The organism is Kordia sp. E (assembly GCF_056033805.1).
Genome location: NZ_JBRASR010000004.1, coordinates 1 through 461373, shown reverse-complemented (window position 1 = coordinate 461373; position 461373 = coordinate 1). Strand labels below are relative to the sequence as shown.

415 protein-coding genes, 1 tRNA gene, 1 other RNA gene and 1 pseudogene are annotated in these 461373 nt (G+C 32.3%); 220 read left to right on the top strand and 198 right to left on the bottom strand.

The window, feature by feature from the left end:
* Nucleotides 1-340: 340 nt before the first annotated feature.
* The 4 genes from rplS to ACUUYC_RS21550 all read right to left on the bottom strand — a co-directional run bounded on the left by rplS (nucleotide 341) and on the right by ACUUYC_RS21550 (nucleotide 3784).
* Nucleotides 341-694, bottom strand: a complete 354-nt coding sequence (gene rplS, locus ACUUYC_RS21565) for a 50S ribosomal protein L19 (RefSeq protein WP_474269297.1) — start codon at nucleotides 692-694, stop codon at nucleotides 341-343.
* A 211-nt stretch (nucleotides 695-905) separates the two neighbouring features.
* Complete coding sequence (gene trmD, locus ACUUYC_RS21560; protein WP_474269295.1) at nucleotides 906-1583, bottom strand: tRNA (guanosine(37)-N1)-methyltransferase TrmD; 678 nt, start codon at nucleotides 1581-1583, stop codon at nucleotides 906-908.
* A 12-nt stretch (nucleotides 1584-1595) separates the two neighbouring features.
* Complete coding sequence (locus ACUUYC_RS21555) at nucleotides 1596-2195, bottom strand: tRNA (guanine-N1)-methyltransferase (RefSeq protein ID WP_474269293.1); 600 nt, start codon at nucleotides 2193-2195, stop codon at nucleotides 1596-1598.
* 140 nt (nucleotides 2196-2335) lie between these two features.
* Complete coding sequence (locus tag ACUUYC_RS21550; RefSeq protein ID WP_474269291.1) at nucleotides 2336-3784, bottom strand: glyceraldehyde-3-phosphate dehydrogenase; 1449 nt, start codon at nucleotides 3782-3784, stop codon at nucleotides 2336-2338.
* Nucleotides 3785-3992: 208 nt separating this feature from the next.
* Here ACUUYC_RS21550 and ACUUYC_RS21545 point away from each other — a divergent pair, with 208 nt between their 5' ends.
* A complete protein-coding gene (locus ACUUYC_RS21545) occupies nucleotides 3993-4232 on the top strand; it encodes a hypothetical protein (RefSeq protein ID WP_474269290.1) in 240 nt (79 codons plus the stop codon).
* Nucleotides 4233-4310: 78 nt separating this feature from the next.
* Here ACUUYC_RS21545 and ACUUYC_RS21540 read toward each other — a convergent pair whose 3' ends face one another.
* Complete coding sequence (locus ACUUYC_RS21540; protein WP_474269288.1) at nucleotides 4311-5732, bottom strand: S1C family serine protease; 1422 nt, start codon at nucleotides 5730-5732, stop codon at nucleotides 4311-4313.
* Between the two features lie 302 nt (nucleotides 5733-6034).
* Here ACUUYC_RS21540 and dapF point away from each other — a divergent pair, with 302 nt between their 5' ends.
* The 5 genes from dapF to ACUUYC_RS21515 all read left to right on the top strand — a co-directional run bounded on the left by dapF (nucleotide 6035) and on the right by ACUUYC_RS21515 (nucleotide 9573).
* Nucleotides 6035-6814 (top strand): diaminopimelate epimerase, encoded by a 780-nt coding sequence (dapF, locus tag ACUUYC_RS21535; RefSeq protein ID WP_474269286.1) that lies wholly within the window; start codon nucleotides 6035-6037, stop codon nucleotides 6812-6814.
* Nucleotides 6808-7332, top strand: a complete 525-nt coding sequence (locus ACUUYC_RS21530) for a GNAT family N-acetyltransferase (RefSeq protein ID WP_474269284.1) — start codon at nucleotides 6808-6810, stop codon at nucleotides 7330-7332. Before dapF ends, ACUUYC_RS21530 begins: the two co-directional genes overlap by 7 nt.
* Complete coding sequence (locus ACUUYC_RS21525) at nucleotides 7329-7913, top strand: endolytic transglycosylase MltG (protein WP_474269282.1); 585 nt, start codon at nucleotides 7329-7331, stop codon at nucleotides 7911-7913. The genes ACUUYC_RS21530 and ACUUYC_RS21525 overlap by 4 nt, the downstream gene beginning before the upstream one ends.
* Before the next feature lie 3 nt (nucleotides 7914-7916).
* Entirely contained in the window at nucleotides 7917-8825 is a 909-nt protein-coding gene (locus ACUUYC_RS21520; protein WP_474269281.1) for a DUF2279 domain-containing protein, read from the top strand.
* Between the two features lie 109 nt (nucleotides 8826-8934).
* Nucleotides 8935-9573 carry a hypothetical protein gene (locus ACUUYC_RS21515; RefSeq protein ID WP_474269279.1) on the top strand — a complete coding sequence of 213 codons (639 nt, stop codon included), beginning with the start codon at nucleotides 8935-8937 and terminating at the stop codon, nucleotides 9571-9573.
* Nucleotides 9574-9658: 85 nt separating this feature from the next.
* On the opposite strand, the gene ACUUYC_RS21510 is transcribed toward ACUUYC_RS21515, so the two are convergent.
* The 5 genes from ACUUYC_RS21510 to dnaA all read right to left on the bottom strand — a co-directional run bounded on the left by ACUUYC_RS21510 (nucleotide 9659) and on the right by dnaA (nucleotide 17703).
* Nucleotides 9659-13372, bottom strand: coding sequence for a M4 family metallopeptidase (locus ACUUYC_RS21510; RefSeq protein WP_474269277.1), 3714 nt, complete (start codon nucleotides 13370-13372; stop codon nucleotides 9659-9661).
* Between the two features lie 241 nt (nucleotides 13373-13613).
* Nucleotides 13614-14327, bottom strand: a complete 714-nt coding sequence (locus ACUUYC_RS21505) for an SAM-dependent methyltransferase (protein WP_474269275.1) — start codon at nucleotides 14325-14327, stop codon at nucleotides 13614-13616.
* A gap of 27 nt (nucleotides 14328-14354) precedes the next feature.
* On the bottom strand, nucleotides 14355-15743 hold the full coding sequence (locus ACUUYC_RS21500; protein ID WP_474269273.1) for a PQQ-dependent sugar dehydrogenase: 1389 nt from the start codon (nucleotides 15741-15743) through the stop codon (nucleotides 14355-14357).
* A 64-nt stretch (nucleotides 15744-15807) separates the two neighbouring features.
* Nucleotides 15808-16266: a low molecular weight protein-tyrosine-phosphatase gene (locus tag ACUUYC_RS21495; RefSeq protein ID WP_474269271.1), complete on the bottom strand. Its 459-nt coding sequence runs from the start codon at nucleotides 16264-16266 to the stop codon at nucleotides 15808-15810.
* A 9-nt stretch (nucleotides 16267-16275) separates the two neighbouring features.
* Nucleotides 16276-17703: a chromosomal replication initiator protein DnaA gene (gene dnaA, locus ACUUYC_RS21490; RefSeq protein ID WP_474269269.1), complete on the bottom strand. Its 1428-nt coding sequence runs from the start codon at nucleotides 17701-17703 to the stop codon at nucleotides 16276-16278.
* Between the two features lie 204 nt (nucleotides 17704-17907).
* On the opposite strand from dnaA, the gene ACUUYC_RS21485 reads away from it, so the two are divergent.
* From ACUUYC_RS21485 to ACUUYC_RS21470, 4 genes are all read left to right on the top strand, one after another.
* The gene (locus tag ACUUYC_RS21485) at nucleotides 17908-18321 is read left to right on the top strand and encodes an acyl-CoA thioesterase (protein ID WP_474269267.1); all 414 of its coding nucleotides are present in this window, start codon (nucleotides 17908-17910) and stop codon (nucleotides 18319-18321) included.
* A 123-nt stretch (nucleotides 18322-18444) separates the two neighbouring features.
* Entirely contained in the window at nucleotides 18445-18936 is a 492-nt protein-coding gene (locus ACUUYC_RS21480) for a glycine-rich domain-containing protein (RefSeq protein ID WP_474269265.1), read from the top strand.
* The gene (locus ACUUYC_RS21475; RefSeq protein ID WP_474269263.1) at nucleotides 18936-19772 is read left to right on the top strand and encodes a hypothetical protein; all 837 of its coding nucleotides are present in this window, start codon (nucleotides 18936-18938) and stop codon (nucleotides 19770-19772) included. The genes ACUUYC_RS21480 and ACUUYC_RS21475 overlap by 1 nt, the downstream gene beginning before the upstream one ends.
* Nucleotides 19773-19840: 68 nt before the next feature.
* On the top strand, nucleotides 19841-19999 hold the full coding sequence (locus ACUUYC_RS21470) for a hypothetical protein (protein WP_474269261.1): 159 nt from the start codon (nucleotides 19841-19843) through the stop codon (nucleotides 19997-19999).
* A 163-nt stretch (nucleotides 20000-20162) separates the two neighbouring features.
* Here the strand turns inward: ACUUYC_RS21470 and ACUUYC_RS21465 are convergent, their stop codons facing one another.
* The 5 genes from ACUUYC_RS21465 to ACUUYC_RS21445 all read right to left on the bottom strand — a co-directional run bounded on the left by ACUUYC_RS21465 (nucleotide 20163) and on the right by ACUUYC_RS21445 (nucleotide 24025).
* A complete protein-coding gene (locus ACUUYC_RS21465) occupies nucleotides 20163-20777 on the bottom strand; it encodes an IMPACT family protein (protein ID WP_474269260.1) in 615 nt (204 codons plus the stop codon).
* Between the two features lie 267 nt (nucleotides 20778-21044).
* The gene (locus tag ACUUYC_RS21460) at nucleotides 21045-21914 is read right to left on the bottom strand and encodes an EamA family transporter (protein WP_474269258.1); all 870 of its coding nucleotides are present in this window, start codon (nucleotides 21912-21914) and stop codon (nucleotides 21045-21047) included.
* Nucleotides 21911-22525 (bottom strand): HAD-IA family hydrolase, encoded by a 615-nt coding sequence (locus ACUUYC_RS21455; protein WP_474269256.1) that lies wholly within the window; start codon nucleotides 22523-22525, stop codon nucleotides 21911-21913. Before ACUUYC_RS21455 ends, ACUUYC_RS21460 begins: the two co-directional genes overlap by 4 nt.
* A complete protein-coding gene (ribD, locus tag ACUUYC_RS21450) occupies nucleotides 22518-23564 on the bottom strand; it encodes a bifunctional diaminohydroxyphosphoribosylaminopyrimidine deaminase/5-amino-6-(5-phosphoribosylamino)uracil reductase RibD (RefSeq protein WP_474269254.1) in 1047 nt (348 codons plus the stop codon). The genes ACUUYC_RS21455 and ribD overlap by 8 nt, the downstream gene beginning before the upstream one ends.
* Nucleotides 23564-24025 (bottom strand): LEA type 2 family protein, encoded by a 462-nt coding sequence (locus ACUUYC_RS21445; protein ID WP_474269253.1) that lies wholly within the window; start codon nucleotides 24023-24025, stop codon nucleotides 23564-23566. Before ACUUYC_RS21445 ends, ribD begins: the two co-directional genes overlap by 1 nt.
* Nucleotides 24026-24215: 190 nt before the next feature.
* Between ACUUYC_RS21445 and ACUUYC_RS21440 the strand changes: the two genes are divergently transcribed.
* The 6 genes from ACUUYC_RS21440 (at nucleotide 24216) to ACUUYC_RS21415 (ending at nucleotide 28274) form a co-directional block, all read left to right on the top strand.
* On the top strand, nucleotides 24216-24791 hold the full coding sequence (locus ACUUYC_RS21440) for a pentapeptide repeat-containing protein (RefSeq protein WP_474269250.1): 576 nt from the start codon (nucleotides 24216-24218) through the stop codon (nucleotides 24789-24791).
* Nucleotides 24791-25270, top strand: a complete 480-nt coding sequence (locus ACUUYC_RS21435; protein WP_474269247.1) for a GNAT family N-acetyltransferase — start codon at nucleotides 24791-24793, stop codon at nucleotides 25268-25270. The genes ACUUYC_RS21440 and ACUUYC_RS21435 overlap by 1 nt, the downstream gene beginning before the upstream one ends.
* A 164-nt stretch (nucleotides 25271-25434) precedes the next feature.
* Nucleotides 25435-26316: a peptide chain release factor N(5)-glutamine methyltransferase gene (gene prmC, locus ACUUYC_RS21430; protein WP_474269244.1), complete on the top strand. Its 882-nt coding sequence runs from the start codon at nucleotides 25435-25437 to the stop codon at nucleotides 26314-26316.
* Nucleotides 26317-26615: 299 nt separating this feature from the next.
* Nucleotides 26616-27068, top strand: a complete 453-nt coding sequence (locus ACUUYC_RS21425; RefSeq protein ID WP_474269241.1) for a hypothetical protein — start codon at nucleotides 26616-26618, stop codon at nucleotides 27066-27068.
* Between the two features lie 250 nt (nucleotides 27069-27318).
* Complete coding sequence (locus ACUUYC_RS21420) at nucleotides 27319-27885, top strand: LOG family protein (protein ID WP_474269238.1); 567 nt, start codon at nucleotides 27319-27321, stop codon at nucleotides 27883-27885.
* 182 nt (nucleotides 27886-28067) lie between these two features.
* On the top strand, nucleotides 28068-28274 hold the full coding sequence (locus tag ACUUYC_RS21415; protein ID WP_474269235.1) for a class I lanthipeptide: 207 nt from the start codon (nucleotides 28068-28070) through the stop codon (nucleotides 28272-28274).
* 181 nt (nucleotides 28275-28455) lie between these two features.
* Here ACUUYC_RS21415 and ACUUYC_RS21410 read toward each other — a convergent pair whose 3' ends face one another.
* Both ACUUYC_RS21410 and ACUUYC_RS21405 read right to left on the bottom strand, forming a co-directional pair.
* Entirely contained in the window at nucleotides 28456-28977 is a 522-nt protein-coding gene (locus ACUUYC_RS21410) for a hypothetical protein (RefSeq protein ID WP_474269232.1), read from the bottom strand.
* A gap of 82 nt (nucleotides 28978-29059) precedes the next feature.
* Nucleotides 29060-31084, bottom strand: a complete 2025-nt coding sequence (locus ACUUYC_RS21405) for a tetratricopeptide repeat-containing sensor histidine kinase (protein WP_474269230.1) — start codon at nucleotides 31082-31084, stop codon at nucleotides 29060-29062.
* Nucleotides 31085-31255: 171 nt separating this feature from the next.
* On the opposite strand from ACUUYC_RS21405, the gene ACUUYC_RS21400 reads away from it, so the two are divergent.
* Nucleotides 31256-31471 (top strand): hypothetical protein, encoded by a 216-nt coding sequence (locus ACUUYC_RS21400; RefSeq protein ID WP_474269228.1) that lies wholly within the window; start codon nucleotides 31256-31258, stop codon nucleotides 31469-31471.
* 233 nt (nucleotides 31472-31704) lie between these two features.
* On the opposite strand, the gene ACUUYC_RS21395 is transcribed toward ACUUYC_RS21400, so the two are convergent.
* The 22 genes from ACUUYC_RS21395 to ACUUYC_RS21290 form a co-directional block, all read right to left on the bottom strand.
* A complete protein-coding gene (locus ACUUYC_RS21395) occupies nucleotides 31705-32541 on the bottom strand; it encodes a lysostaphin resistance A-like protein (RefSeq protein ID WP_474269225.1) in 837 nt (278 codons plus the stop codon).
* A gap of 197 nt (nucleotides 32542-32738) precedes the next feature.
* Complete coding sequence (locus ACUUYC_RS21390; RefSeq protein WP_474269223.1) at nucleotides 32739-33431, bottom strand: hypothetical protein; 693 nt, start codon at nucleotides 33429-33431, stop codon at nucleotides 32739-32741.
* A gap of 214 nt (nucleotides 33432-33645) precedes the next feature.
* Complete coding sequence (locus ACUUYC_RS21385) at nucleotides 33646-34395, bottom strand: glycosyltransferase family protein (protein WP_474269220.1); 750 nt, start codon at nucleotides 34393-34395, stop codon at nucleotides 33646-33648.
* 498 nt (nucleotides 34396-34893) lie between these two features.
* On the bottom strand, nucleotides 34894-35697 hold the full coding sequence (locus ACUUYC_RS21380) for a GNAT family N-acetyltransferase (protein ID WP_474269217.1): 804 nt from the start codon (nucleotides 35695-35697) through the stop codon (nucleotides 34894-34896).
* Nucleotides 35666-36163: a GNAT family N-acetyltransferase gene (locus ACUUYC_RS21375; RefSeq protein ID WP_474269216.1), complete on the bottom strand. Its 498-nt coding sequence runs from the start codon at nucleotides 36161-36163 to the stop codon at nucleotides 35666-35668. The genes ACUUYC_RS21380 and ACUUYC_RS21375 overlap by 32 nt, the downstream gene beginning before the upstream one ends.
* Before the next feature lie 107 nt (nucleotides 36164-36270).
* Nucleotides 36271-37086: a lysostaphin resistance A-like protein gene (locus ACUUYC_RS21370; protein WP_474269215.1), complete on the bottom strand. Its 816-nt coding sequence runs from the start codon at nucleotides 37084-37086 to the stop codon at nucleotides 36271-36273.
* 145 nt (nucleotides 37087-37231) lie between these two features.
* A complete protein-coding gene (locus tag ACUUYC_RS21365; protein ID WP_474269213.1) occupies nucleotides 37232-37819 on the bottom strand; it encodes a hypothetical protein in 588 nt (195 codons plus the stop codon).
* 209 nt (nucleotides 37820-38028) lie between these two features.
* On the bottom strand, nucleotides 38029-38658 hold the full coding sequence (locus tag ACUUYC_RS21360) for a hypothetical protein (RefSeq protein ID WP_474269211.1): 630 nt from the start codon (nucleotides 38656-38658) through the stop codon (nucleotides 38029-38031).
* A 148-nt stretch (nucleotides 38659-38806) separates the two neighbouring features.
* Complete coding sequence (locus ACUUYC_RS21355; RefSeq protein WP_474269209.1) at nucleotides 38807-39424, bottom strand: hypothetical protein; 618 nt, start codon at nucleotides 39422-39424, stop codon at nucleotides 38807-38809.
* A gap of 202 nt (nucleotides 39425-39626) precedes the next feature.
* Nucleotides 39627-40091, bottom strand: coding sequence for a nuclear transport factor 2 family protein (locus ACUUYC_RS21350; protein WP_474269208.1), 465 nt, complete (start codon nucleotides 40089-40091; stop codon nucleotides 39627-39629).
* A 116-nt stretch (nucleotides 40092-40207) separates the two neighbouring features.
* Nucleotides 40208-40984 (bottom strand): helix-turn-helix domain-containing protein, encoded by a 777-nt coding sequence (locus ACUUYC_RS21345; RefSeq protein WP_474269206.1) that lies wholly within the window; start codon nucleotides 40982-40984, stop codon nucleotides 40208-40210.
* 256 nt (nucleotides 40985-41240) lie between these two features.
* Nucleotides 41241-41606 (bottom strand): hypothetical protein, encoded by a 366-nt coding sequence (locus ACUUYC_RS21340; RefSeq protein ID WP_474269205.1) that lies wholly within the window; start codon nucleotides 41604-41606, stop codon nucleotides 41241-41243.
* A gap of 196 nt (nucleotides 41607-41802) precedes the next feature.
* The gene (locus ACUUYC_RS21335) at nucleotides 41803-42297 is read right to left on the bottom strand and encodes a DUF4304 domain-containing protein (RefSeq protein WP_474269204.1); all 495 of its coding nucleotides are present in this window, start codon (nucleotides 42295-42297) and stop codon (nucleotides 41803-41805) included.
* A 162-nt stretch (nucleotides 42298-42459) separates the two neighbouring features.
* A complete protein-coding gene (locus ACUUYC_RS21330) occupies nucleotides 42460-42657 on the bottom strand; it encodes a hypothetical protein (RefSeq protein WP_474269202.1) in 198 nt (65 codons plus the stop codon).
* 38 nt (nucleotides 42658-42695) lie between these two features.
* Nucleotides 42696-42986: a hypothetical protein gene (locus tag ACUUYC_RS21325; RefSeq protein ID WP_474269201.1), complete on the bottom strand. Its 291-nt coding sequence runs from the start codon at nucleotides 42984-42986 to the stop codon at nucleotides 42696-42698.
* Between the two features lie 174 nt (nucleotides 42987-43160).
* Entirely contained in the window at nucleotides 43161-43916 is a 756-nt protein-coding gene (locus ACUUYC_RS21320; protein WP_474269200.1) for a DUF1330 domain-containing protein, read from the bottom strand.
* Nucleotides 43917-43926: 10 nt separating this feature from the next.
* Complete coding sequence (locus ACUUYC_RS21315; RefSeq protein ID WP_474269198.1) at nucleotides 43927-44799, bottom strand: SDR family oxidoreductase; 873 nt, start codon at nucleotides 44797-44799, stop codon at nucleotides 43927-43929.
* 62 nt (nucleotides 44800-44861) lie between these two features.
* Nucleotides 44862-45719, bottom strand: coding sequence for a helix-turn-helix domain-containing protein (locus ACUUYC_RS21310; protein ID WP_474269197.1), 858 nt, complete (start codon nucleotides 45717-45719; stop codon nucleotides 44862-44864).
* Nucleotides 45720-45949: 230 nt separating this feature from the next.
* Nucleotides 45950-46792 carry a tetratricopeptide repeat protein gene (locus tag ACUUYC_RS21305; protein WP_474269196.1) on the bottom strand — a complete coding sequence of 281 codons (843 nt, stop codon included), beginning with the start codon at nucleotides 46790-46792 and terminating at the stop codon, nucleotides 45950-45952.
* 156 nt (nucleotides 46793-46948) lie between these two features.
* Nucleotides 46949-47512 (bottom strand): hypothetical protein, encoded by a 564-nt coding sequence (locus ACUUYC_RS21300; protein WP_474269195.1) that lies wholly within the window; start codon nucleotides 47510-47512, stop codon nucleotides 46949-46951.
* Between the two features lie 176 nt (nucleotides 47513-47688).
* Nucleotides 47689-50199: a beta-mannosidase gene (locus ACUUYC_RS21295; RefSeq protein WP_474269194.1), complete on the bottom strand. Its 2511-nt coding sequence runs from the start codon at nucleotides 50197-50199 to the stop codon at nucleotides 47689-47691.
* Nucleotides 50192-50926 (bottom strand): copper homeostasis protein CutC, encoded by a 735-nt coding sequence (locus ACUUYC_RS21290; protein ID WP_474269192.1) that lies wholly within the window; start codon nucleotides 50924-50926, stop codon nucleotides 50192-50194. The genes ACUUYC_RS21295 and ACUUYC_RS21290 overlap by 8 nt, the downstream gene beginning before the upstream one ends.
* 614 nt (nucleotides 50927-51540) lie before the next feature.
* On the opposite strand from ACUUYC_RS21290, the gene ACUUYC_RS21285 reads away from it, so the two are divergent.
* Nucleotides 51541-52263 carry a DUF6261 family protein gene (locus tag ACUUYC_RS21285; protein ID WP_474269190.1) on the top strand — a complete coding sequence of 241 codons (723 nt, stop codon included), beginning with the start codon at nucleotides 51541-51543 and terminating at the stop codon, nucleotides 52261-52263.
* An 11-nt stretch (nucleotides 52264-52274) separates the two neighbouring features.
* Here the strand turns inward: ACUUYC_RS21285 and ACUUYC_RS21280 are convergent, their stop codons facing one another.
* From ACUUYC_RS21280 to ACUUYC_RS21220, 13 genes are all read right to left on the bottom strand, one after another.
* Nucleotides 52275-52514 carry a hypothetical protein gene (locus ACUUYC_RS21280; protein ID WP_474269187.1) on the bottom strand — a complete coding sequence of 80 codons (240 nt, stop codon included), beginning with the start codon at nucleotides 52512-52514 and terminating at the stop codon, nucleotides 52275-52277.
* A 162-nt stretch (nucleotides 52515-52676) separates the two neighbouring features.
* Nucleotides 52677-53447 (bottom strand): hypothetical protein, encoded by a 771-nt coding sequence (locus tag ACUUYC_RS21275; RefSeq protein ID WP_474269185.1) that lies wholly within the window; start codon nucleotides 53445-53447, stop codon nucleotides 52677-52679.
* 231 nt (nucleotides 53448-53678) lie between these two features.
* Complete coding sequence (locus ACUUYC_RS21270; RefSeq protein ID WP_474269182.1) at nucleotides 53679-54113, bottom strand: DUF1801 domain-containing protein; 435 nt, start codon at nucleotides 54111-54113, stop codon at nucleotides 53679-53681.
* A gap of 10 nt (nucleotides 54114-54123) precedes the next feature.
* On the bottom strand, nucleotides 54124-54585 hold the full coding sequence (locus tag ACUUYC_RS21265; RefSeq protein ID WP_474269180.1) for a GyrI-like domain-containing protein: 462 nt from the start codon (nucleotides 54583-54585) through the stop codon (nucleotides 54124-54126).
* A gap of 18 nt (nucleotides 54586-54603) precedes the next feature.
* Nucleotides 54604-55350 (bottom strand): helix-turn-helix transcriptional regulator, encoded by a 747-nt coding sequence (locus tag ACUUYC_RS21260; protein ID WP_474269179.1) that lies wholly within the window; start codon nucleotides 55348-55350, stop codon nucleotides 54604-54606.
* A gap of 204 nt (nucleotides 55351-55554) precedes the next feature.
* Entirely contained in the window at nucleotides 55555-56868 is a 1314-nt protein-coding gene (locus ACUUYC_RS21255; RefSeq protein ID WP_474269177.1) for an amidohydrolase family protein, read from the bottom strand.
* A gap of 85 nt (nucleotides 56869-56953) precedes the next feature.
* The gene (locus ACUUYC_RS21250) at nucleotides 56954-58045 is read right to left on the bottom strand and encodes a helix-turn-helix domain-containing protein (protein ID WP_474269175.1); all 1092 of its coding nucleotides are present in this window, start codon (nucleotides 58043-58045) and stop codon (nucleotides 56954-56956) included.
* Between the two features lie 119 nt (nucleotides 58046-58164).
* The gene (locus ACUUYC_RS21245; protein ID WP_474269173.1) at nucleotides 58165-58995 is read right to left on the bottom strand and encodes an endonuclease/exonuclease/phosphatase family protein; all 831 of its coding nucleotides are present in this window, start codon (nucleotides 58993-58995) and stop codon (nucleotides 58165-58167) included.
* A 39-nt stretch (nucleotides 58996-59034) separates the two neighbouring features.
* Nucleotides 59035-60234 (bottom strand): alpha/beta hydrolase-fold protein, encoded by a 1200-nt coding sequence (locus ACUUYC_RS21240; protein ID WP_474269172.1) that lies wholly within the window; start codon nucleotides 60232-60234, stop codon nucleotides 59035-59037.
* Between the two features lie 157 nt (nucleotides 60235-60391).
* Nucleotides 60392-60517, bottom strand: a complete 126-nt coding sequence (locus ACUUYC_RS21235; RefSeq protein ID WP_474269171.1) for a hypothetical protein — start codon at nucleotides 60515-60517, stop codon at nucleotides 60392-60394.
* 55 nt (nucleotides 60518-60572) lie between these two features.
* Nucleotides 60573-61223, bottom strand: a complete 651-nt coding sequence (locus tag ACUUYC_RS21230) for a lysostaphin resistance A-like protein (protein ID WP_474269168.1) — start codon at nucleotides 61221-61223, stop codon at nucleotides 60573-60575.
* 115 nt (nucleotides 61224-61338) lie between these two features.
* Nucleotides 61339-62163: a LytR/AlgR family response regulator transcription factor gene (locus tag ACUUYC_RS21225; RefSeq protein ID WP_474269166.1), complete on the bottom strand. Its 825-nt coding sequence runs from the start codon at nucleotides 62161-62163 to the stop codon at nucleotides 61339-61341.
* A 179-nt stretch (nucleotides 62164-62342) separates the two neighbouring features.
* Complete coding sequence (locus tag ACUUYC_RS21220; protein WP_474269165.1) at nucleotides 62343-64625, bottom strand: beta-N-acetylhexosaminidase; 2283 nt, start codon at nucleotides 64623-64625, stop codon at nucleotides 62343-62345.
* A 40-nt stretch (nucleotides 64626-64665) separates the two neighbouring features.
* Between ACUUYC_RS21220 and ACUUYC_RS21215 the strand changes: the two genes are divergently transcribed.
* The 8 genes from ACUUYC_RS21215 (at nucleotide 64666) to ACUUYC_RS21180 (ending at nucleotide 76298) form a co-directional block, all read left to right on the top strand.
* Nucleotides 64666-67596, top strand: coding sequence for a GH92 family glycosyl hydrolase (locus tag ACUUYC_RS21215; RefSeq protein ID WP_474269164.1), 2931 nt, complete (start codon nucleotides 64666-64668; stop codon nucleotides 67594-67596).
* Nucleotides 67597-67625: 29 nt separating this feature from the next.
* The gene (locus ACUUYC_RS21210) at nucleotides 67626-69965 is read left to right on the top strand and encodes a GH92 family glycosyl hydrolase (protein ID WP_474269162.1); all 2340 of its coding nucleotides are present in this window, start codon (nucleotides 67626-67628) and stop codon (nucleotides 69963-69965) included.
* A gap of 13 nt (nucleotides 69966-69978) precedes the next feature.
* Nucleotides 69979-70995, top strand: a complete 1017-nt coding sequence (locus tag ACUUYC_RS21205) for an isoaspartyl peptidase/L-asparaginase family protein (RefSeq protein ID WP_474269161.1) — start codon at nucleotides 69979-69981, stop codon at nucleotides 70993-70995.
* Nucleotides 70996-71138: 143 nt separating this feature from the next.
* Entirely contained in the window at nucleotides 71139-72458 is a 1320-nt protein-coding gene (locus tag ACUUYC_RS21200; protein WP_474269159.1) for a sugar MFS transporter, read from the top strand.
* An 18-nt stretch (nucleotides 72459-72476) separates the two neighbouring features.
* Nucleotides 72477-72905, top strand: a complete 429-nt coding sequence (locus ACUUYC_RS21195; protein ID WP_474269157.1) for a hypothetical protein — start codon at nucleotides 72477-72479, stop codon at nucleotides 72903-72905.
* A gap of 3 nt (nucleotides 72906-72908) precedes the next feature.
* Nucleotides 72909-74906 (top strand): NAD-dependent DNA ligase LigA, encoded by a 1998-nt coding sequence (ligA, locus tag ACUUYC_RS21190; RefSeq protein ID WP_474269155.1) that lies wholly within the window; start codon nucleotides 72909-72911, stop codon nucleotides 74904-74906.
* Nucleotides 74907-75605 carry a hypothetical protein gene (locus ACUUYC_RS21185; RefSeq protein WP_474269153.1) on the top strand — a complete coding sequence of 233 codons (699 nt, stop codon included), beginning with the start codon at nucleotides 74907-74909 and terminating at the stop codon, nucleotides 75603-75605.
* Complete coding sequence (locus ACUUYC_RS21180; protein WP_474269151.1) at nucleotides 75606-76298, top strand: hypothetical protein; 693 nt, start codon at nucleotides 75606-75608, stop codon at nucleotides 76296-76298.
* A 1-nt stretch (nucleotide 76299) separates the two neighbouring features.
* Here ACUUYC_RS21180 and ACUUYC_RS21175 read toward each other — a convergent pair whose 3' ends face one another.
* Nucleotides 76300-76695, bottom strand: a complete 396-nt coding sequence (locus ACUUYC_RS21175) for a DoxX family membrane protein (protein ID WP_474269150.1) — start codon at nucleotides 76693-76695, stop codon at nucleotides 76300-76302.
* Between the two features lie 129 nt (nucleotides 76696-76824).
* Here ACUUYC_RS21175 and ACUUYC_RS21170 point away from each other — a divergent pair, with 129 nt between their 5' ends.
* A complete protein-coding gene (locus ACUUYC_RS21170) occupies nucleotides 76825-77466 on the top strand; it encodes a lysoplasmalogenase family protein (RefSeq protein ID WP_474269148.1) in 642 nt (213 codons plus the stop codon).
* A 96-nt stretch (nucleotides 77467-77562) separates the two neighbouring features.
* Nucleotides 77563-78246 (top strand): hypothetical protein, encoded by a 684-nt coding sequence (locus ACUUYC_RS21165; RefSeq protein ID WP_474269146.1) that lies wholly within the window; start codon nucleotides 77563-77565, stop codon nucleotides 78244-78246.
* Here ACUUYC_RS21165 and ACUUYC_RS21160 read toward each other — a convergent pair.
* A complete protein-coding gene (locus ACUUYC_RS21160) occupies nucleotides 78236-79153 on the bottom strand; it encodes a bifunctional metallophosphatase/5'-nucleotidase (protein ID WP_474269313.1) in 918 nt (305 codons plus the stop codon). The genes ACUUYC_RS21165 and ACUUYC_RS21160 overlap by 11 nt on opposite strands.
* An 11-nt stretch (nucleotides 79154-79164) precedes the next feature.
* Nucleotides 79165-79914: a 5'-nucleotidase C-terminal domain-containing protein gene (locus ACUUYC_RS21155; protein ID WP_474269143.1), complete on the bottom strand. Its 750-nt coding sequence runs from the start codon at nucleotides 79912-79914 to the stop codon at nucleotides 79165-79167.
* Nucleotides 79915-80219: 305 nt separating this feature from the next.
* Here ACUUYC_RS21155 and ACUUYC_RS21150 point away from each other — a divergent pair, with 305 nt between their 5' ends.
* The 17 genes from ACUUYC_RS21150 to ACUUYC_RS21070 all read left to right on the top strand — a co-directional run bounded on the left by ACUUYC_RS21150 (nucleotide 80220) and on the right by ACUUYC_RS21070 (nucleotide 102326).
* Nucleotides 80220-80732, top strand: coding sequence for a DUF6913 domain-containing protein (locus ACUUYC_RS21150; RefSeq protein ID WP_474269140.1), 513 nt, complete (start codon nucleotides 80220-80222; stop codon nucleotides 80730-80732).
* The gene (gene dapA / locus ACUUYC_RS21145; protein WP_474269138.1) at nucleotides 80732-81613 is read left to right on the top strand and encodes a 4-hydroxy-tetrahydrodipicolinate synthase; all 882 of its coding nucleotides are present in this window, start codon (nucleotides 80732-80734) and stop codon (nucleotides 81611-81613) included. Before ACUUYC_RS21150 ends, dapA begins: the two co-directional genes overlap by 1 nt.
* 7 nt (nucleotides 81614-81620) lie before the next feature.
* Nucleotides 81621-82541, top strand: a complete 921-nt coding sequence (locus ACUUYC_RS21140; protein ID WP_474269136.1) for an ion channel — start codon at nucleotides 81621-81623, stop codon at nucleotides 82539-82541.
* A gap of 186 nt (nucleotides 82542-82727) precedes the next feature.
* On the top strand, nucleotides 82728-83522 hold the full coding sequence (locus tag ACUUYC_RS21135; protein ID WP_474269133.1) for an outer membrane protein assembly factor BamD: 795 nt from the start codon (nucleotides 82728-82730) through the stop codon (nucleotides 83520-83522).
* 9 nt (nucleotides 83523-83531) lie between these two features.
* Complete coding sequence (locus tag ACUUYC_RS21130) at nucleotides 83532-83858, top strand: DNA-directed RNA polymerase subunit omega (protein WP_474269130.1); 327 nt, start codon at nucleotides 83532-83534, stop codon at nucleotides 83856-83858.
* A 3-nt stretch (nucleotides 83859-83861) separates the two neighbouring features.
* Nucleotides 83862-85073 (top strand): bifunctional phosphopantothenoylcysteine decarboxylase/phosphopantothenate--cysteine ligase CoaBC, encoded by a 1212-nt coding sequence (gene coaBC / locus ACUUYC_RS21125; protein ID WP_474269128.1) that lies wholly within the window; start codon nucleotides 83862-83864, stop codon nucleotides 85071-85073.
* A complete protein-coding gene (gene porD / locus ACUUYC_RS21120) occupies nucleotides 85066-85959 on the top strand; it encodes a type IX secretion system protein PorD (RefSeq protein WP_474269126.1) in 894 nt (297 codons plus the stop codon). Before coaBC ends, porD begins: the two co-directional genes overlap by 8 nt.
* A gap of 58 nt (nucleotides 85960-86017) precedes the next feature.
* Complete coding sequence (recN, locus tag ACUUYC_RS21115; protein ID WP_474269124.1) at nucleotides 86018-87673, top strand: DNA repair protein RecN; 1656 nt, start codon at nucleotides 86018-86020, stop codon at nucleotides 87671-87673.
* A gap of 83 nt (nucleotides 87674-87756) precedes the next feature.
* The gene (locus ACUUYC_RS21110) at nucleotides 87757-88572 is read left to right on the top strand and encodes an enoyl-ACP reductase FabI (protein ID WP_474269122.1); all 816 of its coding nucleotides are present in this window, start codon (nucleotides 87757-87759) and stop codon (nucleotides 88570-88572) included.
* 290 nt (nucleotides 88573-88862) lie between these two features.
* A complete protein-coding gene (locus ACUUYC_RS21105; protein WP_474269120.1) occupies nucleotides 88863-90593 on the top strand; it encodes an FG-GAP-like repeat-containing protein in 1731 nt (576 codons plus the stop codon).
* A gap of 144 nt (nucleotides 90594-90737) precedes the next feature.
* Nucleotides 90738-93329 (top strand): T9SS type A sorting domain-containing protein, encoded by a 2592-nt coding sequence (locus ACUUYC_RS21100; protein WP_474269118.1) that lies wholly within the window; start codon nucleotides 90738-90740, stop codon nucleotides 93327-93329.
* A 290-nt stretch (nucleotides 93330-93619) separates the two neighbouring features.
* The gene (locus tag ACUUYC_RS21095; protein WP_474269116.1) at nucleotides 93620-97312 is read left to right on the top strand and encodes a T9SS type A sorting domain-containing protein; all 3693 of its coding nucleotides are present in this window, start codon (nucleotides 93620-93622) and stop codon (nucleotides 97310-97312) included.
* Between the two features lie 74 nt (nucleotides 97313-97386).
* The gene (locus tag ACUUYC_RS21090; RefSeq protein WP_474269115.1) at nucleotides 97387-98394 is read left to right on the top strand and encodes a glycosyltransferase family 2 protein; all 1008 of its coding nucleotides are present in this window, start codon (nucleotides 97387-97389) and stop codon (nucleotides 98392-98394) included.
* 3 nt (nucleotides 98395-98397) lie between these two features.
* Nucleotides 98398-99360: a CdaR family protein gene (locus ACUUYC_RS21085; RefSeq protein WP_474269113.1), complete on the top strand. Its 963-nt coding sequence runs from the start codon at nucleotides 98398-98400 to the stop codon at nucleotides 99358-99360.
* Complete coding sequence (coaE, locus tag ACUUYC_RS21080) at nucleotides 99357-99944, top strand: dephospho-CoA kinase (RefSeq protein WP_474269111.1); 588 nt, start codon at nucleotides 99357-99359, stop codon at nucleotides 99942-99944. The genes ACUUYC_RS21085 and coaE overlap by 4 nt, the downstream gene beginning before the upstream one ends.
* Before the next feature lie 78 nt (nucleotides 99945-100022).
* Entirely contained in the window at nucleotides 100023-101606 is a 1584-nt protein-coding gene (locus ACUUYC_RS21075; protein WP_474269109.1) for a sensor histidine kinase, read from the top strand.
* Nucleotides 101607-101612: 6 nt separating this feature from the next.
* On the top strand, nucleotides 101613-102326 hold the full coding sequence (locus ACUUYC_RS21070; protein WP_474269107.1) for a response regulator transcription factor: 714 nt from the start codon (nucleotides 101613-101615) through the stop codon (nucleotides 102324-102326).
* Nucleotides 102327-102390: 64 nt separating this feature from the next.
* Here ACUUYC_RS21070 and ACUUYC_RS21065 read toward each other — a convergent pair whose 3' ends face one another.
* The 11 genes from ACUUYC_RS21065 to ACUUYC_RS21015 all read right to left on the bottom strand — a co-directional run bounded on the left by ACUUYC_RS21065 (nucleotide 102391) and on the right by ACUUYC_RS21015 (nucleotide 112982).
* Entirely contained in the window at nucleotides 102391-102897 is a 507-nt protein-coding gene (locus ACUUYC_RS21065; protein WP_474269105.1) for a cupin domain-containing protein, read from the bottom strand.
* A 35-nt stretch (nucleotides 102898-102932) separates the two neighbouring features.
* Nucleotides 102933-103838, bottom strand: a complete 906-nt coding sequence (miaA, locus tag ACUUYC_RS21060; RefSeq protein ID WP_474269102.1) for a tRNA (adenosine(37)-N6)-dimethylallyltransferase MiaA — start codon at nucleotides 103836-103838, stop codon at nucleotides 102933-102935.
* Nucleotides 103839-103845: 7 nt separating this feature from the next.
* Nucleotides 103846-104676, bottom strand: a complete 831-nt coding sequence (locus ACUUYC_RS21055; protein ID WP_474269100.1) for an ion transporter — start codon at nucleotides 104674-104676, stop codon at nucleotides 103846-103848.
* Nucleotides 104677-104697: 21 nt separating this feature from the next.
* A complete protein-coding gene (locus ACUUYC_RS21050) occupies nucleotides 104698-106662 on the bottom strand; it encodes a DUF3857 domain-containing protein (protein ID WP_474269099.1) in 1965 nt (654 codons plus the stop codon).
* A gap of 3 nt (nucleotides 106663-106665) precedes the next feature.
* A complete protein-coding gene (locus tag ACUUYC_RS21045) occupies nucleotides 106666-108030 on the bottom strand; it encodes an exonuclease domain-containing protein (RefSeq protein WP_474269097.1) in 1365 nt (454 codons plus the stop codon).
* A gap of 58 nt (nucleotides 108031-108088) precedes the next feature.
* Nucleotides 108089-108757 carry a YggS family pyridoxal phosphate-dependent enzyme gene (locus ACUUYC_RS21040; RefSeq protein WP_474269096.1) on the bottom strand — a complete coding sequence of 223 codons (669 nt, stop codon included), beginning with the start codon at nucleotides 108755-108757 and terminating at the stop codon, nucleotides 108089-108091.
* Between the two features lie 59 nt (nucleotides 108758-108816).
* Nucleotides 108817-110055 (bottom strand): DUF1015 domain-containing protein, encoded by a 1239-nt coding sequence (locus tag ACUUYC_RS21035; protein ID WP_474269095.1) that lies wholly within the window; start codon nucleotides 110053-110055, stop codon nucleotides 108817-108819.
* Nucleotide 110056: 1 nt separating this feature from the next.
* Nucleotides 110057-110575, bottom strand: a complete 519-nt coding sequence (locus ACUUYC_RS21030; RefSeq protein ID WP_474269093.1) for a M23 family metallopeptidase — start codon at nucleotides 110573-110575, stop codon at nucleotides 110057-110059.
* Between the two features lie 95 nt (nucleotides 110576-110670).
* Nucleotides 110671-111111 carry a YcxB family protein gene (locus ACUUYC_RS21025; protein ID WP_474269092.1) on the bottom strand — a complete coding sequence of 147 codons (441 nt, stop codon included), beginning with the start codon at nucleotides 111109-111111 and terminating at the stop codon, nucleotides 110671-110673.
* The gene (locus ACUUYC_RS21020) at nucleotides 111111-111998 is read right to left on the bottom strand and encodes a 3-hydroxybutyryl-CoA dehydrogenase (protein WP_474269090.1); all 888 of its coding nucleotides are present in this window, start codon (nucleotides 111996-111998) and stop codon (nucleotides 111111-111113) included. The genes ACUUYC_RS21025 and ACUUYC_RS21020 overlap by 1 nt, the downstream gene beginning before the upstream one ends.
* 18 nt (nucleotides 111999-112016) lie before the next feature.
* Nucleotides 112017-112982 (bottom strand): Gfo/Idh/MocA family protein, encoded by a 966-nt coding sequence (locus ACUUYC_RS21015; protein WP_474269089.1) that lies wholly within the window; start codon nucleotides 112980-112982, stop codon nucleotides 112017-112019.
* 190 nt (nucleotides 112983-113172) lie between these two features.
* On the opposite strand from ACUUYC_RS21015, the gene ACUUYC_RS21010 reads away from it, so the two are divergent.
* Both ACUUYC_RS21010 and ACUUYC_RS21005 read left to right on the top strand, forming a co-directional pair.
* On the top strand, nucleotides 113173-113814 hold the full coding sequence (locus ACUUYC_RS21010) for a protein-L-isoaspartate(D-aspartate) O-methyltransferase (protein WP_474269088.1): 642 nt from the start codon (nucleotides 113173-113175) through the stop codon (nucleotides 113812-113814).
* A 240-nt stretch (nucleotides 113815-114054) separates the two neighbouring features.
* Nucleotides 114055-117612, top strand: a complete 3558-nt coding sequence (locus tag ACUUYC_RS21005; protein ID WP_474269086.1) for an amino acid adenylation domain-containing protein — start codon at nucleotides 114055-114057, stop codon at nucleotides 117610-117612.
* 95 nt (nucleotides 117613-117707) lie between these two features.
* On the opposite strand, the gene ACUUYC_RS21000 is transcribed toward ACUUYC_RS21005, so the two are convergent.
* The 4 genes from ACUUYC_RS21000 to smpB form a co-directional block, all read right to left on the bottom strand.
* Nucleotides 117708-117893, bottom strand: a complete 186-nt coding sequence (locus tag ACUUYC_RS21000) for a hypothetical protein (RefSeq protein ID WP_474269084.1) — start codon at nucleotides 117891-117893, stop codon at nucleotides 117708-117710.
* Between the two features lie 107 nt (nucleotides 117894-118000).
* Nucleotides 118001-118570, bottom strand: a complete 570-nt coding sequence (locus ACUUYC_RS20995) for a hypothetical protein (protein WP_474269083.1) — start codon at nucleotides 118568-118570, stop codon at nucleotides 118001-118003.
* Between the two features lie 161 nt (nucleotides 118571-118731).
* Nucleotides 118732-119328: a hypothetical protein gene (locus tag ACUUYC_RS20990; RefSeq protein ID WP_474269081.1), complete on the bottom strand. Its 597-nt coding sequence runs from the start codon at nucleotides 119326-119328 to the stop codon at nucleotides 118732-118734.
* 251 nt (nucleotides 119329-119579) lie between these two features.
* Nucleotides 119580-120038, bottom strand: a complete 459-nt coding sequence (smpB, locus tag ACUUYC_RS20985) for an SsrA-binding protein SmpB (RefSeq protein ID WP_474269080.1) — start codon at nucleotides 120036-120038, stop codon at nucleotides 119580-119582.
* 158 nt (nucleotides 120039-120196) lie between these two features.
* Here smpB and ACUUYC_RS20980 point away from each other — a divergent pair, with 158 nt between their 5' ends.
* Nucleotides 120197-120850, top strand: a complete 654-nt coding sequence (locus tag ACUUYC_RS20980; RefSeq protein ID WP_474269078.1) for an OmpW/AlkL family protein — start codon at nucleotides 120197-120199, stop codon at nucleotides 120848-120850.
* Nucleotides 120851-120928: 78 nt separating this feature from the next.
* On the opposite strand, the gene ACUUYC_RS20975 is transcribed toward ACUUYC_RS20980, so the two are convergent.
* From ACUUYC_RS20975 to ACUUYC_RS20955, 5 genes are all read right to left on the bottom strand, one after another.
* A complete protein-coding gene (locus ACUUYC_RS20975) occupies nucleotides 120929-121453 on the bottom strand; it encodes a SixA phosphatase family protein (protein ID WP_474269077.1) in 525 nt (174 codons plus the stop codon).
* A gap of 11 nt (nucleotides 121454-121464) precedes the next feature.
* Nucleotides 121465-122163, bottom strand: coding sequence for a purine-nucleoside phosphorylase (deoD, locus tag ACUUYC_RS20970; RefSeq protein ID WP_474269075.1), 699 nt, complete (start codon nucleotides 122161-122163; stop codon nucleotides 121465-121467).
* A gap of 3 nt (nucleotides 122164-122166) precedes the next feature.
* A complete protein-coding gene (deoC, locus tag ACUUYC_RS20965) occupies nucleotides 122167-122832 on the bottom strand; it encodes a deoxyribose-phosphate aldolase (RefSeq protein WP_474269073.1) in 666 nt (221 codons plus the stop codon).
* A gap of 323 nt (nucleotides 122833-123155) precedes the next feature.
* Nucleotides 123156-123644 carry an acyl-CoA thioesterase gene (locus ACUUYC_RS20960; protein ID WP_474269070.1) on the bottom strand — a complete coding sequence of 163 codons (489 nt, stop codon included), beginning with the start codon at nucleotides 123642-123644 and terminating at the stop codon, nucleotides 123156-123158.
* Nucleotides 123645-123700: 56 nt separating this feature from the next.
* Nucleotides 123701-124297: a TetR/AcrR family transcriptional regulator gene (locus ACUUYC_RS20955; protein ID WP_474269069.1), complete on the bottom strand. Its 597-nt coding sequence runs from the start codon at nucleotides 124295-124297 to the stop codon at nucleotides 123701-123703.
* 142 nt (nucleotides 124298-124439) lie between these two features.
* Between ACUUYC_RS20955 and ACUUYC_RS20950 the strand changes: the two genes are divergently transcribed.
* On the top strand, nucleotides 124440-124643 hold the full coding sequence (locus ACUUYC_RS20950; protein WP_474269067.1) for a hypothetical protein: 204 nt from the start codon (nucleotides 124440-124442) through the stop codon (nucleotides 124641-124643).
* 158 nt (nucleotides 124644-124801) lie between these two features.
* Nucleotides 124802-126295 (top strand): malate dehydrogenase (quinone), encoded by a 1494-nt coding sequence (mqo, locus tag ACUUYC_RS20945; RefSeq protein ID WP_474269066.1) that lies wholly within the window; start codon nucleotides 124802-124804, stop codon nucleotides 126293-126295.
* 177 nt (nucleotides 126296-126472) lie between these two features.
* Here mqo and ACUUYC_RS20940 read toward each other — a convergent pair whose 3' ends face one another.
* The 3 genes from ACUUYC_RS20940 to ACUUYC_RS20930 all read right to left on the bottom strand — a co-directional run bounded on the left by ACUUYC_RS20940 (nucleotide 126473) and on the right by ACUUYC_RS20930 (nucleotide 128120).
* Entirely contained in the window at nucleotides 126473-126769 is a 297-nt protein-coding gene (locus tag ACUUYC_RS20940; RefSeq protein WP_474269065.1) for a hypothetical protein, read from the bottom strand.
* A gap of 7 nt (nucleotides 126770-126776) precedes the next feature.
* Nucleotides 126777-127313 carry a GNAT family N-acetyltransferase gene (locus ACUUYC_RS20935; RefSeq protein WP_474269064.1) on the bottom strand — a complete coding sequence of 179 codons (537 nt, stop codon included), beginning with the start codon at nucleotides 127311-127313 and terminating at the stop codon, nucleotides 126777-126779.
* A 132-nt stretch (nucleotides 127314-127445) separates the two neighbouring features.
* Nucleotides 127446-128120, bottom strand: coding sequence for an RNA polymerase sigma factor (locus ACUUYC_RS20930; protein WP_474269063.1), 675 nt, complete (start codon nucleotides 128118-128120; stop codon nucleotides 127446-127448).
* A 121-nt stretch (nucleotides 128121-128241) separates the two neighbouring features.
* Here ACUUYC_RS20930 and ACUUYC_RS20925 point away from each other — a divergent pair, with 121 nt between their 5' ends.
* Together ACUUYC_RS20925 and ACUUYC_RS20920 are read left to right on the top strand one after the other, a co-directional pair.
* Nucleotides 128242-128625: a DoxX family membrane protein gene (locus ACUUYC_RS20925; protein WP_474269061.1), complete on the top strand. Its 384-nt coding sequence runs from the start codon at nucleotides 128242-128244 to the stop codon at nucleotides 128623-128625.
* A 230-nt stretch (nucleotides 128626-128855) separates the two neighbouring features.
* Nucleotides 128856-130802: a hypothetical protein gene (locus ACUUYC_RS20920; RefSeq protein WP_474269060.1), complete on the top strand. Its 1947-nt coding sequence runs from the start codon at nucleotides 128856-128858 to the stop codon at nucleotides 130800-130802.
* A 165-nt stretch (nucleotides 130803-130967) separates the two neighbouring features.
* On the opposite strand, the gene clpB is transcribed toward ACUUYC_RS20920, so the two are convergent.
* Complete coding sequence (gene clpB / locus ACUUYC_RS20915; protein ID WP_474269058.1) at nucleotides 130968-133574, bottom strand: ATP-dependent chaperone ClpB; 2607 nt, start codon at nucleotides 133572-133574, stop codon at nucleotides 130968-130970.
* A 158-nt stretch (nucleotides 133575-133732) separates the two neighbouring features.
* Between clpB and ytxJ the strand changes: the two genes are divergently transcribed.
* The 7 genes from ytxJ to ACUUYC_RS20880 all read left to right on the top strand — a co-directional run bounded on the left by ytxJ (nucleotide 133733) and on the right by ACUUYC_RS20880 (nucleotide 138927).
* Entirely contained in the window at nucleotides 133733-134128 is a 396-nt protein-coding gene (gene ytxJ, locus ACUUYC_RS20910; RefSeq protein WP_474269057.1) for a bacillithiol system redox-active protein YtxJ, read from the top strand.
* A 119-nt stretch (nucleotides 134129-134247) separates the two neighbouring features.
* On the top strand, nucleotides 134248-135369 hold the full coding sequence (locus ACUUYC_RS20905; RefSeq protein WP_474269054.1) for a helix-turn-helix domain-containing protein: 1122 nt from the start codon (nucleotides 134248-134250) through the stop codon (nucleotides 135367-135369).
* Between the two features lie 151 nt (nucleotides 135370-135520).
* Nucleotides 135521-135727, top strand: a complete 207-nt coding sequence (locus ACUUYC_RS20900; RefSeq protein WP_474269052.1) for a hypothetical protein — start codon at nucleotides 135521-135523, stop codon at nucleotides 135725-135727.
* Between the two features lie 63 nt (nucleotides 135728-135790).
* Nucleotides 135791-135961: a class I lanthipeptide gene (locus tag ACUUYC_RS20895; RefSeq protein WP_474269051.1), complete on the top strand. Its 171-nt coding sequence runs from the start codon at nucleotides 135791-135793 to the stop codon at nucleotides 135959-135961.
* Nucleotides 135962-136122: 161 nt separating this feature from the next.
* A complete protein-coding gene (locus tag ACUUYC_RS20890; protein WP_474269050.1) occupies nucleotides 136123-136875 on the top strand; it encodes a sulfite exporter TauE/SafE family protein in 753 nt (250 codons plus the stop codon).
* Nucleotides 136876-137149: 274 nt separating this feature from the next.
* On the top strand, nucleotides 137150-137305 hold the full coding sequence (locus tag ACUUYC_RS20885; RefSeq protein WP_474269049.1) for a hypothetical protein: 156 nt from the start codon (nucleotides 137150-137152) through the stop codon (nucleotides 137303-137305).
* A gap of 284 nt (nucleotides 137306-137589) precedes the next feature.
* The gene (locus tag ACUUYC_RS20880; protein WP_474269048.1) at nucleotides 137590-138927 is read left to right on the top strand and encodes a polysaccharide lyase family 7 protein; all 1338 of its coding nucleotides are present in this window, start codon (nucleotides 137590-137592) and stop codon (nucleotides 138925-138927) included.
* 150 nt (nucleotides 138928-139077) lie between these two features.
* On the opposite strand, the gene fahA is transcribed toward ACUUYC_RS20880, so the two are convergent.
* On the bottom strand, nucleotides 139078-140367 hold the full coding sequence (gene fahA, locus ACUUYC_RS20875) for a fumarylacetoacetase (RefSeq protein WP_474269047.1): 1290 nt from the start codon (nucleotides 140365-140367) through the stop codon (nucleotides 139078-139080).
* A gap of 122 nt (nucleotides 140368-140489) precedes the next feature.
* Here fahA and glyA point away from each other — a divergent pair, with 122 nt between their 5' ends.
* Both glyA and ACUUYC_RS20865 read left to right on the top strand, forming a co-directional pair.
* Nucleotides 140490-141764, top strand: coding sequence for a serine hydroxymethyltransferase (gene glyA / locus ACUUYC_RS20870; protein ID WP_474269046.1), 1275 nt, complete (start codon nucleotides 140490-140492; stop codon nucleotides 141762-141764).
* Nucleotides 141765-141848: 84 nt separating this feature from the next.
* Nucleotides 141849-143561, top strand: a complete 1713-nt coding sequence (locus tag ACUUYC_RS20865) for a T9SS type A sorting domain-containing protein (protein WP_474269044.1) — start codon at nucleotides 141849-141851, stop codon at nucleotides 143559-143561.
* A gap of 5 nt (nucleotides 143562-143566) precedes the next feature.
* Here ACUUYC_RS20865 and ACUUYC_RS20860 read toward each other — a convergent pair whose 3' ends face one another.
* From ACUUYC_RS20860 to ACUUYC_RS20840, 5 genes are all read right to left on the bottom strand, one after another.
* Nucleotides 143567-143923, bottom strand: coding sequence for a hypothetical protein (locus ACUUYC_RS20860; protein WP_474269042.1), 357 nt, complete (start codon nucleotides 143921-143923; stop codon nucleotides 143567-143569).
* A 138-nt stretch (nucleotides 143924-144061) separates the two neighbouring features.
* The gene (locus ACUUYC_RS20855; RefSeq protein WP_474269041.1) at nucleotides 144062-145624 is read right to left on the bottom strand and encodes a hypothetical protein; all 1563 of its coding nucleotides are present in this window, start codon (nucleotides 145622-145624) and stop codon (nucleotides 144062-144064) included.
* Between the two features lie 70 nt (nucleotides 145625-145694).
* A complete protein-coding gene (locus ACUUYC_RS20850; protein WP_474269040.1) occupies nucleotides 145695-146894 on the bottom strand; it encodes a carboxypeptidase-like regulatory domain-containing protein in 1200 nt (399 codons plus the stop codon).
* A 23-nt stretch (nucleotides 146895-146917) separates the two neighbouring features.
* Entirely contained in the window at nucleotides 146918-147637 is a 720-nt protein-coding gene (locus ACUUYC_RS20845; RefSeq protein WP_474269038.1) for a carboxypeptidase-like regulatory domain-containing protein, read from the bottom strand.
* Nucleotides 147638-147799: 162 nt separating this feature from the next.
* Nucleotides 147800-148081 (bottom strand): hypothetical protein, encoded by a 282-nt coding sequence (locus ACUUYC_RS20840; RefSeq protein WP_474269037.1) that lies wholly within the window; start codon nucleotides 148079-148081, stop codon nucleotides 147800-147802.
* A 232-nt stretch (nucleotides 148082-148313) separates the two neighbouring features.
* Here ACUUYC_RS20840 and ACUUYC_RS20835 point away from each other — a divergent pair, with 232 nt between their 5' ends.
* From ACUUYC_RS20835 to ACUUYC_RS20815, 5 genes are all read left to right on the top strand, one after another.
* Nucleotides 148314-149081, top strand: coding sequence for a hypothetical protein (locus ACUUYC_RS20835; protein WP_474269036.1), 768 nt, complete (start codon nucleotides 148314-148316; stop codon nucleotides 149079-149081).
* A gap of 12 nt (nucleotides 149082-149093) precedes the next feature.
* Nucleotides 149094-149756: a hypothetical protein gene (locus ACUUYC_RS20830; protein ID WP_474269035.1), complete on the top strand. Its 663-nt coding sequence runs from the start codon at nucleotides 149094-149096 to the stop codon at nucleotides 149754-149756.
* On the top strand, nucleotides 149723-150487 hold the full coding sequence (locus tag ACUUYC_RS20825; RefSeq protein ID WP_474269033.1) for a sensor histidine kinase: 765 nt from the start codon (nucleotides 149723-149725) through the stop codon (nucleotides 150485-150487). Before ACUUYC_RS20830 ends, ACUUYC_RS20825 begins: the two co-directional genes overlap by 34 nt.
* A gap of 4 nt (nucleotides 150488-150491) precedes the next feature.
* Nucleotides 150492-151142, top strand: coding sequence for a response regulator (locus ACUUYC_RS20820; RefSeq protein WP_474269031.1), 651 nt, complete (start codon nucleotides 150492-150494; stop codon nucleotides 151140-151142).
* A gap of 133 nt (nucleotides 151143-151275) precedes the next feature.
* The gene (locus tag ACUUYC_RS20815) at nucleotides 151276-152163 is read left to right on the top strand and encodes an aldose epimerase family protein (protein WP_474269030.1); all 888 of its coding nucleotides are present in this window, start codon (nucleotides 151276-151278) and stop codon (nucleotides 152161-152163) included.
* A 120-nt stretch (nucleotides 152164-152283) separates the two neighbouring features.
* On the opposite strand, the gene ACUUYC_RS20810 is transcribed toward ACUUYC_RS20815, so the two are convergent.
* Nucleotides 152284-153348 (bottom strand): glutaminyl-peptide cyclotransferase, encoded by a 1065-nt coding sequence (locus ACUUYC_RS20810; protein ID WP_474269027.1) that lies wholly within the window; start codon nucleotides 153346-153348, stop codon nucleotides 152284-152286.
* An 85-nt stretch (nucleotides 153349-153433) separates the two neighbouring features.
* On the opposite strand from ACUUYC_RS20810, the gene ffs reads away from it, so the two are divergent.
* The 3 genes from ffs (at nucleotide 153434) to ACUUYC_RS20795 (ending at nucleotide 155091) form a co-directional block, all read left to right on the top strand.
* An RNA gene (gene ffs / locus ACUUYC_RS20805) (signal recognition particle sRNA small type) lies at nucleotides 153434-153531 on the top strand.
* 76 nt (nucleotides 153532-153607) lie between these two features.
* The gene (locus ACUUYC_RS20800; protein WP_474269025.1) at nucleotides 153608-154414 is read left to right on the top strand and encodes an SDR family oxidoreductase; all 807 of its coding nucleotides are present in this window, start codon (nucleotides 153608-153610) and stop codon (nucleotides 154412-154414) included.
* Between the two features lie 110 nt (nucleotides 154415-154524).
* The gene (locus ACUUYC_RS20795; RefSeq protein WP_474269023.1) at nucleotides 154525-155091 is read left to right on the top strand and encodes a DinB family protein; all 567 of its coding nucleotides are present in this window, start codon (nucleotides 154525-154527) and stop codon (nucleotides 155089-155091) included.
* Nucleotides 155092-155095: 4 nt separating this feature from the next.
* Here ACUUYC_RS20795 and ACUUYC_RS20790 read toward each other — a convergent pair whose 3' ends face one another.
* Complete coding sequence (locus tag ACUUYC_RS20790) at nucleotides 155096-155626, bottom strand: hypothetical protein (protein WP_474269021.1); 531 nt, start codon at nucleotides 155624-155626, stop codon at nucleotides 155096-155098.
* Between the two features lie 337 nt (nucleotides 155627-155963).
* On the opposite strand from ACUUYC_RS20790, the gene ACUUYC_RS20785 reads away from it, so the two are divergent.
* From ACUUYC_RS20785 to fsa, 8 genes are all read left to right on the top strand, one after another.
* Nucleotides 155964-157034, top strand: coding sequence for a carboxylesterase family protein (locus ACUUYC_RS20785; protein ID WP_474269019.1), 1071 nt, complete (start codon nucleotides 155964-155966; stop codon nucleotides 157032-157034).
* Nucleotides 157035-157068: 34 nt separating this feature from the next.
* A complete protein-coding gene (locus ACUUYC_RS20780; protein WP_474269017.1) occupies nucleotides 157069-157629 on the top strand; it encodes a hypothetical protein in 561 nt (186 codons plus the stop codon).
* A gap of 3 nt (nucleotides 157630-157632) precedes the next feature.
* Nucleotides 157633-158043 (top strand): hypothetical protein, encoded by a 411-nt coding sequence (locus tag ACUUYC_RS20775; protein WP_474269014.1) that lies wholly within the window; start codon nucleotides 157633-157635, stop codon nucleotides 158041-158043.
* Nucleotides 158036-158263: a VF530 family protein gene (locus tag ACUUYC_RS20770; RefSeq protein ID WP_474269012.1), complete on the top strand. Its 228-nt coding sequence runs from the start codon at nucleotides 158036-158038 to the stop codon at nucleotides 158261-158263. Before ACUUYC_RS20775 ends, ACUUYC_RS20770 begins: the two co-directional genes overlap by 8 nt.
* A gap of 77 nt (nucleotides 158264-158340) precedes the next feature.
* A complete protein-coding gene (locus tag ACUUYC_RS20765) occupies nucleotides 158341-158979 on the top strand; it encodes a tetratricopeptide repeat protein (RefSeq protein ID WP_474269008.1) in 639 nt (212 codons plus the stop codon).
* Between the two features lie 403 nt (nucleotides 158980-159382).
* Nucleotides 159383-160228 (top strand): LytR/AlgR family response regulator transcription factor, encoded by an 846-nt coding sequence (locus ACUUYC_RS20760; RefSeq protein WP_474269006.1) that lies wholly within the window; start codon nucleotides 159383-159385, stop codon nucleotides 160226-160228.
* Nucleotides 160229-160341: 113 nt separating this feature from the next.
* The gene (locus tag ACUUYC_RS20755) at nucleotides 160342-161004 is read left to right on the top strand and encodes a lysostaphin resistance A-like protein (RefSeq protein WP_474269004.1); all 663 of its coding nucleotides are present in this window, start codon (nucleotides 160342-160344) and stop codon (nucleotides 161002-161004) included.
* 352 nt (nucleotides 161005-161356) lie between these two features.
* Nucleotides 161357-162010 carry a fructose-6-phosphate aldolase gene (gene fsa / locus ACUUYC_RS20750; RefSeq protein WP_474269002.1) on the top strand — a complete coding sequence of 218 codons (654 nt, stop codon included), beginning with the start codon at nucleotides 161357-161359 and terminating at the stop codon, nucleotides 162008-162010.
* Nucleotides 162011-162097: 87 nt separating this feature from the next.
* Here fsa and ACUUYC_RS20745 read toward each other — a convergent pair whose 3' ends face one another.
* A complete protein-coding gene (locus ACUUYC_RS20745) occupies nucleotides 162098-163516 on the bottom strand; it encodes a TlpA family protein disulfide reductase (RefSeq protein WP_474269000.1) in 1419 nt (472 codons plus the stop codon).
* Nucleotides 163517-163686: 170 nt separating this feature from the next.
* On the opposite strand from ACUUYC_RS20745, the gene ACUUYC_RS20740 reads away from it, so the two are divergent.
* Nucleotides 163687-165309, top strand: coding sequence for an ABC-F family ATP-binding cassette domain-containing protein (locus ACUUYC_RS20740; protein WP_474268998.1), 1623 nt, complete (start codon nucleotides 163687-163689; stop codon nucleotides 165307-165309).
* A gap of 111 nt (nucleotides 165310-165420) precedes the next feature.
* Here ACUUYC_RS20740 and ACUUYC_RS20735 read toward each other — a convergent pair whose 3' ends face one another.
* The 4 genes from ACUUYC_RS20735 to ACUUYC_RS20720 form a co-directional block, all read right to left on the bottom strand.
* On the bottom strand, nucleotides 165421-165573 hold the full coding sequence (locus tag ACUUYC_RS20735) for a hypothetical protein (RefSeq protein WP_474268997.1): 153 nt from the start codon (nucleotides 165571-165573) through the stop codon (nucleotides 165421-165423).
* 64 nt (nucleotides 165574-165637) lie between these two features.
* Nucleotides 165638-166003 (bottom strand): hypothetical protein, encoded by a 366-nt coding sequence (locus ACUUYC_RS20730; protein WP_474268995.1) that lies wholly within the window; start codon nucleotides 166001-166003, stop codon nucleotides 165638-165640.
* 186 nt (nucleotides 166004-166189) lie between these two features.
* Nucleotides 166190-168619, bottom strand: coding sequence for a phenylalanine--tRNA ligase subunit beta (gene pheT, locus ACUUYC_RS20725; RefSeq protein WP_474268994.1), 2430 nt, complete (start codon nucleotides 168617-168619; stop codon nucleotides 166190-166192).
* An 87-nt stretch (nucleotides 168620-168706) separates the two neighbouring features.
* Nucleotides 168707-169390 carry a hypothetical protein gene (locus tag ACUUYC_RS20720; protein ID WP_474268992.1) on the bottom strand — a complete coding sequence of 228 codons (684 nt, stop codon included), beginning with the start codon at nucleotides 169388-169390 and terminating at the stop codon, nucleotides 168707-168709.
* Between the two features lie 209 nt (nucleotides 169391-169599).
* On the opposite strand from ACUUYC_RS20720, the gene ACUUYC_RS20715 reads away from it, so the two are divergent.
* The 6 genes from ACUUYC_RS20715 to ACUUYC_RS20690 all read left to right on the top strand — a co-directional run bounded on the left by ACUUYC_RS20715 (nucleotide 169600) and on the right by ACUUYC_RS20690 (nucleotide 177191).
* The gene (locus ACUUYC_RS20715) at nucleotides 169600-170820 is read left to right on the top strand and encodes a TlpA family protein disulfide reductase (protein WP_474268990.1); all 1221 of its coding nucleotides are present in this window, start codon (nucleotides 169600-169602) and stop codon (nucleotides 170818-170820) included.
* A 321-nt stretch (nucleotides 170821-171141) separates the two neighbouring features.
* A complete protein-coding gene (locus ACUUYC_RS20710; RefSeq protein WP_474268989.1) occupies nucleotides 171142-173244 on the top strand; it encodes an endonuclease in 2103 nt (700 codons plus the stop codon).
* Between the two features lie 157 nt (nucleotides 173245-173401).
* Nucleotides 173402-174307: a TolB-like translocation protein gene (locus tag ACUUYC_RS20705; RefSeq protein ID WP_474268988.1), complete on the top strand. Its 906-nt coding sequence runs from the start codon at nucleotides 173402-173404 to the stop codon at nucleotides 174305-174307.
* 312 nt (nucleotides 174308-174619) lie between these two features.
* A complete protein-coding gene (locus ACUUYC_RS20700) occupies nucleotides 174620-175369 on the top strand; it encodes a hypothetical protein (RefSeq protein WP_474268987.1) in 750 nt (249 codons plus the stop codon).
* A 121-nt stretch (nucleotides 175370-175490) separates the two neighbouring features.
* Nucleotides 175491-175916 carry a cupin domain-containing protein gene (locus tag ACUUYC_RS20695; RefSeq protein WP_474268986.1) on the top strand — a complete coding sequence of 142 codons (426 nt, stop codon included), beginning with the start codon at nucleotides 175491-175493 and terminating at the stop codon, nucleotides 175914-175916.
* Nucleotides 175917-176081: 165 nt separating this feature from the next.
* Nucleotides 176082-177191, top strand: a complete 1110-nt coding sequence (locus ACUUYC_RS20690) for a DUF2911 domain-containing protein (protein WP_474268984.1) — start codon at nucleotides 176082-176084, stop codon at nucleotides 177189-177191.
* A 179-nt stretch (nucleotides 177192-177370) separates the two neighbouring features.
* Here ACUUYC_RS20690 and ACUUYC_RS20685 read toward each other — a convergent pair whose 3' ends face one another.
* The 10 genes from ACUUYC_RS20685 to ACUUYC_RS20640 form a co-directional block, all read right to left on the bottom strand.
* The gene (locus ACUUYC_RS20685) at nucleotides 177371-177742 is read right to left on the bottom strand and encodes a VOC family protein (RefSeq protein WP_474269311.1); all 372 of its coding nucleotides are present in this window, start codon (nucleotides 177740-177742) and stop codon (nucleotides 177371-177373) included.
* A 263-nt stretch (nucleotides 177743-178005) separates the two neighbouring features.
* Entirely contained in the window at nucleotides 178006-180111 is a 2106-nt protein-coding gene (gene recG, locus ACUUYC_RS20680; RefSeq protein ID WP_474269309.1) for an ATP-dependent DNA helicase RecG, read from the bottom strand.
* A 242-nt stretch (nucleotides 180112-180353) separates the two neighbouring features.
* A complete protein-coding gene (locus tag ACUUYC_RS20675; RefSeq protein WP_474268982.1) occupies nucleotides 180354-180809 on the bottom strand; it encodes a hypothetical protein in 456 nt (151 codons plus the stop codon).
* A gap of 186 nt (nucleotides 180810-180995) precedes the next feature.
* Nucleotides 180996-181277: a hypothetical protein gene (locus ACUUYC_RS20670; protein ID WP_474268980.1), complete on the bottom strand. Its 282-nt coding sequence runs from the start codon at nucleotides 181275-181277 to the stop codon at nucleotides 180996-180998.
* Nucleotides 181278-181435: 158 nt separating this feature from the next.
* Entirely contained in the window at nucleotides 181436-181939 is a 504-nt protein-coding gene (locus tag ACUUYC_RS20665) for a hypothetical protein (protein WP_474268978.1), read from the bottom strand.
* 147 nt (nucleotides 181940-182086) lie between these two features.
* On the bottom strand, nucleotides 182087-183655 hold the full coding sequence (locus ACUUYC_RS20660; RefSeq protein WP_474268977.1) for a T9SS type A sorting domain-containing protein: 1569 nt from the start codon (nucleotides 183653-183655) through the stop codon (nucleotides 182087-182089).
* A 214-nt stretch (nucleotides 183656-183869) separates the two neighbouring features.
* The gene (locus tag ACUUYC_RS20655; protein WP_474268974.1) at nucleotides 183870-184388 is read right to left on the bottom strand and encodes a hypothetical protein; all 519 of its coding nucleotides are present in this window, start codon (nucleotides 184386-184388) and stop codon (nucleotides 183870-183872) included.
* 51 nt (nucleotides 184389-184439) lie between these two features.
* The gene (locus ACUUYC_RS20650) at nucleotides 184440-185471 is read right to left on the bottom strand and encodes a serine hydrolase domain-containing protein (RefSeq protein WP_474268972.1); all 1032 of its coding nucleotides are present in this window, start codon (nucleotides 185469-185471) and stop codon (nucleotides 184440-184442) included.
* A 3-nt stretch (nucleotides 185472-185474) separates the two neighbouring features.
* Entirely contained in the window at nucleotides 185475-186206 is a 732-nt protein-coding gene (locus ACUUYC_RS20645; protein WP_474268970.1) for a helix-turn-helix domain-containing protein, read from the bottom strand.
* A gap of 163 nt (nucleotides 186207-186369) precedes the next feature.
* A complete protein-coding gene (locus tag ACUUYC_RS20640) occupies nucleotides 186370-186867 on the bottom strand; it encodes a hypothetical protein (protein ID WP_474268967.1) in 498 nt (165 codons plus the stop codon).
* A gap of 138 nt (nucleotides 186868-187005) precedes the next feature.
* On the opposite strand from ACUUYC_RS20640, the gene ACUUYC_RS20635 reads away from it, so the two are divergent.
* Nucleotides 187006-187143: a hypothetical protein gene (locus ACUUYC_RS20635; protein WP_474268965.1), complete on the top strand. Its 138-nt coding sequence runs from the start codon at nucleotides 187006-187008 to the stop codon at nucleotides 187141-187143.
* 59 nt (nucleotides 187144-187202) lie between these two features.
* Here ACUUYC_RS20635 and ACUUYC_RS20630 read toward each other — a convergent pair whose 3' ends face one another.
* The 8 genes from ACUUYC_RS20630 to ACUUYC_RS20595 form a co-directional block, all read right to left on the bottom strand.
* Entirely contained in the window at nucleotides 187203-187838 is a 636-nt protein-coding gene (locus tag ACUUYC_RS20630; protein ID WP_474268962.1) for a hypothetical protein, read from the bottom strand.
* A gap of 75 nt (nucleotides 187839-187913) precedes the next feature.
* Nucleotides 187914-188264: a ribose-5-phosphate isomerase gene (locus ACUUYC_RS20625; protein ID WP_474268960.1), complete on the bottom strand. Its 351-nt coding sequence runs from the start codon at nucleotides 188262-188264 to the stop codon at nucleotides 187914-187916.
* Between the two features lie 422 nt (nucleotides 188265-188686).
* Nucleotides 188687-190201: a M20/M25/M40 family metallo-hydrolase gene (locus tag ACUUYC_RS20620; protein WP_474268958.1), complete on the bottom strand. Its 1515-nt coding sequence runs from the start codon at nucleotides 190199-190201 to the stop codon at nucleotides 188687-188689.
* A gap of 73 nt (nucleotides 190202-190274) precedes the next feature.
* Entirely contained in the window at nucleotides 190275-191000 is a 726-nt protein-coding gene (locus ACUUYC_RS20615) for a toxin-antitoxin system YwqK family antitoxin (protein WP_474268956.1), read from the bottom strand.
* Nucleotides 191001-191048: 48 nt separating this feature from the next.
* The gene (locus ACUUYC_RS20610; protein ID WP_474268954.1) at nucleotides 191049-191432 is read right to left on the bottom strand and encodes a DUF3037 domain-containing protein; all 384 of its coding nucleotides are present in this window, start codon (nucleotides 191430-191432) and stop codon (nucleotides 191049-191051) included.
* Entirely contained in the window at nucleotides 191422-192201 is a 780-nt protein-coding gene (locus ACUUYC_RS20605; protein ID WP_474268951.1) for a HipA family kinase, read from the bottom strand. The genes ACUUYC_RS20610 and ACUUYC_RS20605 overlap by 11 nt, the downstream gene beginning before the upstream one ends.
* A gap of 21 nt (nucleotides 192202-192222) precedes the next feature.
* On the bottom strand, nucleotides 192223-192864 hold the full coding sequence (locus ACUUYC_RS20600; RefSeq protein ID WP_474268949.1) for a class I SAM-dependent methyltransferase: 642 nt from the start codon (nucleotides 192862-192864) through the stop codon (nucleotides 192223-192225).
* A gap of 14 nt (nucleotides 192865-192878) precedes the next feature.
* A complete protein-coding gene (locus tag ACUUYC_RS20595) occupies nucleotides 192879-193301 on the bottom strand; it encodes a VOC family protein (protein WP_474268946.1) in 423 nt (140 codons plus the stop codon).
* A 197-nt stretch (nucleotides 193302-193498) separates the two neighbouring features.
* On the opposite strand from ACUUYC_RS20595, the gene ACUUYC_RS20590 reads away from it, so the two are divergent.
* The 6 genes from ACUUYC_RS20590 (at nucleotide 193499) to ACUUYC_RS20565 (ending at nucleotide 203431) form a co-directional block, all read left to right on the top strand.
* The gene (locus ACUUYC_RS20590) at nucleotides 193499-195799 is read left to right on the top strand and encodes a TonB-dependent receptor (RefSeq protein WP_474268943.1); all 2301 of its coding nucleotides are present in this window, start codon (nucleotides 193499-193501) and stop codon (nucleotides 195797-195799) included.
* A gap of 18 nt (nucleotides 195800-195817) precedes the next feature.
* Nucleotides 195818-197440, top strand: coding sequence for a PQQ-dependent sugar dehydrogenase (locus tag ACUUYC_RS20585; RefSeq protein WP_474268941.1), 1623 nt, complete (start codon nucleotides 195818-195820; stop codon nucleotides 197438-197440).
* A 125-nt stretch (nucleotides 197441-197565) separates the two neighbouring features.
* Nucleotides 197566-199281: a peptide-N-glycosidase F-related protein gene (locus tag ACUUYC_RS20580; RefSeq protein WP_474268939.1), complete on the top strand. Its 1716-nt coding sequence runs from the start codon at nucleotides 197566-197568 to the stop codon at nucleotides 199279-199281.
* Between the two features lie 79 nt (nucleotides 199282-199360).
* Nucleotides 199361-201520, top strand: coding sequence for a M1 family metallopeptidase (locus ACUUYC_RS20575; RefSeq protein WP_474268937.1), 2160 nt, complete (start codon nucleotides 199361-199363; stop codon nucleotides 201518-201520).
* Nucleotides 201517-202410, top strand: a complete 894-nt coding sequence (locus ACUUYC_RS20570) for a patatin-like phospholipase family protein (protein ID WP_474268935.1) — start codon at nucleotides 201517-201519, stop codon at nucleotides 202408-202410. Before ACUUYC_RS20575 ends, ACUUYC_RS20570 begins: the two co-directional genes overlap by 4 nt.
* 109 nt (nucleotides 202411-202519) lie before the next feature.
* Nucleotides 202520-203431 carry a T9SS type A sorting domain-containing protein gene (locus tag ACUUYC_RS20565; protein ID WP_474268933.1) on the top strand — a complete coding sequence of 304 codons (912 nt, stop codon included), beginning with the start codon at nucleotides 202520-202522 and terminating at the stop codon, nucleotides 203429-203431.
* 17 nt (nucleotides 203432-203448) lie between these two features.
* On the opposite strand, the gene ACUUYC_RS20560 is transcribed toward ACUUYC_RS20565, so the two are convergent.
* Nucleotides 203449-203973 (bottom strand): DUF7935 family protein, encoded by a 525-nt coding sequence (locus tag ACUUYC_RS20560; RefSeq protein ID WP_474268931.1) that lies wholly within the window; start codon nucleotides 203971-203973, stop codon nucleotides 203449-203451.
* Between the two features lie 135 nt (nucleotides 203974-204108).
* Here ACUUYC_RS20560 and ACUUYC_RS20555 point away from each other — a divergent pair, with 135 nt between their 5' ends.
* Nucleotides 204109-204588, top strand: coding sequence for a hypothetical protein (locus ACUUYC_RS20555; RefSeq protein ID WP_474268929.1), 480 nt, complete (start codon nucleotides 204109-204111; stop codon nucleotides 204586-204588).
* 89 nt (nucleotides 204589-204677) lie between these two features.
* Nucleotides 204678-205349 carry a hypothetical protein gene (locus tag ACUUYC_RS20550; RefSeq protein WP_474268927.1) on the top strand — a complete coding sequence of 224 codons (672 nt, stop codon included), beginning with the start codon at nucleotides 204678-204680 and terminating at the stop codon, nucleotides 205347-205349.
* Between the two features lie 47 nt (nucleotides 205350-205396).
* Here the strand turns inward: ACUUYC_RS20550 and ACUUYC_RS20545 are convergent, their stop codons facing one another.
* The 7 genes from ACUUYC_RS20545 to ACUUYC_RS20515 all read right to left on the bottom strand — a co-directional run bounded on the left by ACUUYC_RS20545 (nucleotide 205397) and on the right by ACUUYC_RS20515 (nucleotide 223544).
* The gene (locus ACUUYC_RS20545) at nucleotides 205397-206953 is read right to left on the bottom strand and encodes an FMN-binding glutamate synthase family protein (protein WP_474268925.1); all 1557 of its coding nucleotides are present in this window, start codon (nucleotides 206951-206953) and stop codon (nucleotides 205397-205399) included.
* Between the two features lie 129 nt (nucleotides 206954-207082).
* On the bottom strand, nucleotides 207083-211675 hold the full coding sequence (locus ACUUYC_RS20540) for a beta strand repeat-containing protein (protein WP_474268922.1): 4593 nt from the start codon (nucleotides 211673-211675) through the stop codon (nucleotides 207083-207085).
* 23 nt (nucleotides 211676-211698) lie between these two features.
* A complete protein-coding gene (locus ACUUYC_RS20535) occupies nucleotides 211699-216795 on the bottom strand; it encodes a leucine-rich repeat protein (protein WP_474268920.1) in 5097 nt (1698 codons plus the stop codon).
* A 159-nt stretch (nucleotides 216796-216954) separates the two neighbouring features.
* Nucleotides 216955-217599, bottom strand: coding sequence for a response regulator (locus ACUUYC_RS20530; RefSeq protein WP_474268918.1), 645 nt, complete (start codon nucleotides 217597-217599; stop codon nucleotides 216955-216957).
* Complete coding sequence (locus tag ACUUYC_RS20525) at nucleotides 217592-220588, bottom strand: sensor histidine kinase (RefSeq protein ID WP_474268915.1); 2997 nt, start codon at nucleotides 220586-220588, stop codon at nucleotides 217592-217594. Before ACUUYC_RS20525 ends, ACUUYC_RS20530 begins: the two co-directional genes overlap by 8 nt.
* A gap of 264 nt (nucleotides 220589-220852) precedes the next feature.
* The gene (locus ACUUYC_RS20520; protein ID WP_474268913.1) at nucleotides 220853-222121 is read right to left on the bottom strand and encodes an amidohydrolase; all 1269 of its coding nucleotides are present in this window, start codon (nucleotides 222119-222121) and stop codon (nucleotides 220853-220855) included.
* 175 nt (nucleotides 222122-222296) lie between these two features.
* Nucleotides 222297-223544: a hypothetical protein gene (locus ACUUYC_RS20515; RefSeq protein ID WP_474268911.1), complete on the bottom strand. Its 1248-nt coding sequence runs from the start codon at nucleotides 223542-223544 to the stop codon at nucleotides 222297-222299.
* A 146-nt stretch (nucleotides 223545-223690) separates the two neighbouring features.
* Between ACUUYC_RS20515 and ACUUYC_RS20510 the strand changes: the two genes are divergently transcribed.
* Together ACUUYC_RS20510 and ACUUYC_RS20505 are read left to right on the top strand one after the other, a co-directional pair.
* Entirely contained in the window at nucleotides 223691-224707 is a 1017-nt protein-coding gene (locus tag ACUUYC_RS20510; protein ID WP_474268908.1) for a hypothetical protein, read from the top strand.
* Nucleotides 224708-224842: 135 nt separating this feature from the next.
* Nucleotides 224843-227182, top strand: a complete 2340-nt coding sequence (locus ACUUYC_RS20505) for an ATP-dependent helicase (protein WP_474268906.1) — start codon at nucleotides 224843-224845, stop codon at nucleotides 227180-227182.
* 165 nt (nucleotides 227183-227347) lie between these two features.
* Here ACUUYC_RS20505 and ACUUYC_RS20500 read toward each other — a convergent pair whose 3' ends face one another.
* From ACUUYC_RS20500 to ACUUYC_RS20480, 5 genes are all read right to left on the bottom strand, one after another.
* Nucleotides 227348-227854, bottom strand: coding sequence for a TlpA family protein disulfide reductase (locus ACUUYC_RS20500; RefSeq protein ID WP_474268902.1), 507 nt, complete (start codon nucleotides 227852-227854; stop codon nucleotides 227348-227350).
* Between the two features lie 57 nt (nucleotides 227855-227911).
* Nucleotides 227912-228358 carry an SRPBCC family protein gene (locus tag ACUUYC_RS20495; protein WP_474268901.1) on the bottom strand — a complete coding sequence of 149 codons (447 nt, stop codon included), beginning with the start codon at nucleotides 228356-228358 and terminating at the stop codon, nucleotides 227912-227914.
* The gene (locus ACUUYC_RS20490; protein ID WP_474268899.1) at nucleotides 228351-228680 is read right to left on the bottom strand and encodes an ArsR/SmtB family transcription factor; all 330 of its coding nucleotides are present in this window, start codon (nucleotides 228678-228680) and stop codon (nucleotides 228351-228353) included. The genes ACUUYC_RS20495 and ACUUYC_RS20490 overlap by 8 nt, the downstream gene beginning before the upstream one ends.
* A 289-nt stretch (nucleotides 228681-228969) precedes the next feature.
* Entirely contained in the window at nucleotides 228970-232254 is a 3285-nt protein-coding gene (locus tag ACUUYC_RS20485) for a VIT domain-containing protein (protein ID WP_474268897.1), read from the bottom strand.
* A 130-nt stretch (nucleotides 232255-232384) separates the two neighbouring features.
* On the bottom strand, nucleotides 232385-233254 hold the full coding sequence (locus tag ACUUYC_RS20480) for an alpha/beta hydrolase fold domain-containing protein (protein ID WP_474268895.1): 870 nt from the start codon (nucleotides 233252-233254) through the stop codon (nucleotides 232385-232387).
* Between the two features lie 228 nt (nucleotides 233255-233482).
* Between ACUUYC_RS20480 and ACUUYC_RS20475 the strand changes: the two genes are divergently transcribed.
* From ACUUYC_RS20475 to ACUUYC_RS20465, 3 genes are read left to right on the top strand one after another with little or no spacing between them, the layout of a single operon-like run.
* Nucleotides 233483-234106: an L-threonylcarbamoyladenylate synthase gene (locus ACUUYC_RS20475; protein ID WP_474268894.1), complete on the top strand. Its 624-nt coding sequence runs from the start codon at nucleotides 233483-233485 to the stop codon at nucleotides 234104-234106.
* 19 nt (nucleotides 234107-234125) lie between these two features.
* Nucleotides 234126-235169 carry an endolytic transglycosylase MltG gene (gene mltG / locus ACUUYC_RS20470; RefSeq protein WP_474268891.1) on the top strand — a complete coding sequence of 348 codons (1044 nt, stop codon included), beginning with the start codon at nucleotides 234126-234128 and terminating at the stop codon, nucleotides 235167-235169.
* Nucleotides 235169-236629: an FAD-binding oxidoreductase gene (locus ACUUYC_RS20465; protein ID WP_474268887.1), complete on the top strand. Its 1461-nt coding sequence runs from the start codon at nucleotides 235169-235171 to the stop codon at nucleotides 236627-236629. The genes mltG and ACUUYC_RS20465 overlap by 1 nt, the downstream gene beginning before the upstream one ends.
* An 83-nt stretch (nucleotides 236630-236712) precedes the next feature.
* Here ACUUYC_RS20465 and ACUUYC_RS20460 read toward each other — a convergent pair whose 3' ends face one another.
* The gene (locus tag ACUUYC_RS20460) at nucleotides 236713-236958 is read right to left on the bottom strand and encodes a hypothetical protein (RefSeq protein WP_474268884.1); all 246 of its coding nucleotides are present in this window, start codon (nucleotides 236956-236958) and stop codon (nucleotides 236713-236715) included.
* A 289-nt stretch (nucleotides 236959-237247) separates the two neighbouring features.
* On the opposite strand from ACUUYC_RS20460, the gene ACUUYC_RS20455 reads away from it, so the two are divergent.
* From ACUUYC_RS20455 to ACUUYC_RS20445, 3 genes are all read left to right on the top strand, one after another.
* The gene (locus ACUUYC_RS20455; protein WP_474268882.1) at nucleotides 237248-238948 is read left to right on the top strand and encodes a helix-turn-helix domain-containing protein; all 1701 of its coding nucleotides are present in this window, start codon (nucleotides 237248-237250) and stop codon (nucleotides 238946-238948) included.
* Nucleotides 238949-239082: 134 nt separating this feature from the next.
* Nucleotides 239083-239304 (top strand): hypothetical protein, encoded by a 222-nt coding sequence (locus tag ACUUYC_RS20450; protein ID WP_474268880.1) that lies wholly within the window; start codon nucleotides 239083-239085, stop codon nucleotides 239302-239304.
* A 372-nt stretch (nucleotides 239305-239676) separates the two neighbouring features.
* A complete protein-coding gene (locus tag ACUUYC_RS20445) occupies nucleotides 239677-241725 on the top strand; it encodes a hypothetical protein (RefSeq protein WP_474268877.1) in 2049 nt (682 codons plus the stop codon).
* Nucleotides 241726-241796: 71 nt separating this feature from the next.
* Here ACUUYC_RS20445 and ACUUYC_RS20440 read toward each other — a convergent pair whose 3' ends face one another.
* Nucleotides 241797-242657, bottom strand: coding sequence for an OmpA/MotB family protein (locus ACUUYC_RS20440; RefSeq protein ID WP_474268875.1), 861 nt, complete (start codon nucleotides 242655-242657; stop codon nucleotides 241797-241799).
* Nucleotides 242658-242907: 250 nt separating this feature from the next.
* Between ACUUYC_RS20440 and ACUUYC_RS20435 the strand changes: the two genes are divergently transcribed.
* Both ACUUYC_RS20435 and ACUUYC_RS20430 read left to right on the top strand, forming a co-directional pair.
* Nucleotides 242908-244032: a DUF1129 domain-containing protein gene (locus ACUUYC_RS20435; protein ID WP_474268873.1), complete on the top strand. Its 1125-nt coding sequence runs from the start codon at nucleotides 242908-242910 to the stop codon at nucleotides 244030-244032.
* A gap of 125 nt (nucleotides 244033-244157) precedes the next feature.
* Nucleotides 244158-244346 (top strand): hypothetical protein, encoded by a 189-nt coding sequence (locus ACUUYC_RS20430; protein WP_474268871.1) that lies wholly within the window; start codon nucleotides 244158-244160, stop codon nucleotides 244344-244346.
* 193 nt (nucleotides 244347-244539) lie between these two features.
* On the opposite strand, the gene ACUUYC_RS20425 is transcribed toward ACUUYC_RS20430, so the two are convergent.
* From ACUUYC_RS20425 to ACUUYC_RS20415, 3 genes are all read right to left on the bottom strand, one after another.
* On the bottom strand, nucleotides 244540-245109 hold the full coding sequence (locus ACUUYC_RS20425) for a hypothetical protein (RefSeq protein WP_474268869.1): 570 nt from the start codon (nucleotides 245107-245109) through the stop codon (nucleotides 244540-244542).
* Between the two features lie 74 nt (nucleotides 245110-245183).
* Complete coding sequence (locus tag ACUUYC_RS20420) at nucleotides 245184-246182, bottom strand: glycosyltransferase family 2 protein (RefSeq protein WP_474268868.1); 999 nt, start codon at nucleotides 246180-246182, stop codon at nucleotides 245184-245186.
* Between the two features lie 180 nt (nucleotides 246183-246362).
* Nucleotides 246363-246812: a type I restriction enzyme HsdR N-terminal domain-containing protein gene (locus ACUUYC_RS20415; RefSeq protein WP_474268867.1), complete on the bottom strand. Its 450-nt coding sequence runs from the start codon at nucleotides 246810-246812 to the stop codon at nucleotides 246363-246365.
* Nucleotides 246813-246872: 60 nt separating this feature from the next.
* Between ACUUYC_RS20415 and holA the strand changes: the two genes are divergently transcribed.
* Nucleotides 246873-247877 (top strand): DNA polymerase III subunit delta, encoded by a 1005-nt coding sequence (gene holA, locus ACUUYC_RS20410; RefSeq protein ID WP_474269307.1) that lies wholly within the window; start codon nucleotides 246873-246875, stop codon nucleotides 247875-247877.
* 156 nt (nucleotides 247878-248033) lie between these two features.
* Here holA and ACUUYC_RS20405 read toward each other — a convergent pair whose 3' ends face one another.
* Nucleotides 248034-248927 (bottom strand): retron system putative HNH endonuclease, encoded by an 894-nt coding sequence (locus ACUUYC_RS20405; RefSeq protein ID WP_474268865.1) that lies wholly within the window; start codon nucleotides 248925-248927, stop codon nucleotides 248034-248036.
* On the bottom strand, nucleotides 248924-251278 hold the full coding sequence (locus tag ACUUYC_RS20400; protein ID WP_474268863.1) for an AAA family ATPase: 2355 nt from the start codon (nucleotides 251276-251278) through the stop codon (nucleotides 248924-248926). Before ACUUYC_RS20400 ends, ACUUYC_RS20405 begins: the two co-directional genes overlap by 4 nt.
* A gap of 171 nt (nucleotides 251279-251449) precedes the next feature.
* Here ACUUYC_RS20400 and ACUUYC_RS20395 point away from each other — a divergent pair, with 171 nt between their 5' ends.
* The 3 genes from ACUUYC_RS20395 to ACUUYC_RS20385 all read left to right on the top strand — a co-directional run bounded on the left by ACUUYC_RS20395 (nucleotide 251450) and on the right by ACUUYC_RS20385 (nucleotide 254323).
* On the top strand, nucleotides 251450-252979 hold the full coding sequence (locus ACUUYC_RS20395; RefSeq protein WP_474268861.1) for an eCIS core domain-containing protein: 1530 nt from the start codon (nucleotides 251450-251452) through the stop codon (nucleotides 252977-252979).
* A gap of 79 nt (nucleotides 252980-253058) precedes the next feature.
* Nucleotides 253059-253658, top strand: coding sequence for a hypothetical protein (locus tag ACUUYC_RS20390; protein ID WP_474268859.1), 600 nt, complete (start codon nucleotides 253059-253061; stop codon nucleotides 253656-253658).
* Between the two features lie 2 nt (nucleotides 253659-253660).
* Complete coding sequence (locus ACUUYC_RS20385) at nucleotides 253661-254323, top strand: YkgJ family cysteine cluster protein (protein ID WP_474268858.1); 663 nt, start codon at nucleotides 253661-253663, stop codon at nucleotides 254321-254323.
* Between the two features lie 141 nt (nucleotides 254324-254464).
* On the opposite strand, the gene ACUUYC_RS20380 is transcribed toward ACUUYC_RS20385, so the two are convergent.
* Nucleotides 254465-255649 (bottom strand): cytochrome-c peroxidase, encoded by a 1185-nt coding sequence (locus ACUUYC_RS20380; protein WP_474268856.1) that lies wholly within the window; start codon nucleotides 255647-255649, stop codon nucleotides 254465-254467.
* 345 nt (nucleotides 255650-255994) lie between these two features.
* On the opposite strand from ACUUYC_RS20380, the gene ACUUYC_RS20375 reads away from it, so the two are divergent.
* A complete protein-coding gene (locus tag ACUUYC_RS20375; RefSeq protein WP_474268854.1) occupies nucleotides 255995-256198 on the top strand; it encodes a hypothetical protein in 204 nt (67 codons plus the stop codon).
* 169 nt (nucleotides 256199-256367) lie between these two features.
* Here the strand turns inward: ACUUYC_RS20375 and ACUUYC_RS20370 are convergent, their stop codons facing one another.
* The 9 genes from ACUUYC_RS20370 to ACUUYC_RS20330 form a co-directional block, all read right to left on the bottom strand.
* Nucleotides 256368-256826 (bottom strand): hypothetical protein, encoded by a 459-nt coding sequence (locus ACUUYC_RS20370; RefSeq protein WP_474268853.1) that lies wholly within the window; start codon nucleotides 256824-256826, stop codon nucleotides 256368-256370.
* 16 nt (nucleotides 256827-256842) lie between these two features.
* Nucleotides 256843-257640: a DUF1853 family protein gene (locus ACUUYC_RS20365; protein ID WP_474268852.1), complete on the bottom strand. Its 798-nt coding sequence runs from the start codon at nucleotides 257638-257640 to the stop codon at nucleotides 256843-256845.
* Between the two features lie 132 nt (nucleotides 257641-257772).
* Nucleotides 257773-258681 carry a phosphatidylinositol-specific phospholipase C gene (locus ACUUYC_RS20360; RefSeq protein WP_474268851.1) on the bottom strand — a complete coding sequence of 303 codons (909 nt, stop codon included), beginning with the start codon at nucleotides 258679-258681 and terminating at the stop codon, nucleotides 257773-257775.
* 246 nt (nucleotides 258682-258927) lie between these two features.
* Nucleotides 258928-261339, bottom strand: a complete 2412-nt coding sequence (locus ACUUYC_RS20355; RefSeq protein WP_474268849.1) for an alpha-ketoacid dehydrogenase subunit alpha/beta — start codon at nucleotides 261337-261339, stop codon at nucleotides 258928-258930.
* A 268-nt stretch (nucleotides 261340-261607) separates the two neighbouring features.
* Nucleotides 261608-262108, bottom strand: coding sequence for a hypothetical protein (locus ACUUYC_RS20350; RefSeq protein ID WP_474268847.1), 501 nt, complete (start codon nucleotides 262106-262108; stop codon nucleotides 261608-261610).
* Between the two features lie 26 nt (nucleotides 262109-262134).
* Nucleotides 262135-264951, bottom strand: coding sequence for a gluzincin family metallopeptidase (locus ACUUYC_RS20345; RefSeq protein WP_474268845.1), 2817 nt, complete (start codon nucleotides 264949-264951; stop codon nucleotides 262135-262137).
* Entirely contained in the window at nucleotides 264952-266220 is a 1269-nt protein-coding gene (locus ACUUYC_RS20340) for a T9SS type A sorting domain-containing protein (RefSeq protein WP_474268843.1), read from the bottom strand.
* A 40-nt stretch (nucleotides 266221-266260) separates the two neighbouring features.
* Nucleotides 266261-266950 (bottom strand): LOG family protein, encoded by a 690-nt coding sequence (locus ACUUYC_RS20335; protein WP_474268841.1) that lies wholly within the window; start codon nucleotides 266948-266950, stop codon nucleotides 266261-266263.
* Between the two features lie 186 nt (nucleotides 266951-267136).
* Entirely contained in the window at nucleotides 267137-268174 is a 1038-nt protein-coding gene (locus ACUUYC_RS20330; protein ID WP_474268838.1) for a LytR/AlgR family response regulator transcription factor, read from the bottom strand.
* 284 nt (nucleotides 268175-268458) lie between these two features.
* On the opposite strand from ACUUYC_RS20330, the gene ACUUYC_RS20325 reads away from it, so the two are divergent.
* Genes ACUUYC_RS20325 through ACUUYC_RS20315 form a run of 3 tightly spaced genes read left to right on the top strand, consistent with a single transcriptional unit; the run spans nucleotide 268459 to nucleotide 270293 of the window.
* Entirely contained in the window at nucleotides 268459-268875 is a 417-nt protein-coding gene (locus tag ACUUYC_RS20325) for an OB-fold protein (RefSeq protein WP_474268836.1), read from the top strand.
* A gap of 10 nt (nucleotides 268876-268885) precedes the next feature.
* Nucleotides 268886-269431, top strand: a complete 546-nt coding sequence (locus ACUUYC_RS20320; protein ID WP_474268833.1) for a YceI family protein — start codon at nucleotides 268886-268888, stop codon at nucleotides 269429-269431.
* A 58-nt stretch (nucleotides 269432-269489) separates the two neighbouring features.
* On the top strand, nucleotides 269490-270293 hold the full coding sequence (locus tag ACUUYC_RS20315; RefSeq protein ID WP_474268831.1) for a DUF5777 family beta-barrel protein: 804 nt from the start codon (nucleotides 269490-269492) through the stop codon (nucleotides 270291-270293).
* A gap of 103 nt (nucleotides 270294-270396) precedes the next feature.
* Here ACUUYC_RS20315 and ACUUYC_RS20310 read toward each other — a convergent pair whose 3' ends face one another.
* The 16 genes from ACUUYC_RS20310 to ACUUYC_RS20235 all read right to left on the bottom strand — a co-directional run bounded on the left by ACUUYC_RS20310 (nucleotide 270397) and on the right by ACUUYC_RS20235 (nucleotide 286949).
* Entirely contained in the window at nucleotides 270397-270903 is a 507-nt protein-coding gene (locus ACUUYC_RS20310) for a hypothetical protein (RefSeq protein WP_474268829.1), read from the bottom strand.
* A gap of 545 nt (nucleotides 270904-271448) precedes the next feature.
* Nucleotides 271449-272120, bottom strand: coding sequence for a type 1 glutamine amidotransferase domain-containing protein (locus tag ACUUYC_RS20305; RefSeq protein WP_474268827.1), 672 nt, complete (start codon nucleotides 272118-272120; stop codon nucleotides 271449-271451).
* 73 nt (nucleotides 272121-272193) lie between these two features.
* Entirely contained in the window at nucleotides 272194-272514 is a 321-nt protein-coding gene (locus tag ACUUYC_RS20300; protein WP_474268825.1) for a hypothetical protein, read from the bottom strand.
* Between the two features lie 80 nt (nucleotides 272515-272594).
* Nucleotides 272595-273179: a Crp/Fnr family transcriptional regulator gene (locus tag ACUUYC_RS20295; protein WP_474268824.1), complete on the bottom strand. Its 585-nt coding sequence runs from the start codon at nucleotides 273177-273179 to the stop codon at nucleotides 272595-272597.
* Between the two features lie 670 nt (nucleotides 273180-273849).
* The gene (locus ACUUYC_RS20290; protein WP_474268823.1) at nucleotides 273850-276078 is read right to left on the bottom strand and encodes a SulP family inorganic anion transporter; all 2229 of its coding nucleotides are present in this window, start codon (nucleotides 276076-276078) and stop codon (nucleotides 273850-273852) included.
* Nucleotides 276079-276470: 392 nt separating this feature from the next.
* Nucleotides 276471-276914 carry a hypothetical protein gene (locus tag ACUUYC_RS20285; RefSeq protein ID WP_474268820.1) on the bottom strand — a complete coding sequence of 148 codons (444 nt, stop codon included), beginning with the start codon at nucleotides 276912-276914 and terminating at the stop codon, nucleotides 276471-276473.
* A 52-nt stretch (nucleotides 276915-276966) separates the two neighbouring features.
* Nucleotides 276967-277686, bottom strand: coding sequence for a hypothetical protein (locus tag ACUUYC_RS20280; protein WP_474268817.1), 720 nt, complete (start codon nucleotides 277684-277686; stop codon nucleotides 276967-276969).
* 129 nt (nucleotides 277687-277815) lie between these two features.
* Nucleotides 277816-278352: a DUF2199 domain-containing protein gene (locus ACUUYC_RS20275; protein WP_474268816.1), complete on the bottom strand. Its 537-nt coding sequence runs from the start codon at nucleotides 278350-278352 to the stop codon at nucleotides 277816-277818.
* Between the two features lie 14 nt (nucleotides 278353-278366).
* A complete protein-coding gene (locus tag ACUUYC_RS20270; protein ID WP_474268814.1) occupies nucleotides 278367-279356 on the bottom strand; it encodes a hypothetical protein in 990 nt (329 codons plus the stop codon).
* Nucleotides 279357-279522: 166 nt separating this feature from the next.
* Nucleotides 279523-281244 carry a S41 family peptidase gene (locus tag ACUUYC_RS20265; protein WP_474268812.1) on the bottom strand — a complete coding sequence of 574 codons (1722 nt, stop codon included), beginning with the start codon at nucleotides 281242-281244 and terminating at the stop codon, nucleotides 279523-279525.
* Between the two features lie 112 nt (nucleotides 281245-281356).
* On the bottom strand, nucleotides 281357-281800 hold the full coding sequence (locus ACUUYC_RS20260; RefSeq protein ID WP_474268810.1) for a DinB family protein: 444 nt from the start codon (nucleotides 281798-281800) through the stop codon (nucleotides 281357-281359).
* Nucleotides 281801-281879: 79 nt separating this feature from the next.
* A complete protein-coding gene (locus tag ACUUYC_RS20255) occupies nucleotides 281880-282923 on the bottom strand; it encodes a nuclease-related domain-containing protein (protein ID WP_474268809.1) in 1044 nt (347 codons plus the stop codon).
* 5 nt (nucleotides 282924-282928) lie between these two features.
* Nucleotides 282929-284782: an ATP-dependent nuclease gene (locus ACUUYC_RS20250; protein ID WP_474268807.1), complete on the bottom strand. Its 1854-nt coding sequence runs from the start codon at nucleotides 284780-284782 to the stop codon at nucleotides 282929-282931.
* A gap of 224 nt (nucleotides 284783-285006) precedes the next feature.
* Nucleotides 285007-285672: a dioxygenase family protein gene (locus ACUUYC_RS20245; protein WP_474268805.1), complete on the bottom strand. Its 666-nt coding sequence runs from the start codon at nucleotides 285670-285672 to the stop codon at nucleotides 285007-285009.
* A 96-nt stretch (nucleotides 285673-285768) separates the two neighbouring features.
* Nucleotides 285769-286581 carry a LytR/AlgR family response regulator transcription factor gene (locus ACUUYC_RS20240; RefSeq protein WP_474268803.1) on the bottom strand — a complete coding sequence of 271 codons (813 nt, stop codon included), beginning with the start codon at nucleotides 286579-286581 and terminating at the stop codon, nucleotides 285769-285771.
* Nucleotides 286582-286655: 74 nt separating this feature from the next.
* A complete protein-coding gene (locus ACUUYC_RS20235; RefSeq protein ID WP_474268801.1) occupies nucleotides 286656-286949 on the bottom strand; it encodes a hypothetical protein in 294 nt (97 codons plus the stop codon).
* Nucleotides 286950-287101: 152 nt separating this feature from the next.
* Here ACUUYC_RS20235 and ACUUYC_RS20230 point away from each other — a divergent pair, with 152 nt between their 5' ends.
* On the top strand, nucleotides 287102-291643 hold the full coding sequence (locus ACUUYC_RS20230) for a T9SS type A sorting domain-containing protein (protein ID WP_474268799.1): 4542 nt from the start codon (nucleotides 287102-287104) through the stop codon (nucleotides 291641-291643).
* 282 nt (nucleotides 291644-291925) lie between these two features.
* On the opposite strand, the gene ACUUYC_RS20225 is transcribed toward ACUUYC_RS20230, so the two are convergent.
* Nucleotides 291926-292378 carry a GNAT family N-acetyltransferase gene (locus ACUUYC_RS20225; protein WP_474268797.1) on the bottom strand — a complete coding sequence of 151 codons (453 nt, stop codon included), beginning with the start codon at nucleotides 292376-292378 and terminating at the stop codon, nucleotides 291926-291928.
* A gap of 400 nt (nucleotides 292379-292778) precedes the next feature.
* The gene (uvrA, locus tag ACUUYC_RS20220; RefSeq protein ID WP_474268794.1) at nucleotides 292779-295613 is read right to left on the bottom strand and encodes an excinuclease ABC subunit UvrA; all 2835 of its coding nucleotides are present in this window, start codon (nucleotides 295611-295613) and stop codon (nucleotides 292779-292781) included.
* A gap of 254 nt (nucleotides 295614-295867) precedes the next feature.
* Here uvrA and ACUUYC_RS20215 point away from each other — a divergent pair, with 254 nt between their 5' ends.
* Nucleotides 295868-296125, top strand: coding sequence for a hypothetical protein (locus ACUUYC_RS20215; protein WP_474268791.1), 258 nt, complete (start codon nucleotides 295868-295870; stop codon nucleotides 296123-296125).
* 76 nt (nucleotides 296126-296201) lie between these two features.
* On the opposite strand, the gene ACUUYC_RS20210 is transcribed toward ACUUYC_RS20215, so the two are convergent.
* The 4 genes from ACUUYC_RS20210 to ACUUYC_RS20195 form a co-directional block, all read right to left on the bottom strand.
* Nucleotides 296202-296573 (bottom strand): hypothetical protein, encoded by a 372-nt coding sequence (locus tag ACUUYC_RS20210; RefSeq protein ID WP_474268789.1) that lies wholly within the window; start codon nucleotides 296571-296573, stop codon nucleotides 296202-296204.
* A gap of 67 nt (nucleotides 296574-296640) precedes the next feature.
* Nucleotides 296641-299370: a zinc-dependent metalloprotease gene (locus ACUUYC_RS20205; protein WP_474268787.1), complete on the bottom strand. Its 2730-nt coding sequence runs from the start codon at nucleotides 299368-299370 to the stop codon at nucleotides 296641-296643.
* 122 nt (nucleotides 299371-299492) lie between these two features.
* Nucleotides 299493-300203 carry a hypothetical protein gene (locus ACUUYC_RS20200; RefSeq protein ID WP_474268785.1) on the bottom strand — a complete coding sequence of 237 codons (711 nt, stop codon included), beginning with the start codon at nucleotides 300201-300203 and terminating at the stop codon, nucleotides 299493-299495.
* An 8-nt stretch (nucleotides 300204-300211) separates the two neighbouring features.
* Entirely contained in the window at nucleotides 300212-301066 is an 855-nt protein-coding gene (locus tag ACUUYC_RS20195; RefSeq protein ID WP_474268783.1) for a DUF4846 domain-containing protein, read from the bottom strand.
* A gap of 84 nt (nucleotides 301067-301150) precedes the next feature.
* Between ACUUYC_RS20195 and ACUUYC_RS20190 the strand changes: the two genes are divergently transcribed.
* Entirely contained in the window at nucleotides 301151-301675 is a 525-nt protein-coding gene (locus ACUUYC_RS20190) for a hypothetical protein (RefSeq protein ID WP_474268781.1), read from the top strand.
* 147 nt (nucleotides 301676-301822) lie between these two features.
* On the opposite strand, the gene ACUUYC_RS20185 is transcribed toward ACUUYC_RS20190, so the two are convergent.
* Nucleotides 301823-302338 carry a fasciclin domain-containing protein gene (locus ACUUYC_RS20185; protein WP_474268779.1) on the bottom strand — a complete coding sequence of 172 codons (516 nt, stop codon included), beginning with the start codon at nucleotides 302336-302338 and terminating at the stop codon, nucleotides 301823-301825.
* 128 nt (nucleotides 302339-302466) lie between these two features.
* Between ACUUYC_RS20185 and ACUUYC_RS20180 the strand changes: the two genes are divergently transcribed.
* The 6 genes from ACUUYC_RS20180 to ACUUYC_RS20155 all read left to right on the top strand — a co-directional run bounded on the left by ACUUYC_RS20180 (nucleotide 302467) and on the right by ACUUYC_RS20155 (nucleotide 312600).
* Nucleotides 302467-303027, top strand: coding sequence for an RNA polymerase sigma factor (locus ACUUYC_RS20180; RefSeq protein WP_474268777.1), 561 nt, complete (start codon nucleotides 302467-302469; stop codon nucleotides 303025-303027).
* Nucleotides 303024-303833, top strand: a complete 810-nt coding sequence (locus ACUUYC_RS20175; protein ID WP_474268775.1) for an anti-sigma factor — start codon at nucleotides 303024-303026, stop codon at nucleotides 303831-303833. Before ACUUYC_RS20180 ends, ACUUYC_RS20175 begins: the two co-directional genes overlap by 4 nt.
* A gap of 127 nt (nucleotides 303834-303960) precedes the next feature.
* A complete protein-coding gene (locus ACUUYC_RS20170) occupies nucleotides 303961-307020 on the top strand; it encodes a DUF7619 domain-containing protein (protein ID WP_474268773.1) in 3060 nt (1019 codons plus the stop codon).
* 175 nt (nucleotides 307021-307195) lie between these two features.
* Nucleotides 307196-309148 carry a tetratricopeptide repeat-containing sensor histidine kinase gene (locus ACUUYC_RS20165; RefSeq protein WP_474268771.1) on the top strand — a complete coding sequence of 651 codons (1953 nt, stop codon included), beginning with the start codon at nucleotides 307196-307198 and terminating at the stop codon, nucleotides 309146-309148.
* 1 nt (nucleotide 309149) lies between these two features.
* Nucleotides 309150-309911: a LytR/AlgR family response regulator transcription factor gene (locus ACUUYC_RS20160; protein ID WP_474268769.1), complete on the top strand. Its 762-nt coding sequence runs from the start codon at nucleotides 309150-309152 to the stop codon at nucleotides 309909-309911.
* A gap of 91 nt (nucleotides 309912-310002) precedes the next feature.
* A complete protein-coding gene (locus ACUUYC_RS20155; protein WP_474268767.1) occupies nucleotides 310003-312600 on the top strand; it encodes a T9SS type A sorting domain-containing protein in 2598 nt (865 codons plus the stop codon).
* 188 nt (nucleotides 312601-312788) lie between these two features.
* On the opposite strand, the gene ACUUYC_RS20150 is transcribed toward ACUUYC_RS20155, so the two are convergent.
* The 3 genes from ACUUYC_RS20150 to ACUUYC_RS20140 all read right to left on the bottom strand — a co-directional run bounded on the left by ACUUYC_RS20150 (nucleotide 312789) and on the right by ACUUYC_RS20140 (nucleotide 315864).
* Nucleotides 312789-313457: a DNA alkylation repair protein gene (locus ACUUYC_RS20150; RefSeq protein ID WP_474268766.1), complete on the bottom strand. Its 669-nt coding sequence runs from the start codon at nucleotides 313455-313457 to the stop codon at nucleotides 312789-312791.
* A gap of 104 nt (nucleotides 313458-313561) precedes the next feature.
* On the bottom strand, nucleotides 313562-315268 hold the full coding sequence (gene ggt / locus ACUUYC_RS20145; protein WP_474268765.1) for a gamma-glutamyltransferase: 1707 nt from the start codon (nucleotides 315266-315268) through the stop codon (nucleotides 313562-313564).
* 11 nt (nucleotides 315269-315279) lie between these two features.
* Complete coding sequence (locus ACUUYC_RS20140; protein WP_474268763.1) at nucleotides 315280-315864, bottom strand: acyl carrier protein phosphodiesterase; 585 nt, start codon at nucleotides 315862-315864, stop codon at nucleotides 315280-315282.
* A gap of 58 nt (nucleotides 315865-315922) precedes the next feature.
* Between ACUUYC_RS20140 and ACUUYC_RS20135 the strand changes: the two genes are divergently transcribed.
* From ACUUYC_RS20135 to ACUUYC_RS20125, 3 genes are all read left to right on the top strand, one after another.
* Complete coding sequence (locus ACUUYC_RS20135; RefSeq protein ID WP_474268761.1) at nucleotides 315923-316984, top strand: acyltransferase family protein; 1062 nt, start codon at nucleotides 315923-315925, stop codon at nucleotides 316982-316984.
* A gap of 7 nt (nucleotides 316985-316991) precedes the next feature.
* Nucleotides 316992-318380, top strand: a complete 1389-nt coding sequence (gene glmM / locus ACUUYC_RS20130; protein ID WP_474268760.1) for a phosphoglucosamine mutase — start codon at nucleotides 316992-316994, stop codon at nucleotides 318378-318380.
* A 168-nt stretch (nucleotides 318381-318548) separates the two neighbouring features.
* Nucleotides 318549-319019 carry a glycine zipper domain-containing protein gene (locus tag ACUUYC_RS20125; RefSeq protein ID WP_474268759.1) on the top strand — a complete coding sequence of 157 codons (471 nt, stop codon included), beginning with the start codon at nucleotides 318549-318551 and terminating at the stop codon, nucleotides 319017-319019.
* On the opposite strand, the gene ACUUYC_RS20120 is transcribed toward ACUUYC_RS20125, so the two are convergent.
* Nucleotides 319020-319922: a lysophospholipid acyltransferase family protein gene (locus ACUUYC_RS20120; RefSeq protein ID WP_474268758.1), complete on the bottom strand. Its 903-nt coding sequence runs from the start codon at nucleotides 319920-319922 to the stop codon at nucleotides 319020-319022. It lies immediately after the preceding gene.
* A 56-nt stretch (nucleotides 319923-319978) separates the two neighbouring features.
* Between ACUUYC_RS20120 and ACUUYC_RS20115 the strand changes: the two genes are divergently transcribed.
* Together ACUUYC_RS20115 and ACUUYC_RS20110 are read left to right on the top strand one after the other, a co-directional pair.
* On the top strand, nucleotides 319979-320629 hold the full coding sequence (locus tag ACUUYC_RS20115; RefSeq protein ID WP_474268756.1) for a rhomboid family intramembrane serine protease: 651 nt from the start codon (nucleotides 319979-319981) through the stop codon (nucleotides 320627-320629).
* Nucleotides 320630-320641: 12 nt separating this feature from the next.
* Entirely contained in the window at nucleotides 320642-321790 is a 1149-nt protein-coding gene (locus tag ACUUYC_RS20110) for an SGNH/GDSL hydrolase family protein (protein ID WP_474268754.1), read from the top strand.
* Nucleotides 321791-321848: 58 nt separating this feature from the next.
* On the opposite strand, the gene ACUUYC_RS20105 is transcribed toward ACUUYC_RS20110, so the two are convergent.
* A tRNA-Tyr gene (locus ACUUYC_RS20105) sits at nucleotides 321849-321930 on the bottom strand.
* Nucleotides 321931-322088: 158 nt separating this feature from the next.
* Nucleotides 322089-323237: a redoxin domain-containing protein gene (locus ACUUYC_RS20100; RefSeq protein ID WP_474268752.1), complete on the bottom strand. Its 1149-nt coding sequence runs from the start codon at nucleotides 323235-323237 to the stop codon at nucleotides 322089-322091.
* A gap of 304 nt (nucleotides 323238-323541) precedes the next feature.
* Here ACUUYC_RS20100 and ACUUYC_RS20095 point away from each other — a divergent pair, with 304 nt between their 5' ends.
* The 3 genes from ACUUYC_RS20095 (at nucleotide 323542) to ACUUYC_RS20085 (ending at nucleotide 325528) form a co-directional block, all read left to right on the top strand.
* Nucleotides 323542-324084: a hypothetical protein gene (locus tag ACUUYC_RS20095; protein WP_474268751.1), complete on the top strand. Its 543-nt coding sequence runs from the start codon at nucleotides 323542-323544 to the stop codon at nucleotides 324082-324084.
* Between the two features lie 120 nt (nucleotides 324085-324204).
* Entirely contained in the window at nucleotides 324205-324987 is a 783-nt protein-coding gene (locus ACUUYC_RS20090) for a hypothetical protein (RefSeq protein WP_474268749.1), read from the top strand.
* 19 nt (nucleotides 324988-325006) lie between these two features.
* A complete protein-coding gene (locus tag ACUUYC_RS20085; RefSeq protein ID WP_474268747.1) occupies nucleotides 325007-325528 on the top strand; it encodes a GNAT family N-acetyltransferase in 522 nt (173 codons plus the stop codon).
* 133 nt (nucleotides 325529-325661) lie between these two features.
* Here the strand turns inward: ACUUYC_RS20085 and ACUUYC_RS20080 are convergent, their stop codons facing one another.
* The gene (locus ACUUYC_RS20080) at nucleotides 325662-326135 is read right to left on the bottom strand and encodes a hypothetical protein (protein WP_474268745.1); all 474 of its coding nucleotides are present in this window, start codon (nucleotides 326133-326135) and stop codon (nucleotides 325662-325664) included.
* A 103-nt stretch (nucleotides 326136-326238) separates the two neighbouring features.
* Here ACUUYC_RS20080 and ACUUYC_RS20075 point away from each other — a divergent pair, with 103 nt between their 5' ends.
* Complete coding sequence (locus ACUUYC_RS20075) at nucleotides 326239-329157, top strand: FAD-binding and (Fe-S)-binding domain-containing protein (protein ID WP_474268744.1); 2919 nt, start codon at nucleotides 326239-326241, stop codon at nucleotides 329155-329157.
* A gap of 63 nt (nucleotides 329158-329220) precedes the next feature.
* Here the strand turns inward: ACUUYC_RS20075 and ACUUYC_RS20070 are convergent, their stop codons facing one another.
* Entirely contained in the window at nucleotides 329221-330057 is an 837-nt protein-coding gene (locus ACUUYC_RS20070) for a UDP-2,3-diacylglucosamine diphosphatase (RefSeq protein WP_474268743.1), read from the bottom strand.
* 184 nt (nucleotides 330058-330241) lie between these two features.
* On the opposite strand from ACUUYC_RS20070, the gene aroC reads away from it, so the two are divergent.
* The 14 genes from aroC (at nucleotide 330242) to ACUUYC_RS20000 (ending at nucleotide 343136) form a co-directional block, all read left to right on the top strand.
* Nucleotides 330242-331306, top strand: a complete 1065-nt coding sequence (gene aroC, locus ACUUYC_RS20065) for a chorismate synthase (protein ID WP_474268741.1) — start codon at nucleotides 330242-330244, stop codon at nucleotides 331304-331306.
* Nucleotides 331303-331812, top strand: coding sequence for a hypothetical protein (locus tag ACUUYC_RS20060; RefSeq protein ID WP_474268739.1), 510 nt, complete (start codon nucleotides 331303-331305; stop codon nucleotides 331810-331812). The genes aroC and ACUUYC_RS20060 overlap by 4 nt, the downstream gene beginning before the upstream one ends.
* Nucleotides 331813-331850: 38 nt before the next feature.
* The gene (locus ACUUYC_RS20055) at nucleotides 331851-333299 is read left to right on the top strand and encodes a dicarboxylate/amino acid:cation symporter (RefSeq protein ID WP_474268737.1); all 1449 of its coding nucleotides are present in this window, start codon (nucleotides 331851-331853) and stop codon (nucleotides 333297-333299) included.
* Nucleotides 333300-333367: 68 nt separating this feature from the next.
* A complete protein-coding gene (gshB, locus tag ACUUYC_RS20050) occupies nucleotides 333368-334399 on the top strand; it encodes a glutathione synthase (RefSeq protein WP_474268735.1) in 1032 nt (343 codons plus the stop codon).
* Nucleotides 334400-335218 carry a sulfurtransferase gene (locus ACUUYC_RS20045; protein ID WP_474268733.1) on the top strand — a complete coding sequence of 273 codons (819 nt, stop codon included), beginning with the start codon at nucleotides 334400-334402 and terminating at the stop codon, nucleotides 335216-335218.
* Nucleotides 335219-335385: 167 nt separating this feature from the next.
* Complete coding sequence (locus ACUUYC_RS20040) at nucleotides 335386-335898, top strand: hypothetical protein (protein WP_474268732.1); 513 nt, start codon at nucleotides 335386-335388, stop codon at nucleotides 335896-335898.
* A gap of 20 nt (nucleotides 335899-335918) precedes the next feature.
* Complete coding sequence (locus ACUUYC_RS20035; protein WP_474268730.1) at nucleotides 335919-336746, top strand: N-formylglutamate amidohydrolase; 828 nt, start codon at nucleotides 335919-335921, stop codon at nucleotides 336744-336746.
* Nucleotides 336747-336761: 15 nt separating this feature from the next.
* On the top strand, nucleotides 336762-337919 hold the full coding sequence (locus ACUUYC_RS20030) for a flavohemoglobin expression-modulating QEGLA motif protein (protein ID WP_474268728.1): 1158 nt from the start codon (nucleotides 336762-336764) through the stop codon (nucleotides 337917-337919).
* Between the two features lie 179 nt (nucleotides 337920-338098).
* Nucleotides 338099-339787: a helix-turn-helix domain-containing protein gene (locus ACUUYC_RS20025; RefSeq protein ID WP_474268726.1), complete on the top strand. Its 1689-nt coding sequence runs from the start codon at nucleotides 338099-338101 to the stop codon at nucleotides 339785-339787.
* Between the two features lie 81 nt (nucleotides 339788-339868).
* Nucleotides 339869-340123 carry a hypothetical protein gene (locus ACUUYC_RS20020; RefSeq protein ID WP_474268724.1) on the top strand — a complete coding sequence of 85 codons (255 nt, stop codon included), beginning with the start codon at nucleotides 339869-339871 and terminating at the stop codon, nucleotides 340121-340123.
* A 193-nt stretch (nucleotides 340124-340316) separates the two neighbouring features.
* Nucleotides 340317-340562 (top strand): hypothetical protein, encoded by a 246-nt coding sequence (locus ACUUYC_RS20015; protein ID WP_474268722.1) that lies wholly within the window; start codon nucleotides 340317-340319, stop codon nucleotides 340560-340562.
* 21 nt (nucleotides 340563-340583) lie between these two features.
* Entirely contained in the window at nucleotides 340584-340838 is a 255-nt protein-coding gene (locus ACUUYC_RS20010; RefSeq protein WP_474268720.1) for a hypothetical protein, read from the top strand.
* Nucleotides 340839-340994: 156 nt separating this feature from the next.
* Nucleotides 340995-342797 (top strand): helix-turn-helix domain-containing protein, encoded by a 1803-nt coding sequence (locus ACUUYC_RS20005; RefSeq protein WP_474268718.1) that lies wholly within the window; start codon nucleotides 340995-340997, stop codon nucleotides 342795-342797.
* Between the two features lie 84 nt (nucleotides 342798-342881).
* Nucleotides 342882-343136, top strand: a complete 255-nt coding sequence (locus ACUUYC_RS20000) for a hypothetical protein (protein WP_474268715.1) — start codon at nucleotides 342882-342884, stop codon at nucleotides 343134-343136.
* Nucleotides 343137-343238: 102 nt separating this feature from the next.
* Here ACUUYC_RS20000 and ACUUYC_RS19995 read toward each other — a convergent pair whose 3' ends face one another.
* Complete coding sequence (locus ACUUYC_RS19995; RefSeq protein ID WP_474268713.1) at nucleotides 343239-346736, bottom strand: T9SS type B sorting domain-containing protein; 3498 nt, start codon at nucleotides 346734-346736, stop codon at nucleotides 343239-343241.
* A 180-nt stretch (nucleotides 346737-346916) separates the two neighbouring features.
* Between ACUUYC_RS19995 and ACUUYC_RS19990 the strand changes: the two genes are divergently transcribed.
* Complete coding sequence (locus tag ACUUYC_RS19990; RefSeq protein ID WP_474268711.1) at nucleotides 346917-347777, top strand: alpha/beta hydrolase; 861 nt, start codon at nucleotides 346917-346919, stop codon at nucleotides 347775-347777.
* Nucleotides 347777-348577 carry an alpha/beta hydrolase gene (locus tag ACUUYC_RS19985; protein WP_474268709.1) on the top strand — a complete coding sequence of 267 codons (801 nt, stop codon included), beginning with the start codon at nucleotides 347777-347779 and terminating at the stop codon, nucleotides 348575-348577. Before ACUUYC_RS19990 ends, ACUUYC_RS19985 begins: the two co-directional genes overlap by 1 nt.
* A 23-nt stretch (nucleotides 348578-348600) precedes the next feature.
* Here the strand turns inward: ACUUYC_RS19985 and ACUUYC_RS19980 are convergent, their stop codons facing one another.
* From ACUUYC_RS19980 to ACUUYC_RS19960, 5 genes are all read right to left on the bottom strand, one after another.
* On the bottom strand, nucleotides 348601-348813 hold the full coding sequence (locus ACUUYC_RS19980) for a DUF7220 family protein (RefSeq protein WP_474268708.1): 213 nt from the start codon (nucleotides 348811-348813) through the stop codon (nucleotides 348601-348603).
* Complete coding sequence (locus tag ACUUYC_RS19975; protein ID WP_474268706.1) at nucleotides 348803-349513, bottom strand: metallophosphoesterase family protein; 711 nt, start codon at nucleotides 349511-349513, stop codon at nucleotides 348803-348805. The genes ACUUYC_RS19980 and ACUUYC_RS19975 overlap by 11 nt, the downstream gene beginning before the upstream one ends.
* A gap of 70 nt (nucleotides 349514-349583) precedes the next feature.
* Nucleotides 349584-350435, bottom strand: coding sequence for an AraC family transcriptional regulator (locus ACUUYC_RS19970; RefSeq protein ID WP_474268704.1), 852 nt, complete (start codon nucleotides 350433-350435; stop codon nucleotides 349584-349586).
* 26 nt (nucleotides 350436-350461) lie between these two features.
* Nucleotides 350462-350839, bottom strand: a complete 378-nt coding sequence (locus ACUUYC_RS19965) for a hypothetical protein (protein WP_474268702.1) — start codon at nucleotides 350837-350839, stop codon at nucleotides 350462-350464.
* A 70-nt stretch (nucleotides 350840-350909) separates the two neighbouring features.
* Complete coding sequence (locus ACUUYC_RS19960; RefSeq protein WP_474268700.1) at nucleotides 350910-351320, bottom strand: helix-turn-helix domain-containing protein; 411 nt, start codon at nucleotides 351318-351320, stop codon at nucleotides 350910-350912.
* A 306-nt stretch (nucleotides 351321-351626) separates the two neighbouring features.
* Between ACUUYC_RS19960 and ACUUYC_RS19955 the strand changes: the two genes are divergently transcribed.
* From ACUUYC_RS19955 to ACUUYC_RS19940, 4 genes are all read left to right on the top strand, one after another.
* Nucleotides 351627-352766, top strand: coding sequence for a M14 family metallopeptidase (locus ACUUYC_RS19955; RefSeq protein WP_474268698.1), 1140 nt, complete (start codon nucleotides 351627-351629; stop codon nucleotides 352764-352766).
* Nucleotides 352767-352853: 87 nt separating this feature from the next.
* Nucleotides 352854-353333: an Lrp/AsnC family transcriptional regulator gene (locus ACUUYC_RS19950; protein ID WP_474268696.1), complete on the top strand. Its 480-nt coding sequence runs from the start codon at nucleotides 352854-352856 to the stop codon at nucleotides 353331-353333.
* 166 nt (nucleotides 353334-353499) lie between these two features.
* Nucleotides 353500-356088 (top strand): phosphoenolpyruvate carboxylase, encoded by a 2589-nt coding sequence (locus ACUUYC_RS19945; RefSeq protein WP_474268694.1) that lies wholly within the window; start codon nucleotides 353500-353502, stop codon nucleotides 356086-356088.
* A 445-nt stretch (nucleotides 356089-356533) separates the two neighbouring features.
* Complete coding sequence (locus ACUUYC_RS19940; protein ID WP_474268692.1) at nucleotides 356534-356767, top strand: hypothetical protein; 234 nt, start codon at nucleotides 356534-356536, stop codon at nucleotides 356765-356767.
* Between the two features lie 78 nt (nucleotides 356768-356845).
* Here the strand turns inward: ACUUYC_RS19940 and ACUUYC_RS19935 are convergent, their stop codons facing one another.
* Nucleotides 356846-357709, bottom strand: a complete 864-nt coding sequence (locus tag ACUUYC_RS19935) for an AraC family transcriptional regulator (RefSeq protein WP_474268690.1) — start codon at nucleotides 357707-357709, stop codon at nucleotides 356846-356848.
* Between the two features lie 95 nt (nucleotides 357710-357804).
* Here ACUUYC_RS19935 and ACUUYC_RS19930 point away from each other — a divergent pair, with 95 nt between their 5' ends.
* Both ACUUYC_RS19930 and ACUUYC_RS19925 read left to right on the top strand, forming a co-directional pair.
* Nucleotides 357805-358158, top strand: coding sequence for a DUF983 domain-containing protein (locus tag ACUUYC_RS19930; RefSeq protein ID WP_474268688.1), 354 nt, complete (start codon nucleotides 357805-357807; stop codon nucleotides 358156-358158).
* Nucleotides 358159-358256: 98 nt separating this feature from the next.
* On the top strand, nucleotides 358257-358769 hold the full coding sequence (locus tag ACUUYC_RS19925) for a DinB family protein (RefSeq protein ID WP_474268686.1): 513 nt from the start codon (nucleotides 358257-358259) through the stop codon (nucleotides 358767-358769).
* 3 nt (nucleotides 358770-358772) lie between these two features.
* On the opposite strand, the gene ACUUYC_RS19920 is transcribed toward ACUUYC_RS19925, so the two are convergent.
* Together ACUUYC_RS19920 and aroB are read right to left on the bottom strand one after the other, a co-directional pair.
* Nucleotides 358773-359048, bottom strand: a complete 276-nt coding sequence (locus tag ACUUYC_RS19920) for a hypothetical protein (RefSeq protein WP_474268684.1) — start codon at nucleotides 359046-359048, stop codon at nucleotides 358773-358775.
* 134 nt (nucleotides 359049-359182) lie between these two features.
* Entirely contained in the window at nucleotides 359183-360250 is a 1068-nt protein-coding gene (gene aroB / locus ACUUYC_RS19915) for a 3-dehydroquinate synthase (RefSeq protein WP_474268682.1), read from the bottom strand.
* Nucleotides 360251-360347: 97 nt separating this feature from the next.
* On the opposite strand from aroB, the gene ACUUYC_RS19910 reads away from it, so the two are divergent.
* Together ACUUYC_RS19910 and ACUUYC_RS19905 are read left to right on the top strand one after the other, a co-directional pair.
* Nucleotides 360348-361514 carry a proline dehydrogenase family protein gene (locus ACUUYC_RS19910; protein WP_474268680.1) on the top strand — a complete coding sequence of 389 codons (1167 nt, stop codon included), beginning with the start codon at nucleotides 360348-360350 and terminating at the stop codon, nucleotides 361512-361514.
* A 58-nt stretch (nucleotides 361515-361572) separates the two neighbouring features.
* Nucleotides 361573-364416, top strand: coding sequence for a M16 family metallopeptidase (locus ACUUYC_RS19905; RefSeq protein WP_474268678.1), 2844 nt, complete (start codon nucleotides 361573-361575; stop codon nucleotides 364414-364416).
* Between the two features lie 7 nt (nucleotides 364417-364423).
* Here ACUUYC_RS19905 and ACUUYC_RS19900 read toward each other — a convergent pair whose 3' ends face one another.
* The 8 genes from ACUUYC_RS19900 to porX form a co-directional block, all read right to left on the bottom strand.
* A complete protein-coding gene (locus tag ACUUYC_RS19900; RefSeq protein WP_474268676.1) occupies nucleotides 364424-364807 on the bottom strand; it encodes a hypothetical protein in 384 nt (127 codons plus the stop codon).
* A 3-nt stretch (nucleotides 364808-364810) separates the two neighbouring features.
* Entirely contained in the window at nucleotides 364811-366010 is a 1200-nt protein-coding gene (locus ACUUYC_RS19895; protein ID WP_474268674.1) for an alanine dehydrogenase, read from the bottom strand.
* 58 nt (nucleotides 366011-366068) lie between these two features.
* Complete coding sequence (locus ACUUYC_RS19890) at nucleotides 366069-366620, bottom strand: hypothetical protein (RefSeq protein ID WP_474268672.1); 552 nt, start codon at nucleotides 366618-366620, stop codon at nucleotides 366069-366071.
* Nucleotides 366621-366882: 262 nt separating this feature from the next.
* A complete protein-coding gene (locus ACUUYC_RS19885) occupies nucleotides 366883-367074 on the bottom strand; it encodes a hypothetical protein (protein WP_474268670.1) in 192 nt (63 codons plus the stop codon).
* Nucleotides 367075-367369: 295 nt separating this feature from the next.
* On the bottom strand, nucleotides 367370-367522 hold the full coding sequence (locus ACUUYC_RS19880) for a hypothetical protein (protein WP_474268667.1): 153 nt from the start codon (nucleotides 367520-367522) through the stop codon (nucleotides 367370-367372).
* Between the two features lie 172 nt (nucleotides 367523-367694).
* Nucleotides 367695-368036, bottom strand: coding sequence for a hypothetical protein (locus tag ACUUYC_RS19875; RefSeq protein WP_474268665.1), 342 nt, complete (start codon nucleotides 368034-368036; stop codon nucleotides 367695-367697).
* Between the two features lie 507 nt (nucleotides 368037-368543).
* On the bottom strand, nucleotides 368544-368993 hold the full coding sequence (gene tsaE / locus ACUUYC_RS19870) for a tRNA (adenosine(37)-N6)-threonylcarbamoyltransferase complex ATPase subunit type 1 TsaE (protein ID WP_474269305.1): 450 nt from the start codon (nucleotides 368991-368993) through the stop codon (nucleotides 368544-368546).
* Between the two features lie 46 nt (nucleotides 368994-369039).
* Nucleotides 369040-370587, bottom strand: a complete 1548-nt coding sequence (gene porX, locus ACUUYC_RS19865; protein ID WP_474268663.1) for a T9SS response regulator signal transducer PorX — start codon at nucleotides 370585-370587, stop codon at nucleotides 369040-369042.
* An 81-nt stretch (nucleotides 370588-370668) separates the two neighbouring features.
* Between porX and ACUUYC_RS19860 the strand changes: the two genes are divergently transcribed.
* From ACUUYC_RS19860 to ACUUYC_RS19795, 14 genes are all read left to right on the top strand, one after another.
* A complete protein-coding gene (locus tag ACUUYC_RS19860; protein ID WP_474268661.1) occupies nucleotides 370669-371898 on the top strand; it encodes an HD domain-containing protein in 1230 nt (409 codons plus the stop codon).
* A 24-nt stretch (nucleotides 371899-371922) separates the two neighbouring features.
* The gene (gene lpxD, locus ACUUYC_RS19855) at nucleotides 371923-372951 is read left to right on the top strand and encodes a UDP-3-O-(3-hydroxymyristoyl)glucosamine N-acyltransferase (protein ID WP_474268659.1); all 1029 of its coding nucleotides are present in this window, start codon (nucleotides 371923-371925) and stop codon (nucleotides 372949-372951) included.
* On the top strand, nucleotides 372944-374365 hold the full coding sequence (locus ACUUYC_RS19850) for a bifunctional UDP-3-O-[3-hydroxymyristoyl] N-acetylglucosamine deacetylase/3-hydroxyacyl-ACP dehydratase (RefSeq protein ID WP_474268656.1): 1422 nt from the start codon (nucleotides 372944-372946) through the stop codon (nucleotides 374363-374365). The genes lpxD and ACUUYC_RS19850 overlap by 8 nt, the downstream gene beginning before the upstream one ends.
* Nucleotides 374366-374424: 59 nt before the next feature.
* Entirely contained in the window at nucleotides 374425-375210 is a 786-nt protein-coding gene (gene lpxA, locus ACUUYC_RS19845; protein ID WP_474268653.1) for an acyl-ACP--UDP-N-acetylglucosamine O-acyltransferase, read from the top strand.
* A gap of 11 nt (nucleotides 375211-375221) precedes the next feature.
* On the top strand, nucleotides 375222-375788 hold the full coding sequence (efp, locus tag ACUUYC_RS19840) for an elongation factor P (RefSeq protein ID WP_474268651.1): 567 nt from the start codon (nucleotides 375222-375224) through the stop codon (nucleotides 375786-375788).
* 77 nt (nucleotides 375789-375865) lie between these two features.
* Nucleotides 375866-376810, top strand: coding sequence for a UDP-3-O-(3-hydroxymyristoyl)glucosamine N-acyltransferase (locus ACUUYC_RS19835; protein ID WP_474268650.1), 945 nt, complete (start codon nucleotides 375866-375868; stop codon nucleotides 376808-376810).
* Nucleotides 376811-376908: 98 nt separating this feature from the next.
* The gene (sucD, locus tag ACUUYC_RS19830; protein ID WP_474268648.1) at nucleotides 376909-377781 is read left to right on the top strand and encodes a succinate--CoA ligase subunit alpha; all 873 of its coding nucleotides are present in this window, start codon (nucleotides 376909-376911) and stop codon (nucleotides 377779-377781) included.
* Between the two features lie 198 nt (nucleotides 377782-377979).
* Nucleotides 377980-378228, top strand: a complete 249-nt coding sequence (locus tag ACUUYC_RS19825; protein ID WP_474268645.1) for a hypothetical protein — start codon at nucleotides 377980-377982, stop codon at nucleotides 378226-378228.
* A gap of 284 nt (nucleotides 378229-378512) precedes the next feature.
* Nucleotides 378513-381488 (top strand): M16 family metallopeptidase, encoded by a 2976-nt coding sequence (locus tag ACUUYC_RS19820; protein WP_474268643.1) that lies wholly within the window; start codon nucleotides 378513-378515, stop codon nucleotides 381486-381488.
* 230 nt (nucleotides 381489-381718) lie between these two features.
* Complete coding sequence (fabG, locus tag ACUUYC_RS19815) at nucleotides 381719-382465, top strand: 3-oxoacyl-[acyl-carrier-protein] reductase (protein ID WP_474268641.1); 747 nt, start codon at nucleotides 381719-381721, stop codon at nucleotides 382463-382465.
* Nucleotides 382466-382488: 23 nt separating this feature from the next.
* Nucleotides 382489-383031 (top strand): hypothetical protein, encoded by a 543-nt coding sequence (locus tag ACUUYC_RS19810; RefSeq protein WP_474268640.1) that lies wholly within the window; start codon nucleotides 382489-382491, stop codon nucleotides 383029-383031.
* 3 nt (nucleotides 383032-383034) lie between these two features.
* Nucleotides 383035-385071 (top strand): VWA domain-containing protein, encoded by a 2037-nt coding sequence (locus ACUUYC_RS19805; RefSeq protein WP_474268638.1) that lies wholly within the window; start codon nucleotides 383035-383037, stop codon nucleotides 385069-385071.
* Between the two features lie 12 nt (nucleotides 385072-385083).
* Entirely contained in the window at nucleotides 385084-387828 is a 2745-nt protein-coding gene (locus tag ACUUYC_RS19800) for a T9SS type A sorting domain-containing protein (RefSeq protein WP_474268637.1), read from the top strand.
* Between the two features lie 4 nt (nucleotides 387829-387832).
* Nucleotides 387833-388648 carry a prohibitin family protein gene (locus ACUUYC_RS19795; protein WP_474268635.1) on the top strand — a complete coding sequence of 272 codons (816 nt, stop codon included), beginning with the start codon at nucleotides 387833-387835 and terminating at the stop codon, nucleotides 388646-388648.
* Nucleotides 388649-388735: 87 nt separating this feature from the next.
* Here ACUUYC_RS19795 and ACUUYC_RS19790 read toward each other — a convergent pair whose 3' ends face one another.
* The gene (locus ACUUYC_RS19790) at nucleotides 388736-389299 is read right to left on the bottom strand and encodes a hypothetical protein (RefSeq protein WP_474268634.1); all 564 of its coding nucleotides are present in this window, start codon (nucleotides 389297-389299) and stop codon (nucleotides 388736-388738) included.
* A gap of 4 nt (nucleotides 389300-389303) precedes the next feature.
* Complete coding sequence (locus tag ACUUYC_RS19785) at nucleotides 389304-389996, bottom strand: OmpA family protein (RefSeq protein WP_474268633.1); 693 nt, start codon at nucleotides 389994-389996, stop codon at nucleotides 389304-389306.
* A gap of 477 nt (nucleotides 389997-390473) precedes the next feature.
* Between ACUUYC_RS19785 and hisG the strand changes: the two genes are divergently transcribed.
* The 13 genes from hisG (at nucleotide 390474) to ACUUYC_RS19720 (ending at nucleotide 405279) form a co-directional block, all read left to right on the top strand.
* On the top strand, nucleotides 390474-391331 hold the full coding sequence (gene hisG, locus ACUUYC_RS19780) for an ATP phosphoribosyltransferase (RefSeq protein WP_474268631.1): 858 nt from the start codon (nucleotides 390474-390476) through the stop codon (nucleotides 391329-391331).
* Nucleotides 391331-392617, top strand: coding sequence for a histidinol dehydrogenase (hisD, locus tag ACUUYC_RS19775; RefSeq protein WP_474268629.1), 1287 nt, complete (start codon nucleotides 391331-391333; stop codon nucleotides 392615-392617). Before hisG ends, hisD begins: the two co-directional genes overlap by 1 nt.
* Before the next feature lie 45 nt (nucleotides 392618-392662).
* Complete coding sequence (gene hisC / locus ACUUYC_RS19770; RefSeq protein WP_474268627.1) at nucleotides 392663-393715, top strand: histidinol-phosphate transaminase; 1053 nt, start codon at nucleotides 392663-392665, stop codon at nucleotides 393713-393715.
* A 100-nt stretch (nucleotides 393716-393815) separates the two neighbouring features.
* On the top strand, nucleotides 393816-394949 hold the full coding sequence (hisB, locus tag ACUUYC_RS19765) for a bifunctional histidinol-phosphatase/imidazoleglycerol-phosphate dehydratase HisB (RefSeq protein WP_474268625.1): 1134 nt from the start codon (nucleotides 393816-393818) through the stop codon (nucleotides 394947-394949).
* Nucleotides 394950-395072: 123 nt separating this feature from the next.
* Nucleotides 395073-395654: an imidazole glycerol phosphate synthase subunit HisH gene (hisH, locus tag ACUUYC_RS19760; protein WP_474268623.1), complete on the top strand. Its 582-nt coding sequence runs from the start codon at nucleotides 395073-395075 to the stop codon at nucleotides 395652-395654.
* Nucleotides 395655-395811: 157 nt separating this feature from the next.
* Nucleotides 395812-396531: a 1-(5-phosphoribosyl)-5-[(5-phosphoribosylamino)methylideneamino]imidazole-4-carboxamide isomerase gene (gene hisA / locus ACUUYC_RS19755; protein WP_474268620.1), complete on the top strand. Its 720-nt coding sequence runs from the start codon at nucleotides 395812-395814 to the stop codon at nucleotides 396529-396531.
* Nucleotides 396532-396538: 7 nt separating this feature from the next.
* A complete protein-coding gene (gene hisF, locus ACUUYC_RS19750) occupies nucleotides 396539-397294 on the top strand; it encodes an imidazole glycerol phosphate synthase subunit HisF (protein WP_474268618.1) in 756 nt (251 codons plus the stop codon).
* A gap of 193 nt (nucleotides 397295-397487) precedes the next feature.
* Nucleotides 397488-398087 carry a bifunctional phosphoribosyl-AMP cyclohydrolase/phosphoribosyl-ATP diphosphatase HisIE gene (hisIE, locus tag ACUUYC_RS19745; protein ID WP_474268616.1) on the top strand — a complete coding sequence of 200 codons (600 nt, stop codon included), beginning with the start codon at nucleotides 397488-397490 and terminating at the stop codon, nucleotides 398085-398087.
* Nucleotides 398088-398292: 205 nt separating this feature from the next.
* Nucleotides 398293-399780 carry a T9SS type A sorting domain-containing protein gene (locus ACUUYC_RS19740; RefSeq protein ID WP_474268615.1) on the top strand — a complete coding sequence of 496 codons (1488 nt, stop codon included), beginning with the start codon at nucleotides 398293-398295 and terminating at the stop codon, nucleotides 399778-399780.
* The gene (locus tag ACUUYC_RS19735) at nucleotides 399780-401609 is read left to right on the top strand and encodes a LytR/AlgR family response regulator transcription factor (protein WP_474268614.1); all 1830 of its coding nucleotides are present in this window, start codon (nucleotides 399780-399782) and stop codon (nucleotides 401607-401609) included. Before ACUUYC_RS19740 ends, ACUUYC_RS19735 begins: the two co-directional genes overlap by 1 nt.
* 102 nt (nucleotides 401610-401711) lie before the next feature.
* The gene (locus ACUUYC_RS19730) at nucleotides 401712-402095 is read left to right on the top strand and encodes a hypothetical protein (protein ID WP_474268613.1); all 384 of its coding nucleotides are present in this window, start codon (nucleotides 401712-401714) and stop codon (nucleotides 402093-402095) included.
* A 131-nt stretch (nucleotides 402096-402226) separates the two neighbouring features.
* Nucleotides 402227-403015: a tRNA pseudouridine synthase A gene (locus tag ACUUYC_RS19725; protein ID WP_474268612.1), complete on the top strand. Its 789-nt coding sequence runs from the start codon at nucleotides 402227-402229 to the stop codon at nucleotides 403013-403015.
* Between the two features lie 98 nt (nucleotides 403016-403113).
* Entirely contained in the window at nucleotides 403114-405279 is a 2166-nt protein-coding gene (locus ACUUYC_RS19720; RefSeq protein ID WP_474268611.1) for a chondroitinase-B domain-containing protein, read from the top strand.
* 448 nt (nucleotides 405280-405727) lie between these two features.
* On the opposite strand, the gene ACUUYC_RS19715 is transcribed toward ACUUYC_RS19720, so the two are convergent.
* Nucleotides 405728-407044, bottom strand: a complete 1317-nt coding sequence (locus tag ACUUYC_RS19715; protein WP_474268610.1) for a DEAD/DEAH box helicase — start codon at nucleotides 407042-407044, stop codon at nucleotides 405728-405730.
* 190 nt (nucleotides 407045-407234) lie between these two features.
* Between ACUUYC_RS19715 and ACUUYC_RS19710 the strand changes: the two genes are divergently transcribed.
* The 5 genes from ACUUYC_RS19710 to ACUUYC_RS19690 all read left to right on the top strand — a co-directional run bounded on the left by ACUUYC_RS19710 (nucleotide 407235) and on the right by ACUUYC_RS19690 (nucleotide 414428).
* Nucleotides 407235-409931, top strand: a complete 2697-nt coding sequence (locus ACUUYC_RS19710) for an FAD-binding protein (protein WP_474268609.1) — start codon at nucleotides 407235-407237, stop codon at nucleotides 409929-409931.
* Nucleotides 409932-409947: 16 nt separating this feature from the next.
* Nucleotides 409948-411918 carry a LodA/GoxA family CTQ-dependent oxidase gene (locus ACUUYC_RS19705; protein ID WP_474268607.1) on the top strand — a complete coding sequence of 657 codons (1971 nt, stop codon included), beginning with the start codon at nucleotides 409948-409950 and terminating at the stop codon, nucleotides 411916-411918.
* 271 nt (nucleotides 411919-412189) lie between these two features.
* Entirely contained in the window at nucleotides 412190-413302 is a 1113-nt protein-coding gene (locus ACUUYC_RS19700) for an NAD(P)/FAD-dependent oxidoreductase (RefSeq protein ID WP_474268605.1), read from the top strand.
* Nucleotides 413303-413456: 154 nt separating this feature from the next.
* Nucleotides 413457-413651, top strand: a complete 195-nt coding sequence (locus ACUUYC_RS19695) for a hypothetical protein (RefSeq protein WP_474268603.1) — start codon at nucleotides 413457-413459, stop codon at nucleotides 413649-413651.
* Between the two features lie 96 nt (nucleotides 413652-413747).
* Nucleotides 413748-414428: a DUF2461 domain-containing protein gene (locus tag ACUUYC_RS19690; RefSeq protein WP_474268601.1), complete on the top strand. Its 681-nt coding sequence runs from the start codon at nucleotides 413748-413750 to the stop codon at nucleotides 414426-414428.
* Here ACUUYC_RS19690 and ACUUYC_RS19685 read toward each other — a convergent pair.
* Together ACUUYC_RS19685 and ACUUYC_RS19680 are read right to left on the bottom strand one after the other, a co-directional pair.
* A complete protein-coding gene (locus tag ACUUYC_RS19685) occupies nucleotides 414425-414661 on the bottom strand; it encodes a hypothetical protein (RefSeq protein WP_474268599.1) in 237 nt (78 codons plus the stop codon). The genes ACUUYC_RS19690 and ACUUYC_RS19685 overlap by 4 nt on opposite strands.
* Nucleotides 414662-414751: 90 nt before the next feature.
* Nucleotides 414752-415171, bottom strand: a complete 420-nt coding sequence (locus tag ACUUYC_RS19680) for a glyoxalase (RefSeq protein WP_474268598.1) — start codon at nucleotides 415169-415171, stop codon at nucleotides 414752-414754.
* Nucleotides 415172-415323: 152 nt separating this feature from the next.
* Here ACUUYC_RS19680 and ACUUYC_RS19675 point away from each other — a divergent pair, with 152 nt between their 5' ends.
* The 3 genes from ACUUYC_RS19675 (at nucleotide 415324) to ACUUYC_RS19665 (ending at nucleotide 417007) form a co-directional block, all read left to right on the top strand.
* Nucleotides 415324-416223: a DUF72 domain-containing protein gene (locus ACUUYC_RS19675; RefSeq protein WP_474268596.1), complete on the top strand. Its 900-nt coding sequence runs from the start codon at nucleotides 415324-415326 to the stop codon at nucleotides 416221-416223.
* 98 nt (nucleotides 416224-416321) lie between these two features.
* The gene (locus ACUUYC_RS19670) at nucleotides 416322-416711 is read left to right on the top strand and encodes an acyl-CoA thioesterase (RefSeq protein ID WP_474268594.1); all 390 of its coding nucleotides are present in this window, start codon (nucleotides 416322-416324) and stop codon (nucleotides 416709-416711) included.
* A 14-nt stretch (nucleotides 416712-416725) separates the two neighbouring features.
* Nucleotides 416726-417007 carry a hypothetical protein gene (locus tag ACUUYC_RS19665; protein WP_474268592.1) on the top strand — a complete coding sequence of 94 codons (282 nt, stop codon included), beginning with the start codon at nucleotides 416726-416728 and terminating at the stop codon, nucleotides 417005-417007.
* A gap of 5 nt (nucleotides 417008-417012) precedes the next feature.
* Here ACUUYC_RS19665 and ACUUYC_RS19660 read toward each other — a convergent pair whose 3' ends face one another.
* Complete coding sequence (locus ACUUYC_RS19660; protein WP_474268590.1) at nucleotides 417013-418215, bottom strand: redoxin domain-containing protein; 1203 nt, start codon at nucleotides 418213-418215, stop codon at nucleotides 417013-417015.
* Nucleotides 418216-418858: 643 nt separating this feature from the next.
* On the opposite strand from ACUUYC_RS19660, the gene ACUUYC_RS19655 reads away from it, so the two are divergent.
* From ACUUYC_RS19655 to ACUUYC_RS19640, 4 genes are all read left to right on the top strand, one after another.
* The gene (locus ACUUYC_RS19655) at nucleotides 418859-419593 is read left to right on the top strand and encodes a hypothetical protein (protein ID WP_474268588.1); all 735 of its coding nucleotides are present in this window, start codon (nucleotides 418859-418861) and stop codon (nucleotides 419591-419593) included.
* Nucleotides 419594-419734: 141 nt separating this feature from the next.
* Nucleotides 419735-420454, top strand: a complete 720-nt coding sequence (locus ACUUYC_RS19650) for a hypothetical protein (protein ID WP_474268586.1) — start codon at nucleotides 419735-419737, stop codon at nucleotides 420452-420454.
* Nucleotides 420455-420656: 202 nt separating this feature from the next.
* Nucleotides 420657-421106 carry a hypothetical protein gene (locus ACUUYC_RS19645; RefSeq protein WP_474268585.1) on the top strand — a complete coding sequence of 150 codons (450 nt, stop codon included), beginning with the start codon at nucleotides 420657-420659 and terminating at the stop codon, nucleotides 421104-421106.
* The gene (locus tag ACUUYC_RS19640; RefSeq protein WP_474268583.1) at nucleotides 421106-421306 is read left to right on the top strand and encodes a helix-turn-helix transcriptional regulator; all 201 of its coding nucleotides are present in this window, start codon (nucleotides 421106-421108) and stop codon (nucleotides 421304-421306) included. Before ACUUYC_RS19645 ends, ACUUYC_RS19640 begins: the two co-directional genes overlap by 1 nt.
* Here the strand turns inward: ACUUYC_RS19640 and ACUUYC_RS19635 are convergent.
* Nucleotides 421303-422382 (bottom strand): adenylate/guanylate cyclase domain-containing protein, encoded by a 1080-nt coding sequence (locus ACUUYC_RS19635; protein ID WP_474268580.1) that lies wholly within the window; start codon nucleotides 422380-422382, stop codon nucleotides 421303-421305. The genes ACUUYC_RS19640 and ACUUYC_RS19635 overlap by 4 nt on opposite strands.
* Before the next feature lie 78 nt (nucleotides 422383-422460).
* Here ACUUYC_RS19635 and ACUUYC_RS19630 point away from each other — a divergent pair, with 78 nt between their 5' ends.
* From ACUUYC_RS19630 to ACUUYC_RS19620, 3 genes are all read left to right on the top strand, one after another.
* The gene (locus ACUUYC_RS19630) at nucleotides 422461-423366 is read left to right on the top strand and encodes an SMP-30/gluconolactonase/LRE family protein (RefSeq protein ID WP_474268578.1); all 906 of its coding nucleotides are present in this window, start codon (nucleotides 422461-422463) and stop codon (nucleotides 423364-423366) included.
* Between the two features lie 198 nt (nucleotides 423367-423564).
* Nucleotides 423565-424878 carry a DEAD/DEAH box helicase gene (locus ACUUYC_RS19625; protein WP_474268576.1) on the top strand — a complete coding sequence of 438 codons (1314 nt, stop codon included), beginning with the start codon at nucleotides 423565-423567 and terminating at the stop codon, nucleotides 424876-424878.
* 148 nt (nucleotides 424879-425026) lie between these two features.
* Nucleotides 425027-425368 carry a 7(1) septoil knot domain-containing protein gene (locus ACUUYC_RS19620; RefSeq protein ID WP_474268575.1) on the top strand — a complete coding sequence of 114 codons (342 nt, stop codon included), beginning with the start codon at nucleotides 425027-425029 and terminating at the stop codon, nucleotides 425366-425368.
* 169 nt (nucleotides 425369-425537) lie between these two features.
* Here ACUUYC_RS19620 and ACUUYC_RS19615 read toward each other — a convergent pair whose 3' ends face one another.
* A complete protein-coding gene (locus ACUUYC_RS19615) occupies nucleotides 425538-426188 on the bottom strand; it encodes a TMEM175 family protein (RefSeq protein WP_474268574.1) in 651 nt (216 codons plus the stop codon).
* 93 nt (nucleotides 426189-426281) lie between these two features.
* Here ACUUYC_RS19615 and ACUUYC_RS19610 point away from each other — a divergent pair, with 93 nt between their 5' ends.
* The 9 genes from ACUUYC_RS19610 to ACUUYC_RS19570 all read left to right on the top strand — a co-directional run bounded on the left by ACUUYC_RS19610 (nucleotide 426282) and on the right by ACUUYC_RS19570 (nucleotide 434232).
* Complete coding sequence (locus ACUUYC_RS19610; RefSeq protein WP_474268573.1) at nucleotides 426282-426614, top strand: DUF6660 family protein; 333 nt, start codon at nucleotides 426282-426284, stop codon at nucleotides 426612-426614.
* Nucleotides 426615-426654: 40 nt separating this feature from the next.
* The gene (locus ACUUYC_RS19605) at nucleotides 426655-428856 is read left to right on the top strand and encodes a TonB-dependent receptor (protein ID WP_474268572.1); all 2202 of its coding nucleotides are present in this window, start codon (nucleotides 426655-426657) and stop codon (nucleotides 428854-428856) included.
* 195 nt (nucleotides 428857-429051) lie between these two features.
* Nucleotides 429052-429942: a tetratricopeptide repeat protein gene (locus ACUUYC_RS19600; protein ID WP_474268570.1), complete on the top strand. Its 891-nt coding sequence runs from the start codon at nucleotides 429052-429054 to the stop codon at nucleotides 429940-429942.
* 11 nt (nucleotides 429943-429953) lie between these two features.
* The gene (locus ACUUYC_RS19595; protein WP_474268569.1) at nucleotides 429954-430955 is read left to right on the top strand and encodes a sensor histidine kinase; all 1002 of its coding nucleotides are present in this window, start codon (nucleotides 429954-429956) and stop codon (nucleotides 430953-430955) included.
* Complete coding sequence (locus ACUUYC_RS19590) at nucleotides 430949-431617, top strand: LytR/AlgR family response regulator transcription factor (RefSeq protein ID WP_474268568.1); 669 nt, start codon at nucleotides 430949-430951, stop codon at nucleotides 431615-431617. Before ACUUYC_RS19595 ends, ACUUYC_RS19590 begins: the two co-directional genes overlap by 7 nt.
* Before the next feature lie 96 nt (nucleotides 431618-431713).
* Nucleotides 431714-432751: a helix-turn-helix transcriptional regulator gene (locus ACUUYC_RS19585; RefSeq protein ID WP_474268566.1), complete on the top strand. Its 1038-nt coding sequence runs from the start codon at nucleotides 431714-431716 to the stop codon at nucleotides 432749-432751.
* 145 nt (nucleotides 432752-432896) lie between these two features.
* Entirely contained in the window at nucleotides 432897-433250 is a 354-nt protein-coding gene (locus ACUUYC_RS19580; protein ID WP_474268565.1) for a hypothetical protein, read from the top strand.
* A 28-nt stretch (nucleotides 433251-433278) separates the two neighbouring features.
* The gene (locus tag ACUUYC_RS19575) at nucleotides 433279-433752 is read left to right on the top strand and encodes a YHS domain-containing (seleno)protein (protein ID WP_474268563.1); all 474 of its coding nucleotides are present in this window, start codon (nucleotides 433279-433281) and stop codon (nucleotides 433750-433752) included.
* Between the two features lie 291 nt (nucleotides 433753-434043).
* On the top strand, nucleotides 434044-434232 hold the full coding sequence (locus ACUUYC_RS19570; RefSeq protein WP_474268561.1) for a hypothetical protein: 189 nt from the start codon (nucleotides 434044-434046) through the stop codon (nucleotides 434230-434232).
* A 78-nt stretch (nucleotides 434233-434310) separates the two neighbouring features.
* Here the strand turns inward: ACUUYC_RS19570 and ACUUYC_RS19565 are convergent, their stop codons facing one another.
* Nucleotides 434311-436710, bottom strand: a complete 2400-nt coding sequence (locus ACUUYC_RS19565) for a TonB-dependent receptor domain-containing protein (protein WP_474268559.1) — start codon at nucleotides 436708-436710, stop codon at nucleotides 434311-434313.
* Nucleotides 436711-437049: 339 nt separating this feature from the next.
* Between ACUUYC_RS19565 and ACUUYC_RS19560 the strand changes: the two genes are divergently transcribed.
* The 9 genes from ACUUYC_RS19560 to ACUUYC_RS19520 all read left to right on the top strand — a co-directional run bounded on the left by ACUUYC_RS19560 (nucleotide 437050) and on the right by ACUUYC_RS19520 (nucleotide 445658).
* Entirely contained in the window at nucleotides 437050-438087 is a 1038-nt protein-coding gene (locus ACUUYC_RS19560) for a sensor histidine kinase (RefSeq protein ID WP_474268557.1), read from the top strand.
* On the top strand, nucleotides 438084-438794 hold the full coding sequence (locus ACUUYC_RS19555; RefSeq protein ID WP_474268555.1) for a LytR/AlgR family response regulator transcription factor: 711 nt from the start codon (nucleotides 438084-438086) through the stop codon (nucleotides 438792-438794). Before ACUUYC_RS19560 ends, ACUUYC_RS19555 begins: the two co-directional genes overlap by 4 nt.
* 284 nt (nucleotides 438795-439078) lie before the next feature.
* Nucleotides 439079-439654 carry a hypothetical protein gene (locus tag ACUUYC_RS19550; RefSeq protein ID WP_474268554.1) on the top strand — a complete coding sequence of 192 codons (576 nt, stop codon included), beginning with the start codon at nucleotides 439079-439081 and terminating at the stop codon, nucleotides 439652-439654.
* 8 nt (nucleotides 439655-439662) lie between these two features.
* Nucleotides 439663-439824 (top strand): hypothetical protein, encoded by a 162-nt coding sequence (locus ACUUYC_RS19545; protein ID WP_474268551.1) that lies wholly within the window; start codon nucleotides 439663-439665, stop codon nucleotides 439822-439824.
* Between the two features lie 196 nt (nucleotides 439825-440020).
* Nucleotides 440021-440872 (top strand): hypothetical protein, encoded by an 852-nt coding sequence (locus tag ACUUYC_RS19540; RefSeq protein WP_474268549.1) that lies wholly within the window; start codon nucleotides 440021-440023, stop codon nucleotides 440870-440872.
* Nucleotides 440873-441122: 250 nt separating this feature from the next.
* Nucleotides 441123-441500, top strand: a complete 378-nt coding sequence (locus tag ACUUYC_RS19535; protein WP_474268547.1) for a hypothetical protein — start codon at nucleotides 441123-441125, stop codon at nucleotides 441498-441500.
* A gap of 129 nt (nucleotides 441501-441629) precedes the next feature.
* Complete coding sequence (locus ACUUYC_RS19530) at nucleotides 441630-442049, top strand: hypothetical protein (RefSeq protein ID WP_474268546.1); 420 nt, start codon at nucleotides 441630-441632, stop codon at nucleotides 442047-442049.
* A gap of 508 nt (nucleotides 442050-442557) precedes the next feature.
* Nucleotides 442558-442929 (top strand): BlaI/MecI/CopY family transcriptional regulator, encoded by a 372-nt coding sequence (locus ACUUYC_RS19525; RefSeq protein ID WP_474268544.1) that lies wholly within the window; start codon nucleotides 442558-442560, stop codon nucleotides 442927-442929.
* Nucleotides 442926-445658 carry an ankyrin repeat domain-containing protein gene (locus ACUUYC_RS19520; protein ID WP_474268542.1) on the top strand — a complete coding sequence of 911 codons (2733 nt, stop codon included), beginning with the start codon at nucleotides 442926-442928 and terminating at the stop codon, nucleotides 445656-445658. The genes ACUUYC_RS19525 and ACUUYC_RS19520 overlap by 4 nt, the downstream gene beginning before the upstream one ends.
* 110 nt (nucleotides 445659-445768) lie before the next feature.
* Here ACUUYC_RS19520 and ACUUYC_RS19515 read toward each other — a convergent pair whose 3' ends face one another.
* On the bottom strand, nucleotides 445769-446413 hold the full coding sequence (locus ACUUYC_RS19515; protein WP_474268540.1) for a hypothetical protein: 645 nt from the start codon (nucleotides 446411-446413) through the stop codon (nucleotides 445769-445771).
* 266 nt (nucleotides 446414-446679) lie between these two features.
* Here ACUUYC_RS19515 and ACUUYC_RS19510 point away from each other — a divergent pair, with 266 nt between their 5' ends.
* The 7 genes and pseudogenes from ACUUYC_RS19510 to ACUUYC_RS19480 form a co-directional block, all read left to right on the top strand.
* Nucleotides 446680-448785 carry a flavin monoamine oxidase family protein gene (locus tag ACUUYC_RS19510; protein WP_474268539.1) on the top strand — a complete coding sequence of 702 codons (2106 nt, stop codon included), beginning with the start codon at nucleotides 446680-446682 and terminating at the stop codon, nucleotides 448783-448785.
* Nucleotides 448786-449150: 365 nt separating this feature from the next.
* A complete protein-coding gene (locus tag ACUUYC_RS19505; protein ID WP_474268537.1) occupies nucleotides 449151-450815 on the top strand; it encodes a helix-turn-helix transcriptional regulator in 1665 nt (554 codons plus the stop codon).
* Nucleotides 450816-451071: 256 nt separating this feature from the next.
* Entirely contained in the window at nucleotides 451072-455847 is a 4776-nt protein-coding gene (locus ACUUYC_RS19500; RefSeq protein ID WP_474268536.1) for a leucine-rich repeat protein, read from the top strand.
* Between the two features lie 5 nt (nucleotides 455848-455852).
* The gene (locus ACUUYC_RS19495; protein WP_474268534.1) at nucleotides 455853-458534 is read left to right on the top strand and encodes a leucine-rich repeat protein; all 2682 of its coding nucleotides are present in this window, start codon (nucleotides 455853-455855) and stop codon (nucleotides 458532-458534) included.
* Between the two features lie 11 nt (nucleotides 458535-458545).
* Entirely contained in the window at nucleotides 458546-459361 is an 816-nt protein-coding gene (locus ACUUYC_RS19490) for a T9SS type A sorting domain-containing protein (RefSeq protein WP_474268532.1), read from the top strand.
* Between the two features lie 148 nt (nucleotides 459362-459509).
* Complete coding sequence (locus tag ACUUYC_RS19485) at nucleotides 459510-461165, top strand: alpha/beta fold hydrolase (RefSeq protein WP_474268530.1); 1656 nt, start codon at nucleotides 459510-459512, stop codon at nucleotides 461163-461165.
* Between the two features lie 12 nt (nucleotides 461166-461177).
* Nucleotides 461178-461373: pseudogene (locus ACUUYC_RS19480) on the top strand (hypothetical protein); the annotation flags it as partial.

Genomic DNA, 461373 nt, shown 5'->3' with positions numbered 1-461373 from the left:
ATACTAATAAATTTCGGCGTTTCTCCTTGAGTCCACTATAGCAAGCCATAGTAGAAATAGAGTCACATTTTTCTCAGTAGTTTCTGTACCCAAAAATTACTTTTGAAAAACATATTAAAATACAACTTGTTTAGAACGTTCTTTAGTGTTTACAAAAGGTGACTTTCGTCGCTCTCTTAGTAAATTCTTTTATAAATGTAATCTAAGTTTTTTAAAAAGCAAGAAATATAATAAATTAGAAATCAACAAGATATGAACTTAGTTTATTAACAATTGTTCATAACGAAAAAAGTCCTGCAAATTTTGCAGGACTTTTTTATTGTATGTTATTAAAGAGATTCTATTTGAATCTTCTTTCTTTAATTCTTGCTTTCTTACCAGTAAGACCTCTAAAGTAAAAGATACGTGCTCTACGAACTTTACCTCTTTTGTTTACTTCAACTCTTTGAAGTGCTGGTAAATTAACTGGGAAAATACGTTCAACACCAACTGTACCAGACATTTTTCTGATTGTAAATGTTTCAGTAGTTCCTGAACCTCTACGTTGAATTACAACTCCTCTAAAGAACTGTGTACGTGTTTTTTCACCTTCACGGATTTCATAATAAACTGTAATAGTATCTCCTGCTGCAAATTCAGGGAAATCTTTTGTTGTTACAAATTCGTCTTGTACAAATTTAATTAAAGCTTCCATTTTAAACTTTTTATAAATATTAATTCAAACCAACATTCACGTCTATCGCCAGAGGTTAATCCAAAATTGAGTGCAAAAATAAGTATTTTTTTTGAATGTTAAATGCTAAATCTTGAATTTTAAATGAAAAAAGCATTTCTTTTAAGAGTTAAGAGTTAAGAGTTAAGAGTTAAGAGTTAAGAGTTAAGAGTTAAGAGCTAAGCGAACCTTATTAATCATCCAGTAAATCTGGTCGCAATGTCTTTGTGCGTTCGTACGCTTGTTCTTCACGCCAAGTTTCTATTTTTGGGAAATTTCCAGAAAGTAATACTTCAGGAACTTCCCAATCATTATATTTTGCAGGTCTTGTGTATACAGGTGGCGCTAGTAAGTTATCTTGAAACGAATCGGTTAGGGCAGAAGTTTCATTTCCTAAAACACCAGGAATCAATCTTATAATAGAATCACACAATACTGCCGCGCCCAATTCTCCTCCAGAAAGTACATAATCTCCAATAGAAATTTCTCTTGTAATAAAATGATCGCGAACACGCTGATCAACACCTTTATAATGTCCGCAAAGAATCATAATGTTTCCTTTTAGCGAAAGTTCATTGGCAATTCCTTGGTTTAAAGTTGTTCCATCTGGTGTCATGTATATGATTTCATCATAGTCACGCTCAGATTTTAAATCAGAAATACATTTATCAATCGGAGCAATCATCATTACCATTCCTGCTCCACCGCCAAACTGATAATCATCAATAGATTTGTAATTGTCCGTTGCATATTCACGTAAGTTGTGAAAATGAATTTCAACAATGCCTTTATCAATTGAACGCTTCATAATAGATGCTTCAAAAGGACTTCTCATTAAATCAGGAACTACAGAAATGATATCTATACGCATCGTTATAGGAAATTAGCTTTTGTTCTTATTGATTTCGTCTTGCAATTTTCTACGAACTTGCTGTTCGCGTTCTAATGCACGCTTGCGATGTTCTTCAAATTCTTGCTCAGTTTCTGCTAATTTAGCGTTAGCTTGTTTTGTAATTGTATTGCTCGATTTGAATCTGTATGCAAAAAATAACCACAGAATAGCTAAGACACCAATAATTCCCCACATTAATGTTTGGTAAGAACCTTTACTGAGTTGCATTCCAAGTAGTGATATGCTGTCTTTTTCCGTGTTTAAATCTGTAATTTTTTGATTTACAGTAGCTAAATCAGTTTTTAATTTTTCAATTTCAGTCTGTTGTGTAGCAACTTTGGCAACTTCTGTTGTGTAATCTTTGCGAATTGCATTGATAGAATCTGCAACGTTTTTTTGCATTTTTTCAATCCAAACACGTTTTACAACTTTGTAATTTTTGTATTTGTTAGAATTTTTAAGAATGAACTCAAATTGCTCAGCAATTGGACCTTCTTTTAATTTTAAGTTTGCATTTTTAGCTACATTTTGTGCGCTAACTAGGACAGAAAAACATAGCAATATTGCTGTAAATAATTGTTTCACTTTCATGGTCTTTCAGGTTAAGAATAACAGTTGTCAAATAAACGAAGATATTTTTATTTATTGTGTGAAATTTAAAGAGAGTTATTAACTAAAAAAAGAGTCTCCAATTTAGAGACTCTTTTTATATATAATTTATAGTCTTTCTATTAATAATACGTATAACGTCTTACTTTAGAAATATACTTAGCTAAACGCATTACTTGGTGTGAGTATCCATATTCGTTATCATACCATACATATAGAATGATATTTTTTCCACCTTCACGAACAATTGTTGCTTTACTATCAAAAATTGACGGTGCAGAAGAACCAACAATATCAGAAGATACCAACTCGTCATTCAATTCATATTTAATCTGCTCTACCAAATTACCTTCTAAAGCATATTTCTTAAAGATAGTATTAACACTTTCTAAAGAAGTAGCGTTTTCAACCTCTAAGTTTAAAATTGCTAATGAACCGTTTGGTACAGGAACTCTAATAGCATTTGAAGTTAATTTACCTTCTAATGATGGTAATGCTTTTGATACTGCTTTTCCAGCACCTGTTTCTGTAATTACCATATTTAATGCAGCAGCTCTACCACGACGGTATTTGTTGTGCATGTTATCTACTAAGTTCTGATCGTTGGTATATGCGTGAATTGTTTCTAAGTGTCCGTGACTTAACCCGAAAGAATCTTCTACAACTTTTAAAACAGGAGTAATTGCATTTGTAGTACATGAAGCAGCTGACCAAACATTTACTTCATCTGGGTTGTGTTCTGCATGGTTTACACCATATACAATATTTGGAACACCTTTTCCTGGCGCTGTTAATAATACTTTATCAGCTCCATTTGGTACTAAATGTCTTTCTAAAGCTTCTTTGTCTCTAAAAGCTCCAGTATTGTCAATAATTAGCGCATCGTTAATTCCATATGCTGTATAGTCAATTTCTTCAGGTCCGTTAGCCGAAATGATATGAACAGTAGTTCCATTGATGATTAATGCTGAATTTTCAACATCTATACCAACAGTTCCAGGAAAATCCCCGTGAACAGAATCGTTGCGTAATAATGAAGCTCTTTTTTCTAAAACTGTCTTGTCAACTTTTCCACGAGTTACAATCGCGCGTAAGCGTAATTGATTTCCGCGACCTGTACGTGTCATTAATTCTCTGGCTAATAAACGTCCAATACGACCAAAACCATATAATACTACATCTTTTGGTGTAATTCCATTAGATTTTTTAGCATCTTTTAATTTGTCGACTACAAATGAAGTTGCGTTTGCATACTGATTGTCTTCTAAGTGATATTCGTACGTTAATTTACCAATATCAATTTTAGATGGTGGCAAATCAATCTTAGCAATTGCTTGAGCAATTTCTACCGTATCAAAAATAGAAATAGGTTTTTGTACAAATTGACCTGCATATTCGTGTAAATTTAAAATTTCACTAACATTTCTGTCAATTAATTGATTTCTAAAAAGAACAAGCTCAATTGATTTATCATACCATAAATCGCTAACATTCTTAATAAATTCAACAGTAGCACGTCTTCTATCTGCTTGAAAAGTTAGTTCCTTTTCGTAAGTTTCATTAAAACTCATAGTCTTAAAATTTGTGTAGTTGTGTTTACAATTTTGCGCAAAAGTATACAATTTCAAACGTTTTCGTAAACAAAAGAAAAACTTTTTTTAACACGCTTCATTGGGTAACGATTTTAGTCTAAGGAAACTATATGATGAAAGCTTTCATTATAAAGGTGGAATCTGAAAAACCTAATAGTAAATAGAGTAGGAAAAAATTAATTTAATTATGAAAAAAAAGAAATTTTCTAAAGAGTTGCGTTTGGCGAAAAAACAAATTGCGCCTTTAAATTCGTCAATTATCCATGGAGGAAGACCTCCAAAAACATATGATTGTAGAACGCAGTACACATTGTATTTTAAGTGTTCGGATGTAAACTGCTACACAGAAGTATTTTGTTATCACACTGAAACTTGTCAAGTGCCTGTAACAGGACTTGGTTGTGAAACATCACCTCCAAATTGTTAATAATTAATTAGTAATAAAAAAACCATCAGAATATATATAATGTTCTGATGGTTTCCTGACATATAGAGATGGCACTTTTTATCGGAAGATAAAACGCTCGTATTGTCCTTCTGGGTTTATAAAGGCAAGGATTCTAATTTGACTTTCGCCATATGAATTGATAAAATCTTGTAATTCTTGCGCAGACTTTACTTTTTGCTTGTTCACTTCTATTAAAATATAACCTGGCGTAATCCCTAGTTCTTGATACAATTGTTGATTGTTATTTCTAGTAACCTTTAATCCTGATGATATTTTAAATTTTTTAGCTTCTTCTTTGCTTAATTCTTCTAATTGCATTTTCATTAAGTTCACGCTAACAACTGCTTCTTCTTTCTTTAATTCTACAGGAAATGTTTTATAAGCATCATCACGCAAAACAGTAACATCAATAACATCACCTGGACGCTTTGAACTTAAATATCCTGATAAATCAGAAAACTTTGAAACTTTTACATCATCTAACTTCTGAATAATATCTCCGCTTTCAATTCCTGCTTCCGATGCGCCTGAATTTTCATCAACGTCTAAAACATAGACACCATTAACTTCATTTAAATTATTTTCTATGGCTTGTTTAGAATTTTTTCTTAATGGGTAAATTCCCAATAATCCTTTCTGAACATCACCATATTCTAATAAATCACTCACAATTTTTTGAGCTATATTACTTGGTACAGCAAATGAATATCCAATATAAGAACCTGTTTGTGATGTGATTGCAGTATTGATTCCAATCAATTCACCATTTGTGTTTACCAACGCACCACCAGAGTTCCCTGGATTTACAGCCGCATCAGTCTGAATAAATGATTGTCTTAAATTATCACCTTCGTTTAAATCTCTTCCTTTAGCGCTAATAATTCCGGCAGTAACAGTAGAAGTAAGGTTGAAAGGATTTCCGACAGCTAAAACCCACTCGCCAATTTTTGCACTATCTGAATCTCCAAAAGAGATATAAGGTAATGCTTCATCAGCTTCAATCTTTAATAAAGCAATATCCATTGAAGGATCAGTTCCAATCACTTTTGCGATGTAATTTTTATTATTGTTTAGCGTAACTTGAATTTCATTCGATCCTTTAATCACATGGTTATTGGTAACAATATGTCCATCAGGCGTAATAATTACACCAGAACCTGTACCAATTTGAGTTTGTTTTTGTCCGCCACCATTATATAAATCCCAGATACTTCTTGGAGCAATCTTGGTGATTTTGTTTTTAACGTGTACAACGGCATGTACTGTTTTTTCAGCAGCTTCGGTAAAATCAATTCCTGCATTCACCGCATTTGTTGTTGGTGTAGGATTGTTTACAAAATTTGTTGGAATGTATGATGATTGTTCTAAAACAGAAGCTTGTTCAACTTTTTCAGGGGTTTCCGAAAAGAATTTATAAGCTCCAATACTAATAACGCCGCCTAAAATAGATACGAATAGTAAACTTGCAAATTTTTTCATTTTTAAAAAATATTTAATTCTTGTTAGTAATTTAAACTGTATCACATTAATGCATTAATGTGTTGTTTATATGATCTTTGTCTTTGTTTAACACTTAAAATTACATATTTATTGTAGGCATACTTTAACTTTAACGACACTTTAACTCAATTTTAGTACCTCTGTTAAAATCAACTTAAAATCATTATTTGAGGTATTTTGTCGAATAATACGAATTCATGTAGTATTGTGACTTCTTGGACTAGTTCCTTTGCAATTTCCTCTCTTTTATTTTGTACTTTTGTCGCTATCAAATGAAAGAAATGCAACTCTCTTTTTACAAATATCAAGGAACTGGAAATGATTTTGTCTTACTAGACAATCGTGAATTACTATTTCCTAAAAACGACACAAAACTTGTAAACCATTTATGTGATCGAAAATTTGGCATTGGTGCTGACGGATTAATTTTGTTAGAGCATGATGCTGAACATGATTTTAAAATGGTGTATTACAATGCAGACGGAAATGAAAGTACCATGTGTGGAAACGGTGGACGTTGTATCGTGGCTTTCGCGAATTTTCTCGGTGTGATCAAAAATGAAACTACATTCATGGCAATTGATGGAAAGCATTATGCAACAATCTCCAATGATATTGTGGATTTGCAAATGCAGGATGTTTCTAACATAGAAAAGCATGAAACATATGTGTTTTTAGATACAGGTTCACCACATCATGTACAATTTAAAGAAAATATTGAACAATTTGATATCAAAAAAGAAGGAGCTGCAATTCGGTATGGTTCGCCATATTTTGAAGAAGGATCTAATGTCAATTTTGTCAAAAAAATATCAGATTCAGAATTCAGAGTTCGAACGTATGAAAGAGGTGTAGAAGATGAGACACTTTCCTGTGGAACTGGTGTAACGGCTGTTGCGCTAGCAATGCATTCGCTAAACGAAACAACTGCTAATGAAATTACATTACAAGTAGAAGGTGGAACGCTGAATGTATCGTTTCAAAATGAAGCAACTTCGTATACAAAGATCTTTCTAAAAGGAAAAGCAATACAAGTATTTAAAGGAGAAATTACATGCTAACACTTACAGGTGAAAAATTATATCTAAGAGCTTTAGAGCCTGAAGATTTAGACTTTATCTATGAAATAGAAAATGATGAATCTATCTGGGAAATTAGCGCAACGCAAACACCATATTCACGATTTTTGATAAAGCAATATTTAGAAAATGCACATCAAGATATTTATGAAGCCAAACAATTGCGTTTGGTAATGGTAAGTAATAAAAAAGAATCGATTGGTTTAATAGATCTTTTTGAATTTGATCCTAAAAACAAACGTGTTGGTGTTGGTTTGTTGATCGCGAAAAATGAACACAGGCATAAAGGATACGGACAAGAAGCGTTGCAATTGGTATGTAAATTTGCGTTTAAACATTTAAACGTACATCAAATATTTGCAAACATTGGAGAAGAAAATCTGGCAAGTATCAAGCTATTTGAAAGTTTAGATTTTATAAAAATTGGCGTCAAGCGCGATTGGACTTATATAAATGGTGAGTATAAAAATGAAATCCTCTATCAAAAAATAATTGAATGAGTTACATCAAAAAAATATTAGTAGCTATTGCTGTATTAGGATTGGTATTTTGTGGAATAAAAGTATATGGTATTGTTCAGGTTTTTTCAGGTTCTAATACTGCATTTAATAATGAAGAAGCATACATATACATTCCGACAGAAACGAGTACATTTAGTCTAAAAGATGAACTTTCTGCACTTTTAAAAGATGAAGAATCCTTTAAAACAGTAGCTGCCAAGTTAGGATATCAAGCGAAAGCTGGAAAATATACCATTAAAAAAGGGATGTCTAACTTAGAAATTGTTCGGACATTAAAAGAAGAAAGCGATTTGGTAAAAATTACGCTTCCTCCAAGTCGTAGATTCCCTTTACCTTTAATAAGGGATATTGCGAAAGATATTTCTATGGAAATAGAAGCTTCCGAAAAGGAAATACATGAAGTAATGATAGATACACTATATCCGAAAGAAAAAGGATATAAACTTGCAGAATTAGTAGATATATATGACGCCAATACTTACACAGTTCCTTGGAATACTTCTGCGGAAGAATTTAGAGCTATTTTGTATAAATCCTATGAAAAAAGAAAGAAGCAATAATTGATGAAATCATTCCTGAAATTACTTTTCATTCTCTGTTTTGTAAATACAGTAAGTGCGCAATTAACGCCTCCAAGTTTTTGGGTAGCTTCTGATACATTGCACAAACCAAGGCGAAATTTTGTTGCTATTACGGAAACTTCATTGGCAGCGATTGCACTAGTTGGTTTAGACAGGATTTGGTATGCAGATTTTCCACGATCATCTTTTCATTTCATAAATGATACTGATGAATGGTTGCAAATGGACAAAGCTGGTCATGTATTTACATCGTACTATGTTGGTCAAATTGGTGCTGATGTACTGCAATGGAGCGGTGTTTCAAGGAAAAATCAGCTTATTTATGGAGCAACGCTCGGATTCGGCTTTTTAACAGCTGTAGAAGTCATGGACGGCTTTTCTGCTGAATGGGGAGCTTCTTGGGGAGATGTGGCTGCAAACGGCTTAGGAACAGGTTTATATGTAGGACAAGAATTATTGTGGGAAGAACAACGTGTCAAATTAAAGTATTCATTTCATACAACTCGCTTTGCAGAAATTCGTCCAAATAAGTTGGGAAAAAGTTTTTCAGAACAACTCCTAAAAGATTATAATGGGCAAACTTATTGGCTGAGTGCAAATGTGTATTCGTTCTTCAAACAAAGTAAAATTCCGAAATGGTTTAACGTCGCTTTTGGTTACGGAGCCGAAGGTTTAGTTGCTGGAACTATTGAAACTCAACGCGAAATTTTGCCAAATCAGCAACGATATCGACAATTTTACCTCAGTATTGATATCGATTTAACAAAAATAGAGACAAATTCTAAGTTTCTAAAAACAGTCTTCAACACCTTAAACTTCATTAAAATACCTGCTCCAACATTGGAAATCAATAGCTTAGGTAAAGTGAAGTTGCACGGAATCTACTTTTAAGAATATTTTAACATAATAATCCTTGTATTAAAAAATAATGTGTATATTTGCACGCTGAAATTTTAAGCTTAATTCATTGAATTAGTAAGTCTTAAATAAATCAAATTTTATGGGGGAAAGAGCAATAAAATTTTCAATTTTAATAGCTGTTTTAACATTTGTAAGTTTAGGTTTCACTTCGAAAAAAGAAGCCAACGTTCTTAGAAATAACATTGAAAAAAATAACGAATCATCTAGCATAGTTACAGTGCTACCACTAGATGAAGCTACAAGCAAAGAAGCTCCAATTCCGTATACAGGAAATCAATATTTGGGGTTCAAAGAAGCTGTAGCATTTAAAGAATCACAAGGAAATTATTTCGTGGTAAATACCTTAGGTTATCTTGGAAAGTATCAATTTGGGAGAGGAACATTAGAAATGATCGGAATTTATAATCCGCAAGCATTCTTACACAACCCAAAACTACAAGAAAAAGCCTTTGAAGCAAACGCCTCAAGAAATAAGTGGATTCTTAGAAGAGACATTAAACGCTCAGTTGGTAAAAGAATCAACGGTGTACTTGTAACAGAGTCAGGAATTTTGGCTGCTGCACATTTAGCCGGACCAGGAAGCGTAAAGAAGTATTTAAGAAGTGGCGGGAAACAAGGATTTGCCGATGCTTATGGCTCAACAGTAAAATATTATATGAAGCGTTTCGCTGGATATGATGTTTCATCTATCAAAGCCAACAAAAAAGCTAGAGTATAGTCTACTCAAAGTTTAGTTAAAAGTAAAACCTCAGTATTGGAAACATGCTGAGGTTTTTTTTGTTTAACATATTGATTATAGAAAACTATTTTTTGATAAATTTTTTGACTTGCTTTAAGTTTTCTGATTGTACTTCTATAAAATAAAAACCATTCGATAAATCATTAATATTTAGTTGAAATTCTGATTGTAAATTTGAAGGTATTGTTGAAAACAACAATCTACCTTTAACATCGAAAACAGTAAGCTTATTAATTATAGAACTACTTTTAATTGTAAGTTTATCTTTTGCTGGATTAGGGTAAATTAGTAAGTGATCTTTTTCAAATGAATCATCATCTATACTAAGATTATATTCACAATCTTCATTTAAAACTGTTATTGTATGAGATATGCTAGTAGTACAGCCATTATAATCTGTAAGTAATAAATCTACAGGTATATTCCCTAAAGAACTCCATGTGATATTTACATTTTGGGCACCTTGATTCTGGATTGTTCCTCCTCCGTTTGGTAATGTCCATTGATAATTTGCAAACCCTACTGGCGCAATGATAGTTGTATTATTTTCGCAAGTTGTGTCTGGAGCTAATAATTCTAATCCTGTAGTATCTAAACCTATATTTACATCTTTTGTTACTGTTATGGCTTGTCCTTCTACAACAGAAGTTAAAGAAACAGTGTGCGTTCCGTTATTTAAAAATGTATGTACTGGATTTTGTTCTGTACTTGTATTGCCATCTCCAAAGTCCCAATCATAATAAGGCTTGCATCCTGGAGAGTTAAAACTTATAGTATTACAACTGTTTAAACCAAAATGGAAATCTAATGGAACAATGTTTGCTTTTTCCGCCTTCATAAAGCTAGGAAAACGAATAGTCAAGTAAGGACTATTTGGGACCCGATACGCTTTAGGGTTGAAATCAATTTCATTTGTGATTTGTTTCAAATTTGGTTTATTGATAACTGCAATGTACTTTTCAGGGCCTCTATAACTGACATATACTTTTCCATCTGGTCCTGCCTGTATATCCATGCCACTATTTGTGGTATTAGTAAAAATAGGAACTCCGGAATTAGGAATATCATCACTTAAAACATCATATTGCATAAGTGTACTTGGAAATTCTCTGAGGTATAAAAAACGAGAGTTAGGACTAAAACCTGCAAAAACAGCTTCATGTTGATTGTATGGGATATCTGCAATGAAAGAAATAATACCATTCTCTCTATTGAAACGGAGTAATTTATTTTTTGTAGATATATAATTTCCGTCTGGCGACACGATAATAGCTCTGGAGCCTGTATCAAAATTAGAAGGAGTGTACGTATGGGAAAATGTGAGATCTCCTTGTACATTCATACTATAATCTAGTTTGTAAACGAGCATTTTATTATGAGAACCAAAACTATTTGCAACAATCCAAAAAATATTTTCATTACATGAAGGTATGGCGGTCACAGCCTCACCTAATCTTACGCTTCCGTCTGATGCGTAGGAAACACCTGAGTTAGGAATAGTAATAGGAGTTACAGGCATTGTTAACGTAACAGGCGAAGTAGATTCATCTATAATAAATCTGTAAAAACCTAAACCGTCTTCATTTGCATTTGCAACGAATACATTTACCAAATTCCCAGAAGGATTAGGAATGGTTACTCCTAATTGATAAGAACTTTGTCTTAATGGAGGTAATTCAGCAATAGATGAATGATCGTTAGCATTAAAAAGGTGTGAATCTTGGTCTCCATTATCTAAGGTAGCAATATAAAATTTCAAATTTCCTTGATCGTCCGAATAGCAAATAGTAGATTCAAAACTTGTATTTGGATACGATATCATAGTTGCTATTCCTGAAGAAAAGTCAAATCCAAAAGAATTAGAAATATACCAAGTATTTTCCCTTCCTTGTATAGGTAGACAATCAGTAGCATAAATTTCAATCTCATCAGTTGCAATTTCTCCGCTTGGGTACGTATTTATTAAGGTTACTGTATGAAAACCTTCAGATGTAAAAATTAATGTATTTGATGTTTGTGCTGCTCCATCATCAATACTCCAAGTTGTTGTTGCATTTGGACTACTTGAAAAACTAAAAATTACAGGAGCGTTCGTGCAGTATTGAGTGACTGTAACATTATCAATTTTTGCAAGTAAAGAACAGTTTTCGTTTAATACGCCTATACCAACTGCTTCCCAAGCGTTCATGACTTCTTGTGTTATTGTACAATTAAAATTTAACCCAGAAACAAAAATAGTTGCTTCTCTCCATTGTTCATAATTAGAAGTATTCTGAAGGTATTGATAGGCTTCTAAAACAATTTGAAAAGCATTATTTATTCCTATAGGGTTTACAGTAAACGAATCACCATTATCATTAATTCCAGTACCACCATTAGCTAATAAATAAAACCAGTAATTACCTAAGCTGCTATTTGTATGTACGCCTCCATTGTCGGGACCATTTGTGCTTGCCCAAAAATCTCCTTGATAAGTGTCTGGGTTGTTGTTAGCATTTGGGTTAGACATATCTCGTAAACCTGTTCCATTTAAATCTGACAAAACCCATTCATTCAGCATTAAACCATTATAATTGGGAGAAGTATTCACAAAGTTTTCTACTGCAGCAGCAATAATATCAGAATAAGACTCGTTTATGGCGCCAGATTCTGCATAATACTGTAAACCACCTCCGTAAGTTTCTGTTAAAGCATGTCCTATTTCATGTGCAATAACGTCTAGTGTAGCTACTGGACCAGGTAAAAGATTGCCTCCTCCAGCTCCATAAGTTAAAAAGACACCATTCCAAAAGGCGTTATTTTTTGAATTATAGTTGTCTCCATAGTTTACATAACTCACAATACTTTCCCCTTCATTATCAAAGCTTTGTATTCCATAATTAGACAAGAAATCATACACAACTTGACTGCCCCAATGTACATCTAAGGCATCTTGTGAATTAATATCATTCCAATCTAAAAATGAACTTGTTGGAATTTGAGCCACAGCATAATCAATACTATTATTTGGTAATACATATGTTTCAATATTCCTGGCAGTATCAGTTAACTCATAGTTTCCAGATGTAGGTTCATCAAAATCAATATTTTGTGTGTTGTGATAGATTGTAGTACAGCTTCCTGTTGTGTGTGTAGTAATATCTATTTTGTTTAAAATTTCGCCAGAATTAGCGTCTGTATAAACAATATATCTTCCTTGAGGTTGTAAGGATTGAATTTCAACTTTATATGTTAAAATATAAGTTTCACCATACTTATAATAAACTAAATTAGGATTTGGTTTTTCTAAAAGAGTTGTATTTATGTTACTTTTCTTTAGTTGTTTAGTTAAAGTAGGATCTTCCCAAATGTATTTTTTGGCATTAACATTTCTCAATGCAATATCTAGTACTTTAGATTTGTCAATCTTTGATTTGTTTGAGATTAAATTAACTTGCTTTAAACTTCCATTAGCCGCAATTAAAAAACCATTTTTACTATGAAAAGAATAATATGCACCTTCTATAGGAATACCTAAATGATATTGTTGCATTTTAATATGTAATATTCCTGAGTTACCCTGCTTTATAGATAAAGTTTTTAACTCATCATCAAATCCTAATTTACCTTTTTCTTTGAGTTCTTTTATAATGAAATCTTGTGTGACTTTGTCTTTTTCTGAAAATGGAGTAAAATCCGATTGAGAAAAAGAAGGTGTTATAAAAGAGAATAAAAAAATAAAAATGATGAAATTTTTATTAAAAAAAACTAAATAGAAGTGGTTTAATATTGAAAGCATAAAATTAAGTTTTAGCAAAATGTAAGTTATAGCTTTTTTTTGTGTAAAAAAATTACAACATTATTTTCCTGTAGAACTTATAGAAATCAACTCGAATTCAAAACGTTACATCTAACGATAGTAAAAAATATTTTTGAAAAGCAAATGAGGTGTTTCAAAACAAAAAAACCTCAGTATGGAAACATGCTGAGGTTTTTTTTATCTATATACAAAAAGCAAAGCGCTCTAATATCTAGCAGCGTTAGCGGTCTAAAATAAACATTGTTGGTCTCTTATGAAGATTCACAGAAGTTTTCTTCCATTCGTTAATGGTCATAGTTCTAATATATTCTGTTGAAAGTGTAATATCGCATGCAATGCATAAACGTGTATTTCCAGAAAGTGTAGCAGTTAAATCTGCTAATAATTTATCGTTTCTGTATGGAGTTTCAATAAATGCCTGAGATTGTTGAAAATCGCCAGCACGTTTTTCTAATTGTTTAATAGCGCGTTTGCGTTCGTGACTATCAATTGGTAAATATCCGTTGAATGCAAAATTTTGCCCATTCATTCCAGAAGCCATCATTGCCATTAAAATAGAAGAAGGTCCAACTAGTGGAACTACTCGAATTCCTTTTTCATGTGCAATCTTTACAATTTCCGCACCTGGATCAGCAACACCAGGACAACCAGCTTCCGAAAGTAGTCCAACATTTTTTCCTTGAAAACAAGCTTCTAAAAATGAAGGTAATTCCTGATCTTGTGTATATTTATTTAATACATGAAGCTCTAACAAAGGTTGTGCTTTGTTTGGTGTAATTTTTTTTATAAAACGACGTGCTGTTTTTTCGTTTTCAACAATGTAATGATTTGTAGTTTCAATGATTTTCTTTACAGATAACGGTAAAACTTCTAGCGGTTCGTTATCGCCTAAAGTTGTTGGAATTAAATATAAAATTCCGTTTGATGATTGCATAGGTGAGGAGTTTGATTGCAAATAAAACTAATTTTTAATTAATTTATGATATGCACTTGCATCATTATTTGAAATAATTTCCACAATATAGATTCCTTTGCTAAGTTGATCCGTCATAATTTTTTGATTCTCAGTCGAAATATTTGTTGTTGAAACTAACTTTCCGCTAAAGGAATACACTAGAACTTCTTTAATTTGTGAAGCTGCATTTTGATTGTTAATTTGAAAAAACTCATTTGCAGGATTTGGATAGATTTGATAATTATTTGAAAGTGAATTTTCATCAACACCTAAAGTGGTATCAATTATTTTATAAATAATTCCGTTTGATAAACCTGCAGCGTATAATTCTTTACTTGAATCTTCGCCAAAAGTTGCAATATTTCCAGAAAATGGACCATTCATAGTCATTGTCCAGGAATTTCCTGCAGGAGTTAATGTTCCAACTTCATTGGTGCAGTAATCTGCAAAAAAGTATAATCCTTGTAAGTCAGGATACATAGAGCCTCTATAGCGATAACCACCAGTAATAGAGCATCTAAAAGGATTTCCACCGTAATTATATTCGCTAACTGGAAATGTAATTGTAGACATAGCTGGACAACCAGAAGTGTTAAATGTGCTATTTCCTTCATAGCATCTCCAACCAAAGTTATAGCCAGCATCTACAATAGGAACATTGTTGATTTCTTCTTTATTGTTTTGTCCAACATCACCAATCCATAATTCGCCATTATCACTATCAAAGGATATTTTCCAAGGGTTTCTAAGTCCATATGACCAAATTTCATCTAAACCAGCAGGATTTCCAACAAATGGATTTGTTGCAGGAACTGTGTAGCCTGTAGCGCCACTTACGTTAATTCGTAGAATCTTCCCTAAGTGTGATTGTAAATTTTGTGCATAATTGTCTGGATCTCCACCGCTTCCGCCATCACCTAAAGCAATATATAAATAACCATCGTTTCCGAAAGCTAATGAACCACCATTATGATTTGTGTAGGGTTGTGTAACTGTTAGTAGAATTTCTTCAGAAGTATCGTCAGCAACATCTGGATTTGCAGAAGTAGTAAACCGTGCAATAACTGTGTTACCGCTGTTGTTGATATAATTTACATAAAATCGACTGTTGGTTGCATAATTTGGATCGAAAGCCAAACCGAGTAAACCTTGTTCGTTTCCACTAGAGCGCACGCGTGCATCTATATCTAAAAATGGAGTCGGATTTGTAATTCCTCCTGAACTTACAATCTTGATAACACCATCTTGTTCAACAATAAATAATCGTGAATCGTTGGCGTGTTTGATGTCAACTGGTCTTGAGAATCCTGTTGCAAATGATTGTAGGGATACATCTTGAGAAAATAATAATATAGGGGAAAGTAGGACGAGTAATACGTAGTTTCTTAGTTTCATAGTAAATGTAGGTTGCTTTTTTTCTAGTAAGATACAAAAAAATGGCAGACACTAATTACTTTTACTATTTGCTAAGGTTTGTTGCGAAAATAGTGCAGGCTTCGTCTAACATTTGATATACATTTTCAAAACCTTGATCACCACCGTAATACGGATCAGGAACTTCTGCATTAGAATTTGGGGAAATTTGATTTAAAATCATGTGAACTTTTGCACGATCTTCTTTCGTTTCCGCTAGACGGAGAATGTTATCATAATTTGATTGATCCATCGCAAAGATGAAATCAAACGTTTGAAAATCGTTTCTAACAAACTTTCTCGAACGTTGGTAGGTAATGTCTATTCCGTGTTGTTTTGCTGTTGTAATTGACCTTCTATCAGGAAGTTCGCCAACATGATATCCTGCGGTTCCTGCAGAATCAACTTCAAATTTTGTTGGATCGAGTTTAGAAGCTAAAATTCCTTCCGCTAAAGGAGAACGACAAATATTCCCTAAGCAAACCATTAAAATTTTAGTTTTCATGAAGTGTAATTATAACGAAAGTTTCTTTGTTAAGTCTTCAACATACTTTCTAAACTGCTTATCGGTAGAGGATAAGTTGTCTACTGTTTTACAAGCATGAAGTACAGTTGCGTGATCACGTTTTCCAATTTGCGAGCCAATACTTGCAAGTGATGCTTTTGTAAATTTCTTTGCAAAAAACATTGCTAACTGTCTAGCTTGTACAATATGACGCTTACGTGTTTTTGATTGCAATGTAGAAACATCCATTTGGAAATAATCTGAAACCACTTTTTGAATGTAATCGATAGAAACTTCGCGTTTTGTATTCTTTACGAATTTTTCAACAACTTGTTTTGCTAATTCAATCGTAACTTCTTTCTTGTTGAAAGACGATTGTGCGATTAACGAAATGATTGCACCTTCTAATTCACGTACATTCGATTTAATGTTCTTTGCAACATATTCTACAATATCATCAGGCATTTGTACACCATCACGATACAATTTGTTTTTTACAATAGAAACACGTGTTTCAAAATCAGGTGTTTGTAACTCTGCAGAAAGTCCCCATTTGAAGCGAGATAATAAGCGTTGCTCAATGTCTTGCATGTCTACAGGAGCTTTGTCAGATGTTAAAATCACTTGTTTTCCATTTTGGTGTAAGTGATTGAATATGTGGAAAAATACATCTTGTGTACCAGATTTTCCAGAGAAGAATTGTACATCGTCAATAATTAATACATCGATCAATTGATAGAAATGTATAAAATCGTTACGAGTATTCTTCTTTACAGATTCTATATATTGTTGTGTAAATTTCTCAGCAGAGATATACAAAACAGTTTTTTCAGGGTACTTATCTTTAATTTCAACACCAATTGCATGTGCAATGTGTGTTTTTCCTAATCCAACACCACCAAAAATTAATAACGGATTGAAGGAAGTTCCTCCAGGTTTATTGGCAACAGCCATTCCTGCAGATCTAGCCAAACGGTTAGAATCACCTTCAAGGAAATTATCAAAATTATAATTAGGATTTAACTGAGATTCAATCTTTACATTTCTGATACCAGGAATGATAAACGGATTTTTCAGTTCAGGACTTTTATTTTTAATAGGAACATTAATTTCTTGTGCTCTTACGCCGCTACGGTTTGAACTTGGAATTTTTTCTGTGAATGGTTTTTTATTTCCATAGGTATTTTCCATTTTAATGATATATACCAAACGTGCAGTATTTCCTAACTCTTTTACTAAAGCAACCTTCAACAACTTAACATAATGCTCTTCTAGCCACTCGTAAAAAAACTTACTAGGAACTTGAATGCTTAATGCTTTATTTGTTAACTTTACAGGCTTTATAGGCTCAAACCAAGTTTTATATGCTTGTGGCTGAATGTTGTCCTTTATAAAAGACAGACAATTATCCCATACTGATTGCGCAGTTACACTCATTTATTACTGTTAAATTGTTATTCTTTAGGTTAGGAAAAAGAGAAAATTCGGGGTTTTCTCCTTATGTTTTTTAGCGTGAACAAATATGTGAAAAAAAAAGTGAAAAAAAAACTCGTACGCTATTGAATTTCTTAAATTTTTTTCGCATGCCTATAAACAATTTCTTTACAATTCATTAACATTATTAAATTTAGATATAAAACTTTGAGAAGTCACGAAATAAAAACAAGAATTCGCTACGGCGAAACTGACCAAATGGGCGTTGTTTATCACGCTAACTATGTGCAATTCATTGAAATGGGGAGAACTGAGTGGTTACGTGCCTTAGGAATTTCATATAAAGAAATGGAAGCCGCAGGTGTGATGCTTCCTGTTATTTCTATTCAGATTAATTATAAAAAGTCGGCTTATTATGATGATGTACTGACAGTTAGAACGACACTTAAAAAATTGCCTTCTGTTAAGATTGAATTTGAGTTTGAAATTTTTAATGAAAGTAAGGAAATTATTACACAAGGAAGCACCATTTTGGCATTTATTAACATGAAGACCAAAAGACCGATGAAATGTCCTGAGCATTTAATCGAAAAATTATCGACGATTGACTTTTCTGAATAAAACTTTTAAGAATTATTTTTTTAGAAAGTCACTTCTGTAACATTAATTTTAAAAAAGATACAAATAGATTGAGCAACAGTTGAAATAATTAAAATTTCACTTAATATTATTACGAATATATTCATGACAGAAGAACAACTAATATTATGGGACAAAATTCGAAATTTTGAAATCGATGATATAGATTCTTCTTTTACATTTACTGATCGACTAGCAAGAGAAAACAATTGGTCTTTGGAATATTCTTTAAGGGCAGTACATGAGTATAAAAAGTTTCTATTTCTAATTGTAATTTCAGATTTTCCACAAACACCTTCTGATCAAGTAGATCAAATTTGGCATCTTCATTTATTATACACACAATCGTATTGGGTAGATTTTTGTCAAAATACAATTCATAAATCAATTCATCATGGACCAACTAAAGGTTCAGAAGAAAAACCGCTATTTAAAGAACAATATATAAAGACGCTCGATTTTTATGAATCTATTTTTTTAAAAAAACCTCCAAAAGATATTTGGATTGATGTTGATACACGATTTAAAGAAATTCACTTTACTAGAGTTAATAAGCACAGAAACTGGATCATTCCTAAATTACTATTTAAAAAATAATGAAGTTACTTTCAAGAATAACACCTGCAGAAACTCTACTTATCAGAGATTGTGGTTCAGTACAATTAAAGAGTTTATTAAAATTTACTTTTATGGACTTGCTTCTTAAAAAAGTGATTAAAATAGTAGAAGTAGACAAACAACCACATCCAAGAGATGAAGTTCGTACGTATACTTATATTGAGTCAGGCAAAAATTTTAGTATATATAAACCAAAAAATCATGAGTTAATCTTCATAAGCCCTTTTGTAAAAGAAGAATCTATACAAATATTATTTAAACATTTTGTGAAAATGATATATGACACTTCTGGAGGGAAAAAAAGTTATAGAGAAAGTATAAAAGGTACTAAAGAGTTAAAGAGCTATTTTAATCAGTCGTTCTTTATCGATCTATTTCGATTGATTAAATTAACTGAAGATGGGAAAAAGATTAAACAAGAAATTGATACATATTTACAAGCAGTAGATAAGGATATTAATGATTTATTAGAAAATGATCAGAAAAAAGCATTAGAACTATTAATCATTATCGGTGGAAATATATTCTTATTACGAAATATAAATTTTGATCTACTTAAACAGATAGATAAAGAGCTCGTAAGGCAACAAAAAGTATTATATGCTGATGGTGACAATTACGATGATAGCGTATTCTTTTATACAGATTTTTATGAAGATGATTATTTGTTTGATAATGAGTTTGATGACTATGATTCTTTCGACTCGTTTTTTTATGATACGATAGATTCTTTCGATTCTGAATTTGACGCATCAAGTTGTTCGTCATGCGATAGCGGATGTAGTAGTTGCGGAGGCTGTGGAGGTTGTGATTAAAGTGTAATTCCATTTTTCTATATAATAAGTGCTATATTTAGGTATTATTAACCTTTAAAACATATATCATGAAAAGTATCAAAAATTTAAGAAAAGAAGAATTGCCTACAGCAAAGCTACATAGAATTTGTGGTGGAGAGTCTACAGAAACAACAACTACAAGCAATACTAAGATTGTAAATGTTGGTAATTCAATTGTAGACGATTTAAACGGATTAATCAGATAATTTATACAAAATGAAAAACATTGAAAATTTCAAAGAGAAAGAATGCAGCCAAGAAATAACTATACAAGACTTGTCTCAAATTTGTGGAGGTCAGACCAATCTTGATACTGTAATAAATCTAATTAGATAAATAAAAGATATAGAGGTTTTGGATTGAGAATGATCAATCCAACTCCTTAATCTGAATTTCGTACAAATTCTCAAACAATTCAAAAATCTGTTGTGCATCTTTTTGACGTACAGAAATGGTAATTCTACAATCCATTTCTAGTTTTTGAGCAATGATATTTAAGTTTCGCTCTTTTACAACACGCATCACTTTGTTCATATTCTTATAATCAAATACGAGTAAATAATCAATGTTGATTGTTTTCTCCAAAATTTCAGAAGCTTCTAACGCCATTTGTGCGCCTGTACGATATGCATTGATCAATCCGCCAACGCCCAATTTTGTTCCACCGAAATAACGAACGACAACAATTAGTATATCCGTCACATCAAATGATTGAATTTGTCCGTAAATCGGCATTCCTGCACTATTGGAAGGTTCACCATCATCATTGGCTCTAAAACGAACTGGTTCAGTTTTACCAAATTGCCATGCATAACACCAATGTCGCGCAGAATGATGACTTTTTTTCAACGCTTCTAAATGTGTTTTTACATCATCTTCATTAAACACAGGAAATGCATAGCCAAAGAATTTACTATTTCTGTCTTTAAACAAAACTTCTTCTGAAGGAATATCAATGGTTTTATAGGTATCTTTTATTTCCAATGTTTATGAGTTTATAGTATTCGTTACTAATAAAATTGTTAGATTCTTAAGAAATTTATAGCTTTTTATTTTCTTTTTCTTTGTTCGCCCAAAGAAAAGAAACAAAAGAAAAGGCGCTTTTTCCAGAGGTGTTTTTAGCTGAAAAAGCTAAAATCGTAATTATTTTTCTAAATTTTCTCCAAGGCTTCAAAAATTCTTAACGAAAAATAATTACTACACTGCGGAAAAAGAAAACAGTGCGTTTAATTTTTACATCAAAATTAAGAATTACAACTGTTGCGCAGAAACCGCAATCATCGCAATACTTATAATTGCAATGGCAATTCCAATCCAGTTTTTTAAAATTAGTTTTTCTTTAAAAAACAGTATTCCAAATATAGTCGATAACATTACAATCGCCACATTATTAATTGGGAAAACCGTAGAACTGTCGCCAACATGCTCAGGCTGTAATGCTTTTAATAGAAAAACAATAGAGTAGAAGTTTGGTATTCCAAGTAAAATTCCGCCAAGGATGGTTTTTCCTGTAATCTTAAAATCGCGACGAATAGTAATAACAACGACTCCAATAATAAATGCACAACCAAAGATAGCTGCAGAGAAAATTGACGTTTCTCCTTCGGCAACATATGTTTTTTCAACATATTTAATAGTTGTGTCAATAACACCAGAACCTATAAATAGTAATGCTGGAAAGAGTAGTTTTTTACGATCAAACGAACCACCATTTTCTTTTACAGTTGTTAGATAAACTGCTAATAATGCCAAAATGATTCCAGCTATTTTCAATAAACTTAAGTGTTCATTATAAACTATAACAGCAAAAATTACAGGAACTACGACAGACATTTTTCCAGCTACGGAAGCTACGGAAAGTCCATTTCGTTGTGCGGTAAGTGCCATTAAGATGAAAATCGAAATAAATAACATTCCTAAAATTACAGCACCAATAATCCAAGGTCGTTGCGACATTTCTGTAATTGTAATTCCGTTTCCATAAAAGAAAAATCCGCAAATAAATGCTACGAAGTAGTTGACAACAATTGCTTGAAACGTATTGACTTGATATGTATCAAACAGTTTAAAGATGACAAATAACAAGCTTGAAATACAAATACTAAGAATGAGGTAAATCAAAATAACTCCTTTTTATGTGTAAACAAATCAACAACATCTTGTTCTCCAGGAATTAAATTCCAAACATGAATTCCTAGTTTTGCAGCAGCATCTGTGTTTTCCTTTGTATCATCAATAAATAAGGTTTCGGAAGCTTTTAAATTGTTTTCACGTAATACAAACTCATAAATATTGGCATCAGGTTTTCGTAAATTGATTTCATGCGAAAGGTAAAACTGCTCAAAACAAGCTGCGAATTCGTTGTATAATTCCATTCCCCAATCTTGCTGAATCCACGAAATATGTAAATCATTCGTATTACTTAGCAATAACAAACGATAGGTTTTGTCTTTGGCTAATTGCTTGATGAATTCCAAACGCTGTTTCGGGAAGTCTAGTAAAATAGCATTCCAGGCATCAATTAATGCTTCTTTCGTTGTATGTGGAAACTCTTTATGGTAAAAATCTACAAACGCTTCTGTAGTCATCAAACCTTTTTCGTAGGCTTGATTCTTTTCCATCATTTCGGGTGTAAAATCTTGAATGCCCAATTTGTTCAATTCATGCGCAGTTGCAGGTTTATCCAAATTGATAAAAATATCGCCGTAATCGAAAAGTAAGTTTTTAATCATTTATATAAATGTCTAACGAATTGTCTAAAATATGTTGTGTTGCTTGTAATTTTCCTTCTAGTTGTGGCGCTTCAATTCCTTGCTGAAACGATACATTTCCTTTAAAAACGCGTGCTTCATCCCATAAATTACTGTCAATAAACGTTTGCAAGGTTTGTTTTCCACCTTCAATAATCACAGATTGCAATTCATGTTTGTATAAAACGGCACAGATTTGTTTGGCTATATTTTGCGAGAAATCAATGGTTTCAAAAACTAAATTTTTGTGTGATTCTCTATGTTGTTCCGTCAGTACAATTGTTTTTATAGTTTGATCAAACAATGCATACTCTTGTGGAATTCGTAATGATTTATCCAACACAATTCGCACAGGACTTTTTCCATGCCAATCACGTGTATTTAGTTTAGGATTGTCTGTAATTGCTGTATTTGTTCCAACGAGAATAGCTTGTTCTTCACTTCGCCATTTATGTACTAATTGACGCGAAAACTTGTTTGTGATCCAATTGGGTTGCACAGGATCATTTTCATGTCGAATCTTATCAATAAAACCATCTTGCGTTGCTGCCCATTTTAGAATAATATAGGGACGTTTGTGTTCATGAAATGTAAAAAACCGTTTGTTTGAAGCAATACATTCTGCTTCCAAAATACCTAAAGTCACTTCACAGCCAGAATTCTGAAGCCTAGCGATACCTTTTCCAGCTACTTTTGCAAAAGGATCAATAGTTCCAATCACAACTTTAGGAATTTGATGTTTGATGATTAAATCGCTACACGGTGGCGTTTTTCCAAAATGACTACACGGTTCAAGTGAAACATAAATAGTTGCTTCTTTCAATAACGATTTGTCTTTTACTGAATGAATTGCGTTTACTTCTGCATGATTTCCACCATACGCACTTGTATAACCTTCACCAATAATAACATCATTATGTACAATGACAGCGCCAACCGAAGGGTTTGGTATTGCGGCTTGTAAACCATTAGCAGCCAGTTGTAAACAACGCTGCATATATGTTTCGTGACTATGTTGCATTACATTTTTATCTTCACGTCTTCTGTTCTGTCAATTTCATAGTCATATGAAAAGCCAAACGTACTGTAGGTAATTGTTCCTTTGTATTGTATTTTCATTTTCTGATCGAGAAAGCTACTTAAAATACCTCCTAAAAGACCGTTTTTATTCTTTTCTAACACTTCTTTTGTTGGAATGATCACTTTTAATGGAATTGAAAATTCTTCTCGTGCAGGAACTTTAAACGATTCCGAACTTACATGTGCAATAGAAACATCGTTTACAAAAACTTCGATTCCTTTGCTTTCCAAACTTCCACCAACATCATTCTTATTAATAAAATACGCGTCAGCTTTTAGTTCAATAACATCAAGTGTTGCATTTACAACTTCTACATTATCAACCTTTACAAATAATGGTTTTTCTTTGACTTTGCAACTCACAATGAGTAATACAATTGGAATAATGATGAGTTTTTTCATATGTTTTATTTTTTAAATTTTCTCGATATGATTTTCTAGTTTCATTTCAAAAACCATTCGAAAAGATGTTTGTGGCTAATAATTATAAACCAACTACAAGCAACGAAGAACAAACAATGATATTTCAGCCAAAATCAGTATCTTCACAGCATCGCAAAACTACATAATTTCTATCTGAAGCGAACATAAAATGAGTCAAGAATTCTATCACGATCAAGTTTTTAAAAATATCGATTATACACAAAGTCCGTTCCCGAAAGGAGAATATGACAATTGTACGTTTATCGATTGTAAGTTTGAAGCTGTGTATTTATCAACAATAACATTTTTAGAATGTACATTTGATACCTGTGATATGACAAATGCAAAAGTGAAAAGTACATCATTTAATGAAGTCGATTTTGTGAATTGCAAATTGCTTGGTATAGATTTTAGTGTATGTAATAATTTTTTGTTTTCGGCAACGTTTCAGGATTGTAAGTTGGAATTAGCTTCGTTTGCCGAATTAAAAATTAAGCAAACAACTTTTAGAACGTCTAATTTGCGAGAAGTGGATTTTACAGGAACGAATTTGGAGAATTCTATATTTGATGATTGCGATTTGACAGCTGCTATTTTTGAGAATACAAATTTAGAGAAAGCAGATTTGAGTTCGGCATACAATTACACAATCGATCCAAGTTTAAATCAATTGAAAAAGGCGAAGTTTTCACGCTCAGAAATTCATGGTTTATTAAAAAAGTATGATATAAAAATTACATCTTAATGGTTATTAGAGAAATACAACAGAAAGACAACAAAGAAGCTGCAACGTTTATTAGAGCGGCTTTTCCTGAGTTTGAAATTCCGAAAATTGGCACAGCATACGAAGATCCTGAAACGGACGCTATGTTTGAAGCGTATCAAGGTGAACGTGAAGTGTATTATGTAATTGAAGAAGATGGAGAAGTAGTTGGTGGTGCAGGAATAAAGCAATTGCGAGATAATACAGACAATGTGTGCGAATTGCAGAAAATGTACTTTTTGACAAAAACTAGAGGAAAAGGATACGGAAAGCAAATGTTTGCAAAGTGTTTAGAAGCTGCAAAAGATTTTGGATATGATCAATGCTATTTGGAATCGGCTTCACAGTTAAAAGCTGCGATACACATTTATGAATCGTTTGGATTTACACATTTAGATGGACCTTTAGGAAATACAGGACATTATTCATGTGGCGTTTGGATGTTGAAAGAGTTATCTTAAATTTGGTATTAAATTGCTTCGCTTTTTGGTATTTGAAATTGTAAAGTTTAAATGTTGAATTTTAAATAAAAAAGAATTCTTTAACCCAAAACCCAAAACCCAAAACCCAAAACCCAAAACCCAAAACCCAAAACCCAAAACCCAAAACCCAAAACCCAAAACCCTTGAGATTAAAAGATATACAAAACATATTTCATAATGAATTAGATGAAATCTATGGAAAAGATGAGGTGAATAGCTTTTTCTTTATGTTGACGGAAGCCTATTTTAATTTGGAACGTTTTGCACTGGCGTTAGATCCTGAATATACAATTACAAAAGAACAAGAAACTCTTTTGTTTGCGGCATTGAGTGAATTGAAACTTCAAAAGCCAATTCAACATATTCTTGGAAAAGCACATTTTTTCGGTTTAGAATTTTGTGTAAATGAACACACGTTGATTCCACGACCAGAAACGGAAGAATTGGTACAATGGATTTTGGATACTGTAAAAAGTGATTCAGCTACTAAAAACCTTAGAATTTTAGATATTGGAACTGGAAGTGGTTGTATTCCGATCGCACTAAAAAAGAATCTTCCAGAAGCTATAATTACTGCAATTGATATTTCGGAAGAAGCATTAAAAATTGCACGAGAAAATGCTAAAACGAATGAAGTTGAAATTCAATTTGTACAAGCAGATGTTTTACAACTTGAAGATTTAAATCTTCAACAGCAAAATCCTCAATTGTTTGATATCATTGTGTCCAATCCTCCATATGTGCGAAATTTGGAGAAAGAAATGATGCATAAAAATGTATTGGAATTTGAACCAGAGTCTGCATTGTTTGTGGACGATCATGATCCACTAATTTTTTATGATAAAATAGCTAATCTCGCGAAAGCGAACTTACAGTCAAACGGAAGTTTATACTTTGAAATCAATCAGTATTTAGGTAAAGAAATGATTGATTTATTACAACAAAAACAGTTTCAAAACATAGAAATAAAGAAAGATATTTTCGGCGTGGACCGAATGACGAAAGCTGTTAAGTCAGATAAATAGAATTTCTGAGTAGTTCTCGATACATCAAATCATAGATTTGATACTCGAACTGACGATTTGAGTAATTTTGAATAGAGAATAGAGAATAGAGAATAGAGAATAGAGAACAACGAAACTACAAGAGTTAATTCTAAATGCAGAAGTTTTAATTTCTACAAATAACAAATTTCCTGAACGATTATTTTCTACCAAGTACTTCAGCTTGGTTTTTAAAAACAGGCTTTACAGCGCTGAAAAAAACGAGTGTGTCAATTTACCTTTGGAGTGTATTTAACTAATAACTCTAAAAACAATTTATTATGAGCACATCACTAAAAGTGAAACTAGACGTTTCAAAGAACATGAAAGACACAAATGGAAATCCTATTAAGGTTTACATCCAAGATTGGTATTACGCTTCGCAATCGGATAAAGATAAAAATGATTGGACGGCGTATCGCGAATGTGTATCTGGTCGTACGATTTGTGGTATTCCAATAACTTATGATACAGCGAATCCTATATGCAGTTGTGAAACAAAAGGTTCTGGTTCATGTGCCTTTGATGACAGTAAATGGGCACTTTATTTTTGGGATAATGATTCGGAAATTGAATCAGGTAATATTGGATATGTACATTTCAAAGAAACCTGTGGTACTAGTAAATGGCATGTATCGGGTTCTGGTTCTTATGGAAAATATTCGGTAACTGTAGCAATGGATCCTCATAGTGATACTGAGGCAACAGTGACGATACAACTATTGCCATCGTAATCAATGTACTGTAATCCTAACAAAGATTTAAAACCTATTTTTAGCTAGTTCTCTGGTTATAAATAGGTTTTTTTAATGCGTTACAGATACGTAATCTTTTATCAAATTGAAATCAATTCTAGATTTTGCACAGCGATATAAAATAAGTATTTTCGTTTGTTGTAAATAATGATCAACGAAATAAGTATAAAGTTTAAATGTTGAATCTTAAATAGAAAAGAATTTCTTTACAAAACCCAAAACTCAACATATGAAAAGTATCGCCATTTATTGCGGAAGTAGTTTAGGAAACGATCCAAAAATTGTAGCTGACGCTGTTGAATTATCTGAAACGTTAGCAAAACAAAATATCACCTTAATATATGGTGGAGCTCAAGTAGGTATTATGGGAGTTATTGCAAATACAGTATTGGAAAACAATGGAAAAGTGATTGGTGTTATTCCTGAGTTTTTGAAACGAAAAGAAATTGTACATCATGGAATTACAACGTTGCATACCACAAAAACGATGGTAGAACGTAAGATGAAAATGATAGAACTTGCAGAAGGTTTTATAGCGCTTCCTGGTGGATTTGGTACAATGGAAGAACTATTTGAAGTAATTACGGCATTACAATTAGCGCAAATTTCACATCCAGTTGCGATTTTGAATAGTAACGGTTATTATGACGAACTGATTGCTATGATGCAAACCATGATGCAAAAAGGATTGCTGAAAGAGAAAAACTTCGATATGTTGATTATAGAAGCAGATGTTTCAACATTATTAGATCGTATGCAAAACTTTGTGCCGACATCAACGCCAAAATGGTTGTAAAGTGAACATTGAGCGCTTATTTAAAAGTACTACATAACCGATTTCTAAATGACTTCAACCAAACTCTAAATGATTATGACCACTTAGCCAGAAACGCTTTTTTTTGATAGAATAGATGCTAAATTTATGTCAAGATTGACTTCAATATTGGAGTCTAATTATAAATCAAAACATAAACTATTATGAAAAAAAGAGTACTAAACGGCAGGCTTTCTCTAAACAAAGCAAAAATTTCAAACTTTAATAGCTCAGAAGTCTTAGGAGGTTATCATCCGGAAACTTATAAATGCCCAACTGAAGAGGACGATTGTAATACTCCAGTTGATAATGATCATAATGACTGGACAACAGTTATTTCTATGATGGCTGGAATGCAATGTGATATGTAATTTTTATTAAGAAGTAATGTAAGTTGTTTTTTGAATATCAAGTAAAAAAAGGCAATCTTATTCGTATGGATATGATTGTCCTTTTTTATTTAACAGCATTTTAAAAATTCTAATACTATTAGAATACATATGAAGTTTTGTTGCGAATGCTACATCAAAATGGATTATGAGTAGAAGCTAATTAATTCTCTTTTTGAACTTTTTTTAAACCTTCAATCTTTGTAATGAAATAACTGTTTTTAGCATTAAAAGCGGTTACAGTTACTTTGTATGTCTGTGTGTTGTGTGTAAAAAATAAATCACCTTTCACGCTTTCAACACCATTTTTTGCTCTTGGCCAATATTGATAACTTATGGCTTCAATCGTATTCCAATCAATCTTAAATGAAGCACCTTTTTCTTTAAGATTTTTATAATCTAATTTTATTCTAGAATCAAAGTTTGTTTTAGTAAGTACAGCAATATTTTCTATAAATTCTTCTTCAAATTGATCCGAATTGCTCTTTACATATTCTTTAAGCTCTTCGTATGTATACAAGCTATTCAGAAATTCTTGTTCGGAAATGTTTTCTATATTTTTCAAAACATTAAAAGCATATGTTCCAATATCGTCAGAAGAAGTTAGTTCTTTTGTTTCATCACATGATATCAATAGAGTAGAAGCAATTACAAAAAGCGCGAAAATATAGTGTACTTTTTTCATTTGTTGAAATCGATTTTTTCGTTGTCAAAGATATAGAAATCGACTGATTTTGTATAATAGAAGTTTCTTTTATTCAAAAATTTTAGATTTCATAAGAAGGTAAGTTCAACATTACTTTTGTTCCAATACAATTTTTTTGATCATCAAAAATATCTTCAATGTTTAAAGTAGCATTGCTTTTTGTCTGTTTATTATAGATTGCCAATCGTTCTTTAACTATATCTCCAGAAATAGAATTGTGTTCTTTAGCATTTTCTTTTCCTTCAATAGTACTTTTAGAATATCCAACTCCATTATCAGTAATGGTACATGAAATCAATTCATCTCCATTTTGTTTGAAATCAACAGAAATTAAACCTCTTGTTTTAGTGTTCATTATACCATGAATAATTGCATTTTCTACAAATGGTTGAATCAACATTGGTGGCACATAGGTAAATTCTTGTTCTAATTCAGACGCAATTGTTAGTTTGAAGTCAAACTTTTCTGAAAAGTTAGATTGTAAGTTTAGATAATTATCAAGCGCTTCAATTTCATCTTGTATGGGAACAAATTCTTCTCTGGAATTTTCTAATGTTGTTCGTAGTAGTCTAGATAATTTTAATATGTACTGTTTCGTTTTTTGCGGTTGAGTATCCGTTGTATGTAGAATAGTGTTTAATGTATTAAACAAAAAATGTGGATTCATCTGTGAACGTAACAATTGTTGTTGCAATACTACTTTTTCATATTTGTTGCGCAATTGACGTTGGTAGTATCTAATCGTTAAAACAATAGAAATTAAAACAATAATTCCGCCGAGCCACCAAAGAATTTGGTAGACTCTTTTGTTTTGTTGTTTATATTTTGTGGCTTCGCCGCCTAGCTTTTCCGCTTCTAACTGTACTTGTGTATATTGTTCTTCAATTTCATCAGTTTCATACTCAATTCGTGCAAATTTGTTTCGCTGTCGACGTTCTTCTAGTAAAGTACTATCGCTAATTTCAATATAACGTCTTAGATATTTCGTACTGTTTTTAGGGTCAACTTTGGCAAGTAAATCATAGGTTTGCAATATATGTCCGGGAAGTTTTTTTTCTAGAGAAAGCCTATTAGCTTCTTTTATAAACCGTAGACTTTTTGCAGTGTCTTTTTGAGCTAAATAATATTCAGAGAGGTGAATCTTATTTATAATGATGCCATAGTGAATGTTTAAACTATCTCGAATATGTAAAGCTTTGTAGAATAAATCAGGAAGTTCTGTATAATCATTTAGTTTAAATTTTGAATATGCAAGATTATCGTTTAGTGTAGCGTATAATCTAGGGTTTTTGTAGTATAAACTATCAAATTTTAAGCCTTGAGTAAAATTTTCAATAGCTAATTTATGTTTATTTTGATTTCTATAAACAATAGCTATATTATTTAAGACACTAGCTTGTTTTACAAATTCTTTAGAATTGTTTATAATATAACTTATGCTAGTATTATGAAATTCTAAAGCTTTTTCATACTCTTTAAAATTATTATAGATTATTCCAAGATTATTATAACATTTATGAATTAATAAGCTATCATTTATAGACTTAGATCTATTTAATATATTTATCGTAGTTAACTCACTATTTGCATAATCTTTCAAATTTTTTTGGACTATTGCAATATTTAAAAGCATGTGTGAAGCTTCCTGTTTCTTATCAATAAAATCATATAGCTTAAATGCTTTACGGTAATAGTAATAAGCACTATCATTTTTATTTGTTTTTTTTTGGAAGCTTCCAAATCTCCAATAACATCTAGCAATGTTAAAAGTATCATTTAGTTTCTTAGCTAACAATAAAGCTCTGGTATTTGACTTTCTTTCTAATGTAGTATCTTTTATTTTTTTAAATCCAATAGTTATTAAAAGATATTGTTCTTTTTTTAAAGAATCACTCTTCTCTTTACCTGCTAAAAAATAGGCTTTATCTAATAATGCCTTTTTCTCATCTAAGTTTAATTCTTTATCCTTCGCTTTCTCAATCCAAGAGACAATACTATCATGTGTTGCTGAGGTTTCTTGTGAAAAGCAAGTTGGAATATGTAAAAAGAGAAATAAAAATATAAGGAGTTTGTGAAAAATGTTCAATGTTTGAATTTTTAGAACTTCTAAAATATCAAATTTTATGATGTCTTTCTAATTATTAAATAACAATACAAATATCTACTATTGTTTAAATGTTAATTACGGGTTTTCCGTAAATGGTTCAAGTTTTAATTTTATAAGATTGTTCTTTATTAACTTTTAAACCATTTAATCATGAAAAAAAAGAACCTTACATCTTTAAGATTAAACAAAACACCTATTTCTAATCTTGATCGTGCTAAAGGAGGCATGCCACCGCCACCGCCACCAGGACTTTCAGATTTATGTTTCACATTTATTCCTGAGATTTGCAATATTCCAACTGGAGATTCACATATTGTTTGTGAAACTCAACAACTTGAATGCCACATTTTCACTTTAGGTTGCTAAAGTATGTATCCTACGAGCGAACTTCGGTTCGCTTTTTTAAGGTTTGTCTCTCAAAACTTAGTCTTTTGCTGAGATACATATTTATGATTAGGCGATCTTGAGGTAGAGTTTTAAAGTTAGCATTTCATTAAATTATATATTAATCATAGTCCAAGTTGCAGGCGTTATTTACTTAATACCGTTAATCAAAAGAAGTGATCAGTATTAAGCATCCCAATTTTATAATTTAATATTTAAAGATTTATTTTTTCGAGAACTTGCTCTTTTTTTATTTTTCGAAGTACTATAAGACCAATAATAAACAATGGTAGAAAAATAAAAAGTGGTACAATAGTAGCTGATATCTGTTCTGCAAGAGTTATTTCTAGTGTAGTTTCTCTATCAATATCTGTAATATTATTTAAGTTTGGAAGCGTACTAAATAAGAAGAAAAAGTTGATGAGTCCATGTGTGATTGCAAGCGGTATTAACTTGTTTGTTTTTAGTAATGCTACTCCAAAAAAGAACCCAATAAAAACAGCATAAATTGATTGTCCGATTACTTGAGGAATGTTATCATTAACTGTTAAGTTTAGTAGATGTGAAGCTCCAAAAAATAAAGCAGGAAATAATACACCTAAAAAGAGGCCATTTTTATGCGCTATGTATTTTTGTATAAAAAGAGGTTGTAAGAACCCTCTAAATATAAACTCCTCTGCGAAACCTACCATTAAGCAAGCAAAAAATATTAACAATAGATTATAGATGCTTATTTGTGTTAGGTCTTTACCTATAAAAGTTATAATGCCTAGTATGAAAAGGTAAAAAGGTATTAAGTTAATGAACTTGAAAGACCATTTATAGTGTGTTGACAAGCCAGCTAATGCCTTCTCTTTTAGGGTATTTATAAGTATCAAGCTAAAAATGAAAATTAATAACATTTTTACTGTTAACACCAAATATTCAATTTGAAAATTTGAGAAATGCACTTCTGAAATGACTTTATCGAATGGTATTTGCATTATCAGACCAATAATGGAAACAATAAGCAATCCTAAAGCAAATGGTGAAATAGCTTTAATATTTAGCATATCTTATTTCAAAGAGATTAATTGTTAGTGTATTAATAAGAGGACGATTCAGTTTAAATATTGTTACTGAAAAGGAATAAAGGTATAGTATTGAAAAGAATGAATTACTAGTTTTCTAGTTGAATAATTTTAAGGATTTAATTCATGCTTAAATTACGTCAACGTTTGATATATGAGCCATTGTTGTAGGCAGTTTTTTAGAAATCGATAAAGTCATCGTTTGTAATTATAATTTCAAATTCAGTTAATTCATTCGTGTTTGTTGCTGGTACAGTAAAGGTTGCTATTTGATAAAGCCCATCAGGTTTTGTTCTGAAAAATCGTATTTGTTCTTCTGTATTTTTATTGGTAAAAATTTGTCTAGTATATTGAACATTCGTTTCGGTTAACCAGTCGGATGACGTAAAAGATGAAAATCCAGGACTAATTCGTATTGAAAGATACTCTACATCTGAGTCTAAAGTAATAAGTAAATTAACAGGATATAAATGTAAAAACTCATAGTTAACCTCTTTGTCATTACCTAAGTCCTCTATTTCTACACGGTCTCTGTAATACGTCCATAATGAATTATCATTTTCATAATCAATAAAATATAAATCTCCTCTTCCACTTGTTATAAAACTTAAATCGTAATAACCATCTGAATCCGTATAAGTAGAGTCTAAAAATTGAACAAAATCATCATTTGGTCCAGGGCTAATTTGCGGTACTGAATTCCATTCACTGATTAAAAGCTTTTGATTACTAACTGGTAAATCGTTTGTATTATCATATATTCTTCCAAAGACTCTAGTTTCAATTCCACCTGCTTCAAACGTGTCTTTACCACAAGATGTAAACATTATTAATGCTATTATTAGTATTGAGAAATTTATAGTGACTTTCATAGTTTTTATTAACTAGATGTGTTTTGATTTAAAAGGTTGCGTTAAATTACCCACAACGTGCTTGTATAAGATTAGTTGCGTGGTTTAAGCACCTAATTTAGCAAATAAAAACGAATAGAAAATCTGCGAGAATTTTTGTAAGTAGGAGCGTACTAGCAATTAATTTTATACGGTATTGTGCGTAGGCTTTTTTTTAGGTTATTGATTTCCGTTATTAATTCCACTTTTTTTGAAATATTTCAGATTGAGCATATGTTATTTCATGTTGTTGCTCAGCTGTTAAAATACTACCTGTATCTCCTAAATGATTATTATGATGATTTACAATAGAATCGGCAACTAAACAATGTGAGATTCCATTTTTTTGTAATTCCATTGCATAATCATTATCACAATACCAGAAAGTAAATTGTTCATCTAATTCGCCTAAGATATCGTAGATTTTTCTTTGTTGAAATATACACCATCCTGCTAATTCACCTCTTATTTGGTAACCTTCAAATATATTTCCGGCATTTGGTGTATTATCACCTTGGGTTTGTGGGCACCATGGTGAGGCAGAAAGGTATTTTGGATTGGCATCCATCACCTCAATTATCTTAGAAGCCCAATTCTTTTCATAAGTCAAATCAGAATTACATAGCACTACATACGGAGAGATACCTTCCTTTCTGCCAATATTCAAATATCTATGATATCCGAAAGGAACAATTGGATGTATTGTAGTTGCAGTATGTCTCTTATAAGTTCGATTAAAATGATCGTAGTTTACATCAGGATTTGATTCAACAATATAAGCATGGAATTGAATATCTTCGCTTTCAGATTTGAATAATGAATCTAAACCATCCTTAGTTACTTGAAGTAGAGAATCATCTTTTGCCCAACTAATTATTATTACGTCTACGTGTTTCATTTTATATTCAGGTATATTTAGAAAAGTTCCTTTTTTAGTTAATGTCATTTTTCAATTCTTAATCCGTAATTCTTGTCGTCCATTAATCAAATCAGCCACAAAAATTGTCGTAATCCGATAGTCGCAACAATTGGATGAGCTACAAAAAACACAAGTATAAATTCCGTTGTAATTTCATTTCCGTTTATAAACTCTTCGATAATTCTAGAAAAAAATTATCCACAAGAAAATAATATAAATCCGAGAGCAATAAATGTAATTTCTCGAATTATTTGACGCAAATAAGCTATTACTTTTAGGTAAGCATAGAAACTTTTTTCTATTCAGACCGAAAGTGAAAATTCGACTGTATTGGTATTGAAAACTTAGTGATTTATTTTTAATGTTTATTGGTTTGTTCAGCTTATACACAACGTGTTTATATAAGATTAGTTGCGTGGTTTAAGCACTAAAGTTAGCAAATAAATCACATATTCAAAGTCCGCGAGGATTTTCGTAAGTAGGCTTGCACTAGCAATAAATTATATACGGTGTTGGCAGTAGTTTTTATCCGCAATACCCACTTCCATATGAGTATATATTATTTGGTATCCACTTATTCTCTTTTCCTAAAATCATTCTTGAGCTTATTTCGCCTTTTATTAATCCTATTTGCTCTAATAGTTTCATTCCATTTTGGTTTTCAACAGGTAATAATGTCCTTTTTCCTTTAGTAGAATGTTTTAGTTTTAATAGTTCAATACCTGCTTTTTTGTCTTTAGATAAAATTAATCCTTGACCGAATTCGGGTAGATAAAACCCTAATAATTCATTATCAGGATTAAAATATCCAAATCCATTATTATGAAATTTATCAATCAAATGAGCCCTGTCCTCTGAATTTGTTTCCAAGTCTAATTTGTAAACGTTTTTTAAATCTGATAATTCTAACTTTCTTATTGAATTAGTATATTTAAAATAATTGTCAACCTTTGAATCAAAACTATGATATTCTGTCAGTTTTCTAAACCCAATTCTTTTATATACACTTTCTCCAAGTTTAGTAGCAATCAATAATTGTGTCTCACATCTCTTATTTTCTAAAAAACTAACAAGAAATTTTGTCATTTCATAACCTAAACCTTTACCTCTATAATTCTTATCTACTATAATATTCCCAAGCCATCCAGTTTTTCCTTTCAGTAAAACATTTCCTGTCCCTACAATTTTATTGTCTTTAAATAATATAAAAGCATAAAAAAAGTCTTCGTTTATAAAGTTTCTTAAAAAAGCTTCATAGTCAAATTGCCATTCAAAAGGAGGAAGCTGATTTAAACCTTTAATATCTGAGTTTTTTAACTCTCTTATCATTCTCGCATTTTTTTAATTCCATATGTAAAGTTGGATAAGGTTTTCCTGAAGAATCCAATTCAGAACGGTTTATAGTTTCAAATCCGCAATGTTTGTAAAATCCGACTGCTTGTTTATTCTGTTCATTTACATCAACTTTTGTTACACCTAATTGGTCAATTGAATAATCTAAAAGTGTTTTTCCGATTCTTTTCCCTCTATATTCAGGGTGAATAAATAACATTTCCAAGTTTTGGTCAGCTACTCCAAGAAAACCAACTATTTTGTTGTCATTATTTCTTATACATTTCAATTCAACCGCATCTAAATAAGTATTTAAAATTAGTGGTTTAAAATATTCAATATCTTCTTCTTTTAGGAAGTGATGCGTTGCTCGAACTGAAGATTCCCAAAGTTTAACTACACTTTCGTATTCTTTTTTTTCTATATTATCTATTTTGTTCGTCATTTTTCTAATTACTGCCAACGTGTTTGTGTATGGTTAGTTGCGTGTTTAAGCAACTAATTTAGTAAACAAAAACGAACGCGAGAAAATTCCGAAGGAATTTTCCAAATAGGCAACGATCAAAGCAATTAATTATACACTTTGTTAGCTGTAGTTATTTTTCTTAACCCAAGTATAACGAGTAATAATCCAAAACATACCACTGTCCAATACATAAATCCAAATTCATACCTATATATCCAACTATAATACTTTTCGCCAAACATGATTAATATTAACCAACTTAAATTTCCGATAAAATGAAGTGTAATAGTATAAATTATTCGTTTAGTTTTAATGTAGATCAGACAACAAATAATTCCAAAAATAAATGTTGGCAATAAGTTTCTATAGCTTGGAAGATGAATTAAGGAAAAGCAAAAACTAGAGATTAAAATTGATGTGTTCAACGTATACTTTTGCGCTAATTTTGTAAACATATGCTTACGAAAAATGATTTCTTCGAATATCGGTGCTACAATTAATGAAGAAATACCAAGATAAACGAGAGTAATATTATCTCTTTCATAATAGGAATATGGCTCAAGAGGAATACTGTTTATTTTATCTAAAATTAATTTAAAGTCAAAGAATGGTCTTTCCATAAATTCTAGTCCAGTAGCAATAATTATTAGATAAATTAGGTGACTTGCTTTTATTGATTTAGTGTTGAATGTTTCTTTATTCCATACCGATGTCACTTTAAAAAATTTGATGACAATAAAATAAGTAATCAAAGTAAACAGAATACTAATTATGCCGATGGTTTGAGATAAAGTTTCAAGAATTTCTATGGAATCATTAGATTCAAAATACAATATGAACAAATGGGTAATTCCGTAGTTCAAGCCATAATCGAATCCAATTATAATAGCAGTAAGTAAGAATGCTTTGTAGATGTTCATTTATAATTACAACGTGTTTGTATAAGATTAGTTGCGTGTTTAAGCACTAAAGTTAGCAAATAAATCACAGATAGAAAGTCCGCGAGGACTTTCGTAAGTAGGCTTTTACCAGCAATTAATTTTATACGTTGTTGGCAATAGTATTTTACTCATTTATTATTGGTTCATAAGGAATTCCGAAAAGTCCATTTGATAAAGTAATTATGAATTCTTCTTTATGTTCAATTTTTGAATAATCATTTTTGCCCATAAATATTCCGTCAACATCATCTTCGTATGATTTATCTTTAATTCTCCCACGAACTTCATATTTATTTTCAGATTTAATAACCCAAGGTCCAGATTTCGTTAATTCTCCATTGGTTGTTACGGTGAATGTACTCATAACGAAATTTTTATTCACAGTTTCGTTTTTTGATATTCTGTTCGTTTTCAGAGCAATAGTAGTTAATAAGTCAGAAGTCAAATTCAAAATCAGATAGCTTGTAATTCCAATGTATCCTATGTAAATAACTTTAGACCATTTTCCACCATTAAATTCAGATTTATGAAAAGCAATGATGAATGCTAAAACAATGGATAATAAAATTGAGATCGGCAAAATAGAACTGCGTAATTCGGATATATCACTTTTCAAGTATAATTCAGATTCTTTAGGCAAAAAATAAAAGCTACTCAAAAGTGAAGTGAGAAGAAATGCAATTGCAATTATTATTCTGGTTCGTCTTTTCATATTATTGCCAACGGTATTGTGTATGAAACGTAGCGTGTAAAAAGATACTAATTTTTCGGATTAACACAGAGCCGAATTTTTATATTTTATTTTTAATTTCTCTCTTTTAAAAACCAAATTAAAAATTTGGCGGACTTTATAAATATATACAAACCTTTCGGTTAAGCACTTATTAGCTATGTTTTATACACCGTGTTACCCGTAGTTTTTTACTTCCAGAATTCCCACCATTTATCATTCTTATTGTTTAACATTTTTCCTTTATCATCTTTGGTAAGGTCAATATTTATAGTTCCTTTTTCTTCAACTTCCCAAATTTTTGTGTTCGATAAATTGATGTTATTTAAATTTACAAAAGACTCTGCCTTTGTCAATAAAATCTCATTTTTTAGAGCATTCCATTTTTCAACTGTGTTTTTATCACTTTCTATTTCAAATCTTCGATTAAAAAGATTTCTCATATCTGGTGTTTCTGACTCAATATTAATATACAGGTTAGTAATTCTTTCTTTTTCTTTCTCATCATTAATAGAATCAAGGAATTCAATTAGTATTTTTTTTCTTTCATTATATGACAATCTTGGTATTTCAATTATTTCTTTATCATCATTTTCTATTCTTTGTATTCTCTTAACTATGCTGTTTTCATTTTGGTTAGAATATGTCGTGGTGGTATTTTTAGCTATTTCTAAATCTTCATCGAGCATAAAGTAATCAGTAGCCAAAATAGAAAAAAACTCATTATTATTTTTGTCTAAATAAAAGACTTCATTCAGGCTGAATGGAGATTGAGATATTCCAATCATTAACCAATTTAATATTTGATTTTCGTTTGTCATCTAATTACTGGTAACGTGTTTGTATATGGTTTGTTGCGTATTTAAGCACTAAATTTAGCAAATATAAACCGAATAGAAAATCCGCAAGGATTTTCGTAAGTAGGCTAGTACTAGCAATGAATTATACACGGTGTTGTAGTGCGTTTTTTTATTTAAATTTCGATTTTATTCTTTTCCAAAAAGTTTGTTTTTCATTTTCAGTATCCTCTTTTGTCAAATCAAAAGTTATTGACTTTACGTGTCCATCTTCATAATATTCAACATCATCAGCATCTTCCGCTCCAACATCCAAAAATGCTTGAGTCAATATTTCAGATTGTTCTCGTAATCCATTCCAATCAGGTGAATCGAATACTTTGTTTTTTGCGTCAGAGTATTCAAATCCAAAATCTTTAATTAGAACCATAATCGTTTCAGCTGGTACAATTCCAATATTTTTTAAATCCGAAATCAATTTGTCAAAATCTATTTCTATGTCAGATTTTTTTAATTCAGAGATTAATTCGCTTTTCAAATAATCTTTTGCTATTTCTTCCGCTTTGCTTCTCGCAACTTCTCCACCAATAAATCGTTCATCATATTCATTAGAACTATCAATTTGGTTTTGGTTGTCAAGCATATCGTAAACACACCACCACCAATAATCTTCGTCCATCCATTCTGCACGCAACATTAGACCTGACCATTTCGCTGTGCAGTCGTCTTTCAAATCACCATTCCAAATTATTGGTTGGTTAAAATCTCTATTTTTTTCAACAATGTTCATTGGTTTGTCAAATGCACTACAACGTCTCGTATAAGAGTAGTAGCGGATTAAAAGGCACCTACTTTCAGATAGCAATATACTTAATTAAATGCAAAAACGATTTGGATTAAAACCCAAACCGCTATTACTTTTATACATTGTTGTGTACCGTTATTTTATCGCTCAAATGTTAATATTTTAAATGAGTTTGACTTTTTCAAGTTTAATTTTTATTATGAGAATCGTAAACCTTACCGCTTATTTTCCATTCTCCATCTTTTTTAAATAAGACAAAGAAATCAGTAAATCGAAATCCATTCCAATCATAAAATTCGACTTTTGCAGCTGCCGCTGGTCCAGAAATATCAATCCAAGCAATATGAGATTGAACGTTTTTTGAAGGTCCACCTTCATTAACCGCACCACCAAATTCGTCAGCAGTCATATTATAAATTTGACCTTCTACGGAACCGATAATATGTGCGTGGTCATAAAATGCAGACCGACTTAATTTCCCGTCTCCAGACTTAGCACTTTTAATATATGGTTCTAAGGCTTTTTCAACATCTTTATACTCATTAAAACTCTGTAATTCTGTGTTTTCTTTGTCCATTTTTTTTGTTTTCAAATTGTTATTAATTTGTGATTGTACGTTTTGAGCATTGATACTAAATGCAATTATACTCATTGCTAAAAGGCTTAATACTTTTTTCATTGTCTTGTCTATTAAATAATCTAGAACAAAAGTAAGCTTACATTTAAGTGTTAAAATGCAGAAAACGGCCAATGATATGGACAAAAGGTTCAACTAGTATGTTGTAGTCGGAATTCAGATGGTGAAAGACCAATACGTTTTTTGAATAAACGTGTAAAGTATAGCGGATCATTAAAGCCGATTTCGTAAGCAATGTCGCTAATTTTCAATTCACTTACTTGTAATAACTCTTTAGCTTTATTAATTTTTTTGGTATTGAGGTAGTTGTTTGGACTGTCATTGAAAAAGATTCTAAAAGCCCTTTTAAAGGATGAAAGGCTCATATTACAAAGTTTAGCCAGTTCATCTACTGAAAGATTAGAAAATGTATGTAAAGCAACAACTTCATTTAGTTTTAAGGTTTTGGTATTGTATAAATCGGCAATTAGTTCTTGTACAGAATCTATATAATTAGTTTGAATGAGGATTAAAATTAATTCTTTAACTTTTAGCTCTAGTAAATCATTATTAACCAAAGTTGGGTTTTCAAAATAGAATTCTAAAGAATCGACAAACTTCGTTATGATATCGTTAGAAGCTATTTTTATACTTTGATTGCCTTTTCCACGATTTAAAATAGCTGTTGGCAATTCACCTTTGTAAATTTCTTTAAGCAGTTCTGGAAACAGATGAATGGTAATGGTTTCTAACGCTTCACTTTGATTGTTTTTAAGTATTTCGAGAAAGTTACTTCCACATTTTAATAATACAGCTTCTTGTCCTTTTATATCGACTTTATGTTCACTAGAAAGTAATTTAGTATTGCCGTTTTTAAAGTATATAAAGCAACCTCTATCTTGAAAAACAGCTTCATACTTAAATGACATACTTGTCCTCATTTTTTCAATAACGATGAAGTCTTTGTACTTAAAATACGAGTGGTTGTGATTCAAAATTTTGTTCTTATCTGTGAAGTTAGTTCTCTAATGGTACACAACGTGTTTGTGTATGATTAGTTGCGTTGGCTAGAACTAAGTTAGTAAAAGAAAACGAACCAGAGGAAAATCCGTAGGATTTTCCGAGTACACACAAAACCAGCAATTATCTATACACGTTGTTGTGCATAGTTTTTTATTTTTAATATCAAGGGTAAAATAACACTTTCTCTTCTTTATATTCACTCGGATTGTCATAAGGAATTGCTTTTTCCCACGAATAATATATTTCAAGTTGTTTATTTTCTAAAGTAATGTCGCCATCTCCAGTAATTACATGGTCTTTACTTTCATTTGGGATTGGTATTATTTTGATTAATTTATCTTTTAAACTTTTACAAAAATTTGTTTCACTCAAGATAAGTTCATTTAAATAAAAATCTATTATTCTATAACTTCCTATCCAATCTGGACCAATATCAGAGGTAACTCTCCACTCAACAGAGAATTCCATTGTTTTCATTTTAGTAGTGAGTTCTTCAAAATTTTCAATTGTAATGGTTTTGTTACTCATTCCAAATTAGTATGATTTAGCGTAAAATTTTAGTCAAAGGGACTGTTTCTCAAATTATGCACAACGTGTTCGTGTATGGTTTGTTGCGGTCAAGCACGCGATTAATTTTCCGCAGTAACAATATACAAAAAAGGAGGGAAGGACCTTCGTCTTAGCCAGCTATAGCAATTAAATATACACGTTGTTGTGTGTAGTATTACTTATTATATTTTCTGAAATACTTTTCTCCTTCTAATTCAATTAATTTAAAAACTTCTTTTATTACTTTTTTATTTTCAATTTCAGTCGCTCTGAATTTCCACCAACAGTCTTTTTGATCTGGACTTAACCTTTTCCATCCTTGTGGAGTTGGAGATATAGATTCCAGTGAATCGATTTCCTCTAAACTTAGTAATTCTATATTCCCATTATATTTTTTTATTTCGGCATTTATACAAATAGCTTTTCCGTATGGAGATGTTCCTAATAATATAGTTTCTAAATTGTTGTTTTTTAATCTGTAATAAAAGTAGTCTTTTCCAAGAAAACCATTTTGTTCAAGCAAGGGTTTTAAACTCTGATTTACAAGCCTTTTAAATTTCTTATTTCCAAAACTGTGTTTAGTTTTATCTACAGTTACTCTGCTAAATTGACTTAGTGGGAAGTAAATTATTCTTTTTCCACTTTCATGGATTAAATTATATAATTTCATTCAATGAATATTACGCACAACGTGATTGTGTATGGTTAGTTGCGTGTTTGAGCAACTAATTTAGTAAACAAAAACGAACGCGAGAAAATTCCGAAGGAATTTTCCAAATAGGCACTTGCCAAAGCAATTAATTATACACGGTGTTGTGTGCAGTTATTATTTCTATTTTAATTCTTTATACATTGGTCCATCTGATTTGACTTTCTCAATCGCTTCTGTCCAATATTCCCAAAAAGCCGAATCAGCTGGTTCATTTGTGCCTTTCCAATATTCACCACCACTTAGAATATCCGTTAAATCATTCGAGCCACTATTTTTCCAATAAGCTTTTATACAATAGAGCATTGCTTCGTAACCCACTTTCTTTGTTATTACCTCGTTCTTTTCGTTATCCATATTTATTTAAGTTCTTCTTCAACAGCATATTTATAGTCCAAAAGCCTTTGAGCTACTTTTAGATTACGGTCTTTGTCTGACGTCAATCCCATTGAAGCCGTCTCTATTTTGCTTAACTGATTTGCTATTTGGTTTAAATCTCCTTTTAATACGTATTTTAATATTGTCATTGTGTAAGAACTATACTCTGCTCTTGCACAAGTTTCGTCAGATACTCCGATTGGATCCCATTCATAATAGAGAACTTCATCAATTCGCTGATTAAGTTCTTTAATTTTTCCTTTATCTGTCATTTTGTTTAATTGCATACAGCGTGTTTGTGTATGAGTAGTAGCGAATTAAAAGCACTACTTTTTCAAAAAGTAATTTACAAAATAAAAAAGAATAGCGATTTGAATTAAACTCAAATCGCTATTGCTTATACACGTTGTTGTACGCTGGCTGATTTCTTTATTAGCTATATCTTATTATAAACTAGCTTCGCCAATAAAAAAGTATAGATTTTTTAATGAAGCATCTCTTTTAGGGAACAATGCTTGCATACGTTCATCAGTTCCCATTTGTTGTAACCCTTCCATAGAATCAAAATAGAAACGATGAATTTCATCTGGCTGTTCTACGCTTCCTTTAGATTGAAATGGCGCTATAAACCGTTCGAAATGAGTACCAAATTCTGGCATTATTTCACATACTTCATCATGGTAATTTTCAAATTGTTTTTCTTTTCCTTCTTTAAAGTAAATTAATGCCACACCATAAGTTTTGCTTTTATCACCATGTTCTCTCTTAAATTCAAAATCAGTATTCTTACTTGTAAAAACAGAAATATCTTTAAGAGCAGGAATCGCATACTCATTTCTTATTTTAATAAATTCTGGATCTTCATTGAATTTATTAAACACTTCAATACTTGGATAAGTGGCAAAATGGATTTCATCAGGCATTTCTAAATCGCCTTCTGCTAACATTTTTGGTTTGATGATACGTTCAATTTTACCACCATGTTTTTCTAAAATTGCCCCCCCTTTTTCTTTGTATTCTTCAAACCGTGCTTCCTCGCCATCTTTTATGTACATTAATGCAACGTTTACTATTTCTTGATTTTTTGTATTCATCTTATCTGTTTTTTCTGTGTTGTTATTAGATTTTTGTGTTTTAGTAACACAGGATATTAATAATGATACTAGTAAAATAAAACTTGCTAGTTTTTTTAATTGTTTCATGATTGTTTTTTTAAATTAAATGCCCCATTTGTAAGGCTTCTTTTACTAGATTTTCTTGAATTGGGTTTGTTTTACTATTCAATTCATTTGTGTTATAATCTATTCCTACAGCTTGTCTTATAGGCCTATTTTCTTTTTGTGATTCAATTAGATTTAAAATAGCATCTGGAATTTCTTGTGGATTTGGCGCTTCATCACTTTTAAAAAATTGCTCAAAATTTTGAAGCATTGCCTTTGGTACATCAGCCATTTCGCCATAACTTTCTAAAGCAGTTAAATCATCTTCTTTTGGTCCGCTAAACAATAAACCTGAAGGATAAGGTCCTGGCTCAATAATTGAAACATCGACACCAAAAGGTTTTAATTCATATTTTAATGATTCAGAGTAGGCTTCCAAAGCAAATTTACTTGCGCAATAAATTCCGAAATAAGGAAATACTAATCGTCCTGCTAATGATGAAATATTAATAATTAGCCCATCAGTTGATTTTTTTAATAATGGAAGAAAGGCTTTTGAGGTTCTGATTACGCCAAAGAAGTTGGTGTCAAATTGCTCTTGTGCTTGCTCTAAACTGTATGCCTCTGTAATACCAACATACATAATACCGGCATTGTTAATTAAAATGTCTAAACCTTTTGGTTCTTCGTTATTGATTCTATCTACCAAATCATTAGTAGATTTATCACTAGTTACGTCTAATTCTGCTACGGTAATTGAAATGTTTTCTTTGAGAGCTATAGCTTTAAACTCTTCTTTTTTTGCTTTGTTTTTTCCATTGACATCTCGCATTGTTGCCCAAACATTATACCCTTTTCTGGCTAATGTTAATGTAGATAAATAACCAAATCCGTTACTTGACCCTGTAATAAGTACTGTTTTCATATTTACATGTTTTTTTAATGTGATGCAAAGATGAGAACAGTAAAGAAGTAAGTGTTTTAGGATTAGCTCAAAGATTTGTCTAAATGGGTCAACTTAAATATTGACGGTGAAATACCATGTTTATTTTTAAATGTTTTTGAAAAATGAGAAACATTTGAAAACCCACATTCATATGCTATATCTGTGGCTCTTAAGTCTGTGGAAACAAGAAGTTCTTTAGATTTTTCTAACTTTTTTTCTCGCAAGTAAGTTGCTGGTGATGAGTTATATATTTTTTTGAATTCTCTCTTAAAAGTAGATAAACTTTGATTATTTAAGATAGCCAGTTCTTCCAATGTAATATTTTCATAATAATGAGCTTTTACAATTTCTCTAAATGAATGTGAGTTTGGACTGAATAGGTTAGAAAGTATAGATCTGATTGCTGGTGCGCTTTTAGTTTGATTTAACAATAAGATGATTTCCTTGAGCTTTAAAATGAGTATCTCTTCTGTAACCAAATTTGGGTTTTCAAAATAAAACAAAATACCTTCAATATATTTCCGAACTAATATATCACTATTTAGTTTTGACATTCCAATATCTAGAGTGATATTTTGTGATAGAAAATCTGGAAGTTTGTTTTCATAGATTTTTAATAGTATTTCTGGGTAGAAATGAACTGCAAGTGCTTGATACGTATCTGAAGTTTTAGAAGGCAACATATTACATGTGTAATTGCCACATTTCATTAAAAGCGATTCTTCTGCTTCAATACGAAGCCTTTCAGTTTCAGAAATAGAATCGTATTCACCTTTTAGAATATACAAAAAACAAGCTTCGTTTGGCATTAAATTGGGCTTTTTGTAAGGTGGCTTTAAAATAATGGTTTCAAATAGTAACTTGCCAAATAAGTCTATGGTTTTATAGTCTTGTACCATTTTATTTTCTTGTAAAGATAGTTTTTACAAATTGTATAGGGTTTTCCTATTGGTTCATTTTCTTGTCAATTTGGTTCATTTTTAGCTTGCGTACAACGTGTTTGTATATGATTTCGTTGCGTGTTTTAAGCACTAAATTTAGCAAATATAAACCGAATAGAAAATCTGAGAGGATTTTCGTAAGTAGGCTAGAACTAGCAATAAATTATATACGGTGTTGGCACCAGTTTTTATTCACATAATTTTTTAAGCTCCTCAAAATCTTCATCAGCCTCAAAATGCTCATTCTTTTCAAGGTCTAACTTAAGTGCTTTCTTAAAATCTTTACAAGCATCTTTTTCCTCGCCAAGTTCCAAATAAATACCTGCTCTATTGAAAAGTCCAATATCATAGTTCTTTTTCAACTTCAAGGCTTTATTGATTTTTGATAATGCTTCTTTTGGTTTCTCAATTTCTCTATAAAGACTTGCCCAATTGTTATAAAGAATGTGAAGGTTTGGCTGATTCGGAAATTCAGTCACTATCTTTTGATAATCCGCTAATGCTTCATTAAACAATTCTAATTTCTTTTTTATGTTTATCAGATTCGCTAATGACTTGAAATCCTTTGGTGTTATTTCCAATTGAGATTCTAAATCAGTTTTTGCATTCTCATATTTCTCCAATCTTATATTGGCATAAGCTCTGTCAAAGTATATATTTGAGAAAGATGGTTTTTTCTCAATGATTTTTGAATAGTCAGAAATTGCCATTTCAAAGTTGTTATTGTCCATATAAGTGTTGGCTCTTGCATAAAGGACACTTAAGTTTTCAGGATTTAATTCTATAGATTTAGAATAATCAGATATAGCTAATTCATATTCTTTTCTCATTCGGTACACATTTCCTCTATTTGAATATGGTCCTGGTGAATCTGGATAAAGTTTTATTGCTTTTTCAAAAATTGAGAATGCTTTATCTATTTTACCTTTTTTCGCAAATTCAATCCCTTTAGAGTTCAGTTCCTGTGCAGTTTGAGAAATTAAATTTTGAGTCGTTATTAATAGGATAGCTATTACTAAAATTTTATTCATATCGTTTTTAAAATTGGTGCCAACGTGTTTGTGTATGGCTAGTTGCGTTGGCGAGAACTAAGTTAACAAAAAGAAAACGAACCAGTAGGAAAATCCGCAGGATTTTCCGAGTACACACAAACCAAGTAATTGGTTATACACGTTGTTGTGGTGTCGTTATTTTTCTATTAATTTAATTTTCGTGCTTTGTTGAATTATTTGTCCGTTTTCAGTCTCATTTTTGTGTTTTATTTCAACAGTTAGATTGTCTAATTCCATTTGTTTTAAAGTCGATTTAGCAATTTCACGCAAAATGTTCCAATCATTTTCATATTTAGCCATTTCGAACCAGAAGTCTTCATTTTTTTCAGAAGTCCATTTATTAGTCAGATTCTCAATATCATCTAAAGAATTTTTTATTTCTTCATTTATGAGTTCTTTATCAAAGAATCTTGATTTATTTAAAGTATAATAACTATAGAAATCTTCTAGCATTTCGTCCGCTGTTGCTCCAAGTCCATAAAAATCAATTTGTTTCTCTAAAGGCATTGACATTGAAATCAGGTTTTTAGTTAATTCATTAAACTGCCATAGTAAATTATCAGTTTTATAAAGCTCTTCGTGAATCAATTTTTTTTCCGCATTTCGCTCTCCTTTCCAAAATTGCTTTTTCATATACTTTCGTAAATGTTTAGCCCATTCAGGTGAGGTAGTTAATTGCCCTTTTTTCTTAGTAGCCATTTTGTTTCTTGTGAGTTTTTTTTAATGCACCACAACGCCCTAATATACGCATTGCGGTTATTTTAATTATGGCGGTTATCCAAATATAGTATAAATTTATAAATAACTGTAATTCAGGTAATTCGCTTATTTTTACTAAGATGAGTATTTTTGTAATGCGAATGTTGTACAATTATTTACTTCATTCCATTCAATGTTTTAATTGCTAAATCATCAATAGTCGTAGCTTTGGTTATAAAGGTTATAGTAACCGTTTCGTTTGGCAATACATCAAAGAAGTTATCCGAAAAATGACCTTTTGCTTTGGTATGTAAAAACACATCTTTTTGTAATGTCTTTGCAGAAACTTCTATGGTAAATCCATCTTCAGTTTTTGTGATATTGGTAGCAACATCTTGTTGCGGTAGTTTTAAATCTTTTGGTTTTGTCAAATAGAATAGGGAAGAAGCTTTTACCGTAGTTAATAGGTTTTCGCTGAGCGGCGTCGAAACAAAAGTTCCTCTCATCACATAATCACTTACATCTGCTTTGATATGATAAAGTGGAGTCTGCGCAATAAGTTGACTCGTATTAGGTGCAATCGTTAATTGTTGTTGCACATTGTGAATGTTTTCTCCATTGAAATCTATAAAGTCAAGAAAGAAATCACCTTGTATTGGTTCTAATCTATCAGAAACGATATAGGTTTTAATAGTGTCATTTTCCACAACAGAAGAAATCAACACGTCTTCAAACGATTTTTTGGTTTTGTAATGCAAGGCTTTCCAATTCCCCATAAAATCTATGCTCGACCATGAAACAACTGGCCAGCAATCATTTAATTGCCAATACAAACTTCCCATACAATACGGCATGGCACGACGTTGTGCTTCCATTCCCATGGTCATTCCTTTGGCTTGCGTAAGTTGACTCATATACACATAGTCTTCGCCCAATGTTGGAATAGGATAATCACGTTCCATGTATTCACGAATGAGCTTAAAACCTCTCGGATGTTTTTGATGCGTTATGTAACTATCATGATTAATGTCAATACTGTCTTCTCCGGTAAATTTCCGAATGGCTTCATAGGAAGGAAATGATTGAAACCCGAATTCACTCATAAAACGCGGTACTTTTTGCTCAAAACGTTCAAAAGGTAAGGCATCGTGCCAAACGCCCCAATCGTGTGCATCACCTTCAAATTGCGATTGTGGATCGCCGCGTCCTAATCTAGGAGAACTTTCCCAATAGGATATTTCAGGATTTAGTTTCGCTACAGTTTTTGGTAAAATACTATCAAAAACGGCTAAATAACTTGTCCATATTTCTTTCTTCTGTGCTTCCGTTTTATCAGCTTGCCAGCCCCAACGATGCCAAGCTTCATTGTTTTCGTTGTTTCCACACCAAAGTCCAACAGAAGCATAGTTTCGTAATCGCTTTACTTGATCGATCGCTTCTTTTTCTACGTTTTCTAAAAATGCCTTGTCGCCAGGATACATCGCGCAAGCAAACATAAAATCTTGCCACACTAAAATTCCTTTTTCATCACATAATTCGTAAAAAATATCATTTTCATAAATTCCGCCGCCCCAAACACGTAACATGTTCATGTTACTATCTACCACATCGTGTAAGAGTTTTTTATAATGTGCATCCGTCACTTTATCTTGCATGCTGTGTTGTGGAATGTAATTGGCACCTTTCATAAACACAGGAACGCCATTCAATTTAAAATAGAAAGTTTCTCCTTTTGTGTCTTTTTCTGTAATTAATTCAATAGTTCGTAAGCCAACTTTTGCTTTTTGCTGTGCTTTTAAATCTCTTCCTTGTTTTAGTGTAATGTCAAATTCATACAAATACGGTTCACCTAAATTATGTGTCCACCAACGTTTCGGATTCTTGACTTCAAGTTTTGTGGTGTATGTGTGCGTTCCTTTTTTTACAGGCGCTGTCGTTTTTTGAATTGTGTTATCGAACTTAATTTCAAATGTAGTTTCTTCAATGTCTTCATCCGATGAAATCGTATATTCCACAGAAAGTAGTGCAAGCGAATCGGTTAGTTTTTCTTGTTTAAAGTAGACATCATCCAATTTTATATTGTTCCAAGAAGTAATGGTAATTGGTTTCCAAATTCCAGCAGTATTTACAATTGGTCCCCAATCCCAACCATATTGAAACTGTGCTTTTCTAGTAAATACACGCGCTCCAGGTGGTAATAAATAAGCTAAGTTAGCTGCTTCTTTGTCTTCGTGAATGCTTGTTTTTTGAAATTCAATACGCAATGAGTTCGTTGCTTTTGCAGTTTTTTTAATGTCAAACTTCCATGTACGGAACGCATTGTCAGTTTTACCTAGTAATGAATCGTTCATATAGATACTTGCATAGGTATCTAAACCTTCAAATGTAAGTTCGATATGTGATTTTTCTAAGGTTTCTTCGTCAAGCGTAAATGTAGTCTGATATTCCCAATTCTTTGTTGGAACCCATTGTACATTGAGTTCGTTTGAACCCAAAAATGGATCTGGAATTTTTTTATGCGCTAACAAATCAGAATATACATTTCCGGGAATGGTTGCAGCATTCCAAGCAGTATCTTTTTGTTGTTTAAATTCCCAGTTTTGGTGAATAGTTGCCGTTGTCGGTCGATCATCTTTAGCACAGCTGATCAAAAGCAATGCTGCTAAAAGCGTAAAAAATTTATTCATGATTGGGATTAATACGTTCTAAAATTTGTCTAATTTTTTCTTTATTGGAAGTCGCAATTCGAGTATCGTTGAATAGGTTAGGACTATTCATGCTAATTTTAGGATTGTTGATAGATTGATGAATGCTTGTAGCCGAACAATGAATTTCTTGAAAGTCACTTTCTTTAAATAGCTTGGCATTAGTTGCGTTAATTCCGCCGCCTGGCATCACAATCAATTCGTTTTCTACAATTTCTTGTAGTTCTTGCAATAATAAAATACCTTTTTCAGCACTTGATTCTTGTCCGGAAGTCAACACACGATCTACACCTAAAACGGCTAGTTGTAATACGGCTTCTAATGGATCTGGCGTCCAATCAAATCCACGATGAAAGGTGAATGTCATTGGTTTTGCCAATTCAATTAATTCTTTTGTACGTGTTTGATCAATCGTTTGATCCTGCAATAAAACTCCTGAAACTATTCCTGCACAACCCAATTCTTTACAGAAAATAATATTTTCCTTCATGATTTCAAATTCACTACGCGAATAGGTAAAGTCGCCACTTCTTGGACGAATTAGTACTTGCACAGGGATTTTTAAATCTGCCATTACTTTTTTGAGCAAACCATACGAAGGAGTAATGCCACCAATGGCTAATTCTGAACATAGTTCAATACGATGCGCGCCAGCTTTCTCGGCATTTATAGCAGATTCATAAGAGTTAGCACAGATTTCGAGGAGCATGGTTGTTGGGTTTTTGGTGTTAGGCTTTTGGTCGCTTCGCTTTTGGATGTCGTTAATTTGTTGATTCACCAACTCGTTCCTAATTTAAGGATGCTGAGCTTGCCGAAGTATCAAATATATCATTTATTCTCGTTTTCTGTTAGCTCTTAACGTTCAATTCCTAGTATATTTTTGAAGTATTCTAACTAATATGTTGCATTAGGGATGGAATTGAGAAGTAAATCTCAAAAAAGTGATGCTTATGCATAATCTGATACGCTTGCAAACGATTCCTTGGATGCTTCATTGATTTTTTAGTATTTCATACGATAAAACAGAAAAGTGTATAGGATTTGTTTTCACAGGAAGCTTAGTTACTTGTTTGCAGGAGCATTTCCACAGTTCAGGAAAGTTAGACACAGAGTTGCAGGAACGTTTCCTGAACTCAGGAAAGTTAGTTACAACTTTACAATAGTATTCCCTGAATTCAGGGAAGTTAATAACATACTAGTTAGAATCATTCCTAAGTTCAGGAAAGTTAAATACATTATTGTATATTTAATCCCTGAGTTATTTTATTGAGAAAATAGTATAAAAAGTACTTTAAAGAGTTAAATGATTAAGAATTCCATCGTATGAGCAAGTTTAGAGAACCAATGTTTAGAGATTACCGAAATAGCGAGTTTTTACAGTTTATGAAAAACGTATTGGAGTTGGTAAATAATACTGATGTGTCTTTGTTAGCACTTACCGAACAACAGCAGGCATTGACATTGAGTATAGAAACTTTGGCAATCGCATTTGAGCCAGAACAGTATCAAAAGAGTGCTGAGGTATTGGAAAATTTAGATGTTGAGCGCGACAATTTGTATATAGGCATTAAGCATTTGTTAAAAGGGAATGCATATCATTTTAACCCAACGATACAAGAAGCAGCCAAACGATTGTTGTTTCACCTACAGAGTTATGGAAAGGAAGTAAATCGTATGGGATATCAAGCACAAACCGCCAATATAGCCCATATGTTGACCGAATGGGAAACAGAAACCTATTTGCAGGAAGCCGTAGCACTGTTACATTTGTCTGAATGGGTGACTGCACTACAAGACGTAAATACAGCGTTTGGCAAACAATATTTAGCGCGAGTTTCCGAAATGTCAGCTAATGAAACGCCTAGTTTTACAAGTTTGCGTGCAGCTACCAAAGTAGTTTATCGTGCCTTGGTTGAACGTATTAAAGCCTTTAAAATTTTGAATTCAAACGTAGTATATGCACAATTGTATCATCAAATTTATGAATTGGTACGACAGTATAATCAGGTAGTGAAGGTACGGTCGAAGGCGTTGCGTAGGAAATGATTTATTATGATTTACTCTGCAGGAATAGTTATAAAGCCTGTCCAAATAAGAACGACATAGACCAAGCAAATTATTGCTGACAGTTTAAAAAACACATCGAAGATTTTAAATATGATAGGTGCTTTTTCAACCAATCCAGTATTGTTTTTGATATGAAAGTCTTTGAGTTTCCCAACAAGTATTGGTCCGACTTTTCTAAAAAAGAAGAAGCCAAAGATGAAGAATAGTGATAGAAAGATTTTAAATTTCAATGGATGTGGTTTTTTGGGTGTTGAGGTAATGGTTTTGTGTATGATTTCGGTGTGTGTTTAAGTACTAAAGCTAGCAAAAAGGAGTGAAGAGTAGCTGGATTTCGCTAGAAATCCACGACCGATCTTTAAGCACCGTGAACTGTACACGTTTTTGAGCGTAGTTTAAGTATGTGTATTTATTGTTTTAAGTTTAAACTTTTGAGCAATCTCTTCGTCTAATGTTGCTAGAAAATTGAATAATATTAAATTCATTTTTGAAACATACTTGAATTCGAAATTTAAGTATTGACCAATATCATTTTCAAACTCAGGAAATTGTTTAGCAAACTCTTTTGAAATTTTTCTTTTATTGTGCACCGTTAAATTTCGCTGTTTAATATGAAAATTAATATTTTTTCTTTGAACATCAGTCTTAAAAATATCCAACCCCAATCTACTTTGAAAGAATTTTTCAATGTCTTTAATTCCTTTATAAAATAGTTCCTCAATCTTTTTACTAGCAATAGAATTAATTAAATCATCCATTGATTTATGTTCCAAAATGAAGTCTATTTTTTCAGATTCTTGAGATTTCAAAACTTGAGGTTTTGCCACGACAACTTCTGAAAGAACATCTTTAAAATAAGTAATAAAGTTATCAATTGAATTTACGTATATCATTGAACTTAAGTGAATTTCATAAAATTTCACATTTAAAAGGCTATCTAAATTTTCATTCAAGCTTTTTTTTGCAATTTTGGGGTTGTATACATGATCATAAATACTTGAATAATATTCTCTTGCCTTGTCATTGTTACTTATAATTAGCTTGTTTCCAACTTCTAAATAGCTCATAAGTGATTCTGATCTTTGAATTTGTTGCCAAAAACTCGCAAATGATTCAGTGTATTTGGTTATGATTTTTGCAGGATATTCTAGCTTCTTTTTATTCATTCAATTGTTGTTGATTTAATTTCATCCAACGTTTAGTATAAGAAACGTAGGGCAGGTGATAAGCACTTTCGTTTCGGTTTATTACTTAGCTAAATATAAATATTTTGCTTTTATCTTTTCTTTTTAAATGCCAAATTTTATATTTAGCGAACTTTGTAAATACACACAGACCTTTCGGTTTAGCACTAACGCCCTATGTTTTTTATACATTGTTAGCCACTGGCATTTTTTTCAGATTCCTAATGTCATCAATTGCTTAACCTTGTGATATGTTAATGTTGCTTTTATACATTCTTTTAATTCTTCAATAGGTATATTCTCATTAAGTTGAAATACAATTGCTCGGCTTCCTTCAAATTGAAATTTGTTATCGAAAACTAATCTAAAAGTATCAACTAATCTACTTGTACATTTAAAATACATTGCATATTGGTCAGGTGATTTTGCTTTCCAATCCATTCTTAAAGTACTTCCGTTTTTTGCTAAAAAACTCGGTTCTCCCCATTTTAAAGTTTCTTCTAATTTTGTGATTTCTGGAATTTCTTCTGCCGTTTCTATTACCAACTCTCTCAAAAAATGCATTTTATCCCGAACAAAGTCGGGATAATTTGCAAAAACTGTTTCTACTCTTGGGTCTGATTTTAATTCAAACTTTTTTATTTGCATATTTTTTTAGTTAACTTTTAATTGACACATAAAAATCCACTTCAGCATCTGACGGATTTTGTGCTTTTTCTCCGAAAACTTCAAAGTCTGCTGAATAAATTCTTTCTAAGTCCATCTCAAATATTTTTGACCAATGGTTTACAATCAAACCTTGCATTAAATCTCCTTTTGCAAAAGTTTTAATATAGGTTCCTCCTTTAAAAGAACTGCCAACCATTCCATTTGGTATGTTGTCTAAACTCTCCACTTTACATCCCAAAATTGTTGTGTAAGGTTTTGTGTGGTCGCTTTCGTAATCCGTGTATAATGAATAAACATCATTACTTATTTTGTTCGGAATTTTAGAAACTATGGTTTCGGACATAAATTTTTGCCATAACTCTGCAATTTCTTGAGAGGCTTGTCCATTTTCGTTTGTTGTTCTTATCGAAATTCCGATAATGTTAAAAGGTTTAATTTTTACTGTTTGCATCTTTATTTATTTTTTGATTTAATGCAAAGATAAATTGACTTGTGACAAAGGTGTGTCAGGGGTGGTTTTGTATTTTTCTCTACATTTTTCAAGATATTCTTCTAAAGTCATATTATGAGGTTCAAAATGTTGTTCTAAAACCTCTAATTTTTCAATGCAATCAAGTCTAAATGCTCTAAAATTATTTTTTAGTTTACAAAATGCGATAAGCACCCAATTATCTTGTGTTGTGTAAAGTGCAAAAGGTTCTATTTCTCTTTGACTTTTATTGTTTTCTAATGACAAGTAATCAATTTTCACTATTTGATAATTTGAAATAGTGGATTGAAGTTCAATTAGATAGTTACTTGTTTTTTCGTTTTTATTATTGTTACGAACTTGTAATCTGTCGGTTAGTATTTCTGTTTTTTCTTTTTGTGAGTATTTTAAAACTGACTTGATTTTTATTATGGCACTTTCATAATGTTCAGTTAAAGATTGGTCTTTATTTTTTTTTATTAATTGTTCAGCCGTAATAAGTGCATTTGCTTCTTCTTGGGTAAACATTACTGGTGGAATTTTATAACCATCCATTATAGAATATCCTTTTCCTTCTTCAATTACAATTGGAATTCCTGATTTTTCAAGTGTTCTAATATCTCGATAAATTGTTCTAATACTAACATTATGTTTTTCCGCAATTTCTTTTGCAGTTACAATTCGTTTTGATTGTAATTGAGTAATGATTGCTGTCAATCTTGTTAGTCTTGGTTTATCTTCTGCCATTTCGGTCTGTCTTGCTTGTGGCTAACGTATGTATAACAGGAATTCCTGTTTTCATACCAATTTTAAGGAATAACAGGAACTTAGTTTATAGCAATTTCCCGTTATTCCCTGTAAATGTAAAACAAAGATTACAGCTATGCAATGCGGTTTTCCATAAAATACTATAGAATTTAAAGAAATAAACAGCAATGCATGTAGCTCGTTTTATTTGGTTGAGTTTTCAACGTCTACTAATATTTTATTCAGTTTTTCTCTATCAAGCCACTTTCCTTTAATAACAACACCTATAATTGTCTTTGTATTTCTAATATCTTCTAGCGGATTTTTTTCTAATAAAACTAAATCGGCTAGTTTTCCTTCAGAAACAGTTCCACTTTGGGAGATTGTATTTAAATAACGAGCTGGATTTACGGTAGCGGTTTTAAGTGTTTCGTAGTTTGAAAGTCCTGAACTCTGTATTAACTCTAATTCATGATGAAGAGAAAAACCAGGAAGAAATAAACCATATGTATCGCTTCCAGCCATTAATGGTACGCCTTGCTTATGTAGTAGTAATGTAAATTTCTTTTGCCATTCTAATTCCTTTTCAAGTCGAATTAACGATTCTTTTTCAGTAAACCATGCGTTTTGTCTATAGTTAATTTTGTCAGATCTCCAATAATCCGAATAGTGTTTTGGGAGATACTTGATATTTTTGTCGTTATTCAAGATCTCTGATTTAGTCTTATCTGCATATCGACTAATCATTTCAAATATTCCAAGCGTTGGAGAGACATAAATGCCACTTGTTTTAATTTCTTTTGCTTTCTGCATTAAAAACATATTTGAGTTCTTCTCTTCTTCGGTGAAAATGTTCATAAACTCCTCTACATGCGCAATTGATTTCATTCTTAAAGAGAATTCTAAAGGTAGTTTTCTTTGCCCATGCCCAACGACTTCAACTTTTTCTCTTTGAGCAACTTCTAGTAGCTTTACATATATGTTTTTAGGAAGATTGTCTGCAATTTTTAAATAGTCGTACCCTCTTTTTTTATGATATTTTACGATGGTTTCAACAGAATCGATATGACTAAAATGATTCCTTTTTAGATAAGGTCCAGTAGTATAATAATGAGGAGATAGAATGGTATTACTTTGAGCAAGCTCTCTTATTTTTATATGATCCTGACCATTATATTCTGCCATGTTTCTTGCAGCGGTTATTCCGTTTGCAATTAAGAGTTTGAACTCATTTTCAATATTGTTTTGTAGATGATAATGTGTTTCTACTAAACCAGGCATTAAATAGTTGCCTGAGGCATCAATTGTAATATCTATACGATTGGTTATCGTTTTGGAAGCGGGTTCAATTTTCAATATTTTGCCATTTGCTATAAGTACTCTTTGATTAGGAATTATGGTATCAATATTCATAGGTACTACATTCACATTCTCAAACGAAATTACTTTAGTTTGAGCCATGGCAACAGCACATAACATTAGAATACATAGTAATAGATAATTTTTTAGTGTTCGCATTTTTTTTGATTTATAAATTTATGCAAACGTACTTTTCAGAATAGTTTTTGTAGTTCGGAAATCGGTACTCTTGATAAAATAGAACTTATTTGTTTTTATATTCCTTGGGTGTTAGCCCTGTTTCTTTCTTAAAATTTGTGTAGAACGATGTTTTAGAATTAAACCCGCATTCCAGACCAATAGAGAGTAAACTATATTTATCAAACGTTGGATCTTTTAGCATTAGTTTTACATCTTTTATGCGATGTGAATTAATGAAGTCTGAAAAATTAACAGAAGCATTTTCTTTAATAATTTGAGATAGATAACCGTTACTTAATTCTAGTTGCTCAGCAACACTATCTCTGCTTAGATTTGGGTTGTGATGTATTTTATTTTCTTCAATTAAAAACATTAATTTTTTAAAATGAGAACTTTTAATGTCTCCAGAATCGATTGGTTTCTTTTTTTCTCTTTTCGTAATTTCTCTAATTTCATATTGGTCATTCGACAGTTTAAATTGATACATACCTTTGTAGGTTAACCAATAAATAAATATAGAGCTACATGTCCATAAATAGGTTAGTGGTAATTTTTCTAAAAAGAGAAATCGATACGATTCTAATACAACTCCAAAGAGTATAATTAACGAAAGAAAAGCTAAAAGGTATTTTAACCATTTTTTACTCAAATTGTTCTTTTTAGCTAGCGTATGTTTATAGGAGAGAACAATCATACAAATAGGGAAAATAATGGACAGAAAGCTAATTATTTTATAGAATATAGGGACGTAGTTTAAAATAATGTCTGGTAGATTATACAACTGAAAAACGGTACTTAAGGACAAAAAAATATTGAGTGTACTTAATACAACAAAAGGCAAATAAAAGACCGCTAAACGTTGTGTGCTATCAGGAGTATTATTTGAGGTTTTATAAAAGAAGACAAATAGTGTTGTTGGATATAAGAATTGCCAAAGAAATAAATCGAGGAAACTGATTATTATTGGGTCGGAACCGATATCCCAAAACCAGTTATTAATACCAACAACAGCGATAATTAATAAAGTATACCCTAAATATTTGTTGTTTTTACTTCTAAAAAACTTGGAAAAGAGAATCACTAAGCTTAAAACTAAGCAATGAAGTGCAGCTACAAGTGAAACGATCTCTACTAACGAAATATTGATTGATGACAAAAATTTAGATTATTGGTTTAATTAGTTTTTAATAATGAGTTACAACATATACTTAACTGGAGTTTCCCCTTATTTTTTATAAATGTAAAACAAAGATTATATATGTGCAATGTGATTTTTTATTTTACTCGAACAAACACTGGTAAATGGTCTGATAGGTACAAGTTATTACTTCTTCGGTCATCAATAGTAATGTATTGCATTACTTCCAAGTTTTTGACAAATATATAGTCAATTCGTTTTGTGAGTTTGCTTTTTAGATCAAAACCATTAAAGGTTCCGATAGGTCCATAGGGTTTTGATTTGCTGACCATATAAGCATCCGCTATTTTAGTTTGAAGCGTTTTTATTGGTGCGTCATTGGGTTCAGAGTTTAAATCACCCATGAGTATGATTTTATTGTTTTGTATGCCCATTTCTTCCATCAATTTTAAAAGTAGTTCAGCTGACTTGTTCCGAGCCATCTTTCCTAAATGGTCAAAGTGTGCATTAAATACATAAAAGCGATCTCCATTTTCTTTGTCTTGAAATTCTCCTACGGTTACAATGCGTTCCATAGCGGCATCCCAACCTACAGAGATTGAATTGGGTGTTTCAGATAACCAATACGTTTTTGTATTCAGTAGTTTAAACTTTTTCTTGTTATAATAAATTGCAGCATATTCGCCTTTGCGTTTTCCGTCATCTCTTCCGACGCCTATATAATTATAATCAACAAAGGTACTGTCAAGGTATTTTACTTGAGTATGCAATGCTTCTTGTACTCCAAGAATATCTGGCGCATAAAATTGTATCATTTTTGAAAGATCTTCCTTTCGATGTTCCCACCAATTTTCTTTGTCATTAGGATTGTCATATCGTATGTTGAATGACATTACAGAAGTTTGAGCTAACAAACCAAAGGGAAGTATGTATAGTATGAGATATAGTATGTATAGCTGTTTTTTCATTGCGTATTGAATACGAATTTTGTTAGCACTTATTATTTGTTAGTTAGAATTATGTTCAGACAGCTTCTTTGCTTTTTTATAATACATAGATGCCTTTTCTTCCTCCTTCAGTTCTTTATATGAATCTCCTAATCCGTTTAGAGGTCTTTCAGCGTTTGGATGTTTCTCAGTTAAATATGTGAAAAGAGTTATTGCTTTATCATATTGCTTATTCTTTAGATAAAATTCAGCAATAGAGCAGGCTCTACTCGCTCTTATTTCACCAAGAAATTTTGTTTTTTTAAATTCATTGACAAACACTTCAAACTGGCTATAATCATTTGCACGCATGGCATTTCTTGTTAGGGTAAACATTGTCCATTTTGTCAATTCATCAGAGAACCCAAATTGTTTTGCTCTTTTTTTATAGTAATTGTATACATAATTTAAACCACCAGCTTTTTTGAAATCTTCAAGGCTACTAAATTGCAGTTCTGGATAGAAGTGAAAATATTCTTTAATTCCGTGATAAAGCGTAGTGAATGGAGTTGATCTGTGTTGTTCTCCCTTCAATTCTCTAAAGGTCCAATTCATTGTTTTTGGAGCTTTATTTGACATGAGTAAGTTCAGTTTCTCTGTTTCATCTTTCACGACACCTTCGTCTGAGCCAGAAGTGAAATATAAGAGTTTGTCAAATTTTGGATTTTTTATAAATAGGCTATCTACGTTGTCTATTTTATTTTTTAAAGGAAATGGACTAGCCGAAATATACGCATCAAATAAGTTAGGTTTAGTAGTCATAGTCTCAACAACAAAGCCTCCTCCGTATGCCCATCCAAATAATAAACGTTTTTTAGATGTACGAAATTTTTCATCAATAAGTGCTATGATTTCTTTTTCAATGAACTCAAGATATTTTTTCGAATTAACACTAAAATTACTATTTCTTTCAGATTGTTTTTTAGAAATTCCAACAACAATAAACTCAGGAGTGTGTCGAAACTCTACAAACGATTTTTGTAAACTAACACCGTGCAAAAAATATCGTTGTCCATCCAAAATATATAGGACAGGGTAGTTTTTATTAGATTCAACATAACTGTCAGGTAAAAAAACTTGAATTTCTCTTTCATCATTCATTATTTTAGAATGAATTATAAAAGAAGAACCAACAACAATATCTTTTCTATCAATTTGAGCACTTGATGTAACGTACAGAAAAAACAAAATAAAAAATAAGGATACTTTTTTTAAACTCATGACTGTATTTTTCGGGTTGTTAAATCTATACTATTCAATGAGTTTTTGATGTTAAAATGGGGTTAAACTTTATATTTTGAAGAAGTAACTTTAATAAGTGCTAACGTGTTTGTGAATGGTTAAGCAATTAATTTTTTGTGTTGCGATGCTTTGTTTTCTATTCAAACCACTCAAATGTGTCTCCTAGTGCACCACCAACAGCTACAATAAAAACAGTTGTACTATATAAAGTTTCAACCCAATTTGGTAGTGATGAAAAAAACCAATTTAAAATAGTTTTCACAAAATTAAACATTGAAATGTCTTTTTTTTATACATAGGCCATACTTTTTAAACTATTAAATCCACCCATAGTATATAAATAAAAAAGCAACACTATCAATAAAACCATGAAGAGCAATATTAAACCATAAATCACTCTTACGAATATGAAAGGTAATTGCTAAGAGCATACCCGTTATACCAGCTACGATTTGACCCGTAATCCCTTGATATGCGTGTATCCAACCAAAGATAAATCCAAATAATAGAATATTAATTACAAGACTTATTTTACTTGAACCAAAAAACTTAGTAAACTGTCTCATTAAATATCCTCTAAAGACAATTTCTTCACCGAACGCTGCTGCTGCCCACATAAAAACAAGTAAGTTTAGTATAGCTGGTAGATTTCCTTTATATGGTTCGAATATAGAAAAGTCTATAGCTTGCCCAGTAATGTAAGTAACACTTGGCACCATTATGTATAGATAAAATAGAAAAAAACCTGCACCCAATAGCGGAGCTATAATTAAGAGGTTTTTTATGGTTAACCCTTTTCGTTGAAACCCTAATGATTTAAAGAGCCCTTTTTTATATTCTATTGCACTTGCTACTAATATTATTAAAGCGGCTGTAATCATTTTAAAATGACCTGATGCGTATAAAAGACATAAAATAATTATAGTGATTATAGGAGTCAAATTTGTTTTTAAAGAAGTTTTGTTCATTTTTTTTCGTTTTAAGATTTAAACGAAATAACAACGATTGCATAAGAAAAACTGTTGAAAGACAGTAAGTTTTACTGAATGGTATCAAAAAAACACCTGAATAATCATCCTTAATTTATAATTTCTTTTCAAACCAATCCATAAACGCTTGTTTCTTATATCTACTTATATTTATTTGAGAAGTTTCTTTATCTGTAAAGGTAGATTTGAGTTGTACAGATAGTTTTCCATTTTCAATTGATTGTACTTGTTCTATAGAACGTGCATGAAGAATTATTTGTCTATTAGCTCTAAAAAAACTCTGTTCGCTAACTTTACTTTCAACTTCATTTAAAGTGAAATCTGTACTAATTGTAGTTCCATCAGTTTTTACAATATATACTACTTTGTTTTCACTATATATATAAGCAATTTCTGGATAGTTAATCAAGGTTATTTTACCACTTTGTTGAACTTTAAGTGTACCTTTTATGGAGATAAGTTTGTGAAGTTTATAAATATCTTTTGAAAATAAAAGAGCAATTCCAAGTGTGCACATTAGTAAGGAAATTGAAAGTCCCGTGAGTAGATGATAAATACTGTATGATTCAGTTCCATTAATCAAACCATTTAAACCATAATATAAAGGAATATATAGTATGGTAATATAACCTAAAGTTGAAAATAGGAAGCGTAATAGTAGTTGTGTGTTAATTTTTTTAGTGAAGTATTTGTTTCTGAAATAGTTGAAATTAAAGCTAGCGATAATAAGCACTATACTTCCAACAATAATTGAAGTAACAATAGGAATCCAAGGGAATTTGTAGGATTCATGTAGTGGAAAATTTTCTGGCTCCGTAAGGTGGTTAATTAATATAGAAAGTAGTACAATTATAAAGCCGTTTCTAATCCAAAAGTTTATTTTTCTTTTCTTTTTAAAAAAGTTAGTAATTATTTCCATTGAAAATTTGAATCTATCTTTTTGGGTTGTTTAGCGTATAGTAACTTCCTGTGAAGTTCCGTAAATGTAAAACAAAGATTATAGGTGTGCAATGTAGTTTTTTAAATATCCTGAGTTGTGAGTTAACTGTCACGTCAAACAGTATTGAAAACTGATAACTGATAACTGAAAACCGACAACTATTTAACAACAATCTCATCAATAAAGGTCCACGCTTTGCTACCTGCACCTTGAAAACCATCAGGAATAACTCCGTAGTTCGGAATAAAGATTTCTAAATACTGTGTAGTAATTTCTTCAAATTTGAACATATGAGGAACTAGCAATGATGTACTATCTTTAATTTGATTGATGTCATGTAAAGTTCTTCCATCTTCATCATTTATAATACTATAACCGATTTCTGTTGGTGCATAAATCCATTGTCCGTTTGCATTGTAAAATCGTGTTGAAATGCTAGTGACTTTTGTCGGTTTCCCTAAGTCAATTTTAATAGTTAAATCTTTTCCCCAAAAGCCTAACCATTCTTTATCTCCATAACGTGTATTATTTCCAGAAATACCATTGAGTAAGCCTTCTTTTCCACTTCCGGGATACGCTTTGTTTGGTTTGTGATCAATTGTAATTGTTTTTCCAACGGCTTTATGATTGTTGTAAATAAGTGTAAAATCATGACCTAATTTTTCTTTTTCATCAAAAACGGCTGCTTTTAAAACAGTTGAACCTTCAATAGGTAAGTAACTTGTATACTCCTGAGAAGTCAAACTTGGAGACGATTCATCAATGGTATACCGAATAGTTTTGTCTCTAATAATCGTTTGTAAATCAAAAACTAATTGATCATTTCGTTTGGTCACTTCACCTACAATTTCATACAAATGATTTGCATAGTTGATGTCTAAAGCGTCCAATCGTTTGTGGAAATGCGATAAACGATACGTAAAATCTTGATAATCTCTTTTTCTAGGATTCGACCAAACAACTTCTGCCATGGCAATAATTCTTGGAAACGCCATATATTCTACTTTTTCAGGAGTTTTAATGTATTCTGTCCAAATGTTTCCTTGTGCGCCCAATACATGCTTTGCTTCATCAGCGCTCATGTTTTTAGGAATTGGATTAAAACTATATACTTTTTCTAATGGTAAAAAGCCACCAATAGCCAAAGGCTCATCTTCATTATCTGATTGATAGTAATCAAAATATACATGCGAAGTAGGTGTCATTATTATATCATGACCAGCTTTTGTAGCTTCTACAGCGCCTTTTGTTCCGCGCCAAAACATTACCGTTGCGTTTGGAGCCAAACCGCCTTCTAAAATCTCGTCCCAACCAATAATGCTTTTTCCTTTGCTATTAATATATTTTTCCATGCGTGCAATGAAATAGCTTTGCAAATCATGTTCGTCTTTTAAATTTTCCTTTTTGATGAGTTTTTGACAATGCTCACAAGCTTTCCAACGTGTTTTTGGAGCTTCGTCTCCACCAATATGAATATATTTTCCGGGAAATAATGGCATTACTTCATCCAATACATTTTCTAAAAACGTGAAGGTTTCCTCTTTAGGGCAATAAATATCTTCAAAAACGCCCCATTTTGTTGCAACTTTTGTGTCTTTTCCGGTACAACCTAAATTTGGATATGCAGCAATTGCTGCTTGTGAATGTCCGGGCATTTCAATTTCAGGAATAACTGTAACCTGTCGTTCAGAAGCATATTTTACGATAGCTTTTACTTCATCTTGTGTGTAATAACCGCCATATTTTTTTCCATCAAATTGTTGCGGTGAATCATTGTAGTGACCAATTAATGTTTCATCGCGATACGCAGCAACTTTTTGTAATTCGGGATATTGCTTGATTTCAATTCGCCAACCTTGATCATCCGTCAAATGCCAATGAAATGTATTCATCTTTAACATTGCCATCATGTCAATATATTTCTTAATAAAATCAACTGAAAATAGATGACGTGAAACATCTAAATGCATTCCTCTGTATACAAATCGTGGCGAATCTTTTATAGAAACATTTCTAATGGAAATTTGATCATTTTCAATAGTCGTTGGTAGCAATTGACGAAATGTTTGAAACGCATAGAAAGCTCCTTTTTCAGTTTTAGCTTTAATTGTAATTGTAGAAGTGTCTACAATTAGTTCATAACCTTCATCATTTTCAATAGTTTCATCATACTTAAATATAATTCCATTTCTATCGGGCATGCTATGTGCAATCAATCGATATCCAAGTTTTTCTTCTATATAATCATTTAAGAAATTTGATGTAGTAGATAATTTAGGATCTGAATAGAACGAAACTTTTTTATCTAATATAAAAACACCTTCTTGCATGGTAAACTCATTGGGAATCGGGATGATATGCGGTCTAATCGGTGGTTGAGGTTTTGAACAACCAATTAAACAAAGGAAAATTACGAATTTGAAAAAAATATTGCTTCTCATTTTAGTATATTAGATGCCATAAATTTAGCAATCTATTTTAATGAAACTTCAACACATCACCTTTTTTATTGTTATATCGCTATTCTTTAGTTGTGATACGACCGAAAAAACAGAAATAGCACAAAAAAACAATTCATTAATTAACTATGTAAATCCTTTTATTGGAACTGGCGGACATGGACATACGTATCCTGGCGCAACCATGCCATACGGAATGATGCAACTAAGTCCAGATACACGTTTAGATGGTTGGGACGGTTGTTCGGGTTATCATTATTCAGACGAATATATTTATGGTTTTTCGCATACACACTTAAGTGGAACAGGTGTTTCTGATTATGGAGATGTTCTACTAATGCCAACCAATGAAGTAAACTTTAATAATGGCGCAGATGGAAAGAAAGGTTATCGTGCACATTTTTCACATGACAATGAAATTGCTGAAGCAGGATATTACAAAGTACATTTAGACACCACAAATATTGATGTAGAACTAACAGTTTCTAAACGAAGCGGAATTCACAAATACACGTTTCCTTCTGCGGAAAATCAGGTTGTAATGTTAGATTTGGTACATCGTGATAAAGTACTAGATGCTAAAATTGAAAAGATTTCTGATACTGAAATCGTTGGCTATCGATTTTCGGAAGCTTGGGCAAGTGATCAACGTTTGTATTACGTTATAAAAACATCGCATCCTTTTGATGATATGTTGCAGTCGCCTCCAAAACAAGGAATGCCAGGTGCAAGACGATCTGCATTGACATTTAAAAACCCAAATAATGAACCAATTATTATTAAGGTTGGAATTTCTGCGGTTGATGTCGCTGGTGCGCGAAAAAATTTAGAAACAGAAATAGAAGCAAAGACTTTTGAGGAGGTTAAACAGCTAGCGCAAGAAACTTGGGAAACGCAATTGGAGAAAATTGTAATAGAAAGTGATAATGTAGATTATAAAACAAATTTTTATACTGCATTGTATCACACGATGATTGCGCCAAACTTATACCAAGATGTAGATGGACGCTACCGTGATATGGATTTAGAGATTCACCAATCGGATGATCATACACATTATACGGTTTTCTCTTTGTGGGATACATATAGAGCAGCACATCCATTATATACGATTATTGAGCAAGACAGAACAAATGATTTTATTAAGACATTTATAAAGAAATATGAATCTGGTGGCATTATGCCAATTTGGGATTTATCAGCAAACTATACAGGTTGTATGATTGGCTATCACGCAGTTCCTGTAATTTCGGATGCCTATATGAAAGGTATTCGTGGTTATGACGTAGACAAAGCATTTGAAGCGATGAAACACAGTGCTACGCGTGATAAATTGGGCTTAGATTATTATAAAGAAATTGGATATATTCCTGTAGAAAAGGAATCAGAATCAGTTTCTAAAACCTTGGAGTATGCGTATGACGATTGGACAATAGCGCAAATGGCAAAGGCAATGGGGAAAACGGACGATTATGAAACGTTTATAAAACGAGCACAGTATTATAAAAATGTATTTGACCCAGAAACACAGTTCATGCGTGGGCGTTTTCGTAACACATGGTTTGCACCTTTTAACCCGTATGAAGTAAACTTTAATTATACAGAAGCAAACTCTTGGCAATACAGTTTTTATGTACCGCAAGATGTTTCAGGTTTTATTGAATTGTTAGGCGGAAAAGATAAACTAGAAGCACAATTGGATAAGTTATTTACAGCCAATCAAGAAACTTCTGGGCGTCATCAAGTTGATATAACTGGTTTGATTGGTCAATATGCACATGGAAACGAGCCAAGTCATCACATGGCATATTTGTATAATTTCATCAATAAGCCATCCAAAACACAAGAATATATTCATCAAATTTTAACAACTTTATATAAAAACGAACCTGACGGCGTTTCTGGAAATGAAGATTGTGGACAAATGAGTGCTTGGTATGTATTAAGTAGTTTAGGATTTTACTCCGTAACACCAGGAACGAACGAATATATTATTGGAACGCCATTATTTGACAAAGCAACGATTAATCTAGAAAACGGGAAAACGTTTACAGTTGTCGCGAATAATATTTCTAAGGAGAACAAATACATTAAGTCAGTAACTTTAAATGGGAAGAATCATCCAAAAACATTTATCAATCATCAAGACATTATGAATGGTGGAAGTTTAGTGTTTGAAATGACAAACGCAGCAACAGATTGGGGAACACAAGAAGCGCATATTCCAGTAACGGAAATTAAAGAATATTTGATTGTGCCACCACCATTTATTGCAAAAGGAGATATTGCCTTTAAAGGCGAAACAGAAATTGTTTTAAAAACGGTGGATTCAGAAGCTAAGATTTACTATAGTTTTGGAGATAAACATATTGAATACACCAAACCTTTTACGATTTCAGAAAAAAGTATCATAAATGTGTATGCACAACGTGGAAATCAAAAAAGTACAGCTATTACTACTGAATTCTTTAAGATTGATCCGAATTTAAAAATCAGTCTTGGAACTGAATACGCAAATCAATACAATGCTGGCGGAGAAAACGCTTTAATTGATGGAATTTTTGGAACAGAAGATTTCCGCACAGGAACTTGGCAAGGATATTTTGATAAAGATGTAATTGCTACGGTAGATTTAGGAAGTGTGAAAAATATCAATTCTATCAAAGTAAACTTCTTGCAAGATCAAAAATCATGGATCTTTTTACCAACGGAAGTTGAATTGTTAACTTCTACAGATGGAAAGAATTTTAAATCGATCTATTCAGGTAATTTTGGTGAATTAAAACCAGCAGAGAAACCAACTGTTGAGAAGTTTAGTTTTGCTTTTAAAAGTAAAAATGCACGGTATATAAAAGTAGTAGCTAAGAAACTAGGCGTATTACCAGAATGGCATATAGGATACGAACATGATGGACGTTCATGGTTATTTATAGACGAAATAGAAATTAAATAATACACAAACAACAGACTAATAAACCATTAATGATTAAAAAGACACTTATTCTAATTGGGTTAGCCACTTTTATTGGATGTAAAGATCAACAAACAACTGTAGCCGAAAACAAAAAAGATGCTACGACAACATCAGCTAAAGAGTATACAGAGTTTGTAAATCCATTGATTGGAACAAGTAAAATGGGACATACATTTCCAGGTGCAACAACACCTTTTGGAATGGTGCAACTGAGTCCGCAAACGAACATGGAAGTCATGTTTAAAAAAGATGGAAGTTATAATTCAAAAACATACGAGTATTGCGCAGGATATCAATATAAAGATTCAACAATTGTAGGTTTTGCACATACCAACTTTAGCGGAACAGGACATGCTGATTTAGGCGATTTCTTAATTATGCCAACCACAGGAAAATTAGTATTAGATCCGATAAAAACAAAAGAAGACACAAAAGGATTTTATAGTACATTTTCACACGATACCGAAAAGGCTAGTCCTGGCTATTACAAAGTTGACTTAGAAGATTATAATATAAAAGCAGAACTAACAGCGAGTGATCGTGTTGGGTTTCATAAGTATACGTTTCCAGCATCTGAAGAAGCACACATTCTACTAGACTTGGTTTATAATGTATATCATCATGAAGATAAAAATGTATGGACATTTATTCGCGTAGAAAACGATACGTTGGTTACAGGATATCGCCAAACACGCGGTTGGGCAAGAACCAAGAAAGTATTCTTTGCCATGACATTCTCAAAACCATTTAAAAGTTACGGACATAAAAACTATGACGCAGCAAAGTATAATGGTTTTTATCGCCGCTTTAATGAAGAAGAGAACTTTCCTGAAATGGCAGGAAATGATATCAGAGCATATTTTAATTTTGACACTACTAAAGATGAAGAAATAAAAGTAAAGTTTGCTTTATCATCAGTAAGCACGGAAGGTGCAATGAAAAACTTAGTTGCAGAAATTCCGCATTGGGATTTCAACAAAACAAAAGCTGAAACAAAAGATAAATGGAATACTGAACTTTCTAAAATTGATGCTACTTTGTTGACAGAAGCAGATAGAGAAACGTTTTACACAGCTTTATATCATACCATGTTAAGTCCGATACTCTATGAAGATGTTGATGGAAAATACAGAGGATTAGATCAAAATATTCATAAATCTGATGGTTTTACAAACTACACTATTTTTTCACTTTGGGACACCTATCGTGCGTTGCATCCGTTGTTTAATATCATTCAGCAAGAGCGAAACAATGATATGATAAAATCGATGTTAGCACACCATGATGAAAGTGTACATGACATGCTGCCAATTTGGAGTCATTATGCGAATGAAAATTGGTGTATGATTGGGTATCATGCAACTTCAGTAATAGCAGATGCTAAGATTAAAAATGTAGGAGACTTTGATGTCAATCATGCATTGAAAGCTTCGGTAAATACTGCTAAAGTTCCTTATTTTGATGGTTTGGGCGATTATATAAAGTATAATTATGTTCCAGATGATAAAAGCCATTCATCAGTTTCTAAGACTTTAGAGCTAGCCTATGACGATTGGTGTATTGCACAACTTGCAAAAGAAGCAGGAGATACATCCACTGAAACAGAATTCTTAGAAAGAGCAACCTTTTATGAAAATGTATACAATGCTAAAATTGGTTACATGAGTCCAAAACTAGCAGATGGAACTTTCAGAAAAGACTTTGATCCATTAGATACACACGGACAAGGTTTTATAGAAGGGAATGCATGGAATTATGGTTTATACGTTCCGCACGAATTAGATAAAATGGTGGCTATGATGGGCGGAAAAGAACGATTTAGCCAACATTTAGATTCTCTGTTTACCATGGAGTTAGATGATAAATACATCGCGCATCATGAAGATATTACAAGAGACGGAATCATAGGAAACTATGTGCACGGAAACGAACCAGGACATCACATTCCGTATTTATATAACTGGACAGGGAAGGAATACAAAACACAAGAACGTGTTCGTATGATCATGCGTAGTATGTATGCGCCAGGTGTAGATGGTTTGTGTGGAAATGATGATGCAGGACAAATGAGTGCTTGGTACATATTTAGTAGTTTAGGTTTCTATCCTGTTACGCCTGGGTCAAATCAATATGCATTAGGAAGTCCATTAGTAAAAGAAGCTGTTTTGAATTTAGAAAACGGAAAGCAATTGAAAATTACTGCGAATAATCAAAATGAAGAAAATGTATATGTTAGCAAAGTAATTTTGAATGGAAAAGAAATTGATAGAAACTATATATTGCATGAAGAATTGATGAATGGCGGAGAATTAACTTTTGAAATGAGCGCAACACCAACTAAAAAATAATAACCACTTACAGATGAAACGTAGAAAATTTATACAAAGCGCAGCCTTAACAGGTTTAGGACTAACGGTCGGAACAGCCTTAACTGCCTGCGCAGATGAAAAAAATACAGACACTGGAACAGCAACGGCAAAAGCAGCAACAACTTCTAAACCTGTGCGACCTTTGGTAATTGCAACGTGGAACACACCTTTGGCTGTAGAAACTGCGGCTGAGGTATTACAAAAAGGAGGTTCGGTATTAGAAGCTGTAGAGTATGGTTGTAGAGTTGAAGAAGCAAACGAAAAAGGACAATCTGTTGGTAAAGGCGGTTTGCCCGATAGAGATGGAAATGTAACCTTAGATGCTTGTATAATGGACAAACACGGAAATTATGGTGCTGTACTTGGTGTGCAAAATATAATGCATGTAATTTCTTTGGCAAGAAAAGTTATGGAAGATACACCACATGTAATGTTGATAGGAAAAGGAGCAGAAAAGTTTGCTTACGAAAAAGGATTCAAAAAAGAGGATCTATTGACAGAAGCTTCTAAAAAAGCATGGGAAGAATGGAAAGTGAAATCTGAATACAAGCCAATTATCAATATAGAAAACCACGATACGATTGGAATGTTGGCCATTGACAAAAATGGAGATATTTCAGGAGCTTGTACCACAAGTGGGCTAGCCTATAAAATGGCTGGTAGAGTAGGAGATTCACCAATAATTGGAGGAGGATTATTTGTTGATAATGAAATTGGAGGCGCTTCCGCAACAGGACTTGGAGAAGAAGTGCTAAAAACTGTTGGTAGCTTTCTAATCGTAGAATTAATGCGACAAGGAAAATCGCCACAAGAAGCCTGTGAAGAAGCTATTAGAAGAATTGTAGAGAAGCCAAATAGTGACTTTAAAAACTTTCAAGTTGGATACATCGCTGTAAACAAACAAGGAGAAACAGGAGCTTATTCAATTCATGAGTATTTTAGTTACAACCTATTCAAAGAAGGAGAAAACAAAAACATACAATCTGATTTTTATAATAAAACAAAATAGAAACTAGTTGTGAGTTATGAAGTTATGAGTAAAAACCAAGTTTTGGAGTCTAATAGTTTATACTTTGAAAACAAATAGGGAGTGAGTAACTAACTAGCACATAACACATAACACACAACAAATAACTAACTTAACTAGCCAGCATGTCATCAACAACTAAAAACTCTTACAAAAGTGCTTTTATATTTGTAACCACATTATTCTTTCTTTGGGGATTTATCACGGTTTTAGTCGATCCGTTAATTCCACGACTCAAAGAAGTATTTGAATTGACTAATTTTCAATCAGGATTGATACAATTTGCGTTTTTTGGAGCTTATTTGGTACTATCTATTCCAGCAGGATTTATTTTATCTAAAATCGGATACAAAAAAGGAATCATTTTAGGATTAATCATCATGGGATCAGGTTGCTTACTCTTTTATCCAGCAGCTTCGTCACGAATCTATATCGTATTTTTATTGGCAGTATTTGTATTAGCAAGTGGAATGACCATTTTGCAAGTTGCCGCCAATCCATATGTAGCCGCTTTAGGTTCGGAAGATGGCGCAAGTAGTCGATTAAATTTAGCACAAGCCTTTAACTCATTAGGAACCGCTATAGCACCAGCCGTTGGAGCGATGTTTATTTTGAGTGATAAAATAAAAACAAGTGATGAAATTTCGGTATTAGGTGATGCTGATAAAGAAGTGTATTATGCAGCAGAAGCAACTAGTGTGCAAACGCCATTTGTGGCAATTGCATTGTTTACACTATTATTAGCAATCATTTTTGTGTATGTGAAATTGCCTAAAATATTACAAAAAACACCTAAAGATGGCTATTTCTCATTATTGAGTAAACCATCATTAGTAATGGGCGCGATTGGAATTTTCGTCTATGTAGGTGCCGAAGTAGCCATTGGTAGTTACTTAACAAATTACTTTATCGATATGAATCTGGCGGAAGCCGTAAAAGCAAGTCCAACCATGAAAAGTATTTCTGAATGGATTGTTAGTGCAGATTTGTCAACCTTAGATCCAAAAGCGATTGTTGGTGCGTTTGTCACGTTTTATTGGTCTGGAGCCATGATAGGCCGTTTTATAGGAGCATATTTAACTAAAATTATTGATCCTGCAAAAGTATTAATTGGTTTTGCTATTGGTGCCTTATTAATGATTCTAATTTCTATGAATACTGTAGGATTTATCTCTATGTGGAGTATTTTGGCAGTTGGTCTATTTAATTCGATAATGTTTCCAACAATTTTTACTTTAGCGCTTGGTGGATTGGATGATTTAAAACCCCAAGCTTCTGGTATTTTATGTACAATGATTGTTGGTGGAGCAGTGATTCCGCCATTATATGGGTTATTAACCGATAATATAGGTTTTAAAACGGCATTCCTATTAGTATTGGCTTGTTATGGGTATATTATGGTATACGGCTTTACAAAGCAGCGAAAACGAGCATTGGAAGCTTAGACATAAGAAAAATAAATAATGAGATTTCTTTATATACTATTTGCTTTAGTTGTTTTATCTAGTTGTCAACCAAAAAAGGTAGAAATTACTCAGGAAAATATTGAAACTATTTTAAAGAAAGATTTCACCTTTAAAATAACTTCCTGTGGATGTTTTGGTTGTAGTAACACCAAGATGAGAATAGATTCAAAAAAGGAAATAATAGATTATAAATTGTTTTCAGATAATGACTCCTTATTAGAAACAAAAAAGATAAATTTTTCAGATAAGAAAAGAAGAATTTTAGAAGAACTTATAGGTGTTGGATCAAAAATAGATTCATCAAAATTAAGTTTATGTACATTATTTTTTGATTATAGGATTTATAATGAGAACATAGCAATTAGTTTTAGAGATCAATCTTGTAGTGGAGAATTAGTAGAATTATTAAAAGAATTTTTAGAATAATACATGAATAGCATACAGCAACAGTTAAATGCTTTGCGCGATGAATTACGCGAACATAATCACAATTATTACGTACTAGATAACGCTACAATAAGCGATTATGACTTTGATATGAAACTCAAAGAATTGCAAACGTTAGAATCAAAACATCCTGAATACCACGATCCAAACTCGCCTACGTTACGTGTTGGGGGAACTATTACGAAGAATTTTAATACAATTGCACACGAATATCGTATGTATTCGTTGGATAATTCATATTCGAAAGAAGATTTGTTGGATTGGGAAAAACGTATTGAAAAGATTCTAGGTGTTGAGAATGTTGATTATACCTGTGAGTTGAAGTATGATGGTGCTTCGATGAATTTGACGTACGAAAACGGTAAATTAATCAAAGCTGTTACACGTGGCGATGGTTTTCAAGGTGATGAGGTAACGAATAACATTAAAACGATAAAAACGGTTCCATTGCAGTTAAAAGGTGATTTTCCACCAAAGTTTGACATTCGTGGAGAGATCATTCTTCCGTTTGACGGATTTCATAAGATGAATGAAGAACGAGTTGCTAATGGCGAAGATCCATACATGAATCCTCGAAATACAGCTTCAGGAAGTTTAAAATTACAAGATAGTAGCGAAGTTGCCAAACGTCCGTTAGAATGCTTGTTGTATAATATAAAAGGTGAAAGATTACCAATTTCAACACAGTTTGAAAGTTTAGAAAAGGCTAGAGATTGGGGATTTAAAGTACCAACAGTTGCAAAGGTTGCTAAAAATGTAGATGAAATTTTGGAGTTTGTAAACTATTGGGAAACCAATCGTCATGAATTACAATATGAAATTGATGGCGTTGTTATTAAAGTTAATAATTTACAATATCAAGATGAACTTGGATATACGTCAAAAGCACCACGTTGGGCAATGGCGTATAAGTTTAAAGCTGAGCAAGTCTCTACAATTTTAAATGAAATAACGTATCAAGTTGGACGAACTGGAGCTATTACACCAGTGGCAAATTTAACACCCGTTTTATTGGCTGGGACAACTGTAAAACGTGCATCCTTGCATAATGCAGATCAAATTGCTAAATTAGACATACGAGAACGCGATACCGTATTTGTAGAAAAAGGAGGAGAAATTATCCCGAAAATCGTTGGTGTAAATTTAGATGCACGACCAGCCGACTCTACAGAAACTGTATACGCAACCGAATGCCCCGAATGTAACACACCATTAGAACGAAAAGAAGGCGAAGCACAACACTATTGTCCAAATACTGCTGGTTGCACACCACAAATTGTGGGAAGAATTCAGCATTATATTTCGCGTAAAGCGATGGATATTGAAGGTTTAGGAGGCGAAACAGTCGCTTTACTAGTGCAAGAAGGTTTGATCACTAATTATGCTGACTTATACGAATTAACTAAGGAACAAGTAATTCCTTTGGAACGTATGGCAGAAAAGAGTGCTGAAAACTTGGTAAATGGAATTGAAGCCTCAAAACAGATTCCGTTTGAACGTGTATTGTATGCTTTGGGAATTAGATATGTAGGTGAAACGGTTGCTAAAAAACTAGCAAAACACTATAAGTCTATACAAGCATTAATGAACGCTTCTTCTGAAGATTTAGTAAATGTTGATGAAATAGGAGTGAAGATTGCTGAAAGTGTAGCACAGTTTTTTGCAGAGGAAGCTAATTTACAAACTGTTGAACGTTTAAATGAGTTTGGAGTGAAATTAGAATTTTCGGCAGAACAACTGGAAGGACTTACGGAAACACTGCTAGGCAAATCGTTTGTAGTTTCGGGCGTATTTGAAAAAGTATCTCGTAACGAACTCAAAAAACTCATAGAAAATAATGGAGGAAAAGTATCTTCTTCTATATCTTCTAAAACATCTTTTGTAGTTGCTGGAGATAAAATGGGACCCAGCAAACGAGAGAAAGCAGAAAAACTAAACATCACAATTTTAACAGAAGATGAGTTTCTGAATATGATATAAATGAATTTAACAAAACCGACACATATAGCTTTTTTAATTACCGCAATGGTAACTATATTTGCGGCTACATTTTTAGAAAAACTTAGCTTGATTTATGTACAGCCGTTTACGGTAGTAGCTATTTTAGTTATTTATTTTACTGAAAAAAGTAAGTCGACGAGTATATTATATATAATTTCTCAAGTTATTGGACTGGTTGGAGGAATTCTGATAATACTAGGATTGCGCGATCATTTAAAGTCGGTTTCGGTATTATTTTCTCTTTTCTATATCATCTACCTTCGTATGATGTATGTGCGAAATGTAATGAAAAATGAAAAAATTAAAACGTATTTATACGTCACTCTGTTTTCGATACCAATATTATACATTTATTATAGAGTTATTAAAATAATTTCATCAGAACTTACGGAAGTATTGGTCTATTTTAGTTTCTTGATGTTTTTTATGTTGAGTTATGTTATTACAGCATTGTACTATTACTTAAAAGATAAAAACCAGTCAAACTTATGGATGTTGATTGCGGCAATTAATTTAGGTTTTATGAATATTATTATTGGACTCAATGAGTTATACATGTATGAAACTATGTTTACTGTGATTGTTGTTATTTGTAGTCTTTTCATGCAGTTTTTTGTATTAAAATTTATGTTGAGTGATAAAAATGATGATACAGATTTATTAAATATGTTCCAATAAATGAATTATACAAAACCGACATATATTGCTTTTTTTGTAACAGCATTTATTTCATTGTTGGTTGCTATATTTTTGGAGAAAAAAGATCTGTTATATGTATATCCATTTACGTTTATCACTATTTTTTTGATGTATATCACAGAAAAAAAAGAACCAATTAATATACTATATGTATTGGCTCTTATATTAGCACTTTTCAGTGGAATTTATTTAATTATTGGGTTTGGACAGTATGTTCCAGAAGTATCAATTTTGGTGTCATTGTTTTATATTGTATATCTCCGATTGATGTATGTAAAAAATGAAAAGATGAAAACAACAGCCAAAACATATTTTCGGCTGTTTATAATATTTCTACCCGTATTATATATTTACAATAGAGTTATCTGTTTGATATATCCTGAGATAAAAGAAGATTTCATGTATTTTGCAATCATGGCTTTTATAATGTTAGTGTATATTATTGCAGCCTTGTATTATTATTTAAGAAACAAAAATCAATCAAATTTATGGATGTTAATTACTGCTGTTAACTTAGGTATTATGAACATCATTATTACCATCAATGAGTTATATATGTATGAAACTATGTTTACCGTAATTGCTATATTTTGCAGTCACTTTGTGCTCTATTTTTCATTCAAATTTATGCTTGAAGATGATAAAAATAATGTGTCAAACGTGTTAGAGTAATTTAAAACTTCTTTCCAATAATTGGAATATTCTTGCGTTGCAACCAAAGTGTAATTGCACTTAATACAAAGACAACAATTGCAGTAATAAATAATGCACCACCATCTGGTTTTCCTTCAAATGGAACTTCAATACCTAATTGCGTTAAGTGCATCATAATAGCACCACCAATAATTCCTAGCGTTAATCCTGCGCCCAACCAAGCAGTTTTTGGAATTACAATTAAAATTCCTGCAATTAACTCAGTAATTCCAATTCCAATGCGTCCAAAAGGCTCTAAACCTACTTGTTCAAAGATGTAAACACTATCTGGATGTGCTGTTAGTTTAAATCGTAACGTCTGAATCAAGATGACTGCAATGGCAACTCGGATGATTATTGGAATATATTTTTTCATAAAATGTTGGTTTTTAGTTTTTTGTTGATTCTGTAGTCGATGAAAAAAAATATAGCTTACAAAACAATATGAATCATTCATACTTATCGAAAATAATTTTGTAACTTAATACTAGTTAATTTTTATTGAATGCCGAAACGAAAAACCCTCTTATTTCTTTACTTCATTGTACTTTTTTTAGATGCATTTGGTGTTGTATTTCCAGAATGGATTGATAGAAAATGGACAACTTTTTTACCGTTACCAATTTTAGCGGCATTATATGTGTTTTCCGTAAAAAAAATCAATTGGTTATACATGATAGCTTTAATGTTTACGTTTTTAGGAATTGTCTTTTTCAACATTCAATCATACTTTAAGTTGGCATTAATCTTTTATGGTTTAGGCGTACTTTTTTATGTTATAGTAAGCTTAAAAAAAGCAGTAGTTATTCCTATAAAAAGTATTTGTATTGCTACGATACCTTTTCTCATTGTGTATTTAGTTCCACTAATTTTTTATTCTGATGTTGTGCAAGGAGATATATTTAACTACATCATGTTTTACGTATTTTTTGTTGGTTTGTTCTTTTTCATTTCTATACTTGTATATGTCAATCAGCCTAATAAAACCAACTTGTGGTTATTCTGTTCAGGAATATTATTTTTAATCTCTACAACTATTCATGGATATAATCTTTTTTTTGAATACTTAACCGTAGTAAGAGTTGGAGTTGTATGTACTTTTTTAATAATGCACTTTGCAATGTATAAATATGTTAGTAAACAATAAATATCTAATACTAAGCGTATTTAGAAATGGTTAGCAATCAATAAAAAATAAAAACGATAGGAAATCAAAGTAGAAATAATTTACTTTGCTACGTTAATGAAAAAAATCACTTTACTACTTGTAAGCCTTCTTCTCTGTATTGTAGCGGTAGATATTCTATGGTTATTTTTTCCAGACTATGTAGAAAGAAAATATGCAATTGTTCTCACTATTCCCGTGATAATGCTTTGCTATTTTTTACAAATTGAAATAAAAAATATATTGTATTTATTAGCGCTAATAGCTTTTATGATAGCGGATTATTATTTTTTTATTGAAAAAAGCCTTGCAAATGGAATTACGAGTAGTGGTATTGCGTTATCTATTTACGGTATTATTGTGTTAAAACAATCACATTATATTTCCATTAAAAGCCTTCTAGTAAATACAATTCCCTTTTTAATTATATACATGTTGCCGTTTCTATTTTTTATAGATAAAATAGGTGATAACATCTTTGGAGAAGTTATCTTTTACTCTTTTGGGATAGGCTATTTTTCGTTTTTGTCGATAATGACATATTATAATAGAAAGAATAAAATCACTCAAAAGCTACTAATGTCAGGTATTGCCACAGCTATTATGGGAATGCTGTTTGGAGTCTATTTATTCATAGATAGCAAACCGTTTTATTCTGTATTAGCAAATGCGCTCTTTGTGTATTCTCATTATGAAATGTGGAGATACATAACTATAAAAGATGCAAATGACACTATTGAAAACGAATCAATTACACTATAATCGATTTTCCATTAGCAATGACATTCTTTTCATCATCAAAATAAAAGTCAATTCTACCAATATAAACACCATACGCACCAACTTGATTTACTAAAACAGAATCCCCATTTAGGTTTTTCTCAATAGTTGGTTTTGGTAAAAATGTATGTGTGTGTCCACCAATAATCAAATCGATATCTTTGGTTTTTCTAGCGAGAATTAAATCAGAAGGTCTTTCTGGATTTTTTCTATAATTATAACCTATGTGTGATAAACAAATGACTAAATCGCACTTTTCATCTTCTTTCAAAACGCGACTCATATCTTGCGCAAACTCAATAGGATCGTGATACACAGTTTCTTTATACATACGTTTGTCTACCAAACCATCTAGTTTTACACCAAGCCCGAAAATTCCAATCTTGATTCCATCTTTTGTAAAGATTTTATAGGGTTTCACATGTGTGTCCATCACCGTATTTTTGAAATCGTAATTTGCAGAAACAAACTCAAAATTAGCATTTGGTAACTGCGCGTACAATCCGTCAATTCCATTATCAAAATCGTGGTTTCCAATCGTAGCCAAATCGTATTTCATCATACTCATTAACTTAAACTCCAATTCGCCACCATAATAATTAAAATATGGAGTTCCTTGAAAAATATCTCCTGCATCTAATAACAATGTATTAGGATTTTCTTTACGAATCTTTGAAACTAACGTTGCTCTTCGTGCAGCACCACCTTGATTAGGGTTTCTAGGATGATTTGCTCCAAAAGGATCAATATGACTATGAACGTCATTTGTATGTAAAATAGTAATATGTTTCTTTGCTGAACTTGCGGTAAAACTTTGTAAAGACAAACCACCTAAAGTTACAAAAGCACTAGTTGCTAACGAATGTTGTATAAAATCTCTTCTCTTCATCATGTGTGGTTTTATAATTTTACAAATCTGCCATCAAGTCGTGCAGGTATTGTATCTACTGTTTTAAAATAATCAATCATTGCGTTTCTAATCTTGTAATCTAAAACTTCTAAAGTCACTGGGTCTTTTAGGAAATTCATACGATCTCCTCCATGTTGTAAATAATCAGAAGTTACTACAGTATAGGTGCGTCCGTCTTCAATAGGTTTTCCGCCAATTAAAGCTTCTTTCAGGCTAAAATCAGGATTAAGCTTAATGGTTAAACCAGCAATTGGATGTGCTCTTTTCGCTTTCGCTAGATAGTCTACTAGTGCTTTTACATTCTCAGAGGTCAATTCGGCAACGACAATAGAATTTTCAAAAGGCATCACATTAAAAGCGGTACGTGTTGTAATTGGACCTTCTGCAATTGGCGCACGAATTCCACCATGATTCAATAAGCAAATGTCAATACTTTTCCCAGTACGTTTTTTATACACAGGTTCTGATTGTATTTTAACAAAATCTGCCATTAAATTTCCAATGGTAGTTTCAAACTCACCATCACGTTTGTGCATATCTTTAGGTGCGTAACTCAGCACTTTTTCCATATCTTCTTGGATACGGTCGCGATACGGTTTTATATATTCTTCAATTTCTTGATTAGCAGTAATAGAATCATTTATATTGATACGTTTTCCTTCAATTCGGGAAACATCTTGCTTTTCTTTAGCACAAGCGAACACTAAAAAAACAGCCAATAATGCAATAATTTTTCTCATAAAAAATAAATTATGTGGCAAATTATGAAAAATCATAGATACTATTAGCGCTATCTACACTAAAAAATTGTAAAAACACACAGTTTTTTTGTGATTCTAGGGCAAAAATCAACGTTCGTTGTTAAAAAACGACGTTTGTTAACTATATTTTTCTCTTTCAATAGTTGCTTGTAAATTGCGGTATAACTAACGTTTTAAGGGGTAAAAGTTAAGTTTAGGTTAAGTTGAATGAGATGTATACATATAGTATGCATCTCATTTTTTTGTTTAAAAACTGTACTTTTGTAATGAATTAAATAGAATACATGTTTTTAAAAGCATTACAATACAAGTCCTCTAAAAAAGTATTAACGCGAAAATTAGCAAAAACGACTGCAAAAGAAGTTAGTACAGAGCCAATTGCAACTATTGGAATCCTTATCAATGCTGATGAAACTCAGAACATTCAGCAAATAACGGATCATATTGGAATTGATGCTCAAGTTCATGTATTGTGTTATCATAAAGATTTTAAAAAGACACGAACGGTAGATTATCCTGTTTTCTATGAAAAAGATTTTGGTTGGAAAGGAAAACCGAAATCTGAAACATTACAACATTTTTTAAAAACACCGTTAGATTTGTTAATTAGTTATTACAGTTCAGACATAGTACCATTGCAATTAGTATCAGGCTTGCACTTAGCAAATTTAAAAGTTGGAATTGCTGGAACTGCGCAAGAAATTCATGACGTAATCATTCAAACGAAAGAAACAGAAATAGCTATTTTTAAAAAAGAACTACACAAATATTTACACATACTTAATAAACTATCATAATGAAGAAATTCATCGGAACTGGAGTTGCATTAGTTACACCTTTTAATGCAGATCATTCGGTAGACGTTACGGCACTTACAAACATTGTAGAGCATGTTATTAAAGGAGGAATAGATTACTTAGTTGTTTTGGGAACAACTGCAGAAAGCGCTGTGTTAACATCAGAAGAAAAACAGCTAGTTGTAAATACCATTGTAAAAACAAATAATAAACGTTTGCCAATCGTTTTGGGGATTGGTGGAAATAATACGGCAGCCGTTGTAAACGAATTAAAAACAACTAATTTAGAAGATGTTGACGCAATCTTGTCAGTATCTCCGTTTTACAATAAACCTACACAAGAAGGAATATACCAGCATTTTAAAGCTGTAGCAGAAGCAAGTCCAAAACCAATAATTTTATACAATGTTCCAGGTCGTACGGCAAGTAATGTATTGCCTGAAACGGTAATTCGCTTAGCAAATGACTTTGAAAATATTATTGCAGTAAAAGAAGCTGCAGGCGATATTGTACAAGCAATGCGATTAATAGACGGTACACCAAAAGATTTCTTGGTAATTTCTGGAGACGATATGATTACGTTGCCAATGGTTTTTGCAGGTGGAGCAGGAGTGATTTCTGTAATTGGGCAAGGATATCCGAAAGAGTTTTCAGAAATGGTTCGTTTAGGATTGGCAGGAAATGTAACAGAAGCAAACAAATTGCATTATAAAGTTATGCCTTCTATTGATTACATCTTTGAAGAAGGAAATCCAGCAGGAATCAAAGCAGTTTTTGAAAAACTAGGATTGTCAACAGCTATAGTTCGTTTACCATTAATAGAAGCTTCACAAGCACTCAAAGAAAAATTAAATACATTTACGGATCAATTGAATTCATAAAAATGTAATGGCTACAAACAAAGTAAAAGATCCAGGACTTGGCGTATCTACGGTTACGAGTGCAAAACGAATCGTAAACAAAGATGGTTCGTTCAACATAAAACATCTGAACGGAAAAGCTGGAATTTCTGCGTTATATGCATATTTAGTAGACATCAGTTGGGCGCGTTTTTTCTGTTTAGTATTTCTAGCATACTTTGTATTGAACGTATTTTTTGCTACAATATATGTGATTATTGGTGTTGAATATATTAGTGTAATACCACAATCATTAAAGAGAGATTTTGTAAATGCTTTTTTCTTTTCATCACAAACAGTTACTACTTTAGGATACGGAGCAATGGCTCCACAAGGCATCTTAGCAGGAATTGTTTCAAGTTGTCACGCTTTAATAGGATTATTAAGTTTTTCATTCGTAACAGGATTATTATACGGACGTTTCTCTAAGCCAAAAGCTTCAATTGAATTTAGCAAAAACATCATTTACAGAGATTTTAAAGACGGAAAAGCATTAATGTTTCGTTTAATAAACAGTAAAACAGATGTTATGATCAATCCGAGAATTGTGGTAACACTCGCAATTACGGAAGAAGATGAAGCACATGGATATCGTAGAAATTTCTATCAATTAGAATTAGAAAGAGATAAAATTACATATTTGCCAACAACATGGACATTGGTACATGAAATCACGGAAGATTCACCGTTGGCAAAATTTTCTAAAGACGAAATAAAAAGTCTAAATGGAGAATTTCTCATCATGATTACATATTATGATGAAGCTTTTAACGAAGAAGTCTATAAGTTACATTCATATACTTTTGAAGAGTTACTCATGGATGTTGCGTTTGAAAAGGCATTCTATTTTGATGAAGAAGGATATACAGTTTTAGATCATCACAAGCTAAGTAACACAAGCAAATTGTAAATACTAAATATTGAATTCTAACTAAATAAGCAAGTCTTTTAACCTGCATAACTACAATGAATCTTCATTAAAAAGTTAAAACTATGATAAAGACTATTAAAAACAAATATGTAAAGTTAATTTAGCAGCTTAAAAATGTTTTTTTAATACATAATAAATACATACTTTTGCAAGATGTTTAAAAATATGAAGAAGTTTCTTTACATACTATTAGTGACAATCACGTTAGCTTCGTGTAGTGAATACCAAAAGGCGTTAAAGTCTGAAGATATAAAGGTAAAATACGAATTAGCTGAACGTTTATTCAAAGAAGGAAAATTTAAAAAATCAAGTAGACTTTTTGAGCAAGTAGTTCCAAGATATCGTGGAAAACCTCAAGGAGAACGTGTTACATACATGTACGGGAAAAGTTTATTTGAAATAGGACAATACTTTGTTGCGGCGTATCAATTTGAGCGTTTTGCAAAATCATATCCAAAAAGTGATAGTTTACAAAGAGCGTTATTCTTTGAAGCGAAAAGTTACTACATGGAATCTCCTCGTTACAGTATAGACCAAACAGAAACAAAAAAAGCGATTAACAAGCTTCAAGGTTTCATCAATAACTATTCTGACTCACCAGATATGCCAGAAGCAAACAAAATGGTAAGTGAGTTGACAACAAAAATAGAAAAGAAAGCATACGAGATAGCAAAGCAATATAATACGATTGCTGACTATAAAGCATCTATCAAAGCAACGGAGAACTTCCTTTCGGATTTTCCAGGAACTTCATTTCGTGAAGATGCAATGTTTTTAAAATTAGATTCATCATACAAACTAGCTTCAAAAAGTTTTGTAACTTTAATGAAAGAACGTTTTGAAGATGCTTCATCAGCATATAGAACGTTAGTAAAGTTTTATCCAGAATCAAAATACAAAGAAGAAGCTGACGAAATAATGGCTTCAATTACTCAAGAATTAGAAAAAATTTCAAAATAACCCTGAATTATGGTTGATATTAAAAACTTAGACGCTCCAATTAGCACAACAACAATTGAAAGAAATCAATTTGATGCGCCAACGGATAACATTTATGAAGCAATTTCTGTAGTTGCAAAAAGAGCAATACAAATCAATTCAGAAATTAAAAAAGAACTTATCGAGAAGTTAGACGAGTTTGCTACACACAATGATAGTTTAGAAGAAATCTTCGAAAACAAAGAGCAAATTGAAGTATCTAAATTCTACGAAAAACTTCCAAAGCCACATGCAATCGCAGTACAAGAGTGGTTAGAAGAAAAAATATACTACCGTAACACTAAAGAAGAAGCATAGTATATGTCAATATTAAGGGGCAAAAAAGTATTATTAGGCATAACTGCTGGAATTGCCGCTTATAAGACAGCTTCATTAGTACGGTTATTCATAAAAGCAGGCGCTGAAATCAAAGTGATTATGACGCCTGCTGCTAAAGAATTTATTACTCCGTTAACATTATCTACACTTTCTAAAAATCCTGTGCACTCGTCGTTTACTAACGAAACTGACGAAAATGATGTATGGACAAACCATGTAGAACTTGGTTTATGGGCAGATTTTATGCTAATTGCTCCAGCAACAGCAAATACCATGTCCAAAATGGCAACAGGAAACAGCGACAACTTATTATTAGCTACATATTTATCTGCAAAATGTCCTGTATATTTTGCACCAGCAATGGATTTAGATATGTACAAACACGATTCTACCAAAAACTCTTTTGAAAAACTAACCAGTTTTGGAAACATAATGATTCCTGCAACAAGCGGCGAATTGGCAAGTGGTTTAGTTGGTGAAGGTAGAATGGCAGAACCTGAGGACATTATTTCATTTATTGAAAATGATATTTTAGGAAAGCTTCCGCTGAAAGGAAAAAAAGTGATGATTACGGCTGGTCCAACCTATGAAGCAATAGATCCTGTGCGTTTTATTGGAAATCATTCGTCAGGGAAAATGGGTTTTGCATTGGCATTAACTGCTGCAAACTTAGGTGCTGAGGTAATTTTAATTGCAGGGCCAAACAATCAAAGTATCAAACACTCTTCTGTAAATGTTATTGATGTAACAAGTGCGGAAGATATGTATAATGCGGCTCACAACGATTTCCCAACGGCAGATATTGCTATTTTAGCAGCAGCTGTTGCGGATTATAAGCCAAAAGATGTTGCTTCTCAGAAAATAAAAAAGAAGGATTCATCGTTAACTATAGAATTGATCAAAACAAAAGATATATTAGCTTCGTTAGGAGTCATAAAAAAAGATCAGTTTTTAGTTGGTTTTGCATTAGAAACGAACAATGAATTAGAAAATGCAAAAGGGAAACTCACCAAGAAGAAATTAGACATGATTGTCTTAAATTCATTAAATGACAAAGGTGCAGGATTTGGCAAACCAACAAATAAAGTAACGATAATTGACAAAAAAATGAATACCTTAGCTTTCGGATTAAAATCGAAAGCTGAAGTAGCCAACGATATATTTAGTGAAATTTTAAAGCGAATCAATGCGTAATCTTGTTTTAAGTATCTTAGTATTTGGTGCAGTATGTTTTTCAACAACTGCGCAAGAATTGAATTGTCAAATCTCGATTGATGCACAACAAGTCAATCAGACAAATCAGCAAATTTTTAAAACATTAGAGCGTTCGCTAACCGATTTTGTAAACAAAACTCAGTGGACAAACAAGAAGTTTGCAGCTTCTGAACGTATCAACTGTAGTATGGTAATTAATGTTTCGCAATACAATTCGGATGAATTTGTAGCTACGATTCAAGTACAATCATCACGTCCAATCTATAACTCATCATTTGAATCACCAGTATTCAATTTCAATGACAGACAATTTAGATTTATCTATCAAGAATTTCAACCAATTGTATACAATCCAAATGCATTTACAACGAACTTAGTTGCTGTAATTTCGTATTATGTATATGTAATTTTAGGTATTGATTCAGATACGTTTAAACTTCGTGGTGGATCTGAATATTATGCGCAAGCACAACAAATAGTAAACTTAGCACAACCAAGTCCATTTGTTGGGTGGAAAGAAGCTGATGGAAATCGTACTCGTTGGTTGTTATTAGACAACTTATTAAACAATACGCACAAAGAATACAGAACTGTAATGTATAACTATCACAGAGCAGGAATGGATTTAATGGCAGATGATACACGTGCTGCAAAGACAACTGTAGCAAGTAGTTTAGAACTTTTTAAAGCATTAAATAATAGACGTCCAAATTCTTTCTTATTGCAAACGTTTTTTGATGCAAAAGCAGATGAAATTCAAAGTATCTATTCTGGCGGACCAAAAGTAAATGTTGTTAAGCTGGTAGAAACCCTAAATAGAGTAGCGCCATTTCATGCAACGAAGTGGGAAAAAATTAAATTCTGATTCTTACGAAAATTTAATGCAATAGTCTACTTTTGTAATTCAATAAAACACTGTTGCATTGCTCACACAATTATCTATAAAAAACTTTGCGTTAATTGATTCTTTACAAGTCGAATTTGATAAAGGATTGACTATTATTACAGGAGAAACTGGTGCAGGAAAATCTATTCTGCTTGGCGGTCTGGCTTTAATATTAGGAAAGCGTGCAGATTTATCTTCTTTAAAAGATACCACTCGAAAGTGTGTGATTGAAGCCGAATTTTCGATTAAAAAATACAAACTCAAAAACTTTTTTGAAACAAACGATCTTGATTATGATCATGATACGATTGTAAGACGCGAAATATTACCTTCAGGAAAATCAAGAGCGTTTATCAATGATGTTCCCGTTCGTTTAGGAGTATTGAATGCGCTTGGTGATCAATTGATAGATATACATTCGCAACATCAAACATTGCAACTAACAGACAATCAATTTCAGTTTCAAGTCATTGATACATTGGCAAATGTTTCGGATGAAGTTATTTCGTATCAAACACTATTGAGCGATTATCAAAAAGCACAAAAAGAACTTCAAAAAATACGTCAAGAGCAAGCAGATTTAGAAAAGGAACATGATTATAATATGTTTTTGCTAAAAGAATTAGAAGAAGCAAAACTTGAAGGTTTAATCATGTCAGATTTAGAGTCACAATACGAGCGTTTGAATAGTGCAGAAGATATTAAAACAAATTTGAGTGCTTCTGAACAATTACTATCTGATGAACAAGTTGGTGTTTTAAACTTAATTTCTGAATTGCAAACAACTTCTGGGAAACTTGCGAATATTGCTCCAGAATTTTTCAATCTAGCTGAACGTATTAAAAGTGTATACATTGAATTAGATGATGTATATAATGAAGTCATCAATTTACAAGCAAATGCTGAGTTCGATCCTGAATTGCTAGAACAAATAGGGGCGAAGCTTCAAAAAATATTCGATCTGCAAAAAAAGCATAACGTATTAACTGTAGAAGAATTACAAAGTATACAAAACTCATTAGCAGAAAAAGCACAGGTATCTGAAAATATCGATGATATCATTGCGGCTAAAGAACAAGAATTACAAGCATTACAAGCACAGTTAAAAACGATTGCAACTTCTATTCATAAAAAACGTGTTGCAGGAATTCCAACACTAACAGAACAATTGGAGTCAATGTTAGCAACATTAGGAATGCCAAATGCACGATTCAATATTAAAATATCGCAAACAGATCAGTTGTATGCAAACGGAATGGACGATTTACAATTTCTATTTGCAGCAAATAAAGGAGGAAACTTTAATGAACTCAAAAAAGCAGCTTCTGGTGGAGAATTATCACGTGTGATGTTGTGTATCAAAGCAATTCTTTCAAAATATATGCAACTGCCAACAATTATGTTTGACGAAATTGATACAGGAGTTTCGGGAGAAGTTGCGAATAAGATGGCGAAGATTATGCAAAATATGGGGAAAAGTATGCAAGTATTTTCCATTACACACTTGCCACAAATTGCAGCAAAAGGAAAGCAGCATTTCAAAGTGTATAAAAAAGATGTAAACGAAGTGACCACAACACATTTAAAAAAGCTTCAAGAGGACGAACGTGTTCGGGAAATTGCACAAATGTTGAGCGGAGCAAAAATATTAGATTCTGCTTTAGCCAATGCAAAAGAATTGTTGAAATCGTAAAACAGAATATTCAATACATTCACATCGTACAATTAAATCTTTTACCATATCTTTGACCTACCAAACGACTAAAAACAACTAGCATGTCATATAATTTATTAAAAGGAAAAAGAGGAATCATATTTGGTGCTTTAGACGAAAACTCTATCGCATGGAAAACAGCTGTACGTGTTCATGAAGAAGGCGGAACATTTGTATTAACAAATGCGCCAATAGCACTGCGTATGGGGACAATAAAAAACTTGGCTGAACAAACAGGTTCTGAAGTTATTCCTGCGGATGCTACAAGTATAGAAGACCTTCAAAACTTAGTTGACAAATCTGTGGAAATCCTTGGTGGAAAAATTGACTTCGTATTGCATTCTATCGGAATGTCTGTAAATGTTAGAAAAGGAAGACATTACACAGATATGAATTATGATTGGACGACAAAAGGTTGGGGTATTTCTGCGGTTTCTTTTCATAAAGTAATGCAAACATTATACAAAGCCGACGCAATGAGCGAATGGGGAAGTATTGTGGCACTAACTTACATGGCCGCACAACGTACATTTCCAGATTATAACGATATGGCAGATAATAAGTCATACTTAGAATCAATTGCACGTAGTTTTGGATATTTCTTCGGAAAAGAGAAAAATGTACGTGTCAATACCATTTCTCAATCACCAACGCCAACAACCGCTGGACAAGGTGTAAAAGGATTTGACGGATTTATTTCGTATGCAGAAAAAATGTCTCCACTAGGAAATGCTACAGCATTAGATTGTGCAAACTATACAGTAACATTATTTTCGGACTTAACAAGAAGAGTTACAATGCAAAACCTTTACAATGATGGAGGATTCTCTAATACAGGAGTAAGTCAGGAAGTAATTGAAAGATTTACAGAAGAATAAGCATACAATACATAACATATTATAAAAATGCCTCTAAAATTTAGAGGCATTTTTTTTGAAATAGAACAAAGAAATTTTGATGTGTTAAATGTAAAAGGGTAAACTTTTTCTCTTTATTCATAAGACTTTGAAGAATATTTTGAATCTGAATAATGTAAGTATAGGTGTGAAAAATGTATACGAACAATTGATAATCATATATATAGATTACATCATTACTTGTAAAATATCATATGTTTTTATAGATTAGTCATCTCGAACTCAATTTTTTAAGAAACTAATAACCGACTATGAATAAACTAGTACGTTTCTTCTTCATTACAATAGTATGTACATTTTCAACTAAAATATATGCACAGACATACTTTCAAGATCAAGCTACTGCGCTTGGAGTTGGTGACATGTGCGGTACTATCTTCTTAGGTGGTGGAATATCTTTCTATGATTTTAATAATGATGGTTGGGATGATGTTACCATTGCGACACAGAGTGGTGATCCGTTAAAAATCTATAAAAATAATGGAGACGGAACATTTTCGCTTGAAACTACACTCAATCCTAACAACACTTCGCAACAAAAGCAGGTAGTTTGGGTTGATATTGACAACGATGGTGATAATGATTTATATGTTGCTAGTGATTTAGGTGGAAGTCGTTTATACAGAAATGATATCACTTCACTTGTGGATATAACGGTTGCTAGTGGTTTACCATCAACTGCAATAGATAACTATGGCGCTTCTTGGGGTGATTATAATAATGATGGAAATCTGGATGTATTTATCTGTAATAGAGGAGTAAATGTAATCTCTCAGAATTATCTCTACAAAAATAATGGAGATGGAACATTCTCAAATGTTAGTGACACAGCCGGAATAAGTACAGGTAATCATTTATCATTCTGTTCTGCTTTTTTTGATTACAATAATGATGGTTGGCAAGATATCTACATGGCCAACGATAAAGTAAATACAACTAATATTCTATACAGAAATAATGGAGATGGAACATTTACAGATGTAAGTGAAGAATCTGGAACCAATATAGCAATTGATGCAATGTCAGTTACAATTGCAGACTATAATAGTGATACTTGGTTTGATATATATGTAACAAATGGAATTCAAGGAAACTACTTTCTAAAAAACAATGGAGATGGGACGTTTACTAATATAGCTTCTAGTACAGGAACAATATTTAATAGTGTAGCATGGGGATCTGTATTCTTAGATGCGGAAAACGATGGTAACTTAGATTTATATGTAAGCGGTTCACTTGATGGAGGAGTTCCAGGTTTAGCTTCAGCAGCATTCTATACAAATAATGGTAATGACTTATTTACGCAAGGAAATAGTGTTGGTTTTGTAACTGATACAAGTGAAAGTTATTCAAATGCAATTGGAGATACAGACAATGATGGTTTTCCTGAAATAATAGTAAGTAACTCTGGGAATGAAAATATATTCCTATGGAAGAATGAAACAGTAAGTACAAACAATTGGCTAAAAGTAAATCTAGAAGGAACAACAAGTAATAAACAAGGTATTGGTGCTACCATAGAAATAAAATCAGGCGGAACACCTCAATATAGATATACTGTTTGTGGAGAAGGGTATATAGCACAAAACTCAGGTTCAGAATTTTTTGGAATAGGAGGTGATACAGCTATTGAATATGTGAAAATAACCTGGTTAGGAGGCGCACAAGATATACTATACAACATAATGCCAAACCAAACCTTACATATAATAGAAGGAAGTAGTCCATTAAGTATTGATGAGTTTGAAGAAAAAACGCATCTTACAATATATCCTAATCCAACTTCAGGAAATATATGGGTTCATACAGAAATTCAAGAAGACTTCAAATATCAAATATTTGATATAAAAGGTAGTATGATTAAAGAAGGTATTGTAGACCAAAATAAATACATAAAAATAGAAGACTTATCCTCTGGATATTACCTCCTAAAAATTAGGACCTCAAAAGGTGTTTTTAACAAAAATATAATGTTAAAGTAATCTAAAAATAAAAATGAAAATTAGCAAGTATTTTACACTTTATCGATAAATCAATGTTCTTCATCGATATTAGTGCCTTCCAATCAAAAAAAAGATCGTATTTTTCTCTGATATTCAACTAACTAACAAAAATCAAACTTATTTATGAAAAAAATTACATTTAAAATTTTTATGGTAATGTGCTTGTTAGGTACCTATGTAGGTGTCTCTCAAACATTAAATCAAGCTGCAAGTTGGCCTAATGCAGGTTGGACACTTTCTGGTACGTATACTGCTGGAGGATTACTATCTGATCCAACAGGAGCAGGTACTACACTTACATGGGATGATGATGTCGCCGGTAACGGTTCGGGTGATGATATCCAAGCTACCTCGCCAGTAATCGATCTTACTGCAGCGAGTGGAGCCGGAGAAACATGGGTTACAGTAGCTGGAGACTATACGTATAGAGCTCTTGGAGGAGATGTTTTAGCAATTGAAACATATGATGCTGATGCAATGACTTGGTCAGCATTAGAAACATTTGCAGGAAACTCTACGGTAAACGATTTCAGAACATGTGCAAATACTGCAGCATATACAACTGCGGTTCTTGACATTTCTGGTTTTACAGCTACACAATTATCAGGATTTCAATATCGTATTTCTTACAATGACCAAGGAGGTTGGCAATGGGGATGGTGTTTAACTTCACCAACTATTACTTCAGCTGCACCACCATCTTGTGTTGATCCTTCTGTGTTAACAGCAACAACGATTACTGACACAACTGCCGATTTAGGTTGGACAGAAAACGGAACTGCTACGTTATGGGATGTAGAAGTTTTAACTACAGGAACACCAGCAACAGGAACACCTACTGCTACAGGAGTTGCAAATCCTTATGGAGCAACTGGACTTACAGCTGATACAGAATATGATTTTTATGTAAGAGCTGATTGTGGACCAGGTGGAACTTCTAACTGGGTTGGACCTTTTACATTCAGAACAGCTTGTGCTGCAATTGCTGCACCGTATACGGAAGACTTTGAAATGTTTGCTACTGCTGATGCTGCATTTACATTAGAAAATTGTTGGACAGGTACAGGTGGAACATACTTTTGGGAATCTGCTCCAGGAACTGATACTGGATCAGGAGGAACAGGACCAGATCCAACAATCACAACTGGAAACTATTTTTATACAGAAGCTTCAAATGGAGCAAATGGAGACACAACTGATTTATTATCTCCATTAGTAGATTTAACAGCACTTACTGCACCAGCATTAACGTTTAACTATCACATGTTTGGTGGACAAATAGGAACATTAGATGTTATTGTAAACGGAACAACAAATGTTTGGACATTAAGTGGACAACAGCAAGCATCTGCTACAACTGCTTGGGAATTAGCTGTTGTAGATTTAGCTGCATATGCAGGGCAATCAATTACAATTACATTTAGAGCAACTAGCGCAGGAACATTTGAAGGAGATATCGCAATTGATAACGTATCATTTACAGAATTACCAGCATGCCCACTACCTAATGCATTAACAGCTACAATGATCACAGATACAACAGCTGATTTAGGATGGACAGAAAACGGAACTGCTACGGCATGGGATGTTGAAATCGTTGATATTACTGCTTCAGGAATGGCAACAGGAACACCTACTGCATCAGGAGTTACAAACCCTTATTCAGCAATGGGACTTACTCAAAACAATGATTATGCTTTTTATGTAAGAGCAGATTGTGGAGGAGGAACTTTCTCAGCATGGGCTGGACCATTTAACTTCTCTACATTAGAAACATGTCCAACGCCAACTGCGTTGACTGCAACAAATATAATGGAAACAACTGCTGACTTAGGTTGGACAGAAAACGGAGCAGCAACTATTTGGAATATTGAATTAGTTGATCTTACAGCAGGAGGAACGGCTACAGGGACTGCAACAGCATCTGGAGTTATGAATCCATATATGGCAACAGGTTTAGTTGGAGATAACAACTATGAGTTCTACGTACAAGCTGATTGTGGAGTAGATGGAACATCTGCATGGGCAGGACCATTTGCATTCGCTACACCGTATGTAGCAGTACCACCAACATGTTCTGGAGGAACTTTCTTAGATTCAGGAGGAATGTCAGGTGATTACTCAAGTGGTGAAAACATTACTTATACAATTTGTCCAGATAATGCTGGAGATGCTGTAACAGTAGAATTCACTTTCTTCAGCACAGAAAATAACGGAGCTACTGCATGTTATGATGGATTAACAGTTCATGATGGAGCAGATGCTACAGCAACAACAATTGATCCTCCAGGAGGTGGAACAATCTGGTGTTGGGATAGAAATGATACACCAGCAGATGGAACAGGAGATTTACAAGGTATGATGATTGAATCTTCTGATGCGTCAGGATGTTTAACTTTTGTATTTACATCTGATGGATCTGTTACAAGACCAGGATGGCAAGGAAACATTACATGTAACCCATTATCTGTAGAGTCTGCAGAAGTTAGAGGATTTTTACACTATGTAGATACTGTAAACAATAGCTTTAATGTAAATGCACAAAGTAATATCCAATCTATTGAAGTATATAATTTAGTTGGACAAATCATTACGACTGCTAAACCAAATGCTGCTTCTGGAGAAGCTAACTTAGGTTCAGTTAAAAATGGTGTTTTCTTTGCAAGAGTAACATTAGAAAATGGAAGAACTTCAGTTGTTAAATTCGTGAAGTAATTTTATAAAAAAAATATATATTATTAAAAGCTGTTCTTTTGAGAACAGCTTTTTTTTGTTTCTATAATTACGATATAGCGCACAAAATTTTTCAATAATTGTTTCTGAATATAACATTTTTGACATACAAGTTATATCAACTTCCTTCTATATATTTAATAAGAAAAGTGGCTGTATAATTATTAAAAATGAGACGATAGTATTACAAACACAATTAAAACTATTAAAAAAATAATCTTTTATAAATAATTCTTATATTTAACGTACTAACTAACTAATAATCTTTTAGTATGAAAAAAATTACATTTAAAATTTTTATGATAATCTGCTTGTTAGGTACCTATATTGGTATCTCTCAAACATTAAATCAAAACGCAATGTGGCCAAATGCAGCTTGGACAGTTACGGGAACGTATAATGCGGATCCGTCAGCTTTTGAAGCAAACCCGACTGTTGATGCTAATTTTGCTTTTGATGATGATGATGCTGGAAACGGAAGTGATGATGATATTGCTGCTGAATCACCAGTAATTGACTTAACAGCTGCTCATGGAGCAGGAGAAACATGGATTACAATTTCAGGGAATTTTGTTTACAATTATAATAATGATGATATTTTACAATATGAATATTGGGATGCAGATGCAAGTACATGGAATATAATTGGTGTTCCAGTTGATGCTGATACTGCAGGAGCTCCAACTGATAACTTTTGTACTGGAACTACAGAAGCATATACGACAGATGTTCTTAACATTGTTGGATTTACTGCGACGCAATTATCAGGTTTTAGATATAGAATTTACTTTGATGATTTAGTAGGAGGAGCAGGTTTTGAGTGGGGATTTTGTTTTGATTCTCCAACAATTACCTCTGCAACACCACCATCATGCCCAGACCCATCTACTTTAGCTGTAGCTAATATTACAGATACAACAGCAGATTTATCTTGGTTAGAAAGTGGAAGTGCAACTGCTTGGGATGTTGAAATAGTAACAACAGGAACACCGCCAACGGGAACTGCAACTGCAACTGCTGTTTCAAACCCATACGCGGCAACTGGTCTTATGCAAAATACAGAATATGATTACTATGTAAGAGCTAATTGTGGTGTTGATGGAACTTCAGCATGGATTGGACCTTTCACATTTAGAACAGCTTGCGCTCCAATTGCAGCACCATACAGCGAAAATTTTGAAACATTTACAACAGCAGGAACTGCGTTTGTTTATGAAAACTGTTGGACTGGAACTGGTGGGAATTACTTTTGGGAATCTTCACCTGGAACAGATGTAGGATCTGGCGGAACAGGACCAGCTCCATCAATTACTACAGGAAACTACTTTTATACAGAAGCATCAGCTGGAGCAAATGGTGATACAACTGATTTAATATCTCCATTAGTAGATTTAACAGCATTAACAGCTCCTGCACTAACGTTTAACTACCACATGTTTGGTGGACAAATAGGAACATTAGATGTATTAGTTAATGGAACTGCAAATGTATGGACATTATCTGGAGAGCAACAAACTAGTGATACAGCTCCTTGGGAACTTGCAGTTGTAGATTTAGCTGCGTATGCAGGTCAAACTATATCAGTTACGTTACGAGCTACAAGTGCTGGTACATTTGAAGGAGATATTGCAATTGATAATATTGCATTTGATGAATTGCCATCTTGTTCAGCACCAAACGCATTAACAGCGACAAATATCGATGGTTTTTCTGCTGATTTGGGATGGACAGAAAGTGGAACAGCTACTTTATGGAATATTGAACTAGTAGATATAACAGGTGGAGGAACTGCTACAGGAACTCCTACAGCTACTGGAGTTACAAATCCATATGATGCGAGTGGGTTAACACCTTCAAATGATTATGAATTCTATGTGCAAGCAGATTGTGGAGTAGATGGAACTTCTGCATGGGTAGGACCGTTTTCATTCACTACTTTAGTGGCATGTCCAGCACCATCTGCATTAACTGCAACAAATATAATGACAACATCAGCAGATTTAGGATGGACAGCTGGTGGATCAGAAGCACGCTGGGATGTTGAGATTGTTGATATTACAGCTGGAGGAACTGCTACAGGAACTCCTACTGCTTCAAGTATCCCAAATCCATATAGCGCTAGCGGTTTAACTGATAGTAATAATTATGAATATTATGTAAGAGCAAACTGTGCTGCTAATGGAAACTCTGTTTGGGTTGGACCATTTGCATTTACAACAGCTTGTCCTGCAATTGCAGCACCTTACACCGAAAATTTTGAAACGTTCACTACAGCTGGTACAGCTTTCTCTGCTGAAAACTGTTGGGCAGGAACTGGTGGAAACTATTATTGGGAATCTGCACCTGGAACGGATGCAGGATCAGGAGGAACAGGACCTGACCCTACAATTACAACAGGAAACTACTTTTATACAGAAGCATCAGCTGGTGCAAATGGTGATACCACTGATTTAATATCTCCATTAGTAGATTTAACAGCATTAACAGCTCCTTCATTAACATTTAACTATCACATGTTCGGAGCACAAATAGGAACATTAGATGTATTAGTTAATGGTACTACAAATGTATTTACAATATCTGGTCAACAACAAGCATCAGCTACAACTCCATGGGAATTGGCTGTTGTAGATTTAGCTGCATATGCTGGTCAAACTATATCTATTACATTTAGAGGAACAAGTGCAGGAACATTTGAAGGAGATATCTCTATCGATAATGTTTCTTTTGCAGAATTACCTGCATGTCCTACTCCTAATGGTTTAGGAGCAACAATGATAACAGACACTACTGCTGACTTAGGTTGGACAGAAAATGGAACATCTACTGCATGGGATATAGAAATTGTTGATATTACTGCAGCAGGGATGCCTACAGGAACGCCAACAACTTCGGGAGTTACAAACCCTTACACAGCAATGGGACTTACACAAAACAATGATTATGCTTTTTATGTAAGAGCAGATTGTGGTGGTGGAACATTCTCTGGATGGGCTGGACCACTTAATTTCTCAACATTAGAAACTTGTCCAGCACCAAGTGCGTTGACTGCTACAAACATAATGGAAACAACTGCTGACTTAGGTTGGACAGAAAATGGAGCCTCTATTTTATGGAATGTTGAATTAGTAGATTTAACGGCTGGAGGAACTGCGACAGGAACTGCAACTGCAACTGGAGTTGCAAATTCATATGCTGTTACTGGTTTAGTAGGAGATAATAACTATGAATTCTATGTACAAGCAGATTGTGGAGTAGATGGTGTATCTGCATGGGCAGGACCATTTGCATTTGCTACACCTTATGTAGCTGTGCCACCATCATGTACTAATGATACATTCTTAGATTCAGGAGGACAGTCAGGTCCGTATTCATCTGGAGAAAATATTACATACACAATATGTCCTGATAATGCAGGAGATGCAGTAACAGTAGAATTTACTTTCTTCTCAACAGAAAATAATGGAGCTGCTGCTTGTTATGATGGGTTAACAATTCATGACGGTGCTGACGCTACTGCAACAACAATTGATCCTCCAGGTGGTGGAACAATATGGTGTTGGGATGAAGATGATACACCTGCAGTTGGAACAGGAGATTTAGATGGTATGATGATTACTTCTTCTGATGCTACAGGATGTTTAACATTTGTATTTACATCTGACGGATCAGTTCAAAGAGATGGATGGGCTGGAAATATTACATGTGGACCATTATCTGTAGAATCTTTTGAAACTAGAGGTTTCTTACACTATGTAGATACTGTGAAAAATAGCTTTAATGTAATAGCACAAAGTGATATTAGTTCAATTGAAGTATATAACTTAGTTGGGCAAATTATTACTACAACTAAACCAAATGACCCTTCAGGAGCTGCTTATTTAGGTTCAGCTAAGAATGGAGTTTATTTTGCAAGAGTAACATTAGAAAATGGAAGAACTTCAGTTGTGAAATTCGTGAAGTAATTTTATAAAAATATATTTATCATTAAAAGCTGTTCTTCATTGAACAGCTTTTTTTGTTTGCCTATATTTGCTGCATGCAAATAAAATTCTCCATTATTGTTCCTGTATACAATAGACCTGATGAAGTAGAAGAATTATTGGAAAGTATTTCTAAACAAACATTTCAAGAAAATTTTGAAGTCGTTATTGTTGAAGATGGATCTACAATTCCTGCAAAAGCAATTATTGAAAAATATGCTGAGAAACTTACTATCAGTTATTTTTTTAAACAAAACTCAGGACCAGGCGATTCTAGAAATTACGGAATGGAACGCGCAAAAGGAAATTATTTCTTAATATTTGATTCTGATTGTATTTTACCACCACAATACTTAACGGAAGTTTCAAAAGCATTAGAGAAGCAATATGTAGATTGTTTTGGTGGACCAGATGCTGCACATAGCTCGTTTACTACAATACAAAAAGCAATTAGTTATGCAATGACTGCTTTTTTAACGACAGGAGGAATCAGAGGAGGAAAGAAAGCTGTAAACAAATTTCAGCCGAGAAGTTTTAATATGGGAATCTCTAAAGAAGTTTTTGAAAAAACACAAGGGTTTGGTCAAATTCATCCAGGAGAAGATCCTGATTTGACAATCCGAATTTGGAAAGAAGGTTATGAAACAACATTACTTCCAGAAGCATATGTATATCATAAACGTAGAATTTCATGGGAGAAATTTCATATTCAAGTGCGCAAATTTGGTATGGTACGTCCAATTTTAAATCTGTGGCATCCAAAAACGGCAAAACTTACCTATTGGTTTCCTACACTATTCTGTCTCGGATTTATAATTTCAATATTAGCAAGTATATTCTTTAAATTTCATTGGTTTTCATATGCATATGCCGTATATTTTGTAGCAATATTACTAGATGCTTTAAGAAGTACTAAAAGTGTAAAAATTGCTATATTGGCAATGTTAGCAGTTTGCATACAATTTTATGGATATGGTTTGGGCTTTTTAAAATCAACGATTGCTATAAAAATCTTTAAACGTGATCCAGAGAAACGGTTTCCTAAACTATTTTTTAAAAAATAATCTATGATTAAAGGAATTCAAAGTTTATTTACAGAAATACTAAAAGGAAAGAAAATCAATGTCTTCCTGATTTTTTTTGTGATTTCTTTTATTTTGTGGACTTTGGTCAAATTATCAAATACGTATACGGATACGATTACCATGAATGTTGAGTATACAAATCTTTCAAACGATAAAATTCTATTGGGAAGTCAAGAAACCATCATAGAAGCACAAGTAAAAACGACAGGTTTTCGAATGCTGCGACAAAAATTCTTCAAAAGCACTATTGAAGTTGATCTAAAAAAAGTAAATAAGTTAAAAACAGCAGAAACATTTTATGTATTATCTGATAATGCCATCAATAAACATATATATCAAGATACAGAAATTCTAAAAGTATCACCTGACACCTTATTTTTAAAACTTGGAAAAAATAAAACGAAAGAAGTCCCTGTTATTCATCAATTGGAACTAGCATTTGAAAATGGTTATAACTTGTACGATTCATTACGTATTGAGCCAAAAACAATTAAAATATCTGGACCTGAGGATGTTGTAGACTCACTAAAAGTAGTATACACGGAAATTAGGCAACTTGAGGACATAAATAAAAATATAGAACTCGAACTAAATCTATTAAAAAACAATTCTCTAAAACGGGTAAGTTATAGTGCGCCAACTGTGAAAGTACTAGCAAAAGTGGACAAGTTTACGGAAGGAAAACTAAGCATTCCATTGCGTGTTTCCAATTTACCAAAAGGATACTCTATCAAGCTATTTCCAAAAGAAGTTACCATAACTTTTACTGCAAATATTTCTGACTTTAATGAAATTACAGAAAATGACTTTTCAATTCTGTGTGATTATAAAGACATTCAGAATACGGGAACTTCCTTTTTTATTCCTAAATTAGGAAAACTGCCAAAATCAGTAAAAACATATCGAATCGATACTAAAAAAATAAATTTCATCATCAAAAAATGATAGTAGGACTCACCGGAGGAATCGGAAGTGGTAAAACCACTATAGCTAAAATGTTTTATAAACTTGGTGTTTCTATCTACATCGCAGACATTGAAGCGAAAAAATTGATGAATACTTCTGAAGTTATAAAAAAAGAACTTACAGAAACATTTGGAGAAGAAACCTATATAAATGGTGAGCTCAACAGAAGTTATTTATCTAACATTGTATTCAATCAACCAGAAGAATTACAGAAAATAAATTCGATAGTACATCCACGCGTTGGACAGCATTTTAAAGACTGGTATCATGAACGTAGCAATGAAAAATATATTATAAAAGAAGTCGCTATTCTATTTGAAAACGATTCATATACACAATGTGATAAAATAATTACGGTTGTTGCGCCGATTGAAGAACGTTTTCGTCGTATCTTACTAAGAGATACAACGACACGCGAGGCTGTACAAAGTAGAATGAACAATCAATGGACTGATGAGAAAAAAATTGCGCTCTCAGATTATGTCATCCATAATGAAGATCTCGAAAATGCCAAAGCGCAAGTAGCTAAAATACACCAAGAAATATCGCTGATTTGCTCATAAATCTGACAAAATTAACATATTTGTTAAGGTTTGGTTAAAAAGTTAAAATAACCGAGATTAAGCGTTAATTTTGATCAAATGAGTAAACGATTATTTGTTGTTCTAGTCATTTTGATGAGTTTATCGCTCATTGGGATTATATTTGTCCAAGGATATTGGATTGCCTCTGCTGTGAAAGAAAAGCAGGAATCTTTTTCCTTAAATGCAAATCAAATTATAAATAATGTTTCTGAAAGTGTAAGTCAGTCCGAAAATTTTAAATATTATTCAAAATTTCAAAAATTATTTGATAGTATTGAAGAACCTGAAAATTCGCAGATAGTCAATATATTAAGTATTACAAGTAGAAATAATAAGAATAACGAGACTAGTATTTACACAAGAGGAATCATAGAAGAAGATTATAATATATTCCCCACGTTCATTGATAATAATAGCGAAGATGATAGTACGAGTATAAAAAACTATAAACGTTATACAACACGTACCATTTATAAAGAAGACTTGTTAGATGATGCCGATGTCAGTAGTATATCTTTTGTAGAAAGGATGCGACAGGTGGACAACATTTCTAGGAAAATGGCGCAGTATAAAGACGATATAATAGAATTTACGAAGCAAATTCCAATTCACAAGCGTATTTCTAATGAAGTCTTAGACTTTTTGATAAAAGATAACTCGGATAAACTTGGCCTTGATTTAGATTATGAATTTGGTGTATATGATGATGGATTAGCAACGAAAATTAAATCAAACAAATTTAAAATCAGCGATGGCGGAATGTATGAAGTTCCTCTGTTTGAGGATAATAAAGGAGAAAGTGGTTTCACACTATTTGTAAGTTTTCCAAAAAAGAACAAATACGTTCTTTCGTCTATCATGGGAATGGCAATAATGTCTATTGTTTTTACCTTAATTATAATCATTGCATATTCGAGTGCATTATACCAATTAATTAAGCAAAAGCAGATTTCAGAAATAAAAACTGATTTCATCAATAACATGACGCACGAATTCAAAACACCAATAGCAACAATTAACCTTGCGCTAGATGCTGTTCAGAATCCGAAAATAATTGATGATAAAGACAAAGTGAAACGCTACTTACGAATGATTCGTGAAGAAAATAAACGAATGCATGCACAGGTAGAAAATGTATTACGAATATCTAAACTAGAGAAAAATCAATTAGATATAAGTAAGGAAGAAATAGATGTTCACGACCTAATTGAAGATGCAATGTCTCACATAGAGTTGATTGTAGAAGATAGAAATGGTTATATGAAATTGCATTCAGGAGCACAAGACTCTATGGTCATGGCAAATGATACACATTTTACCAATGTATTAGTAAATGTATTAGACAATGCAATTAAATATACCGAAGGAGAACCAAAAATTGACATACACACCGAAAAGGTGAAAGAATTTATAGTAATAAAGGTGAAAGACCAAGGACAGGGAATGTCCAAATCAGTACAAAAAAGAATATTTGAAAAATTTTATAGAGAACATACCGGTGATATTCATAATGTAAAAGGGCATGGACTAGGCCTCGCTTACGTAAAACGAATCATAGATGACCATCAAGGTCAAGTATCCGTTGAAAGTGAAAAAGGCAAAGGAAGTACCTTCATTATTAAATTACCATTAATATCGTAACACACCATGGAGATTCAAAACAAAAAAATTTTATTAGTAGAAGATGATCCGAATTTTGGAACTGTATTAAAAGATTATCTATCAATGAACGATTATGACGTTGTTCATGCAAAAAACGGAATGGAAGGATTTGAAAAATTCAAAAAAGACAATTACGACCTTTGCATACTTGACGTTATGATGCCATACAAAGATGGTTTTACTCTTGCGAAAGAAATTCGTGAGAAAAATACAGAAGTTCCAATCATTTTCTTAACTGCGAAAGCATTAAAAGAAGATGTAATGAAAGGATATAAAGTAGGAGCAGACGACTACTTAAATAAACCTTTTGATTCGGAAGTATTATTGATGAAAATCAAAGCAATAATGCAACGTAAAACATCTGACTCTGTCGCAGACAGTAAACAATTCGAATTTGTAATCGGAAGATTTAATTTAAACTCTAAACTGAGATTCTTAACATTTGATCAGGATGAGCCAAATAAATTGTCTCCTAAAGAAAACGAGCTTTTACGTTTGTTAGCTTTACATGAAAATGACTTAATGCCAAGAGAACTTGCATTAACGAAAATTTGGAGAGATGATAACTATTTCACATCAAGATCAATGGATGTGTATATTGCGAAACTGCGTAAGTATCTAAAAAGAGACGAAGACGTAGAAATTCTAAATATCCACGGAGAAGGATTTAGATTAGTAATTAAAAATAAAGCAGAATAGAAATACATTTGTTTCCCTAAACAATTGAAAAAATAGTCGACTTCCCGAATGTCGACTTTTTCAATTATTGCCTAGTAAGTCTATAGATAATGTCTTTATGAGCTGGATATATTTTTGCCAACTCTAAACGTGTAGCCAATTCAAAATCATCAAAATCAAATCCTGGTGCAACGGTGCAACCTACAAAAGCATAGGAATCTTTTTCAGATACGCTTGACGCGAACCAACAACCTGCAGGAACTACCAACTGAGGCGCTTCTCCATTGCTAAAATCCATTCCAACTTTGTGTTCTGTATAATTTCCTTGTTCATCAATAACATGAACAGATAAAGAACTTCCGCCATAAAAATGCCAGATTTCATCTTGCTTGATTCTATGAAAAGCAGAAAAATTCTCAGACGTTAACAAAAAATAAATACTAGTACAATAACTACGATCTCCTGAAAAATCATCAGGCAATGCATCTTTAGGAATTACAGATGAACTTCTGTATACTTCTTTGTAAAATCCACCTTCAGGATGCGGTAAAAGTTGTAGACTTTCGACTAATGTGTTTATTTCCGTTTTCATAATTTTTCAGTATTCAGTATTCAGTATTCAAAAAACTATTGTATTTGCTCATCAACTTTTTCTATGATGTTTGAAACTTCTTCTTGATAGTCAAACCAAACAGTATTTTCATCTCTACGAAACCAAGTTCCTTGTCGTTTGGCAAATCGACGTGTATTTTTTTTAATCTCGCTAACAGCAAAATCTAGCGTGAAATCTCCATCAAAATATTGAAAAAGTTCTCTATAACCTACAGTTTGCAAAGCATTCAAAGTTTTATGTTCATACAAAGATTTTGCTTCTTCCAGCAAACCTTCATTTATCATTATATCAACGCGTCTGTTAATACGATCATATATGATTTCTCTTTCTGCGGTGAGCCCGATTTTAATCGAAGTAAAATTTCGCGTTGTATGTTCCGCTTTTAAAAAGCTAGAATATGGTTTTCCGCTTCCAATGCAAATCTCTAAAGCACGAATTAATCGATGTGGATTGCCTAGCGCGACTTTTTTATAATATATAGGATCAAGCTCGTGTAATTGTTGTTGAAGTGATTCAATTCCTTGAGTTTCTAATTTTTGGTTTAAATGTTCTCTGATTTGCGGATCAACTTTTGGAAACTCATCTAAACCTTTCAAAACAGCATCTACATACAAACCACTTCCACCAACCATAATGACAACATTGTGTTTTTGAAATAATTCGTCAAGCTTGGCAATGGCATCTTTTTCAAACTGACCGACATTATAACTATCAAAAATGCTAATATGTTGAATGAAATGATGTTTCGCAGCTTGTTGTTCTTCTTCAGAAGGAACAGCAGTACCGATAGCCATTTCTTTAAAAAACTGACGCGAATCACATGAAATAATTTCTGTATTAAAATGCTGTGCAAGTTGAATGCTCAATGCAGTTTTCCCAATAGCTGTAGGACCAACGATAGAAATAAGGTAGTTAGACATGTGTAGATTAATCGTTTTCTTCTGGATTCAATTTTTCACCACACTCAAAACAAAATTCAGCACCATCTCTATGACCTTCTGCAGAACAGTTTGGACATGATTGTGTATTTAAATGAACTTCATCTTTGTCCATAGTTGCAAACTCAGCAGTGACAATTCCTGTGGGAACGGCAATAATTCCATAACCTAAAATCATGATAATAGAAGCAATAGATTGACCTAAAGCGGTAAGTGGTGCAATATCACCATAACCAACAGTTGTTAAGGTTACAATTGCCCAATAAATACTTCTTGGAATACTTGTAAAGCCACTATCTTGACCACTTTCTACTAAGTACATAACTGAACCTAAAATGGTACATAAAATCAAAATAAACATGATAAACACAGCAATTTTTGCTCTACTGGCTTTTAAAGCGCGCATAATATTGTTTGATTCTCCAACAAATCGTGCTAACTTTAAAATACGAAAAACACGCATCAATCGTAAAGCTCGAAGCGCTACTAGTGAGTGTGAACCAACTAAGAATAAGGATAAGTATTTCGGGATTGTAGAAAGAAAATCAATAATACCATAAAAACTAAAAATATACTGTCTTGGTTTTTTTATGGAAATGATTCTTGCAAAGTATTCAAGTGTAAATAATATCGTAATTACCCATTCGGCAATATTGAGAAATTCTCCATGTTCGGCAGCAAACTCGTTAACGCTTTCTAGCATTACCAATAAAATACTAGCTAAAATAAGTATTAGTAAAACTACGTCAAACAGTTTTCCTGCAGGCGTATCGGCTTCGTATATAATTTCGTGAAGTTTAGCTTTCCAGTTTTTTGCCATAGTTGCTAATTTACTATTTATTTACGGATTCTTCTTCTTTATGGTCAATCGTGTGTTACTTTCTAAGGTAGCTAAGTTATCGAAAAAGGTTTTTAGTTCTTGATATTCTTCTGCGGTGAAATGAAAATTATTGATGACTAATTTAAAAGTCATGTTCAATTGTCCATCTTTTACAATCGTTTTAACTCCACAAATGGCTTTTGTTCCTGCGAGTTTGAAGGTTTTATCTTCAGGAATATTTACATATTCATATGAATCGGGAATTGACATTAAAAAACGCTTCGTGTACATTCGCGAATACGCAAAATCTACAGGATATTTACGTTCTTTTAAACGAAAAGGATTCGATGGAAATAGTTTGAAAAAGAACGGATCTAAAAAAGTGTTTCCACTAGTAAATGCATCATTAAACTCTAATAAGAAAAACTCTTTCGTAGGTTTTCTAGTATTATCACGATCTTCTATAGTATATTTTTCAACTTCAGCAAAAGGAATTTGTTTCTCAACATCATCAAGATAACTATCTTCATCTGTATCAGATAGTTCTTTTCGTTTTTGATATGCCAAATAGCCAGAATTTATTTGCGATATTTTACCTTTAGCATTTCCTTCTTCATCTACAGAAATATTAATTAAAGTATTTTGACGACTTTCAGCATACGGATTTATATGGTGCCAATAACTAGGTTTTTTAAAGTCCATAGCTCTACCAATATAATTTAAAGCACGTACTTTGGTTAAACCAAACGAAAGCAATTTGTCAGTTGCATCCAATAGAAATACTTCTTGTCCAATAGTAACTTTTGCAACAAGGTAATTAAACTCAGACATCACAGGATGAATTTGTGTTGGCAAACCTCTTGATCGTGTGGAAAGCATTATGGTTTCTGTTGGTATATTCGCGGCTAGCAAACTATTGACCAATGATAAATTGATTTCTGCCGTGTTTCCAGTTTTATTTTGAAATGCTTGTCGCACATTTGCATCACCAAAAAGTCCATCTTTACCATTCCATGCATAATGCTCTTTAATGAAATCGTATACTTTTTGTGCGCGTTTTATCGTTGATTTCTCATCTAAAATTTCGTCTGACAATTGATTCTTAAAGAACTTTTTACGTTTTACTTGTGCGCCAACATCTTTGTCATTTCGCATTTCTTTATCAACGGCTTTCCATGTTTTTGTATACACATCTTTTCCACCGTCAAAACGATAGTATTCAGACATTTCAAAGTCAATTCTTGACAAGTAATTGTTTTTAGAAAGCATATATGCTTCTTCCTTAAATGCAGGAACGTCTCTCATAGCATATTTAAAGACTTCACAATCAGCTCTGTCTACAAGTCCTGGGACATAAAAACATCTTTTTTTAACGTCCGATTTGTTAATGACTAATTTTTGAAAACCTTTTAGTACTCTGTTATAGCGATAGTTCCCTGGAATTTTTGCACTAAACTCACTATACATTTTTGGAATATTACTTTGAAAATCCCAACCTTCAAAATTGTATACAAAAGGAGTTTCTAATGTATATTGATACTCTAAAACGCTTCCAACTTTTACATTTGGAAACGTGAATCGTTTTTCAGACCATCGTTCATTATGATCTATTGAGAAAATTTGATCATCTGTAAGTACATCTTTTCCAGTAGCATTGTGTGTAACTGCTTTGATGTTTTTTATCTTCTCTTTGGATTTTTTATTTTTATAATAAGGAATTTGAATATTTGCTTCATCTACACCTTGTTTCCCCAAAATTTTAATCTTTCCATAGTATTGTTTTACTAATAGAATTCGATCTTTAATTAATTGAAACGAAACATCTCCATATTCTTCTAAAATAACAGCATGAGCAGTAGTGTCCTTTTCGTAGACAGTCATGTTAATTTCTTTCTTAGAAACTTTACCAAACTTTTCACTCAATGGATTCTGTCCATAACACAAACCTGTGATTAGGAGCACAAAATACAAGCAATATAATTTCATAATTTATTGTAATGGAATAATTTTAAATTTGTTTTTTCTACGGAGATGACTCTGAATAATATGTTGTACATCTCTATTATTTTGCATCGGAGTAATAATAGATTTTAGTACTTCAATATTGGTTACCTGATAGTTTAAGCTATAAAAACCAAACCCTTTGTAGACACCATCCTCAATCAAAATAGCGCTACGTTCATCATGTACACGACCTTTGTCGATAATCAACATATTTTTATTATCGTAACTATACTTTGTAATGGCTTCTTGTACGCGAGCATTGTATGTAGTAACATCTTCTTCTTCAATACATGCGCCATCACATTCTTTAATAGTATATTGAAAGCAGTGTGATTCTGAACGATACAATTCATTAATTTTTTGACACAAACGAAATTCTGTCGTAAGCTTAAACATTACATGTTTTGCTTGAGACATATTCGTGAATGTAGTAATGTGTTTTTTGCGTCCGTCTGCTTTTTCAATCTTTAAACCAATATAACCTTTTTCATTTGTGTAAGATGACATTGCAAATTGAAAAATAGTTTTGCGCTGTGCTCTATTATAAATTGGTTTTTTACGCTTTATTTCTTCACTTTCTTTCAAAAGTGCAACTAATTCACTTCCTGTACGCTCAAAAGTAACCGTAGCAACTTGTTTTTGAATCTTTTTAGATTTGTTATTCGTACCAGTAAAATGCTGATTAACGCGTTTTTTAATGTTTTTACTTTTTCCGATATAAATAATTTCACCTTTCGCATTGTGCATATAATAAACGCCAGTTGCAGAAGGTAAACTTTCAATAATATCGAGTAGGCGAGTTGCTACTTTTTTCTTAATCTCTGTTTTTACAGCTTGCTGAATAATATCTTTCTCAGAATCTTTATCTAGCAATAGCTTAAAGAGTTTTACAGTAGCTAATGCATCGCCTGAAGCTCTATGTCGATCACTCATCGGAATTCCTAAAGCACGAACTAGTTTTCCAAGTTTATAGGATTCCATTTCTGGAATTAACTTTTTAGATAATTCTACTGTACATAATGTTTTACGCTTATATTCAAATCCTAAGCGTTTAAATTCTAATTGTAAAATGCGTGAATCAAAACTTGCGTTGTGTGCTACCAAAATACAACCTTCGGTAATTTCTACAATCCGTTTAGCAACTTCGTAGAATTTTGGCGCATCGCGAAGCATTCTGCTATTAATTCCTGTCAAATTCACTACAAAAGGTTGAATTTCACGTTCCGGATTAACTAAGCTTATAAACTGATCTACAACTTCATGACCATCAAATTTATAGATCGCAATTTCAGTGACTCCTTCTTCATTGTATTTTCCTCCAGTCGTTTCTATGTCTACTATTGCGTACAAGCTATGCGTCTTCGTTTTAGTTTTAGGGTATAAATATAAAGATATCTTAAGGAATTACTTAGGTTGCTGCTGTATAATTTCGAGCTCCAAAAATACTACTTCCAATTCTCACCATTGTGCTGCCTTCTTTTATAGCAAGTTCATAATCGCCACTCATACCCATTGATATGATTTTCAGTGTTGTATGTTCGGTGTGTAAATCGTCAAAGGAAGTTTTTAAGTTTTTAAATTCTTTTTGAACTTGTACAGCATCATCCGTAAAAGTTGCCATTCCCATAACGCCAACGATTTGTATGTTTTGTAACTGTGTAAATTCTGCGGAAGCGAGCAAACTAGATGCATCAGCAGTATTCATTCCAAATTTTGAATCTTCTTCAGCAATTTTAATTTGAAGTAAACACTTAATAACTCGATCGTGTTTTTTTGCTTGCTTGTCAATTTCTTTCAATAATTTAAAACTATCAACTCCATGAATTAAATCGACAAACTCAGCCATGTATTTAACTTTATTTCGTTGTACATGACCAATCATATGCCAAGAAATGTCTTTAGGCAATACTGCCCATTTTTCTGCCATTTCTTGAATTTTATTTTCACCAAACACACGTTGACCAGCATCATAGGCTTCTTGTAAAGCGGCAACAGGTTTTGTTTTGGAAACAGCTACAAGTGTAACGTCTTCGGGTAAATCGTTGTGTAATTCTTTTATTTTATCTGAAATAGACATTTTATTTTTTTAAATTTTAAATGCTGAATTTTAAATGTATAGTTTGAGCCAAGTCGAAATCAAAACTCATAAATCGTAACGCCACTTCGTAATTTTGGTTCTATATACGTGCTTTTAGGCGGCATTGTTAAACCTTCATCTGCAATACGTTTCATCTCATCTACATTTGCAGGAACTAAGCCAAAACCAACTGCAAACTCTTTTTTGTCAATACGATTTTTCATTTCTATGACATTGTGTTTGTCATATCCGTAATCAATTCGTTGATCATTTCGTAAATCAGTAATTCCTAAAATCGGTTTGAGAATAGTAACATATAAAATATGTGTATCAAGTTCACTTAACGAATCTGTAAATTCATAATTTGTTTTACGCAAGTATAATGAATAAAATTCGCCGTCTAAATACATGCTAAAATGATGTTTTTTAGAAGGTTTGTATAATTCTATACCACGATTTTCAATTCGGAAAAACTGATCTAGTTTTAGTAAAAACTGTTCTTTTGATAAACCATTTAAATCTTTTACCAAACGGTTAAATTCGTAAATACGCAATTCAGATTCTGGAATTAAATAACTCATAAATGCATTATATGGTTCATTTCCAGTATGGTTTGGGTTAGACTCTTTTAAATCTTCTCCTAATAAAAATGAAGATGCTGAACGATGATGTCCGTCTGCGATGTAAATTTCATTCATGTGTTCAAATTCTTTTTGAATCACCTTGATATCTTCAATATTTTCAACTTTCCAGAGGTAATGCGTATCTCTATAAGTTGTAGTAAATTCATACTCTGAACGTGTTTCGGTATACTTTTTTAGGATATTATTAATTGTATCAGAATCAGGATAAGTAAGTAGTACAGGTTCTGCGTTGAATCCGACAGTTTTTAAATATTCTTTAAAAATCTGCTCTCTATATTCAATCGTATCTTCATGCTTTTTGATGACATTATTTTTATAATCATCAGTACTTGCTGCAGCTACAATTCCTGTAAAGGTTTGCTTTTCACGATTTACAATTCTATAAATATAAAAACAGGAAGTATCTTCTTGTTTGAAAATATCATCTTCTTTAAATTCTAAATATCTATTTCTAACCAACGTATACCGTTGTTTCCCAGAAATTTCTTTGTGATATTTATAACCAGGATTTACAATGTGTAAAAATGAAAATGGATTGTAATCCAAACGTGCTTCTCGTTCGTCTTGCGTGTAACTCTGATACGAGCGTGATGCTACTAAACTTACTTTGTCTCGTGTGGGACGAACTGCTTTGAATGGTTTTATAGTTGCCAAATTACTTTCTGTTTGAATTTATAAATTTAGTAGGATCTACAAATCCTTCTGTGTGTTTACTATATCCGCCGCCAATATCCATAAGAATACTGTCGCGAATTTCTAAGTGCAAATGTGCGTAATATGCGCCATCTGCATTTCCGATAGTGCCTATTTGCGTTCCTTTAGTTACAAAGCTACCTTTTTTTATGGAGATTTTATCACAATGCGCATACAAGGATTCGTAATAAATACCTTTGTATTGATGAACAATTCGGATCACATTTCCCCAACCACTACCAATATCTTCGGCAAAATTTACATAACCATTTCCAATAGTATAGATTGGATCGCCTAAGTCGGTATTTCCGCCACCTTTTCCATTCCAATCGTCACCCAAATGGTTATTTACAGTAAATTTTTGTGCATTGTAATAACCGTTTGCATTTGGTTTTCCAACGGGGAAATCAAAGCCAGAAGCTATATATATTGAGTTTTTGACAAATAAAGAATCAAAAAAGACGAGCGGATTTTTTGGCACGTTCGTCTTTTGTATTTTTTGTTTAGACGCGCTTTTGTTGTTCGTTGTTTGTTGACAACCAAGCAAACATAAGCACAGTATGAAAAGTAATTGCTTCAAGCGTATAAATATGATTTGAATGTAGCTTTATCTTCTTCTGTTAAGAATATATCTTTTGGCACATACGCATATTGAGTTTTAGTATTATATACTAACCAATATTTCTCTTCAGAAACGATTTTAGTTAAAAGCGCAAACTTCCATTTCAAAGTTCCATCATTTTTTGTGATGTACATATATTCTTCATCAAATTGTAATTGTGTCGCTGCGAAAAAAGGTTTTAAGTTTTTTGACGAAAACCAATACAACAGTATAAAGCTTAGTATAATCAATGCGAAAATAGTATAGATCATTAGAAAATAACCAACATACCAACCTAAGAGTAAACCCCATAATAATATGAAAGGAATTAACTTTAGTGCATTTCTACTCAATGTATTGAAAAACGCTTGTGTATATTCTTTTCTAGCTAATCGATACGTTTTCGTATCAATCATTAACGAAACATTTTTGCAACTTTTTCTGCTTTTCTACTTTCTGAATAGTCATAGAACCCTTCGCCAGATTTTACACCCAATTTTCCTGCGTTTACCATATTTACTAACAATGGACATGGTGCATATTTTGGATTTTTAAATCCTTCATACATTACGTTTAAGATAGACAAACAAACATCTAATCCGATGAAATCAGCTAATTGTAATGGTCCCATAGGATGCGCCATTCCTAACTTCATAACAGTATCAATCTCAGAAACTCCAGCAACACCATTGTACAATGTTTCAACAGATTCATTGATCATTGGCATTAAAATTCTGTTAGCTACAAATCCAGGATAATCATTTACTTCTGTTGGAACTTTTTTCAATTGCTTTGAAAGCTCCATAATCGTATTCGTAACTTCATCAGAAGTATTGTAACCACGAATGATTTCGACCAATTTCATAATTGGAACAGGATTCATAAAGTGCATTCCAATCACCATTTCAGGACGAGAAGTCACTGCAGCAATTTGTGTAATAGAAATAGAAGATGTATTTGTTGCCAAAATGGTATCATCTGGACATAACTCATCTAAATCTCTAAATATTTTCAACTTTAAATCTACATTTTCTGTAGCAGCTTCCACTACCAAACCTGCATACTCTACACCAGCTTTGATTGTAGTATACGTAGTAATATTGTTTAATGTATTTTGTTTGTCTTCTTCAGAAATACGTTCTTTTGCAACCATACGATCTAAATTTTTCGTGATAGTGGCAATTCCTTTATCTAAAGAAGCTTGTGAAATATCAATCAATTGAACTTTAAAACCAAATTGAGCAAATGTATGCGCAATTCCATTTCCCATAGTTCCAGCTCCGATAACAGCTACGTTTTTCATACTATATATAGAATTATATTATTTATTAAATTTTTCAATGATTTGAATTGCAATGCGTAATGCTTCAGTTCCTTGTTCTAAGGAAACAATTGGTGTTGTATCATTATTGATAGCATCTGCAAATGTTTCTAATTCGTCCAGAATGGCATTATTTTGATGAATATCAGGATTTTCAAAATAGATTTGCTTTTTCACGCCTTCCGCATTTTGAAGAATCATGGCGTATTCATCTGCTTGTTCAGGTGCATCTTTCATTTTTACCACTTCAACTTTCTTCTCCAAGAAATCTACAGCGATATAAGCATCACGTTGAAAGAAACGACTTTTACGCATGTTTTTCATAGAAATACGACTTGAAGTCAGATTGGCAACACAACCATTTTCAAACTCCAAACGTGCATTAGCAATATCTGGTGAATTACTAATAACTGAAACACCGCTTGCATTAATTTGTACAACTTTCGATTTTACAACACTTAAAATTGCATCAATATCATGAATCATTAAATCTAAAACAACAGGAACATCAGTTCCACGCGGATTAAACTCTGCCAAACGATGTGTTTCAATAAACATTGGCGAATTGATCTGATCTTTTACAGCTTTAAAAGCAGGATTGAAACGCTCTACATGTCCAACTTGTCCTTTAATATTATGTTCTTTAGCTAACGCAATCAATTCTTCAGCTTCGGCAACAGTATTAGTTATTGGTTTTTCAATAAAAACATGTTTTCCTTTCGTGATTACTTTCTTAGCACATTCATGATGTGAAAGTGTTGGAGTTACAATATCAACAACATCTACAGCATCAATTAGCGCATCAATTGTATCGAAATATGTATATCCAAATTCGGCAACTATCTTTTGAGCATATTCAGGATTTGCATCATAAAAACCAATAAGTTCGTATTGAGAAGATTGTTGTAATAATCGAAGATGAATTTTTCCTAAGTGTCCAGCACCTAAAACTCCAGCTTTTAACATAAAAAAGTGTTTTCAACAAAAATAATTTATTTTTCGAAAACCTTTGAGTTATACTGAATAATTATCTTAGAAACTCATATTTTTTAGCATATCGGTTTTTTATCAAGAAATACATTCGTACTCAGTACGTTGTATTTTTAATGATTTATTTCTATAAATAGATAAAAAATACGTTTATTTTTGTGCGTGTATGAAGGATACGTTTAAACATAAAGGAATGCGAAATAAGTTAGTGCAAGTTGTTGCTGGCAAGGGAATTACAGATGAAAATGTACTCAATGGAATTAAAAATATTCCACGTCATTTATTTATGGATTCAAGTTTTGAAGCGCATGCATATCAAGACAAAGCGTTTCCTATTGGAGCAGATCAAACGATTTCTCAACCGTTTACTGTTGCTTTTCAAACACAATTATTAGAATTGACTAAAGGCGCCAAAATTCTTGAAATTGGTACTGGAAGTGGTTATCAAACTGCTATGTTACTCGAATTAGGCGCAAAAGTATTCAGTATAGAACGTCAAAAAGAACTATTCAAGCGAACGAGTTTATTTTTACCTAAACTTGGTTACAGACCAAAAAGACTCATTTTTGGCGATGGTTACAAAGGTTTACCAGAAGAAGCACCATTTGATGGAATTGTCGTAACAGCTGGCGCGCCATTTGTCCCAAAACCATTATTAGCACAACTAAAAATAGGAGGAAAGCTTGTCATTCCTGTCGGTGATAAAGCACAAATAATGACGTTGTTTGTACGAACTTCTGAAAAAGAATTTACAAAGAAAGAATTTGGCGAATTTCGTTTTGTACCAATGCTAGAAAATAAAAACTAAAAACGTCAATTCAAAAAATGTCTACACGCTTCAAAGATATTGAAGCATTAAAATCACACTGTTTATTTTGAATTTGAGTAATTATATCATAGCTTTATTCGCAATCGGTATAACTACTGTATTCGCATATAGAAAATTAATATTTTCAAATTATATTGACTATTTAGTGACAAGCTAAATACTATAGGACTTCCCTAATTCATCTGATTTTTTAAAAAGAGAACTTAATTTAAAAATGATATGAATATAGTAACTCAAAGGATTGAAGAAAATCTAGACGCAACAATTTGCGGACTGATTAAAAAGCGAATGCAAGCGCATCCTGAACGAATAGCAATTATTGACGGTGAAATCAATATTGATTATCAACGTTTACTGAAGAAAGCTAGTGAAGTTGCTGGTGAGCTTAAAAATCGTAACGTAACTTCTGGAGCATTAGTTGGCGTTTGTATGAATCGTTCATGGGAATTAATTGCTACATTAATTGGTGTAATGCAAGCTGGTTGTGCTTATGTGCCACTTGATCCGGCATATCCAAAAGATCGTATCAAATACATGCTAACACATTCGAAAGCAGAAGCCGCAATTGTTGATACTGAAAGTACTGCAAGTTTATGCAATGAAGTTGGCGAATTAATATGGTTGAATACAGTAGGAAATCATACAGATACTTTAGTACGATGTTCTGAAAATGATTTGGCGTATGTTATCTATACTTCGGGTTCTACTGGTAAGCCAAAAGGTGTAGCTGTTGAACATAAGAGTGTCATTGCAATGCGTCATGCGGTGCGAAATTTATTTACTGATGAAGAACTCAATGGAATGTTGGCGGCAGCTTCGGTTTGTTTTGATACTTCCGTGATGGAAATTATGGGAACTCTATCACTCGGAGGCAAAATAGTACTCGCAAAAAATGCATTAGAATTGACGCAACTTCCCGCATTAGACCAAGTAAGAACATTTGTAATGGTTCCATCATCTGTGCAAGCAATGCTTTCCGTAGAAAAATTACCAGAAGGAATAAAATGTTTAATTTTTGGAGGAGAAGCACTAAAGCGTTCACTAGTTGAACAAGTATACGCGCACGAGTCAATAGAAAGAGTTTTAAATGCATATGGACCGACGGAAGATACTGTTTTCTCAACGATTTCGGAAGTCGCGCGAGGTTCGAAAGTGATTACAATTGGGAAGTCTGTTCCAAATTCACGTGCATATATATTGAATGATAATTTACAACCTGTTTACAATGGAGAAGCAGGAGAATTATACTTAGCAGGAAACAAATTAGCAAAAGGATATTTATATGACGAAACATTGACCAAAGAACGTTTTATTGAAATAAAACCAACTGAACAAATTCCTGATAATCGATTGTATAAAACAGGCGATTTATGCCGTTGGACAGAAAATGAAGAAATTGAATTTCTAGGAAGAGTTGATCAACAAGTAAAAATTAGAGGTTTTCGAATTGAACTAGAAGAAATTGAATCTACATTGGAATCAATGGAAGGTATAAATGCCGCCGCGGCAGCAGCTATAGAAGGTGGAATAGGTCAAAAAATACTAGTAGTCTATGTCGTAAAGAAAGATAAAACGATTACTGAGGAAAACATTAAATCCTATATATCAAAGCGATTGCCAAAGTATATGGTTCCACAGGTTGTTAAATATTTGGAAGAATTACCGCTTTTGCCCAATGACAAATTAGATCGCAAGAAACTGATGAACATGGAGAGTGCGCATGCTACACAAAATACAACGAACAATCTTCAACAAGTTTTAGCAGATTCAAACAATGAATTGAGAGCAACAATTTTAGCAGCGATTCAAAATGAAGTTGCTAAAATTCTCAATTTAGGAAATCCTGAAAAATCAGTAGCAGATTATTCATTCAATGATCTCGGACTTGATTCACTTACTACACTAGAGTTTAGTAGCCGACTTTCTAAAATAATAGGTCAGAAAGTAGAAGCAAGCACCATTTTTGAATATCCAACTCCAAATACTTTAGCAGATTACATTTGCAACGCTTCAGGAGGCGGGAAAGGGAATCATGCAACGGATAAACAGCGTGTTGTATTAACAAATTCTCTAGCAAGTTTTCAATCAAACATCCAATCAAGTCATCCTACATTTCAAGCTGCAAAAGCGACTGCATGGAGTGTTACTGATAAAAGTAAACTAGTGCAAGAAGTAATGCGTATGGTAAATGATAATCGTAGAAACCCATACAGTAAAGTACTAAAAACAGGAAGTGCGACAAAAGGTATTGTTGGTGATGCGTATAATGATGAAGTACAAGAAGCTATTATTTGGACGACCAATTTATATCTTGGACTCAATCGTGATGAAAATGTCATTAAAGAAGCTTCAAATTCGTTACATCGTTTTGGCACAGGAATGGGAACATCGGCTGCTGCATCAGGTATGACGAATCAGCATTTAGAGTTTGAAACAGAATTTGCCGATTTAGTTGGAAAACCAAGCGCTTGTTTATTTCCAACAGGATATACAGCCAATGTTGGAGCTGTTGCAGGACTTTTAGGAAAAAATGATGTCGTTGTAATTGATCAGCTTTGTCATGCTTCTATTGTAGATGGTGCTCGATTGTGTGGAGCAACAATTAGAACATTTCAACATAATAACGCAGCAGATTTAGAAGCTGTTTTAGAATCGGAAGTATCACCATATCGTTCTATTTTAGTGGTGTTGGAAGGTGTATATAGTATGGGAGAAGGAGCAGCACCAGTTGCAAAAATAGTACGTACAGCAAAAAAATACAATGCGCTCGTTTTGGTAGATGAAGCACATTCTTTTGGTTTCTATGGAAAAGGCGGTGCAGGAATTTGCGCTGATCAAGGTGTGACAGAAGAAGCAGATTTTATCATGACAACATTGAGTAAAGCATTAGGAAGTTTGGGGGGAGTAGTTGCGGCAAGTCAAGAGCATGTTGATTTGTTAAAATCGTCTTCCAGAGCGTATATTTTTCAAGCTTCTGTAAGTCCGGCTGATATGGCAGCGGCACTTGCTGCATTGAGACGTTTACGATCAGATGATGCATTGCGTGCGCGACTCTGGGATACAACGCGTTATATGCGTAAACAGTTTGAAGATGCTGGTTATGATTTAGGCACAGGAGATGGACCAATTGTAACACCTCATTTTAGTGATAAAGACAAATTGTATGCAATCGTACAAGGAATGTACAAACGTGGTGTGCAAACATCGGCAGTTACATATCCAATTGTGGAAAATGGTAAAGGACGTTTGCGATTTATCTGTTCTGCTGCGCACACAAAAGAAGATGTAGATAAAACCTTAGCAGCTTTAATTGAAGCAGAGCGAGAAGTAGATAAACTACTTGTTACAACGCGTAACGAAACGTTTGATACAAATATAACAAGCGCTGATCTTGAAACGTGGAGTCTTGAATTTGTTGAGTATGTGAAAAAAACACTAGCGACAGTAACAATTACAACTCCAAACCTTGCGATACAAGTACGTGTTTCAACACAAGCAGCACCAATTTCTATTCTAATAAAAGATAATGAAGTAAGCTTAAGTGATCAGAAAGGCGATACGATTTCTTTTTGTTCATTAGAATTTACTGAAAAAGCGGCAATTGCTGCGTTACAAGCATTTAATATACAAGGATTGTTAGATAGTATTTGTAAAGGAACGTGTATTTTAGAAGGACAGATAGAACCATTTATTTGGTTCGTTGGACGCATTGTCGATTATCAAAAAGATGGTCAACTACTTTCTGAAAAACATAAAGAATCAGAAGCAATAGCTTAGAAAATAGGAATATGTATGAAGTTGAGTGCAATCTAGAAATCTTGATTGCGCTCAATTTGATATGTTTTTCTTCAATTAGAAGTGGCATTTTTAAATTATTTAGTTGTTTTCTTTCTTTTCATTATCAATATTCCAGTTACAATTAGAATTGAGCTAATAATTATGTTCTCCAAGGATTTATCAATATATCCTCCCCAACCATAAAAGCCACTGTCTTTATAAAAAAGCACCAAAAATCCAATTAAAATAATCAAGGTTCCTATTAACTTATCTCTTTTCATTTATGGAGTTTCTAAATTACGCATAATGGTCTTGTATATAGCACGTTGCGTGGTTTATGTTTTAACGAAAATAAATTAGAATCTATTTGTTGTGTGTAGTGCTTTAATCAATTAAATTTTGATTCCAATATACTTTTTTCAATTAACTTTCTTTTTTCGACTTCGCTAGATAAAATGATTATTTCTAGTTGTTTTCTGTCAAACATTCTACTGTAAACAGTAAATTCATAATTTTCTCCATCTTCATTTTGCGTTTTCAGATTGAACATTTTAAATTCAAGTCCATCAATGATTTTTTTGCTAGTATTCTTCTCTATTTTGCTATTCGGTCTGTTTTTCGTAAATGCTTTTATAACAATTTCATTCGCCTCATTAAATTTATCTATAAAATTCTGTTCCAAATTCAATTCAGAGAATTGTGCTTGCATTGAATTATATTTTCCATTATTGAAATGGAACAAATTTCTAGCAACAATATTTACTTCATTATCAGGATATGCTGATTCAATGATTTTTACTCCTTTTTTTTGAGATTCCATTCGTGTTTTTGATGGAACATCTTTAAAATCTGTAGGAATATTCAAAGTCCATTCAAATTCTTGAATATAGACTTCGTTTTCCGATTCAGAACATCCGAATGCCAGAAGTAAAATCATTAATAATAGGATATTTTTCATAGATTGTAAATTCAGAATTGAGCGAGTTTTTTCATTACACACAATGTGTTTGTGTATGGTTAAGCAACTAATTTAGCAAATATAAACTGAATAGAAAATCTGCAAGAATTTTCAGAAGTAGGTGAGAACAAGCAATTACTTATAGCCATTGTTGTACACAGTTATTTTTTAAATAGTTTTTCAATATCCGTTTTTAACTTGTCGTAATTTTCCATTTCATTCTCCATTCCGTAACTGGCATTTTCAAATCCAAATTCAAGTTGTCCAGCAAGATATTCATCAGGATATTTATTTGCCAGATATTCAATCATTATTTCAGGGTCACACAAATAGATTTCAGCAAAAATGTCTGATGGTGTTTCACTCGCTGAACCTTTAGAAGCCAAAACCATTTTAAGAAATTCCTCAAATAATTTTTTATCCTTATTGTCACAAACCATTTTAGCCAAAACATAAAGTTTTGGGTCTAATTTGTAATCAACAAAATCAAAACTCGTAGTTTCTTTTCCATAATTCTCTCCATAAAACTTTATGGTCTTCAATATTTCCGAGCGAGAAAACTTATACTCTTGTTTTTCGGCATTCTCTTTCGGTCTTTTAGTCAGGTTTATTTCACTCTTTTCCTTTGTGTTCTTCACTGTGGATGAACTTTTTGGAATTTGAATTTCCGATTTAGTCTCATTTCCATCATTCTCTTTCTTTTGTTTACAAGAACAGATAAAAATCAAAAATATTAATGTCAGTAGTAGGTTTTTCATAATTGTATACAACGTATATATATACCAAATTCAGTATATCATACAAATTTTAAGGAATAACAGGAACTAATTTTACATCAACTTCCTCTTATCTGCCATAAATGTAAAATAAAGATTATACATATACAATGCAGTTTTCCGTAATATGAGAAGTGTAATTCGTGAATTAGTGTTAAAAATAGATTCCTGCCTGCGCTGCAATGACAAAATGTTACTAAAATGACATGATGTATATACTAGATAGTAGAAATTTAACGGAAGTTCTTTTTAATACGATCCAAATCACGTTTGTTATCACGATCTTTTATCGTATCACGCTTATCATGAATCTTTTTACCTTTTGCCAATGCAATAGATAGTTTTGCCAATCCTTTTTCGTTTAGGAATAAACGTAGTGGAACTATTGTTAAACCTGAGTTTTTTACATTCTTGTGTAAACTTCTCAATTCTTTTTTATTCAACAATAACTTTCGTGTACTACGTGGTTGGTGATTGTAGTGTGTGCCAAACGCATATTCTTCAATATACATATTCACCACAAAAAGTTCGCCTTGCTCGTTAAATTCGCAGAAACTTTCAGCAATAGAAGCTTTGCTCAGCCGAATAGATTTAATCTCAGTTCCGCTCAAGACAATTCCTGCCGTGTACTTATCTAAGATTTCATATTGAAAGCGCGCTTTCTTGTTTTGTATGTTGATATTTTTTTGCATTGGTTGCCAAAGGTACTAACATTTCTTGAAAAGACAAGAAAGTGAGTGTTTATGATGAATTAAAAAGATTTTTTATGTTTTAAAATACTATGACTTTTGTCATTTTTCTCCCAGAAATACCGCGATACATTTGTACTATAATTTTAAATATAGACGTAATGAAAAAAGCAGTTTTAGGTGTTTTTTTAATGTTAGGAATGTTTCAACTAACAGCACAAGAAAATGTACAAGATGTAAAACAGGATGTAGATAAAAAGTGGCAAGTTCGCGCACGTTTTATCGCAGTAACTCCAAGTGAAAGTGCTTCTATTGAGACAATTGGAGGCGATGTTTCTATTGCTACTTCGTATGTGCCAGAATTAGATTTTACCTATTTCTTTACAGAAAATTGGGCAGCAGAATTAATTTTGGCAACAACAAATCATGATGTGGAAGCCATTAATACAGCTGCAGGAAATATAAGTTTAGGTGATGTTTGGTTATTGCCGCCAACACTAACTGTCCAGTATCATTTCCCGATAGGAAATTTTAAACCATATATAGGAACAGGATTGAATTATACTATTTTTTATGGCGCTGATGAAGGATCAATTGCGGATGATGTAAGTTATGATAATAGTATTGGATTTGCCTTTCAAGCAGGGTTAGATTATGCATTAAATGACACATGGTTTTTAAACCTTGATGTAAAAAAGATATTACTTCAAACTGATGCTACTGTAAATGCTACAACTGCGTTGGGTGCGACAGTTGGAGCAGATGTAGATATTAATCCTTTGGTTATAGGATTTGGTATCGGAATGAAGTTTTGAGTAGTTGTTTTAAGTTTATGGGAATGAAAAACGCCACTTAAATGAGTGGCGTTTTTTTATGTTCTATGATATGTATACTTAGTTGATGGTTAATAATTGAACCGTTCTGGTTTCTCCAGTAATGGTTACAATGTATACATTCCCGTTATTGTTGTCATCAATAGATTCAAACATTTCTTTTTGAAGTAGTCTGTTTGTAAAAGATGGTGTTGTATTGCTATGTCCAACTACTAAGACAGTTTTTCCTTGTGTATCTTTTAAAAACTTGTCCATTTTAATTTTAAAAGGATGATACGAAATGATTTCTAATTCATTTGCTTTTGCGGTTGGAGTAGCAGTTTGTTGTGTTCTATTATATGATGTAGAATATACAGCATCAAATTTTACATTTTTGAATACATCTGCCCAATATGCTGCTCTGTTATTTCCTGTTTTTGTTAAATTAGGATCTTTATTCGATTTATCACTACGATCTTTTTCTGCATGACGTATTAAGTAATATACAGAAGTTTCAACTTCTTTTGTGTCTGTAGTTTTGCTTTCTTGCGCAAAGCAATTCATCACTAAGAATAGACTTAATAAGAGTAGAATGTTTTTTTTCATTTGTTTTTTGTTTAAATAATTGCCAATGCAATTTCGATCATTTCTTTAAAAGTTTGTGCGCGTTCGTCTGAAGTTGTCGTTTCATGTGTAACTAAACTATCAGATATAGTCAATAAAGATAGTGCTTTTACATTAAATCGTGCTGCTAATGTATACAAAGATGCGGTTTCCATTTCCACACATAAAATACCATATTTCGCCCATTTTTTATAATAATCAGGATCTTCTTGATAAAAAATATCACTTGTTAAGATGTTTCCAGCTTTCACAGGAATGTTCTTTTCTTTTGCTGCATTGATTGCTTCTAAGAATAATTCGGCATTAGCCGTAGGAGCAAAGGTTTCACCTTGAAAAGGTAGATTATTCATGCTGCTATTTGAAGAAGAAGACATAGCAATAACTATATCTCTAATATTCACCTCTTTTTGATAAGAACCAGCACTTCCAACTCTAATGAGCTTTTGCACATCATATTCATTGATTAATTCGTGTGCATAAATGCTAATAGAAGGTGCGCCCATTCCAGTTCCTTGTACCGAAATTGGTTTTCCTTTATAAGTTCCTGTGTAGCCGTACATTCCACGAATATCGTTGTATAGTGTTGGGTTTTCAAAGTACGTTTCTGCAATCCATTTGGCACGTATTGGATCGCCAGGAAGTAATACTGTTGGTGCAATTTCGCCTTTTTTTGCGTTGATATGTATGCTCATAAGTTAGTATGTATTTGTTGATGATGATCCTGTTACGATAGCAATTCCGTTAGATGTTCCTAAACGAGAAGCACCAGCATCAATATAGTTTTTAGCAGTTTTATAATCACGAATTCCGCCAGAAGCTTTCAGTTTTGCTTTTCCGTTGACGGCAGTTTTCATAAGTGAAATATCTTCCAAAGTAGCACCACCAGTTCCGAAACCTGTAGACGTTTTTACAAAATCAGCGCCAGCTTCTACAGCTAGTTGCGAAGCTTTTGTCTTTTCTTCATCGGTTAGATAACAAGTTTCAATAATCACTTTTAAGATGTTATCGCCAGCTGCTAATTTGAGTTGTTGAATTTCTTCTTTGACTAAATTTGCTTTTCCAGATTTCAACCAGCCAATATTAATAACCATATCAAATTCGTCTGCGCCATCTTTTTTAGCTTGTTTCAATTCGCCTATTTTTGCGTCAGTACTCATCGCGCCAAGCGGAAAACCAATAACACTACATACTTGAACAGAAGTAGTATTTTCTAAACATTCTTTGGCAAATGCTACATGACAACTGTTTACGCAAACAGAAAAGAAATTATGTTCAATAGCTTCATTACAGAGTTGCTGTATTGCTTCTAATGTAGCAGTTGGTTTTAGTAAGGTATGATCTATATATCGATTGATGTTCATAATAATTTTTATATGCTAATAGTGACATGATGAAAAACGAAATACTTTCAGCGTTTTAATTTTTTTTGTTCTTTTCTTTGTATGCCCAAAGAAAATGAACCAAAAGAAAAGGCACTTTTATGAGGAATTTTTAGTTCTTCTTTATTGGAAGAACTAAAACCATACTCCAAACACTAAATTTTTTCCAAGGCTTCAAAAATTTTTAACGTGTTTGCATTACTATTCTGCATAAAAGATACGTGCTGAGTTAATATTTAGTTTTTATCAGTTACTTTCTTTTGCGTAAATATATTTAAAATATAATCGTTGAAACCTGATAATTATCACGAAACTGCTGCCATGCGTAAATTTTTAACACGTTCGTTAAAGTTCGTTTCTTCAATTGGAAGTACAGCATTTGTAAATAATTCCATAAAGTTGGCATTGTGTTCGTGTGCTTTTCCTTTTAGTATATTGAAATGAATAAACGAACTCCACAGAACTGATTTTAAGACAGTTTTGTCTTCATTCCACATGCGAATTTCTACTAATAATTGTTTTTTACCAAATTGTATTAATTGTGAATCAATAGTAACCGTTTCCATTACAAAAGCTGGACGTATGTACGCAATTTGATGTGAACCAACAACCCAAGTTGTTCCTGTGTTTTTAGCATTTTCAAAGATATTTAAATCATAATGTTCAATCAATTGATCTTCTCTGGCATTAATTAAATAATCTAAATATTTACTATTGTTTAAGTGATTTAATGGATCACAATCTTGAAAACGGATTTTGGTTTTGCTTTCTAAAATTTTTGGTAATGCTGTCATTAGTGTATTGTTTATAAAAATATACCAATTGGTATATTTAAGGTTAAAAAAATAGTTTATGCTCTTAATTCTTCGTTAATCATTTTGTCAATTTGATTCATGGTATCTTTTATATAAAACTCATCATCCATTGTGTATGACATAAAAATTGCACCTTGAATCATGGTATCAATTCGTTTAGCGGTATACATTGCATTTATTTCGGTGGAAATTTCGCCAAGTTCAATTCCATCTTCAATAATTGTTGCTAATTGATCTTGTATGCGTTGAATGATAGTTCGTACTTTTTGTAACAATAACGTATTTTGATTATTCGCGTCCACGCCAATATTTAAAATAGGACAACCGCCCATTTTATTAGCATACATATAATAATTTCGGTAGAAATCAGAGATGAGTAATAGCTTTTCAATTGGAGAATCACTTTGTTCCATGTGTTTAACGATTTCAGTCATTAAACTTTTTACCATGAATTTAAACGCGGCAATTGCTAATTGTTCTTTGTTTTCAAAATTGCCATAAATAGCGCCTTTTGTCAAACCAGTAGCTTTTGTAATATCAGCAATACTCGTTGCGGCATACCCGTTTTTATTAAAAATAGGAGCTACCGTTTCAATAATAAATACTTTTGTTTTTTCGGCTTTGGTTGTCATTAGTTCAAAGATAGTTAAAAAAATATACCAATCGGTATAAAATTTATTTTTATTGTATTAACGTAGTTCTAGTATTGTTTATATGTAGTTGTAAATGGTTGATTATTAGTAAATTTATATACACATTAAATAAAATTTGATCATGAAGAAAAAAAACTTAAATACCAAACTGTATTTGAAAAAGAAAAAAATAGCTTCTTTAGACTTTAAAAATATAAAAGGAGGATTTAGAACTTCAGACGGTTGTCAGCCAACTGCTGATGATTCGTTAGGAAAACAAAGTACCTGTCCTATTGAAACTTGTACATGTGAACCTACGACAGATATAAACCCCATTAGGCAATAAATATTTAAAACTGAATTATATACCTACTATAATTATAAATTTTGAGTTAGTTAAAGGAAGATAGAAGTATATGCTAAAATATGCTTCTATCTTTTTTTGTTAGTGTTTTTGCTACTTGTTATAGTTTGATTTCTTTATTTTAGGAAAAAATTAAATATATGACTTCTCAAAAGATAAACGTGAATACTGATTATGACCTTATTTGTGTTGGTGGCGGTATTATGAGTGCTTCTTTGGCTTTATTGACAAAATTGGTTCAGCCTAACTTAAAAATATTGATTCTTGAGCGTTTAGATGAAGTTGCGTTGGAAAGTTCTGCCGCATGGAATAATGCAGGAACAGGACATTCAGCTTTGTGTGAACTCAATTACACACCCGAATTAGAAGATGGTTCTATTGATATTAGTAAAGCATTGAAAATTTGCAAACAATTTGAAATTTCAAAGCAGTTTTGGTCATATTTAGTAAAAAATAAGTTGATTAAAGATCCTGGTACGTTTGTTCAAAAAATGCCGCACTATAGTTGGGTAACTGGAAAAGAAAATATTTCGTATTTAGAAAAACGTTTTGAAGCATTGAAAGATCATTTTATGTTTGATAGGATGGAATTTACCAAAGATGTTTCAAAAATGAAGGAATGGTTTCCGCTGATCGCGAATAATAGGAATGAAGATGAAATACTAGCTGCAACGAAGATTGAACGTGGAACTGGTATGAATTATGGTAGTTTAACGCGACAATTGTTTGAAATACTTGAAAAAGAATACAATACCAAAGTGCAGTGCAATCATGATGTGTTAGACATTGATCCAGATGATGAGGTAGAATGGTCTGTGAAAGTTAAAAACACACAAACAAATGAAGTACAGCATTTAGATGCGAAGCATGTATTTATTGGTGCTGGTGGCGGAAGCTTGTTGTTATTACAAAAAGTTGAAATTGACGAGAAAGAAGGTTATGGAGGTTTCCCAGTAAGTGGCGAATGGTTGGTGTGTAAAAACGAAGAAATTATTCAACAGCATTTAGGAAAAGTTTATAGCAAGGCAGGAGTTGGCGATCCGCCAATGTCGACACCACATTTAGATACACGTTATATCAACGGAAAGCGTGAATTGTTATTTGGTCCTTTTGCAGGATTTAGTCCGAAGTTTTTAAAAGAAGGTTCAAATTTCGATCTGTTCAAATCAATTAAGTTTGATAATATACCTTCTATGTTTGGTGCGTTTTGGCACAATTTACCATTGACAAAATATCTAGTAGAACAAGTAATGATGTCGCATGACGATCGTATGGATGATTTGCGAAAGTTTGTCAAAGATGCAAAAAATGAAGATTGGGAATTAATGGTTGCTGGACAACGTGTGCAAATCATCAAAAAAGACGAGTTTGAAGGCGGAAAGCTTCAATTTGGAACAGAAGTCATTCATAGCAAAGATGGAAGTATCACAGCTTTGTTAGGCGCTTCTCCTGGCGCATCTACGGCGGTTCAGATTATGTTAGAAGTCATAGAAATCGCTTTCCCAGAAGAGGTACATTCCGATCACGGAAAAAAGATATTAGCCGAATTAGTTCCTTTTTGGAAACAGGAATTGACCAAAGAATTATTTGATAAAGAACTTGCAGCTTCTAATAAAGCATTGGGATTGGAGTAGCTTTCAGTATTGAGAAGTTAGTATTGAGTATTGAGATATGTTTTGAATTTCATATGTCATTCTGAGCTTGACTCAGAATCTCACGAGAATTGTAGTTTACTGTTATGTGAAACTGAATCAAGTTCAGTTTGACGCTTTGTGTTATGGTGTGGCGAGAAATGCTCAGAATTTCAAATGTTATTTTTTCGATTCTCTTCTTTGATATTTCCCGTCAATAAATATTAAATAGTGAGACATTCCTAAAACATCATTGTTTCCTTTAATTTTTGTAATTAGATACCATTTTTCATTTTCAAAAGTTTGCGGATTTTTCCAATCAATTTCTATATAATTTGGTTGAGAACTCTTTACTTCTTCAATATTTGTATTGTTTTCAATAGTATCTGCCCATGCTAAGGTTTCATTGTGATAATTTTTACAACTAATTAGTATGAGTGAAAAGAGCAGTAGAACATGAAATTTAGTGTATTTCATAGATGTTTTACTTTTCTGAAAACTTCGAATAAATATCTAAGCTAATAAATTTACCATCTTTTATTTCGCAATCTTTCATAGTTCCTTCTAGGTTGAATTTTAGTTTTGCAAGCGCCTTTTTACAGTTTGTATTCTTCGTTTCTACAAAACCTTCAATTCTATGCAATCCAATAGTATCAAAAGCATAATTGAATATCAACGGCATTGTTTCCGTCATATAACCTTTTCCCCAACTTTCTGGCAATAGCCAAAATCCAATTTCTGCTTTTCTATTTTCTTTGCTCAAATCGTTTAAACCGCCAGCTCCTAAAAATGTACCATCAATTTTAGAACAAACTGCCCACCAAATTCCAGTTTCATTTTTTTCGAGATCGGCAAACCATTCCATTTGTTCTTTGGTCGCTTCCAAACTATCGAAACTAATTCCGTAATATTTTATAATATCAGGATGCGAAAGTCCTTTGAAAACATTTTCTAAATCGGAAGGGACAAATTGCCGTAAGATTATGCGCTCAGATTCCAAAATTGGAAAATTATTTTTCATTTTAAGTTGATCTTTTGGATGATTACCTCGCTAAAACTAAAAGAATCTTGGCTAGAATCAAAATAGTAATTCAGAATTTTATACGAATTGAAGTGTGCTTTTATGTGAAGATGAATCAAGTTTAACTTGACATTACATTATCAGTTTCATTATATTTTCAGTAATTCTGTCACATCTACTAAAACCAAACTCAAAAATATTCTTATCATTTGTTACTTCGTATAGCAGCTCTTTGAGCATTGCTTTTGAACGATGTAAACGTATTTTTACATTGGCAATGGTTACATCTAAAGCAATACTAATTTCTTTCAGACTCATTTCTTCCACTTCTTTCATCATATAAACCGTTTTGTATTTAATATCTAAACGATCTATGGCATGTTCCAATAATTGTTTTGCTTCATTCCGAATCATTTTGTCTTGCGGATTTAATTGTGTGCCATCTGGAATTTCTAAAATGGTAGTACGCTTTAAATTGTTTGATTGTTCGCTTAAATGATGGAGTTTCCTTTTTTCTTTCAATCGTGCTAACGATTCGTTTATTCCAATGCGAATTAACCAAGTAGAAAATGTAGCGGTTTGTTTAAACTGATATAATTTGGTAAATGCTTTTAAGTAACTGTTCTGCATTATATCTTCAATCTCTGCTTCATCTTTTAAATGACTTCGAATAATTCGATATAATTTTTGATTATTCCTTTTGACTAAAATTTCGTAAAGCTCCTTTTCGCCACCAAGAATACGGCTGATGATTTCTGTTTCTTTTATTTTATGATTGTTAAAATCGTTGATATCTATAGCTTCCATTTTTACATGTCTTTTACTTTAGATAGGGAAACATAAAAAAAGATACAAAATTTTGTATCCTTTTTTAAAATCGGTTATCAAAAGGATGTAACAAGTTTAAATATAATTAAAAAATAAAATTATGGATTCAAACGTACAATTAGTAAAAAATGTATTAAAGTATACTTTTGGTTTAGTGCCAATCGTAGCAGGATTAGACAAGTTCACTAATATTTTAACCGACTGGAGTCAGTATATTTCAGAAGGCTTTGCAGGAATGCTTCCTTTTGAATCTACTACATTTATGATGCTAGTTGGTGTTATAGAAATTGTAGCAGGTATCCTTGTTTTAACAAAAACAAAATTAGGTGCATATGTGGTTTCTGCTTGGTTGGCAGCTATTGCATTAACGTTAATTTTTAGTTGGAGCTATGTAGATGTTGCTGTACGAGATTTAGTGATGGCTATTGCTGCTTTTTCATTAGCTAAATTATATGAAAACAGTTTTAGAAAGGCTAAGAATTAAAAACAATGGACTAACATTTCTTCAGAATACAACTTGTGTAAGGTTAATTTTATAATATTTTCAATTGATTTTCAATCAGTTAAATGATTTATTGTTATCTTCAAGGGTAAATAGTATTCAAAATTATGATGAAACGTGTTCTATTATTTTTGACATTCCTACTTTCAATTAATTTTATAACAGCTCAACCCTCAAAATCTCAACTAGAAGAAAAATTTTATATCTCTGCAATGGATCTAAATTCATTGTTGACAAATTTGCAAACGGCGCCGTTTGTGAATGAAGGTTGTTCTGAAGTTGATTGTAAAAAAATCAATACGTATTATAATGTATTGTATAATCTGAGAGAAGATATACGGCAATATTATTTGGCCTTAGACGCAAGTAAAACTATTTCTAAAGATCAATGGTTTTTGTATTTAGATCAAACGTATAAGAATGAAACTTTAAAATGGGGATTAGTTACTAATTTAAGATTCAAAGACGCTTGGGCAGGCGCTTCCTCATTTTTATTAGACCTAGCTTCAGGAGCACAGGTTTTTAAAGCAGGAAATCATATTTCTAAAAAAGGAATTCAAAAATTTGTGCAAGTTATCAATGATATAGATGCTTTGTTAGCACAAATAAATGCTTTGTATAAGCATGTGACTAATGAAAGTGGAACAAGTATTATTTCTGAAGCAACTTCTAGTAACTGGGCGGATGTATATACAGGCTTAAAAGCTGGATTGGATTTATTAGTGCAAGCTGTGGAACTATATAACAAGGTTGATGCAAGCTTAAATCCTGCAGATCTTAAAAAAGCACGTATTTCTAGAGGTTTTGCCGTTACAGCAGTAATTGGACAGTTACTAAATATATATTCTAGCTATGAGCGAAAAGGAATGAGAGATGCTATCAAAGAGTTAGATAAAGTATTAAAACCAAATCAGGATACACAATCGGGACATTATGATAAGTATATTTTAAAAAGAAAACTGCTAGATATTTTAGATCAAATTCGAAAAGAAATTAACCTTCGTTATGATGGGTTATTTGATTTGAATTTACGCTGTAAAGGCGTTAAGAAAAGGGAAAAAAGAAATTCTATAGAAATTAGCGAACGCAAGTTTGGTAGTGCATTACTATATTACAAAGCTATTTTACTAAAAACGAACACCAATTTAACGAATGCTTGGAAAGGAATTGAAGAATGTACTAAAGTAGCGAGAAGTATTCAATTTGTGGTGAATGACGGACTTGGAAAAAAACGTTCAACCTATATAGAAATTATCCGAGAATCAGATCAAAAGAACTTATATACAGGTTCTACAAGTAGTAAAGCATCTATACTGAAATTGTATCCGGATTCTTATGCTATAAAAGTTTACGATGGACATACATTAGACGGAATTAAAAGTCAAGGAACAACAATTACGAACCTTAGCATAAATGCTACCAAAGACAGTATTGTTACTTTAAGTCCATGCGGAAGAATAGATTTGAAAGTGGTTGATAAAGAAGGGAAACCTGTTGATTTTATGTATAAGTTTAAGAACAATAAAGGAAAAGTAGTTGCGTATGCGATGACTGCAAGTTCTAAAACGGTACAACGCGATCTATTAGCTGAAACCTTTGACTTAGAGTTGAGCTATAAATACAATCATGAAAAAGAAGTAAAGAAGAACATTAAAATACAAGCAAATCAACTCAATAAACTACATTTTGTATATGGTGACGGAACATTTACAGAAGAAGAACCTATAACTGAGACAACAAGTGAGAATTTAGTTACTACTAAAGATTTTAAGCATGTAAAACCTAAAATTGCTCCAACGGGTTGGGTTGCAGGAACGGTTTATAATACGACTAACGGTACTTGTGATTGGAAGAACCATACCTTAATTTTTATGAACCAAGGCAGTGAATTGATGAATTTGGAAACTGGAGAAATAAGCGAAAAAATAATTGTAGAATCTGGGAAAGAAGTAAAAATTGCAGTTCCTAAGATGAGTGCATCTAATTTTTTAAGAGTGTTTATGCTAAACTCGGAAAGAACTGGAAGTATTTCTTTTTGGTTATTAAAAAATCCTAAACACGGTTGGTGGTATGCCGTTGGTTGTGATGATGGATATGGTCCGCCAAATGATTGTAATGATGGTAGCGGAAAATCTGGTTGTCAGTATTTGTCACATTAGGTACTAAAAACAATTCGCAAAACTTTAACTTTTCTAATAAAATAAAGCCTTTTACAAGGCGTTTATATAAAGAATCTTGTAGATCAGAAGCTATAACTAGTTTCTGTCTTTGTTAGTAAAAGCAAAGCGCAACCAATTTGGTTGCGCTTTGTGTTTTTACACTATTTATGATTTATCTAAAATGAGATCTGTTTGATTTCTAAAAACCAATTCATCGTCAAATTCATCTAATAAAATAATACTGTCTACAGTAACTTTTCCGCTTAGTATTTCCTTTGAAAGCTGATTTAGCACCTTACGTTGAATCACACGTTTTACTGGTCGTGCACCAAATTGTGGATCAAATCCTTGTTTTGCTAAATATGAAATAGCTTCTTCCGTTGCATCGAGCGTAATTTGTTGTTTTGTCAACATTTTACTCACATTTTTGAATTGCAATCGTACAATTTCTTTGATGTTACTTTGTGACAAAGGCGTAAACATGACAATGTCATCAATACGATTTAAAAACTCTGGTCGAACGGTTTGTTTTAGTAAGCCTAAAACGTCCACTTTTGCAGCTTCCGTAGCTGTATATATATCTTTAACAGCTTTGAGTTTTTCTTCAATGATATGACTTCCCATATTTGAAGTCATAATGATGATCGTGTTTTTAAAATCGGCAATTCGTCCTTTATTATCGGTCAATCTTCCTTCATCTAACACTTGTAATAATACATTAAATGTATCTGGATGTGCTTTTTCAATCTCATCTAACAATACAACAGAATATGGTTTTCTACGAACAGCTTCCGTTAATTGTCCACCTTCGTCATAGCCAACATATCCTGGAGGCGCGCCAACCAAACGACTTACCGAATGTGATTCTTGGTATTCGCTCATGTCAATTCGTGTCATAGCACTCTCATCATCAAATAAATAGGAGGCAAGCGCTTTTGCTAATTCTGTCTTTCCAACACCAGTTGTTCCCAAGAATAAGAACGAACCTATTGGACGATTTACATCTTGCAATCCTGCGCGACTTCTACGAACAGCATCTGAAACGGCAATAATAGCTTCTTCTTGTCCGACGACGCGTTTGTGCAATTCGGTTTCTAATTGTAATAGCTTTTCACGTTCGCTTTGCAACATTTTGGTTATAGGAATTCCTGTCCATTTTGCTACAACTTCCGCAATGTCTTCATTGGTAACTACTTCTTTAATCAATGCATTGTCTTCCTGCATTGCTAATTCTTGCTGTAAAACATCAAGTTTTGCTTGTGCATCTTTTATTTTTCCATAACGCAATTCAGCAACTTGTCCATAATTTCCTTCCCGTTCTGCTCGTTCCGCTTCCGCGCGATAATTCTCAATAGCTTCTTTTGTTGCTTGTACATTGTCTACAATATCTTTTTCAGATTGCCATTTTGCGAAAATCTCGTTGCGTTCTTCTTTTATATTTGCTAATTCTGCATTTAATGATTTAAGCTTGACTTCATCATTTTCACGTTTAATAGCTTCAATTTCAATTTCTAATTGCATGATTCTTCTATCCAAAACATCTAATTCTTCAGGTTTTGAATTGATTTCCATACGTAGCTTAGAAGCTGCTTCATCAATTAAATCAATAGCTTTATCCGGCAAAAAACGATTCGTAATATATCGTTGTGAAAGTTCAACTGCAGCAATAATTGCTTCATCTTTGATACGAACTTTATGATGCGTTTCGTACTTTTCTTTGATTCCTCTTAGAATAGAAATTGCACTTTCCGTATCTGGTTCGTTCACTATAATTTTCTGAAAACGACGTTCTAATGCTTTGTCCTTTTCAAAGTATTTTTGATATTCATCCAATGTTGTTGCGCCAATTGCTCTCAATTCTCCACGTGCTAATGCAGGTTTTAAGATGTTTGCAGCATCCATTGCGCCTTGTCCACCACCAGCGCCAACCAATGTATGAATTTCGTCAATGAACAAAACAATATCGCCATCAGCAGAAGTAACTTCTTTAATAACAGCTTTTAAGCGTTCTTCAAATTCTCCTTTAAATTTTGCACCAGCAATTAGTGCACCCATATCTAACGAAAAAATTTGTTTGTCTTTAAGATTTTCAGGAACATCACCTTGAATGATTCTGTGTGCTAAACCTTCTGCAATAGCGGTTTTACCAACACCTGGTTCACCTACTAAAATTGGATTGTTTTTTGTTCTTCTCGATAAAATTTGCAATACTCTACGGATTTCTTCATCTCTTCCTATAACAGGATCGAGTTTTCCGTTGTCTGCCAATTCGTTTAAGTTATTTGCATACTTGTTAAGTGAATTGTACGTTTCTTCCGCATTTGCAGAAGTGACGCGTTCACCTTTACTAAGTTCTTGAATGGCAGCTTTTAAGTCTTTTTCCGTAACTCCTTGATCTTTTAGAATCTGTGCAATTTTACTTTTCGATTTGAATACTGCCAACACTAAATGTGAAGTAGAAACAAATTCATCATTCATATCTTTTGCAATAATATTGGCATCTGTAAGCGTTTTTCCAGTAGTAGCAGATAGCATAATGTTTCCGCCACTTACTTTTGCAAAACTTACGAGTGTACTTTCAAGTATTTGTGTGACTAATGAAATATTTACATCTAATTTTTTTAATAAAAATGGTAATACATTGTCATCAACATCCATAATTGCTTTAAAAAGATGTTCATTTTCAATTTGTTGATGTCCATATGTTTGTGTTAGCTGTTGCGCTTGTTGCACAGCTTCTTGTGATTTTATAGTATAATTGTTAAAATTCATAACGTTCTATTGTGCGTTTTTTGATAGTTTTGCAATTCTTGTTCCATTTGTGAATACAAGACAAAATGACGGTTAAAGCGTGTGTTTATAAGACATTTTGACATTTTGAAAGTTTTTAAATAGACTTACGACTCATTCTTTAAATTTAGTACATACTTATGGGAATATTCAATAAATTATTCGGAAGTTCTGAACCTTCCAAAACTCCAGAGCCTTCAAAACTACGTTGGACACCTTTAACAAACGTTGATCAACTTGACACTATTGTGGAAGAATCAAAAACGCAACCTGTGGCTATTTTTAAACATAGTACACGTTGTGGAATTAGTAGAATGGTTATAAAACAGTTTGAAGAATTATATGATTTGGAGGAAAATCAAATGAAAGTCTATTATTTAGATTTGTTGAATTACCGTCCAATTTCAGAAGAAATTGCAGCTCGTTTTCAAGTATGGCACCAAAGTCCACAGTTAGTTATGGTAAAAAATGGTATTACTGTAGCGCATGCTTCTCACGGTCAAATTAATGCAATTCCGTTAGCTGAATTCGTATAAAATTATTCTTTTTTTCATTCTGTCATAAGAATTAAGAATTTTTTAAGAAGGATTTTACTTTCTTGTTTGTAACTTGAAGTTCATCATTCAATCAAAAAACGTTCTTAAAACTTCTGCTAATGAAAACTACCATTAATATATGGATAATGCTGTTTTTTGCATTTGCCATACAATCTGCTATACTCGCTATTTTATTTTTTTTAAAGCGAAAAGGAGATCGAATTGCTAATAGTATATTTGGCGTATTTCTTTTATTGTTCTCGTACAATCAAATTTTTAATTGTGCGTATTGGTCTAATTATCAAGGTTCTTTCGTAGAACATTTATCATTTACCAATTTTATACCTTGGGTTTCTTATGGCCCATTATTATACGTTTATATCAAACGTGTACTAAGACAAAGTCCTTTTACTTGGGCAGACTTACAACATACTATTCCAATAGTTTGGGTGTTTAGTGTGTTTGGACGCTTCTACTTTTTACCATATGATGTAAAATTAGAATTAGCTGTAACCAACGCTTATGATGAGTATGTCAATTGGTGGCCAACTTCCAGATATTACATGGTATACATCGTTACTTTGTTAATGATTTTATATGTGTTTAAGATTTATGGCTTGTATAAGAAGGAAAAAGTAAATGTTACAGAACCACAACGTTTATGGATAAAAACGTTATGGTTATGTTTTACAGGATACACGTTTACCTTTTTTATCTATTTCTTATTGATTTACTTCCGTTGGATGACAATTTCTAATGATTATCTCATTGGTTATGGAATTACATTTTTTATAGGAATTGTAACGTATTTCAGTTTTATGCAACCAAATATTTTTTCGGGAAAAATTGCGTTTCCTTTTATAAAGTATAAAAATAACGGTTTGTCTACTTCGTTAGCGAATGAAATGAAGAATCGGTTGGTTTCCTTGATGGAATTGGATAAATTATTTTTAGATAGTTCGCTTACGCTAGATGTGTTATCGGAAGAGTTAAACTTATCTCGTCATCATACTTCACAATTAATCAATGAACATTTTCAAGTAAACTTCTTTGAGTTTGTCAATAACTATCGGATTGACGAAGCCATCAAGCTTTTGAAGGATCAAAAAAATAAGTTAAATATCAATCAGATAATTTATGCTGCAGGATTTAATAATCGAACTTCATTTTACAATGCATTCAAGAAAAAGACAGGAATTTCGCCTAAATCTTACAGAAATAAACACAAGAAAGCTTCTTAATATTCGGATTTTGTTTTTGTAAACCTTTATCGGAGTGGATGCTTTTGTTGACTTTTCTAGTTTACTTTATAATAGAAATGAACGGCCATTTATTTTAAAAAGTGGAAGCTGAAAAACTTATAGAGTAAGCATTATCATAATTTATCACATCATGAAAAAGCGAGAATTAAAATCAACATTAGCATTAAAAAAGTCAATTGTATCAAAGTTTAATTCTATTCAAGTAAAAGGAGGATTACCTCCAACGGAAGGAATAGAGTCAATTGATAGATTGAACTGTTATACAGAAGATTGTACACAAGGTTGTGCCACGTTAGCATATACCAACTGTAATCAATGTCCGTACACTACGTGTTAAGACACTCAATAAAGTGGAAGCCGAAAAACTTACGAGTAGGCAAAAAATAAAAAGCATACTATTATGAAAAATAAAAGTAAAAAAATAAAATTAACAAAAACAACAGTAACAAACTTAAATACTGCGGCGCAAGAACGTTTAAAAGGAGGAAATTCAAATCATTGTACAATTACCTTTTTAAGATGTCTTTCACTAGGTAATTGTGGTGCTGGAACAGGCGTTTTATGTTATTAAGCTATTAGATAGTGCTGTAAAATGCTTATTGCATGTACTAATTTTAATTAATTTAATTTTTTTTAAAAGCAACTTCAAACTTCGGTTTGGAGTTGTTTTTTGTTTAAAGGTATTGCAAACTAAACTTTTCTAGTAACTTGCAGCCAAATTTTATAAAGTACATGTGTGATCCACTTATTTATGTAGTATTAGGTTTGGCAGTTGGCTATATTGGAGGTTTTGCAGGAATTGGTGGAGGACCATTTTTAGTATCATTTCTGGTTTTATACTGCGGAATGTCGCAATTAGCTGCACAAGGTAATGTATTGACCATGATGCTAGGTCCAATGAGTTTACTTGGCGTAATGTCTATGTATGAATATGTCAAAAAACAGTGGATAAACATTACCATTGGCGTTATCTCGTATTGTATCTTCTCGTACTTTGGCGCTGTATTTGCCTTTTATATAGGCGAAACAGACTTAAAATATTACTTCGCAGTTTTACTTATTATTATTGCTTTGATGCAATTTAGAGCATACTTAAAGAAAAACGCACACGCATCAAATAAAGAGCATATAGCATATTATTGGATTTTTATATTAGCTGCTTGTACAGGAATCTTAGGAGGAATGTTTGGTATTGGTGCTGGTGTTTTAATGGTTCCGATATTAATTAGTGGTTTCAAACTTAAAAAAGAATATGCGCGTGCGTTGAGTTTAGCAATTCTTATTCCACCAGTAAGTTATGGAGCATTTATAAAATATAATTTTGAAAATCCTGTCGATTGGCAATTGGTTGGAATCCTTTTTGGAACCTACTTTGTGTCAAATTTCTTTGGTGCTCGAATGGGAAGTAAAATCTCAGGGAAATCATTTACGCTTATTTATGGTATTATTTTACTATCGATAGCAATCATTTATCTTGCTGTATAACCTTGTGTTAACACATACTTTTTTTCTTCTAATAGTATCATCTTCATATTAATGAAAAAAATAATAGTATGCTTTATCGTCATATTTAAACTCTGATTTTTTTTAAAATTAATACATTAAGAAAATATTAACAAATATATTGATAATCAATAAGTTAACTATTATCGGGGTGAACATTGGTTGTACTTTTTTTTACTTCATTTGACTTAAATATTACAAGTTGTATGCATGCACATACTTGTATTAATTTTTTAACATTTAAATCAAAAACATTATGAAAAAACAAAAGTCATTAAAATCGTTAGGATTAAAAAAAGCACAAGTAGCAACATTAAATACTAAAGCTGTAAAAGGAAGAGGAACGTATCCACATTCTTCTAGAGGTTCATTAAATCCTTTAAATTGTACCAATAGCGCATTTTGTTATTAATATGTACTAGCACAACTTTAAAGTATCCCAAAAACCACTTTTTATGTTGTTTTTTGTAATTGAATCTATATATATGACCAACGTATATTGGCTTGATTGTAAATAAAAAATGTCGCTATTTATGTAGCGGCATTTTTGTATGATAAATGCTTACTAAATTATTTTAATTACATAAAAACCATCTTTATTTTACGGTTTTGCATTTTTTTTTGAAAAGTTATTATTGTATAATTGGTTAACCAGATTGGTTTACCAATAAATTATTAACTATAATAACAAAATCAATGAAACAATTTACCGTACAACAAACCTACAAAGCATTTAGATGCATCTTGTTAGTATGCTTACTTATGTGTTACTCATGTTCAACAGATGAAGTGATTACCTTAGAAGAGGAGGAAACTATCGAAAATGGAAAACTTCCCTTGCTACAAAAAAATGGTGAAATTACACCTACTAGTGTTTCTGCCAATGGAGATGATGGTAATGTTCCACAAAATACGCTAGATGGAAATTTGGGAACACGTTGGTCGTCAAAAGGCTATAATGGAAAATATATTACTTATGATTTGGGTAGTGTAAAATCTGTTTCGTCAGTAAAATTAGCCTTTTACAAAGGAAATCAACGAAAAGCGTACTTTAAAATTAGAGTAGGAACTACCACATCAAACTTACAAACGATTGTAAATAAAAAATCGACTGGAAGCAGCGGAAATACAAATGGTTTGGAAACCTACACTTTTAATGCAGTAAATGTTCGTTATGTACGTATTTCATGTTTTGGAAACTCTTCAAGTTCTTGGAATAGTATTACAGAAACAGAAATTTATGGAACAGGCGGAACAAATCCTGGCGGTGGCGGAAGTGGAGATTCTCCAGGAGATAATTTAGGCTTGACCTCTAACAATTGGAAACTAAACGGATTTACTGGTAGTCCAGGATCTGGAGCAACGTATAGAGATAACGTTTTATCATCAACAGGAGAAACGTATGCTACCTATGAAGATCCTAATTATTTTTACACAGATGGCGAATGGACATTTTTTGAATGCTATAGAGGTTTAGGAGGTTCAGCTACATCAGGAAATCCAAGAGTAGAACTCAGAGAAATGAGCAATGGAAATCTCGCAAATTGGAGTGGTTCTTCAGGAAACAATACGATGACATTTACAGTACGAGTTGATAAGTTACCTGCAAGTGCAAAAATTGTAAATGGTAGTGTACAAGAACAGAATAATGGTGTATTGTGTTTTGCTCAAATTCACGGGCCAAACAACACAGTTGATGATGTGATTAGATTACAGTTTTATGGTAGTCGAAATCAGTCATCTGGTGGCGTACGACTAAAAATTGGTGGCTATATCACAGAAGATGTTTTGGGAAGTAGTCAGTTTATTGATAATGGTTACCAGTTAGGCAGCAGCTATACATTTAAAATTTCCTATAATAATGGAGTTGTCAAAGTTTTTGATGGATCAAATGAAATTTTCTCTCAAGCAATTGGAACTAGTGCTTCTGGAAATTATTTTAAAGTTGGAAACTACTTGCAATCTGTTAAAAATGTAAACTATACAGGTTCAAACGGAATTGTGAGAATCAAAAATTTAAGTATTACACACTAAACTTTTCAATAGTTTGAAAAGTGAAATTCTGAATGTATTTCAGAAGTAAACTATTTTATTTTTCCCGAATTAGCAAAAAAACTCCCAACAATCAAATCATGTTGGGAGTTTTTTATATTAAAATATCTCTAGCGAGAATTTAGTATTTACTTACTTTTTCTTCGATTCAAAAACGGGTAATAATTTTGATGAAACTTCACCAAAACCAATACGTACTTGATCGTTTTGACAATGTCCACGCATCGTTACGGTATCTCCATCATTGATAAACGTACGTTCTGATCCATCATCTAATTTCACAGGATTTTTTCCTGCCCACGACAATTCTAACATAGAACCATATGAATCAGGTGTTTTACCAGATAAGGTTCCACTACCCATCATATCACCAGAATTTACGGGACAACCATTCACCGTATGATGTGTTAATTGTTGTGCCATATTCCAATACATATACTTGAAGTTAGAACGAGCAACAACAGTTTCTGTACTATTTTCAGGTTGAATCGCTACTTCTAAATGAACATCATAGCTTTTCTTCCCTGTATATTGTAAATACTCTAATTGTGGCTTTAAAGGCTTTGGACTTTCCACTCTAAACGGTTCTAAAGCATCCATAGTTACAATCCAAGGAGAAATTGATGAAGCAAAACTCTTTCCTAAAAATGGTCCTAATGGAACATATTCCCATTTTTGAATATCGCGTGCGCTCCAATCATTGAATAAAACAACTCCGAAAATATAATCTTCAGCTTCTTCAATAGGAATTGGTTCTCCTAAATGATTTGCATCAGTTGTAATAAAAGCCATTTCTAATTCGAAATCGACACGTTTTGAAGGTCCAAATACAGGTGTATCTGCTCCAACGGGTAACGTTTGTCCTTGTGGACGATGAATTGGAATTCCCGATGGAATAATAGAAGAACTTCTTCCATGATATCCTACAGGAACATGAAGCCAGTTTGGCATCAATGCATTATCTGCGCCACGAAACATCGTACCAACATTTGTAGCATGTTCTATACTTGAATAAAAATCTGTATAATCACCAATTTGTACTGGCAATTGCATTTCTATTTCATCTAATGTGAATATAATTGTATTTCTGTGTTCTGCATGATCGCGCAAAGCAGCATTATCAGTATCGAAAATATCTCCAATACGATTACGAACTAAGCGCCATGTTTTCTTTCCATCAGAAATAAAATCATTCAGGCTATCTTGAAGAAAAATGTCATCTGTCAATGGAATTCCTTCAAAATATCCAAGTTGATGCAATGCACCTAAATCTATTGCATAATTACCAATTCGTGTACCGATGGTAATTACGTCATCTCTAGTAAGAAATACTCCAAAAGGTATATTTTGTATAGGAAAATCGCTATCCGGAGCAACTTCTAGCCATGTTTTTCTATCGGGATTATTAGTAGTATCTGGCATAGTTGTGTTAAATATTTATAATTTGATAAATTTTGTTATTTGTATTCAAATATATGAGTTTTCTATATGAGTTATGGAATCTATATCATATTTTTGGATTTTATTAACATAGACTCAAACTAATGCAACGCGACGAACAAATTTTTGAATTAATTCAAGCCGAAAAACAAAGACAAAAAGAAGGATTAGAGTTGATCGCTTCTGAAAACTTTGTCAGTGATCAAGTAATGGAAGCTGTCGGTTCAGTACTGACAAATAAATACGCAGAAGGATATCCTGGAAAACGTTATTATGGCGGATGTGAAGTCGTAGACGAAGTGGAAACAATTGCCATTGATAGAGCAAAAGCTTTATTTGGAGCTGCGTACGTAAACGTACAACCACATAGTGGAAGTCAAGCAAATACAGCAGTTTTTGCAGCATGTTTAAAACCAGGAGATAAAATCTTAGGATTCGATTTATCACATGGTGGGCATTTAACACATGGTTCTCCAGTAAACTTTTCAGGAAAATTATACAATCCTGTATTTTATGGAGTAGAAGAGGAGACAGGTGTTTTGGATTATGATAAAATTCAAGAAATTGCAACTAAAGAACAGCCAAAAATGATTATTGCAGGAGCATCTGCATATTCAAGAGATATAGATTTTAAACGCTTTCGCGAGATTGCAGATAGTGTAAATGCATTATTATTAGCAGATGTTTCTCATCCTGCTGGTTTGATTGCAAAAGGACTTCTAAACGATCCAATTCCACATTGTCATATTGTAACAACAACTACACACAAAACACTTCGTGGACCACGTGGAGGAATGATTATGATGGGAAAAAACTTTGATAACCCATTTGGAATCAAATTAAAGAATGGGAACTTACGTAAAATGTCTTCATTATTAGATAGCGGAGTTTTTCCAGGAAACCAAGGTGGACCATTAGAGCATGTAATTGCAGGAAAGGCAATTGCTTTTGGTGAAGCATTAACAGATGAGTTTATGCATTACATATTGCAAGTTCAGAAAAATGCCAAAGCAATGGCAGCTGCACTTGTTGCAAAAGGATATAACATTATTTCTGGCGGAACTGACAATCACATGATGTTAATTGACCTAAGAAATAAAAATATCACAGGAAAAGATGCCGAAAATGCACTTGGAAAAGCTGATATTACTGTAAATAAAAACATGGTTCCTTTTGATGATAAAAGTCCATTTGTAACTTCTGGAATTCGTATTGGAACTGCTGCAGTTACTACTAGAGGACTAAAAGAAGATGATATGGCACTAATTGTTGAATATATCGATGAAGCCTTAATGAATTACGAAAGTGATGAGAAACTAGAAGGAATTGCATTTAAAGTAAATGTAATGATGTCTGACAAACCATTATTCCAAGCATAAATCATAAAAAAATAGTAATAGTATAACTTTTTAACATAAAATTAAGATTTATTATATTTGTAATGAGATGTAAAAATTGCAAATATGAAAAGTTATACTATTGCTGTGTTATGTTGCTTTTGTTTTTCCCTAACAAACGCACAAATACTCTTTGAAGACAAAGCTTTTGAGCTAGGAATCAATATCACAGGAAACGCTAGTACACAGCTTGGAGGTGTAAGTTTCTATGATTATGATAATGATGGTTGGGACGACCTAACCTTTGCGAGTAAAGAAAATTTCCCTGTACGATTTTTTAAAAACAATTCAGGAACGTTTGTAGAAGAAACGTTCAATATTACCATTCCTGATCATTCCAAACAAGTTTTATGGGTTGATTATGATAATGATGGTGATAATGATTTATTTGTAACAAAATTTGATGCATCCAATAAATTATACAATAACGATGGAAACTTCAATTTTACAGATGTAACTTCAATTGCAGGATTTCCTTCAACTACTTTGTTTACATATGGAGCTTCTTTTGGCGATTATGATAATGATGGCGATTTAGATCTTTTTTTAAGTAATAAAGATGATGCTAAAGTAATTCCAAATCAGTTATACAGAAATAATGGAAATGGTACATTTACTGACGTTTCTTTAATTGCTGGAATAAGTTCAGTTGGGCACTTATCATTTTGTTCTGCATTTTTTGATTATGATAATGATGGTTTTTTAGATATCTATATTTCTAATGACCGATTTGCTAATACAAACATTTTATACAAGAATAACGGAAACGGAACCTTCACAGATGTAAGTTTGGCTTCTGGAGCTGGTGTTGCTGCAAACGCAATGTCTACAACGATTGATGATTATAATTATGATGGTTTTCTAGACATTTACGTAACAAATACTGCCGAAGGAAATCATTTACTAAAAAATAATGGAGACGGAACATTTACGGATGTAGCTTCTACTACTGGAACAATTTTTAATAGTATAGGTTGGGGCGCAAATTTTTTAGACGCTGACAATGATACAGATTTAGATTTGTATGTGTGTAGTATGATTAATGATCCTAGTTCTGGATTATTAACAACTGGATTTTATCAATGTGATACTGGTTATAGCTACACAATTCCTTCAGCTGCAGGTTTTGTAAATGATGCGTATACAAGTTTTTCAAATGCAATAGGAGATATTAATAATGATGGTTATCAAGATTTTGTAGTAATAAATTTAGCGCCAGATAATAATTCATTATGGAGAAGTACTGGCGGAACAAATAATTGGTTAAAAGTCAAGCTTGATGGAACTACAAGTAACAAAGCAGGAATAGGAGCAAAGATAAAAGCGACTATTAATGGAGAACCTATGTACAGATATGTATTGTGTGGAGAAGCATTTTTAGGACAAAACTCAGCAACAGAACTTTTTGGATTGGGAACGGCTGCAACTATTGATATGGTCGAAATATTTTGGCCAAGTGGAATTACGGATACGTATACAAATGTAACGGCAAATCAATTATTGACTGTTGTAGAAGGAAGCACATTAGGTATAAACGAAGAAAACGCTGAAAAATTCAGCGTTTATCCAAATCCGGCATCGGATTATATTATGATTTCTACAACCTTATCTGAACCGTATATTAGTACAATTTTTGACAGTTTGGGCAAACAAGTATTTTCTCAAAAATCACAAGGTTTGCAATCAAAATTGGATGTTTCTAACTTAGCTAGTGGAATTTTCTTTTTAGAAATTCGCACCGAAAAAAGTAAAACAGTTCAGAAAGTTGTTATCAATTAATTTTTTTAGAAAAGATGTAAGATTGCTAAGATGAGAAGTGCAATTCCAACAATTACTTTAAATGGCATTAATTTCTTAGAAACTTTTACCAAAGCACCACCAATAGCTGGAACTTGACTTAATACATGCGTTAATAATAACAAACCACCTGCAATGGCTACAGCAGAATAAATAATGCTATTAAAACCTAATAGAAACCAAACTCCTAATCCTAAAGAAGCACCACCAATTACAGTTGTAAAAGGCATTAATTTCTTTGCAATGTTGTTAAAGAAATCGCTTTCTCCATCAAGTTTATCAAGTGCGGTAATTCCAAGTAAGATTCCTGCTAAAATGTTAGCAATATCAAAAATAAGTCCCATGGTTTTTTAAAATTAAGTGTTAAACTATTCTTTGTTTTTATTGTTTTACCAATATACGTATAAAAAAAGCATCATAAAATAGTATAGTTATTTTATGATGCTTTTCGATATATGGTTGTATTTTTTTGTTAAACTCGTTTAATCATCGTCTAAAGGGACATTTTGATATGCACCAACATCCGTTTTGTTATTTGGAGCTAGCGTTCTCATAGTTCCTAAAATATCTTGTGGAGCAAACGTTGAAGTAGTAGTAGGATTTCCAAGACCAATAGCGCCAGAATCAGTTCCGATATTAAATTCATTCATTTCTACATCCTTAAAATCAGGATCTAAATTGAATGTAATTTCATCAAAAAGTGTTGATTCATTGAAATTATATAAATCATCATCGTTAAACCTGTTGTTTAAATCATTAAACTTGATTAGGCAATTTTTGAAACTATACCCTAAGTCAGCACCGTTTTCTTTATCTAGTATCAATTCAATATTGTTGTTTCCTGCAATGATACAGTTTGAAAAGTTTGCATCTAAGTCTTCAGTTAAGAACATATTATTTCCTAAATCTATATAGTTGTCCAATAAAACTGTTGGAAATACTCTGAAACTGTTAGTCCAATAGTTTGCAAATGTACAATGTCTGAATGTATAGCGTCCGCCTAAATTACAATACAGAGAAGCTTGTCCTGCACTTCCAAGAACTGTGTTCGTTGCTTCTACATAACCTGTACGGGCTAATAAACCAACTGTTGAGCTATTGTGAATTTGTGAGTTGTTTAGTGTTAATGTCGGGTTTGTAGTTCCGTCGCTATTTTCCGTTAAGATTCCGACAGAAGCATTTTTTATCGTTGCATGATTAATGAAGTTGTTTGTACTTCCATTTGTGAGCCAAATAGTTCCCCATTGTCCAGGAACGTTTGCAAAACCAGGTTCTAAACGATCACCTTCAAAAATGACTTCGCCTTCTAATTCTTCTGTAGTACTGGTAGTTCCATTAACCTGTAATGAACCTTCATTAGCAACGATGATACCAGAATTTGCATGAAAATGTATTCTTGCGCCAGCATCAATATTCAATACTTTATTTTGCCCGACGGCTGCGTACCCGTAAACTACATAGGGTTTATCATTTGTCCAATTGAGTTCTGTATCCTCTAAAAAGAAACCTTCAATTCGAGTTTCATTTCCTTCATCATCTACACCCAGAAGTAGTGTTTCAATAGTTCCATCAGCAAATTGCTGTGGATATAGGAAAACTGCATCTTGTACAAGTGTGACGAGTTCTACTTTTTGTTGATTGCCTCCATTGTCAAATTCTATAGCATCTGTGTATAAAAATTGATCACCACTTGCAAAATCGTTGATATTAACAGTTGTTTCTACAAAAATGAATAGACTGTCATTGGCTAATAGTTCAATATTTTGAAATACTTTTCCAGCAATTCCATCAACATTTAGGCGGTATTTAGACGTTTGACCTTCACTCAATTGGATCGTAGGAATATTTATATCATCATCACTTCGGTTATATACCTTTAAGTTATAGGTACTTGATCCAATGTTGGAAAAAATTGTATCTAAATACACGGTATCTTTTGAGAATTCAAGTTGCCCCGAACTTGGAACTGTCACAAAATCTTTTCGACATGAACTCCAAAGTATAGCAATTGCAAAAATTAAAAAAGTATATAAAAGTTTCTTCATTGTAATATTTTAATAATATATCCTTGATAGATACATTTAGCTGTAAAAATATAACTTTTTGAAGTTCTAATTATTGTTTATCACTCGATTTTTTATTTTCTACACGTTTTGCAGCTTTTTCTGCTTTGCGCGCTGCTCTTTCGGAACGTCTCTTTTCACGTTTTTCCTTCCATTTCTTTTTTTGAAAAGCAAAGTAGTTTTGAATACGGTTTTTGTTTTCTTTTTGTTCTTTAGTCAACGATCTTTCAGAATGTTCTATCCAACGTGGAGATGTTGTAAAGGATCCACCAACTACAATAAGACCTCCTAAAATACCAGCCTCTAATTGTGCATCATGTTTGTTTTTTGTGGCTTTAATTTCGGTAGATTCATAGCCAATATAACTAATGACAAGAATATCATTTTTCTTCATGTTCATTTTGTAATGACCATCAAAGTCTGCAGTGACACCTTTTTTTGTGTTTTTTATTTGAACTGTTGCGCCAGGTAATGGCAATCCAGTATCATCTGTGATTGTTCCGCTAACAGTTAAACTGTCACTTTTAGTTTCTAAATTTTCAGCAGCTACAGTTGTAACCGCACCGATATTTACTTTTCCTACTCTTGGAGTATAATAAGGAAGTATCTGAACTTCACCTAAGCTGTTATCTTGCTCTAATGAAAAGTTATGATTTTTCTTAGTTGCTTTCATCTCAACAGAATTATATCCTGTATAGCTAATTACTAAAACAGCATTTTTGTGTGTGTTAATTTTGTAGTTTCCGTCAAAGTCTGTAGTTGTTCCAACCTTTGTATCTTTAATTGTAATCGTTGCACCTGGCAATGGATAACCTGTATCATCTGTGATTATTCCACTAACCGTAAGACTATCTTTTTTAACTTTTCCTTGTTTGTGTAAAGAGCCAATATTCAATGATTTATAGTTGTCACTATTGGTTTGTACAATTTGTGGTGTATGTTTCGTATTGTTTTTTATTTCTTGCGAAAAAAGTGTAATTGGTAATAATAATGAAGCTGCATACGATACCCAATGATTTCGTTTTTTCCTGTCTATAATTAGTTTTCTGTCTAATTGGGAAGTATAGAAGCGCCCACAAACATTATCATGTTTTTGAAAATGTTTTACAATAGTCTCATCACTTTCTGAAGTAAAATCGATTATTTCTTTTGTACAAACTCCACAAAACTTCCCTTTCTGAGTTGGACTCATCTTGTTCAAATCTTCATGGCAAGGTTCTGGAATATTTATTTTTAACGGTTTATTTTTCATAATAATGATTTATCAAAAGAATATTAATTTCTAAATTTTATCGTTGTTACTGCTCCAATATATTTTTCACGGACAACGGTTGCATATCCAGCAACAATAACATCTTGTTTGATAGTTTTATCAATTTTTAATTGTGCATTATGAACATTATTTATCACTTTTATATTTACAGATTTGTATCCTATAAAGCTAATCACTAGAAAGTCATTTTTTTTAATATTAATTTTATAATTACCATCAAAGTCTGTTGAAGTTTTAATCTTTGTGCCTTTAATGAGAATTGTAGCGCCAGGCAGTGGTAAACCTGTATCATCTGTGATTGTCCCGTTAACCGTAAGGCTATCCTTTTTAACTTTTTCTTGCTTATGTAGAGAGCCAATATTCAATGATTTATAGTTGTTACTATTGGTTTGTACAATTTGTGGTGTATGTTTTGTATTGTTTTTTACTTCTTGTGAAAAAAGCGTGATTGGTAATAAAAGTGAAGCTGCATACGATACCCAATGATTTCGTTTCTTTCTGTTTACAATTAATTTCCGATCTAATTGAGAAGTATGAAAACGTCCACAGATGTTACCATTTTTCTGAAAATGCTTTACAATAGTCTCATCGCTTTCTGAAGTAAAATCGATTACTTCTTTTGTGCAAACTCTACAAAATTTGCCTTTCTGAGTTGGTGTCATTTCACTCCAATCTTCATGGCAAGGTTCTGGAATGTTTATTTTTAATTCAGGATATTTCATAACTCAGTTTTAAATACAATTCAAATAAAACATAAATACTATTGGTATGAAACCAACAATGAGTAAACAGTCTTTTTTGATGAGTAAACACATCTTCACATAAAAAACTCCTTTACTTCAAAATGAAATAAAGGAGTTCTACTAAAGTGCTTATGAATATGGTTATAGCTCTTTTACAATAAAATTTGAACTACTAGCTACAGGTGTAAAAACACCGTTTACATCTTGAAAAACTTGTAATGTAAATCCGTTTGTGTATGGATATAACATGTATGATAACCCAGGAATTTGTTGTGTTGGAGAAACAACAACTGATGCACCTGCATTAACATTTCCGTTATAATCTACTGTGTATTTTTGTTGCCCAGAATCGTATTGACATGAAAAGTTTCCGTTACTTGTAATTTGACCACTAGATGTGATTGTTCCGCAATAAGTTGACATAATTTTTAGGTTTTAAAATGATTAATAATTATTAGTATTTCATATCTTATTACTCACTCGGCGCCAAGCTTTTATTTGATATGATTCAAAAGTAAAACGCCTACAAACAGAATAAAAGATAGCAATTACGTGATTTAAAACACGTGTTTTTATAAGCTCAAACACGTATAAATACGCTTTGTTAATTATCTTGTATACAATACTTTAGCTTAAACTTTAAAACAATTAGATTATGCTACAAGAACCTATTACTGATTTTGAACTAATTCCGTTATCAGAAGCGTCAGTTTTGACGGAAAATTGGCAGAAAGAAAATTATTTAAAAGCGTTTTTATTTCATAAAAATGACATAGAATGTTTGGCACAACAAACTGATGTTGTTGGTGTTCGTTTTTATGTTGGAGTTACAAAAAAAGAAAATGAAGAAGATGCACTTGATATGATTGTTGTTGGTGTAAATAGTCTAAATGAAGATATTATTTACACAGAAAACACTAATACTATTGGTGATTTTACTGATGTTAGCGGTATTTATGATTTTGCTTTGCCTTGTCCAAAACTTTGCGATCCAGAAAGTCCTTTAAATCATGGGATAAGTGATGTGACTTCATCTATTACAAATGGCGCTATGAGAAGAGTACAACACTCTACAGAAGAAGAATGTGCTATAAATTTAGGAGCCATCAGTGAACAAGATGCAGTTGATCGTGTCACAATTTGGCAATGTGAAATGGAAGAAACACTTATTTCTATCTATTTTAATATTGAAAGTTTCGATGCCATATTTAGAGAATTCAAAGAAGCTAATGCCTTACGCGTATACTTTGGCTTGGAAGATAGAGAACACCGTGTTATACTAATTGGTGCTACTAATTCTGAAGAAGCTTATTATAGTGATATTCTATCAGAAGAAGTATATAAAAATATAAAAGCACCATGTACTGGAAACGGAGAAGGTTCATGTGCAGTGAATAGAACTTTATATTTAGATTGTAATTAATCATAATTATCTATGCTTACACAAACTTTTTTAGCAAGTTTTAGCGAAATATCGCAATTATCATTGTTGTTGCCTTTGCTAGCTATAGTGTTCAGATTCAAACGGTTTACAAAACTATTTTGGACAGTTGGTGGTTTATTATTGGTAGCAACAATTGTTTCATACTGTGCTTATTTGTTATATAAAAGCCGTGTGAATAACATGTATTTACTTCACATATACACTGTGTTAGAATATACATTTTGGAGTCTGTTTTACTATCAATTATTTGAAAGAAGAACCGTAAAAAGAATCATACTAAGCTTGCTAATTATATTTTGTGCTTTTTCAATTTTTAATACGATGTATTGGCAATCATTAGAAATGTATAATTCATACAGTAGATCGCTAGAAGGCGCTTTTTTACTATGTTTTGCTATTGCTTGGTTTTATAAAGTATTTGTAAATGGTAAGATTACAGCACTAGAAAAACACCCTGTTTTTTGGGTAAATGCTGGAGTATTGGTCTACTTTTCAGGATCTTTTTTATTATTTATTTCGAATAATTTTTTGTTAGAACTTTCAACTCAAGATTTTTTTGAAGCTTGGGCATTACATGGTTTATTCTTAATAATTCATTATCTTTTTATCGCAATAGGAATATGGTTAGTCAAGCGCAAGAAGGAACTTCGTTAATATTATACGGCGGCATGTTAGGAATGTTTTTCCTAGCAATTGCTATTGTAGGCTTTGTATTGATTTACAAAAAACGTTTGTTACAACAACAAATACGACATCAAGAACAATTATTGGATAGTGCTATAGAAATTCAGGATGAAGAACGAAAACGCTTTGCAGCTGATTTGCATGATGAAATTGGTGGCGGAATTTCCACGATACTATTAAGCGTTTCAAGATTGAAAAAAGAAGCTGGTGAAAGTGAGGAAATTACAACGCAATCTGAAAACATTCAGCAACAATTAGATAGTTTGCTAAAAAAAGTTCGTGAGATTTCATACAATATCATGCCGCCAACACTTGAAGATTTCGGCTTGAACGAATCAATAAGCGATTTATGCTTTACAATTAGTGAAACAGAGTTACTCAAAGTTGTGTACGAATGGAATGGAAGTGAAGAACGATTAAAATTCTCCTCTGAACTTGCATTATACAGAATTATTAAAGAGTTAATTGTGAATGTAATAAAGCATGCAGAAGCAAAAACAGTTTCAATTCACATAAAAAATAGAGCGAATCATTTTGAACTCATTGTAAAAGATGATGGAAAAGGATTTGATACGAAAACCATTAAAAAAGGAGCAGGATTGCGAAATATATATGATAGAGCGTTGATTTTAGGCGCAACATTAAATATTACATCTAAAAAGGAAAGTGGTACCACTACAATTTTAAAATTGAATACATAAAAACATGATACAAATAGCATTGGTAGATGACCACTTATTGTTTAGAGAAGGCATCAAAGCAATATTTCAGGATGAAGAAAATATGGAAATCATTTTGGAAGCTTCTGACGGAAATGAATTTTTAAATGCGTTACGGAATTCAGTAAAAAAACCTTCTGTAGTGTTGTTAGATATTAGAATGCCAAATCTTGATGGATATGAAACGGCAAAAATATTGCTTGAAGAATATCCAGCTATGAAAATCATTGTATTAACCATGCATGAAGAAGAACGTCATATCATTAAAATGATTGAACTTGGCGTAAATGGCTATTTAATGAAAAATGCAAGCCCAGAAGATGTGATTGATAGTATTCGTAGTGTAATGGAATACGATTATTATTTCAACAATAAAATCACAAACATTATGCGTAAAGTCATGATGTACAAAGGAAAACGAAATTCAGACCATCTAACTTTTGATCTTTCTGAACGTGAAAAAGAAGTCTTAGCGTTAATCTGTCAAGAATTCACTGCAAAAGAAATAGGAGAGAAGCTCTTTATAAGTTTCAGAACTGTTGAAGGGCATCGAAAAAAACTACTAGCCAAGCTAAATGTTAGAAATACAGCTGGTATGGTTGTATTAGCAATCAAAAATGAAATTGTAAAAATTTAGGAAATTATAAATGTAAAATGTTTTCTACCAGCAACCGAGAAATTCGTATAAAAAAAGTCATTATTGTATTCGTTCAATGCATAGTTTCGTAGTATTTTCGGGATTTTATTAATACAGAAGAAATATAAACAACGTGTTTCAAATACAAGAGAACAAAAACATCCTAGAGATTTCAAATGAAAATAACAAAGCATCTGCTTCGATTAACTTAGACGAAGGCGCACGATTGTTTGATGTAAAAGTGAATGATAGGACAATCATTTCTGAATACGAGAACTTTCCGTATAAAAATTCATCCGCATCAGCGATTTTATTCCCTTTTGCGAATCGGATTAAAGATGGAAGCTATATTTTCGATGGACAAACGTATCAAATTCCATGTAATGAAGTCGAAAAAAATAATGCAATTCATGGATTGTTATATACCAGAAAATTTGAAGTCTTTCACAAGCACGTTACTCATAAAGCTGCAAGTATAACGTTTCAGTACAATCACGATGGTTCTTCACAAGGATTTCCGTTTCCGTTTGATTTTTTTGTTACTTACAAACTCACTGAAACATCACTAAATGTTCATATAAAAGTTGTCAATACTGGTACAAAAACGTTTCCATTTACAATTGGTTGGCATCCATATTTTAACTCTGAAAATTTATATGAAAGTACAATCAATTTTAACTGTGAAGAAGAATACACAACAACTGATGACCGAAGCATTACCGATGGCACAAAGCCGCATGAACTACAAATGCCTTTCCAATTAAAAAACAATCCGTTTGATACTGCGTATAAATTGTTAGATAATGAGATCGGATTTTCAACGTCAACCTATCAAATAAAGATAAAAGGTTCAGCTCCAAAAAACTTTGTGCAATTTTATATTCCAAAAGACAAAAGTATCATTGCTATTGAACCCACAGTTGGGCTTTCAAATAGTTTTAATAACGGAATTGGTTTACAGACTTTATCACCAAGCAAAACCTATGAAATTTCATGGAATGTTGAGGTTGTGAAATTGTAAATCTTAAATTGAAAAGTATATTTTTTAAGACCCAAGACCCAAGACCCAAGACCCAAGACCCAAGACCCAAGACCCAAGACAAATAAATCAACAGTCTAAAAATCTAACAAGTCTAAAAAACTATTTTTCCATAATTTCTACTTCAAAAAGTTTATCCCAATACTTTCCAGTAACGAAATATGTGTTTGTTTTTGCATTGTAAGCAATTCCATTAAAGTAGTCAATTGCAGTATGATTTGTTACTTTCTCTTTCAAACCTCTAAAATCAATGATTCCTTCTAGCGCACCATTTTTAGGATTGATAATCATCATACTTTGTTTTTGGTAGCTATTGGCAAAGATTTTCCCATTGATAAATTCTAGCTCGTTTGCTTTTACGTACGTACGTTTATGATCACATACTTGAATAGCGTATTGTTCTTGTAAATCTTCAGGGTTTAAAATCCAAATTTTTTCTGTTCCATCACTTTTATATAACTTTTCACCATCATTACACAATCCCCAACCTTCTTTACTATCTTGATACAAAAAGGTATCCAAACGTTTTAGCGTATTAGGATCAAACACAAAGCCTGTTTTTGCTTGCCAAGTAAGCATGTATAGTTTGTCATTCAGTACTGTAATTCCTTCTCCAAAATACACACGATCTAAATCGATTTTTTGATATACTTTTCCTGTCTTATAATCAACCTTACGCAATGATGATTGTCCACGTTGTCCTGTACTTTCAAATAATGTATCTCTATAAAACTCTAAACCTTGTGTATAGGCTTTTATATCATGATCATATGTGTTTACTATTTTATACGTATAAACTTTAGGCGCGTTATTTGATAAAATGACCACTTTTTTTGAAACGACTTCCGTTTTTCCATCTGCATAAGTGATGTTAGCTTTTAAAGTATGCTTTCCAAGTAAAAAGTCTTCAGGAATAGTGGTTTCTAAAATCAGCGGATTAGAATTGGAATTTGTCAATTCTTGATCATTAATAGCATAACGGATTTTACTAACAGCTTGATCATTTTTATTAATTACAATCGCTTTTAAAGATGATTTTAGAGGGAATTTTGTTGATTTCCCATCAATTTTTAAAGAAAACTGAGGTGTGTTGGAATTTTTTTCTCCACCACATGCAAAAATTGTTAAACTTAAAAATATGATTATGAATGCATTATATAATTTCATTAGAATACTTTATTTCTGGCAAGTTAATTCATTAAAATCAGTTTAAAAAATGTTGTGTAAATGTAAAAACATTTTATCTTTGCAGCGGCAAGTCCTACACAACCAGCTCCTGTTGAATCCTCCAGGGCGGGAACGCAGCAAAGGTAAATGGTTGAGCGGTGTGATGTAGGTAGCTTGCCTTTTTTTATTCCCTAAAGTCAAGGCTCTATTTCTCCTTTTTTTTGAGCATATTTGTAAAAATTAACCTAAACACAATACAATGTCAAAAGTGGTCTTAATTACTGGTGGTTCATCAGGAATTGGAAAATCTATAGGAACTTTACTAGCTTCAAAAGGATTTACCGTGTATGGAACAAGTAGAAATCCGGATAAATTCACAGATTTTAATGAATTCAATTTATTAGCACTTGATGTGCGAAATACAGAATCGATTCAAAAAGCTGTTGCTACAATTATTGAAAAAGAAGGACGACTTGACGTGTTGATTAATAATGCTGGTGTTGGAATTACGGGACCGATAGAGGAAACACCAGATGATGAAATTCACAAAGCATTTCAAACCAATCTATACGGACCAATAGCTGTTATGAAAGCAGTTTTGCCACAAATGCGTTCACAAAAGAGCGGTTTAATTATCAATGTAAGTTCAATTGCAGGATATATGGGATTACCATATAGAGGAATTTATTCTGCTACTAAAGGAGCATTAGAATTGGTAACAGAAGCTATGCGCATGGAAACAAAAATGTTTGGTATAGAAATAACAAACGTTGCTCCAGGTGATTTTGCAACCAATATTGCGGCAGGACGTTATCATACGCCAGTTTTTGACAATTCTCCATATAAGGAAGTATACCAACATCAGCTTACAGAAATGGACGCGCATGTTGATGAAGGTTCTGACCCTAAAATTATGGCAGAAGTCATATTAAAGGTTATTCAAACTAAAAAGCCAAAAATTCATTATAAAGTTGGTGCGTTTATGCAAAAGTTTTCAATTGTATTAAAACGAATCTTGCCAGATAAAGTATATGAGAAAATGCTAATGAATCATTATAAGTTGTAATTAGTATGTTAACTTTCTAGCGTTAATTAATCTTAAACTATTCATAATAATGCTATGGTGAAGCTTGAATTCAGTATTTTCATAGAAAATAAAATTCAACAACCAACATAATGAAAACATACACACGACAACTTATTATTTGTTTCCTTTTAACTTGTATTTGTTCATTTACAGTAAAAGCACAAAAAATTAAACCTCAAAGAGGATACGATATACAAATTGGAAATGTTGTATCGATGCTTCAAGATTTAAAAATTCGTGTTACTCGTAGTGTATCAAACTTATCACAAGAAGAAACAGACTTTTTACTAGACGAAGATGCTAATAGAATTGGTGCTATGATTTACCATTTAGCAGCAACAGAAAAATATTATCAATTATTTACATTTGAAAATAGAGGCTTTAACAAGGATGAACAAGAATGGGCAGCTGCGTTAAGTTTAGGGGAAAATGGTAGAAAAGTTTTTCAAAACAAGCCGATTCGCTATTATTTAGATATTTGGGATAAGGTTAGAAAACAAACGTTACGACTTTTAAAAAAGAAAGATGACAAATGGTTTAATGCTACTATAACAGATAGTAACATGAATAACCATTGGGCTTGGTATCATGTGATGGAACACCAAGCAAATCATATGGGGCAAATTCGTTTGATTATCAAAAGAATTGGGAAATAAACGCTTACTGACCTTTTTTCATCATATAAAATAATTCTTTCTCAAGATCAATTACTGTACTTTTTACTCTTTTTCGTATCATAAAATACGGAATACCATACATCAAAACCGCATGAAATAGAATGAATAGGATAGGAATACCACTTTGATTAATACCAGTAGAAAACATAAAAATAAAAAATAGATAGAACACGGTAATGATGATATAAAAAGGAATCATAAAGTTACTAAACCCATTAACTTTTGCATCAATTACTACTTGATCATTTTGTTGTCTAAAGGTTCCTGTAACACGTGTTGAATAAGTATGTCTATCAAAAAACTGCCTGCGCCTTCTCATTGCAAAAGTATGTTGTGTAATAGTTCCTTTATATCTGTTTTTACTAGAAGAAAATACTTCAAATGCGGTGAAAAAACCACCAATAGAACCTTCATCAACATGTTGCTTAAAACTTCTGATAAATTCAGACTTATCAATAGCTAATTTAATTTGTTTGCGTTGTATTAATTGTATATTCTCTAAAAAACCGTTCATAATCATCTTCTTTTATAAGATATATGTGCTAGTTTTTTAATAGATGTTACAAGTGTATTAGAATTAATTGTTGAAAAACTGATGAAGCTAAAGATATTTTTTATTTTTGATTTAATTAAAAAGGACTAAATGTTCAGTGTTGAAGAAATCAGAGAGAATTATAAAAAATTTACAGATTCTCAAATAGAAAAAATTGCTTCTCAAGAATCTAAAACACCTCTAAACAGACATGAATACACGACAATAATTTCTATGCTAATTATTTGCAAATAGAAAACGCAAAAAAAATCTGTGTGATGGTTGGATTAAAGAACAAATTAATTTTAAAAATAATAACTTGAAAAATAGTACATTAACACGATTCCTGCTAAGTGTATTTCTAATGTTGTTAGTAAGTATATATAGTTCTTGTACGCAAGAGACAACTTCGTTTTGTCCTCAAAATTTAGAAAACGAATTTATTGCTTCTAAAGCTCCTTTTTCAATAGCATCACCAACAACATTATTCTATAAAGACATTTTATACGGAACTGATGAACGTAACGTGTTTGATTTTTTTCAACCCAATAAAGCGGAAGCTTCTTCTTTACTCATTATGATTCACGGTGGAGGATTTGTTACTGGCAAAAAGGAAAACTATTACAATACATACCATCACAGAAGTCTCATCAACACACTTTTGGAAAACAACATAGCGGTAATAACGATCAATTATCGGTATATAGATCCGCGAAATAAACAAGGAATTTTTAATAGTTTAACTGATGCCAAAAGAGCATTGCAATACATTCGTTATCATGCAAGTACATTGCACATTGACAAGTCAAAAGTGATGCTATTTGGGAATTCTGCAGGTGGTGCAACGGCAATGTGGATTGGGCTCCATGATGAAATGGCAGAAGCTCAACATACAGATGTTGTTTTAAGAGAATCTACAAGAGTTGAAGGTATTACTGCCATTGGAACACAAGCCAATTATAATGTGAGTAACTGGCACAAAACGGTATTTTCTAGCTATGAAAATGAAGGGTTTGGTGCAGAAGAAATCAAAGAAATACTAAATAAACATCGAATTTTTCTATATTATGGGATTGACAATCGTGCCGAATTTTCTACTGAAGAAACAAAAGCATACATAGAAAAAACAAGTATGCTACACATGTTATCTGCAGATGATCCTACGATTTACGTTGTTTCCGACAAATTCGCAAATGCTGTACCAACTACGATGAGTAAAGTATTTCATCATCCATTGCATTTAAAAACAATAAAAGAACAAGCCGAAAAAGTAGGTGCGAAAGGTATTTATTATTGCCCACAAATGGATTTAGATACACGTAAAGGAGAAACCTATGAAGATTTTATTATTCGAAAAATTGGGCATAGTAAAATATCTGAAAACCTTTAATACCTTTAAAATTCTAAAAATCGTTTAAACTATAATGAATAGTACTAATACATTTCTGTTAGAATCAAAACTAAGACGATTAAAAATCTCGTTCTCAAAGGAGAATGATAAAATCATCATTGGAAAATCAAAAGTAGATTTTGTAGTCGTATTTGGGTTGATCATTTTACCCATTGTAATTGCATTAAGTGCTATGGTATTTGTTCTTACTTCACAAATTGAATTTACAGGACGAGGCGGCGGAAAAATTTTTGGTATAATTATATTTATTCTGGCTATTGGAATTGTAAATATTTTTCGTGAGCGTTCTAAGATGAAAGCAAACAAAAACAAAAAAATATTAGATCATAAAATAATTAAAATAGTTGAAGAATATCAAATACAGCGTTTTGAAGCAGCCAATGTAAAAGACTTTGAATACGTTGTAAACCATCTTGATAATGATATTTGCCAAGGTCAATTATTTTTAGTAGACAGTAATAATCAAAAACACTTACTACTTGGATTTGACGGAGAAAACGAGCAATACGTATTGGACGATCTGTATTGGTTTATTGACTACTTTAAAAAACATTTGGAACTCCAAACTTCCTAAAACATGAAAGTATATAGGCACATAAGTTTTTTGCTTTTCTTAATAATTGGATTCAATTTTTGTTCAGCTCAAGCTGATTTTAAAAAAGGAATTGTTGGAACTTGGGAATTGATAGATAAAGTTAGTGACCTTGATGATGAGGAAGAACTGATTGGTAGTGAACCAAAGCAGCAAAAACCAGATCCATTTATGAATGAAGATGTAGTATGTGCATTTAAAAGCGATGGTGCTATCATTTTTTTAATACAAGATTTTTCGTTTGAAGCTACATATACACTCAAAAATTCAGATTTGGTTATTGGAAACCGTCAATACACCTTATTAAAAGTACAAAAGGACTCGTTATTTATTAAAGATAAAAATGGCCTATTAAACACTAGATATACATATAAAAGAATAAAAAAAGATGAGTAACGAACAACCAAACAATCCATTACATGGTGTTAAACTAGTTGAGATTGTAGAAACCTTAGTAGATTATTATGGTTTTGAAGAATTATCAGGAAGAATCAATATCAACTGTTTTAAAAGCAATCCTTCTGTAAAGTCAAGCTTAAAATTTCTCAGACGAACGCCTTGGGCACGTGAAAAAGTTGAAAACCTATACCTAAAAGTAATTCAAAAAATAAACTAAACTGCAACATCTTGAAACTACAACTCTTTAAAATTTTAAAAATAGTACTTGGAATCATTATACTAACAAGCTGTGATATGAAATCCGCACAAGATTATTATAAAGAAGCTATTGAGCTTAGCGGAAATCATAAACATGAAGAAGCTATCTTAAAACTAAATAAAGCTATTGAAAAAACACCAACCTACAGAATGGCGTTGATTCAAAGAGGTTATGTAAAAATAACTTGGTTAGATGAAATTAAAAGCGGGATTGAAGATTTTGAAAAAGTGTTAAGTTTTGATGCAGATAATACATTAGCGCTATACTACATTGGTTATGTATATGGTGATCAACAACAGCATGCAAAAGCTGTTGAATATCTATTAAAAGCTAACGAAACAGAAGGAGTTATTAAAAGTACAGACATCTTTTTGAATACCTATGATGAAAATAACTATGATGATGAACTTTTATTTAAAGTAGATGAAGGTGATATTATCTATCAACTTGGATTACAATATGTACGTCTTGAACAATATGATAATGCTATTGCTAGGCTAAACGAAACTGTTGCTGTAAAAACGCATCTACAAGACAGTTATTTTTTATTAGGCGAAGCATATATTGCTAAAAAAGACACGACAAACGCTTGTTCTAATTTTCAAAAATCATCACAATTTGGCGATCAAGAAGCCAAGAGAATGCTTATGAAATATTGTAAAAGAATTAAATAAAATGAATTGGCATTCAAAAAACAACCAACACTACACATAAACATGACAACTATACATGTTTTAGTTCATCTTCCATAAGTTTTATCGTACTTTATAGTAACAAACAAATAGTCATGATTAGCTATTTGAAAAAATTGTAGTTATTATAAAGGAAATCAAAGTTTAGTTACTTACAAATGCATTGTATATGCATCATTAAAATACTACTGTTTTGAAATTTTTGAAGCAGTAGCATACTTTGAAACCTCGATTGTAAAAGCCTGTGTAATGCAGGCTTTTTTCGTAAAATAAAGTTTTAAGTCTACGGTATAAATTTAATAGTTCTTATAAAATTAGAAGAACTAACACATACACAAAATAATTTTTTACTTTTGAATTTCTATGAAAACTGAGAATTCAATTCATGCCTAAAACACAAAAAGAAACAACAAATTCCAACACTTTGATACACAAGTTGTCAAGTCTCTTTTCATGGAATTGGATTCGAAAATTACTATTCTTAATCATCTTTTCATTTGTAATCAATCATCTTTCAGAACGTGATAATTTCCCAGATAGTGATGCATACACCTTTCCTTTTCATGGAATTATTGCCTCAATTATATTAGGAGCTATTGTTATTTTTATGACTGATGTTAATTTTAAATTTTATAAAAGAAAATACTTTTCAAAGCAAGTAGAAGCCCTTACTATTATACGTTTTGTAGTATCAACATTAGGATATATCATCTTAATTTATATTCCTTTTTATATAATGGTTACTTATCTTGCTAACGGACAAAAACAATTTTATTATTTCTTAATTGGTTTGTTATTAACGTTACTCATCTGCTTTATTGCATTGGTCATATTATATGCGAAAGATGTATATGATTTATATAAAACATCAATCAAAGAAGCAAAAATAACAATAGCGCATGGTGCAAAAACAACATTACTTACATATGAAGATATTGCTTGTTTTTATAGTGAAAATAAAATTGTGTATGCAGTTAAATATGATGGAAGAACTATTATAACTGATTTTACTTTAAATGAATTAGAAGAAACACTAAACAGTCAGTTGTTTTTTAGAGCAAATCGACAAATCATTATTCATATAAATTCCATTGATGAAATTGAAAAAATAGAAAATGGAAAGTTGTTGGTTAAAATAAAATCTTCTATTCTTACCTCAGAAGTGCCAGAAATCAATATCAGTCGTTACAAACGAAAAGCTTTTTTAAATTGGTTTGAAAAAAAGATGTAAAAATCACAGACTATTCAGTCATAAATTCACGACCATTCAGTAAAAGTAATAATGTTTATAGGACATTTGAGAGATTTACTTCTTTATTTCGCTTTGAAGTTAAAATCAAAAAAATGAACAAAATTACATTACGCCAAACATTAATTCCATTAATTACTATTGCTGTCACCTGCTTTTTATGGTTTGGACCAATACATTTAAATTATTTTGTAAACATCGTCATCTCGATACTTATCATTATAGCAAACTATATAGAATACAAAGGGAAACCATTTTCTGCACTTGGATTTCAACGTGAAAAATTCACACTCAGAAACATCTTCATATTAGCTCCATTAGTAGCATTAGGACTCTTTGCTTTTTATGCTTTTGTATTGGTGCCTACAGTTAATAAACTTACAGGAAGTCCATTGGATTATTCCGAATTTAAAGCTTTAGAAGGCGATTTGGTATCATGCTTAACCTTTTTACCTTTCATTTGGATTTCTGCCGGATTTGGAGAAGAAATCATTTTTCGCGGGTATTTTATGAAACAGTTTGTAAAATTCTTTGGAGATGGAAAAACAAGTATAATCATCAATATTATAGTATTTGCTTGTTTCTTTGGTTTTTTACATGGTTATCAAGGAATTTCGGGTCAAATTGTAACTGGAGTTATTGGAGGATTAATTGCAACTATATTCTACCTTCGTAAATATGATTTGTGGTTTGTGATTGCTGTTCACGGTTTTTTTGATACAATTGCTTTGATTTGTGTGTACTCTGGCTTTTTATAATAATTTAAAAATAATAAAATCAGCCATTGACTTTCTTTTTTATGTTTTGAAATGTTGATAACTCACGGACTATTCTCTGTGTGAAGTTCATAATCACATCTTATAATATTGTAATTTTACGCAGAATTTGCGTTAAGGATTATTCATTCATTATATTTTCCATAAATCGGAAATCATGAATGCGTAGCATTTGAAGCGGCATCCTTTTATCGTTAGTTCGAGTGAATTTGTGCATTGAGCGAAGTCGAAAATCACAAATTTGTATCGAGAACACGGTAAAAGATATAGCGGAAAGCCTGTAAAAACGCCCAAATAACAAACACAACTTTCATATACTAAATTTAGAAAACAAATGAAATTTTTTATCGACACGGCTAACTTAGATCAAATTCGTGAAGCACAAGCTTTAGGAATTTTAGATGGTGTAACGACAAATCCATCGCTAATGGCGAAAGAAGGAATTACAGGAAAAGAAAACATCATCAACCATTACAAAGCTATTTGTGAAATTGTTGAAGGAGATGTTTCTGCTGAGGTAATTGCTACTGACTTTGAAGGAATGGTAAGAGAAGGAGAAGAGTTGGCAGCTTTAGATCCACAAATTGTAGTAAAACTTCCAATGATTGCAGATGGAATAAAAGCGTGTAAATATTTTTCTGATAAAGGAATTAAAACGAACGTAACGTTAGTTTTCTCTGCCGGACAAGCATTATTAGCTGCAAAAGCAGGTGCAACATTTGTATCGCCATTTATTGGTCGTTTGGATGATATTTCTACAGATGGATTAAACTTGATTGCAGAAATTAGAATGATTTATGATAACTACGGATTCGAAACTGAAATTTTAGCAGCTTCTGTACGTCACACAATGCACATTATTGATTGTGCTAAAATTGGTGCTGATGTTATGACAGGTCCATTATCATCAATTGTTGGATTATTAAAGCATCCTTTAACAGACATCGGATTGGCAAAATTCTTAGCAGATTACAAAAAAGGAAACTAGTAATAGTTTCATTTATTATATACGTAAAAAGCGTCTTCAGTTTGAAGACGCTTTTTTTGTGTTATATATGATATGTTTTGAAAAATATTACTTCTTCAATTGATCTCTTAAATCTGTGTTGTACACGTTAGAAAATGCATCAATAATACGTCCACTTTGATCGGTAATGATTAATTTATTAATACTAATGAGCGCAAAATCTCTTGCAAGACTCTCATCATCTTCAACGCGGTATTGCTTACTTACAGGAAATTCTAATTCTCTCAAAGCACGTTTCCAACGCTTATGATCAGTATCCAAACTAATCCCAACAATATTTAAATTAGGAAACTCTTTTGCTAGTTGTTTAATTTTGCGTGTTACCAATTTCTTATGTCCTGTCTGTCTAGAGGTCCAAAAATAGAAAACAGTTTTTCCTTTCTTAGAATTTAAAGTATTAACAGGAATCTTATTGTATTTAGAATCTTGTACGTATATCTTATCTGAGAAAAAGCTACCTTTTTGTAAATCTTTAATACCTTTATGTAAATTAGAAATCTCTTTCTTAGACTCTGAATTCTTTGATATAACTTGAAACATCTTGAAAAAATCATTGTTCTTATCAATATCTGTATGATTATTTCTAAAATAAGAATACGCTGTATATCGTAACAATTCATCACGAACATTAGGTAACTTTATTAAGCTATCAATTAGCTTAAGCTTGTTTTTATTGTACGTAAGTGAAGTATTAATTTTTGTATTCTCTTTCAATGACTTCTTAATACATTCACTATATGATGCATTATTAATATGCTGCATTGCATACCTAATATATGGTACATAATAATTTAGTGTAGAATCATTTAAATTGATATCTCTTCTATACTCAAAAAAATCTTTTGGAATCGTAATAGAATCGTTTATTCTTTCATGAAATGTATTTTCATAGGTTTCTTTACATCTATACTTTGTATACGTAATAACATTGGTAATGAAATCCTTAAAATCTTCAGAAGCTGAAGGGTTTTGAGTAAAAAACTCAGTATTGCGCTGTATGCGTTGTTTGTAAATAGAATCGATACGTTTTTCAAAAGTAACAGGATCCAATTTGCAATCTCTGTATAATGAGTTATCTCTGTATTGTTGTTGTGTTAAATATAATTCAGTGTAAAAATTATTCTTTTCTGAACCTTTTCCTGTGTAAAACAGAGATTCATCAAACGCAAGTGTATTCAAACGAAGTAATAAACTATCACCTTTCTCTAAATTGATATATTGATGTTCTGGATTATGGAAAAACTTATACAAACCATTTTTATGATCCTTTAATTTCACTAAAAAACGATTGTCTTCATCGAGTTTCATGGAATCGATAAGTTCATCATTGTGAAACAAAAGCACATATTCGTCACTAGGATTGATAATTTCACCACCAAAATAAGCAACATTTTTGTCACCACTTTTGTTTGATTCATTACAACCAAAGCATATAAGAATAAGCAATAAAGGGGTAATATATTTCATAGTAATATGGTCAACTTTTTCAAGTTTTAACAAATCTAACTAACACAAATACAATACGCTGTTAATGGGTTGTTAAAAATCTATGTTAAAACGTTAAGACAAACCGCTGTAATATTCAATCTAATTGTTACTTTTGCGCAATATAAAAAAAGTTTAAAAAATAATAAAGAATGTTATCTGTATCTAATCTATCCGTACAATTTGGAAAACGCGTCTTATTTGACGAAGTAAATACGTCATTTAATCAAGGAAATTGTTATGGTGTCATCGGAGCTAATGGCGCTGGTAAATCTACGTTTCTAAAAATTTTATCAGGAAAGATGGACCCAACTTCGGGACATGTTCATCTTGAGGCTGGCAAAAGAATGTCAGTATTAGAACAAGATCACTATGCGTATGACGAATTTCCAGTATTGGAAACAGTAATTATGGGAAACAAACCATTATTTGCTATCAAAAAGGAAATGGACGATATCTATGCAAAAGTTGACTTTTCAGATAAAGATGGTGAACGTGTAGGAGAGTTGCAAGTAGAATTTGAAGAAATGAATGGTTGGAATGCCGATTCAAATGCAGCAGCTTTATTATCAAACTTAGGAATATCAGAAGCAAGTCATTACTCGCTAATGAGCGAATTGGACGGAAAACAAAAAGTACGTGTATTATTAGCGCAAGCACTTTTTGGAAATCCTGATGTGTTAATTATGGATGAGCCGACAAACGACTTGGATTTTGAAACAATTTCTTGGTTGGAGCATTTCTTAGCAAACTATGATAACTGTGTAATTGTGGTTTCGCACGATAGACACTTTTTAGATTCGGTTTGTACACACATTTCAGATATCGATTTCTCAAAAATAAACCACTACAGTGGAAACTATACATTCTGGTATGAAAGTAGTCAGTTAGCTGCTAGACAACGTGCACAACAAAACAAGAAAGCAGAAGACAAAGCAAAAGAATTACAAGAATTTATTATGCGTTTTAGTGCGAATGTTGCCAAATCGAAACAAGCAACATCTCGTAAAAAAATGTTAGAACGTTTAAAAGTAGAAGATATAAAACCTTCAAGTCGTCGTTATCCTGCAATTATTTTTGACAGAGAACGCGAAGCTGGAGATCAAATATTAAATGTTGAAGGACTAACTGCAAGTGCAGAAGGAGAAACACTATTTAAAAATGTAGATATTAACTTAGCAAAAGGTGATAAAGTTGCGATCATTTCTAAAAATTCGCGTGCTACAAGTGCTTTCTATCAAATTATCAATGGAAATGTCAAAGCAGATGCCGGAGAATATAAGTGGGGAGTTACAACTTCACAAGCGTATTTACCAGTTGACAATGCTGAGTTTTTTGATAATGACATGACTTTAGTTGATTGGTTACGTCAATGGTCAAAAACGGAAGAAGAACGTGAAGAAGTATTTGTTCGTGGATTCTTAGGGAAAATGATTTTCAGTGGAGAAGAAGCATTAAAAACTGCTCGTGTACTTTCAGGAGGAGAAAAAGTACGTTGTATGTTATCTCGTATGATGATGATTAGAGCAAACGTATTAATGTTAGATGAACCAACAAATCACTTAGATTTAGAGAGTATTACAGCATTCAACAACTCGTTGAAAAACTTTAAAGGAACGGTTCTATTCACAACGCATGATCATGAGTTTGCACAAACAGTTGCCAATAGAATCATTGAGTTAACGCCAACTGGAGTTATCGACAGATATTCAACGTTTGATGATTACATGAGCGATAAAAAAATAAAAGAACAACGTGAAAAGATGTATGTTTAAAGTCTAATCACGAAAATTTATACAATTAAAAAGTCCCTTGAAACATTTTCAAGGGACTTTTTTTTATAATGGATTGGTTGATATGGTTCTTTTTATTGAATTTTAATATACTTAAGGAAGTCTACAAATTCCTTGATAACATGCATACGGAAAATCGCAAGGTCTACGATGACTACAAAAACGAGGTGCGCCACCGATAATATTTCGTTGTCCTTTTTTAGCGATATAGCTAAATCCTTCAAGATTTGCAATTTTGTCTAACATGATTATTTTTTTGAAGCTTAAAAATACAAAAAAAATATTTAGTAGCTATTACGGTTTTACCGTACTATTTAACGAATTGTAATTGTAACATTCCTTGATTGGCATATAAAATTTTATGAGACGTGGTTCTATTATTACGTGTTAAGTACAGAATAGAAGCACCATCAATAAATTCTAAACTCCAAGTTCCTTCTATAAATGGTTTCTCACCAGTTGGACATCTTCGTCGTTGTATATTTGGAACAATAAAGGTTTGATCGCTTTTAAATTTTATAAAAGAGTCACTCTTTTTGTGACTTTTCACAGAAGAATATATTTTTCCAGGTCCTTCTCGAGAAGTTGGATACCAAGTGATATCAACAAATTTTTCTGTATTGACTTGTCCAAAAGCAAAAGTAGTTACAAAACATAAAAAGTAAAATAATTTCATGAATAACTATTCAACAAAAATAGTACCACTTTTTTATAATGTTTCGTGTAAAATTTCAAATAGATTTAGAATTGAAAAGTACTTTAAAACAAAAAACGCTTTCTACAATTGTAAAAAACGTTTCTATTATATATTGAATGCTATTATTTAATTTCTAAACATATCACATCGAGCGCAGTTGAGATTTTATCTCAACTCAGCACCTAATTGTTTCTCAAAACTTTGCTGAAGCTTATTCATGATCTTGTCAATCTGTTTGTCAGTCAGTGTTTTATGTTCATCTTGAAGCGTAAAACTTACTGCATAACTTTTCTTGCCTTTAGGCAAATTATCACCTTGATATACATCAAACAAATTCACTTCTTTCAGTAAATTACGTTCACTTTGTTTCGCAATAGCGTGAATTTCTGCAAACGTTGTTTTTTCATCAATCAACAAAGCAAAATCTCTACGAACTTTTGGAAACTTAGGAATATCTTTAAACTTGATTTTTCTGTTTTTAGCAACTTCAATCACATTATCCCAATTGAAATCTGCATAGATTACTTCTTGCTTAATGTCAAACGCTTTTAAAACTGCACGTTTTACAATTCCGAATTCTACTAATTTTGTTTTCCCTAAACTCAATGTTAATCCTTCAGAAAAGATATCATTTTTAATAGGAGAAACTTTTAGTGAATGCAAACCTAAACGTGCTAAAACAGCTGTTACAATTCCTTTTACATAGAAAAAGTCACTTGTTACAGGTTTACTTTGTCTCCACGTTTCAGCAGTTGTATTTCCTGTAATTAATAAAGATAAGTGTTTGTGTTCTTCACGGTTTTCATCATATGCATGATATGTTTTTCCAAACTCGAAGAATTTTAAATCACTGTTTTTTCTATTGATATTATGAGAAATGGCTTCTAATCCTGAGAATAACAACGATTGACGCATTACGGACAAATCATTACTTAAAGGATTCAACATGGTAATGTTGTGTTCTTCTTTCAATTGTTCAGAAAGTTCCACATACGATGCTGTTGTTAATGAATTCGCCATAATTTCATAGAAACCTTGCGACACTAATTGTGCTCCAACAACATCTTGTAATTTATAATCTTCATAACGAGATGTATTTGAAACCGAGATATGCCACTTTTCATCAAACTTGATGTTATTATAACCATATACACGTAAAATCTCTTCAATTACATCTGCTTCACGTTGTACATCAACTCTATATGCAGGAATTGTTAATCCTAATCCAGCATCTGTAACCGAATTAATTTTAATTTCTAAAGAAGATAAAATATTCTTAATAGTTTCTTTTGGTAACTCTTCACCAATCAATTTGGCAACATTTTCATAAGAAACACGTACTTGAAAATCTTCAATTTTTGTTGGATAACTGTCCGTTACATCACTTGTAATTTCTCCACCTGCTAATTCTTGAATTAGTAAAGCCGCTCTTTTCAAAGCATATTCTGTAATGTTTGGATCAATTCCACGTTCAAAACGGAACGAAGCATCTGTATTTAGTCCGTGACGTTTTGCTGTTTTACGAACAGAAACAGGATTAAAATAAGCACTTTCCAAAAATATATTAGTTGTATGCTCGCTCACGCCAGATTTAATTCCTCCAAAAACACCTGCAATACACAATGGTTTTTCAGCATCACAAATCATTAAATCATCTTCATGTAATTCACGTTCTACTTCGTCTAATGTTGTAAACTTTGTGCCAGCTTCAAGTGTTTTTACAATAATTTTATTCCCAGAAACATAGTTTGCATCAAACGCATGTAGTGGTTGTCCTAGTTCATGTAACACATAATTTGTAACATCAACAATATTGTTTTTTGGTGTTAAACCAATAGCTTTTAAACGATGTTGTAACCATTCTGGAGACGTTTTTACTTGTACGCCAGAAATCGTTACACCACAATAACGTGGAGATAACGTTCTATCTTCAACTTCTACGTCCATTTTTAAAGTTCTGTTATCAACTCTAAAACTACTTGTAGAAGGTGTAATTAATTCTAATTTGATATCTTTTTGAGCTAAACCAGCTTTTAAGTCTCTGGCAACACCATGATGACTCATTGCATCAGCTCTATTTGGTGTTAATCCAATTTCAAAAACAGTATCGTTTTCAATATCGAATACTTCGCTTGCTAATGTCCCAGGAACAAGAGCTTCATCTAAAATCATGATTCCATCATGACCTTCACCTAAACCAAGTTCATCTTCAGCGCAAATCATTCCGTTAGAAACTTCTCCACGAATTTTCCCTTTCTTGATTTTAAATCCTTTTCCTTCGGCATCGTATAAAGTAGTTCCAACCGTAGCAACAGGTACTTTTTGTCCTGCATCTACATTTGGCGCACCACAAACAATTTGAATAGGTTCGTCAGTTCCTACATCTACGGTAGTTACTTTTAAGCGATCAGCATTTGGATGTTGCACACATGTTAATACATGTCCAATAACAATTCCTTCCAAGCCACCTTGAATAGATTCATATTTTTCAATTCCTTCCACTTCCAACCCTAAATCAGTTAAAAGTTCTCCAGTTTTTTCAGCGTCCCAATCAAGTTGAATAAATTGCTTTACCCAATTGTATGATATTTTCATTAGTCTTAATATTGAATAGTCCGCAAAGATAAGATAATGCCGTAAGTTGACAAATAACTTTGCATCAAAGATGGATTAAATTAGATTCTAGTTTTTAGATAGTTTTTTATATACATCAGTTCCGCAATCAATACAAATACCAGCTCCTTTAGTTAATGTTAATAATCCATTAGTTTTAATTGAAATAGCATAGATTCCACGTTTGCTAAATTTAATATGATGACCTATAGCACTTTTTCTTAATAATGTATATTTCTCTTCAGAAACTAAATGCCCATTTTTAAAGAATTTTACGGTGTTATTTTTATCAAATTCTATGTACTCATTGAGTTGTCCTTTAAATGGAATCATCAAATTTGTTTTTGTTTCCCAATTCCATTTTCCTACTAATTGATGTACTTTTAGTATTCTTTTTTTCTCTCTAATACTTCTAATTCGATCAATTGCATACATTGAAAAATATGAATTTGGATATTTTTTAGAAAAATTTAAATATTCCAAAGTAAGAATAGAATCTGTTGTTTTTAGTTCATTTTGATGTATAGGTAAAATATAATCACTAGTAGATTTAGCCCGTAAAGAATCTAGCGAAATATCTTTAGAAATGATACTTTCAAATTGAACACTTGGTAAACTTTGTAATGAATCTAATTTGTAATGAAGGGAATTTATAGTAGCATTTAACTCAGCATTCTCGGTTTTTATTTTTTCTATTTCATTAGAGCAAGAAAAAGAAGAGATTATCAATAAAAACAATATAATATGTCTCATAGTTGATTCTAATTTTAATGATGGTTTGTGTTAAATACAATCCTCAAATATAGTACCAAATTAATTTTTATACGCACGATGCTTTTTGGAAGTAGTTTCTTTAAAATTAATTGAATTCTGTTTCAATATAAAATGATCACACATTTTATTGTAATTTGTAGACGATTGTGCGAACTAACGTTCAATGACAATATCATAAAATCAAATACATGCAAAAAATATATATACTTTTCTTAGGAATCCTGCTAGTGTCCTGCGGGCAAAAAGAAGCTAAAAAAGAAGTATTCTCATTAAAAGGTGGTTCTTGGCGCGTTGCTTTAACGGTTCAAGATTCAAAAGAATTACCATTCATATTTACCACCACCAAAAAAGGAATTGAAATTCACAATGCTGAAGAACGTATTTCTGTGGATGATATTAGCATAAAAAACGATTCTATCACAATTAAAATGAACGTGTATGAAGGTGTTTTAAAAGGAAAATTTACAGATGAGAATACAATTAAAGGCGAATTCATCAAAGTTTCTTTAGACAGATACGTTCCGTTTACGGCTACTTTTGGGGAAACAAAACGCTTTCCAGAAACTTCAAATGCTACAAAAGCAATGATTACAGGGAACTGGGAAACTGTGTTTAGTCCAGAAATTGAAGCAGATCGATATATTGCGAAAGGAATTTTTAAACAAAACGGAAATATAGTCACAGGAACATTTAGAACCACTACAGGCGATTATCGCTATTTGGAAGGAACACTAAGTGGTGATCAATTGCAACTATCTGCGTTTGATGGCGCACATGCGTTTCTATTCACAGCAACGGTTACAGATAGTACAATGGTTGGAGAATTTCAATCAGGAAATCATTGGAAAGAACCATTTACAGCAAAGCGAAACGAAACATACGAATTACCAGATGCAAAAAGCTTAACGTATATAAAAGAAGGATATGATGAGTTCAATTTTTCATTTCCTGATACAACAGGAAAAAACATTTCACTTACGGATGACAATTTAAAAGGAAAAGTACGAATTGTACAAATTATGGGAACTTGGTGTCCAAACTGTTTGGATGAATCAACATACTATGCTGGTTATGCAAAAAATAATTCTGATGTGAAATTTATTGCGGTAGCTTTCGAATATATAAAGACGAAAGAAAAGGCGTTTGCAAATATTAAGCGTTTACAAAAACGTCTCAATATTCCATATCCAATCGTATTGGCACAATTTGGAACTTCCGATAAGAAAAAAGCACAAGAAAAATTACCAATGTTGAATCATGTATTATCATATCCGACGACTATTTTTATAGATAAAAAAGGAAAAGTCCGACGCATTCATACAGGTTTTAATGGGCCTGCAACTGGAGATAAATATATTGCCTTCAAAAAAGATTTTGAAAACTTTGTTTCTGAGCTTAAAAACGAATAAAAAGTACGGTTTAAGTAGCTGATTCGTAAGGGATAAACGTAGAAATAAAAAACCAACAATTTGTTAACATAAAATTACTAGTATAGTTCCTAAAACCTACCTATTTTTAAAGTGTAGAAAGAGAAACTATGCAAACGACATTTTTACCGGCTAAAACGAAAAACACTAATTATTTTATCAAATAATTTACAACGATCACGTCTTACTTCCTTTGGGAATTAAGGCGTTTTTTTTTGATATATAACCAATAGATTTGTTTTATAGGCTAAGAAATGTTTTGCGCATCGTTTCAAACTAATAAACCTAACCAAAATACAACACATGAAAAAACTTTTACTCTGGCTATTTTTAGCCGTAAGTGTCACAGCGTATGCACAGATTCCATCGTATTATAATGATGTGAACTTATCACAATCAGGAAACAACTTAAAAGATGAACTAGCAACCAAAGTCATTTCCACACACACTACTTTTTTATCATACACACCAGGCGTTTGGAATGCCTTAGAACAATCGGATGTAAATCCAAGTAATAACTCAGATGTACTTTTGATTTATGGACACAATGATACTGATGGAGTTTTTAAAACAGATAGAACACGTGACAAATTTCAGCATGGTGGAAGTGTTGGCGATTGGAACAGAGAACATGTATTTGCAAAATCGTTAGCAAATCCTGATTTAGGAACTTCAGGAGCTGGTGCAGATGCGCATAACTTACGTCCATGTGATACACAACAAAACTCTACACGTAACAACCGTAAATTTGGAACAGGAAGCGGCTCGGCTGGATTTATAAATTCAAATGGCGATTGGTATCCTGGAGATGAATGGAAAGGCGATGTTGCCCGAATGATTATGTTTATGTATATCCGTTACGGAAATCGTTGTTTACCAACATTCGTTGGAACAGGAAGCTCTGTAAGTAGTGATAACAATATGATTGATTTATTTTTACAATGGAATGTTGACGATCCGGTTTCTGCGTTTGAATCAAGTCGTAATGATATCATTGCTGGAATTCAAGGAAATAGAAACCCTTTTATTGACAATCCTGCGTTTGCAACTCAAATTTGGGGCGGACAACAAGCTGAAGACAAATTTGGAAATGGCGGAACTGATCCTGTTGATCCTGGAACTGGCGGCGGAAGCACAGACGAATTATTCTTTTCAGAATACATTGAAGGTTCGTCAAATAACAAAGCCTTAGAAATTGCAAATTTCACTGGAAGTTCTGTAAGCTTATCTAGTTATACAATTAAAAAACAAACCAATGGTGCTGGAAGTTGGTCTTCACCATATGCATTATCTGGAAATCTAGGAAATGGAAATGTATATGTAATAGCAAACAGTTCAGCAAACTCTTCAATACAAAATGAAGCTGATGTAACAACTGGTGGAGCAGTAGCGACTTTTAATGGAAATGATCCAATTGGATTATTCAAAAACAATGTCTTGATTGATATTATTGGAAATTTCAATGGTGGAAGTTCTAACTTTGCACAAAACGTTACTTTAAGAAGAAAAGCGAGTGTTACAAGTCCAAATGCATCCTACACAGAAGCAGAATGGGAAGAATTTGCTACAGATACAACAAATAACCTAGGAACACATACCGTAAATGGTGGCGGAAATACTGGTGGAACTCCAGGAAGTACAACAGTTTTACATGAAGGTTTCTTCGAATCTGGCTTAGACGGTTGGGTTGATGGCGGCGGCGATTGTTATCGTTACTCTGGAAGCAGATCGTACGAAGGAAGCAGATCTATGCGTATTCGTGATAACTCTGGAACAGCTTCATCAATGACATTAAATGATGTAGATGTTGCTGCATATGATGAAGTAGAAGTAGAATTCTATTTTTATTCGTATAGTATGGAAACAGGCGAAGATTTCTGGTTGCGTTACCACAATGGTTCCAGCTGGCAAACGGTTCGTGCGTATGTAAGCGGAACAGATTTTCAAAACAATAACTTCTTTAGTTCAAAAGTAACATTGAGCAAAGCAAGCTATAACTTTGTGAGTAATGCGAAGTTCAGATTTCAAGCTGATGCTTCTTCAAATGCAGATCAAATTTACATAGATCAGGTTACAATTACTGGTATTGTAAACGCTTCCGCGAGAATGTACTCAGAACCAACAAAAACCGATATAACATTACTTTCTCGTTCCCCAGAAGAAGAAAACATATTGATTGAAGAAGGATTTACAATATATCCGAATCCAGCAGTGAATCAATTAGAAGTTAGAATCTTTGCTGAAGAAAACGCTTCATATCAAATTCATTCAATGTTAGGACAACTAGTAAAAGTTGGAACACTAAGCAACAAAACGATCAATGTTAGCAACCTAAAAGCAGGAATCTACATTTTACAAGTAAATGATGGAGATGAAATTTTAACGAAGAAATTCATCAAAAAATAACTCATCAACATAAATTAGTATTAAGAAAGCCTTTCCGTAGCGAAAGGCTTTTTTTTGTTTAAAATATATTGATTATGAGAATGTTAAAGGCAATAAAAACTTTTGATTTTAGTTCATATTCATATAGTTTTAATTATCAATCAAAAAAACAACCTATATGCATATACGATTCAACTATCTTTTTTTCTGTTGTTGTATTACCTATTTAGGGTTTTCACAGAATACAGCTAATAACCTCAAATATTTACAGCAAAAACCACCATCAACAACACCTGAAATATTTGCGTCTGATTTAATTTCTAAAAAAACGGAATATGAATTTGGTTCAGTATTTAATAAAGATGCGACTGCATTTTACTATGGAGTTGATGTAGGCGGAAATTCAGAAATTCGGTTTACGGAACTTGTAAATAACAAATGGACAACACCGAAAATCATCTTATCAAATAAAAAGTATGGTTTTAACGATCCGTTTTTATCTCCTGATGAAAAGCGATTGTATTTTATCTCACAGCGTTCGTTAGATGGTGAAAGTTCTAAAAATGATCATGACATTTGGTATGTAGAAAAAATAGGTAAAAAATGGTCAGAACCAATCAATGCAGGTTCAAATATCAACACAAAAAATGATGAATACTATATTTCATTCACAGAAAGTGGTACCATGTATTTTTCATCAAACAAGCGTAATTCTGAAAACAGACAGCAAAGTTTTGATATTTATTATTCAAAATATGTAGATGGAAAATTTCAAAAAGCAATAGTTCTCAGTGAAGCTATCAATACAAAATATTATGAAGCAGATGTTTTTATAGATCCAAAAGAAACCTATATTATTTTTTGTGCAAGACGCCCAGACGGATTGGGTAGAGGAGATTTGTACATAAGTTTTAAAAATGAAGATGGAACTTGGACAAAGTCTATCAATATGGGCAACAAGATAAATACAAAAGGTCATGAACTATGTCCGTTTGTCTCAAATGATGGGAAGTATTTTTTCTATACAAGTAATCAAGATATTTATTGGGTAAGTACAAAAGTTTTTGATGAATTAAGAAAATGAAGAAGTATTATGTGAAACATGAAAAAGACAATATAACAATATAAAATAAATTTATACGAAGAAAGCCTTTCCATTGTGAGAGGCTTTTTTGATTTCAAAATATTCACGATTATGATATATACATACTCTTCATTGAACTAGATATTCTATTTATGTAATCAAATCTACTGATAATCAGGTCGTTATTCGTTTCAAGGTTTTATCAATCTACATTTGAAACATGAAATATCAAACTAATATAGAAGGTTTGATGATTCTAAAATTTTAAAATAAAATTAAAAACACATTTGTAAAACATTAAAACAAAACGAAATGAAAAAAAATTACGTATTCTTAGCAATCTGTATGCTTCTAGCAAGTAATGTATTAATTGGACAAACAACTACTACCGTTACGGGTAAAACTCCAATTAGAATTGAAACACCTAAAAATTGGAATAAAAACAAATCAAAAAGTGATATTGCTGTATACAATGCACCGCCAAATTGTGTAATTGCAGATTACACATTAAATGTAGTGAAGCGAAATGGCCCAGTGCAACATTCTGTAAGCTTTGTACAAGGTGCAAGTCGATTTATCTCTACGCAAGAAATGAATGATTCATTTAGTAGCGCAGACAATTTAGCAGTAAATTTAAATATTAAAGGAACAGATTATTTAGGCTTAAAAGCCACATTAGACAGTAAATACGATGATTATGAGCGAATTCAAAACACTATTGAGGCTTCTCATGCTACCATTGAACATAGAGCAAAAGTTAATGGAAATGGTATGTTTAATGGTCGATCTTGGTACGAAGGAAACACAACCGTAAAATTAATATGTTACGATGATTTTATGTCATCCAAAGCAAAATTAGATAAAAAGCTAGAAGAATTAGTACAGCGATATGCGGACTCAACAGCTATAGTCAATGCCGCAAATAATGGAAGTACGACCACTTCTAGTACTACGAAGCTCGACATTGATCATCAAATTGAAGTTTACAAACCGATCATTATCATTATCGTAATTGTAATCATCGTAATTGTAATTATTATTGTCGTAAGAAGAAAAAAATGATAAAGCAGTAATTTCTAAAACAAATTAATAACTCAAATCGAGTAGGAAATCTATATAGGTTTTTTACTCGATTTTTATTTGTTAAATTAGTAGATTGAACAAATGAACCAATCATTTCAAAATGAACAAACCACTAGTATTATTTTCGCTCATATTCATGCTATTCATTGCTTGTAAACCGAATATAAACAATAAAATAGAGGTAACGACACTCACCAAGTCAACAAAAAGTTGGAATGATGCGCCATTACCAAAGTATCCTGAAGGAAATCCTGAAGTAACAATTTTAAAAATTGTGATTCCGCCAAAAACAAAATTGAATTGGCATAAACATCCTGTAATTAATGCAGGTGTTTTATTAAAAGGAGAATTAACGGTAATTAGTGAAGCTAATAATACATTACACCTAAAAGCTGGTGAACCTATTGTAGAGATCGTAAATGCATGGCATTATGGCGAAAATGAAGGTAACGAACCTGCGGAAATCATAGTTTTTTATGCCGGAGTTGAGAACACACCGATAACTGTTCTTAAAGATCAAAAATGATACAATCATAGTTCATTCACGTAATAAACGTATTGATTAGTTTTGTAAACTCTTACAAATGTTAATTAACATAAACTAGGTTAACATTAACAAAGCTATAACAAGTATACTTTGTTTGAAAACTTACCTTGTTTCCATAAACTTTACTAACTAACACCTAATAGTATGAAATTAAAAATTACACACATTGCATGTGTGGCTGTTTTAATGTTCTTAACCCTAAGCACAACAGCCTTTGCACAAATAAACACACCTCGTGGAAGTCAAAAATCAACAGTTTCACAAACTGTCGGAATCTCAGATATTAGTGTTACCTATGCGCGACCAAGCGTTCGTGGTCGTGAAATTTGGGGAAAATTAGTTCCTTACGGAATGAACAATCTCGGATTTGGAACATCTACATCATCACCTTGGCGTGCTGGAGCTGATGAAAACACAATAATTACATTCTCTAACGATGTAAAGGTTGAAGGGAAAAAAATTAAAGCAGGAACATATGGTTTGCATATGGAAATCAAAGAAAATGGTAGCGTAACCGTTATTTTTTCTAATAACAGTAACTCTTGGGGAAGTTATTTTTATGAGTCGTCGGAAGATGCATTGCGCGTAGATGTTCAATCGAAAGAAATTCCACATGAAGAATTATTAACGTTTGATTTTATTGAAGTTAATCCAAATTCAACAACGTTGGCATTGCAATGGGAAAAAAAAGCAATTCCATTCACTATTGAAGTAGATGTAGCTAGCATTGTAATGACTGACATTCGTAAGAAAATGCAAGATCAACCTGGATTCAATCGACAAACTTGGGAACAAGCTGCAAATTATGCTTTAAATAATGGAGGCGATTTAGATGAAGCATTAACTTGGATTAACAATGCAATTGCAGGACAGTTTTACAGCAAGCAAACTTTTAACAATACACAAATTAAAGCAGCCATTTTGATGAAGCAAAATAAAAATGAAGAAGCTGTAGCTGCAATGGATAGTGTATTGCCAAGCGCAACAGTTTTTGAAATTCACCAATATGGACGTCAGTTATTGACTTTAGGAATGAAGGACAAAGCTATGGAAGTCTTTAAGTATAATGTGAAAAACAACAAAGATACTTGGCCAGTTCATTACGGAATGGCAAGAGCATATTCTGCAAAAGGAGATCATAAATCTGCAGCAAAACACTTGAAAAAAGCATTAGCTAATGCACCAAATGCAGCTAGTAAAAGTAGAGTGCAAGCAAACTTAGATAAAGCGAATAAAGGAGAAAGTATCAATTAATAAAAAAATTGCTATGTGAATGGGAAATTCCACCGTCATTCATCATATAAAAAAAGCGTCTATTGTAACAATAGGCGCTTTTTTAGTTTTATATTTTTCGAAAGTTTCAAAGAAATTTGAGATCATCTAATAGCGAAGCGATCTAAAATCTCACTTCTAATAGCGTAAGCGATCTACTATTACACATGCTGATCCATCAAAATTACATTTCCATCAGGATCTTTAATAACAAAGCTTGCAGGTCCAGAAGTACTTTCATCAGCTTCGGTAGAAAATTCAAAATCCTTACTTTTCAATTCTTTCTGAATATCTCTAATATCTGTGAATGATTCTAATGGCTGTGCACCTTGTGTCCAACCTGGATTAAATGTCAAAATATTAGTATCAAACATACCTTGAAACAATCCAATAACGATTTGTTCATTCTTCATGATAAGCCAGTTTTGGTCTATTTCTCCATGAAAAACAGAAAAACCTAAATTCTCATAAAAAGCTTTGGAAACGTGAATATCTTTTACGGTAAGACTCACCGAAAATGCACCTAATTTCATATTGTATTGTTTTGGTTGATAATTGGTTTGATTAAAAGTACACAATTTTAATGGAATATGATTAATTGCTTTTTGCCACGAATTCACGAATTATTTTTAGTTAGTGTGTCTGCATGTTATGCTTACTCTAATGTGAAGCTGAATCAAGTTCAGCTTGACGCAGTTATTATTTAATAATAAAAGTGAGAGTACCAAAACTCCAAGAGCAAAGCTAGTCTAAAAGCAAAGCGCTCTAATATCTAACAGCGTCAGCGGTCTCAAATCTAACTAATATAATTCCAAATATTTTTGTGTTTTACCAATTGTGCATACGTGTAGCGAACGGCTTTGTGTTCTTCCATAACTAAACTTGGATCAGCTTTTAAGACTTGTTGCGCGTAATAACGAGCTATTTTTAGAATATCATTGTCTTTTACAATATCTGCAATTTTTAGGTTTAAAACACCACTTTGTTGCGTTCCCATAATGTTTCCTGGACCACGAAGTTTCAAATCGACTTCTGCAATTTCAAAACCATCACTCGTTTGAACCATCGTTTGTAAACGTGTTTTTCCGTCTGCACTTAGTTTGTGACTCGACATTAAGATACAAAAACTCTGTTCGGCACCGCGACCAACACGACCACGCAACTGATGCAATTGTGACAATCCAAAACGTTCGGAACTTTCAACAATCATTACGGATGCATTTGGAACATTCACTCCAACTTCAATTACTGTTGTTGCTACCATAATCTGCGTTTCACCTTTGATAAAACGATTCATTTCAAAATCTTTATCAGCAGGTTTCATTTTTCCATGAACAATAGAAATTTGATAATCTGGCATAGGAAATTCTCTGGAAATACTTTCGTAACCGTCCATTAAATCTTTATAATCCAATTGTTCCGATTCTTGAATTAGTGGATATACAATGTAAATTTGCCTTCCTTTTGTAATTTCATCACGAATAAACTTAAACACCTTCAATCGATTGCTATCGTAACGATGCACGGTTTTAATCGCTTTTCTTCCTGGCGGCAATTCATCAATCACAGAAACATCCAAATCGCCATATAAACTCATGGCAAGCGTTCTCGGAATCGGTGTAGCAGTCATGACTAGAATATGTGGTGGAAACGTATTTTTGTGCCAGAGTTTTGCACGTTGCGCGACACCAAAACGATGTTGTTCATCTATAATTGCTAAACCAAGATTTTTGAATTTTACTTTATCTTCCAAAACCGCATGTGTTCCAATGAGAATGTGCAATGAACCGTCTTCCAGCATTTCGTGAATCACGCGTCTGTCTTTCGTCTTTACCGAACCTGTTAAGAGTTTTATGTTTAATCCTAATGGTGCTACTAACTCTTGCATTCCATTGTAATGCTGAATTGCCAAAATCTCCGTTGGCGCCATAATACACGCTTGAAAATCATTGTCAATCGCTAATAACATTGCCATCAACGCAACGATGGTTTTTCCAGAACCAACATCTCCTTGTAGCAGTCGATTCATTTGTGCATTGCTACCTAAATCGTTTCGAATTTCCTTAATAACACGTTTTTGCGCATTTGTCAATTCAAACGGTAAATGATTCGCATAGAAATCATTAAATTTTTCACCAACTTGATCAAACGGAAATCCTTTAATCTTACTTTTATGGATGAGGTTTTTGGTAATGAGTTGTATTTGAATGTAAAAAAGTTCTTCAAACTTTAATCGATATTGCGCTTTTGCTAATAATTCTTGACTTTTCGGAAAGTGAATGTTGAATAACGCTTCACTTTTTGAAATCAGTTTGAGTTCTCCGAGAATAGTAGGAGGCAAGGTTTCATAAAACTGCGTGCGCGATTCTATAAATAGTTGCTGCATCAATTTATTAACGACTCTATTTGTAATGCCTTTGTTACTGAGTTTTTCCGTTGATGGATATACAGGTTGCATGGCAGTTCGTAAGCTTTGCTCATGTTCTTGTTGTAATTCCATTTCTGGATGTGGCATGGAGAACGTTCCGTTGTACCAACTCGTTTTACCGAAGATTACATACGTTGTATTTAGCTTTAAACTGTCTTTTATCCATTTGTGACCGCGAAACCAAATGAGTTCCATTTCGCCAGTTCCATCTGTAAATGTTCCAACTAAGCGTTTGCCGCGTTTTTGTTGCACCATTTTGATATGGACAATTTTTCCAATGACTTGAATTTCAGAAGCATTTCGTTGTAATTCGTTAATTTTAAAATAACGGGTTTTATCAATATAACGATTAGGAAATAGGTTGATAAAATCCTGATACGTATGTATTCCCAACTCCTTACGAAGCAAATCGGCACGGTTAGGACCAACGCCTTTCAAGTAATCTATAGGAGTTTGTAATACATTTTGATTCATCAATTCAAAAGTAAGATAATTGATTGAAAAATTAAATGATTTAAAGATTGAAAACGTCACTTCGAGTAAATTTGTGAAACAAATTTGTATAGAGAAGTGATTTAAAAACAAAACAGGCTTTACATTTCCAATCTGAAAATCTAGCTATCTATTTTTGGCTATGAATATATAAATTGTTTTAGCTTGTTTGTTGGCACGAGATGCAAACTAGCGCTAGTGTGGTATTAACTATAGGATTATTCTTAATTTGCTCCTTCCCATTCTTTTTGAATCTTACTTAGTTTAATTAAAAAGGGAATTAATAATATTATTTCTAATCTAATTACAAGGAAAAAAATATCCTGGAAAAGTGGTAAAATGAACATAGACACTCCACAAAGAACAATTCCGATTATTGCATCTATTTTTCCAATTTTAATGGCGATATCTTTTTCAAACCATAGTGAGAAAGCTGTGAACCCTTTTAAAAGCCCAAGAGAAATCACAATTAACCCATTTATTGAGAACGGTTCACTTGATTCAAATCCATAAAAAGCTAAATCTGGTTTTATGTTTGTGAATCCAAGAATTAAGCAAACAAATGACATAAAACCGAATAGCATAAAAATCCAACAAAATACTTTAATCCACCATGGAAGTAGTTTTCTTCTACGTTTTTTAACCTTTTCAAATTCTTCAAATGAGTTTGCTTCTTTCATATTTAATTTTAGTCATTTCGGGATATTACAGTCAACGCCTTTAAGGTAATTTATAGGAGTTTGTAATACATTCTGATTCATCAATTCAAAAGTAGGTTTTTGTGAATTGCGAAGCAAACTTGATTTATCATTCCTGTGAAGCAAGAAATTTATATTGACAATAATGTTCGAATTATTTTAGTTTGTTTATCGGCACGAGTTGCAAACTCGCGCTAGCGTGGGGTCTGTAGTAAAGTGAGAAAGCCAAATGTTATTTTCTGTTTCATCTATTCCACCGAAATGAATGTCATATAAAGTTTCATCATCATCTGGTCGCATAAAATGAAAAGATATTTGTGATTGAATAGCGGGATTAGTTGAGAGAATTACATACTTAATATTTTCGGCGTCAATTTTTATTGAGTAAAGTTCAGTATTACTAAACCTTTCTGTAATCCATTCTCTCCAATTTCCGTATTCTTTCTCCATTTTTTAATGAGCTACAATGTGTTTGTATAAGATTAGTTATGTTGTTTAAGCAACTAATTTAGCAAATACAAACCAAATAGAAAATCCGCAAGGATTTTCGTAAGTAGGCTAGAACTAGTAATAAATTATACACTTTGTTATGCAATGGTTTTTTATTTTCAGCCGTAAACATTAGGACTGTAACTAATTATTTCTTCTTTATCTAGGTTTATTTTCATTTTAAAGTAACATATTCCTCCATCAGCCACATCAACTTTTTCTTTTTTAAGATTATAGAAATCTCCATGATTATCTTCGTCACAGAAAAAGTTAATCCATATCAGTTTTTCACCTTGTTCATTTATTGCTGCAATATATTGTCTGTTATAGTTATAATCAGTTTTGAGTAATTTTGATTCAGTTTTATATTCAGCTGCTGTTTTTTCGATTTGCCATTTTATGAGATATTCAATTTTCATAATTTCAGAGTTTGATAATTCTGTCGGTTGAGCATTTTCAAAAATAGGATAAGTTTCATTCGGCTCAAATTTTAAAATATAGTAATCTGATGAACCTATTTTTCCACTTTTAGAGTTGGTGTTAAATATTGATTTACATGAAAATACTGATACTAAAATCAGAATTATAATAAAGACGCTGAATGTTTCTTTTAACTTTTGCATAACGTATGTTTATACAAAACTTTTATATAAAGTTCTTGTTATTTCACATAAAAGTAAAACAAAACTCAGACATATAAAATGTGGTTTCCCGTAAAGAAGTGTAATTACAAGGAAACCAAAGCTCATAGAAAGTAGAGAAGTTAACTATTAGTTTCGTATAACTTTATGAACATATTTTCCTTTTGTTGTTTGAATTGCTAGGAAGTAAACTCCAGATGGTTGTTGCGACAACTCAATTTTATGATTGAATGTTCCTGTTGTTTTTTGACCTTTAGCAATGGTTTTAACCAATCGGCCATTGATGTCGAACAGAGATAATTCAATAGTGTCAATTTCTGAATTGTTAAATGTAAGATTGATGCTATCACTTGTTGGATTTGGATACAACATTATGTCTACATTTAACTCATTGTTTTCGATGCCTAAAGTTGAGGAATCAAATTCATACGCTCCCATATCTACCGTAGTATTGAATATTCTATTGTTTGAAAGTATATCTATTGCAGCAACTCCTGTGTTATCACCAGCATCAATACATGAAGATGTATTTTGCAATTGCAATCCATCATCAGCTGTCATCCAAATTCCATCTACGCCAGCGCCCGATGCAATGTCTAAAAACAAAGGGTTTATATCAATATTTCCTGTTCCAGCTCCAGAAATTACATGTGGAGCACTTTGTCCCGTAAGGTCAATGTTTGAATAGGTTGCTATGACTTGTGCGCCAGTACCTCTCACATAAAACTGTGGACTAACTCCTGTTGCAGTATTGTTCCAAAGAATACAATTTTGTAGCGTAACAGTACATGAACCAGATGATCCACCGCCACTTGGATCTAAATTATCTGCTATGAAAGCGCCTCCATATCCATTTAGCGCCATATTATTTATAAATGCACAATTGATTAATACAGGATGACAGTTTCCGTTTCCGCCGCCCCAAGCATACATTGCTCCAACATTTTCAGCAGACGTATTTTCATAAAAAATAGAATTAATTACTGTTGGACTTGCCGTTCCTCCAGCAACGGCATAGCTGTCCATTCCTCCAGCTGCAATTAAGGCGTGATTTTGAGAGAACACACAATTAATGAACGTTGGTAACGTATTTCCTCCATTGTATCCATTATTGAAAGCTCCTGAACCAAATGAAGCCGTATTTTGTCTAAACAAACAATTTCGAACAATCGGATGACAAAAACCACCATTAAATCCATGATTGTACATTCCGCCACCTAATCCATTTCCTGCATTTGTCGGGCTTCTATTATCATTTGCGGCTTCCACTATAAAACCATCTATAATAGCAGTATCATTTAGTTGTTGGTTGTAGATTACTTTATAGCTATTATCGGCTATTCCTGCAGCTCCAATTTCGCCACTTAGTATGCTAGTTAAACCATTTGTTAATGTTCTTTGTGATAGTAGTGTTTCTGTACCAACAAAACTTCCATAAATAGTGACACCATTTCTCATGCTAAATGAAATAGTTCTATTTGTTGTTGTTGTCGTATAATATGTACCTGCTGCAACCCAAACTTCATCAGTAGCGCTTGATGCGTCAATGGCTATTTGTAGTGAAGTGCCTGGATACGCATTTGCCCAGCTTGTTCCGTCTAAAGTTCCTGCTCCTGATGGAGTTACAAATCGTGTTGTTCCTTGTGCATTTATAGCAAATGCAATGATGAAAATTAATATGAGTATATGTTTTTTCATGAGTATTATTATTTTGAATTCATAACAATACAAACATATGCTTAACCGTAATTTTTGATGTCCTGAATTATTGAGACTAAAAGAATTAGGACTTGAATAGGTGTTTTTCCCGAATGATTTTTGGGTAAATTGTATAAAGTTGTTTCTCTATACAATTTTGCACTAGTTTTTGAAGAACATTTTATTTAGCTGTAGAAATATTAAAATGCATTTATCAGTTCCAAGAAGTTATTTTTTTGTTGGTAATAACTTTATTTAACTTCATCTTAATGTTTCCATTTTTTAGTGTTGTCAATTTGTATGTAGATTCTGAGTGAAATTTTGATTCAAATGCATATTCACCATCAAATATTAATTTGTAGCTTCCGTCAGCATTCACTTTCCATGTGCCTTTTTTGATAGACATGACTCCATTTCCACAACCGTAGAATTCAGTTAAGTCTTTAAAAATGATGTCTCCGTTCTGTTTAAAATCAAAAGTATATAATGTAAAATAATCTGTTGGTTTATTGATTTTCAATTCAAATCCACTTTTTAAATAGCTATAAAAACGATCTACATAGTACGTGCCAACTATTTGATTTTTAGAAATTTTAACTGGTTCTTTTGTAACGATTTCAGCTGTAGCTGCAACAACTTTAGTATTGTTAGTGTTAACTTTTTCAGGCTTTTGATTACAACTGATACTAAAAATACACACTAAAATTAAGGTTATGTTGGTATAAAATTTCATTTCACTAGTATTTTGATTTCTAGTGTAATACATCAAGTATTGTACCAATAACTATTTCTCATTCCTAAGTATTTTTACAATACGACTGTATACAATCTCTGATAAATTCCAATCGTAACCATCAAAATTTGTTGTATTGATAAATTGAACAACTACCGTATCGATGTCTTTATGATATTCAGCGAGACTTTGATAACCAGGAACCAAACCGCCATGTTTGTAGACGTAAATAGAGGAGTAGATTTCCTGTTCACCTTCATCAAATACTGATCCATTGTTTAATGCACGCAAGAATATACCAACATCTTCCGCGGTAGCTAACATTCCATTTTCATTCGGCTTAAAATCTTTTTGAATACCAACATAATAGCCACTCATAACATCATCTAGATTTACTTCTTTAAGTGAAAAGAAGGTGTTTTTTAGTTTAAGTGGAATCAATATTTCTTCTTTGATATACTGATGATGACTATAACCGACTACTTTTTCAATGATCTCACGGAGTAATAAATAGTTCGTGTTTGAATATTCATATCCTTTATCTGGTTCAAAACTAGCTGGTAAATCAAGCGCAAATTCGAGTGCTTTTTTCCCGTTTTCCTGTTCGTCTTTCCAAAATTCAGGATTATTAGTAAAGTTTGGAATTCCACTCCGATGTTGTACCATTAACCTTAAAGTGATTTTTTCTGCATTTTCAATTCTACCTATAAGTTCTGGAAAATAATCAGCTAGCGTTTCATCTAAAGATAAACGGTTGTCTTTTACTAATTTGGAGATAGATACTGCTGCATATAACTTACTAATACTCGCAATTTTGAATAAGGATTTTGGGTCGGCAGGTATTTTATTTTCACGATCTTTCCAACCACCGGTATAAAATGCTGGCGGTTTCCCGGCTTCATCTACATACACAATCATTCCATCAAACCCATGACCAATTGCTTCATCTACTTGTTGCTGAACTGTATTTGGTAGTGGCACTATCCATGCCCATACTAATATCCAAGGGACATAGAACATGGAGATTGTAGTTCCTAGAAGTAATACAACTCTGAATATTTGTTTTGTTAATTTCTTTGTCATGATCTAGTTATGTGTATGTGACATCGTATTTTCAATAAACCAGTTTCCATCTTTTAAACGCCATTGCGTTAAGTATGTTCCTGAGAATATACCATTATTATTTCCTTCCCAAATACCTTTTTCTACAGCAATAGAATCAGAAATAATCACAAATGTTGGCTTGTCAAAATTTACACGAAATCCACCATCATATACATCTTGATAATAATCAACAATCGCAGTTCTACCACGTAGTTCTTTATGATCTACAGGAAAAAAACTTGCATTTTCTAGGTATAAAGTCCCAATAGAATCAATTTGACCAGAGTTATAAAATTTTATAAAGAGTCCGGTTGTTTCGGTAATATCGGACCTTTTAATGTTTGCATCATCAAATGTTCGTTCTCTTGTTGCCATTACTATAAACATAAGTACGATAGAAAGCACTGGAATTAATAAAATAAAGATTTTTTTCATGGAATTGTTTTTAAAGTTAAACAGCTCTAAAAAATTATTAGGAGCTTTATCAAACGTTCCATTTTTTTCTGTAGTTGCTTCAACTACATTTTCAAACTCAATTTCTAAAGCTTCAAAAATTAGCTTTATAGTAGAAATTCTAGGAGTGACTTCTCCAGCTTCAATACGTTGCAGTGTACGCACATTTAGATTACACTTTTCCACTAATTGTTCTTGTGTGAATCCTTTTGCTTTACGATATTCTACAATTTTTTTTCCTAATGCTGGTTGTTGAATCATTTTTGAAACGTTTGCACAATTTTACTTGTTAACTTTAAAATAGTCCACGAATTTTTAGGGATTTATACCCGACATTTGCCCGACTTTGTTTGTAAATATTTGATTTATAGTTGTTTAATTTTTAAACATAAATTCAATATACTATTTGAATATAGATTAGTTTTTATGTTTTTGAACTTTTCAAAGATATTATTTTTCCAATTCCTACGATTGTAATTACAACACATATGATTACATCAATCCACCACAGGAGTTCATTTGCCGGTGTTAAAAGTATAATAAGTCGCTGCAATACAAATGCATATAATAAAAAGTGAAAAAAATCTTTATTTTTATCGATGATGGCCGCGATTACCAAATTTACTAAAGTAAATAATCCAGCTAGTCCAAATACTTCATTTCCCCATGGCCAATGTTGTATTTTAAATAAAATTCCAATTAATAATAGGATCCAAAGTATGTAACCAATTATTTTTGGAAGCGTTCGTTTCATAAGACTTATTTCCACAATGCAAATAAATAGTATAAGCAATAGCTTAATAAGTGCTTTGTTAATAACTCCAGTTAAAATTCGTTCTTGAAAAATAATATTAAATATTGTTGGAATGGAAATAATTCCAAAAGTGATTGTAAGTAGTATATAGTATAGTTTTTTAGTCATGGTTTTAATAAAATAAATGGCTGGAATCTTTAATACAAAGATTGATATTGATTATAAAAATTAAGATAAAGAATATAAAGTATTATTTTGAAAAAATCTTAAATAAATAGTCAAGTTTGATTATTTACAAATTTCACAATGCATTATTCTCGAAATGTTTTTGAATATGATGTAAAACTAACTGATGGAAGTCAATTAAAGCAAATTATGAGTTCAGCAGAATGGCCAACTAATTTATGTCCAAAATGTGAACAACACGATGTTTCTCAATGTTAACTATATAATAAAAACTTAAAGGCTCATTTTTGTAATGTATAATTGTGAGTCTTTTTGATTCAATTAGAAGATTTCATTATAATTTCAGTGAGAATTAAATTTGCTTTTTGAGCAATTTCGGAAGAGCTTTCAATGGTGTGATCGCCAAGTAAATCCATAAACTCCATAGGCATTGAATCAGTAGGATACGCTAAACTTCCAAATATATTTCGTTCAGTCAAATAACCATTTTTCCAATCAATAGCTCCAGCATAATCCCATTCCAAACCAGAAAACGCAAAAGATTGCTTGTTTAAAGTTTCAAGTGTTTTCATATCGGTTTCAATAGTGATACCTTCTTTCGTTTTCCAATCGGTATTTTTACCCGATAAGCGTATAAATTGCAGTTTGTTATATTTTAAAGAATCATCTTCCCAAACAAATTCCACTTGATTTTTTGAATCAGGAAATAATAATGTATTTGCATATTCGCCCATTCCTTCAGGGAAATAACCAACAGATCTTTTAACATGCTTACCAAAAACTTTTTTAAGTGCTTCTTCAGAATCAAATGACAATAAACTATCTAGCGGATAATTTATGTTTAAAAGATCAGTTGTCACAGCTTTTTTTTCTGTTGAAACTTCTTTTTTTCGTCCATCAGAACAACTGTTCAATAGAAATATGATAAGTAATATTGGAATAACTTTTTTCATAGGTAATGTAAAGATACTGTATTAACATTACTTTATTGATAATTCTAAAACTTAACTAAGTTCAATAGGTTAAACTCAATTAAACCAAACTGCATAGCGTTTTCTGCGTAATTCTAATGCAAGTATTTTTTCCATCTTTAATGCTTGTAATCGAGTAGGGAACGGACCAATATGATTGTACAAACTTGGGCGTAAATACAAACCATATTTTTGAACAATATTTGAAGAAAGTTTGTGCCCTTTTTGATTTCTATAACCAGTTTTATGTTGTGAAAAACGTTCTTTCGGAGTTTTACTTGTCATGCCAACATACAAACATTCCAATACGCCATTGAATTGCGGATTTGCCAAACGAAACTTGGTGTTTTCCGTAAACACACGCTTCGAAAGTTCTATTACATATACGCGGTATTCTATTCTTGGCATTTTTTTATTGGTATTGAGATATTGTTTTAATTTTCAGTATTCAGATCTTAGTAGTAACGTGAATTTGATATAAATATAAAAAGTGATTTTCTTCTTTTCCGTAGTATAGCAGAGATTTTTCGTTAAGAATTTTTGAATCCTTGGAAAAAATTTTGAAAAATCATTGCAGTTTTAATTTTTCCCAAAAAGAAAAATTAAAAACACCTCTGGAAAAACGCACTTTCTTTTGTTTCTTTTCTTTGTGCGATCAAAGAAAACGAAAATAAAAACTGAATTTCAAAATTTTTATTTAAATGAAATATATATCGAACTTAGGTTAGTATATACTTTATAAAGTAACGATAAATTTAACAAGTCTAAAAAATCGAAAGTCAAAAGACGTGTCTTTTAAATCGCGCATTAAACATAGTTGAAAATGCAAACTAAAGTTTCATTGATAAAATTGCTAAACACATTTTAATTCCTTGTGAAATGTTTCCAATGCGAATGTTCTCGTTCGGATTGTGTTGATTGTTGTCCATATTTACCATCGGAACAATAATTGCAGGAATATCTAATACTTGTATCGCTGGTGTAATCGGAACTGTTCCGCCCATAGTTCTAATGAGAATAGGCGATTTACCAAATTCGTCTGTGATAGTTGTACGCAACTTTGTTCCAATAAATGAATTGATATCTGTTCGAAATGCATTAACGCCTGGATTCATACTAATTGTAGCAATTTTAGCATGTTTCAAACGTTCTGAATTGATTGGCTTACGATCTAACACTAAATATCCTTGTGCTTCAATATGCTTTTTGACTTTTGCTAATTGTGCTTTTCCATCGGTTTCTTTTACCAACCGAACATCTAAATACGCAGTTACAATTTCTGGAATAATGGTCTTTAATCCTGGACCTTTCCAAGAAGTTTCTATATGACGAACATTCAATGAAGGATATTGTAATGCTTCTTGATACGTTTTTCCAACTGCATCAGGTTTTGAAATTCCTAAGTCTTTTTGAATTTTAAGATTATCATCCGGAACTTGTGATAATAATTGTTGTGTATTTTCATCTAATTCAATTCCATCATAGAAACCATCAATAATGACTTTTCCTTGACCATTTTTCATACTTGCCAATAAATGCGACATGCTAAAAACTGGATTTGGCGCATAATTTCCATAATGTCCGCTATGTTGCGGTAATTTGGCGCCGTAAATACTAATATTGCAGGTAGCAATTCCTCTGCAACCAAAGGTTAATGTTGGCTTATTGGTAGGATGCGCTGGTCCGTCCATGATAATCATATAATCGGCAGCATATCTATTTTTATACTTTTTCAATGTACTCAAAAAGCCTTCTGAACGTGTTTCTTCTTGTAAATCGAGAATGATTTTTACGTTGTATTGTACTTCTTTTTGTTCTTTTTGCAAGAATTCTAACGCGGACAACATCATAATAATTGGCGCTTTGTCATCAGCCGCAGCACGACCAAACACACGCCAATCTGGATCGATATGTGTTTTAATGCGTGACCAATTGATAATTTGCCAAACACCATCATCATCTTGCTCTTTTAAAACAGGACGAAACGGATCTTTTTGATTCCACTTTGCAGGATTTACCGCTTGTCCATCTAAATGTAAATAGAATAAGATTGTTTTTGCATTCGGGTCTACTTGCTTTTCAGCTAAGAATACTGGTAATGTTGAGGTTTCTAATATGGAAACCTTAAAATTGAGTTCTTGAAAAGCTTTCGTAACCCAATCAACATTTTTCATCATGTTTTCTTCATCTGAAGCAACATTAGGAATACTGACTAATTCACGGTGTTTTTCAAGAATACTAGGAAGTTCTTGCTTTATTTTTGTATCCCAATTTGTTTGTGAATACACAACACAACTGAAAAGTGAAAGAATAAGTAAACATGTATTTTGGAATTGTTTTTTCATGATAAAGTAAAGCAGTTTTTATAATTTTCTACTTTCTTTTCCAAGATACTAAAATTAAGAAGATTTCTAAATTTTATAACCAGCGTGATTCTATATATTTTAAATCGACACCTTTTTTTAAATCATCTAACATTTCAATAGCACCTTTTGCCATTGCTCTATTTTCGTGTTTTGTTACTTTTTGTAGTAAATCAAATGCTTTGTTGCGATCTTTTTTAAATAGTGTCCAAATCCATCCCCAAATAAAACGCGTATGACTGTTTGTGTAATGAAATTCGGCTGTTAGCTCTGGACATGGATTTTTTAAAATTTCATCATACCACTCAAATAATACATCATCAAAATATATATAAGCAGGTTTTGAATCTGTTTCTATATCCTTAGCAGCAATTTCTCCATTAGGCGCTAAATAAATCAATTCATTTTTATAGGGATCACCTTGTGTTTTTGGCGCTCCATTGCTTCTGTGTAACCAATGATTATCATCTTTAACTAATATTCCATTTTTGTTCCAAATTCGTCCAAGTTCAGAATCTTCTTTTGGTTGACCATTCGGGTACCAACTTTTCCAAAGGACATAATCTCCATTTTCGAAGACAGCATAATAAATAAGGATTCCATTTTTATTGTATTCAAAAGCTTCTCCATGGGCATTTCCATTTTTGAATTCTGTCGTCATATTTTCTTCCTTAAGCGTTCCTGTAAAAGGTTTGCCTAAGTACATTAGAAATGTATAGAAATCTTGATCATTTACTTCAAAATCAACTTTATTAAAATGCACAACTCCGTCTATATACATCTAACCATTTTTATTTGAGATTGTTATACAATTTGTAGCTTCTAATACCTACAATACATTTTTCTCAAAAATATCATCCAATTCTTTTGCTGGATCATGAGAAAAACCTGCATGTGTTGGTGAACATAATATCATGGTGCTTTTGGAAGCTGCCAACCATCGGAAACGATCCGAAACTTCAAATTCGCCAATAGCGCCACCATGTGGAGCACCTTTGCAAATGGCTTCCCAAGCTTTTAAATATTCGGTAATTTCTTCCAATGTAATTTCGCATGAAAATGCTTCTATTTTTTTTGGATCGACATGATATTTTAAGTCTAAAAACCTTTTTCGTTTCGAGAATAAAATCACGCCAATGTTGAAGAATTCTTCACGTTCTACTTTCGGCATAAACCGAATGATTGCGTATTCAAATGTAACTTTATCTTGCATCTTCTGCTTCTTTTACGAGTGAATCAATCATTGCCAATTTGGCTTCTATATATGCTATATATGAAGTTCTCATTTCATCAGGTGATAAATCATTCGATTCGTGTAACAACCAATCTTCAGGGATTGTATTGACAATTTCTACAATCTTCTCTTTTGTGAGTAATGTTGAAAATGTTGAAGCAACTTCTTTCAATGCTGTTGCGCTACCTAACAACACATGATTTTTGACTAAAGGAAATGTACGTGTCAAATGATTTTCCCAAGTTGCCCAATTGTGATGAAAATAGAAACTTGCACCATTATCAATGACCCACAATTCGTTATTCCAACTGAGTAAATTGGTGTTTTTTACAGTTCTATCAATATTACTAATGATACTATCTAACAATACAATTTTGGAAGCTGTATTTGCGTCAACTTCTTTCACCAAAGGATCAAACGTAATGGCACTTGATAAAAAATGCAAACCAAGATTTAAACCAACACTAAACTTTAGCAAATCTTGAATTTCTTCATCAGGTTCGGTTTTACTGAATGAATCGTCTAAATTCATAAACACCAATTCAGGAATTTTCAATCCAATAGCACGTGCCAATTCACCACCAATCAATTCTGCAATGAGCGCTTTCTTACCTTGTCCAGCGCCTCTAAACTTCAGTACGTACAGAAAATCATCGTCTGCCTTTACAATAGCTGGAAGCGATCCGCCTTCGCGTAATGGTTTTATATATTGAACCACATTTACGGTTCTGATATCAAGTGTATTCATTGCTGCGAAGATAGGGAAAGTTTAACGTTTGCGCTTAGCGTTTATAATGGTATGAATTTCAATACTTCCGTCAGATTTTTTATATTCTTTCTCAATGATTGAAAATATATTGAAGTGAAGTGTTTTCAATGTAGTTTGAATTGTTTCAAGTTCATGGTAATAAAAATAAGTACGATCGCTAGAAGTACTTCCTGAAATAAAGCCTGAATTTTTATAATTTCCAGCAACAAAACTTAGGTATAGAATTCCATCTTTATGTAACAAATTATAACAATCGGAAAACAATTGTACACAATCAGACTTAGAAAGATACGGAATGGTAAAACCACACATAATTCCATCAAACTTCTGATTAATCTCAGCAATATTTCTACAATCGAGCACCATGCAATCAACTGTAGGATTGTTCTTTTTAGCCAGCGTAACCATATTCTCAGAAACATCAATCGCAGTAATAACAATGTTTGGAAGTTGCTTTGTAAGATGTTTGGTAATATTTCCTGGACCGCAACCAATTTCTAAAATAGCAGCATCTTTTTTTGATAATGACTCACAAAAAAGGGCATAGGTATCATTATACAAATCCATATCCATGAAGATATCCTCATACAATTGTGCTATCTTATTCCATGTCTTGAATGTCTCTTGATACTTTTTATTCATGATTAAAAATTATATTATCCTATTCTTTTTGCTATTGGATGCTCAGGGTTTAATTGTAATAAATCCCACAAATTCCCATACAAATCTTTAAAAACGGCAACAGTTCCATAATCAGCCTCTTTTGGTTCTCTGACAAATTCAATTCCTTTTGCAACCATTTCATTATAATCTCTCCAAAAATCATCAGTATTTAAAAATAAAAATACTCTTCCGCCAGTTTGATTTCCAATAAAGTCTTCTTGTATAGGTTTAGAAGCTTTTGCTAATAAAATTGTTGTTCCTACTGAATTTGGAGGCGCAACAATAACCCATCTTTTATCTTGTTCTGGTTGATACGTATCTTCAATCAAGTCAAAATGTAATTTTTTTGTGTAAAATTCTATAGCTTCATCATAATCTTTTACAACTAAGGCAATGTGAACGATTGATTGTTTCATATGCTAAAATATTTGTTTTTTGATTGATTGTTAAAAGTACATTAAAAAGAAAAATGAATTTGTAAAGTAGTATTGAATTTATCAAGATATATTCACATTAAATAATCCAACAAAACGGATCATAAGTGTTAAAGTTATTACTTCAATTTACAAATCATCTAAAATCTACGTAGCTTCACATCTTTAAAAAATAAAGCGTGCCAACAAAACTTCTACAATCCTTTTTTCTTTTTCTATTATTTTTAAGTTCTACAACTGCTGTTATGGCGCAATATATTGTTGAAGGAACTGTGATTGATCAATCGACGAATATTCCTTTAGTCAATGTAACAGTGACTAATTTTGAAACTAAAGTAGTCGTAAAAACCAATTTAAAAGGAAAGTTCTCAATTGAAACAAAATCCGCAATAGATACTAGATTAACAATTTCGTTGGAAGGTTATGAAACTCAAATTGTTCAGTCTATTACTGGAAGTAATACAATTATAGCTTTGTATCCAATAACAAATGCTTTGGACGAAGTTGTCATCAATGGAATTACTATCAAGCAAAAATTAAAAACTGTAGCAGAATCAGTTGATATTGTTACAAAAAGTGAAATTAATAGTGAAAACACAGTGCAGTTAGCGCCGATTTTAAACAGAGTTCCTGGTGTGTATATGCAAAGTGGTTCGCTGAATACAAATAGAATTACCATTAGAGGAATTGGCGCGCGAAGTCCATTTTCTACGGCAAACATTCGTGCGTATTATGCTGACATTCCATTAACAGACGGAAATGGCGAATCAGCAATTGAAGATTTAGAACTAGCATCTATTTCACGCATGGAAATTCACAAAGGACCTTCTTCAAGTAGTTACGGTGTTGGACTTGGTGGAACAATTTTATTATATCCTGAATATGCAAAATATAATGTGTCAAGCGCAAATGTATATAGCACAGTTGGAAGTTTTGGACTATTCAGAACCGTTGCCAAGTTGATGCATGGCGGCAAAAAAGCGAATGTAAACGTCATTTATAGCAATACACATTCTGATGGATATCGTGATAACAATTCTTTGGATAAGGCAACGGCAACAATTACATCGAATTGGTTGGTAGATGATAGAAATGAACTTTCGTTTATTGGAAACTATACAAGTCTCAAAGCATTTATTCCAAGTTCGTTAAATCGTGAAGATTTTGACAATTCTCCACGGAATGCAGCAACTTTCTGGAAAAATGCACGTGGTTTTGAAGATTTCAAAAAAACACTATTTGGAATCAATTGGAGTCACAACTATAATGATTCATACACACAAAAGACAAGTGTATTTACAAGTTTCAACAACAACTATGAACCACGACCTTTTAATATATTAGAAGAAAAAGCAACGACATTTGGAGTTCGTACACGTTTGTTAGCTGCGAAAGTGTTTGAAGAAAGTACGGTAAAGTGGTCTGTTGGTGGCGAATTGTTCTTTAACAACTACAACGGGAAACAATTTGACAATCTATATCAAGATTTTCCTGATGGAACAGGAAGTGTTGCAGGCGATATACTATCAGATATAGACGAAAGTAGAAACTATTTCAACCTATTTGCAGAGGCAATTTACACACGAAAAAAATTATCAATCAGTTTTGGATTGCATCTGAATCAAACAAAATATACGGTTGAAGATCAAATTAATACTTCAGATGGTGAAGAAGATTATAAGTTTGACGCAATTGTTTCTCCAAAATTAGGTGTAAACTATGAAGTCTCAAAAAATGTGAATCTGTATGGAACCATTGCACACGGTTTCTCAACACCAACCACAGAAGAAACTTTATTACCTAACGGTGTATTCAATCCAGAAATAAAAGCAGAACGCGGCTGGAATTATGAAATTGGTTCCCGTTTTCATACAACAAACAGAAAATTATCAGGTTCAGTTTCAATCTATACAATGGCTGTGAGTGATTTATTAGTGAATAGGAGAACAGCAACAGATCAGAATATAACGCTCAATGCAGGGAAAACATCGCATAAAGGAATAGAAGCAACACTTCGTTATGAACTCATTAAAAACGATAACTTTACGCTTCAGTCGTATGCGAATGCAAGTATAAATGATTTCAGTTTCAAAGAATTTACGGAAACAGATGCAAACTTTTCTGGTAATGACCTCACGGGAGTTCCAAAATCTGTCGTAAATTTAGGACTTGAAATGACGAATAGAAGTGGTTTTTACGGACGTTTAGATTTTCAAGCAGTTGGAGAAATGCCTGCGAATGATGAAAATACCGTATATAGTGACGCTTTTAAGTTGCTAAACGGAAAACTAGGCTATCAGAATTCGATTGGAAGAAAATTTGAATATGACATTTCTATCGGAGCAAACAATATATTTGATACCGCATATGCGTCACAATTGCAAGTAAACGCTTTTGGAAACGATACAAATGCACGTTATTTTTATCCAGGATTACCGTTTAACATGTATGGCGGAATTCAATTAAACTATAAATTTTAAACTTTTAATATACACACCATGAAATCATCACTAGGTTTATTTGTATTGACTTCTTTGTTCTTTATCTCTTGTGGACAAAAGCAAAAAGAAGTTGCAAAAGTAGAAACAGAAAAAAGTGTTCCATTAGTTGCGATCAAAACAACGGAAGAAATTACGGTAGATCAACAAACGTATGCTTCTGAATTGGTGGTAGACGGAATTGATATTCCTTGGGGAATGACATGGTTACCAGATGGTAGTATGTTAATCACAGAACGTTCAGGAACATTATATCATGTAAAAGATGGTAAAAAAACAGCAATCAAAAATGTACCAGAAGTTTTTGCACGTAATCAAGGTGGATTATTAGATGTAACATTACACCCAAAATATGAACAAAATGGATGGGTTTACATTACATATTCAATTATAGACAAAAAAGAAAAAGGAAGTCATACTGCGTTAATTAGAGCAAAACTTGAAGATAACGCATTGGTTTCTATTGAAAAACTATATCAAGGAAGTCCAAACGTAAAAACGGCACATCATTTTGGTTCTCGAATTGTATTTGATGCAGATGGATATGTATACTTTACAATTGGTGATCGTGGAAAACGTGATGAAAATCCACAAGACATTACCAGAGATGGTGGAAAAGTATATCGTTTGCACGATGATGGACGTATTCCTGAAGACAATCCATTTGTAAACGAGAAAGATGCTAAGACAGCTATTTTCTCTTACGGACATAGAAATCCGCAAGGAATGGCTGTAAATCCGCGAACAGGACAAATTTGGGTACATGAACACGGTCCACGTGGTGGAGATGAAATAAATCCGGTAACAAAAGCTGTAAACTATGGTTGGCCAGTAATTACATATGGAATCAATTATAGCGGAACTACAATTACAAAAGAAACAGCTCGTGAAGGTATGCAACAGCCATTGTATTATTGGGTTCCATCAATTGCGCCAAGCGGAATGGCATTTGTAACAAGTAACGTATATCCTGAATTAAAAGGACATTTAGTCGTTGGTTCGTTAAAATTTCAATACTTAGAATTAGTAGTCTTAACAGAAGATGATAAAGTTGCGAAGCGTGAAAAATTATTAGATGGAATTGGACGTGTACGTTCGGTTCGTCAAGGTCCAGATGGTCATATCTATGTAGGAATAGATGGAAAAGGAGTGTATAAAATGGTGAAAAACTCTGGTGGAAAACAAGTTGTAAAAACAACAAAAGAAACTGAAACTAAAGCTGAGAGTACAGAAGAAATAGAACAAGTAGTAACAACATTTGCGAGAGTTTCTGATGCGTCAAAAAAAGATATAGATGCAAGTTTTAAACGAGGAAAAGCTGTGTATACGAATGTGTGTGCACAATGTCACATGGGCAATGGAGAAGGTGTTGCCAAAGCATTTCCACCATTGGCAAAATCAGATTGGTTAACGGATAAAGTAGTAGAAAGTATCCGATCAATTAAATATGGATTGAAAGGAGAAATTACAGTAAACGGTGTAAAATATAGAGGAATCATGTCTCCGTTAGGACTGAATGATAAACAAATTGCAGATGTCATGAATTATACTTCAAATTCATGGGGAAATACAACAGAAAACTTTTATACAGCGAAAGAAGTAAGCGAAGTGAAAAAGAAATAATTTTTTCTTAGCGATTGCTATTACTATTATAATATACAATAAAACCTCAAAACATTGATTTTGAGGTTTTTTTTAGGTTTTTAATTTCAGCTTTTTTACTTACTTTTAGCATCAAAACCAACACAATGAAAAGAAAATCAACCATTAAAAATTTTATTTACACCTTTCTAGCTTTTACAATTATATTTACCGCATGTAAATCTGACGATGGAACGCAAGCTGCGACACCATCTTTTACGGCATCGCAAAACAGTTTGTCATTCTCAGCAGTAATTGCTGGACAAGTTTCTGCGAGTAGTTCTGTATCTGTTACAGGAGCTAACCTAGCACAATCGGTAAGTATTAGTGTTTCACAACAATTTGAAGTTTCAAGAGACAATACAACTTTTGGATCTAGTGCCAGCATACCAGCATCGGAAGCAAATCAATCACAAACCATTTATGTTCGTTTTGCACCAACAGTAACTTCATTAGGAGAAGTAACAGGAACGTTGACAATGACATCTTCCGAGTTTAATACAGTTCAAGTAAGCTTAACAGGAAATTCATTAGAAATCCCAAGAGAAATTCAAGTAATCGGAACGGTAAATAGTTTTGGAGATGTAAATGTAGGAACGATATCTTCAGCACAAACAGTACAAGTAAAAGGATTGGATTTAGAAAATAATGTGACGGCTACTGTTACTGGTTCATTTGAAATTTCAACAGACAATATTACATTTTCAAATACAGCAACGTACGATTACACAGCAATAAACACAACTGCCGAAAATTTATATGTTCGCTTCATTCCTAGTGCAACTGATTTAGGAGCGCAAACAGGGAATATTACTTTAAGTGCTACAGGAGCTTCAGATGTAGCAATTAGTTTAGCAGGAACAGGAACTGCGGTACGTCATAATTATCAAACATTTGACAATCAGAGAATTGCTTTTGGAGGTGGATTCAACCAAACGGTAACAAATACTTATAATTTGCACACTAATATGTCAAACATTCAACAAATTATGATGTATGTTGAATTACGTTGTCCAACTGGCGGATGTAATGCTTGGGATGTATATGCAAACATTAAAGTAAAAGATACAGATTCAGGAGATTTCTATGAAATTGGACGTTATATTACACCGTATGGAGTAGACAACTCACAATTAGCTAGAGGTTTTGAAATTGATGTAACAGACTTTAAATCGTTATTACAAGGAAGTACTGAATTGTATGCACGTATTGAAACTTGGGGATCAGACGGATGGGAGTTATCTGTTGAGTTTGACTATGTAGAAGGAACTCCAGATTATGAATATTATGCAATTGCAGATGTAATTTCATATGACGATTGGTCAACTTCTGGTGTGCCATACGGAACTACAATTGATCCAATGACTTGGGATTTAACTAAAACAGTATCAATTCCTGCAAATGCAGAAGCAACACAGTTACGTACAATTATTTCAGGTTGGGGACATGCTACACCTGTAGATAGTGATAACAGACCGTGTGCAGAATGGTGTTTTAGAACACATGATGTAAAAATTAACGGAGCAAACATGTTTCAACACAATATGGCGCCAATGGGTTGTAGTTCAAATCCTGTACAACCACAATCAGGAAACTGGACACCAGATAGAGCAGGTTGGTGCCCAGGAATGGCAGTACCAGTTCGTAAAGATACTTTCGGTACAGCTATGGGCGGAAGTTCATTTACGTTTGAATATGATTATCAAGATTGGACTGCTGATGGAGGATCAACTTCTGGAACAGCTGGAGCATATTACGCAACTTCTACATTCGTAGTTGTAAAAAGTAGTACGCCGATTGTTAAACCAACAGTTATGAACTAACTTCAGTTTAAAATATAAATTCAATAAAATAATACACCAAAATGCTTATTTTGGTGTATTATTTGTTTTAGATCATCACATGAAATATACTTTTCTCTTCTTAGTATGCTGTATAACGTTTACAGGATTTGCACAACAAACCGAATTTGTAGATTTTAAAAAGGCAACAGTCGATATTGTACTGCGTCCTACTTTAAAAGAAATAGGCATTGATGTACAGTATGAATTTGAAATTTTGCAAGACACAGATTCTATATATTTTGACATCCAATCGCTTGATACGTACAAAGTATATCAACAAAGTTTTAAAGGGATAAATCTTTACAGAGATAAAAAAATTATTCTAAAAAGTAACTTCAAAAAAGGAGAGAAGCATAACATAGGATTGGCAACATTTACACATCCCAAAAAAGCAATGTATTTTATTGATTGGAATGGAATTGGTGGCAGAAAACAAGTGTGGACACAAGGACAAGGAAAGTATACTAGTAGTTGGTTGCCTAGTTTTGATGACGTAAATGAAAAAGTAGAATTCGATTTTAGTATCACATTTGACAATCGATATGAAGTGATTGCCAATGGGAAGCTACTCAAAAAAGAATCACCAAATGATTCGTTGACAAAGTGGTATTTTGACATGAAACGTCCGATGAGCAGCTACTTGGCGGCAATTGCGATTGGAAAATATAAAAAAAAGGTAGAAACTTCCAAAAGCGGAATTCCATTAGAAATGTATTATTACCCGGAAGACGAAATCAAATTTGAACCGACCTATCGGCATACCAAACGTATGTTTGATTTTCTAGAAGTAGAAATTGGTGTTCCGTATCCTTGGCAAAATTATAAACAAGTTCCTGTAAAAGACTTTTTATATGCAGGAATGGAAAACACAAGTACAACGATATTCTCAGATAGTTTTGTAATTGATAGTACAAACTTTGTAGATAAAAATTACGTCAACGTAAATGCACATGAATTGGCACATCAATGGTTTGGTGATTTAGTTACAGCCAAAAGTGGGAAACACCATTGGTTACAAGAAGGATTTGCTACGTATTATGCATTGTTAGCTGAAAAGGAAATCTTTGGAGATGACTATTTTTACTGGAATCTATACGAATCTATACTACAATTAAAAGCACTTAATGATGGTAAAGGAGAGTCAGTATTAAATCCGAAAGCTAGTAGTTTAACGTTTTACCAAAAAGGAGCTTGGGTGTTGCATGCATTGCGAACACAAGTAGGAGATGAAGTATTTAGGAAATCTGTAAAGCGCTATTTAAACACATATAAATTTAAAAGTGTAGAAACAGCAGATTTTATAAAAATAGTTGAAGAAGAAAGTGAGAGAAACTTAACTGAATTTGTCCAAATTTGGCTGGAAAATCCTCAATTACCTGATAGTTTATTTGATATGAAGGGCTTTTTAGCAATTGGGAGTTTGCCCAGTACGAGTATATACAACTATTTAGGCGGAGCAAAAAGCATTCCTTTTCAAGTAGAATTATTAAAACAAAAACAAAGTGAATCAACTAAAACAGAAGCAAAACAAGCAATTGAATTGTTTTCAGGTAAACGTGAAGAAAATGAACCTATTTCTGAGGAGTTGATTATTCATATGCTTAAAAATCTAAAAGTAACTACTTTAGAAGAACGTCTGATGGTTTATAGAGAAGCTTTAAAAACAAACAACATAAAGATTCGACAAACGATTGCAAAAGCAGCCAGACAAGTTCCTGAAGAATTTAAAACAGACTATGAAACGTTACTAAAAGACGATTCATATATAACAAAAGAAACTGCTTTATTCACGTTATGGAAAAGTTTTCCAGCTGATCAAAAGAAATATTTAGATGAAACCAAATTTGTACAAGGTTCTAATGATAAAAGCTTTCGAATTTTATGGTTGACATTAGCGATTGTTACAAAAGAGTATAGCGGTCATAAAACACCATATTATTATGATGAATTATCAGGATATACAAATGAAAGATATCACTTTGAAGTGCGTCAAAATGCTTTTCGTTTTTTAAATGAATTACAATCATTCAGTGATAAAAACTTGGTTGACTTAATAAAAGGAGCACGACATCATAATTGGCGATTTGCAAAATATTGCAGAGAATTATTAGACAGTATTATCAAAAATCCTGCGTACGAACCAAATTTAAAACGTGTAGAAAAGTTACTTACTGAAAAAGAGAACGCATATTTAGCCAAAAAAAAGAATAATAAATGAAAGCAATAGTCATTTCTGGAGGAGGAAGTAAAGGCGCATTTGCAGGCGGAGTTGCGCAATACCTTATAGAAGAAGAAAAAAAGAAGTATGACATGTTTTTAGGAACCTCTACAGGAAGCTTAATAGCTCCTTTGTTGGGTTTAGACAATGTGCCAAAACTTAAAAAAATATATACATCTGTAAATCAGAGAAGTATATTTAGTAATAATCCTTTTGTAGTTCGAAAGAAAAAGGGTGAAACATTTATTAGTATCAATTACTTTAATGTTTTTACACAACAAATTAAAGGAAAACGAACCTTTGGGGAAACAAAAAAACTTCGAAAATTAATCAAGAAAAACTTTTCAAAAGAAGACTTTACAAACCTAAAAACTTCAGGAAAAGAAGTTGTCGTAACGGTAACTAATCTTACTAAAAATAGCGTTGAGTACAAATCAATAGCTGATCATGAGTATGAAGATTTTTGTGATTGGATTTGGATTTCGTGTAACTATGTTCCGTTTATGAGTTTGGTTACAAAAAATGGAGATGAATATGCTGATGGTGGTTTTGGCTGTATTGTGCCAATTCATGAAGCCATAAAAAGAGGTGCAACTGAGATTGATGCAATTATTTTAGAAACAGAACATGGCGTATCAAATAAAAAATTAGGAAGAAACCCGTTTTCTCTAATGGTAAATTTGTTTAGTTTTTTAATCGATCAAGTAGAGAGACATGATATAAATATTGGTAAGCTATCTGCAAAATTTAGAGATGTAAAACTCAATCTTTATTTTACACCAACGAAGCTAACGGACAATTCCTTGATTTTTAATAAAAAACAAATGGCCGAATGGTGGGAACAAGGATATCATCATGCAAAGTTGAAAAACCAAGAGATAAACGAATAAAATTATTACATACGTAGTAGTACCTAATTTTTCAATTTGAGACTTATAAATAAGAATGATCTTGTGTAAACACGCGAAAAATTATTACTTTTAAAATAAAAATCACAATATGTTTAAGAAAGTTACTTTCATCGCTATACTATTTTTCTTTGTACAATTCTCGTTTGGACAACTTAAATATATCCAAGTAGAAATGATGGATCAATCACCTACAATAGGAGCTTTTGTTGGTGCGCCTACATATTATTATGATGTGCCGCCTGGCGCTACAGATTATTCTAATGATACAGGTTTGAATACTATTTTGACAGGAAATAATGTAACAGCTTACGATAATATAGAATCTTTACCGCAAGTTAGTACTAATGGTTATGCAAATTGGACATTGGTAGTTTGTGATAATTGCGATAACAATCAATTAGCAGCAGATTTAAGCGCATATTCTTCAGTGATTAGAAATGCGTATCCTTTAGATGACAGATATGCTTACAATCATTTATTTTTAAAAATTGCTGATATTAATGTAGGAACTCCAACAGGAACAAGCAATGGAATTATTACTACAAATGATACTGGACTCAACGCAATATTTGTGACACACAATGTGTATTTTTTCTCTCAGTACGTTCCTGCATCAATGCAAAATTCGTTGTTGAGAGTTTATACAGCAATGTGTGATTGTGATGCAAACTTGCTAAAAGCAGATTTAGATGCTTATACTACAGTAATAGAGCCAGGAACTACTGAATTGATTTATTTAGAATCACAATTATTGAGTACTACAGAAGCTGTTTTTACTGATGTAGATATATATCCAAACCCAGTTAAAAATACATTGAATGTTAGCAAAACAACGAATATTGAATCGTTAGAAATCTATTCTATTCAAGGACAAGTAATGCTCACACAGAAAAGTCAATTTGAAACTATTGATATGAGCAAACTATCAAGCGGACTCTACTTTGTAAAACTTACGGATAGCGCTAATAGAAGCAATACGTTTAAAGTCATTAAAAAATGACTATAGCTTTCTATTGATTACGCATGTAAAAAATCAGCAACTTCTTTCTTAATAAAAGATAATGCTGCATCACTTGGTGCTTGATTTTCCATCATTTCGGTTAAAATGACTTCTCGTAATTTATCGGCTGAAGTTACTTTTCCGGTCAAACTACCTTTTCGAATCAATTGTATTGTTGCGTTTTTTGAAGCAATAATAATATTCCAACATTGATCGCTCATATAAATCTGTTGTGATAAATTGTGCTCAAACTCTTGTTCAATACTCATAATTAACAAACGTTCATAATCATTCTTATCTGTTGAAGTAGGAGAGACGCGTACTAATAATTTTGATGGTGTAATACGTTCTAAAAATAACGAAAGACGTTCATAGGCTTGTAAACGTAATGGTAATGCTTCTTTTTGAGCATCTTTGTGTAATAAAAAGCGTCTTCTTTTATCTTCATTTATCATATGATCTCTAAAGAAAAAATAAGCAATTCCTCCAGTAATAATAGCAGGAATAGAATACATCAATAAATCAAAAATTTTGTCTTCCATAAAAAATAGCAGTTTTAGCAAACATAATACGTTTTTACTAACTAGGCAAATAAACATTTATTGTATGAAAGTGATGGTGATATAGTTGAAATTCCCGTTATTTACTTCTAAGTTACCCTAAATCATTGCATACACATGAAGGCAGTTACAGTATCAATACTCAAAAAAGAATTAAAACAACACACGCAAGAAGAACTCATTGAAATCTGTTTAAAACTGGCAAAATTCAAGAAAGAGAACAAAGAATTATTGACGTACGCACTTTTCGATTCTCATGATGAAGACCAATACATTCATGAAATAAAAGAAGAAATCGATGTAGAATTTTCAAAGTTGAATCACGATAGTTTATATTATGTCAAAAAAAGTGTGCGCAAAATTCTACGCATGCTCAAAAAGTACATCCGATACTCTAAAAAGAAAGAAACTGAAGCATATGTTTTATTGTATTTCTGTGGAAAATTGAAAGAACTGAAGCCTGCACACAAGCGAAGTCTACAAATGATAAATATATACGATCGACAATTAGCAATGGCAAAAAAAGCCATCAGTACGCTTCATGAAGATATACAATACGATCTTATTCTTGAGTTAGAAGAATTAGATGGGAGTTAAAATATGAACTTTACTCACTCAAAGCCCCTATTGGCTCAATTAAGATTGATTTGGCGATCTTTTTTGCATATTTTCATAAAAAAATCTAAATGAAGAAGATTATATATTTATTGCTCATGTTAATAGTAACAATGTCTTTTACAAGCGTAGATGATATTCATATTTGGTTTCCCAAAAAACTAGGAACATTTCTAAATTGTGAAGGTGATAATGTCATCCTTGAGTTTGAACTTTACACAAACTCTAGGAAAAAAGTTGAAGTACATTCTTTTAACTTTAATGACAATGATTTTACTTTAGAAGTAAATGGAAAAGAAAAAAGCATCACGGAAACTTTTAAAATTCGTAGAAAACGTCCTTTAAAAGTTAAAGTAAAATTCAAGCGTGATTATAATAAGAACCAAGAATTATTCAAATTTAAAACCAATCATCAAGAATATATAGAAAATTCTATAGCGGTAAAATATGGGACCTATAGAATTACTCCAGAATCTATTAGAAAAGGAACAGAACAAATCGTGAATATTTCTGAAAGTTGTACAGATAGTATTGCAATTTCTTTCCCGTATGGAGGAACTATTTCATCTGCAACAGTTTATAAAGATTCTTTACAGCTTACTGCTGAGCCTTTTAAACATACCACTTATAAAATTAGAGGTAAGAATAATTATTTGAAATTCTCAAAAGCTGACATTGGAACATACCATGTCAGTTTTGGTGCATGTCATTGGGGAAATGATTTTATGTTACATATTAAATGATAATATGTCAAACATCAAACCATCATAATTTTAAATAAACAAATTAACTAGTTCGCTTTCCCTCCTAAATGACTACAATCTTTCAACGCTTGCATATCTGTAAATGGTACAGGCGTCTTTTTATAACCATACGTGCCATCTAATTCTTTAGATAAGTTATGGTCATCTACATTAACCTCAATATCACTCATTTTAAACTGACATGGATGTTCATGACCAGCTGCATGCGTAATTTCTACAAATTCTTTTCTAAATGTTTTAAAATATTGTGCCAAACGAACAGATTTTAATGTTGGGTCAATTCCGTTTTGTAACCACTTATTTTGTGTCGCAACACCAGCAGGACATTTATTCGTATGGCAAATTTGTGCTTGAATACATCCAATACTCATCATCGCTTCACGCGCAACATTAATACAATCAACGCCCATAGCAAACGCCATAGCAGCTTTAGCAGGAAATCCTAACTTTCCACTTCCGACAAAAACAATACGTTCAGTAAGTCCTTTTTGTTGAAACATTTTATACAAATCCGTAAATCCATAAACCCAAGGCAATGACACGTGATCTGCAAAACTAGGTGGCGCAGCTCCAGTTCCACCTTCACCACCATCTACGCTAATAAAATCAGGTCCTTTTCCTGTAGCATTCATAATATCTGCTAACTCTTCCCATTGTTCTAGTTTCCCAATAGCAGCTTTAATTCCAACAGGTAATCCTGTAGCTTCCGCAATTGCTTCTACAAAATCCATCAATTCAGGTACATTTGAGAATGCTTTATGATTTGGTGGAGATAATACATCTTTTCCAACTTCAACACCTCTAATCTTTGCAATTTCAGGTGTAATTTTTGCACCAGGTAATACACCACCTTTTCCAGGTTTTGCTCCTTGTGATAATTTTACTTCAATAGCTCTAATGAATGGATTTTCTTCAACCAATTTGACCATTTTTTCCATAGAAAAACCACCATCATCAGCACGAACACCAAAATATCCTGTTCCGAAATGAAAAACCACATCACCGCCATGACTGTGATAAGGTGACAATCCGCCTTCACCTGTATTATGGTATGCGCCAGCTATCTTTACTCCTTTATTCATTGATTCTACAGCTTTTGCAGATAATGAACCAAAACTCATAGCTGATACATTAATTACAGAAGCAGGTCGATATGGACGTTTTCTTTTGTTGAATTCTCCCATCACTTTTGCACATGGTAAAAATGTTTTATCAATAGCATTTGGATGATTTTCTCCTACTTGATATGGCATCATCGCATTGTTGATGAACACATGTTGGTGCGCATAAATATCTCTATCAGTTCCGAAACCTTCGTAGTTATTTTCTTTTTTCGCTGAAGCGTAAATCCAGCCGCGTTCAATACGATTGAATGGTAATTCTTCACGATTGTTTGCTACAAAATATTGACGAATTTCAGGACCAATACTCTCAAACATATATCGTATGTGTCCAACGATAGGGAAGTTGTGACTAATGGTATGTTTTCGTTGAAAAATATCGCGAATAGCAATAATTACTAACACAATAATAATCCAAAGCCACCAAGAAATTGAGCCAAGAAATGAAAGAATGGTATCCATAGTTATAGAAAGATTTGCTCAAAAATAAGAATAATCTGTTTTGAGAACCTATTCTTTTATTTTTTTTGCAATAAAAAACGTCTAAACTTCAAGTTTAGACGTTCTATTAATTTATAATTTGAATTCCTTCTAATTTTCAGGTAACTGTTCTTGTATCCCATACGTACTAAAATTCAAGAAGTTTCCAGGATGTGCTAATACGTTTTGTAATATAAAAGGTGTATCTGGTGTTGTTCCAGTATATTGTGAGTCTCCATTCATATCAATATCATTCGTATTATAACCTGAAAGTGTATACGTAGGAAAGTTTAAAAAGTTCCCAGAGTCATTCAATACTTCTGATAAGATACTTGGCGCATCAGGACTCGTTCCTGAATATTGTACTAATTGATCTCCATTAGCATTTCCTGCCCAAAGTGCTAAAACATTTGGTGTGCCAGCTACAGTAGTTTGTGCATTTGTACCAAAAGTAATTGGAGTTGTCGCATCTGTAAAGTTTATAGTTGTGGCTGTTCTGTTTAAAGCTATTGTATTTGTTGTCATAACAGCTAAGTGATTCCGATGTTTAATTGCTAAATAATAATCACCACTTGCTTGATTAAAGCTTACTGAGGATATACCATCTATAGTTACAACATCACCATCACGCTGTAATAAAGCAGACTGCCCATCAATTACTAAGGTGTTATCTGTAGCATCACGTAATTCTACCCAAACCCAATCTATAATATCATTATTTGTATTACCTGTTGTGTTAGTTCCTCCAGTATTGAATACCGATGCATCACAAGTTAAGCCATCTGTATATGGTGATGTAGTTGGTAAATAATCTAAAGATCTTAAATCGTCTCGCATTAAGCTTGTATTTCCATTAGATAGTAAAGCGCCTTGTAAAAAGACTACTGGACTTACAGTAATTGGAATTATTTCTAAAATAACTTCTGTTGCTGTATACCTAACATCCCAATTGTAACCTGCTGGCAAGTTTACCGTATCAAAAGTTCCTAAAATATTACCTGCTGTTAAAATTGTAAAAGTATCGCCTATATTTGGTAAATAATTATCTAATAAAGTTACCTCTAGTGTACCGTCTATAGCTGCTGTGCCAGTTACTGTTACGATATCGAATGTGGTAGTATTTTCTAATTCTATTTGTAAGTTAGCTGTTGTTTGTGCTGAATAATTGTTATTAAAAGTATAGGAGCCAGGAGAATTCCCAGGGCTTAAGGTACCTGCATTTGTAAAATCTTGGGTATGACTTGTGTTGATTCCAGAAAGTATTCCTGGATTACTAAATGTTCCTGAATTATCAAATATATTATTGTTGGTAAACGTTCCATTATTAACTAATGCACCACTATTAGTATAGATACCTGTGTTTATAATAGCACCGTCATTGATTAAGGTAGACGGCATTAAGGTAGTCGACATGCCATCATCTGATACATCTATGACTAAAGTAGCTCTGTTATCTATAACACCAGTTTCTGAATTATGGAGTGTAGAAAGAACAGGAAAACCAAATGCAATTGTGCTAAGTGTTCCTCTATTTAATAGTGTTCCGTTATTTATAAACGTATCATTTCCCATACCGGCTATGCCATCGGGTAATATTTCAATGATATTATTATTTACTATTTTTCTACTTAACCTAAATCCAGTCTCTCCTCCAAAAATTTTCACGATGCCTTCATTGGTAAATGTTTGGCTATCAAAAAACATAGCTATACGTTTAGTATTTATGGTACCTGTATTGGTAAGTAAACCAAAATCTAGAATGGTTATAGACCCCGTTGTGATTCCTTCATTTGCAAAACTCCCAGAACCTCGATATGATCCATTAAATTCATTTGTATTAAGGAATACACCATCATTAAATAGAGATAGAGAACTAAAAATAGTAAACACACCATGATTTGCAATAGTTCCCTGATTTGGAAAAGAATTATTATTATGTATATCAAAAACTCCTGTGTTATTTATCGTTCCTGTGTTGGTATTAGAAGGATTAGATGTAAGTGTTAATGTAAGTGTACCATGATTATTAATGGTACCCTGATTTCTAAACAAATGCATGGAGGTATTATCGGTAACCTCGAAATTTGCATTGGTGTTATTTACTACAGTTCCTGCGTTTGTAAATGTTGCATTGGTGTTAGAAAATGTACCAAAATTGTTAAGTGTACCTAATGCGAGCGTAGTTACTGCACCAGAATTGGTTATACTACCCGTTGCTTGGTTATTTGTAGTACCAGAAGTGCTTAACGTTCCCATAGTATTCATAGTGATAGCTCCTTCATTTGAAAGGGTTCCAGATTCGAGCGTAGTTATTGTGCCAGCATTAGTTATACTACCCGTTGCTTGGTTACTTGCAGTACCAGAAGTACTTAACGTTCCTGTAGTATCCATAGTGATGGTTCCAGCATTCGTGAAAGTTCCTAATTCTAGTGTAGTTATTGTGCCAGCATTAGTTATACTACCCGTTGCTTGGTTACTTGCAGTACCAGAAGTACTTAACGTTCCTGTAGTATCCATAGTGATGGTTCCAGCATTCGTGAAAGTTCCTAATTCTAGCGTAGTTATTGTACCAGCATTAGTTACACTACCCGTTGCTTGGTTGCTTGTAGCACCAGAAGTATTTAATGTTCCCATAGCCTCAATAGTTATGGAGCCTCCATTGTTAAGTGCGTTACTATTTGTAATTGTTCCATTATTAACTAATGCACCATTATTAGTATAGGTACCTGTGTTTATAATAGCACCGTCATTGATTAAGGTAGACGGCATTAAGGTAGTCGACATGCCATCATCTGATACATCTATGACTAAAGTAGCTCTGTTATCTATAACACCAGTTTCTGAATTATGGAGTGTAGAAAGAACAGGAAAACCAAATGCAATTGTGCTAAGTGTTCCTCTATTTAATAGTGTTCCGTTATTTATAAACGTATCATTTCCCATACCGGCTATGCCATCGGGTAATATTTCAATGATATTATTATTTACTATTTTTCTACTTAACCTAAATCCAGTCTCTCCTCCAAAAATTTTCACGATGCCTTCATTGGTAAATGTTTGGCTATCAAAAAACATAGCTATACGTTTAGTATTTATGGTACCTGTATTGGTAAGTAAACCAAAATCTAGAATGGTTATAGACCCCGTTGTGATTCCTTCATTTGCAAAACTCCCAGAACCTCGATATGATCCATTAAATTCATTTGTATTAAGGAATACACCATCATTAAATAGAGATAGAGAACTAAAAATAGTAAACACACCATGATTTGCAATAGTTCCCTGATTTGGAAAAGAATTATTATTATGTATATCAAAAACTCCTGTGTTATTTATCGTTCCTGTGTTGGTATTAGAAGGATTAGATGTAAGTGTTAATGTAAGTGTACCATGATTATTAATGGTACCCTGATTTCTAAACAAATGCATGGAGGTATTATCGGTAACCTCGAAATTTGCATTGGTGTTATTTACTACAGTTCCTGCGTTTGTAAATGTTGCATTGGTGTTAGAAAATGTACCAAAATTATTAAGTGTACCTAATGCGAGAGTAGTTACTGTACCAGAATTGGTTATACTACCCGTAGTTTGATTGTCTATAGTTTGAGAAATAGTAAGTGTTCCTTGCGTTTCAATATTTATAATTCCTACGTTCGAGAATGCTACCGTATTTGTAAATACGCCGTTACAGTTTAAGGTTCCTGTATTATTAAATATATTATTGTTTGTGTAATTACCATTATTTGTAAATAATAAAGGGTTATTAAGGGTACCATTATTTGTAATAGTACCATTGTTTTCTATAGTACCTTCATTTGTGTAGATACCTAAATTTAACATAGTACCAGTTGCGGCAATAGTAAGCGTTCCTGTGTTGTTAAAAAGAGAAGTATTCTCTAAAGTGGCATTATTTACAAAGGTTCCTGTATTGTTTAGTGTTAGAGGATTAACGAAAGTTCCATTATTTGTAACACTATTCGTGTTATTAAAGGTGCCATTATTTGTTACCGTTTTCTGGTCATTATTTACAAAAGTACCTGTGTTTTCTATTGTTTGTGTATTTACAAAAGTTCCGTTATTTGTAAACGTACCCGATATATTTAGTTGTTGAGCATTAGTGAAACTTCCAGTATTTGTTAACGCGGCAACATTGTTTATTGTTGCCATATTAGTAAAGGTTGCTGCTGTGTTAAAAGAACCGTTATTATTAATAATTCCTGTTCCCGAGTTTTCTATTGTAGCGTTTTGACTAAAAAATAAATTGGCAACTGATTGTATTTCAATTACTCCAGTGTTTATAAGTGATCCCGTGACATCTACACTTGAACCAAAACCTATAGTAATAGTCCCTGTATTAGAAAGTGTTCCCGAAGTACTTATAAAGGCAGAAAACCCTCCAAATTCTGTCGCAATAAGAGCGCCTTCATTAATTAATGTCCCGGTATTAGAAATTCCAGAATTAATACCAGTTGTAATACTTCCAGAACTTGAAATAGTTAAGTGTCCAGCATTTATTATATCTGCCTCGACAATATTTCCGTTAATAATTACAGTATCTCCAGCTACTATAGTTGTACCAGGGTAAGAGGGTGACCAATTGGCTGTATTTGCCCAACTTCCGTCTCCGGAATAGGTATACGTAGTTTGTGCGTTTAGGCTAAATACTGTAAAACAAAGAGTTACGAGTAGTAGTAATTTTTTCATAGGGAATCTTTTTTAATAAAAGTTTAGTTTTCAGGTAACTGCTCTTGTATCTCATGCGTACTAAAATTCAAGAAATTTCCTGGATGTGCTAATACGTTTTGTAGTATAAATGGTGTATCTGGTGTGGTTCCAGTGTATTGCGTGTTTCCATCCATGTTTACATCATGACTGTTATAGCCATTTACAGTATGAGTTGGGAAGTTTAAAAAGTTCCCAGCGTCATTAAGTACATTCGATAAAATGCTTGGCGTATCTGGAGTTGTTCCTGAATATTGCACTACAGTATCTCCATTTGCATTTCCAGCCCAAAGTGCTAACACATTGTTTGATTCTGGCGAATTTGTTGCTGTAGGTCTAGTAAGTAATGGTAACATCACAGTTGCTTGCGCATTTGTACCAAAAGCAATTGGATTTGATGCATTTGTAAAATCTACAAATGTAGTTGTGTTATCAAGCTGTACTGTGTTTGCTGTCATTACTCCTAAATGGTTGCGATGCTTTAAAGTGATATAAAAGCTATTGTACGGAATTGAAAATTCTATATTAGAAAAACCATCTACCGCAACAACATCTCCATCACGTTGCAATAGGGCAGAAGTACTGGCAATAACTGTGGTATTATCGCTTTCATCGCGTAATTCTATCCATATCCAATCTACAATATCATTTTGTAAAAAACCTCCTCTAGCGGCAGCGCTTCCTCCACTAAACACAGAAGCATCGCAAGTTAAACCATCTGGATAAGGTGATGTGGTTGGTAGGTAATCAGCAATTCGTAAATCATCACGCATTAAACCATTTGTATTTCCTAATAAAGCGCCTTGTAAATTTACTTTTGGTATTAGTATTAATTTAAATTGGTATTCGTAAGCACCAACATCTATTGCTGTACCGAGGTTACGTATTTCTCTTGTAATATCAGTCGTTTGTGAGTTTGATGCAGTATCTCCTGAATCTATTAAAACACCTGTTTCTGAAGGAAGCAAACCATCGTCTGCTGTGCCAAAAACATTGTCTAAACCATCAATATCAGCACTATTTGTGAATGGGTCTGCTATGAGTTGCGTAAAACCTGCAGGCGAACCAAATTGTGTTGGGTTTGTCAAAACATAATTATTAGTTCCTGATACTGTAGAGTTATTTCCTAAACCAATGTCTCTAGTATTGTTATATAGTACAGTATTTGTAATTGTAAACTCACTACTACTATTAGCAATAAGTGCAGACCCGTTTGATCCAGTAGATGGTGAGGTATTATTAAAAATAGTAAGGTTGGTTAATGTGGCACTACTTGATGAATCATTATAAATTGCCGGACCAGCATCAGAAACATTATTGGCTAGTAATACATTAGTTGCAGTAAAAGATGCACTTTGGTTATACATACCACCACCAATACCAAAGCCTACTGTATTATTGTTATGTATTACAACATTAGTATAACTCGTATTAATGGTTTGTTTATTATAAATACCTGCACCAATATCAGCAGTGTTATTACGAATAATTAAATTAGCAAATACAGCACTAGAATTATGGTTACTAATACCAGCACCAAGTCGTCGTCTTACATCTATACCTTCAATAGTAAGGCCAGTTACTTCATTAAAAGTAGTTAGTCCACCTTCTATAATAAAACCGTCAAGTCGTGTTTCTGCATTGTCTAAAACCGATGTTACTACATGATATACATTATCTGCGGAAGATGACGGATTGCCTATATTACCACTTAATATGCTAGGGTTTGAAGCAATATCGCGTTGATCAATTGAAGTTTCGGTAGCATTAAAACCACCATATATTTTTACGCCATTAAGTAAATGAAAGGTGAAATCTCTACTGCTAATACCTGCAGTAATAGTATTATTAAAAGGAAATGAATTTGGTGTATACGTACCACTCGCTACCCAAATTTCAGTTACTGATGCACAGTTACGCGCAGCAACAATAGCATTTGGTAGACCAATAAATCCTTTTTCCCAACTAGAACCATCAAAATCACTTGTAGCGGATTGATTCACATATAATCTGGTAGGACTATCATTTAAAAGAGTTACTTGTGCTGTTTGCGTGCTAACGTTTCCATAAAAATCTGTGACACTCAATGTTACCGTATTTGCACCTAGCATAGAAATGTCAAAAGTATCTATGTCTATAACTAATGATTCAATACCACAATTATCAAAAGAACCATTATTAATATCTCCTGCTGTTATTGTTGTTGTTAGTGCACCACAAACTAAGCTTACAGTAATATCTTGTGTTATGACTGTTGGGAGAACAGTATCGAAAATGGTAGTATCTGTATGTACCCAGTTACTTGTAGCGCCAGTTAATGCTACATTGGTTAGTTGTAAATTATTTGCATTACTTGAAGTATCTAAAATACTGTTAACACTGCTATTGTTTGAATTTTCAAATCCTTGGTTAAAATTATAATGCGCTATTAAATCTGTTCCAGATGGAGTAGGAGTACAAAGAGCTGTGCCGCCTACTTTAACTGTATTCCAGATACGTATATCTCCAATATCTCCCAAGAAATATTCATTTGTGGGAAAATCAACATCAACACCAACATAAAGGTTGAGGTTAGCTCCTGTTGCTGTACTAAACTCTGATGCAAAAGCACCAATAGCTGTTCCATCTACATAAACAGTTGTACTACCAGAATTATCATCAGTTATGGCTATATTATACCATTGGTTTTCGTTAAACGTAAAGGGAATTGTTAGGTAGATATTTCCGTTCCAAAAACCAATACCAGTGAGGTTTTCTAATAGATTAAACAAGTATTTCGTACTACTGCCAGTACTATTACGATAGCCTAAAATGGTTTGCGATGTTGTTTTTGTTTGCGGTTTAATACGCATTTCTATAGTACCCGTGGTAATATCTAAAACTGAAGGGTTTGTAGCCACAGCATAATCGTCTACACCGTCAAAATTAAATGCAGTTGCAGCCATACAACTTGTCGTAAATGTAATAGTAACGCTCGAACTATTTATGCAATTTCCTGCTGTAGTATAGGTTACAGTATAGGTTCCTGGTGTTGTTGTAGCGGTGTCAATTTCACCTGTATTCGGATTTATTGCAAGTCCAGTGCCTGCAGAAAACGTTCCTCCTTCTAAACCTGTAATTGTGGGAGTAGGATAGGCAACATCACAACCATACATTGAAGCGTCATAGCTAAAAGAAGCGTCATCAATAGCAAAGACTTCTATGGTATCTGACGCTGAAACTGAGCAACCATTAGCGTTTGTAATATCATAAGTAATAGTGTGTACACCTGTACTTACTACTGTTGGATCAAAACTATAGGTTGTTCCATTACCATCATCTATAACGCCTGGTCCTGAGTATACACCACCAGATGGAGTAGCGTTACCCAATCCAGTTTGTACACCAGCATCCAAGCATACATCTGTTGGTGCCGAAAAGGTTACCGTATCTAACGCAAATACTTCTATGGTGTCACTAGCAGTAGCTGTACAACCATTAGCATTTGTGTACGTATATGTAATAGTATGTATTCCTACACCTGCTATTGCTGGGTTAAAACTATAAGTTATTCCATTAGCATCATTTGTTACTCCTGGACCTGTATATAAACGCGTACCTAATAAATCTGTACTTGCAGTAGCATTACCAGAAATGTAATTTAGAAGATCTCCAACAACTGTAAAATCGGTTCCAGAGATGAAGTTTATAGTTCCAGAAGCACCTATAATAGTGGTATCTGCTACGATATTTGGAGTTTGACCATTATCAAATGTTAGTGTTATGGTGTCGTCCAAAGCTGTTGCATTCACTAAATTAGCTGTACTACCACTAGCTCCATTGTTTGCAGTAACGTCTGTGGATAGCATAGCTCCAGAGCTATCAAATACAATATCTCCTCCAACAAAACCACCAAATCCAAAAACATCATAATCAATATTTAAGGTAACTGTTGTAGATAGTATAGTTACTGCTGGAGTACCGCCACTAAGTCCTGTTTGAGTATCTGCATTCAGACATACATCTGCTGGTGCAGTAAAAGTTGTATTTGGTACTGCAAATACTTCTATGGTATCAATAGCGCTATCAGTACATCCAGTACCATCTGTATATGTATAAGATATAGGATGCGTGCCAACACCAGCAACTGCTGGGTCAAAACTATAAGTTGTTCCGTTGCCATCGTCAGTAACACCTGGTCCAGAATACACACCACCAACTAATAGTCCGCCACCTAGACCATTTTGTACACCTGCATTTAAGCATAGGTCTGCTGGAGCTGTAAATGATAAACCAAAAGTGCAAAGATCAAAACAAGTGAATCCAAAGAAACCCGTGTATGAAGGATTATTTGTATAGTTTGTTAAAGCAGAACAAGATACGGTTACAGATATATCTCCTCGTCTTATTTGATTAAATGAATTTAGAAAACTATCAGATTGTATTGTTGGTGGTAGGCTACCTAAAAAAGTAAGACTGTGCTGTCCACTATTTGGATTAGTTGGTATTGCAAACGAGAAAGCAAACCCTCCAATAGAGGTTATACCACTACCTATAGTGACACTAGAAACTGGATTGCTAAAAAAAGCTGAATCTCCCATAGTTGTTACATTGTTGGGAATGGAAACACTGGTTAAATCATTGTTATTAAAAGCGTAACCTCCTATACTTGAAACACTTTCAGGAATGGTGAGATTTGTTAATTGATTAAGTCTGAAAGCACCAAATCCTATAGAGGTTACATTAGTACCCATAGTCACACTAGTTAATTGATTTTGTAAAAAAGCATAATTCCCGATATCAATAACACTATCTGGTATGATTACACTTGTTAATTGACTATTACTAAAAGCAGCGGCACCTATATTTGTTACTGTATAGGTTACATTAGCAGCATCGGTAGCCATATCTGGAATTACAATGTCTAGATTTGTATTACCAGCAGCTCTTCCTGTAACCGTTACTGTAGCTGGGTCGGAATTTACGCTATACGAGAGACCTTGAAAATCAAAATTTTGTGAAAATGAAATGCTAGATATACATAACATGGCAGCTACTAGTAGTCGTTTCACAATAAAAGGCTTTAATAAAAAAAGAATTGTAATTAGTAGTAATTTTTTCATAGGGGTGAATTTTTAATACACTTAAACATAGTTTTATCTTTGTAGGGAATACATTGATTGGTAGAAATTACAAGATATACTGCAATTTGCTACCAAACAATACGTAACGATGTCAAATAATACGTATGGGTACGTAGTAAAGAAAATAAGTTAAACGGCTTATAATGAAAGAATTATATCTTTATGGGCGTTTGCCCAAATGGTAAGAGCATCTAAGTTGGACGCTAAGTCGAGCTTGTTTAAAATATTTGTGCGATGCTTTTGCACTGTTCTTACAGAAATAAGTAATGACGCAGCAATGTCTTTTGAAGTATGACCTTGCGCAATGTATCTAATAATCGTTTTTTCGGAAGGAGATAAGCGTTTTATTTTTTCTAATTCTGGCGAAATTTCACTTTCAAAAACTGTATCAAATATTTTACTAAAATAAGAGTCGCCATTTTTGATCGCATGTAGGCAATTTTGCATTTCGGTAAATGGTTCGTCTTTTAATAAGTAGCCAGAGATATGTAAGTTTTTTGCTTTATATATAAAACCTCTTTCTTTATGTGAAGTCAATACAATAAATTGAGTGTTTAAGTTTTTGTCTTCACATTTTTTTATCACTTCAAAACCATTTAATAAAGGCATTTCTACATCTAAAATTGCAATATCTGGATTTAGTCTCGTAATCAACTCTAATGCAATAGCACCGTTTACGGCAGTATCAATCACATTAAAACCGTTGGATGTTAACTCTTCCGTTAAGCCTTTTAACAACATTGGATGGTCGTCTGCTACTACAATTGTTAAGTTTCTAGCCATTTTTCAAAGGGATTTTAGCTACGATTATGGTTCCTTGATTTGGTTTGCTATCCATAGTTAATTCGCCATCTAATATACGAATACGTTCGTACATGGTTTTTAAGCCTAAGCTATGTTGCTTTTGTGCTTTTGTAGCATCAAAACCTTTTCCGTTATCCTGAATGCTAATTTTAATTGTATGATCTAACTTTAATACAGCCACAGAAATTGCTTTCGCTTCTGCATGCTTTAAACAGTTATGAATACATTCTTGAATAAAACGATAGCAATTTAGGGTTTGTTCTTCATTAAAATATGCATCAATATTTTCAATATCTGCCGAAACAAATAAATTGGTTTGTTCATCGACTTCTAAAATGAGTTGTTCTATACTTTCAGTGAAGCCTAATTGTTTTAATAATGGAGGATATAAACCACGAGAAATAGCACGTACTTCTTCTAAGGTATTGTGTGTGAGCGACGTAATTTCGTCTTGATTGGTGTTTTGCGCTTTCTTTTTTATAAGTGTGAGTTGCTGACTTATACTGTCATGCAATTCCTTAGCAATGCGTTTGCGTTCGTCTTCTTGCGATTGTATCAAACCTCTTGAAAATTCTTCTTGCAACTGCTTTCTCTTTTTTGCTTGAACTAATAACCAAACAAGAAAACCTATAATAGATAACGATACTAAGGTGAAAAACCACCATTTCTTATAGAAAAACTCAGTACTCTTAATATTTACTATTAATGATTCACCAATTTTATTGCTAGAATAATCCGCTGCCTCAATTTCTAAAATGTAGTTTCCAGCTGCTAAGTTTGGAAATTGAATGCTGTTTTTGTCTCTTAATTCTACCCAATCCTTATCGTTCAGTCTATATCTAAAACTATAGCCTTGATTGACAGCGTTTGTGTTTTTTAAGCCAAAATCGATATCCAATGCACGATTTTCACTAGGCAAAGAAATGCTGTAATTGTTTTTAAAGGTATTTCTATTAAACTCATCTTTAAAAATCTGTTCTTTTTTATGATAGCGCCTAACTTTTAAGAGTGTTAATTTGGCTGAATCTTTTTGCGTTTTTAATGCTTTTGGATCAAAATAATTTAAGCCTTTTATCATACCAAAAAATAGTCCTTTTTCGGTTTTTAACGCACTATATCGATTGCCTTCATAATGACTAAATCCATCTTTTTCTGAAAAACGTGTTGTAGTTTTATCTTCAATATTAAATGCAACTACACCATTAAACGTGTTGATCCACCATACATCATCATCCACTAAAATAGTTGCGATTCCTGCATTTAATTCATCCTTGTAAATTGTAGTGAAACGTTCCGTCTTCGGATTAAATGCTGTAATTATTCCAGAACGAGAACCCAATAAATATCCATAGTCTTTATGGTAATCTAACATTAAAATAAAAGGATCTTCTAGGTCCGTTTTACTGTTATAAAACTGAGTTGTATTGTTTAATACATTATACGTCAATAAACCTTTATTTGTTCCTGCTACAATAAGATTATCATGTTTTTTTAGTTCAATATCATATATAATAAGTGAATCTGTTTCTATTAAAGGAGTATGTAGTTCTGTTTTCGTATTAAACTGCATTAAACTATAGCCTTTTGTACCATAAACAATAACACTATCATTTAGCTTTTCAAGACATAAAATTGGGTAATGCCGATAGCTTTTTGCAACTCTTGTTTTTGTATTTACTTTTAAAATACCATAGTTTCCATTGGTCCATATAATGCTGTCTTCGAGCATCATATTTCGTGACGCTTTATTTAAAGCCGTATTATTTAGCGTAATTTTATATGGGACAATTTCATGAGTGCTAGTATTTATTTTAAACCAACCGTTCTTTTCTGTGGCTGCTAAAACATGGTTCTTGTCTAATGATTTTATTGCTCTAAGTTCATAGTCTGGCAGAAAATTTTTTACGGCAGTACTTGGAAACTTAAAATAGTGAAGCTTACCATTGGTCGCTAGCCATAAGTCTTCACGTATGTTTTTTGAAGCTACTTTTAGGCTATAAGTAACATTCATATTTGATTGATAGTCAGTTGTTAGTAAATTGTCTTTAAAAGAATTAAAAGAAACGCTTTCCTCGTTTGAAGCAATAATACGTGTGTTACCAAAAGAATCTGTATACGTGTTTAAGTGAATGTTTGGTAGCTCATTATTTTTGATTCGTATAATATCTTTCTTTGTTTCGTCTATTTTATAAAGGTTTGGATTGTTCTGTAAAAACACATACTGTGTATTATTTTTAATAAAGACTTCATCAATAACAATTTTTTTTTGCTGAGGTGATGTATGTGTATCTACCGTATCAATTAGTTTGATTAAGTTGCCATTCCAATCAAAAACTTTAAGGGTGAAATTATCGTCAGAAATCATCACAAAATCTTTAAACGGAAGAATTCTACTGTAGTCTTCCATTAAAAATCTATTCTCTGTGCTTGTAAAGCTGAAGAGTTCTTTTGAAGATAAATCGGAGTTTAGGAGTCTAAGCGAAATTGTTCTGTCTTTTTGCAAAAGCAAATAGTCTTTATTTTCGTATGAAAATATATTTGAGATGCCATCTAAAAAAAGGTCAAAGCCTTCAAAATTGACTTGCTTAAACTCAGTTGTAAAAGGATCGAAGAGTAGTAATGTACGCCCTTTAGCTAACTTGCAAACGACATAAAACTTACCATCTTTTCGTTTATAAATTTGATTTATAATTTTTATTGAGTTGTCATATTCAGGTAACGGAATACTATGAAACGTATTGCCATTAAAGCGTTGTAGCGCCATTTTTTCAGTACCGGCTACAATAGCTCTGTTATCTAAATTACTTCCGCCTAGCCACAAAAAGCCATCATCGTCAAAACACAACGCAGAAACAGTATCTATTTCCAAACCATCTTGTGTAGTATAGGTCTTTTGAAATAGCGTATTAGATTGTGAAAACGATACAATTGTATAAAAGAATAATACGTATAATATACTTTTATTCATAGGGGATTATAGAAATTAGTATTCTTATAATAGCATTGTAAAGGTATCTAAAAAAAGTAAGCCAACCCGTTGTGCATTTTGATAAAATTCGTCAATTCGAGTGAATTTTACGATTGAAAATGAGTAAAATTTGTATCGAGAATAGAATTTTTTAGCCTGAATTGGTTCTCGATACGATTTTTCGTGCCTCAAAATCACTCGAACTGACGCTTGATTATACTTTTGATTTCAAAATGCGCAACGAGTTAAGCCATTATTTTCTTATTAATTGTTGAGGTAATCTAACGTAAGTTGCACAAAGGTTTTCACGCCCAATTTCATTCCGCTTTCATCAATATAAAAATCAGGTGTATGATGTGAAGTAGCTTCTTTTCCAACAGGTTTTCCACCTAAAAAGAAATACAATCCTGGTACTTCTTTTTGAAAGAATGAAAAATCTTCTGCACCAGTAATGGCTCTAATTTCTTTTACATTTTCTGCTCCAGCTGCTTTCTGTAAAGAAGGAAGCATTTGTGCGGTTAATGTTGGATCGTTGTATGTAATAGGATATCCTTTTTCTATATCTATTGTAGCTTCAGCTCTATACGCTTTTGCAATATCAGGAACCATTTCTTTCATTCGTTTGTTGATAAACGCTTGCATGTCATAATCTAACGTACGAATTGTTCCTACTAATGTTGCTTTCTCAGGAATGATATTACTTCGTACACCACTAGTAAATTTCCCAATAGTAATAACAGCGCCTTCTTTTGTCAATTCAGATTCTCTACTAATAATCGTTTGTAAACCATCAATGATTTTTACACTTGCCATAATAGGATCAATACTTGTCCAAGGTCGTGAACCGTGACTTTGCTTACCATTTACGGTAATTTCAAAGCTTTGTGAAGCTGCCATAATTCCGCCAGATTTATAACTGATAGTTCCAACATCGTTTCCAGCACTAATGTGTAAACCAAAAATTGCATCTACATCAGGGTTTTTCAAAACTCCTTCTTTTACCATCATTTCAGCGCCGCCTTCTTCACCTTTTGGTGCGCCTTCTTCTGCAGGTTGAAAAATGAATTTTATAGTTCCTCTAATTTTATCTTTATGTTTTGAGAAAATCTCTGCAACGCCCATTAAAATTGAAGTATGCGTATCGTGTCCGCAGGCATGCATAACGCCAGTATCAACACCATTAAAGGTTGTTTTTACTAAAGATTTAAAGGGAACATCGGTACGTTCTGTTACTGGAAGTGCATCAATATCAGCACGTAGTGCAATTACTTTTCCAGGAAGATCACCTTTTAAAACTCCAACAACACCAGTATGTGCTACACCAGTTTGTACTTCTATTCCTAATGATTTTAAGTGTTTTGCAATTTTCTTAGCAGTTTCAAACTCTCTATTAGATAATTCTGGATTTTCATGAAAATCACGTCGCCATTCAATCAATTTTGATTCAATAGCATCTATATCTTTTTTAAATTCTTCTTGAGCATTTATAAAACAAAAGGCAAGTAAAAAGAACGCAAGTAGTGGTTTTTTCATAATATTTGTGTGGTTGGGAATTATTATTCTCAAATATATTCAATTTTTTTGTTTGTGGAGAGGAATTCTAAAATGTTATGTAATTGTAGTAAATGAGTGTTTCAAATTCTCGAAAAATAAAAAACTTCCAGTTTCCTGAAAGCTTTTAGTATATGTAATGTGTATGTTGTATGAATTATTTCTTACGAATTGGTTTTGGAAATAATGCTTCAAACGTATTTAGAATTTCATATGCATTTTCACAAATTCCCTGTGTTGGATGATTGTTGACAGAATGATTCCAACGTAAACAAATAATACTTTTATATACGTCTTGGAATGAAATATTGGTTGTTACATAGTACTTATAATATAAATATAAAGCAGTGACAGTCACGGAACGACTTCCTCCATCATGACAATGAATTAACAAATTTCCTTGTGCATAAAAATTAACCATTCCATCTGCTTTTTGTTCCGTAGGCGTTTTAAAATTTAATAACTGTTCTGCTTCTAAAACTGCAGCAACTAAGGTCATGATATCATTTTCACTTCCATCTACCAAACCAACTTTATCTAATTGATTCAAATAGTATGCTTCATTATCAGCCAATTCAAATGGCAATGCGGCTCTTTTATCTATTGTAGGATCTGAGAATGGAATTTGTAAATCTTTTGCATCATTTTCATCATAAGCTACATTTAACACACCTGCAATTTGATTATCTATAATGGCTTGTTCATTTAGTAAGAAACCTGCGCCTACAAAAATAAATTGTTCTGTTAATCCTTTTGGAACGGAAGCTTTTGGAACTTGAAAAATACATGTCATTGCTATATTTGGGAAGTTTCCTGCTGGAGTAGGAATTTGAGTTCCAAAGAAGCTTACTGGATCAACATTTTGTAATTCTTCACAAAATGAAAGAGTTACAGGATCTACAATTATATCATCTGAATCACCATACATTAATAACTGTGGAAACTGTTCTAAAGTATAACTCTTGTCTGCATTCAGTGTTAATTTCCATACTAAATCAAAACAATCACCTGGCCATTTCTTAGTAGGAACTTTTAGCGCGCCAAAAGCAGTTGCAATAGCTTCAATATCTGTATGTTGCCAAGCTATAGCTATTTTTGAATCTGTATATTTATGATCTCCAAAAATATGCGTAATCATTTCTTGATATTCATACTTTAAGTATTTATGATGTACTTTTTTATCCAAGCGTTCTGCCAATGGTGTAATCGTTTCTATTGGACGTTCACTATGGCTTTTATGTCCAACGCCAGCCGCAAAAATATGATCGATAGTACCAAAAGCATCAGGTAAGTAGTAGGCAAGTGCAGCCGCGCGTTCATACCCTTTAGTTGATAAGTTTTCATTGCTTGTATCAGCAGGTTTTTCTGCATGTCTAAGAATCAATATTTCTTTAGGATGTCCCATGTATTTATTTTTCTCTAAAATTAGTAAAATATTCCAAAGTTGCTACAACGTAGTTTTACGTAATTTTTTATAATATTTAGGATAAACACTATTTCATTGTGTAAAAAAATAAATTACTTTTATCGCTACTATCAAACAACCGAGTCATGAAGAGATGTATATTAATTTTCGTTGTAATCTTACTATCAAATTTTATGGTTGCCCAAGATTCGAATAATGACAAGGGATTTACAGATTATTACCCAATTGCAGTAAAACCTACATTTAGTTATCAATCGAATATGAATTCTCGTGAAAATATTCTATTTGATGCAAAGCCCGTTGTATACTATAGTATTTATAATAACACACGTCGTATTATGCAAGAAAGTGTTGACCGTAGAAGTGATGCTATTTATATTACGTTTCAACCACATATTCGCATGTATGCAGAAAATTCAAAACCTGTGAAAACACCTTCATATCGAATTTTACTAGGTTGGCAACAATTATACAAAACAAAAAATAATAATTTCTTTGCATGGGCAATTGAATCTGGACATTATTCAAATGGGCAATCTGGTTGTGCTTTTTTATCAGGCGAACAAGACGAAACGATGCCGTGTTCAGATTTTCATGCTACTATAACAGACAATAGTAACTTATCAGATTTACTAAATAGAACTAACGGAAACTTTTCTACTAATACGACAAAATTATCGTTCAATTTTAGGTTTAATAATTTAAATAAATTTGATAAACCTTATAAAGTTCATTCGCTTACAGCTTCTTGGGAATTGTACCATAATAAGTTTATTGGACTTCTTGAGTTTGGTGGTTATACAGATTTTGATATCAGTATTTATGGTAGAAATCGTTTCGGATTAGGCTATGAATATATTCATGCATGGAAACCTAATTTGCGATATGCACTTGAACAAAAATTTGAAATCATTCAAGGAGCGCATCCTTTTGTAGAACCTCTACGAAGCGAAACTACATTTACAGTCTATCCGTTTGATCGTAATATTGGCATCTTTGCAAGTTATATTTACGGACATGATAATTATAACTATCGTTTTGTCGATTCTGGCAATCAAATTTCTATTGGTGTTAGTTGGGATTGGTTTACACCTTTTCAAATAAAAAGAGCTAAGATTATTAGAGAAGATTCTAATCAGTAATTTTTTTGTTTTCGATACTAGCGAATATAGCATAACGATTAAAAACCCATTTTTCATCATTTAGCAAAAAAAGTGCATAACTTTCGTATAAAGGTATTGTAATAGCGAGTTGAGTGTTTTATTTTTGAGGCAATTATGCAGCAAGACATTCATCACTATATAAATCAGTTAAATGACGCGCAACGAGCGCCAACACTTCACAAAGATGGAGCGTTAATGGTCATAGCTGGTGCAGGTTCAGGAAAAACAAGAGTACTTACGTATCGAATTGCGTATTTAATGAGTCAAGGAATTGATTCATTTAATATTTTATCGTTGACATTTACCAACAAAGCAGCGCGTGAAATGAAAAAACGTATTGCAGATATTGTCGGCGGAAGCGAAGCAAAAAATCTATGGATGGGGACATTCCATTCTATTTTTGCAAAAATTCTACGTTTTGAAGCGGACAAACTTGGCTATCCAAGCAATTTTACCATTTATGATACGCAAGATTCTGAACGTTTAATTCGTTCCATTATCAAAGAAATGCAGCTTGATAAAGATATTTATAAGTACAAGCAAGTTCGATCGCGTATTTCTTCGTTTAAGAATAATCTAATAACAGTTAGAGCCTATTATAATGATGCTGATTTGGTAGAAGCTGACGCAATGGCAAAACGCCCAAGAATGGGAGAAATCTACAAAGAATATGTAGATCGTTGTTTTAAAGCTGGCGCGATGGATTTTGATGATTTATTATTGAGAACCAATGAATTACTAAATCGTTTTCCAGATGTTTTAGCAAAATATCAAAACCGTTTCCGGTATATATTAGTAGATGAGTACCAAGATACAAACCATTCACAATACTTGATTGTAAAAGCCTTGGCAGATCGTTTTCAGAACATTTGTGTGGTTGGTGATGATTCACAAAGTATCTATGCGTTTCGTGGTGCAAACATCAACAATATCTTAAACTTCCAGAAAGATTATGATAATGTTGAAATGTATCGCTTGGAACAAAATTATCGTTCTACGAAAAACATTGTAGAAGCGGCGAATTCTGTCATCGAACACAACAAAACACGATTAGACAAAGTAGTTTGGACTGCAAATGATGAAGGTGGAAAAATAAAAGTAAATCGTAGTGTAACTGATGGAGAAGAAGGACGATTTGTAGCAGGTTCAATTTTTGAAACGAAAATGCGCGAGCAATTACACAATGGCGAATTTGCCATTTTATATCGTACCAATGCACAATCGAGAGCAATGGAAGATGCATTGCGTAAGCGCGATATTCCATACCGAATTTATGGAGGTTTATCATTTTATCAACGTAAGGAAATCAAAGATGTGTTGGCATATTTACGTTTAGTTGTGAATCCGAAAGATGAAGAAAGTTTAAAACGTGTAATTAACTATCCAGCACGTGGAATAGGGCAGACGACGATTGACAAATTAGTGGTTGCAGCCAAACATTACGGACGTTCCATGTTTGAAGTCATGGAAAACATTTCTAAAATTGATTTAAAAATAAATAAAGGAACAAAAACTAAACTTGAAAACTTTATCACCATGATTCGAAGTTTTCAAATTATGAATGAAGGTGCTGATGCGTTTGAATTGACAAAGCATATTACCAAAAAAACAGGTTTAGTTCAGGAACTTAAAAAAGACGGAACTCCAGAAGGAATTGCACGTATTGAAAACATTGAGGAATTACTCAATGGTATGAAAGATTTCGTAGAAGGTCAAATAGAAGTTGCAGATGCAACAGGTGCGTTGGCAGAATTTCTTGAAGATGTTGCATTGGCAACTGATATGGATAATGACAAAGGAGATGATGATAGAGTTGCCTTAATGACGATTCACTTAGCAAAAGGACTGGAATTTCCATATGTATATATTGTGGGAATGGAAGAAGACTTATTTCCTTCCGGAATGAGTATGAACACACGAAGCGAACTAGAAGAAGAGCGTCGTTTATTTTATGTTGCGTTAACACGTGCAGAAAAACAAGCATACTTAACATATACGCAAAGTCGTTACCGTTGGGGAAAATTGGTGGATGCAGAACCAAGTAGATTCATTGAAGAAATTGATGAAAAATATTTAGACTATATCACACCAATTGAAAATTATCGATACAAACCGTTAATAGATAATGATATTTTTGGAGAAGTAGACAAAAGTAAATTGCGTTTACAAAAACCAAAAACAGGAAGACCACCAGTTGTGGGAAGTCCAACTCCAGAGCAAGTTCGAAAATTGCGCAAGTTAAAACCGCAAACATCAGAAAGTTCAACGCCAAGTCCAAGTTTATTTGACGGCGATTTAGCGCCAGGAACAAAAGTAGAACACACACGATTTGGTCGTGGTGAAATTCTACGAATTGAAGGTGTTGGAGGCGATAAGAAAGCAGAAATTCGTTTTCAAGTAGGCGGAATTAAGAAGCTACTGTTGCGTTTTGCAAAGCTGAAAATTTTAAGCTAATATTCAAAAAGCCGTTTCAAAATGTATTGAAACGGCTTTTTTTATTTTTAAATAAAAGCGCACTAAAATTTACGCTATAGCTTTCTTTCTCGGTATAAGTCCGTCTACAATTTTGCTTGAATTTTTGATTTCAAATCTTCTAGCCTAATTCATGTTTCAATGCTGTTATTCTTTTAGAAGTTCGTCTAACAGCTCAACCATTTTTGCAAACTCTGCATTTGTAAACCCTTTCGAAGCATAGACTATTTTACCATTTTTAATGATATAATTCCTCGGAATATATTTAGTAGCAAAATTGTTGTAAATCGCTTTTGAAACATCTGGATGCATCGGAAAAGTCGTTTTAAAGTCTTTCTGAAACTTTTGCACTTTTTCTAAATTATCACCACGACCAAAAGCAAACAAGGCAAAGTTTTCACGATTTTTATATTTCTGCCATACATCTTTTTCTAAATATGGCATTTCCATTTTACATGGCGGACACCAATTGGCAAAAAAGTTAATGAATACGACTTTGTCTTTATAATCGGACATTTTTATTTTTTTGCCGTTTTCTACCGTAAATACTAAATCTGAAACGTCTTGTCCTTTCTTGGCAACATCGCCTTCTTGTGCATATCCGACAAGGAAAAAAAGACTAAATGCCAGTGTTGTAATGAGTTTTAAATGCATTGTAAAGTTTGTTTTAATGTACCAACAAGATATAGCTTTTTGCTAAAATGATGCGAGTTACGAATCAAGAAATCCTTCCAATCGATCAAAAGCGCTTCCCCAACCATTGTAAATCCCCATTTTTTCTTGTTGACGGCAATACTCTTCTGTTTCGTGGATAACATGGAATGTAAATTGAGTTTTATCGCCATCTGCTTTAAAATGTACATGAATTTCCACATTTTCTGTCATGGGTTTAAAATCGGCAGTAAAAACTATTTTCTCTTGCGGAACAATTTCTGTGTAAACTCCTTCAGAAATAAACTTGTTTCCATCTGGCATTGGCATGCTAAATTTCCATTTTCCACCAGCAGTGAAATTATGTTCTTCAATATCTAATTTCATTCCATTTGGCGCCCACCAAGAAGCAATATGCTCCGGTTGTGTCCAAGCTTCCCATACGAGTGAAAGTGGTGCATTAAAAGTTCTTTCAATAGTAATAGTACGATTTTCTAGGTTACTCATGTTTTTTGTTTTTAGATTGTAGTTGGTGTAAATAGTTTTCAAAATTATCGAGCTTGTCTTCCCATAATTGTTTGTATTGATCAATCCAGAGAAATGCAGGAATCAATTCTTTAGGTTGAATTGTGCAAAAACGTTCTCGACCTTGTTTTTCAATTGTGATAATATCACATTCTTTCAAAATCTTTAAATGCTTTGAAATTGCAGGACGACTTACATCGAATTTTTCTGCAACAGCATTAATTGATAAGGTTTCTTCGGCTAACATTTCTATAATGTCTCTACGAACAGGATCGGCAATTGCTTGAAAAACATCTCTTCTCATAATTTATGTAACTAATCGGTTACAAATATAAATGTAACTATTCGGTTACGCAAATTATTTTCATTTATTTTTTTTGTGAATAATAGAGTAGGTTAATAAAAACAAAAGTCAATTCGAGTGAATTTGTAAAACAAATTTGTATCGAGAAGAGCTTTAAAAGCTAGAAGTGTTCTCGATACAATTTTCTTTATTTCATTACGAAAATCACTCGAACTGACGTATGAAATTTAATGATTAGTGATTTATAATGGTTGAATTTAGATTTTTTTTAAAACCCAAAACCTAATAATTAAAAACTCAACTTCGCTACAATTTGCGTATCGTCTTTTTTTACTAAACGAATGATTCTGACTTCTTTGGTTTGTTTTTTTGTTCCGTAGTACGTATACATTGTGACTTTCATAAATGTTGGGTTTTCCACTTTTTGATAGCGATCGCCAAAGTATTTAATCTTCACAAAATAATCGCCTTTGATGGCATTTTTCAATGTAAATTCTTCTGGACCAAAACCTTGTGTCATATCTTTTGAAATGTTTCCACCGATATTAGTTTTCGTGTGTTTATACCAGCATTCTTCTAGGTTTGGATCAATAATGTGTAAGTCAATATCTGTATCATTATGATTCCAATCAACAACAATTCGCACGTCGAATGTTTCTTCGGTTAACTTTATTTTATCGAGCTTACTCGTATCAAGATCACCTTTGTATTTTTCGACCAAATGATTGATTTCATTTAATATAATCTTATTCAAACCAGGAAAATTACGCCTGTTTTTGTTTTTGTAAATTTCACCAGAAAGAATATCTTCAAACAAATCAAAAGCTTCTTGACATTCGCCAACATTTTCATGTGCAATTGCCAAATCTCGGTACGATTGTACATCTTCCGTTCGCAATTCTAACACACGTTTAAATATAAATAATGCCAAATCATATTGATTCGTAGCTTCTAATTGATAACCATATACTTTCAATAATTCATAATTATCAAAGTCAGTTTCGGCAATATTTGATAATATTCTATTTGAATATTCAGGAGCATTAAAATGATTTCTAAACAAGTTTGAAACATCTACATAATATGCAGGAGTTTCTAAGTGTTTCATGCGTTGCAATAAATAGAAATCATAGGCATCTTCCATTGTTTTATAGGCTAATAACTCTTTTATATATATAGCTTTAACCGTTTGATCAGCAACTTTTAGTTTCCCTTTATATTTCTCATAACTTGGAGCTGGAGTAATTTGTTGTTGTTGTATTACTGTACTTTGAGAATTTACATTTCCTTCTGCATCAATATTAAAAACAATTGGTAAAGCATACTTAACGCTTACATTTTCACCTCTTTCTTTTGCAGGAATAACTTGTGGTAATAAATTTAATACACGTTTTGCCTCTTCAGAAATACTAGTATGTGGAGATCGAACTAAAATATTTTCAATAGTTCCATTAGAACTAATTGTAAATAGTGTCGTTACACGTTGTATTCCAGCTGGTAAATTGAGTTGGTTTATCAATGATGTATTAAAATTATCAACTATGTGTTTTTGTATTTTTTCTGCAAAACATTTTTTCAGTTCTATAGTAGTTGTTTGATTTTCACAACCAGGAAATATAGGTGCTTTTTCTACAATTGAAAAAGGAACTTCATCACTCCCATCAAAATCTTCAACGATTTCTAAATTTTCTACAATTTCTTCTTCTGTAGTTTCTTGTGGCAACAATCGTTGCATTGATCTACCACTATTTAATGCTTCAACATTTACCGTTCCGCTGGTATAACCATATGAAAGCCCATTTCCATTCGTAGAGAAATTGTACAAAATAGTATCGCTAATTTGCATCAATGACTGTACCATAACGTCCTCCTCATCTTCAACAGCTTGAATTACAGGAACGGATGTTCCATTAGTTTCCTTTTTTTTGTTAAGTTCTATTTCAGCGAGTAGTTTATTATACTCTTCCAATAACTCTGCTGGCGGTTTAATTTTGTATCGTATATAATCACGGACTTCTTCTAAAACAATTAAAGAAGTGTAATCCGTAACCAAACTATAAGTTGTTGCCAAATCCACAATTTCTTTTTTATGTTGTTTAGAATTTTGTTGTAAAGACGTCAATCTTTTCTGTGCCCACATGCGTGGAACGCTTGCTATATTTGGTTGTCCATCTTTAAAATTTAGAATAATAGTTTCTTCCGTGGTTGAACCATGTCCAAAATTTAAAATAATACTATCATCTTTCGATATATTTTTTCCTGCGATAGAAAATGTATGATTAACATTTACGGGTGTATTTGGATAGACTTCAATATTCTTTTCATTGGATGAAAATCCTAAGAATCTGTATTGTTCATATTTAATAGTTGAGAAAGCTTGTGAAACTGTTTTTGTGCCTAAATTGATATATGTTCCTTTTGAAGTTTGCGCCATTTGATTCAAACTTTCATGATTGGATTTTGTCAAGCTATTGACAACCATTAATGGTACTTTTGAATCGTATGTTAATGCGCTTAATGATTGAATTCCGTCTGAAAATAAGAATACAAGGTCAGATCTTTTAAGTCTGGAATTCAGGATGTTATAATTCGTTCCGCCATCATGAATTGTTTGTTGAATCTCGTTTTTTAGATCGTTCCAATCTCCATTGCGTATTTTAAAGGTTTTCTCTGTTAACAGGATATCACTAAACGATTTAAAATGAACTTTTACATTTTCTACATATGAAAAATATGATGCTAACATGTCTAGTTCCTTTTGTAGATTTCGTTCTTTCATAGAAAGCGAAGCATCCCATAAAATGGTAATTTCGGTTGCTTTTTTACGAACTTTCTTCTTAGAATTTAGAATGATATGTGAATAAAAATAATCATCCGAAACAAATAATTTCTTCGTATCAATTGCAGTCGGAATTTTGATCAGAATACTTTTATTTGGTGTATAATTCTTCTTGTTTATTTTGGTTCTGAAGTTGCGTTCCCAATTTTTAAATTGTAAACCAGAAATGGTACCTTTTTCTATAACAGGCTTGTCTTCTTGTTCAAACACTGTAATTGCTAGATTGAAAGTATCCAGTTTATTTTTAAAGTGAAGTGGCAAATCGTAATAATAACCATCTTTTTTGTAAATAAGCTCTTGTTCGTAGGCTAAAACAACGCGTTTGTAACCATTTGCTGGAATTGGATAAATACGCGCTTTGTAATTGTTTCCTGTACCTTTTTCAAGCAATGCAGGATCAACTTTTCTACGTACAACATCTTCAAAGGCAATTCTTCCTAATTCCTTATCCACCACAACAGCTTCTCGGAGTTTTCCATTTACATCAAGTGCAAAGCGAGAAACATTAAAATTCATTCCTAGTGGAAATGACAATTCACCTTCTAATATTTCATCTGTCGGATTGTAGTACAACATGTCAAATGTTGTAGTAGCTTTATTTCCAACAATTTCAACGCTAATGTCTAAAGATGAAAGCCCAACTTGAGTTTTGCCTACTTTCAAAATAGGCGCTTCTTGTGCATTACTAAATGTGGTGAAAAATAGTAATAACACGAATGGTAATAGTGTTTTCATAAAATCGGTTTTTGAGACTAAAATATTGTGTACTTCAATCAACTTTTATACCGTTTTTTAAGAAAACCTTAGGAATTAGTTTGAAAAATAGGTGTAAATCTTGGAATTTTTAGTCTTAAATTATTTAATCTTAATGATGTGCCGCAATAAATGTTTTCAATCTATTCCAAGTGTCTGTAGCATTTGGTCCAACCCAACCGTGTCCTTCATTTGGATAGAATATAAAACTATGAGTTACGCCTAAGGTTGTGAGTTTATCGCTTAAATCCATTCCTTGTGAGTTTGGAATCAATGGATCTTGTCCACCATAAAACAATATTGTTGGTGGCGCTGCAGCAGTTACTTTATGAAAAGGGCTAAAGCCTTCTAAAAACGGAATAACTAACTCGCTACCAAATAAATCTATATATGCTTGAATTGTTGGATCGGCATTATTCAAATACGCTTCATCTGCTAAGTTTGTAGGTCCTACAATACTTGCAACCATATTTACATCAGCTTGTGTATCATACTCATAACTCCAAAGCATAGACAAATGTGCGCCTGCACTTGTACCTAAAAAACCGTAATCTTCTGAAATAATATAGTCACCATTTTTGGCCTTCAAATCATTAATAATTGCGGTAATATCTTCCAATTGCATTGGAAAAGGAGACGTTGTGTCGTTTGCCAAACGATAATTTATATTTACAATAGCATATTCTGGCAACTCTACTTGCATTAATTCAATAAAGGTTGACATTTCAGATTTATCACCAGCTGTCCAACCACCACCATGAACCAAAATCATCACTTTGGTAGAAAGTGTTCTATTTTGTGGTAAATAAATATCATATACTTGCTGAGAATCACTTCCATACGAAACATTCAGTAACGTTGCTGCTTCTATAGTTGACGGATCTGTCGTAGTAGGAGAAAGTGCAATATCATTATCTTGCGAACATGCAAAATTCAGTAAAATAAAAAGACTTAAAATACCTGCGTATAATGATTTTTTCATGATAATGGTTTTAATACTAATGTTAACGCAATATCTTAAAAAAAAGTATGCAAAGTTCTTAAATTTGACTTAAAATTTAAATTAAATATTTTTGTTAAATTAGCTTTAAATCAATGGTTTAAATGTTTGATAAACGATACTTTTATGCAATCGTATACAGTTTAAAAAAGGAATGTATATTATTGCTAAAAATCAATTACTTTTGTGATATAAAGTTGTAACAATACGATGGCTGAGTTTATAAAAATATACGACGAAAATCCGAACCCGAAAGAAATCAAGAAAGTTGTAGACATTCTTCGAAATGGCGGATTGGTTATTTATCCTACCGATACGGTATATGGATTGGGTTGTGATATTACAAATACAAAAGCCTTGCAGCGTATAGCGAAGATAAAAGGCATCAAGCTTGAAAAAGCAAATTTCTCGTTTATTTGTAACGATTTAAGCCACATCAGCGATTATATACGCCAGATTGATACAGCAACGTATAAAATTCTCAAAAAGGCATTACCAGGTCCATATACGTTTATTTTACCCGGAAATAACAATCTTCCGAAAGTATTTAAAAAACGAAAAACTGTCGGAATTCGTGTGCCAGATAATACGATTGCACGAACAATTGTACAAGAACTAGGAAACCCAATTGTATCAACTTCTATATATGATGAAGATGATATTATAGAATATACGACTGATCCAGAGTTGATTTTGGAAAAGTGGGATAACTTAGTAGACGCTGTGATTGATGGTGGTTATGGCGACAATGTAGCATCTACAATTATTGATTTATCTGGTTATGAACCAGAAATAATACGAGAAGGAAAAGGAGACATCGATGTCATTTTATAATAAAAAGAACTAGTAGTACATGAAATATTTGAAAATTGTTGGACTTGTAATTTTAATTGGAATTATTATTGGAGGAATTTATATCTATCCAAAAGCTTCCATGTATTTCTATGGGAATAAAACGTCTCCAATTACAGAAACAACAAGCTTTTATGTAAAAACAGGCGCAACATTTTCTGACGTTATCAATGACTTGAATGCTAAAGGAATTATTGAAAGCGTAGATGAATTTAAAGCATATGCAGCCTTCAGAAATTTAAAACAAGAAACACTTGAAGCTGGAAAATATAGTTTTGAAAAAAACGTAGCTTATAGCAAAGTATTGGAAGATTTACGCCAAGGAAATGGTGAAAAAGAAATACAAATCACGTTTAATAATGCTCGTACAAAGAAAGAAATTGCTCAAAAAATTGCATTAAATGTGGAATTATCGGGCGATGAAATTCTAAGAAGAATTACGGATGCATCCTATACAAGTAAATTTGGCTTTTCTCCGGTAACCATCAATACGATGTTTATTCCGAACACGTATAACGCATATTGGGATATTTCTGCGGATGATTTAATCGCGAAACTTGCCAAAGAATACAAACGATTTTGGACACCTGAACGCAAAGCAAAAGCGAAAGCATTAAACATGACGCAAACAGAAGTTTCTACCTTAGCTTCCATTGTAGTTTGTGAAACGATAAAAATGGACGAAGCGCCAAAAATTGCAGGTGTGTATGTAAATCGACTTCGAAGAGGAATTCCATTAGATGCCGATCCTACATTAAAGTGGGTTTTAGGAGATTTTGAAATTAAAAGAATTTTGAACAAGGACAAAGAGCTCGATTCTCCATACAATACCTACAAAAATAGAGGTTTGCCACCAGGACCAATTTATATTCCTTCGGTTCAGTATATTGATGCTGTGTTGAATTATGAAAAGCATGACTATATCTTTTTCTGTGCGAAAGAAGACTTTTCAGGCTATTCAAATTTTGCCAAAACAAACAGACAGCACGAAGTCAATGCACGTAAATATCACAAAGCATTGAACGAACGAAATATATATCGCTAATGTCTAAATACAGTCGTAGAGATTTTTCAAAACTTATTGTTTTAGGCGGAATTGGATATACAATTTGGTCATGTGCTGATGATAAAAAACAGCAAAAAGGTGAAACTCCTAAGGAAGATACAACACCAAAAATGCCAGAGTTGCTTCCAGAAAACATAAAAATCTTCGAAAAAGCAGACGCAGAATATCAAGAACTTGCAATCCGATTTAACAAACGAATCCAACAAGCACCAACATTTATAGCACAATGCTTCAATACAAAAGGAGTTGTAGCAGCAATGCAATTTGCCATTTTTAAGGAATTAAAAGTTGTCGTAAAAAGTGGTGGACATAGTTTTGAAGGATTTTCAAGTACAAATGATGGTTTAGTGATTGACGTTTCATCCATGAAAAGCATGCAATGGAATGACGATCATAGCATTACAGTTGGAACAGGTTGTATTCTCAAAGAATTATACAATGAACTATTACCAAAACAACGAATTTTACCTTCTGGCTCTTGTGCTACTGTCGGAATCGGCGGTTTAACCTTAGGTGGCGGTTATGGTTTTTTTAGTCGTAAATATGGTTTAACATGTGATAGTTTAGAAGAAATCACTTTGGTTGACGGAAACGGAAATGTACATGTAGAAACTGGAAAGTCAGCAATTTTAAAAGCGTGTAAAGGCGGCGGAAATGGAAACTTTGGTGTTATTACCAAAATGCGATTTAGAACCTATCAAGCGCCAACTTATTTTCAAGCATTTCGATGTAAATCGTATAAATTAGATACCGTAAGAGCTAAAAAACTACTTAAATCTTGGTTTGAATTGGCTGGAGATTTGCCAAAATCGAGCTTCTCAGCATTTGTATTAAATGGTAAAACCTTAACCATTCTTATTACAAATTATGACAATAGAGGAGAAGCTGCAGTTTTAAAAGTATACAACGCATTAAAACAATTATCGAATAAAGGAAGTATAGGAAGCAAACGTGCATTGCCTAAAGCATTAAAAACGTTTTATGGTGTACAACATCCATTGTATTTTAAAAATGCTTGCGCAGGATTATACAAAGGTTTTTCAGAAATTGATGGTTGTATTGATGATGTGATTTCTAAAGTTATTTCTACACGAGGTTTAATCTATCAAGTAAATACAGTTGGTGGAAATGTAGATTCAGAATCGTTGGCAAAGCGTTCTGTATTTCCGCATAGAAGTTTGCCGTTTTGGTCAGAATTACAATCATATTGGGAAAAACCAACACAAGAAGCACGATTGTTAACTGCTTTTCAAGAAATTCAACAACGTTTCTATGATCATGGAATTCGTAAACATTATAGAAACTATCCAGATATTAATTTTAAAGATTGGGAAACTGGATATTATGGAAAATATCTTCCAGAATTACAAAAAATGAAACAACAACTTGATCCTGACAATCGAATTCAACATCCGCAGAGTATTTCTGTAAAACATTGATAAAGAAGATAGTTGTTAATTAGTATAAAAACGATCATTGAAAATGTTTTCAGTGATCGTTTTTTTACATTTTTAATTTTCTGTTAACAGAAGAACATTGTACAAAAATCATTACAAGTTTGTCCTTGTTGTGTTGGAGGTGGTGGACATCCACACGTAGCTACTAATTGAGTTTCATGCGGACAAGTGGTTACACTAGCATAACAGTTTCCATCTTTATCCATGAAAAGACTAGCAACAGTTCCACCTTTTACATTTTCTGATTCAAGACTAGATACCGTGTTTTTGTTTAATCTTAATCCGCGGTGATTTAATTTCTTTTTTTTCATAATTATGTGATTTTAAATTGATTACTGTGCAAATGAAAATTAAAAATGCGAGAATCAAAAGAGAAGGTTATTCCCATTTATAAAAAGGCACATTGAAAAAGTACAGTATAAAATTTCAAACTTATCCTCTTTACCAAGTATGACTCCTTCTGTATTAATTTATAGTGGAAATTGAATTAAATTATTTTAAAATCATAAAAAATGTTTTAAAATAAAATATATTTAAAAATGTACTTATTTTTATGAAACACGTTTATAGTTTACACTGATTTCTAAATTTTCTTCTCAAATGAAAAATGTTATTTCTTTATTGTTCTTATACATTTTAACTCCACTGTTTTGTTATAGTCAAACAACTACACAAATTGAATCTGATAGTTTGGCAAAGTATTCATTTGAACATTTAGACAATACATATGAATCTATTCGAAATACAAACTCTAAGATTGCTAAAATATATCTGAATGAGCTATACTCAAGAGCTAACAAAAGAGAAAAGAAAATTACAGTTTTTCTAAAAATGTGTCATCATGAAATTTTATACGGAACTAAAGAAAAAGCCTTTTCATATATAGAATCTGCTTACGATTTGGCAAAGAATGAAGAAAGTATAGAACTGGCTAAGGTTTATGAAAAAAAAGGGTATTATTATTACTATAAGGAAAGAGATTTTGATAAAGCCTTACCTTATTATTTGAAGGCTTTATCAATTGCAGAAGAAAAGCAAGATAAAATTTTAATTATAAAAATTGAACATAAAATTGCAGTACTTTATTATGCATTGGGCGAGTTAGATAAAGCTTTAAAAGCATTTAATTTATTGTATAAAAAGGTTGAAGTAGAGGCTATTTCTTATAATTTAAGAATTAGTATTTTAAAAAGTTTGGGGAATGCATATTTACGTAAATATTCGTTTTATAAAGAACAAAAAATATTATTAGATTCTTCTTCATTTTTCAGACAGAAAGGACTTCAACTGGCAATTCAAGAAAAGGATCAAAACACAATTGCATATCTTGAACAGTCATTAGGGATTTCTTCTTTTATAAAAGAAAATTATGTAACAGCGCTCACTCATTTTAATAATTCGTTAAAAGCTAATGAAGTAGTAAATGTTGATAAAATATTTCAAGGCAATTATTTTTACAAGGGAAAAGTATTTTTAAGATTAAAACAAGCTGATAGCGCCATTTATTATATCAAAAAAAGCGAGCCATTTTTTAAGGATTCTTCAAAAAAACTAAACCAATCTTCTACGTATTCACTTTTGTCAGAGTGCTATGAACAAAAAGGAGATTTAATAAATGCTGTAAAATATGCAAAGCTAGCAATTGCACATACTGAGCAACTCTATTCAGATAATGAACAAACCAAAGGATCCATAGATATGAAGTATGGACTACCCAAACTTCAAAAAAGGATAGACAAATTAGAAGTTGCTTTAGAAAATACCTCCAAAAAGAAAACGACTTGGTATATTTTTTCTCTAATACTGATTGCATCACTTATTTTAGGATATTTATTTTTTAGAAGACGAGAACAAAAAAAATATGCTTCCTTTCAAAAGCTTCTTGATGAAACAAAAGAAAATAATTCTAATCCCGTAAAAAAAGTAATTCCTGAAGAACAAACGCTGCAAATTCTGGATGCTCTAGAAATATTTGAAAGAGATCATTTATTTTTACAACAGAATTGTACATTATCTTTTTTGGCAAAAAAGCTCAACACAAATACAGCGTATCTTTCTAACATAATAAATGTATATAAAAATCAATCCTATACAACATATATACATAAATTACGTATTCAGTACTCGGTAAAACGACTTAAAGATGACGCTCGTTTTAGAGCTTACACAATTGAATTTATTGCTATAGAATGTGGTTTTAAAAATGCAAAACCTTTCTCAAGAGCATTCAAGAAAGTTACGAACATATATCCTTCAACGTTTATTAAAAATTTAAATAAAATGGATAATCAAGGCAATTAGTTTGGTCCTATTTATAAATTGACGCAATGAGTTTCATAAAGTACTTTTGTATTCTTCTATATTTGAGGAAATAGTTAATAGTCAAATTTCAACTATTTCTTAAGGACTTATTAGAATTTTAAAACTGTATTTTTATGAAAAAGAAACTTTTATTTAAGAAAGAACAAATCTCAAAATTAAACCAATTTAACTTAACTGGTGGTGTAGGAAAAACAGAGACAACTAGTGATTCTGGATTTGATCCGAGCGATAATACAGAACCAACACGATTAAATTGTAATACTAATGAGCAAACATGCGTAGCTTGTGTTTCAATACATCGTTCAATGTGTATAGTTGGTGTAACTGCATGCTAAAAATTATATATGAGCATATATTTAATTTTACTTTATTGAATTGTTTGATAATAGTGAGGTTGAAGAATACACAGCCATTATTGATGATATTTTATTGTAATAAGTAAATTTTGACTCATTAACTAATATCAAAAAAAAGCGTTCAAGTTAATCTTGAACGCTTTTTAAATTTAGTTGCCAAAAACTATATTATTTCCCTTCTTCAGAAAGTGTTTTCATTTCTTTTTCGATCAGGTCGTAAAACTGATTTGTAAAATGAATAATTAAAATGTAATTGATTGATTGTTAGAAAGAAAAGGTCTTTTTCCTCTTTTTTGACAGTTTGATTAAAATTAATTTAGTGAGACTTATAACTACTAAATATTTTTAATCATGGCAATCTTTAAAGCAGTTCAAAAAAAGATGGATGAAGCTACTTCTATTTTAGAAATAGTTGGCATCGTTTTTAAGCGCTATAATCTTTTACTTTCAGCAATTGAACTATTTCTAAAACCAATTCGTTTTTTAATAAAAATACTACGTAGAATTTTAACAAGACGAATTGTTTCTATTATCAGAAGTATAAAGGCAGTTTTAGGAAGAGTAGGAAGGTTTGCAGGACCTTTAAAGTTTGTGATCACTGTTTTAGAAAATGTATTAGGAATATTTCGAAAGGTTATAAAACCATTTGAAAATGCACTAAAAACACTAAGTGAAAGATTAAAAACATTTAATGAGCAACTTAAATTAGTAATACAAAGTGATGAATATCAATTTTTAGTAAGAAACCTTGGTAAAATTTTAGCAAAAATTAAAGAGATTAATGAACTAGCTAAACTGCTTGAAAAGCAACAACAATGGATAGAAAAAGTATTTCCGGCAGCATTTTTAAACAAAATTAAAGCGCTAATCGATAAACTTTCTGCACCGATAAAAGCAATAAATGATACTTCAAAAAAAATGTTAGAAGCCATAAAAGCATTTCTTTTGAAAATAACTGGTTATGAACCAATCATTGCAACATTATCAAAAAATACAGAAATTTTAGAAAAATGGTTACAGGAAATTGCGAAGCTGGCAAGCACACTTTTTTGGATTATTAGACAAATAGAAATTGTACTTAGAAGAATTCCATTCTTAGGATATGTTTTAGATGCATTAAGCTACATAAGCGGTATAATAGATGCTATTATTGAAGCTAGTGGAATTCGTGATTTATTAGAATATGTTATTAATAATAATGCAATCATTACTGCTGTAATTCAATCAATAAACAAAATTATTAAGGCGATTGAAGATTTGATAAAAGATTTTAAAGCAATTTTAGAAGATTTTATAAGTATTATCAATGATCTATCTGATCTTTATGATATTTCAAAAGATCTACATGGTTTGCTAAAATTAATTGCAGCGTATAAATGGTTTTTAGAATTCCGCTTTCCAAATATCTTAGAAAAAATGCGAGAAGCTTTGAAAAAGATGCAAAACCCAGATTTTATGCCATTGACTTTAAGTGATTCAAATTCGCTAGCTTTTAGTGTAACATCTGTGACAATCAATGGAGAAGGAATTGGAAACGATTGGATATTGTATTTTGAAATTGATACTAATACATACGAATTGAGCCTTAATAATGAATCCAATAGGGAAATTCAACTAGATAGGTTGATACATGAAGAAACGATTCAGAAAGCACAACAAACGATTCACCGGAATATTCATATTTCTGCAACAGAAATAGATCCTGTGTATAATGATTATGGTGAAATTGACGTAAAAGAAGTCATTCAATTCACAAACGAACCACAAGAACAAGAAATAATACTTTCTTTTAGTGTTACTGCAACTGGCGGTGATACTGGTGCAAAAGCTGAAATCACTGTAAAACTAAAAATAGCACTAACAGAAAATGAAAATGTTTTACTTCCGTTAAGTGGAGTTGGAGCTACAAATAGCGGAATTAATTATTTAGAACATGCGCTCAATGACTTGAGAACAGACATGGGAACACTAACATTTGCACCAGGATTATATGCGAATATGTATGCATTAGATCAATTTTTAAATACTTCTGAATTGTTATTAAATAAGCTAAAAGTACTTGTGGTAGAATCACCAAATGCTGACGAAGAAAAAGAAGCACTGATTACTGAATTCTATAACTTAATTGAAATGAGTCAAGCTCAAATTCAACCAGAAAGGGAAAAGCAATTTGAAGCTTCTTATTTCATAGACTTAAAGAAGGCTTTGGATATTGAAGACGTAAGCACTGATGAACTTACATTGGAAGCAGTTCAGCTAGAAACAGAAGACTTCTGTGATTGTGATGATTTTGAACTCGATGATATTTTTGAAGAAGAAACTCATGATCTTTCAGCAGATGGGCAAAATTTTAACTTAGATGCATATCTAAACTCTTTAAATTTAGGAGATGCAACTTAAAATATAATTCATAAAAAAGAGCGTTCAAATTTACTTGAACGCTCTTTTTATAAATGTCTAAAATTTATATTTTATTTTCCTTCTTCAGAAAGTGTTTTCATTTCTTTTTCGATCATGTCGTAAAACTGATCAATTTTTGGAAGTACAACAATACGCGTACGTCTGTTTGTAGCTTTATTTTCAGCAGTGTCATTTTCAACTAAAGGAACATAATGACTTCTTCCTGCTGCGATTAATTGTCCTGGATTTACACCTAATTCCTGTAACACACGAATAATAGATGTTGATCTTTTTACACTTAAATCCCAGTTATCAATCAATACACCTTTGCTATATGGAACATTGTCTGTATGACCTTCTACCATACATTCAAAATCTGGCTTGCTATTTACAACTTTCGCAACTTTTCCTAATACATCTTTTGCTTTTGTTGTTACGTTATAGCTTCCACTTTTAAATAATAACTTATCTGCAATTGAAATAAACACAACTCCTTTTTCAACATTGATTTCAATATCTGGATCGTTAATTCCAACAGCTTTCTTTAAGCTAGAAACAATTGCCAACGTTACACTATCCTTTTTACTTATTGCATCTTGCAAACGTGTAATTTTTAAATCTTTTTCTTTCATACTCTCTAATGACTTCTCAAGGTTTTCAGCTCCTTTTGTTGTCAAAACAGTCATGTCTTTTGTATTCTGAATCAAATCACCATTGGTTTTTTTCAAATCAGCTACACGATCTTGTAATGCTTCAGCTCTTGCAGAAGCAGAGGCTTTTTCTTCCAAGCAAGCATTTAATCTAACTGTTGCAGAGTTCAATAAATCTTTTGTCTCTTTATGTCTTGCTTCCAAATCAGCAAACTCTTTCTTAGAAACACAAGATGATAGCAAAATGGAGACAGTTGCTGTCAATAAAAGAATCTTCTTCATAAATCTTATTTTTATAATTAAAACGGTTTTTTCTAAACTAAATTCAAAAATATTAAAAAAGCTATTCAATTAACAAGGATTAACAAACTTTTAAAGCTATTCATTTGAATGATTTCAGATAACGTACAAAAGTTTTCTTTATTGTATTTTACAATTCATCAAAATTCATGAATTTACGGTTGCGTTATTTTGATCGTGTTACTTTTTTATGTTCATTTGATATTCAGACCGATAAAAATAGTAAGTACGTATGAAAAGAAAAGATTTTATTAGTGAAGTTACCAAGCGAATTCAACGTAATGAGTATTCATATCAAATTAAGAAATACCTAGCTAGTAAAGGTATTACAGAAGAAAAACAAGATGAAATTCTAGCGGAAGCGAAAAAAAATATCAAAGATGAAAAGCTAAAAAAGTTACCAGTACAGAATAAAATTATTTTTGGAACATTTCTGTCATTAACGATACTCACTTTTATAATTTTTATGTTTGTGTTACCAGAATATGATATTTATGGAGTCACAACTATTTTAGCAGTCATTGGAGTTATGTTACTCATCATTTTTGCTGTAATGGCTTTTATGTATTACAATCGATGGAAACCAGAAAGTGTTGCGCTAGAAGCAGAAGACAAGCTTGATCCAAGTTACACATCAGCTTTTGCAATCGCTATCATTCCTACAATTATACTATTTTTTATACTTTCTGCCAGATTTAATGCTGTTGAAGATAGAATCCTTGCAGAAACACAAGTTCGTACAGACGGAATCATTATTTCGGGAATTTCAACAAGTTCTGGAACAGGAACTTATTCTACAATTGTAGTTCGATTTACTACAAAAACGGGGAAGACGCGTGAAATAAAAACAGAAGTTGGAAATTATGAATTTAATCGATATTATAAAGATCAAAGAGTAAATATTGTGTATTCGTCTAAATACCCTTCTATTATGCGATTGCTGACGCAAGAAGATAATATCAGACAGTTTACAGATACAGAAGAACGCGATTTAGTACCAGCTGATTTTGAAGCTATTTTAACAGATGAATTTATACCAACGGTAAAAGGATTGAATAAAATTTCATTAGGTTGGAGAAGAGATACTTCTTCAGGAACTTGGTATAATGAAAACAAAGACGCAGCTATTCGATTTATTGATGATGCGGAAATTGCCTATGTATGTGATTATTTGTCTGCGCGTACTTTTGTTAATGAATTGGAAAAAAGAGGCTATAAAAGAACAGAAGATGATACAAAACGTACTGGTGGTATTATAGAATCAATATATTATGAAAATGATGAATTTTTAGCATTTGTTGAAACTAAAATGAAAGACAATGATTTGGTTACCATCATACAAATGGCTAGAAAATAATTTTTAGTGTCATTTTAATGGCATACAAATGTCCAACTCAAATACTTAAATTTGAGTTGGACATTTTATTTTTTTTGATCAAATCCTACTATTTTTAGATTTATTAATTCTAAAAAACTAATATCATGAAAAAAAGAAACCTTAAAAGTTTAGCATTAAACAAGAAGTCTATTTCTACATTACAAGACAATGCTATAAAAGGAGGAACATGGGTTACTGTTTGTGACTGTGTAGTATCTGTAGGCCCAATTTTGTGTGGTGCAACAAGTGCATTTATAAAGTGTGCAGCCGCTTGTCCTAATGCGCCGATATAATATGAGCATTAGTCTCTAAAAAATAGTTGACACAAATAAATTGAAGCAATCTATTAAATTTGAAATAAGTAGATTGCTTCAAATTTAGTACTAGTATAAAATGAAGAGCAATGATTTGGTAACAATCATACAAATAACACGGAAGTAATTTATAGAGTTTTGAATATATTTTACAAAAAAACTCTTGTTGTTGTTAGTGTGACATCGTATTTGTAATAGTTATTTTTGATACAAATTCATGTGTATGTTCTAAAACTAACGTACTAGAAAAGCCCTGAAATTGAAAATGATAGATATAATTGTTTTTTATTTTTTTTGGTTTGCCAAATAGTTTAAAAAAATCCTGAATAGAAGAACCTATATTTAATTCTTTTTTTAAAGGAAATGTTTGTTCACTCGTTTCAAAATAGTGTAATTTATATCCGTTTGTACCAAACGTCCATGTGGAATCTGTTTTGAAAACTGAAAAGTTAATTTTGGCGATTGGCTTCTTTTTATTGAAATATGTACAATCGTAATATTCAAGAAGAACATTTATCAAATTTACAGAATCTTGATTTGGGCTTAATTTACATTCTGACTGATAATTATTTTCACTTATTTGTGAGGTGTTTCTTGGATCTTTCATGAAATCTTCTACCATAAACATATCAATCTCAATAGGAAAATTATAGATAAATTCGCTTTTTGGTTTAGTATCTTTACAACTAATAATTAAACAAAAAACCAATAGTACAAATACTTTTAAATAGAGGTTACTCATAGTTGTAATGTTATATTATTTAATCCTTTTATTTTATGATGTCTAAGCTTAATAAAATATACCAGAAAGCTAGATCATTGCTTCAAGTCCGAATAGACTTTCTTTCCTTTTACAAAGTATGAGAATATAATTGAGTTGTGCTGAAAGTACTGTTTTTGTTGTGTTTTTCCACGTTTTTTTAGCATTTTAGGCAAACGTGCGTAAAAATGGAAATGTGCTTTTATAAGCGCGATAAAGTGTTTTAACTGTAGTTTGAATAAAAACTGCATGGCTGCAATTCCATCGAGTACTAAGCGTAAAAATATAATTGAAAATAGTTTTCCTTTCGGAAGGTTTTTCGCAAGCATGCACAATGAATTTCTGAAATTTAGATAGGTTTTTTGTGGGTTTGAACTATCTAAAGTTGCGCCACCAACATGATACACAACACTTTCGTGAATATACGTTGCTTTGTAACCTACATTGAACGCACGCCAACACAAATCGATTTCTTCTTGATGCGCAAAAAAGTCTACATCAAAACCATTTAATTCATTAAACACACTTTTTCTTATAAAAAAACAGGCGCCAGAAGCCCAGAAAATTTCATCATTTTCATCATATTGATTGGTATCTTTTTCAAGTGTGTGAAAAATTCGTCCTTTACAATATGGATATCCATATTTATCAATAAATCCGCCAGCTGCACCAGCATATTCAAAATGTGTTTTTTGTTTAAAATCTAAAATTTTAGGTTGAATAATTGCCGTTTCTGCATTCAATTCAAATTCCGATAGGATAGGAGTTAACCAGTTTTTAGTTACTTCAATGTCTGAATTCAACAAGCAAAAATTGTCTTCTTTAACTTGTGGTAACGCATCATTATATCCTTTGGCATAACCACCATTTTCAGCATTTAGAATAATTTGAATCTCAGGAAAATTAGCTTTTACAAATGCTATAGAATCATCGCTAGAAGCATTATCTGCCACATAAATCGTAGCTTCTTTAGAAAATGCCAGCACAGAAGGCAAAAACTGTTCTAATAGTTTTTTTCCGTTCCAATTTAGAATGACTACTGCTATTTTGTTCAAATTCAATAATTTAAAATTAGTTTCAAAACATTTCTCGATACAATTTTTTCCGTTTCACTTCAAAAACCACTCGAAAAGACGTTTGATTGTCAATTAAAATTAATTTTACTAATACCTAATACCTAATACCTAATACCTAATACCTAATACCTAATACCTAATACCTAATACTAAAACAACTCACAACTTTTTATAATCAGGTAATTCTCTTAAAAAATCATATTGTTTTGCTTCATAATCCATTGTACAATAATAATGATTCAAACCGTTGGTAACCATTAAATATTGTGCTTCCAAGACCATATTATAACGTGCAATTTGATCAAAAGTATCTTGTTTGATCGTTATTTTACTGCGTTTACATTCTACCACTAAAAAAATGCTTCCATCAGAATTAAAAATTACAATATCGTAGCGCTTCTTTAAGTCGTTGAATATGAGTTCTTTCTCTACATTTATCAAACTTATGGGATACTTTTTTTCTTGAATAAGAAATTGTACTGTATGCTGCCTTACCCATTCTTCAGGAGTTAGTACCACAAATTTTTTCCGAATTGCATCAAAAATATAGATTTTATTTTCCCTATTTTTGAACCGGAATGTATATTTTGGAAAATTCAAAAGTTCCATAAGCACAAAACTAACGATTCGTGCATGGAAAACCAATACAATTCCACATTTGTCGCACTCATGGAAGAAGCAAAACAGATTGTCAAAGATATACAGCAAGGAAACATTAAACCTATTTATTTTTTAATGGGTGAAGAAGCCTATTATATTGACAAAATCGCCGAATATATTGAAGAAAAGGTATTAGCAGAAGAAGAAAAAGGCTTTAACCAAATGGTGTTGTATGGACGCGATGTCACTATTGATGATATTGTCGCAAATGCAAAACGCTATCCGATGATGGCAGAGCGACAAGTTGTGATTGTAAAAGAAGCACAAGATTTGTCTCGTACTATAGATAAACTAGTTGGTTATATTGAAAATCCGCAACCAACAACGGTTTTAGTGATTTGCTACAAGTACAAAAAGATTGCTAAGAATAAGAAGTTGTACAAAGCCACTAAAAAAAGTGGTATTATGTATGAAAGCAAGAAATTGTATGAAAACCAAGTGGCAGACTGGATTCGTAGAGTATTGGCAGGGAAAAAGTATCAAATTACGCCCAAAGCTGCACAAATGCTGGTAGAATTTTTAGGAACGAATTTAAGTAAGATTAATAACGAACTTGAAAAATTGCAACTCATTCTCCCAAAAGGAAGCGAAATTACGCCAATTATCATTGAAGAAAATATTGGAATTAGTAAAGATTATAACAACTTTGAATTGCGTAAAGCTATTGGTGATAGAGATGTAAAAAAGGCATTCCGAATTATTACGTATTTCGCTGAAAATCCAAAAGACAATCCGACAGTAGTTACGGTTTCGTTATTGTTCAATTTCTTTTCACAATTATTACAATATCACGGTTTACGCGATCAGAACCCTAAAAATGTAGCTTCTGTATTACGTATCAATCCGTATTTTGTAAAAGAATATCAAGCTGCGGCTCGAAATTATCCAATGAAAAAAGTGAGTGGAATTATAGGTACATTACGTGAAATGGATGTGAAAAGTAAAGGTGTTGGCGCAAGTAATTTACCAAATGGTGATTTATTGAAAGAATTGTTAGTGAAGATTATGAACTAGATTCGTTATGCTCAATTCAAAGATTTAAGCTTCAAGAGTTTTTGCTATTTGTTAATTTGTTTTTTTACTTTATCTAACATCTAACATCTAACATCTAACATCTAACATCTAACATCTAACATCTAACATCTAACATCTAACATCTAACATCTAACATCAAGCTGCATTAATATCTACTTGGAAGTTTTCCTCCATGAATTTCCCTATCATTTGTTTTGCCAAGCCAAGGTATTCTTCTTTTGGGTTTAAGTAATTTTTTAAGCGCTCAATTTGAAATTCCAATGTTTCTAATAAATTGTGTGTAGATGCATCATCAGGATTAAAAAACTGATCAACGATTCCCAAGAAATTTTCAATAGTTTTCATTTGCGCGCTAATTTCCAATGCTCTTTTTTCTCGTCTTTGTACCAATGGAACACGTTGTAAAGCAAAAACACTGATGGAAGCTTTTGCGCGTTTCTTTTTAAGTTCTTGGGTGCTTTTTGGCATAATGACTCCTGAATTCATATCATACTTAAAATAGTCTTCAGGATCTTCAACTGAAGGATCAATTAACAAGCGAACTTCTTCTTCTTTTTCTAAATCACCATCAATTGTGCGTACTCTAAATTGTTCATCTAACAATGGAAATTGGTTCATTTTTCCCATGCTAGTAGCAACATCGTTTTCTGATGTTTCTTGTTTTGATTTCTGATTACAATTACGACATGAAAACAATAAATTTTTCCAATCAGCAGCTAACCAAAAATAACCAGGTTTGGAGTTTCCAGTTTCTTTCAATTCTTCAATTTCACCTTTTGGGCGAAAATGCTCAATATCACCAACATAAGTAGCTAAAATGTCACCTTCACAATAGGCACATTTTCCAAAACTCATATCAATCAATGCTTTTTTTATAGTTTCATGACTGTATACAGAAAACTTATATGCTTTTGTGTTTTCTGGATTTGCGTAATGCGCGATTGCTTTTTCGAGTTCCTTTTGTACTTTTTCGCTTCCATCTTTCAGTATTTCAGGAACTTCCACTGAATCTCTTTTAATGAAAATCATAATTTATTTTTTTGATCTAATTTTTTCCAAAGTGCTCTTACTCTTGAAACCGTTTCTTGTTTTATTTTTTTCGTATCAATTTTCAAATCATTGTTACGCATATTTTTGGCTAATAATTCATCTACAACTTGATATACTATTTCCTCACGTGCATCATTTCCAAAGCGCATGTATTTTAACTCGTTAACTTCTTTTTGAAGTTTTAGAAGTTGTTTTTTATCATCTGCATCTCGTTTAGACTCATCTATAGCAAGTAATTTATAATACTTTTCAAAGAGCTGTTCGGTTTCAATATCCATCGTACTATTGAGACCAAAAAACTTAGATGTCAATAATTGATCAATACGTAAACTACTCGGACTAGGTAAATCGGTAATAGCGTCAATTGCATTTTCTTCATTTCTACGCAACACCACAACTTCATTATCTGTAATACCTCGTAAACACAATGGTTCATGTGTAGTAATGATAAATTGAATTTTCGGAAATGTAGTTCGCAAACGTTTTACGATTTCCATTTTCCAACGCGGATGTAAATGTGTGCCAATTTCATCAATCAATACAATGCCTTCTGCAAGTCCATATATAATATTTTCTTTTGATAAAGTATAAATCATATCGATTGCGATTGCAAAAACAGATTTATAACCATCACTTAAATGATCAATATCAATCGTTTCTTCTGTATGATGGTATTTAATAAAGATCTGTTTATTGACAATACTTCTTCTAATATCGTCTTTGTCGTCTAGTAATAACAAGTTCTTTAAGGAACGAGAAACTTCATTAAAGGTTTTTAGGTTTGCGTTTAGAAACCAATCTTTTGCATTAGACAATGAAATAGAAGCATCAAATAGGTTTTTTACTTTTAAATAATTAGGATGATTTCGTTCCCAGTCTAGATTTCCAATAGGTAACAATCGGGTAGAACCATAACCAATTAAAAATGTAGATGGATGTTGAATATTTGAGACAATTTTATTCTCTTTTTTGTTATATGTGATTTCGTAAAATTCCCCTTTCCCTTTTCCATAGACTTGAATAAATCCTTTCTGTTTTCCGTATTTTAATAGACTTTTTACTTTAAGGTCTAACGTGTCTAAATATTTTTGTCCCATCAACGCAAGTGCAATAGCTTTCAACACAGAACTTTTTCCAACACCATTTTCGCCCAAAAATACCAACCAAGGCTCTGAACTTGTATCCTCAGAATAATCTGGAAGTTTTAATGTTAAATCTGAAAAACATTTAAAGTTTTTCAATACAATACGATCTAGATATATATTCTTAAGAACGCCATCAAAAATATTTTCTTCTATTTCATCAGGCATGCTTTCTTCTGAAGGCATAGCATTACTAGAACCTCTAGGTGAGAAATCTTCAAAATCAAAACCACCTTTAATTTCTTCTTCTGGAGCTTCTTGTTTTAGATTTATAGATGAACCTTGTTGTTTTATATCTTCTTTTGGAAACGAAATATAACTATCAAATTCATTCATTACTGAACCCAATCTGCTTTGCGATTCTTTATCATTTATATAATTTTGAATAACTGTTTTTCTAAATAAAACATGATTTTTTGTAGATTTTTCATCTAGAACCTCTTTCCATTCCTCTATAAATTTAAGCGATAATTTACCACGTTTTCTAAGTGTATTGAATTGTACTTCTAGCTCCGAAACTATAATTTGACGTTCATAAATTAAATCCTTTCTATTGAGTTCCAGGATTTTTATAGTGGCTTCTGCTTTTTCATGATTTTTTTCAGCTTGCAAAGCCAACTCTTTTATTTTAGAAAAAAAGGAAAGGTTCTGATCTTTTGCAGGAACTATTTCACAAGATGATACATTAAATTCAAAAAATTTACTAGGATCATCAACACATGGATCAATCAGAAAGGCTTTTTCTTTAATTAAAATTTTTTCATGTGAAGTATGAATAGCTGCTCGTTTTCCATCTATTGGAAATGTATTAGATTTAAATCGGCTACAGCTATGACAGCATGTATACAAATTTTCCCATTCATACGTTAACCACCAATAATGATCTTGCGCAACATCCTTAGCATCAAATCCTTGTGAATAACTACTTGGTCGAAAACGATGCAAATAGCTTTCGTAACCTGGCTTTCCTCTTCTAAGTGTAGATTCACAAAAAGCACATTTTTGATCAAAAAGTTTCGCTAAAGCATCTGAAACTTCATTAGGAACATAGCCAACTGTAAACGTACGTTGCGAACGTGAATTTTTGCGCATTCCGTAAAAATCACTTATTTCTTGTCGTAAGCGTTCATACTCTTTGGAATGAAAAAACTCGGGTTTATCTATTTTATGTCGATCAACTTTAATCACACTATTAAGTTTAGTTATTAGAGATTTTATGCACTTATAAAGTACGTGAAAAATACTAAGAAATAAAACTTCAATATCAAAATACGGTGTTTTTCCCCTAATATAATTATAACAATATCAGTAGATTGTAGGATAACTATTTCTTCTATAGAAATTGTAAAGAAGTTGTATATGAAAGCAGAAGGAAAAAATCAAAAGCAGCAAGAGAAAAAGAATACTAATGTTGTTCAGCAGAAAGAAGGGAAATCGTTTGTTAAACCTAAAGGCGATGCAAATAGCTTTTCACCACCAACAACTTCTGGAAAGCAAAACAAAAGCTTGCCAAGTAAGTTGCAATCCAATATGGAAAGTTCACTTGGACAAGACTTTTCTAATGTAGGTATTCATACAAACTCTCAAAAAGCAGTTCAGATGCAGGCGCGCGCTTTTACACAATCTGAACAAGTTCATTTTGCACCTGGCGAATTCAATCCAGGTTCCACTTCAGGGAAAAATTTAATTGGTCACGAATTTACACATATAGCACAACAACGTGCAGGTGTTGTAAAACCTACCAAAGCCTTGAAAAAAGGTGTCATGATTAATGATGATCGTAGTTTGGAAAGTGAAGCGGATAACTTTGGTCGGAAAGCGGCTAGAGGAGAAGTAGTTTCAAAATATCGCTCTACTGGTTTAGGCATTAGAAGTTCAGTACGAACAGCGCAAGCGAAGAGTAATGTGGTACAGATGGTTGCAATACCTACTTTTGGAGGTTCGTGGGATACAGATGAATATAAAACAGTTCAAGATGAAGCTAATGGAGTAGTTTATGGTGCTGCCGTTGGTGTTAGAGGAGCTAATATCAAATTAAAATTTACGCCAGATGCGGATGCAGATGCGGAGTTGATAGGAATAACACAAACAGCTAATAGTGTTGTTAAAGGAAGTCCAACAGCAATTAATGCAACCGTTGGTGGAAGATCTATTCCATCAAATGATGCCGATGTCATTAATGGAAGATCAGAAGAAGGTGTACATATCGATAGAGCTTCAGCATATAATAATCCAATATATCCTGTTCAATCACAACCAAGTGCTAGCTTAGATGATACAAACTTATATGCAGGTTGGGGACAACATGGATATAGGAAAAAAGTAGGGAATGCTTGGGCTCCACCAAAAGATGCAACTCTTATTGATTCACCAAGGTTAGATGGAGCAGCGAAGAATTCAGAACAAATATTTGAATCTACAGCTTTAGCAGTAAAAGGAAATCAAGAAGGAACTTATTATGGTTCAGTACAATGGGGGTGGAAAACTGATGCAGCAGGCACGCATACATTAATACCATTTAAGAAAATAAGTGACGGAGTACCAAGTGGGACTTTCATGAAAGCTGCTAAACTCTGGAATGATTCTAAAGATTCTACAGGAGCTGATACAGTTGATTTACCTTTGCAATGGTCAGGAACAATTCATAATACACCATTAGCTGCATTGAGAACTGGAAGATCAGTAAACTCTCAGATTTTGGCTGATTTACCAAGAAATACTACATTAACAGTATTAAATGATTCATCTAATTGGTTGCATGTACAAGTAGATAAAACACAAGCAGGAATCATATTAAATAGACACGGAAGAGCAGCTGTAATGACTGGAAATATAATTAGAGGATATGTTTCTCAAGAACTAGTTAATAAAGATGCAAGTTATAGATAGATTATAGATGATGAAAAAAAATAAAATATTATTAATTATACTTTTAATATGCTCTTGCGTGCAAAATGAATCTAAGAAAATGAACGAACAAAAAAATAATACTTTAGAAAGCGAATTGATTGATATTGGTTATAAATCATTATTTCAATTGTATTATCAGAATCCAGAAAATAGAATATGGAAATCTGGAACGAACGAAGACAAATTAAAAAATATAACATCAGCATCAAATAGTAGTTTACTTGCTTGTTTCTTATCCGCTGAGACATTACGTTATTATGAAATTGATTTAGATGAAAAGTATAAATATAGGATAGGTAAATCGTATGCATATGCATTAGAAAAAACTAATATGGATGCTATTGATTTTATAGGGATTTCTGCAAATTCATGGGGATTTCTTTACAATCATAATGATGCAGGTTATTTAGGGAAAAGACTAATTAGTTATGGAGACGTTGTCATCCCAGATTTGATTGAATTATTAGAAATAGAAGGAAAAGTTTTATATCAAGGAAGTCAAGATGCTACCATAGGAAACACTTACCAATACAGAATCAAAGACTTCGCAGCATTCTATATTTCAAAAATTAAAGATATTCCTATTACATTTTATCAAGATTTCAAAAAACGAGATGCAGAAATTGAACGCTTAAAAGAACTTCTAGAAAAAGAATAGATATGGACGCACTAAATCAAGATGTAGAAATTGTACAAGAGCTAGAACGCCAATTAGAACGTTCGGGCTATTTTACGCATAGTTCGTTGAGTAATCAAGCAGAACGTATTAATGAGATAGAATCGTTCTTATATGGCTTAATTGACACTTTGATTGATGATGGAAAAGTCCAAAAAGAAAAGCTTGAAGAAGTGGTTCAAAAAGTGCGTACAGAAACCGTACAACGAAAAGAACATTTTCATGCAGGAATTGCAATTAGAGTTGATGGAGAAGAAAAGAAAGATGATTTTGTTCCTGTAAATTGTGACGAACGCATGCATATTTGTAAAGGCGTTTGTTGTAAGCTCAATTTTGCATTGTCTGTAGACGAAATAGAAAGCGGAAAATCAAAATGGGATTTAGGGCAACCATATTACATTAGACAAAAATCAACTGGATATTGCACACATTTAGACGAAAACAAACAATGTTGTTCTATTTACAATGATCGTCCAAAGGTTTGTAGTAAATATACGTGCGCTGGTGATAAACGTATTTGGACAAATTTTGAAAAGATGGAGCTCAATTCAGAATGGATTGATCAAAACCTTAAAGAGCGAAAAATTCAATTGAAAGGTGTATATATGATTCCAGAACAAAAAATTGAATACAAAGTGAAAAGCTAAAATGCTTACATTATAAATAATTCGGTTTTTGAGTATTCCGTAATACAATTTTCTATAGAACTTAAAGCTAGATTTAACCTAATGAATATACAAAGCCTGTTTCAATAAACAGGCTTTGTAAACTATAGTATATTTCTGAAATTATTGTTCAATAAAAGGATCTGAAAATTTTGGATCATTTACAACCGTATTATCCGTTAATGTTTCTAAAAATGCAATAAGCGCTTGTTTTTCAGCTTCTGATAAATTCATACGAACTGGTTGTCCATTTTGCATCAATCTATTATCTAACAGAGGTCCAGGTTGAATTCCTGAGTTATAAAACTCAACAACTTCTGCTAAACTTGAAAAACGTCCATCATGCATAAATCGTGCTGAAGTTGCTATGTTTTTTAACGATGGAGCTTTAAATATTGTTGTTTCATTAGGATCTAAACCAATACCACGTACATTGTCGTTTAAAGCAAATGTTGGTATTTGATGACATCCAGCACAATTGATTCCACCTTGATTTGTTGTAAAGATTCGTTTCCCTAAATTTTCTTGAGCTGTAAATTGTGGAAAATTTTGCCCTATGCCATTTCCTGGTGCATTCTGATTATAGTTTTGAGCAAATGCTTCATCAAACCTACTATCTGTGGAAACCATTGCTCGAATGTATTGTGCTAGCGAACGTTGAATTCTATCTACCGTAATTGTTTCATCACCAAAAGTTGTTTCAAATAATGCAGGATAATAAGCAATAGCGTTCATTTTTGTAATTAACGCGTCCAATCCGCCATTACTCACATCAAAGCCCATTTCTACACTATTTATAATTGGCTCTGTCGTTTGTGCTTCTAAAGTTGGTGCACGTTTGTCCCAAAAGAACGATTCACCTTCATAAAAACGTGCATTTAACAATCGCATTGAATGTGCACCTGTAACACTTACACCATCAAATCCAGTACTAAATCGATCATTATCTGTAAATGCGATTCCTTGTTGATGACAACTAGCACACGAAACGGCATCATTGATACTGAGTTGTTTGTCAAAGAATAAAATTCTACCTAAAGTTGCGCCACTATTCGTTGTAATATTGTTATTAGGTTCATTATTGTCACCAACAACATTGATATAATGAATAGGATAGTCTGGACTACTATAATTTTCTAAGGCTTCAAAATTTATAGAAAAATAGTTAGACATGTCAACGCCAACAACAACTGGATCCGTTGGAATTACAGGAATATCTGTGCTTTCTTCTGGAATCTCTGTATACACGTCTTCATCTGATGCACACGAAAATAATAGGATGGAAAATAGAAATACATACTTCTTCATAAGATGATGGTTTTAAAATTCATAAAGTAGTATTTCTTCAATAGGCAAATAGATTGTGGTTTTAGTATAGGATGACATTTTGACTAAAAACTTGCGCAATAGTTTAATTTTTTTCAATAAAAATAAAAAAGAGACCATTTTTTAGTCTCTTTTTTTGATCATACTATAGTTAAACTTCAATGGTATATTTTTTCTGAAATATTGAAAATAATGTTTATTATATGCTGATTATTATTGTAATGACTCGTGATTTATAAATTACGAATACTACCGTTCATTTTTGGCTGTTACATTATAAAACCTTGCTTAACTTACTTCATATTATTAATTTAAAAATTTATTATTATGAAAAAGAAAATTCTTAAATCATTAACACTTAACAAAAGGTCAATTTCAACACTTCAACAAGATAAAGTTTCTGGTGGAGGTACTATTGGTACTTTTTGTGCACTTTATAGTAATGTTATTGCATGTCCTTCTGCAACTTGTATTTCTACGGCAAATACAAGCGAAGTCGTTAAACCAAGCTGTGTTAACTGTAATCAGTAATAATTAAGTTTAGTTATTGTAAGATCGTCTAGAAAGTAATTTTTAGACGATTTTTTGAAACAATTTTACTGTTGTGTAAGGATCTTCTTTTGTATCGATAACTACTAATTTTAGTAATAAGCTGTTGATGATCTTGTAGATTTTAGTGAAACTCAACTTTGTAAATTATTTAGCGGTTGAAGTATTTTTCATTTTCAGTTGATGTTTCTTTTTTAGGGTAATAATAGGTGTCATAGGCATATTTTTCAATACCTAATTGTTTATTTTCTCCGAATATAATAATATTTTGGTCTCCATTTTTATAGCTCCAAATTCCTTGCTCAATAATGTCTGTGTCAGTATTTATAAAATATGTATTATCACTTTTAATGTTTAATAAACAAGGTTTACAATCTGGATATGCTTTTAAAACATATTGCCCTGGATGTCTATATGTACTTTCTTTGTATTCAATATAATCCGAACGAATTTTGGTGAGTAACGGTATAGAGACTAATACAAGGAAAAATAATCCTTGTTTGTAGTATTTCTTTCCTCTTGCGAGTATCACAAGTGTAGATATTGATGGTGGCACTAGTAATAGAAAGTAAATTATTATAGGCATTAGTAATGATAATATATGTCCCATCTTTATTTAATTAAAATTACCACCAAATTATAAAAAAAGATTCATAAATGTTGTTATGTTTTTGCCAACATAAAGGCGCTTGTTTTTCTTGAATCTTTTTATAGAGATCTTCTTCTACACCTTTGAAATCTGTCCAAATATTATTTTTGGAAGGATTCATTCCCCATTCTTTTTTAGAAGGAATATGATACATTTTTGCTGAACTATCTAAAGTAGAAAATGTTTCAAAATCTAGATAATACCCTTTAATTGCTTTTTCATAAACTGTATCAAAACTTCCTTTATATTCATATGGAATAAATAAAGATGCTAATAAACATAACTGTTGTGAAACGTTTTCAATTTCTATACTATTCAATGTTGACTTCGTTTCATTATTGTATAATAGTGGAAATTGTTTCTTTTTTAATTTGTCTAATTTCTCTTTTAAAGAATCATTTCTATTTGGTCCAATCCAATTGTGCATTGGTTCAGAGGAAATCGTTGGATCGTATAAATAGAATTTATATGCCAATTCGAGATGAATAACTTGTTTCGACTTTAATTCTTCAATTATAAAATCAAGCTCACCTATCGTATTTTTATCTTTTTGTATTTGAATATTCTCATACAATACGTTGTAATTTGAAGATGATTTGATACATTCAGAAACAATCTTTTCTACCATATGACCTAGTCTGAGATTGGTAGGTAATTCAAAATTCAAATTAGTTTCCAAATTTAAATCTGATACATAAAATGTTGGCAAACCAGTAATAGCATCATCTAAATGTGCAGCTTTTAATACGGATGTTATTCTTGAGTTTATATTCATTGCAAAATTCAAATATAGCTTCTTTATATATAAAAACGCCAAACTTATAAAAGCTTGGCGTTTTTGTATTTTATTGTATGAAGTTATTTAATGATCAATACGCATTCTTTTCATATAACGTAAAAAATTAGTTTATGATAACTGTACACCTGGATTAGAGTTGATAATCAACTCTGTATTAGCGTTGTTAATGTCACCACTTTTATTATTAAAAAAATCTAACGGAATGATGCCAAATCTTTCAGATCCTGAATTGCTTTCAAGATATGATTGCAACACTGGGTTCATTTTAGGATCAACCTTTCCAATGCCGCCTCCCCATGCATATTGATATGGAGTATGTCCGCCAAAAGATATACTATTGAAGGTAATATATATAACATTATCATTTGGACTGCTCTTTGCCATATCAAGATTTGAAGCAACCGCATTCCATTTTTTTTTGGTATTATGCTGACTGTATTGATCTTCTATGAAAAATTGTACACCTTGAGGCGTAGTTAATGAAAATGTACTATTATCTTTCCAAGCGTTAGGTTGCGACAAATCTACACCACCTGTGCCAAGATATCTTCTAAACAATACAACCTTTTTTCTCATATCACCCAAAGTAGTAGGTACAGGGTTTAAATAAAACAAATCTTGATATTTTGCCTGACTCAGATACACATCAAAATATTGTTGAATATCTGTTGCTTTTCCTGACGCAGAATTTACCAACATAATAATTGCTTCTTGTGGATTGGTATTCAGGAAATTAAGACAATCATTAAGTACATCTCCAAAAGAAATATCACAGTTTATGATTCCATGATATATTTGAAGCGGATCGTTGGTAGGGTTGCTTTTTTTATAGGTAACCCGAATATCTAAAAAACGAATACCATTGTCTAATTGATTTCTAATACCAAAATTTTGTGTATGTGCTGGTCCAGCACCTGTTTTTTCAGTTCCTGAGTCGTGTGTGCCAGGTATAGAAATCTTGTCAAGCGTGATTCCGTCATCAAGACTACTCATCCAATTTTCAGTTGTTGTTGCCATTTTTTTATTTTTTGTAAATAACATAGTGTTATTTGTAGTAAATACTACAGGTTAGTTGTTGTAAAATACGTCATAGTTGAGAAATTTTACTTAGTTATTATAAATATTTTCAAAAAAAATGTAAGAACGATATAGTCGTAGTATAAAAAAACGCCAAACTTATAAAGCTTGACGTTTGTATGTTTAGTACAAATAATATTTGATGAGGTACTGAACTTATTTCAGCATAATGTTATAAAAATATAATTAGTAAATCGCAGGAAAATCCGTTGGATTTGACTCATGCATCATACTGTATATTTTTTCAAATACATCTTCAACAGAAGGCTTAGAGAAGTAATCTCCATCAGTTCCATATGCAGGTCTGTGTGCTTTTGCTGTTAATGTTTGTGGTTTACTATCTAAATGAGTGTATGCATTTTGGTCATCTACAATATGTTGTAAAATAAATGCAGAAGCGCCACCAGGAACGTCTTCATCAATCACTAACAAGCGATTTGTTTTTGCTACACTTTTTACAATATCATGATTGATATCAAAAGGTAATAACGATTGACAATCAATGATTTCAATATCAATTCCGACAGCTTGTAATTCTTTTGCAGCTTGTTCTATAATTCGTAAGGTAGAACCATAGGAAACAATTGTCATATCAGTTCCTTCTTTGATTGTTTCAACAACTCCTAAAGGCGTTTTAAATTCACCTAAGTTTGTTGGTAATTGTTCTTTTAAACGATATCCATTCAAACATTCAATTACTAACGCAGGTTCATCGCTTTCTAGTAACGTATTATAAAATCCTGCTGCTTTGGTCATGTTTCTAGGAACTAAGACGTGAATTCCTCTAATTGCATTGATAATTGCGCCCATTGGCGAACCAGAATGCCATATTCCTTCCAAACGATGTCCACGCGTTCTGATAATTACAGGCGCTTTTTGTGTTCCTTTTGTTCTGTATTGTAAGGTTGCTAAATCATCACTCATGATTTGCAATGCGTATAATAAATAATCTAAGTATTGAATTTCAGCAATTGGGCGTAAGCCACGCATTGCCATTCCAATTCCTTGTCCAAGAATAGTTGCTTCACGAATTCCTGTATCAGAAACACGCAATTCTCCGTATTTCTCTTGCATTCCTTCTAACCCTTGATTTACATCACCAATTTCTCCTGCATCTTCACCAAAGATTAATACTTCAGGATATTTTGAAAAAATAGCATCAAAGTTATTTCTTAATACTAAACGCGCATCAACTTCTTCTGCATTATCATTATATATTGGCGCGTTAGCAGCAATATTAGATACTTTTCTGTTAGATTCACTATATAAATGTGAACTATATTTTGGTTGAATTTTCTCAAAGTACGCTTTGATCCAAATACTTAATGTTTGTTTTTCATTAGATGTTTCACCAATAACTAAACGCAACGCTTTACGTGTAAAACCTGCAATTTCTTTACGAATTGGTTCTGCAATGGCTGCTAATTCTTCTTTTAGCTTATTGATAAAAACTTTGTTAGGACTTGATTGTGCTAAGTTTTCTAGTAATGCAACAGCTTCTTGTTGTTCCTGCTTCATTGGCGCTACAAACGCTTTCCATGCTGCTTTTTTACCATCACGAACTTGCTTTTTAATGTCTTTTTCTAAAGCAGATAAATTGTCATCAGTTTCAATACCGTTTTCAACCATCCATGTACGCATTTGCGCATTGCAATCGTATTCAACTTCCCAAGCCAATCGTTCTTTGCTTTTATAACGTTCATGTGAGCCAGAAGTTGAATGTCCTTGTGGTTGCGTTACTTGCTGCACATGAATTAATACAGGAACATGTTCTGCACGCGCAACATCAGATGCTTTTTGATACGTTGCAATTAACGAAGGATAATCCCAACCATTTACGGTAAAAATTTCATATCCTTTTTCAGTTTCTGTACGTTGGAAACCTTTTAAGATTTCAGAGATGTTTTCTTTAGTAGTTTGATGTTTTGCATGTACCGAAATACCATATTCATCATCCCAAACACTCATTACCATCGGAACTTGTAAAACACCAGCTGCGTTGATTGTTTCAAAAAACAATCCTTCACTTGTACTAGCATTTCCAATAGTTCCCCAAGCAATTTCATTTCCGTTATCTGAGAACTTTTCAGTATCAATCCCAGAAACGTGTCTATATATTTTTGAAGCTTGTGCTAATCCTAATAAACGTGGCATTTGTCCAGCAGTAGGAGAGATGTCAGCACTTGAATTCTTTTGCTGCATCAAGTTTTTCCATTCACCATTTTTGTCCAAACTGTGTGTTGCAAAGTGTCCGCCCATTTGTCGTCCGGCAGACATTGGTTCTACATCAATATCTGTATGTGCATACAAACCTGCAAAAAATTGTTGAATGTTCAATTCGCCAATTGCCATCATAAAGGTTTGATCTCTGTAGTAACCAGATCTAAAATCTCCATTTTGGAATGCTTTGGCTAATGCTAATTGAGGAACTTCTTTTCCGTCTCCGAAAATACCAAACTTGGCTTTTCCAGTCAATACTTCCCTACGACCAAGAAGGCTACATTCTCTACTGATTACTGCTGTAGTATAATCGCGAATGATTTCTTCTTTGAATTGTTCGAATGAAATATCCTGTGTGTTCTCAATTTTTGCTTGCATAGTTTTGTGAATTGAAGTCTTGCAAATTTAGCAAAAATTGAGCGTTTTTGCAATAGTTAGAAGTATTAAAAAAATGCTAATAATTCAGAAAAAAGGCGATTTTAATGTGATTTATTTAAAATTCGTAGGAAAAAGACTTTTTCACTGATAATTATTTAATTTTTCAAATGAAAAAATGAAGATTTTTTGGACCTTGTAAATGTAGCAATTAGAATTGCTTATAAGTTACTTGAAATCTGTTTTAGTTTGCGTCAATTGTATTTGTAAATTATTGTACGCTATTTTTAATTTTATATTCAATACGTTTTAAGATGGCAACAAATTTTTCAAATTGATTGATATCTTTAATTCCATGTGCTGGCGTTAAAACAATTCGATCAGTTTGCTTTTTTGTAGTTTCTATATAGATTGTTTCGTCTATAATACTTTCTATAAAGAACTTATCAGAAGTGAGCTGTTTCAATAATTTTTTATTTCCACCAAACCAAAATTGTTTCAGAACATGTTTAGGAATAAATGCTCTCCGTTTGGGTAAAATAAAATCGAGAAATGTATTCCAGGTATCTTTTGGAAAAATAGTAAGCTCTGTATCGTAGGTTTTATCTAAATATAATGTAATTTGAAAAGGTACAGTATTAAGCATTGCACTATTAACCTGATTTAAATTGATTCTAATTTTAGCTCCATCAATTGCTATAATTCGGTCTTTAGGTAAATCTTCTGAATATATACCATAATACTTCTCCGCAAGTTCTTGAATTATACTCATGAAAATATAAATTACAAATACTTAATCTAAAACCACTTACGTGTGAATAGTTTCGTCAATGTTTTTGGACTTAACGTTACAATGAATCGAATACGTTCATCAAATCCTGGTTGTGCTATTTCCCAACCATTGTTTGAATATACAGGAATATAAAGTTCAAAATAATCAGGAACTAAGTTTAAACGAACTCCAGAATCGTATACAAATCGTGTGTTTACGTTTGAATTTTTTAACATTCCAACATCACCATATGCTTCAATCCATTTCCAAATACTATAACTCGCATTTACAGTTCCAATCCAGTTGTTTGAAAAAGGAGCATCAAGTTTAGATTTAAATCCACCTTCAGCAACAACTAATTGCTGACTGAATAATCCAGTATCTTCTGAACGTCCGTAATAATTGTAATCAAATAAGTAATCCGTTGGTCTATCTAGCGCATAGCTAAAGAAGTCTGAATTTGTATCATTGAATAAGAATTTACCCGCGAAGAAACGAACATTTAATTGTCTGTTATCTTGGAAAAGTTTTCTATAGTTTAGTGTAAACGAAACTTTAGAGAATCGTTTTGCAAACTGAAAATCTGTAAACCATGTCAAATGACGAATAGGATCAGGATTTGAATATACATAACGCGCATTGAATACACTGTAATTTGGTTCGTTTTCAATTGTAATATCAGTTGGTTGTTCACGCTGAACAATTACATATCTAAAGTCTAAGAACTCTTTTTGATTCGATCTAAAATCAGGATTTCTAAAACCAAACGTAATTTTTGGAACCAATCGCGTATAGGTTAAGTCTTGTTGATAATTATAATAATTTCCAGACATGGAAAAACGAGCAAAGTATAAGTCACTTTTACTTTCAATATCATGACGATATGAAATGCTTCCTGAACCTACCAATTGTTTTGAACGCAATCCGTATGAAGGTTTAAAATCATACAATAAACGTTTTGTTAGGAAGGTTTTATTGTAGAAACGCATTCCTGGCGTAAACCCATCATATAAGTTAAACTGTGCAATTGGCACAAAGAATATTTGATTGTAATGCGGGTTTTCGGCATCTTTAAAGAATGTGAATTTTAATTTTTTATTGTTTGCAAAGAAACCATTTAGTGATTTCCAGTTGTCACGTTGATTGAATTCAGGAATGATTTTGTCATAGTTTAATACCAATCGGTCAACACCTTCACGTGGAATGGTTACTGTTTTCTTCTCACCAATATTTGTGATCCAATGTTTTGAAACCACCGAATCATTTTTAATTCCGAATAATGAAATAGGGAAGTTGCCATCGTATTTGTTTTTAATGGTAACTTGTAGTGAATCTCCTGTTTTTTCTACTTTTTTTATTTTGTAATCAATTCGTTTTCTCGAATCTACATAGTTATCAAAATACCAATCGATATCTTTTGTAGCTTTTGATTCTAACAAATTTTGAAAATCGGCACGCGTTGTATTTTTCAATCGACTTGTTGCATAAAATTCTTTTACAAAGTCATCAATAATTGCATTGTCAAAGTAACTTTTTAGGTATTTTAATCCAACACCTGCTTTGTATTTGTTCCCAATATTATTATTGAATTTAGTTAAAGAGTCTTTGGAAGTACTTATTGGTTGATCAATGTTTTTACGCGCCATAAGCATAAATAGAAACGGATATTGATCATTGAATTTGAGTTTTGCAAACTCATATGTGCGAATTCCCCAAATTTTTGATAATCCGCCAGTTAGCTTCATGTCTGGATAGTAGGTTTCTGCATATACCATTAACATGTATGTTTCTAATGCATCAGAAATCCACTTTTCTGTACGCGTATCCATCCACATTGATTCTTGTAAGCTCTTTATTAGAATTGTTTTTAAGGCTTTCATTTCATATTGAAATTGATCAGTAAATGGACGAATGAATGAAGGCAATTGTCCCAATCCGTAGACTGGATTATTTTTGTAGTCAATTTTTGAAATCATCATTTCTTTTCGAGGAAATTCACCCAAATTTTCATGAATAAACTGCACAACTTTATCAATTGCAATCGCTTGCATTTTTTCATCTAAACCATATGCGTCTAGATTTGTAGTTATGTTTACTTTATCTGTTTGAAATGTTTTGAATTCAGAGTTTTGACGTAGTAATATTGTAATTTCTTTCTGATTTGATACTTTGAATTTCGTAATTCCTTTTTCACTTTCTTCTTGTGTATCCGCTGAAGAAACTACCGTGAATTTTTTCGGATAAATTAGTGTAATATCGTGTGTTGCCTGTTCTGTGTATAAATCATCAAGATTTTTATTACTGTAGAGTTTCCAACCATTTCTGTAGGCTGCAGGCGTTATGTACCAAAAACGTAAATTAAAATCACCATCACTTTTATACCCGTAACGAGTAAATTCGTCACTTGGCAATTTTACCGTATATTTTAGACTGAATGTAATGCTTTGATTTGGCTTTAAAGGTGAATTGAGTTTCACTTTTATAATATCTACTTGCTCTTTTAATCGTTCCCAAGCAATTTCATTTCCATTAAGATTGAAACTTTCAATTTTTGTATTTCCACGTTTCCTTTTTCGAGCTAGGTGAAAGTTACGGCGATATTCTTCAGCAAATCGTTTAGCTAAAGGTGTATTTTTTCCTGAAAAACTATGATTCCAATCGTTGAAATAAATTTCGTTTAATGTTGTGTTGGAATCATTTGTATATATAATTTCTTGAGAAATTTCAATACTATTTTCTTCGGCAAGTAAAGTTGCAAAAATTGTATTTTTGTGTTGTCCAAAAGCAAAAACGCTAAAGAACAATAGTAGGTAGGGAACGAAGTAGGCGCGTGTAGTGTTCAATTATTGTTTTATGAATTTTTTTGTTTCTGTATAATTTTCAATTTTCAAGTAATAGATGCCTTTTGGTAGTCTTGAAACATCTACGCTAGTAATATCGTTATTTTCTACCTTTCCATATATTAATTTACGTCCTAAAACGTCATATATAACATATTCATTGTTTTTTTGGGGAGAATTTAACAGAAATGCTAGTTCATTTAACGTTACATTACCACGAACAAAGTTAAATGAAGCTGTTTCTGCAAATTCTGAAGTACTTAACAATTGCTCATTTGTTTGTAATTCCATCACAACAGGCAAATGGTCACTCATGTCATGCAACGCATTACGCATAGCTACTGAATAGCTAGTTGTTGTGGAACCAGGAACTTCTGCACAGTCAGCAGAGTTAATTGCACGATTGTAACAATTTGAATTTTGATTGTTTCCAAACGATTTGTACGAACCAGGAACATAGAATAAATCTGTGTTTGTTAAGATATTTTCAGAAGTGAGAATGAAATCAAAACGATCGTCAAATCCACCAGAAGCGCCACCTAAGCCGCTTTGTGTACGTGTTGATTGTGTCAATACATCTATAAAACTACTGTTGTTGTGCCAATCTCCTAAGCGATTGATTGGATCAGTTAGCGTAATGAAATTTGTAGGATCTGTTAACTTATCAAACGTGATGTCATTACTTGTATACAGATTCAAATCTCCAGCAACTAATATTTTACTATTCACGTCAAGTGTAGAAATATAAGATACTAACTCTTCTACCATTAGAAAGCGTTTTAATTCATCTTCTGGCGAGTTTCCTGCTTTTAAATGACCTACAAATACTTCTAAAATAATAGGATTGCTAGCTTGATTAACCGTATTTAGTTTTAAAGTATATCTATTAAAATCACGGATTGTAGTTTGTACAATATCTTGTCCTTCTAAAATAAATTTAGAACTATCATAATAGATTAAGTTTTGCAACGAATTGAAATCTCCAGAATTATCATCTGAAGTGTTTGTGAAAAAAGTTGCTTGTACATAGTTAGGATTAATCGTTTGTAATCTGGTCAAAATTTGTCCAGCACCAAACGAGTCATTCAATTCACATATCATAAATAAATCGGGTTGATAGTCAGAAATAATTATTTCTAAGTCATCAATTCGACTTGGAGATATGTCAGGAAAATTCAACACATTGTAAAACATTGTCTTGATATTTTCCTGAGCAGTATTTTGTTGTAACCCTAAGCCTAGCAAGCATAGGATGAATAGCAATTTTTTCATTTTTTCTTTTTCGGGTGCGATTATTCTACAAAACTTCTTATTAGAAGTTAGGACTTAGATCAGTTTTCTTATAGAAAGCATCTAAGATGTCTAATACTTGATCTTCATTGTCAACAATGTGGATTAAGTCTAAATCGTGTGCGCTAATATTACCAAATTTGTCTAATAATGTAGCTTTTACCCAATCCATTAAGCCAGACCAAAATTCTGTTCCAACTAAAATGATAGGGAATTTGTCAATTTTTTTCGTTTGAATTAGTGTGATTGCTTCAAATAATTCATCAAGAGTTCCAAAACCTCCTGGCATTACAACAAATCCTTGTGAATATTTTACAAACATTACTTTACGAACAAAGAAGTAATCGAAGTTGATACTTTTATCAGCATCAATATATGGATTGTCATGTTGCTCAAATGGAAGTACAATGTTTAATCCTACAGAAGTTCCACCACCTAAGTGTGCACCTTTGTTACCAGCTTCCATAATTCCTGGTCCACCACCAGTAATAACTCCATAACCGTGATCTACAATTTTGTGAGCAATATCTTGAGCAAGTTGATAGTATTTGTCATCTGGTTTAGTACGTGCCGATCCAAATATGGAGACACAAGGACCAATTTGACTCATTTTCTCGAATCCGTTTACGAATTCACCCATGATTTTAAAAAGTGCCCAAGAATCGTTTGTTTTTATCTCATTCCAACCTTTGTGGTTTTTTTCTTTTCTCATATTCTATATTAATTTTTAATCAAAACGTGCTAAGATACTATTTTATGAAGACATGTGAATATACTTTGTAAGCTTATTGATATAAATTAGGTTTTTAATGTAAAGATAAAAACCATGCTAATAAGTATTGTGCTCTTTAACAAAGTATTATGTTGTTGTGAGAACGCTTTATTCGTGTAATAAACTTTACATATCTAACCATTTTTTAAACACAGAAACTTTATTTTTTCCAATAATGATATCAATTTCTGAAGTAGGCTGCATTTCTATTTTAAGTGCGCTATTACCGTATTTTATAATTTTATCAATGGCATAAATAGCAACAATAGTTTGCCTATTAGCTCTAAAAAATAATTTAGAATCTAATGTAGCGTATAATTGATCTAAGCTATCGTTTGCAGTATAGCGTTTACCATTTTTGCGTACAACATACGATATAGAGTTTTCCACATAGATATACGAGATATCTTCAATGGCAATAGGCATTAGTTCGTTTCTTATATAAGTGAGTAGCCGTTGTTTTGGTGCTTCTTGTTCAACTTCATTTGTTTTTTCTTCCGTAGAATTTATAGTTTCACTTTTTAATTCTGAAAGACTTTTTTGATAATTTTCTAGCGAGACATTTAATTTTGATAGATTTAAAACACCATCTTCAAACCTTGCAATTTTCTTATCTATGATTCGTTCGTATTGAATAGATAATACTCTAATGATGATTAAAAAGAACAATAACAAAACTAGTCCTAAGATGAGAAACATAGTTTTGATTTGATTTTTAAAAGAGTTGATTTGCAGATTTATGTTTTTTATATTTAAATGTGCAGCAATTATTAAATCAGAGTTTGCAATAGGTTGCAAGCCAATTACCTCTGAAGTTTCTGTGTCGCTTGGGTTTCTTTGAAGTAAATGTTCGTATAATTCTTCGCCAGTAATGACACTTTCTATATTAGAAATTATATTGCTTTTTTGCTCATTTTTTCTTCCAATTTTAGTGACATCTGGATAATTGACAATTTTTCCAGACCAATCAAAAACTGACAAGTAAATATTTTCATTTGCGCTACCTGAAATTGTTTTTTGAATGCTATTAATAATGACTTGTTTGTCTACATTATTAGCTAAAGCATCACCACTTATAATACTAACTTTTAATATTTCTTGTTTTGCTAGGTCGATATCATTTTGTAGTAAGCTGGTACTTTTAAATTTTACTACTGATGGCAAAAAAACAAACGTAATAAGTAGTACATATAACAAAACAAAACTGATGGTAGAGTACAGGTATATTTTATAGTTTTTCATTTACAATATTATACTTTTATATCAAAACACTAAAATAGTATATGAGTTGAATAAACTACTAAATCTCAACGACTATAATTCCGTTTTAATAGCAAAATTTCCATTTCACCTATTTTTAAACCATAATAAACGCAGGAAAAGATTATTTTTATCCGTAAATATTCTTAGATGTGCCACACTACTTTAAATAGTGTTGTAATGTAATTATGAAAATAAAAAAACGACATATAACAGTAATTTTATTATCGCTATTTTCGATAACACTAATTATAATATATACTATTGTAAATAGCGGAATAAAAGATACAACAAAAATACAAGCAGAAGAGACATTTACAACGAATGAACTTTTATTGGAACTTCAGGATGAGCATAAAAATTTAGATGGTTTTATTGAAAAAGCCATTGAAATTGAAGGTGAAATAAAAGAAATTACATTTAAAGCTGGAAAATATAGTTTAATTTTAAAAGGTGATTCTGAAAAAGCATATATTTTGTGTGAGATGCAAACCAATCAAAATAGTAGCATCGTAAAGCTTGAGGCTGGTCAAAACATAAAGTTGAAAGGAATTTTAAAAGGATTTTTAATGGATATTATTATATTACATTGTGTAATCGTATAAGGAGAAGTGTATGAATAAATTTTTACTATTATTTACTTTTATAATCTTCTTTAGTTTTAACGCTCAAACTAATGAATATATTGAGCGCCAAGGACAAGTTACTTTTTTCTCATATACTTCTGTGGAAAATATTCAAGCCACAAATAATCAGGTTTTAAGCCTTTTTAATCCAGAAACAAAGGAAATTGCGGTGAGTATTTTGATGCGAGCTTTTGTATTTAAAAAGTCGTTAATGCACGAGCATTTTAATGAAAGCTATATAGAATCTGATTTATATCCAAAAGCTACTTTTGATGGAGAAATTTTAGATTTTGATGTCACAGATCAAAACCCACAAACAAAAATCATAAAAGGAGAATTTACATTGAAAGATGTAACAAAACCTGTTGAAATGAAGGCTAAGATTACTAAAACTAATGATGGTTTTACTATTGAAGGATCATTAGAGGTGATGATTGATGATTATAACATTAATGTTCCGCCGTTATTATCGCCTAACATTTCAAAAAAAATAGAAGTATCGTTTAACTTTAATTATGCGCCCTATGAAAAGTAAATGTATCATATTTATACTTTTCATAAGTATATCGTCATCTATATCCGCTCAAAACCTTTTGGATAAGTTAAATAATGAGCAACAAGATTTTGACAATTATACAATGGCTACGTTTAAAGGTACACGATTATCCATTAGCCATTCTGTGGAAACACGTAAAAAGAATTCATTGGAAGTTTCGTTAATGACACGTTATTGGAATGTGCCAAATTCTGACGGACGCTCTTTTATTGCTGATAGAATGTGCTCTCGTATTGGATTAGATTATGGTATTTCTGATCGTTTGACTGTTGGATTCGGTTCTGGAAATCCAAATGGAATTATTGACACATATCTAAAATATCGATTGTTTCGACAAACGGACGATAATAAAAACCCAATAAGTGTCACCTTATTACAAACGGCAACGTACAGAACGCGTTTTCTTAATAATATAGAATCGCGTGGAAGTACGGGAGATAAATTTGCGTTTACTACACAGGCATTAATTGCACGAAAATTTACAAGAGATTTTTCATTTCAACTTGCACCAACGTTTATTCACAGAACTTCTTCACGTTCAGCGTTAGATGACCATAACCATTTTGCACTTGGTTTTGGAACGCGCTATAAATTGGGGAATCATGTTTCTTTAGTTTCTGAGTATTACTATGTCGCCAATGAATTAAAATCAAGAGAAACCTTTGGTGCGTTTGTATTAGGCGCAAATTGGGAAGTAAGTAAATTGTTATTACAGTTCAAAATGACAAACAATCCTATTTTCTCAGAAGATACATTTATAGTACAAACCTTTAAGAATTTCAATTTCAATGATGGAAATTTCTTCTTTGGGTTTCATGCAACTTATTATATTCAGTTGTAGATTTAGTGTATGAAATGTAGAGACACGCTTGATTAACAATTCAATTAGCAAATTCCTCTTATTCCACCTAAGTTAGATTTATCCAAGAGTTTTATAGAGGTTATTAATGGTTTCCTTTTTTGTCAAAAGTGTTCTTTTTTTTAATACCGTACATTTTTAATAAATCAATAAACCCCTTTTTTATTTTATCTACTTCAGACTGTGGCGTATCTTTTTCTAGAAAAATTGTTATACTAGATACAGTTTCCCCATTAAAATGTTCTTCAGTTTTTATGTTAATCTTTTTAGTTTCGATAGAATTATCGGGGAAAAATATTTGAATATATTTACTTTCTGCTTTTAGCTTTACTACTATTTTTGAATATTCTTTTGCGGTCAAATAATATGCTGTTGAACAAAGTTTAAAAGCTGTACAGAATTGTATGAATTTTATCGTTTTATTATGGTTAACGTCAACCTCCTCAAGCAAATAGTTGTAATTTTTTTTGCTATCATAAAGTTTATGTATATCTATTTTTTTACCCAAAGATTCAAGCGCTTCTGCTTTAGTTTGACTTGAACATTCTGCATAGATAAATAATAAGAAGAATACAATAAATAAATTTTTCATAAATGGGCAATGTTTTTTGAACTATGGTATACAACGTGTTTGTGTGTTGCTGGGTCTAAATTAGTAAAAGAAAACGAACCAAAGGAAATTTCGCTAAGATTTTCCGAGTCACACAGACCAAGCAATTGACTATACACGTTGTTGACTGCAGCAAAATAATTTATGAAATTTATTTCATCAAAAATCACATCATTAAATTCATTGTCCGTTATTCCATTCGTGAGATTAGTTACAAAATATTTAAAATCTTCAGGCAATTTTAATTTGTATTTTTTTTTCAAAAATAAGGATGTCATCCAAAGGTGCTTTTTTTGAAAAGTTATATTTGTTAGTTTTATCTAGCTTTTTTATTAGGCTAATTTTATTTTCTAATATATGTCTCATAAATTATTTGGAACGGTTTGTATAAGAATAGTAGCGGATTTTAATACACTAAATTTTAAGCTTAGGACTAATTGTAAATATAAAAAAGCGATTTCAAGTAAGTACTGAAACCGCTATTATTTTTATACTTTGTTGTATGGCATTTTTTGTTCAAACATTTACTACGTTAGTAAATCTATCATTTTAAGTGCAACATTTGATGCAGATGCAGGGTTCTGTCCTGTAACGATATTTCCATCCGATATAACATAAGATTCGAAAGGTTTGGCATGAGAAAATATTGCTCCTTGTTTTATCAATTCTTCGTCAAGCATAAATGGAATTACATCTCCAAGCGTATGTTTAGCTTTTTCTTCCTCAGCTTTTGTAAAGGAATTGACTTTTTTGCCTTCTAATAAGTTGCTCCCGTCAGATAATATTACATTAAGTAAAGCCGTTGGTCCATGACAAACAGCACCAATAATCTTTCCATTTTCATAAGTGTTTTTAATGATTTCTTTTACTAGTGGATTATCTACCATATCTGTCATTAAACCCAATCCACCTGGGAAGAAAATCGCATCATAAGCGGTTATATCAATATCACTTAACTTATGACTAAAGTTAAGTCTTTTATAACCGTTGCTCTCAATAAACTTCTTACTTATTTTCTCAGTTGAATTGTAACCAACATGCGGTGGAATACCACCAACGATACTTGCAAAATCTATCGTAATTTTTTTTTTAATAAATTCGAAATATGGGTCAGCTATTTCAGAAAATTCGAAGCCCGAAGTATGTTGTCCTGTTCCTGTTTTCTTTGTACTTGTTACTATGAATAGTATATGTTTCATTTCTTTCTTTTTTATTAATTACAACAAGAATCTTACTTTGATAATAAGACTCTTGTTGTTAAAATGATTATAATTAATAATCGTAATGCGGTGATTTCATATCTCTACTTGCCTCTTCAACTATTTCTCCATCAAATATTTTGGTTTGAAAGCTTACCCCAAATTCTCTTGGCTCATTTGGAAAATAGTTCCAGGCAAATTTTTGCGCACTTTCTAAAGAGTTGAACTCATATAAACCTCCAACGGTTTGAGTTCCTACACCAGACAACCACGTTTTTCTAACAAAGCCCTCTTGTTTTTTGATTCCATCATTGATTCTTTTCCAAGGTACTTCTTCAAATGGTACTGACATTTGTAACTCTGTATACACGAATACTTTTTTTAATTTACTCATGATTCTATATTTTAAACTATTTAGCTGAATTGCCAAACAATAGTACAAAGATGGGTAGTACTTAAAAATGAAAAGTTGTCTTATGACAACGTTTTATTTAATTTTGAGCGAAGTTTGCTTAGGGTTGAATTAGTCATACCAAGATATGATGCAACCGCTTTACTAGAAATACGAGAAAGTAGTTTAGGTTCGTGTTCCATAACCCATCTGAGTTTATCAATTCCTTCCATACCCAAAAAACTATAAATTCGCATTTGTGAATGAATAAAGGCAAATTCTATAAATTGATGATAAACATTAGCAAATTGAGGTATAGTATCAACTAATTTAAAAAAATCGTCTCGGTAAATAGTTAACAGTTCTGAAGGTTCTAAAGAAACTAGACAATCTCTTGACGGTTTTTGAAGGATAAAGCTAGTATTTGCAGATATAATAGAATCTTCTAACGCAAAGTATCCTGTAACTTCATTACCTTTGTTATCAATCTGATAGAGCTTTAAACATCCCTTTTTAATAAAATAGAAATGCTTGCATACTTGACCAATATTGCATAACATTTCATTTCGGGTTGTTTTAATAGGCTTAAAAGTTTTAATTATTTGTTGTAGTTCTTTCTCGCCTATTTCTCCGTGACTTTTTATATATTGTTCTAATTCTTTACACACTTTGTCTTTTAATTTTAGTTTTAATTCAAAGGTATGATTTGGTCATTACGCTAATATTGTCTTATGACCATCTTTTTTTAATTCTTGTTCTTTTAAATTTAGGTGAGGTTTTCTCAAATGACATCCAACGTAAGTATAACAGGAATTCCTGTTTTTATACCAATTTTAAGGAATAACAGGAACACATTTTATACAAGCTTTCTATTATTTTCTATAAATGTAAAACAAAGATTATAACTATGCAATGCGGTTTTCCGTAATACTTCAATAAGCTCAGCACAAGTGCTTCGATAAATTCAGTACAGCCACTTATAAAAGCCATCATTCTTAGTAATTTTTATAGTATAAAGTTGCTATTATATACAGTTTTTCTTGATCCTTTCAAGTGCTTCTGGAAGTTTTGTAGACATGAATTCTAGGTGTTCATCAAGAACATCAATTTCAACAGTAAGTGTAATTGTATCTGTGCCATCACTAAGAGCATAACTTTCAGTAGTTGCTGACCACTTTCGCGTTTCATCGTCAATAGGTTGTTCCTTTCCTTTTACGATAGTTCCAATATGTGTAAACTAAATAATTTCGCAAGGATTTTCGTAAGTAGGCTAGAGCTAGCAATTACTTATAGTCATTGTTAAGTGCTGTTTTTTATTTTCTAATCCATAGCTATGTACTAATCTATTAAATCTAATAGTGTAGCTAATTCTTTACCATACTCTATAAATGCGATGGTTTCATCTGTTCTAGCCAATTTAATTTTATTAAAAATGATTAATGCTTCGCCATTACTTTCTATATGATAAATCTGGTGATTTTCGAAAAAGCGAATGATTTCATCTGTGAAAAAAGATCGAATTTCAGATTCATTATTCCCCATAAGAAGGAATTTATTAGAAAAATCTGGATACATATCAAAATCAATATCTTTATAGCCTGTAAACGCCATCATGCGGTCAAATATTTTTTCTAACACGGCTTCTTTTTCCATGGTGAAAATAGGAATCTTCTTATTCAACTTTAAGATCATTAGCGTAGTATTAAATGTTTCAGCTGTAAAGGCCTGACCTTCATTGAAGGTTACGTCTGAAACTTCCCAAGATACATCTAAGTCATTAAATGTTCCTTTGAGACAATTGTATTTGCGTTCAATAGGTCTAATTTCAAAAAAGTGGAACTTCTTTAGATACGTCGTATTCCAATCAACTTGACTCGTGTATTGATAATCTTTTTCAGTTGCTAAATTTCGCAATCGCTTTTGTCGTTGCGATAATTTAGAGCTATTGCTAGTCAAACAAATTTTTAAAGCTCTATTATATGTTGATGATGAAACATGTGAGTCCAATCCAGTAATAAAGACTTCACCGCCAGAAGCTCTTTGTGTTTTTAAGTATTCCACCAGATAGTCCATATAGGTAATGCCTACCAATCTTGTTTTTGATAAATCAATGTTTACATCAGCTCCAGAAGGAATTTGAGCTACAAGTTTATCGACTTTTAAAATCCCTAAAAAATTAGCAATCCCTCTAATTTTTAAAACAAAACTGTCATCAGGTAGCTTTACTAATTTTGTACGTGACTTATAAACCATTTTAAAAAATTGAGGAATGGAAAGCTTTGCCAATAGCATGTGAGTCACCAGAGCCAATAATAATCCACCAAGTAATCCAATCAATAAATTTGTATAGAGTGTCAAAATCATCGTTGCAATAAAGAATATGAGTTGCTCTGTTCCTTGATTATACATTTGTTTAAAAACTGATGGTGATGCCAATTTAAATCCTGTATAAACAAGTAAAATGGCAAAAGCACATAACGGTACCTGTCTCATTACAGGGCTCAATACTACAATAAAAATGAGTAACAAAAGTCCTTGATACATGTTAGACCATTTTGTTTTCGCTCCATTATGGATATTAACGGTACTTCTAATAATTACCGCAATGATTGGCAAACCTCCAATCATACCAGCAACTACTGTACTCAATCCAATACCTGTTAAATCCTTATTCAAATCTGTCTTTCGTTTATAAGGATCAATTTTGTCTACTGCTTTTGCAATGGCTAAGGATTCAATACTTGAAATTATCAAAATGGAAAATACGGTTGTCCAGAATTCAATGGTATGTATTTTTCCAAAATTGGGATGCATAATGGAATCTGTAATTGTATCAGGAATATCCAATAATAGTTGAGGACCTACCTCATATGTTTTTCCAAAGAATGACAGCGTTTGTTCGTCAAAGAAATTAAAGGCATAGACAAATGGAATTGAAAGGGCTATAACCCACATAGGTGTTGGCAACAAATGGAAAATACGGTTACTAATTTTGGAATGAAACAGTAGTAAAAGTAATCCTGACACCGCAATAATCAACACAAAAGGATTGGCTTGCGGTAAGTATACAACCGCATCGATAAGGTTTTGTACAATACTAGGGCTATCAGAATGTGTGCCCATGGCAACATGGATCTGTTTTGCAAATATGATAATACCAATGGCTGCCAAAATACCGTGAATCACCGAACTATGGAAAATATCTGCTAATCGCCCTAATTTCAATACTCCTAATAACATTTGAAGTGCACCAGAAACAACTACTGCTGCTAATACATAATTAAAGGCTTGCCCTGAACCATCGTCCATTAAAACTATACCTAAAAGGATGACACCAATAACTCCTTTGGCAGGTCCGTTAACTGATATATGTCCTCCTCGATACAGCGTAGTAACCACACCTCCAACAATTGCTGAAAAGATACCTGCCATTGCAGGTGCTCCTGCTGCTAAGGCTATACCTAATGAAAGTGGTAAAGCAATGAGTGCGACACTTATCGCTGCGATTAAATCACTTTGCCAATTTTCAATTAATCCTTTAAAACCTTTTTTTGGTGTATTTTCCATTATTTAATTATTTGTGTTTTAAAAAAAATTGGATTTTCAACATGAAACATGTCAATAGATCATTTCACAATTCTTAAATCATGTGATATATGACTTAGCTTTACTTTTGAGGAATTTAAATCGATGATTTGTAACATAAAGTTGTATTAAAACTCTAAATATTGATTTTATTTATTAATTGCACCTAACGTAAGTATAACAGGAATTCCTGTTTTTATACCAATTTTAAGGAGTAACAGAAACACATTTTATCTGAGCTTCCCGTTATTTCCTATAAATATAAAACAAAGATTATAGTTATGCAACGAGATTTTTCGCAATGCTTCGATAAACTTTGCATAGGTATTTCGATATGAGATATTCAGTTGTATGTATAGATCACATTACACATGTTACATACAGTTTTTCTTGACCCTTTCAAGTGCTTCTGGAAGTTTTGTAGACATAAACTCTATATGTTCATCAAGGACATCAATTTCAATGGCAAGTGTAATTGAACCCGAACCTTCAGTAAGCGTATACCTTTCAGTAGTTCCAGACCACTTTTTTGTTTCATTGTCAATAGCTTGTTCTTTTCCTTTTGCGACAGTTCCAATATGTTTAAACTGAATAATTTTGTTTGGAATATGTATTTCGATGTTACTATAGATACCACTTAGGTCAGGAGCAAGGAACATAATTCTACTACCTTGCTTCAAACTATCCGCCACATAATACGAGCCTTCAAAAAATACAGCAGCCCAATCACGATAAGAGCTCTCATCCCAAAGCGCTTTCCAAATGGTAGTTTTCTCTGCCTTGATGTCAATGGAAAACTCTAATCTTTTAATCATCATTTTTTTAGATAAATTGTTACTAACGTTTTAAACAACTTGTTGTAAACTGGTTTTATTTTTTTGCTACTACCAAAATTTGATTGTCAATTTTGTCTTCATACATATATTTCTTTCTATGATTCCAAAGCTCACTATCAAGCCTCAAATCTGAACCATTTATCTCACCATTTTTGAAAAACAAAACTTGTCCGTTGATTACAATTTTTTTCCCATCACTTGTTTTTAGAGTTACTGGATAAAACCCCATTCTCATCTCTTCAGCATTTTTTGCTTTCTCTCTTATTTCTTTTGAAATTCCGTATTTGCTTGGTCGAACTTCTTCGATCTCATCTATAAAAATAATCTTGGAAAAATGATCAACATAATAACCAATTGGTGGTTGTGAAGAGATTTTAACTGTTACGAAATCAAGCCCTTCTCCATTCTTTAACGTCACTTTAGCTGGAGCATGCAAATTCATATTCCAATCAGAAGTTAGTCCAATTAACTCTAATTCAGATTTTAGCTTGTTGTTAAGTATCAATTCCTTTTTGGAAAACTCTTTAAGTGTCTCAATTTGCCCATCTGCAAACCTTTGGAATATTTTCCCCTCCTTGTAGAACTTAGATTTACAAATTGTACAATGAAATGTCTGAATGCTACCAATTTTTTCAGATTCCGAAATTCTCGAATCAAATTTAGATTCTAAATAGTCAGCTCCGAACCCAATTAAGTTTTTTTCATGGCAAACGGGACATCCAATTTTCTTTTTTTTCTTAAATAGTTTAAACATTTTACTTTAATAATGAACTATGATTTCGTTACGCGTTTCAAATAACTAATGTAGCAAATACAAACCGAATAGAAAATACGCAAGAATTTTTAGAAGTTGGTTAGTACTAAGGATTAATTTTATAAGGTGTTATTCAGCGTTTTTCATCATTTCGTTTATTCTATTTTCAGCTTCTGTTTTTAAAATCCCGTTATAATAATCGCTAACAAATGGATGTTCAAAATCTTCGTGAGGAAAAATTTCAGGTCTATCATTTCCGTTTTTTGTCATTACATCGCAAGGAATTGAAGATGTATCTTCATATTCAGGAATATTGCTACACAACCAACCAAAATATCCTGTTTCGTAATTCGGATTATTGTAATTTTCTTTATAATCTAAATAGTTTTTTTCGCTTAATGAAACCCAAAGTCCATATTCCAGCGTTTCACAAGCATTTTTTATTTTTTGAGTAAGTGTTACTCTTATAAAGCGGTCAATTTGGTCTTCATAATGAATTTCACAAAAGTCTGAATTCAATTTTCCAAGTTCAGTTTTTTCCTTATCAGAAAGGAAATCGTAATTCGCAGGTGATTTATAAGCTAAAGCTGGCCATTCCGAATGTACTTTTCCGCATTTAGAGCATTTAAATTCTGTTGGTTTATTTTTCTTTCTTTTCCAGAACATTTATTCACTTGGTTTTAATTTATTCTCCTTATTAATTCAACAACATTTTGATTTGAAGCACCATAACTTATAATTCCGATTTCTAATGGAGTATTTCTGAATTTTAAAATAGCTGTTTCAAGAGATTCTATAATCCAATCAATTTCGTTTCCAAATGCTCCACCTCCAACAAGTGTTAAGAAAACTTTATTGCTATCAGTTTTTTCTAAATTAATTAATGCAGCATGTAACGTTGCTTCATAAGTTGCTTCAAGAATTAATCGAGCAAAACTTTCCCAATAAATTGATTTCACATGTGAGTAAGCTACTGGCAAAGCAGAACAATATGCTTGTGAAACCAAGTGTTTTGAATTACGAATAGTTACCTCAGAATTCCATTGTATCCCAATTGTAAGCTTCTCCTTTAATTGCTCTCTTTGCTCATGACTTAGGTTATTGATTTGGGAACTTATATTTAAAAGACCTTCTTGATTGGCTAAGGCATAACCATTGTTCATTTTCCACAATAGCAATGCTTCATTATTCAATTCTTTTCCAATCAATTCTAGGCAATCGATTTGATTTGTTGAGGACTGACCTATTTGATTATTGAGAGGGACAAAGTAATTCCTATAGATGGTTCCTGCTCCACAAGCTATTGCACATGCAGGACCTTGGGTGTAATCTCGTTCGTATATATCAACACCTCTTTCAGGTGTAACATGCGGCCCAACCATTTCTAATAAATTGAATTGAGACGCAGCTTGAAATAAAGCATCTTTATTTTTTTGGTCACAGTGTATTTCTTGAACATCGCCTACAACTTCCTTAATACTTATCCTGTCTTTATAAACCTCCATTGAAGATCGTTCTTTCAGTTCTTTTAAAGAAGGAATTTCAAGTGTTCCAAATTGAAAGGACTTTCCATTGATTTTTGAGAGTAAGCTTGTCCCTTCAATAGAAATATTGTCCCTAACATTTTCTGGGGAAACTTCTTCAAATCCAACTAAGTCTTTAAACCACATATTTAATTTTATTATCGATAACGATATTTGTATATAATTCCGTTACGCGTTTCAAATAACTAATGTAGCAAATACAAACCGAATAGAAAATCTGCAGGAGTTTTTAGAAGTAGGTTAGAACTAAGCAATTAAATATATAGGTTATTGTGCCTAACTTATTTATCTTTTAATCCAACCTGATTATTTCCATTATTACATCCATAGCTTTATCTGTTCCATCAAAGTAATCTGATGATGATGAACTTACAGGAATATGTGGAGCAATCCATTTACGAGTATCTTCTGCTTTTGAAGTTTGATGAAATTGGGTAGAAATTAGTCCCATTAATTCTGAATATGGCAACTTAAACCATCCCGCTTCACCAATGTGATTAGGTTTTGAACCACTTGGTTCACCGACTAGAATTGGGTTTGTGTATTTTGTAATATCAGTCAATAAATTTTGCCCAGCAGAAAAGGTTTCACGGCCAATTAACACAAAAACTTTCCCATTGGGATTCATTACTTCAAAATTGATTATAGTTTTTAGCATAGGAGGTAATATAGAGCCATTTCCACCGTGATTATGTCTTAAATCCAAGATTAAATTTTCAATATTGTTTTGAGTGATTTTAGTACGCAGTTCAATATTAAATTCTTTTAAAGATTGTGTTTTTTTCTGAGTTACCGCATTGAATTGAATATAGATCGTATTGTTTAACGGAAACAATTTATACCAATAGGGATCATTAATATTTGATAAAAACAAAGGTTGTTTATCGCCTTTAAGTTTTGACATTTTTGGAAAACCTCTAAAATTCCATTCAATAGAATTTAGCGTTACTCTTTGAGATTTTCCATTTGAATCACGTATAGTAAGTATTACTTGATTTGTGTTTTGAATAATGTCTAAACCCGCAAGTACGTCAGGCATTCCCAAATAATAAGGTCCAAGCCACAGTGTTTGCATACTATTATCTCTAGCATTTACAGCATTGGTCTTCTGTAGCGCTTCATTAATTGGAGTGTTCCCAATTGATTCTACTTTGTAACCAATCCATTTCTCAAACCCTTCATTGGCATCAATTATAAAAATTCCATCTTCAAATTGATAAAGTTGTATTGGTAACTTTTTTAATGCTCCTTTGTTGGGAGAAGTAGGAATAATTAGATTGTGTCCATTACCTAAACGACCAATGACTTTCATTATTTTAACTACTATTTGATTGTCAGACAGCGCGGTTAAATTTGTTTTTATTTTTAAAAATTCATTTGTCAGATTTGTTTTGCTAATAGCATGATTTGGGCTATAATGCAACTCATTAATTCGCTTTTCTAAATATTCAATATCTTTAGTCCAAGCTTCTTCACGAGTTATATTTTCAGTATTGTTATTTCCAAAAAGCTTTGCAAAATCATTTTCTTTACTAAAGTTTTTAAAAGCTGAACTATTTTTCACAAATGGCTTTTCATCATAACGTGAAGTAAATCCTTTTTCTAACCATAGTAATGAATTAGTCTTGTCTCCATCTTTAGCATATGCTTTAGCAATCTTTATCATAATATCATTTGAAGGAGCTGAACCTGTTGGGATTTCTCGTAAGATGGTTCCGCCTAAATTCAAAGTTTTTTTTAATGCTATAATTGCATCTTTATAGTGGTTTACTTGATAATAGGAAAGTCCAAGTAAATAAAACAAATCAGCATCATTTTGATAAAGAGCTGTTAAGTTTTCTAAAATTGGGATAGACTCTTGCCATTTTTCATTCTTAACTAATTTTAGTGCTTCGTTTCTTTGATGAAAGTAATCGATTGCACTTTTTAATTCAATATTGTTTGTTTGAGAAAATGTATATTCGCTATTGAGGAAAACCAATAAAAAAACACATACTATAGTTATTCTTTTCATATCTAATTCTTACTTAGTAAATGAAAGATTACTGTAAAAGTGAATTGTTACACTAAAGCTGGTTTTAATTGGTTATGCCCGTAATTGTAGTTATATATTGTTGACTACAGTTTTATTTCAATATTTGTTTTAGATGATGTTCTATATGTTCAACATAATCTGTCATTAAAAATCGCAAATCAGTACTGTTATCCTTATCCAATTCAATCTTATAGTTTAGCGTTTCTTCTGTTTGTAGCTTCATTATATTTAAAATTCGATGATTGAGTGCATTCCAAAATTCAACAATTTCTTTTGTTTCCGCATTTTGATAGTCATTCGCCTGCACTAATTCATTTTGATTATAATTTCTGATTCGATACGGTTTGTTTTCAAACTGAACTTCTGTAAATCGTTGAAGATTGTTAATTCCAGAATCAATTAAATGCCCTAGAATTTCTTTTTTTGACCATTTTTCAATTGACGCTTTTCGACTTACTTCTACCTCAGAAGCTTGCTCAAAATAATCTAAGCCCTTAGTTAATAATTGTTGGAGTTTGGTGGTGGTTTTGGTCATTTTTTATGTTTTTGCTAGCGTTTTTGTGGAGAGACTAAGATAGCAAAAAAAGGAGGAATCGTTATTCTAGAACTTTAAATTAAATCAATCTGTTTACAATTCTATTTAGTTGCTTGTCGGTTAAAACAGGTTCAAAATAATTTAAGTAAGCATTCAATTCCTTTAGTAGTTTTATAGTAACATACTTAAATTTAGCTGCTGGTTTATGATGAATCATCACGATTAGATTGCGTATAGGAATTTGTTGTTCTCCCCAATGATGATCATTTAAGGTGATATTATTCGAAATGTATATGTAAAGAGCAAAATTGGCCCGTTCAATTTGTTCAATTGGCGATCGTAAGCTAAGAGAATCGACAGATGATTTACTCCAATTTTTTGTTTCAATTATAAAAATTCCTGCTTTTGAAATTAAGAGATGGTCAATTTGTACGGAACTAATTGTTTGATTCTGTTTTTTGTAAAAAATAGAATGAGAAAACCTCAAATTAAAATCATTGATTAAAACATAATCATCTGAAAGTTTCTTTATCTCTTTAACAACTAAATTTTCTCCTATTGCTCCTGAAATTAGGTTTCTTGAGTTTTCTACGACCCTACGCGTATACGCTAATTTTTCAATTTTAGATTTTGCTTTTTGTTCAATAAGATACTGTTTGTCAGTTTTATATTTCTTTATAAAAAGTTCATCGTTTTCTATCTTTTTAGTGATTCCTATTACAGATGAACCTATAAGTTGAGTTTTGTTTTTTACAAAATGCTTAGATTGCTTTTTTAGAGAATACAGTCTAACCCTTGAAAGTATCTTTTTTAAAAAGTTACCATTAGTATGAATTGAATCAATTTTTGTCTGTAAATCAGAAATTCGATGCTCTATTTTTTTAGTCTCTAATTTGATTATTTCAGCTTTTTTCTGAATTCTTTGCTCAAGGATATTGCAAGTTTCGGAGTATTCTTTTTCTAAAGTATCTGATGTATCATTCAGAATTGCGAGTTTCTCTGAATTATAATTTGCCAAAAAATCATTAATCTCCCTCACAGAACTAAATCTGGTAATTCCTTTGTCCTCTAACTCAGATTTTAAGGATTTTAATGATTCTATAGTTCCGTATATTCTTGCCATTTACTTTATAGTTCATATATTTTTTCTATCAATTCAATATGATCACTTACAATATCTTGGATATCTATAATGGAATTAAGGTACTTATTAAAAAGAAGTGAAGAATAAAATTCATCTGAATTATTTTCAGTGGTTTGAAATATATTAGTACCAAAATGTACTTCAAAACTCTTAATAAAATTTGCAACTAAATATTTGTTGAAAAAATAACTTATACAATTTGATGCTATAGTATCACGAATAAAGTCATTATATGTAATGTTTTTTAATTCTGGTCTTGATTCTTTTTTCTGCCCCTCAAATTTCTTTTCGAAAATCGTAAATAAATCTGATGTAGGGTCTTTAAATTTTATTAAAACATCACTTAAGTACTCATCAATAAATAAACTAACTCTTATAGGGACTTGATTAGACAACTTGATCATTAAGGTTTTTAATTTATTAATGTCACTAAATAAAGTTGATTCAATACAATATCCGTTATGACAAAAACTTAAACTTGAACACGTTTTTTTATTTAACTGAATTTTTAAGTCATCTCTCGACATCGTGGTAGAAAAATCCTTATCAAAAATTACAGTAAGCGTTTTATTCTTAAATATCTGTAGCAATAACCTTTTATTGAAGTCTATTTTTTTAAGAATAAAATCCTTACCTCTTAAATGATAGAATGTAATATTTTTTACAATATTTTTAGAGCCTTCTAATCCTTTATATTTTTTTACCAATGTTTCGAGGTACTCAATATCATCATCTCCTTCCACAAGACATATTGTATTTGTAGAATTAAGCTTATCTAAAGCTAAAATAATTCCCCCTAGTTCTTGCTTTATAATATCAAAATCTGAAATATGAAGGGGTTTTAAAGCCCCTGATATTTTATTTTCTTGATTAATATAAAATAGTTCACCTTGATTTAATTTGCTGACAAAGCTATCATTGTGTGAGATCAAAAAAGTTTGGGTATTAGTTATTTTTTTTAATTCTCTAAGTAATTTATGCTGAAGTTTTATATGAATATGTGAATCAGGTTCATCTATAAGTAAAACATTTATTGCATTTTCTAAATAACCTATTGTTGAAAATATTTCTGCTATTTGTAAAAAACCACTTCCTTGAAGGTGGAGATCTAATTCTTTTTGCCCATCAGAGATTCTTAAATCAATATATTCATCAAGATTTGAACGATTTTTATTTCTATAATTAAAAATATATTTAACACCTAAAACATTTTCAATTTGAGTTGTTAGTAATTCTAGTTTAATATTATCTTTTTGAATAACTTTATTTCTTAGTACTTCCCCAGATTTACCTATAGAAATCTTTTTTAAAACCTGACCAGTATTCATATATGGTTCACGACTTAAAATATTTGCAACAGGCTTAGCTTGATAAATAAAAATAGCTTTGTCAAGTTTTATATTTTTTCTTTTAAGAGAGTCTGAAAACCTCACAAATTCAGAATGCTTAATTGTTTTAAATCTAAAATAAGAATTAGGTATCGCTTTTGGTTTACCAATTTCAAATGTGAGTTTAAATTCCTCTATTTCTGAACAGATATTTAAAGTGATTTTTGTTTTATTAGGAGCTTGGTTAAATAAATCAGTATCATTAATTAATCTTAAAAAACTAAATTCACTAAAAGGTATGTAACTCTCTTTTCCATCTACTTTATAAAATTGAGTTTTATTAGATTTTAGAATTCTATCATAGCATTTTTTCCATAAAAGAATAGATTCAAATAGAGTTGACTTACCTATGTTATTTTCACCAATTATTACATTAAATCTATGATTAGTTTCGAAAGTTATATTCTGATATGATTTAAAGTTTTCTAATTGAATTTCCTTTATATGCATTTTTCTTGTACTAAGTTAGGTCTAACAAGAACGTATTTTATCTCAACTTCCTGTTATTTTGTATAAATGTAAAACATTGCTCAAGTCTAAAATTACGGTTTCCCGCAACCTTTCAATAAACTACACATTACACTTAAGAAAAGAACAAAAAAAGCAACTAAAAACCCAACACAATGAGTTCTTAATTGCTTATATAACATTAAACATTCTTGAGATATTCAATATCAGTTTTGTTTGGTTTTTGGATAATTAGGAATATGTAAGCCTAGAATAATGTTATGCTCCGCAACTTGCAGAGAACCATCTAAAACAATGTTTAAAATACTGCTTCCACCACGATTTTCTAATTGCTTTCTTTTGTCTGCTGTTAACAAAGAATCATCGTCAAACTCTAAACTATCTGTATAATATTCCGTATCAATGTCTGGCTCTTTAATAGACAAATGGATATGTGCAGGACTATCACGATTTGGATAAGGAGCAGGACGAATGGTGTAAATAGCGTAGTTTCCGTCTGCATCCGATTGTACCCAACCACGAATACGACCGTGTCTTTTCGATTTGCCTTTGCCACCAGCATAATAGCCATTGTTGTCGGTTTGCCAATAATACACGATAACATTTGGAGCAGGAGTAGTGCCGTCTCGTTTGAATATTTTTCCCGTAACCAGTAATTTTTGACCTTTGTCGTTCCAAGCTACGCTGGTGTCTATTGACTGAATATTCTTTGGCATGTCCACATACATCAATTTGCAACCATCACAGCCACCGCCAACAATTTTGTTTTGATGATTCTTTGTAGGCGTTTTGTTTCTTATGGTCTGTCCGTTGCAACTTATGCATGATAATAGGAATAAGAAGACGCATCCAACACTCAATATATTTTTCATGAATTAAAATTTAAAATGAGTTTCAAAAATGAACTAAATCTTAAGTCTTGAAAAGAGAAAACCCAGCAAATAGGCTAAGTGGAGTGGTGTAATAGCTTAGTGGTTGAGCAATGCATTCCAATTATGGCGGTAATGTCTGCTGAGTCGAACAGATTGTCCGTTGGAGAGTATTCCATCATAGTCACCATTTTTTCGCGATTTCAATTCGGTAACATGATTTTTGTTGATTATAAAGGAACGATGCACTCTAAAAAAGATTTCAGCGTCTAATACATTTTCAAGTTTCTTTAAACTCTCGTCATGGAGGAGTTTTTGATCAGCTGTAAATACCATTGTATACGGTTTATCAGCTTTGATCAATAGAATAGATGAAATATCAACTTTAATCCTGCGCGTACCATTCTTTACGGTGATGGTCTGTTGAATGGGAAGTTGTTGCTTTAACTGTTTCCTACTTTTAAGATAGTCAAACACAAAAGGAATAAAAAGGTATATAATAACTGTGATGTGCAACTGATTGGAAACAACATGCTTTAACATGGTTGAAAATCGGTGTGGTACCGTGAAAATAAGCGTACTTCCTGCAATAAAAATAGAAGTAAACACAAACATATGTACAAAGCTTAATATCCCTGCTGAAGTGAATGCATACAATATTTTATGAGTGAATGTTTTGGGTTGAAACTTTGTATAGATGAAATTCCCAATGTATATAAAAGGAATAAACAAAAGCCAATAGATATTATAGAGCATAGTATCTGTCCAATAAAAACCCGTCACTCGGATTCTAGAAAAAACATAGTCTTGGAAAATAGCCAACCCATAAATAACAATTGAAACAAGTAGGATCACTCTAAACTTTGGAGGAAAGTGTTTGGATGTTGTTGTATGAAGTTGCTGTGTGCTCATGAGTATACCATAAAAGTAAAACAAAGATTAGGGACATACAAGTTATACTGAGCGGAGTAGAAGTATAGACTAAGTTAAAAAGTCTTATTTTGCGAAATTCGCAATGAAACTATCATTTTTACATATTTCATTGCAGAATTCTTAATATAAACACTCGCGAAAGCTTCTCGCAGCAATGCGACAGGCTTTCCAATACGTTTGAAACCTTCTCGCAGCGCTGCGAGAAGCTTTCCAACGTGTTTAAATCGTTCTCGCAGAGCTGCAGGAAGCTTTCCAATGCGTTTGAATCGTTCCTGCAGACGTGCAACAGGCTTTCCAACGTGTTCGAAACGTTCCTGCAGTCGTGCAACAAGCTTTCTTAGGTTCATATTTTTTTCATTTTTCCAAAATTCAGAAGTTTTTCAATCTTTATATAAGAACTTTCACGGGCTATTTTTCCGCTTCACCATGTTTATATTGTATGTATAGGGCTTTCGAGACTTTATTTGCATCATAAAATTAATCAAACAAAAAAAAGAAAATGATGAAAAAGTTACTCGATTATTGGTGCAAATATCTATTTGTCCACCCAAAAGAATTTATATTTCTAACCTTAGTTTTATTTGGCTACAGTTTTTCAAATGCTCAAATAGTAATTAGTGAAGTAAAAGAAACAGGATCTGTAGAGCTAAAAAATCTAGGAGCAACTACGGTTGATGTTTCTACATATTGGTTATGTGATTTTCCTGCCTACACGCAATTAAGTAATGCTTCTATCACTGTTGAATCGGGAAGTTTAATGATGACTGCTGGTTCTATTGTAGAAATTAGCGGTTTTAATTTTATTGATAGTGATGATGGCGAATTAGGATTATATTCTTCTTCAGCCTTTTCAAGTAGTGCTGCTATTGTCGATTATATCGAATGGGGATCTACAGGTCACCAAAGATCTGGTGTAGCGGTTGCTGCAGGAACTTGGACAGCAGGGGATTTTATCCCAGCTTTTGATAGTTCATTATCAATTCAATTTGATGGTAGTGGAAATACAGCTGCTGATTATGGAGCATATGTTTCTACTTTAGGAGCTGAAAATGGTACATGTCCAGAACTTCCAGACGGAGGAATGGTAACACTTGCAGACGGTACATCTACCTCTTATGCTAATTGTGCTGGTGATATCGTATTTGATGTTGCACACACTACGACAGCCCCAAACTTATCGTATTGGTACATTATCACAGATAACAACGACAACATCTTAGCATGGCAAAATTCAGCAAATGGAAACACCTTAGATTTAAGTGCAGCTCCAGCAGGCGAATGTCACGTTTGGGGATGGAATTACAGAGGGTTACCAAATCCAGTAGTAGGTGATCATATTTCAACACTTTCAGATGATGATTGTGAAGACATCTCAGATAACTGGGTAACAGTATACAGAGAAGTTCCTGATGGTGGAATGGTAACACTTGCAGACGGAACATCTACTTCGTATGCTAACTGTGCTGGTGATATCGTATTTGATGTTGCACACACTACAACAGCTCCAAACTTATCGTATTGGTACATCATCACAGATAACAACGACAACATCTTAGCATGGCAAAATTCAGCTAACGGAAACACGTTAGATTTAAGCGCTGCACCAGCAGGTGAATGTCATGTATGGGGATGGAATTACAGAGGATTACCAAATCCAGTAGTAGGTGATCATATTTCAACACTTTCAGATGATGATTGTGAAGACATCTCAGATAACTGGGTTACCGTATACAGAGAAGTTCCCGATGGTGGAATGGTAACACTAGCAGATGGAACATCTACTTCGTATGCTAATTGTGCTGGTGATATTGTTTTTGATGTTGCACATACTACGACAGCTCCAAACTTATCATATTGGTACATCATCACAGATAACAACGACAATATCTTAGCATGGCAAAATGCTGCTAACGGAAACACGTTAGACTTAAGTGCTGCACCAGCAGGCGAATGTCATGTTTGGGGATGGAATTATAGAGGATTACCAAATCCAGTAGTAGGCGATCATATTTCTACGCTTTCAGATGATGATTGTGAAGACATCTCAGATAACTGGGTTACCGTATACAGAGAAGTTCCTGATGGTGGAATGGTAACACTTGCAGACGGAACATCTACTTCGTATGCTAACTGTGCTGGTGATATTGTTTTTGATGTTGCACATACTACTACAGCTCCAAACTTATCATATTGGTACATCATCACAGATAACAACGACAATATCTTAGCTTGGCAAAATTCAGCAAATGGAAACACCTTAGATTTAAGCGCTGCACCAGCAGGTGAATGTCATGTATGGGGATGGAATTACAGAGGATTACCAAATCCAACAGTTGGCGATCATATTTCTACGCTTTCAGATGATGACTGTGAAGATATCTCAGACAACTGGGTTACAGTATACAGAGAAGTTCCCGATGGTGGAATGGTTACTTTAGCAGATGGTACATCTACTTCGTATGCTAATTGTGCTGGTGATATCGTATTTGATGTTGCACACACTACTACAGCTCCAAACTTATCATATTGGTATATCATCACAGATAACAACGATAACATCTTAGCTTGGCAGAATGCTGCTAACGGAAACACGTTAGATTTAAGCGCTGCATCAGCAGGTGAATGTCATGTATGGGGATGGAATTACAGAGGATTACCAAATCCAACAGTTGGCGATCATATTTCTACGCTTTCAGATGATGACTGTGAAGATATCTCAGACAACTGGGTTACCGTATACAGAGAAGTTCCCGATGGTGGAATGGTTACTTTAGCAGATGGTACATCTACTTCGTATGCTAATTGTGCTGGTGATATCGTATTTGATGTTGCACATACGACTACAGCTCCAAACTTATCATATTGGTATATCATCACAGATAACAACGATAACATCTTAGCATGGCAAAATGTAGCTAACGGAAACACATTAGATTTAAGTGCAGCTCCAGCAGGTGAATGTCATGTATGGGGATGGAATTATAGAGGATTACCAAATCCAGTAGTAGGTGATCATATTTCTACGCTTTCAGATGATGACTGTGAAGATATTTCAGATAACTGGGTAACAGTATATAGAGAAGTTCCTGATGGTGGAATGGTAACACTTGCAGACGGAACATCTACTTCGTATGCTAATTGTGCAGGTGATATTGTTTTTGATGTTGCACATACTACTACAGCTCCAAACTTATCGTATTGGTACATCATCACAGATAACAATGACAATATCTTAGCATGGCAAAATGCTGCTAACGGAAACACGTTGGATTTAAGTGCAGCTCCAGCAGGCGAATGTCATGTTTGGGGATGGAATTACAGAGGATTACCAAATCCAACAGTTGGAGATCATATTTCTACACTTTCAGATGATGATTGTGAAGACATTTCAGACAACTGGGTTACAGTATATAGAGAAGTTCCAGACGGAGGAATGGTTACTCTAGCTGACGGAACATCTACTTCTTATGCTAATTGTGCAGGTGACATCGTATTTGATGTTGCACACACTACGACTGCTCCAAACTTATCGTATTGGTATATCATCACAGATAATAATGATAACATCTTAGCTTGGCAAAATTCAGCAAACGGAAACACTTTAGACTTAAGTGCAGCTCCAGCAGGCGAATGTCATGTTTGGGGATGGAATTACAGAGGATTACCAAATCCAGTGGTAGGTGATCATATTTCTACGCTTTCAGATGATGACTGTGAAGACATTTCAGATAACTGGGTTACCGTATATAGAGAAGTTCCCGATGGTGGAATGGTAACACTTGCAGATGGTACATCTACTTCGTATGCTAATTGTGCTGGTGATATCGTATTTGATGTTGCACACACTACAACAGCTCCAAACTTATCGTATTGGTACATCATCACAGATAACAACGACAACATCTTAGCATGGCAAAATTCAGCTAACGGAAACACCTTAGATTTAAGCGCTGCTCCAGCAGGTGAATGTCATGTATGGGGATGGAATTATAGAGGATTGCCAAATCCAGTAGTGGGCGATCATATATCTACCTTATCGGATGATGATTGTGAAGACATCTCAGATAACTGGGTAACAGTATACAGAGAAGTTCCTGATGGTGGAATGGTAACACTTGCAGACGGAACATCTACTTCGTATGCTAATTGTGCAGGTGATATTGTTTTTGATGTTGCACATACGACTACAGCTCCAAACTTATCATATTGGTATATTATCACAGATAACAATGACAATATCTTAGCATGGCAAAATGCTGCTAACGGAAACACCTTAGATTTAAGTGCTGCACCAGCAGGCGAATGTCATGTTTGGGGATGGAATTACAGAGGATTACCAAATCCAGTAGTAGGTGATCATATTTCTACGCTTTCAGATGATGATTGTGAAGATATCTCAGATAACTGGGTTACGGTATACAGAGAAGTTCCAGATGGTGGAATGGTTACTTTAGCTGATGGTGTAACAACATCATATACAGGAGATGCTGGAAACATCATATTTGATGTTGCACATACGACTACAGCTCCAAACTTATCGTATTGGTATATCATTACAGATGACAACGATAACATCTTAGCATGGCAAAATGCTGCTAACGGAAACACGTTAGACTTAAGTGCTGCACCAGTAGGTGAATGTCATGTTTGGGGATGGAATTACAGAGGATTACCAAATCCAGTAGTAGGCGATCATATTTCTACGCTTTCAGATGATGATTGTGAAGATATCTCAGACAATTGGGTCACTGTAACAAGGCAAGATCCTTTAAGTGTTGAAGATTTTGAAAATAGAATTGATTTTAGTGTATACCCAAATCCAACGAATGACATATTAAATCTGAAAAGTACATCAAGCCAATCATTTGATGTCGTTATAGAAATTTATGATGTATCAGGAAGAAGAGTATATCAAGAAAATGGAAACTTAAATAATACAATACAAGTTAATATTTCTTCTTTTCAATCAGGAGTATATTTATTAAACATTACTGATACAGAAAGTAACTCAAAAATTACAAAACAAGTAGTTAAGAAATAAAGATTAGAGTTTAGTTTTACGTAGTTTATTATTAATTCAAGTGTTGAAAAGAGTGTTTCTTAATTGAAGCACTCTTTTTATTTTCTCTTAAAGCCTTTCGTAACCAACGTTATTATAAATGAAGGCGATTAAAAGTACTTCAACAATTATAGTCAAACTCAATGCTAAAATTAAAATAGGTTTTTCTTTCATTCGTTATTCATGGTATCTCCTCAAATTGTGCTAAACTTTTTTTTAGATTCATAATTTCTAATTATACACGACTTAAGTTAGCTGTAGTTTTTAACTCGTTTTTGTGGAGTATATTTTCACTTCATCTCCGAGAACTCCAAACCCTTTTGAGTGATATTTCCAACCTTTCTTTTCATAAAAGTCATTTAATTCCGTGGAAAGATATAAAGTGTCAAATCCTCTTTTTTTAGATTCATTAAAACTGTGTTTCAATAATTTTTCAGCCAAACCTTGATTTCTAAAGCTTTCTTCAATATATAAACAGGCAAACCAAGGCATTAAATCTTGTCGGCTTATTATGTCATTAGTCAATAATGCATAACATCCAACAATTTCTTCCTTATTCAGTATTAAGTAGAACTTTGGAATAGATTCATGATCAAATGAGTTTTCAATACAATTCTTGTAAAAATTAAAATTAGATTCATTTCCCCAATTTTTCCAAAAGTAATCAACACCTTTTTCTATTAAATTACTTTCCTTGGTTATTAGTTCTATTTTCATTTTTTTTATAATTAATCACAACCTATACATAACAGGAATTCCTGTTGTTTCTATTTTGAAAATTACGCAATGAGTTAAAACTAAAAGAATCTTTAGTAATTTCAAAAAAACGAATCAGATTTTAAGACTTTCTGATGTTTACTATTTCACCAACCGTACGAAAGTAACTTTCAAAGGCTATTTTTCCGTTTCACACTATTTTCATTGTAAACAGTGACTTTTGAGGCTTTATTTGTACCATATTATTATTGAAATTAGCAATTCAAGAAAATAAAAGTGCTGTGAAAAAGAATAAAGATTAGTTTAGTTTATATAGTTTATTTATTAATTCAGAGGACGAAAAGCGTGTTTCAACTAAGAAACACGCTTTTTTATGTGTAATGTGTATTTGAATTTCTTGTTACACCAATTCCTTCTTCAAAAAACGTGCTGTATGACTTTTTTTATGCTTAGCAACTTCTTCAGGAGTTCCTTTTGTTACGACTTGTCCGCCGCCTTTTCCACCTTCATAACCTATATCAATGATATAATCAGTCATTTTAATCACGTCCATATTGTGTTCAATAACTACAATGGTGTTTCCTTTATTGACTAATTTATTCAGTACTTCCATTAACACACGAATATCTTCAAAATGTAGTCCAGTTGTAGGTTCATCTAAGATATAAAATGTATTTCCTGTGTCTCTTTTTGATAATTCTGTTGCTAATTTTATACGTTGAGCTTCACCACCAGAAAGCGTTGTACTTTGTTGCCCAAGTGTGATATAACCCAAACCAACATCTTTGATGGTTTTTAGTTTACGATAGATTTTTGGAATGTGTTCAAAGAAATTTACGGCTTCATTCATCGTCATGCTCAATACATCCGCAATCGATTTTCCTTTGTAACGAATTTCCAGCGTTTCACGATTGAAACGTTTTCCTGTACACGTTTCACATTCAACATACACATCTGGTAAAAAGTTCATTTCTATCACACGTAATCCACCACCTTGACAGGTTTCGCAACGTCCGCCTTTTACATTAAAGCTGAATCTTCCTGGTTTGTAGCCACGAATCATCGCTTCAGGAGTTTTGGCATATAAACTTCTTATTTCACTAAAAACGCCTGTATATGTAGCCGGATTTGAGCGTGGTGTACGACCAATTGGCGATTGATTGATATCAATTACTTTGTCAATATGTTCCAAACCTTTAATGCTTTTATACGGCATTGGTTTTTTTACAGCATTGAAAAAGTGTGCATTCAAAATAGGGTAGAGCGTTTCATTTACTAATGTAGATTTTCCACTTCCAGAAACTCCGGTAACACCAATCATTTTTCCTAAAGGAAATTCTACAGAAACATTTTTCAAATTATTTCCTGTCGCGCCTTTTAAGATTAACTTTTTACCATTTCCTTTTCTACGTTCAGCTGGAATCGCAATTTGTTTACTTCCGTTTAAGTAAGCAGCCGTAAGTGTATCGTGTGTGAGTAATTCTTCTGGTGTTCCTTCTGAGATAATTTCGCCACCATGTCGTCCAGCATTTGGACCAATATCAATAACGTGATCGGCACGTTCTATCATGTCTTTATCGTGTTCTACCACAATAACAGAGTTTCCAATATCGCGTAATGATTCAAGCGAATTGATCAATTTTTCATTGTCTCTTTGGTGCAAACCAATACTTGGTTCATCTAATATATATAAAACACCAACTAATTGCGAACCAATTTGTGTAGCGAGTCGAATACGTTGTGCTTCTCCACCAGAAAGTGATTTTGAACTTCTATTTAGTGCAAGGTAATTTAAACCTACATCTAATAAAAAGCGCAATCGTGTTGAAATTTCTTTTACGACTTCGGTTGCTATTTTACGTTGTTTTTCAGATAATTGTTCTTGTAAACCGTCAAACCAAGCGGCCAATTCTACAATATCCATATTTGCCAATTCGGCAATATTTTTTTCGTTTACTTTAAAGTATAATGATTCTTTGCGTAAGCGCGATCCACCACATTCTGAACAATCCACTTTGTCCATATAGTTTTTTGCCCAACGTTTGATTGAAGAAGATTCACTGTCTTCATATTGATGTTTGATGAAACTTACAATTCCTTCAAAATCAATCTTATAGTCGCGTGTAACACCAAGTGTTTTGCTGACAACAGAAAACTTTTCGTTTCCACCATTTAGAATTACATCCATGGCTTCTTGCGGAATATCTTTGATCGGATCACTTAATTTGAACTCGTAACGCTCTGCAATAATTTCCAATTGTTTAAATATCCATGACTTTTTATAATCACCCAAAGGTGCAATTCCACCAGCTTTTATCGTTGCTTTTGGATCTGGAATTACTTTGGCATCATTTACTTCATGTAGTGTTCCCAAACCGTTACAGTTAGGACACATTCCTTTTGGAGAGTTGAATGAAAATGTATTTGGTTCAGGACTTGGGTATGAAATTCCTGAAGACGGACACATTAAGTTACGACTGAAATAACGTGCTTCTTTTGGCGCATCTTGATCAATTACCATTAAAACATCATCACCATGATACATGGCAGTTTTGATAGTTTCCGTAAGGCGTTTATCATTATCAACTTCATCATTAATCACTAAACGATCAATTACGATTTCGATATCGTGGGTTTTGTAACGATCCAATCGCATTCCTTTTTCAATATCAACAATAGCACCATCCACACGAACTTTTACAAATCCTTGTTTGGCAATATTTTCAAATAATTCGCGGTAATGTCCTTTACGTGAACGAATTACTGGTGCTAAGATATTAACACGTTTTTCGTTAAAATCGTTTAGGATTAAACTTTTGATTTGTTCATCACTATAGCTCACCATTTTTTCACCAGAATTGTAACTGTATGCATCTGAAGCTCTGGCAAATAATAGTCGTAAAAAATCGTAGATTTCAGTAATAGTTCCAACAGTTGAACGTGGACTTTTACTAGTAGTTTTTTGCTCAATGGCGATTACAGGAGATAAACCATCAATTTTGTCAACATCCGGACGTTCTAATCCGCCTAAAAACTGTCGCGCATACGCAGAAAATGTTTCGATGTAGCGTCGTTGTCCTTCTGCATAAATGGTATCAAAAGCTAAGGATGATTTTCCACTTCCAGAAAGACCAGTGATCACGACTAGTTTTTCTCTAGGAATCGTAACATCAATATCTTTTAGGTTATGAACTCTGGCACCTTGAACTTCTATATTTTCTTCGTAATTCGTCATAGCTTTTGCAAAAATGCAAAGGTACGAATTTTACAGTCAGAAAGTAACACTGAATAATCTCAATTTTTTACAATATCAGAATTTATAATCATTGTTATATTTCTTTAGTTTTAATGCTTAATTGAGTATTTATGAATTCATGTATTTAATTGAAATAAAATAATGCTATATAAATGTTAATTAAGGTTTTACCGTAAGTATCTCAAGATTCATTTATATAAGTTTAAGTATTATTAATTTCAAAACTTTATATCATGAAAAGAAAGAATTTAAAATCGTTAAAGCTTAACAAGAAGTCTATTTCGAATTTTCACACACCAGCTATTAAAGGAGGAACTTTTAATACAATATCATGTCAACCAATAGGAATTTGTGCAGAGACACAAAATTGCCCTACTGATGATTGTAATAATACAAATGCGTGCGGTACAAACGCATGTACAGACGACTGTAACCCAAGTAACGGATGTCCAACAATATCTTGTCAGCCAATCGGTATTTGTGGTCGATAAATATTATAAACCAAAAAATAGCGGACTTCGGTTCGCTTTTTTTATGGTTTTTAGTTACTGCAAGAACCGTATCTAATTACCTTTTTTTAAAGAATGCTTTTCTGATCAAAATTACATAAATAACTATTGGAATCAACACACATATAATCACAGAAGAAGCAACATAGTTACTTCCAAAACTATTGAAGAGGTTCAAGAAGTCAACTGATTTTTGAAATAACCAATTGCAAAACTGTGTAAAATCTGATATCAATAGGAGCGAAGCAATGATTACAATTGTGAAGACAATGGTACACTTTCGTTGTTTGTATATTTTATCAAGTAATAACATCCAAGTTAATGGAATGATAATAAACCATACAATGATATTGATTTCTTTATAAGTGAAACCTGTAGCGTTAGCAATAATCATTAGCACTTCGTATGTATAGTTAAAAATGGTGTCCATAAAGTTTAAATATAAAAAAACTCCGAAACTTTCGCTTCGGAGTTTTTAATATGTTTATGAAATATGATTACTCAATAATCAATTTCTTAGTTACTTTTCTATCTTGATCAGTTACTGAAATTAAATACATACCAGTACTAACATTCTTTAAAGAGATATTTTCTTTGAATGTAGATGTAGCGTTGTAGCTTTTAGAGTGAACTAATCTTCCAGCGATATCGTGTACTGCTACATCGATATTTTCACCAGATTGTGAGTTAAATGATAAAGAGAACTCACCTTTATTTGGATTTGGATATAAAGAGAAGTTGTCTAAAGCGAATTCTTCATTACTTAATACAATCGTTGTTGATGTAGTACAAAGTTCAACAGACCACTCATTTACAGTTCCTGTATCTCCTGTAAAGAAATCAACAAAAACTAAATTCCAAACTCCAGCAGGGTTATTTCCGTTAAATCCAGTCATTGGACTTGCAGGAGCATATGTACCTGTTGTAGGAGATGCACACATAATAGCTGGCTCACCATCTTTTAAGGTAACGTTAAGATTTCCAAATTGAGCAGTATTACAAGTTCTATTCCAGATATTAGCAAATCCACCACCATTAGGTGTTTGTAATTGCATAATTAAATCTCCAATATATGAATGAGTTACATTCGCACTTATTCTAAGATCTGTAATTGGAGTAGATTCTGTAACAGTTACAGGAATAAATACTGGTGTTCCTTGTCCAGGCATACCAGCTCCGTCAGGGATAGCAGTAGCAATTGCTCCAGTTGTATATGTATTACAAACTGTAGCATCTGTTACTGTAGCTCCAACAGAGAATGATTTAGAAATTGCAAAGAAAACGTTTCCTACAGCTTCAATCTTTATTCTACAGAAAGGTTCAAAAACTGATGGGAATGTAATTGATTCAGAACCATCATTTGCAGTATTAGTAGCTAATGCAGTTGGGAAAGTCAATCCACCATCCGTAGAGAATAAGATGTTTACATTTGAAGTATTAATTCCATTAGCAGTTGTTCCAGCTACATCCCAAGTAATTGTGTTTGTAGTTCCAGAAGCATAGCTAAAGTTTGTTGTATTTGGTGCAGTAACAATGAAAGGACCAGTATTTGCTAATGTAAGAGTCATGTCGTCTCTATTAGATTGTCCTCCATTTGGAGATGCGTTATCTCTTACAGTTAATGCAAAGTCCATTGTTCTAGCAACGCTAGGCGTAACTTCCCAAGATGGTGTTAAGTTATCGTTTAAGATATCACTTAATTGTGGGAATGTACGATCTCCAGTTGTCATTGGAGAGTATGATCTAAATTGTGGATCACTTGTACTTGTTGTAGAAGGAACATTTGTTGTAATACCAACATCAGTTTGTTCCCAACAATATGATAATACATTACCAGCATTTGCATCAGTTCCTGTACCAGATAATGTAAAAGCAGTTCCATAAGGAATTGTATAATCAGCTCCTGCATTAGATGTTGGAGCAGCATTTCCGTTTGCAGTATTGTTAGAACAAGTTGGCTCTCCAGGAGGCGTAATACGTGTCCACATTTCGTCAATACTAATTGCATGGAAGTGATCGTCACTATTTCCTTGTACGTTATCAGAACCACAAATACCAGCATATGCCATGATTGTTGTTCCACTTCCTGGTTCTACAGCAGTTGTTGCACTTCTGTTTCCACCAGCGCAAGAACCTTGTCCACCATTAAATGTGTGGTTTGCACCATATTGGTGACCCATTTCGTGTGCTACGAAATCAATATCAAAAGGATCTCCTACAGGGTTTGGAGAACCAGTTACACCTGCAGCTTTTGCATTACTGTAGCAAATACCACCACGAGCAGCTAATCCACCACCACCAGTAGTGAATACGTGACCGATATCATAGTTAGCTAATCCAATATTAGCATTTACGATAGTAACATTTTGATTAATTAATTGATTTGCATCACTATCAGTATATCCATCATTTTCAGCTAAGAAAATAATACTAGTATTATCTACCAATGTCATTGTTAACGACATGTCTCTTTCGAAAACTGCGTTTACTCTTGTCATTGTAACATTCATTGCAGCTAAAACTGTAGCTCTTTTTACTGCATCAGTTGCAGCAGCTTGTCCAGCAGCATTGATATGATAGTTTGCATATTCTTGTGTACATGCTAATGCTAAACGGAAAGTTCTTAATTGACCGTCATTTGCATTTTCAGGATTGAAAGCTCCATCAGCGCTTGTTCTATCTTCTGTAGAATCGTCTACAAGACATCCAATTCTTTCTTCAAGACTATTACTTGCATACAGATTTTCTTTAGCATACATTACATATGTTTGTAAATCTGTTGTCATTGGATCAATGTAGTATGTTTTTCCAATTGTATGAACAGTTGCATGGAATCCAAAAATTGTTGTAGAAAAACGAATTATAGTTCCAGTATTTTCTCTACTAACAGCAACATACGATTGTATGTCTGGATAGTTAGCAGCAAAATCACGGTCTAATACAGAAGCATTGTATACTTCAAAGGTTTCCATTTTACCATCAACAATAGGAAATTGAACTGTTATCTCAGAAGGAATGTTTAATTCTCTGTCTGGAGCATCAGCAAGTGTCTGTTTTAAAGAATTCAGATCTAATTTGAATAGATCATACGCTATAGGTGTAGAGTTTCTTTCTAATAGATCAGTCTGCTTGATTTTAGACTCATCCGTTTGTTGCCAAAACGATCTCCCTTGCGAGAAACCAATAATAGGAATTAGTAGTAATATAAAAAAGTAGTTCTTTCTCATAATTTTAGATTAATTTTAGTTTAATAAAAGTGCCGTAAAGTTAATTCTTTTTTTAAGATACTTTATAAAACATTTAACAATTCTGTGCTTTAAATGTTAAAATTTAACAGATTATCAAACGTTTAGTTCCATGCTTTTACACTATCCATAGGTAAGTTCATAAAGATAATAGTGTGATTGTTGGATAAAGAAATACCACTTTCTGTTGTTTTCCAGTTGTCCCAAGTTGCATACAACCCACCGATAGGAATAATGCTAACCCACATTTTGTAACCTTTTGGACGATAATTTTCATCCAATAACCATAAGTATGAGTCACCTGGCGTTGTACCGCCGCTTGCATAAGTGATTAGTAATCCTTTTTCGTTATTTTCTAAGGAAACAATACTACGTGTAACACCTTCATCAAAAACTTTATAGGGAGCTACTAACCAAAACGAGTCATTATTAAAGTACGAAAGTGCTTTTTCAATATAACTTGAAGCATTTTCCGAATCTATAGTATTATTGTTAATAGTAACACTACTGGATGTAGGTTCTTTTAGGTTTAAGTTTACTTTTACGTCATTCCATGATACATCAACTTTGCGTTGATCTTTATCCCAAACATATTCATGTCCGCCAGGAAATGTCCAACTCAGATAACGTGTGTTTTTATATGCTTCATAGTTTAAAGCGTTTAGCATTTTAGTTGCTAGTGCATCTGCTTCTGCTCCAGAAGTTCCTTTGGGTAATGGTTCGTTGTATTTAATGTATGCAAATGCAAAAAGTAGTAACAGAATGACAATGATGCCTAAAATACTTTTTCCTATAATTTTGAATACTTTTTTCATTAATTATTTTATTCTTTAAATCTTCTTAAATCAGTGCTTTCAAATAACCATTCAGGAGTTCTTATTTTTCCTTCCTTTGCCTTGTACCAAGGACTTATTTGTTTGTTTTGTTGATTTACTAAAATTTGAGTTTCCTGTGCTGGCATGTAACTTTGTGCAATCATAAATATTTTTTCACCTTGTTCATTTTTTGCCACATCAACAACAATAACGGCATGTCCAAATGGATTTCCTTTTTGAATAAACACGTCGCCAACTTGAATATTTTTGATGTCAGTAACTTTCATTAGTTCATTTCGTAAAGAAGCTGTATTCGCATATGCGAAAATGTAATTCATGTATTTTCTAAATTTTTTATAGGAGTGATCACCATTTGCATATTTTTTAAAATGTCTTGGTTTTCCGTCAGATAAAAAGTTGAAGTGAATGTCATTTAATCGTTTTTGAGCAAATAGATATTCGCCACGCAATCGCATCACAGCATCAGCACATTGTTGTAAATCGCGTGTGCCAATTTCCATGTCAACCACAGAAATATATACGTTGTTGTTGTATTTTTCACGTCCATCAAAGTATTTTACTTTACTGTAGAACGGTTTTAGCGATAAGTTTCTTAAATAAGAACCAAAATGAGTCGCTTCAAGTGGAATTCTTGTGTAGTCTTTTGGCGTTCTAAAACGCGTTTCAATGATTTTACCTGTTGGATTTATCAAGTTTTCTTCTTCAACGACTTCTTCTTGTAAAACGAGTTCGGTTGTTTGATTTGAAGATTGTTTTTGTTCATTCGCGCAAGCGAAACATAATAAACTAATGAAAAAAAGAATTGCATTATTTTTTACAGCATGTATTGTCAGATTCCGCATATGATGTTATTTTTACTTCAAGTTTAAATTTACAAAATAAGTATAAAGGAATTAATAGAAAACAATAATAATACCAATTAATATATGAACATCTTAGGAATAAGCTCACGAATTAAACATCCCGAATACGGATTAGGCGTTGTAACGAATGTAACATCTAAACATTATTGGGTTACTTTTATTGAAAATGGATTGGAAACCATTGATATTGATAGTGATTTTGAAGTGATTGATGCCGTTGAAGATGAAGTGGATAGTGTAAGTTTTTATGAAGTAGAAACAATTTTGAAAAATATGCTAAAAAAATGGTCAGATGTATCTGAAATTGTTCCGATGGCTGACAAATGGAAAGGTGGAAAAATTGTTTTAGAGCCTGGCGACACCAATTTAAAAGGAAAAGAAATTCCGATTGATGGCTTTTTTCATAAAATAGTAATGGTTCGTGATCGCATTCGTGTGATGGAACAAAAGATTAATTCTAGCAATTTAGATGAACAAGAAAAAATAGATTTACAACAGTATATTACGCGTATCTATGGAAGTTTGACAACATTTAATGTATTGTTTAAAAACAAGTCACAGCAATTTGTAGGATCTAGATCAAAGTAGTCTTTTCAAGATTCAATATTTTACCTAACACCTAACACCTAACACCTAACACCTAACACCTAATTCCCAAAACAAAATTCCATCAAAATAAAAAAAGGGAACAATCCAAACCAGATTGTTCCCTTTTCACTTGTAAACTAACCAACACTATTTTGGCATCACAACGCTATCGATAACATGGATTACTCCATTACTAGCCATGATATCTGTACTAGAAATCATGCTGTGGTTTCCGTTAGCATCTTTCAACCAAATTCCTTTGTCGTTTTGTACAACAGTTATTTTTGCTCCACTAAGTGTTTTTAGTGTCACTTTTCCTTTTCCTTTTTTCAAAGCAGCAACTACATCCTTTGCAGTTAATTTTCCTTTAATTACGTGATACGTTAAAATACTAGTCAGTTTCGATTTGTTTTCTTGCTTTAGTAAAGCACCTAATGTATTTGCGTCTATCTTAGCAAAAGCAGCGTTTGTTGGTGCGAATACTGTAAATGGTCCGTCACTTTTTAATGCATCGACCAATCCGGCAGCTTTTACAGCAGTTACCAATGTTGAGAAGCTTTTGTTTGAAGCTGCAATGTCTACAATATCTTTATTTTGTGCGGTTGTATTTATAGTAAAAAAGAAAATTGCTGCAGTTGTGATTGTTAAGATTAATTTTTTCATAATAATGTTTAATTTTTTAGATTCTATTTTTAGTTTGTTAAGCGCTTTCAAAATTATATACACAAGTTTTTAGCGTTTGGATGAGCTTGGTTAATTTTTTTTTAAATTTGATAAGATTTATTTCAAAAGTGAACAACGACACTATACTTATTGAACAACTTCAAAATGGAGACGAAACCGCATTGTCAAAGCTATATGACAAGTATTCGGGTGCAATATATGGTGTCATAATTCGTATGTGTAGAAATGAAGAAGCTGCACAAGAAATTTTGCAAGAAACTTTTATGAAAGCTTGGGATAAGTCACATTTGTATGATTCATCAAAGGGAAAATTTTATACTTGGTTATATAGAATCGCTAGAAATACAACATTAAATTTTTTACGAAAAGATGATAAACTCATCCAAACAGAAGATTTAAGTGTATATAAAGATGAAGAAGAAGGTGTTGAAGAACATGCAGGATTGCATGCTGAACTAAAAGGTGCATTGTCTAAATTGGATGCACATCATCAAAAAGCCCTAAGACTAGTTTATTTTAATGGACTCACACATAAAGAGGCACATGAAGAAATGGGAGTTCCTTTGGGAACTTTTAAATCGTATATTCGACAAGCGGTAGAAAAATTGCGTGTTGTATATTCGAAAGAATTATTAGTATTGATTTGTTTATTAGAATTAGTAACATGAAAGATAGAAATACTATCATAGAAAGCGGAATGCTAGAACAATACTTTTTAGGAACTTTACCTGAAGAGCAAGTTATTGCGCTCGAAAAAATGTTAGCTGACGATGAAGTCTTAGCAGCGAAATTCTCTGAGATAGAACAAGATTTTGAAAATATAGCTCTAGAAAACGCTGTGCAACCACCAAGTTTTGTAAAAGAAAATCTATTTGCAGCGATAAAAGAAGATGCAAAAGTAAAAATACTTCCAGAAGCAAAAGATAAAGATACTTTAGCTGTAGCTGAAAAAAACGCAAGTTCACAAACGTTCATGTGGATTGCCGCAGGATTGGCGGCTATATTTATGGTAAGTTCTTTGTGGATGTTTACACAATGGAATACTACTCAAGATGATTTGCAAACTACACAACAAGAATTAAATACAGTAAAAGAACAAATTGCTAATTTGGAAGCAGGCTTAAAAGACTCGCAATTATTAGCGGAAGTCGTAAAAGACCCAAATACACTTCAATATGCATTGAAAGGGAATGACAAAATTCCTGATGGATTTGCTATGGCATACATAAATCACGAAGGTAAATCTGCTATTGTAAATGCGCAAAAACTTCCAGCGTTACCAGCAGATAAAACTTATCAAATGTGGGCAGATGTTGATGGAGAAATGATCAACATGGGAATCATCGATAAAAGCAAAGATGTTGTTGTTTTGCAATACATTGATAAAGCCGCTTCATTAAACATTACTATTGAACCTGCTGGTGGAAGCGATCATGCTACTGTAGCGCAGTTGGTAACAAATGTATATCTGTAGTAATTTTATCGCACTACACTTTTTATAAATTACGTATACATTCTAGTTATTTTTTTAGATTCTAAATTTAAAAAAAGAAATTCTGTTTATCTTTACTACCTACCAATACAGAAATAACATTAAAACCATGAAAATAAAAGTACTAGGAATTTTCCTATTATTTGTTTTATCGCTAAGTCATGCGAACAAACGAACCAATCTTTCTTTAAAGAAAACTACAACAAATACTGGTTATATGCCAGTAGTTACCATTAGTGACGTAACGGTTACCGAAGATTACGGATCTGCTGATATTTCTATTGAATTAGATGTGGTGGATACAGTTAATACTGTAATCAATATTTCAACAGCTGATAATACAGCAACGGATCCAGATGATTTTACAACTACAGTCATTACCGTAACAATTCCAGCAGGACAATTAGGTATAGGTTTTTCCATTCCAATTACAGATGACAATATAGGAGAACCTACAGAAACCTTTTTTGTAAATGGAACTGTGACTAGTGGAAATACAGCTAACACAAATCCATCAGGAACAGTAACCATTGGACAAAATGATACTCCATCATTTACAGTTTCAGATGTAACTATACAAGAATTAGAAGGAATGGCGTCAATACAAGTTTCATTATCTAATCCTAGTAGTGAAGATATGAATTTTGAAGTAATGACTGTAAATGGTACTGCTGTAAGCCCAGTAGATTATACAGCTGTTGACGATTCTAATATTATATTAGCTGCTGGACTTACAGGACTTTCTTATTCAATTTCGATCGTGTCAGATACTACTGTTGAACTTACAGAGGAATTTAGTGTAAATGTAACTGAAACTAGCGGAAACACCTCTAATTATTTTGATGCTGGAACTATTACCATTATTGATGATGATATTTCTACAATGTCCGTAGGTGATGTAACAATCTCTGAAGATGCTGGTGTTGCTAGTGTTCCTATATCTATAGATAATACAAACCCTGTAGAAACAACTATACAGATCACGACTGTAGATAATACTGCAACTGATCCAGAAGATTATGCAGCTACAACAGTTACTGTTACAATTCCACCTTTTCAGAGTTCAGTAAATGTTTCGATACCTATTATTGATGATAATTTATCTGAGCCAACAGAAGATTTTACCGTAAGTGCTATGGTCACAAGTGGAAACGTTTCAAATACTAACGATTCAGGAACTATTACAATTACAGATGATGATCAAATTACACTAATTATTAACGATATTTCTGTATCAGAAGATGCCGGAAGCATTATTGTTCCTATTACTATTGATGGTTTAACTATTTTTGATGTAGCAATTAATATCACAACTGCAGATAATACAGCTATAACTCCAAATGATTATACTTCTATAACGACTTCAGTTACTATTCCTGGTCTTCAAAATTCGGTAAATGTTGTCATTCCAATTACTGATGATGATGTTTTTGAAGTTCCAGAAACGTTTACAATACAAGGTGTGGTAACTTCGGGAAATACAGTAAATATTAGTGATACTGCAAGTGTAACTATTATTGATGACGGAAGTTGTGGTGGCGCTTCAGTTGGCACTCCATGTGATGATGGAAATCCTGCAACACTATCCGATTTTATAGATGAAAACTGTAATTGTGTTGGTGAAGCTATTGAAGATGTTGATGGTGACGGAATTTCTAACGGGCAAGAAGTTTTAGAAGGAACAGATTATAACGATCCTTGCGATCCTGTACAAAGTATTGGTTATACCGGATATGACGCTGATAATTCAGTTTGGCAAGCAGCCAATTGTGATAATGATGATATAAACAATGCCTTGGAAGTCATATTAGGTTCAGATCCTTATGATACTAACTTTAATACGATAGAAGGAAATATGTCTTATGATGTAAACGGTAATGGATGTAATGGAACTGATGATTTGGTATTACCATATACAAGTATCAATATCAGTGAAGGATCAACGACAACAACCGTATTTACAAATAACGTAGGTGATTATTCATACATTACAACAACAGGAAATTACACGATAACACCAAACTTGGAGAATCCAACATTTTTCAATGTAACTCCTGCAGATGCTTCTGTTAACTTCCCAAGTACAAATAATACAGTATTCAATCAAGATTTTTGCATTACAAATAGTGGTTCAAACCCTGATGTAGAAATCACAATAGCACCAATAGATTTTGCACGTCCAGGATTTGATGCAGTGTATTGGATAACGTATAAAAACAAAGGAAATGAAGCGGTTTCTGGTGATATCAATTTTACATATGATGACACAATTACAAGCTTTGTAAGTAGTACTGAAATGCCAAGTTCACAAACATCAGGAAATATCAATTGGACATATACTAATTTAGTTCCTTATGAAAGTAGAGACTTTTATGTAGTACTTAATGTAAATGCGCCAACGGCAACTCCACCAGTAAACATAGGAGATCAATTGGTGTTTTCGGCAACGATAAATCCTATTGCAGGAGATATTTTACCTGACGACAATCAATTTACATTTACACAAACCGTTGTAGGTTCATACGATCCGAATGACATTACATGTGTGGAAGGTAATTTTGTTGATCCAAATGAAATTGGAGAATACCTGCATTATATTATCAATTTTGAAAACACAGGAAATTTCTTTGCAGAAAATATTGTTGTTGAAATGAACATTGATCCAAATCAATTTGATATCAATACATTGCAATTGTTGAGTAGTTCACATAATGCAGACGTACGTGTGACTGGAAACATGGTTCGTTTCGTTTTTCAAAATATATTTTTAGACGCTGGCGGACACGGAAATTTATTATTAAAACTGAGAACAAACGCTGGACTTGTAGAAGATGATGTTGTAAGTAATGAAGCAAATATATTTTTCGATTACAATGCGCCTATTATGACAAATACAGCTAGTACAGCTTTTACATTAAGTACTTCAGAATATTATGTAGATACGTCATTGGTTCTATATCCAAATCCTACAAAAGATAACATATACATCACTGCAAATAATAGTATTAAAAGCATTGAAATATATGATATTCATGGACGTATGATAGGAAACGAAAAGCACAATGCTAAAGAAGTAAACTTAGACATCTCTAATCGTATGCAAGGTATTTACTTTATTAAAATACGTACTGAAAAAGGAGTTAATACAGAGAAAATTATAAAAATGTAATAGCTTACATTTATAAACTTATCTAAAGAAGATCAACCATTGTGTTGGTCTTTTTTAGTTTTTAGCGGGTTATTTAATATAAACTTTTCAAATTCTAAGTCAAACCCCTCAAATTCTAATTTGCGAAGCATTTACTTAATGTAAATAGTATATTTGAATATCAAATCAACTTATTTTGAAAATAAAGATATTTATAGCACTCATTTTATGCACCTTGACACAGGTAGTTTCCCAAAATAAAGTTACCGATAGCTTAGTACAGGTAATTACTAATGCAAAAGATGAAAAAGAAAAACTCACTTTATTAAATGAAGTGTCCAATGCTTTTAAAACAACAAATGGACAGGAAGTTATCCGCTATGCTAATAAAGCACTCTTATTGGCAAAAAAACTTCAAATAAAAAGCGAAGAAGGGAAAGCGTATGTTAACTTAGGTAATGGAAATATTATTTTAGGAAACTATGATAAATCGGTTACTTATTTTACCAATGCAAAAAACATATTTGAACTTGAACTTACTAAAAATGAGTCAATAGCTCTTAAGAAAAGTTTAGCAAGAGCTTACGGAAGTATAGGTGTTGTTTCTTCAGAACAAAGTAATTATTCAAGAGCTTTTGAATATTATATAAAATCAATTGTTATTTATGAAGAACTGAAAGATATCAATATGCTTTCAAGACTATATAACAATGTGGGCGTTGCGTATCAATCGCAAAAGGATTATACAAAAGCATTAGAATATTTTTCAAAGGCAAAAAGTACGCAAGAAAAATTAAAAGATCCTAATATTGGTATTACACTCACTAATATTGGGAATTGTTACCGAAGACTACAAAATTCTACTAAAGCATTTGAAGCCTATCAACAAGCAGAAAAACATGTACAAACAAATCCTAGAGCGCTAGGAGAGTGGCATAATAGTGTTGGACTTTATTATCAAGAAAATAACAAAAACGATGAAGCGCTAAATCATTGGAATAAAGCTATTACAGCGTTCAATACGATTAATGATAAGTTTGGAATTGCTGATACATACATTTTTAAGGGTGAATTATTTTTAAATCAAAAACAATATCAAAAAGCAATTCAAAACGCAAGCAATGCACTAATACTAAGCACAGAAACCAATGTGTTGGAACAAATGCGTAATGCAGAAAGTATATTAAGTAAAGCGTTTGAAGCAAAACGTAATTTCCCAAAAGCATTGGAGCATCACAAACTATTTTGGAAGCTAAATGATTCTTTAGCGAATGTAGAAAACATTCGGAAAGGTGTGCAAGCTGAAATGAATTTTGAATATGAGAAAAAAGAAAACTCAGCAAGATTAGTGCGCGAACATGAAGAATTAATCAAAACCAAAGAAGCAAAACAACGCACAACGAAATATCTTCTAATAGGCTTTAGTTTATTGTTATTAATTGGTTTAGGGTTTTTATATTACAAACGTATGGAGTTAAAAAAACGCTTGACTTTAGAAAAAGAACTAACCGAATACGAGCAGAAAGCATTGCATTTACAAATGAATCCGCATTTTATCTTTAACTGTTTGGGTGCTATTTCTGGATTTATCATTAACAATGGAACTGATCACGCGATAAAATATTTGGCAAAGTTTTCTAAGTTAATGCGCTTAACACTCGAATATTCTAAAGAATCTCTAATACCTATTGAAAAAGAAATAGAAAGTTTACAAAACTATCTCGAACTCGAAAAATTAAGATTTGACAATACATTCAATTACACAATTACCAAAAGCGACACTATAGAAGATGACATGGGAATTCCGCCATTATTGATACAACCTTTGGTAGAAAATGCAATCATGCATGGAATTATTGTCAAAAAACAATCAGGAAACATTACAGTAAACTTTCAAACAAAAGAAGATACCATTATTTGTGAAGTTATTGATGACGGAATTGGAATAGAAAAATCAATACAGTCAAAAGAAAACTCAGTACAAGTGCACAAATCAATGGCATTAAGTATTATCAAAAAACGATTAAAAATGATTACCAAAGTCGCTAATAAAAAGGCTGGAATGGAAAGTAATCAACTAAATGATAATCAAGGAAATAGTTTAGGAACCAAAGTGGTAATTACCTTACCAATTCAATACATAGATTAAGATGATAACAGCAGTAATAGTAGATGACGATATCAATTTGCGCAATGGAATGAAAGGTTTGCTAAAACTTTATGCTCCAGAAATTACCATCATTGGTGAAGCAGATAATGTGGAAAATGGTGTCGCAGAAATTTTAAATAAAAATCCACAAGTTGTTTTTCTTGACATTCAACTTACTGACGGAACTGGTTTCGATATTTTGGAACATATTACCAAAATAAAAGGAAAGGTAAATGCAAATATTGTATTTATCACAGCGCATGAAAAATATGCTATCAAAGCATTTCGATTCTCTGCATTGGACTTCTTACTAAAACCTGTAGATCCAGACGAATTACAACAAGTCATCACTAAAATTAAAAACAACTTAGAAAGTAAACCCAACTTTTCAAATATCGATTTATTACTCGAAAACATCAGTAAAAAAGTAGATACATTCAAACGAATTGCTTTATCAACTTCTAATGGAATTCATTTATATGAAATAGGAAATATTATTCGTTGCGAAAGTCAAGACAATTATACGAAGTTCCATATCAAAAATCAAAGTCCAGTTTTAATCTCAAAAACACTCAAAGAATATGATGAGCTATTGAGTGAACATGGCTTTGAGCGAATTCATCAAAGTCATTTGATAAACATAACATACTTAAAGGCTTACATAAAAAGTGATGGCGGTTATGTGCTCATGGAAGATGGATCAAACTTACCAATTTCACAACGTAAAAAAGATCGATTAAAAGAAATATTAAACACCATTTAATCGAATTCTAAGTCAAACATGCTAAATACTAATTAGCCTAAAAAATATACAAACTGTTGCAGTACATTTATACTAATAAACCGAATTAATCATGAAACATATACTATTCCTCTTTTCCTTTTTTATCTGTTCACTAGCAAGTGCACAAATTGTAAACATTCCTGATGTTAATTTTAAGAATGCATTGATACAAGATGATGTAGATTTTAATGGTGATGGCGAAATCCAAGTTTCAGAAGCTCAAGGAGAAATAACTTTAAATATTTCTTTTGAAAGTATAACTGATTTAACAGGAATTGAAGCTTTTATTAATTTGAGGGAACTCAGAGTATTTAATAATCAACTTAGTAGTGTAGATGTAAGTAACCTGTCAAATTTAGAAGTATTGGGTTTAACCAATAACATGTTAACAAGTATTGATGTTTCCGCAAATTTGAATTTAGAAAAGTTATATGTATCTCATAATCAGTTAACAACTATTAATGTTGACTCAAATACTGCTTTGACTGATCTAACCATTGATGACAATCAAATATCAACTGTTAATTTAAGTAACAATACAGTATTAAACCTTTTATATGTAAGTAGAACTCAGATTACAAGCTTAGATTTGAGTAATAATATCAACCTACAGACGCTTAAATTTGATGATGGATTAATTACGAGTTTAGATTTGAGTAATAATACTTCATTAACCAATATATCAGGTTATCAAGGTATGTTATCTTCTATCAATTTGTCAAATATTTCCCAATTAGAATCAATAAATCTCCCTAACAACCAGTTAACTTCCATAGATATAAGTGGACTTCCAAATCTTAATTATTTAAATGTAGAATCTAATAATATTACCACGATTGATGCTAGTAATAATCCAAATTTAGAAACCATATTTGCTGAATCAAACCAACTAATAAATGTTAACCTAAATGGAGCTGTAAGTTTGACAAATATAGGACTATTTAATAATCAATTAACAACAATAGACGTAACAACAAATACAGCATTGTTAGGCATATCAATTGGAGATAACCAATTAACCGATATTGATTTATCCAATAATCTAAATTTGAGTGATTTACATGTTTTTGGGAATTTATTCACTCAAATAGATGTGAGTTTTATTTCTACATTACAAATATTTAATTTTAGTAACAACCCAAATCTAGTATTTATCAATATGAAGAACGGGGAAAATACTTTCTATTCTGCTGAAGATAATTTTCTTAACTTACCTAGTTTAGAAGCTGTATGTATTGATCAAGTTAATTCTAATTTTGCGAATCTACTAGATAATGAAGTGACTAATTCGGTTGTTATAACTGAATACTGTTCTTTTACGCCTGGAGGCGATTATAATACGATTACAGGAAATATAACATATGATGGTGATAATAATGGTTGTGATACTAATGATGCTGATTTTCCTTTTGTGAGAATTAATATAGATGATGGAACTGATACAGGAGCAGCATATACAAATACCGATGGCGAGTATACGTTTTATACAGAAGATGGAAACTTTACAATTACACCATCGTTAGAAAATCCTTCATTTTTTAATATAACGCCAATAGATGCAACGATCAATTTTCCAGACAACAACAATAACATTCAAATTGAGGACTTTTGCATTACTGCAAATGGTATTCATAATGATGTGGAAATCGTAATTGCGCCAATCTTTCCAGCACGACCAGGATTTGATGCGCAATATTTATTAACCTATAAAAACAAAGGAAACCAAACACTATCGGGAAACTTAAGTTTTCAATATGACGATACAGTTCTTGACTTTTTAACAAGTACGCAAACGACAACATCACAAACGGTTGGACAGTTAACGTGGGATTACAACAATTTAATGCCTTTTGAGAGTAGAAGTATCTATGTTACACTTAGCGTGAATGCACCTACGGATACGCCAGCCGTAAACATAGATGATCAACTCAACTTTACAGCAACTGTAAATCCTGTTGCTGGCGATGATTTACCTAATGATAATGTGTTTAATTTTAATCAAACTGTGGTTGGAGCGTTTGATCCTAATAATATTATATGTATTGAAGGTGATGTAGTTGATCCAAGTGAAATAGGAAGTTTTTTACATTATGTTGTTAATTTTGAAAATACAGGAAATTTTCCAGCTGAAAATATAGTCATTGAAATAGAAATTGATCCAAATCAATATGATATAAATGCTCTATATCTATTAAGTAGTTCACACAATGCTCAAGTTTCAATTGCTGATAATATTGTGAAAATAATCTTCCAATCGATATATTTAGCGTCTGGTGGACATGGAAATATTTTACTGAAAATACCAACACAATTAAGTCTTCAACCACAAGACTTTGTAACAAAAAACGCTGACATATTCTTTGATTACAATTTCCCAATCGAAACCAACAATGCGCAAACTACATTTGCTACCTTAAGTAATCCAGAGTTTGGAGGAGATAGAAGCATTACAATGTATCCAAATCCAACAAAAGATAACATATACATAACTGCTGATAATCCTATTAAAAATATTGAACTTTATGATATACAAGGACGAATTGTGAAGCAAGAAAAATACAACTCAAAACAAGTGAATGTTAATATAGCGAACCAAGCTCCAGGAATTTATTTTATCAAAATAAGTACTGAAAAAGGTATCAATACTGAGAAAGTTATAAAAATGTAAAACTCTTATTGGTTAGTTAGTAAAGTTGAAACCTGAAAAGGCTAGCAGTAATGTTAGCCTTTTTTAGTTTTGAAATTTTAATAGTAAGAATCAGGTATTTAACTTTCGATCATTCAATTTCAAAACGTCAGTTCGAGTGCTAAATCTATGATTTAGTGTATCGAGAATAGTTTTAAATGGTAATTCACTTAAATCAACCTCCGAATAGCTTCACGTTCACTCAATTCCTTCAATTTTGTGCTTTTTACAAAATCTAATACAGCTTCAGGCTGAACTTTTCCATATTCGCGCAACGCCCAACCAATTGCTTTTTGAATAAAAAACTCCTCAGATTCTTTGTGTAACCTACACTGCTTGAATAATTCTGCTTCGTCAGTTTCGCCTTTATAACTCAGTTGATATATAATTGCAGAGCGATTCAACCACATATTCTCACTTTCAGAATAATAATCGAGCATTTTTCGTTTCTGTTCAGGAAACTGTAACAAATACTTTCCAAAAACATGTTTTGCTAAAAAATCTACAGAATCCCACCAAGAATGTGTGGTAATCATACGTGTTATAAAGCGTCCATCTTTTAACTCATACTTTTTGTTAGAAAACTTCTGATACAATTCCATTGCTGTATAATGATATTCACGCTGAGGTAAATTATACAACTTTGTCACAACTGCTCGAATATTTTCTTGTAAAAATGATTTATAATCGGGTAGAAGTTCTTTGGTCAATTGCTTCCGAATTGGTGCTTTAATCCCATGATAAAGAAACAAATTTCGCATATAAGCTTCCATTTGTTTTTGGTTGTCCAAATTGGCGTTTGCCTTAAAAGCTTCTTGTAATTTAATTACGAATTCCATAACGAAAACAGTATTGAGATATTAGTAGTTAGTATTGAGAACTAAAATAATTTTACATTTAAAAATTCCAAAACCCAAGACCTAAAAGCAAAGTGACCCAAGACCTAAAAACCAACTGCTTTATCATCACCACGTGGATCTGCGCCACCTTCTAACTTTCCATCTGGTAAAACCAAAATCCCTTCTACTTTACCAATAACAGGACTGTTTGTAGCATCAATTGTATAGCCAAGTTTGGTCAATTCAGCTTTAAGTTCATCACTAAAACCTTTCGGTTCCATCTTTACAGTATCAGGCAACCATTGATGGTGAAAGCGTGGCTGATTTATGGCTTCTTGCATGCCCATGTCATATTCATGCACATTTAAAATAGTTTGTAAAACAGAAGTGATAATTGTAGATCCACCAGGTGTTCCAACAACCATATACAGTTTTCCATCTTTTTCTACAATAGTTGGCGTCATGGAGCTTAACATGCGTTTTTCGGGTGCAATATTATTTGCTTTTGCGCCAATCAATCCGAACATATTTGGAACGCCAGGTTTTGCACTAAAATCGTCCATTTCATTATTCAAAAAGAAACCTAATTCTTCACAAAATAACTTTGAACCAAACGCACCATTAATAGTTGTAGTTACTGAAACTGCATTCCCAAACTGATCAATAATAGAGTAGTGCGTCGTTTCGTCACTTTCTACAATCTCAATATTTCCATGTGAAACTTCCGAAGAAGGTGTTGCTTTCTCAAAGGAAAATGATTGCATACGTTCGTTTATATATTTTTCACTTACTAATGTTTCTATGGGAATTGTCACAAAATCCGGGTCACCCAAAAAGTGACTTCTATCTGCATACGCACGTCGTTCTGCTTCTGTAAGTAATTGAATAGACTTTGTAGTATTGTGTCCAAATTTGTCCAAGTCATATGGTTCAACAGCTTTCATAATCTCTGCTAAGCAAACGCCACCGCTTGATGGTGGTGACATTGAAATGACGCGTAAATCATCGTATGTAAATGTAATTGGCGTTCTCCATTTAACTTCATATTTTGCCAAATCTTCCATTGTCATGATTCCACCAGATTTCTGCATAAAATCTACTAAAACCTGCGCTGATTCACCTTTGTAAAATTCATCACGCCCATTTTGTTTAATACGTTCTAATGTTTTTGCTAATTGAATTCGTTTAATAGTATCAGTTGCTTTCCAAGCTTTCGCTAGAAAGAAATTAGAATCGTTTACTTTTAGAAAATGCTCACGATAGTTTTCCAAGCGTTCCTGTTGTTTTTTAGTTACAACAACACCTTTTTTCGCCAAAGCAATTACAGGTGTAATGATATCTTCCATTGGTAACTTTCCAAATTTTTCATGTGCGGCATAAATTCCAGCAATATTTCCAGGTATTCCGACAGCCATTGCGCCAAGCGTACTTTTATTTGGAATAACTTCGTCCGTTTCAGGATCTAAATACATATCTTTTGTAGCTGCTAACGGTGCTTTTTCACGAAAATCTAACGAACCAATACTTCCATCTTCTAAACGGTACACCATAAATCCGCCACCGCCTAAACTTCCTGCATACGGATAGGCAACTGCTAAGGCTAATTCCATTCCAGCCATAGCGTCAAAAGCGTTTCCACCTTTTTTAAGAATCAAATTTCCAATTTTAGAAACTTCTTCACGAGCCGAAACTATCATTGCATTTTCAGAGACAACGCCAACTATTTTTTCTGCTTTAGGTTTTTGAGTTTGTTCTTTTTTACAAGAAAATAGCAATAGACTAATGATTCCAAAAAGAAATATGTTTTTCATGCAGGTATTTTTTATAATTCGATTAGTTTTTGTTTTGAAAATTTGATCAATTCATCAAAGAAAGAAGTGAACTCTGCTTCAAATTCATCATAAAATTCTTGAAGTTCTACAACAGCTAAATTCATTCGAGAACGATTTTGTGTTCTTCTATTCATTCCTTCTAAAACCTTTGTAATTCCTTCAATAGAAGCATAACTCAATAACCAGTTGTCATGAATCATGTGTGGTAACAAGCGTTGTACATTCAGCGGAAGCGTATCAAAATTATCTTCTAACAAGTGATAAAAGTCATCCACATAGACCTCAAGTGGAACATCTGAGTACTTTTTCCAGTTTTTTGCTAAAAAATGATCATACAATATATCTACAATAACGCCGCTATAATGACTATAGTTTTCGTGTAAGCGTTTCGTGCTTTGGCGAACTGTTGGATGCGCATCTGTAAACGTATCAATGTGTCTATGCAGTAGAATACCACGTTGAATTTGCGTTGGATAATTTTTGTATTTTTTCCCGCGAATGCTGTCTGCTATAAAATTTCCAATTTTTATATCGTCGTCGTCGTGAGAAAGGTAAATATGTGCTAAGAAGTTCATTTGTTAAATTTAATAAGAATATCTTTCTAAGAATATTATATTTGTAAAAAAAATATACTTGACACTTCCAAATTTAAATCCATTGCGCTTTATATTGGCGCTTCTTGTGATGCTTGTCCATATTCCTGAGTTTTTTAGAAACCGAGATTTGCCTTACTTTAATGATGGAATTATTTTTCATAGAGGAATAGAAGCAGTCTATGTTTTCTTCGTGTTAAGTGGTTTTTTAATTATTCGCTTACTATATAAAGAGGTTCATAATAAAGGAAAAATTGACATCAAGAAATTTTATATGCGGCGTATATTGCGAATATATCCGTTGTACTTTGTAATTCTTATTGCAGGTTTTTTGTATTATAATGTAGTGTTGAATCTAGTAGGAATACCATATGAGAATGATTATAACTTAGTAAATGCATTGCTATTATTTACATTTTTCTTACCCAATGTAGGAACAGAGTTGTATCATCCAGGCGGAGCTGTTGAAATATTATGGTCTATTGGAATTGAAGAACAATTTTATTTAATAATTCCACCAATGTTATTGTTTTTGCGAAAGCAATTCTTTGTGAAATTCTTTATTATTTTTACGCTCATCTACTTTGCTCTTTTTGCGAGTAATATTTTTCCATTTTTGCAACGTTTTGACTTTCTATACTTTTATTTTTCTGCAGGTGGTTTGTTAGCGGTACTTCATGAAAGATATAACCTAGGAAACAACATACATAAATATATTAAGATTGCTATTTTAGTATTTGTTGTATTGTATTTTTGTACAGATATCATCAAAGGAATTAACTCAAATTTATACCACTTTATAAGTATGGTATTATTTAGTTTTGTAATATTGACCCTAAGTTACAGTCCTGTAATAAATATACGTAGTACTCCACTAAATTATTTAGGGAAAATATCATACGGTATATATATGTATCATCCCTTAGTGATGCAGTTAATAGGACTGGTATTACTTAAATTAGTAGCCAAAATTGACATGCCAAACATTGTAATTGTTGTACTTTCGTATGCACTTGTGTTTGGTGTAACTTTTATAGTATCACATTTTTCATATGTGTACTTTGAAAAACCATTTTTAAAACTAAAAAATAAATTTAGATAAAATAATTATGACTTTAATCAAATCAATCTCAGGGATTCGTGGAACTATCGGAGGAAATGTTGGTGACAATTTAACACCAATTGATGCAGTAAAATTTGCAAGTGCTTACGGAACTTGGTTGAAAAAAGAATATAACAAATCAAAGCTTACAGTTGTTATAGGTAGAGATGCCCGAATTTCTGGAGCAATGATTCAAAGTTTAGTAGTAAATACATTAGTTGGTTTAGGAATTGATGTAATCGATTTAGATTTATCAACAACGCCAACTGTAGAAGTTGCTGTTCCATTGGAAAACGCTGATGGAGGAATCATTCTAACAGCAAGTCACAATCCAAAACAATGGAACGCATTAAAATTACTAAACCATAAAGGAGAGTTCCTGAATGGAGCTGACGGAGCGCAAATTTTAGAAATTGCAGAAAGTGACGATTTCGACTTTGCTGATGTTGATGACTTAGGAACTGTAACACGAAACGATACGTACATTACAAAACATATTGAAGAAGTATTAAATCTTCCATTGGTTGATGCAGAAGCAATAAAACAAGCGAACTTTAAAGTAGTAGTTGATGGTGTAAATTCTACAGGAGGAATTGCAATTCCACAACTATTACGCGCTTTAAATGTTGATGTTGTTGAACTGTATTGTGAACCAAACGGACAATTTCCACACAATCCTGAACCATTAAAAGAACACTTAACGGACATTTCAGAATTGGTTGTGAAAGAAAAAGCAGATGTTGGAGTTGTCGTTGATCCAGATGTAGATCGTTTGGCTTTTATATGTGATGATGGTGAAATGTTTGGAGAAGAATACACACTAGTAGCTTGCGCAGATTACGTTCTAGGAAAAGTAAAAGGAAATACGGTTTCTAACTTATCATCTTCAAGAGCGTTGCGTGATGTAACTGAAAAACATGGTGGAACCTACAATGCAAGTGCAGTAGGAGAAGTGAATGTTGTTATAAAGATGAAAGACACAAACGCTGTAATTGGTGGTGAAGGAAATGGTGGAATCATTTATCCTGATTCACATTACGGACGTGATTCACTTGTTGGAGTTGCTTTATTCTTAACGCATTTGGCAGAAAAGAAAATGACCGTTCGTGAATTACGTGATAGCTATCCAAGTTACTTTATGAGTAAAAATAAAATTCAATTAACGCCAGCATTAGATGTTGATGGAATTTTAAAAGCAATGGCAGAAAAATACAAAAATGAAAATGTTTCTACGATTGATGGTGTAAAAATTGACTTCCCAGAAAACTGGGTTCATTTACGTAAATCAAATACAGAACCAATTATCAGAATATACACAGAAGCACAGTCACAGCAAGAAGCTGACGATTTAGCACAACGCGTTATTAATGAAATAAAAGCGATTGCAAATCTGTAAATACTGTTAAAAATATACCAAGAAAGCTGTCCAATTGGATGGCTTTTTTTATTTTTACAAAACCTCAAAACTACTTTCGGAAAACTTATTAAAATGTGATTTGTGTATTTATGTAACAAAATAGACAAATACACTACTTATTTTATTGTAGCAACGAAACACATCATCATGGAAACCACATATACAATCTGGAAAGAAAAAACAATTCGTTTTATAGAAGAAAAAACAGCTTCTTTTAACGAAACGCTTCACAAAAAAGTAGAAACAGAGTATCTAAAGCGTTTGCTTGAAAAAATGGCAACACATGCGGCTTCACCAAATGACTTACAAGAATTTCAAAACCAAATGGATGAACTTGTAAAAGCAATTCCAACAGAAACTAGTTTTGAAGACAAAACAATTCGACGCAATTTCACAAAAAAGAAAGCAAAAATTAAAAATACAGCAACTTCAAAGCATAAGCTTGTAAGTAAAGGCTATTACATGGTAACTTGGACGGCGTTAGGCATGGCACTTGGATTGCCATGGGGCGTTGCTTTTGGAAACATTGTTTTCGGTTTACCAATAGGTTTGGCAGTTGGAGTCGCTATCGGAACTTCATTAGACGCTAAAGCTGCAAAAGAAGGTAGAGTAGTGTAACTACTTTTTCTTTTGATACTCTGCAGGAACTTTATCTCTGTGTTTCCAACGTTTATGAACCCAATAATAATGTTCAGGAACTTCACGTATTTGTTTCTCTAACTCTCTAAAAAATAATTCAGTAGGTTCGTTTACAGGATAATTTTTAATACCTTCTGGTGTTAACGAAATAAAACTACCTTGGTAATGACCTCGTTTTACTTTTTCTATTTTAAAATAAATAAAAGGCATATTTGCTTTGCGCGCTAAAACTTCAAAACCATTAAAACAAGGTACTGTAATATTCATAAAATCAGTCCAGTAATAATTTGGTAACGGTTTTGGTGATTGATCACTAACCATATAATACGCACCTAAAACACCGGCATCTTGATTCTTTCTAATCGTTTTAAATGTGTTTTTGGTTGTAATTAATGTAGAATTTCGTTTTTCACGAATATCTCTAATAAGCTTATCAAAATACTTATTAGTAAGGCGTTTATAAACTCCGTATCCTTTATGCGAAACATATTCATCCATAATATTCATCCATTCCCAATTGGCATAATGTCCAGAAACTAAGATGATACTCTGACCTTGTTTTTCATATTCGTTAAAAACTTCAATATTAGGAAAAACAAAACGTTTGCGTAATTGTGCGTCTGAAATTGTTAGTGACTTTATCATTTCCAGAAACATATCACACAAATGACTATAAAACTTCTTTTCAATTTGTAAACGCTCTGTATCACTTTTCTCAGGGAAAACCAACGCTAAATTTTCACGAACAACTTTTTTTCTATAACCAATAACATGATACACAAGTACGTAGCAAAAGTCAGAAAACAAGTAAAGTAAACGAAAAGGAAGAATAGAAATCAACCAGAGGATTGGATATATGATAATGAACGCGATAAGCTGCATATGTGTACTAAATTTTGACAAATATAGCTATATTTGACACTTAATAAAGGCTATTTATGATGAATTTAGAACTTGTGACCATCGGAATCATTATTGCAAACGTATTGGTGTCAATAAAAGGATTCGATGATTACGAATTTAGAAACAAGTATATTTTCAATATTGGTGCTATCCAAAACGGACAACATTACCGAATGTTTACTTCTGGTTTCTTACATGCCAATCCGCCACACTTATTCTTTAACATGTTAACACTGTATTTCTTTGCAGATATTGTGATCATGAATTTTGGATCAGTAAACTTCTTGTTGATCTATTTGGCAAGTCTATTATTAGGAAGTCTATTATCGTTCTTTTTTCATCAAAATGAATACCATTATAGTGCTTTGGGCGCAAGTGGCGCTGTTACAGGTATTTTATATGCGGCCATTTTATTAGAACCACAAATGAGTTTAGGATTAATGTTTATTCCAATTCCTATAAAAGCATGGATATTCGGAATTTTATATTTGGCTTTTTCTATCTATGGTATGAAAAAACAACTCGGAAATATTGGTCATGATGCACATTTTGGTGGCGCTGTCGCAGGATTTGTCATAACATTAGCACTTAGAAATAGCATACTTCATACAGATACATTTATCGTTATTGCAATGGCTTTGCCAATTATTGCGTTATTTGTAATGATTAAAACAGGGAAAATTTAAACAATAAGAAGCATGAAGAAGTTTTTACAAAATCTAAAAAAGTATTTCATCATCTTAGTAATCACATTGATATTCCTAGAAATTGGTTCTTATATTGTATTGCGAGTAACTTCATCTTCAAGTACAAAAAATACGGAAACCACTTCTTTATACACACAGATTCCGTTAACAATTTATAAAAAGCAAAACGAGGAAGGCGAAATAAAACCATTAAAAAATGCGGTTGTTCCTGTAAAAGAAAACTATGAATCACGTTGGGCATACAGAGAGTTTAATGTTTCTGTAAAAACGAATGAAAAAGGATTACGAGACAAGGAAACACTTGAAAACAATGAAGTAGATATTGCTTTCTTTGGTGATTCATTTACGTTTGGACATGGCGTAGAAGTAGAAGAACGATATTCAAATGTATTAGCAGATTCATTACAAAACTATAAAGTGGCGAATTATGCGTATTTAAGCGGTTTTCAGCCAGAACACTATGAATACTTTATTAGGAATAATAAAGATTTAAAAGCAAAACATGTCGTTGTCGGAATGTACATTGGAAATGATTTAGCTTCAGACATCCAAGAAACAAATTACGATAGAGAAACGAATAATTTGGAAATTCCAATGCGAATGATTTCGGAAGAAGGTTCTATCTATAATGCACCAAAATTGTATATTTTTCCAATAAACAAACTGATTAAGTACAGTTATTTTACAAAATTAGTAGTGAAAATGGTCAATCGTTCACATTACAGAGAAATATTATTTGAAAGCTTATTGCCAAATGTACCAAACAGTGTTGCGTTGGAAACTGGAAAAGAAAGTTTAGAAAATAACAGAGGAATTGTCGCTTTGCAAGAATTGGACAATATGATTTCGGAACGCGGCGGAACACTAACAGTATTGTTGATTCCTCAGAATTATTTCTTCTCAAAGAAAAACCCACACATTCATCCTGAATTAAAAGATAAAATCAAAGAAGTCATTGAAGGTGATAATGTGTACAAAGTTATTCAGGCAGAACTAACGAAGCGAAATATTGATTTCCTCAATCCAATACCTGTATTAAGCGAATCTTCGTATTTTGATGAAGATGCTCACTGGAATAAAAAAGGGCATAAGGAAGTTGGAGAAGCCTTAACAAGGCATATTAAAACCTTGCAAGAATAAAATAAAGCCTGTAAATATATAAAACAAAAAAACCGATCAAATTGATCGGTTTTTTTTGTGGGGAGAGCAGGATTCGAACCTGCGAAGACGTAGTCAGCAGATTTACAGTCTGCCCTCGTTGGCCGCTTGAGTATCTCCCCAAAAGCGTTTGATTTTTGTTTCAAATCGGTTGCAAATATACTATTGTTTTTGAATCGTGCAAATAAAAAATAAGCGTTTTTTCAGATAAAAAAGCAACTCGTTGAAAATCAGTTTTTAAATTTTAAATTAAAAAGTAATTTTATTCAAAATTCATAAACTACTTCCCAAGTAATTCTTTCACTTTTGCCTCTAACTGAGCACCACGTAAATTTTTAGCAACAATTTCTCCTTTTTCATTTAAGATAAACGTAGCTGGAATGGAACGTACATTAAATGTTCTGGCAATTCCGTCTTTAAATCCTGCAATATTTGAAATTTGATGCCAAGGCAATCCATCTTGTTTAATGGCTCTAATCCAATCTTGTTTTGCATTTCCTTGTCCTTGTCTTCCGTCAAGCGAAACTCCAATGATTTCTAATCCGTCTGCATGATATTTATTATAAATCTTAACCACATTTGGGTTTTCTCTACGACAAGGTCCACACCAAGCTGCCCAAAAGTCAATAATGGTTACTTTTCCTCTAATGTCATACAATGAAACGATATCTCCTTCAGGATTTGGCGCTTTAAAATCAGGAGCAACAGATCCAATAGCAGCTCTTGATAATTCAAGAATTTTTAAATTCATTTGTTTCGCAACTCTTGTTTTCTTCATGTTCTCAGGAAGCTTGTCATAAAAAGCTTTTGCTTCTTTAACAGGCATCACTTTGTAAGTTAGCATACGATTTGCCAATTGAAGAGAGATAAAAGAACCTGGATGATCTTTTATATAGTTTTTCTGATAGTTTGTTCCTTCTTCCTCTAAATCTTTTGCTTGTTGTTTTAAAGTAACAACTGAAGTAGAGTCTTTTGCTTTTGCAGCAGCTGCATATCGTTGATTTATCGATTTAATTTTCACAGAAAGTGCTTCAGAGCTTGTTACAAAATCAGTGTATTCTTGATTGTGTTTTCCGCCTGTAACCTTAGCTTTCATCAAAGTGTTTTTGTCAGCATCAATTTTCATATTTCCCTTTTCTAAAATAAGGTTTATATTTCCTTGTGCACCATTTACATAAATGAATCCCATTTGTGGAACCTCTGATGTACCATAAAAAGTAAACTTTCCATTCTGAACAATAGCAGTATCTTTTGCAATTGGTTGTCCTTTATCATTCTGTACTTTTAAAAATGCACGGATACCATCAGGAATACCATTGATAGACGTTTCGATTGCATATGAATTATCTCCGCTTTCCTCTTGTTTGTTATCACAAGATGTAAATAAGAACGTACTAGCAATACATGCGATAAAAAATACTTTTTTCATGTTTGTATACATTTTAATAGAATAAATTTAAAAAGTTAAGTCGCAAATTTAACTAAATGTATATAATTACACTAGTTGGATATGAAAAACAACGTAAAATTATAGGTAAAGAACTCTTTTTCCGTTGTGTACTATCTATTCTCCGTTAAAAAACGCACATATTTTTTTGAAATTGATAAAGATTCTTTTAGTTTTAATCGATAACTAAATTTTTATAAGAACGAGGTTTTGTTATAGTAGAAATATATAGAATTCTGTATATACTTATGTTAGCAACAAGCTAAAAAAATACCCATTGTATTAAATGAAAAAGATTATCAAAGCATTTTTCAAAGAGATCGTTCCAATCATAGTTGGTATTTTAGTCGCATTGTATATCAACAATTGGAATGAAGATAGAAAAGATAAAAACTACATTGATCAAATATCAACATCTATCAAAAACGAATTGACCGAATCTCATAAGGATATAGACAAAAAATTAGTTCAGCAAATGACCTTAATTGACTCTCTTAATTTTTATTTAAAAGACAATGAAGTTTCATTAGACAAGATCATAAACAAAGCGAGAGGAATTTATATTCCGAAAATAAGAATTAACTCTTGGAAAGCTATTTCTAATTCAAAAATTGAACTAATGGATTATGAAAAAGTTTCTACTTTAGCGGATATTGAAGAGCAAAAGGAACTTCTCCTAATGAAGGCTGAAAAGTTAATAGACTTTATTTATTCAAATTATAAAGAAACTGGAAAAGATAAAAAGGAATTTATGATAGTAATGATGTCTGAGGTTATAAGTACGGAGAAATCTTTAAAAGAAGATATTGGAAAAATTATCAAAGAATAAAATTCTAATTTGAATAAAATAAAATATTTGTTTTTGGCTTAGGACCAATCCTAATGTATCGTTTATTAATTACTATACATTTCTTGTAATAGCTTTAACTTTCAACATAAAACAATAAAAATGCAGAAAAAAACAGTTATACTTTTACTTTTAGTCATATTCACAAGTATTGGATATGCGCAGTCAGAAAAAATAAAAATAAAATCAGAAAACCTTAAAGAGTCAAATTATCTAAAAGCAGATGATTTCTATTTGACTCATTATCTGTATATCGATTTATTCCTGAGAGAAAATTTATTTCCAGATGCTAGTTCAGCAGATGTTTCTAAAATACTAAAAGCAATAAAAAAATATGTTTCAGTAGAAACTCCATTGGAAATAGAAATTGAAAAACCTGGTAAACGAAATTATTTAATCAAAATGGCAATATTAAAGAAAGATGACGAAACTGAGCTTTTGATTGCATTTACAAACTGGAGTACGAAAAAAAGAAAGTTTGAAAAAGAAATAAAAATGGAGAATGATTCTTATACAAGGTGGTATTTCCTAAACAACAACAAAATGACGTATAGAAAAGATATGTCTGATCAAAATGATTATTCCAATATGACTAAGTCCGACTTAGCAAATGCGTATCTATTTGATGAATTATCAGCGAATGATACTAAGATAAAAACTACGATTGATGAAGCGTTAAAAGAAAGTGATTTGAGTATATCAGATACTATAATGACAAATTTAATTCTTTTGAAATATCAAATTTTCCAAAGAGACAAGGAGAATGTAGCCAAACAAACCGAATATTTGAATGAATTATTTGAAACCAATACATCTGAATCGAATCTCAGAGGTTTAGAAATGGCATTCAGCGCAACAAAATTTCAAATAGAATTAATGAATTAAAAAACGCGCAAACTAAAAAATGATACTATTTGAAACCGAAAGATTAATCATAAGACGTCTAGGAGTTGAAGACAGAAAGTATTTCGCTGAACTCTTTACAGATCCAAGAGTTTTAGAACCAATTCCTCAAGAGGCGTTTACGGAAAGTCAAATAACGGAAAGATTTAATAAAAGTTTAAATTTTGAGTTAAGCGATTTAAATGAAAAAAAATGTGCTTGTGGAATCTATGAAAAAGACGGAATTGAAATGATTGGACTAGCTTTATTTTTATTAAATGATGATAATGGAAATGAATTAGGATATCGCTTTAGAGCTGATTATTGGGGAAAAGGATACGGAACGGAAACAACTAAAGGAATGTTGGAATATTATTTCAATGTGATGAAAACAGACATCGTTACTGCTGACGTAAATATTGCGAATTTGGCTTCTGTAAAGATTTTAGATAAGTTTATGACAGTTGTAAAGGAGTTTTTTAACGAAAGGGATAATTGTATTGATAGACAATACGAACTCAAAAAAAAGGATTGGTTACAATAACTTTCATAGCGGAATTTTGATAACGAATTCGGAAAAGAAAATATAAAAGGAAGCAGTTAATAAAACTAACTAATGAAAATATTTTGAGGTAACTATTTTCATTAGTTAGAATAGTGTAATAATATATATATTCTTAAAACTGATAACGCACGCCTAAAGCTAAGTCAAAATCAAGATCATTATTAAATCCTTTTACAAACCCGATTTCTGGTCTAAAATCTAACGAAAGTAGTAGTGGAAAATCAAAATTATATTCAATACCAACATCACCAGCTACAAACGCATAAAAACCATCATTTGTTGCGCCTCTATTACTATTCCAGCTTCCTAATCCGCCGCCACCGCCAGCATACCAATTAAAACCTCCGTCAATATTCCAAACCCATTGATACAATCCTGTTAACTTGTATGCGTCATAATCGTCGCTATCTTTCCAACCTAAATCTAACTCTAGTCGATTTGTATTACTTAATCCGAGTTGATACGAAATTTCAGTCCCAAATCCATTATTACCACCAAGGCGTAACCCAATTGCATGATCCGAAATTTCTTGAGCTGTTGCTGTATATCCAAATACTAATAAACCTAAAATTACTAACTTTTTCATCTCTTTATGTTTAATAATTATACTTAGTTTAATTCTAGTATTATAACTAAAAAAATAAGTTTATATTGCTAAAAAAATTAAAGTTAGCGTTCAAATTAGTGGCATGAATACAAAATTAGAAGTCTTAAAAAACAACTTATCGGGAACACTTTTTTATGATGATTTACACAAAATATTATATGCTACAGATGCTTCTGTATATCGTAGAATACCACTAGCAGTCGCATATCCTAAAGATACTCAAGATTTAAAATTACTGATTGATTTTGCTACAAAGGAAAATATATCACTCATTCCACGTACTGCCGGAACTTCATTAGCAGGACAATGTGTTGGAGAAGGGATTGTAGTTGATGTTTCTAAACACTTTACCAGAATATTAGATATAAACGAAACGGAACAAACGGTTACTGTTGAACCAGGCGTAGTTCGTGATGAATTAAACCAATACTTAAAACCATTCGGGTTATTTTTTGGTCCAAACACCTCAACTTCCAATCGTTGTATGATTGGTGGAATGGTAGGAAATAACTCTTCTGGGACAACTTCTATTCAATATGGCGTAACACGCGATAAAGTAATTTCACTAGAAACCTTATTATCTGATGGAAGTGAAGCTACATTTGAAACGATTTCTACAGACGAATTTCATACAAAACGAACGCAAGAATCTTTAGAAGGTTCTATTTACAAAAAAATATACGATACACTTAGTGATTCAAACAATCAAGCTCGAATACGCATAGAGTTTCCTAAAGCTGAAATTCACAGACGAAATACAGGGTATGCGATTGACGAATTACTACAATTTGCACCTTTCAACAAAGAAAGTAACACGTTTGATATGTGTAAACTGCTTTCAGGAAGTGAAGGAACACTAGCGTTTACAACCAAGATAAAGCTCAAATTGGACGTTTTGCCACCAGAAAACCATTGTGTGGTTGCTGCGCACTACGAAAGCATTGAAGACTGTCTACAATCAGTTTCACTCACCATGAAGCACAATTTGTACACATGTGAAATGATGGATAAAATCATTTTAGATTGTACAAAGTCAAATCTGGCGCAAGCCAAAAATAGATTCTTTGTAAAAGGAGATCCACAAGCAATTTTATTACTAGAATTACGTGCAACAGACCAAAATGACTTAGTTGAACAAACAAAAGCATTAATCACTTCGTTGCAACAAGAAGGGAAAAGTTATCATTATCCAATACTACAAGGTGGTGAAATTAGCAAAGCGATGGAATTGCGCAAAGCAGGTTTAGGCTTGCTTGGAAATATCATTGGCGATAAAAAAGCGGTTGCATGTATTGAAGATACTGCGGTTGCGTTAGGAGATTTATCAAAGTATATTGCTGAATTCTCTGAGTTAATGAAGAAATATGAGCAAAAAGCAGTGTATTATGCACATGCAGGTGCAGGAGAATTGCATTTACGTCCAATTCTGAATTTAAAGAAGAAAGAAGATGTTGTATTATTTAGAAAAATAACGCATGATGTTGCCAAATTGGTTAAAAAATACAAAGGTTCGTTTAGTGGAGAACATGGTGACGGAATTGTGCGCGCTGAGTTTATTCCGATTATGATAGGAGAGAAGAACTATGAATTACTGAAAGAAGTAAAACATGTATTTGATCCGAATAATATATTTAATCCTGGGAAAATTGTAGATGCAGCAAAGATGGATACGTCTTTACGTTATGAAATAGATAGAGAAGAGCCAGAAATAGAAACAATTTTTGATTTCTCGGATAATGAAGGAATTTTACGAGCTGCCGAAAAATGTAATGGTTCTGGTGATTGTAGAAAATCTGCTTCGTTCTCCGGAACGATGTGTCCAAGTTACCGAGCAACAAAAGATGAAAAAGATACAACACGCGCAAGAGCAAATGCATTGCGTGAATTCTTGACGCAATCCGATAAGGAAAACAAATTTGATCATCCAGAATTAAAAGAAGTTTTTGACTTGTGTTTAAGCTGTAAAGCGTGTGCGAGTGAATGTCCAAGTAATGTAGATGCTGCCGCCTTAAAGGCAGAATTTTTACACCAATATTACAAATCAAACAAGCCTACGTTTCGTGATAAAATGTTTGCATTTTCAACAAGATCAAACAAATTGGCAAGTAACTTTTCAGGACTTTCAAACTTTGTGAAAACGAATGGATTTACATCAAAAATCATTAAAAAAAGACTTGGAGTTGCACAAGAACGTATATTACCAATTAATTCAAGTAAAACTTTAAATAAGATAATTCAAAAATCATTAAATCAATTAAATAGTAATGTTTCAAAAACTAAAAAAGTATATATTTTTAGTGATGAATTTACGAACTATTTAGAATCTGAAATTGGTCAAGATGCATTAATTGTTTTATCCTCTTTAGGATACGAAATTAAGTATGTAAAGCATGAAGAAAGTGGACGAACGTTCATCTCAAAAGGTTTTCTAGCGGAAGCGAAAAAAGTAGCAAATGCTAATGTTAATATATTTAAAGATATAGTAAACGAAAATGCTGTTTTAATAGGAATTGAACCTTCTGCCATTTTAACGTTTAGAGATGAATACATACGTTTAGCTGATGATAAAGCTGCAGCAAAACAAATTGCACAACATGCGTATTTAATAGAGGAATTTTTAGCCAAAGAAATAGAAGCAGGCGAAATTACTTCGGAAGCATTCACAGAAGAAGTGAAAGACGTTAAAATACATGTGCATTGTTATCAAAAATCATTGTCGAATCAGAAATGTACTTATGACATATTGAATCTTCCAAAAAACTATAAGCCGTCAATTATAGCTTCTGGTTGTTGCGGAATGGCTGGTTCGTTTGGATACGAAGAAGAACACTATGAAGTGAGTATGAATGTAGGCGAACAAACGCTGTTTCCTGCAGTTCGAGCAGCTTCAGTAGATACACTCTTAGCTGCAAATGGCACAAGTTGTCGTCATCAAATAAAAGATGGAACTCAAAAAGATGCCTTACATCCGATAACAATCTTGCGAAAAGCATTGAAATGATATTTTTGGTTAAATAATAACCGTCAGATTGAGTGGATTTGTGAAACAAATTTGTATCGAAATCTACTTCTTCGGACTTTCTATAATGGCAATTGCAGCTAATAAATCTTTATAATCCATTGATTTTAACTCTTCATCTGCATAAAAAGCTGTTAAGCGATCTTCCGAATGACGATAGAGTTTCCAACGATTTTTATGATATTCTAATGCGGTTAAATTTTCAACCCAATCTCCAGAATTTAAATACACACATGAACCTTTTCTATTGGTTTTCTTTTCCATTTGTGGTTGGTGAATGTGCCCACAAATTACGTATTCATAACCATTGTCAATTGCTAAATCTGCTGCAACTTTCTCAAAATCATTGATATACTTCACAGCTTTCTTTACACTATTTTTAATACGTTTTGATAATGAATACTTTTCTCGCCCTATTTTTAGTAAAAACCAGTTGATATACCGATTGAAACGAATCAGCAGGTCATAGCCCCAGCTTCCAAGTTTGGCAATCCATTTGGCGTTTTGAATAGAAGCATCAAACACATCTCCATGAAAAAACCATGCTTTCTTTCCATTGAGTTCTAACACAAGTTTATCAACAAGCGAGAAATTACCCAATGTAGTATCTGAAAATCGTCGTAATGATTCATCATGATTTCCAGTAATATAAATTACTTCAACACCTTTTGTAGAGAAATTAATCAGCTTTTTAATGACTTTTAAATGTGACTTTGGAAAGTAACGCTTGCGAAATTGCCAAATGTCAATAATATCGCCGTTTAAGATTATTTTTTTAGGGTCAATACTATTCAAATAAGAAAGTAATTCATTTGCATGGCAACCGTATGTTCCAAGATGAACATCAGAGATAACTACAAGGTCTATTTTTCGCTTTTTCAAAAAATCTTTTTTCACACCACAAATAAATAACAAAGCTTAATGTTTGATGAAAAAATAGCGTTAAGGTTAGTTGCTTGAATGTTAACAGTATATGAAGGGATTGTGCGAAATGTTAAGTTAATTTAAAGCATTTGTTGGGTTTTTAATTCTGTTAGATTAAATTTACATTTGATAAAAATTTACTATGGCAGGAAATACCTTTGGAACACTATTTAAAATAACCACTTTTGGAGAATCGCATGGTCGTGCAATTGGAGGAATAATAGATGGATGTCCAGCTGGAATAACATTAGATTTGGAAATGATTCAGGAAGAGATGAATCGTAGAAAACCGGGACAATCAGCCATAGTGACACAACGGAAAGAACCCGATACAGTTGAGTTTTACTCAGGAATCTTTGAAGGTAAAACAACAGGAGTTCCTATTGGCTTTGCTATTCATAACACCAATCAGAAATCTCACGATTATTCACATATAAAAGAAACGTATCGTCCGTCGCATGCAGATTATGTATACGATCAGAAATATGGACATCGTGATTATCGCGGTGGTGGAAGAAGTTCGGCACGTGAAACTGCTTCTCGAGTAGTAGCTGGTGCGATTGCAAAACAAATGCTTTCAAACATTAAAATAAATGCTTTTGTATCTTCAGTTGGAGAAATTATATTAGACAAACCATATCAAGAATTAGACTTCAATCTTACAGAAAGTAACCCTGTACGTTGTCCTGATCCTGCAAAAGCAGCAGAAATGGAAGCTCGAATAAGAGAAATTCGTAAAGAAGGTGATACTATTGGTGGAACCGTTATGTGTGTGATACAAAATGTTCCTGTCGGATTGGGCGAACCTGTGTTTGATAAATTACACGCCGAACTAGGAAAAGCAATGTTATCCATCAATGCGGTAAAAGGTTTTGAGTACGGAAGCGGATTTGAAGGTTCGAAGATGAAAGGAAGTCAGCACAATGATATATTCAATGCTGACGGAACGACAAAAACCAATCTTTCTGGTGGAATTCAAGGTGGAATTAGCAACGGAATGGACATTTATTTCAACGTAGCTTTCAAACCTGTGGCAACCATTATGCAAAATCAAAAAACCATTAATAAAGATGGTGAAATTGTTGAAATGACAGGTAAAGGTCGTCATGATCCATGTGTTGTGCCAAGAGCAGTTCCTATAGTAGAAGCTATGGCAGCATTGGTGTTGGCGGATTATTACTTGATGAATAAAACTATTAAAGAATGAGTGTAAAAGATTTTTTTATAGCTGTTATTAAAATATTTGCCATATACATTTTCATTGAAGGAATCATTCCAATAATAGTAAGTATTATATATTTTAATGGACAAGAAAAAGATGATACATTCTTATTAAGTTCAATCGGTATTATTTTACTCTTTTTTGCAATTATTTACTTCATGCTTTCATTTGCAGACAAGATTGTTAGTTTTTTACGATTAGACAAAGGATTTGAAGTAACACGTTTCGATTTTTCTAAAGTAGAAAGCAATTATATAACCGAAATTGCAATTGCAATTATGGGTGTATACATGCTATTCATAACAATTCCTTTCATGTTATATGATGGTTATATTTTACTAAAAAGTAACGTAAACACGAACAGTTTTGAGTTTAAAGATCCTCAATTACTGAAACAAAACCTATATAGCAATCTATTATACCTCTTAGTTGGAATAATTATTATATTTTTAAGGAAACCAATAGCAAATATATTTGCTTCAAAATCATAACAAAAAGATAGTTTCTAAAAACGAAACACGATACGCATATGAAAAAAATGGCATTACATTGGAAAATTTTAATTGGAATGGTTTTGGGAATCGTTTTCTCGTTCATTCTTCTATCAACTTCTTGGGGAAGTGAAATGATTACCACAAAAACAATTCCTGCTTCTGAAAAAATAGTTCAAGAAATTGTCAATGGAGAAGTTGTAACTACGATCAAGCAAATTGCAGCTAGAGATATTCAAACAACACGTGCTGAATATTTCATTAGTAGATGGATAAAGCCTTTTGGGACTATCTTTATTAATCTATTAAAATTGATTGCAGTTCCGTTAATTCTAGCTTCTTTGATAAAAGGTGTATCTGATTTAAAAGATATTGCCAAAATTAAAAAAATGGGTTTACGAACCATTGCAATCTATGTAGTGACTACGCTTGTCGCGATTATCATTGGCTTAGGAATTGTAAATACGGTGAAACCAGGCGTCGGAATGCCGCAGGAAACTATTGAAAAGATAAAAGAGAAATATGCGAGTTCTGATGGAGTCAACGATAAATTGATGAAAGCAGCTGCGCAAAATGATGCTGGACCTTTGCAGGCGTTAGTTGATATATTTCCAAAAAACATATTTCAATCTTTAGGGAACGCTAAAATGCTTCAAATTATCTTCTTCGCACTATTTGTTGGAATCTGTTTATTGTTAATTCCTGAAAAGCAAGCCAAACCAATGATTGATATTTTCGATTCCTTGAATGAGGTCGTCATGAAAATGGTAGATTTAATTATGTTATTTGCTCCATATGCCGTTTTTGCTTTACTCGCAAATGTAATTGTCGCCTTTGATGATCCAGAAATCTTACTCAAACTACTTTCTTACGGATTGTGTGTTGTTGGTGGATTGATTCTAATGATTGTTTTTTACTTAATGATTGTAAGTGTATATGTGAAGAAATCACCATTTTGGTTCTTAAAACAAATAAGTCCTGCGCAATTGTTAGCATTCTCTACAAGTTCTAGTGCAGCAACATTGCCAGTAACGATGGAAAGAGTAGAAGAACACTTAGGAGTTGATAAAGAAGTTTCAGGATTTGTATTGCCTGTAGGAGCAACCATTAATATGGATGGAACAAGTCTCTATCAAGCAATTGCAGCAGTATTTATCATGCAAGTATTAACACCTGAAGCCATAACATGGGAAGCACAATTAATTATTGTATTTACTGCATTACTAGCTTCTATAGGAAGTGCAGCAGTGCCAAGTGCTGGTATGGTAATGTTAGTCATTGTATTAGAATCTGTAGGATTTGATCCTGCTTTATTACCAATAGGGTTAGCATTAATATTTGCTATTGATAGACCTTTAGATATGTGTAGAACAACTGTAAATGTTACCGGAGATGCTACTGTTTCAATGCTTGTGGCAAAATCATTAGGCAAATTACACGATCCGAAACCTAAAAACTGGGACGATAATTATGTACCTTCAAAATAATAGTTTAAAAAACCAACAATTTTATATAAATTAGAAGATCAAAAAATAACCAACCAAAAAAATCAACTATGAATATTTGCTTTTTAATGTATCCATGGGAAGAGATAGATCCAGAAAATGATACAAGTTTAGCATTGATTAAGGAATGTGTGAAAAGAGGGCACGGAGTTGCAATGTGTACACCTTCAAACTTAACCATAAGAGATAGTGTTACCAATGCTTTTTGTACAGTAATTGCACGAATGGAAAAAGTGCCAACAACACTAAAATCATTCTATGGAAAAGCTACCTTGCGTGAAGAAATGTTGCCGTTAGCTGGTTTTGACGTTATATTCATGCGTGCAAATCCACCATTAGATCCAATCATGTTAAATTTCTTGGACTCTGTAAAAGATGACGTTTTCATTGTAAACTCACTTCAAGGAATGCGTGAAGCAAATAACAAACTATATACTGCAGCTTTTGGAGATGCGCATAGTAACATTATCCCAAATACACATGTATCAAAAAACAAAAACTACTTAGTACAACAAATAAAAGAATCGAAAGCAGACAAAATGATTCTAAAACCATTGAATGGTTTTGGAGGTTCAGGAGTTATTCTAATCGAGAAATCAGCGATGAATAACATTAAATCATTGCTCGATTTTTATATCACTAGTGGTGACGGAACTACAAATTATGTCATCTTACAAGATTATATAGAAGGCGCAGACCAAGGAGATGTTCGTATTTTACTCTTAAATGGTGAACCAATAGGAGCAATGCGTCGTATTCCTGGAGCTGACGATCATCGATCTAATGTGAGTGCAGGTGGACGTATAGCAAAACATGCATTGACCAAAGAAGAAAAAGCTTTGTGTAAACAAATTGGTCCAAAACTAGTTAATGACGGATTGTATTTTGTTGGAATTGATGTAATTGGTGGAAAACTAGTTGAAGTAAATGTAATGTCGCCAGGCGGAATAACATATATAAACAAAGTATACAAAGCAAAACTACAAGAAAAAGTAATCGACTTTGTAGAAAGTAAGGTTACTGATAAATTACAAGCATTTGACAGACGCGTACGTTTACGTAAAACTGTAGATGATGCTTAAATGATACAAATATCTAACCCAATAGTATCAACAGATTGGTTGCAAGAACATATTCATGCAACCAATCTTGTTATTTTAAACGGAACTATTTCAAAAGTTGTTGGTGAAGCTTTCGCTGAAACAAAACAGATTCCAAACGCACGCTTTTTCGATATAAAAAAGGTCTTTAGTGTGCTCAATGCGCCTTTTCCAAATACAATGGTTAATGTAGCAACATTTACACAAAAAGCACAAGAACTAGGAATTAATCAGGATAGCGCAATTGTTGTCTATGATGAATTAGGAATCTATGCATCTGCAAGGGTTTGGTACATGTTTAAAGCTATGGGATTTGATAATGTTGCAGTTTTAGATGGCGGATTTCCTATATGGAAAGAAAAAAACTATGCATGTGAAGAAAAACTATCTTTTCAAGGAAAATGTGGGAATTTTCAAGGAAAAGATCAATTGCATTTATTTAGAAATTATGATGGAATGTTGAAGGAAATTCAAAACACCTCAAGCTTAATTTTAGACGCACGTTCACAAGATAGATTCTCAGGAAAAGTCTCAGAACCTAGGAAAGGCTTGCGAAGCGGGCAAATTCCAACATCAAAAAATCTTCCATATACAGCGTTATTACACAACAATCAATTAAAATCGAAAACGGCAATCAAAGCCATTTTTGAATCGTTACAAACTGACGAAGCTGAACTTGTATTTTCATGTGGATCGGGAATTACAGCGTGCATTCTGGCATTAGCCGCCGAATATGTAGGATATAAAAACTATTCAGTCTATGATGGTTCGTGGACAGAATGGGGAAGTTTGTATAGTTAACAAATATATAAGAGATTATAAAATTGCGAAAAACAACAAACAGCGTTTGGATGCACTCTTAAAATTATATAAATTAGATTATGAAATATCTATCAACATTATCAATGAAGCACACGGAGATTATGATGTTGAAAAACAAGTAAAAATTTTTAGAGTAGGATAAAAGTATGGAAAACGTAAGTCATTGCAATATTTGTGAACATAAACAATATGATTTTTCTACAGGAAATTTATGCGGACTTACCCAAAAAAAGGCTGATTTCATTAAAAAATGTCCTAAAATAATTTTTGACAGTAATGCAAAAGAACAAATTGCAAAAATCAATTTAGAATATGAAGAAATAAAAGCTCGTAAAGTTGATGTAATAGGTCATTTAATACTATTCTCAATAATTGGAGCTGTTATTATAATTGCTGATATTTACTTTACACAATACTTATTTGAAGCAGGATGGATTTCTACTGTTAGCATTATAGGAATCGCCATAGGATTAGGATTAATAGGCTATGCATTTGCACCATTTGTAAACTATAGAGAAGCTTTTGGAGCTGCAAAGTCGCAAAAAGATCGCTTAGATGCTATTCTAAAAATATACGATTACGGTTATGATATCAATTTTGAAGATGAAGACTATCTAACTGCAGTCACATTACGAAGAGAAAAACAAAAAGTACGTTAATACAGAAAGCAGTCATTCGCATGGAAAAACTAACCATTCAACAAATTGTAACCAAAATTGAAAATGAAGAACTGTTTAGTGCAGTTTCGTCAGACTATTCATTTACGATAAAGATTGACGCGTATGTGCCATATGCTTGCGGCGCTGTGCACGATGGACATCAATTTAGACGTGAACTTTGGGATAATTGTATACATACAGAATATGATCGTTGGTTTGAAGAAGATCCAGAAACAAAAGAAATGGTAAAAACGCATCCGATTATTATTGCAGGAATGGATTCACGCTTTGAATATGACTTAAATAGAGCGCCAGATAGTGCAATTTATGAAGATGCTTGGGGAAAACAACTCTGGCATCAGCCACTTCCTGAAGACATGAAACAGAAGAGTTTAGCAAAACACACAAATTTTTATAAAGTAGTGCACGCGTTAATCACGAAACTAGAAGAGAAATTTGGGACTTGTATTGTATACGATATGCATTCGTACAATTGGAAACGTTGGGATAGAGAAGTGCCAACCTTTAATTTAGGAACAGGAAATCTTGACAATGAACGTTTTGGAGAAGTTATAGAATCTTGGCGAAAAATGCTTTCTATGATCAGTTTGCCGCACAATATTGAATCAACGGCTAAAATAAACGATACGTTTCAAGGAAATGGCTACTTTTTAAAGTATATCACACAGCATTTTAGCAACACTTTAGTTTTGGCAACCGAAGTAAAAAAGATATATTGCGACGAAATTAATCAAGTCATGTTCCCCGAAGTTGTAGCTGCTATTGAAAAACAACTGCGCAGCATGCTACCAAAACATGCAACTGCATTTTACGCAAAATACAAATAAGAAGATTTTTTTAGGATGAATGATATACATGTTGGAAATGAAGTGCTTTTTGAAATTGACAAAAATATTGACGAACTCGTTAAAAAAGTCGAATTACTAAGCTATGTAAATCCTTTAAATATTGAAGAAGAGAAACAAAAATTCTTCAAATCGAAATATCTAACAGACCCAAAATTTACGTATCCTGAAATTGATTTTGATCGGTTCCATTTACACAGAAAACTGTTTTCACAACCTATAGAACGTATTGAAAACGAATATACTAGAGGTTTGTATGAAGATATCATTTATGCGTATTCTGGTTTGATTCAATGTATTGAAACTATTGGAACTAAGCATAAGTTTTACTACAATAGTTTGCGTTCATTTGGAACACCAACAGAACAAGATGTTGAAAATGCGAAGTTTATCCTTCACTTTGAAGAAGAAGACGAAAACGAAGCACAATTTCAACCAAAGCACAACGCAAAAGAAACGGAAGCACTTTTTAGAGCCTATTCTAAACAATACGATTTCTCATACAACATAAAGTTCTCTAAAGATATGAGCGCTATCGCAATGGTTTTAAACAATATTAAAACCTTAGTTATCAATGAAAATCATGTGTTTTCAGATAATGAAATTGCAGTATTGACAAATCATGAAATTGGCGTACATATGGTGACAACGATGAATGGATTGTTGCATCCGCTAAAAATATTTTCAAACGGATTTCCAAACTATGAAGAAACACAAGAAGGTTTGGCTGTTTTTTCAGAATATATGAGCAATAATTTAACTGTAAAACGCCTAAAAGAGCTTGCTTATCGTGTAATTGCAGTAGATAGTTTGGCAAAAGGCTATTCGTTTTCTAAAACCTTCCGATTGTTTGTAAATACCTATGATTTAGACAGAGAAACTGCGTTTAATATTTCTGTTCGCGCACATCGAGGTGGTGGATTTACCAAGGATTATTTATACTTAACAGGTTTGAAAAAAGTATACAATTACTACAAATCTGGAAAAGACATGAATGTATTATTGCGCGGGAAAATTTCATTAGCGTATCAAGATAATATTGCTTCTTTGGCTAAAAATGGTTGTGCTGTTGCTTCAAAACACATTACTGATTCATACAAGGAGAACAAAAACACCAACAAAACTGTTGATTTCATTCTTGAAAATTTGAAGTAAACCTTAGTGTATTTTAAATCTCGATTATTGAATAACAATATAAAGAGAATTCATACGTATATAGTAGAGAGATTATTTATATTGCTAATCATTTAAGATATTTCAAAATATAAAATATGCGTATCTGCCAACGTTGTTTCAATTTCTTTTTTTTTAAAATTTTGCTGATACATTGTTTTGTGCTTTCATTTTCAGTTAGTCACGCACAAACAGATTCATTATCCAATAAATCGTATGAAGAATTAGCTACGTTGCATGTTGCGGCAATTAAAAAAGATGCAAAACGCGCACTTCACTACGCAACTGCTGCACATAAGTTGGCACTTAAAAAAAACAATCAGAAGGAAATAGCGGAGTCGTTGTATTTCCTTGCGAAATCTAACATTGACTTATCAAACAATGCGCTTGCGTTACAACAATTGACCAAAGTTCTTCAAATTGGGGCAAAATTAAAAGATTCACTATTACTTTTTAGAGCAAACAGTATTAAAGGAAATGCGTACAATGATATTGGAAAGGAATCTAAGGCATTGGAAGCGTATATAACTGCTAGAAAATATAGTACTAAAAGTAGTAAATCAAGTGATTTAATTCTTTTAGATATCAATATTGCATTCATGAAAAAATTGCATCGAGATTATGAAGGTGCAATTGCTACTTTAAAAGAAAGTTTAGTATTGCTGGAAGAAAAGGCGATTCCTGAAGAAAAAAAGATACGATTTGAGTTAATTACTTTAATGAATCTAGCAGATACATATTTACGTATGAAAGAAAATGATGTCATTCAATATGTAGCTGAAGCTGAATTGTATAATGACATAGGATTAAAAAAATGTTCAAAAGATATACATACTGTTTTTTATTACGTGTTTGTTATGAATAAGGCAATTATTCAATATGAAAAAGGAGTATACGGTGAAAGTATAAAATTCACCAAGGAAGTGGCGGATTATGCGATACAAAACAACAATGAAAGCTTAAGATCCACAACACTTTTTTATTTGGGTAAAATTCACTTTAAGTTAAAAGAATATAAAAAATCGATTGACTTTTTAGAGAAAGCTTACGCTATTATGGAAGCATCGGAACGTAGCTATTCTAATGAAAAAGAGCTTCATAGGTTGTTGATGTTCAACTTTGCAAATACAAAAGAATTGGATAAACTGCAATTTCATTTTAAATTGTTTAGCAAACTTGAAAAGTCACAAAGTCAAAAAGATATTGAAATTATTACGCATATAAAAGATGATGATTTAACGAAATTGACTAATGAGCTTAAAGTGTTAGGAGTTGATTTATCTAAAGAAAAACGTAAAAATTCAACATCATATACTATAGCTACGTTGTTTGCAGTTCTTTTACTTGTAAGTATTATTTTCTATAGACGTAAAGTGAAACGAATTAAGCAGAAAGTGGCACAAGTAATGGAAAAGGTGCGTGATTTAGAAAAACCTAAAACACAACACAAAGGCAAAAATATTGCAGCAACTGATACGGTAACGGATAAAAAAGCACTTGAAATTTTGCAGAAGTTAAAAGAATTTGAGGATAATGAAGAATTCTTAGTGCAAGGTTGTACCCTTATCTACGTTGCTGAAAAATTGAATTCCAATACAACCTATCTTTCAAAAGTAATTAATACCTATAAAGGAAAAACATTCAATTCATACTTAAATGAATTGCGAATTAATAAAGCATTAATTCAACTAAAGAATGATGCAAAATTACGTTCGTATACGATAAAAGGCATTTCAGAAGAGTTTGGTTTCAAGCGACAAGAAACGTTTTCTAGAGCCTTTAAGCAACAAACTGGAATTTATCCTTCTCTATATCTTAAAAAATTGAGTGAAGCTGCTAAAAATGATTGAGGATTTATAAAAACGCAATTTCCATCTAGCATAAGCATTGAGTTTAGCCGTTACTTTAGTGTAACTAAAAATTTGATATAGATGAAATTGAAATTTAAAAAACAAACAATTGCTTCGCTGCATTTAATGCAACAATTAAAAGCAGGAAGTATAGATGGTGAAATAATTGCTTTTACAGAACCTCCAAGTGTAGAAGAAACGCAAACGGTCTGTAATTCTTCAAACCAATTACCTTGTACTATCTCATTAAATCCGGATGATTGTCATACAAACGATGGAACATTAAAAACTTGGGATGCGGGATTTCAAGGAGAATCAAGATATGTATATTGTTGAGATTAGAATATACTTTTGGAAGCTTTTTAAAATCATGTCAAAACCATGTGGAAATTCATTCTTATAAACTCACAAAAAATAGATAGTAAACATACATAGAGTATTGAGAATTTATAAATACGCAATTCTAAAGCTTTGTAAACGTTGTGTTTAGCGGTTACTTTACAATGATAAAATTTTAAATCAAAACATTATGAAGAAACAAAGCTTAAAGAATTTACAGTTAAATAAGATCCAAGTATCAAAAATTTCTGGTGGATGGCCAAGCGGACCAACAAATAATCAAACTGCAGGTGAGGAAACATGTCAACAAGATTGTGTTTCTGCATATAGAACTTGTATATCTGAATATCAAACGGCTTGCGAACCTATTAAAACGTATGAGAGAGAGTGTGCAAATCATGTGAAAACTATTAATCCTGCAACGAGAACTTGTTAATCATTAATAAATTAAAAGTTTATGAAACTGAAATTTAAAAAACAAAAAATATCATCGTTAACTATTTCTTATAAATTAATGGGAGGAAATACACATACTGTTTCGGATGACAGGCATACAAATATACCTACACTGGGAACAGCCTGTATGGAAACATATAATGAACCTTGTACGTATAGTGTAGTGCCTACTAAATGTGATACGAATGATGGAACATTAAAAACTTCGGATGTACGAACAGGGTTCTTTGATCCTAACTACACAAGAGTTTGTTAATGTGATTGTAAATCAACGAATTAAATAACTACCCATAAATAAGCATTGATCTAACTACTGTTTTTTCAATGCTTTATTTGTGTAAAATGAAGCTGTAAATTAGGGTTATTTTGATGCTAGCGTAACAACATAAAGAGAATTCAGACATATATATGTATGAAGATTGTTTATCTTGTTGAACTCTTATTTCAAAATCAAAACATGTTGAATTTCAAACAGAATTGCTGTTCCCCATTTTTCAAAGTTTTTATTCTATTCTTATATCTAAGTGCAATTTCTAGTGCATTTTCGCAAACGGATACGTTAGCAACGAAATCATACAAAGAATTAGCGCAACTATATGCGCGTAACATTGGTAAAGACAACGTAAGAGCAAATATATACATCACAAAAGCACATCAAATAGCATTACAAGAAAATAATGAAAAGGAGATTGCTAAGTCATTGTATGGAATTGCGTTTAGCAATTTTCACTTAACCAATAACAAAGAAGCATTAAGCAGCATAAAAAAAGCAATTTCACTATACGAAACTGCCGAAATTAAAAATTATACAATGCTGTCGCAGAGCTATAATTTAAAAGGAAGCATACTTACTGACACACGAGAAGATTCTGATGCTTTAAATGCACACTTAAAAGCGAAAGAATATGCAAAAAAAACGAATAGTGTAGCGAATGAAATCAAGTCGACAACTAATATTGCTTTTATTAAAAAAGAGCACAAAGATTTCAAAGATGCCATTCGTATTTTTAAAGAAAACCTTGAAACACTAAAAACGTCAACACTACCAGCAAGTAGAAAACTATACTATGAAGTTTTTCAATATGCAAATATTTCGGAAGCATATTTGCGAATGGGAGAAATGACTTCAGAAGATTATACTAAAGAAGCAAAGCATTACAATGAATTAGGTTTGCAAAAATGCCCTGAAAATGACGCAATATCGTATTCTTATTTACTGATTAATAAAATTGTGATTCTATTTGAGGAAGAAAAATACGAAGAAAGTATTGCATTAGTAGCAAAAGCGGAACTTTTAGCAAAAGCAAGTAAAGATGAAAATCTATTATGTTCGGTATATATATATGCAGGTAAAAGCTATGCAAAGCTTGATAATTACAAAGAAGCAGTTACTTTTTTAGAAAAAGCAAACACTATTATTCTGAATTCTGAAAAGAAGTATCACACAGAACGATTATTAAACAAAGAACTATCTATAAGTTATACAGCTATTGGTGAAATAGAAAAAGGGCAAAAATACTTTGAAAAATATGCTACGCTAGTAGAAACAGAAGCAGAGGAAGATATTAAAGTAATAAAAGAAGTATATGTAAAAAATGACATTGCTGAATTACGAGAAGAATTAAATAAATTTAGAAAAAGAATGATTGCTGAAACAACTCGTAAGCAACAACTATATGCTGTTTTGGGAATTGTTGTTTTTTTATTGATAATCAGTATTTTATGGTATCGAAACAAAGTAAACCAAGTAAAAAGACGAATAAAAATTGTATTACAAAAAGCGAGTGAACTAGAAAAAACACGAACGCAACAAAAAACGACTGGCGTTTCAATTTCTGAAAAAGTTACGGATACAAAAGCAGCATTACTATTAGAAAAATTGCAAAAATTTGAAGAGGAAGAAGTGTATTTATCACCAGAATGTAGTTTAAGTTTTGTAGCAGAAAAACTAGAATCGAATACGTCTTATATTTCAAATGTAATTAATAACTACAAAAACAAAACCTTCAAATCATACATTACTGAATTGCGAATTAACACTGCATTAGTTCGATTGAAAAATGATGAAAGACTACGTTCATATACGATCAAAGCGATTGCAGAAGATTTTGGTTTCAAACGTCAAGAAACATTTTCAAAAGCATTTAAACTACAAACAGGAATCTACCCATCACAATATTTAAAAAAGCTACGTGAAGACATAGAAACCAATTGATAGTTCATAAACCATCAAACTTTACGCTTTGTAAACCCTATGTTTTAATGTTACTTTGTCATGTAACATTAAAACTTTGTTAAAATGAAAAAAAAGAACGTATCCTTATTAAAATTTAAAAAGAATAGAATAGCTAACCTTCATAATTTGAAAAAAGTTGTTGGTGGTACTGGCACTGACGCTGCTCTTGATACATTACATACAGATTGTAGTCCAAGTTGTGTAGCTACCTGTGAAACATATGATCCCGCAAAATGTAATGATACAAGAACTTTAGCAGATAATACTTTTTACGATACATGTGATTGTAATGGGTTTCTTACTGGCGCTGCTTGTTGATAAATGAGTAAGCATTCATGAAACATGTGCTTTATTGAAAAATAAACTAAAAAGCACGAATCATATTACGATTCGTGCTTTTACTATTTAGAGTATACTTTGTTATCGTTTTAATGTAAAGTGTCCTGTATAGCGTTGATTATTACTTGGTCTTTCTACCATAAACCAATAATCTGAAGAAGGCAATTGCCTTCCGTGAAATGTTCCATTCCAACCGCGTGATTCAGGTTTTAAAATCGTCAATAACTTTCCATATCGATCAAAAATATGAATACGTAAATCTGGTTCAAATTCTGAAGAAATAATCTGCCAATAATCGTTATATCCATCATTATTTGGAGTGAAAAAACTTGGGTAGAATAGGAGGTTTACTTCTTCAGTGACAACTCCACAACCATTTTTATCTCGTACATATGCGGTAAAACTACCAGCTAACAAATTTGAAAAAACTGGACTATCTTGATAATTGACGCCATCAATTGAAAATTCATAATCACCAATTCCTTCTACAAAAATTTCAAATTGATTGTTATTAAATGTCCAATCCTGTATTTCTACATTTGTAATTATTGCTTCATCTGATTCTATCACACGAATAGTTTGTGTATTGCTACAACTCACAGCTGGTGAGGAAGCGTAATTTGTAATAATCGTTACGGTATACAATCCGGCTTCTGTTACGGTAATCTCTTGTGTAGTTTGTCCAGTATTCCAAACATATTCATCGTAACCAGTATCGGCGCTAATCATTATGCTTTCATTCGAACATAAATACACAATCATTTCGTCAGTATTCACATTAGGAACTTCTTTTACTTCAATAAAAAAGGAAGTTGTGTCATAACAGTTTGTTTCAATATCGTTTTCAATACGAACAAAAATTTCTTGCGGATTGGTCTCATTAGAGAAATTTGTAGCAATTGCGTCCGTGTTCGCATCAGCAGCAGCTTGCGAAGTATGATAGGTAATTGAGAATGCACCAGTTTGACCGTTTGCTATAAATTCATTCTGGATGCCTAAATTAAATACTTCCGTTCCATCATTGCTGAGATCGTCACAAACAATCAAATCACTTACTGGGTTTGCAATGTATTGTGTTCGCATCAATAGTATAAAATTCACGATTGTAAAACAAGTAGTGTTTTCACGATTTTGTTTTCTTGCATAAATGGTTTGTGTTGCATTTTGAAGCACATATGATGCTGGTAATCTATTAGTATCATTATTTGCATCTGTAATCGTTTCATAATAAAACACATCAAAAATACTACTGCTTTGCGTTCCAAGAACTTGATCGGTTAATAGCGATAGATTTATCAATTCTTGAGAATCATTAAAATCATCACAAACGCTGATATCCATAACCATATCAGCAGTTGGAGTTTCAGATACAATCAAATTAAAACTGGTAATTGAAAAGCATTCGGAATTATCGTTATGTTCAATTTTTGCAAAAATTGTTTCTGGATTGGTCGTATTTGTATAATTCGTTGGTAATGGATCTTGACTATTCTCAGCGTCTTCTTGTGAAGTATAATATGTAATAGTAAATGGACCAGTTTGACCGTTTGCTATAAATTGATTTTGCATGCCTAAATTAAATTCTTCAGCATCATCATTGCTTATGTCATCACAAATAATCATATCATTCACAGGATTTGCAAAATATTGCGTTTGCATAGATAATGTAAAATTGATGAGTATAAAACACTCAGTATTTTCACGATTCTGTTTTCTTATATAAATGATTTGTGAAGCATTTTGAAGCACGTATGTTGCAGATAATCTATTTGTATCATTATTTGCATCTGTTATAGTTTCATAATAAAACACATCAAAAACACTACTGCTTTGCGTCCCTAGAACTTGATTTGTTAATTCTGATAAATTTATTAATTCTTGTGAATCATTAAGATCATCACAAACATTTATATCCGTAACTGTATTGGTTGTTGGACTTTCGTAGACAATTAAGTTAAAACTTGTAATAGCAAAACACTCCGAATTATTTGCAGGTGTAATTTTTGTAAAAACCTCTTCTGGATTACTAACATTTGTATACGTTGTAGGCAATGCATTCTGACCATTTTCCGCATCTTCCATACTTGTGTGGTATGTAACGGTATACGTATCGCCAACATCTTGACCAGTTAATGCTTCTATATCTTTAGTTGATAAATCAAAAGGAGTAAAGCCATCATTTATACTATCATCACAAATAAGATAATTAGTAATTGGATTTGCAATTGGCGGATTGCTGATCACAACTGTTTTTGTATTTGTTTGTGTTAATGATGCTGTATTTACAGTAACAGTTACTTCATAAGTTCCTGTAAATTCATACATATGTGCTGGGTTTTCAATCATAGAAGTATTTCCATCACCAAAATCCCATAAAATAGATGTTATATCTTCCGTATTTGTACTAACTGAAAATCGGGTAGCATCGCCAATGCAAGTATTTTCAAAATCAATATTTACTATAAACAATGATTGTATAAAAGGCGGCAAACCTTGTTGTGAAACTCCAGTACCTAAGTTAACAGCTTCATTTACGTAATCACACGCCAATCCGTCAGCTTCTGGATCGTTTATAACACCAAGATAATTTTGTCCAGGTCTGGCATAATAAATTTTACCATCAATAGCCAATTGCATTCCAGCTCTACGTTCAACGGCTGAATGCAGTTCAACTCTTGTTGCATTCACATCTGGTGATGTAATATCAAACTGATGTAAATATGTAGTTGTAATAACGAATTGCCCTGAGGATACATACATTTTTTCTGAATTAGGAGAAAATTCAGCACAATACGGCGCATTTTGAGTGACTAATTGTTCAATTTCTGGTCCAACTCTTCCTGATGTACTATCAAAATTGTGCAAACATGTATGTAGTTGATTTTGATTGCAAATAGCAATTTTAGTTCCGTCAGGAGAAATCTTTAGATAACCTCTTCCGTCATTTGTAGCACAACCATTATATGTAGATCGTACTGTATTCAAGTCAATTCCTGTGCTTGTAATGTGAAATGAATGAAATGTATTGAAATTACCTCCAAAATTACCAGTAGGTGTTGCATAACTTACAAGCCAATATCCTTCATTTTCATCGCTAATAGCAGCTATTTTTTCGGCACTTGTTGATAATAATAATATATTTTTCTGATCAGGAATAATATCTCCATTACCACCATTCAAAGTTAAGTCGAGTACACTATAATATAAACCACCATTATTTGTGTTATGGTCAACACAAAAAATATAATATTTAGTAGTATCATTAACAAAAGGAACAATAATACCAGATTGGGAACTTGTAGAGTTTCCTTGTAATCCAGTTCCGTTAGTCATTATAGTATGATTTCTGTCCCAAACGGTACTTCCATCTGTATAAAATAGCAAATCTCCATCTGCATTTGATATACTTGCACAACCTTCATCTGTAACTAACTGACCATTTGTGATGGCTACAGGATTTCCACTACTAAAATCAAGTCCAGCATTATCCCCAAAATACCATATGTTGGTTTGTCCTTGTGAAAAGGAGTAAAAAACATGGAACGTAATAAAAATAAAAAGTAAAATTTTTCTCTTCATACAGTAGTATTCAAAATAGCGAATAAACAGGTCTACTAATCAGTGTTTTAGGGATTATTGTAAAGTTACTATATTTCTGTGTAAATTTCTTTTATTGTAATTTGTTGTTGGTAAGAAATTTGAAATTAATATAAAACCAGAAAGATTCCCTATCTTATTGGTTTAAAATCATCACTATATATGTCATATTGGGCAATTGGAATTTTAGTATTTATTATCATTTATATAATTGCGAATATAGTGTTATACTTTCTGCAAGAGCGTTTTATATTCAAGGCTGAGAAACTACCAAGTGATTTTAAGTTTGATTATGAAAATCAAATTTTTGATGAATATAATATTGAGGTTGATGAAGGTGTAAACATTAATGGAATTCACTTTAAAGTTAGAAACCCAAAAGGTGTTGTTTTATACCTTAAAGGAAACTCAAGAAGCATTAAAGGTTGGGGGAAGTTCGCAGTAGACTTCACACGCTACGGTTTCGATGTATTGATGGTAGATTATCGTGGTTATGGAAAAAGCACAGGAAAACGCACGGAAGCAGGTATTAAGAAAGATTTACAACATGTATATGATCGTTTAAAGGAACAAGTAAGTGAAGAATACATTACGTTATACGGACGATCGCTAGGTTCTGGTTTTGCAACCAAATTAGCTTCCAATAACAATCCACGATTATTAATATTAGATGCACCTTATTATAGTGTAAAGCATATTACAAAGCGCTTTTTGCCAATCATGCCAATGTCGTTAATATTACGATTTCCAGTAAAAACATACCGTTGGATTGAGTATGTAAAATGTCCAATTAAAATAATTCATGGTACAAGTGATAAGCTGATTCCGTTTAAAACGAGTGTGAAATTGTCAAAGATTAATCCAAAATGGACACGTTTATATCCTGTAATTGATGGCGGGCATAATAATTTGCACACATATCCGCAATATCACCGTTTCCTTGAAGAAATATTAGCATCTGAACTACCGAAAGAAATAGACCCGTTAACATCAAGTTTAAGCTTTAGAAGAAAAAAACAATAATGAAGCGTTTAAAAACAATCGGTATTGTTATCATTGCATTTTATTTTGTGATCTCACTTATGTTACTCAATTTTCAAGAACAACTTATATTCAGAAGTCAAACGTTGCCACAAAATCATGTGTTTACGTCGTCTATTCCGTATGAGGAACTATTCCTAAAAGCTTCTGATGGTGCTATTTTAAACGGTTTGCATTACAAACGAGAAAACCCAAAAGGTGTATTGGTCTATTTTCATGGAAATGCACAAACATTGGAATATTGGGGGAAATGGGCAGAAGAATTATCAAAGCGTTACCAGTACGATGTCGTTATTATGGATTATCGTGGTTACGGGAAAAGTACAGGAAAACGTAGTTTTGACGCCATGTTAGCAGATGGAATGTTGTTCTATGACTATTGCAAAACAAAATTTGCAGAAGATCAAATTACCATATTTGGACGTTCGCTTGGTGGTGCATTTGCAACGCATGTTGCTACAAAAACGAAAGCAAAACGCTTAGTGTTAGAATCAACATTTGTAAGTGTTTATGAGCTTGCAAGCAATCGATTTTGGTTTTTACCTTTAAAATGGTTGCTAAAATATCCGTTCCAAAATGACGAAAACATTCAGCAAATTTCAATTCCAACATACTTCATTCATGGAACTGAAGATACTGTTGTTCCTTATGAACACGGGAAAACATTGCATGAAAAGTCGGGTAGTAGTACTAAAAAATTCTATACCATAAAAGACGCATTACACAACGATTTAATTCAATATCCTGCGTATTTTAAGGCGTTAGATGAAATTTTGAAATAGGTGAAAGTAAAATTATTGGATGATTATTTATTGGTTTTCCTATTGAAATACCTTCTCAAAAAATAATTTCTTAGAATACTCAATATGGTTAAGTATAAGGTTATAATTATATTTTTCCCTGAATGATTCTCTATTCCTAATAATGGAAATATAATTTCTAGTGAAATCATAGTGATGAAGAAACCAATAGTAACATTTAGCAGGCTTTCCAGTAATGATTGTTTCTTAGTCTGCATCGCTTAGTAATTGAATTTTTGAAAATAACTTTGTGTCTTTTAGTTCAATAATTCTATAGCCAAAAACCGTTGTGTCAATATCAAAAACATCTGTTTTCTTCTTAATTTGATAAGAAACAGCAGGAGTTATGTATTGAGTAATATTTTTATAGGTTAATTTGTTTTCCATATGATAGTGACCACAATAAATGGTAACTTCAACAGTAGCTTTCGTCAATAAAGAAACCAACTCTTCTCTATTAGTGAGTTTTCCAATTTCATCAACTTTCAAATCAAGTCCCATAATTGGATGATGTATAAAAAGTATAATAGGTTTTGATGAAATCAACTCTTTTTCAAGCCAACTTAGTTGCTCTTTGTCAATGATTCCAGCAGAAGAATCTAAATATATAAATTTATAATACTCTTTTAAAGTGCTATGATATGATTTTGGAGAATTAAAGTTGTAGTATTTTGAAGTTTCGATAAACGTATCGTGATTTCCTAAAGCGATTGTTAGGTTCTTATCATTAAGTTTTTTGAAAAAATAGGGTATAGCCTCATTTTCTCCAATATCTCCAGTACAAACAACTTCAGTGATGTTTTTGCGTTCAATATCTTTTAAAACAATGTCAAATCGTTGTCTGGCAATTGTATAATCATTAAAAGGAAAATCTTCATCTAAATGTAAATCAGTAATATGCGCTATTAGTTCGTTCATGCATTATTAACTTTAGTAATGACAAAAATAATGCTATGCATAATGATAGATTTATAAAATCTTGCGGATTTTATATTTTACTCCTAAATTGAGTTGGAGAAAGACCAATATGTCTTTTAAATACATTAGAAAAATAAGAGGTGTTATCGAAACCACAAGTGATAGCAATTTCCAAAATAGAATCTCTAGAATACTGAAGTTTGTGTTTCGCCTTTTCCAAACGAATAGTAGTTAAATAACTTAGCGGCGTATATCCGTGAAGTTCTGTAAACAATCGATGTAGGTAATATTTACTAATTCCAATATCGCTACTAACCTTAGCGAGCGAAATATCTTCGCTAATATTATCGTTTAAATATTCTTTCGCGGCAGTAATTAACTGAAACAACTGCTTCTTTGTATTGTGTTTAACAATCTTGAGTGCAGTAAATTTAGAGTCAATGTTAATCTGCTCTTTTACAACAACTTCAGATATTTGAATGAACAAACTTTCCATGAGATGTTCAAAAGTAATTTTATCATACATATAAAGATGCGCAATCTTATCAAGTAAAAAACTTACTTCATTGGTTGATTTTTTATGAATCACTTCTAAAAACTCAATACGCGCTATATCATTGGTATGATACTGATAAACTTCATTGATTAAACTTTCTGATAAGAAGAATGATAAACCTTTTGCGCCACTTTTGGCTTCCGTGGTAATAGTGCTATCATTATTTAAAATTAAGTATTGATTTTTTGAAACTTCAATATCTTGATTGTTGTAATTATACTGTTTTACACCTTCAATAATGTATTTTAATGTGTAGGTTGATTTATAAGAAACAGAAATATCATTAGAATGATGAGAGTACAACACTTTGTTCTCTAGTTGATTAGAAAATATTGGAGTAGTTGTGATCTCTTCAATCTTTACCATGAATAAAAAATAGATATTAACATAAATTACTCAAGCTTGGTTACAGTTCCACGTTTTTTATTTTTCTGATCTTCTAACAACGAATACTCTAATAAATACGTGTTCTCAGTCGTAGAAATGATTTTCATCTGAATTGGTTTGCTGTCTCTAAAATCAATTGGATGTAGCTTTCTACCAACAAACTCACATTCATTTACCCAACGAATGGTAAACGTATCAATTTTATTATCATAATAATCAATACTCAACGAATCTGTACGAATAGATCTTCCAGTTTTCGTTTCTCCATTAATTTCATATGTAAATTCAAAAGTTCCCGTTTGAAAATTTTTGCAGTTTCGTTCCACAGAATAACAAGAAGTCAAAAGTAGGGCAAGGCAAGTGATAAAAAAGAAATTTTTCACCGATTATAGTTTTAAAATGAATATCACTACAAAGAAACTAAAAATTTAAGTCGGCTAAAAAAGAATACTACTATTTCTGATAAGCTTCAAAAGTTCCATCAGTATAAAAAATTACAATCTTATCAATTGCTTTTCCATTTGATGGAATGGTGGAAGTTACTTTTTCTTCCAAAGACAACGATTGTTGTGAAACCTGTTTTTCAATTTTTGGAGTAGCAGTTGGAAGTGGAGTTGATACAATTTCTTCTTGAGAAACTTTAGGGAAATTTCCTTTTCCATTCATTAACCAATACAATTCTACTTCGGGAAAAGCACTCAAAATTTTCATTACAAACTCTAAACTTGGCTTGTTTCTACCAGATAAAATATGTGAAATACTAGAGCGTTGCACGCCTAACTTATCAGAGAATGCAGAAGCCGAAAGTCCGTAATAATCGATAACTTTTTTCAATCTTTTAGAAAAATCAGCAGTGTTTATCATTGTAAACAAGTATTATAGAATTAATATGTTTACAAAAGTAAATAGTTTATGTTGCTTATACAAGTAAACAATGTTAATTCAAAATTATAAGTTATAAATTACTTTAAGTAAATGTATTTAATTTATTGAAAATAAGATCATTAAAACACTAATGAATTCAGGTGGTTAATTTTGCAGTTTTTAGATGGAAAATATATGCTCTGAAAACGAATACTGTTTACAATACTAAACAGATGTGTTGAATTAAACTGTTTACAATTGTAAATTAAATAGTGTTTACATTTGTAACCTGTAATTCAACATATAATGTATACACATCACTTAGCGAATTGGTATCGCAAACATTTTGAAGCATCGCTACACGGTCGTTATATTACCTTAAATAATATTTCTCCGTTATTAGAAAAACTGCCTTCAAAATTCAATGTACAGCAAATTGGAGTTTCTGTATTAGAACATCCTATTCATTCCCTATCGATTGGAAATGGTTCAAAAAAAATATTGATGTGGTCGCAAATGCACGGAAACGAATCGACAACTACGAAGGCAGTTTTTGACTTATTAAACTTCTTAAATGAAGATTCGGAAATTGTAAAATCGATTTTAAAAGAATGTACTATTTGTGTAATTCCGATGTTAAATCCTGATGGTTCGGCTGCATATACGCGAGAAAATGCCAATGAAATTGATTTAAATCGTGATGCACAAGCATTAACTCAACCAGAAAGTGTTGTTTTAAAAACGATATACGATGCGTTTCAACCTGATTATTGTTTCAACTTACATGGACAACGAACTATATTTAGTGCAGGAAATCATGATAAATCAGCAATTGTGTCATTTCTAACGCCATCTGAAGATGAAAAGCGTTCTATTACACCAAATCGTCAAAAAAGCATGGAAATCATTATTAAAATGAACGAAATGCTACAAAAACTCATTCCTAATCATATAGGACGTTATGATGATGGATTCAATTTAAACTGTGTTGGAGATACGTTTCAAGCACTTGGAACACCTACGGTTTTATTTGAAGCGGGACATTTTCCAGACGATTACCAACGAGAAAAAGTACGTGAGTTGATATTTTATGCATTAATAGAAGCAATTCAATACATAACTTCCGCAGAAATTACAGGGAAGTATACAGACGCGTATTTTGAAATTCCTGAAAATGAAAAACAGCATTATGATGTTGTTTTAAAAAACCTTCAAACTGACGAAAAAGAAGTTTTTGATATTGGTGTTATGTACAAAGAAATCTTAAAAAATGGTAAAATTGACTTCGAACCGTATATTGAAGATAAAAAAATATTAAAAAAAATGTTCGCTCATCGCATTATTGATTTTCAAAAGGCAAACGCTCAAAGCTCTATATTTCAATCGTTTTCGTTGGATATAGAGGTTAACGAATATTTAAGAAAATTCAATAAAATTGACAATTAGTTAACATATCTTCATGGTTTTTATGCATTATTATTCACTTTTTTTTGTTTTTTTTGCATTATCTTTAAAAAATAATATAAGATAATCATGGCAAAATTTAGATTAGATGAAGTGGATCATCAGATATTAGACATGCTGATAGAGAATACTAGAATTCCATTTACAGACATCGCAAAAAAATTATTAATCTCGGCAGGAACTGTTCACGTTCGTGTTAAAAAATTAGAAGAAGCAGGAATTATTAGAGGTTCTTCATTAACATTAGACTATCAAAAACTTGGATATTCATTTATTGCATATGTTGGTATTTTCTTAGAGAAAACATCACAAACAAAATTTGTATTAAATAGAATACACGAAATTCCATATATCACTGTAGCGCATATCACTACAGGAAAATTCAATATTTTTTGTAAAGTACGTGCAAAGCATACAAAACACGCAAAAGATATCATCTTTATGATTGATGATATTGAAGGTGTATCGCGTACGGAAACAATGATTTCATTGGAAGAAAGTATCAACGATAAAAACCGCTTGATGCATTCAATCTTCAACGATTTATAAGGGAAAACGAAACACATAGCTAAACCCTTGCATTTTTCGTGTGAGGGTTTTTTTATTAGTGAAACCTAATTTTGAGAAGTCCTCAAGATGAATTCAAAATTAAAGATTGACTAATCACAGAATTACATTATTTATTTAACAAAATCATACTTAAACCAGAAAACAAATGTCTCGCAAGCCAAAATTAGAACGTTTTCAAGAAAATGTCTCCGCAAAATATCAAATCTATAACAGCATATTTATGACGTTACCTTTTGCTGGAATCTCAAATACAGGTGTTTTATTGCCTTTATTTAGTGAGATTTGTGAAAAAGGATACGCAATAGATAAAAACCCATCAGAAATCGTACAAAAGTTCTTTGAGCGTTACGTAGAACAAGATAAAACAGAAGAAGAAAAAATAGCTTTATTATTTCGTTTTATCCAATTTATTGAGCGTCAAGTAGTATTGTTTGATGCTGTAGAAGATGCTTCTTTTGCAATTGTGAATAATATGGATGGACGTGGAACGCTTCGAAACATAAAAGAAGAAGCAGAAGAGAAGCAAAAACTTGATGCGCTAAAAACATATCTAAAACGCTTTAAAGTTCGTCCAGTGTTAACAGCACATCCAACACAGTTTTATCCTGGACAAGTATTGGGAATCATTACAGATCTTGCGGAAGCTATAGAAAAAGATGATTTACTAACGATTAAAAAATTATTAGCACAACTTGGGAAAACACCATTTTTCAAAAAAGAAAAACCAACGCCGTATGATGAAGCTGTGAGCTTAATTTGGTATTTAGAGAATGTATTCTATCATTCTGCGAGTAAAATATACAACTACATTCAGCAAAATATTTTCAAAGACGAGGAAATAGATAATCAGGTTATTGATTTAGGTTTTTGGCCAGGTGGTGATCGTGATGGAAATCCGTTTGTAACAACTGAAATTACGCTAAAAGTAGCACAACGTTTGCGAAGTACAATTTTGCTAAACTATTACAGAGACATTCGTAAGCTAAAACGTAGACTTACGTTTGACGGTGTAGAGAAGCGTTTGGCGCGTTTAGAACGCATGTTGTATGACAATGTATACTTGCGTAAAGAAGAAGGAATGTTGTCGCTTACAGCGTTTGAAGACGAATTGAAAGCAATTAAAACGATTGTAATAGAAAAGCATCAATCATTATTTCGTCCGGAAATAGACGATTTAATCAATAAAGTAAAACTATTTGGATATCACTTTGCAATGTTAGACATTCGTCAAGATTCAAGAGTGCATGAAGGTGTGTTTGAGAATATTGCAGCTATAATGGAATCGAAAGGAAATCCTTTGTTTTCAGAAGCATATGCAACTGCAACAGCAGATGAAAAAGTAAAACTACTGACAAATATTTCAGAAGTTATTCAACCTGAATATTTTGAAGAAGAAATTACAAATTCTACAATTTCATCAATTTACGCCATGAAAACCATTCAAAAGCAGAATGGTGAACGTGGTGCAAATCGTTATATTATCAGTAACAATCAATCGGCAGTTCACGTAATGGAAGCCTTTGCAATGTTACGCTTGTGCGATTGGCAACAACCAGCTGTTGATGTTTCGCCATTATTTGAAACAGTTCCAGATTTACAAGCGGCGAAAGCTGTAATGCAAACGTTATACAAAAATGAAGCGTATTCGGAGCATTTAAAACGTCGAGGAAACAAGCAATACATTATGTTAGGTTTCTCTGATGGAACCAAAGATGGAGGTTATTTAATGGCGAATTGGAGTATTTTCAAAGCAAAAGAAGAGCTGACAGCAATTTCACGCGAATACGGAATCAAAGTAATATTCTTTGACGGTAGAGGTGGACCACCAGCGCGTGGAGGTGGAAAAACACACCAATTCTACGCTTCTTTAGGGAATACTGTAGAAGATGAAGAAATTCAGCTAACAGTACAAGGGCAGACGATAAGTTCCAACTTTGGGACATTAGAATCATGTCAATACAACTTAGAGCAATTGTTGAGTTCAGGAATCTCAAATGAAATATTTTCAGACGCTAAAGCGGAATTTTCTACAGATGATAAAAAGACGATGGAAACACTCGCTAAAGTGAGTTATGATACATATGTAGCGTTTAAAAGTCACCCAATGTTTTTGCCGTATTTAGAACGAATGAGTACGTTAAAATACTATGCAAAAACAAATATTGGAAGTCGTCCATCAAAACGATCTAAGTCTAAAGAGTTCAATTTCTCAGACTTACGTGCTATCCCATTTGTGGGAAGTTGGAGTCAGTTGAAACAAAATGTTCCAGGTTTTTATGGAGTTGGAACAGCGCTTGAACACATGGAAAAGAATGGGGAATTTGGTCAGGTTGAAGATTTGTATAAAAACTCATCTTTCTTCCGCACATTACTTGAAAACAGTATGATGAGCTTAACGAAGTCTTTCTTTAAGTTAACGGCATATATGAAAGATAATGAAGAGTTTGGTGAATTCTGGACGATTGTTTTCGAAGAATACAAACGTACGAAGCGCATGCTGTTAAAGGTAACAGGTTACGAGGAACTAATGGAAAATCAACAAGCTGGAAAAGCATCAATTCATGCACGTGAAAAGATTGTATTGCCATTATTAACGATTCAACAATATGCATTGCGCAAAATTCAAGAATTACAAAAAGATCCTAAAGCCAATGAAAAAGAGCTTGAAATCTTTGAAAAAATGGTCACACGTTCGCTATTTGGAAACATTAATGCGAGTCGTAATTCAGCGTAGTTTAGACACGCTTCGCTCGATTCAAATATTTAAAGATTCAAGAATTTAAAGTTTTGGTGCTGCTTGATGTTCTAAGCGTCATTTCGAGTGATTTTTTAGAATGGAATGAAGAAAAATTGTATCGAGAAGTGCTTTGAAGTTAGATTTTTAAATATTTGTCATTCCGCACTTGATGCGGATCCATGATTATCTAGAATATAATTAAAATCAAAACATAGTATAAATACTAAAGCCTAATAATAATATTGTTATTAGGCTTTTTTTATGATGTAGTGTATTTTTAAACATTGAATAACACTTTTAAAATGATGGTTTACTGTAGTTTATAGGGATTTTTCCTGTATAAATTAGGTGCAAGTCCTTAGTGGTCTCCGTGTTACAACTCTTTTATAAGATTCTGAATTATAAGACTTTTGTAAGGTTATAAACCTGTAAAACGAAAATCATGAAAAAAAAGAAGAACGATTTAAAAAAGTTAAAGTTCAACAAAAATGTAGTATCACACTTTGAAAAACAACAAATTCAAGGTGGAACGCTATTAACAGCTGGAGCGTGTACTACGAGACCAACAGATATAGCCCTTTATTCGAAATATACAAGACCATGTCAAACTGGGTTAGTTTGTACAAAAACTTGCGAACCTACTCAAATAGGTTGTTCAATAAGAATATGCTTATAAATTTTTAAATTAAAATACAAGAATTCATAAGAAGCTATTTACAGAATAGCTTCTTATTTTGTTTATAAATTTTAATGATTAATATGTTGAGCTTCTAAAGCTTGAAGGTGTTTCTTGTGTTTTTTGCTTAAATAATCGTGAAAAATAAGAGTAATCCTCAAATCCAAGACGGTTTGCGATTTCGTTTACTGATAATTCAGGAGATAATAACAATCGTTTTGCTTCTAAAATAATTCGATCTGTAATCACAATAGTAGCTGTTTTTTGCAAGGTTTCTTTACAAACACGATTCAAATGTTTTAGTGTAATATGTAAGTTTGAAGCGTAAAAAGAAGGTTTCTTTTCATGTTTGTAAAACTGTTCAAGTGATTGTTCAAAGTTTCGTAAAATCGTGTGAGAACGCTTGATTTGTAACTGCGTAGACGTTACATAGTGACGTGATAGTTCAATGTATATTAAATCGAGCAAACTCAAAACTGCGTGTTCTCTAAATAATTCTTTTGAGTGAAATTCTTTCAAAATCATTTCAAAAAATGAAGACACCATTTCAATCTGTGTTGTATTCAAATGCAATTCTGGAGTATTATATGTAGAAAAGTAAAACGGATAATCATTCACCTGCTTATGTCTAAAATGTACATTGTAAAATTCTTTTGAATGAAATAAAATATAACCGTCTATATCTTTTGATAAATTCCAATGATGCATTTGCCCAGGTTGTAATACAAATACACTTCCAGGGTTAATTTGAAACGTGTTAAAATCGACAACATGTGTTCCTGTTCCTTTTGTAAATACGACAACTAGGTGAAAATCATGCTTATGCGGCTTTTCAATAAACGGATGTGTGCGCAAATGTTCTTGAAATCGATTGCAATACAGATGTTTGCTTGAATCTTCATCCTTAAACTGCGAAATATTATAAACAGGTAATAATTGCATAGTATGTGTAAATGTCTTTTTTGTGCTATAAAATGCGAAAATACAAACTTTATTTCAATCAACTGATTTCTAACTTTGTATAAAATATAGAAAACATGAGAAGCGCAATAGGAAATATCTGTCATGGAACCTGTCCTAACTGTAGTAAAGGAAAAATTTTTGAAAAAAAAGGATTGTTATATAAGATGAGAATGCCAAAAATGTATGAAAACTGTACAGTTTGCGGATATAAGTTTGAAAAAGAACCAGGTTATTTTTTCGGAGCAATGTATGTAAGTTATATGTTAACGGTAGCACAGGCTGTTGGTTTGTATATGATACTTGTACACGTATTTCAATTTAATGATAATCTTCAAATCTTCTTAATGATTGCGGCTGGAATGATTGGATTGTCGTTTTTTAACATGCGAATTTCCAGAATAATTTGGATTCATCTGTTTAAAAATTAATTTTTATTATTGAAATTTAAGTATTGAATTTTTAATTATTCAATCTTTCAATATCAATCAAAATAGTAGTATTTTTAGCATTCAAAAATGCAAACTACATGATACCATTTCCAGAAACTACAGAGTACAATCCATATTATACACAATACATTCAATCTTATGAAGGCGAAAATGTTCTTGATTTTTTAGAAAAAGGATTAATTGAGGTTAATGATTTAATGGCTTCGCTAACTGAAGAAAAGTTAAAAAGTGCATATGCTGAAGGAAAATGGACAATAAAAGAAGTATTGCAGCACATTATGGATACAGAACGTATTTTTTGCAATAGAGCGTTACGCTTTGCGCGAAATGACAAGACTGAATTGCCAGGATATGAACAAGATGATTATGTTCCGTATTCGGGCGCAAATGAGCGTAATAGTATGGGAATGTTGCGTGAATATAATGCAATTCGTCAAGCGACAATCACGATGTTTCAAGGGTTTTCAGATGAAATGTTGGCAAGAGTAGGAGTTGCAAGCGGAAGTGATATGTCCGTTCGCGCTATTGCGCACGTTATTACAGGTCATGAGCGTCACCACATGAACGTTATTAAGGAGCGTTATTTATAAAAATCATTCTTCCGAAAAATCTTCAATAGTATCAGGAGCAATTTCTTCTAAATCATTTGATTCAGTAGAAATATTTGTCATGGTGTAATGTAACTTGCTACTAACTTTTACTAAGTAAATTGTATCTGTTGTTTTCACTTCAACGGCTTCAATAGTGTTATTGTGATGATCATCAAATATAACAATATCACGATCTCTATAGCCGCCAGGATAGCGTTCTTGTAAAAGCTGAAGAATTTCAGGTGTCACTTTCTTATAATCTATGATTGCTTTTCTCATAGGAATAATTGTTTAAAATTAATACTACGGTCATAGGTAAATAGTGGGAATCTTTTACTAATTAGATTATACTAAAAGTACAACTATTTTTTTTGAAAAGAAAAATTAAATGACACCTTAACGTCTTTTTAAGGTTAAGAATTGTAAAAGTTAAAAGCGTTTATGATTGTAGTATTTGGTACAATCTTATCTAAAACAGGTGTTCCGATATCGTTCAATAAAACAAAATTAATGTTTCCATGAGAATTCTTTTTGTCGTATTTCATCAATTCGATAATTGCTTCATAATCAGAATTATCAAACTGAACTTTTCCGTACATGTCTAAAATCACCTTTTTAACTTCGGTTAGTTTTTCTGTTGGAAATTGTTCTTGTTGGTTTGAAATATAACAAGCTAAAATCATTCCGACAGCAATAGCTTCTCCGTGCAAAAGTGCTTTTTTTGTTTCATGTGTTAACAAATACGATTCAATAGCATGTCCAAGTGTATGTCCAAAATTCAGAATCTTACGAAGTCCTTTTTCGGTTGGATCTTCTGTGACAACGCTATTTTTAATCTGAACAGATTCATGAATCAATATATCTAAATCTTCAATGGTGAAATTTGAAAGATTAATCATTTTAGTCCAATAAGCTTCATCATAAATCAATCCGTGTTTTAGCATTTCTGCCAAACCGCTTCGCATTTCATTTGCTGGTAATGAATCTAAAAATGAAGTGTCAATCAATACCATTTCTGGAATATTAATCACGCCAATTTGATTCTTTAATGTACCCAAATCAACGCCCGTTTTTCCGCCAACAGAAGCGTCAACCATTGCTAATAAAGAAGTAGGAACGTTAATATATGAAATTCCACGTTTAAAAGTTGAAGCAACAAATCCACCAAGATCCGTTACAACGCCGCCGCCAACATTAATCATGAGGCTTTTTCTATCAGCATTCAACTCAGAAAGAACATTCCAAACGCCTGTGCATGTTTCTATATTTTTATGAATTTCTCCAGCTGTAATTTCAATAACTTCAATAGGAGTTTCTGTTGCTAATACCGCCAAAAAATTTGGCAAGCAAAATTCGTGTGTATGTGTATCAACTAAGATAAAAATCTTAGAATAATTGCTATCTTGTAAATGCTCGTGGAGTTTCGTGTAACAATTTGAATTGAAATGAACGAAATAGTTCGCTGCTTGAATAGAATTCATAAACTAGAAAAAACTTTATATCGTCACAAAATAAAGCCTTTTTTAAACAAAATAATAATAATTCAATAACTATATTTGTGATAGTAATTATTTATAAATGGACCAAATTTTCAATAATACCGAGAATGCTTTTGCACTAAAAACAGATTCTCAACTCGAAAGAGCTTATTTTTTATTTAAACTTATCGCAAATCAACCATTAGTTCGTATTGGAACCGCAGTTACAAATTTTGCTATCAAAGCACATTTGCCAGTTGAAAGTTTGATCAGAGCTACTGTTTTTGATCATTTTTGTGGAGGAACAACTGAGGAAGAATGTATTCCTGTAGTTGACAATATGTTTCAGAAAGGAGTTTGCAGTGTGTTGGATTATTCTGTAGAAGGAAAAGAAGAAGAAGCGCAATTTGATGCTACACTAGAAAAAATCTTGAAAATCTTAAACTTCGTAAAAGAGAAACAAGCAATTCCGTTTGCCGTTTTTAAACCAACTGGGTTTGGGCGAATTTCATTATATCAAAAAGTTGGGGAAGGGAAAGAATTAACCTCAGACGAAAAAGAAGAATGGAATCGGGTTATAAATCGTTTTGATATTGTTTGTAAAAAAGCACATGAAATGGATGTTGCTTTATTGATTGACGGAGAAGAAAGCTGGATGCAAGATGCTGCAGACGCTATTGTTGCAGATATGATGCGAAAGTATAATAAAGAGAAACCAATAGTGTACAACACGTTACAAATGTATCGTTGGGATCGTCTAGACTATTTAAAACAACTACATATAGATGCCAAAGCGCAAGGATTTCATATTGGAATGAAACTAGTACGTGGCGCTTATATGGAAAAGGAAAATAATAGAGCAGAAGAGTTAGGGTACAAATCTCCTATATGCATATCAAAACAAGCAACAGATGAAAACTTCGATGCTGGTGTAATATATATGTTAAACCATTTAGATTGTATGGCTGTTTTTGCGGGAACGCATAATGAAGAGAGTTCATATAAAGTGGCAGAAATTATGAAAACGAAGCAAGTTGAAAATAATGATTCACGTGTTTGGTTTGGTCAATTATATGGAATGAGTGATCATATTAGTTTTAATTTGGCAGCAGAAGGGTATAATGTTGCTAAATACTTGCCATTTGGTCCTGTAAGAGATGTAATGCCATATTTAATAAGAAGGGCGGAAGAAAATACTTCTGTAGCGGGTCAAACATCTAGAGAATTAAGTCTATTAAAACAAGAAAGGAAAAGACGGAAATTGTAGTTTACAGTTTCTATTTTTTGAAATAACCAATTAACCTATACCAATAAATTGCCAACCTATGAAAACCACCCACCCAAAGTTAGCACTTACTGTGCTATTACTCATATTGATGTATGCATGCAAAAATGAAAAACCCACGATAACAGAAAAAGAATCGAATTTTTCATTATCCTATGAGAAATTTACACTAGATAATGGACTCGAAGTTGTACTTCATGAAGATCATTCAGATCCTATGATTGCTGTAGCGACGTTAATGCATGTTGGTTCTAATAGGGAAAAACTTGGGAAAACAGGGTTTGCGCATTTCTTTGAGCATATGGCATTTAACGATTCTGAAAATGTGCCTAGAGGTTCTAATAGAAAAGTAATTCCACAATGGGGCGGTAGCCGAAATGGAGCTACTTGGTCAGATGGAACTATTTATTATGAAGTTGTGCCAAAAGATGCTTTTGAAAAAATTCTTTGGATTGATTCTGATCGATTGGGTTATATGATTAATACTGTAACAGAAGAAGCTTTAGAGCGTGAAAAACAAGTTGTAAAGAACGAAAAACGTCAAAACTATGACAATGTTCCATATGGTTTTACATCCGAAGTAATTAAAGCAAATTTATATCCAAAAAACCATCCATATAATTGGAATGTTATAGGTTCTTTGCAAGATTTACAGGCAGCAACATTAGAAGATGTAAAAGAATTTTATAGTGAATATTATGGGCCAAACAATGCCACGTTGGTAATTGCAGGTGATATAGATATTGAAGAAACTAAAAAATCGGTTCAAAAATGGTTTGGTGAAATTAAAAAAGGAAAAGATGTTCCGAAATTAGTACCATTGCCAGTAGTTCTAACAGAAACAAAATCGTTATATTTTGAGGATAATTTTGCAAAGTTACCTGAAATTCGTTTGGTATTTCCAACAGTAGAAATGTATCATAAAGATCAATATGCACTAGATATTTTAGGTCAAGTGTTAAGTGGAAATAAAAAATCTCCTTTATATAAAGAAATTATTACTTCAAAAAAATTAGCACCAAATGTGTCGTCATATAACTCTAGTAGTGAATTGGCAGGAGAATTTGTATTTAGAATAAGAGGAAATGCTGGTGTAGATTTAAATGAAATTAAAAAAGGAATTGACAATGCATTGTTAGATTTTGAAAACACTTTTGATGATGCACAATTAAAAAGAATCAAGGCGCAGCAAGAAGTTCAGTTGTATAAACAAAATGAGTCTGTAAAAGACAAGGCATTTGCTTTGGCAAATGGTAATGTATATGCAAATGATCCTGCACATGTGCTAAAAGAAGCAAAGTATACTAAAGCAGTTACAAAAGAAGATGTAATTAGGGTTTACAATACATATATCAAAGATAAAAATTATGTAATGACTTCATTTGTTCCTAAAGGACAACTAGATCTGGTAATGAAAGATGCTGTAAAAGCTGAAGTATATCAAGAAGAAATTGTGCAAGGGAAAGTAAATGAGGAAGTTGGGCAAGGAGAAGTAGCTAGTTATGAAAAAACGGTAACAAAACATGACCGTTCTGAGCCGCCATTTGGCGAATTACCGTTGTTTAAATCACCAAAAATTTGGACAAGTCAGCTCGCAAATGGAATTAAGGTTTATGGAATTGAAAATAATGAAGTTCCATTGGTTTCATTCGATATATCAATTGATGGCGGTCACTATTTAGATCCAAAAGACAAAGCAGGATTAGCGAATTTATTAGGTGCTTTGTTGATGGAAGGCACTGAATTTAAGACACCTTCTGAGTTAGAGGAAGCTATTGAAATGTTGGGTGCCAGCATTTTTGTAAGAAGCAGAGATGAAGGAATGTTTATCTCTGGAAATTGTTTGGCAGAGAATTTTGAGAAAACAATTGAATTAGTTGAAGAAATCATATTACATCCACGATGGGATGAAGCTGAGTTTGTAAGACTAAAAGGAGCATTGTTGACAAGCCTTAAAGGGCGAGAGGCAAATCCTAGAACGGTTGCTTATCAGTCGTTTAGAAAACTTATTTATGGTGAAAATCATATTTTAGGAATTCCAAGTCTAGGAACAACAGAAACTGTAAAAAACATCTCAATAGTTGATTTAAAAGACTTTTTTGCTAAAAATATTTCTGCAGATTTGGTGAATGTTCATGTTGCAGGAGCTATTGATAAAACTAAAGTGAACGAATCGTTTGCGAGTTTAGGAGAAAACTGGCAAACAAAAGAAGTGTCGTTTCCAACGTATGAATTGCCAGTGCAAGAACATGCAGGGAAGTTGTTTTTTATTGATTTTCCTGGAGCAAAACAATCTGTGATTTATACAGGTAAATTGGGACTTTCAGAAGCAAATTCTGAGTATAATAATCTTGAATATGCAAATCAAGTTCTTGGTGGCGGATCAAGCGGACGTTTGTTTCAGACATTACGAATTGAAAAAGGATATACTTATGGAGCTTATTCTTTTTTACAGAAATTAGAGGAGAAAGCACCTTTTGTTGCGCAAACGAGTGTTAGGGCAAATGCTACATTACCATCATTAAAAATTATTGAAGATTTGATTGGTAATTATGGAAAGGATTTTTCAGAAAATGAAGTTGTAATTACTAAAAATAAAGTCTTAAAAAGTAGTGCGAAAGATTATGAAGAATTAAGCGATAAAATTAAAATTTTACAACAAATTAGTAAATATGATAGGTCGTTTAGTTACTTGGAAGAAAATCAAAAAGAACTAGTTGACATGAAATTGGTTGATTTTCAGGAAATTATAAAGGAGTATATTGATGAATCAGATATGTTTTATTTAGTTGTTGGTGATAAAGAAACACAACTAGATGAAATTAGTAAGTTTGGCAAAGGAGAAGTAATTGAATTAGATATTTACGGAAACTTAAAAGAATAAAATAGATTTAATCAATCATTTTAATTGTTTGAATTTGCGCAGTACTATCACAATTCAATATGGTAAGTTCAATTTCTTTATTGCGCAACATTCCTTCTATAATATATAATTTACAGCTGTCAATTTTAACCTTACTTCTAGAAAAATCTACATCTCCATATGTTAGGATGTTTGAAATTTCGGAAGTATCAATTTCTTTATTATCGATTAATTGGTGAATTTCGGGCGAAAAATGGCGCTCTTTCATTCGTATATTCTTTAGTGTACGCGCATTTGGAAGATAATTAAATTCACATGTTACACCACGTCCACGAATTAGAAAAGCAAAAATGACCAATCCGATTGCAACTCCACCTAAATAAAAACCTGTACGTCTTAAAAGACTGCTCATCTACTAAAAAATTAGAAAATTAATATCTGTATACGGAAGGCTAAACCAATCTGCTACTGATTTATTGGTTAAAACCCCGTGGTAAAAGTACAACCCATTTTTTAATCCTTTGTCAAAACGCAGCGAATTTTCTAATCCGCCATCTTCGGCAATTTTTAATAAATAAGGCGTGAATATGTTACTTATTGATACAGAGGCAGTTCTGGAATATCTAGCTGGGATATTTGGAACACAATAATGAATCACTCCATGTTTTTCAAAAGTAGGATGATCGTGTGTTGTAATTTCACTTGTTTCTATGCAACCGCCCATATCAATACTCACATCAATAATTACTGCGCCTTTTTTCATATTCTCCACCATAGTTTCGGAAACTAGAATCGGAGATCTGTTTTTTCCGCGAACAGCACCAATTAAAACATCGCAACGTTTTAATGCTTTCAATAAATTTTTTGGTTGAATTGTAGATGTATAAATTGGTCTTCCTAAATTCGTTTGAATACAGCGCAATTTGGTAATTGAATTATCAAAAACTTTTACATTTGCACCCAATCCTAAAGCAGAACGAGAGGCAAATTCTCCAACAGTACCAGCGCCAACAATTACAACTTCAGCAGGTGGAACTCCACTGATGTTTCCTAGCATTAATCCGTTACCATTATTGACATTAGCCATTAATTCGGAGGCAATTAAAACAGAGGCAGTTCCAGCAATTTCACTTAATGATCGTACAGCAGGGTACGTTCCGTCTTCATCTTTAATATATTCAAAAGCCAATGCTGTAACGCGTTTGCTTGCTAATGTTTCAAAATATTTTTTGGAACGAATTTTAATCTGTAATGCAGAAATTAAAATCGTTTGTGGATTCAACAATTCTAATTCAGCCAACGTTGGTGGTTCAACTTTTAAGATAATAGGGCAGGAGAACACTTTTCGAGTGTCATTTGTAATTTCTCCACCAGCTTCGGTATAATCTTTATCTGAAAAATTTGCTTCTTTTCCAGCGCAACTTTCAATTAACACACGATGTCCGTGTGCCACAAGTGCAGCAACAGCATCTGGTGTTAAACAAACACGCTTTTCTTGATATGAAGTTTCTTTTGGAATTCCAATAAACAATTCTTGTTTATGTTTCAGAATTTCAAGCGTTTCTTCTTGTGGAAGTAATTGTTGTTTGGTGAAAGGTGATAAAGATTTTGCCATGAAGCAATATAATTGATTAGAAGAATGAAGTTACAAATAAAAATGAAGTTAAAAAATACTATTTATTTTCTTCTCCCATTTCTTTTTCTTTTCGTTCGTATTCCGCTAGTTCGGCATCCATTTTAGCTAGATCAATTCCGTAAACATGTTTGTCAAATAATTTTATTCTAATAAAATATACGATAGGTATTATAATCATCATTATTGGAATTAGCCAGTAAATTTCCAATTCATCAAATTGTTTAGATTCATCATTGATTGCTTGTATTAATTGAAAAGCAAACATGGCAATTGGAATTAAAATAACATGATACCACCAATCTCTACATGTCAGAAACCATAAAATTAATAAAAATAAGGGTATGATTTTATTCATACATACCCATCCAACCATTCTAACATTTTCATAATAATTACTTTCAAATGTAAATAGAAAAGTTTCCCAAGACTTTTCTTTTGGGAAACTTTCATATAAATAAAATATGTATGGTGTTATCGCTATTAAAAAAGCAACAATAGTAGATTTGATTAATCTGTTTTTAGTTATGCCTTGGAAGTTTGACTTTATCTTTGTCAACTCCTTCTTCGGTTTGGTATGGATTGTCTTCATCAGCAATACTGTCTGGGTTACAAGATACAAATAATATTGTTGATACGGCTGCTAAAATGTAAAGGTAGAATTTAGTTTTCATGTGATAATTAGTTATTTAGTTTAACGATGGGTCAAACTTATTGAATAACCTACTAATTACCAGAAAATTAGCAATATATATTTTCTACGTACTTTTGTTGAATTTGGGTTAATTCAACAAAAGTCGTAGAATTTAAAGTTTTTTGTATTTTTTCGTAAGTATTTTCGCGAATATACAGATTTATTTTAGTTCATTTATGTTTTGAGCTTCTTTTTCTTTACGATCATATTCGTCAAGCTCTGCTTCAATCTTTTTTAAATCAATTCCTAAAACTAGTTTATCAAATAGTTTTATTCTTATTAAATATATTATTGGAGCAATAACCATTACTATAGGAATAACCCAATATATTTCAATCTCATCTACATTCATTGAATTCTTAAAAAAGGCATTTACGAATTGAAAAGCATACATTATCATAGGAACTAAGATAATATGATACCACCAATGCTTACAAGTTAGAAACCAAATTATAAATAGAGTTAGAGGTACGATCTTACTTAAATATATCCAAAAGGCAATATATACATCACCGTAGCCATTATCTGTTATTGTGAATAAGAGTATTTTCCATTCACTAACTTTAGGAATATATTCGTATAAATAATATATAAAAGGCGATGTCAGAATAATTAAAATTATTAAGCTATCAATTATAAGCCGTTTTCTAACCGACGTGTACGTGTTTGATTTCTTTTCTGTCAACTCCTTGTTCTGTTTCGTATGGGTTGTCTTCATCAGCAATGCTATCTGGATTACAAGATACAAATAAAATTGTTGATACAGCTGCTAATAGGTAAAGGTAGAATTTAGTTTTCATCTTAATTAATTTAGATTATTTAGTTTAACGATGGGTCAAACTTATTGAATAACCAAATGTTACCTTTAAAAAAAGCATAATATATTTTCTACGTATTTTTGCTAGTTTTAGCTAAACTGAATGAAATACATAGAAAATAGTATATCTTAAAATTATTTCAATGAACTTATTATTATTCTTGTGATTCTACTAATAGATTTTTTTCTTCTAACTCTTTTCGTCTGTATTCTTCTAATTCTGCTTCGATCTTTTTTAAATCAATACCCAGAACTAATTTGTCGAATAATTTTATTCGAATGAAATATACAATTGGAACTATAATCATCATTATTGGAATCAACCAATAAATTTCTATATCGTCATGGTATTGTACTTCATCATTAATTGCTGTATATAATTGAAAAGCATACATTGTGATTGGTACTAATATGGCATGATACCACCAATGCTTACAAGTGAAAAACCATAATGTCAGTAGGCATAAAGGAACAAATTTACCTAAAACTACCCACATTGTAAAATATACACTCTCTTGTAGCTTACTTTCAAAAGTGAAAAAAGTAGTTTCCCAAATTTTTTCATCAGGAAAGCTTTCATAAAGATAAAATACATATGGTGATATGATTATAAGTATTGCAACGATACTACCCGTTACTAGGGACTTTGATCTTTTTTTTGCTATTTCTGTCGAGTTTTTGTTCTGTTTCGTATGGGTTATCTTCGTCTGCAATGCTATCTGGGTTACAAGACACAAATGTTACTGATGCAAATACTACTGCTGCGAATAAATAATTTCTTAATTTCATTTTGTTTTAGGTTTTAGTTTTACGATGATGCAAACTTATCCATTTAAACAAGTGATTTTCAGAAAAGTACTATATTTTATTTTCTACGTATTTTTATCAATTTTTTACTCTTTTCGTATCTATAAGAATTTTCTTAAATATACTACAAAAGTCATTTATTTGTCAGTCTTTTGGGTTTGTTTTTAGGTTATAGTTATTGTTTTTCGCTAAAAGGTTCAATTTTTTAGACGAATAGAACGAAATTGTTCGCTGATTTTTTCAATTCTTATTTGTGTAATATCATTTGGTAATAGATTTTCAATGTTTTCAGGCCATTCTATAAAGCACCAAGCATCACTATACAAGTAATCTTCAATTCCGATATCATAGGCTTCAACTTCATCTTCTATTCGATAACAATCAAAATGATACAAAATATCTTTTGCTGTATGATATTCATTCACAATTGAAAATGTTGGACTATTAGTCAACTCGTTTACACCTAGTTGCTTTGCTAAAACTTTAATAAGTGTCGTTTTTCCAACACCCATTTCACCATGAAAAGCAATAATTTTGTGTTTCGATTCTTCCAAAATAGCCGCCGCTATTTCTTCAATTTGCGAAAGATTATATTCTTTTTGCACACGCATTTCATTTTTGAGGCTTTCCCCAAATTTACTAAAAATTCTCTAATTGCCTATAAAATCACTTAGTCAGCTAGTATTTATGGCGTTATCTTGGCGATAAAACGGCAAACGGAATAATCATTTCTTCTAAAGATACGCCACCATGTTGGTAGGTGTTTCTATAGTAACTTACATAATGATTGTAGTTATTTGGATACGCAAAAAATAAATCTGTCTTCGCAAAAATAAATGAACTACTCATGTTTATTGTTGGTAAATGAATGGTTCTTGGATCTTTAGCAGCCAATACATCTTTTTGCTCATACGTTAAACTTCGTCCTGTTTTGTAGCGCAAGTTTAAACTTGTGTTTTTATCACCAACAACTTTTGAAGGATGTTTTACATTTATAGTCCCATGATCGGTTGTTATAATCAATTTAAACCCTAAACGTTGCGATTGTTGTATAATATCTAATAACGGCGAGTTTTTAAACCAACTTTGCGTTAACGATCTGTATGCTTTGTCATCAGAAGCTAATTCTTTTACAACATCCATTTCCGTTTTAGCGTGTGAGAGCATGTCTACGAAATTATAAACAACAACTGTTAAGTCATTGTCTTTTTGTGATTTAAAGTTGTCTGCGAGCTTTCTACCGCCTTTTAGGCTTGTAATTTTATGATATTGATGTTTTATGTTCAATCCTAAACGTTTCAATTGTGCTTTTAAGAAATCATTTTCATGCATGTTCTTTCCGCCTTCGTCAGTATCGTTCTTCCAATATTCTGGATGTAACTTTTCCATATCTGAAGGCATTAAGCCAGAAAAGATAGCGTTTCTAGCATATTGCGTTGCTGTTGGAAGTATACTCACAAAAGGAACTTCTTTCTCTTTTTTATAATGTGTATTTACAATTGGTTCAAAAGCTTTCCATTGATCATAACGTAAATTATCAACCACAACTAATAATGTTGGTTGTGCTTTGCTAATTTCTGGAGCAACCAATTCTCTGAATAATGTGTGCGACATTATTGGTGCTTCTTCGTTTCCAAACCAATCAGGGTAATTTTTATCGATAAACTTACCAAACTGAACATTAGCTTCGTGTTTCTGAGATTCTAAAATCTCAAACATTCCAGTATCTTCAATACCTTCTAATTGTAATTCCCAATAAATCAATTTTTGATACAACTCAATCCATTCTTCAATTGTATTTACCATTGCCATGTCCATGGCAATTTTTCGAAACTCTTGCTGGTAATTAGAAGTTGTTTTTTCAGAAATTAAACGCGAATGATCCAAATTCTTCTTCAAACTCAATAAAATCTGATTTGGATTTACTGGTTTAATCAAGTAATCGGCAATCTTAGAGCCGATTGCTTCTTCCATAATATATTCTTCCTCACTTTTTGTAATCATTACAACAGGAAGGTTATTCTGTTTTTCCTTTAATTCTGCCAAAGTTTCAATTCCTGTTAAACCAGGCATATTCTCATCTAGTAAAACAATATCGAAATTTTCTTCATCAATCATTTCAATAGCTTCTGTACCACTTGTACAAGTAGTTACGTCGTAATTTTTTTTCTGTAAAAAGAGGATATGTGGTTTTAATAAATCAATTTCATCATCAACCCAAAGAATCTTGAATGCACTCATGTATGTCTTTATTTAATAAATTATTAGTAAGGTGTGTAATTAATGTACTTATATTTGTGCTTATCTAAAATAACGTGTAAGTTGAATACTAGGAATAAGCTTAAAATTTTAAACGACCCAATTTACGGATTTATTACAATTCCAAATCCATTAATTTTCGATTTAATCGAACATAAATATTTTCAGCGCTTACGCAGAATTTCACAAATGGGCATGTCATATTTGGTTTATCCAGGTGCACATCATACACGTTTTCATCATGCATTGGGTTGTATGCATCTAATGCAAAAAGCAATTCAAGTCCTTTGTTTTAAAGGTGTTGAAATTTCTGAAGATGAAAAACAAGCATTGCTAATTGCTATATTATTACACGATATCGGTCACGGACCATTCTCACATGCTATGGAACATAGTATTGTAAATAGCGTACATCATGAAGAGATTTCACTCTTATTGATGGAACAATTAAATAAAGAATTTAACGGAAGTTTAACGCTTGCCATCGAAATATTCAAAGGAAACTATCCAAGAAAATTTATGTATCAGTTAATATCTGGTCAAATCGATATGGATAGAGCCGACTATTTAAAACGCGATAGTTTTTATACAGGAGTTGCAGAAGGAAACATCAATTCGGAACGAATCATAACGATGTTAAGTGTAGTTGATGACGAATTGGTCATAGAAGAAAAAGGAATCTATTCGGTTGAAAAATTTCTAGTTGCCCGACGATTAATGTATTGGCAGGTATATTTACATAAAACAAGTTTAGTTGCTGAGCAATTACTAATTCGCGTACTCAAAAGAGCGAAAGAATTAACGATGCAAGGAGTTGAATTACAAGCGAGCGCAGCGTTATCGTTTTTCATTCAAAATGAAATATCTAAAGAAGATTTCAACGATGAAGCCTTAGATACATTTGCTAAGTTAGACGATTATGATATCGTTTCAGCTATGAAAGAGTGGATGAATGAAGATGATTTTGTTTTGTCAAATCTTTGTCAAATGATTATCAACAGAGATTTATTGCAAATCAAAGTAAAGAACAAGCCGATTTCTACGAACAAGGTTCAAAATGAAACGCAAAGCCTAATGGAGAAATATAAAATTACTGAAGCGGAAGCATCGTATTTTGTGTTCTCAGGCGAAATATCTAATCAAGCATACAAAACAACAAGTCAGAATATAAACATCTTAATGAAAAGCGGAAAAATTCAAGATGTTGTCAAAGCTTCCGACCAATTAAACCTAAAAGCGCTCTCAAAACTAGTCACAAAATATTATATATGTTATCCAAAAGATAAACTTTAGGAGTTTTTTTATACTTTTGCGGGAATGAAGTTTACAGCCACACAAATAGCGGGTATTTTAGAAGGAGACATCTTAGGTGATCCAAATACTGAAGTATCCAAACTTTCAAAGATAGAAGAAGGTATAGAAGGTTCTTTAACTTTCTTAGCAAATCCTAAATACACACAGTACATATATAGTACGCGTGCATCTATCACAATCGTAAATAAAGATTTTAATGCTGAAGAAGAAATCTCAACAACTTTAATAAAGGTTGATGATGCATACAAATCGTTCTCAAAGCTATTAGAATACTACAATAAAGTAAAACTAAATAAAGTCGGGATTGAACAACCTGCTTTTATTTCGGAAACAGCTAACTACGGAAAAGAACTCTATTTTGGAGCATTTTCATACATGGGAGACAATGTAGAAATTGGTGATTATGTAAAAGTATATCCAAATGCATACATTGGCGATAATGTAACAATTGGTAACAATGTGGTTATTTTCGCTGGCGCTAAAATTTACTCTGAATCTGTAATTGGTGACAATTGTGTAATTCATAGTGGCGCTATAGTAGGTGCAGACGGATTTGGCTTTACGCCGAATGAAAAAGGAGAATACACTAAAGTTCCACAAACAGGAAACGTAATACTCGAAGCGAATGTAGACATTGGCGCTGGAACTACGATTGATAGAGCTACTTTAGGATCAACAGTGATCAGAAAAGGAGTGAAGCTCGATAATCAAATTCAAATTGCACACAATGTCGAAATTGGTAAAAACACAGTCATTGCCGCGCAAACTGGAATTGCAGGATCTACCAAAATTGGTGAAAACTGTATGATCGGTGGGCAAGTCGGAATCGTAGGACACATTACAATTGGCGACAACGTAAAAATTCAAGCACAATCAGGAATAGGAAGAAATATTAAAGACGGTGAAACACTGCAAGGTTCACCAGCATTAAACTATGGAGACTACAACAAATCGTATGTATACTTCAAAAATCTTCCAAAACTTGCAAAAACAATCAATCAACTAGAAAAAAAAATAAACAACAATGAGTGAAATTATTGTTAAACAAAAAACCATCGCCAAAGAAATATCTCTTACAGGTGTTGGACTACACACGGGAAAACAGGTTTCTTTAACTTTTAAACCAGCGCCAGAAAATCATGGATATGCTTTTATGCGTGTAGATTTGGAAGGAAACCCAATCATTGAAGCAGATGCAAACTATGTTGTAAATACACAACGTGGAACGGTATTGGAAAAAAGAGGTGTTAAAATTCAAACATGCGAACATGTCTTAGCGGCATTAGTAGGTTTAGAAATTGACAATGTTCTGATTGAACTAAACGAATCTGAACCACCAATAATGGACGGTTCAGCAAAATTTTTCCTTGAAGCACTAGAAGAAGCAGGAATTGTTGAACAAGAAAAGCCTCGTGACGAATACATCGTAAAAGATGTCATCTCGTACATTGATGAAGAAACAGGTAGCGAAATCACAATCATTCCTTCTGATGAATACCAAGTAACAACAATGGTTGATTTTGGTACGAAAGTTCTTGGAACACAAAATGCAACTTTAAAACATCTTTCTGACTTTAAAAAGGACATTGCTAGTTCAAGAACATTTAGTTTCTTACATGAATTAGAAATGTTATTAGAACATGGGTTAATAAAAGGTGGTGATTTAAACAATGCTATTGTGTATGTTGATAAAGAATTATCACCAGAAACAATGGACAAACTTCGTGTAGCATTTGGAAAGGAAGACATTGCTGTAAAGCCAAATGGAATTCTTGATAACCTTACGTTACATCATCCAAATGAAGCTGCACGTCACAAATTACTTGATGTAATTGGTGATTTAGCTTTAGTAGGTACACGCATTCGCGGGAAAGTAATTGCTAACAAACCAGGGCATTTTGTAAATACTCAATTTGCAAAAAAACTGTCTAAAATTATAAAAATAGAAAAGCGTAACAATGTACCAACGTATGATTTGCATAAAACTCCTTTAATGGATATCAATCAAATTATGACGATGTTGCCGCATAGACCTCCATTTTTATTAATAGATAAAATATTAGAATTATCTGATAGACATGTGGTAGGTGTTAAAAATGTTACCATGAATGAACCATTTTTTGTGGGTCATTTTCCTGGAGCGCCAGTAATGCCAGGTGTATTACAAGTAGAAGCAATGGCACAAACAGGAGGAATTTTAGTACTAAGTACAGTTCCTGATCCTGAAAACTACTTAACGTTCTTTATGAAAATAGATAAAGTAAAGTTCAAGCAAAAAGTAGTACCTGGTGATACATTAGTATTCAAAACTGAACTAATAACACCAATCCGAAGAGGAATTTGCCATATGCGTGGATTCGCATATGCAAATGGAAAAGTTGTGGCAGAAGCAGAATTAATGGCACAAATAGCACGTAAAAAAGAAGAAGACATTGTAAAAAAGTAACATCTTCTAAAAAAAGTGTACTTTACAATCAAATCATAGAAATAACTAAAAAAGAGTAGATGAATCAACCTTTAGCATACGTTCATCCAGGAGCAAAAATCGCCAAAAATGTAGTTGTAGAGCCTTTTACAACCATCCATAACAATGTTATCATTGGTGAAGGAACTTGGATCGGTTCAAATGTAACCATCATGGAAGGTGCAAGAATTGGAAAAAACTGTAATATATTTCCAGGTTCAGTAATTTCGGCACCACCACAAGATTTAAAATACCAAGGAGAAGATACTATAACAGAAATTGGCGATAATACTACCATACGTGAATGTGTAACCATTAATAAAGGTACTTCTGATCGTATGAAAACAAAAATTGGTAAAAACTGCCTGATTATGGCATATTGCCATGTTGCACACGATTGTATTGTAGGTGACAACTGCATCTTTTCAAACAATAGTACATTGGCAGGACATATTACAGTTGGAAATCATGTAATCTTAGCAGGAATGACAGCTGTACATCAATTTTGCTCTATTGGAAATCATGCGTTTGTAACTGGTGGATCATTAGTTCGTAAAGATGTTCCTCCATACGTAAAAGCAGCTCGTGAACCATTATCATATGTGGGAATCAACTCAGTTGGACTACGTAGAAGAGGATTCACAACTGAAAAAATTCGTGAAATTCAAAACATCTTTAGAATTTTATACCAAAAGAATTACAATAATACACAAGCTGCTGAAATCATTGAAGCGGAAATGGAAGCCACTACGGAACGTGATGAAATATTACAATTCATCAAAAACTCTCATAGAGGTATCATGAAAGGATATATTACATCAAATTAAAAAACTAAAAAATGGCAAGTACTTCAGATATTCGTAAAGGATTGTGCATTCGTTACAATCACGACATATTCAAAATCATAGAATTTTTACACGTAAAACCAGGAAAAGGACCTGCGTTTGTTCGTACAAAACTAAAAAGTGTTACGACAGGAAAAGTAATTGACAATACATTTTCTGCTGGACATAAAATTGAAGACGTTCGTGTAGAAACACATACATTTCAATATTTATACAGTGATGGGGAAACGTTTCACTTTATGAATACATCTGATTACAATCAAATAACATTACAAAAATCTACCTTAGATGCTCCTGAATTATTAAAAGAAGGAGAAAATGTTAAAATTCTAATCAATTCAGAAGACAGTTTACCATTATCGGTAGATATGCCAGCAAGTGTTATCTTAGAAGTAACACATACTGAACCAGGTGTTAAAGGAAATACAGCAACAAATGCTACAAAACCGGCTACAGTTGAAACTGGAGCAAGAGTTAATGTTCCTTTATTTATCAATGAAGGTGACAAAATCAAAATTGAAACTGAAAAAGGTTCCTATATGGAACGTATAAAAGAATAAAACATATAAAAGCTCAATAATTATTATTGAGCTTTTTTTTACGCTACACATCTGACCTAATTTAAAAAAACAAACAGATGAAATTCCCTAGAATACACACGCTTAAAGAAATTGCTGCAATTATCGATACTTCATATGTTGGTGATGATTCGTTTCCAGTACATGGAATGAATGAAATTCATGTGGTTGAAGCTGGAGATATTGTATTTGTAGATCATCCAAAATACTATGATAAGGCTTTAGAATCAAAGGCTACAATAGTTTTGATAAACAAAGAAGTTGAATGCCCAGAAGGAAAAGCGTTATTAATTTCCGATGATCCATTTAGAGATTTTAATACACTGACAAATCATTTTAGACCATTTGTAAGTGCGTTGGCTTCTGTTGCGCCTTCTGCAAAAGTTGGAGAACGTACGGTAATTCAGCCAAATTGTTTTATTGGAAACAATGTTACCATTGGTGACGATTGTTTAATTCATGCAAATGTTGCTATTTATGACAATGCAGTGATAGGAAATAATGTTACAATTCATTCAGGAACTGTCTTAGGAGCAGATGCTTTCTACTATAAAAAACGTCCTGAAGGCTTTGATAAACTGCGTTCAGGAGGAAGAGTAGTCTTGGAAGATAATGTAGATTTAGGTGCTTCATGTACTATAGATAAAGGCGTAACAGGCGATACAACTATAAAAGAAGGAACAAAAATTGACAATCAAGTTCATGTTGGACATGATACTGTGATTGGAAAAAAATGTTTAATAGCTTCACAAACAGGAATTGCAGGTTGTGTTATCATAGAAGATGAAGTTACCATTTGGGGTCAAGTAGGAATCACAAGCGGAATTACTATAGGAGCAAAGGCAGTTATATCTGCACAATCTGGTGTAAGTAAAGGTTTAGAAGGTGGAAAAAGTTACTTTGGAACGCCAGCAGATGACTTCAGAAAAAAATACAAAGAAATTGCGTCAATTCGTCAAATTCCTGAATTGATAGAACGAATAGAAAACTTAGAAAAAGAATAGTTTTAAGTATTCAAAAGTAATTATAGATAAAACTCAAAAAATACTTTATAAATACTTTAGAAAAAACTATTTTTGTTCAGCCAAAAAACAAATATCAAATGAGCGTTTTAGTAAACAAAGATTCAAAAATAATTGTTCAAGGATTTACAGGAAGTGAAGGAACATTTCATGCAGGTCAAATGATTGAGTACGGAACTAACGTTGTTGGTGGTGTAACTCCAGGAAAAGGTGGACAAACTCACTTAGACAAACCAGTTTTTAATACAGTTGCAGAAGCAGTTGAAAAAGTTGGAGCAGATACTACAATCATTTTTGTACCGCCAGCATTTGCTGCGGATGCAATTATGGAAGCTGCGAATGCAGGAATCAAAGTAATCATTACAATTACAGAAGGAATTCCTGTAAACGATATGACAAAAGTTGCTGCGTATATCGCAAACAAAGACTGTCGTTTAATAGGACCTAACTGTCCAGGAGTAATTACGCCAGGAGAGGCAAAGGTTGGAATTATGCCAGGATTTGTTTTCAAAGAAGGTAAAGTAGGAATCGTTTCTAAATCAGGAACATTAACATATGAAGCTGCTGATCAGGTTGTAAAACAAGGATTAGGAATTACAACTGCTATTGGTATTGGTGGAGATCCAATTATTGGAACAACAACAAAAGAAGCTGTTGAATTACTAATCAACGATCCAGCTACAGAATGTGTAGTTATGATTGGTGAAATTGGAGGTCAATTAGAAGCAGACGCTGCTAGATGGTACAAAGAAAGTGGAAGTAAAAAACCAGTTGTTGGTTTCATCGCAGGTGAAACAGCGCCAGCAGGACGTACAATGGGACATGCAGGAGCAATTGTTGGTGGAGCTGATGATACAGCAGAAGCTAAAAAAGCAATTATGCGCGAATGTGGAATCCACGTTGTAGACTCTCCAGCAGAAATTGGAAAGAAAGTAGCAGAAGTAATGGGATAATTTATCTCAAACTATAAATATATAAAGCGCATTATCAGTAACATGATAATGCGTTTTTTTATGTGTAAATATTTTAAAATCAAATATTTATATTATTTTTTAGTCCTTATAATTTATGAATGTGAAGAATGTTTTCTTTTAATTATAGATTTCTATTTCTAGTTTTAGATAAATTATTAACTATAATATACTTAAATCATGAAAAAAAAGAATCTAGTAAGTTTATCACTTAACAAAAAATCAATTTCTAATTTAGGAAATCAAGATGCTGTAAAAGGAGGAATGAAAACTATTTCTTGTCAACCAGTAGGAATCTGTGGACCTCCTACAGATGACTGTGGAACGAATAATTGTGGTACACAAGTTGGATGTAACCTAACTAACTCTTGTCCTCAAACGGCTAATTGTTTTCCAAGTATCTCTTGTCAACCAATAGGTATTTGTTAATAAAAATAATAATCATGAAAAAAAGGAAAAGTGAATCTAGGTTCACTTTTTTTGTATTATATATTATATAATGAGTTATTTTCCTTAATAAAAATACAGTTAAAAACTACTAAAATTACTTCTTATAAAATTTAACATTTAATCTGTAACATAATATTTAAAATTGATACGTATCACGCGTGAATCAAATAAATGTTAAAAGTCTAAAGAATTATAACTTAGACATATAATAATGATACTTTTAGCGTTTAAGTTACTATAAACTAAAACTAATCAAAATTAAAATGAAAAGAATTAATTTGTTGCTGTTGATCGTGTGTACACTAGCGGTTTTCAGTTGTAAAGAAAAAGATGGTAGTTCTGACGCTGATGTAATCAAAGTAGAACAACACAAAGACGGAAACGGTATTTCATATGAAACCGTTACAAATGATCCTACTGGCTTACGTTTATATACTTTAGACAATGGACTAAAAGTATATCTAAGTAAAAATAGTGATGAGCCAAAAATACAAACGTATATAGCTGTAAGAGCAGGTTCTAACTATGATCCTAAAGAGTCTACAGGTTTAGCTCACTATTTAGAACACATGGTTTTTAAAGGAACTGATGAAATAGGAACACTCGATTGGGAAAAAGAAAAGGTCTATTTAGAACAAATATCAGACCTATACGAGCAACACAGAGCAGAAACAGATCCAGAGAAGAAAAAAGAATTATATAAAAAGATTGATGAAGTATCTTTAGAAGCTTCTAATTATAGTATAGCAAATGAGTATGATAAAATGACAAGTTCATTAGGAGCTACTGGTACTAATGCACATACTTGGTTTGAGGAAACAATCTATAAAAATAAAATTCCAGCAAACGAACTAGACAAGTGGTTAAACTTAGAAAATGAGCGTTTTGGTCAATTAGTATTGCGTTTATTTCACACAGAACTAGAAGCTGTATTTGAAGAGTTTAACAGAACTCAAGATAATGATGGAAGAAAATCATATTACGCAATGTTAGAAGGGTTATTTCCAAATCATCCATATGGACAACAAAAAACTATTGGAACTGCTGAGCATTTAAAAAATCCTTCATTAGTTGATATCAACAACTATTTTAACAAATATTACGTACCTAATAACATGGCAATGGTATTGGTTGGAGATTTTGATTTTGAAGAAACTATCCAAAAAGTAGAAAATACTTTTGGTAAAATGAAAAAGCAAGAAGTAACGCATCCAATACTTCCTAAGGAGGAAGTTATTACATCTCCTATAGTAAAAGAAGTATTTGGTCCAACTGCTGAAAACATATCAATTGCTTTTCGTTCTAATGGTATTGATAGTAAAGACGAAAAACTTGTGACATTAGCTGATATGATTTTAGCAAATGGAAATGCAGGTTTAATAGATTTAAACTTAAATCAGCAACAAGCAGTGCAGTATGCAGGTTGTTCTCCAACATTTTTAAATGACTACGGATACCATTCTTTTACTGGATATCCTAAAGCAGGACAAACACTTGACGAAGTTAAAAACTTATTATTAGACCAAATTGAAAAACTTAAAAAAGGGGAGTTTGATGATTGGATGATTGATGCTGTTATCAATGATTTAAAATTAAGTCAAACACAACAATATGAAAATAGCACAGCTCTGGCTAGCGCTTATTATAATGCATTTATTCATCATGAAGATTGGGCTAAAAAAGTAGGATTTTTAGATGAATTAAAGAAAATAACAAAAGAAGAACTAGTTGATTTTGCTAATAAATTCTATAAAGACAACTATGTTGTAACCTACAAACGTAAAGGAGCTGATAACAATATTGTTAAAGTAGAAAATCCAGGAATTACACCTGTTAAATTAAACAGAGATAAGAGTTCAACGTTTATGCAAGCGTTTAACGCAAAAGAAGCAACACCATTACAACCTAAGTATGTTGATTTTAAATCTGAGATCAAAGAAGCAAAATTAGAGAATGGAATCAAGGTTTCATACATTGAAAATGAACAAAATGATTTATTCGATATGAATATCATTTTTGACATGGGAAGTGACAATGACAAAAAACTTGATTTAGGAGTTGGATACATGGAATATTTAGGTACTGATAAGTATTCTGCTGAAGAATTAAAGAAAGAATTTTACAAACTAGGAATAAGCTATTATGTAAGTACTGGTTCTGAAAAATCGTATGTCGGTTTAAATGGTTTAAAAGAAAACTTACCTGAAGGATTGAAATTATTATCACACTTGTGGACTAATGCTGTTCCAAATCAAGAAGCATATGATAAATATGTCGCTCAGATTGTTAAAGGTAGACAAGATAATAAAACACGTAAAGGAAGTATTTTACAAAGCGGATTAATGAGTTATGCTAAATATGGAGAAAACTCTCGTTTACGTAATATATTTAGTAAAAGTGATTTAGAAGGAATGAATCCTCAAGAATTAGTTGACTTAGTAAAAGACTTCAAAAACTACAATCAACGTATATTTTATTATGGAAAAGATGTAAATGCTGCAGTTACAGCATTAAATGAACACCATAAAGTTGCTAATGAATTAAAAGAATATCCAAAAGCGACAGAATACACAGAGCTAGAAACTGGAGGAAATGTATTCTTTGTTGATTATGATATGGTACAAGCAGAAATGATGTTTTTAGCAAAAGGAAGTCCTTTCAAACCTGAAAACATGGCAGCTTCAACATTATTCAATACATATTTTGGTGCAGGATTATCATCAATTGTATTTCAAGAAATTAGAGAATCTAAGTCTTTAGCATACTCTGCGTATTCATACTACAATCAGGCATCAGATAAAGATAACTCTAACTATGTAATGGCATACATTGGTACACAAGCGAACAAAATGCCACAAGCAGTTGACGCAATGATGAATTTAATGAATGACATGCCTGAAGCTGAAAAGCAATTTAATGCTGCAAAAGAAGCTACTTTGAAAAAATTAGCATCTCAACGTATTACGAAATCAAATATTTTTTGGACGTATGAAAGAAATCAAAAACTAGGAATTGATAACGATCACCGTGAAGCAATGTACAATGCTATTAAGAAAATGACACTTGCTGACTTAAAAGCATTCTTCAATGAAAACATCAAAGGAGAACAATACAATGTAATGGTAATTGGAAACAAAAAAGACGTGGACATGAATACTTTATCGAAACTAGGTAAAGTTCAAGAAATGGACATTGATTATCTCTTCAATTATGAAAAAGCGAAAGATATAAAACAATAAAAAATGAAAGCGCTTCGAAAGAAGCGCTTTTTTTATGTCAATATCCTATAATCTATGCGCTAAAAAAATTATATTTGAAGTATGAATCGTTGAATGCTGTGATTCAATCACAAAACAAACAGCAAAACGAGAACTAACCAACGAATGAAACATTCATTACAAAAGTTAATCATCTAAAAAATGATTATACGAATGTTCCATGTGAAAGACAAAGACATAAAGAACAACACATGAAATTACTAGAAGGCAAAACAGCCATCATTACAGGTGCAAGTAGAGGAATAGGAAAAGGAATAGCACAAGTATTTGCTGCTCATGGAGCAAATGTAGCATTTACATATAGTTCATCAGTAGACGCTGCAAACGAACTAGAAAAAGAACTGAATGCTTTAGGCGTAAAAGCTAAAGGATATCAGAGTAATGCTGCAGACTATCAACAATCACAAGACTTAGCTGCAGACGTGCTAAAAGAATTTGGCACGATTGATGTTTTAATCAATAACGCAGGAATAACAAAAGATAACCTATTAATGCGTATTACAGAAGATGATTTTGATAAAGTAATTGAAGTCAATCTAAAATCTGTGTTCAACATGACAAAAGCGGTACAACGCACCATGTTAAAACAACGCAAAGGATCTATCATAAACATGAGTTCTGTAGTTGGTGTAAAAGGAAATGCCGGACAAACTAACTACGCAGCTTCAAAAGCAGGAATTATTGGATTCTCTAAATCAGTTGCCTTAGAATTAGGATCAAGAAACATTCGTAGTAATGTAATTGCACCTGGTTTCATAGAAACTGAAATGACAGGGAAACTTCCAGAAGATGTTGTAAAAAGTTGGAGACAAGCCATTCCTTTAAAAAGAGGTGGATCACCAGAAGATGTAGCAAATGTATGTGTATTTCTTGCAAGCGATATGTCAGCATATATTACTGGGCAAGTACTCAATGTTGATGGTGGAATGTTAACGTAAAAACCACTTAACAATAATTACATATGAAACAAGTATTTTTAGTAATGACAGTATTTTTTCTGTCATTTAGTGCTGTAAATGCACAAGATTGGACAAAGTACAAATCAGAAGACTTAGCTTTTAGCGCTATATTTCCTCAAGAGCCAAAACGAACGGTACAAAAAGTAAGTACAGCTGTTGGAGAATTAGACATGCACATGATTATGCATGCACCAACTGCAGACGACGACAATGCAGTATATTCAGTAATTCGTTCAGATTATCCAGCAGAGCAATTCGAAGATGCAGATGATGATTACAATGGTAATGTGTTAGACGGAGCTGTTGAAGGAGCTGTTAAAAATGTACAAGGAAAGTTAGTGTTTGACAACAAAGTTAAATTTAACGGATATCCAGGTAGAAGTATTAAAATTGAAATGCAAGGTGGATTTATCTATATCAATGCATATTTAGTTGAAAACTCTATGTTCATTACACAAGTAATTTGTCTAACAGACAAAGATAAAAATGCTAGTATTCAACGTTTTTTAAATTCGTTTGAAATAATAAAAACAAAACAAAACTAACGATTGCAAACAGTAACGATAGTATACATTAGTATAGCAGTAGTATTTTCAGCACTTATAGCGCTGTTTCATTACTACTACAAAACGAAAAAACGCACTAAAAAATTAGTGCTTTTTTCGTTTTTGAGATTTTTAAGTGTATTTTCATTACTACTCTTAATAATCAATCCAAAATTTAAACAAAAAAGTTATTACAACGAAAAGCCAAATTTAATTATTGCAGTTGATAATTCTTCTTCAATAACAGAATTAGGATATGAAGCGAAAGTATTAGCGTTTGTAAACTCATTGCAAAACGCACAAGAACTGCAAGACAAATTTGAAATTGATACCTATACATTTTCGAATATATTGATTGAAAGTGATTCCATTAACTTTGAGGGACAACAAACAAACATTAGTAAAGCATTAGAAGGTGTAAACAAGCTTTACGAAGATGCAATTGCGCCAACCATTTTGATCACAGACGGAAATCAAACCTATGGAAATGATTACCAGTTTCTATCTTCAGAAATAAAACAACCAATATTTCCTGTCGTAGCAGGAGATACAACAACATATGTTGATCTTAAAATTAATCAGCTTAACGCGAATAAATACGCATATCTAAAAAATAAATTTCCTGTAGAAGTCATTGCAACATATACAGGAAGTGAAACGATTCAAACCAATTTAGTATTATCCTCGAACGGGAAACGATTGGCAAGCAAAGAACTTACTTTTTCACCAACGGATAATTCTAAAGTGGTGAATCTAAATATTTCGGCAACGAAAATTGGTGTACAAACATTGCGTGCTACATTAACACCTTTAAATACGGAAAAAAACAAGCAAAACAATACACGACATTTTGCAGTTGAAGTCATTGATCAAAAAGTGAAAATTGCACTTATAGCCGATATTATTCATCCAGATTTAGGAACATTAAAAAAGAGTTTGGAAAGTAATGAGTTACGTAGTGTAGACATTTTAAAACCAACTGAAGCTTCAAGTAAACTAAATGATTATCAGTTAGTTATTTTCTATCAACCAACACGAAAATTTCAGCAAGTATTTGAAATAAGTGAACAATTATTAAAAAACACATTCACAATTACAGGTACACAAACGGATTGGAATTTCTTAAATGATATACAATCAAATTTCCGAAAAGATGATTTGGCAGAGACAGAAGAAGTACAAGGACAACTAAACTCAAACTATAACAACTTTCTAATTGATAACATTGACTTTTCAGACTATCCACCATTAGAAAATGCGTTTGGAGAAGTAGAATTTAATGTGGCTAATGAAATCATTCTATCTCAATTAATATCTGGAGTTTCCACAAATGGAGCGTTACTAGCAACGTACACAGTTGATAACAGACGCGCAGCAATTTTAACAGGAGAAAACATATGGAAATGGCGTGCACATAGTTTTTTAGCACAAGAAAGTTTTATTGAATTTGACACCTTTTTAGGAAAACTCATTCAATACTTAGCTTCAAACAAAAAAAGAGAACGTTTAACGCTTGGTTATGAATCATTCTATTACGGAAATCGAGAAATTCAATTAACAGCACAATACTTTAATCCTTCGTATGAATTTGATGCAAATGCAAATCTAACAGCAATCATCAAAAATAAAGATACAGAAACAACGACAACATATCCAATGTTGTTAAATGCTGGTTTTTATACAGTTGATTTAAATAGTTTACCACCAGGATCATATGATTTTACGGTGAGAGCAGAAGGGAAGAACATTCGTAAATCGGGAAGTTTCAAAATACTAGAGTTCGATATAGAAAAGCAATTCTTAAATGCTGATTCAAAACGATTGCAAGCCATTGCAACAAAATCGGATGGAAAAATATTTCATGTAAATAACAATTCAGAACAATTAATTTTAGAATTAATTAATGATTCACGCTTCAAGACTATTGAAAAAAGTAATGAAAAGGTCGTATCTTTGATAGACTGGAAATACTTACTTGCCTTGATTGCCATATGTCTTGCATTAGAGTGGTTTTCTAGAAAATATTATGGTTTAATATAAAGCTATTACTACATGAAAAAAATAGTACTATTACTAATTATATCAATTAGTACATCATTATCGTATGCTCAAACAACCAATTATTATGAAGATCTATTTCTTGAAGTTAGTGGAATAGATGTATCATCTGGGTATGATGATTCGGCATTTGTTTCTGCAGCTAATACTGGTGATCAACTTACTTATTATTGGAATGTTAGTGCTAAAATGGAAGCATTACTATTGATGTATGAAAGTACTAACGATACACAATACCTACAAACATTTTTAAAATTTGCTAATAAAGTTTTTAATAGAAGAGATGATAATAGGACAGGTGTTCCTGGTGCTTCTCTTTCTGCTATTACTACGTATCATGATACTACTACGGCTAATCCTACGTGGTCTACTAGACGATATAATTCTACATGTCCAAGATATGGAGGTTATGCTGGAGATGACGATTGGCATGCTAATAGTTATTTTATTTGCCCTGAAGAAGTCTGTATAGAAATCCCTCATTTGGCTGGAAATGCAAATATTATCTACACATTTGTAAAATTTTATAATATAATTAATGGAGCATCGCCTAGTGTTCAAGGAACTACTTTTCCTCATTATTCTTATACAGAAAACGTATCTATAACATTTAATGACGCAGCTGATGATCTTTTAGCAGCTGCCAAAGATACTTTTAATTATTTTGAAAGACTTTGGGATGATTCTGATGGCGCTTATAGAGAACATTTAGAAGGTACAGGAGAACTTACAGTGCCTCTTAAATTTAAAGGAGCTAGACATCCTATAAATATGCAGTCAGCTATGGGAAGAGTTTTAGTGCAACTTTATTTGACTTCTACTGATGATGTATTTTACGATGACAGAATTGGCAAGTTAGCTACACATATTAAAAATCATACAAGTATTGTTAATGGTGCAAAACAATGGACCTATTGGGGCTATCCAGATCCTTTAGCAAATGCATTAACCGATCATACAAATCCTGAATACCCTGATGATGTTAGGTCAGGTAATCCATTGCGAGAAGATATTTCACATAGTGCCCTTACTGTTACGTTCCCGTATGAGTGTTTTAATGCAGGATTAACAAGTGACTTTTCTGCTACTGATATAGATGAATATGCAAATACTTTGCTAAACGATATTTACATAGATGTACTTCAATTATATGATGGTGTGATGAATAATAATGTTCCGGGTATGAATACAAATAGTGACTGGAATTTTAAAGACAATACAAACACTCATCCTTTAGAAAGTGGTTTGTCTGATACTACAGCTCCAGGAGCCTATTTATATAGTCATTGGATGATGTATGCACAAACTGAGCCCAAGATTTATCAAATGCTGAATGATTTTAATACATCAAGTTTTTATCCAACATTAAGTTCTGGAGATAATTTCTCTGGAAATTTAGATTTTCCACTATCAATTGCTTATTTGTGCGCAAAACAAAAATTATTTGCACCAATAGCTTCAAAGCATACTTATAATGCAACAATAAATTGGTCTGGAGTAGCAGGAGGAAACTTTGACACTGATGATGTAGAAGAATTTGTATATGTTAGTAAAAGTGATGGAACTTTTAGAATTGGGGAAATAATTTCTTCGCATAAAATTAACAGTTTTGCTAGTTCTAGTCCTTTCGGAAGTAATTTTGAATGGAGAAATGTAGCAACAGGAAATTTTGATAGTGATAATGAAGATGAAATTGTTGCTGTATCAAATGAGCCTGGACAAATTGGTTTTTATATTTTTGATGTTTCAGGCACCTCAATTAACCAAATAGGTTACTCAACAAGCTTTGGACCAGCTTCTGATTGTGTAGATGCTGCTGCTGGAGATTTTGTAACTGGAGGAAAAGATGACTTTGTAATAGCAAGGAATTTTGACTTAAAACTCTTCCTATACTCACATAATACTTCAGGAACACGAACTTATGAAACAGATACTTCGTTACTATCGTTAGAAACCAACTCAGGGACATTACTAACTCCAGCAATACCTTCTGATGCAAAGATTATAGGAATAAGTTCTGGGAATATTATAGATGGTTTGCCAGGTGATGAACTGGTAGTTTTAGTAAACTCGACAGATAATCAAACTAATGGATATTTTGTGCTATCGTTAAATCAAAAGACTAAAAAGTTTGAAGTTGTGGAACAAAATACAGGTTGGGGAACTGCCCATGATTGGCAAGCGCTAACTGTTGGAGATTATAATGGAGATGGAAAAGATGATATTCTCATGCATGGAGACCTTGAATCAAACTATAAAGTATATTACGTGATTGAAAATACAGATGGAAGCTATTCAAGAGGTAGTTTAGGATTAGAATCTTTTGATTCTAGTCAAGTACACGGAAATATTCTTGGAAGCGGTAATTTTGATGATACAAGTGTTAATGATGAACTTATAACGCTAAGAAATACAGATGGTGGAGTTTTAGTTTACTCACATACTGAAATGGTTTCGTCTAGTTCATCGAGATCAACTTCACAGGCAGATATTATCATTGAAAACTCTGAGAAAATAGATGAAGTGAAAATATACCCAAATCCAACAACAGGAATTTTAACAATCAATGTAACAAATGACATTTCTGATATACATATCAACAACTTATTTGGAGAATATATAAAAGTAAGTTTAAAAAAGAATACAATTGACGTATCTTCACTTTCAAAAGGTGTTTATATATTAAATATAGAATTTACAAACGGAGAAAAAACCACAAAAAAAATAATCAAAAACTAAAAACATGGATAAAATACCGAAAATTGGAATACCATTATTAATTCTAGCAATAGCAGCTATTATACTAATTGCAAAATCAGCTGTAACAATTGATTCAGGTCAAGCAGGCGTATTATACAAAACATTTGATGGCGGAGTTGTTACTGATGAAGCTCCACTTGGAGAAGGTTTTCATATCATAGCGCCTTGGAATAAAGTACATGTATATGAAGTAAGACAGCAAGAATTATTCGAAAAAATGAAAGTATTATCTTCAAACGGATTGGAAATTCAAATTGACGCTTCTGCTTGGTACCAACCAGTATATGCTGAACTAGGAAACTTACACCAAACTTTAGGAGAAAACTACTTAGATCGTGTAATAAAACCAGCAATTCGTAGTGCTGCACGTAGTGTAGTTGGTCGTTATACACCAGAACAATTATATTCTAGTAAGCGTGATGCTATTCAAGATGAAATATTTACGGAAACTAAAAAAATCTTAGCAAAGCAATTTGTACAGTTAAATGAAGTATTAGTTCGTGATGTAACATTACCAAATACTATAAAAGATGCAATTGAGCGTAAACTTAAGCAAGAACAAGAATCGTTAGAATATGAATTTAGATTAGTAACTGCTGCTAAAGAAGCTGAAAAAGTGATCATTGAAGCACAAGGTAAAGCAGATGCAAATAAAATATTAAGTGCTTCCTTAACAGACAAAATTCTACAAGACAAAGGTATTGAGGCAACTATAAAACTTTCAGAATCACCAAACAGTAAAATAATTGTTATTGGTTCAGGAGATAGTGGAATGCCAATCATTCTAGGAAATCAATAAAAATCTGATAGATAAAAAAACAAAAAGGGAAACGATTATCGTTTCCCTTTTTTTGTATTTTTAATCTAAGTAATCTAGCAGTAAAAGTTACTCTTTCGAGCTTAATCGCTTACTAAAATCTGTATCGCCACCTTTCATCAAAACTCCTGCCTGACCTTTCCAATCGTCACGTTCAATGCGTCCTGGGAAAAAAGAAATCAATTCGGTTACCGTTTGCATATCTTCAGGTGTAAACTTACTAATCTGATCAAACGTAAAAATTCCAATCGTATTCAATTTTTCTTCAATAAAAGGACCAACGCCTTTAATACGTTTCAAGTCATCTTTTTGAGAAGCATCGGCAACTCCAAAACTATCAAAGTTCAGAGGTGAGTTTTCAGTATCAATTTCAGTAGCATCATCTGAATCTACAGCTTTTCCAGAACGTTCACGAGTTTTTACAGCTCTAACGCCTTCAGAAGGAGCATAGTTGGTATTAATAATTTCAGCTTTTTTCGATTCACATTCTTCAAGTAATTTTTCGTACTTACGTTTTGTTTTGCGTTTGGCAAAAATCCAGCCAATTAAAAAACAACCAAATCCGATTGCGAATACAACAAAATATTCCCAATTAGAAACAGGGGCAAGGTTTTGTAAAAATAAAAGTGGCATATAATCAATTAGTTATGTTAATTTCAATTCGTCTATTCAATCGTTTTCCTTCCAAAGTATTTGGAGCTATGGGGTCAGTTTCTCCTTTAGAAGAAATCGTTAATTTAGCAGCATCAATATCTTGAGAAACAAAATATTCCATAACACTCTTAGCTCGTTGCTCACCATACCATAAATTGGCTTCAGCTTCTCCAGTACTATCAGTATGACCAATAATTTCAACATGTTTGCTAGGATGTTTGGCTAAATAACTCTTCAACTCAAGTGCATATGCATTTAAAGTATTATCAGGTTTAAATGTCTTTGAACCAAATCCAGCATACAAAACCTTAGAAGCAATTCCTTTATCAATGGCTTGCATACGCTCTTCAGACATCGTTTGAAATTCATAAGCAAATCCTTCAACGTATGTATCATTATCAGAGAACTTAATTTCAGTTTGCTTTGTCTGCATCACAATACGATCCGTATTAATTCCAAAATTCGCAAGTGCATTTTTAACAGATTCACTTCGTGAAAGTGCAATAGTTCCGTTTTCATCCTTACTAAAAAAAGAAGTAATCACTAATTCTTTCTTCTGATTCTTGTTTAAATAATCATAATAAGAATATAAAGGATTTGAAATGCTGTCTATAATCGATACAGCTGCAATATTTTTTTGAATGGAAAACGGCAGAAAAGTAAGTGGTTTTTCCACAGGTTTAGGTACTTCAATTTTGGGGTGTTCTACAACAACGGTAGTCTCTTGACAGAGATTCTTAACGTTGCATTCATAGTATCTAACACCAAAATAAAGCCATGTGCAAAATAGAACAAAAGCAATAAAAAAATGTTTCATAGGTTGGGCGGCTAATAATGCTCCTAAAATTAACAATTCATTTTAGATATTACAATCTAAAAAATTAAAAATAAACGTATTAACACATATTTTCGATAAACTGCAAAAAAATAAATTCAATAAAGACTTGTAAACAATAAAAAATATTAATTACATTTGCATCAAATAAAACAGATAAATGACATTTATTCAATTACATCATCATCATTTTCATACTGGCAATCAAGCGAGCTGACAATGTATTGAAGTAATCCAAAATATATTAAAAACCCGTTTGAATTCATCAAACGGGTTTTTTAATGCCCAATTTTTTGAATTCAAGCAAAAAAGGCAAAAATGAAAAAGTTAAAAATTGCAATTCAAAAATCGGGACGACTCAACGAAGATTCCCTTAAAATACTGAAAGACTGCGGAATATCTATTGACAATGGCATAGATCAACTCAAAGCTTCCGCTCGTAATTTTCCATTAGAAGTTTTCTATCTTAGAAATGGCGACATTCCTCAATACCTTAGAGACGGTGTAGTTGATATTGCTATAATCGGTGAAAATGTACTCATAGAAAAAGGTGAAAATATCTCAATAGTTGAAAAACTAGGATTTTCTAAATGTAAAGTCTCATTAGCGATTCCAAAAGGTGATAACTATGCTTCTGTAAAAGACTTAGAAGGCAAACGAATTGCTACTTCGTATCCTGAAACGGTAAAATCATATCTCAAAGAAAAAGGTGTCAATGCCGAACTACACATTATTAATGGTTCTGTTGAAATTGCTCCAAACATTGGACTTGCAGATGCTATTTGCGATATAGTTTCAAGTGGAAGTACACTTTTCAAAAACAATTTAAAAGAAGTAGAAGTCATGTTAAAAAGTGAAGCGGTTTTAGCAGTTTCACCAAACATATCTGAAGAAGGAAAAAGTATATTAAACAAATTGCAATTCCGAATTAAATCTGTATTAACAGCACGTTCTTCTAAATACATTCTACTAAACGCGCCAAACGAAAAAATAAAAGCAATCAGCAAAATTTTGCCGGTATTAAAAAGCCCAACAATTCTTCCATTAGCCCAAGAAGGTTGGAGTTCGTTACACTCAGTAATCAAAAAAGAAGATTTTTGGGACGTAATTGACGAACTCAAACAAAATGGAGCAGAAGGAATTCTAGTATGTCCAATCGAAAAAATGGTACTCTAATGCAAAAAATATTCAACCCTAAACCAGCAACTTGGACAACAATTTTAGAACGTCCGACACAAACAGTAGATGATATCGAAGCTACGGTTTCGCAAATTTTCTCTGAAGTTCAAAAAAATGGTGATCAAGCAATAAAAAAGTACACGTCTTTCTTTGACAATGTAAAACTAGATGATTTGGTTATCAGTCAAGCTGAAATTGACGCTGCAAGTGCTGAAGTTACACAAGAACTCAAAGATGCAATTTCTGTCGCAAAAACAAACATTACCAAATTTCACAAAGCGCAAGAAACGCCAAAAATTGAAATTGAAACAACACAAGGTGTGCGTTGTTGGCAAGAAAAAAGAGCAATTCAGAAAGTAGGATTATACATTCCTGGTGGAACTGCGCCATTATTTTCAACAATATTAATGCTAGCTGTTCCTGCAACAATAGCAGGTTGTGAAGAAATTATACTTTGTACGCCACCAAACGAAGAAGGCAAGGTAAATCCAGCGATATTATATACAGCAAAACTGTGTGGAATCACAACAATATATAAAGTAGGAGGAATTCAAGCAATCGCAGGAATGACATTTGGATCTGAAACCATTTCTAAAGTATACAAAATATTTGGTCCTGGAAATCAATTTGTAACCGTTGCCAAACAACTAGCTACAAAATACGGAGTTGCTATTGACATGCCAGCTGGTCCAAGTGAACTATTAGTAGTAGCAGACGAAAGCGCCAATGCTGACTTTGTAGCATCTGATTTACTAAGTCAGGCAGAACACGGAACAGACAGTCAAGTACTATTGGTAACTACTTCTGAGAACTTTCTCACGGAAGTGGAAAAAGCTGTAGCAACACAACTTGAAGCATTGCCACGTAAAGAAATTGCAACAAAAGCTATTGAAAATTCAAAACTAATATATGTTTCAACTGATCAAATTGCATTGGAATTAATCAATGAATACGGTCCAGAACACTTTATTATTTGCGTAAATGATGAAGAATTCTATACAAACGGAATTCAAAATGCAGGTTCTGTCTTTGTTGGAAACTACACACCAGAAAGCGCAGGCGATTATGCTTCAGGTACGAATCATACATTGCCAACAAACGGATATGCAAAAGCATATTCTGGTGTAAACTTAGGAAGCTTTCAAAAAAGTATGACGTTTCAAAAAATTACATCAAAAGGAATCCAAAATATTGGAAACGCTATAGAATTAATGGCTGAAGCCGAAGGTTTACAAGCGCATAAAAATGCAGTCACATTACGATTAGAAAGTTTAAAACAATAAATTTTGTCATTCCTGCGTAGGCAGGAATCAAAAAAAGTAATACAAATGCAAACATTCAATATAAATTCTCTCATCAGAGATAACATAAAAACACTCAAGCCATATTCTTCTGCAAGAGACGAATACAAAGCTTCAGGGAGCGAAATGGTTTTTTTGGACGCGAATGAAAACCCGTATGAAAACGGTGTTAATCGCTATCCAGATCCAAAACAAACAGCTGTAAAAGTAGCACTGGGAAAAGTAAAAAAATGTAATCCTGATAATATTGTCTTAGGAAATGGAAGTGACGAAATTCTGGATTTGATTTTTAGAGCGTTTTGCGAACCAAAAAAGGACAACATCATCATATTACCGCCAACTTACGGAATGTATACCGTACTGGCAGGAATCAATGATATAGCTACAAAAAAAGTACTATTAACCGAATCATTTCAACCAAAAGCGGATGAAATATTAAGCGTAGCAGATGAAAACAGTAAAATTCTGTTTCTATGTTCGCCAAATAATCCAACGGGAAATAGTTTTGATAACAAAACGGTAGAAAAATTACTCAAAGAATTTAATGGAATAATAGTTATTGACGAAGCATATATAGACTTCTCTGGTCATGAAAGTTGGTTGAATCGACTAGAGGAATTTCCTAATCTTATCATTACACAAACGCTTTCAAAAGCGTATGGAATGGCAGGCATCAGGCTAGGAATCTGTTATGCTTCGTTGACTATTATTGATGTTCTAAACCGCATTAAACCACCATATAACGTAAACTTACTCACGCAAGCATATGCGTTAGAACGTATTGAAAATCAGGATGCTGTACAATTGGAGATTCAACAGATTCAAAACAATAAAGAACAATTAATAAAAGCATTGGAAAATGTGAATTTCATTACTGAAATCTTTCCTTCGGACGCAAATTTTATATTAGTAAAGGTTGATGATGCGAATGCACGATACAATCAACTCATAGAAAAAGGTATTGTAATTCGTAACAGAACAACACAACCATTATGTGAAAACTGTTTACGATTAACGGTTGGAACCGAGTTAGAAAACAAAAGATTAATTGAAGAATTATTAACAATTTCGAGAATATAAGAGCAATTTATGTGATGCTGAATCATGTTCACATGACGAAAATATACAAAAGAAACGTCACACTGAACTTGATTCAGTGTCACAGAAACAAACTAAAAATATGAAACGAGTATTATTCATAGATCGTGATGGAACGATCATTAAAGAACCAGCAGACGAACAAATAGACAGTTTTGAAAAACTAGAGTTCTATCCGAAAGCGTTATCTGCATTGCGAAAAATTGCAAAAGAACTTGATTTTGAATTGGTTATGATTACTAATCAAGATGGTTTGGGAACAGAAGTCTATCCTGAAAATACGTTTTGGCCAGTCCATAACTTTATTTTGCACACGTTAAAAGGTGAAGAAATTGTATTTGATAAAATCGTAATTGATAGAACATTTGCCAAAGACAATGCGCCAACACGTAAACCTAATACAGGTTTGTTAACTGATTATTTTTCAGAAGAATATGACTTGAAAAATTCGTTTGTAATAGGTGATCGCTTAACAGATATTGAATTAGCAAAAAACTTAGGTTCGAAAGGAATTTATATCAATGATGAAACGTTTTTGGGAACAGATGAAATCACGGTAAAACGTTCTGAGTTAGATGAATATATAGGTTTAGAATCGAATGATTGGGATGAAATTTACGCGTTTCTAAAAGCAAAAGAGCGTAAAGCTTCACTAACTCGTAATACGAACGAAACGAAAATTCAAATTGATTTAAATCTAGATGGAACAGGGAAATCAAACATAGAAACTGGAATTGCCTTTTTCGATCATATGTTAGATCAAATTGCACGTCACGGACAATTAGACTTAGATATTATAGTAAAAGGTGATTTAGAAGTTGATGAACATCACACAATTGAAGATACGGCAATTGCTTTAGGTGAAGTATTTGCAGAAGCTTTAGGAAACAAATTAGGAATAGAACGTTACGGTTTCTATTTACCAATGGACGATTGTTTAGCACAAGTAGCTATTGACTTTGGTGGAAGAAATTGGTTAGTATGGGAAGCGGATTTCAAACGTGAAATGATTGGAAAAATGCCAACAGAAATGTTTTATCACTTCTTCAAATCGTTTACAGATGGTGCAAAAGCGAATCTAAACATCAAAGCAGAAGGAACAAATGAACATCACAAAATTGAAGCAATTTTCAAATCATTTGCAAAAGCAATCAAAGCAGCTGTAAAACGTGATGTAGAAAAAATGATTTTGCCTTCAACGAAAGGAATGCTTTAAATGGAGTAATGAGATGTTAGTAATGAGAATTGAGATGTAAACTTCGGCTTCGCTCAGTTTACTTAGTTTTCAGGCTAGCAATAAAATCTCAATACTAATATCTAAAATCTCAATACTAAATTAATGAAAGTAGTCATTATCAATTACGGAGCAGGAAACATACAAAGCATCAAATTTGCATTGCAACGACTTGGTGTAGAAGCGATTTTGAGCAATAATGAAGTGGAAATTAGAAATGCTGATAAAGTCATATTTCCAGGTGTAGGCGAGGCGAGTAGCGCGATGAAAAAATTACGCGAAAGCAAGCTCGACAAAGTAATTCCAACACTAACACAACCAGTTTTAGGAATCTGTTTAGGAATGCAACTCATGTGTAAAAGTTCTGAAGAAGGAAATACGGAAGGTTTGGGAATTTTTAATACAGAAGTTGTACGTTTTTCGGAGAATGTAAAAGTGCCACAAATTGGTTGGAATACAGTTCAAAATCTAAATGGTTCTTTGTTTGAAGGAATAAAAGAAAATGAGTATATGTATTTGGTTCACAGTTATTATGCTAAAAAATCATCAGAAATGATTGCAGAAAGCGAATACGATATTAACTATGCCTCTGCGTTACAAAAAGATAACTTTTATGGTGTTCAATTTCATCCAGAAAAAAGTAGCAAAGCAGGAAGCTTGATTTTACAGAATTTTTTAAATCTGTAAAATAGTTTTGAGATATTAGTAATGAGTATTTAGAAACGTCACTTCGAGTGATTTTCAGTAGAAAATTGTATCGAGAAGTGCTTTGAAATTATTAATGTTGAATTTTAAATTAGAGCGTAAACCAAGAGCTAACACCTAAAAACTAAAAAGCTAAAAAATGAGAATCATACCAGCAATAGATATCATCGACGGGAAATGCGTGCGACTCTCCAAAGGAGATTATGATACGAAGAAAATATACAATGAAAGTCCGCTTGAAGTAGCAAAAGAATTTGAAGATGCAGGAATTCAGTATTTACATATGGTAGATTTGGATGGCGCAAAAGCAAAACACATTGTCAATTATAAAATCTTAGAACAAGTTGCTTCTAAAACAAATTTAAAGATTGATTTTGGTGGTGGATTAAAATCGAATTCAGATTTACATGTTGCGTTTGAAAGTGGTGCAAAACAAATAACAGGCGGAAGTATTGCCGTAAAAGACAAAGAACTATTTACACAATGGATTCAAAAATATGGTAGAGAACGTATCATTTTAGGTGCTGACGCAATGGATGAAAAAGTTGCAATTAATGGTTGGCAAGAAGAAAGCAATGAAGAATTGATTCCGTTCATTCAAGAATATCTAAAAAAGAACATACAATACGTGATTTGTACAGATATCGCAAAAGACGGAATGCTAGAAGGTCCTTCATTTGATCTATATAAAAAAATTATTGAACAAAGTGATGCTAGATTAAAATTGATCGCTTCTGGTGGAATTTCAACATTTGACGAACTACCGAAACTAAAAGAATTAGGTTGTGAAGGAGTAATTATCGGAAAAGCGATTTACGAAAACAGAATCTCACTCAAACAACTAGAAACATTATTATAAAACAATCATGCTCACAAAAAGAATCATTCCTTGTTTAGATATCAAAAATGGACGTACGGTAAAAGGTGTCAATTTTGTCAACTTACGTGATGCTGGAGATCCTGTAGAACTAGCAAAAATTTATGCAGATGAAGGCGCTGACGAACTCGTGTTTTTAGACATTTCGGCAACGGAAGAACGAAGGAAAACATTGCAAAAACTAGTATTAGATGTTGCCAGTCAGGTAGATATTCCATTTACAGTTGGTGGCGGAATTTCTTCTACAGAAGATGTTGATCGTTTATTACAAGCTGGTGCAGACAAAGTTTCTATCAATTCGGCAGCTGTAAAACGTCCAGAATTAATTAATGAATTGGCTTCCAAATTTGGCAATCAATGTATTGTAGTTGCAATTGATGCAAAACAAATTGATGGTGAATGGATTGTGCATTTAGTTGGAGGAAAAGTTCCTACAAAATTAAATCTATTCGATTGGGCAAAAGAAGTAGCACAACGTGGCGCAGGCGAAATTCTATTCACATCTATGGACAATGACGGAACAAAAGATGGTTTTGCAAACGAAGCATTGGCAAAACTCTCTGAAATTGTGAATATTCCGATAATAGCTTCTGGTGGAGCAGGAAATATGAAACATTTTAAAGATACATTTATAGAAGGAAAAGCTGATGCAGCGTTGGCTGCAAGCGTTTTTCATTTCAAAGAAATTGGAATTCCTGAATTAAAAGAAAACTTGAAGAGCAACGGAATAAATGTGAGACTTTAGACTTGTTAGAGTTTTAGATTATTAGACCTACTTAGAAATACAAAACGTCACTTCGAGTGATTTTCGAAGAAAATTGTATCGAGAAGTACTATGAAATTATAAATGTAAAATGCTAAATTTTAAATTGTAAAGTATTTTCGAATAAACGAGCAACCTCATTACTCAATACTAATATCTCAATACTAAATAAAAAATGAACATCAATTTCAATAAAAATAACGACGGATTAGTTCCTGTAATCATTCAAGATAATACAACTAAGAATGTATTAATGTTGGGTTATATGAATGAAGAAGCATATAGAAAAACATTAGAAAAGCAAAAGGTGACTTTTTTCAGTAGAACAAAACAACGTTTATGGACAAAAGGTGAAGAAAGTGGAAATTTTCTCAATGTAGTAAGCATTCAAAATGATTGTGATGAAGATACACTATTGATAAAGGTTAATCCAATTGGACCAACATGTCACAAAGGATCAGATACATGTTGGAATGAAGAAAATAAAGCATCTTTAGGTTTTCTTGATCAACTTGAAAACACGATACAAAGTCGTAAAGAAAACCCAGGAGATGAAAAAAGTTATGTCGCTTCATTATATCGAAAAGGCATCAATAAAATTGCTCAGAAAGTAGGAGAGGAAGCTGTTGAAGTTGTGATTGAAGCAAAAGATGACAACGACAACTTATTCTTAGATGAAAGTGCAGATTTGTTGTTTCATTACTTAATACTACTTCAAGCAAAAGGCTTCAAGCTGAATGATATTGTAAATGTTCTAAAAAGTCGTGAGAAGTAGTATAAAATTATAATTATTGAATTTTAAATAACTGAATAATTTCACACAAATAGGTGACATTGCAAACTTGTCTCGATCTGCATTTTTAATGCTATAACGATCGTTACTTTCATTCGTCAACTCTTTTATGTTATTCGTCCCTTTACCAGAATTCATGTACATTTCTTAGATAGTTTTGTTTAGAAACTTTATAAATCTGAATAAAATGAAACTAAAACTTTACTTTTTTTTATACTTCTTATGCTTACCATTTTTGATGTCTGCGCAATTCACTCAAATAGCAAGTGACATTGATGGAGAATCTTCTTTTGACGAAAGTGGAGGAGCTGTGGCGATTAGTGCCAATGGAAATATTGTTGCGATTGGAGCTATTGGAAATGACGGTAATGGATCTTTGTCTGGTCATGTACGCGTCTTTGAAAATATTGGAGGAAGCTGGACGCAAATTGGAAACGATATAGATGGAGAATCCGCTGATGATCGTTTTGGGTTTTCTGTAGCTATAAATGATGCTGGTACTATCATTGCAGCAGGAGCTAATAGAAATGATGGCACTGGATCACAAGCTGGACATGTTAGAGTCTTTGAAAATATTGGAGGCACTTGGACACAAATTGGAAGTGATATTGATGGAGAAGCCTCAGGAGATTTTTTTGGAGAATCTATAAGTCTAAATGCTTCTGGCACTATCCTGGCTGCAGGAGCTCATCAAAATGGAGGTAATGGAGCTTTTTCTGGCCATGTTCGTGTATTTGAAAACGTTGGCGGAAACTGGACACAAATTGGAAGTGATATTGATGGAGAAGCTGCAAATGACTTTTCTGGTAATTCCGTTAGTCTAAATGATGCTGGAGATATTGTTGCTATTGGAGCTTTTGGTAATAACAGTTTTACAGGACATGTAAGAGTGTATCAAAATAGTGGAGGAGCTTGGTCTCAGGTAGGGACTGATATTGATGGAGAAACTGCTGGTGATCGATCAGGAAACGCTGTAAGCATAAATGGAACAGGAACTACACTTGCTATTGGAGCTTTCCTACACAATAGTCAGAGAGGATATGTGCGTGTTTTTGAAAATACTGGAGGAACTTGGACTCAGGTTGGGACTGATATTGATGGAGAAAATAGTGGAGATCGTGCAGGTAGTTCCGTAAGTTTAAATAATGATGGAACTATCGTAGTTATAGGCGCTGTTGCCAATGATGGAGGCGGTTTAGGATTAAGTTCAGGTCATGTTCGTGTGTTTGAAAACATTGGAGGAACTTGGACACAAGCACATAGTGATATTGATGCTGAAACGTCAGGTGATACATTTGGTCGTTCAGTAAGTATTAGTAATAATGGAGGCATATTAGCTTCAGGAGCCAATCAAAATGGTGGAAATGGATCTAATTCTGGTCATGTACGCGTTTTTCAAAATCCAAGTATATTAAACATTCAAGAAGTATCATTTGCATCACAAATAATTTTAAACCCAAATCCTGCTTCAGAAACAACAACATTAAAGTTTAAAACATTTTTAAAAGACGTTAACGTTTCACTTTATAACTTAAATGGGAATCTTGTAAAAACACTGAAACACAATCAAACAGATGTAATGCACCTAAATATCAACAATTTTGCACAAGGATTGTATTTTGTTCATATACGTTCTGAAAACAGAAATGCTGTACTGAAATTGATCATAAATTAATGAATAATAACATAATAGAGCTAATATTAGGAACAAGTGTTGGCTCTATTTTTAGTAAAGTATCTATCTTAGCTAGATCAACACATAACTACGTGAATCGACAAACTAACTATATTCATTATTTTTTCTTTCTTTTCTTTTTGATAGGAATACCCAAACTGTATGGGCAAAATCTAGAAGTAAACGATTCCTTGAGAAGTTCGCATTACACAAAACTTTATGAACAAGCAGTTGCAGAAAATAATGTGATACTTCGGTTACAATATTTAGATTCTATAAAAAAATATGCTGAACAATCAAGCAGTCCTTTCTTAAAACTGAATGCATTAATCTGTGAAATTGACCAAGCTGCTTATCAAAATGATTCTACGCTTATTTTTGAACTTTATGATCGTGCTACTTTATTAATCAATAAAAACAACATTGCATATAGAGATCCTTTATCTTTAAAATTGGAATTACAACAGAGCAAAAATAAACTCCGTTTTACAAATCTTCCAGCGGATAGTATTTTAACTGATTTCCATCGAGTGTATGAAGAAGCGTATGCTGCAAAAAACTATGCGATTGCTACTGAAGCTATTGGTAGAATTGCATTACTTTATAGAAATAAAAAAGAGTTAGGAAAGGCAGTTACATATAATCAAATGGAAGTTGAGATCGCTGTAAAAACAGGTGATAGTATTGAAATTGCAGCTTCAAGAATTACAGAACTCGATTTATCTTATCAATTATTACCGCGTCCTATTACTTCTGATGAGATTGCGCCACTTATCAAAAAAGGACTTGCCTTAGATACGTATTTACTGGAAAACGGTTTATTACATTGGCATCCTTTTTCGCAACTGTACTTAGCTAAATTTTACATTCATGATCGCAGTTATGCTAAAAGTAAAGCTATTCTACTAAGTATCTCAGATACCGAAGATACTCGGATTGTATTTTCGAAATATGAACATCTATCTGAAATTGCTAAGACAACTAATAATTTAGAAGATTATAGAAAACACGTATCAAAATTCAAGTTTTATGCATATCAAACGCAACGTCCTTTTGTAGCTTTAAACGCGAATAACTATTTATTAGATTATGCAATTAAAACTAAGCAAAAGGATTCGGCAAAGCATTATGCAGAACAATTGGAATTGAATTTAAAACAAGTTGATACTGCTCAATATTTAGATTATATCTACACAACGTACCATACATTAAGCGCCTATTATACAGGGTTTGATTTAGATAATGAACGTAAATATAAAGCATATACGAATGCAACTAGTAAACAGATTATCAATAATCAAAAAAAGGCTTTAACTGAAATATTGCATTTTAAGGACGAACGAAATCAATTACAAGCTGAAAATCAACAACTTTTCGATTCTTTATCTTTTACACAAACGAATTTTTTCATTGTCTTATTGATCGTTTTACTTTTATCTGTTTCTGTATTTATAGTGCTTAATAGAAATAAAAAATACAGAGAATTGGTCACTATTATAGAAGAAGAAAAACATATAATAGCTGAAAAAGTTGCACGGAAAAATATTATTTTGAATAATAAAACTACGCTGTATTTGGATGAGATTAAATACTTAAAAGCTGATCGAAATTATGTTGAATTTCATGTGAATGGTAAAAATATTGTTGATAGAAATAAACTGTCTTCTGTTATGAAAATGCTTCCTCCAAACTTCGTAAAAGTACATCGATCATACATCATTAATAAAAACTTTATCAAATCACATACGAGTACTACAATTACGCTCGTTCCAAATATTGAGATCCCGTTATCAAGATCGTATAAAGGAAAGGTGTTTAATAACTCGTAGATTTTTACATAGAATTGAGTTGAAAATAAACTCATAAACTAACAATAAATTCCCCTTTTACTAAATTTTGAAGTATTATTGCATTGTCTTTAGTACAAAACTATGTTCGAACAACTATTTTATAAAGCAATTCTAAGTTACAAAGCACAATCAAAAAAGCGAAAACATACAAAAGTAATTTCGCTAGCAACGTTATATATTACAGCGGTTCAGCTTAGTATACTATTTGTAATATGTATTGTTTTAGTCAAAGCAACCAATAGTAGTTTTTTACGTTTCTATGAAATATATACACCTATATTTTATGTGGCTTTAGCAGGAATTGTATTGTATATATTCAATGCTTTATTTTACAATGGAAAACGTATGCTGCAAATTAAAAATAGAGCAATAAAAGAAAAAACTACCGTTACTGAAGTTTGGAAACTTTGGATAATTCCTATTGTTATATTTGGCTTAAGCCTAATTTTACTCAAAGCAACTTAAAGAATTCAAAGTGTAAAAGTATTTTTTAAGACCCAAGACCCAAGACCCAAGACCCAAGACCCAAGACCCAAGACCCAAGACCCAAGACCCAAGACCCAAGACCCAAGACCAAAACCCAAAAACAAAAACCATTGAGAAGAAAACGCTATTACTATCTCATCACCTTACAATACTTAGGATTTCGTTATCACGGTTGGCAAAAACAACCTGATGTAAATACAGTTCAACGTATGACGGAACGAACATTAGCGTATGTATTTGGGCATAAAAATTTCAAGTTATTAGCTTCGGGACGTACAGATGCAAAAGTATCTGCTAATGAAATTGCAATTGAATTATTCTTAGACAATGAAACACTTGATATTCCTGAGTTTCTTCCACTCTTCAATCAAAATTTACCACAAGATATTCGCGCGTTAGCGATTACAGAAACGAATGAAAAATTCAACATCATTCAGCATCCGAAAATTAAAGAATACATATATCTATTTGCATTTGGCGAAAAATATCATCCGTTTGCGGCACCTTATATGACAAATGTTTTAGGTGATTTAGATGTAGAATTAATGAAAAAAGGAGCAAAGCTATTTGAAGGAAATCATTATCTCAAAACATACTGTTATAAACCTACAGAACATACGGTTTTAGAAGGCGAAATCGAATTATGTGAAATTGTTGAAAATAATATTCATACAGCAAGTTTCTTTCCAGAAAAAAGCTATGTACTACGTGTACAAGGTGCAGGATTCAAGCGTCATCAAATTCGCATGATGATGGGCACATTAATTCTACTAGGAAAACACGAACTTGATTTAGACTTTATCAAACGTTCACTCTTGCCAGGCTCTACACTAGAAGTCAGTTACATTGCGCCAGCTTCAGGTTTAATGTTGAATAAAATGACGTTTAAAGATTTGTGAAATAATTAACTGCAAAGACAGATTTCTTAACCTACATTCTTTTGATTTCAACTACATAAATTATATTTTTAGGTAAACATTAATTAAAACCTTTATTTATGAAAAAAATGTACCTATGCATGCTATTGTTTGTGGGATTTCAAGCAATGGTAAATGCGCAATGCAAAACTAAATCACCAATTACGGTATATAATATTGCAGACTTGAATGCCGAAATTGATCTAATGGAATTAAATTCTGCTGCTGCATCAAGTACAGTTATTTTAGCAAATGGAACATATGAATCTTCTGCGGTAGCAATCTTGAATAGGAATATTAATATAGATGGAGGATGTCCTTGCAAAATTCAAGCGCAAACTGCTGATGGCGTTATACTAAAAGGAGATGTCGCTTGGAAACTTAATAATTCGAACAATCTAACAATAGATGGCTTTCAATTTCTTCGAACAACCTATGGAAATGTTAGCGGAGTGATAGATTTTGGACCAGGAAGTCATGATATCATATTAACAAATAGTAGGTTTTTAGAATTGCCTGATAATTATAGTACTACAGCAGGTTACTATGTTAGAATGAATGGAGGAGTTGATAACACGATTAGCAATAGTTTTTTTCAGAATAAATATAGTGGAGGAAGCTATGTAGTATTACAATCATCAGCTATTGAAACTATTTCTGGAGCTACTATTTCTGGAACTCATTTTTTTGAAGACGATTACAGATTAGATCAAATTACAGGGTCAAAACGATTTATTAATTTAACAAGCGTAGTTAATTCTACTATAAGTGGATGTACATTCAAAAATAAATATAGTAGAGGAGATTATCTTTTGTATACAGCGCCTTCAGTTTTAACGCAAGGAATTGACAATGTTTTTTCAGGAAATATAATGAGCGAGATTGAACACGAGGATATAATTGATAGTTCATCTTTATATAATGATAGAAGATCTTATATAAAGTATACTCATGAAATAAACTTTAGGATTATAGATAATGAATTTTCAAATAAATACAGTCCTCATCATATGATTGATTTCTCCCCACCATCTGATGTTGTTAATGTTGGAGGGGAAATTTCACATAATATTTTTGGAAAAAAATATCAATTGATAGCATCTTCAATGATAAAGTTAGGAAATTGTGGAGGAACTACTATTGGTAGTGGAAAAATGAATATTTTGGTAGATAACAACACCTTTAAAGAATATAATTATAATAAGTTTCCTTATTTTGAGATTATTTCAAATAAATCATCAAAAAACACTTTTTCTAATAATAAATTTTTAGGATGTATAGGTAGCTTACGAATACGATGTGGAAATGAAGTTACTATCAATAATAATAAATTTGTGGGGAGTAATAGTCACGGATATCAAGGAGGTGTTGCTTTATCTGGAATAGATCATAAAATTTATAATAATCATTTCGAAAATCTAAATTTTTATGTACTTGATTTGTATGGGGGAAATACTGAAACTAGTAATTATGTAAGGGTAGAAAATTTAGATTTTGCTTTTAATACAATTGTAAATTGTATACCACTTATTTATTTTAGAAAATCCGCAGCACATTATTATGAAATGCCTCTAAATTGTAGAATCGAAAATAATATTTTTGCTAATTTAAGTCTTCCAAACTCAATCAGATATGTTGTGATGGATAATGAATACGACTCAACTTTAGGAAGTATAGATGAAACAGATTTCAGTGCAAATCACTTTAATGCAAATGTATTTTATTCGATTTCCACGGATAATGACATAACAGCAGGTTGGACACTTCCAACAACGCCTACAGCACCTAATAGTGACTTAAATCCAAACCTTAGTTATGATATTACAAATGAAATTTACAAACTAACGGCAGCATCTTTAAATTCTTTAAATAGTTCTTATGTTGATCCACTAGATGTTACACATTATTCTTATGTAACTCATGATATTCTAGGCACAACAAGAGGCGCAAATCGAGATATTGGTTGTCATGAATATGATTATGTATCAAGAACTGCAAGCAATACAGTTGGTTTATTTGAAAACGCAAACATAAAATTGCAAAGCTATCCAAACCCAGTAAATGATGTCGTTACACTTTCAGGTATTTCAAAAGATAGTAAGTATACGATTTATAACATAAATGGAGTATTAGTTCAAGAAGGAAATCTATCTAATAATCAACAAATTAAAGTTGAAAAACTATCAAAAGGAATGTACTTCTTAAGAGTCAATAATACTGAAACTATTAAGATTGTGAAGAATTAATTCATTCCCGTCTCAAATAATACAAAAAGCTCGTAATATGCTGCGAGCTTTTTTTGTTCCTATAGCAAGTTTGTTAATACAGAAAAATAAAGCGAACCGAAGTTCGCTTTAGGTTTATAACTTTAAAATTGACTTTTTGTTAAGTATTGAGATACTTACAACTTCTCTTTTTCATAATGGTAAAGTCTTAAAGTTAATGTGTATCAAATAAATGAAATACTAACTTTAAAAAAGTGAAATCCGATAAACCTTTACCTATAACTATGAAGAGTTTGAATGAAATTTTATTAGATAAGATTATAGCTTATACGAAACAATACAACAGTGGATTATATATAAGTAAATGAAGTACAGGTTTTTACTGTGTAGTTATATCAGTTTAAAACATCTTGAAATTATAAACGGTTAACGCTAAGTTTTAAATTTAAAATTATTTCTTCCTAAAACCCTAATCACGTCTTCTTCCACGCGAACGTGAATTTTTGTTTTTACTATTTCTAGAATTAGAATTTGAAGAATTACTATTATTATTTCTATTATTTTGGCTTCCGCCAAAATTGCCTCTCGATGATGAGTTTGACTTCTTTTTAGAGCGTTGTGGACGTTCTTGCTTTGGTGGTGGCGTATAATTTGGATCTGCTTCAAAACCTTCAATCTCTTCCGATTCAAGCTTTTCACCTAGCAACTTTTCAATTCCTCGCGCATATTCATACTCTTCAGCAGAAACTAATGAAATTGCTTCTCCGCTAGCACCAGCTCTACCTGTACGACCAATTCTGTGTACATAATCTTCCGGGACATTTGGCAATTCGTAATTAATTACATGCGGTAATAATGGAATGTCCAAACCACGTGCAGCAATATCTGTAGCAACTAAAATACGAATCGTTCCTTTCTTAAAACCTTGTAAAGCTTTGGTACGTGCATTCTGAGTTTTATTTCCATGAATAGCTGCCGCACTAATACTCTTAGCAATTAACTTCTTTGTCAATCGGTTAGCGCCATGTTTTGTGCGTGTAAACACCAAAACTTGACTCCAATTACCATCTGAAATTAATTTGATCAATAACGCTGTTTTTTTAGGCTTATCAACTCTATAAACTTTCTGATTTACTTTCTCAGCAGTTGTATTCTCAGGAGTTGCTTCAACCGAAACTGGATTGTTTAAAATACTTTGCGCTAACTTCTTAATATCTTTCGAAAAAGTTGCCGAAAACAATAAATTCTGACGTCGTTTTGGAACGAGAACAATTACACGTTTAATATCACGCAAAAATCCCATATCCAACATTCTATCGGCTTCATCCAAAACTAAAATCTCAACTTTAGCCAATGATAATGCTCCTTGACTTTGTAAATCGAGTAACCTTCCTGGTGTCGCTACTAAAATATCAACTCCATTTCGTAAGGTTGCTATCTGTGGTTTTGCATTAACACCACCAAAAATTACGGTAGATCTGATGTCTAAAAACGCACTATATTCTTTTACATTGGCATAAATTTGAGCTGCTAATTCACGCGTAGGCGTTAAAATCAATGCTCTAATTGGTCTTCTGCGTAAAGGTTGTTCTTGTGATAATATATGTAGCATTGGCAAGGTAAAACCTGCTGTTTTTCCTGTTCCTGTTTGTGCTGATGCTAATACATCTTTTCGTTCTAAAACTAAGGGAATTGCTTTTGCTTGAATGGGAGAAGGCGTTGTATACCCTTTTTTACTGATGGCACGTAGTAACGCATCAGATAATCCTAATGATTTGAATGACATAAAAATTGTTTGTGAAATGACAATCTCTATGTAAAACCTCATTTCTGTTTGAGCGTGCAATGTACAACCATTTTTTAGATAAATTGACTTTAGTGTACATAACAAAATCAGGTACATTCACGTATTGTTTACCTTACAAATTCATTTTATTTTACAATTCTAAAAATAACCTCAATCCAAACCTAAAAAAATGAGTTATACATTTAATTTCAATGGGAATTCAAACCTTACAAATAATGAATTCTCCAATACAAACTTTCAATCTTCTGACTTTTCCCTTCAATGCTGGATACAAACAGAAAAATCAGGAGAAATTCTATCAAAACATACGAATGAAACTTCGTTTTCTTTACATATAAATGCACAAGGAAATATTACCTTTTCAGTAATCTCTGAAGAAAAAACACAAACCATAACAGCAACTAATATTTCTGTAATTGATAACGAATGGTATCACATAACAGTTGTAAAAACGGATACATTTCTATATCTATACATCAATGATTTAGATTTAAAAATTGAAAACAGTTCTGAAGAGTTCGTAATTTCTGAGAAGTTGAATACATTTTCAATTGGAGGAACATCTGAAGCAAATTTCTTTAAAGGAAATATAAGTCAAGTAGCCATATGGAATAAGGCATTACTCGAAAATGAAGTAGCCAAAATAAGGGAAAACGAAGATATTACAGGAGCCGACGGACTCATCAAAATATTGAATCTAATAGAAGAAGAGTTAGATAAGATATTTCCAGATAATTTTGGATTGTCAGTCACCTTGAAAATACAAAACACGTCATTTGAAACGCTTTATTTAAAAAACGCTGACGAATATCCAAATCATATTCCAAGAACAATCGCTGTTGAAGAAGAAGAAATTATTTTCTTAACAAGTGGTTTGTTTTCGGTAATCAATCGTGAATTTTGCTATGAAAATAGAAGTGGAAGCACAACAATAATAATTCATAAAAATCTAAACAGATTCAATACAGTAATTACTGCAACTTCAGAAAAAGACTTAGTAGACGATTTAGCAATTAAGGAAAATCTGCCTTTATTGGCTAAAGCCGAATTAGTCATTGGTGAAAATATGGTGGTTGTCAACATGCGAAACGTATACAACTTCCTAAACGGATTGCGTGGACATCTAAAATGTGATCAAATACAAACACCAGAGGGAAATATAATAGATCAAATAGAATACAACAAATCGAGTCAAGTATTCAATCGTAGATTTCAACTAAAACCTTTTGCAATCATTTATTGCGAATCTACAGAAGATGTGCAACGTGTCTACAAAGATGCAATAGCGAATAATTTACCAATCAGAGTACGATCTGGCGGACATGATCATGAAGCAGAATGTAGTGGAACAGATGTGATTTTAATAGATATGACACGAATCAAACATGTTGTTGTAAGTCATAATAAAAAATATGCGCGCATTGGACCAGGAATTCGTTTCAAGGATCTAACACCACAACTAGCCTTTAATGATGTAATGATTCCGCATGGAACTTGTGCCACTGTTGGGCTTGCAGGATTTACATTCGGCGGTGGTTGGGGACCATGGACACGTAAACATGGAATGAACTGCGAAGGATTGGTTGGAGCAACAATTGTGCTAGGAAATGGAGAAGTTGTAAAGCTTCAAGCTGAAAACAGTAATGAAAAAGATTTATTGTGGGCACTAAAAGGTGGCGGAGGAATGAGTTACGGAATTGTCACGGAATTACAACTAAAAGTATTTCCATTGCCTAAAAAATTGATCAAGTTTGAATTGGAATGGAATCCATACGAAAAAAATGACCCGACTTTACTGACTGGAAACAAACGAACAAAAACTGTATTACAAGCTTGGGAAAATGTCATAATGAACAAAATTGAAGTTTCAGCGAATGATAATTTCACAAATGATCAACTTATTGGAACAAACTTGAAAGTTTCAGGAAAGCATTTGCAAGGTGATCCAGAAAAATTTGATCCAGAAAATGAAATTCATAACTGTATTATGTACGGATATTGGAGTGGATCTGAAGAAAGTTTAATCGCTTTTGTAAAAACATCATATGCAAATGTATTGCCTGAAGAATTACGTATTATTGGTAAAGGTGGGCAACGCTTAGACTATGCTGATGACGGACTAATGAGTGAGTGGGACAGAGTTTCTTACAGTGCTATTAGTAGAAGTATTCGATTTGAAGAATTAGATATGATGGCAGAAAATGATGCAAATCCCACTGTAAAAACACATGAGGAAACCTATGATAGAATTTATAAAATAGGAAATGCTGTTGCTAATAACAGTGAAATGGACATGACTTCAAATAATACATTTGAACTTTCATCAACAAAAAAACCATTACCACCAGATTTAGATGCACCAGCTCCACACAAAATCACATCTCGTTTTGCTGACGAAAATGGATTGGGAGATACAGGCTCAAATCAACTTATAAGTTCTTTAACGTCTAAATTAATTTTAGATGACAATCGAAAATATGGTTTATTTAGCTATATTACTTTAGGAGCTATCTCAGGAGAATTTTATGATAACATGTCTGATGAAGCAAAGCAAAGAAGTGCGTTTCCTTACAAAGACAAATCATACACAATTCAATATCAAACATGGTGGAATACTGAATTACTTCAAAAAGAACAGGAACAAGACAATACAGTATACAATAGAACCAACAGAGCATTAGACTGGATGCAAGTATGTCGTGATTATAAAATAGAAAATTCTGGAGGCTCGTTTATAAGCTTCAAAGATGCATCTATTCCAACAAAAACCTACTTTGGTGATAACTATGACGATTTAATAAAAGTAAAAAAGTGCTATTCAGAAGATCCATTAAATCATTTTAGAACACGAAAAACGATTATATAACCAACCATATAAACCTATGAACACAAACGAAATTAGTAGCGTTGCAATTTATCCTCCAATCGGAATTGCACGTATTGGAAACTCAAAAAAACATTTCTTTGCGCCAGATATTCCAGGTGTAGAATTGACACCAAAAGGTGGCTACAAAGACAAAAAAGGACGTGTAAAAAAGCAAGTTGCACGTTTTAGAATCTATGCGTTTGATAAAAATGGCAAGCCATTAGGTGAAATTACAGATACAAAAGAGAATAGTATTCATTGGCGTTTGCAAGTTGCGAATGTAAAATCGGCTTGGTACATGTTTAACAATGCCTTAGATATACCAGAAGCCGGAATTCCTTCTGCATACCGAAATTCTAGTGTTTCAGACAGAAGTCAATTGGCTATTTTGCCAAGTCCTGTTGCGATTACTGGAAAAAATACAAAAGGGAAAAAATATAACTTTGATGATGGTGAATTTTTCGGTAAAAAAGTAAAACTAGGTCATGTAGAAACGGATGAAGATGGACGTTTGCTATTTTTTGGAGGCGATGGAGATTCTGCTTCAAAAGATAACGAACCTGCAATAACTTTTGCAAACAATGAAGGTTGGCATGATGATACATGCGACGGTGTAGTTCGTGCAACAGTAAATATTGACGGAAAAGAATTTCAAGCCGAACCTGCAAATGTTGCGGTAACGCCACCAAATTTTGGACCTGGATTATATGGAGTTGTTACAATGAATGATGTTGTACAAGATTTATTTATTCGAGAAATGAACTATCCAGATTCGGCAAAAAACGGAGTTGTATTTTACGAACACATTTACCCAATGTTAGCACGTATGACAGATACGCAATGGGTAAACTCAGGATTTTTTATGTTATTTGGAAAGAATTCTCCATCTGACTTTTCAAATCCAGAATTCATAGCGAAACTATCAGATCCTTCTAGTAAAAATGAAGCATTAAGAAAACGTGTATTTGAATGGTTTAGAGATCCAACATCTAACGAATATGCACCAGAAAAAGTGCCGCCATTCTATGGAGATGGTTTTGGTGAATATGAAAAGATTGCTATTGTTGACTTGCCAATTACACGTATACAATATGGACGCTTAGAGAAATGGGCAGCAGGAGAATTTAAAACTGGAAAACCTCAAAAATATGTTCCTTTTGAGGAATTGTCAGTTTCTGAACAAATAAATGCATTGAACCAAGCACCAATGGAAGAATGTTTGGGTGGACCATTTCACCCAGGAATTGAATTGACTTGGCCAATGAGAGTGAAAGAAATGTGGAAAAAACCATATCGTTTAAATGTGGTTGATGAAGGTGAACCAACTGATTTGGATTTTGGACCATTATTATCGCCGTCTATCGCTTTAGGGAAAGTAAAATATAACGATAAAGATGGACCATTGTCAAAAAGTGGACCAGGAGCATTAACACGTTGGTTAGGCGTTCCTTGGCAAACAGATGAAGCAAGTTGCTTATCAGGATACGATCTTACGTTATACTTGCCATTACCATCGTTTTGGGCAGCACGTGTACCAAATCAAGTATTAAGTGAAGATAGTTACGAACGTAGTATTAAAGCTGGAAATCTAAATATAGCGCAACGTTTAAAACATTTTGATTATCGTCAAGATTGGTTACGTGATTTAGGTTCTGTATATCAGAAAAAAATAAATCATATGATTTCTGAATGGCACGAACTTGGAATTATTGCTAAAACAGAAGATAAGGCTGAGAATAACAAAGATGGTTTCTTACCAGATACAGTTTGGAAAGAAACAGGACGTAAATTTGGAGAAGACGATCCTACGTTTGCACAAGTTGTTCGCGCAGAAACTATTACAGACGGATTAGAAACTAAAGCTAAAAAAGCAACTCCAGATACAGTTGGGTTATTAACCAAAAATGTATTAAAGTCAGCAAAAGCAGCTTCTCATTCATCAGATAGCAAGCGTAAAAGAAGAAAGCTTTCTCGTGGAGAAAGATAAACATACATATTAACTTAGTTCTAATGTAAGTTTAAAAATGGTTTTATCTTTTCCGAAGTTTAGCGAGAATTTTTCGTTTAAAATTTTTGAATCCTTGGAAAAAATTTAGAAAAGTTCGTGCGTTTCTAGTTTTTTATAAAATGAAAACTAGAAAAACCTCTGGAAAAGAGCCGTTTCTTTTGTTTCTTTTCTTTGGGCGAACAAAGAAAATGAAAATAATAATTGATTTAGACTATTTTAAAAGCAAAGGTATTTAGAAAATTTTAGTAGAATGAAATTTGAATCAAACTCACATTACCAAGTACTTATAGTTGGTGGCGGTCCTGCAGGAATCGCCACCGCTATTACGTTGCATGCAAAAGGAATTCGTTGTTGTGTAGTGGAAGCACATGAAACACCTGTACGGAAATCGGGAGAAGCCATTCCTCCAAATGCAAAACCATTACTCAAACAACTAGGAATTTTATCATTAGTAGAAAACGATAGACACAAAGTATATTACGGAAATAAAAGTTGTTGGGGAAGTGATCAACTAGAACAAAAAGAATTTATTTCAGATCGTTTAGGTGCTGGATATTTGTTAGATCGATTATACTTTGAAACACAATTACAAGATTTATATCAAACTACAAATAATAGGTTTTATAAAGGTTACAAGCTCAAAAAAGTAGTTTCAACTGATAATGAAGTGCTTACAACTATTGAAAATGATTCAGAAACGATTACACTAAAAAGTCAATTTATAATTGACGCTACAGGAAGAAAAGCGTCGGTTTGTAGACATTTAGACATTCAAAAAGAAAGCTTAGATACTCAATTTGCCATTACATTTAATGTGAAGTTAGCTGATGAAATTTCACATGAAATCATTGTAGAAGCTACTAAAAATGGTTGGTGGTACGTGGCGCCATTCAAAGAAAATGAAGTAACAATGATGTTTTTTACGCTCAAAACGTTACTTCCCGCTAAGGAAAAGATAGAAACATTTCTTCAAAACGAATTACAACAGACAATACATCTTTCTGAAGTTATTCAAAATATTACAATTGATGCATATAAAATAATGCCAGCAGGAACGAGTTGTTTACAAATTCCTTTTGGGAAAAATTGGCTTGCAGTTGGAGACGCTGCGTATTCGTACGACCCGATTTCTTCTTTTGGAATTACGTCAGCACTAGCTTCAGGTTTTTATGGTGGACATGCTGTAGCAGATTTTCTAAACGGTAAAGGAGAAGCATTAGAAACGTATAGATATGTGGTAGAAAATGCTTTTCGCGCCTATTTACAGAAATTAATTGCACATTACGAATTGGAAAAAAGATGGGAGGAAAGCTACTATTGGACACATCGTTTAGCCTTATTTAACTCAGAAACACTTTCATAGACTTCATTGTACAAAAGGATCAAACTGTACTTCTGTTCCATAGAATATAAGTATTCTATTTGGCGTGTTAATTTATAAATACGCATGTATGCTTCTTTTATGGATCATTTATGTAACGTATTCTTGGTTTGTATTAATTATAAAACTTTAGAATATGAAAAAACGAAAATTGAAAACCTTGTTGCTAAAGCGTGAAACAATTTCCAATTTAGACTCCCAAAAAATAAAAGGTGGAGAAGCAATGACATTTGGTATAATATGTATAGCGTTGTCGCTTGCTTATGGTTGTGATGACACAATTGATTGTCCATCAAATTACCCTTGTCATCATACGGATACAATTCCATAAAGTACAAATAACTATTATTTCTAAAAGCGAGCGTTCACCTGTTCGCTTTTATTTTTTTACTTCAAACTATTTTGTAATTTAGTAAAAAACTAAATAATGCACGAAACAATCCCTCGCGAAACCTTTTCTTTCTTAAAGAGACTTAGTGAAAATAATAACAGAGAATGGTTTACTGAAAATAAAAATGAATTTAAAGAAATTGAGAAAGAAGTAAAACAATTTTACAATCAATTATCAGAAGAACTCAATAAACATGATAAAATTGATAAAGTAAAAGTTTTTCGAATTTATCGTGATGTACGTTTTTCAAAAGATAAAACACCATACAAAACACACTTTGGAGGCAGTTTTAATAGATTAAAACCAGAACTTAGAGGTGGTTATTACCTCCATATAGCACCAAATAATGAGTCATTTTTAGCTACAGGTTTCTGGGAACCAAACAAAGATGATTTATTAAGAATTCGTAAAGAATTTGAAATGGATGCTACTGAAATTAGAAAGATTACCAATAAGAAATCATTCAAAGATATTTGGGGAGGATTTGAAGGAGATGAAGTAAAAACGGCGCCTAAAGGATTTAGTAAAGAACACGCAGCTATTGATCTAATTAAAAAGAAACAATTTATTTTTACTAAAAAACTTACGGACAAAGAAGTTACTTCTCCTGATTTTATGAAAAAGGCAGACAAAGCATTTAAAGCAATTCGCCCATTTTTTAATTACATGAGCGAAGTGCTAACTACCGATTTAAACGGTGTTTCTTTAATTGATTAAAAATCGTTGCATTTGTCATCACATAGCGTTAGACAGCTATCGTTTACAGTAGCTATATCGCACTTTATTCCGTCGTGATCTTTGGAAGTATGTATAATATCATCACATTGAAAATATGAATAAATTGTACAAATGATTCCTAATGTAGGAAGTACACCTCCATTAATTCTTCTGTCTAAGTTAGAAATGGTTTGTTTCTTTAACTTTAAGTTGTTTAAATTTCTTTTTTTCATGGTTTAATAGGTTTAAATTACTATTAAATATATGAAAAAAAGATTACAAATTGAGTGTAATGTTCTATTATTCAGTGTTTTGTACTTTTTTTAGATAACTGCGCTAAACATAACATCTTTTTCAAAAAGTAGGATATGATCTTTCAAGCGTTCGGTCACTATGTTCATCATACGCTTATTTAATGAAGACGAATTTTCAATATATAGATGATATTCTTCTAATGTAAATTGCCCAATAATCATTCCTTTCAAAGAGTTTCTGAATTTCATGTCTCTTTGAATGGCGTTTTCAATATATAACAACCTTTTTTCGTTAGATAACCCGTGAAATACGTTTTTGTGTTTCTTTATATAATTGCGAAAAGAAGCAATTAATAAAGGACTTTGAAGCTTAATTACGGGACGTAAGGTTACATTTTGAAAGCGTTCGTCATTGGACATATTTGTTGAAATTGACTTTGGGGAAATGTGTGGTCTTGCTTTGACCAAATCGTTTTCTCTATCATTCATGACAATAAGTTTTATTAAAATTAAAAATAATTACCTTGGTAATGAACAGGTTATGAACAACTTGTTAACGTACTTATTAACAAGATTTAAAATAGTTTCTAATCTTATTTAATATTGGAAATTCGTATTTTTATAGTCCAAAAAAGAAACGCATGCAATTTGGAAAAGTACCCAATCCAGAAATTATAGACTTTACCTTACCAGAAAATCATCCAGAAACAGAAGTTGTATTACAATCGTATAAAAATGATGGAAAACCTTCTATATATGTTGGTTGTGCAAAATGGAATAAACAAGATTTAAAAGGATTTTATCCACGCGGTACAAAAGATGAATTGAAATATTATGCTTCTCAATTTAACTCAATAGAGTTAAACGCTACATTTTACAGAATGTTTCCGGCTGCACAATTTGAAAAATGGCGTGATAAAACACCAGAAAATTTCAAGTTTTTTCCAAAAATAACACAAGAAATCAGTCATTGGAAACGTTTACAAGCTACAGAAGCTTTGGTTGATTTATATATTTATAATGCAACACATTTAAAAGAAAAACTCGGCACTATTTTTTTACAAATGCATTCTAATTTCTCGCCAAAAGATTTTGATAGAGTTGTTCAATTTGCCGAATTCTGGCCAAAAGAAGTTCCGTTATCAATGGAGTTCAGACATACAGATTGGTATAATGATGAAAAAGTAGCCAATGAATTGTATCATGTATTACAAGAAAATAATATTGCAAACGTATTGGTTGATACTGCCGGAAGACGCGATATTATGCACATGCGAATGACAAATAACGAAGCGTTTATTCGCTATGTTGGCGCTAATCATGAAAGCGATTATTCACGTTTGGATGATTGGGTTGATCGTTTGGAACAATGGACAAATTACGGTTTACAAAACATACACTTTTTTATTCATCAAAATTTGGAAGTTGAATCTCCATTATTATCAGCATACTTCATCAAAAAATTAAATAAAAGATTTGGAACCAATCTAACCGTTCCAAAAACAATTGTAAAGCCGGAAAAACCACAAACGTTGTTTTAAAATTGTACTATAGAAATAACTAAAATCTTTATTGATAAACTCTATTCTAAACATTCAAATAGGAGTGAAGGAAAGCGTATTTTTACAAAAAATAATATATGAGATTCCACACACGTAAATGGGTTAAACCCGAAGACTTAAATCCTAATGGAACTTTATTTGGAGGACGATTACTAGCTTGGATTGATGAAGAAGCGGCATTATACACTGTAATTCAGCTTGAAAACCCTAAAGTAGTTACGAAGTATATGTCTGAAATTGACTTTAAAAGTTCTGCTAAAAAAGGTGATATTGTTGAAATAGGTTTAGAAGTCACAAAATTTGGACGTTCTTCCATTACCTTAAAATGTGAAGTTCGAAACAAAATGACACGTGAAACGATTATTACTGTAGAAAATATAGTGATGGTAAATTTAGATACAGACGGAAATGCAATGCCTCACGGGAAACAACAAGTTGAATTTGTTAAGGATCGATTGGATTCCTAAATAGCAATTATCATATGAAAAAATGGTTTTTTTATATAATTGTAATCACTTTTTTTACATCATGTGCGATAGATCATGAAGATTTAAAAGTAGGTTGGTGGAAATTTGGTGACGGTTATCATGTAGGTGACCTTATAGATTTTAAAACATACGAACTTAGAAATGATACGATATACTTTGACGGAAAACCCAAAGCTTTATTGAAAAGTAGTACAAAAGGTTTTATCTTTTATGAAGATTATATAATTATCAAATCTTTAGAAAGCGAGGAAACAGGAAAATACCATCATAAATAATTATATTATTCATTCAATAACTGTTTAATCTTAGCTTCTAAGCTATTGCCAGAAAGTTTTTCAGCTGCTATTTTACCATTCTTATCAATCAAAACGGTATGCGGAATGGCTTCAATTCCGTAACGAAAGGCAATCGATTTATTATTATCAATAATGTGTGTATTCCACGTAAAATGATCGGTTGCAATCGCTTTTACCCAGGCGGTTTCATTCGTATCTTCAGAAACACTCAAAATAACTAAACCACGATCTTTATATTTTTTATACAACGAAACAATATGCGGACTTTGCACTCTACATGGTTGACACCAACTTGCCCAAAAATCAATCAATACTACTTTACCTGAAGAAATACTTGCCAAAGACAATTCTGTACCTTCATGTGTTTTCCCAGATAGCGCATAGGCTGCAGGTCTAAACTCAACTTTCTTTTTAGCAACAACATCTTTGTCTTTTTTAGTAGTTTCAACAATAACAGGTAATTTAGGTTCTTTCTCCTCAATATAATTAGCAATAAACTTTCCAGTAGTATTATTTTTAATATCAGTTGGTAATGAGCTAAAACGTTCTTGTATAACTTCAAAATCTAAAAAATCAATATTGTCTTTAAGAATCAAGGCAATCAGTTGTTTTTCAGTAGTGTGTTTAACAAAACTAGTAATTACTTCTCTTTTTAATGCTACAATTTTATTAAGTTCTTCATCTAAACCTAGCAACTCGGCTACATCGTTTTCTTCAGTAGCATCTTTATGAATTTCTTTGTATAAATCTTCAACTTGAATAAATCGATTAAGTTTATGATGTAGCAAACCATATGATTTGGAAGCAAAAGATGAGCTGCTAATTTCATGTCCAAATATTTTATCTGAAATTAAAACATCATGATTACTGTTTGATAATAAAATTTTGCATTCACGTTCAGGATTAATTCTAACCAAATAAAAATCAAGTTTTTCAATCTTTCCTGTAAACCTAAATTTATCATCCTCAATTGTTGTTGATGTAATTAAATGTAAACTGTCATTAGGATGAATTTCATATAGTGCTATTTCCTTTCCATTCGCTTTTTTGGCAGTTCCGTTGATAACATATCCATCTACAACCTTTTCTTCTTTCGCAGTGTTATCAGTACTTTCAGTTGTTTTTGAGTCATTCTTACAACTTAATACGCATATTAAAAATGCAAATGCAATACTATACTTTTTCATATAATTGTTCTTGGCAATAAAATTATAATTAGTTTCTAAAACACTCAGCTACTGAATTTAACTTCAAATTAAAGTATAAAATAATATTTAAAATAAATATAATTTCCTACAAAAAATAAAAAGTAGTACGTTTGTAACTCAGCAATACTATCAAAAACTTTCACAAGTTTTTAAGAGCTCAATACTTCAATTGGGCTCTTTTTTTGTATATTTAAATAGGAAAAGCTTAACATAGATTTGCTGTTTAGTTAATATTTTTTCCACATACTGGTCAATTAGGCTTAACATGTTGACTAGCTGACGTCCTTAATTTACTTATATTAAGGACGTTTTTTGTGAAATATTTATAAAATTCTTCATGTAGTCCATTACGTCGATTTTAACATACTTTTCATCGATATAAATACTTCCGTTAAACGTTTTAATATTCTTTAAAGTAAGAAAATTTATACTTTTGTAGTGTTATTACATTCATGTACAAACATATTCCCCCTAAACCTGAAAGAGAGCTACGTGCTCTCTTTCTACTTTTATAGCTTTTACAATTCACTCAAAAAGAAGTTAACAAATTGATTGTTAAAAAAAATAATTTTCTGTCTGCTAAAGAATACTTAAATATGCAGTTCAAAATGTATTCCCCGAAATGAAAATAGTTCAAACGATTCCTGTGTATAACAGAAAAAGTAAACGTGTTACAAGTCTTAAAGTAGAAGATTTTCAGTCAATTAAGACTGAAAATGAAGAGTTTTTTGATGTGCAAGGTGATTTTGTCATTATAAAAGATCGCTTTTTTAGAATGCCACATTTAGTAAAACCTTGGACATTTTGGATTGAAAACGGAAAACCACAACTGGAACCAACAGAAAATATTTCGTATACAAAAGTATTATTTACTGTAGAAGCTCCTGATAAAAATGAATTTGACTATAAAAATGAATTCAGAGCTACAAATCCCTTAGTTGGTTATTTTCAAAGTTTCAAAGCTGGATTTATACAACTAATGCAGCAAATTTCAGAAACTGAACTCACAAACTTTGAAATTACATTTTATACATTAGTTCCGTATCAAACTTCATTGCATTACTTATTAGGAAAAAGAGGAAGCAATCAAACTCGTTTAAATTTCTGGTTTTATGGTTGGATCAATCTAAAATATAGAAATGATTTCATGAACTATTTAAAACAACACAAATTTGATTATTATATCAATGGAAGTACGCGTGCTTTTAAAGGAATCATATCACAAGAACTATCACGAGTTATAGATGTAGAATATCAAGTGCATCATCCAAATAGTGGTTTTTGGAAACGAAAAAATATCAACTTAGGGTTAAAGAAAATTATACATTTAGAACAAACAGAAATTGCTTGGAGTTAATATGTTGATAATTAGGTTTTTATTTGTAATATTATAAATTCTTTAACTTGGAATGATAATTGTATGTTAACAGCTAAGTTTGTGATTAAAAAAAACGTAATATTGTAACACACAGTTGCAATTGATAAGAAACTACTAGTGTTGGCCAAGAAATTACAGAGAAACATACAATTATTAATACTATTCATCCTTTTGGGGATGTTTTCTGCGTATGCTCAAAAAGACACGACCAAAACAAAAACGAATGATATAGATATTACCAAAGGTCGTATCAAATTACCGTTTCCAAAACCAAAAGATCCAACACCAATTCAGAAAAAGAAAGCTGACAGATTCATGGAGTTTAAAACACCAAGTCTGTTGACAAAAAAACGTACAAGTTTAATTACGTTACCAAAATCGAAACCAGCTTCTCTAAAAAAGGAAAAAGAAGTATACTTTACAGGACAAGAACAATACGCAACACGTAACAAAGAGTTTGAAAAGAAACTCAATAAAAACGATAGAGATATTCGCCCAGAATATAAAATTGAACAATACTTAGGAGACTATAGAAGTAATGGCGAATTTGTTGAAATTGTATGTAGAGATCACGAATATGTTGATGGTGATCGTGTGCGTGTATATGTAAATGATGTTGTAATTGCTGAAAACATTCGCTTAGAAGCTGCTTATAAGAAGATTGATGTCACTTTAGTTAAAGGTTTCAATAAAATACAATTTCAAGCACTCAACCAAGGTTCATCTGGACCAAATACTGCCGAATTTCGTGTCTATGACGATAAAGGTGAACTCATTTCTGCAAACGAGTGGAACTTAACTACAGGTGTAAAAGCCACCATGATTATTGTGAAAGAGTAGTTTCTTATGCACTCTTAAATTTTATAGCAAGTTGATTTTATTGACTATTATATTCCTTTCTACAAATATTCGGTTACCAATTCACTAACTTTTCATAATTACCAAACAATTGTTAAAATCCTTCATTTTTTTTGCGCTTTACAAAATGTAAAGTATATTTGACATAATGAAAAATAAACTTGTCAATTAAAATAATAAGATAATGGAGAAAGAAACATTTTGCGAAGCAGAGAATAGGAGATTTGAAAAATTTAAAAATTTTGGCTTACCACATGCATTCAAAAAAATAGGAATCATATTAGTTATTGTATCAATTCTTTTCATGTTTGCACGAAAGTTGTTTGATATTGAAATTGCAATTACACTAAAATTTATACTAAAACGAGTTGTATTAGTCGGTTTATTAATGATTGCAATTTCAAAAGAGAAAGTAGAAGACGAAATGATTCGTACTGTTCGCGGGCAAGCATTTTCTATGGCATTTATTGCAGGTGTTGTATATACTTTAATTCAACCATTAATAAACTATATAGCTTCATTAATTGTTGAAAAAGATAAAAGTCCATTGTCTGATTTAGGTGATTTTCAAGTATTATGGTTTCTACTAACAATGTATTTATTATTTTTCTACATGATAAAAAAGAGATTGTAATGAAGAATAGAATCAAGATAGAACGTGCTATTTTAGACATTACACAAGACGAATTGGCAAAGAAAATAGGCGTTTCCAGACAAACGATCAATTCTATTGAAAAAGCACGGTATGTACCTTCTACGGTATTGGCGTTGAAATTGAGTGTGGTTTTTGACAAATCGATTAATGAAATCTTCTTTTTAGAAGAAACGGATTAATTTTCCTTAGAAATGCTGAAAATATTGACGGTTTTGGCTTTTCCTTTCAATAATAAATTATCAATTCGTTCCGTTTTATAAATTTCGGTAAGATTCATATCAGAAAGTAATTCTTCAGAAATCAGAATATTTGCATTATACGTATTGCATTCTGATTGAATTCTTGCCGTTGTATTAATTACATCACCATGATACGCAATTTCCTTTTTAACAGTACCAACTTCAGTAACCATTAAAGTTCCACCATGAATTCCAGCCTTAAAATGTGGAACTAAATCATACTTTTCTTGGTAATAACTACTTCTAGCTTTTATGTTTTCTTGAAAAGCGAAAAACAACCTAATTGCTCTATTTTTCTTAACTCCTTTAGAATATTTCCAACTCAAAACAGCTTCATCGCCAACATATTGGTAAATTTCTGCATCGTATTTACGGACAATTGTATTTAAATCATAAAAACAATCTTGAATTAGTTGACTATATGTGTAATGTCCTAACTGTTCGGCAATTGTAGTAGAAGCTTTTAAATCTAAAAACATAAAAATTCGTTTCTCTTCTTGTGGTTTACGATACCTTCCAAGTAGCATTTTGACAAAAACTCCAGGACCAAATTTTTCATTAGCAATTTTAATGAATGAAAAAACTAAAGAAGCAACAACAAAGTAAATTACAATGGACCAAAACGTTTTATTCGTACGCCACCAATGACTTCCTTCAACCAATTCAACATCTAATATCTGACCAGTATATTCTACAACTACATTTACTAAAAAGATGAGCGTAACTAAGTAAATAAAGGTTTTTGTGAAAATAACAACGCCCATAGCAAGACTTTTTGCCAAATAACGATCAAACAGAAACTCAACAGCAGCATAAAAAATTCCGAATGGAATTGAAGATAAAGTTACATAGGTTAACAAATCCAACAATGGCAATTGATACTTGGGAAGAATACTTACACCTTTTTCTTCAAAAATTCCAAAATAACGAATGATGATCATGAAACTAAAAGCTAAAATCCAAAAAACAATGGATTTTAATGTAAATAATAAATATTGTTGGATAGTTCTTCTCATGAATGCAAAATACTAAAACTAAATCACAAATATTGCGCTTGAATATGTATTTTAGTAACAAATTATAAAAACCGAAATATGAAAACTCTTTTTAAAACTATACTATTAGTAAGTCTGTTTTTTTCATGTAAAACAGAGAAGAAGACACCAGAGAAAACGCCTGAAAAAGAAGTTGCTGAAGTAAAATTAACTCCTAAATTATTACATGAGATAAATGGATTTACGCATTGTGAATCAGTTGTGTATGATAAGAAAAGGAATGTGTACTATGCTTCTTTAATTGGAAATAGAGAAAAAGGCGATGGAAGTATTGCTAAAGTTGCTGCTGATGGAAAATTGATTGATTCTATCTTTATTGCAGGGTTAAATGATCCGAAAGGAATTGCCATTACTGGAGATAAATTATACGTAAGTGATGTTAAAATTTTAGTAGAAGCAGACTTAAACACTGGAAAAGTAATTAATGAACATACTAATGAAAAAGCTAAGTTTTTAAATGATGTTGAAATTGCCAAAGACGGAACAGTTTATGTTTCAGACACAGCTGAGTCGTCCATATTTGCATTAACCAACGATGGGAAATTCTCTGAATGGTTTAATTCAGAGGCGTTAGAGCATCCAAATGGTTTGCTAAATATTGGAAATTACATGTATGTAGCTGCTTGGGGAAATGTTGTTGGAGAAGGTGATGCTAAAAAACAAAGTGGTCATTTTTTGAAACTTAACATGGACACGAAAGAAATTACTAAAATTTCAAAAGATACACTCGGAAACCTTGATGGTGTTCAAATATACGATAACGATAGCTTTTTAATCTCTGCTTGGAATACAGGTAAAATAATGAAAATCAGCAAGAACGGAGACGTGGAAGACATCTTAACGGTTGGTAGAAGTGTTGGTGATATACTATACGAACCTTCAACTAAAATACTAGGTCTACCAATGAATATTCAAAGTCAATTGCTGATTTACGAATTTCAATAAGTAAAAAAGTAATAAAAAAGATTCGATAAATTCTAGCTTTCGCAGGAATGACATTCAAATATCGAGAACACTTTAAAAATGAAGCTGTTCTCGATATTTTTTATTTTGAATGTATTCAAATAAAACACACTGACTTACGTTGTTTAATTTCTTTAGTATAATTTTCTAGTTAGCGTAAAATAGCTGTACTTTTGCGGCATGTCAAGAATCATTAAAAATCAACGTGAAATCTTAGCAAAATTGGGCATTCAACAACTCAATGAAATGCAAGAAGAAGCGAAATTGGCGATCAGTTCGCATCCAAATACAATTCTGTTATCACCAACAGGGACAGGAAAAACATTAGCGTTTTTATTACCTATTATAGAAGAGTTGGACCCAAATAGTAATGAGGTTCAAGTCATTATTTTAGCGCCTTCGCGCGAATTAGCAATTCAAATTGCACAAGTAACACGTGACATGGGAACTGGTTTCAAAACCAACGAAGTATATGGTGGACGTAACTTTTCAAAGGATAAAGTTGAATTAAAACATCGTCCGGCAATCTTAGTTGGTACGCCAGGAAGAGTTGCGGATCATTTGCGTAGAGAAACATTTTCTACCAAAGAAATCAAAACGTTGATACTAGATGAATTTGACAAATCGTTAGAAGTTGGGTTTGAAGAAGAAATGAAGGACATCATTTCATTATTGCCACATATTGAAAAACGTGTACTTACTTCTGCTACGAAAGACATGGACATTCCTCGATTTGTTGGAATGCGAAATCCATTGCAGATTAATTATTTAGGCGAAAAAATAGCTAAACTAGCAGTAAAACGGATACTTTCTCCTGCAAAGGACAAATTAGATACTTTATTAAATACAATTTCGCTAGTCGCGAATCAACCTGGAATTATCTTCTGTAATTTCAAAAATACCATTCAATATGTAAGTGACTTTCTAACGTCAAAAGGCATTCCACATGGTTGTTTCTATGGTGGAATGGAACAAAAAGACAGAGAACGTGCACTAATCAAATTTAGAAACGGAACACATCAAATCATCATTGCAACTGATTTAGCAGCAAGAGGAATTGACGTACCTGAGATTAAATATATCATTCACTATCAATTGCCAATGCGAAGTGAAGAATTTACACATCGTAATGGTCGTACAGCGCGTATGCATGCGGAAGGAACTGCATTTGTATTGCAGTGGAAAAATGAAACTGTTCCAGATTTTATCTCAGATGTTGAAGTAGTGGAGGAAATCTCTTCTGGTGAAAGACCAAAAGCTTCTGGTTGGAAAACGATATTTGTTTCTGGTGGACGAAAAGACAAAATTTCTAAAGGAGATATTGCCGGATTATTCATGAAACAAGGAAAACTTAATAAAGACGAGTTAGGCATGATTGAACTCAAAAGTGATTGTGCGTTTGTTGCAGTTGCAGCTTCTAAAGCAAAAGAAGTCATTAAACTAACAACGGATACACGCTTAAAAAAGAAAAAAGTAAGAGTTACTATTATCTAAACAGACGATAGTGAACCAACATAAGCGCGTTCATAATCTATAAATTTACAAGCGAACTTCGGTTCGCTTTTTTTATAATAACAACTCCATAAATTGTAAAACGGATTGATTTAAGTACTTTGTAGCATAATTGAAAAAATCCATTATCATGAAACGTACACTTCAATACTTGCTAGTATTAATTATAAGTTCTCTTTGTATTTCAGCGGCAAGTCATCAAACGCAAGAAAATGATGATGATTGTAAATTTAAAGGCAAAAAACTCTATGGAAAAATCCGTTTTGTAGAAAGTGCGAGCAATGCTGATATAAAAATAAAAATTGTCAATAATTTTCCAGATATCAAAGTCAAGCTTGTAGAAAACTTTGCGAATGATTGTGGCAAGTGGGAAGTTGTGGAATATGGTGAAGACCTAAAAGTTTATGTTGCAGAAAACTTTGCAGACATTAAAGTGAAATTTGTAACAAACTTCCCTGGAATGGTTGATTGATTTATAATTTTCTTAAAACGTCACTTCGAGTGGTTTTCGAAGAAAATTGTATCGAGAAGTACTTCTATTTAAAATGATTATTATTCACAGATAAATAACATCATAGCATTTCTCGATACACCAAATCAGAGATTTGTCACTCGAAATGACGTTATTTTTTATTTAACGTTTATAACTCTTCAACAACTTCAGAAGGCTGAGTTGAGGCGAAATCCAACTTCGCTTTCTTCTTTTTAAAATGACGATTAATCAATGGTTGAAATACAAAAATTAAGACAAATACAAATCGTGAAGTAAGCGGAAGTACAAAAGCTAATATTCCTGCTAATACCCAAACAAAGGTACTATTCAAGGCGCGTGCTTTTTCCCATTGTCCAATAAATGGCGTGACTTCATCTTCATGTTTGGCGATATATCGAATCATCAAATAATTAAAAAATCCAATTGCAGACAGATTGAAACAATAAAAAGCAAAGGGAGAAATTGCATTAAAACCTTTCACATACAATCCAGTAGAAAAGGGCAGAAGTACAATAAATAATAATAGTAAAATGTTTAACCACAATAATTTATAGCTCACTTCTTTTACATATTTCATAATTCGCATGTGTGCGATCCAATACAAAGCAGTTACTAAAAAACTTACCAAAAGTCCAATAAAACTTGGAATACGGTTACCCAAAATACTTCCAAGGTTTTGATTTGAAGCTTCATGTGCATCTGGAATATCAACTTCTAGCACTAACAAAGTCATTGCAATAGAAAATACGGCATCACTAAAACTCACTACACGTGATCTATCAAAAGTTATGGGTTCCATACAATACAGTTTTTTTCAAATATAATATTTATTGAGAAACAAAAAGCAACATTTTGAATTGTTCAAAACCCTTTTCCTATATTTGTAGGACAAATGAAAAGCATAAGCTTCATACTCGGTTTTTTAATTTTAGCATTAGCGCTAAAACCATGTTCTGATGGATTCAATACAGAACATGAAGACAATACTGAAATTAGTATGGAACACAATCATCAAAATGATCATGATGATTCGTGTGCAATGCTTTGTGCATGTAACTGTTGCGGAACATTAATCATCAGTCAAGTACTACCAACATTTACATTGCAATCAAAAATTACAATTTCTACAAAATTATATTCTCATTACGAATCACACTACCGATTTGACATGTTATTTACTATTTGGCAACCGCCACAACATTTCAACAAGCGCAATGTAGCTTAATCAGAAATTATACAGTAACTAACAAATTAAAAATAATATTATGCAAATACGATTATGGAGCACTTTGTTCCTATGTATCATATGCGGCGTTGTCAACGCACAAAATAATGACATCAATATCAAAGTATTTTCAGAACACGAAAAAGAGCCATTATTAGGCGCTAACGTTTTATTTGAAAACTTAAAGAAAGGAGCAATTACCAATATTGATGGAGTTGCAACATTTACAGAAATTCCAAGTGGAACACATAAACTCATGATTTCTTTTATCGGTTTTAAAACGATAGAGACTTCTGTAACATTGCCTGCGTCCAAAGAACTCATTTTTTATATGGATGAAGATGAAGGCGCTTTAAATGCTGTTGTTATTGAAGCAACACGTAGTACAAGAGATATTCGAAGAATTCCAACACGAATAGAAGTTATTGGAGGAGAAGAACTAGGAGAGAAGAACATGATGAATCCGACCAATATTTCTATGGTACTGCGTGAAAGTACAGGAATTCAGATGCAACAAACATCATTAAGTAGCGGAAACCAAAACATTCGAATTCAAGGGTTGGATGGACGATATACACAATTATTACGTGATGGTTTTCCGCTATATGGCGGATTTTCAAGCGGATTGAGCATCATGCAAATTCCACCATTAGACTTACATCAATTTGAAATAATCAAAGGAAGTTCTTCAACTTTATATGGTGGTGGCGCCATTGCAGGTTTAGTAAACTTAGTTTCTAAAACACCTGATTTTGAGCCAGCATTAGACATCATGTTAACGCAAACACATGCGTTGGGAACAACAGCGAATGTCTTTTATAGTAAGCGAAATGAAAAATATGGTGTAAGCTTATATGCTTCTGGAAATTACCAAAAAGTGTACGATCCGGAAGATGATGGATTTAGCAATTTACCAGAAACAACTTCTATATCATTAAATCCAAAATTCTATTATTATCCTTCAGAAGATACTACATTTTGGATTGGTCTAAATGGTACGTTTGATGACCGAATTGGTGGCGATGTTGAAAAGATTGAAAATGGTCAAAATGGAATTCACCAATATACGGAAGAAAACATTTCAAAACGTTTAAGTAGTCAGGCAGTATATACGACAAAGCTTGATTCTGCTCGAAATTTTACCATCAAAAACAGTATTTCGTATTTTGATCGTGAGTTAAATGTGCCAAATATGCAATTTAAAGGAACGCAACTCAATTCCTTTAGTGAAGTATCATTGCAACACAATAATGAAACGAATGATTGGACATTAGGAGCAAATTTATACACAACAAATTTCAATGAAGATGATAGTGCTGCATTGCAACGCGATCAGAATGATGTTACTTTTGGAGCTTTTGTAAACACTACGTTTGATTTATCTGAAAAGTGGATTTTAGAAACTGGTTTACGAACTGATTTAGCTTCAGGTTGGGGAATTTTTGTATTACCAAGAGTATCTTTATTATATAAAAATGACACAGGGTTTTCAAGTAGATTTGGTGGTGGATTAGGATATAAAACACCCGATTTATTTACTGAGGAGGCTGAATTTATCAATTTTGAAAATGTTTTAGGGATTGATCAGAATTCGCTTAGTGCAGAACGTTCTTATGGTTTAAACCTTGATTTTAACTATAAAACGAAGTTATTCAATGAAACAATCGGGTTTTCTATCAATCAATTGTTTTATGTAACTTCTATTGATAATGGATTGTTATTGAACTTAAACTCAGATGGTTTCTTTCAATATGAAAATGCTGACGGAAACATCATAAGTAAAGGAGCAGAAACAAACATAAAGTTCTCGTATGGTCATTTCAAATGGTTCTTAAATTATGCTTTGATAGACGCAAAACTTAATTACTTACCTGGAAATCCACAAAAGCCATTAACTGCCAAACATAATGGAGGAAGTGTTATTATGTATGAAACTAGCACTTGGCGTTTAGGATATGAAACGTATTATACAGGTACACAATTTTTATCAAATGGTACGGAAACCAGAGATTTTGTATCTATGGGATTCTTAGCAATGCGCAACTTCGATTGGGGAGGAATTTATACGAACTTTGAAAACTTTACTGATCGTAGACAAAGTCGTTTTTCACCGTTGGTTACGCCACCACACAGCAACCCTACATTTCCAGAGATTTATGCGCCAACTGATGGATTTATCTTTAGTGTAGGAATCATTATCAAACCGTTTGGAAATCATAGTGAACATCATGATGATGATTAATAAAATAGATTGATAGATCATTTTTTTAGACATCTTAGAAAAAATAAAAACCGTTATTGTACTTAGCAATAACGGTTTTTTTATTTTCATAGATCAAATAGGGAAGTCCATAGATGTTTTTTGAAGATTAGCATTATATTTTAGAGATTCGTATAAGTAATCAAAAAGCGAATAGAAATTTTAACATAGCATCTTATGAAAAAAATAGTAATACTCTTAGGAATTATACTTTTATATGCTTGCAAAAGAGAACAAACAACAACTCAAAAGCCAGTAGTAGTAACTGATAACGAAGAATTAAAAGGAATATACAAGCAAGATCAGGCAGAACGCAAAACAGGCGAAATTGATTGGAAGATCGTTTCTGTAAATGACAGTTTGCGTCGTGTTCGTGTATATCAACTGTTAGATTCGAGTAAAGTAAACACACCGTTAGATTATCATAATGCAGCGATGGTTTTTCAACATGGTAGAGATTCTACAGATTATGGAATGGCAGTACAACTCATGCAAAAATCTGTAGACTTAGACTCTACGGCAGACAAATGGTTATTAGCAGCTGCGACAGATCGTTATTTGTTAAGCAAAAATGAACCACAAATCTATGGTACACAATACGAAAGGCAAAATGGAGAACCTTGGAAATTGTCAAAAATTGATACAACAAAAATTACAGATGAAGAACGCTTAGAATTTAAAGTACAAACCTTAGCACAGCAACGTGAACGTGTTAAAAAGATGAACAGTAAAAAGTTAGCTGAGTTAGTTTCATCAGGGAAATCAATTGAAGAAATCATTGTATTTGTCAAGAATGAAGACTTAAAAACTTCAAAATACGACTTGTCTGAAGTCACAATAAATCAGTTTGGATATAGTATAATGACTGATGGAAACACCAAAGAAGCGTTATCAATTTTCAAACTCAATACGGAATTATATCCTAATGGATTCAATACGTTTGATAGTTATGGAGAATGTTTCTTAGCTTTAGGCGATACAATTAATGCAGTTAAAAACTATCAAAAATCATTAGATTTAAATCCTGAAAATACAAATGCAATAAACGTACTTTCAGAATTAAAATAATAAAAAAATAAATGACGCTATTTCGCATAGAAAATATCATTAAAAAAGAAGTGTATTTGCACATTTTATTTTGGATACTTTACATTGCATATCCGTTTTTTAAATACGCTGATAGTCAGCATGTTTTAATTCAATGGATCACAGGAAATAGTAATATATTAATGCTTTTAATTACCGTTTACACATGTTATTCCTTCTTTTTTTCTTGGCGAAATGCTTATAAAATTCCAATACTACTATTCTTTTTTGCTGTTATGACAGTGCTTGGTGTGTTACTTACAGAGTATATTTTACATCTTTATATATATCATATCGACAAATATTCATACGGAACACATGCATTAGGAATTTTAAGTGAATATATTTTAGTTTGTTTAATATTCTATAGCTTTTACAGCTTTAAAAAATCTTACATACTCAGTAATCACCTTAGAATTGCGGAGTTGAAAAACCTAAAAGCACAAATAAATCCACATTTCTTATTCAACACCTTAAACAATATTTACGCATATACATTAACGAATGATTCAAAGGCTTCAGAATTGATTCTAAAACTTTCAGATAACTTCAAATATGTATTGCATGAAGGTAAAAAAGAGAAAGTTCCAATTGCAATTGATTGGCAACATATTAAAGACTATATGTATATCAATAGTTTGCGTTGGGAAGACAAAATTATATTTAACGTTGATGAAGAAATTCAAGACAAAAATGTATTAATCTCACCATTAATCTTGCTTACGTTTATTGAAAATGCAGTAAAATACACAAGTAAACTAAAAGGTGAAAATATAATATCTATTTACTTAAGAGTTAATGATAAAGAATTATTCTTCACGTGTAAAAATCCGTATAATTCTGAATTTCTTTTAACAGATGATTGGAAATCGAGCGGCATTGGTTTAAAGAATACAAAAAAACGTTTAGAATTACTATATCCTAATCAGCATGAATTAAAAATTGAGGATCAAAATGATCAGTTTTTAGTGAGTTTAAAATTGAATCTATGTTAAAATGTATTATTGTTGAAGACGAAAAAAATGCGCAATCAATCTTGCTGCATTACATAGAAAAAACAAACTTTATCACTTGTGTCGGAGTTTATGAATCTGGCTTAGATATTCCACAGGAAATACTACAAGCAACCGATTTTATGTTTTTAGACATGGAATTACCAGAACTCAATGGCCTAGCGTTCTTAAAAACACTTGTAAATCCTCCAAAAGTAATTATTACTACTGCATATCCAGATTTTGCTATTGAGGCTTTTGAGCAAGCTGTAATCGATTATATGATAAAACCATTCTCATATGTTCGTTTATTAACGGCAGTAAACAGAATACGCACAACGAAACCATTTCTAGACGATTCTGAACATATATTAATCTATGCTGACAAAATCACGCATAAAATAAAACGGAATGATATTCTTTACATAAAATCTGAACTTGATTATGTTGCAATTGTTACTCTTGAAGAAAAAATACTTACACTTGGAAGTTTATCCAATTGGTTAAAAAAGCTAGATACTACAACGTTCATACAAATTCACAGATCGTACATCATCAATACAAATCGACTCAAAAAGATAAAACCCAACGCTGTACTCATAGAAACTGCTGAAATTCCTATTGGTAGTACGTATAAATCAACAATTAAAAAGTTGTATATGTAACCATATAAAAATGTCAAAACAGACTTAACAATTCACGAAGTGTAAATTATCAACTATCTTTACACTTCCGAAAACAATACTAAAAACACAGGTTTCGTGGTCACAAAAATTCATGCTGAAATCAATAAGGTATATTTTATAGAAAAATATACTTTGATTCATATTCTAGAAGGTTCTGGAAATATTCAAGTTGATTTTAAAAGCTATCATGATTGGAGTGACAAAGCTATTTATCTTGAAAAAGGACAATACATAAAGTTTCTTTCAGATGATTTTGTGGTGCGTTTTATTCACTTTCCAGATGAAATTATTTTTAAATCTAAAGATGTTCGAATTCTCTTCAAACACTTAATTTCATTAGGATATATCAATTTCAAAGAATGTGATGATTGTAAAGCTTTTTTAAATACAACCGTGTTTAATGATAGTATGACAGATCTTATTGATGTTTCTACGGAACAATGGTATTGGCAAAACCCTTTTCAGGCAAATAAAGACGAATATCAAGTCATATTTGATGTAAAAGAAGTCATTGATCAAGAGTTTGCAAACAACATTGATACTGCAGCTTTGGCGAATCATTTAATGCATTCTGAATATACGGTAAAGCATTTAGTGAAAAGCAAAATAGGATTGTCTGTTAAGAATTTAATTCAAAATAAAAAGCTCATAGAAAGTCAAAAAGATATTGCGTTTACTGATAAAAACATTCAGGAAATTGCATACGATCAAGGATTTAAAGATCCTGGATACTTCAATCGTACTTTCAAAAATAAAACAGGACAAACACCCAAACAGTTTCGTGATAACTTTGATTATAAAGAGCGCGATTTGTTTATTCAAGATTTGATCAATCTTATTCAAGAATTTCATAATGAGCAACATACGTTAGGTTTCTATGCGGATCAAATGAACATCAGTGTTAAAGCATTGTCAAAGAAAGTTAAGTTAAAAATGAATACTTCTTTAGGTCAATTAATTCGCTCACAATTGATTATTTCTGCTAAAGAAATGCTAGCTCAACAAGAAAGTGTTAAAAATATAGCACACAGCTTAGGTTTTGAAGAAGCCAATCACTTTTCTTCCTTCTTTTCTCACTACGTTGGTGTTTCTCCTTCCAACTATAAAAAGTAAAGTACTTCTAAATATTTAAATCTCAATCATAGAATAAAAAGTACAATTTCCTGCGTGTTTTTTGTAGCTTCTTAACGGCTATTCGTTCGCATATTTGCAATGTTATTAATAACAAAAAATTAATTAACATTTAAAAATAATAAAGATGAATATTAAAGAACAAGCAACAAAAATGGATGGTATCGTAGCTCAAGGAGCAATTGTAGATGCTGTAAAACAATTCTTCGCAAATGACGCTACAACTTCAGATTACAATGGTTTAGCAACGAAAAATAAGCAAGAAATGGTTCAAAAAATGGAAGGATTTGCTGGCGCAATTGCACAAGTAAACGGAATCAAATTGCATCATACAATTGTTGATGGAAACGTTTCCGCTTCTGAATTTACATTCGATTTCAATATGAAAGATGATAGTAAAATTTACTGGCACGAAATCATTCGTAGAGTATGGAATGACAACGGAGAAGTAATTCAAGAAGAATATTTTAATGCACAATAATAATTTACACATCTAAAAAACAAAACAAATGAAAAATATAATAAAATCAAGTATCGTAATCTTAAGTATGTTAGTAAGTACAATTGTACTTGCACAAGACAACAAAGCAAATAATATTGACAACAGTAACATTGCATTGCAAGGATATAGTGCAGTTTCATACTTAGACCTAGGAATTGCTCAAAAAGGAGTGAAGGAATACAAATCAGAATACCAAAAAGTAATTTACTACTTTACTTCAGCAGCACAAAAATCAACTTTTGACAAGAATCCAACAAAATACCTTCCTGAGTACGGTGGATTTTGCGCTTTTGGAGTGTATGCTGGTGCAAAATTTCGTCCAGATCCAAACAAATTTGTTGTAAAAGGAGGAAAGTACTTTTTATACTTATACAATTTAGAATTAGACGCACAACAATTATGGTTAGCAGAAAACAGTCATTCAAAATTGGTGAAAACTGCTAATAAAAACTGGAAAAAGTTAAAAGCGACACATAACTAATAAGGTTTCTTTTATCATAAAGAAAAGCACATCAAATATATGTTTGATGTGCTTTTTTGTTTTAACCTACAATGTCATTCCACACTTGTTGCGGAACCCACTTTTGAACTAATTATCTAAAGGATTCCTGTCTGCATGGGAATGAAAAATGCTACGATATTAGATTGTATAAAGGCTGTAAAACATTATATGTTATACACGTTAGTATTTATAAATCACCACGATAAGTCCTTTGTAAGTCTTAATTTTCATAATAATATTGTGTTATTATAAACCATTAAATATTAGATCATGAAAAAAAGAAATCTAACATCATTAGTACTAAACAAAAAATCTATTTCAAATTTAGGCAGTAAAGAAAATGCTATTAATGGAGGAATTAATAAAACCAATGCATTGATATGTACTGGTCAATGTTCCGTAAACCCAGTGTATTGCAATACGCTTATTAGTTGTCCTGGTAATGGAATTTGCGGATAATATTTTAGTATTGTTTGTGATTATATTATACTAAAATTGCCCGAACCTTTAGCGAAGTCAAAAGGTCGGGCTATTTTTTTACAATCTTCGCTGTTCGTCATTCAAATCAATTGCTTTTACACGTTTCTTTTTTCCTGAACCAAAGTTATACGTCAAGGAAAGCGTAAATTTTCTTGTTTCCCAACGATTTGTCCAATTGGTTCGTACATTATCTTGTTCGGTAATACTTCGCCATCTACTGGTTTTAAAGATGTTATCAGCTCTAACTAGCAAACGTAATTTTTGATCGAAAAAGAATTTTTTCACACGAAACGACATATCATAGGAAGGTTTTGAAACAGAATTTCCATTACGTCCACGACCAGAATAGAAACTATTCCAATAAATTGTCCAATCATTTTTAAGGTTGAATGTCTGATTTACTGTTGTATACCAATTTGTTCCAGTTTCATCATAGCTAAAGTTTGGAATCTCAGATTTTGCATGATTGAATGAAAAATCACCATAAAAATCAACATCCCAAAAATCAAAAGGTGAAACACCAGTGTTAAATGAAATTCCAAGGTCTTCTGCATCTGCAATATTTGCCTGAAACATAGTTGTAATCTGCGTTGCTTCATCATAATCAAAAGCAGTATCCATCATATCTTTTGTAAATTTCGCATAGATAGAAGCAGAAGTTTTTTGCTTGTAAACCCACGTAAAATCGAGCGCATGCGTAAATTGTGGTTGCAAGTTTGGGTTTCCAACTTGAATATTATACGTATCTACATATTCAAAAAACGGATTCAAGGATAAATATCTCGGACGACGAATTCGTCTACTATATGAAAATTTAAATTGATTGTGATCTAAATTGTGATTGATGCTAAATGAAGGAAATAACGAAACATAATCACCTTTATTCGTTGTATTACTTGTTAATGAAGTTGCGTTATAATCTATAAATTCGGCACGCAAACCTGCTTGAAAACTCCAGTTTTCTTTGTTATAATTCATAATTCCGTACAAAGCACCAATGGATTCTTTGTATTTCAATTCGTTGCTACGATTGACATCAAGTTGGAAACCGGTAGTTGCATCACGTTCAAAAAGTAAATTATTATAATTGTTAGACACATAACTATATTTTGCACCAGTTTCCAATTGAAATTCATCCGTTAATTCTTTCTCATAATCAACACGCGTACTTAGAATATTATACTTCGTAGGATTGTCATTTCTAATAATCTCTGGATCTCTATATTGTTGATTGTCCGAAACATTAAAATATTCATTTGAGGTAATTTGATCTTGTGAATTGTTATACGTAGCATAATTTATTTGTGCATCAAACTTTGTGTCTAAACTGTCGGAAGCATAACTGTAATAGAGGTTTCCTGTCAGGCGTTTATTATTTTCATCAAAAGTTGTATTCAAAATCGTAAAACGTTCGTAATTTCCATTATAAAATTCATTGGTGCGTCCTTCAGTTTCTTCATTACTATTGGCAATATTGTAATTCCATGAAGTTCCAATGCTTGCATTTTTAGAAATGTTATATGAAACACCAAACTTTGAAGTCAGACTTGTGGAAATTGGAAACCAATCGTTAATTTGATCCAACGTAGTTTGTAAACCAGGTTCTTCAATACTTTGCACTACATTTCTATGGTTTACCGATTCAAAATAACCATAATACAAACCTGCGTTTATAGTCCATTTTTCTGTCTGATTATATAAATTCAATCCGTAACTATTCTTGATAAATTCGGCATAACCAACCGAACCGTACACATTTCCAGTAAAACCCTGATAGATAGGTTTTTTCAATCGAATATTTAAAATTCCGCCAGTTCCAGAAGCATCATACTTTGCAGAAGGATTTGCAATAATTTCTACTGCTTTGATATTATCGCCAGCCATCGTTTTTAAAAACTGTTTCAAAGCATCACCAGATAGGAGTGAAGGCTTTCCATCAATTAGGATTTGTAGATTTCCATCGCCTCTAAAAATGATGTTTTCGTCTTTATCCAAACGCATGCCAGGTAACTTGCTTAAGGTTTCCAATGCATCGTTTCCTGCGCCAATTCCAGATTTATCAACATCTACAATCATTTTATCGCCAGTCATCTTAATCAAGCGTTTCTTTTGAAGAATGGTAACTACATCTAATTCAGACACATCAACTTGCAGCGAAATATTGAATACTTTCTCAGTTTCGGTTACAGTTATTGTTTTACTTTTAAAAGTGATATAGCCCAAGGTTTCAACTTTTACATAAAATGGCTTATTGGTAAATTGAACTCTGTATTTTCCATCATCATCGCTATATGCATATGTAATCAATTTGTCGTTAGTAGCATCAAACACAGTAACGGCGGATAATGGAAGTAGTTCTTTTGTTTTCGTTGCCGAAATGGTTCCTGTCAAAGTTATTTCTTGCGAAAGCAATATAGAAGTAAAGAAAAATGTGAGAATGATGATGAAATGTTTCATGTATTAAAAATTATATTACTAGCTGTTTTTTGTCATATTACTATTTCGTCACCCTGAACTTGATTCAGGGTCTCATCATAAAACTAAATGTTTAGTAGAATGTGATTCTGAATCAAGTTCAGAATGACGTACTAAATAGATGCATGATTATTTACGCCAAAACTATGCTTGAAAATCATTATAAAAACTCAAAAAATCGCAGTTGAACAAACTACACAACAAACCCTAGAAACGATTCCACTAGATTTTTTGTCCGCTATTTTTTTGAGTTTATATAAAAAAATGGAGTGTTTATCCTAAAAACGCAGGAAACAATAAGAAATCAAATACATTTGTGTCATGGAAATTAAAAAACACTGGAAATATCACGTTATTCTTGGCGTTGCATTGATACTACTAGAATGGTTGGAAGACTATACTATCAATGGAATGAAAGGATTGATGACCAATTTTAGTAGTGAATACCAAGGATTATTTATTACATTTTATATTTGTTCTGTGGCAATTTATTTCTTGAATTTCTTTGTAATTGCTCCAAAATTGCTATCTAAAAAACGCTTGATTCCTTTTATTATCGCGGTTTTTGGGATGATTTTACTCTTTGCAGGATTGCGCTATCTTTCACAAGAAGTGATTCTATTTGAATTTACTGGACAGCATAATTATCACAACAATTCACGTAAGTTGATTTACTATGTATTTGACAATTCTTATTATGCTATCAAGCCTATTTTATATAGTACGATTGTGTTTTTAGTATTGCAGTACAATGAAAATAAAGACAAACTTTTTCAATTGAAACTAGAACATACGAAAGGTGAGATTAGCTTTTTAAAATCGCAAATAAGTCCGCATTTCTTATTCAATACTTTAAATACTTTTTATAGCGAATTAATTGACAAACAACCAAATACAGCAAAAGATATTCACCGATTGTCAGAACTATTACGGTATGTAACTTATGAATCCGATAAAGATTATATGTCGTTGCAACAAGAATTGAAATTTATTGAAGATTATATGTATTTTTATAAAATTCGATACGAAGATCAATTGTTTGTGAATTTTAATATAGAAGGTGAAATAGGAGAGCAGCAAGTGCCATCGTTGATTCTGATTCACTTTGTAGAAAACTTATTCAAACACGGAATTGTAAATGATGCTTCAAATCCTGCGGAAATAAATATTATAATTGAAGCCAATTCTTTAAGTTTACAAACGAAAAATAAAGTATTTCATTCTGATAAATATATGGATTCGGGTATTGGTGCAGAGAATGTAAAACGTCGTTTAAAAGCTATGTTTGATGATAATTATGAAGTAAAATACACAAGTGAAAACGGACAATTTGAATCGTATATAAAACTACCTTTATGAGCACAGTTTTAAAATGCATGATCGTCGATGACGAACCGCCAGCAATACGTTTGCTCGAAAAATACGTTGCCAAAGTTTCGTTTTTAGAACTCGTGACATCTACAACAAAACCGTTGGAAGCATTGCAAATACTTGAGAAATCGCAAATTGATGTTGTTTTCCTTGACATACAAATGCCCGAACTCTCAGGAATTCAATTATCTAAGATTATCAATAATAAAACGAAAATCATCTTTACAACGGCATATCCACAATTTGCTTTGGAAAGTTACGATTTAGCTGCTGTTGATTATTTACTTAAACCTTTCGAATTTGAACGTTTCTATAAGGCAGTTCTCAAACTCAATGAACCAACAAAAACTGTTGAAACTACAACTATTACGGACGATTTCTTATTCGTAAAAACTGATGGAAAAAACAACTTTGAAAAAATATATATCAAAGACATTCAATACATTGAAGGCTTAAAAAACTATGTTGCTATTCACTTAGTAGGCAAACAAATTATTACCTATAATACCTTAAAAAACATTGAAGAATGCTTGCCAACTTCTATGTTTATCAAAACCCACAAATCGTATATCATTTCCTTAGCGCATATTACCAAAACGGATTCTAATTCGGTGTATGTAAACTCAACTTCTATTCCAATTGGTGACACCTATAAAAAGGCATTTTTTGATCGGATTCAGGCTTTGAAGTTGTGATTTTAGACTTATTTAGATTGTTGGACTATATAGATCATTAGATAGTTAGTTTGTCATTCCTGCGAAGGAAGAAATCCATTCGTCATGCTAAACTGAATGCTGAGTATATTGAAGTACATCATCTCATCTTACAACTATATAATTCTCTTTTTATCCAATACTCACTAATTACTTTCCTTACTTTACGGAAAGCCACATATTTGTCCGTGGTACTTACATTATCTTTATGAAAAATAACAGAAATTCTTGTTATGAATACGTTTTAGAAAATTAAACATTAAAGAATGAATATAGTAGAAAAAGAAGCTGAGAACTTTTATCGCAGACTTTATAAAAATGGTAAGATAAATAATCTTGAAAACCTAAAAGAACATATCACGACAAGACTATATGACTTTAATAGAGATAGAGATAAACTTGATTTTCTGAAAATAATCAGACAAAAAAGCATTGATGACAGAGATGTACATATGAAATCTTGTACAGGATGTGAATATGATGAAGAAAGAAACATTGGGATTTTTGCAATTGACCAAGAAATCGATAACCTAAATAGATATTACTCATATAAACCAAAAACGGAAGACGAATTTAACGTTGAACAAGAATCTGAATTACATAATAAACTAAACGAAATTCTTGAAAAATTAGAAGAACAAGGATTTGGGCAGCAAATTATTTTCGAAGAAATTGAGGATTTAAAGAATCATTTTAATCTTGGAAAGAAAAATTGGTTTCAATTACTAAAAGGAAAAGTAGTTGATTTGACCTTGAAGAAGGTTCTAAATAAAACAATTGTACAAGAAATATATAATCAATTAAGTGATGGATTTGAACAAGTTGTAAAAATGATTGAATAAAAAACTTAATGGAAAAAAGTGATCTACAAGAAAAGTTAGCTGCATTATATTTAAGACTTAATGGTTATATTACAACTGGTTTAATATTTCGCTTCCAGGAAGACAAGCAAGTTGATGGTGAAATTGATATTATTGGAGTAAGATTACCTTTTCATAATCAAGAAGATTGAATAATTCAATGTTTTGAGATTCTTAAATAAAAACAGAAAATACTGGCGCTAATAATATTTATAGTTAATTACTTGATCATTGCCGACTTATGAAAATTACTCGAAATTAATTAACTTGTATCTTAATCGGAAAGATTTAAACGAATTTCTAGTAACTAATCATACACAAAGACGTTGTACCTAATTAAAAACAATCATGAAGTTTGATGACATATTAACTACAATTCATAAAGTTTGGGAATTTGCATGGCCGCCAGTAATAATGTGCATTATATTTTATTCTTTGAGTTACTTAATAAATCCATTTGTTACTATTGAAATACAACAGGAAACCCTATTATGGATTAGTGACCAAGGAGAAAACATTGAATATTTAAGAACAACGCTAGAACCGTTTGGACTAGCAAAAGTTATTCCTGTTTTTTTTCTCATTCTACTTATTTCATTTCTGTATTTTCTTAATAATCCTGTGTTTATTTTTGTTAGCAAATTTCCACCTCTTTTATCCTATCAATATGATATTTTAGTTTTAAAAAAAATACCTAAAGAAGAACTAGTGTTATTAATCCGAAACTATCCTACTAGTAAGCATTTCAATAATGCATTCTATAATTTTTTTGAAGAATTTATGCTAAAAGGCTTTGATAAAAGTAGTAGAGTTGAATTTGCTAATAAAACTCAGAATATTATTAAATTTGCTTTTATCTGTGTTATTATTCTAGCCATTTTTAATGTTTTCTACTTTGGAGTCTATAATTATATTTTACTAAGGATTGGTATATCATTATTATTAGTGTCCATCATGTGGTTTATTTCATTGGTAAATCTTCTCTATCAAAATGAACAAGATTTTTTTAGAAAATTCCGAAAAGCATTTATTGAATTGAATAAATCTAATGCGGAGATAACTAAACAACCGATAACTAATGAAGAAGAATCAATCATGAATAATACTAGTCTAAGAAAATTTAGTTGGTGGAAACTGAGATTCTTTAATAATTATTATTTCATTTGGTTTACTCAAACTTTCATCAATAAAAAAAGATAAAGCATGCACAATGATATGTATATCTAAAAATGATAATCTAATATTTCTAATCATTAATTTAGTCTTTATAAGCAGCGAATAGAGGCTTGTAATTTATAAAAATTGCTTTAAAATTGTATATAAATATTTCACAAGAGTAATAATCACACTCAAAAGAATAAAAAATTGGAATAAAATTGGAAAAATAAAAAGCTTAGTGATTTTAATACTTTGTATTCTTTCTTTAATACTTGTGGATTTTAATGAGAAAATGGAATCTAAAAATGACTTTTACATCGGAATAATTATTCTAACTTCTTTATTCATTGTTTTATTTCTTCCTTTAATCACCAAATTTTGGAGTTTACTCGGATTTAAATTTGAAAAACCTAATTGGAATGAAAACCCTATTACTTTAAAACTCTCAAAGAGTTTGATTTTTTTTCAATTTATAGCTTTTTGGTTTATAAGTACAGGATTAATAAAAATTTTAATTATCGGAATCTTTAATCAGAGATTTGACGGAGTAAGCATTCATTTATTTTTTGCTGGAATCAGTTTTTTAATTGGAATTAAATTGAGCTTAAAATGGCTCAATATGAGTAGAAACGGAAAAGGAAAAAATGTAGATGTAGACAACAACGTATAAAAATAATTGCTTATTTTAGGCTTAATCAAAAGTCGTTGCTATTTTGTTATGCCTGATTTTCCTTCGAAAAACCCTCACACACAAAAACGCAACCATCCTTATACAATCACGTTATAGGTAATTAGACAAATGAGTACGGAAAACAAAGACGAATTAGAAAAACAAGATTATGAAATCAGGAAAAATTTACTTTTTGTATTTGTTCCAATTGCCATTATGATTTTCATTATTGCGAACTATCAATCAAACTCTTTAGAGTATAACAAGGAAAAATATTTGAAAAGTAGGAATCATACATTCAACGGAATCGTGATAAAAAAAAGAAAGGAAGGTGATTATACAAGAGCTGGAAGATTTGTTATTTTAGATAATTATCACGAAGAACGTGTTGAGAACCATACTTATTATAGAATTAAAATAGGAGATTCTGTTTATAAAAAAAGTGGAAGTGACTCAGTTTATTTCCATTTGAAAGACGGAACAATCATAATTGAAGATTACAATAAACATTTAAGAAATAATTATTATCAATTGCGAAATGAAAAGTAACTAGCTACATTAAAACTTCGCAAATGAAAAGGACAATAATATAAAACAAAAGAATCTGTTGAAAACCACAAAGAATTTTATGATAACGATCCTAACGATTTGAAGTCTTCAAAAGCTATTATAGAACTAAGAGAACGTTTAATAGACGGTTATTTAGATAAGAATTCTTAATAATATAAAAAATAAACAAATTGTCAGTTCGAGTGAATTTGTGGAACAAATTTATATCTAGAACATCTTTCAAAACAGGTACTTCTCGATACAATTTTTCTTCATTTCATTTCAAAAATCACTCGAAGTGACGTTTTGAATATCCATGGTAAATCCAACTTTCTGACAACTTTAGTAGACTGAGGCGCTCGAATTCTACTAAAAAATTAGTAGTTTTAATTTACTGAAAAACAAATAGTTATGCACTATTTAGTAAAATAATAAACATTTTATCTACTAAATAATTAGTAGTTCTACTAAAAAGTTAGTAGGTTTGCAGTGTAATCTTTTAGAAACTATGCAAAAACTAACGAAAAGAGAAGACCAAATCATGCAAGTCGTATGGCGATTGAAAAAAGCATTCATTCGTGATATTATTGAGCAACTTCCAGAGCCAAAGCCACATTACAATACAGTAGCTACTATTGTAAAGATTTTGGTAAAGAAAGGTGTTTTGCAATCGGAAATGATTGGAAATACGCATCAATACAGTTCTGCAGTGGATTTTGAAGCGTATCGCGATGATAATTTGGGAAGCATCAAGAAGAAATTTTTTGGTGATTCTTTTCCGAAAATGATGGCATATTTTGCCAAAGAGGAAAATCTCTCTGAAGGTGAAATTGAAGAGTTAGTAAACATGATTAAATCGAACAAAAACAAAAAATCATGATCGCACTTCTTCTAAAAGCCTCATTGGCATTGGTCATATTTCTAGTTTTCTATAAATTATTTCTAGAAAGAGAAAGTTTCTATACCGTAAACCGTTGGTATCTTATTGCATGCTTGATATTTGCGTTTGTATTACCATTCATTTCATTACCACAATTAGTAACAAATCAAGGCTATGTTTCAGAAGTCATAACGGCCATTGAAACAACAGAAGCGCCCAAAGATAACTCAAATACAGTTCCATTAGAAATAGAAAAAAAAGAACCAGTTTCTGGAGAAGTTGTGATAACACAACCAGTTGAAAAAACTACTGCGACAACAGCAATTACAACTCTTAAACCTTCTATGTCTATCCTAGATTGGATTTTAGCTATTTATTTCTTTGGTGTAAGTATTTTTGCTTTGAATCTATTATTTCAAATAATAAGTATCTGTTTAAAAATAATACGTGCTGATGATAAAATTCATGATGAAAATACAATCATTATTAATCATCCGAGTATCAAAGAACCATGTTCTTTTTTCAACTATATCTTTATCAATCCAGAAAATTACGATTATGAAACCTATGAGCAAATTCTAGCGCACGAACGTGTACATGTAGAAAAAAAGCATAGTGTAGATTTATTGTTAGCCGAATTGGTAAAAGTATTTCTTTGGTTTAATCCGTTTGTATGGATTTACCGAAAATCTATTGAAAAAAACATTGAATTTCAAACAGATGCGAGTTTACTAACAAATGAAACGATTGAAAACGATCAGTATCAACTGAGTTTACTAAAGATTGCGACGTATACTAAGCCGTTAACTATAACGACGAATTACAATCAATCATTAATCAAAAAACGAATCGTACAAATGAATTCAAAAAAATCAAATCCACATAGCTATTGGAAATATACATTCCTAGCGCCAACATTAGTAGTTTTAATATTATTGTTGAATAAACCTTTGACAGCCGCAACTTCAGAAAATACATTGTTTGAAACTTCTATTTTTAATAACAATAAGGAGTTTTATGAAAACGAAAATGACAGCAAAAATAAAGAGGAAGAAACCTTTAAGACTCCTTTTTTCAATAATAAGCTTATAAACGAAAATGTAATTGTAGATTCTTCTGATTGCGCCAAACTATTAAAAGCCATAGAAGAGAATGATATTGCAAAAGTAACAGCTCTCTTAAAAACAGTAGACGCAAACTGTGTCGACAAAAATGCTGGATACATAGAAACACGTACAAAAAAGTATACATACCGAGAACGCAAACCGCAAACACCTTTAGTTGGGGCAGCACGTACTGGAAATGTAGTCATTGGAAAACTATTGTTTGATGCAGGCGCAAAAGTAAATTTCCATTCGCAAGATAATGAACCTCCAGTTATAGCTTCTGCAAAACAAGGTTCCGTTGCGTTTTTAAAGTTACTAGTTGTCAATAATGTAGCAATAGACAAAGCAATTACAAATCACGGAACTGCATTAATTTCGGCAGCAAGTAATGGACAGTTAGATGCTGTAAAATACATTCATGGACAAGACGCAGATGTAAACAAATCGGTAATGAATGTAGGAACGCCATTAATTGGAGCTGCGCGAAGCGAAAATGTGGATATTATCAAATTCTTATTAGACAAAGGTGCAGATGTAGATAAACATGTAATGAACGTAGGTACACCGTTAATTTATGCTTCACGAAATAACAATCCAGCAGCTGTAAAATTACTATTAGCTAAAGGTGCTGATATTGACAAAGCAGTTGCCAATGTTGGAACACCATTACTATATGCTGCTCGTAATGGACATCCAGAAGTAATTAAATTATTACTTGCTAAAGGAGCTGATGTTGATAAAGAAATTGCCAATGTTGGAACACCATTACTATATGCCGCTCGAAACGGTCATACTGAAGCAATTAAATTATTATTAAAAAAAGGCGCTGATATTGACAAAGCAGTTGCTAATGTTGGAACGCCATTGTTATATGCTGCTCGTAATGGTAATGTAGAAGTAATTAAACTATTGTTAGCTAAAGGCGCTAATATTGATAAGAAAGTCGCCAATGTAGGAACACCATTGTTATATGCTGCTCGTAATGGACATCCAGAAGTGATTACATTATTAGTAGACAAAGGAGCTGACATCGATAAAGAAGTTGCGAATGTTGGAACGCCATTATTGTATGCCGCTAGAAATGGACATGTTAAAACAATTAAATTATTAGTAGACAAAGGAGCTAATATTGACAAAGGAGTTTCTAATGTTGGAACGCCATTATTGTATGCTGCTAGAAATGGTCATGTTGATGCAATAAAGCTATTATTAGACAAAGGAGCTGATATTGATAGAGGAATTGTCAATGTTGGTACGCCACTAATTTATGCCGCTCGAAACGGTCATGTTGAAGTAGTTAACTTGTTATTAAAAAATGGAGCTAACATTGATAAAGAAGTTGCTAATGTTGGAACGCCTTTAATCTATGCAGTTCGTAATGGACATACAGAAATTGTAAAATTATTACTGTCAAAAGGAGCAAAAGTAGATAAAGAAGCTTCAAATGTTGGTACTGCATTGACAAAAGCGGTAAAGAACGGGAAAACAGAAATTGCAAAACTATTGTTAGAAGCTGGTGCTGATCCGTATTATGTAACTGGACATAACAATTATCCGATGTATTACGCAAAAAAGAATGGTAATCAAGAAATGGAAAAACTTTTAGAACGCTATAAAAAATAAATACGATTTTCATCAATCAAAATTATAGGCACGTTTTTCATGGTAATACATGGGAAACGTGTTTTTTATATGCTAAATACATCGTTTAGTCATAAGCATTTCATAAAATACTATTCATCAAATTGAATTTGAGATTTTCTTTTACTTAAACTATAGTAATCTTCTAAATAATTTAGTTGTTTTTCGGGTTTCAATGAAGTTAAATATAAAATAGTTTTAAAATATAATTCTCTTTGTTGAGAAGAAGATAGGCTTTCCCAGCTTTGATCTGCATGGTTAAAAAATATTTTTACTAAATCTGTTGTTAAATCCAATTCATAAATCAGTTCTTCAAAATAGAATGGCTCATCTACTTCAAAAAGAAAAGGCGTATTCAAAGTTATTGATAGATTGCAAAAATTCTCTATTCTATTTGAAATATTTATGTTTTGATCGTTCAAATTCATTACTTCAATTAAAATATTTTCTTTATTAGATAAAGTATCAACAATATAAGGTATATCACTCCAACTAATATTTTTTGTAAATTTTAATCCTTCTTCTTTTCCTATACAAAATATGGCCTGATATATAATACTATGACTAAACTTGTCAAACAAAAAATCAAATTCAGTAGTAACGCTTGAATCATTTAATTTTTCTTTAATTCCAGTCTGACTCTGACTTTTAATACCAGATGTAGTTAGCTTATTCGAACTATTATTTTTGTCACAACTTATAAGCAACAGTAACATAAACATTGATAATCTATACATGTTTTCATTATTAATTATATTTCAAATGTAGTAACAATTATAAACTTTTTGGAAGTCATTATATAATCCGTTAGTATTAAACTAGAATTCGTTAAAAATTTCATTTAGAGAGATGTTTCAAAAAGTCTAACAAATCCAAAAATCTAAATCAGTCTAACAAAGTCTACACAAAAATCACGTAAAAACGCCTGTTGTACTTTCCTTTTGAGATTGTTAACTTTGAAACGATCAGTGATAAACTGGTAATTAACCTCAAAACCATATACATGAGTTATTTTTCATTTCAACCTGGAAACAAATCTTCTGGGAAAGGCAAAAAAAAGAAAGGTTCAGTACGTAGAGCATTTTCAGATTGGATTATTGAAAATCACGGGAAAGACTACACAGAAACATTGCTAAAACAGCGTTCCGAAACTAAAGATATCGGATTACTGACAGAGCAAATCATTGAAGCTGATCCTTCCGAAAAGAAACCATTAGTCGGAATTATTGGTGGTGGATTTGCAGGATTATATGCAGGACTCATATTACAATCATTAGGAATTGAATTTGAAATATTTGAAGCTTCCGATCGTGTTGGTGGACGAATTGACACTTGGTATTCTACAGAATATGATCCGAAAAGTATCGAAAATAAAGGATTGTACGGTGAAGTAGGAGGCATGCGTATTCCGCAATTCTCGGATGATATGTTACCTGTTCAGCATTTAGCACTTTCATTAAACTATGTGTTAGAACGTAATGGAATGACTGATAAAATGCTCCGTTGGCGAAAGTTTTATTACAATTCTGACTATCAACGTTTGCGTTACAATAACATGAAAGATCCTATCATGGCAAAAGATGCAAGCCTGAATTCGTTAAACTTTGGTAAAAATAAAGGCGGCGATTTACCAGCTGTTTGGGTAACTGAAAAAACAGATGAAGAAGGAAACAAATATTTACCAATCAATATCATTTTAGACAAAGTAAATGGTCCTTTTTTAGAAGCTATTGACAAATCGTTTGAAACTGGATTTGCCAAATTGATGCGTTATGACAATTATTCTATGTGGGCATATTTGACAAATGTATTTACGTTAGCCGATTTAGAAGAATATTACGATCCAGCAATGGGCGCACTATGTGAAAACCTTTCATACAATATAGCAAGTTATCTAGAAACTGTCAATGTTGGAACTGGAATGTATACGGTTTCCTTTGTGGAAATGGTGATTGCTGTATACGATTGGGATGGAAGTAAAAATTCGTACGATCCTGAAGATCCGAACATTTATATGATTACAATGAATGAAGGAATGCAACACTTTCCAGATGCCTGTAAAGCGGTTTTAAATCTTGAAAATGGTGTTACTGCGGATGATGGACATTTGGCGCAAGTATTAATTGGGATGATAAAAGGACAGAATAACGAATACGGATATTCGCCACCAAACCTAACTAAAGATGCGGAGCCACCAAGTACTGTACCGCCAGCAGATCCAAAAGGAACAGCAAACACAAATCCTGAACAACCAAAAGAAAAGACACGTGTTTTCATGAATCATAAAGTGAAAGAAGCGAGATATGATGAAGCATTGTTTGATAGAAATGGAGGAATGCGTTTGTCTATTGAACATACGAATGAAAATGGTAAAAAGGAAAAGCTAGATCGCGAATATGCATACGTAATCAGTACGTTGCCAAATGGCGCATATCTTAATGGACAAAAACATAAAAACTTCTTTGAAGACTTATCATTTGCAAAAGCACGTGCGTTACGAGAATGCAATTATATGCCTGCTTTTAAAGCATTTATAACCTTCAATAAACAATTCTGGAAAGAAATAGGAGAAAATCGTCAATATGAAGTAGGATTAGGAGTTTCAGCAAGTGATCGATCAAACAGGCAAGTTGTATATCCATCATACGGATATGACGCAGAAAAAGGAGTGTTACAAATCTATTCGTGGGCACAAGATGCGGAACGTATGGGCGCATTAACGGATGAAGAGCGTGTAAACGAATGTTTAAAAGGAATTCAATACATGTATCCAGAAGTTGATATTTATGAACACTTTGCAGGATATAATGATGGAACCACTACAAAAACATGGTTTTGGGATCAGCATGCAGGCGGCGGCGCTTTTGCGTTATTTAATCCTGGGCAATTCAAAAACTTATATCCAACATTACTTACGCCAGAATTTAAAGGTACTTTAAATATTGCTGGAGAATGCTGCTCTGTACATCACGGTTGGATTGTTGGCGCATTAGATTCAGCATATAATTCAGTCAACAATATTTTAGAAAAAATGAAAGCGACAAAACACATCGTAAAAATGAAAGCAACTTGGGGCGCTCTTGCAGCTCCAGATGTCGCAGAAAAATAATATAACAATATAAATACCATTATATACTACTAACAACTATATAATGCATTTAAAAAGGAAAGCCTTCATCTCGGCTTTCCTTTATTTTTTTGTGTATTTTAAGAGCGGATTTAATTTATAACTTTCTTTTTTTAAGGCATTTGTAGTTGTTACTTAAAGTTTTTGTTTATTGAGTTTTGTTTTGCTGAGCTTCAAGTTTTAATATTAAAAAACCGACATAATGTCGGAAAAGTAATAGCATTATACGGTATTGTTACAGTCATAAAGATCAATTGCTTCTACTTTTGTATAAACCAGATTTAGTTTTAGTAATGCCTCTTGCAAAAGTTAATTTTTAGAAATATACCTGTCATATTATCATTTTAATGAAAGCAACAATTATAACAATACTATTTTTCATATGTTCTTTATCTGTCACTGCACAAGTAAAAGATAGTATTGCTGATGTATTAAAATTTAAAATAGAAAAAGCTGAGACTGAGGTTGTAAAAATTCCATTGCTATTAAAACTAGCGGAACATATTCATAAATTTGATATTGATGAAGCGCGTAAAACTGCACTAAAAGCTCAAAAACTTATAGAAACTAATGAGTCTAGAAGTTTGAATCATCAACAACAAAAAGCAAAACTCTTTCAAATACTTGCAATTTGTGATGAATTGCAAAATAAAATAACAAGCTCTCTAGGACATCTGCAAAAATCTATTGACATCGCAACTACTATTAATGATTCTTTAAGCTTAGGGAAATCCTACCGTATCAGAGGATCATTATCAATAAGAAATAAAGATACTATAATAGGAAAAGAATACTATAAAAGGTCACTTCAAATTCGAAAAGCGATAAAAGATTCAGCAGGTATAGCACAATCGTATATATATTTAGGTGCATTATTTTTTTACAATACCAAGCAGAAAGATTCAATGCCATACTATATGCGGTTGGCAAAAACGTATGATAATTCTTTGGAATCAAGGATAAATGCAGATGCAAATTTAGCTGCGTTTTTTATGTTTGATCAAAATTTTGAAAAGGCTCGAATAACCTATGAAAGTTTGATTGAACCTCATAAAAAACTTAAAAAGTATTTAGGATTAAGTAGTTGTTATCAGAGTCTTGGTAGTGTCTATGCTTTTTTGAGTCAAAAAGATAAATCATTACAAGCACTAGATAGTGCCATTGCATATTCGAAAATTATAGGAAATAAAGATTTTTTGGTATCTCAGTATGAATCACGGCGTAATATTAATTATCACTTTAAAGATTACAAAGCTGCAATTAAAGATTTTGAACTCTATAAAATTTACTATGATTCTATCAATGATTTGGCAGAAGCAAAACGTTTCACAGAACTTGATCTTAATTATAAGTTTGAAAAAGAAAAAGAAATTGCAGCAATTGAACTCAAAAGTGAAACATCTAGAAAAACACTGTATTTAATATTGTTATTTATCACTGCATTGGCAGCTTTAATTTTAATCTATTTAATTAGGAAAAACAACAAACAACATTTGCAATTAGTTGATAATGAGTTAGAACTAAAAAAAGTTGAAAAACTAAAAGCAGACTTGGCTTTAGCAAATAGAGAAAAAGAACTTAAAAAAGTAGTCATTGAAAACTCTATTACAGAAGAAGTATTGAACAATACCTTGGACGATATCAAACAAATCATCACATTTGAAGATGAACAAGAAAGGCAAGTCGCTCTAAAATCGTTATCTGCATCATTATTATCTGAAAAAACGGCAAAAAGTTCCACAGCAAGTTTACAAAACTACTTAGATGAAGTAGGTTTAGATTTCAAAGTACTATTAGATACTCATTTTTCAGAGCTAAAACCGCGAGAAAAAGAATTACTCTGCATGATGAAATTAGGATTGAGTTCTACAGAAATTGGCAAATTACTTAATACAACATTACCATCAATAAAATCATCAAGATACCGTATTCGTAAGAAATTAAACTTGGAATCTAGTGATGATATTATAGCTTTTATTGAAAGCAAAAACACTTCAAATTTAAATTCATAAAAACGACTGTTTAGATAGCTCTAAAACAGTAGTGATACATAGTTTTTTTCTTCTCTACTTATGATTTTTTTGGTTTTAAAATACTGTTTTTCAGTAAATTAACTTGTTGATACCTTTTTGATACCGCCTAAAATTTGCATCTACTTTGATATCCATATTTCTTTGTTTTGAATTAAAAATACAAGGCTATTTCTACTTAAAATGTAGGATGTATTTAAGACTAAAAAACCAAACAATTACCAGAAAACTAAGCCTTATGAAAAAAATAATCATAACTATACTTTTTCTTTGTTTAGCAGCAACATGTTTTGCGCAAACATTTACAGACAACGGATTTAATTTTAATGTACTATCAACCAATCCGAACGAGGTTGAAGTTACGGGCGGAAGCGATGGAAGTTCTCCATTTACCATTCCAAGTACCGCAACAGATGGTGGCGGAATTACCTATACGGTTACTACTATTGGAAGTTCTGCATACCGAAACGGAGCAAGTAATGTTGTATTGCCAAATACCATTACGACCATTAAGTTTCGAGCATTTAGAGACAATGGAGGTTTAACTACAATTACATTACCAGCAAGTGTGACTTCCGTTGGTGGAGAAGCTTTTTTTGGTGGCGGCTTGAATGAAGTCATTGCTTTAGGAACTGTTCCTGCGTCAATTTCTAATAGTTCTTTTGGAACACGTAGTGGCGTAAGTTTAGAAGTTCCTGATGGTTTAGAAGAAACGTATCGTTTAGCAGGTTGGACAGGTTTTAATACCGTGAATGACGAAATTCCAGTTGGAAATACTTTTAATGTAGGTGATTTACGGTACAGAGTTACATCACAAAATCCGCTAGAAGTTGAAGTTGCTAACCGTTTAAATGGTATTGTAGCTATTGTAATTCCAGAAACAGTAGTAGAGCCACAATTTGGAGAAACCTATACCGTGACAGCTGTTGGGAATCGTGCTTTTAGAAATGCAGGAATCAATAGTGTGGTGTTTTCAAATACGATTGAAACGATTAAAAATGAGGCTTTTGAGAATAATAATTTAACAACCATCACATTGCCAACATCGTTGACAACAATTGGTAATGAAGCATTCAATACAAATCAATTAACAGAAGTAATTTCACAAGCAATAATAGCGCCTACGCTCGGAACAAACAGTATTAGAAATCGTGGAGACATTGGTTTAACAGTGCCAAGTGGTTCGGAAGCTTCGTATGTAAATGGCGGTTGGACAGGTTTCTTTTCTATCAACGGAACACCTTTTATAGGATCTGATTTTTCTGCGGATGGATTTAATTATAGAATTAACGGTGTCAATCCAAATACCGTAGAATTACGAGGTGGCGGAAGTGGAATAACTGATTTAGTAGTACCATCAACAACGACTAAAAATGGAGTCTCATTTACAGTAAACGCTATTACAAATCGCGCCTTTAGAAACAGAGGAATCAACAGTGTTGTATTGCCTTCAACTATAGAAACTATAGGATTTGAAGTATTTGAGATCAATAATCTTACTACAATTACACTTCCAGCATCGGTAACTACCATTGCTGATCAGGCATTTAACCTAAATCCATTAACAGAAGTAACTTCCGAAGCTGTTGCTGCGCCAACTATTGAACCAAATAGTATTGTAAATCGTGGAGATATAAGTCTAACGGTTCCTAGCGGTTCGGAAGCTTCGTATGTAAATGGCGGTTGGACAGGTTTCTTTTCTATCAACGGAACACCTTTTATCGGTTCAGATTTTTCAGTAGATGGTTTTAATTATAGAATTAATGGAGTCAATCCGAATACCGTAGAATTACGAGGTGGCGGAAGCGGAATTGTTGATTTAGTAGTACCTTCTACAACGACTAAAAATAGTATTTCATTTACAGTATCAGCAATCGGATTTCGTGCTTTTAGAAGCAGAGCGCTTAACAGTGTTACATTGCCTACAAGTATAGAAGTAATAGGTAATGAGTCTTTTGAGGCTAACAATTTAGCTACGATCACACTACCAGCATCAGTTACTACAATTGGTGAAGATGCATTTTTAAATAATAGTTTAACACAAGTTACATTCACATCAGGACCAGAAACTATTGGGGTAAATGCTTTTAGAAGTAACCAATTAACCGATGTGAGTATTCCGTCAGGAACGGTAACTATTGGAAATGGTGCTTTTATAAACAATCAAATCGCTAGTATTACGCTACCAAATACGGTAGATCTCATTGATCGTGATGCTTTTAGAAACAATCAATTAACGAGTTTGACTATTCCCACGGGAGTTATTACTATAGGAAGAGAAGCTTTTAAAACCAATAATATAACAACCTTAATCATACCTAATACTGTAGAAACTATTGATGCAAATGCTTTCCAAGACAATCAAATTATGAATGTCAATTTATCTACAGCGTTAACAACGTTAGGATCAGGCGCATTTCGTAACAATCAATTGACATCTATTGTAATTCCTGATGGTGTAACTGTAATTAACTCAGTAACTTTTCGTGATAATGATTTGGTCAGTGTCACACTTCCAGCAAACTTACAATCCATAAAAAATGATGCGTTTCGTAACAATGAAATAACAGCTATTAGTTTTCCAGTGAGTTTAACAGAATTGCTAGGGTTTTCTTTTCAAAATAATAAACTAACCAGCGTTACAATTCCTGCAAATATTTCAGCGATAGGAGCAAATGCATTTAGGGATAATTTATTAACTAGTATCACAATTCCGTCTAACATTACAAGTATTGAAAATGATGCTTTTTCTGGAAATCCGTTAGACGATGTAACTGCCGATAGCGCGACACCAGCTACAATTACTGCTTCAAGTTTTGGAACACGCAGTAATATAAACTTAACTATTATACCAGATCAACAAAATGTAATTGACGATTATATCGCAGCTAGTTGGACAGGTTTTGGAAGTATAAATGGCGAATTTCAAGTTGGTGCACAATTTACAGCAGGCGATTTTCGATATGAAGTAACAAACGTGAATCTAAATGAAGTAAAAGTCTTAAACAGAGTAACTACCGAACAGAATATTACGATTCCTGCAACCGTTACAGCGTCAGGAACAACTTTTAATGTAACTGCTATTGAAAATAATGCTTTTCAAAATACTGATGTTACAAGTGTAGTTATCGGTGGTAATGTATTAACTATTGGAAACAATGCTTTTCAAGGAAGTTCGTTAACTACAATTAATGCGCAAGGATCAACACCAGCAACAATTACGGATTCAAGTTTTGGAACACGTAGTTCCATAAATTTAACGGTGTTGTTTGGTTTAGAAACTGTATATGAAAATGCAGGTTGGACAGGGTTTTTCAGTGTAAATGGTCAAATTTCTGATGGCGCTATTGGTACTAATTTTGTAGAAGACGGAATCAATTACCAAATAAGGGCTATCAATCCAAATGAAGTTGAGGTAATTGGTGGATCTGTTATGGGTGATTTAATAATTCCTGCGCAAGCAACCTTTAATTCGTTTAACTTTTCAGTAAAAACTATACGTGCATCAGCATTTCAAAATGATCCAATAACAAGTGTTACACTTCCTACTAGTATAACTACAATTGGTTCAAATTCATTCTCAACTACTACGTTAACTGCAATTGTTGCTTTAGGAACAACACCTGCTGCGATTGAAAGTAATTCGTTTGGAGAAACAGGAAATATCGATTTAACCATTCCTACAAGTAGTCTTACAGATTATTCAACTGCTGGTTGGACAGGTTTTTTCTCTGTAAATGGTAGTGATCCTGCCATTGGAACCCGATTTACGGTAAACGGAATTCGATATGAAATTTTAACCTTAGCGCCAAATACATTATCCGCAGTTGGAAAAAACGGAACTGTACCCAATAGCGATTATATTTTCCCAGAACTTTTATCAAAAAATGGGATCGATTTTATCATCACTACAATTGGAAACTCTGCTTTTAGAAATAGATTTGTACGTACTGTAAGTCTTCCAAGTACATTAACAACGATAGCATTTCGCGGATTTCGAAATAATAGTAATTTACTAAGTGTAACCATTCCCGCAAATGTAAACTCAATTGGTTCAGAAGCTTTTTTTAGCACTGGTTTAGTAGAAGTTATTTCTGAAATTACGAATCCGCCAAATGTAAATAATGGAACTTTTGGTGATAAAACGAATACAAATTTATTTATTCCTCAAGGCACAACACAAGCCTATTTGAATGCAGGTTGGACAGGTTTTAAATCAATTATTGAAATTGGAACACTTACGTTAGAACCAAAAGTATATCTGCAAGGCGCAAGTTTAAACCCAAATACAGGAGAAGAAGCACTTATGCGAGACGATTTAAGAATTGCTAATCTAATTCCAACAACGTCTCCGTATGCTGACGCACTTACGTGTAATGCGAATGTATTTAATACCACAGGAAACGATGCTATTGTAGATTGGGTTTTTGTAGAATTGCGCAGTGCTACCGACAATACAAACGTAGTTGAAGGACGATCAGCATTACTACAACGCGATGGCGATGTGGTAGATGTCAACGGAAATGGAATTTTACAATTTACATCACCAATAGAAAATTATTTTGTAGCTGTCAAACATAGAAATCACTTGGCTGTAATGACAAACACGGCACAGCAGTTAGATGGAAATCGTGTCAATATTGACTTTACAGATGCTACCAATCAAATTACCTTTGGAAGCAATGCACAAACCGACGCAGGAATGCCAGTAGATACTCTTGGAATGTGGTCAGGAAATGTAAATGGAGATACTTTTGTTCAATATTTAGGAGGAACGCCAGATACGACTGCGATTTTATCTGCAGCATTAAATGACCCTGGTAACTTTTTAAACTTTTCCACCTTTATCATCAATGGATATAGTGATAATGATGTAAATATGAGCGGAACTACACAATACGAAGGTGGCTCGGCAGATTCACCACTTATATTACAAAACGTATTAGCGCATCCAGGAAACTTTTTAAATTTTAGTACGTTTCAAATACAAGAGCAATTACCACAAGACAATTAAGAAGTATGAAAAAATTACCACAAATCATTCTAAGCACAGCAATTCTTTGTTTTGTAACGTTGCAAAGTTTTGCACAAAATACAGAAGGCGGCGGTGGCTTCACTATTGATGGAATTGAATACGAAGTACGCAGCTTTAATCCGAATGAAGTAAGTGTATTCAATGCAACGGTTACTGATGAAGTAGAAATTCCCGCTACGGTTACGTTTCAGGATGTAACATACAACGTCATTGCCATAGGATCAAATTCGTTTCAAGGCAATACAGGACTTACCAGTGTTACCATTCCTGGAACAGTTGAAAGCATTAGTTCTTTAGCTTTTTCAAATACAGGACTCACAGAAGTTACTGCTTTAGGTACTGTGCCTCCCACACTTCAAGCAAATACTTTTGACGATACAAATGTGATTGCATTAACGGTTCCTGTTGGCGCAGAAGATGCCTATTTGGGCAACGGTTGGACAGGTTTTGCTTCCATCAATGGGACAAATCCAAACTTTGTAGTCAATAATATTACCTACAGTTTAAATTCATTAAGTGCAAACACGGTGAGCGTTACCGGGAGTTCAATTACAGGAAGCGGTCTAACCATTCCATCAAATGTAACGTTTACTAGTACAAATTACACCGTAACAGAAATTGCAGCAGGCGCATTACAAGACAATCAATTAACAAGTGTAAGCTTACCAAGCACACTTACAAAAATTGGAAGTTTTGCTTTTCGGAACAATCAATTGACAAGCGTAATCATTCCAAATGCCGTCACAGAAATTGCACTATCAACTTTTAGAGACAATCAATTGGCAACAATTACACTGCCCAACACAATGACAAGACTAGGAGAGAGGGCTTTTCAAAATAATCAATTAACGAGTGTAACTATTCCAACGGGCATCACCATAATAGAAGATAATGTTTTTAGAAATAATAATTTATCGAGCATTACCATTCCTGATGGAGTTACAGAAATTGGTGTTTTTTCTTTTGATGACAATAATTTAACAACGATTACCATTCCTGCAAGTGTTACTAATATTGGAAGTTTTGCATTTAGCAACAGTCCTCTTGATGAAATAATTTCTTTAGCAACTACACCACCGACAATTAGTAATCCAGATTTCATTTTTGGAGACTTTGAAACAACAGGTTCAATAGACTTAACAGTGCCCACAGGAACAGAAACAGCGTATGCAAATGCAGGTTGGGTAGGTTTTAATTCGGTAAATGGAGTTGTAGCTCTTCAAATTGGGAGCACCTTTGATGTTCAAGGATTTTTGTATACCATTACGGCTTTAGCACCAAACGAAGTCAATGCTGCGGGTGGAAGTACCATACCTACAAATTTAGTAATTCCAGAAACGGTAACTACACAAAATACGATGTTTACAGTAGTTGGTATTGAAAATGCTGCTTTTGAAAATGAAGGTATTACGAGTGTTAGCTTTCCAAATACGTTACGAGATTTAGGAGAAGTAACATTCCGTTTTAATGCTATTTCAGAAGTAGTTATTCCAGACGGTATCACTGAAATTCCCCAACGTTGTTTTTCTAATAATGACATCACAAGTGTTAGTTTACCTGAAAGTCTAGAAATTATTGGGTTTCGATCTTTTGAAAACAATGATTTAACGAGTATTGTTTTACCTGATGCACTCATAACAATAGCTTCTTTTTCCTTTAGAAATAGTAATTTAACAAGCCTTGTAATTCCTCCTAATGTAACTGGTATTGGAGAAGATTCGTTCTTGTCGAATCCTTTAGTTGAAATTATAGCAGAAGGTTTTACACCTTCTGCTATTCAAGGAGATTCTTTTAGTGGCAGAAGTAATATTGATGTATTTGTACCTACAGGAAACGTGCAACCATATATTGATAATGGTTGGACAGGTTTTAAATCAATCAACGGAGTTTCAAAAGCATTACAATTAAACGTCTTTTTACAAGGCGCGAGTCTCAATCCAAATACAGGAGAAGAAAGCCTAATGCGTGACGATTTGCGCGTAGCAGGTATAATCCCTACCACTTCTCCTTATGGAGATGGCGCTACTTGCGATATTTCGGTATTCAATACTACTGGAGCAGATGCCATTGTCGATTGGATTTTTGTTGAACTACGCGATGCAACAAACAATACAAACAGCATCGAAAGTGCTTCTGCTTTGTTACAACGAGACGGTGATATCGTAACTACAGATGGTGTAAGTCCATTTGTATTTACAGCAGCAGCAAACGATTATTTTATAGCAATCAAACACCGAAATCATTTAGGAATTATATTGGCGAATGCAAAGCGATTATCTTCTGTCATAACGAGTATTGACTTTACAGATGCCAACAATCCAGAAACTTTTGGAAGCAATGCACAAACAGTAGGAGGAATGCCAGTTGACAAAATTGGTATGTGGACAGGAAATGTAAACGGAGACAATATTGTACAATATTCAGGAACAAATCCTGATGCACCAGCAATTCTATCACTAGTGTTGAATGATCCAGGAAACTTCCTAAACTTCTCAACTTTTGTAGTAAACGGTTATAATGCAAATGATTTAAACTTAGATGGAAACGTTCAATACGAAGGTGTTTCGCCAGACGCGCCTTTCATCTTACAAAACGTATTGGCACATCCAGGGAACTTTTTAAACTTTAGCACATTTCAAATACAAGAACAATTACCAGAAAACTAAATATGAATATTATGAACAAAATTACCCTCACAAATTTATGTATGGCAATTTATTGCCTATTTACAGCCAATATGTATGCGCAAGATGGTTATACGTATACACTAATTGACAACGGAAGTTATAGCTATACTATCGGAGCAGTTCCAAACACAAGTACGAGCAACTTTGCAACTTCAGTACAGAGTTATGGGTTTACCATAATTGTACCTGACGGAGTTACAGCAACAATAACATCGTCATTAGGCGGAGCTGCAAATGCTACTTTTTTTAATGGAAGCGATGTAGCGCAACCAACTATTGACGGTTATTTAATCACAGAAACACTTGGAAGTCCTTCTGCATTGCCAGCACCTTCAGCAGGAACAACAACGCCAATAGTAACTATTCAAGTAGATGGTTCTCCAACAAGTGGAATTTTGGAAATATTAGCAAACAATTCTGCATTGGCAACAGCGGTAACACCACTAAAATCATTTATGCAAGCTGATATGGTTGACAATGGAACGGCAGAATTTGTCAATGTTGTAGATCCAAATACTTCTGCATTATCAGGAACAAGTTCATTTGATTTTTCTACACTTTCTGTAGATAAAACTCAGTTAAAAAACCTTTCTGTATATCCAAATCCTGCAAGAGATGTTGTAAATATTCAATACAATGAAAACTCATTACAGAGCGTAGAAATTTATGCAATGAACGGACAATTGGTACTTTCTCAAAAAAATAATTTAGAAAAAATACAAATCAAGAGTTTACAAAGCGGTATGTATTTGATGAAAATAGCTACTGAAAAAGCTAGTAAAACGATAAAACTGATCCGTCAGTAATAAAAAAGTGAAAACAATATTGAGTTGAGAATTATTTCAGGTAACTTTTGAAATATTTCAATTCTTAAAAAGAAAGTTATATACTTAAGGTTTAATTTAAAAATTACTTAAAAAATCATACAGTAATAAGAAGTATAAAAAATAATTCATGAATCCTACAATACAATATACAAAAAGCGGAAACATAAGTATAGCTTATCAGGTCTTTGGCTCAGGTCCAATAGACTTAGTATATATTCCAGGTTGGGTTTCTAATATCGATTGGATGTGGGCTTGTCCTGAATTGGTAAACTTTTTTCAGGAATTAAGTAAAGTAGTTCGAATCATTCTATTTGATAAAAGAGGTACAGGACTTTCAGATCGTATAGTAGAACTCTCTACGCTAGAAGAACGAATGGAAGACATTAAAGCTGTAATGGATGCCACGAACTCTAAAAAAGCAATTCTTTTTGGACATTCGGAAGGTGGAAGTGTATCTGCATTATTTAGTGCTACATATCCAAATCGTGTCATTGCATTAATATCGTTTGGAATTTTCGCAAAGCGAATATACTCAGAAGATTATCCTTGGGCACCAACCAACGAAGAGCGCCAAAAGGTGTATGATATGATTGAGAATAATTGGGGAAGTGGAGAAATGAATCTTGAATCATTAGTGCCATCTAAAGCTGATGATAAGCAATTTATGAATTGGTTGGCAAGTTATTTTCGTTCTGGCGCAAGCCCAAGAGCAGCAATGAAACTTACCAAAATGAACACGCAGGTAAATATTATTGATATTTTAGAATACATTAAAGTCCCTACGTTGCTAATGCAGCGTACAAATGATATTGATGTAAAAATTGAAGAAGGTAAATTTATTGCAAAACGCATCAAAGGTTCAAAATTTGTTGAATTTGATGGAGACGATCACCTATTCTGGGCGGGAAATACACAGGAAGTATTGACAGAAATGAAAAACTTCATCTATCAATTAGCACCATTTGATGGTTGTTACAAAAAACGATTATCGACAGTACTATTTGGTCAAGTTATGACATCCGCAAATGCAAGTCTAAAATCATATAATATAGATGCCTATATTGAAGAGTATGGTGGAGAAATCATTAGCAAAGACAAAAAGTATTTTATGGCAGTATTTGAAGTTCCTAGCAAAGCTATTTGTTTAGGAATTAATCTACTACAAAAATTACAAGCAGACAAAATACCGTTCTCTGCAGGAATATATATGAAAGAAAGTGAAGAAGATTATAATACTACGTTAAATGAGCGAGATAATTATATGGTTGCGGCCATTCTTTCTCTACTAAAACCAAACAAAGTTTTAGTAACACAAGCAATAAAACATTTACTATCTGGCGCAGCATTTAATTTCACTAAAGAGAACTCCATACTCACACATGCTTCACATAAATTGTGTAAGTTGTACAATGTTAGAAAAGTAAATGAGCATACCGAAAAAAGCGAACATCCATACAACTTTTCAAAATATGATTCATTCTTAGAGACCGTATTAAAAATCATAGATCAAAACTTAGATAATAATAATTTTGGAGTAGAAATGCTTACCAAAGCAATCGGAGTAGGAGAGCGACAATTACAACGAAAACTCAAAGAAACTTCGGGGAAATCTCCAAGTCAATTGATCATGTTTATACGTTTGAATAAAGCTAAAGAAGCGCTACTTACAAAAAGTTTTACAGTGGCTGAAATTGCTTTCAAATTTGGCTTTTCGAGTCCATCATATTTTTCAAAATGTTTCAAAAAAGAATTTGGAATACGCCCAACAGAAGTATTTAATTAAAATAAATAACAAATGACCAAAAACTACACGTATCGCAAACTCGTTTTATTCTCCTTTTTAGTAATGGTACTATTCATGTACAACTGTACAACAAACACCATTGATGAAGGTGATATTACCGATTTGCCTCCAATAGAAGAAACGGTTACCTATGATGCTGATGTGTCCCCAATTATTACAAACAACTGTATTGGTTGTCATAGTGGAC

Coding starts and splice junctions, on each gene's coding strand:
- ACUUYC_RS20455 (WP_474268882.1), top strand. CDS start 237,248: ATGAAAAATGTTATTTCTTTATTGTTCTTATACATTTTAACTCCACTG.
- ACUUYC_RS20530 (WP_474268918.1), bottom strand. CDS start 217,599: ATGGCTAGAAACTTAACAATTGTAGTAGCAGACGACCATCCAATGTTG.
- ACUUYC_RS19495 (WP_474268534.1), top strand. CDS start 455,853: ATGAAAAAATTACCACAAATCATTCTAAGCACAGCAATTCTTTGTTTT.
- ACUUYC_RS19620 (WP_474268575.1), top strand. CDS start 425,027: ATGAAACGTACACTTCAATACTTGCTAGTATTAATTATAAGTTCTCTT.
- ACUUYC_RS20320 (WP_474268833.1), top strand. CDS start 268,886: ATGAATAAATTTTTACTATTATTTACTTTTATAATCTTCTTTAGTTTT.
- ACUUYC_RS20535 (WP_474268920.1), bottom strand. CDS start 216,795: ATGAAAAAATTACTACTAATTACAATTCTTTTTTTATTAAAGCCTTTT.
- ACUUYC_RS19950 (WP_474268696.1), top strand. CDS start 352,854: ATGGCAAAATTTAGATTAGATGAAGTGGATCATCAGATATTAGACATG.
- ACUUYC_RS21305 (WP_474269196.1), bottom strand. CDS start 46,792: ATGAATAAAATTTTAGTAATAGCTATCCTATTAATAACGACTCAAAAT.
- efp (WP_474268651.1), top strand. CDS start 375,222: ATGGCAAGTACTTCAGATATTCGTAAAGGATTGTGCATTCGTTACAAT.
- ACUUYC_RS19600 (WP_474268570.1), top strand. CDS start 429,052: ATGAAAAAAATAGTAATACTCTTAGGAATTATACTTTTATATGCTTGC.
- aroB (WP_474268682.1), bottom strand. CDS start 360,250: ATGAATTCTATTCAAGCAGCGAACTATTTCGTTCATTTCAATTCAAAT.
- ACUUYC_RS20355 (WP_474268849.1), bottom strand. CDS start 261,339: ATGCAAGCAAAAATTGAGAACACACAGGATATTTCATTCGAACAATTC.
- ACUUYC_RS20820 (WP_474269031.1), top strand. CDS start 150,492: ATGATACAAATAGCATTGGTAGATGACCACTTATTGTTTAGAGAAGGC.
- ACUUYC_RS19810 (WP_474268640.1), top strand. CDS start 382,489: ATGAAACAAGTATTTTTAGTAATGACAGTATTTTTTCTGTCATTTAGT.
- ACUUYC_RS19545 (WP_474268551.1), top strand. CDS start 439,663: ATGGAAAAAAGTGATCTACAAGAAAAGTTAGCTGCATTATATTTAAGA.
- ACUUYC_RS20015 (WP_474268722.1), top strand. CDS start 340,317: ATGAAGAAACAAAGCTTAAAGAATTTACAGTTAAATAAGATCCAAGTA.
- ACUUYC_RS20245 (WP_474268805.1), bottom strand. CDS start 285,672: ATGAAAAATATATTGAGTGTTGGATGCGTCTTCTTATTCCTATTATCA.
- ACUUYC_RS21160 (WP_474269313.1), bottom strand. CDS start 79,153: ATGAAGAGAAGAGATTTTATACAACATTCGTTAGCAACTAGTGCTTTT.
- ACUUYC_RS19790 (WP_474268634.1), bottom strand. CDS start 389,299: ATGCCACTTTTATTTTTACAAAACCTTGCCCCTGTTTCTAATTGGGAA.
- ACUUYC_RS20865 (WP_474269044.1), top strand. CDS start 141,849: ATGAAAAGTTATACTATTGCTGTGTTATGTTGCTTTTGTTTTTCCCTA.
- holA (WP_474269307.1), top strand. CDS start 246,873: ATGGAAGAAGCAAAACAGATTGTCAAAGATATACAGCAAGGAAACATT.
- ACUUYC_RS20935 (WP_474269064.1), bottom strand. CDS start 127,313: ATGAAAAATAATTTTCCAATTTTGGAATCTGAGCGCATAATCTTACGG.
- ACUUYC_RS21385 (WP_474269220.1), bottom strand. CDS start 34,395: ATGACATTAACTAAAAAAGGAACTTTTCTAAATATACCTGAATATAAA.
- ACUUYC_RS21225 (WP_474269166.1), bottom strand. CDS start 62,163: ATGGAAATAATTACTAACTTTTTTAAAAAGAAAAGAAAAATAAACTTT.
- ACUUYC_RS19630 (WP_474268578.1), top strand. CDS start 422,461: ATGAAAACTCTTTTTAAAACTATACTATTAGTAAGTCTGTTTTTTTCA.
- ACUUYC_RS20340 (WP_474268843.1), bottom strand. CDS start 266,220: ATGAAAAAATTGCTATTCATCCTATGCTTGCTAGGCTTAGGGTTACAA.
- ACUUYC_RS20260 (WP_474268810.1), bottom strand. CDS start 281,800: ATGACCAAAACCACCACCAAACTCCAACAATTATTAACTAAGGGCTTA.
- hisD (WP_474268629.1), top strand. CDS start 391,331: ATGCAAAAAATATTCAACCCTAAACCAGCAACTTGGACAACAATTTTA.
- ACUUYC_RS20125 (WP_474268759.1), top strand. CDS start 318,549: ATGGAAACCACATATACAATCTGGAAAGAAAAAACAATTCGTTTTATA.
- mqo (WP_474269066.1), top strand. CDS start 124,802: ATGACTTCTCAAAAGATAAACGTGAATACTGATTATGACCTTATTTGT.
- ACUUYC_RS20830 (WP_474269035.1), top strand. CDS start 149,094: ATGCTTACACAAACTTTTTTAGCAAGTTTTAGCGAAATATCGCAATTA.
- ACUUYC_RS20160 (WP_474268769.1), top strand. CDS start 309,150: ATGATAACAGCAGTAATAGTAGATGACGATATCAATTTGCGCAATGGA.
- trmD (WP_474269295.1), bottom strand. CDS start 1,583: ATGCGTATAGATATCATTTCTGTAGTTCCTGATTTAATGAGAAGTCCT.
- ACUUYC_RS20335 (WP_474268841.1), bottom strand. CDS start 266,950: ATGAGAAAAGAAAAAAACCACAAAGGTTGGAATGAGATAAAAACAAAC.
- ACUUYC_RS21260 (WP_474269179.1), bottom strand. CDS start 55,350: ATGGCAGAAGATAAACCAAGACTAACAAGATTGACAGCAATCATTACT.
- ACUUYC_RS21370 (WP_474269215.1), bottom strand. CDS start 37,086: ATGAACATCTACAAAGCATTCTTACTTACTGCTATTATAATTGGATTC.
- ACUUYC_RS20580 (WP_474268939.1), top strand. CDS start 197,566: ATGAAAAGAAAATCAACCATTAAAAATTTTATTTACACCTTTCTAGCT.
- ACUUYC_RS20720 (WP_474268992.1), bottom strand. CDS start 169,390: ATGAGACATATTATATTGTTTTTATTGATAATCTCTTCTTTTTCTTGC.
- ACUUYC_RS20075 (WP_474268744.1), top strand. CDS start 326,239: ATGAATACAAAATTAGAAGTCTTAAAAAACAACTTATCGGGAACACTT.
- ACUUYC_RS21400 (WP_474269228.1), top strand. CDS start 31,256: ATGAAAAAAAAGAACCTTACATCTTTAAGATTAAACAAAACACCTATT.
- ACUUYC_RS20685 (WP_474269311.1), bottom strand. CDS start 177,742: ATGAAATTAGGTGCATTTTCGGTGAGTCTTACCGTAAAAGATATTCAC.
- ACUUYC_RS21015 (WP_474269089.1), bottom strand. CDS start 112,982: ATGTTAAAAGCTGGAGTTTTAGGTGCTGGACACTTAGGAAAAATTCAT.
- smpB (WP_474269080.1), bottom strand. CDS start 120,038: ATGCAAAAAAATATCAACATACAAAACAAGAAAGCGCGCTTTCAATAT.
- ACUUYC_RS21265 (WP_474269180.1), bottom strand. CDS start 54,585: ATGCAAACAGTAAAAATTAAACCTTTTAACATTATCGGAATTTCGATA.
- ACUUYC_RS19535 (WP_474268547.1), top strand. CDS start 441,123: ATGGAATCTAAAAATGACTTTTACATCGGAATAATTATTCTAACTTCT.
- ACUUYC_RS20035 (WP_474268730.1), top strand. CDS start 335,919: ATGGAAAAACTAACCATTCAACAAATTGTAACCAAAATTGAAAATGAA.
- ACUUYC_RS20585 (WP_474268941.1), top strand. CDS start 195,818: ATGAAATCATCACTAGGTTTATTTGTATTGACTTCTTTGTTCTTTATC.
- mltG (WP_474268891.1), top strand. CDS start 234,126: ATGAAATATTTGAAAATTGTTGGACTTGTAATTTTAATTGGAATTATT.
- ACUUYC_RS19945 (WP_474268694.1), top strand. CDS start 353,500: ATGTCTCGCAAGCCAAAATTAGAACGTTTTCAAGAAAATGTCTCCGCA.
- ACUUYC_RS20110 (WP_474268754.1), top strand. CDS start 320,642: ATGAAGAAGTTTTTACAAAATCTAAAAAAGTATTTCATCATCTTAGTA.
- ACUUYC_RS20415 (WP_474268867.1), bottom strand. CDS start 246,812: ATGGAACTTTTGAATTTTCCAAAATATACATTCCGGTTCAAAAATAGG.
- ACUUYC_RS21110 (WP_474269122.1), top strand. CDS start 87,757: ATGTCATATAATTTATTAAAAGGAAAAAGAGGAATCATATTTGGTGCT.
- ACUUYC_RS21055 (WP_474269100.1), bottom strand. CDS start 104,676: ATGGCAAAAAACTGGAAAGCTAAACTTCACGAAATTATATACGAAGCC.
- ACUUYC_RS19990 (WP_474268711.1), top strand. CDS start 346,917: ATGTCATATTGGGCAATTGGAATTTTAGTATTTATTATCATTTATATA.
- ACUUYC_RS21365 (WP_474269213.1), bottom strand. CDS start 37,819: ATGAAAAGACGAACCAGAATAATAATTGCAATTGCATTTCTTCTCACT.
- ytxJ (WP_474269057.1), top strand. CDS start 133,733: ATGGGAATATTCAATAAATTATTCGGAAGTTCTGAACCTTCCAAAACT.
- ACUUYC_RS20980 (WP_474269078.1), top strand. CDS start 120,197: ATGAAAAAAGCAGTTTTAGGTGTTTTTTTAATGTTAGGAATGTTTCAA.
- hisIE (WP_474268616.1), top strand. CDS start 397,488: ATGAACATCAATTTCAATAAAAATAACGACGGATTAGTTCCTGTAATC.
- ACUUYC_RS19970 (WP_474268704.1), bottom strand. CDS start 350,435: ATGGTAAAGATTGAAGAGATCACAACTACTCCAATATTTTCTAATCAA.
- fsa (WP_474269002.1), top strand. CDS start 161,357: ATGAAATTTTTTATCGACACGGCTAACTTAGATCAAATTCGTGAAGCA.
- ACUUYC_RS21520 (WP_474269281.1), top strand. CDS start 7,917: ATGAAATCATTCCTGAAATTACTTTTCATTCTCTGTTTTGTAAATACA.
- ACUUYC_RS19680 (WP_474268598.1), bottom strand. CDS start 415,171: ATGAATGATAGAGAAAACGATTTGGTCAAAGCAAGACCACACATTTCC.
- sucD (WP_474268648.1), top strand. CDS start 376,909: ATGAGCGTTTTAGTAAACAAAGATTCAAAAATAATTGTTCAAGGATTT.
- ACUUYC_RS20380 (WP_474268856.1), bottom strand. CDS start 255,649: ATGAAGAAGTATGTATTTCTATTTTCCATCCTATTATTTTCGTGTGCA.
- ACUUYC_RS21510 (WP_474269277.1), bottom strand. CDS start 13,372: ATGCTTTCAATATTAAACCACTTCTATTTAGTTTTTTTTAATAAAAAT.
- ACUUYC_RS20620 (WP_474268958.1), bottom strand. CDS start 190,201: ATGAAAAAACAATTCCAAAATACATGTTTACTTATTCTTTCACTTTTC.
- ACUUYC_RS19960 (WP_474268700.1), bottom strand. CDS start 351,320: ATGATAAACACTGCTGATTTTTCTAAAAGATTGAAAAAAGTTATCGAT.
- ACUUYC_RS21545 (WP_474269290.1), top strand. CDS start 3,993: ATGAAAAAAAAGAAATTTTCTAAAGAGTTGCGTTTGGCGAAAAAACAA.
- ACUUYC_RS20710 (WP_474268989.1), top strand. CDS start 171,142: ATGAAAAAACTTTTACTCTGGCTATTTTTAGCCGTAAGTGTCACAGCG.
- ACUUYC_RS19685 (WP_474268599.1), bottom strand. CDS start 414,661: ATGAAAAAAAGAAATTTAAACAACTTAAAGTTAAAGAAACAAACCATT.
- ACUUYC_RS21300 (WP_474269195.1), bottom strand. CDS start 47,512: ATGGCTACTAAGAAAAAAGGGCAATTAACTACCTCACCTGAATGGGCT.
- ACUUYC_RS19900 (WP_474268676.1), bottom strand. CDS start 364,807: ATGAGCAGTCTTTTAAGACGTACAGGTTTTTATTTAGGTGGAGTTGCA.
- ACUUYC_RS20365 (WP_474268852.1), bottom strand. CDS start 257,640: ATGAATATAAACTCAAGAATAACATCCGTATTAAAAGCTGCACATTTA.
- ACUUYC_RS20810 (WP_474269027.1), bottom strand. CDS start 153,348: ATGAAATTATATAATGCATTCATAATCATATTTTTAAGTTTAACAATT.
- ACUUYC_RS19615 (WP_474268574.1), bottom strand. CDS start 426,188: ATGGAACCCATAACTTTTGATAGATCACGTGTAGTGAGTTTTAGTGAT.
- ACUUYC_RS20140 (WP_474268763.1), bottom strand. CDS start 315,864: ATGAACTTCTTAGCACATATTTACCTTTCTCACGACGACGACGATATA.
- ACUUYC_RS20995 (WP_474269083.1), bottom strand. CDS start 118,570: ATGAAAAATATCCTATTATTAATGATTTTACTTCTGGCATTCGGATGT.
- ACUUYC_RS21210 (WP_474269162.1), top strand. CDS start 67,626: ATGATTAAAAAGACACTTATTCTAATTGGGTTAGCCACTTTTATTGGA.
- hisH (WP_474268623.1), top strand. CDS start 395,073: ATGAAAGTAGTCATTATCAATTACGGAGCAGGAAACATACAAAGCATC.
- ACUUYC_RS21000 (WP_474269084.1), bottom strand. CDS start 117,893: ATGAAAAGAGATAAGTTAATAGGAACCTTGATTATTTTAATTGGATTT.
- ACUUYC_RS20405 (WP_474268865.1), bottom strand. CDS start 248,927: ATGATTTTCATTAAAAGAGATTCAGTGGAAGTTCCTGAAATACTGAAA.
- ACUUYC_RS20840 (WP_474269037.1), bottom strand. CDS start 148,081: ATGTCAACTTATTGCGGAACAATCACATCTAGTGGTCAAATTACAAGT.
- ACUUYC_RS19575 (WP_474268563.1), top strand. CDS start 433,279: ATGAAAAATATAATAAAATCAAGTATCGTAATCTTAAGTATGTTAGTA.
- ACUUYC_RS20090 (WP_474268749.1), top strand. CDS start 324,205: ATGCAGAAAAAAACAGTTATACTTTTACTTTTAGTCATATTCACAAGT.
- ACUUYC_RS21505 (WP_474269275.1), bottom strand. CDS start 14,327: ATGCAATCATCAAACGGAATTTTATATTTAATTCCAACAACTTTAGGC.
- ACUUYC_RS19665 (WP_474268592.1), top strand. CDS start 416,726: ATGAAAAAATGGTTTTTTTATATAATTGTAATCACTTTTTTTACATCA.
- ACUUYC_RS20020 (WP_474268724.1), top strand. CDS start 339,869: ATGAAATTGAAATTTAAAAAACAAACAATTGCTTCGCTGCATTTAATG.
- dnaA (WP_474269269.1), bottom strand. CDS start 17,703: ATGAGTGTAACTGCGCAATCAGTATGGGATAATTGTCTGTCTTTTATA.
- ACUUYC_RS19930 (WP_474268688.1), top strand. CDS start 357,805: ATGAGAAGCGCAATAGGAAATATCTGTCATGGAACCTGTCCTAACTGT.
- deoC (WP_474269073.1), bottom strand. CDS start 122,832: ATGAACATCAATCGATATATAGATCATACCTTACTAAAACCAACTGCT.
- ACUUYC_RS20265 (WP_474268812.1), bottom strand. CDS start 281,244: ATGAAAAGAATAACTATAGTATGTGTTTTTTTATTGGTTTTCCTCAAT.
- ACUUYC_RS21345 (WP_474269206.1), bottom strand. CDS start 40,984: ATGTCATTTAAGTATGAAGCTGTTTTTCAAGATAGAGGTTGCTTTATA.
- fabG (WP_474268641.1), top strand. CDS start 381,719: ATGAAATTACTAGAAGGCAAAACAGCCATCATTACAGGTGCAAGTAGA.
- ACUUYC_RS20560 (WP_474268931.1), bottom strand. CDS start 203,973: ATGGAAGACAAAATTTTTGATTTATTGATGTATTCTATTCCTGCTATT.
- ACUUYC_RS19610 (WP_474268573.1), top strand. CDS start 426,282: ATGAAAAGCATAAGCTTCATACTCGGTTTTTTAATTTTAGCATTAGCG.
- ACUUYC_RS20575 (WP_474268937.1), top strand. CDS start 199,361: ATGAAATATACTTTTCTCTTCTTAGTATGCTGTATAACGTTTACAGGA.
- ACUUYC_RS21100 (WP_474269118.1), top strand. CDS start 90,738: ATGAAAAAAATTACATTTAAAATTTTTATGGTAATGTGCTTGTTAGGT.
- ACUUYC_RS20605 (WP_474268951.1), bottom strand. CDS start 192,201: ATGAATACACTTGATATCAGAACCGTAAATGTGGTTCAATATATAAAA.
- ACUUYC_RS20095 (WP_474268751.1), top strand. CDS start 323,542: ATGAAAAAGATTATCAAAGCATTTTTCAAAGAGATCGTTCCAATCATA.
- clpB (WP_474269058.1), bottom strand. CDS start 133,574: ATGAATTTTAACAATTATACTATAAAATCACAAGAAGCTGTGCAACAA.
- ACUUYC_RS21230 (WP_474269168.1), bottom strand. CDS start 61,223: ATGAACAAAACTTCTTTAAAAACAAATTTGACTCCTATAATCACTATA.
- ACUUYC_RS20630 (WP_474268962.1), bottom strand. CDS start 187,838: ATGAAAAAAGTTATTCCAATATTACTTATCATATTTCTATTGAACAGT.
- ACUUYC_RS20660 (WP_474268977.1), bottom strand. CDS start 183,655: ATGAAAAAACATATACTCATATTAATTTTCATCATTGCATTTGCTATA.
- ACUUYC_RS20690 (WP_474268984.1), top strand. CDS start 176,082: ATGAAATTAAAAATTACACACATTGCATGTGTGGCTGTTTTAATGTTC.
- ACUUYC_RS19935 (WP_474268690.1), bottom strand. CDS start 357,709: ATGCAATTATTACCTGTTTATAATATTTCGCAGTTTAAGGATGAAGAT.
- ACUUYC_RS20450 (WP_474268880.1), top strand. CDS start 239,083: ATGAAAAAGAAACTTTTATTTAAGAAAGAACAAATCTCAAAATTAAAC.
- ACUUYC_RS21350 (WP_474269208.1), bottom strand. CDS start 40,091: ATGAGTATAATTGCATTTAGTATCAATGCTCAAAACGTACAATCACAA.
- ACUUYC_RS21440 (WP_474269250.1), top strand. CDS start 24,216: ATGAGTCAAGAATTCTATCACGATCAAGTTTTTAAAAATATCGATTAT.
- ACUUYC_RS20440 (WP_474268875.1), bottom strand. CDS start 242,657: ATGAAGAAGATTCTTTTATTGACAGCAACTGTCTCCATTTTGCTATCA.
- ACUUYC_RS21165 (WP_474269146.1), top strand. CDS start 77,563: ATGAAAAAAATCACTTTACTACTTGTAAGCCTTCTTCTCTGTATTGTA.
- ACUUYC_RS20190 (WP_474268781.1), top strand. CDS start 301,151: ATGAACATCTTAGGAATAAGCTCACGAATTAAACATCCCGAATACGGA.
- ACUUYC_RS19940 (WP_474268692.1), top strand. CDS start 356,534: ATGAAAAAAAAGAAGAACGATTTAAAAAAGTTAAAGTTCAACAAAAAT.
- ACUUYC_RS19795 (WP_474268635.1), top strand. CDS start 387,833: ATGGATAAAATACCGAAAATTGGAATACCATTATTAATTCTAGCAATA.
- ACUUYC_RS19505 (WP_474268537.1), top strand. CDS start 449,151: ATGAAAGCAACAATTATAACAATACTATTTTTCATATGTTCTTTATCT.
- ACUUYC_RS21020 (WP_474269090.1), bottom strand. CDS start 111,998: ATGAAAAACGTAGCTGTTATCGGAGCTGGAACTATGGGAAATGGAATT.
- ACUUYC_RS20045 (WP_474268733.1), top strand. CDS start 334,400: ATGATACAAATATCTAACCCAATAGTATCAACAGATTGGTTGCAAGAA.
- ACUUYC_RS21090 (WP_474269115.1), top strand. CDS start 97,387: ATGCAAATAAAATTCTCCATTATTGTTCCTGTATACAATAGACCTGAT.
- porX (WP_474268663.1), bottom strand. CDS start 370,587: ATGAGTGCATTCAAGATTCTTTGGGTTGATGATGAAATTGATTTATTA.
- ACUUYC_RS21325 (WP_474269201.1), bottom strand. CDS start 42,986: ATGACAGATAAAGGAAAAATTAAAGAACTTAATCAGCGAATTGATGAA.
- ACUUYC_RS20375 (WP_474268854.1), top strand. CDS start 255,995: ATGAAAAAGAAAATTCTTAAATCATTAACACTTAACAAAAGGTCAATT.
- ACUUYC_RS21205 (WP_474269161.1), top strand. CDS start 69,979: ATGAAACGTAGAAAATTTATACAAAGCGCAGCCTTAACAGGTTTAGGA.
- ACUUYC_RS21135 (WP_474269133.1), top strand. CDS start 82,728: ATGAAGAAGTTTCTTTACATACTATTAGTGACAATCACGTTAGCTTCG.
- ACUUYC_RS20700 (WP_474268987.1), top strand. CDS start 174,620: ATGAAAAAAAATTACGTATTCTTAGCAATCTGTATGCTTCTAGCAAGT.
- ACUUYC_RS21315 (WP_474269198.1), bottom strand. CDS start 44,799: ATGAAAACAGTACTTATTACAGGGTCAAGTAACGGATTTGGTTATTTA.
- ACUUYC_RS21525 (WP_474269282.1), top strand. CDS start 7,329: ATGAGTTACATCAAAAAAATATTAGTAGCTATTGCTGTATTAGGATTG.
- ACUUYC_RS19835 (WP_474268650.1), top strand. CDS start 375,866: ATGAAATTCCCTAGAATACACACGCTTAAAGAAATTGCTGCAATTATC.
- ACUUYC_RS20280 (WP_474268817.1), bottom strand. CDS start 277,686: ATGTTTAAACTATTTAAGAAAAAAAAGAAAATTGGATGTCCCGTTTGC.
- ACUUYC_RS21395 (WP_474269225.1), bottom strand. CDS start 32,541: ATGCTAAATATTAAAGCTATTTCACCATTTGCTTTAGGATTGCTTATT.
- ACUUYC_RS21360 (WP_474269211.1), bottom strand. CDS start 38,658: ATGACAAACGAAAATCAAATATTAAATTGGTTAATGATTGGAATATCT.
- ACUUYC_RS19550 (WP_474268554.1), top strand. CDS start 439,079: ATGAATATAGTAGAAAAAGAAGCTGAGAACTTTTATCGCAGACTTTAT.
- ACUUYC_RS19825 (WP_474268645.1), top strand. CDS start 377,980: ATGAAAAAAAAGAATCTAGTAAGTTTATCACTTAACAAAAAATCAATT.
- ACUUYC_RS19580 (WP_474268565.1), top strand. CDS start 432,897: ATGAATATTAAAGAACAAGCAACAAAAATGGATGGTATCGTAGCTCAA.
- ACUUYC_RS19560 (WP_474268557.1), top strand. CDS start 437,050: ATGGAAATTAAAAAACACTGGAAATATCACGTTATTCTTGGCGTTGCA.
- ACUUYC_RS20780 (WP_474269017.1), top strand. CDS start 157,069: ATGAATAGTACTAATACATTTCTGTTAGAATCAAAACTAAGACGATTA.
- ACUUYC_RS19885 (WP_474268670.1), bottom strand. CDS start 367,074: ATGAATGTAGATGAGATTGAAATATATTGGGTTATTCCTATAGTAATG.
- ACUUYC_RS20305 (WP_474268827.1), bottom strand. CDS start 272,120: ATGAAACATATACTATTCATAGTAACAAGTACAAAGAAAACAGGAACA.
- ACUUYC_RS20275 (WP_474268816.1), bottom strand. CDS start 278,352: ATGTTCTGGAAAAGAAAGAAAAATAAACCAACAGAATTTAAATGCTCT.
- ACUUYC_RS20195 (WP_474268783.1), bottom strand. CDS start 301,066: ATGCGGAATCTGACAATACATGCTGTAAAAAATAATGCAATTCTTTTT.
- ACUUYC_RS20030 (WP_474268728.1), top strand. CDS start 336,762: ATGAATGATATACATGTTGGAAATGAAGTGCTTTTTGAAATTGACAAA.
- ACUUYC_RS20445 (WP_474268877.1), top strand. CDS start 239,677: ATGGCAATCTTTAAAGCAGTTCAAAAAAAGATGGATGAAGCTACTTCT.
- ACUUYC_RS20755 (WP_474269004.1), top strand. CDS start 160,342: ATGAACAAAATTACATTACGCCAAACATTAATTCCATTAATTACTATT.
- ACUUYC_RS20170 (WP_474268773.1), top strand. CDS start 303,961: ATGAAAATAAAAGTACTAGGAATTTTCCTATTATTTGTTTTATCGCTA.
- rplS (WP_474269297.1), bottom strand. CDS start 694: ATGGAAGCTTTAATTAAATTTGTACAAGACGAATTTGTAACAACAAAA.
- ACUUYC_RS20055 (WP_474268737.1), top strand. CDS start 331,851: ATGAAAAAAATGGCATTACATTGGAAAATTTTAATTGGAATGGTTTTG.
- ACUUYC_RS20930 (WP_474269063.1), bottom strand. CDS start 128,120: ATGGAAGCTATAGATATCAACGATTTTAACAATCATAAAATAAAAGAA.
- ACUUYC_RS20640 (WP_474268967.1), bottom strand. CDS start 186,867: ATGACTAAAAAACTATACTATATACTACTTACAATCACTTTTGGAATT.
- ACUUYC_RS21285 (WP_474269190.1), top strand. CDS start 51,541: ATGAGCAAGTTTAGAGAACCAATGTTTAGAGATTACCGAAATAGCGAG.
- ACUUYC_RS21445 (WP_474269253.1), bottom strand. CDS start 24,025: ATGAAAAAACTCATCATTATTCCAATTGTATTACTCATTGTGAGTTGC.
- ACUUYC_RS20210 (WP_474268789.1), bottom strand. CDS start 296,573: ATGGACACCATTTTTAACTATACATACGAAGTGCTAATGATTATTGCT.
- ACUUYC_RS19660 (WP_474268590.1), bottom strand. CDS start 418,215: ATGAAAAAGTATAGTATTGCATTTGCATTTTTAATATGCGTATTAAGT.
- ACUUYC_RS21415 (WP_474269235.1), top strand. CDS start 28,068: ATGAAAAAAAGAGTACTAAACGGCAGGCTTTCTCTAAACAAAGCAAAA.
- ACUUYC_RS19520 (WP_474268542.1), top strand. CDS start 442,926: ATGATCGCACTTCTTCTAAAAGCCTCATTGGCATTGGTCATATTTCTA.
- ACUUYC_RS20835 (WP_474269036.1), top strand. CDS start 148,314: ATGCTACAAGAACCTATTACTGATTTTGAACTAATTCCGTTATCAGAA.
- ACUUYC_RS20510 (WP_474268908.1), top strand. CDS start 223,691: ATGAAGAGATGTATATTAATTTTCGTTGTAATCTTACTATCAAATTTT.
- ACUUYC_RS21245 (WP_474269173.1), bottom strand. CDS start 58,995: ATGAAAAAACAGCTATACATACTATATCTCATACTATACATACTTCCC.
- ACUUYC_RS20675 (WP_474268982.1), bottom strand. CDS start 180,809: ATGAAAGAAGCAAACTCATTTGAAGAATTTGAAAAGGTTAAAAAACGT.
- ACUUYC_RS19655 (WP_474268588.1), top strand. CDS start 418,859: ATGAAAATAGTTCAAACGATTCCTGTGTATAACAGAAAAAGTAAACGT.
- ACUUYC_RS20595 (WP_474268946.1), bottom strand. CDS start 193,301: ATGAAACAATCAATCGTTCACATTGCCTTAGTTGTAAAAGATTATGAT.
- ACUUYC_RS21255 (WP_474269177.1), bottom strand. CDS start 56,868: ATGCGAACACTAAAAAATTATCTATTACTATGTATTCTAATGTTATGT.
- ACUUYC_RS20655 (WP_474268974.1), bottom strand. CDS start 184,388: ATGAAATTTTATACCAACATAACCTTAATTTTAGTGTGTATTTTTAGT.
- ACUUYC_RS20465 (WP_474268887.1), top strand. CDS start 235,169: ATGTCTAAATACAGTCGTAGAGATTTTTCAAAACTTATTGTTTTAGGC.
- ACUUYC_RS21085 (WP_474269113.1), top strand. CDS start 98,398: ATGATTAAAGGAATTCAAAGTTTATTTACAGAAATACTAAAAGGAAAG.
- ACUUYC_RS20775 (WP_474269014.1), top strand. CDS start 157,633: ATGAAAGTATATAGGCACATAAGTTTTTTGCTTTTCTTAATAATTGGA.
- ACUUYC_RS21240 (WP_474269172.1), bottom strand. CDS start 60,234: ATGAGTTTAAAAAAAGTATCCTTATTTTTTATTTTGTTTTTTCTGTAC.
- ACUUYC_RS21435 (WP_474269247.1), top strand. CDS start 24,791: ATGGTTATTAGAGAAATACAACAGAAAGACAACAAAGAAGCTGCAACG.
- ACUUYC_RS21475 (WP_474269263.1), top strand. CDS start 18,936: ATGAAGTTACTTTCAAGAATAACACCTGCAGAAACTCTACTTATCAGA.
- ACUUYC_RS21515 (WP_474269279.1), top strand. CDS start 8,935: ATGGGGGAAAGAGCAATAAAATTTTCAATTTTAATAGCTGTTTTAACA.
- ACUUYC_RS19510 (WP_474268539.1), top strand. CDS start 446,680: ATGAGTTATTTTTCATTTCAACCTGGAAACAAATCTTCTGGGAAAGGC.
- ACUUYC_RS20430 (WP_474268871.1), top strand. CDS start 244,158: ATGAAAAAAAGAAACCTTAAAAGTTTAGCATTAAACAAGAAGTCTATT.
- ACUUYC_RS20730 (WP_474268995.1), bottom strand. CDS start 166,003: ATGAAATTATTTTACTTTTTATGTTTTGTAACTACTTTTGCTTTTGGA.
- glmM (WP_474268760.1), top strand. CDS start 316,992: ATGACTTTAATCAAATCAATCTCAGGGATTCGTGGAACTATCGGAGGA.
- ACUUYC_RS19590 (WP_474268568.1), top strand. CDS start 430,949: ATGTTAAAATGTATTATTGTTGAAGACGAAAAAAATGCGCAATCAATC.
- ACUUYC_RS20540 (WP_474268922.1), bottom strand. CDS start 211,675: ATGAAAAAATTACTACTACTCGTAACTCTTTGTTTTACAGTATTTAGC.
- ACUUYC_RS21380 (WP_474269217.1), bottom strand. CDS start 35,697: ATGATAAGAGAGTTAAAAAACTCAGATATTAAAGGTTTAAATCAGCTT.
- ACUUYC_RS19910 (WP_474268680.1), top strand. CDS start 360,348: ATGGACCAAATTTTCAATAATACCGAGAATGCTTTTGCACTAAAAACA.
- ACUUYC_RS20900 (WP_474269052.1), top strand. CDS start 135,521: ATGAAAAAGCGAGAATTAAAATCAACATTAGCATTAAAAAAGTCAATT.
- ACUUYC_RS21005 (WP_474269086.1), top strand. CDS start 114,055: ATGAATATAGTAACTCAAAGGATTGAAGAAAATCTAGACGCAACAATT.
- ACUUYC_RS19705 (WP_474268607.1), top strand. CDS start 409,948: ATGAACACAAACGAAATTAGTAGCGTTGCAATTTATCCTCCAATCGGA.
- ACUUYC_RS20235 (WP_474268801.1), bottom strand. CDS start 286,949: ATGAACCTAAGAAAGCTTGTTGCACGACTGCAGGAACGTTTCGAACAC.
- hisC (WP_474268627.1), top strand. CDS start 392,663: ATGCAAACATTCAATATAAATTCTCTCATCAGAGATAACATAAAAACA.
- ACUUYC_RS20080 (WP_474268745.1), bottom strand. CDS start 326,135: ATGAAAAAGTTAGTAATTTTAGGTTTATTAGTATTTGGATATACAGCA.
- deoD (WP_474269075.1), bottom strand. CDS start 122,163: ATGAGCATACATATCAACGCAAAAAAAGGCGAAATTGCACCAACAGTA.
- ACUUYC_RS20695 (WP_474268986.1), top strand. CDS start 175,491: ATGAACAAACCACTAGTATTATTTTCGCTCATATTCATGCTATTCATT.
- ACUUYC_RS20175 (WP_474268775.1), top strand. CDS start 303,024: ATGAAAGATAGAAATACTATCATAGAAAGCGGAATGCTAGAACAATAC.
- ACUUYC_RS19525 (WP_474268544.1), top strand. CDS start 442,558: ATGCAAAAACTAACGAAAAGAGAAGACCAAATCATGCAAGTCGTATGG.
- ACUUYC_RS20770 (WP_474269012.1), top strand. CDS start 158,036: ATGAGTAACGAACAACCAAACAATCCATTACATGGTGTTAAACTAGTT.
- ACUUYC_RS20890 (WP_474269050.1), top strand. CDS start 136,123: ATGTGTGATCCACTTATTTATGTAGTATTAGGTTTGGCAGTTGGCTAT.
- ACUUYC_RS19980 (WP_474268708.1), bottom strand. CDS start 348,813: ATGCAGACTAAGAAACAATCATTACTGGAAAGCCTGCTAAATGTTACT.
- ACUUYC_RS20250 (WP_474268807.1), bottom strand. CDS start 284,782: ATGCATATAAAGGAAATTCAATTAGAAAACTTTAAATCATATCAGAAT.
- ACUUYC_RS20565 (WP_474268933.1), top strand. CDS start 202,520: ATGTTTAAGAAAGTTACTTTCATCGCTATACTATTTTTCTTTGTACAA.
- ACUUYC_RS19880 (WP_474268667.1), bottom strand. CDS start 367,522: ATGAAAACTAAATTCTACCTTTACCTATTAGCAGCTGTATCAACAATT.
- ACUUYC_RS21500 (WP_474269273.1), bottom strand. CDS start 15,743: ATGAAACTAAGAAACTACGTATTACTCGTCCTACTTTCCCCTATATTA.
- ACUUYC_RS20005 (WP_474268718.1), top strand. CDS start 340,995: ATGAAGATTGTTTATCTTGTTGAACTCTTATTTCAAAATCAAAACATG.
- ACUUYC_RS20325 (WP_474268836.1), top strand. CDS start 268,459: ATGAAAATAAAAAAACGACATATAACAGTAATTTTATTATCGCTATTT.
- pheT (WP_474268994.1), bottom strand. CDS start 168,619: ATGAAAATATCATACAATTGGGTAAAGCAATTTATTCAACTTGATTGG.
- ACUUYC_RS20425 (WP_474268869.1), bottom strand. CDS start 245,109: ATGAGTAACCTCTATTTAAAAGTATTTGTACTATTGGTTTTTTGTTTA.
- ACUUYC_RS19565 (WP_474268559.1), bottom strand. CDS start 436,710: ATGAAACATTTCATCATCATTCTCACATTTTTCTTTACTTCTATATTG.
- ACUUYC_RS21095 (WP_474269116.1), top strand. CDS start 93,620: ATGAAAAAAATTACATTTAAAATTTTTATGATAATCTGCTTGTTAGGT.
- ACUUYC_RS19850 (WP_474268656.1), top strand. CDS start 372,944: ATGAGTGAAATTATTGTTAAACAAAAAACCATCGCCAAAGAAATATCT.
- ACUUYC_RS20435 (WP_474268873.1), top strand. CDS start 242,908: ATGAAAAGAAAAGATTTTATTAGTGAAGTTACCAAGCGAATTCAACGT.
- ACUUYC_RS19490 (WP_474268532.1), top strand. CDS start 458,546: ATGAACAAAATTACCCTCACAAATTTATGTATGGCAATTTATTGCCTA.
- hisG (WP_474268631.1), top strand. CDS start 390,474: ATGAAAAAGTTAAAAATTGCAATTCAAAAATCGGGACGACTCAACGAA.
- coaBC (WP_474269128.1), top strand. CDS start 83,862: ATGTCAATATTAAGGGGCAAAAAAGTATTATTAGGCATAACTGCTGGA.
- ACUUYC_RS21555 (WP_474269293.1), bottom strand. CDS start 2,195: ATGAAAGTGAAACAATTATTTACAGCAATATTGCTATGTTTTTCTGTC.
- ACUUYC_RS21025 (WP_474269092.1), bottom strand. CDS start 111,111: ATGATTGATACGAAAACGTATCGATTAGCTAGAAAAGAATATACACAA.
- ACUUYC_RS21340 (WP_474269205.1), bottom strand. CDS start 41,606: ATGAGTAACAAAACCATTACAATTGAAAATTTTGAAGAACTCACTACT.
- recG (WP_474269309.1), bottom strand. CDS start 180,111: ATGAATCAAAATGTATTACAAACTCCTATAGATTACTTGAAAGGCGTT.
- ACUUYC_RS20010 (WP_474268720.1), top strand. CDS start 340,584: ATGAAACTGAAATTTAAAAAACAAAAAATATCATCGTTAACTATTTCT.
- ACUUYC_RS20500 (WP_474268902.1), bottom strand. CDS start 227,854: ATGCATTTAAAACTCATTACAACACTGGCATTTAGTCTTTTTTTCCTT.
- ACUUYC_RS20610 (WP_474268954.1), bottom strand. CDS start 191,432: ATGCAAGATAAAGTTACATTTGAATACGCAATCATTCGGTTTATGCCG.
- ACUUYC_RS20795 (WP_474269023.1), top strand. CDS start 154,525: ATGAAAACATACACACGACAACTTATTATTTGTTTCCTTTTAACTTGT.
- ACUUYC_RS19570 (WP_474268561.1), top strand. CDS start 434,044: ATGAAAAAAAGAAATCTAACATCATTAGTACTAAACAAAAAATCTATT.
- ACUUYC_RS19635 (WP_474268580.1), bottom strand. CDS start 422,382: ATGAGAAGAACTATCCAACAATATTTATTATTTACATTAAAATCCATT.
- ACUUYC_RS20120 (WP_474268758.1), bottom strand. CDS start 319,922: ATGCAGCTTATCGCGTTCATTATCATATATCCAATCCTCTGGTTGATT.
- ACUUYC_RS19985 (WP_474268709.1), top strand. CDS start 347,777: ATGAAGCGTTTAAAAACAATCGGTATTGTTATCATTGCATTTTATTTT.
- ACUUYC_RS21065 (WP_474269105.1), bottom strand. CDS start 102,897: ATGAAAACGGAAATAAACACATTAGTCGAAAGTCTACAACTTTTACCG.
- ACUUYC_RS21410 (WP_474269232.1), bottom strand. CDS start 28,977: ATGAAAAAAGTACACTATATTTTCGCGCTTTTTGTAATTGCTTCTACT.
- fahA (WP_474269047.1), bottom strand. CDS start 140,367: ATGCCAGATACTACTAATAATCCCGATAGAAAAACATGGCTAGAAGTT.
- ACUUYC_RS20845 (WP_474269038.1), bottom strand. CDS start 147,637: ATGAAATATCCTGAATTAAAAATAAACATTCCAGAACCTTGCCATGAA.
- ACUUYC_RS19595 (WP_474268569.1), top strand. CDS start 429,954: ATGACGCTATTTCGCATAGAAAATATCATTAAAAAAGAAGTGTATTTG.
- ACUUYC_RS21200 (WP_474269159.1), top strand. CDS start 71,139: ATGTCATCAACAACTAAAAACTCTTACAAAAGTGCTTTTATATTTGTA.
- ACUUYC_RS21275 (WP_474269185.1), bottom strand. CDS start 53,447: ATGAATAAAAAGAAGCTAGAATATCCTGCAAAAATCATAACCAAATAC.
- ACUUYC_RS19890 (WP_474268672.1), bottom strand. CDS start 366,620: ATGAAGACAATCCATACCAAACCGAAGAAGGAGTTGACAAAGATAAAG.
- ACUUYC_RS20665 (WP_474268978.1), bottom strand. CDS start 181,939: ATGCAAAAGTTAAAAGAAACATTCAGCGTCTTTATTATAATTCTGATT.
- ACUUYC_RS20975 (WP_474269077.1), bottom strand. CDS start 121,453: ATGAAAAAAAACATTCTACTCTTATTAAGTCTATTCTTAGTGATGAAT.
- ACUUYC_RS19605 (WP_474268572.1), top strand. CDS start 426,655: ATGCAAATACGATTATGGAGCACTTTGTTCCTATGTATCATATGCGGC.
- ACUUYC_RS21295 (WP_474269194.1), bottom strand. CDS start 50,199: ATGAATAAATTTTTTACGCTTTTAGCAGCATTGCTTTTGATCAGCTGT.
- ACUUYC_RS20650 (WP_474268972.1), bottom strand. CDS start 185,471: ATGACAAAGAAATTAACAAAACAAATATTCAGAGTTGTATTACTTCTA.
- ACUUYC_RS20475 (WP_474268894.1), top strand. CDS start 233,483: ATGGCTGAGTTTATAAAAATATACGACGAAAATCCGAACCCGAAAGAA.
- ACUUYC_RS20940 (WP_474269065.1), bottom strand. CDS start 126,769: ATGAAATACACTAAATTTCATGTTCTACTGCTCTTTTCACTCATACTA.
- ACUUYC_RS20290 (WP_474268823.1), bottom strand. CDS start 276,078: ATGGAAAATACACCAAAAAAAGGTTTTAAAGGATTAATTGAAAATTGG.
- ACUUYC_RS19955 (WP_474268698.1), top strand. CDS start 351,627: ATGTATACACATCACTTAGCGAATTGGTATCGCAAACATTTTGAAGCA.
- ACUUYC_RS21130 (WP_474269130.1), top strand. CDS start 83,532: ATGGTTGATATTAAAAACTTAGACGCTCCAATTAGCACAACAACAATT.
- ACUUYC_RS20920 (WP_474269060.1), top strand. CDS start 128,856: ATGGATCTAAATTCATTGTTGACAAATTTGCAAACGGCGCCGTTTGTG.
- aroC (WP_474268741.1), top strand. CDS start 330,242: ATGGCAGGAAATACCTTTGGAACACTATTTAAAATAACCACTTTTGGA.
- ACUUYC_RS21220 (WP_474269165.1), bottom strand. CDS start 64,625: ATGAGAAGCAATATTTTTTTCAAATTCGTAATTTTCCTTTGTTTAATT.
- ACUUYC_RS20040 (WP_474268732.1), top strand. CDS start 335,386: ATGGAAAACGTAAGTCATTGCAATATTTGTGAACATAAACAATATGAT.
- ACUUYC_RS20485 (WP_474268897.1), bottom strand. CDS start 232,254: ATGAAAACACTATTACCATTCGTGTTATTACTATTTTTCACCACATTT.
- ACUUYC_RS20525 (WP_474268915.1), bottom strand. CDS start 220,588: ATGAATAAAAGTATATTATACGTATTATTCTTTTATACAATTGTATCG.
- ACUUYC_RS20825 (WP_474269033.1), top strand. CDS start 149,723: ATGGTTAGTCAAGCGCAAGAAGGAACTTCGTTAATATTATACGGCGGC.
- ACUUYC_RS20615 (WP_474268956.1), bottom strand. CDS start 191,000: ATGTATATAGACGGAGTTGTGCATTTTAATAAAGTTGATTTTGAAGTA.
- ACUUYC_RS21140 (WP_474269136.1), top strand. CDS start 81,621: ATGGCTACAAACAAAGTAAAAGATCCAGGACTTGGCGTATCTACGGTT.
- ACUUYC_RS19690 (WP_474268601.1), top strand. CDS start 413,748: ATGCACGAAACAATCCCTCGCGAAACCTTTTCTTTCTTAAAGAGACTT.
- ACUUYC_RS21495 (WP_474269271.1), bottom strand. CDS start 16,266: ATGAAAACTAAAATTTTAATGGTTTGCTTAGGGAATATTTGTCGTTCT.
- ACUUYC_RS21185 (WP_474269153.1), top strand. CDS start 74,907: ATGAATTTAACAAAACCGACACATATAGCTTTTTTAATTACCGCAATG.
- ACUUYC_RS20955 (WP_474269069.1), bottom strand. CDS start 124,297: ATGACAACCAAAGCCGAAAAAACAAAAGTATTTATTATTGAAACGGTA.
- ACUUYC_RS19800 (WP_474268637.1), top strand. CDS start 385,084: ATGAAAAAAATAGTACTATTACTAATTATATCAATTAGTACATCATTA.
- ACUUYC_RS20790 (WP_474269021.1), bottom strand. CDS start 155,626: ATGAACGGTTTTTTAGAGAATATACAATTAATACAACGCAAACAAATT.
- ACUUYC_RS20185 (WP_474268779.1), bottom strand. CDS start 302,338: ATGAAAAAATTAATCTTAACAATCACAACTGCAGCAATTTTCTTTTTT.
- ACUUYC_RS20520 (WP_474268913.1), bottom strand. CDS start 222,121: ATGAAAAAACCACTACTTGCGTTCTTTTTACTTGCCTTTTGTTTTATA.
- ACUUYC_RS19715 (WP_474268610.1), bottom strand. CDS start 407,044: ATGTCATTCAAATCATTAGGATTATCTGATGCGTTACTACGTGCCATC.
- ACUUYC_RS20745 (WP_474269000.1), bottom strand. CDS start 163,516: ATGAAATATATTACCCCTTTATTGCTTATTCTTATATGCTTTGGTTGT.
- ACUUYC_RS21195 (WP_474269157.1), top strand. CDS start 72,477: ATGAGATTTCTTTATATACTATTTGCTTTAGTTGTTTTATCTAGTTGT.
- ACUUYC_RS21155 (WP_474269143.1), bottom strand. CDS start 79,914: ATGAGAAAAATTATTGCATTATTGGCTGTTTTTTTAGTGTTCGCTTGT.
- ACUUYC_RS19485 (WP_474268530.1), top strand. CDS start 459,510: ATGAATCCTACAATACAATATACAAAAAGCGGAAACATAAGTATAGCT.
- ACUUYC_RS20200 (WP_474268785.1), bottom strand. CDS start 300,203: ATGAAAAAAGTATTCAAAATTATAGGAAAAAGTATTTTAGGCATCATT.
- ACUUYC_RS20155 (WP_474268767.1), top strand. CDS start 310,003: ATGAAACATATACTATTCCTCTTTTCCTTTTTTATCTGTTCACTAGCA.
- ACUUYC_RS20850 (WP_474269040.1), bottom strand. CDS start 146,894: ATGAAAAATAAACCGTTAAAAATAAATATTCCAGAACCTTGCCATGAA.
- ACUUYC_RS20490 (WP_474268899.1), bottom strand. CDS start 228,680: ATGAGAAGAGATGTTTTTCAAGCAATTGCCGATCCTGTTCGTAGAGAC.
- ggt (WP_474268765.1), bottom strand. CDS start 315,268: ATGAAAAACATATTTCTTTTTGGAATCATTAGTCTATTGCTATTTTCT.
- ACUUYC_RS20310 (WP_474268829.1), bottom strand. CDS start 270,903: ATGAAAAATTTATTTATTGTATTCTTCTTATTATTTATCTATGCAGAA.
- ACUUYC_RS20855 (WP_474269041.1), bottom strand. CDS start 145,624: ATGAAGAAACTTTTATATACTTTTTTAATTTTTGCAATTGCTATACTT.
- ACUUYC_RS21175 (WP_474269150.1), bottom strand. CDS start 76,695: ATGAAAAAATATATTCCAATAATCATCCGAGTTGCCATTGCAGTCATC.
- ACUUYC_RS19540 (WP_474268549.1), top strand. CDS start 440,021: ATGAAGTTTGATGACATATTAACTACAATTCATAAAGTTTGGGAATTT.
- ACUUYC_RS20740 (WP_474268998.1), top strand. CDS start 163,687: ATGTTATCTGTATCTAATCTATCCGTACAATTTGGAAAACGCGTCTTA.
- dapA (WP_474269138.1), top strand. CDS start 80,732: ATGAAGAAATTCATCGGAACTGGAGTTGCATTAGTTACACCTTTTAAT.
- ACUUYC_RS21270 (WP_474269182.1), bottom strand. CDS start 54,113: ATGCAAATAAAAAAGTTTGAATTAAAATCAGACCCAAGAGTAGAAACA.
- miaA (WP_474269102.1), bottom strand. CDS start 103,838: ATGTCTAACTACCTTATTTCTATCGTTGGTCCTACAGCTATTGGGAAA.
- ACUUYC_RS20885 (WP_474269049.1), top strand. CDS start 137,150: ATGAAAAAACAAAAGTCATTAAAATCGTTAGGATTAAAAAAAGCACAA.
- ACUUYC_RS20480 (WP_474268895.1), bottom strand. CDS start 233,254: ATGAAAAAATCATTATACGCAGGTATTTTAAGTCTTTTTATTTTACTG.
- ACUUYC_RS20735 (WP_474268997.1), bottom strand. CDS start 165,573: ATGTTAGACAAAATTGCAAATCTTGAAGGATTTAGCTATATCGCTAAA.
- ACUUYC_RS19920 (WP_474268684.1), bottom strand. CDS start 359,048: ATGAGAAAAGCAATCATAGATTATAAGAAAGTGACACCTGAAATTCTT.
- gshB (WP_474268735.1), top strand. CDS start 333,368: ATGAATATTTGCTTTTTAATGTATCCATGGGAAGAGATAGATCCAGAA.
- ACUUYC_RS20990 (WP_474269081.1), bottom strand. CDS start 119,328: ATGAAAAACCTACTACTGACATTAATATTTTTGATTTTTATCTGTTCT.
- ACUUYC_RS21355 (WP_474269209.1), bottom strand. CDS start 39,424: ATGAACATTGTTGAAAAAAATAGAGATTTTAACCAACCAATAATTTGG.
- porD (WP_474269126.1), top strand. CDS start 85,066: ATGCGTAATCTTGTTTTAAGTATCTTAGTATTTGGTGCAGTATGTTTT.
- ACUUYC_RS21010 (WP_474269088.1), top strand. CDS start 113,173: ATGAAGGATACGTTTAAACATAAAGGAATGCGAAATAAGTTAGTGCAA.
- ACUUYC_RS20545 (WP_474268925.1), bottom strand. CDS start 206,953: ATGGATACCATTCTTTCATTTCTTGGCTCAATTTCTTGGTGGCTTTGG.
- ACUUYC_RS19700 (WP_474268605.1), top strand. CDS start 412,190: ATGAAATTTGAATCAAACTCACATTACCAAGTACTTATAGTTGGTGGC.
- lpxA (WP_474268653.1), top strand. CDS start 374,425: ATGAATCAACCTTTAGCATACGTTCATCCAGGAGCAAAAATCGCCAAA.
- ACUUYC_RS20225 (WP_474268797.1), bottom strand. CDS start 292,378: ATGAAAATAGAACTAATAACCAAGGAAAGTAATTTAATAGAAAAAGGT.
- ACUUYC_RS21480 (WP_474269265.1), top strand. CDS start 18,445: ATGACAGAAGAACAACTAATATTATGGGACAAAATTCGAAATTTTGAA.
- glyA (WP_474269046.1), top strand. CDS start 140,490: ATGCAACGCGACGAACAAATTTTTGAATTAATTCAAGCCGAAAAACAA.
- coaE (WP_474269111.1), top strand. CDS start 99,357: ATGATAGTAGGACTCACCGGAGGAATCGGAAGTGGTAAAACCACTATA.
- uvrA (WP_474268794.1), bottom strand. CDS start 295,613: ATGACGAATTACGAAGAAAATATAGAAGTTCAAGGTGCCAGAGTTCAT.
- ACUUYC_RS20570 (WP_474268935.1), top strand. CDS start 201,517: ATGAAAGCAATAGTCATTTCTGGAGGAGGAAGTAAAGGCGCATTTGCA.
- ACUUYC_RS20000 (WP_474268715.1), top strand. CDS start 342,882: ATGAAAAAAAAGAACGTATCCTTATTAAAATTTAAAAAGAATAGAATA.
- ribD (WP_474269254.1), bottom strand. CDS start 23,564: ATGCAACATAGTCACGAAACATATATGCAGCGTTGTTTACAACTGGCT.
- ACUUYC_RS20550 (WP_474268927.1), top strand. CDS start 204,678: ATGAAGAAGATTATATATTTATTGCTCATGTTAATAGTAACAATGTCT.
- ACUUYC_RS20760 (WP_474269006.1), top strand. CDS start 159,383: ATGCCTAAAACACAAAAAGAAACAACAAATTCCAACACTTTGATACAC.
- ACUUYC_RS20960 (WP_474269070.1), bottom strand. CDS start 123,644: ATGACAGCATTACCAAAAATTTTAGAAAGCAAAACCAAAATCCGTTTT.
- ACUUYC_RS19640 (WP_474268583.1), top strand. CDS start 421,106: ATGAAGAATAGAATCAAGATAGAACGTGCTATTTTAGACATTACACAA.
- ACUUYC_RS21540 (WP_474269288.1), bottom strand. CDS start 5,732: ATGAAAAAATTTGCAAGTTTACTATTCGTATCTATTTTAGGCGGCGTT.
- ACUUYC_RS20495 (WP_474268901.1), bottom strand. CDS start 228,358: ATGAGTAACCTAGAAAATCGTACTATTACTATTGAAAGAACTTTTAAT.
- ACUUYC_RS20460 (WP_474268884.1), bottom strand. CDS start 236,958: ATGAAAAAAAAGAAATTAAATCACCGCGGATTAAGATTAAACAAAAAC.
- ACUUYC_RS20880 (WP_474269048.1), top strand. CDS start 137,590: ATGAAACAATTTACCGTACAACAAACCTACAAAGCATTTAGATGCATC.
- dapF (WP_474269286.1), top strand. CDS start 6,035: ATGCAACTCTCTTTTTACAAATATCAAGGAACTGGAAATGATTTTGTC.
- ACUUYC_RS20385 (WP_474268858.1), top strand. CDS start 253,661: ATGGACGCACTAAATCAAGATGTAGAAATTGTACAAGAGCTAGAACGC.
- ACUUYC_RS20715 (WP_474268990.1), top strand. CDS start 169,600: ATGCAAAAAATATATATACTTTTCTTAGGAATCCTGCTAGTGTCCTGC.
- ACUUYC_RS21180 (WP_474269151.1), top strand. CDS start 75,606: ATGAATTATACAAAACCGACATATATTGCTTTTTTTGTAACAGCATTT.
- ACUUYC_RS20625 (WP_474268960.1), bottom strand. CDS start 188,264: ATGCCAAGAATAGAATACCGCGTATATGTAATAGAACTTTCGAAGCGT.
- ACUUYC_RS20635 (WP_474268965.1), top strand. CDS start 187,006: ATGCATTATTCTCGAAATGTTTTTGAATATGATGTAAAACTAACTGAT.
- ACUUYC_RS20515 (WP_474268911.1), bottom strand. CDS start 223,544: ATGGGACATCCTAAAGAAATATTGATTCTTAGACATGCAGAAAAACCT.
- ACUUYC_RS20150 (WP_474268766.1), bottom strand. CDS start 313,457: ATGGAATTCGTAATTAAATTACAAGAAGCTTTTAAGGCAAACGCCAAT.
- ACUUYC_RS20230 (WP_474268799.1), top strand. CDS start 287,102: ATGATGAAAAAGTTACTCGATTATTGGTGCAAATATCTATTTGTCCAC.
- ACUUYC_RS20255 (WP_474268809.1), bottom strand. CDS start 282,923: ATGGCAAGAATATACGGAACTATAGAATCATTAAAATCCTTAAAATCT.
- ACUUYC_RS21215 (WP_474269164.1), top strand. CDS start 64,666: ATGAAACTTCAACACATCACCTTTTTTATTGTTATATCGCTATTCTTT.
- ACUUYC_RS20505 (WP_474268906.1), top strand. CDS start 224,843: ATGCAGCAAGACATTCATCACTATATAAATCAGTTAAATGACGCGCAA.
- ACUUYC_RS19695 (WP_474268603.1), top strand. CDS start 413,457: ATGAAAAAACGAAAATTGAAAACCTTGTTGCTAAAGCGTGAAACAATT.
- ACUUYC_RS21310 (WP_474269197.1), bottom strand. CDS start 45,719: ATGGTACAAGACTATAAAACCATAGACTTATTTGGCAAGTTACTATTT.
- ACUUYC_RS21070 (WP_474269107.1), top strand. CDS start 101,613: ATGGAGATTCAAAACAAAAAAATTTTATTAGTAGAAGATGATCCGAAT.
- ACUUYC_RS20270 (WP_474268814.1), bottom strand. CDS start 279,356: ATGTGGTTTAAAGACTTAGTTGGATTTGAAGAAGTTTCCCCAGAAAAT.
- ACUUYC_RS20555 (WP_474268929.1), top strand. CDS start 204,109: ATGAAGGCAGTTACAGTATCAATACTCAAAAAAGAATTAAAACAACAC.
- ACUUYC_RS19975 (WP_474268706.1), bottom strand. CDS start 349,513: ATGAACGAACTAATAGCGCATATTACTGATTTACATTTAGATGAAGAT.
- ACUUYC_RS19875 (WP_474268665.1), bottom strand. CDS start 368,036: ATGTGGGTAGTTTTAGGTAAATTTGTTCCTTTATGCCTACTGACATTA.
- ACUUYC_RS20600 (WP_474268949.1), bottom strand. CDS start 192,864: ATGAATAAAAAGTATCAAGAGACATTCAAGACATGGAATAAGATAGCA.
- ACUUYC_RS21455 (WP_474269256.1), bottom strand. CDS start 22,525: ATGATTAAAAACTTACTTTTCGATTACGGCGATATTTTTATCAATTTG.
- ACUUYC_RS20205 (WP_474268787.1), bottom strand. CDS start 299,370: ATGAGAAAGAACTACTTTTTTATATTACTACTAATTCCTATTATTGGT.
- ACUUYC_RS20905 (WP_474269054.1), top strand. CDS start 134,248: ATGAAAACTACCATTAATATATGGATAATGCTGTTTTTTGCATTTGCC.
- ACUUYC_RS21425 (WP_474269241.1), top strand. CDS start 26,616: ATGAGCACATCACTAAAAGTGAAACTAGACGTTTCAAAGAACATGAAA.
- ACUUYC_RS21530 (WP_474269284.1), top strand. CDS start 6,808: ATGCTAACACTTACAGGTGAAAAATTATATCTAAGAGCTTTAGAGCCT.
- ACUUYC_RS20215 (WP_474268791.1), top strand. CDS start 295,868: ATGAAAAGAAAGAATTTAAAATCGTTAAAGCTTAACAAGAAGTCTATT.
- ACUUYC_RS20390 (WP_474268859.1), top strand. CDS start 253,059: ATGAACGAACAAAAAAATAATACTTTAGAAAGCGAATTGATTGATATT.
- ACUUYC_RS20765 (WP_474269008.1), top strand. CDS start 158,341: ATGAAATCCGCACAAGATTATTATAAAGAAGCTATTGAGCTTAGCGGA.
- ACUUYC_RS21390 (WP_474269223.1), bottom strand. CDS start 33,431: ATGAAAGTCACTATAAATTTCTCAATACTAATAATAGCATTAATAATG.
- ACUUYC_RS19740 (WP_474268615.1), top strand. CDS start 398,293: ATGAAACTAAAACTTTACTTTTTTTTATACTTCTTATGCTTACCATTT.
- ACUUYC_RS20670 (WP_474268980.1), bottom strand. CDS start 181,277: ATGGAGAAAGAATACGGAAATTGGAGAGAATGGATTACAGAAAGGTTT.
- ACUUYC_RS19895 (WP_474268674.1), bottom strand. CDS start 366,010: ATGGCAAAATCTTTATCACCTTTCACCAAACAACAATTACTTCCACAA.
- ACUUYC_RS20100 (WP_474268752.1), bottom strand. CDS start 323,237: ATGAAAAAAGTATTTTTTATCGCATGTATTGCTAGTACGTTCTTATTT.
- ACUUYC_RS21320 (WP_474269200.1), bottom strand. CDS start 43,916: ATGAAACAATTAAAAAAACTAGCAAGTTTTATTTTACTAGTATCATTA.
- ACUUYC_RS19730 (WP_474268613.1), top strand. CDS start 401,712: ATGTTCGAACAACTATTTTATAAAGCAATTCTAAGTTACAAAGCACAA.
- ACUUYC_RS19925 (WP_474268686.1), top strand. CDS start 358,257: ATGATACCATTTCCAGAAACTACAGAGTACAATCCATATTATACACAA.
- hisB (WP_474268625.1), top strand. CDS start 393,816: ATGAAACGAGTATTATTCATAGATCGTGATGGAACGATCATTAAAGAA.
- ACUUYC_RS19530 (WP_474268546.1), top strand. CDS start 441,630: ATGAGTACGGAAAACAAAGACGAATTAGAAAAACAAGATTATGAAATC.
- ACUUYC_RS19555 (WP_474268555.1), top strand. CDS start 438,084: ATGAGCACAGTTTTAAAATGCATGATCGTCGATGACGAACCGCCAGCA.
- hisF (WP_474268618.1), top strand. CDS start 396,539: ATGCTCACAAAAAGAATCATTCCTTGTTTAGATATCAAAAATGGACGT.
- ACUUYC_RS20860 (WP_474269042.1), bottom strand. CDS start 143,923: ATGGGACTTATTTTTGATATTGCTAACATTTTAGCAGGAATCTTACTT.
- lpxD (WP_474268659.1), top strand. CDS start 371,923: ATGAAGTTTACAGCCACACAAATAGCGGGTATTTTAGAAGGAGACATC.
- ACUUYC_RS21335 (WP_474269204.1), bottom strand. CDS start 42,297: ATGAAATTATATAATTTAATCCATGAAAGTGGAAAAAGAATAATTTAC.
- ACUUYC_RS20800 (WP_474269025.1), top strand. CDS start 153,608: ATGTCAAAAGTGGTCTTAATTACTGGTGGTTCATCAGGAATTGGAAAA.
- ACUUYC_RS19820 (WP_474268643.1), top strand. CDS start 378,513: ATGAAAAGAATTAATTTGTTGCTGTTGATCGTGTGTACACTAGCGGTT.
- ACUUYC_RS19735 (WP_474268614.1), top strand. CDS start 399,780: ATGAATAATAACATAATAGAGCTAATATTAGGAACAAGTGTTGGCTCT.
- ACUUYC_RS21420 (WP_474269238.1), top strand. CDS start 27,319: ATGAAAAGTATCGCCATTTATTGCGGAAGTAGTTTAGGAAACGATCCA.
- ACUUYC_RS20115 (WP_474268756.1), top strand. CDS start 319,979: ATGATGAATTTAGAACTTGTGACCATCGGAATCATTATTGCAAACGTA.
- ACUUYC_RS20360 (WP_474268851.1), bottom strand. CDS start 258,681: ATGGCAACAACAACTGAAAATTGGATGAGTAGTCTTGATGACGGAATC.
- ACUUYC_RS20925 (WP_474269061.1), top strand. CDS start 128,242: ATGGATTCAAACGTACAATTAGTAAAAAATGTATTAAAGTATACTTTT.
- ACUUYC_RS19645 (WP_474268585.1), top strand. CDS start 420,657: ATGGAGAAAGAAACATTTTGCGAAGCAGAGAATAGGAGATTTGAAAAA.
- ACUUYC_RS21040 (WP_474269096.1), bottom strand. CDS start 108,757: ATGTCTATTTCAGATAAAATAAAAGAATTACACAACGATTTACCCGAA.
- ACUUYC_RS19625 (WP_474268576.1), top strand. CDS start 423,565: ATGTCAAGAATCATTAAAAATCAACGTGAAATCTTAGCAAAATTGGGC.
- ACUUYC_RS21105 (WP_474269120.1), top strand. CDS start 88,863: ATGAATAAACTAGTACGTTTCTTCTTCATTACAATAGTATGTACATTT.
- ACUUYC_RS19995 (WP_474268713.1), bottom strand. CDS start 346,736: ATGAAGAGAAAAATTTTACTTTTTATTTTTATTACGTTCCATGTTTTT.
- ACUUYC_RS20350 (WP_474268847.1), bottom strand. CDS start 262,108: ATGAGTATAATTCAAGAACTTGCGGAGAAGTATTATGGTATATATTCA.
- ACUUYC_RS20060 (WP_474268739.1), top strand. CDS start 331,303: ATGAGTGTAAAAGATTTTTTTATAGCTGTTATTAAAATATTTGCCATA.
- ACUUYC_RS21170 (WP_474269148.1), top strand. CDS start 76,825: ATGCCGAAACGAAAAACCCTCTTATTTCTTTACTTCATTGTACTTTTT.
- ACUUYC_RS20370 (WP_474268853.1), bottom strand. CDS start 256,826: ATGGGACATATATTATCATTACTAATGCCTATAATAATTTACTTTCTA.
- ACUUYC_RS19905 (WP_474268678.1), top strand. CDS start 361,573: ATGAAAACCACCCACCCAAAGTTAGCACTTACTGTGCTATTACTCATA.
- ACUUYC_RS21050 (WP_474269099.1), bottom strand. CDS start 106,662: ATGAAATTATATTGCTTGTATTTTGTGCTCCTAATCACAGGTTTGTGT.
- ACUUYC_RS20950 (WP_474269067.1), top strand. CDS start 124,440: ATGAAGAAAAAAAACTTAAATACCAAACTGTATTTGAAAAAGAAAAAA.
- ACUUYC_RS20085 (WP_474268747.1), top strand. CDS start 325,007: ATGATACTATTTGAAACCGAAAGATTAATCATAAGACGTCTAGGAGTT.
- ACUUYC_RS20645 (WP_474268970.1), bottom strand. CDS start 186,206: ATGATTCAACAACCAGCATTAGGAAAAAAAATTGTAGAATATCGTAAA.
- ACUUYC_RS20705 (WP_474268988.1), top strand. CDS start 173,402: ATGCATATACGATTCAACTATCTTTTTTTCTGTTGTTGTATTACCTAT.
- ACUUYC_RS20240 (WP_474268803.1), bottom strand. CDS start 286,581: ATGAGCACACAGCAACTTCATACAACAACATCCAAACACTTTCCTCCA.
- ACUUYC_RS19675 (WP_474268596.1), top strand. CDS start 415,324: ATGCAATTTGGAAAAGTACCCAATCCAGAAATTATAGACTTTACCTTA.
- ACUUYC_RS19515 (WP_474268540.1), bottom strand. CDS start 446,413: ATGTATAGATTATCAATGTTTATGTTACTGTTGCTTATAAGTTGTGAC.
- hisA (WP_474268620.1), top strand. CDS start 395,812: ATGAGAATCATACCAGCAATAGATATCATCGACGGGAAATGCGTGCGA.
- ACUUYC_RS20300 (WP_474268825.1), bottom strand. CDS start 272,514: ATGAGTAAATTAAAAAAAGTATTCGTGTATACAGAGTTACAAATGTCA.
- ACUUYC_RS21290 (WP_474269192.1), bottom strand. CDS start 50,926: ATGCTCCTCGAAATCTGTGCTAACTCTTATGAATCTGCTATAAATGCC.
- ACUUYC_RS19670 (WP_474268594.1), top strand. CDS start 416,322: ATGAGATTCCACACACGTAAATGGGTTAAACCCGAAGACTTAAATCCT.
- ACUUYC_RS21550 (WP_474269291.1), bottom strand. CDS start 3,784: ATGAGTTTTAATGAAACTTACGAAAAGGAACTAACTTTTCAAGCAGAT.
- ACUUYC_RS21150 (WP_474269140.1), top strand. CDS start 80,220: ATGTTTTTAAAAGCATTACAATACAAGTCCTCTAAAAAAGTATTAACG.
- ACUUYC_RS20395 (WP_474268861.1), top strand. CDS start 251,450: ATGAAAGCAGAAGGAAAAAATCAAAAGCAGCAAGAGAAAAAGAATACT.
- ACUUYC_RS19710 (WP_474268609.1), top strand. CDS start 407,235: ATGAGTTATACATTTAATTTCAATGGGAATTCAAACCTTACAAATAAT.
- ligA (WP_474269155.1), top strand. CDS start 72,909: ATGAATAGCATACAGCAACAGTTAAATGCTTTGCGCGATGAATTACGC.
- ACUUYC_RS21075 (WP_474269109.1), top strand. CDS start 100,023: ATGAGTAAACGATTATTTGTTGTTCTAGTCATTTTGATGAGTTTATCG.
- ACUUYC_RS21470 (WP_474269261.1), top strand. CDS start 19,841: ATGAAAAGTATCAAAAATTTAAGAAAAGAAGAATTGCCTACAGCAAAG.
- ACUUYC_RS19720 (WP_474268611.1), top strand. CDS start 403,114: ATGAAAAAAATGTACCTATGCATGCTATTGTTTGTGGGATTTCAAGCA.
- ACUUYC_RS20285 (WP_474268820.1), bottom strand. CDS start 276,914: ATGATGATTAAAAGATTAGAGTTTTCCATTGACATCAAGGCAGAGAAA.
- ACUUYC_RS19500 (WP_474268536.1), top strand. CDS start 451,072: ATGAAAAAAATAATCATAACTATACTTTTTCTTTGTTTAGCAGCAACA.
- ACUUYC_RS20895 (WP_474269051.1), top strand. CDS start 135,791: ATGAAAAATAAAAGTAAAAAAATAAAATTAACAAAAACAACAGTAACA.